The 446,913-nt window shown below is 69.0% G+C and carries 457 protein-coding genes, 4 tRNA genes, 10 pseudogenes and 2 riboswitches (2 of these 473 cut by a window edge); of the genes and pseudogenes, 196 read left to right on the forward strand and 275 right to left on the reverse strand.

Features of this window, described 5'->3' with window-relative positions; all coding sequences use genetic code 11:
- Positions 1-126: the 5' end (the start) of a hypothetical protein gene (locus OHA25_RS03775; protein ID WP_327586228.1), read on the reverse strand. The gene continues 600 nt to the left of window position 1, outside the view; only the first 126 of its 726 coding nucleotides appear in the window; it begins with the start codon at positions 124-126; its stop codon lies beyond the left edge, outside the window.
- On the opposite strand from OHA25_RS03775, the gene OHA25_RS03780 reads away from it, so the two are divergent.
- Positions 98-796, forward strand: coding sequence for a hypothetical protein (locus tag OHA25_RS03780; protein ID WP_327586229.1), 699 nt, complete (start codon positions 98-100; stop codon positions 794-796). The two genes, OHA25_RS03775 and OHA25_RS03780, sit on opposite strands and share 29 nt — an antisense overlap.
- Before the next feature lie 307 nt (positions 797-1,103).
- Here OHA25_RS03780 and OHA25_RS03785 read toward each other — a convergent pair whose 3' ends face one another.
- Both OHA25_RS03785 and OHA25_RS03790 read right to left on the reverse strand, forming a co-directional pair.
- Entirely contained in the window at positions 1,104-2,027 is a 924-nt protein-coding gene (locus OHA25_RS03785; protein WP_327586230.1) for a hypothetical protein, read from the reverse strand.
- Positions 2,024-2,839, reverse strand: a complete 816-nt coding sequence (locus tag OHA25_RS03790) for a 2OG-Fe(II) oxygenase (protein WP_327586231.1) — start codon at positions 2,837-2,839, stop codon at positions 2,024-2,026. The genes OHA25_RS03785 and OHA25_RS03790 overlap by 4 nt, the downstream gene beginning before the upstream one ends.
- Positions 2,840-2,943: 104 nt before the next feature.
- Here OHA25_RS03790 and OHA25_RS03795 point away from each other — a divergent pair, with 104 nt between their 5' ends.
- Together OHA25_RS03795 and OHA25_RS03800 are read left to right on the forward strand one after the other, a co-directional pair.
- Positions 2,944-3,867, forward strand: coding sequence for a glycosyltransferase family 2 protein (locus OHA25_RS03795; RefSeq protein ID WP_327586232.1), 924 nt, complete (start codon positions 2,944-2,946; stop codon positions 3,865-3,867).
- A gap of 52 nt (positions 3,868-3,919) precedes the next feature.
- Entirely contained in the window at positions 3,920-4,468 is a 549-nt protein-coding gene (locus OHA25_RS03800; RefSeq protein WP_327586233.1) for a dTDP-4-dehydrorhamnose 3,5-epimerase family protein, read from the forward strand.
- Here the strand turns inward: OHA25_RS03800 and OHA25_RS03805 are convergent.
- The 3 genes from OHA25_RS03805 to OHA25_RS03815 are packed head-to-tail and all read right to left on the reverse strand — an operon-like array spanning position 4,357 to position 7,453.
- A complete protein-coding gene (locus OHA25_RS03805) occupies positions 4,357-5,751 on the reverse strand; it encodes an O-antigen ligase family protein (protein WP_327586234.1) in 1,395 nt (464 codons plus the stop codon). The two genes, OHA25_RS03800 and OHA25_RS03805, sit on opposite strands and share 112 nt — an antisense overlap.
- On the reverse strand, positions 5,748-6,479 hold the full coding sequence (locus OHA25_RS03810; protein ID WP_327586235.1) for a hypothetical protein: 732 nt from the start codon (positions 6,477-6,479) through the stop codon (positions 5,748-5,750). The genes OHA25_RS03805 and OHA25_RS03810 overlap by 4 nt, the downstream gene beginning before the upstream one ends.
- Positions 6,480-6,487: 8 nt before the next feature.
- Positions 6,488-7,453 (reverse strand): hypothetical protein, encoded by a 966-nt coding sequence (locus OHA25_RS03815; protein WP_327586236.1) that lies wholly within the window; start codon positions 7,451-7,453, stop codon positions 6,488-6,490.
- Positions 7,454-7,542: 89 nt separating this feature from the next.
- Here OHA25_RS03815 and OHA25_RS03820 point away from each other — a divergent pair, with 89 nt between their 5' ends.
- The gene (locus OHA25_RS03820) at positions 7,543-8,670 is read left to right on the forward strand and encodes an acyltransferase family protein (protein WP_327586237.1); all 1,128 of its coding nucleotides are present in this window, start codon (positions 7,543-7,545) and stop codon (positions 8,668-8,670) included.
- On the opposite strand, the gene OHA25_RS03825 is transcribed toward OHA25_RS03820, so the two are convergent.
- The 10 genes from OHA25_RS03825 to OHA25_RS03870 all read right to left on the reverse strand — a co-directional run bounded on the left by OHA25_RS03825 (position 8,663) and on the right by OHA25_RS03870 (position 18,722).
- Complete coding sequence (locus OHA25_RS03825; protein WP_327586238.1) at positions 8,663-9,559, reverse strand: hypothetical protein; 897 nt, start codon at positions 9,557-9,559, stop codon at positions 8,663-8,665. The genes OHA25_RS03820 and OHA25_RS03825 overlap by 8 nt on opposite strands.
- 73 nt (positions 9,560-9,632) lie before the next feature.
- Entirely contained in the window at positions 9,633-10,454 is an 822-nt protein-coding gene (locus tag OHA25_RS03830; RefSeq protein WP_327586239.1) for a hypothetical protein, read from the reverse strand.
- A 7-nt stretch (positions 10,455-10,461) separates the two neighbouring features.
- Positions 10,462-11,340, reverse strand: a complete 879-nt coding sequence (locus OHA25_RS03835; RefSeq protein WP_327586240.1) for a glycosyltransferase family 2 protein — start codon at positions 11,338-11,340, stop codon at positions 10,462-10,464.
- A 16-nt stretch (positions 11,341-11,356) separates the two neighbouring features.
- The gene (locus OHA25_RS03840) at positions 11,357-12,832 is read right to left on the reverse strand and encodes an oligosaccharide flippase family protein (RefSeq protein ID WP_327586241.1); all 1,476 of its coding nucleotides are present in this window, start codon (positions 12,830-12,832) and stop codon (positions 11,357-11,359) included.
- Between the two features lie 6 nt (positions 12,833-12,838).
- Positions 12,839-13,816 (reverse strand): hypothetical protein, encoded by a 978-nt coding sequence (locus tag OHA25_RS03845; protein WP_327586242.1) that lies wholly within the window; start codon positions 13,814-13,816, stop codon positions 12,839-12,841.
- Positions 13,813-15,078 (reverse strand): DUF4910 domain-containing protein, encoded by a 1,266-nt coding sequence (locus OHA25_RS03850; protein ID WP_327586243.1) that lies wholly within the window; start codon positions 15,076-15,078, stop codon positions 13,813-13,815. Before OHA25_RS03850 ends, OHA25_RS03845 begins: the two co-directional genes overlap by 4 nt.
- Positions 15,075-16,091 (reverse strand): NAD-dependent epimerase/dehydratase family protein, encoded by a 1,017-nt coding sequence (locus OHA25_RS03855; protein WP_327586244.1) that lies wholly within the window; start codon positions 16,089-16,091, stop codon positions 15,075-15,077. Before OHA25_RS03855 ends, OHA25_RS03850 begins: the two co-directional genes overlap by 4 nt.
- A complete protein-coding gene (locus OHA25_RS03860; protein ID WP_327586245.1) occupies positions 16,091-16,738 on the reverse strand; it encodes a PIG-L deacetylase family protein in 648 nt (215 codons plus the stop codon). The genes OHA25_RS03855 and OHA25_RS03860 overlap by 1 nt, the downstream gene beginning before the upstream one ends.
- Positions 16,735-17,514, reverse strand: a complete 780-nt coding sequence (locus OHA25_RS03865) for a glucose-1-phosphate cytidylyltransferase (RefSeq protein ID WP_327586246.1) — start codon at positions 17,512-17,514, stop codon at positions 16,735-16,737. Before OHA25_RS03865 ends, OHA25_RS03860 begins: the two co-directional genes overlap by 4 nt.
- Positions 17,511-18,722: a class I SAM-dependent methyltransferase gene (locus tag OHA25_RS03870; protein ID WP_327586247.1), complete on the reverse strand. Its 1,212-nt coding sequence runs from the start codon at positions 18,720-18,722 to the stop codon at positions 17,511-17,513. The genes OHA25_RS03865 and OHA25_RS03870 overlap by 4 nt, the downstream gene beginning before the upstream one ends.
- Positions 18,723-18,812: 90 nt before the next feature.
- Between OHA25_RS03870 and rfbC the strand changes: the two genes are divergently transcribed.
- Both rfbC and OHA25_RS03880 read left to right on the forward strand, forming a co-directional pair.
- Positions 18,813-19,370 carry a dTDP-4-dehydrorhamnose 3,5-epimerase gene (gene rfbC, locus OHA25_RS03875; RefSeq protein WP_327586248.1) on the forward strand — a complete coding sequence of 186 codons (558 nt, stop codon included), beginning with the start codon at positions 18,813-18,815 and terminating at the stop codon, positions 19,368-19,370.
- A complete protein-coding gene (locus tag OHA25_RS03880) occupies positions 19,364-20,194 on the forward strand; it encodes a glycosyltransferase (protein WP_327586249.1) in 831 nt (276 codons plus the stop codon). Before rfbC ends, OHA25_RS03880 begins: the two co-directional genes overlap by 7 nt.
- Here OHA25_RS03880 and OHA25_RS03885 read toward each other — a convergent pair.
- The 15 genes from OHA25_RS03885 to OHA25_RS03955 form a co-directional block, all read right to left on the reverse strand.
- Positions 20,191-24,003: a LamG-like jellyroll fold domain-containing protein gene (locus tag OHA25_RS03885; RefSeq protein ID WP_327586250.1), complete on the reverse strand. Its 3,813-nt coding sequence runs from the start codon at positions 24,001-24,003 to the stop codon at positions 20,191-20,193. The two genes, OHA25_RS03880 and OHA25_RS03885, sit on opposite strands and share 4 nt — an antisense overlap.
- Positions 24,004-24,071: 68 nt before the next feature.
- Positions 24,072-25,187 (reverse strand): hypothetical protein, encoded by a 1,116-nt coding sequence (locus OHA25_RS03890; RefSeq protein ID WP_327586251.1) that lies wholly within the window; start codon positions 25,185-25,187, stop codon positions 24,072-24,074.
- Positions 25,184-25,963 (reverse strand): WecB/TagA/CpsF family glycosyltransferase, encoded by a 780-nt coding sequence (locus tag OHA25_RS03895; protein ID WP_327586252.1) that lies wholly within the window; start codon positions 25,961-25,963, stop codon positions 25,184-25,186. The genes OHA25_RS03890 and OHA25_RS03895 overlap by 4 nt, the downstream gene beginning before the upstream one ends.
- Before the next feature lie 52 nt (positions 25,964-26,015).
- On the reverse strand, positions 26,016-26,951 hold the full coding sequence (locus OHA25_RS03900; protein ID WP_327586253.1) for an endonuclease/exonuclease/phosphatase family protein: 936 nt from the start codon (positions 26,949-26,951) through the stop codon (positions 26,016-26,018).
- Between the two features lie 8 nt (positions 26,952-26,959).
- The gene (rfbD, locus tag OHA25_RS03905) at positions 26,960-27,811 is read right to left on the reverse strand and encodes a dTDP-4-dehydrorhamnose reductase (RefSeq protein WP_327586254.1); all 852 of its coding nucleotides are present in this window, start codon (positions 27,809-27,811) and stop codon (positions 26,960-26,962) included.
- A gap of 25 nt (positions 27,812-27,836) precedes the next feature.
- Positions 27,837-28,763, reverse strand: a complete 927-nt coding sequence (rfbB, locus tag OHA25_RS03910; protein WP_327586255.1) for a dTDP-glucose 4,6-dehydratase — start codon at positions 28,761-28,763, stop codon at positions 27,837-27,839.
- Positions 28,760-29,827, reverse strand: a complete 1,068-nt coding sequence (locus tag OHA25_RS03915; protein WP_327586256.1) for a glucose-1-phosphate thymidylyltransferase — start codon at positions 29,825-29,827, stop codon at positions 28,760-28,762. The genes rfbB and OHA25_RS03915 overlap by 4 nt, the downstream gene beginning before the upstream one ends.
- Before the next feature lie 2 nt (positions 29,828-29,829).
- Positions 29,830-31,284, reverse strand: a complete 1,455-nt coding sequence (locus OHA25_RS03920) for a sugar transferase (protein ID WP_327586257.1) — start codon at positions 31,282-31,284, stop codon at positions 29,830-29,832.
- Between the two features lie 280 nt (positions 31,285-31,564).
- Positions 31,565-31,915 carry a hypothetical protein gene (locus tag OHA25_RS03925; protein WP_138672784.1) on the reverse strand — a complete coding sequence of 117 codons (351 nt, stop codon included), beginning with the start codon at positions 31,913-31,915 and terminating at the stop codon, positions 31,565-31,567.
- 47 nt (positions 31,916-31,962) lie between these two features.
- A complete protein-coding gene (locus tag OHA25_RS03930; protein ID WP_327586258.1) occupies positions 31,963-32,607 on the reverse strand; it encodes a GntR family transcriptional regulator in 645 nt (214 codons plus the stop codon).
- Positions 32,604-33,470 (reverse strand): DMT family transporter, encoded by an 867-nt coding sequence (locus tag OHA25_RS03935; protein WP_327586259.1) that lies wholly within the window; start codon positions 33,468-33,470, stop codon positions 32,604-32,606. The genes OHA25_RS03930 and OHA25_RS03935 overlap by 4 nt, the downstream gene beginning before the upstream one ends.
- Positions 33,471-33,489: 19 nt before the next feature.
- On the reverse strand, positions 33,490-33,867 hold the full coding sequence (locus OHA25_RS03940) for a hypothetical protein (protein WP_327586260.1): 378 nt from the start codon (positions 33,865-33,867) through the stop codon (positions 33,490-33,492).
- A 22-nt stretch (positions 33,868-33,889) separates the two neighbouring features.
- Positions 33,890-34,372: a GNAT family N-acetyltransferase gene (locus tag OHA25_RS03945; RefSeq protein WP_327586261.1), complete on the reverse strand. Its 483-nt coding sequence runs from the start codon at positions 34,370-34,372 to the stop codon at positions 33,890-33,892.
- 20 nt (positions 34,373-34,392) lie between these two features.
- Positions 34,393-34,764: an MmcQ/YjbR family DNA-binding protein gene (locus tag OHA25_RS03950; protein WP_327586262.1), complete on the reverse strand. Its 372-nt coding sequence runs from the start codon at positions 34,762-34,764 to the stop codon at positions 34,393-34,395.
- 66 nt (positions 34,765-34,830) lie between these two features.
- Complete coding sequence (locus OHA25_RS03955) at positions 34,831-35,250, reverse strand: VOC family protein (RefSeq protein WP_305914478.1); 420 nt, start codon at positions 35,248-35,250, stop codon at positions 34,831-34,833.
- Positions 35,251-35,404: 154 nt separating this feature from the next.
- On the opposite strand from OHA25_RS03955, the gene OHA25_RS03960 reads away from it, so the two are divergent.
- A complete protein-coding gene (locus OHA25_RS03960; protein WP_327586263.1) occupies positions 35,405-35,692 on the forward strand; it encodes a hypothetical protein in 288 nt (95 codons plus the stop codon).
- A 48-nt stretch (positions 35,693-35,740) separates the two neighbouring features.
- Positions 35,741-36,589: a phosphotransferase gene (locus OHA25_RS03965; protein WP_327586264.1), complete on the forward strand. Its 849-nt coding sequence runs from the start codon at positions 35,741-35,743 to the stop codon at positions 36,587-36,589.
- Positions 36,590-36,598: 9 nt separating this feature from the next.
- Here OHA25_RS03965 and OHA25_RS03970 read toward each other — a convergent pair whose 3' ends face one another.
- The gene (locus OHA25_RS03970) at positions 36,599-39,250 is read right to left on the reverse strand and encodes a hypothetical protein (RefSeq protein WP_327586265.1); all 2,652 of its coding nucleotides are present in this window, start codon (positions 39,248-39,250) and stop codon (positions 36,599-36,601) included.
- 259 nt (positions 39,251-39,509) lie between these two features.
- On the opposite strand from OHA25_RS03970, the gene OHA25_RS03975 reads away from it, so the two are divergent.
- Positions 39,510-41,438 (forward strand): NACHT domain-containing protein, encoded by a 1,929-nt coding sequence (locus OHA25_RS03975; RefSeq protein WP_327586266.1) that lies wholly within the window; start codon positions 39,510-39,512, stop codon positions 41,436-41,438.
- On the opposite strand, the gene OHA25_RS03980 is transcribed toward OHA25_RS03975, so the two are convergent.
- Positions 41,415-42,293: an aldo/keto reductase gene (locus tag OHA25_RS03980; protein WP_327586267.1), complete on the reverse strand. Its 879-nt coding sequence runs from the start codon at positions 42,291-42,293 to the stop codon at positions 41,415-41,417. The genes OHA25_RS03975 and OHA25_RS03980 overlap by 24 nt on opposite strands.
- On the reverse strand, positions 42,284-43,174 hold the full coding sequence (locus OHA25_RS03985) for an NAD-dependent epimerase/dehydratase family protein (RefSeq protein WP_327586268.1): 891 nt from the start codon (positions 43,172-43,174) through the stop codon (positions 42,284-42,286). Before OHA25_RS03985 ends, OHA25_RS03980 begins: the two co-directional genes overlap by 10 nt.
- A gap of 71 nt (positions 43,175-43,245) precedes the next feature.
- On the opposite strand from OHA25_RS03985, the gene OHA25_RS03990 reads away from it, so the two are divergent.
- A complete protein-coding gene (locus OHA25_RS03990; protein ID WP_327586269.1) occupies positions 43,246-44,142 on the forward strand; it encodes a LysR family transcriptional regulator in 897 nt (298 codons plus the stop codon).
- Positions 44,143-44,166: 24 nt separating this feature from the next.
- Here the strand turns inward: OHA25_RS03990 and OHA25_RS03995 are convergent, their stop codons facing one another.
- From OHA25_RS03995 to OHA25_RS04005, 3 genes are all read right to left on the reverse strand, one after another.
- On the reverse strand, positions 44,167-44,433 hold the full coding sequence (locus OHA25_RS03995; RefSeq protein WP_327590920.1) for a response regulator transcription factor: 267 nt from the start codon (positions 44,431-44,433) through the stop codon (positions 44,167-44,169).
- A complete protein-coding gene (locus tag OHA25_RS04000; protein ID WP_327586270.1) occupies positions 44,429-45,100 on the reverse strand; it encodes a hypothetical protein in 672 nt (223 codons plus the stop codon). Before OHA25_RS04000 ends, OHA25_RS03995 begins: the two co-directional genes overlap by 5 nt.
- A gap of 129 nt (positions 45,101-45,229) precedes the next feature.
- Positions 45,230-45,883, reverse strand: coding sequence for a TetR/AcrR family transcriptional regulator (locus tag OHA25_RS04005; RefSeq protein ID WP_327586271.1), 654 nt, complete (start codon positions 45,881-45,883; stop codon positions 45,230-45,232).
- Between the two features lie 98 nt (positions 45,884-45,981).
- Here OHA25_RS04005 and OHA25_RS04010 point away from each other — a divergent pair, with 98 nt between their 5' ends.
- A complete protein-coding gene (locus OHA25_RS04010; RefSeq protein WP_327586272.1) occupies positions 45,982-47,148 on the forward strand; it encodes an FAD-dependent oxidoreductase in 1,167 nt (388 codons plus the stop codon).
- 15 nt (positions 47,149-47,163) lie between these two features.
- Here the strand turns inward: OHA25_RS04010 and OHA25_RS04015 are convergent, their stop codons facing one another.
- A complete protein-coding gene (locus OHA25_RS04015) occupies positions 47,164-47,721 on the reverse strand; it encodes a GbsR/MarR family transcriptional regulator (protein ID WP_327586273.1) in 558 nt (185 codons plus the stop codon).
- Positions 47,722-47,810: 89 nt separating this feature from the next.
- Between OHA25_RS04015 and OHA25_RS04020 the strand changes: the two genes are divergently transcribed.
- The 5 genes from OHA25_RS04020 (at position 47,811) to OHA25_RS04040 (ending at position 51,821) form a co-directional block, all read left to right on the forward strand.
- The gene (locus OHA25_RS04020) at positions 47,811-48,725 is read left to right on the forward strand and encodes an ABC transporter ATP-binding protein (RefSeq protein WP_327586274.1); all 915 of its coding nucleotides are present in this window, start codon (positions 47,811-47,813) and stop codon (positions 48,723-48,725) included.
- The gene (locus OHA25_RS04025; protein ID WP_327586275.1) at positions 48,722-50,314 is read left to right on the forward strand and encodes an ABC transporter permease; all 1,593 of its coding nucleotides are present in this window, start codon (positions 48,722-48,724) and stop codon (positions 50,312-50,314) included. The genes OHA25_RS04020 and OHA25_RS04025 overlap by 4 nt, the downstream gene beginning before the upstream one ends.
- 124 nt (positions 50,315-50,438) lie before the next feature.
- Positions 50,439-50,669, forward strand: coding sequence for a hypothetical protein (locus OHA25_RS04030; RefSeq protein WP_327586276.1), 231 nt, complete (start codon positions 50,439-50,441; stop codon positions 50,667-50,669).
- Positions 50,666-51,292 (forward strand): hypothetical protein, encoded by a 627-nt coding sequence (locus OHA25_RS04035; protein WP_327586277.1) that lies wholly within the window; start codon positions 50,666-50,668, stop codon positions 51,290-51,292. The genes OHA25_RS04030 and OHA25_RS04035 overlap by 4 nt, the downstream gene beginning before the upstream one ends.
- Positions 51,293-51,506: 214 nt before the next feature.
- Positions 51,507-51,821: a hypothetical protein gene (locus OHA25_RS04040; RefSeq protein ID WP_327586278.1), complete on the forward strand. Its 315-nt coding sequence runs from the start codon at positions 51,507-51,509 to the stop codon at positions 51,819-51,821.
- Positions 51,822-51,961: 140 nt separating this feature from the next.
- Here OHA25_RS04040 and OHA25_RS04045 read toward each other — a convergent pair.
- The 4 genes and pseudogenes from OHA25_RS04045 to OHA25_RS04060 form a co-directional block, all read right to left on the reverse strand.
- Positions 51,962-52,120 (reverse strand): annotated as a pseudogene (locus OHA25_RS04045) (IS982 family transposase); the annotation flags it as partial.
- Between the two features lie 106 nt (positions 52,121-52,226).
- Complete coding sequence (locus OHA25_RS04050; RefSeq protein ID WP_327586279.1) at positions 52,227-52,712, reverse strand: nuclear transport factor 2 family protein; 486 nt, start codon at positions 52,710-52,712, stop codon at positions 52,227-52,229.
- A gap of 175 nt (positions 52,713-52,887) precedes the next feature.
- On the reverse strand, positions 52,888-53,214 hold the full coding sequence (locus tag OHA25_RS04055; protein WP_327586280.1) for a hypothetical protein: 327 nt from the start codon (positions 53,212-53,214) through the stop codon (positions 52,888-52,890).
- Positions 53,215-53,239: 25 nt separating this feature from the next.
- On the reverse strand, positions 53,240-53,932 hold the full coding sequence (locus OHA25_RS04060; RefSeq protein WP_327586281.1) for a hypothetical protein: 693 nt from the start codon (positions 53,930-53,932) through the stop codon (positions 53,240-53,242).
- On the opposite strand from OHA25_RS04060, the gene OHA25_RS04065 reads away from it, so the two are divergent.
- Positions 53,931-54,719 (forward strand): MerR family transcriptional regulator, encoded by a 789-nt coding sequence (locus OHA25_RS04065; RefSeq protein ID WP_327586282.1) that lies wholly within the window; start codon positions 53,931-53,933, stop codon positions 54,717-54,719. The genes OHA25_RS04060 and OHA25_RS04065 overlap by 2 nt on opposite strands.
- A 552-nt stretch (positions 54,720-55,271) precedes the next feature.
- Here the strand turns inward: OHA25_RS04065 and OHA25_RS04070 are convergent.
- The 6 genes and pseudogenes from OHA25_RS04070 to OHA25_RS04090 all read right to left on the reverse strand — a co-directional run bounded on the left by OHA25_RS04070 (position 55,272) and on the right by OHA25_RS04090 (position 58,874).
- On the reverse strand, positions 55,272-56,087 hold the full coding sequence (locus tag OHA25_RS04070; RefSeq protein ID WP_327586283.1) for a hypothetical protein: 816 nt from the start codon (positions 56,085-56,087) through the stop codon (positions 55,272-55,274).
- A 289-nt stretch (positions 56,088-56,376) separates the two neighbouring features.
- The gene (locus OHA25_RS04075) at positions 56,377-56,790 is read right to left on the reverse strand and encodes a hypothetical protein (RefSeq protein ID WP_327586284.1); all 414 of its coding nucleotides are present in this window, start codon (positions 56,788-56,790) and stop codon (positions 56,377-56,379) included.
- A gap of 212 nt (positions 56,791-57,002) precedes the next feature.
- The gene (locus OHA25_RS04080) at positions 57,003-57,557 is read right to left on the reverse strand and encodes a PIN domain-containing protein (protein ID WP_327586285.1); all 555 of its coding nucleotides are present in this window, start codon (positions 57,555-57,557) and stop codon (positions 57,003-57,005) included.
- Between the two features lie 2 nt (positions 57,558-57,559).
- Positions 57,560-58,015: an excisionase family DNA-binding protein gene (locus OHA25_RS04085; RefSeq protein ID WP_327586286.1), complete on the reverse strand. Its 456-nt coding sequence runs from the start codon at positions 58,013-58,015 to the stop codon at positions 57,560-57,562.
- 187 nt (positions 58,016-58,202) lie between these two features.
- A pseudogene (locus OHA25_RS61100) lies at positions 58,203-58,299 on the reverse strand (peptide-methionine (S)-S-oxide reductase MsrA); the annotation flags it as partial.
- A gap of 158 nt (positions 58,300-58,457) precedes the next feature.
- Entirely contained in the window at positions 58,458-58,874 is a 417-nt protein-coding gene (locus tag OHA25_RS04090) for a hypothetical protein (protein ID WP_327586287.1), read from the reverse strand.
- Between the two features lie 203 nt (positions 58,875-59,077).
- Here OHA25_RS04090 and OHA25_RS04095 point away from each other — a divergent pair, with 203 nt between their 5' ends.
- Positions 59,078-61,765, forward strand: coding sequence for an ATP-binding protein (locus OHA25_RS04095; protein ID WP_327586288.1), 2,688 nt, complete (start codon positions 59,078-59,080; stop codon positions 61,763-61,765).
- Here OHA25_RS04095 and OHA25_RS04100 read toward each other — a convergent pair.
- From OHA25_RS04100 to OHA25_RS04110, 3 genes and pseudogenes are all read right to left on the reverse strand, one after another.
- Entirely contained in the window at positions 61,758-62,774 is a 1,017-nt protein-coding gene (locus OHA25_RS04100; protein WP_327586289.1) for a nuclear transport factor 2 family protein, read from the reverse strand. The genes OHA25_RS04095 and OHA25_RS04100 overlap by 8 nt on opposite strands.
- A gap of 379 nt (positions 62,775-63,153) precedes the next feature.
- Positions 63,154-63,252, reverse strand: a pseudogene (locus OHA25_RS04105) (peptide-methionine (S)-S-oxide reductase MsrA); the annotation flags it as partial.
- A 376-nt stretch (positions 63,253-63,628) separates the two neighbouring features.
- Complete coding sequence (locus tag OHA25_RS04110) at positions 63,629-63,904, reverse strand: hypothetical protein (protein WP_327586290.1); 276 nt, start codon at positions 63,902-63,904, stop codon at positions 63,629-63,631.
- A gap of 688 nt (positions 63,905-64,592) precedes the next feature.
- Between OHA25_RS04110 and OHA25_RS04115 the strand changes: the two genes are divergently transcribed.
- Positions 64,593-64,919 carry a hypothetical protein gene (locus OHA25_RS04115; RefSeq protein WP_327586291.1) on the forward strand — a complete coding sequence of 109 codons (327 nt, stop codon included), beginning with the start codon at positions 64,593-64,595 and terminating at the stop codon, positions 64,917-64,919.
- Between the two features lie 143 nt (positions 64,920-65,062).
- Here the strand turns inward: OHA25_RS04115 and OHA25_RS04120 are convergent, their stop codons facing one another.
- From OHA25_RS04120 to msrA, 6 genes and pseudogenes are all read right to left on the reverse strand, one after another.
- Positions 65,063-65,581 carry a type II toxin-antitoxin system RelE family toxin gene (locus OHA25_RS04120; protein WP_327586292.1) on the reverse strand — a complete coding sequence of 173 codons (519 nt, stop codon included), beginning with the start codon at positions 65,579-65,581 and terminating at the stop codon, positions 65,063-65,065.
- A gap of 3 nt (positions 65,582-65,584) precedes the next feature.
- Positions 65,585-65,893 carry a type II toxin-antitoxin system prevent-host-death family antitoxin gene (locus OHA25_RS04125; RefSeq protein WP_327586293.1) on the reverse strand — a complete coding sequence of 103 codons (309 nt, stop codon included), beginning with the start codon at positions 65,891-65,893 and terminating at the stop codon, positions 65,585-65,587.
- Between the two features lie 55 nt (positions 65,894-65,948).
- Positions 65,949-66,056 (reverse strand): annotated as a pseudogene (locus tag OHA25_RS04130) (peptide-methionine (S)-S-oxide reductase MsrA); the annotation flags it as partial.
- Between the two features lie 49 nt (positions 66,057-66,105).
- Entirely contained in the window at positions 66,106-66,522 is a 417-nt protein-coding gene (locus OHA25_RS04135; RefSeq protein ID WP_327586294.1) for a type II toxin-antitoxin system VapC family toxin, read from the reverse strand.
- Positions 66,498-66,809: a hypothetical protein gene (locus OHA25_RS04140; RefSeq protein WP_327586295.1), complete on the reverse strand. Its 312-nt coding sequence runs from the start codon at positions 66,807-66,809 to the stop codon at positions 66,498-66,500. The genes OHA25_RS04135 and OHA25_RS04140 overlap by 25 nt, the downstream gene beginning before the upstream one ends.
- 696 nt (positions 66,810-67,505) lie before the next feature.
- A complete protein-coding gene (msrA, locus tag OHA25_RS04145) occupies positions 67,506-68,168 on the reverse strand; it encodes a peptide-methionine (S)-S-oxide reductase MsrA (RefSeq protein ID WP_327586296.1) in 663 nt (220 codons plus the stop codon).
- 121 nt (positions 68,169-68,289) lie between these two features.
- On the opposite strand from msrA, the gene rarD reads away from it, so the two are divergent.
- Positions 68,290-69,213, forward strand: a complete 924-nt coding sequence (rarD, locus tag OHA25_RS04150; RefSeq protein WP_327586297.1) for an EamA family transporter RarD — start codon at positions 68,290-68,292, stop codon at positions 69,211-69,213.
- Here the strand turns inward: rarD and OHA25_RS04155 are convergent.
- From OHA25_RS04155 to OHA25_RS04235, 17 genes are all read right to left on the reverse strand, one after another.
- Positions 69,181-70,170, reverse strand: coding sequence for a polyprenyl synthetase family protein (locus tag OHA25_RS04155; protein ID WP_327586298.1), 990 nt, complete (start codon positions 70,168-70,170; stop codon positions 69,181-69,183). The genes rarD and OHA25_RS04155 overlap by 33 nt on opposite strands.
- A gap of 11 nt (positions 70,171-70,181) precedes the next feature.
- Positions 70,182-71,771 (reverse strand): NADH-quinone oxidoreductase subunit NuoN, encoded by a 1,590-nt coding sequence (gene nuoN, locus OHA25_RS04160; RefSeq protein WP_327586299.1) that lies wholly within the window; start codon positions 71,769-71,771, stop codon positions 70,182-70,184.
- On the reverse strand, positions 71,768-73,327 hold the full coding sequence (locus OHA25_RS04165) for an NADH-quinone oxidoreductase subunit M (protein ID WP_327586300.1): 1,560 nt from the start codon (positions 73,325-73,327) through the stop codon (positions 71,768-71,770). The genes nuoN and OHA25_RS04165 overlap by 4 nt, the downstream gene beginning before the upstream one ends.
- On the reverse strand, positions 73,327-75,168 hold the full coding sequence (gene nuoL, locus OHA25_RS04170) for an NADH-quinone oxidoreductase subunit L (RefSeq protein ID WP_327590921.1): 1,842 nt from the start codon (positions 75,166-75,168) through the stop codon (positions 73,327-73,329). The genes OHA25_RS04165 and nuoL overlap by 1 nt, the downstream gene beginning before the upstream one ends.
- A gap of 73 nt (positions 75,169-75,241) precedes the next feature.
- Positions 75,242-75,538: an NADH-quinone oxidoreductase subunit NuoK gene (gene nuoK, locus OHA25_RS04175; RefSeq protein ID WP_305914431.1), complete on the reverse strand. Its 297-nt coding sequence runs from the start codon at positions 75,536-75,538 to the stop codon at positions 75,242-75,244.
- The gene (locus tag OHA25_RS04180) at positions 75,535-76,365 is read right to left on the reverse strand and encodes an NADH-quinone oxidoreductase subunit J (protein ID WP_327586301.1); all 831 of its coding nucleotides are present in this window, start codon (positions 76,363-76,365) and stop codon (positions 75,535-75,537) included. Before OHA25_RS04180 ends, nuoK begins: the two co-directional genes overlap by 4 nt.
- Positions 76,358-76,873, reverse strand: a complete 516-nt coding sequence (gene nuoI, locus OHA25_RS04185) for an NADH-quinone oxidoreductase subunit NuoI (RefSeq protein ID WP_305914429.1) — start codon at positions 76,871-76,873, stop codon at positions 76,358-76,360. The genes OHA25_RS04180 and nuoI overlap by 8 nt, the downstream gene beginning before the upstream one ends.
- Positions 76,860-78,161, reverse strand: a complete 1,302-nt coding sequence (gene nuoH / locus OHA25_RS04190; RefSeq protein ID WP_327586302.1) for an NADH-quinone oxidoreductase subunit NuoH — start codon at positions 78,159-78,161, stop codon at positions 76,860-76,862. The genes nuoI and nuoH overlap by 14 nt, the downstream gene beginning before the upstream one ends.
- Entirely contained in the window at positions 78,158-80,533 is a 2,376-nt protein-coding gene (locus tag OHA25_RS04195; RefSeq protein WP_327586303.1) for an NADH-quinone oxidoreductase subunit G, read from the reverse strand. Before OHA25_RS04195 ends, nuoH begins: the two co-directional genes overlap by 4 nt.
- The gene (gene nuoF, locus OHA25_RS04200; RefSeq protein WP_327586304.1) at positions 80,530-81,819 is read right to left on the reverse strand and encodes an NADH-quinone oxidoreductase subunit NuoF; all 1,290 of its coding nucleotides are present in this window, start codon (positions 81,817-81,819) and stop codon (positions 80,530-80,532) included. Before nuoF ends, OHA25_RS04195 begins: the two co-directional genes overlap by 4 nt.
- Entirely contained in the window at positions 81,816-82,553 is a 738-nt protein-coding gene (gene nuoE, locus OHA25_RS04205) for an NADH-quinone oxidoreductase subunit NuoE (RefSeq protein ID WP_327586305.1), read from the reverse strand. The genes nuoF and nuoE overlap by 4 nt, the downstream gene beginning before the upstream one ends.
- On the reverse strand, positions 82,540-83,865 hold the full coding sequence (locus OHA25_RS04210) for an NADH-quinone oxidoreductase subunit D (RefSeq protein ID WP_327586306.1): 1,326 nt from the start codon (positions 83,863-83,865) through the stop codon (positions 82,540-82,542). The genes nuoE and OHA25_RS04210 overlap by 14 nt, the downstream gene beginning before the upstream one ends.
- A complete protein-coding gene (locus OHA25_RS04215; RefSeq protein WP_442942054.1) occupies positions 83,862-84,566 on the reverse strand; it encodes an NADH-quinone oxidoreductase subunit C in 705 nt (234 codons plus the stop codon). Before OHA25_RS04215 ends, OHA25_RS04210 begins: the two co-directional genes overlap by 4 nt.
- A complete protein-coding gene (locus OHA25_RS04220) occupies positions 84,563-85,114 on the reverse strand; it encodes a NuoB/complex I 20 kDa subunit family protein (RefSeq protein WP_305914423.1) in 552 nt (183 codons plus the stop codon). The genes OHA25_RS04215 and OHA25_RS04220 overlap by 4 nt, the downstream gene beginning before the upstream one ends.
- 3 nt (positions 85,115-85,117) lie before the next feature.
- A complete protein-coding gene (locus OHA25_RS04225; protein WP_111175515.1) occupies positions 85,118-85,513 on the reverse strand; it encodes an NADH-quinone oxidoreductase subunit A in 396 nt (131 codons plus the stop codon).
- A 64-nt stretch (positions 85,514-85,577) separates the two neighbouring features.
- Positions 85,578-86,831 carry a geranylgeranyl reductase family protein gene (locus OHA25_RS04230; RefSeq protein ID WP_305914422.1) on the reverse strand — a complete coding sequence of 418 codons (1,254 nt, stop codon included), beginning with the start codon at positions 86,829-86,831 and terminating at the stop codon, positions 85,578-85,580.
- Between the two features lie 168 nt (positions 86,832-86,999).
- Positions 87,000-87,716, reverse strand: coding sequence for a demethylmenaquinone methyltransferase (locus OHA25_RS04235; RefSeq protein ID WP_327586307.1), 717 nt, complete (start codon positions 87,714-87,716; stop codon positions 87,000-87,002).
- A 79-nt stretch (positions 87,717-87,795) separates the two neighbouring features.
- Between OHA25_RS04235 and OHA25_RS04240 the strand changes: the two genes are divergently transcribed.
- Positions 87,796-89,034, forward strand: coding sequence for a delta-60 repeat domain-containing protein (locus tag OHA25_RS04240; RefSeq protein ID WP_327586308.1), 1,239 nt, complete (start codon positions 87,796-87,798; stop codon positions 89,032-89,034).
- Here the strand turns inward: OHA25_RS04240 and OHA25_RS04245 are convergent.
- Positions 89,031-89,249, reverse strand: coding sequence for a DUF4229 domain-containing protein (locus OHA25_RS04245; protein WP_305914419.1), 219 nt, complete (start codon positions 89,247-89,249; stop codon positions 89,031-89,033). The genes OHA25_RS04240 and OHA25_RS04245 overlap by 4 nt on opposite strands.
- Before the next feature lie 257 nt (positions 89,250-89,506).
- Between OHA25_RS04245 and OHA25_RS04250 the strand changes: the two genes are divergently transcribed.
- A complete protein-coding gene (locus tag OHA25_RS04250; RefSeq protein ID WP_181616591.1) occupies positions 89,507-89,728 on the forward strand; it encodes a BldC family transcriptional regulator in 222 nt (73 codons plus the stop codon).
- A 145-nt stretch (positions 89,729-89,873) separates the two neighbouring features.
- On the opposite strand, the gene OHA25_RS04255 is transcribed toward OHA25_RS04250, so the two are convergent.
- Positions 89,874-90,119, reverse strand: a complete 246-nt coding sequence (locus tag OHA25_RS04255) for a hypothetical protein (protein ID WP_327586309.1) — start codon at positions 90,117-90,119, stop codon at positions 89,874-89,876.
- A gap of 11 nt (positions 90,120-90,130) precedes the next feature.
- Entirely contained in the window at positions 90,131-91,144 is a 1,014-nt protein-coding gene (locus tag OHA25_RS04260; RefSeq protein ID WP_327586310.1) for a hypothetical protein, read from the reverse strand.
- Between the two features lie 124 nt (positions 91,145-91,268).
- Between OHA25_RS04260 and OHA25_RS04265 the strand changes: the two genes are divergently transcribed.
- The gene (locus OHA25_RS04265) at positions 91,269-91,562 is read left to right on the forward strand and encodes a PLDc N-terminal domain-containing protein (protein WP_327586311.1); all 294 of its coding nucleotides are present in this window, start codon (positions 91,269-91,271) and stop codon (positions 91,560-91,562) included.
- A gap of 1 nt (position 91,563) precedes the next feature.
- Here OHA25_RS04265 and ccsB read toward each other — a convergent pair whose 3' ends face one another.
- From ccsB to OHA25_RS04295, 6 genes are all read right to left on the reverse strand, one after another.
- Entirely contained in the window at positions 91,564-92,586 is a 1,023-nt protein-coding gene (ccsB, locus tag OHA25_RS04270; RefSeq protein ID WP_327586312.1) for a c-type cytochrome biogenesis protein CcsB, read from the reverse strand.
- Complete coding sequence (gene resB, locus OHA25_RS04275; RefSeq protein ID WP_327586313.1) at positions 92,576-94,147, reverse strand: cytochrome c biogenesis protein ResB; 1,572 nt, start codon at positions 94,145-94,147, stop codon at positions 92,576-92,578. Before resB ends, ccsB begins: the two co-directional genes overlap by 11 nt.
- Positions 94,147-94,869: a cytochrome c biogenesis CcdA family protein gene (locus OHA25_RS04280; protein WP_327586314.1), complete on the reverse strand. Its 723-nt coding sequence runs from the start codon at positions 94,867-94,869 to the stop codon at positions 94,147-94,149. Before OHA25_RS04280 ends, resB begins: the two co-directional genes overlap by 1 nt.
- The gene (locus OHA25_RS04285) at positions 94,862-95,428 is read right to left on the reverse strand and encodes a TlpA family protein disulfide reductase (protein WP_327586315.1); all 567 of its coding nucleotides are present in this window, start codon (positions 95,426-95,428) and stop codon (positions 94,862-94,864) included. Before OHA25_RS04285 ends, OHA25_RS04280 begins: the two co-directional genes overlap by 8 nt.
- An 87-nt stretch (positions 95,429-95,515) precedes the next feature.
- Positions 95,516-96,154, reverse strand: coding sequence for a histidine phosphatase family protein (locus OHA25_RS04290; RefSeq protein ID WP_305914411.1), 639 nt, complete (start codon positions 96,152-96,154; stop codon positions 95,516-95,518).
- Positions 96,155-96,191: 37 nt separating this feature from the next.
- On the reverse strand, positions 96,192-97,112 hold the full coding sequence (locus OHA25_RS04295; RefSeq protein ID WP_327586316.1) for a LysR family transcriptional regulator: 921 nt from the start codon (positions 97,110-97,112) through the stop codon (positions 96,192-96,194).
- A 184-nt stretch (positions 97,113-97,296) separates the two neighbouring features.
- Between OHA25_RS04295 and OHA25_RS04300 the strand changes: the two genes are divergently transcribed.
- Positions 97,297-98,187, forward strand: a complete 891-nt coding sequence (locus OHA25_RS04300) for an EamA family transporter (protein ID WP_327586317.1) — start codon at positions 97,297-97,299, stop codon at positions 98,185-98,187.
- Here the strand turns inward: OHA25_RS04300 and hemL are convergent.
- Complete coding sequence (gene hemL / locus OHA25_RS04305; protein ID WP_327586318.1) at positions 98,129-99,418, reverse strand: glutamate-1-semialdehyde 2,1-aminomutase; 1,290 nt, start codon at positions 99,416-99,418, stop codon at positions 98,129-98,131. The two genes, OHA25_RS04300 and hemL, sit on opposite strands and share 59 nt — an antisense overlap.
- Before the next feature lie 100 nt (positions 99,419-99,518).
- Between hemL and OHA25_RS04310 the strand changes: the two genes are divergently transcribed.
- Positions 99,519-99,743, forward strand: a complete 225-nt coding sequence (locus OHA25_RS04310; protein WP_327586319.1) for a type II toxin-antitoxin system VapB family antitoxin — start codon at positions 99,519-99,521, stop codon at positions 99,741-99,743.
- A gap of 1 nt (position 99,744) precedes the next feature.
- Here the strand turns inward: OHA25_RS04310 and OHA25_RS04315 are convergent, their stop codons facing one another.
- From OHA25_RS04315 to OHA25_RS04340, 6 genes are all read right to left on the reverse strand, one after another.
- Positions 99,745-100,374, reverse strand: a complete 630-nt coding sequence (locus OHA25_RS04315) for a bifunctional DNA primase/polymerase (RefSeq protein WP_327586320.1) — start codon at positions 100,372-100,374, stop codon at positions 99,745-99,747.
- A 226-nt stretch (positions 100,375-100,600) separates the two neighbouring features.
- Positions 100,601-101,584: a porphobilinogen synthase gene (gene hemB, locus OHA25_RS04320; protein ID WP_327586321.1), complete on the reverse strand. Its 984-nt coding sequence runs from the start codon at positions 101,582-101,584 to the stop codon at positions 100,601-100,603.
- Complete coding sequence (locus tag OHA25_RS04325) at positions 101,581-103,140, reverse strand: bifunctional uroporphyrinogen-III C-methyltransferase/uroporphyrinogen-III synthase (RefSeq protein WP_327586322.1); 1,560 nt, start codon at positions 103,138-103,140, stop codon at positions 101,581-101,583. The genes hemB and OHA25_RS04325 overlap by 4 nt, the downstream gene beginning before the upstream one ends.
- Positions 103,137-104,009, reverse strand: coding sequence for a hydroxymethylbilane synthase (gene hemC / locus OHA25_RS04330; protein ID WP_305914403.1), 873 nt, complete (start codon positions 104,007-104,009; stop codon positions 103,137-103,139). Before hemC ends, OHA25_RS04325 begins: the two co-directional genes overlap by 4 nt.
- Positions 104,010-104,032: 23 nt before the next feature.
- On the reverse strand, positions 104,033-105,289 hold the full coding sequence (locus tag OHA25_RS04335) for a glutamyl-tRNA reductase (protein WP_327586323.1): 1,257 nt from the start codon (positions 105,287-105,289) through the stop codon (positions 104,033-104,035).
- On the reverse strand, positions 105,286-105,963 hold the full coding sequence (locus tag OHA25_RS04340) for a redox-sensing transcriptional repressor Rex (protein ID WP_327586324.1): 678 nt from the start codon (positions 105,961-105,963) through the stop codon (positions 105,286-105,288). The genes OHA25_RS04335 and OHA25_RS04340 overlap by 4 nt, the downstream gene beginning before the upstream one ends.
- Positions 105,964-106,077: 114 nt before the next feature.
- On the opposite strand from OHA25_RS04340, the gene OHA25_RS04345 reads away from it, so the two are divergent.
- Positions 106,078-106,314 carry a glutaredoxin family protein gene (locus OHA25_RS04345; protein ID WP_327586325.1) on the forward strand — a complete coding sequence of 79 codons (237 nt, stop codon included), beginning with the start codon at positions 106,078-106,080 and terminating at the stop codon, positions 106,312-106,314.
- Between the two features lie 4 nt (positions 106,315-106,318).
- Here OHA25_RS04345 and OHA25_RS04350 read toward each other — a convergent pair whose 3' ends face one another.
- Positions 106,319-107,797 carry a putative quinol monooxygenase gene (locus tag OHA25_RS04350; RefSeq protein ID WP_327586326.1) on the reverse strand — a complete coding sequence of 493 codons (1,479 nt, stop codon included), beginning with the start codon at positions 107,795-107,797 and terminating at the stop codon, positions 106,319-106,321.
- A 226-nt stretch (positions 107,798-108,023) separates the two neighbouring features.
- On the opposite strand from OHA25_RS04350, the gene OHA25_RS04355 reads away from it, so the two are divergent.
- From OHA25_RS04355 to OHA25_RS04365, 3 genes are read left to right on the forward strand one after another with little or no spacing between them, the layout of a single operon-like run.
- On the forward strand, positions 108,024-108,713 hold the full coding sequence (locus OHA25_RS04355; protein WP_327586327.1) for a sigma-70 family RNA polymerase sigma factor: 690 nt from the start codon (positions 108,024-108,026) through the stop codon (positions 108,711-108,713).
- Positions 108,714-108,766: 53 nt separating this feature from the next.
- Positions 108,767-109,405 carry a DUF5667 domain-containing protein gene (locus tag OHA25_RS04360; protein WP_327586328.1) on the forward strand — a complete coding sequence of 213 codons (639 nt, stop codon included), beginning with the start codon at positions 108,767-108,769 and terminating at the stop codon, positions 109,403-109,405.
- Positions 109,406-109,423: 18 nt separating this feature from the next.
- The gene (locus OHA25_RS04365; RefSeq protein WP_305914396.1) at positions 109,424-110,299 is read left to right on the forward strand and encodes an HAD family hydrolase; all 876 of its coding nucleotides are present in this window, start codon (positions 109,424-109,426) and stop codon (positions 110,297-110,299) included.
- Positions 110,300-110,353: 54 nt separating this feature from the next.
- Here OHA25_RS04365 and OHA25_RS04370 read toward each other — a convergent pair whose 3' ends face one another.
- The 9 genes from OHA25_RS04370 to OHA25_RS04410 form a co-directional block, all read right to left on the reverse strand.
- Positions 110,354-111,355: an LCP family protein gene (locus OHA25_RS04370; protein ID WP_327586329.1), complete on the reverse strand. Its 1,002-nt coding sequence runs from the start codon at positions 111,353-111,355 to the stop codon at positions 110,354-110,356.
- Between the two features lie 2 nt (positions 111,356-111,357).
- A complete protein-coding gene (locus tag OHA25_RS04375; protein ID WP_327586330.1) occupies positions 111,358-111,936 on the reverse strand; it encodes an RNA polymerase sigma factor in 579 nt (192 codons plus the stop codon).
- A gap of 59 nt (positions 111,937-111,995) precedes the next feature.
- On the reverse strand, positions 111,996-112,781 hold the full coding sequence (locus OHA25_RS04380; protein ID WP_327586331.1) for an SDR family NAD(P)-dependent oxidoreductase: 786 nt from the start codon (positions 112,779-112,781) through the stop codon (positions 111,996-111,998).
- A gap of 65 nt (positions 112,782-112,846) precedes the next feature.
- The gene (locus OHA25_RS04385; protein ID WP_442942056.1) at positions 112,847-113,755 is read right to left on the reverse strand and encodes a lysophospholipid acyltransferase family protein; all 909 of its coding nucleotides are present in this window, start codon (positions 113,753-113,755) and stop codon (positions 112,847-112,849) included.
- Entirely contained in the window at positions 113,752-114,747 is a 996-nt protein-coding gene (locus tag OHA25_RS04390) for an NAD-dependent epimerase/dehydratase family protein (protein WP_305914392.1), read from the reverse strand. Before OHA25_RS04390 ends, OHA25_RS04385 begins: the two co-directional genes overlap by 4 nt.
- Before the next feature lie 22 nt (positions 114,748-114,769).
- The gene (locus tag OHA25_RS04395; RefSeq protein WP_018654693.1) at positions 114,770-114,868 is read right to left on the reverse strand and encodes a 30S ribosomal protein bS22; all 99 of its coding nucleotides are present in this window, start codon (positions 114,866-114,868) and stop codon (positions 114,770-114,772) included.
- A 178-nt stretch (positions 114,869-115,046) separates the two neighbouring features.
- On the reverse strand, positions 115,047-115,250 hold the full coding sequence (locus tag OHA25_RS04400; protein WP_026214222.1) for a helix-turn-helix domain-containing protein: 204 nt from the start codon (positions 115,248-115,250) through the stop codon (positions 115,047-115,049).
- A gap of 312 nt (positions 115,251-115,562) precedes the next feature.
- A complete protein-coding gene (locus OHA25_RS04405) occupies positions 115,563-116,345 on the reverse strand; it encodes a phosphatase (RefSeq protein ID WP_327586332.1) in 783 nt (260 codons plus the stop codon).
- Between the two features lie 13 nt (positions 116,346-116,358).
- Positions 116,359-117,522 carry an acetoin utilization protein AcuC gene (locus OHA25_RS04410; RefSeq protein WP_327586333.1) on the reverse strand — a complete coding sequence of 388 codons (1,164 nt, stop codon included), beginning with the start codon at positions 117,520-117,522 and terminating at the stop codon, positions 116,359-116,361.
- 109 nt (positions 117,523-117,631) lie between these two features.
- Between OHA25_RS04410 and OHA25_RS04415 the strand changes: the two genes are divergently transcribed.
- The 4 genes from OHA25_RS04415 (at position 117,632) to OHA25_RS04430 (ending at position 121,114) form a co-directional block, all read left to right on the forward strand.
- Positions 117,632-118,756, forward strand: a complete 1,125-nt coding sequence (locus OHA25_RS04415) for a sensor histidine kinase (RefSeq protein ID WP_327586334.1) — start codon at positions 117,632-117,634, stop codon at positions 118,754-118,756.
- The gene (locus OHA25_RS04420; RefSeq protein WP_327586335.1) at positions 118,753-119,406 is read left to right on the forward strand and encodes a response regulator transcription factor; all 654 of its coding nucleotides are present in this window, start codon (positions 118,753-118,755) and stop codon (positions 119,404-119,406) included. The genes OHA25_RS04415 and OHA25_RS04420 overlap by 4 nt, the downstream gene beginning before the upstream one ends.
- 80 nt (positions 119,407-119,486) lie before the next feature.
- Positions 119,487-120,377, forward strand: coding sequence for an ABC transporter ATP-binding protein (locus OHA25_RS04425; protein ID WP_327586336.1), 891 nt, complete (start codon positions 119,487-119,489; stop codon positions 120,375-120,377).
- The gene (locus OHA25_RS04430) at positions 120,374-121,114 is read left to right on the forward strand and encodes an ABC transporter permease (protein WP_327586337.1); all 741 of its coding nucleotides are present in this window, start codon (positions 120,374-120,376) and stop codon (positions 121,112-121,114) included. Before OHA25_RS04425 ends, OHA25_RS04430 begins: the two co-directional genes overlap by 4 nt.
- Positions 121,115-121,120: 6 nt before the next feature.
- Here OHA25_RS04430 and OHA25_RS04435 read toward each other — a convergent pair whose 3' ends face one another.
- The 5 genes from OHA25_RS04435 to OHA25_RS04455 form a co-directional block, all read right to left on the reverse strand.
- Complete coding sequence (locus tag OHA25_RS04435; protein WP_305914385.1) at positions 121,121-122,305, reverse strand: ABC transporter permease; 1,185 nt, start codon at positions 122,303-122,305, stop codon at positions 121,121-121,123.
- Positions 122,302-122,985, reverse strand: a complete 684-nt coding sequence (locus OHA25_RS04440) for an ABC transporter ATP-binding protein (RefSeq protein ID WP_327586338.1) — start codon at positions 122,983-122,985, stop codon at positions 122,302-122,304. The genes OHA25_RS04435 and OHA25_RS04440 overlap by 4 nt, the downstream gene beginning before the upstream one ends.
- Positions 122,982-124,196: an efflux RND transporter periplasmic adaptor subunit gene (locus OHA25_RS04445; protein WP_327586339.1), complete on the reverse strand. Its 1,215-nt coding sequence runs from the start codon at positions 124,194-124,196 to the stop codon at positions 122,982-122,984. Before OHA25_RS04445 ends, OHA25_RS04440 begins: the two co-directional genes overlap by 4 nt.
- A gap of 211 nt (positions 124,197-124,407) precedes the next feature.
- Positions 124,408-125,202 (reverse strand): pyrroline-5-carboxylate reductase, encoded by a 795-nt coding sequence (gene proC / locus OHA25_RS04450; RefSeq protein WP_305914382.1) that lies wholly within the window; start codon positions 125,200-125,202, stop codon positions 124,408-124,410.
- 47 nt (positions 125,203-125,249) lie between these two features.
- Positions 125,250-126,131: a proline dehydrogenase family protein gene (locus OHA25_RS04455; protein WP_327586340.1), complete on the reverse strand. Its 882-nt coding sequence runs from the start codon at positions 126,129-126,131 to the stop codon at positions 125,250-125,252.
- A gap of 71 nt (positions 126,132-126,202) precedes the next feature.
- Here OHA25_RS04455 and OHA25_RS04460 point away from each other — a divergent pair, with 71 nt between their 5' ends.
- The 7 genes and pseudogenes from OHA25_RS04460 (at position 126,203) to OHA25_RS04490 (ending at position 134,079) form a co-directional block, all read left to right on the forward strand.
- Positions 126,203-126,649, forward strand: a complete 447-nt coding sequence (locus tag OHA25_RS04460; protein WP_327586341.1) for a hypothetical protein — start codon at positions 126,203-126,205, stop codon at positions 126,647-126,649.
- Positions 126,650-126,920: 271 nt separating this feature from the next.
- Positions 126,921-128,789 carry a molecular chaperone DnaK gene (gene dnaK, locus OHA25_RS04465; protein WP_305914379.1) on the forward strand — a complete coding sequence of 623 codons (1,869 nt, stop codon included), beginning with the start codon at positions 126,921-126,923 and terminating at the stop codon, positions 128,787-128,789.
- Positions 128,789-129,409 (forward strand): nucleotide exchange factor GrpE, encoded by a 621-nt coding sequence (gene grpE / locus OHA25_RS04470; RefSeq protein WP_327586342.1) that lies wholly within the window; start codon positions 128,789-128,791, stop codon positions 129,407-129,409. The genes dnaK and grpE overlap by 1 nt, the downstream gene beginning before the upstream one ends.
- A gap of 20 nt (positions 129,410-129,429) precedes the next feature.
- Positions 129,430-130,602, forward strand: coding sequence for a molecular chaperone DnaJ (gene dnaJ / locus OHA25_RS04475; protein ID WP_327586343.1), 1,173 nt, complete (start codon positions 129,430-129,432; stop codon positions 130,600-130,602).
- A 3-nt stretch (positions 130,603-130,605) separates the two neighbouring features.
- Positions 130,606-130,929: pseudogene (locus tag OHA25_RS04480) on the forward strand (heat shock protein transcriptional repressor HspR); the annotation flags it as partial.
- 32 nt (positions 130,930-130,961) lie between these two features.
- Entirely contained in the window at positions 130,962-133,535 is a 2,574-nt protein-coding gene (clpB, locus tag OHA25_RS04485; protein ID WP_327586344.1) for an ATP-dependent chaperone ClpB, read from the forward strand.
- A gap of 193 nt (positions 133,536-133,728) precedes the next feature.
- Positions 133,729-134,079, forward strand: a complete 351-nt coding sequence (locus tag OHA25_RS04490; protein WP_327586345.1) for a hypothetical protein — start codon at positions 133,729-133,731, stop codon at positions 134,077-134,079.
- Positions 134,080-134,915: 836 nt separating this feature from the next.
- Here the strand turns inward: OHA25_RS04490 and OHA25_RS04495 are convergent.
- Positions 134,916-135,446 carry a hypothetical protein gene (locus tag OHA25_RS04495; protein WP_305914374.1) on the reverse strand — a complete coding sequence of 177 codons (531 nt, stop codon included), beginning with the start codon at positions 135,444-135,446 and terminating at the stop codon, positions 134,916-134,918.
- Between the two features lie 172 nt (positions 135,447-135,618).
- Between OHA25_RS04495 and OHA25_RS04500 the strand changes: the two genes are divergently transcribed.
- Entirely contained in the window at positions 135,619-135,945 is a 327-nt protein-coding gene (locus OHA25_RS04500) for a hypothetical protein (protein ID WP_327586346.1), read from the forward strand.
- 8 nt (positions 135,946-135,953) lie between these two features.
- On the opposite strand, the gene OHA25_RS04505 is transcribed toward OHA25_RS04500, so the two are convergent.
- Positions 135,954-136,619 (reverse strand): TetR/AcrR family transcriptional regulator, encoded by a 666-nt coding sequence (locus OHA25_RS04505; RefSeq protein ID WP_327586347.1) that lies wholly within the window; start codon positions 136,617-136,619, stop codon positions 135,954-135,956.
- Positions 136,620-136,743: 124 nt separating this feature from the next.
- Here OHA25_RS04505 and OHA25_RS04510 point away from each other — a divergent pair, with 124 nt between their 5' ends.
- Entirely contained in the window at positions 136,744-137,322 is a 579-nt protein-coding gene (locus tag OHA25_RS04510; protein ID WP_327586348.1) for a hypothetical protein, read from the forward strand.
- On the opposite strand, the gene OHA25_RS04515 is transcribed toward OHA25_RS04510, so the two are convergent.
- The 3 genes from OHA25_RS04515 to OHA25_RS04525 are packed head-to-tail and all read right to left on the reverse strand — an operon-like array spanning position 137,317 to position 140,859.
- Entirely contained in the window at positions 137,317-137,961 is a 645-nt protein-coding gene (locus tag OHA25_RS04515) for a TetR/AcrR family transcriptional regulator (protein ID WP_327586349.1), read from the reverse strand. The two genes, OHA25_RS04510 and OHA25_RS04515, sit on opposite strands and share 6 nt — an antisense overlap.
- Before the next feature lie 56 nt (positions 137,962-138,017).
- Entirely contained in the window at positions 138,018-139,727 is a 1,710-nt protein-coding gene (locus OHA25_RS04520; RefSeq protein WP_327586350.1) for an SDR family oxidoreductase, read from the reverse strand.
- A 40-nt stretch (positions 139,728-139,767) separates the two neighbouring features.
- A complete protein-coding gene (locus tag OHA25_RS04525) occupies positions 139,768-140,859 on the reverse strand; it encodes a CapA family protein (RefSeq protein WP_327586351.1) in 1,092 nt (363 codons plus the stop codon).
- A gap of 255 nt (positions 140,860-141,114) precedes the next feature.
- Here OHA25_RS04525 and OHA25_RS04530 point away from each other — a divergent pair, with 255 nt between their 5' ends.
- Positions 141,115-141,522, forward strand: a complete 408-nt coding sequence (locus OHA25_RS04530; protein WP_327586352.1) for a Fur family transcriptional regulator — start codon at positions 141,115-141,117, stop codon at positions 141,520-141,522.
- 389 nt (positions 141,523-141,911) lie between these two features.
- Here the strand turns inward: OHA25_RS04530 and OHA25_RS04535 are convergent, their stop codons facing one another.
- Both OHA25_RS04535 and OHA25_RS04540 read right to left on the reverse strand, forming a co-directional pair.
- Positions 141,912-142,139: a DUF397 domain-containing protein gene (locus OHA25_RS04535; protein ID WP_327586353.1), complete on the reverse strand. Its 228-nt coding sequence runs from the start codon at positions 142,137-142,139 to the stop codon at positions 141,912-141,914.
- Between the two features lie 54 nt (positions 142,140-142,193).
- Complete coding sequence (locus tag OHA25_RS04540) at positions 142,194-143,057, reverse strand: helix-turn-helix domain-containing protein (protein WP_327586354.1); 864 nt, start codon at positions 143,055-143,057, stop codon at positions 142,194-142,196.
- Positions 143,058-143,830: 773 nt separating this feature from the next.
- Here OHA25_RS04540 and OHA25_RS04545 point away from each other — a divergent pair.
- The 6 genes from OHA25_RS04545 to OHA25_RS04570 all read left to right on the forward strand — a co-directional run bounded on the left by OHA25_RS04545 (position 143,831) and on the right by OHA25_RS04570 (position 149,314).
- Complete coding sequence (locus OHA25_RS04545) at positions 143,831-143,962, forward strand: hypothetical protein (protein ID WP_305914366.1); 132 nt, start codon at positions 143,831-143,833, stop codon at positions 143,960-143,962.
- Positions 143,962-144,609, forward strand: coding sequence for a hypothetical protein (locus tag OHA25_RS04550; protein WP_327586355.1), 648 nt, complete (start codon positions 143,962-143,964; stop codon positions 144,607-144,609). Before OHA25_RS04545 ends, OHA25_RS04550 begins: the two co-directional genes overlap by 1 nt.
- A gap of 122 nt (positions 144,610-144,731) precedes the next feature.
- Positions 144,732-146,912: a molybdopterin-dependent oxidoreductase gene (locus tag OHA25_RS04555; protein ID WP_327586356.1), complete on the forward strand. Its 2,181-nt coding sequence runs from the start codon at positions 144,732-144,734 to the stop codon at positions 146,910-146,912.
- Between the two features lies 1 nt (position 146,913).
- Positions 146,914-147,525, forward strand: coding sequence for an HD domain-containing protein (locus OHA25_RS04560; RefSeq protein ID WP_305914363.1), 612 nt, complete (start codon positions 146,914-146,916; stop codon positions 147,523-147,525).
- A 120-nt stretch (positions 147,526-147,645) separates the two neighbouring features.
- Complete coding sequence (locus tag OHA25_RS04565) at positions 147,646-148,467, forward strand: Rieske 2Fe-2S domain-containing protein (RefSeq protein WP_327586357.1); 822 nt, start codon at positions 147,646-147,648, stop codon at positions 148,465-148,467.
- Between the two features lie 28 nt (positions 148,468-148,495).
- Positions 148,496-149,314 carry an NAD(P)H-binding protein gene (locus OHA25_RS04570; RefSeq protein ID WP_327586358.1) on the forward strand — a complete coding sequence of 273 codons (819 nt, stop codon included), beginning with the start codon at positions 148,496-148,498 and terminating at the stop codon, positions 149,312-149,314.
- Here OHA25_RS04570 and OHA25_RS04575 read toward each other — a convergent pair.
- The 4 genes from OHA25_RS04575 to OHA25_RS04590 all read right to left on the reverse strand — a co-directional run bounded on the left by OHA25_RS04575 (position 149,307) and on the right by OHA25_RS04590 (position 152,129).
- A complete protein-coding gene (locus OHA25_RS04575) occupies positions 149,307-149,528 on the reverse strand; it encodes a hypothetical protein (RefSeq protein ID WP_305914360.1) in 222 nt (73 codons plus the stop codon). The two genes, OHA25_RS04570 and OHA25_RS04575, sit on opposite strands and share 8 nt — an antisense overlap.
- Positions 149,529-149,550: 22 nt before the next feature.
- On the reverse strand, positions 149,551-150,306 hold the full coding sequence (locus OHA25_RS04580; RefSeq protein WP_327586359.1) for a sulfite exporter TauE/SafE family protein: 756 nt from the start codon (positions 150,304-150,306) through the stop codon (positions 149,551-149,553).
- 11 nt (positions 150,307-150,317) lie between these two features.
- Positions 150,318-151,238, reverse strand: a complete 921-nt coding sequence (locus OHA25_RS04585) for an SPFH domain-containing protein (RefSeq protein WP_442942058.1) — start codon at positions 151,236-151,238, stop codon at positions 150,318-150,320.
- A gap of 102 nt (positions 151,239-151,340) precedes the next feature.
- Positions 151,341-152,129: an ABC transporter ATP-binding protein gene (locus OHA25_RS04590; RefSeq protein ID WP_327586360.1), complete on the reverse strand. Its 789-nt coding sequence runs from the start codon at positions 152,127-152,129 to the stop codon at positions 151,341-151,343.
- Positions 152,130-152,197: 68 nt separating this feature from the next.
- On the opposite strand from OHA25_RS04590, the gene OHA25_RS04595 reads away from it, so the two are divergent.
- Positions 152,198-152,914, forward strand: a complete 717-nt coding sequence (locus OHA25_RS04595) for a hypothetical protein (RefSeq protein ID WP_327586361.1) — start codon at positions 152,198-152,200, stop codon at positions 152,912-152,914.
- Here OHA25_RS04595 and OHA25_RS61105 read toward each other — a convergent pair.
- Positions 152,901-154,424, reverse strand: a complete 1,524-nt coding sequence (locus tag OHA25_RS61105; protein WP_442942165.1) for a hypothetical protein — start codon at positions 154,422-154,424, stop codon at positions 152,901-152,903. The genes OHA25_RS04595 and OHA25_RS61105 overlap by 14 nt on opposite strands.
- Positions 154,425-154,648: 224 nt before the next feature.
- On the opposite strand from OHA25_RS61105, the gene OHA25_RS61110 reads away from it, so the two are divergent.
- The gene (locus OHA25_RS61110) at positions 154,649-155,242 is read left to right on the forward strand and encodes a histone H1-like repetitive region-containing protein (protein ID WP_442942166.1); all 594 of its coding nucleotides are present in this window, start codon (positions 154,649-154,651) and stop codon (positions 155,240-155,242) included.
- A 205-nt stretch (positions 155,243-155,447) separates the two neighbouring features.
- Here the strand turns inward: OHA25_RS61110 and OHA25_RS61115 are convergent.
- Positions 155,448-156,221, reverse strand: a pseudogene (locus OHA25_RS61115) (serine/threonine-protein kinase); the annotation flags it as partial.
- A gap of 170 nt (positions 156,222-156,391) precedes the next feature.
- On the opposite strand from OHA25_RS61115, the gene OHA25_RS04605 reads away from it, so the two are divergent.
- Positions 156,392-157,057 carry a hypothetical protein gene (locus tag OHA25_RS04605; RefSeq protein ID WP_327586363.1) on the forward strand — a complete coding sequence of 222 codons (666 nt, stop codon included), beginning with the start codon at positions 156,392-156,394 and terminating at the stop codon, positions 157,055-157,057.
- A 3-nt stretch (positions 157,058-157,060) separates the two neighbouring features.
- On the opposite strand, the gene OHA25_RS04610 is transcribed toward OHA25_RS04605, so the two are convergent.
- Entirely contained in the window at positions 157,061-157,681 is a 621-nt protein-coding gene (locus OHA25_RS04610; RefSeq protein ID WP_327586364.1) for a response regulator transcription factor, read from the reverse strand.
- Positions 157,678-158,793, reverse strand: coding sequence for a GAF domain-containing sensor histidine kinase (locus OHA25_RS04615; protein ID WP_327590925.1), 1,116 nt, complete (start codon positions 158,791-158,793; stop codon positions 157,678-157,680). Before OHA25_RS04615 ends, OHA25_RS04610 begins: the two co-directional genes overlap by 4 nt.
- Positions 158,794-158,905: 112 nt before the next feature.
- Here OHA25_RS04615 and OHA25_RS04620 point away from each other — a divergent pair, with 112 nt between their 5' ends.
- From OHA25_RS04620 to serB, 4 genes are all read left to right on the forward strand, one after another.
- Positions 158,906-159,565: an SDR family oxidoreductase gene (locus tag OHA25_RS04620; RefSeq protein ID WP_327586365.1), complete on the forward strand. Its 660-nt coding sequence runs from the start codon at positions 158,906-158,908 to the stop codon at positions 159,563-159,565.
- Positions 159,562-160,575, forward strand: coding sequence for an S-adenosylmethionine:tRNA ribosyltransferase-isomerase (locus OHA25_RS04625; RefSeq protein ID WP_327586366.1), 1,014 nt, complete (start codon positions 159,562-159,564; stop codon positions 160,573-160,575). Before OHA25_RS04620 ends, OHA25_RS04625 begins: the two co-directional genes overlap by 4 nt.
- A 98-nt stretch (positions 160,576-160,673) precedes the next feature.
- Complete coding sequence (locus OHA25_RS04630) at positions 160,674-161,234, forward strand: hypothetical protein (RefSeq protein WP_327586367.1); 561 nt, start codon at positions 160,674-160,676, stop codon at positions 161,232-161,234.
- A gap of 68 nt (positions 161,235-161,302) precedes the next feature.
- Positions 161,303-162,523, forward strand: coding sequence for a phosphoserine phosphatase SerB (gene serB / locus OHA25_RS04635; RefSeq protein ID WP_327586368.1), 1,221 nt, complete (start codon positions 161,303-161,305; stop codon positions 162,521-162,523).
- On the opposite strand, the gene OHA25_RS04640 is transcribed toward serB, so the two are convergent.
- The 4 genes from OHA25_RS04640 to OHA25_RS04655 all read right to left on the reverse strand — a co-directional run bounded on the left by OHA25_RS04640 (position 162,520) and on the right by OHA25_RS04655 (position 166,855).
- A complete protein-coding gene (locus tag OHA25_RS04640; protein WP_305914349.1) occupies positions 162,520-162,987 on the reverse strand; it encodes a SixA phosphatase family protein in 468 nt (155 codons plus the stop codon). The genes serB and OHA25_RS04640 overlap by 4 nt on opposite strands.
- Before the next feature lie 243 nt (positions 162,988-163,230).
- Positions 163,231-165,549: a sodium-translocating pyrophosphatase gene (locus OHA25_RS04645; protein WP_305914348.1), complete on the reverse strand. Its 2,319-nt coding sequence runs from the start codon at positions 165,547-165,549 to the stop codon at positions 163,231-163,233.
- A gap of 528 nt (positions 165,550-166,077) precedes the next feature.
- The gene (locus tag OHA25_RS04650; protein WP_305914347.1) at positions 166,078-166,503 is read right to left on the reverse strand and encodes an ATP-binding protein; all 426 of its coding nucleotides are present in this window, start codon (positions 166,501-166,503) and stop codon (positions 166,078-166,080) included.
- Between the two features lies 1 nt (position 166,504).
- Positions 166,505-166,855 carry an STAS domain-containing protein gene (locus OHA25_RS04655; RefSeq protein ID WP_020542579.1) on the reverse strand — a complete coding sequence of 117 codons (351 nt, stop codon included), beginning with the start codon at positions 166,853-166,855 and terminating at the stop codon, positions 166,505-166,507.
- A 411-nt stretch (positions 166,856-167,266) separates the two neighbouring features.
- Here OHA25_RS04655 and OHA25_RS04660 point away from each other — a divergent pair, with 411 nt between their 5' ends.
- Positions 167,267-169,759, forward strand: coding sequence for a DEAD/DEAH box helicase (locus OHA25_RS04660; RefSeq protein ID WP_327586369.1), 2,493 nt, complete (start codon positions 167,267-167,269; stop codon positions 169,757-169,759).
- A 175-nt stretch (positions 169,760-169,934) separates the two neighbouring features.
- Here the strand turns inward: OHA25_RS04660 and OHA25_RS04665 are convergent, their stop codons facing one another.
- The 9 genes from OHA25_RS04665 to OHA25_RS04705 all read right to left on the reverse strand — a co-directional run bounded on the left by OHA25_RS04665 (position 169,935) and on the right by OHA25_RS04705 (position 179,953).
- Positions 169,935-171,878, reverse strand: a complete 1,944-nt coding sequence (locus OHA25_RS04665; RefSeq protein ID WP_327586370.1) for a hypothetical protein — start codon at positions 171,876-171,878, stop codon at positions 169,935-169,937.
- 457 nt (positions 171,879-172,335) lie between these two features.
- A complete protein-coding gene (locus OHA25_RS04670) occupies positions 172,336-172,710 on the reverse strand; it encodes an Rv3654c family TadE-like protein (protein ID WP_327590926.1) in 375 nt (124 codons plus the stop codon).
- Between the two features lie 204 nt (positions 172,711-172,914).
- The gene (locus tag OHA25_RS04675; protein WP_327586371.1) at positions 172,915-173,268 is read right to left on the reverse strand and encodes a TadE family type IV pilus minor pilin; all 354 of its coding nucleotides are present in this window, start codon (positions 173,266-173,268) and stop codon (positions 172,915-172,917) included.
- Positions 173,269-173,348: 80 nt separating this feature from the next.
- Complete coding sequence (locus OHA25_RS61120; RefSeq protein ID WP_127938717.1) at positions 173,349-173,486, reverse strand: DUF4244 domain-containing protein; 138 nt, start codon at positions 173,484-173,486, stop codon at positions 173,349-173,351.
- 597 nt (positions 173,487-174,083) lie between these two features.
- Positions 174,084-174,926 (reverse strand): type II secretion system F family protein, encoded by an 843-nt coding sequence (locus OHA25_RS04685; protein WP_327586373.1) that lies wholly within the window; start codon positions 174,924-174,926, stop codon positions 174,084-174,086.
- Between the two features lie 130 nt (positions 174,927-175,056).
- Positions 175,057-175,773: a type II secretion system F family protein gene (locus OHA25_RS04690; protein WP_327586374.1), complete on the reverse strand. Its 717-nt coding sequence runs from the start codon at positions 175,771-175,773 to the stop codon at positions 175,057-175,059.
- A 21-nt stretch (positions 175,774-175,794) separates the two neighbouring features.
- On the reverse strand, positions 175,795-176,955 hold the full coding sequence (locus tag OHA25_RS04695; RefSeq protein WP_327586375.1) for a TadA family conjugal transfer-associated ATPase: 1,161 nt from the start codon (positions 176,953-176,955) through the stop codon (positions 175,795-175,797).
- 154 nt (positions 176,956-177,109) lie between these two features.
- A complete protein-coding gene (gene ssd / locus OHA25_RS04700; protein ID WP_327586376.1) occupies positions 177,110-178,153 on the reverse strand; it encodes a septum site-determining protein Ssd in 1,044 nt (347 codons plus the stop codon).
- A gap of 1,020 nt (positions 178,154-179,173) precedes the next feature.
- Entirely contained in the window at positions 179,174-179,953 is a 780-nt protein-coding gene (locus tag OHA25_RS04705) for an oxidoreductase (protein ID WP_327586377.1), read from the reverse strand.
- A 462-nt stretch (positions 179,954-180,415) separates the two neighbouring features.
- Here OHA25_RS04705 and acs point away from each other — a divergent pair, with 462 nt between their 5' ends.
- From acs to OHA25_RS04725, 4 genes are all read left to right on the forward strand, one after another.
- Positions 180,416-182,389 carry an acetate--CoA ligase gene (acs, locus tag OHA25_RS04710; RefSeq protein WP_327586378.1) on the forward strand — a complete coding sequence of 658 codons (1,974 nt, stop codon included), beginning with the start codon at positions 180,416-180,418 and terminating at the stop codon, positions 182,387-182,389.
- 263 nt (positions 182,390-182,652) lie between these two features.
- Positions 182,653-183,090 carry a phage holin family protein gene (locus OHA25_RS04715; RefSeq protein ID WP_327586379.1) on the forward strand — a complete coding sequence of 146 codons (438 nt, stop codon included), beginning with the start codon at positions 182,653-182,655 and terminating at the stop codon, positions 183,088-183,090.
- Positions 183,080-184,000, forward strand: a complete 921-nt coding sequence (locus tag OHA25_RS04720; RefSeq protein ID WP_327586380.1) for an alpha/beta fold hydrolase — start codon at positions 183,080-183,082, stop codon at positions 183,998-184,000. The genes OHA25_RS04715 and OHA25_RS04720 overlap by 11 nt, the downstream gene beginning before the upstream one ends.
- The gene (locus OHA25_RS04725) at positions 183,997-184,440 is read left to right on the forward strand and encodes a DUF309 domain-containing protein (RefSeq protein WP_327586381.1); all 444 of its coding nucleotides are present in this window, start codon (positions 183,997-183,999) and stop codon (positions 184,438-184,440) included. The genes OHA25_RS04720 and OHA25_RS04725 overlap by 4 nt, the downstream gene beginning before the upstream one ends.
- Here OHA25_RS04725 and OHA25_RS04730 read toward each other — a convergent pair.
- The 3 genes from OHA25_RS04730 to OHA25_RS04740 all read right to left on the reverse strand — a co-directional run bounded on the left by OHA25_RS04730 (position 184,437) and on the right by OHA25_RS04740 (position 187,288).
- Entirely contained in the window at positions 184,437-185,045 is a 609-nt protein-coding gene (locus tag OHA25_RS04730) for a TetR/AcrR family transcriptional regulator (protein WP_327586382.1), read from the reverse strand. The two genes, OHA25_RS04725 and OHA25_RS04730, sit on opposite strands and share 4 nt — an antisense overlap.
- Positions 185,046-185,049: 4 nt before the next feature.
- Positions 185,050-186,018, reverse strand: coding sequence for an aldo/keto reductase (locus OHA25_RS04735; protein ID WP_327586383.1), 969 nt, complete (start codon positions 186,016-186,018; stop codon positions 185,050-185,052).
- 79 nt (positions 186,019-186,097) lie between these two features.
- Positions 186,098-187,288 (reverse strand): MarP family serine protease, encoded by a 1,191-nt coding sequence (locus OHA25_RS04740; RefSeq protein ID WP_327586384.1) that lies wholly within the window; start codon positions 187,286-187,288, stop codon positions 186,098-186,100.
- Positions 187,289-187,368: 80 nt separating this feature from the next.
- Between OHA25_RS04740 and OHA25_RS04745 the strand changes: the two genes are divergently transcribed.
- Positions 187,369-187,881, forward strand: a complete 513-nt coding sequence (locus OHA25_RS04745; RefSeq protein ID WP_327586385.1) for a HEAT repeat domain-containing protein — start codon at positions 187,369-187,371, stop codon at positions 187,879-187,881.
- Here OHA25_RS04745 and OHA25_RS04750 read toward each other — a convergent pair.
- Positions 187,870-188,511: an NUDIX hydrolase gene (locus tag OHA25_RS04750; protein WP_327586386.1), complete on the reverse strand. Its 642-nt coding sequence runs from the start codon at positions 188,509-188,511 to the stop codon at positions 187,870-187,872. The two genes, OHA25_RS04745 and OHA25_RS04750, sit on opposite strands and share 12 nt — an antisense overlap.
- A gap of 42 nt (positions 188,512-188,553) precedes the next feature.
- Positions 188,554-189,276 (reverse strand): endonuclease III, encoded by a 723-nt coding sequence (gene nth / locus OHA25_RS04755; RefSeq protein ID WP_327586387.1) that lies wholly within the window; start codon positions 189,274-189,276, stop codon positions 188,554-188,556.
- Positions 189,277-189,355: 79 nt separating this feature from the next.
- Between nth and OHA25_RS04760 the strand changes: the two genes are divergently transcribed.
- Complete coding sequence (locus OHA25_RS04760) at positions 189,356-189,793, forward strand: hypothetical protein (RefSeq protein ID WP_327586388.1); 438 nt, start codon at positions 189,356-189,358, stop codon at positions 189,791-189,793.
- Between the two features lie 127 nt (positions 189,794-189,920).
- A complete protein-coding gene (locus tag OHA25_RS04765) occupies positions 189,921-190,601 on the forward strand; it encodes a Crp/Fnr family transcriptional regulator (protein WP_371825713.1) in 681 nt (226 codons plus the stop codon).
- Here the strand turns inward: OHA25_RS04765 and OHA25_RS04770 are convergent.
- From OHA25_RS04770 to OHA25_RS04785, 4 genes are read right to left on the reverse strand one after another with little or no spacing between them, the layout of a single operon-like run.
- The gene (locus OHA25_RS04770; protein ID WP_327586389.1) at positions 190,583-191,374 is read right to left on the reverse strand and encodes an MBL fold metallo-hydrolase; all 792 of its coding nucleotides are present in this window, start codon (positions 191,372-191,374) and stop codon (positions 190,583-190,585) included. The genes OHA25_RS04765 and OHA25_RS04770 overlap by 19 nt on opposite strands.
- On the reverse strand, positions 191,371-192,174 hold the full coding sequence (locus OHA25_RS04775; protein WP_327586390.1) for an NUDIX hydrolase: 804 nt from the start codon (positions 192,172-192,174) through the stop codon (positions 191,371-191,373). Before OHA25_RS04775 ends, OHA25_RS04770 begins: the two co-directional genes overlap by 4 nt.
- 47 nt (positions 192,175-192,221) lie before the next feature.
- Positions 192,222-192,680: a RidA family protein gene (locus OHA25_RS04780; protein ID WP_327586391.1), complete on the reverse strand. Its 459-nt coding sequence runs from the start codon at positions 192,678-192,680 to the stop codon at positions 192,222-192,224.
- Complete coding sequence (locus OHA25_RS04785; protein ID WP_090945153.1) at positions 192,677-192,832, reverse strand: hypothetical protein; 156 nt, start codon at positions 192,830-192,832, stop codon at positions 192,677-192,679. Before OHA25_RS04785 ends, OHA25_RS04780 begins: the two co-directional genes overlap by 4 nt.
- Positions 192,833-192,909: 77 nt before the next feature.
- On the opposite strand from OHA25_RS04785, the gene OHA25_RS04790 reads away from it, so the two are divergent.
- Positions 192,910-193,911 carry an ArsA-related P-loop ATPase gene (locus OHA25_RS04790; RefSeq protein WP_327586392.1) on the forward strand — a complete coding sequence of 334 codons (1,002 nt, stop codon included), beginning with the start codon at positions 192,910-192,912 and terminating at the stop codon, positions 193,909-193,911.
- Positions 193,908-195,035, forward strand: coding sequence for an ArsA family ATPase (locus OHA25_RS04795; RefSeq protein WP_305914324.1), 1,128 nt, complete (start codon positions 193,908-193,910; stop codon positions 195,033-195,035). The genes OHA25_RS04790 and OHA25_RS04795 overlap by 4 nt, the downstream gene beginning before the upstream one ends.
- Before the next feature lie 61 nt (positions 195,036-195,096).
- Here OHA25_RS04795 and OHA25_RS04800 read toward each other — a convergent pair whose 3' ends face one another.
- Positions 195,097-195,393: a WhiB family transcriptional regulator gene (locus OHA25_RS04800; RefSeq protein ID WP_020542548.1), complete on the reverse strand. Its 297-nt coding sequence runs from the start codon at positions 195,391-195,393 to the stop codon at positions 195,097-195,099.
- A gap of 242 nt (positions 195,394-195,635) precedes the next feature.
- On the opposite strand from OHA25_RS04800, the gene OHA25_RS04805 reads away from it, so the two are divergent.
- Positions 195,636-197,903, forward strand: coding sequence for a transglycosylase domain-containing protein (locus tag OHA25_RS04805; protein WP_327586393.1), 2,268 nt, complete (start codon positions 195,636-195,638; stop codon positions 197,901-197,903).
- Positions 197,904-198,264: 361 nt separating this feature from the next.
- Here the strand turns inward: OHA25_RS04805 and OHA25_RS04810 are convergent, their stop codons facing one another.
- Positions 198,265-198,723, reverse strand: a complete 459-nt coding sequence (locus tag OHA25_RS04810; protein WP_305914322.1) for a GatB/YqeY domain-containing protein — start codon at positions 198,721-198,723, stop codon at positions 198,265-198,267.
- A gap of 89 nt (positions 198,724-198,812) precedes the next feature.
- On the opposite strand from OHA25_RS04810, the gene OHA25_RS04815 reads away from it, so the two are divergent.
- Together OHA25_RS04815 and OHA25_RS04820 are read left to right on the forward strand one after the other, a co-directional pair.
- Complete coding sequence (locus OHA25_RS04815) at positions 198,813-199,676, forward strand: metallophosphoesterase (RefSeq protein ID WP_327590927.1); 864 nt, start codon at positions 198,813-198,815, stop codon at positions 199,674-199,676.
- Positions 199,677-199,741: 65 nt separating this feature from the next.
- Positions 199,742-199,815, forward strand: a tRNA-Pro gene (locus OHA25_RS04820).
- Positions 199,816-199,892: 77 nt separating this feature from the next.
- Here the strand turns inward: OHA25_RS04820 and OHA25_RS04825 are convergent.
- The 13 genes from OHA25_RS04825 to OHA25_RS04885 all read right to left on the reverse strand — a co-directional run bounded on the left by OHA25_RS04825 (position 199,893) and on the right by OHA25_RS04885 (position 206,636).
- On the reverse strand, positions 199,893-201,113 hold the full coding sequence (locus OHA25_RS04825; RefSeq protein WP_327586394.1) for a site-specific integrase: 1,221 nt from the start codon (positions 201,111-201,113) through the stop codon (positions 199,893-199,895).
- Positions 201,110-201,301: a helix-turn-helix domain-containing protein gene (locus OHA25_RS04830; protein ID WP_327586395.1), complete on the reverse strand. Its 192-nt coding sequence runs from the start codon at positions 201,299-201,301 to the stop codon at positions 201,110-201,112. Before OHA25_RS04830 ends, OHA25_RS04825 begins: the two co-directional genes overlap by 4 nt.
- A 5-nt stretch (positions 201,302-201,306) precedes the next feature.
- Entirely contained in the window at positions 201,307-202,773 is a 1,467-nt protein-coding gene (locus tag OHA25_RS04835; RefSeq protein WP_327586396.1) for a replication initiator, read from the reverse strand.
- On the reverse strand, positions 202,770-203,117 hold the full coding sequence (locus OHA25_RS04840; RefSeq protein WP_327586397.1) for an RRQRL motif-containing zinc-binding protein: 348 nt from the start codon (positions 203,115-203,117) through the stop codon (positions 202,770-202,772). The genes OHA25_RS04835 and OHA25_RS04840 overlap by 4 nt, the downstream gene beginning before the upstream one ends.
- Positions 203,114-203,458 (reverse strand): hypothetical protein, encoded by a 345-nt coding sequence (locus OHA25_RS04845; protein WP_327586398.1) that lies wholly within the window; start codon positions 203,456-203,458, stop codon positions 203,114-203,116. The genes OHA25_RS04840 and OHA25_RS04845 overlap by 4 nt, the downstream gene beginning before the upstream one ends.
- The gene (locus OHA25_RS04850) at positions 203,455-204,228 is read right to left on the reverse strand and encodes an FtsK/SpoIIIE domain-containing protein (protein ID WP_327586399.1); all 774 of its coding nucleotides are present in this window, start codon (positions 204,226-204,228) and stop codon (positions 203,455-203,457) included. Before OHA25_RS04850 ends, OHA25_RS04845 begins: the two co-directional genes overlap by 4 nt.
- Positions 204,229-204,283: 55 nt before the next feature.
- Positions 204,284-204,436: a hypothetical protein gene (locus OHA25_RS04855; protein ID WP_188188907.1), complete on the reverse strand. Its 153-nt coding sequence runs from the start codon at positions 204,434-204,436 to the stop codon at positions 204,284-204,286.
- A 103-nt stretch (positions 204,437-204,539) separates the two neighbouring features.
- Positions 204,540-205,175: a hypothetical protein gene (locus OHA25_RS04860; RefSeq protein WP_327586400.1), complete on the reverse strand. Its 636-nt coding sequence runs from the start codon at positions 205,173-205,175 to the stop codon at positions 204,540-204,542.
- A complete protein-coding gene (locus OHA25_RS04865) occupies positions 205,175-205,333 on the reverse strand; it encodes a hypothetical protein (RefSeq protein WP_327586401.1) in 159 nt (52 codons plus the stop codon). The genes OHA25_RS04860 and OHA25_RS04865 overlap by 1 nt, the downstream gene beginning before the upstream one ends.
- The gene (locus OHA25_RS04870) at positions 205,330-205,527 is read right to left on the reverse strand and encodes a hypothetical protein (RefSeq protein WP_327586402.1); all 198 of its coding nucleotides are present in this window, start codon (positions 205,525-205,527) and stop codon (positions 205,330-205,332) included. Before OHA25_RS04870 ends, OHA25_RS04865 begins: the two co-directional genes overlap by 4 nt.
- A 91-nt stretch (positions 205,528-205,618) precedes the next feature.
- Complete coding sequence (locus OHA25_RS04875) at positions 205,619-205,846, reverse strand: hypothetical protein (RefSeq protein ID WP_327586403.1); 228 nt, start codon at positions 205,844-205,846, stop codon at positions 205,619-205,621.
- Between the two features lie 14 nt (positions 205,847-205,860).
- Positions 205,861-206,235, reverse strand: coding sequence for a hypothetical protein (locus tag OHA25_RS04880; protein WP_327586404.1), 375 nt, complete (start codon positions 206,233-206,235; stop codon positions 205,861-205,863).
- A gap of 68 nt (positions 206,236-206,303) precedes the next feature.
- Positions 206,304-206,636 carry a hypothetical protein gene (locus tag OHA25_RS04885; protein ID WP_327586405.1) on the reverse strand — a complete coding sequence of 111 codons (333 nt, stop codon included), beginning with the start codon at positions 206,634-206,636 and terminating at the stop codon, positions 206,304-206,306.
- A gap of 220 nt (positions 206,637-206,856) precedes the next feature.
- On the opposite strand from OHA25_RS04885, the gene OHA25_RS04890 reads away from it, so the two are divergent.
- From OHA25_RS04890 to OHA25_RS04900, 3 genes are all read left to right on the forward strand, one after another.
- Complete coding sequence (locus tag OHA25_RS04890; protein WP_327586406.1) at positions 206,857-208,185, forward strand: hypothetical protein; 1,329 nt, start codon at positions 206,857-206,859, stop codon at positions 208,183-208,185.
- A 10-nt stretch (positions 208,186-208,195) separates the two neighbouring features.
- Positions 208,196-208,735 (forward strand): GNAT family N-acetyltransferase, encoded by a 540-nt coding sequence (locus tag OHA25_RS04895; RefSeq protein ID WP_327586407.1) that lies wholly within the window; start codon positions 208,196-208,198, stop codon positions 208,733-208,735.
- 615 nt (positions 208,736-209,350) lie between these two features.
- Entirely contained in the window at positions 209,351-209,485 is a 135-nt protein-coding gene (locus OHA25_RS04900; protein WP_327586408.1) for a hypothetical protein, read from the forward strand.
- 423 nt (positions 209,486-209,908) lie between these two features.
- Here the strand turns inward: OHA25_RS04900 and OHA25_RS04905 are convergent, their stop codons facing one another.
- Both OHA25_RS04905 and OHA25_RS04910 read right to left on the reverse strand, forming a co-directional pair.
- Positions 209,909-210,784 carry a DinB family protein gene (locus OHA25_RS04905; protein WP_327586409.1) on the reverse strand — a complete coding sequence of 292 codons (876 nt, stop codon included), beginning with the start codon at positions 210,782-210,784 and terminating at the stop codon, positions 209,909-209,911.
- 106 nt (positions 210,785-210,890) lie between these two features.
- Entirely contained in the window at positions 210,891-211,313 is a 423-nt protein-coding gene (locus OHA25_RS04910; RefSeq protein ID WP_327586410.1) for a MarR family winged helix-turn-helix transcriptional regulator, read from the reverse strand.
- Between the two features lie 87 nt (positions 211,314-211,400).
- Between OHA25_RS04910 and OHA25_RS04915 the strand changes: the two genes are divergently transcribed.
- From OHA25_RS04915 to OHA25_RS04935, 5 genes are all read left to right on the forward strand, one after another.
- A complete protein-coding gene (locus OHA25_RS04915; protein WP_327586411.1) occupies positions 211,401-212,399 on the forward strand; it encodes a quinone oxidoreductase family protein in 999 nt (332 codons plus the stop codon).
- A 169-nt stretch (positions 212,400-212,568) separates the two neighbouring features.
- Positions 212,569-212,796 (forward strand): hypothetical protein, encoded by a 228-nt coding sequence (locus OHA25_RS04920; protein ID WP_327586412.1) that lies wholly within the window; start codon positions 212,569-212,571, stop codon positions 212,794-212,796.
- A gap of 236 nt (positions 212,797-213,032) precedes the next feature.
- On the forward strand, positions 213,033-213,590 hold the full coding sequence (locus OHA25_RS04925) for a dihydrofolate reductase family protein (protein WP_327586413.1): 558 nt from the start codon (positions 213,033-213,035) through the stop codon (positions 213,588-213,590).
- 499 nt (positions 213,591-214,089) lie between these two features.
- Positions 214,090-214,464 carry a VOC family protein gene (locus OHA25_RS04930; protein ID WP_327586414.1) on the forward strand — a complete coding sequence of 125 codons (375 nt, stop codon included), beginning with the start codon at positions 214,090-214,092 and terminating at the stop codon, positions 214,462-214,464.
- A gap of 173 nt (positions 214,465-214,637) precedes the next feature.
- Positions 214,638-215,165 carry a DUF1062 domain-containing protein gene (locus OHA25_RS04935; protein ID WP_327586415.1) on the forward strand — a complete coding sequence of 176 codons (528 nt, stop codon included), beginning with the start codon at positions 214,638-214,640 and terminating at the stop codon, positions 215,163-215,165.
- Between the two features lie 442 nt (positions 215,166-215,607).
- On the opposite strand, the gene OHA25_RS04940 is transcribed toward OHA25_RS04935, so the two are convergent.
- A complete protein-coding gene (locus OHA25_RS04940; protein ID WP_327586416.1) occupies positions 215,608-215,922 on the reverse strand; it encodes a DMT family transporter in 315 nt (104 codons plus the stop codon).
- Positions 215,919-216,545: an FMN-dependent NADH-azoreductase gene (locus OHA25_RS04945; protein ID WP_327586417.1), complete on the reverse strand. Its 627-nt coding sequence runs from the start codon at positions 216,543-216,545 to the stop codon at positions 215,919-215,921. Before OHA25_RS04945 ends, OHA25_RS04940 begins: the two co-directional genes overlap by 4 nt.
- 73 nt (positions 216,546-216,618) lie before the next feature.
- Here OHA25_RS04945 and OHA25_RS04950 point away from each other — a divergent pair, with 73 nt between their 5' ends.
- Positions 216,619-217,104 (forward strand): TetR/AcrR family transcriptional regulator, encoded by a 486-nt coding sequence (locus OHA25_RS04950; RefSeq protein ID WP_327586418.1) that lies wholly within the window; start codon positions 216,619-216,621, stop codon positions 217,102-217,104.
- Between the two features lie 205 nt (positions 217,105-217,309).
- On the opposite strand, the gene OHA25_RS04955 is transcribed toward OHA25_RS04950, so the two are convergent.
- The 4 genes from OHA25_RS04955 to OHA25_RS04970 all read right to left on the reverse strand — a co-directional run bounded on the left by OHA25_RS04955 (position 217,310) and on the right by OHA25_RS04970 (position 220,439).
- A complete protein-coding gene (locus OHA25_RS04955) occupies positions 217,310-218,092 on the reverse strand; it encodes an enoyl-CoA hydratase/isomerase family protein (RefSeq protein ID WP_327586419.1) in 783 nt (260 codons plus the stop codon).
- A 111-nt stretch (positions 218,093-218,203) separates the two neighbouring features.
- Positions 218,204-218,467 carry a class I SAM-dependent methyltransferase gene (locus OHA25_RS04960; protein WP_327586420.1) on the reverse strand — a complete coding sequence of 88 codons (264 nt, stop codon included), beginning with the start codon at positions 218,465-218,467 and terminating at the stop codon, positions 218,204-218,206.
- On the reverse strand, positions 218,464-219,222 hold the full coding sequence (locus OHA25_RS04965; RefSeq protein WP_327586421.1) for a class I SAM-dependent methyltransferase: 759 nt from the start codon (positions 219,220-219,222) through the stop codon (positions 218,464-218,466). The genes OHA25_RS04960 and OHA25_RS04965 overlap by 4 nt, the downstream gene beginning before the upstream one ends.
- A complete protein-coding gene (locus OHA25_RS04970) occupies positions 219,219-220,439 on the reverse strand; it encodes a riboflavin synthase (RefSeq protein ID WP_327586422.1) in 1,221 nt (406 codons plus the stop codon). Before OHA25_RS04970 ends, OHA25_RS04965 begins: the two co-directional genes overlap by 4 nt.
- 342 nt (positions 220,440-220,781) lie before the next feature.
- Here OHA25_RS04970 and OHA25_RS04975 point away from each other — a divergent pair, with 342 nt between their 5' ends.
- The gene (locus tag OHA25_RS04975; protein ID WP_327586423.1) at positions 220,782-222,959 is read left to right on the forward strand and encodes a WD40 repeat domain-containing serine/threonine protein kinase; all 2,178 of its coding nucleotides are present in this window, start codon (positions 220,782-220,784) and stop codon (positions 222,957-222,959) included.
- 69 nt (positions 222,960-223,028) lie between these two features.
- Here the strand turns inward: OHA25_RS04975 and OHA25_RS04980 are convergent, their stop codons facing one another.
- On the reverse strand, positions 223,029-225,398 hold the full coding sequence (locus tag OHA25_RS04980; protein WP_327586424.1) for a hypothetical protein: 2,370 nt from the start codon (positions 225,396-225,398) through the stop codon (positions 223,029-223,031).
- A gap of 328 nt (positions 225,399-225,726) precedes the next feature.
- On the opposite strand from OHA25_RS04980, the gene OHA25_RS04985 reads away from it, so the two are divergent.
- The 8 genes from OHA25_RS04985 to OHA25_RS05020 all read left to right on the forward strand — a co-directional run bounded on the left by OHA25_RS04985 (position 225,727) and on the right by OHA25_RS05020 (position 236,155).
- The gene (locus OHA25_RS04985; RefSeq protein ID WP_327586425.1) at positions 225,727-226,623 is read left to right on the forward strand and encodes a glycoside hydrolase family 16 protein; all 897 of its coding nucleotides are present in this window, start codon (positions 225,727-225,729) and stop codon (positions 226,621-226,623) included.
- Between the two features lie 150 nt (positions 226,624-226,773).
- Positions 226,774-227,238: a hypothetical protein gene (locus tag OHA25_RS04990; protein ID WP_327586426.1), complete on the forward strand. Its 465-nt coding sequence runs from the start codon at positions 226,774-226,776 to the stop codon at positions 227,236-227,238.
- Between the two features lie 4 nt (positions 227,239-227,242).
- Positions 227,243-228,370, forward strand: coding sequence for a glycosyltransferase (locus OHA25_RS04995; RefSeq protein ID WP_327586427.1), 1,128 nt, complete (start codon positions 227,243-227,245; stop codon positions 228,368-228,370).
- Positions 228,367-229,560 (forward strand): glycosyltransferase, encoded by a 1,194-nt coding sequence (locus tag OHA25_RS05000; RefSeq protein ID WP_327586428.1) that lies wholly within the window; start codon positions 228,367-228,369, stop codon positions 229,558-229,560. Before OHA25_RS04995 ends, OHA25_RS05000 begins: the two co-directional genes overlap by 4 nt.
- On the forward strand, positions 229,550-230,602 hold the full coding sequence (locus tag OHA25_RS05005; protein WP_327586429.1) for a glycosyltransferase: 1,053 nt from the start codon (positions 229,550-229,552) through the stop codon (positions 230,600-230,602). The genes OHA25_RS05000 and OHA25_RS05005 overlap by 11 nt, the downstream gene beginning before the upstream one ends.
- Positions 230,599-232,875, forward strand: a complete 2,277-nt coding sequence (locus tag OHA25_RS05010) for a hypothetical protein (RefSeq protein ID WP_327586430.1) — start codon at positions 230,599-230,601, stop codon at positions 232,873-232,875. The genes OHA25_RS05005 and OHA25_RS05010 overlap by 4 nt, the downstream gene beginning before the upstream one ends.
- Positions 232,872-233,765, forward strand: a complete 894-nt coding sequence (locus OHA25_RS05015; RefSeq protein WP_327586431.1) for a glycosyltransferase family 2 protein — start codon at positions 232,872-232,874, stop codon at positions 233,763-233,765. The genes OHA25_RS05010 and OHA25_RS05015 overlap by 4 nt, the downstream gene beginning before the upstream one ends.
- Positions 233,762-236,155 carry a glycosyltransferase gene (locus tag OHA25_RS05020; protein ID WP_327586432.1) on the forward strand — a complete coding sequence of 798 codons (2,394 nt, stop codon included), beginning with the start codon at positions 233,762-233,764 and terminating at the stop codon, positions 236,153-236,155. The genes OHA25_RS05015 and OHA25_RS05020 overlap by 4 nt, the downstream gene beginning before the upstream one ends.
- Here the strand turns inward: OHA25_RS05020 and OHA25_RS05025 are convergent.
- Together OHA25_RS05025 and OHA25_RS05030 are read right to left on the reverse strand one after the other, a co-directional pair.
- A complete protein-coding gene (locus OHA25_RS05025) occupies positions 236,136-237,023 on the reverse strand; it encodes a glycoside hydrolase family 16 protein (RefSeq protein ID WP_327586433.1) in 888 nt (295 codons plus the stop codon). The genes OHA25_RS05020 and OHA25_RS05025 overlap by 20 nt on opposite strands.
- 279 nt (positions 237,024-237,302) lie before the next feature.
- Complete coding sequence (locus tag OHA25_RS05030) at positions 237,303-237,827, reverse strand: MarR family winged helix-turn-helix transcriptional regulator (RefSeq protein ID WP_327586434.1); 525 nt, start codon at positions 237,825-237,827, stop codon at positions 237,303-237,305.
- Positions 237,828-237,867: 40 nt separating this feature from the next.
- On the opposite strand from OHA25_RS05030, the gene OHA25_RS05035 reads away from it, so the two are divergent.
- Complete coding sequence (locus tag OHA25_RS05035) at positions 237,868-238,821, forward strand: EamA family transporter (protein WP_327586435.1); 954 nt, start codon at positions 237,868-237,870, stop codon at positions 238,819-238,821.
- Here the strand turns inward: OHA25_RS05035 and OHA25_RS05040 are convergent.
- Positions 238,799-239,260, reverse strand: a complete 462-nt coding sequence (locus OHA25_RS05040) for a MarR family winged helix-turn-helix transcriptional regulator (protein ID WP_327586436.1) — start codon at positions 239,258-239,260, stop codon at positions 238,799-238,801. The genes OHA25_RS05035 and OHA25_RS05040 overlap by 23 nt on opposite strands.
- 111 nt (positions 239,261-239,371) lie before the next feature.
- On the opposite strand from OHA25_RS05040, the gene OHA25_RS05045 reads away from it, so the two are divergent.
- A complete protein-coding gene (locus OHA25_RS05045; RefSeq protein ID WP_327586437.1) occupies positions 239,372-240,217 on the forward strand; it encodes an alpha/beta hydrolase in 846 nt (281 codons plus the stop codon).
- Positions 240,214-240,561 carry a hypothetical protein gene (locus OHA25_RS05050; RefSeq protein WP_327586438.1) on the forward strand — a complete coding sequence of 116 codons (348 nt, stop codon included), beginning with the start codon at positions 240,214-240,216 and terminating at the stop codon, positions 240,559-240,561. The genes OHA25_RS05045 and OHA25_RS05050 overlap by 4 nt, the downstream gene beginning before the upstream one ends.
- Before the next feature lie 143 nt (positions 240,562-240,704).
- Here the strand turns inward: OHA25_RS05050 and OHA25_RS05055 are convergent, their stop codons facing one another.
- From OHA25_RS05055 to OHA25_RS05080, 6 genes are all read right to left on the reverse strand, one after another.
- Positions 240,705-241,706, reverse strand: coding sequence for an acyl-CoA desaturase (locus tag OHA25_RS05055; RefSeq protein ID WP_327586439.1), 1,002 nt, complete (start codon positions 241,704-241,706; stop codon positions 240,705-240,707).
- 19 nt (positions 241,707-241,725) lie between these two features.
- On the reverse strand, positions 241,726-242,142 hold the full coding sequence (locus tag OHA25_RS05060; RefSeq protein WP_327586440.1) for a UBP-type zinc finger domain-containing protein: 417 nt from the start codon (positions 242,140-242,142) through the stop codon (positions 241,726-241,728).
- Between the two features lie 83 nt (positions 242,143-242,225).
- Positions 242,226-242,441 carry a hypothetical protein gene (locus OHA25_RS05065; protein ID WP_305914273.1) on the reverse strand — a complete coding sequence of 72 codons (216 nt, stop codon included), beginning with the start codon at positions 242,439-242,441 and terminating at the stop codon, positions 242,226-242,228.
- A gap of 160 nt (positions 242,442-242,601) precedes the next feature.
- A complete protein-coding gene (locus tag OHA25_RS05070) occupies positions 242,602-243,948 on the reverse strand; it encodes a PP2C family protein-serine/threonine phosphatase (RefSeq protein ID WP_327586441.1) in 1,347 nt (448 codons plus the stop codon).
- 71 nt (positions 243,949-244,019) lie between these two features.
- Entirely contained in the window at positions 244,020-244,280 is a 261-nt protein-coding gene (locus tag OHA25_RS05075) for a hypothetical protein (RefSeq protein WP_305914271.1), read from the reverse strand.
- Between the two features lie 295 nt (positions 244,281-244,575).
- Entirely contained in the window at positions 244,576-245,550 is a 975-nt protein-coding gene (locus OHA25_RS05080) for a LysR family transcriptional regulator (protein ID WP_327586442.1), read from the reverse strand.
- 330 nt (positions 245,551-245,880) lie between these two features.
- On the opposite strand from OHA25_RS05080, the gene OHA25_RS05085 reads away from it, so the two are divergent.
- The 6 genes from OHA25_RS05085 to OHA25_RS05110 all read left to right on the forward strand — a co-directional run bounded on the left by OHA25_RS05085 (position 245,881) and on the right by OHA25_RS05110 (position 252,023).
- Positions 245,881-247,020, forward strand: a complete 1,140-nt coding sequence (locus tag OHA25_RS05085; RefSeq protein WP_327586443.1) for a glycosyltransferase — start codon at positions 245,881-245,883, stop codon at positions 247,018-247,020.
- Complete coding sequence (locus OHA25_RS05090) at positions 247,017-248,021, forward strand: glycosyltransferase (RefSeq protein ID WP_327586444.1); 1,005 nt, start codon at positions 247,017-247,019, stop codon at positions 248,019-248,021. The genes OHA25_RS05085 and OHA25_RS05090 overlap by 4 nt, the downstream gene beginning before the upstream one ends.
- On the forward strand, positions 248,018-249,493 hold the full coding sequence (locus OHA25_RS05095) for a glycoside hydrolase family 130 protein (RefSeq protein ID WP_327586445.1): 1,476 nt from the start codon (positions 248,018-248,020) through the stop codon (positions 249,491-249,493). Before OHA25_RS05090 ends, OHA25_RS05095 begins: the two co-directional genes overlap by 4 nt.
- Before the next feature lie 243 nt (positions 249,494-249,736).
- Entirely contained in the window at positions 249,737-250,327 is a 591-nt protein-coding gene (locus OHA25_RS05100; protein WP_327586446.1) for a DUF5994 family protein, read from the forward strand.
- A gap of 119 nt (positions 250,328-250,446) precedes the next feature.
- Positions 250,447-250,770, forward strand: coding sequence for an STAS domain-containing protein (locus OHA25_RS05105; protein WP_327586447.1), 324 nt, complete (start codon positions 250,447-250,449; stop codon positions 250,768-250,770).
- A gap of 356 nt (positions 250,771-251,126) precedes the next feature.
- Positions 251,127-252,023 carry an oxidoreductase gene (locus OHA25_RS05110; protein WP_327586448.1) on the forward strand — a complete coding sequence of 299 codons (897 nt, stop codon included), beginning with the start codon at positions 251,127-251,129 and terminating at the stop codon, positions 252,021-252,023.
- 273 nt (positions 252,024-252,296) lie between these two features.
- On the opposite strand, the gene OHA25_RS05115 is transcribed toward OHA25_RS05110, so the two are convergent.
- The 3 genes from OHA25_RS05115 to OHA25_RS05125 all read right to left on the reverse strand — a co-directional run bounded on the left by OHA25_RS05115 (position 252,297) and on the right by OHA25_RS05125 (position 255,219).
- Entirely contained in the window at positions 252,297-252,575 is a 279-nt protein-coding gene (locus tag OHA25_RS05115; protein WP_327590928.1) for a VOC family protein, read from the reverse strand.
- Between the two features lie 842 nt (positions 252,576-253,417).
- Positions 253,418-254,296, reverse strand: coding sequence for an MBL fold metallo-hydrolase (locus tag OHA25_RS05120; RefSeq protein ID WP_327586449.1), 879 nt, complete (start codon positions 254,294-254,296; stop codon positions 253,418-253,420).
- A 12-nt stretch (positions 254,297-254,308) separates the two neighbouring features.
- Positions 254,309-254,376: riboswitch (guanidine-III (ykkC-III) riboswitch) on the reverse strand.
- A 24-nt stretch (positions 254,377-254,400) separates the two neighbouring features.
- A complete protein-coding gene (locus tag OHA25_RS05125) occupies positions 254,401-255,219 on the reverse strand; it encodes an SDR family oxidoreductase (RefSeq protein ID WP_327586450.1) in 819 nt (272 codons plus the stop codon).
- An 83-nt stretch (positions 255,220-255,302) separates the two neighbouring features.
- Here OHA25_RS05125 and OHA25_RS05130 point away from each other — a divergent pair, with 83 nt between their 5' ends.
- On the forward strand, positions 255,303-255,845 hold the full coding sequence (locus tag OHA25_RS05130) for a TetR/AcrR family transcriptional regulator (RefSeq protein WP_327586451.1): 543 nt from the start codon (positions 255,303-255,305) through the stop codon (positions 255,843-255,845).
- Positions 255,846-255,876: 31 nt separating this feature from the next.
- On the opposite strand, the gene OHA25_RS05135 is transcribed toward OHA25_RS05130, so the two are convergent.
- Complete coding sequence (locus tag OHA25_RS05135; RefSeq protein WP_327586452.1) at positions 255,877-256,440, reverse strand: TOPRIM nucleotidyl transferase/hydrolase domain-containing protein; 564 nt, start codon at positions 256,438-256,440, stop codon at positions 255,877-255,879.
- Between the two features lie 80 nt (positions 256,441-256,520).
- Positions 256,521-257,573: an aldo/keto reductase gene (locus OHA25_RS05140; RefSeq protein ID WP_327586453.1), complete on the reverse strand. Its 1,053-nt coding sequence runs from the start codon at positions 257,571-257,573 to the stop codon at positions 256,521-256,523.
- 150 nt (positions 257,574-257,723) lie between these two features.
- Here OHA25_RS05140 and OHA25_RS05145 point away from each other — a divergent pair, with 150 nt between their 5' ends.
- Positions 257,724-258,734 (forward strand): serine/threonine-protein kinase, encoded by a 1,011-nt coding sequence (locus OHA25_RS05145; protein ID WP_327586454.1) that lies wholly within the window; start codon positions 257,724-257,726, stop codon positions 258,732-258,734.
- A gap of 66 nt (positions 258,735-258,800) precedes the next feature.
- Here OHA25_RS05145 and OHA25_RS05150 read toward each other — a convergent pair whose 3' ends face one another.
- Genes OHA25_RS05150 through OHA25_RS05160 form a run of 3 tightly spaced genes read right to left on the reverse strand, consistent with a single transcriptional unit; the run spans position 258,801 to position 260,429 of the window.
- The gene (locus OHA25_RS05150; protein WP_327586455.1) at positions 258,801-259,157 is read right to left on the reverse strand and encodes an SDR family oxidoreductase; all 357 of its coding nucleotides are present in this window, start codon (positions 259,155-259,157) and stop codon (positions 258,801-258,803) included.
- Positions 259,114-260,268 carry an RNA-guided endonuclease InsQ/TnpB family protein gene (locus OHA25_RS05155; protein WP_327586456.1) on the reverse strand — a complete coding sequence of 385 codons (1,155 nt, stop codon included), beginning with the start codon at positions 260,266-260,268 and terminating at the stop codon, positions 259,114-259,116. The genes OHA25_RS05150 and OHA25_RS05155 overlap by 44 nt, the downstream gene beginning before the upstream one ends.
- Complete coding sequence (locus OHA25_RS05160) at positions 260,187-260,429, reverse strand: hypothetical protein (protein ID WP_327586457.1); 243 nt, start codon at positions 260,427-260,429, stop codon at positions 260,187-260,189. The genes OHA25_RS05155 and OHA25_RS05160 overlap by 82 nt, the downstream gene beginning before the upstream one ends.
- Before the next feature lie 24 nt (positions 260,430-260,453).
- On the opposite strand from OHA25_RS05160, the gene tnpA reads away from it, so the two are divergent.
- A complete protein-coding gene (tnpA, locus tag OHA25_RS05165) occupies positions 260,454-260,885 on the forward strand; it encodes an IS200/IS605 family transposase (RefSeq protein WP_327586458.1) in 432 nt (143 codons plus the stop codon).
- 42 nt (positions 260,886-260,927) lie between these two features.
- Here tnpA and OHA25_RS05170 read toward each other — a convergent pair whose 3' ends face one another.
- Positions 260,928-261,479 (reverse strand): SDR family oxidoreductase, encoded by a 552-nt coding sequence (locus tag OHA25_RS05170; protein WP_327586459.1) that lies wholly within the window; start codon positions 261,477-261,479, stop codon positions 260,928-260,930.
- Positions 261,480-261,581: 102 nt separating this feature from the next.
- Between OHA25_RS05170 and OHA25_RS05175 the strand changes: the two genes are divergently transcribed.
- Positions 261,582-262,403 (forward strand): helix-turn-helix transcriptional regulator, encoded by an 822-nt coding sequence (locus OHA25_RS05175; RefSeq protein WP_327586460.1) that lies wholly within the window; start codon positions 261,582-261,584, stop codon positions 262,401-262,403.
- On the opposite strand, the gene OHA25_RS05180 is transcribed toward OHA25_RS05175, so the two are convergent.
- Positions 262,387-263,325 carry a helix-turn-helix transcriptional regulator gene (locus OHA25_RS05180; RefSeq protein ID WP_442942167.1) on the reverse strand — a complete coding sequence of 313 codons (939 nt, stop codon included), beginning with the start codon at positions 263,323-263,325 and terminating at the stop codon, positions 262,387-262,389. The genes OHA25_RS05175 and OHA25_RS05180 overlap by 17 nt on opposite strands.
- A gap of 98 nt (positions 263,326-263,423) precedes the next feature.
- On the opposite strand from OHA25_RS05180, the gene OHA25_RS05185 reads away from it, so the two are divergent.
- The 3 genes and pseudogenes from OHA25_RS05185 to OHA25_RS05195 form a co-directional block, all read left to right on the forward strand.
- Positions 263,424-264,008 carry a DinB family protein gene (locus OHA25_RS05185; RefSeq protein WP_327586462.1) on the forward strand — a complete coding sequence of 195 codons (585 nt, stop codon included), beginning with the start codon at positions 263,424-263,426 and terminating at the stop codon, positions 264,006-264,008.
- 1 nt (position 264,009) lies between these two features.
- Positions 264,010-264,447: a VOC family protein gene (locus OHA25_RS05190; RefSeq protein ID WP_327586463.1), complete on the forward strand. Its 438-nt coding sequence runs from the start codon at positions 264,010-264,012 to the stop codon at positions 264,445-264,447.
- A gap of 109 nt (positions 264,448-264,556) precedes the next feature.
- Positions 264,557-265,240 (forward strand): annotated as a pseudogene (locus OHA25_RS05195) (DUF817 domain-containing protein); the annotation flags it as partial.
- A gap of 114 nt (positions 265,241-265,354) precedes the next feature.
- Here OHA25_RS05195 and OHA25_RS05200 read toward each other — a convergent pair.
- The 4 genes from OHA25_RS05200 to OHA25_RS05215 are packed head-to-tail and all read right to left on the reverse strand — an operon-like array spanning position 265,355 to position 268,862.
- Positions 265,355-265,990: a response regulator gene (locus OHA25_RS05200; protein ID WP_305914247.1), complete on the reverse strand. Its 636-nt coding sequence runs from the start codon at positions 265,988-265,990 to the stop codon at positions 265,355-265,357.
- Positions 265,983-267,215, reverse strand: a complete 1,233-nt coding sequence (locus tag OHA25_RS05205; RefSeq protein WP_327586464.1) for a sensor histidine kinase — start codon at positions 267,213-267,215, stop codon at positions 265,983-265,985. Before OHA25_RS05205 ends, OHA25_RS05200 begins: the two co-directional genes overlap by 8 nt.
- 12 nt (positions 267,216-267,227) lie before the next feature.
- Positions 267,228-267,932 (reverse strand): ABC transporter permease, encoded by a 705-nt coding sequence (locus OHA25_RS05210; RefSeq protein ID WP_327586465.1) that lies wholly within the window; start codon positions 267,930-267,932, stop codon positions 267,228-267,230.
- A gap of 12 nt (positions 267,933-267,944) precedes the next feature.
- The gene (locus OHA25_RS05215; protein ID WP_327586466.1) at positions 267,945-268,862 is read right to left on the reverse strand and encodes an ABC transporter ATP-binding protein; all 918 of its coding nucleotides are present in this window, start codon (positions 268,860-268,862) and stop codon (positions 267,945-267,947) included.
- A gap of 222 nt (positions 268,863-269,084) precedes the next feature.
- Between OHA25_RS05215 and OHA25_RS05220 the strand changes: the two genes are divergently transcribed.
- The gene (locus OHA25_RS05220) at positions 269,085-270,770 is read left to right on the forward strand and encodes a PQQ-dependent sugar dehydrogenase (RefSeq protein ID WP_327586467.1); all 1,686 of its coding nucleotides are present in this window, start codon (positions 269,085-269,087) and stop codon (positions 270,768-270,770) included.
- Positions 270,771-270,827: 57 nt separating this feature from the next.
- Here the strand turns inward: OHA25_RS05220 and OHA25_RS05225 are convergent, their stop codons facing one another.
- Together OHA25_RS05225 and OHA25_RS05230 are read right to left on the reverse strand one after the other, a co-directional pair.
- Positions 270,828-271,463, reverse strand: a complete 636-nt coding sequence (locus OHA25_RS05225; RefSeq protein ID WP_327586468.1) for a hemerythrin domain-containing protein — start codon at positions 271,461-271,463, stop codon at positions 270,828-270,830.
- An 88-nt stretch (positions 271,464-271,551) separates the two neighbouring features.
- Positions 271,552-271,905, reverse strand: coding sequence for a winged helix-turn-helix transcriptional regulator (locus OHA25_RS05230; protein ID WP_327586469.1), 354 nt, complete (start codon positions 271,903-271,905; stop codon positions 271,552-271,554).
- Between the two features lie 119 nt (positions 271,906-272,024).
- On the opposite strand from OHA25_RS05230, the gene OHA25_RS05235 reads away from it, so the two are divergent.
- Positions 272,025-272,900, forward strand: coding sequence for an NAD(P)-dependent oxidoreductase (locus tag OHA25_RS05235; RefSeq protein WP_327586470.1), 876 nt, complete (start codon positions 272,025-272,027; stop codon positions 272,898-272,900).
- A 12-nt stretch (positions 272,901-272,912) separates the two neighbouring features.
- Here OHA25_RS05235 and OHA25_RS05240 read toward each other — a convergent pair whose 3' ends face one another.
- Together OHA25_RS05240 and OHA25_RS05245 are read right to left on the reverse strand one after the other, a co-directional pair.
- On the reverse strand, positions 272,913-273,356 hold the full coding sequence (locus OHA25_RS05240) for a GNAT family N-acetyltransferase (RefSeq protein ID WP_327586471.1): 444 nt from the start codon (positions 273,354-273,356) through the stop codon (positions 272,913-272,915).
- A 9-nt stretch (positions 273,357-273,365) separates the two neighbouring features.
- Positions 273,366-274,463 (reverse strand): ROK family transcriptional regulator, encoded by a 1,098-nt coding sequence (locus tag OHA25_RS05245; protein WP_327586472.1) that lies wholly within the window; start codon positions 274,461-274,463, stop codon positions 273,366-273,368.
- 90 nt (positions 274,464-274,553) lie between these two features.
- Here OHA25_RS05245 and xylA (OHA25_RS05250) point away from each other — a divergent pair, with 90 nt between their 5' ends.
- The 7 genes from xylA (OHA25_RS05250) to OHA25_RS05280 are packed head-to-tail and all read left to right on the forward strand — an operon-like array spanning position 274,554 to position 281,516.
- Entirely contained in the window at positions 274,554-275,705 is a 1,152-nt protein-coding gene (gene xylA, locus OHA25_RS05250) for a xylose isomerase (RefSeq protein WP_327586473.1), read from the forward strand.
- On the forward strand, positions 275,702-276,445 hold the full coding sequence (locus OHA25_RS05255) for a sugar phosphate isomerase/epimerase family protein (RefSeq protein ID WP_327586474.1): 744 nt from the start codon (positions 275,702-275,704) through the stop codon (positions 276,443-276,445). Before xylA (OHA25_RS05250) ends, OHA25_RS05255 begins: the two co-directional genes overlap by 4 nt.
- Positions 276,442-277,545, forward strand: a complete 1,104-nt coding sequence (locus tag OHA25_RS05260) for a Gfo/Idh/MocA family protein (protein ID WP_327586475.1) — start codon at positions 276,442-276,444, stop codon at positions 277,543-277,545. The genes OHA25_RS05255 and OHA25_RS05260 overlap by 4 nt, the downstream gene beginning before the upstream one ends.
- A 50-nt stretch (positions 277,546-277,595) precedes the next feature.
- A complete protein-coding gene (lysS, locus tag OHA25_RS05265; RefSeq protein WP_327586476.1) occupies positions 277,596-279,197 on the forward strand; it encodes a lysine--tRNA ligase in 1,602 nt (533 codons plus the stop codon).
- Positions 279,194-279,736, forward strand: a complete 543-nt coding sequence (locus OHA25_RS05270; RefSeq protein ID WP_327586477.1) for an AAA family ATPase — start codon at positions 279,194-279,196, stop codon at positions 279,734-279,736. The genes lysS and OHA25_RS05270 overlap by 4 nt, the downstream gene beginning before the upstream one ends.
- Before the next feature lie 60 nt (positions 279,737-279,796).
- Positions 279,797-280,525 (forward strand): glycosyltransferase family 2 protein, encoded by a 729-nt coding sequence (locus tag OHA25_RS05275; RefSeq protein WP_327586478.1) that lies wholly within the window; start codon positions 279,797-279,799, stop codon positions 280,523-280,525.
- Between the two features lie 19 nt (positions 280,526-280,544).
- Entirely contained in the window at positions 280,545-281,516 is a 972-nt protein-coding gene (locus tag OHA25_RS05280) for a ketopantoate reductase family protein (protein WP_327586479.1), read from the forward strand.
- Here OHA25_RS05280 and OHA25_RS05285 read toward each other — a convergent pair.
- The gene (locus tag OHA25_RS05285) at positions 281,482-282,009 is read right to left on the reverse strand and encodes a DUF6886 family protein (RefSeq protein ID WP_327586480.1); all 528 of its coding nucleotides are present in this window, start codon (positions 282,007-282,009) and stop codon (positions 281,482-281,484) included. The two genes, OHA25_RS05280 and OHA25_RS05285, sit on opposite strands and share 35 nt — an antisense overlap.
- Before the next feature lie 74 nt (positions 282,010-282,083).
- Between OHA25_RS05285 and OHA25_RS05290 the strand changes: the two genes are divergently transcribed.
- On the forward strand, positions 282,084-282,434 hold the full coding sequence (locus OHA25_RS05290; RefSeq protein WP_327586481.1) for a hypothetical protein: 351 nt from the start codon (positions 282,084-282,086) through the stop codon (positions 282,432-282,434).
- Here OHA25_RS05290 and OHA25_RS05295 read toward each other — a convergent pair whose 3' ends face one another.
- Positions 282,435-282,854: a hypothetical protein gene (locus tag OHA25_RS05295; protein WP_327586482.1), complete on the reverse strand. Its 420-nt coding sequence runs from the start codon at positions 282,852-282,854 to the stop codon at positions 282,435-282,437.
- A gap of 62 nt (positions 282,855-282,916) precedes the next feature.
- Between OHA25_RS05295 and OHA25_RS05300 the strand changes: the two genes are divergently transcribed.
- Positions 282,917-284,818, forward strand: a complete 1,902-nt coding sequence (locus OHA25_RS05300; RefSeq protein WP_327586483.1) for a sensor histidine kinase — start codon at positions 282,917-282,919, stop codon at positions 284,816-284,818.
- Here OHA25_RS05300 and OHA25_RS05305 read toward each other — a convergent pair.
- The 3 genes from OHA25_RS05305 to OHA25_RS05315 are packed head-to-tail and all read right to left on the reverse strand — an operon-like array spanning position 284,783 to position 286,190.
- Positions 284,783-285,256, reverse strand: coding sequence for an NUDIX hydrolase (locus tag OHA25_RS05305; protein WP_327586484.1), 474 nt, complete (start codon positions 285,254-285,256; stop codon positions 284,783-284,785). The genes OHA25_RS05300 and OHA25_RS05305 overlap by 36 nt on opposite strands.
- 28 nt (positions 285,257-285,284) lie before the next feature.
- Complete coding sequence (locus OHA25_RS05310; protein WP_327586485.1) at positions 285,285-286,028, reverse strand: MBL fold metallo-hydrolase; 744 nt, start codon at positions 286,026-286,028, stop codon at positions 285,285-285,287.
- Positions 286,029-286,037: 9 nt separating this feature from the next.
- A complete protein-coding gene (locus OHA25_RS05315) occupies positions 286,038-286,190 on the reverse strand; it encodes a hypothetical protein (protein ID WP_327586486.1) in 153 nt (50 codons plus the stop codon).
- A 394-nt stretch (positions 286,191-286,584) separates the two neighbouring features.
- Between OHA25_RS05315 and rho the strand changes: the two genes are divergently transcribed.
- On the forward strand, positions 286,585-287,694 hold the full coding sequence (gene rho / locus OHA25_RS05320; protein ID WP_327586487.1) for a transcription termination factor Rho: 1,110 nt from the start codon (positions 286,585-286,587) through the stop codon (positions 287,692-287,694).
- Positions 287,695-287,734: 40 nt separating this feature from the next.
- On the opposite strand, the gene OHA25_RS05325 is transcribed toward rho, so the two are convergent.
- On the reverse strand, positions 287,735-289,270 hold the full coding sequence (locus tag OHA25_RS05325) for a hypothetical protein (protein ID WP_327586488.1): 1,536 nt from the start codon (positions 289,268-289,270) through the stop codon (positions 287,735-287,737).
- A gap of 142 nt (positions 289,271-289,412) precedes the next feature.
- Here OHA25_RS05325 and OHA25_RS05330 point away from each other — a divergent pair, with 142 nt between their 5' ends.
- From OHA25_RS05330 to OHA25_RS05345, 4 genes are all read left to right on the forward strand, one after another.
- Positions 289,413-290,075 (forward strand): response regulator transcription factor, encoded by a 663-nt coding sequence (locus tag OHA25_RS05330; RefSeq protein WP_327586489.1) that lies wholly within the window; start codon positions 289,413-289,415, stop codon positions 290,073-290,075.
- Positions 290,072-291,187, forward strand: a complete 1,116-nt coding sequence (locus OHA25_RS05335; RefSeq protein ID WP_327586490.1) for a sensor histidine kinase — start codon at positions 290,072-290,074, stop codon at positions 291,185-291,187. Before OHA25_RS05330 ends, OHA25_RS05335 begins: the two co-directional genes overlap by 4 nt.
- A gap of 81 nt (positions 291,188-291,268) precedes the next feature.
- Positions 291,269-292,339, forward strand: coding sequence for a putative RNA methyltransferase (locus tag OHA25_RS05340; protein ID WP_327586491.1), 1,071 nt, complete (start codon positions 291,269-291,271; stop codon positions 292,337-292,339).
- Positions 292,340-292,483: 144 nt separating this feature from the next.
- Positions 292,484-294,250, forward strand: coding sequence for a S9 family peptidase (locus OHA25_RS05345; RefSeq protein WP_327586492.1), 1,767 nt, complete (start codon positions 292,484-292,486; stop codon positions 294,248-294,250).
- Positions 294,251-294,372: 122 nt separating this feature from the next.
- Here OHA25_RS05345 and OHA25_RS05350 read toward each other — a convergent pair whose 3' ends face one another.
- Complete coding sequence (locus OHA25_RS05350) at positions 294,373-295,575, reverse strand: PP2C family protein-serine/threonine phosphatase (RefSeq protein ID WP_327586493.1); 1,203 nt, start codon at positions 295,573-295,575, stop codon at positions 294,373-294,375.
- A gap of 462 nt (positions 295,576-296,037) precedes the next feature.
- On the opposite strand from OHA25_RS05350, the gene OHA25_RS05355 reads away from it, so the two are divergent.
- Entirely contained in the window at positions 296,038-300,216 is a 4,179-nt protein-coding gene (locus tag OHA25_RS05355; protein ID WP_327586494.1) for a HAMP domain-containing protein, read from the forward strand.
- Positions 300,217-300,219: 3 nt separating this feature from the next.
- Complete coding sequence (locus tag OHA25_RS05360) at positions 300,220-300,849, forward strand: response regulator (protein ID WP_327586495.1); 630 nt, start codon at positions 300,220-300,222, stop codon at positions 300,847-300,849.
- Positions 300,850-301,070: 221 nt separating this feature from the next.
- On the opposite strand, the gene OHA25_RS05365 is transcribed toward OHA25_RS05360, so the two are convergent.
- Both OHA25_RS05365 and OHA25_RS05370 read right to left on the reverse strand, forming a co-directional pair.
- Positions 301,071-302,309: an NYN domain-containing protein gene (locus OHA25_RS05365; RefSeq protein ID WP_327586496.1), complete on the reverse strand. Its 1,239-nt coding sequence runs from the start codon at positions 302,307-302,309 to the stop codon at positions 301,071-301,073.
- 186 nt (positions 302,310-302,495) lie between these two features.
- The gene (locus OHA25_RS05370) at positions 302,496-304,826 is read right to left on the reverse strand and encodes a sigma-70 family RNA polymerase sigma factor (RefSeq protein ID WP_327586497.1); all 2,331 of its coding nucleotides are present in this window, start codon (positions 304,824-304,826) and stop codon (positions 302,496-302,498) included.
- Between the two features lie 143 nt (positions 304,827-304,969).
- Here OHA25_RS05370 and pyrE point away from each other — a divergent pair, with 143 nt between their 5' ends.
- Positions 304,970-305,503: an orotate phosphoribosyltransferase gene (pyrE, locus tag OHA25_RS05375; RefSeq protein ID WP_327586498.1), complete on the forward strand. Its 534-nt coding sequence runs from the start codon at positions 304,970-304,972 to the stop codon at positions 305,501-305,503.
- Here the strand turns inward: pyrE and OHA25_RS05380 are convergent.
- Together OHA25_RS05380 and OHA25_RS05385 are read right to left on the reverse strand one after the other, a co-directional pair.
- Positions 305,500-305,946, reverse strand: coding sequence for a hypothetical protein (locus tag OHA25_RS05380; RefSeq protein ID WP_327586499.1), 447 nt, complete (start codon positions 305,944-305,946; stop codon positions 305,500-305,502). The genes pyrE and OHA25_RS05380 overlap by 4 nt on opposite strands.
- A gap of 53 nt (positions 305,947-305,999) precedes the next feature.
- Positions 306,000-306,701 carry a DedA family protein gene (locus tag OHA25_RS05385; RefSeq protein WP_305914192.1) on the reverse strand — a complete coding sequence of 234 codons (702 nt, stop codon included), beginning with the start codon at positions 306,699-306,701 and terminating at the stop codon, positions 306,000-306,002.
- 142 nt (positions 306,702-306,843) lie between these two features.
- Here OHA25_RS05385 and fbaA point away from each other — a divergent pair, with 142 nt between their 5' ends.
- From fbaA to hisC, 4 genes are all read left to right on the forward strand, one after another.
- Positions 306,844-307,866 (forward strand): class II fructose-bisphosphate aldolase, encoded by a 1,023-nt coding sequence (gene fbaA, locus OHA25_RS05390; RefSeq protein WP_305914191.1) that lies wholly within the window; start codon positions 306,844-306,846, stop codon positions 307,864-307,866.
- 34 nt (positions 307,867-307,900) lie between these two features.
- Positions 307,901-308,311 carry a DUF3151 domain-containing protein gene (locus OHA25_RS05395; RefSeq protein WP_305914190.1) on the forward strand — a complete coding sequence of 137 codons (411 nt, stop codon included), beginning with the start codon at positions 307,901-307,903 and terminating at the stop codon, positions 308,309-308,311.
- Between the two features lie 98 nt (positions 308,312-308,409).
- Positions 308,410-309,693: an adenylosuccinate synthase gene (locus tag OHA25_RS05400; RefSeq protein ID WP_305914189.1), complete on the forward strand. Its 1,284-nt coding sequence runs from the start codon at positions 308,410-308,412 to the stop codon at positions 309,691-309,693.
- Positions 309,694-310,001: 308 nt separating this feature from the next.
- Positions 310,002-311,060, forward strand: a complete 1,059-nt coding sequence (gene hisC, locus OHA25_RS05405) for a histidinol-phosphate transaminase (protein ID WP_327586500.1) — start codon at positions 310,002-310,004, stop codon at positions 311,058-311,060.
- A 7-nt stretch (positions 311,061-311,067) separates the two neighbouring features.
- On the opposite strand, the gene OHA25_RS05410 is transcribed toward hisC, so the two are convergent.
- From OHA25_RS05410 to OHA25_RS05430, 5 genes are read right to left on the reverse strand one after another with little or no spacing between them, the layout of a single operon-like run.
- Positions 311,068-312,582 carry a hypothetical protein gene (locus OHA25_RS05410; protein ID WP_327586501.1) on the reverse strand — a complete coding sequence of 505 codons (1,515 nt, stop codon included), beginning with the start codon at positions 312,580-312,582 and terminating at the stop codon, positions 311,068-311,070.
- Entirely contained in the window at positions 312,582-314,105 is a 1,524-nt protein-coding gene (locus OHA25_RS05415) for a hypothetical protein (RefSeq protein ID WP_327586502.1), read from the reverse strand. Before OHA25_RS05415 ends, OHA25_RS05410 begins: the two co-directional genes overlap by 1 nt.
- Before the next feature lie 2 nt (positions 314,106-314,107).
- Positions 314,108-315,487, reverse strand: coding sequence for a hypothetical protein (locus OHA25_RS05420; protein WP_327586503.1), 1,380 nt, complete (start codon positions 315,485-315,487; stop codon positions 314,108-314,110).
- 3 nt (positions 315,488-315,490) lie between these two features.
- A complete protein-coding gene (locus OHA25_RS05425; RefSeq protein ID WP_327586504.1) occupies positions 315,491-316,306 on the reverse strand; it encodes a carbohydrate ABC transporter permease in 816 nt (271 codons plus the stop codon).
- The gene (locus OHA25_RS05430) at positions 316,303-317,184 is read right to left on the reverse strand and encodes a carbohydrate ABC transporter permease (RefSeq protein ID WP_327586505.1); all 882 of its coding nucleotides are present in this window, start codon (positions 317,182-317,184) and stop codon (positions 316,303-316,305) included. Before OHA25_RS05430 ends, OHA25_RS05425 begins: the two co-directional genes overlap by 4 nt.
- Positions 317,185-317,378: 194 nt before the next feature.
- On the opposite strand from OHA25_RS05430, the gene OHA25_RS05435 reads away from it, so the two are divergent.
- The 6 genes from OHA25_RS05435 to OHA25_RS05460 are packed head-to-tail and all read left to right on the forward strand — an operon-like array spanning position 317,379 to position 324,085.
- Positions 317,379-318,641: an ABC transporter substrate-binding protein gene (locus OHA25_RS05435; protein WP_327586506.1), complete on the forward strand. Its 1,263-nt coding sequence runs from the start codon at positions 317,379-317,381 to the stop codon at positions 318,639-318,641.
- The gene (locus OHA25_RS05440; protein WP_327586507.1) at positions 318,622-319,617 is read left to right on the forward strand and encodes a Gfo/Idh/MocA family protein; all 996 of its coding nucleotides are present in this window, start codon (positions 318,622-318,624) and stop codon (positions 319,615-319,617) included. The genes OHA25_RS05435 and OHA25_RS05440 overlap by 20 nt, the downstream gene beginning before the upstream one ends.
- A complete protein-coding gene (locus OHA25_RS05445) occupies positions 319,614-321,239 on the forward strand; it encodes a heparinase II/III family protein (protein ID WP_327586508.1) in 1,626 nt (541 codons plus the stop codon). Before OHA25_RS05440 ends, OHA25_RS05445 begins: the two co-directional genes overlap by 4 nt.
- Complete coding sequence (locus OHA25_RS05450; protein WP_327586509.1) at positions 321,223-321,960, forward strand: amidohydrolase family protein; 738 nt, start codon at positions 321,223-321,225, stop codon at positions 321,958-321,960. Before OHA25_RS05445 ends, OHA25_RS05450 begins: the two co-directional genes overlap by 17 nt.
- Positions 321,957-322,763, forward strand: a complete 807-nt coding sequence (locus OHA25_RS05455; RefSeq protein ID WP_327586510.1) for an amidohydrolase family protein — start codon at positions 321,957-321,959, stop codon at positions 322,761-322,763. Before OHA25_RS05450 ends, OHA25_RS05455 begins: the two co-directional genes overlap by 4 nt.
- Positions 322,742-324,085, forward strand: a complete 1,344-nt coding sequence (locus OHA25_RS05460; RefSeq protein ID WP_327586511.1) for a transcriptional regulator — start codon at positions 322,742-322,744, stop codon at positions 324,083-324,085. The genes OHA25_RS05455 and OHA25_RS05460 overlap by 22 nt, the downstream gene beginning before the upstream one ends.
- Here the strand turns inward: OHA25_RS05460 and OHA25_RS05465 are convergent.
- The 5 genes from OHA25_RS05465 to OHA25_RS05485 are packed head-to-tail and all read right to left on the reverse strand — an operon-like array spanning position 324,030 to position 328,576.
- Positions 324,030-324,524 carry an SIS domain-containing protein gene (locus OHA25_RS05465; protein WP_327586512.1) on the reverse strand — a complete coding sequence of 165 codons (495 nt, stop codon included), beginning with the start codon at positions 324,522-324,524 and terminating at the stop codon, positions 324,030-324,032. The two genes, OHA25_RS05460 and OHA25_RS05465, sit on opposite strands and share 56 nt — an antisense overlap.
- Positions 324,521-325,732: a hypothetical protein gene (locus OHA25_RS05470; RefSeq protein ID WP_327586513.1), complete on the reverse strand. Its 1,212-nt coding sequence runs from the start codon at positions 325,730-325,732 to the stop codon at positions 324,521-324,523. Before OHA25_RS05470 ends, OHA25_RS05465 begins: the two co-directional genes overlap by 4 nt.
- On the reverse strand, positions 325,729-326,610 hold the full coding sequence (locus OHA25_RS05475; RefSeq protein ID WP_327586514.1) for a BadF/BadG/BcrA/BcrD ATPase family protein: 882 nt from the start codon (positions 326,608-326,610) through the stop codon (positions 325,729-325,731). Before OHA25_RS05475 ends, OHA25_RS05470 begins: the two co-directional genes overlap by 4 nt.
- 16 nt (positions 326,611-326,626) lie before the next feature.
- Complete coding sequence (locus tag OHA25_RS05480) at positions 326,627-327,709, reverse strand: AraC family transcriptional regulator (RefSeq protein ID WP_327586515.1); 1,083 nt, start codon at positions 327,707-327,709, stop codon at positions 326,627-326,629.
- Positions 327,710-327,718: 9 nt separating this feature from the next.
- On the reverse strand, positions 327,719-328,576 hold the full coding sequence (locus OHA25_RS05485; protein WP_327586516.1) for a fumarylacetoacetate hydrolase family protein: 858 nt from the start codon (positions 328,574-328,576) through the stop codon (positions 327,719-327,721).
- Between the two features lie 115 nt (positions 328,577-328,691).
- Between OHA25_RS05485 and OHA25_RS05490 the strand changes: the two are divergent.
- Positions 328,692-329,921, forward strand: a pseudogene (locus OHA25_RS05490) (aspartate aminotransferase family protein); the annotation flags it as partial.
- Here the strand turns inward: OHA25_RS05490 and OHA25_RS05495 are convergent.
- Positions 329,856-330,875 carry an EamA family transporter gene (locus OHA25_RS05495; protein ID WP_327586517.1) on the reverse strand — a complete coding sequence of 340 codons (1,020 nt, stop codon included), beginning with the start codon at positions 330,873-330,875 and terminating at the stop codon, positions 329,856-329,858. The pseudogene OHA25_RS05490 and the gene OHA25_RS05495 sit on opposite strands and share 66 nt — an antisense overlap.
- 149 nt (positions 330,876-331,024) lie before the next feature.
- On the opposite strand from OHA25_RS05495, the gene OHA25_RS05500 reads away from it, so the two are divergent.
- Positions 331,025-331,450, forward strand: coding sequence for a rhodanese-like domain-containing protein (locus OHA25_RS05500; protein ID WP_327586518.1), 426 nt, complete (start codon positions 331,025-331,027; stop codon positions 331,448-331,450).
- 562 nt (positions 331,451-332,012) lie between these two features.
- Here the strand turns inward: OHA25_RS05500 and OHA25_RS05505 are convergent.
- From OHA25_RS05505 to purD, 4 genes are all read right to left on the reverse strand, one after another.
- Positions 332,013-333,302, reverse strand: a complete 1,290-nt coding sequence (locus OHA25_RS05505) for a GTP cyclohydrolase IIa (RefSeq protein ID WP_305914182.1) — start codon at positions 333,300-333,302, stop codon at positions 332,013-332,015.
- Positions 333,303-333,503: 201 nt separating this feature from the next.
- A complete protein-coding gene (murA, locus tag OHA25_RS05510) occupies positions 333,504-334,769 on the reverse strand; it encodes a UDP-N-acetylglucosamine 1-carboxyvinyltransferase (protein WP_327586519.1) in 1,266 nt (421 codons plus the stop codon).
- 77 nt (positions 334,770-334,846) lie between these two features.
- On the reverse strand, positions 334,847-335,683 hold the full coding sequence (locus tag OHA25_RS05515; RefSeq protein ID WP_327586520.1) for a phosphoribosylaminoimidazolesuccinocarboxamide synthase: 837 nt from the start codon (positions 335,681-335,683) through the stop codon (positions 334,847-334,849).
- Positions 335,680-336,894, reverse strand: a complete 1,215-nt coding sequence (gene purD / locus OHA25_RS05520) for a phosphoribosylamine--glycine ligase (RefSeq protein ID WP_327586521.1) — start codon at positions 336,892-336,894, stop codon at positions 335,680-335,682. Before purD ends, OHA25_RS05515 begins: the two co-directional genes overlap by 4 nt.
- Before the next feature lie 400 nt (positions 336,895-337,294).
- Between purD and corA the strand changes: the two genes are divergently transcribed.
- The gene (gene corA / locus OHA25_RS05525) at positions 337,295-338,362 is read left to right on the forward strand and encodes a magnesium/cobalt transporter CorA (protein ID WP_327586522.1); all 1,068 of its coding nucleotides are present in this window, start codon (positions 337,295-337,297) and stop codon (positions 338,360-338,362) included.
- Between the two features lie 53 nt (positions 338,363-338,415).
- On the opposite strand, the gene OHA25_RS05530 is transcribed toward corA, so the two are convergent.
- Positions 338,416-339,324 (reverse strand): glycerophosphodiester phosphodiesterase family protein, encoded by a 909-nt coding sequence (locus tag OHA25_RS05530; protein WP_327586523.1) that lies wholly within the window; start codon positions 339,322-339,324, stop codon positions 338,416-338,418.
- A 108-nt stretch (positions 339,325-339,432) separates the two neighbouring features.
- On the opposite strand from OHA25_RS05530, the gene OHA25_RS05535 reads away from it, so the two are divergent.
- From OHA25_RS05535 to OHA25_RS05545, 3 genes are all read left to right on the forward strand, one after another.
- Positions 339,433-340,080 (forward strand): GNAT family N-acetyltransferase, encoded by a 648-nt coding sequence (locus OHA25_RS05535; protein WP_327586524.1) that lies wholly within the window; start codon positions 339,433-339,435, stop codon positions 340,078-340,080.
- Between the two features lie 415 nt (positions 340,081-340,495).
- A complete protein-coding gene (locus tag OHA25_RS05540; protein ID WP_327586525.1) occupies positions 340,496-341,755 on the forward strand; it encodes an ATP-binding protein in 1,260 nt (419 codons plus the stop codon).
- A 51-nt stretch (positions 341,756-341,806) separates the two neighbouring features.
- Positions 341,807-342,466, forward strand: a complete 660-nt coding sequence (locus OHA25_RS05545) for an SDR family NAD(P)-dependent oxidoreductase (RefSeq protein WP_327586526.1) — start codon at positions 341,807-341,809, stop codon at positions 342,464-342,466.
- Between the two features lie 3 nt (positions 342,467-342,469).
- On the opposite strand, the gene OHA25_RS05550 is transcribed toward OHA25_RS05545, so the two are convergent.
- From OHA25_RS05550 to OHA25_RS05570, 5 genes are all read right to left on the reverse strand, one after another.
- Positions 342,470-343,135: an NUDIX hydrolase gene (locus OHA25_RS05550; RefSeq protein ID WP_327586527.1), complete on the reverse strand. Its 666-nt coding sequence runs from the start codon at positions 343,133-343,135 to the stop codon at positions 342,470-342,472.
- Positions 343,136-343,179: 44 nt separating this feature from the next.
- On the reverse strand, positions 343,180-344,976 hold the full coding sequence (locus OHA25_RS05555; RefSeq protein WP_327586528.1) for a DUF4434 domain-containing protein: 1,797 nt from the start codon (positions 344,974-344,976) through the stop codon (positions 343,180-343,182).
- A 13-nt stretch (positions 344,977-344,989) separates the two neighbouring features.
- Positions 344,990-346,078, reverse strand: a complete 1,089-nt coding sequence (locus OHA25_RS05560) for a glycosyltransferase (protein ID WP_305914159.1) — start codon at positions 346,076-346,078, stop codon at positions 344,990-344,992.
- 19 nt (positions 346,079-346,097) lie between these two features.
- Positions 346,098-347,360, reverse strand: coding sequence for a nucleotide sugar dehydrogenase (locus OHA25_RS05565; protein ID WP_305914158.1), 1,263 nt, complete (start codon positions 347,358-347,360; stop codon positions 346,098-346,100).
- A gap of 118 nt (positions 347,361-347,478) precedes the next feature.
- Positions 347,479-349,149, reverse strand: a complete 1,671-nt coding sequence (locus tag OHA25_RS05570) for a glycosyltransferase (RefSeq protein WP_327586529.1) — start codon at positions 349,147-349,149, stop codon at positions 347,479-347,481.
- Between the two features lie 55 nt (positions 349,150-349,204).
- Here OHA25_RS05570 and wecB point away from each other — a divergent pair, with 55 nt between their 5' ends.
- The 5 genes from wecB (at position 349,205) to OHA25_RS05595 (ending at position 356,001) form a co-directional block, all read left to right on the forward strand.
- A complete protein-coding gene (wecB, locus tag OHA25_RS05575) occupies positions 349,205-350,335 on the forward strand; it encodes a non-hydrolyzing UDP-N-acetylglucosamine 2-epimerase (protein ID WP_327586530.1) in 1,131 nt (376 codons plus the stop codon).
- Between the two features lie 56 nt (positions 350,336-350,391).
- Entirely contained in the window at positions 350,392-352,428 is a 2,037-nt protein-coding gene (locus tag OHA25_RS05580; protein ID WP_327586531.1) for a glycosyltransferase family protein, read from the forward strand.
- Positions 352,429-352,538: 110 nt separating this feature from the next.
- Positions 352,539-353,225, forward strand: a complete 687-nt coding sequence (locus OHA25_RS05585; protein ID WP_327586532.1) for a DUF998 domain-containing protein — start codon at positions 352,539-352,541, stop codon at positions 353,223-353,225.
- Positions 353,226-353,281: 56 nt separating this feature from the next.
- The gene (locus OHA25_RS05590; RefSeq protein WP_327586533.1) at positions 353,282-355,630 is read left to right on the forward strand and encodes a sensor histidine kinase; all 2,349 of its coding nucleotides are present in this window, start codon (positions 353,282-353,284) and stop codon (positions 355,628-355,630) included.
- Positions 355,627-356,001, forward strand: a complete 375-nt coding sequence (locus tag OHA25_RS05595) for a DUF742 domain-containing protein (RefSeq protein WP_327586534.1) — start codon at positions 355,627-355,629, stop codon at positions 355,999-356,001. The genes OHA25_RS05590 and OHA25_RS05595 overlap by 4 nt, the downstream gene beginning before the upstream one ends.
- 18 nt (positions 356,002-356,019) lie before the next feature.
- Here the strand turns inward: OHA25_RS05595 and OHA25_RS05600 are convergent, their stop codons facing one another.
- The 6 genes from OHA25_RS05600 to OHA25_RS05625 form a co-directional block, all read right to left on the reverse strand.
- Positions 356,020-356,592, reverse strand: coding sequence for a GTP-binding protein (locus OHA25_RS05600; protein WP_327586535.1), 573 nt, complete (start codon positions 356,590-356,592; stop codon positions 356,020-356,022).
- Positions 356,573-356,935, reverse strand: coding sequence for a DUF742 domain-containing protein (locus OHA25_RS05605; protein ID WP_327586536.1), 363 nt, complete (start codon positions 356,933-356,935; stop codon positions 356,573-356,575). The genes OHA25_RS05600 and OHA25_RS05605 overlap by 20 nt, the downstream gene beginning before the upstream one ends.
- On the reverse strand, positions 356,932-357,339 hold the full coding sequence (locus tag OHA25_RS05610) for a roadblock/LC7 domain-containing protein (protein WP_327586537.1): 408 nt from the start codon (positions 357,337-357,339) through the stop codon (positions 356,932-356,934). Before OHA25_RS05610 ends, OHA25_RS05605 begins: the two co-directional genes overlap by 4 nt.
- A complete protein-coding gene (locus OHA25_RS05615) occupies positions 357,336-359,435 on the reverse strand; it encodes a sensor histidine kinase (RefSeq protein ID WP_327586538.1) in 2,100 nt (699 codons plus the stop codon). The genes OHA25_RS05610 and OHA25_RS05615 overlap by 4 nt, the downstream gene beginning before the upstream one ends.
- Before the next feature lie 164 nt (positions 359,436-359,599).
- Positions 359,600-360,457, reverse strand: coding sequence for a PrsW family intramembrane metalloprotease (locus OHA25_RS05620; RefSeq protein ID WP_327586539.1), 858 nt, complete (start codon positions 360,455-360,457; stop codon positions 359,600-359,602).
- The gene (locus OHA25_RS05625; RefSeq protein ID WP_327586540.1) at positions 360,454-362,088 is read right to left on the reverse strand and encodes an FAD-dependent oxidoreductase; all 1,635 of its coding nucleotides are present in this window, start codon (positions 362,086-362,088) and stop codon (positions 360,454-360,456) included. The genes OHA25_RS05620 and OHA25_RS05625 overlap by 4 nt, the downstream gene beginning before the upstream one ends.
- A 132-nt stretch (positions 362,089-362,220) precedes the next feature.
- Between OHA25_RS05625 and OHA25_RS05630 the strand changes: the two genes are divergently transcribed.
- From OHA25_RS05630 to OHA25_RS05645, 4 genes are all read left to right on the forward strand, one after another.
- Entirely contained in the window at positions 362,221-362,421 is a 201-nt protein-coding gene (locus tag OHA25_RS05630) for a hypothetical protein (RefSeq protein WP_305914145.1), read from the forward strand.
- A 10-nt stretch (positions 362,422-362,431) separates the two neighbouring features.
- On the forward strand, positions 362,432-363,904 hold the full coding sequence (locus tag OHA25_RS05635; RefSeq protein ID WP_327586541.1) for an SPFH domain-containing protein: 1,473 nt from the start codon (positions 362,432-362,434) through the stop codon (positions 363,902-363,904).
- A 75-nt stretch (positions 363,905-363,979) separates the two neighbouring features.
- Positions 363,980-365,311, forward strand: a complete 1,332-nt coding sequence (locus OHA25_RS05640; protein WP_327586542.1) for a flotillin family protein — start codon at positions 363,980-363,982, stop codon at positions 365,309-365,311.
- A 144-nt stretch (positions 365,312-365,455) separates the two neighbouring features.
- Positions 365,456-366,130: a hypothetical protein gene (locus OHA25_RS05645; RefSeq protein WP_327586543.1), complete on the forward strand. Its 675-nt coding sequence runs from the start codon at positions 365,456-365,458 to the stop codon at positions 366,128-366,130.
- Positions 366,131-366,163: 33 nt separating this feature from the next.
- Here OHA25_RS05645 and OHA25_RS05650 read toward each other — a convergent pair whose 3' ends face one another.
- The 3 genes from OHA25_RS05650 to OHA25_RS05660 form a co-directional block, all read right to left on the reverse strand.
- Positions 366,164-366,532 carry a VOC family protein gene (locus tag OHA25_RS05650; RefSeq protein ID WP_327590929.1) on the reverse strand — a complete coding sequence of 123 codons (369 nt, stop codon included), beginning with the start codon at positions 366,530-366,532 and terminating at the stop codon, positions 366,164-366,166.
- 2 nt (positions 366,533-366,534) lie between these two features.
- Positions 366,535-366,912 (reverse strand): VOC family protein, encoded by a 378-nt coding sequence (locus OHA25_RS05655; RefSeq protein ID WP_327586544.1) that lies wholly within the window; start codon positions 366,910-366,912, stop codon positions 366,535-366,537.
- Between the two features lie 124 nt (positions 366,913-367,036).
- Positions 367,037-368,041 carry a S1 family peptidase gene (locus tag OHA25_RS05660; protein WP_305914140.1) on the reverse strand — a complete coding sequence of 335 codons (1,005 nt, stop codon included), beginning with the start codon at positions 368,039-368,041 and terminating at the stop codon, positions 367,037-367,039.
- Between the two features lie 312 nt (positions 368,042-368,353).
- Between OHA25_RS05660 and OHA25_RS05665 the strand changes: the two genes are divergently transcribed.
- Positions 368,354-368,842, forward strand: a complete 489-nt coding sequence (locus OHA25_RS05665) for a hypothetical protein (protein ID WP_327586545.1) — start codon at positions 368,354-368,356, stop codon at positions 368,840-368,842.
- Here the strand turns inward: OHA25_RS05665 and OHA25_RS05670 are convergent.
- On the reverse strand, positions 368,836-369,990 hold the full coding sequence (locus tag OHA25_RS05670; RefSeq protein WP_327586546.1) for an MFS transporter: 1,155 nt from the start codon (positions 369,988-369,990) through the stop codon (positions 368,836-368,838). The two genes, OHA25_RS05665 and OHA25_RS05670, sit on opposite strands and share 7 nt — an antisense overlap.
- 726 nt (positions 369,991-370,716) lie before the next feature.
- Between OHA25_RS05670 and OHA25_RS05675 the strand changes: the two genes are divergently transcribed.
- A complete protein-coding gene (locus OHA25_RS05675; RefSeq protein WP_442942061.1) occupies positions 370,717-371,994 on the forward strand; it encodes a TIGR04013 family B12-binding domain/radical SAM domain-containing protein in 1,278 nt (425 codons plus the stop codon).
- Here the strand turns inward: OHA25_RS05675 and OHA25_RS05680 are convergent.
- Together OHA25_RS05680 and OHA25_RS05685 are read right to left on the reverse strand one after the other, a co-directional pair.
- Positions 371,991-372,224: a hypothetical protein gene (locus OHA25_RS05680; RefSeq protein WP_327586548.1), complete on the reverse strand. Its 234-nt coding sequence runs from the start codon at positions 372,222-372,224 to the stop codon at positions 371,991-371,993. The genes OHA25_RS05675 and OHA25_RS05680 overlap by 4 nt on opposite strands.
- Before the next feature lie 44 nt (positions 372,225-372,268).
- Complete coding sequence (locus tag OHA25_RS05685; protein ID WP_327586549.1) at positions 372,269-372,778, reverse strand: VOC family protein; 510 nt, start codon at positions 372,776-372,778, stop codon at positions 372,269-372,271.
- 61 nt (positions 372,779-372,839) lie between these two features.
- Here OHA25_RS05685 and OHA25_RS05690 point away from each other — a divergent pair, with 61 nt between their 5' ends.
- Genes OHA25_RS05690 through OHA25_RS05710 form a run of 5 tightly spaced genes read left to right on the forward strand, consistent with a single transcriptional unit; the run spans position 372,840 to position 377,093 of the window.
- Complete coding sequence (locus tag OHA25_RS05690) at positions 372,840-373,304, forward strand: MarR family winged helix-turn-helix transcriptional regulator (protein ID WP_327586550.1); 465 nt, start codon at positions 372,840-372,842, stop codon at positions 373,302-373,304.
- 59 nt (positions 373,305-373,363) lie between these two features.
- Positions 373,364-373,552, forward strand: a complete 189-nt coding sequence (locus OHA25_RS05695; RefSeq protein ID WP_305914133.1) for a hypothetical protein — start codon at positions 373,364-373,366, stop codon at positions 373,550-373,552.
- A gap of 29 nt (positions 373,553-373,581) precedes the next feature.
- Positions 373,582-374,727 (forward strand): xylose isomerase, encoded by a 1,146-nt coding sequence (gene xylA, locus OHA25_RS05700; RefSeq protein ID WP_327586551.1) that lies wholly within the window; start codon positions 373,582-373,584, stop codon positions 374,725-374,727.
- Entirely contained in the window at positions 374,724-376,175 is a 1,452-nt protein-coding gene (locus OHA25_RS05705) for a xylulokinase (protein WP_327586552.1), read from the forward strand. Before xylA (OHA25_RS05700) ends, OHA25_RS05705 begins: the two co-directional genes overlap by 4 nt.
- A 36-nt stretch (positions 376,176-376,211) precedes the next feature.
- Positions 376,212-377,093, forward strand: a complete 882-nt coding sequence (locus OHA25_RS05710; protein ID WP_327586553.1) for a DUF72 domain-containing protein — start codon at positions 376,212-376,214, stop codon at positions 377,091-377,093.
- Positions 377,094-377,144: 51 nt separating this feature from the next.
- On the opposite strand, the gene OHA25_RS05715 is transcribed toward OHA25_RS05710, so the two are convergent.
- The 4 genes from OHA25_RS05715 to OHA25_RS05730 form a co-directional block, all read right to left on the reverse strand.
- Positions 377,145-377,540 carry a type II toxin-antitoxin system VapC family toxin gene (locus tag OHA25_RS05715; protein WP_327586554.1) on the reverse strand — a complete coding sequence of 132 codons (396 nt, stop codon included), beginning with the start codon at positions 377,538-377,540 and terminating at the stop codon, positions 377,145-377,147.
- The gene (locus tag OHA25_RS05720; RefSeq protein WP_327586555.1) at positions 377,531-377,809 is read right to left on the reverse strand and encodes a FitA-like ribbon-helix-helix domain-containing protein; all 279 of its coding nucleotides are present in this window, start codon (positions 377,807-377,809) and stop codon (positions 377,531-377,533) included. Before OHA25_RS05720 ends, OHA25_RS05715 begins: the two co-directional genes overlap by 10 nt.
- 78 nt (positions 377,810-377,887) lie before the next feature.
- Positions 377,888-378,916, reverse strand: coding sequence for a hypothetical protein (locus OHA25_RS05725; RefSeq protein ID WP_327586556.1), 1,029 nt, complete (start codon positions 378,914-378,916; stop codon positions 377,888-377,890).
- A gap of 70 nt (positions 378,917-378,986) precedes the next feature.
- Complete coding sequence (locus tag OHA25_RS05730; protein WP_327586557.1) at positions 378,987-380,456, reverse strand: serine/threonine-protein kinase; 1,470 nt, start codon at positions 380,454-380,456, stop codon at positions 378,987-378,989.
- Between the two features lie 121 nt (positions 380,457-380,577).
- On the opposite strand from OHA25_RS05730, the gene OHA25_RS05735 reads away from it, so the two are divergent.
- The 4 genes from OHA25_RS05735 to OHA25_RS05750 all read left to right on the forward strand — a co-directional run bounded on the left by OHA25_RS05735 (position 380,578) and on the right by OHA25_RS05750 (position 383,011).
- Positions 380,578-381,003, forward strand: coding sequence for a hypothetical protein (locus tag OHA25_RS05735; protein WP_327586558.1), 426 nt, complete (start codon positions 380,578-380,580; stop codon positions 381,001-381,003).
- Between the two features lie 39 nt (positions 381,004-381,042).
- A complete protein-coding gene (locus OHA25_RS05740; protein ID WP_327586559.1) occupies positions 381,043-381,771 on the forward strand; it encodes a winged helix-turn-helix domain-containing protein in 729 nt (242 codons plus the stop codon).
- A gap of 162 nt (positions 381,772-381,933) precedes the next feature.
- The gene (locus OHA25_RS05745; RefSeq protein WP_327590930.1) at positions 381,934-382,458 is read left to right on the forward strand and encodes a helix-turn-helix domain-containing protein; all 525 of its coding nucleotides are present in this window, start codon (positions 381,934-381,936) and stop codon (positions 382,456-382,458) included.
- 97 nt (positions 382,459-382,555) lie between these two features.
- Positions 382,556-383,011 (forward strand): NUDIX hydrolase, encoded by a 456-nt coding sequence (locus OHA25_RS05750; RefSeq protein WP_327586560.1) that lies wholly within the window; start codon positions 382,556-382,558, stop codon positions 383,009-383,011.
- On the opposite strand, the gene OHA25_RS61125 is transcribed toward OHA25_RS05750, so the two are convergent.
- Positions 382,910-383,170 carry a holin gene (locus OHA25_RS61125; RefSeq protein WP_442942168.1) on the reverse strand — a complete coding sequence of 87 codons (261 nt, stop codon included), beginning with the start codon at positions 383,168-383,170 and terminating at the stop codon, positions 382,910-382,912. The genes OHA25_RS05750 and OHA25_RS61125 overlap by 102 nt on opposite strands.
- Here OHA25_RS61125 and OHA25_RS05755 point away from each other — a divergent pair.
- Complete coding sequence (locus OHA25_RS05755; protein WP_327586561.1) at positions 383,052-383,396, forward strand: hypothetical protein; 345 nt, start codon at positions 383,052-383,054, stop codon at positions 383,394-383,396. The genes OHA25_RS61125 and OHA25_RS05755 overlap by 119 nt on opposite strands.
- Before the next feature lie 81 nt (positions 383,397-383,477).
- Here the strand turns inward: OHA25_RS05755 and OHA25_RS05760 are convergent, their stop codons facing one another.
- Complete coding sequence (locus OHA25_RS05760) at positions 383,478-383,975, reverse strand: hypothetical protein (protein ID WP_327586562.1); 498 nt, start codon at positions 383,973-383,975, stop codon at positions 383,478-383,480.
- 231 nt (positions 383,976-384,206) lie between these two features.
- Entirely contained in the window at positions 384,207-384,398 is a 192-nt protein-coding gene (locus OHA25_RS05765; protein WP_327586563.1) for a hypothetical protein, read from the reverse strand.
- Positions 384,399-384,653: 255 nt separating this feature from the next.
- Here OHA25_RS05765 and OHA25_RS05770 point away from each other — a divergent pair, with 255 nt between their 5' ends.
- From OHA25_RS05770 to OHA25_RS05805, 8 genes are all read left to right on the forward strand, one after another.
- Positions 384,654-384,872, forward strand: coding sequence for a hypothetical protein (locus OHA25_RS05770; protein ID WP_327586564.1), 219 nt, complete (start codon positions 384,654-384,656; stop codon positions 384,870-384,872).
- Positions 384,872-385,504, forward strand: coding sequence for an HAD family hydrolase (locus tag OHA25_RS05775; protein ID WP_327590931.1), 633 nt, complete (start codon positions 384,872-384,874; stop codon positions 385,502-385,504). The genes OHA25_RS05770 and OHA25_RS05775 overlap by 1 nt, the downstream gene beginning before the upstream one ends.
- Positions 385,505-385,590: 86 nt before the next feature.
- Positions 385,591-386,136: a helix-turn-helix domain-containing protein gene (locus tag OHA25_RS05780; RefSeq protein WP_327586565.1), complete on the forward strand. Its 546-nt coding sequence runs from the start codon at positions 385,591-385,593 to the stop codon at positions 386,134-386,136.
- On the forward strand, positions 386,136-386,774 hold the full coding sequence (locus OHA25_RS05785) for a hypothetical protein (protein ID WP_327586566.1): 639 nt from the start codon (positions 386,136-386,138) through the stop codon (positions 386,772-386,774). The genes OHA25_RS05780 and OHA25_RS05785 overlap by 1 nt, the downstream gene beginning before the upstream one ends.
- Positions 386,775-386,900: 126 nt before the next feature.
- Positions 386,901-387,158: a hypothetical protein gene (locus tag OHA25_RS05790; RefSeq protein ID WP_327586567.1), complete on the forward strand. Its 258-nt coding sequence runs from the start codon at positions 386,901-386,903 to the stop codon at positions 387,156-387,158.
- A 301-nt stretch (positions 387,159-387,459) separates the two neighbouring features.
- On the forward strand, positions 387,460-387,912 hold the full coding sequence (locus tag OHA25_RS05795; protein ID WP_327586568.1) for a hypothetical protein: 453 nt from the start codon (positions 387,460-387,462) through the stop codon (positions 387,910-387,912).
- A 231-nt stretch (positions 387,913-388,143) separates the two neighbouring features.
- Positions 388,144-388,620: a hypothetical protein gene (locus tag OHA25_RS05800; RefSeq protein ID WP_327586569.1), complete on the forward strand. Its 477-nt coding sequence runs from the start codon at positions 388,144-388,146 to the stop codon at positions 388,618-388,620.
- A gap of 251 nt (positions 388,621-388,871) precedes the next feature.
- Complete coding sequence (locus OHA25_RS05805; protein ID WP_327586570.1) at positions 388,872-389,408, forward strand: site-specific integrase; 537 nt, start codon at positions 388,872-388,874, stop codon at positions 389,406-389,408.
- Between the two features lie 92 nt (positions 389,409-389,500).
- On the opposite strand, the gene OHA25_RS05810 is transcribed toward OHA25_RS05805, so the two are convergent.
- Both OHA25_RS05810 and OHA25_RS05815 read right to left on the reverse strand, forming a co-directional pair.
- Positions 389,501-389,589: transfer RNA gene (locus OHA25_RS05810), tRNA-Ser, on the reverse strand.
- 193 nt (positions 389,590-389,782) lie between these two features.
- Complete coding sequence (locus OHA25_RS05815; RefSeq protein WP_327586571.1) at positions 389,783-390,346, reverse strand: YceI family protein; 564 nt, start codon at positions 390,344-390,346, stop codon at positions 389,783-389,785.
- 106 nt (positions 390,347-390,452) lie between these two features.
- Between OHA25_RS05815 and OHA25_RS05820 the strand changes: the two genes are divergently transcribed.
- Entirely contained in the window at positions 390,453-391,070 is a 618-nt protein-coding gene (locus tag OHA25_RS05820) for a MarR family winged helix-turn-helix transcriptional regulator (RefSeq protein ID WP_327586572.1), read from the forward strand.
- Positions 391,071-391,115: 45 nt separating this feature from the next.
- Here OHA25_RS05820 and OHA25_RS05825 read toward each other — a convergent pair whose 3' ends face one another.
- On the reverse strand, positions 391,116-391,607 hold the full coding sequence (locus OHA25_RS05825) for a SigE family RNA polymerase sigma factor (RefSeq protein ID WP_305914118.1): 492 nt from the start codon (positions 391,605-391,607) through the stop codon (positions 391,116-391,118).
- 216 nt (positions 391,608-391,823) lie between these two features.
- Here OHA25_RS05825 and OHA25_RS05830 point away from each other — a divergent pair, with 216 nt between their 5' ends.
- Together OHA25_RS05830 and OHA25_RS05835 are read left to right on the forward strand one after the other, a co-directional pair.
- Positions 391,824-392,771: a hypothetical protein gene (locus OHA25_RS05830; RefSeq protein ID WP_327586573.1), complete on the forward strand. Its 948-nt coding sequence runs from the start codon at positions 391,824-391,826 to the stop codon at positions 392,769-392,771.
- Positions 392,772-392,776: 5 nt separating this feature from the next.
- Positions 392,777-393,568, forward strand: a complete 792-nt coding sequence (locus OHA25_RS05835) for a MauE/DoxX family redox-associated membrane protein (RefSeq protein WP_327586574.1) — start codon at positions 392,777-392,779, stop codon at positions 393,566-393,568.
- Positions 393,569-393,680: 112 nt separating this feature from the next.
- On the opposite strand, the gene OHA25_RS05840 is transcribed toward OHA25_RS05835, so the two are convergent.
- Complete coding sequence (locus tag OHA25_RS05840) at positions 393,681-394,862, reverse strand: ATP-binding protein (RefSeq protein WP_305914115.1); 1,182 nt, start codon at positions 394,860-394,862, stop codon at positions 393,681-393,683.
- A gap of 220 nt (positions 394,863-395,082) precedes the next feature.
- Between OHA25_RS05840 and OHA25_RS05845 the strand changes: the two genes are divergently transcribed.
- From OHA25_RS05845 to OHA25_RS05855, 3 genes are read left to right on the forward strand one after another with little or no spacing between them, the layout of a single operon-like run.
- Positions 395,083-395,568: a SigE family RNA polymerase sigma factor gene (locus OHA25_RS05845; RefSeq protein ID WP_327586575.1), complete on the forward strand. Its 486-nt coding sequence runs from the start codon at positions 395,083-395,085 to the stop codon at positions 395,566-395,568.
- Entirely contained in the window at positions 395,565-396,794 is a 1,230-nt protein-coding gene (locus tag OHA25_RS05850) for a TolB family protein (protein ID WP_327586576.1), read from the forward strand. Before OHA25_RS05845 ends, OHA25_RS05850 begins: the two co-directional genes overlap by 4 nt.
- 10 nt (positions 396,795-396,804) lie before the next feature.
- Positions 396,805-397,263, forward strand: a complete 459-nt coding sequence (locus tag OHA25_RS05855) for a MaoC family dehydratase (RefSeq protein ID WP_305914112.1) — start codon at positions 396,805-396,807, stop codon at positions 397,261-397,263.
- 88 nt (positions 397,264-397,351) lie between these two features.
- On the opposite strand, the gene OHA25_RS05860 is transcribed toward OHA25_RS05855, so the two are convergent.
- The 7 genes from OHA25_RS05860 to OHA25_RS05890 form a co-directional block, all read right to left on the reverse strand.
- Positions 397,352-397,624, reverse strand: coding sequence for a hypothetical protein (locus OHA25_RS05860; protein ID WP_327586577.1), 273 nt, complete (start codon positions 397,622-397,624; stop codon positions 397,352-397,354).
- Positions 397,621-399,138 carry a radical SAM protein gene (locus OHA25_RS05865; protein ID WP_327586578.1) on the reverse strand — a complete coding sequence of 506 codons (1,518 nt, stop codon included), beginning with the start codon at positions 399,136-399,138 and terminating at the stop codon, positions 397,621-397,623. Before OHA25_RS05865 ends, OHA25_RS05860 begins: the two co-directional genes overlap by 4 nt.
- Entirely contained in the window at positions 399,135-399,869 is a 735-nt protein-coding gene (locus OHA25_RS05870; RefSeq protein ID WP_327586579.1) for a prolipoprotein diacylglyceryl transferase, read from the reverse strand. Before OHA25_RS05870 ends, OHA25_RS05865 begins: the two co-directional genes overlap by 4 nt.
- Position 399,870: 1 nt before the next feature.
- Entirely contained in the window at positions 399,871-400,251 is a 381-nt protein-coding gene (locus tag OHA25_RS05875; protein WP_327586580.1) for a hypothetical protein, read from the reverse strand.
- An 80-nt stretch (positions 400,252-400,331) separates the two neighbouring features.
- Positions 400,332-400,682 carry a hypothetical protein gene (locus OHA25_RS05880; RefSeq protein WP_327586581.1) on the reverse strand — a complete coding sequence of 117 codons (351 nt, stop codon included), beginning with the start codon at positions 400,680-400,682 and terminating at the stop codon, positions 400,332-400,334.
- A gap of 18 nt (positions 400,683-400,700) precedes the next feature.
- Positions 400,701-401,336 (reverse strand): response regulator transcription factor, encoded by a 636-nt coding sequence (locus OHA25_RS05885; RefSeq protein WP_327586582.1) that lies wholly within the window; start codon positions 401,334-401,336, stop codon positions 400,701-400,703.
- A gap of 3 nt (positions 401,337-401,339) precedes the next feature.
- The gene (locus OHA25_RS05890) at positions 401,340-402,545 is read right to left on the reverse strand and encodes a sensor histidine kinase (RefSeq protein WP_327586583.1); all 1,206 of its coding nucleotides are present in this window, start codon (positions 402,543-402,545) and stop codon (positions 401,340-401,342) included.
- A gap of 168 nt (positions 402,546-402,713) precedes the next feature.
- On the opposite strand from OHA25_RS05890, the gene OHA25_RS05895 reads away from it, so the two are divergent.
- From OHA25_RS05895 to OHA25_RS05915, 5 genes are all read left to right on the forward strand, one after another.
- Positions 402,714-402,786, forward strand: a tRNA-Arg gene (locus tag OHA25_RS05895).
- Positions 402,787-403,057: 271 nt separating this feature from the next.
- The gene (locus tag OHA25_RS05900; protein WP_327586584.1) at positions 403,058-404,209 is read left to right on the forward strand and encodes an alginate lyase family protein; all 1,152 of its coding nucleotides are present in this window, start codon (positions 403,058-403,060) and stop codon (positions 404,207-404,209) included.
- A gap of 676 nt (positions 404,210-404,885) precedes the next feature.
- Positions 404,886-405,134, forward strand: coding sequence for an MFS transporter (locus OHA25_RS05905; RefSeq protein ID WP_327590932.1), 249 nt, complete (start codon positions 404,886-404,888; stop codon positions 405,132-405,134).
- Between the two features lie 109 nt (positions 405,135-405,243).
- Complete coding sequence (locus tag OHA25_RS05910) at positions 405,244-406,029, forward strand: class I SAM-dependent methyltransferase (protein WP_327590933.1); 786 nt, start codon at positions 405,244-405,246, stop codon at positions 406,027-406,029.
- A 185-nt stretch (positions 406,030-406,214) separates the two neighbouring features.
- Positions 406,215-407,339: an NAD(P)/FAD-dependent oxidoreductase gene (locus tag OHA25_RS05915; RefSeq protein ID WP_327586585.1), complete on the forward strand. Its 1,125-nt coding sequence runs from the start codon at positions 406,215-406,217 to the stop codon at positions 407,337-407,339.
- A 219-nt stretch (positions 407,340-407,558) separates the two neighbouring features.
- Here the strand turns inward: OHA25_RS05915 and OHA25_RS05920 are convergent, their stop codons facing one another.
- The 5 genes from OHA25_RS05920 to OHA25_RS05940 all read right to left on the reverse strand — a co-directional run bounded on the left by OHA25_RS05920 (position 407,559) and on the right by OHA25_RS05940 (position 411,490).
- The gene (locus tag OHA25_RS05920; RefSeq protein WP_327586586.1) at positions 407,559-407,975 is read right to left on the reverse strand and encodes a DUF4189 domain-containing protein; all 417 of its coding nucleotides are present in this window, start codon (positions 407,973-407,975) and stop codon (positions 407,559-407,561) included.
- Positions 407,976-408,136: 161 nt separating this feature from the next.
- A complete protein-coding gene (locus OHA25_RS05925) occupies positions 408,137-408,664 on the reverse strand; it encodes a dihydrofolate reductase family protein (RefSeq protein ID WP_327586587.1) in 528 nt (175 codons plus the stop codon).
- 66 nt (positions 408,665-408,730) lie between these two features.
- On the reverse strand, positions 408,731-409,456 hold the full coding sequence (locus OHA25_RS05930; protein WP_327586588.1) for a DUF6597 domain-containing transcriptional factor: 726 nt from the start codon (positions 409,454-409,456) through the stop codon (positions 408,731-408,733).
- A gap of 116 nt (positions 409,457-409,572) precedes the next feature.
- Positions 409,573-410,187 carry a histidine phosphatase family protein gene (locus tag OHA25_RS05935; RefSeq protein WP_327586589.1) on the reverse strand — a complete coding sequence of 205 codons (615 nt, stop codon included), beginning with the start codon at positions 410,185-410,187 and terminating at the stop codon, positions 409,573-409,575.
- Between the two features lie 73 nt (positions 410,188-410,260).
- A complete protein-coding gene (locus OHA25_RS05940) occupies positions 410,261-411,490 on the reverse strand; it encodes a PEP/pyruvate-binding domain-containing protein (RefSeq protein ID WP_327586590.1) in 1,230 nt (409 codons plus the stop codon).
- A gap of 59 nt (positions 411,491-411,549) precedes the next feature.
- Between OHA25_RS05940 and OHA25_RS05945 the strand changes: the two genes are divergently transcribed.
- Complete coding sequence (locus OHA25_RS05945; RefSeq protein WP_327586591.1) at positions 411,550-411,945, forward strand: DNA-binding protein; 396 nt, start codon at positions 411,550-411,552, stop codon at positions 411,943-411,945.
- Entirely contained in the window at positions 411,942-412,577 is a 636-nt protein-coding gene (locus tag OHA25_RS05950) for a transcriptional regulator (RefSeq protein ID WP_327586592.1), read from the forward strand. Before OHA25_RS05945 ends, OHA25_RS05950 begins: the two co-directional genes overlap by 4 nt.
- 65 nt (positions 412,578-412,642) lie before the next feature.
- Here OHA25_RS05950 and OHA25_RS05955 read toward each other — a convergent pair whose 3' ends face one another.
- On the reverse strand, positions 412,643-416,113 hold the full coding sequence (locus tag OHA25_RS05955) for a WD40 repeat domain-containing serine/threonine-protein kinase (protein WP_327586593.1): 3,471 nt from the start codon (positions 416,111-416,113) through the stop codon (positions 412,643-412,645).
- A 339-nt stretch (positions 416,114-416,452) separates the two neighbouring features.
- On the opposite strand from OHA25_RS05955, the pseudogene OHA25_RS05960 reads away from it, so the two are divergent.
- Positions 416,453-417,679, forward strand: a pseudogene (locus tag OHA25_RS05960) (ATP-binding protein); the annotation flags it as partial.
- A gap of 1,680 nt (positions 417,680-419,359) precedes the next feature.
- Here OHA25_RS05960 and OHA25_RS05965 read toward each other — a convergent pair.
- Positions 419,360-420,196 carry an ABC transporter permease gene (locus OHA25_RS05965; protein ID WP_327586594.1) on the reverse strand — a complete coding sequence of 279 codons (837 nt, stop codon included), beginning with the start codon at positions 420,194-420,196 and terminating at the stop codon, positions 419,360-419,362.
- Positions 420,193-421,218, reverse strand: coding sequence for an ATP-binding cassette domain-containing protein (locus tag OHA25_RS05970; protein WP_305914090.1), 1,026 nt, complete (start codon positions 421,216-421,218; stop codon positions 420,193-420,195). The genes OHA25_RS05965 and OHA25_RS05970 overlap by 4 nt, the downstream gene beginning before the upstream one ends.
- Before the next feature lie 298 nt (positions 421,219-421,516).
- On the opposite strand from OHA25_RS05970, the gene OHA25_RS05975 reads away from it, so the two are divergent.
- Positions 421,517-422,971: an MDR family MFS transporter gene (locus OHA25_RS05975; protein WP_327586595.1), complete on the forward strand. Its 1,455-nt coding sequence runs from the start codon at positions 421,517-421,519 to the stop codon at positions 422,969-422,971.
- A 67-nt stretch (positions 422,972-423,038) separates the two neighbouring features.
- On the opposite strand, the gene OHA25_RS05980 is transcribed toward OHA25_RS05975, so the two are convergent.
- A complete protein-coding gene (locus tag OHA25_RS05980) occupies positions 423,039-424,196 on the reverse strand; it encodes a phosphoribosylaminoimidazolecarboxamide formyltransferase (protein WP_327586596.1) in 1,158 nt (385 codons plus the stop codon).
- 30 nt (positions 424,197-424,226) lie between these two features.
- Positions 424,227-424,311: riboswitch (ZMP/ZTP riboswitch) on the reverse strand.
- Between the two features lie 222 nt (positions 424,312-424,533).
- Here OHA25_RS05980 and OHA25_RS05985 point away from each other — a divergent pair.
- The gene (locus OHA25_RS05985; protein WP_327586597.1) at positions 424,534-427,659 is read left to right on the forward strand and encodes an AfsR/SARP family transcriptional regulator; all 3,126 of its coding nucleotides are present in this window, start codon (positions 424,534-424,536) and stop codon (positions 427,657-427,659) included.
- Here the strand turns inward: OHA25_RS05985 and OHA25_RS05990 are convergent.
- From OHA25_RS05990 to OHA25_RS06010, 5 genes are all read right to left on the reverse strand, one after another.
- Positions 427,656-428,684, reverse strand: coding sequence for a hypothetical protein (locus OHA25_RS05990; protein ID WP_327586598.1), 1,029 nt, complete (start codon positions 428,682-428,684; stop codon positions 427,656-427,658). The genes OHA25_RS05985 and OHA25_RS05990 overlap by 4 nt on opposite strands.
- Before the next feature lie 34 nt (positions 428,685-428,718).
- Positions 428,719-430,152, reverse strand: a complete 1,434-nt coding sequence (locus OHA25_RS05995; RefSeq protein WP_327586599.1) for a phenylacetate--CoA ligase family protein — start codon at positions 430,150-430,152, stop codon at positions 428,719-428,721.
- A gap of 521 nt (positions 430,153-430,673) precedes the next feature.
- Positions 430,674-431,579: a DMT family transporter gene (locus OHA25_RS06000; protein ID WP_327586600.1), complete on the reverse strand. Its 906-nt coding sequence runs from the start codon at positions 431,577-431,579 to the stop codon at positions 430,674-430,676.
- 94 nt (positions 431,580-431,673) lie between these two features.
- On the reverse strand, positions 431,674-432,366 hold the full coding sequence (locus OHA25_RS06005) for a response regulator transcription factor (protein ID WP_327586601.1): 693 nt from the start codon (positions 432,364-432,366) through the stop codon (positions 431,674-431,676).
- Positions 432,363-433,574: a sensor histidine kinase gene (locus OHA25_RS06010; protein ID WP_327586602.1), complete on the reverse strand. Its 1,212-nt coding sequence runs from the start codon at positions 433,572-433,574 to the stop codon at positions 432,363-432,365. Before OHA25_RS06010 ends, OHA25_RS06005 begins: the two co-directional genes overlap by 4 nt.
- Before the next feature lie 149 nt (positions 433,575-433,723).
- Between OHA25_RS06010 and OHA25_RS06015 the strand changes: the two genes are divergently transcribed.
- The gene (locus OHA25_RS06015) at positions 433,724-434,653 is read left to right on the forward strand and encodes an ABC transporter ATP-binding protein (RefSeq protein ID WP_327586603.1); all 930 of its coding nucleotides are present in this window, start codon (positions 433,724-433,726) and stop codon (positions 434,651-434,653) included.
- On the forward strand, positions 434,650-435,450 hold the full coding sequence (locus tag OHA25_RS06020) for a hypothetical protein (RefSeq protein ID WP_327586604.1): 801 nt from the start codon (positions 434,650-434,652) through the stop codon (positions 435,448-435,450). The genes OHA25_RS06015 and OHA25_RS06020 overlap by 4 nt, the downstream gene beginning before the upstream one ends.
- Before the next feature lie 49 nt (positions 435,451-435,499).
- Here the strand turns inward: OHA25_RS06020 and OHA25_RS06025 are convergent, their stop codons facing one another.
- Positions 435,500-435,967: a hypothetical protein gene (locus tag OHA25_RS06025; protein ID WP_327586605.1), complete on the reverse strand. Its 468-nt coding sequence runs from the start codon at positions 435,965-435,967 to the stop codon at positions 435,500-435,502.
- A gap of 145 nt (positions 435,968-436,112) precedes the next feature.
- On the opposite strand from OHA25_RS06025, the gene OHA25_RS06030 reads away from it, so the two are divergent.
- The 3 genes from OHA25_RS06030 to OHA25_RS06040 all read left to right on the forward strand — a co-directional run bounded on the left by OHA25_RS06030 (position 436,113) and on the right by OHA25_RS06040 (position 437,768).
- Complete coding sequence (locus tag OHA25_RS06030) at positions 436,113-436,499, forward strand: hypothetical protein (protein WP_327586606.1); 387 nt, start codon at positions 436,113-436,115, stop codon at positions 436,497-436,499.
- 65 nt (positions 436,500-436,564) lie between these two features.
- Positions 436,565-437,332 (forward strand): PAS domain S-box protein, encoded by a 768-nt coding sequence (locus OHA25_RS06035; RefSeq protein ID WP_327586607.1) that lies wholly within the window; start codon positions 436,565-436,567, stop codon positions 437,330-437,332.
- Entirely contained in the window at positions 437,316-437,768 is a 453-nt protein-coding gene (locus OHA25_RS06040) for a hypothetical protein (RefSeq protein ID WP_327586608.1), read from the forward strand. Before OHA25_RS06035 ends, OHA25_RS06040 begins: the two co-directional genes overlap by 17 nt.
- 4 nt (positions 437,769-437,772) lie before the next feature.
- Here OHA25_RS06040 and OHA25_RS06045 read toward each other — a convergent pair whose 3' ends face one another.
- The 3 genes from OHA25_RS06045 to OHA25_RS06055 all read right to left on the reverse strand — a co-directional run bounded on the left by OHA25_RS06045 (position 437,773) and on the right by OHA25_RS06055 (position 440,886).
- Entirely contained in the window at positions 437,773-438,753 is a 981-nt protein-coding gene (locus OHA25_RS06045) for an LLM class flavin-dependent oxidoreductase (RefSeq protein ID WP_327586609.1), read from the reverse strand.
- Positions 438,754-438,861: 108 nt separating this feature from the next.
- Positions 438,862-440,190, reverse strand: coding sequence for a glycoside hydrolase family 6 protein (locus OHA25_RS06050; protein WP_327586610.1), 1,329 nt, complete (start codon positions 440,188-440,190; stop codon positions 438,862-438,864).
- Positions 440,191-440,328: 138 nt separating this feature from the next.
- Positions 440,329-440,886 (reverse strand): TetR/AcrR family transcriptional regulator, encoded by a 558-nt coding sequence (locus tag OHA25_RS06055; RefSeq protein WP_327586611.1) that lies wholly within the window; start codon positions 440,884-440,886, stop codon positions 440,329-440,331.
- A 99-nt stretch (positions 440,887-440,985) separates the two neighbouring features.
- Here OHA25_RS06055 and OHA25_RS06060 point away from each other — a divergent pair, with 99 nt between their 5' ends.
- The 7 genes and pseudogenes from OHA25_RS06060 to OHA25_RS06090 all read left to right on the forward strand — a co-directional run bounded on the left by OHA25_RS06060 (position 440,986) and on the right by OHA25_RS06090 (position 445,290).
- The gene (locus tag OHA25_RS06060; RefSeq protein WP_327586612.1) at positions 440,986-441,867 is read left to right on the forward strand and encodes an MFS transporter; all 882 of its coding nucleotides are present in this window, start codon (positions 440,986-440,988) and stop codon (positions 441,865-441,867) included.
- Positions 441,846-442,784 carry an MFS transporter gene (locus OHA25_RS06065; RefSeq protein WP_327586613.1) on the forward strand — a complete coding sequence of 313 codons (939 nt, stop codon included), beginning with the start codon at positions 441,846-441,848 and terminating at the stop codon, positions 442,782-442,784. Before OHA25_RS06060 ends, OHA25_RS06065 begins: the two co-directional genes overlap by 22 nt.
- On the forward strand, positions 442,781-443,191 hold the full coding sequence (locus OHA25_RS06070; protein ID WP_327586614.1) for a hypothetical protein: 411 nt from the start codon (positions 442,781-442,783) through the stop codon (positions 443,189-443,191). The genes OHA25_RS06065 and OHA25_RS06070 overlap by 4 nt, the downstream gene beginning before the upstream one ends.
- Positions 443,188-443,421 carry a hypothetical protein gene (locus OHA25_RS06075; protein WP_327586615.1) on the forward strand — a complete coding sequence of 78 codons (234 nt, stop codon included), beginning with the start codon at positions 443,188-443,190 and terminating at the stop codon, positions 443,419-443,421. The genes OHA25_RS06070 and OHA25_RS06075 overlap by 4 nt, the downstream gene beginning before the upstream one ends.
- Positions 443,422-443,491: 70 nt before the next feature.
- Positions 443,492-443,674, forward strand: a pseudogene (locus OHA25_RS06080) (universal stress protein); the annotation flags it as partial.
- Positions 443,675-443,721: 47 nt separating this feature from the next.
- Complete coding sequence (locus tag OHA25_RS06085) at positions 443,722-444,429, forward strand: M15 family metallopeptidase (protein ID WP_305914073.1); 708 nt, start codon at positions 443,722-443,724, stop codon at positions 444,427-444,429.
- 99 nt (positions 444,430-444,528) lie between these two features.
- Positions 444,529-445,290, forward strand: coding sequence for an NUDIX domain-containing protein (locus tag OHA25_RS06090; protein WP_327586616.1), 762 nt, complete (start codon positions 444,529-444,531; stop codon positions 445,288-445,290).
- Positions 445,291-445,293: 3 nt separating this feature from the next.
- On the opposite strand, the gene OHA25_RS06095 is transcribed toward OHA25_RS06090, so the two are convergent.
- Positions 445,294-445,620, reverse strand: coding sequence for an STAS domain-containing protein (locus tag OHA25_RS06095; RefSeq protein ID WP_327586617.1), 327 nt, complete (start codon positions 445,618-445,620; stop codon positions 445,294-445,296).
- Between the two features lie 51 nt (positions 445,621-445,671).
- On the opposite strand from OHA25_RS06095, the gene OHA25_RS06100 reads away from it, so the two are divergent.
- Positions 445,672-445,758: transfer RNA gene (locus OHA25_RS06100), tRNA-Ser, on the forward strand.
- Position 445,759: 1 nt separating this feature from the next.
- Here OHA25_RS06100 and OHA25_RS06105 read toward each other — a convergent pair.
- Positions 445,760-446,913, reverse strand: partial view of a MinD/ParA family ATP-binding protein gene (locus OHA25_RS06105; protein WP_327586618.1) — the 3' portion only. It continues 841 nt past the right edge of the window; only the last 1,154 of its 1,995 coding nucleotides appear in the window; its start codon lies beyond the right edge, outside the window — the gene reads right to left on this strand; its stop codon occupies positions 445,760-445,762.

Below are 446,913 nucleotides of genomic sequence, written 5' to 3' on the forward strand. Positions count from 1 at the left end.
GCCCCGCACTCGGGTGTTGCGGATGGTGACATTGTTGGCCTCCACCGTGATGTCGCCGGTGACGTCCCAACCGTCGATGACCTTGCCGTCTTCCTTGATGACGATCGAGCCGGTCTTCTTGACCATCTCGGTGCCGGCGGGAACGCCGGTGTTGCCGGCTCCGGGCCAGTTGCCGCTCGGCGGCGGGGCGGTCGTCGGCGTCTTCGTGGGGGTCGCCGTGGGAGTCTCGGTCGGGGTCTTCGTAGCCGTCGCCGTAGGAGTGGCGGTCGGAGTCTGTGTCGGGGTCGCAGTGGGCGTCTTCGTCGGAGACACCGTCGGGGTCGCAGTGGGCGTCTTCGTCGGAGTCACCGTCGGGGTCGCAGTGGGCGTCTTCGTCGGAGTCACCGTCGGAGTCGCAGTGGGCGTCTCTGTCGGCGTCGCGGTCGGCGTCTTCGTCGGAGTCTCAGTCGGAGTCGCGGTCGGCGTCCTCGTCGGAGTCGCTGTGGGAGTGGCCGTGGGCGTCTTCGTCGGAGTCACCGTAGGCGTCACGGTCGGCGTCACGGTCGGCGTCGTGCTGGGCGTCATCGTCGGAGTCGCGGAAGGACTCGCGGTCAGCGTCGGCGTCTTGGTCGGTCTGCGCGTCGGCCGCGAGGTCGGCTTCTTGGTAGGCCGTCTGGGCCACCACCATGGACCCCTGGTCGTGACCTTCCCAGGCCGCGGTTTGTCGGTGGTCGGGCGCGGCCGGAGCCTCTGGCCGGCGGCAGCGTGCGGCGAAGCCGTGGCAAGGGTCCCCTTCGCATCCGTCAGGACCGCCTGAGGTTCCCGCACGTCAGCGGCAATGATGCCGTATCCGCCGGCCAGCACCGCCACGGCGGAGACGCCGGCCAGCACCGCCACGGCGGAGACGCCGGCCAGGGATAACCACCCGCTACGCCGCTTGCTCCTTCGATGCCTCGACACAGGCGACTCCTTCCGATCATGGCCACGCCGAATCCCCCAAAGGGAGAGAGTAGCCATGCCGGAAGAACTAAGAGGGGGTTTTTAACGAAAAGGACTCGTTTTCCCCTCAATTCACATCCAACCTCAGCTTTCTCAAATACCACACAAGATTTGACGAATGGTCGTCATCCCGGCGGTACCGTCCCACCGTTTTCCCAGGTGTTCCCCCGCCACAGGTTTCCGGGCCCGTCATTATCCCAATATGAAACCGGCCCCGCGGCTCCGCCCTTGGGCCACACCCTGCGGCTGAAGACGTTGTCGATCACTTTGATATTCGACGATCTACCCTTGGCCCCGGCCCCCGCGTACAACGACCAGCCACCCCCGGCCAGCAGATTGCCCTCCACCGTCACGTCCTTGATCACGCCGAAGTCCTGGAACAGCGCGATGGCACCCGTCTGGTCGAGCGTGTTGATGACGGTGTTGTGCCGGATGATCAGCTCGGTGCCGGGGGCGGGCGGCCCGGTCGACATGATCATGTCGGTGTGGTCGCCGGAGTAGTACTTCGGGTCGTGCACGTAGGAGTCCTCGACCACACCCTGCTGCGTCAGGATCCCGTTGGAGATCGTGTGGATGTCGACCCGGCGCACCGTGATCATCTTGCCCTGGTTGAGTATGCCGAACTGGGTGCGCTGTTTGCCGTTGCCGAAGATCTCGCTGTCCTCGACCTTCAGCCCTGTGCGCCCCTCGCGCTGGAGGATCCCCCACCAGCCCTTGGTGCCGCGGACTCGGGTGTTGCGGATGGTGACGTTGTCGGCCTCGACCGTGATGTAGCCGGTCACCTCGACGCCGTCGATGACCGTGCCGCTCTTGGTCACCCGCATGGAGCCGGACTTACGCAGTTCCACACCCTCGGGCACACCCGTGTTGTCCGGCCCCGGCCAAGCCCGCTCGGGCGGCTTGGAGGACGGAGCCGAGACAGATGGGGACGCAGCCGTGGCGGGTGGCTGGGTGACGACCGGCTTCTGCGCGGCACCGGAACTCTGGCACCCGCTGAGCAGCACGATCAGGCCGACACCGAGACACCAGCCTCCGGCGTACGACCTCACGTTTCCTTGGTCTTCCGATTGCCGACGAGGTCGGCCAGCGCAGGTGGCGTCCAGCGCTTGGCGACCTGGCGGAGATTGCTCTTCCACGCCTCGCCGGGCCGTTCTTTGAACAGTGTGGTGTGCTCGTCGGTGACCTCGTCCTCGGGCCTGCCGTTGGAGTAGTAGTAGAGCGCCATCGAGCGCCGCGCCCGATCCTCCGGACAGGTCAGCGGGTCCGGATGCCCGTGGTTGGCGTCATCGGTCGTGGCGAACAGCACGAACCGGTTGAAGACCGGGAGGATCTTGCCCTCGCACTCGGTCATGTCCTTGTTCCATAGCTGCAGGTGCCCGCCGTAGCTCTCCTCCCAGTCCTTGTTGAGGTAGAGCAGGCCGTTGAGCCGGCGGTCGAGGTTGAGCTTGCGGCTCTTGTTGAAGTCGGCATGCACCTTGAGGAAGCCACCCGGCCGGATCTGGTGCAGGCCACCGCCTTCGAAGTGCGGGTCGGAGACCAGTTGCGCGATGCCGGTCAGCCGCTCGAGGAACTCGACGAACACTCCGCTGTTGAACTCCGCCAGCAGGTGCCGGGTGGCCGGCCCCATGCGCTCGGTGTCGGCCAGCGCCAGCTTCACCTCACGCGCGGTGTCGAACCGCTGCCAGGTGGCATCTCGCGGCTCGGGGAACTCCTCGAGGACGGGCTCCAGCACGTCGGGCGGCAGGAAGTCGTCGATGACCACATGACGGAACGGCGAGGCCGTACGGAACTGCTCGGAATACTTGTCCGCGAGCGGGAAGAGCTCATCCCGGCGAAAGGTGAAAGCCTGCAGATCCTGCATGAAGTGTGTCTCCGTCTCTACGACACCGGCCCCTACCTCCTCATCGCCTCAGCAGTGTCACCTGTTACTTGTAACGATCCATTGCCGGGCCGCGATGGCGACATGTGACGCCAGGCTCTCCCCGAGTTGCGATCGTGATCGTGACCTACAACAGCGCGCCGGTCCTCGGCGGTTGCCTGGCCTCTCTGGCTGAGGGCGCTGAAGGGGTACGGCTCGCCGCCGTCGTCGTGGCGGACAACGCCTCCAAGGACGACTCGCTCCGCCTCGCCGAACAGGCCGCAGACCTGCCCATTCGCCCCGTGCAAGTGGGCAGGAACGCCGGTTACGCGGCGGCGATCAACGCCGGGATCTCGGCGCTCGACCTCCACGAGCTCGATGCGATCTTCGTGATGAACCCCGACTGCCGCCTTCACCCCGGCTCACTGGCCGTACTGAGCAAGGCCCTGGACCGTCCGGGCACCGGCATCGCCGTCCCCCGGCTGGTCAGCACCGAGGGTGTGCTCCATCACTCGCTTCGCCGCGCGCCGGCCGTACGCCGTGCGCTGGCCGAGGCGTTGATCGGCGGGCGCCTGGCAGGCCGCGTCGGCACGCTGGGCGAGATGATCGTCGACCCCGGCCGCTACGAGCGGCCAGGCCCCGCGGACTGGGCCACCGGAGCCGCCATGCTCATCTCAGTCGCGGTACTCACCGAAGTCGGCCCGTGGGACGAGTCCTTCCTGCTGTACAGCGAAGAGACCGAGTACGCGCTGCGGGCCGCGGACGAGGGCTGGACGCTCTGGTACGAACCCGCCGCGGTGGTCGAGCACATCGGCGGCGAGGCGAAGATCAGCCCGATGCTGGCCGCGCTGCTCACGGTCAACCGCGTGCGGCTGTTCCGGCGACGCAGGGGCAAGATCGCGACTGCCGGCTTCTACCTCGCCGTTCTGCTCGGCGAGGCGATGCGGGCCGCCGTGGGCCGCCGCACGGCCAGGGCGTCGGTCGTGGCCCTGCTCAGACCCTCCCGTCGGCTGCGCACCCTACCCGGATGAGCTCCAGACTTACCTGAATGAGCTCCGGACCTACCCGGATGAGAGGAACACCGTGAGAGTCGAGCATCTGGAGATCGAGGGCGTGCTGCTGTTCGTCCCGACGCCGAGCCACGACGATCGAGGCTTCTTCACCAGGACCTTCGACGCCGCGATCGCCGCGGAGCACGGGTTGGACCACACAGCGTTCGTCCAGGACAGCCAGTCGCGCTCGCGTATGGGCACTATCAGGGGCATGCACGGCCGCTCCGGTCGCGGCGAGGCCAAGCTGGTGCGGACGGCGCACGGCGCCGTGCTCGACATCCTCGTGGACGCGCGGCCGGCCTCACCCACGTTCGGCTCCCACATCACCATCCGGCTCGACGATGTGTCGTTCGCGAACCTCTACGTGCCGCCGGGGATTCTGCACGGCTACCAGGCGCTGACCGAGCACGCCGATGTCTGCTACCGCATCGACAGGGAGCACGACCCCGCCGAGGACCTGGCCGTCCGCTACGACGATCCCGATCTCGCGCTGCCGTGGCCGTTGCCGGTCAGCGCGATCAGCGAGCGCGACCGGTCCGCGGGCTCCTGGAAGGAGCTCAGGAGCAGCTTGTCCGCCTGATCCGCGCGCTCGTACCGCAGCAGCGCCCCGGCCGCGCCGACCAGCAGGAACATCACGCTGGTGATGCCGGGGAAGGAGAGCATGTCGAAAGTGGCCGCACCCAGCAGCGGGATCACCAGGCAGGCGGCGATGGTCAGTCCCAGGTTGCGGACGTTCGGGTCGGTGCTCAGCCGGCGAACCCGGAGGGCCACGACGATCCCGCACACGATCACGCCGACGAAGCCCAGCACCCCGAGCAACCCGGTCTCCACCAGAGACAGCAGGTACTGGTTGTCGAACACCTGATGCTTGAACGGATACCAGGTGCCGGGCCCACGACCGAAGATCGGGCTCTTGGCGAACTCCCGCATCGCGAAGGGGTAGTCGTGGGTGCGGTACATGATGCTGCTGTCGTCACCGGCGCCGGCGAACAGGTTGTAGAACGTGCCGATCAGGCCCGGCGCCAGGACCTTCATGAAGCCCAGGAACACCGCGAACGCGCCGATGGTGACGATCCGGCGCCGGTTGGACCAGCCGAGCAGGAGGATCAGCCCCGCCCCGGCCAGGCCGAGCACGGCGGTCCTGGAGACCGAGAACATCAGGCCGGCCGCGATGATGACGGCGCAGATCCACCAGCGAGTCGCGGCCTGACCACGGCTGCGCGCCTGGAAGCCGAGATGCGCGGCCAGCGGCAGCAGCATCGCCGACAGCGCGCCGAACTCGATCGGGTGCCCGAGCGTGCCGGCGACCCGGCGCAGGTCCGACCGGGAGATCACGGTCGGCACCTCTTCCGCGGAGGTGTGGCGGAGCCCGGGGATCTTCATGTACTGGGTGAGGTCGAAGTCGAGCCTGAACTGCATCAGGGCGACGATCGCGGCGAACGTGCCGCCGATCACGAGCGCCTTGAGGACGAAATCGAGGCGCTCGCGACTGCCGATGCCATCGCAGACCACCAGCAGCAGGCCCACGTACCCCAGGTAGAGCACGATCGTGTGGTCGGCGAGGTTGAGCTCGTCGGAGGGCAGATACAGGGAGGTCGTGTACCCGTAGACGGCCAGCAGGATCATGCCGTACGCGAAGATCGACGTGCGGATCGGGTTGCTGCCCTTGGCCACGCCTGCCGTACTGATCATCTGCGCGCACACCCAGACCACGCCCAGCACCAGGGCCATGATCTCGGCGGGCGTGAGCGACAGAGGAAGCCCGGCCACCGCCAGACGGGCCGGGAGAATCAGCAGGATCAGGACGAACAAGCCGACCAACGTGGCGCCGTCAGCGCGCCGCGGCAGGGCGGTCGGTTTCATCCTTCACGTCCAGCCAGTGACCGCGTTCCGTTGGCGGCGACGGGCTCGAGCCGGGTGGGCTTACTCATGACCGGGCGGCGCGCCCGGCGATGCCGGGCGAAGCTCTCGAACGCGAAGGCGGCGAACAGGCCCATGAAGAACGCCAGCGCCCCGGTGACCACCGCGCTGCGCATCCGGCTGCCCTTCTTCTCGTCCGGTTCGGTCGGCGGCACCACGATGGTGGCGGTCACGTAGGTGGTGGGCGGCGCCTTGACCTGCTGCTGCCGGGCGCGCAGCTCCTTTTGGGCCAGCTCGGTGACCTTCACCACGATGCCATGGGCCAGCTCAGCGCTCGGCGCCTCGCAGGTGATGACGATGAAGGGGGTCGCCGGCATCAGCTCGGGGTTGGTCCCGCCGCTGGTGATCTTTAGTGTGACGTCGCCCCCGATCGGCGCGCCGACCTTGGCCGCCGTCTGAGGGGTGTTCAGCGCCTGGATGAGGATCGACGAGGTCATGCTCAAGCCCTGGTCGAAGGAGACCAGGGGGTTGGTGCGCGGATTGGGGAACTTGGGATCGCTCGGCACGCTGCCGCCTGTGACCGGCAGGGTGAGAACGAGCGCCGAGCTGGAGATGAAAGTCTTGGGCGCCACGGTGTAGACGCCGAAGGCTCCTGCGATCGTGAGCAGGAAGGCCGGAATCGTCACGTACCACCGCTTGAACAGAACTGTCGCCGTCGCCCAGAAGTCCATGGCGGGCCTCATTCCTCGCCGTCGTCCTGGTTCGCCTTCCTGGGCCCGGGCACGGGAGAGAGGTGCTCCCCCCGGTAGGCGGGAAACTCCATGGTGGCAGAGCTGTCATCGTCGAGGTCCGGCAATGCGACGGGCTCGTCCACCTGCGCTTCCACCGGCTGCGCCACGGGCGCCGGGGACGGGGACGGTGCCGTCACGGGTACCGGCGGCGGCACTGAGACTGCCACTGGGGCTGCCACGGGAGCTGCGGGCTCTGGCTGCTCCAACGGCTTGGGCTGAGCTCCGGCGCGCCTGATCATCACCCCATAGGCGATGCCGAGGCCCAGGACCAGGCAGAGCAAGCCGCCGCCGATCGCCCCCTGCCAGTTCATGCTGTAGTCGGCCTCGGGTGTGGACGGCGGCACGATGTCGGTGGAGGTGATGAAGGTGTTCGCCGGAGCGCCGAGCGCCTTCTGCCATTTGTACAACTCGGTCGCCACGCGGTCGCGTGCCGCCATGAGCACGGCCGAGGCCTGCCCGGGAGACTCGCTCTCGACCCTGATGTAGATGTAGGGCCCGCTGATGTCCAGGACATTGGGGTTGGTACGGCCGTCGTCGATCGTGATCTCCGTCGGGCCGTCTTTGGGGGCGCCGAGCTGCGTCCAGACGTCTTGCGTGTTCATCGACAGGATGACGATGCTGGCCCCGGTCTTCAGCGCGTCGTTGAAGGAGAGGAAGGGGTTGGTGAGCCCTTGTTTGGTCTTGTCGGTGGAGACGGTGCCTCCGTTCACCGGCGTGGCCAGAACAAGGGAGACATCGGCCGTGTAGCTCACCGGAAGGACGGCGTACACCCCGACGCCCACCAAGATCGAGAGAAGAATCAGCGGCGGGCCAATCAGAATTCGCCGGAGAAGACCGAGGACCGCCTTCCAGAACTCCATATTGGTACGTTCCCCCGCATCAGCAATGCTTGCCCTATAGCGGACCATCGCCATACCACGGCCAGACGTTACATCGCCACAGAACGGTTACATCGCGCGGAGTCGGAACGATAGACCTACGACTACGGCGACGGGGGCTTCGGGTGGGGCTGACAGTAGAGCGTCCGGCAACGCGGGAAAGGCTTGCCGGACTCGACGGCATACGGGGCCTAGCCGCGTTATTCGTCGTCCTCCACCATTGCTGGCTCCTGTCCTTCCCCGGGTTTCCGGTCAACGACGCGCCCTGGTGGACGGGATGGCTGCTCTACGGCCATTTCGCGGTCGTGGTGTTCATCGTCCTGTCGGGCTTCTCGCTGGCGGTCTCGCCCGCCCGGTCCGGCTGGCAGCTGGGCGGCATCCCCACGTTCTTCAAGCGTCGAGCGTGGCGCATCCTGCCGCCGTACTGGGCGGCTCTGCTCTTCAGCCTGGTGATCGCGTGGACGGTCATCCCGCAGCCCGGGCAGCAGACGCCCACAGGGCAGTCGGTCCTCATCTACGGGCTGCTGCTGCAGGACGTCTTCGGCTCCCCCAGCCCCAATGGGGCACTGTGGTCGATCGCCGTCGAGGCGCAGCTCTACCTGGTCTTCCCGCTGATGCTGCTGGTCCTGCGCAAGATGGGCGCGGCGGTGATGCTCGGCGCGGTTACCTTGATCGTCGTGGCGGTGGGGGCGCTGGCGCCTGCCGTACCGGCCGTGGACCTGCTGATGCGGCTGACTCCGCAGTTCGCCGCGCTCTTCGCCATGGGCGCCGTCTGCGCCGGCATCGTGCGTGCGCAGGAGCGTACGGGCCACCTGGCCTGGCACTGGTTCGCGGCGGCGGCCGCGCTCCCGGTGCTCCTGCTGATCGTGGTGGCCGGGCCGGTATGGGTGGTCGCGAACCTCTTCTGGGTGGATCTCGCGGTCGGCCCGGCTGCCGGGTTGCTGCTGACGGGTGTGGCGACAGGCAAGCCGGTCTGGCTCGTACGACTGCTCGACACCCGTCCGCTCCGGCGGCTGGGCTCCTTCTCCTACAGCCTCTACCTGATCCACTCACCGATCGTCGTCATGGTGAACCGGCTCATCGTCGCCCCGCACGTGCCACCGGGCATGCCGGCGTTCCTCCTCACGCTCGCCCTGTCCGTGCCGGCGAGTGTGGGTGCGGCGTGGTTGTTCGCTTCGGTCTTCGAATTGCCCTTCCAACGGCACCGGAGCTGGAAGAGCCTGCGCGCCGCCGTACGTGCGCGGTTCAGGTGAGCTTGGCCAGCGCTTCGGCCTCGTACTCCGCCGCGAGCTCTTCCGGGATACGCGACAGGTCGTCGGCCCGGTAGAAGTCACGCAGGGTGGTGCCACGACAGGTGGCGTCCACGTTGGGCGCCGCCGCGCGGGACCGGACATCGTCGATGTGGACGGTGCGGAAGTCGATGCTGAAGCGGGTCCTGCCGGAGGTGTTGGCGACGGTGGAGTGCAGGTGCGCCCCGGAGAAGAGCATCACGCCGCCCGGCTCCGGCACCAGCCGGAGCTCCGTTTCCAGATCGAGCGCCTCCTCCGGCTTGGGCTGGTCCCGGGTGTCGCTGTAGATGTGCTGTGCGGCCGTGGGCCGGCTGACCGCGGTCCATTCCGCGTAGTCGTAGCGGCCGCTGCCGTTGCGGACGGGGCGGTCGAAGTACTGCGGGTGCAGGGCGAAGACGTTCTCCGGGACCACCTCGTAGATCGGCATCCAGAAGTTGACCTGGCAGAACGGCGCGGCGTACCAGCAGTCGCGGTGAGCGTGGTAGGCGTAGGAGATGCCGGAGTCGAGGTAATGGTCGGCAGTGGAGGTGCGCAGCCTCGGCACGTCGAAATAGGTCTTGTCCAGCGCCATGCCCAGCTCGTCCAGCACAGCAGCGAGGATCTTCTTGCTGGTGGGATGGTGGATGAAGCGCGGCTTGAGCTGCGCGAGCAGCGCGGCGAACTCCTCGACCGGCATCTTGTGCTGGGCGGTCTGGGGGTCGCGGCCCTCGAACGCCTCCTCGATCAACTCGCGAGCGAACTCGATCAGCTTGGTCGAGGCAGGCGTCGCGGAGTAGAGGAAGACATCTCCCTTGAAGATCTTTTGACGCCGAGCGTCGTCACCGATTCGGCTGTTGGCCAGTATTACGGACATAGCGAGATTCCCCCTCGCGTTGTTCTTTTACCCTCTCTCGCCGTGGACCACTACTTTGTTACAGACACATGGGTTACAGGGGGAGCTGTGTCTGAGTGTCCGGTCTGCCGACGTAGGTCGAGTAGTCCGGGTGGTCGAAGCGGTGCAGCGCCTGGATGTTGTCGTTCCAAGGAGCGGGAACCGGGCGCTTGTGACGCAGACCGTTGATCGGAGCCAGCTTCATCAGCTCGTTGTCCTTGTTGAACTCCCGGATCGCGCTCAGCTCGCCGACGTAGTCGTTGTGGATGATCTGGTCATCGTCGCCGACGGTGTCGTCGAGGTAACAGAACACGCGGGGCAGGAAATACTTGTGGTCGCCCTTGAACAGCTTGAGCGCCGCCGCTGTCGAGGAGTAGAAGTCCACGTCGATGGAGACGAACCCGATCGGCGCCGGCTGCTCGCCGTCGAGGAACTCGTCCACGGTGTCCTCGATGTTGCCCAGGATCAGACTGGCCGTTCCCAGCCGTGCCCGGAGGGCGTCGACGTCCATGACGAAATCGCCTTCCCGCCAGATATAGGGCAGGTCCCGGAAGTCAGTGGGTTTGGGCAGCCCGGCACCGGTGTCGAAGCCGTAGACGTCGATCTTCACACCCGAGGCGGCCGTCGCCAGCGCCGCCATGCGGTTGAGCTCCACCATGCCGGCGCCCCCCGCGACGCCGAACTCGACCACGCTGATCCGGCCGATGCCGAGACGCCTGGCCAGTTCGGCCGCCTGCTGCACGCCATAGGCGTAGTGCGGCCTGGGATAGAGGTCGAGCGAGCAGCGCAGCTCGTACGAGCCGAACGGCAGACGCCGCATGAGGGCCAGCAGGATCCGGCCCGGCTGCATGAGCAGCCGCACGATGCGAACGAACAAGAGGAGATCACCCTTTCGAGGAGACGGCGCGGGTGGCCAACCCGGCGAGTTTGCGGCTGCGGTGCGCCAGCATCTGCTGCTGCCGCCGCCAATAGGTACGCAGCAGAACGGCACGGGCACGACTACGTTGCTCCGGGGAGAGCTCCAGGATGCCGAGGGCTCGATACATCGCCCGGAACTGCAGCGTGGTGGCGAAATGCGCGGTCCAGGCCGGCACGCCGAGCGCCGCGGCGATCCCGGACAGGCGCCGCTCGCGCAGGTTGCGGTGTGCGAGCACCTCTGGCACGTGACCCCAAGGCGCGGTCAGCGCGAGCATGGTGGCGTAGACCTCGTCCTCACGGATCATCAGCGGCCGCGGCACGGCGGCCACCCGCTCCCGCCGCATCAGGCCGTAGAGGGGATCGAGTCCGTGGTGCTCGGTGGTGACGACGTCCCACAGCTCGTCCAGGCGGTCAATGGGGTCGTCGGAGAGCATCCGGGTGCCGCGGTAGCGCGGCTGGTGCACCGTCCCGTCGGCCCCGGTGTACGTGACGTCAGAGGTGACCAGGATGAGCCGCTCATCGGCCAGGAACGGCTCCAGGGTCCTGGAGACGTAGCCGGGTTCGAGCAGGTCGTCGTCGCCCATCCAGCGGAAGAACTCGCCCCGCGCGCGCCGGAGCACCTCCACGAAGTTCCCGATCACGTGCAGATCATGCGGCTGCCGGTAATAGGCGATCCGGTTGTCCTGCCTCGCCAGCTCGCGGCAGAGCTCCTCTGTGTCGTCGGTGGAGGCGTTGTCCGAGATCACCACCTCGAGCTCGGTGTGATCCTGGGCGAGCGCCGATCGCACGGCCGTCTCCAGCCGGTCCGCGCCATTGCGGACCGGGATTCCGATGGACACCAGCATCGCTTTCTCCTCGAGGTCACCGCGCGCGGGCGGGAAGCAGCCGCACCAGGCGATCGCTCACAAAGTGGAACTGGTCGCGGGTCACGACGAGCAGCGCGTAGGCCAGCAGGCCGCCGCCGCCCGCCACGATGAGCTGGATGAGCGGGCTCTCTTGGGTCAGCATCGAGAGGCCCAGCATGACGGCCGCGCATACCACCGCTCCCGCTGCCGGGCGGACGAGAGCGGGCAGGACCGGCGCGAGCCGTACTCCTGCCCGCTGCACGGCCAGCATGGCGAGCGGAAGGGCGACCAGCACCGCCGCGGCCGCCTGCCCGATCGCGGCGCCGCGGATGCCGTCGAGATGCGTGCCGATGATGACCGCCGGGATCATCGCCGCCGCGTGCCCGAGGTTCATCCACACCGTCGAGCGGGTGGCGCCCTGCCCGTTCAGGATGTCGAGGGCGAAGGAGGTGAGCATGCGCACCACCATCAGGACCGCCAGGAATCGCAGCACGCCGGCGGCCAGCTCCCACTTCGCGCCGTAGATGAAAATGATCAATGGGTGTGCGAGCACCGCCATGAAGGCGGCCAGCGGCAGCACCATGGTGATGAGCAGGGGCACGGTTCTCTGCACGCCGAGCGACAGGGACTCCTCGTCACGTTCGGCCAGCCGGGAGAAGCCGGCGATCGACACCATGCGGATGGCGCTGCCGATCATGCCGGGCAGCCAGCTCGACACGTTGAACGCCATCAGGTAGAAGCCCAGCCAGTCCTTGCCCATGATGTTGCCGACGATGATGTAGCCCACGTTGAGCAGCAGGACCTCCAGGGCGATCCCGGCAGCCGAGGGAATGCCGAACCGCAGCAGCTTGGCCGCGATCTGCCGGTCGAACCCGAGCCTGTAGGGCAGCCGCGCGTAGATCAGCATGAAGACGCCGGTGACCACGGCTCCCACGAGCTGTCCCCAGGCGAAGCTGTACGCCCCCGCGCCGCCCACCGCGAGGACGATGGCCACCGGCGCGTTGACCAGGAAGCCCGCCAGGACCGCCTTGGCGTTCTTGCCCGTGCGGAACCAGCGCAACAGGGCCGCGCTGCGCACCGCGGTGATCGCCTCGACGAGGATGACCGCGGTGAGGATCCGCACCACGGACGTGGCCTCCTCGCTGCCCGCCAGCATCGAGAAGTACGGCGCGCCGACCCAGAAGACCGCGTACAAGCCCACGGCGGAGAACATCGTCAGAGTCGTGGCCGTGGGCGCAATGTCCTCCAGCCGCCCCCGCCACTGCAGGACGGCCGACATGACGCCGGCGTCCTTGACCACCATGACGAACTGGGTGGCCGCGAGCGCGACCGCGTATATGCCGAAGTCCGCCGGCGCCAGAAGCCTGGCCAGGACCAGGCCGAGGATGAACGAGCCCGCGCGGGTGACCAGTGTGCCGAGCAGGCTCCACACGGCCCCTCGGCCCGCCTTGCGCCCGATGTCGCTGATGTCCGCGCCCGGTTGCTCTGCCATGGCCGCCTACCTCGGCTCGTTGATCCGCTCCAGCCAGATCTCCCGCCAGAACGGGATGAACGCGCGGGGGCAGTTGGATTTATATACGCCGTCGCAGATGATGCCGTCGAGCACGATGCAGGGGTTCTTCATCTCCAGCATCTGGCCGGTCTTCTCGTCGATGCAGCGCTCGACGCGGCCGGTCACGCGGGCCGTGCGCCCGCACGAGCGCGCCATGTCCTCCTCGAAACCCAGGCCGCGGTTGAACCCCTTGGTGGTCAGCGTGGCGACGATCTCGTCCTTGGACTTGATCCGGACCAGCTCACCCGGCTGGAGGTCGGTCGTGCCCGTCGGGGCGGGGCCGGTGTGCGGGCCCGGTTGCACGAATCCCCACGCCAGGCCGCCCTTGATCCGCAACCAGCGCGGAAACTTCCTGGAGAGCCTCTGGTAGCGGTTGAACAACCCGAAGAAGAGTGTGCGGAGGGTCGATCCGACGCCGGCGTTCCCCACCCGGATGTCCGTGACGTACTGCCCCAGGTCACGAAAGGGGAGTCGCTCCGGGGCGGCGCGCAGCAGCTCGGTCGCCTGGCAGCGGAACCGTTCCTCGCCCTCGGGTCCCGGCTCCCGCCGGGTGTTGACCTCCAGAATCGGCAGCAGCGGCCGCTCGGACCGAGCCGGCTCCGGCGTGGGCGGCCCGTCCACCCGCTTGAGCCAGGAGGTCTTCCAGTAGAGCACGCAGGCGGTCTGGCAGCCGCCATGGGCCGAACCGTCGCAGCGGGCGGCTGACAGGTGGACGGCGTCCTCCATTCGCCGCAACCCGGTCCCAGTGATCGTGTCGCAGAGCTTGTTGGCCACCTTGTGGACGGTGAGCCGCTGCCCGCAGAACCGCAGCATCTCCGGCATGAAGGGGAGACTGTCCAGCTCCCCCTTCTCATCGAGAGTGGCCAGGATCTCCTCAGCGTTGAGGACCTCGACCACGTCGCCGACTTTCAGCGCCTGACTCATCCCATCCACTCCTTCACCAGGCCCGCGCTCTGCAGGGAGTGTGCCGCGTCCGCCAATGCCTGGAACGGCAGGTTCGACCGTTCCGCGATGTCCAGGAGGCTGTTCAGCCCGTCGGAGAGGTTCAACACCCACAACATCGCCATCTGGGCCTGCTTCGTGTCACTGCGTCCGCCAAGTGACCCGTACAGGCCTCGGGTCCCCAGTTGGGGCTCGCCGTACGGGCTGAGGTTCTGGTAGCGGCGGTTGCCCTCCAGGACCCGCACGGCCGCCCACAGCGTCTCCAGGGTGTCCTCCATGGCCTCAGGACGCACGAAGCCGGGGTTGTCAGCGGAGGTGTGATACTCCGGGTAGCTTCCATAGGGCGTCCTGGTCAACGAACCGACGGCGAGGTTGAAGCCCGGCGAGCAATACTGCCGCTCGTCGTAGCCGTAGGGAGAGAAGTCCAGGAGGGTATGCGGCCTGTCCTTCAGCACGTGCGCGAAGACCTGGTCGATCTCGGCGTCGCCACGCCTGCTGCGCTTGTAGGTGATCGCGCCGCTGTCTCCCGCGCAGGCCAGGGTCACGCCGTGCCTGATCCGGTCGGTGTTCTCCCGGTTGAGCGCGAGCCAGGTGATCGCGCCGATGGTGCCGGGCGCGAAGATGAACCGATAGGTGTACCAGGGATCGGACAGGCGCTGCGCCAGCGCGACGGCCACCGCCACCCCGGCCAGGTTGTCGTTGGCCAGCGAGGGATGGCAGATGTGGCAGGAGATCAGCACTTCCTCGGAGCTCCTGCCGCGGATCACGTGCTCACCGTAGGTCAGGTGTCCGTCGGCGAGCGTGGCGTCGATCTTGACCTCGTACGGCCCGTCGGCCAGCGCGTCCAGGGTGTTCTGGCTCAGGCAGAAGCCCCAGGTCTCGGCGTAGTAGCTGGTCCGGTACGGGATCAGGTCCGGCTGGTCGGGCAGGGTGTGCAGGTGCCCGCGCAGCTCCTCCAGGGACATGGTGGCCTCGACCGGCACGCTGTAGCCGACGACGTGCAGGTTGGACTCCTGGAAGTCGACCACCTTGTTCCCCGCGGCGTCCTTGATGTAGGCATCGCGGATGTTCCATTCCCGGGGGATCGTCCAGTCGAGGACGTTGGTCCCCGTCGGCACCTCGGTGATCTCCAGCGGGATCGACTCACCGATGATCTCCAGGGTGCGCCGCAGTCCGGCGCCGGTGATGCTCCGGCACAGCGGGTAGAGCCGCCGTACCAGATCGTGCATATCGGCGCCGGTCATGGCCGCAGGGTTTCGTCGACGGTGCCGGCCGCGCGCCGGTCGGCGAGCCGGGCCAGCCTGGTGAAGCGGCGTTCGAAGTCCTGCTTGGTCAGGCCGTGTTCGCGGTAGGCGTCGATCAGCTCCACCGCCCCCGCCTTGACCGTCCAGCGCGCCTCGTAGCCCAACGTGGCCCTGATCCGGGAGAAGTCGACGCGATAGGAGCGCGGATCGGCTCCCGTCTCGCCGGTGATCGCCAGCGTCGATCCGGGCACCGCGGCGACCACCTCGGCCGCGATCTCGGCGACGGTCACGTTGTTGACCTCGGTGCCCACGTTGAAGGCCGTCGCGTGGACGGCTTCGCGAGGGGCGACGAGAGCGACCGCGAAGGCCTCGGCGATGTCCCTGGCGTGCACCAGCGGGCGCCATGGGGTGCCGTCGGACAGCACCCGGACCTCGCCGGTCAGGTACGCGTGGCCCACCAGGTTGTTCAGCACGATGTCGGCACGCAGCCGCGGCGAGAACCCGAAGGCTGTGGCGTTGCGCAGGAACACCGGCGTGAAGTCGTCGTCGGCCAGCTCGACCAGGTCGTCTTCGACCCGCACCTTGGATTCGGCGTACGGCGTCACCGGGCGCAGCGGCGCCTCCTCGTCCAGCAGGTCCTCGCCGCCGGACGCGCCGTAGACCGAGCAGGTGGAGGCGTACAGGAAGCGGCGCACGCCCGCCTCCTTGGCCAGCCTGGCCAGCCGGACGGAGGCGTGGTGGTTGATGTCGTAGGTCAGGTCGGGCGCGAGCGCGCCGAGCGGGTCGTTGGACAGCGCGGCCAGGTGGATCACCGCGTCGAATCCGGCCACGTGTTCTGGACCCACGTCACGCAGGTCCACGGCGTGCGCCTCGATCGTCTCGGGAGCGGGGCCGAGCAGGCAGTCGGCGAACAGGCCGGAGTCCAGGCCGGCCACCTGGTGCCCGGCCTCACTCAGCATGGGGGCCATCACGCTGCCCAGGTAGCCCTGGTGGCCGGTGAGAAGTACCCGCATCAGTTCTCCAGATCGACGGTCAGCTTGGAAACGTGAAAGGCCTCGGCATAGCGGGTGTGGCACTCGATGCCGCGGATGCGGGCCAGGCCCAGGAACGCCTCGCGGTCGTACCAGGGCCGGTGCCGCTGGGAGGCGTAGTGGCGCTGGAGCAGATCCACCTTCAGCTCCGCCACCTCCGCTGAGAGCGGCTGGTACACGGCGGGCGCGGCGAGGTCGCCGTCCCATTTGACGATCTCGTAGCCGAGCGTCAGGTGGTCGCGGAAGGCCGTGGGCACGAGCTTGGCCAGTCCCCGGTGGTCCTGGTGGGCGTCGCCCCGCCAGGGCGCGAAGATCAGGCCGGGTTCGGTGCGGGCACGGAGCTCCTCCACCGCGGTCTTGGCCTCCTCCCACCTGGCCGGCAGGTAGCCGTCGGGCAGCTTCAGCACGGTGACCCGGAGATCCGCGCCCGGGCAGAAGTCCGCCAGCGCCGCGCGCTCCTCGTACTCGCGCTCACTCCCGCCGCCGGACAGCACCAGCGCGTCCACGCGGATGCCGGGCCGGGCGGCGCAGATCGTCAGCAGGCTGCCGCCCGCCCCGATCGCCAGGTCGTCACAGTGCGCGGCGAGCGCCACGATGCCGGAGAGCCCTCCCGCGCGCAGGCCGATCATTGGGACCGTTCCCACAGGGCCCAAGGCCGCTCGCCGCGGGAGTAGGCCTCGTCCAGTTCCATCCGCTGGTTCACGGTGTCGGTCGGCCGCCAGTAGCCGCGGTGCGGGTAGGCCAGCAGGCGTCCGCGCTTGGCCAGTTCCACGCAGCCGTCGGCGACCAAGTCGCCGTTCTCCGGGATGTGCTGGAAGACCTCCTGGGTCAGCACGAAGTAGCCACCGTTGACCCACACCGGCATCTCGCTGACCGGCGAGATCCCCCCGACCAGGCCGTTCTCGCCCACGTCCACGCAGTGGAAGGTCTGCGACGGCGGCACGACCATCATCGAGGCGGCCGCGCCCGATTCGACGAAGCGGTCGATGATGTCGGGCAGCGGTGCGTCGGTGAGCACGTCCGCGTAGTTCGCGAGGAATACCTCGTCGCCGCCCAGGTAGGGACGGACGCGGCGCAGCCGTTCACCGATCGGGGAGTTGGGCCCGGTCTGCACGAAGGAGATCGACCAGTCGGAGATGTCGCTCGACAGCAGCTCGACCTTGCCGCCGCGTAACACGAAATCGTTGGACGTGGCCTCCTGGTAGCCGAGGAAGAAGTCCTTGATGTGGTGGGCGCCGTAGCCCAGGCACAGGATGAACTCCTTGTGCCCGAAGTGCGCGTAGTAGCGCATGACGTGCCAGAGCAGCGGTCGCGGGCCGACGAGCGCCATCGGCTTGGGCACCTCGCCCGGGACACCGGTGCGCATGCGCGTGCCAAAGCCTCCGCAGAACAGGACGACCTTCACACGACCTCCAGGTGTGGGATCGGGAAGACCAGACGGCCTCCCCATTCGTGCACATAGGAGAGCTGAGCGGTGAGCTCTTCGCGCAGGTTCCACGGCAGGACCAGCACATAGTCCGGACGATCTTGGGCGATGCGCTCCGGCGGAGCGATGGGGATCCTGGTGCCCGGAGTGAACCTGCCGTGCTTGTACGGGTTGCGGTCCACCGTGTAGGCCAGCAGGTCCTGGCGGATGCCACAGTGGTTGAGCAGCGTGTTGCCCTTCCCGGGCGCGCCGTAGCCGACGACCGTCTTGCCTTCTTCGGCGGCGGTGATGAGGAAGCGGAGCAGGTCACGGCGGACGCGTGCCACCCGGTCGGCGAAGCCGGCGTAGCCGGACAGGTCGTGCAGCCCGGCGGCCTTCTCCCGCGCCAGCACGTCAAGCACCCGATCGGACGGGCTGCCCGACGGCCGCGCCCACAGCCGGATGGACCCACCATGGGTGGGCAGCAGCTCGACGTCCACCAGCGTCAGCCCGCCACTGGCCAGCGCCCGCTGCGCGGAGGCGACCGTGTAGTACTGGAAGTGCTCGTGATAGATCGTGTCGTACTGGTTCAGCTCCATGAGCGTCAGCAGGTGCTGGACCTCGATCGACACCCAGCCGTCGTCGGCCACCAGGGCGCGCAGCCCCTCGGTGAAGCCGATCACGTCGGGGATGTGCGCGTAGACGTTGTTGGCCACGACCAGGTCTGCGGGACCGTGCTCGGCCCGCACCGCGGCCCCCGTCTCCGGCGTCAGGAACGCGGTGAGCGTCGGCACGCCCTTGTCCTTGGCCGCCTGCCCCACGTTGGCCGACGGTTCGATGCCCAGGCACCGGACGCCCCGCTCGACCACGTGCTGCAACAGGTAGCCGTCGTTGCTGGCCGCCTCGACCACGAACGCCGGCTTCAAACGTTCCACAGCCGCGTCGACGAACTGCCGCGCATGCTCCACCCAGGAAGCGGAATAGGACGCGAAATAGGCGTATTCGGTGAACGTCTCTTCCGGCGTGATCAGCGGCGGAATCTGAGCCAGCCAGCAGCTGGTGCAGACCCGCAGGTGAAGCGGATAGGTGAGCTCGGGCTCGTCGAGCTGTTCCTCGGTGAGGAAGAGCTCACAGGGCGGTGTCGCCCCGAGATCCACCACGCCGACCAGGTCCGCCGAGCCACACAGCCGGCACGATTTTCTCAACAATGGGCCCCACCCGAAAAAGCCAAGATTTCCCCCTTTGACCACCCACAGCCGTACTTCGGGTGAGCGCCAAAGAGTGTTACAAGTGTCCTCATGAAACGCCTGAGCATCGATGGAGCATTGCTCTACACCCCCCGCATCCACAGCGATCCACGTGGCGATTTCCTGGAAGCCTTCCGCGCGGCAGACCTGCGGGAGGCGCTGGGGCACTCGATGGAGCTCGCCCAGGTGAACTGCTCGGTCTCCGGGCGCGGCGTGCTACGCGGCATCCACTTCGCCGACGTCCCGCCGGGCCAGGCCAAATACGTCACGTGCGTGGCGGGCGAGGTGCTGGACGTCGTCGTCGACGTACGCGTGGGCTCGCCCACCTTCGGCCAGTGGGAGGCGGTGCGCTTGGACGACGTGTCGCGCTGCGGGGTCTACCTCGCCGAAGGCTTAGGTCATGGCTTCCTGGCGCTCAGCGAATCGGCCACGGTCATCTACCTCTGCTCCACCGCGTACGACCCGGCACGCGAGCACGGCATCCACCCGCTGGATCCGGAGCTCGGCATCGCATGGCCGCTCGTCGGTGAGCCGATCCTCTCGGCCAAGGACGCCGCGGCGCCCACGCTCGCGCAGGCTCGTGAGGCAGGGATACTGCCATCGTGGTGAGCGTCGTGATTCCGGCCCACAACGAGGCCAAAGTGATCGGCCGGCTGCTGGACGGCCTGCTCCGTGACGCCGCGCCGGGCGAGTTCGACGTCGTCGTCGTGGCCAACGGCTGCACCGACGGCACGGTCGCCGTGGCGCGGCCGTACGATGTCCGCGTTCTGACCACGCCGGTCCCCTCCAAGCGCGAGGCGCTGCGGATGGGCGATGAGGCCGCACGTGGCTATCCCCGGCTGTACGTGGACGCCGACATCGAGCTGAGCACCGCCTCCGCTCGCGCGCTCGCGGCCGTGCTGGCCGCGCCGGACGGGCCGCTCGCCGCCGCGCCCGAGCGGGAGCTGGCGCTGGCCGATCGCCCGTGGCCGGTCCGCGCCTATTACGCGATCTGGACGCGGCTGCCGCATGTGCGCGCCGGGCTGTTCGGCCGGGGCGTCATCGCGGTGAACGACGCGGGCAATGCCCGCATCCGCGCCCTTCCCCCGGCGATGGCCGACGACCTGGCCGCCTCGAACGCATTCGCACCTGACGAGCGCGTGATCGTGACCGGCGCCCGTGCGGTGATCCAGCCTCCACGTACGGTCGCCGACCTGCTGCGCCGCCGGGTGCGTGCCATGACCAGCGTGAACGAGCTGGAGCAGACCTCGGCCACGGCCGGAGAGCGCACGGGGATGCGCGACCTGATGGCCATCGTGGCCGGAGAGCCGCGTCTGGTGGGCGCGGCGGTCGTCTTCGCCATGGTGGCCGTGCTGGCCAGGCGGAGAGCCGCCCGCGCGATCCGCGCGGGCGACTACACCACCTGGTTGCGTGACGAGAGCAGCCGGAGCTAACCGACCGGCGTGTTCATGTCGGTCGTGATCTCTGCCGCGGTGAGCGCCTTGTTGTAGATGCGGACCTCGTCGATCAGACCGCTGAAGTACTCACCCGAACCGCTGTTGCCACCGATCCGTAGCGGGCTCGTCCCAGTACGCAGGTTGCCGCCCGTGAGGTTGGTGGCCACCTGCGTGCCGTTGACGAACATCCGCAACGTGGACCCGTCGTACGTGGCCGCCACATGACTCCACGTGTTCAACGGCAGGTTGCTCGCCGCCGGCGCGTTCGCCCCCGACGAGGTGAAGATGAACGCCCCAGGACCGCTGCCACCACTACTCATGATCGCGTAGGCCAGATCGGTGCCGAACTCCTTCATCAACACCGTCCGCCACCCCGTGACACTGGCAGGCCGGACCCACGCCTCCAAGGTCATCCCATTGGTCAACCGCAACGTGCTCGAATCGGCCACCGTGACCCAACTCGACGTGCCGTTGAACGACAGCGCCTGGCCGTACTTGCCGGCCGCCCAGATCGCCGAGGTGGCCGTGCCGTTGTTGCCGTTGCCGGAGGCGTCGGCAACGGCGGCGCCGGTGCCCGCGTTCATTCCGTAGGCGGCCACCAGGCCGGTGACCGTGGGCGGCTGGGTCACGACCGCCGACGCCTCGTTGGACGACGGACTGGTGTTGCTGGACCCGTCGAAGGCCACGACGCGGTAGTAGTACGTGCCGGCCGCGACACCCGAGTCGGTGAACGATGTGCTCGCGGTCGAGCCCACCTGGTTGGCGCCGGACGGGGTGAACCCGGCGGTGGCGGACCGGTGGACGGTGTACCCGGTCACGCCCACGTTGTCGGTCGAGGCCGTCCAGGTCAGCTGGGCGCTGCCCGATCCGCCGGTCGCCGCCAGGGAGCCCGGTGCCGTGGGCGCCTGGGTGTCGGGCGGTCCCTGCTGACCGACGGGCGTGTTCATGTCGGTGGTGATCTGTGCCGCGGTGAGCGCCTTGTTGTAGATGCGGACTTCGTCGATCAGACCGCTGAAGTACTCACCGGAGCCGCTGTTGCCACCGATCCGTAGCGGGCTCGTCCCGGTACGGAGGTTGCCGGTCGTGGGGTTGGTGGCCACCTGTGTGCCGTTGACGAACATCCGCAACGTGGACCCGTCGTACGTGGCCGCCACATGACTCCACGTGTTCAACGGCAGGTTGCTCGCCGCCGGCGCGTTCGCCCCGGACGAGGTGTGGATGTACGCCCCGGGACCGCTGCCGCCGCTGCCCATGATGGCGTAGGCGAGATCGGTGCCGAACTCCTTCATCAACACCGTCCGCCATCCCGTGACACTGGCAGGCCGGACCCACGCCTCCAGCGTCATGCCGTTGGTCAACCGCAACGTGCTCGAATCGGCCGCCGTCACCCAACTCGACGTGCCGTTGAACGACAGCGCCTGGCCGTACTTGCCGGTGACGGACCACGTGGTGTTCGCGGCCGTGCCGTTGTTGCCCTTGCCCGAGGCGTCCACGATGGACGTGCCGCCGCCCTCGTCCATCGCGTAGGCGGCCACCAGCCCGTCCGGCGTCTGTGACTGCTGGTAGGTCGCCGTATAGGTCGTCGCGGTGGCGGGCGCGGTGATGTTGTGGGTGGCCGCGCCGCCGTCGGACCAGGAGACGAGCGTGTGGCTGAAGCCGTCGGCACTCTGCGGCGAGGTCGCGGAGATCGAGTTGTGCGAGCCCACGATCACTGTCCGGGTGAAGGGGGCGATGGTCTGCTCGCTGTTGAAGCCGAGCTGCAGCCCGGCGGGCGTGGTCTGGAAGGTCAGGTTCACCGTCTTGGGCTGGAGTGTCACACTCTTGGTGTCGGTCAGGCCGTGCGCGTCCGTCACGGTCAGCCTGAGCTCCAGGTGGGCGGGATATTCGTGGTCCGGAGGGGCGAAGGAGCCGCCCGTGCCGGCGAACGTGGTGATCTCGTGCTCGTGGCAGGTGCCGGGGCAGTGATGCATGATCAATTTCCACGACATCCGCGACCCCGGGATCGTGCCGTCCTGGGCGTCCGTGCCGGTGCCGGAGAACGAGATCGTGTCCCCGACCGCCCACGTGAGGGAAGATGACGGGGAGCCGATGGCCGCGGTCGGCGGCGTGTTGCTCACGTTGATCGTGACGGTGGCGTCGCCCTGGCCGCCACGCCCGTCGTCGGCTCGCAGCTGCACCACATAGGAGCCCGGCTGGGTGTAGGTGAAGGACGGGGTGGCCGCGGTGGAGTCGTCGAACTCGCCGTCGCCGTCCAGGTCCCACCGGAAGGTGAGCGGGTCGCCGTCGGCGTCCGCGGAGCCGGCGGAGGTGAAGTTCACCGCGAGCGGCGCGTTGCCCGACGTGGCGCTCGCGCCGATGACGGCGGTCGGCGGGGTGTTGTTGTAGATGTAGCGGATGATCTGCCCGTTGGCGTAGTCGACCGCGAAGAGGTCTCCGCCGGGGCCGGTCTGCACCTCCACCGCGGGGATTCCCGAGTCGAAGGTGGCGATGGTCGCCGGGTCGGGCAGGCCGTTGGCGCCCTTGGTCATGACCCAGACGCACGATCGGCTGTAGTCGGAGAAGAACATCGCGCCGTCGTAGGCGTCGGGGTAGGAGCCGCCGTTGTAGAAGGCCACACCGCTGGAAGAGGAGCCCCCGGACGGGCACGGGTCGTTCGGCGCGGGCCTGGAACCGTGGTTCCAGGCGAAGTACGGCTGCGCGTGAGCCGCCGCCCCCGCCGCGTACAGGTTCTCGCAGAGGGTCAGGTTGAGATTGTCGTATCCTCCCTGCCTGCCTGAGCCCTCGTAGCAGGGCCAGCCGAAGTTGTTCACCGGGCCCGTGGGGTCGGCGATCCGGTTGATCTCTTCCCAGGTGTTCCAACCGACTTCACCGGCCCAGACCTCGCTGGTGCCCGGCCGGATGGTGATGCGGAACGGGTTGCGCTGGCCGTAGGCGATGATCCTGGCCAGGTTGGGGTCGCTGCTGCCGGCGTTCGGGTTGCCGGGGGCGGCCGCGCCGGTGTCCGGATCGATCCTGATGGTGGTGCCGTTGAGGCTCGCCGGGTCACCGCTGGTGCGCGGGTCCTGCGAGCGCAGCGCGCCGCCTTCGGCGGCCGGTGGGGTGAGCGCCGTGCCGACCGGCGAAGGCGGGTCGCCGCAGGGGTTGTCCGGAGTGATGTCCGAGCTGGTCAGGTTGTCCTGGCCGTAGTCGGCGAAGTTGAAGCTGGCGCCGTCGCCGCCGCTGGCGTAGAGCATGCCGTCGGAGCCGAACTTGAGGTCGCCGACGGAGTGGCTGGGGTATTGCTGGCACCAGTCGGTGATCAGTGGGGTCTCGACGACGGAGCTGCCCGAGGGCGCCAGTGAGGACAGGCGCCCGGTGATGAGGCAGCCGTCGCCGGTGGCGCCGGGCGGAGTCGGGCAGGGATCACCGCTCACGCCTGCCGTACCCCAGCGTGGCGCGGTGCCACCGGGCACCGCGTCGTAGGCGTACAGGACATAGATGCGCGGGTCGGCCGGGAAGTCGGGGTGCAGGGCCATGCCGAGGAGCCCGCGGTCCCAGAAGTTGTGCACCTGCGTGCGCAGGTCGGCGTAGATCGTCGCCGTGGTGTCGGTGATGGAGTCGAAGACCTTGATCAGGCCGCTCTTCTCGGCGACGAACACCCGGCCGTCCGAGGCGAACTCGATGTTGGCCGGGTTGGTCAGCCCGCTGAAGACGACCTGTTTCTGGAAACTGCCCGGCAGCGCCTGCGCGGCGGATGGCGCGATGAGCGCCAGGCCGGTGGTGAGCAGCAGGACGGGTAAGAGCGCATGGCAAAGCCGCCGCAACACGAGAACCCCCTTGAGCTGAAACTCCCCCGAGCCCTGAATCCGATCTATCGCACTGAATCAGCCGGAAGTCACGAGGTCTGTCCACATGTGGCCAGCCATGCGTACAGCAACCAGCCCAACTCGTACGGCCGGCACTCCCGATCGACGGCAACCGGCGGATAAACCCGATCCAGCACGCCGAGGCGTAGCCCCGGACGCACGCCGGTCGCCACCGCCCGCAGGCCGCGCACCAGTTTGCGCGGATCCGCCCGCGCTTCCTTGCGCCATGTCAGAGCGAGCTCATCGAGCACGAAGGCCGGCCGCTCGATCATCCAGTCGAGTCCCTTGGAGATCTCCGCCACGTAGGCGGTGCCTCCCGCGTCGGCCAGATCGAGCAGCGCCATCGGCCCCATCGCCAGCTGGTGAACGCTGTAGACCGGATACCCCTCGACCACCGACCCGATGCGGGCGTCGTAGTGCCACCACCACTCCCCCTGCGGGCCCTGTGCCTGGCAGATCCCCTGCGCCACCTGCTCGGCCGCGCGCAACGCTTCGGCGTCGCCGGTGGCGGCGTGCAGCCTGGCCAGCGCCTGCAGCGGGTAGACCTGATCGGCGAAGCAGCCCACGTGGGCGCGATACCGGGGGACCAGCGGCCCCGTACCGAGCGCGTGCGGGTAGAGCCGGTTGCCCGCCAGCCCGCCGAGCAGCCGCTCGCGGGCGCGCTCGACCCGGTGGCCGGCCACGCCGGCCGCGACCAGAGCGGCCAGCACCCACGCCGCCTCGACGGTGTAGATCTGGGGACCCGCGTCCAGCTCCGCGAGGCGGCTCAGCGCCAGATCGAGATCGGCGTGCCCGGCCTCCGCCGCCGCCCAGCAGATCAGCGCGGCATCGCCGGGTCCCGTCACCTCAGGCAGCCGTTTGACCAGGTTGCCCACCAGGTCGAGGAGGCTGTCACCGGCCAGTGCCGCCCGCTGCCGCTCCTCCTCCAGGGCCGCCACGCCGAGCGCGACGATCGCCGCGTAACGGATGCTGCGCCCTTCCGGCACCGCCGTCCAGGTCCCGTCGGCGTCCTGGCGGCCGCGGCGGGTGAACACGAACTCGCCGTCGACGTATCCCGGCGGCAGCCCGCGCACCGCCAGGTCCACCATGCCCGCCACGAAGTCCTGATGTCCGGAGCTCAGCAGAGCGATCCGGTGATCCGTCACGTCGTCTCCTCGATCCTGCGTTTGACACCGGCCCGCTCCCTGAGCACCAGGAGCAGGAATCTGCCGTTGGTCTGCACGTAGCGCGGCCCGAGCCGCAGCGGCTCCTGCAGCATGCGGAAGAGCCATTCCAGGCCAAGACGCTGCCAGCGCAGCGGCGCCCTGCGGGTGTGCCCGGCGAGCACGTCGAACGAGCCGCCCACGCCGTGGATGATCCGTGCCTGGGTGGCCTCGCCCCACTCCCGGATGAAGATCTCCTTCTTCGGCGAGGTGATGCCCAGGAACAACAGGTCGGCCTGGGATTCGGCGATCTCGGCGGCGACGACGGCCGAGTCCTCCACCGGGAAATAGCCGTCACGCGAGCCGGCGATGGCCAATCCGGGATAGCGCAGCCGTACCTCTGCCAGCACTCCGGCCAGCACCTCATCGGTCGCGCCGAGGAAATAGGCGCGGTAGCCGCGCCGGTCTCCCTCGGCCATCAGCTCGGTGAACAGGTCGATGCCCGCCACCCGCTCGGGAAGCCGATGGCCGAGCATCCGCGCGGCCCAGACCACCGCCTGCCCGTCGGCCAGCACGAGATCGCTGTCGATGACCGACTGCCGCAACGCAGCGTCCGTGCGCATGTTGACGACCTTGGCGGCGTTCACCACGCCGATGGTGAGCCGCCTCTGCTCCGAAATCGCCGCCACGCAGTGCGCGATCACCTGGCTCATGGTGAGGGCGTCCAGCACGGTCCCTAAGACCGTTTTCCTGGAGGCCTGCTCCGGTAACCTCGTCATTCATCCCCCTGGGCGTCCATGACATATCGGTCTTAGCTCCGGAAATGTGACATCACGGGAGAACCAGCTCGGTGAGCGTCGCCCGGTGGTCCGTCCGGGGCAGCCGCAGGGTCTGGAAGCTCCGGATCGCGATCCGGCGATCGGCCAGCACATGGTCGATCGCCACCTTCGGGAACAGCCGCGGCTGCTCGTAATAGGGCCAGGTCATGGACAGCCCCTTTCCGGTGACGTCGGCGGCGTCCCGGTAGCCGGTGGCGATCAGGTCACGCAGCACCACATGGTCGAGGGTGGAGTTGAAGTCTCCGGCCAGCACCCGCAGGCGCCCTCCAGCGGGTGGCAGTGCCCGGATGCTCGGCGCCCAGCACGCCGTACGCCAGCCCTCGGAGGGCGCGCACGCGTGGACCGCGACGAGCTCCACCTCCTGCCCGCCCGGCAGGGTGACAACGGCGGGGAGGTGGCGCGGACTGTCCTTGAAGGCGGGGGCCTGGATCGGCGTGTCCGCCGGCCGCAGCGGGTAGCGCGAGTAGATCGCCGCGCCCTCGGAATTCGTTCCCGGCAGGACGATCTTGTACGGCAGCAGCCTCCCCAGCCCGAGCCCGTCCACCCGTTCCCTCATCAGGTTGGTGAACTCCAGCAGGTGCAGCACGTCCGGCCGATCGCGCTCGACGGCGTCGACCAGGACGGGCGGCAGCACGGAGGAGTGCAGCAGATTGACGGCCATCACCCGCAGCACCGGACCCCCGGCGCGCGGGTTGCTCTCCGGCACCACGCGCGGCAGGACGGTCACCGCGAAGGCGCCGGTCACGACGAGCGCGGCCACCAGCAGCGGCCCGGCACGCAGGACGACCGCGAACGCCAACGGCACCAGCGAGAGGGCAGCCGCATAAGGAGTGAACGACACCAGCTGAGACCAGAAGAACTTCGGCTCCCACCCGCACAGGCGCAGGCTCACCCACCCGGCCAGGCCTGTCACCATGAGCCACAGCACCGAGTCTCCTAAACGACGCTGCACTGGCGGCCACGCATCAGCACCGGCCAGGCCGCGTGCAGCGCCTGGTGCCAGTGCCGGATCGGCTCCCCCCGGGTGTGCGCGAGCACACTGTTGGCCGGACGCCTGGCCGGCCGCGGAAAGGATGAGGAAGTCACGGGGCGCACCCGCTCGGAATCGAGGCCCAGCAGGGTGAAGATCTCCTTGGCCAGCCCACACCAGCTCGTCTCGCCGGCGCTGGTGCCGTGATAGACGTCCGGCGGCAGATCGGACTGCGCCAGCCGCACCAGGTAGTCGGCCAGGTCGGCCGTCCAGGTCGGCTGGCCGCGCTGGTCGTCGACCACCTGGACGGTCTCGCGCTCGGCGGCCAGCCTGATCATGGTCGTCACGAAGTTCCGTCCCGCGGAACCGTACAACCAGGCGGTGCGCACCACGTAATGGCCGTGCTCCAGCGCCGCCTGTTCCCCGGCGAGCTTGGTCCTGCCGTACGCGTTCACCGGCGCGGTCGGCGCATCCTCCCGGTACGGCAGGCGGGCGGCCCCGTCGAAGACGTAATCGGTGGACACATGCAGGAGCCGCGCCCCGGTCCGCGAGCAGGTCTCGGCCAGCCAGCCCACCGCGTGCCCGTTGATCGCCAGCGCCTCGTCCTCGTGCGTCTCCGCGTCGTCGACCGCCGTCCAGCCGGCACAGTTGATCACCACTCTGGGCCGGTAGGCGGACACGAAGTCGCGTACCGCGCGTTTGTCGGTCAGGTCGAGCTCCGACCGGCCGAGCGCGAGCACCGGCTCCCCGGTCAGCGCCGCCCGGTCGAGGACGTCGGCGGCCAGCATGCCGCCGCCGCCCGTGATGAGCCATCTCATAACGCCTCCCGGCATGACCGGCCGGTCATGCGGCCCACCAGTCACGGTGCTCGGCATACCAGCGGACCGTTTCCTTCAGCCCCTTCTCGAACGAGATCTCGGGACGGTAGCCGAGCGCCCGGAGCTTGGAGTCGTCCAGCGAGTACCTCCGGTCGTGGCCCTTGCGGTCCTCGACGTACTCGACCGCGTCCCAGTCCCTGCCGCAGGTTTCCAGCAGCCGGTCGGTCAGCTCCTTGTTGGTCAGCTCGGCCGTGCCCGCGATGTTGTAGACCTCGCCTGGCTCGCCCTTCTCGGCGACCAGCCGGATGCCGGCGCAGTGGTCCTCGACGTGGATCCAGTCGCGGATGTTGCCACCGTCGCCGTACAGGGGGACCTTCCGGCCGCGCAGCAGGTTCGTGACGAACAGCGGGATGACCTTCTCCGGGTACTGTCTCGGACCGTAGTTGTTGCCGCACCTGGTGATCGAGACGTTCAGGTCATGGGTGATCGCATAGGCGCGGGCGATCAGGTCGCCACCGGCCTTCGACGCCGCGTACGGCGAGCGCGGCCGCAGCGGCGCGGCCTCGTCCCAGGAGCCGACGTCGATCGAGCCGTACACCTCGTCGGTCGACACCTGGACCACCTTCGGGACCTCCGCCTCCAGGCACGCTTGCAGCAGCGTCTGGGTGCCGAGCACGTTCGTGCGCATGAACTCGGCGGCGCCCTCGATCGACCGGTCGACGTGCGACTCGGCCGCGAAGTTCACCACCAGGTCGTGGCCGGGCACGACCCGGCTGAGCAACTCGGCGTCGCAGATGTCCCCATGCACGAACTCATGCCGCACTCCTTGGAGGTTGGCTCGGTTGCCGGCATAAGTCAGCTTGTCCAGCACTGTGACGTACATGTCGTGCAAATTGCGGACGAAGTGGGAGCCGATGAAGCCCGCACCGCCCGTTACGAGAACGCGTGTCATGAACTGATCTGCACCTTGCTGTGATCGCCCAACACGAGACGATGGGCTTTGGGCGTGTTGGGCGCCGGGGTGACCTCGACGTCGTGGCCGATCAGCGACGACTCGATGCGACCGACCCCGGCGATGGAAGCTCTGGGTAACACGATCGAGTACTCGATCTCGCTGCCGGTGACGGCGCAGTCGGCACCGATGGAGGTGAAGGGGCCGACGTAGCTGTCCCGGATCCGCGCGCCCTTGCCGATGATCACCGGGCCGACGATCCTGGACCGCTCGACCACGGCCCCCTTCTCGACGACCACCCGGCCCACCAGCTCGCTGACCTCGTCCACGCGTCCCCGTACCCTGGGCTCGACCGACTCCAGGACCAGGCGGTTGACCTCCAGCATGTCGGTGACGTTGCCGGTGTCCTTCCAGTAGCCGGAGATCACCGATGACTCGACGTGCAACCCCGCCTCGATCAGCCACTGGATCGCGTCGGTGATCTCCAGCTCGCCCCGCCATGACGGCTTCAGCTCCGCCACCGCCGTGTGGATGGCGGAGCTGAACAGGTAGACGCCGACCAGCGCCAGATCGCTCTTCGGTTGCGCGGGCTTCTCCTCCAGGCCGACCACCCGTCCCTTGGCGTCGAGCTCGGCCACGCCGAACTGGCGCGGGTCGCCGACCCTGGTGAGCATGATCTGGGCCGCGGGCCGCTCGCGGGCGAACCTGTCCACCAGGCCGTTGATCCCGCCCACGATGAAGTTGTCGCCCAGGTACATGACGAAGTCCTCGTCACCGAGGAACTCGCGGGCGATCAGCACGCCGTGCGCCAGCCCGAGCGGCGCCTCCTGCCGCAGGTAGGTGACCTGCAGTCCGAACGCCGAGCCGTCTCCCACGGCCGCCTCGATCTCCGGCTGCGTGTCGCCGACCACCAGGCCGAGCTCCTTGATCCCCGCCGCCGCGATGGACTCCAGGCCGTAGAAAAGGACCGGCTTGTTCGCGACCGGGACCAGCTGCTTGGCCGAAGTGTGCGTGATGGGTCGGAGCCGTGTGCCCGATCCCCCGGCGAGCACGAGTGCTTTCACCGCTAGTAAGCCCCTTCTCCACGGGTGACGACGGACCAGGTCTTCCAGAGGATCTGCAGGTCGAGGATGAGCGACCAGTTCTCCACGTACCGCAGGTCGAGGCGTACCGACTCCTCCCAGGTCAGGTCGGAGCGGCCGCTGACCTGCCAGAGCCCCGTCATCCCCGGCTTGACCACCAGGCGGCGGCGGACGTCGGCGGCGTACCTGCCCGCCTCCTCCGGCAGCGGCGGACGCGGCCCGACCAGGGACATCTCGCCACGGAGCACATTGAGCAGCTGGGGCAGCTCGTCCAGCGAGTATTTCCGCAGGAAAGCGCCTACCTTCGTAATTCTTGGATCGTTCCTAATCTTGAAGAGCACCCCGTCGAATTCGTTCGCATCCAGAAGTGCGTCCTTGAGCTGCTCGGCGTCAGCCACCATCGTACGGAACTTCACGACACGGAACTCTTTGCCGCCTTTGCCGACCCGGGTCTGATAGAAGAGCGCGGGCCCGTGGCTCGTGAGGCGGATCATCAGTGCGATGGCCAGCAGCGGCAGCGCCAGAAGCAGCAGTGCGGCCCCGGCGACCAGCCGGTCGAACACCGTCTTCACGACCCGCCGGGTGCCGTCGAGGTCGGGATGCTCCACGTGCAGGAGCGGCATCCCGGCGACGGGCTTGATGCTGATGCGCGGCCCGGCCACGTCCATGAGCGCGGGAGCCACGAAGAGATCGGTACGCGCGGTCTCCAGGCTCCAGGCCAGCCGGCGCAGCGCGGCCCCGTCCAACTCGGGACAGGCCAGCACGGCCACGGCGTCGGCCTGCTCGCGCGCGACCACCGCGGCCACGTCGCCGAAGGAGCCGAGCACGGGAATGCCGTCCAGGTCGACGTTCATCGCGTGCTCAGGAAGGCAGGCTCCCACCACCTGCATTCCGTGATGCGGCTGGCGCCTGAACTGCATCACCAGGTTGAGAATCGACTCCCGATGCCCTACCGCGATCACCTGGCGCATGTAGTCGCCCACCGCTCTCCTGCGGTGGAGACGTTTACGCATTCGGTAGCGGAAGTAGAGCGTGGAAAGCAGCGCCAGCGGCAACATCGCCATCACGAAGCTGCGCGCGATGACGGTCTGCGTGGCGTACGCCATGATGGCGACCGTGGCCATCAGGCCGATGCCGCCGTTGAAAACGGCCTTGAACTCCTCCGTCCCCTCGCCGTTGGCACGCTGGCGGTACGCGCCGCCCATCATGAGCGCGACGGGCCAGGCGACGACCAGGCCGAATCCGAGCGCGAACTCGACCAGTGGAATGAACGCACCGGCCATCAGCCGGATGCTGAGCACGCATACGCATGCCAGCAGAGCACATACCGTGTCCCCGAATAACAGGAGCCGTAGGTACGCGCGCGTCCAGATGCTCGACGCGCGGCGCGGCACGGCCCCGAGGAGCACAACAGCGGACTCCCCAGTCCCCACCCTCATAGCCTCCACCCTCTGGACCACCCCGAAACTCTGTGCACCGCGATAACTTGACGTTCCTTGAACCACATGGGTTGACAAGTCCCACGCACTTAAAGGGCGGCGGCCCCCACTAAAGAGTAAAGATCGATTCCAGCATGGGGAATAACGTCAAATGTCCACAATCGGACGCGGGCTGGGCAGGCCCAGGGCTTGACGGAACGCTCCATCTGGTGCAGCGTCCCAAAGAGGGAAATGTGAGGTTTACGGCGACATTTCAGCAGGTTGCCGCTCTATGAACCGTTTAGTCGTACTCCAGGTCGGGCAGCGCAGAGGGCGGATCCGGGCTACGCCAGACCACCACGACCCCGTCGTGCGCGGAGTCGGCCGCCAGGGCCAGCCGGTCCAGGTCGAAGTCCGGCAGATAGCGCAGGCGGGCGAGGAAGGTGGCGTCCGTGGCCGAGCGCGGCACCACGCAGCCCTCGCCGTCACGGTCGAGCAGGATGAACAGGACGTCTTCCCCGGATGCGGTGACGACACGGACCTCCACCACGTCCTCCCACGCAAGGGCCTCGACGCTCCCGTCCGCGTAGTGACGGGTGACGCCCTCTTCCGTGACATATACGTAGGAGTCCGGCATCGGATTGCCGTGCATGGCCGCGATTCTTGCGAGTTCCGGGCCTGTCCCGCAAGGGTTCGCACTCAATGGTGCGCGTGGACGGGGTCCTCGGTGCCCCACGAGTGGCCGAGATGCGCCGCCACCGCCGCCCTGGCCGCGTCCTCCGGGCCGTCCGCGATCGCGTCCAGCAGCTCGCGATGCTCACGCACCAGCACGTCCCTGTCCCGGTAGACCTCGCGCAGCCGCACCAGGCCCAGCCGGGTCTCGGCCGCGAGCACGCCGTAGAGCCGCTCGAGCCGCGGGCTGCCGACCGCCTCGATCAAGGCCTCGTGCAGCGCCATGTGCTCGGCCACGGTCTCCGACCACGGCGCGCCGGCGGGCAGCGCCGCCATCCGGTGCAGCGCGGCCTCCGCCCGTGGGGCCCGCTGCCCGGCCATCGCCTGCGCCATGAGGTCCTCGAGGGGCCGGCGTACGTACATGAGATCGTTGAGGTCCGCGATGGTCACTTCGGGGACATAGGCGCTGCGATTGCGCTCGCGCCTGAGCAGTCCCTCGTGGACCAGGATCGCCAGCGCCTCCCGCACGGTCGGCCTGGCCACCCGGTAGGACGCGGCGATCTCCTGCTCGGGCAGCGGGGTGCCGGGCTCGATCTCGCCGGACAGCACCCTGCTCCGCAGGGCGTCGGCCAGCGCCCCAACGGTGGAAACGGGTCTGAGGGGCAACGTCACGCCTGCGACTCTAACGCTCTTTCCCTTTCGGGTACGGCCACGGCGACCAGGCTGAGCGCGAGCAGCACGAGGCCGGCGACCGAGACCGGGGACAGCCGCTCGCCGAGCACCACCAGGCCGAGCAGCGCGGCGACGGCCGGCTCGGCCAGCGCCAGCGTGGCGGCCGTGGCCACGGGGGTGGTGCGCAGGCCGCGCCCGTACAGGAAGTAGGACAGGGCGGTGGTCGCGAGCCCGAGGTAGAGCACGGCGACCAGCCCGCGCGGCTCCGCCAGCCACCCCACACCGCCGAGGAGGAGGACAGGCAGCATGATCACAGCTGCCCCGCCGAACATCAGCCCCATGACCGCGTTGGACTGTCCCCCGTCCTCGATCGCCCGGGCCGCCGTGACGGCGTAGAAGGCGTAGAGCAACCCCCCGAGCAACGCGAGCAGGACACCCGACACGACCTGCCCGCCTGCCTGCGCCCCGCCCCCGGCGATCAGTGCCGCGCACCCGCAGACGGCGGCCGTGGTCGCGACCGTCCACCGGCCGCTCGGCCGCCGCCCGTGCAGGACCCACGACAACATCCCGGTGAAGACCGGCCCGCTGCCGATGGCCACCACGGTTCCGATCGCGACGCCGGTGCGGCCGACGGCGGCGAAGAAACACAGCTGGTAGGCGGCCACCGCCGCGGCGCCGAGCAACAGGCCGGGCCTGGCCACCTGCCTGAGGCCCGCCCCAGCGAGCGTCGCGAGCACCGCGCCCCCGATGACCAGCCGGGCGGCGGCCAGCGCCACGGAGTCGGCGGAGACGAGCAGGCCCGCCGTGCCGGCCGTGCCCCAGAGCACGGACGCGCCGACGACAGACAAGGGTCCCTTTCTCATGAGGGACATTGTCTGACAATTAGACAATTTCGTCCAGTAGCTGCTCGATCAGCCGAGTCGCCGGGGCCGCCACCTCCCCTACGTAGTCGTCGAACGCGGCCAGGCCGTCGCTGATGCTCGGCAGGCTCTTGCGGGGGAGTTCGAGCAGCGGGTCGTTCTCCGCGGTGATCGACCCCTCGACCTGGAAGGCGGCGGCGGAGACGGTGATGGAGACCTCGAAACGCACCTCGCGCCCGTCGGGCAGCGTGAACGTGGTGCCGATGCGGGCGCCGGCGTCCGGGAAGAAATAGGAGAAGCCCTCGCTTCTGACGAGCGGATGACGCAAGTCCGCGAGAATCCCCGACGCCCGGCTCAGGGCCGCCAGCAGCCCGGCTGCGGCCAGACTCTCGCTGTCCACCCATGAAAGGGTAGATCAGCGGTCAGTCGGTTGCCAGGCGCGCGTGCCGTTCTACGTCGTAACGAACGCCGTTATATGCAAGTTTGCCCCGTTCGATGCCCTCAGGCCGGAATCCGGCCTTGGTGGCGACCCGGCACGAGGCCTGATTGTTCGTGCGATGCCCCAGCTCGAGCCGGTAGAGCCCGAGCTCGTCGAACGCCCACCTGGCCAGCTTTTCCGCGGCCACCGCCGCGATCCCCCGCCCCCTGGCCTCCGGCACGACCCAGTAGGACACCCATCCGTTGTCGTGCGCGTCGATCCTGGCCACCGCCACATTTCCGACCACCCGCTCGCCGACGGTCACGGCGAAGGCGTGCCCGACCCCCTCCCAGGAGGTGATCCACCCTTGGGCGTCCTTGAGCGTGACGATCGGAAAGGCGGTCTGCCTGCGCAGATCGGCGGCCTGGAACGCCTGCAGGACCGCGGGCGCGTCGCTGTCGCGCCATTCCCGCAGTCGTATATCCATAGAGAGCACGCTGCCCGAGATTACCTGGGATGCACCTGCTGCCCGATCTCGTGGGCGGCCTCGAAGTCGGCCACCATCTGCTTGGGCGCCGTCAGGCACCACGCCTCCGCCACGAGCTCGAACAGCTCATCGGCGTCGATCTTGTCGAGGTGGACCACCACCCACCCGAACCGCCCGGCCGTGAACTGCACCTCGAACACCTCGGGCCGCTCGGCCACGAGCGCGATCTGCTCCTCGATCGTGGCCTTGAGGCCGACGGTCTCGGTCGCCTCCCACAAGTAGCCGAACCCCTTGTCCCGCACCTTGAGGCCGATCCACTCGCCGCCGTGGCTCATCTTGACCTCGGGCAGCTCGTCCAGCATCTCCAGGAACTCTTCGACGCTCACACCCATGCCGCCCTGTGTACCAGACTCGACCGACGTTTCCGAGTGGTGGAGCACTACGACCGGCCATCGCCGTCACTCGTAGTAGCGGACTTCCAACACGTTGCCGTCCGGATCCGGGAAATAAATGGTCTCAGGGGCGATGCCCTGGGCGCCGAAGGAGTTGGTCCCGGAGCCCGTGACCTCCACGTCGTGCTGTTTCAGCCGGACCTGGAGCGCGTCGAAATCCTCCCTGCTCACGGCCAGGCAGAAATGATTGATCGGGTGCCCGGCGCTGCCCGTCACACCGGTGCCCTCGTCCACGCCGTTGGCGCTTTCGTACGCCATCAGATCGAGAATGGTCCCGGAGGAGACCCGCACGCTCGGGAACGCCGCCTTCCCCTCGCGAAACTCCTCGGCCCGCACTCCGGGCAGTCCTACCACCTGCTCGTAGAAGCGCAGCGAGACGAGCTGGTCGGCGACCCAGCAGACGATATGGTCGAGGCGTGCGTCCATGGAGAACCTCCTCTCTCTCTAATATCTGCCGCACAAATGCACCTGTCCACCAGTGATTTCATCCGCCCGCCAATGGCCGCTTCCCCGAAAGGGCCGGTTAACGCGAAGTTCGCGGCAATGGCCTGCGTCGCCGTTTCCCCGCCACAATGACGATGTGACGGAAACCACCGGGACGGAGCGCATGCCGGCAGCCGTGAAAACGGCCGGATTCATCATGACGCTCGATGTCGCGTTCGGCCTGGTGGGGCTGGCTTTCCCGCTCGTCGCCCTCGCCGCCACGTTCGACGTCTGGGTGCTCCTTCTTCTGGCCTACGGCGCCGCGGTCACGGCCCTGACCGGCTGGGTGCTGGCTCGCTGGCCGACCCGCCGGAGACGGCTCGTCTGGACGGCCGTCGCCCTCGCGCTGCTCCTGCCCGCGAGCAGACGCTGGTTCAACCGTTGACCCGAGAAGAAACCTTTAGGCTGGGTGCGTTTTGCCGAGGGGAGCATGATGAGCGCAGCCACCTACGTCGAGCCCGACGAATCCGAACCCGAAGTCCCGTTGCTGGGCGGTGATGTCACCGAAGGCGTAGTCCGGAGAGGCAGCACGGTCCGCCGCCCAGTCGGCCACAACGCTCCACTGGTGCATGCCTTGCTCCGCCATCTGGAGGAGGCCGGGTTCGCCGGCGCTCCGCGGCTTCTCGGCATCGACGCATCCGGACGTGAGGTGCTGACGTACGTCAGGGGCGAGGTCGCCGGACGCCCGCGGCCCGCGTGGCTGGCCGACGAGACGCGGCTGGTCTCGGTCGGCCGCCTCGTCCGCGCCTATGATGACGCCGCCGCGGGCTTCGTCCTCCCTGAAGGCATCCAGCCCGACTTCGGCGTGTCCGAACCACCGGACATGCCGCCCGCCCCGGCCTACCCTGCCGAACTCGTCGGGCACATGGACCTCACGCCCGACAACATCGTGTTCCGGGACGGTGAGGCCGCCGCGCTCATCGACTTCGATATGGCCAGACCGGCGTCCAGGGTGGACGAGATCCATAACGCGATGCTCTACTGGGCCCCGCTGGGCGATCCCAAGGACGCCGACCCACCGCTGCACGACGTCGACGTCCCCCGTCGATGCCGGATCCTCGCCGACGCGTACGGCATGTCGGATCTGGACAGGTCCCGTCTCGTCGAGGTGGCCGTCCTGCGAGCGCGGCGATCGTGGTTCTCGATGAAGCACATCGCCGAGGAGCAGGGTGGCGGCTGGGCGCGGATGTGGCAGGAAGGCGTCGGCGACAGGATCAAACGGCGGGAGGCATGGCTGGAGCGCCACGGCGCAGAGCTGGAAGCTGCGCTGACCGCCCCATAAAGAAGCCCATCAGGGAAACCAGTCGGCGGAAATCAGGGTCGGCTGGGCGCCTTGCGCCGGAGCGACGGTGACGAGGAGCGGCGACTCGGCCGGCGCGCGGAGGCGAAGCTCGGTGCCGTCGCCTGTCTTCGAGCGCGCCACGGGCACCTCATCCCCGTCGTGCACGCTCAGGACCTGCCCCACGTTCGGAGCCCCTGACGTGCGACGCTCCCACCTTGCCCGATGCCACGCCATCCGGCGCAGCCACGCTCTCGGCTCGCGGCACGAGGGGCCTGGTTTCTGCTCCAGCCGGATCGCGAGGTCGCCGCCGGATCCGAAGACGCCCCGCGGCACGGGGTTGACGACGAACATGCCGGTGCTCAGGGAATGGCTGCCGCGGCCCTTGAGGTTGACCAGGCCGCCGGAGCTGATCAGGGAGGCGCGCTCGCAGCGTGACGCGTCCAAGGTCACGACAGCGGTGTCGGAGACGCCGTCGTCCGGGATCTCCTGAAGCCTGACGCGGTCGATGCGCAGCCCGGCCACGCCGTCGTCCATGACCGATCCCGCCACGGCCCCCCGGAGTGTCTCCGGGACGTCGCTGCCTTCCGTGACGTCCAGCACCTCGATGCAGAGCAGGCCATCGGCCGGCATCTCGTCGGGCATCAGGTCGAAGACGACGGTGCCGCGCTTCATGGCGCCATCGCTCTCGAGAAGCAGGCACTGGCGCAACCGCCCCTGGGCGCGGACCTGGATGAGCCGCGGCAGCGCCTGGTCATCCACGCCCGTCTCTTGATTGAGATGCCAGTCCTGCACCGAGAGCCGGTCCACCGACAGGGAGACGCTGACGCGCAGGGCGTGGCCGGACTCCGCCACCTTGATCCCGACCAGCCCCGAGCGTTCGAACCGGCCCACGATCTGCACTCCACGATGGAAGTGGTCCGCCGCCTGCAGCTCTGCCGCCTGGCCGCTCGAGATCTCCATGGGCACCTGGGCGGGCGGGACGGCCGGGTCGAAGCCGGTGGCGGTGAGCATTGCCGGTGGAGCGTCGGTCACGGCGCGTACGGGAGTGCCGAGGGCGCGGTCGATTCCGGTGGTATGTCGGAAGTCCAGCCGGGTGAGAAGCGGCTCACGCCGTTCCCACATGCGGCGTACCGCGCAGGGGAAGGGATCGCCATCGCGTTCCACGTGCCGCATGGCGACGGTGAGCACCTGAGCGTAGGTGTCCCCCTCGCCCATTTCCCAGTGCGGCAGCAACGGCGACGGCACGTCGGCCCCGCTGCGGTAGAGCCACAACCAGAGACGGGCCCGCTCCCGCTGCTCCTCCGTCAGCATGGTCTCGCCTTTGACATGCCGGGTGATGGCCTCGCCGAGCAGCCGCCAGTAGTCGTCCCGGTTCTCGGCGACGTACGACAGCCCGCATCCGCTCCATTCCGACCAGCCGGCCTGGATGACCGGGATGCCGAAGGCGGGAAGTTCGTTCGAGACGCTCCCCCGCACGGTCACGCCCAGGTCCGTCATGCTCCACAACATGTTCTTCGACAGCGCGAGGCTGGGCATGAAGATCATGTGCCGGCGCCCGGCATGGCGTGCCGTCACCGCAGCGAAATGCCCGGTCGTGTCATAGAGCGACTGGCTGGGATGGTCCAGGAAAAGCCAGTTCACCGCATCCTGCCGGGCGGCGAAGTCCGCGGTCTCCTCGAACCACTGCGCCAGATCGTCGAACACCTCTCTGTTGGTGCCCAGAGCGTCGGAAATGGCGTGGTTGAAGACCGCGAACACCGGACGATCCGGATCCAGCCCGAAACGGTGACACCCCAGCAGGCGCAGCTGCCGCCGCTCAGCTTCCGACTGCAGCTCGAACTGGCTGGTGCGGCCGGCCCGCCACCAACTGGGCCGGCCGAGATTGCCCTTCGCCCGGCAGGCCACCAATTCGGCGTTCGCCTTGATGGCACTCCTGTGCGGCCATACGTGGTCGTGGAAATGGCCGGCGATCAGACCGGTGAGTTCCTCCCTGAAGGTGCTCAGTCCCTTGCGCCGCTCAGGAAAGAGCGCATATGCCTTCATGCACCCGGTGCTCTGAACATGGACGACCGGTATCTCCCGGCGCATGGCCGCCTCGACCGCCAATCCCCACTGGTCGTAGTCGACGTGACTGGTGACGAGGGCGGCAGCGGGCAGGTCGGCGAACAATCGCGCGTAGACGGCGGAGAAAGCCCTGATGCGGTCGCGGCGCGCCCGGTACCACTCGTCCTCGGTCTCCGGCAGCCGCGGCACCCGAGCCAACCGGACGAGCGTGGCCCTCTCTATGGCGTCGAGGCCCTCCGGAGCCGCGCTTTCGCCCTGACCTGCCAGGTGACGGTCCACGAGATCGTGCACGTTGACGACCTCGCTCGCCCCGAACGCCTCGGCCAGCCGCCGGACCCGCTCGATGTCGTACTGCTCCCAGAGCGCCTCGCTCCACTCCTGATCCGTGCCCGTGAGCACCACCAGCCGGGCCGAGAGCAGGTCGCACAGCGCATTCGCCATCAGCAGGTTGCGTATCACGACCCGGATGTCCTGATGCAGCGCCTCGGTGACGACACATTGATCGCCGTCCGCCCGAGAGGATCGACTTCCCTCCCAGTAGGCGCCTGCCGCGTCGAGCAGGCGATCGAATGTCTGGTCGTCTCCGACAAGGCGCATGAGCCCTCCGCCCGGTTTCGTCTCCGAAAGACCGCTTCAAGCCTGCCAAGCCCGGCATGCGAACCGACTGCGCTGACACTTTCCTTGGTGACGACTTCACCGCGCCTTTACCCTGCCAAGTCCGCCGCCCTCATGCACCCCGACGATTCGCCCGAAGACCGCGCAGTCCGTCATATGGCGGGAGCTAGTATCGTCCGTTTGCACGCTGTATCCCCAAGAATGCAGCTCGTTGTCGGCACAACAGTCGGAGGCAGGCTGGGTGGCGCGATCACGCTCCGATTTTCGCGGATGGTCCTGGTGGGCACTCGTCGCCGCAAGCGTTCTCGTACCGTCCTGCGGCGTCGCGCTGGCCGTGTTCTTCGTCATCGAAGGCCGGGAACACGCCGACCAATGGGCCAGCATTCTCAGTTTCTTCGTCACCGTCCTGGTCGCCGCCACAGCCTTGATCGGCTGGTTACGGCAACGGGCCGAGACCACGGGTGATCCCGGCACTCTGGATGTGGCCGAGCCGGAGGCGGATGTCGTGGCGGCGCGCGTTGAGCGATTGGCCGCCAAGGTCGAGCAGGTATGGAAGGCGGAGGAATTACGGCAGCGCCTGCTCGACCCGGAGCCGCTCCCGGTCTCCTGGCGTACCGTGGGCCCGCCGCTCAGCGACCATTGGCGGGTCATCGGCGGCGACGACACACCCATCGACCTCGATGGCAACCTGGACGATCTCTACCTGACCGTGCGCACCAAGCTTCCCAAGGCGCGCCTGGTCGCGCTCGGAGAGCCCGGTGCCGGCAAGACCTCCCTGGTGATGCGGTTCGTTCTCGCCTGCCTGGCCGCCCGCGAGCAGACGGACGCTCCGGCCGGGCCCGTGCCCGTAATGCTGAAACTGTCGACGTGGACACCGTCGGAACAGACGCTCAGGGCCTGGATCTACGCGCGGCTGCGCGAAGACTACGACTTCGACGAACCTTTGCCGCTGGATCACCTTCTGCTCGTCCTGGACGGCCTCGACGAGATGGCCGAGCCCGATCGCGAAAAGGCTCTCACCAAAATCAACGCCGCGTTCAGCGCCGATTTCCCGCTCATCCTGACCAGCCGTACCAGCGAATATCTGGCCACCATCGACTCCAGGCGAGCAGATGTCCTCACCGCGGCCGCGGCGATAGAGATCAAGCCTCTCGATGCCGCCGCCGTCCGCGACTACCTGACCATCACGACGAAGCCGTCACGACTCCCCGAATGGGCGAACGTCTTCGCGGAGCTCACCGCCGATCCGGACGGGGAGCTCGCCGGCGGGCTGTCCACTCCCCTGGCCATTTCCTTGGCCCGCGTCGCCTACGCGGAACGAGCGGCGAACCCGGATCACTTGCTCACTTTCACGAACAGGCGGGACCTGGAAGCCCATCTGCTCGCTGAACTCGTTCCTTCGCTGTATTCCGACGTGTCCGAGCATGCGCGCGCAGGCTGGCGCGCAGACGACGTCCACCCCTGGTTCTCCTTCCTCGCCCGGCACTTCCGGGCACGAGGCATCTCCTGGCCGGATCTGAGCGACGTGGTTCCCCCGCTGGTCTACGGCCTGGTCATCGGCCTCCTGGCCGGACTGTTCACGGGAACGGCGTTCAGTCTGGCGGCAGGTCCCTCCACAGGCGTGATGGTGGGAGCAACCATGATCGTGGCCATCTGGACCTACACCGTCGTCATAGACCCTGAGCTCTCTTCCCTGGAGCAAATAGGCCTGCGCCCGCTGACCCTTTGGGCCGCGACGTCAGGCCCTTTCTCCGTCATCCTCTGGTACCTCACCGCACAAGGCGACCTGGCACCCGACCACGCTGTGGGCATTGCGCTGGTGGCCTCGCTCTGGTTTCTCGTGATGCTCTGCCGGAGCCTGATCGCCCTTCAGATCGCGATACTCGACTTCGGCATCGTTATCGCACTCACGGGCCGTCCGGCTGCTTCGCCTCAAGCGCTTGCCGTGACAGCGCTCGTCGCGATCATCGTCGCGTCGATCCTTGCCGCTGCCCTGCCGCACTTCTTGATCGCCCACGTCCTGCTCTTCGCGATGGGCCGGGTGCCTTGGCGGGTGGGGGCGTTCTTGGAGGACGGATACAGGCGCGGTGTGTTGCGGAAGGTAGGCGGGCTCTACTATTTCCGCCACGATCTTCTGAGAGAACAACTAGCCGAAAGGCCCACGGCCTAGCCTGGCGAGCTCCTGATCGGTGAGCGCCAGACCGGTCGCGGCGGCGGAGTCCCGAATGGAGGCCGGGCGGCTGGCACCGGGAATCGGGATGACGTGCGGGCCGGCCGCGAGCAGCCAGGCGAGGCACACCTGCTGCGGGCTGACGTTCCGTTCACTGGCGATCGCGTGGAACGCGCTGTGCCCCGCCGGCCTTGCCTCTTCTGCTTCGAGCGCGCTCCGCGAGATTCCGCCGAGCGGGCTCCACGGCAGGAACGCGATCCCGAGCTCGGCGCAGAGCCGCAGCTCGGGGCCACTGTCGCGGACCGCGGGAGAATACCGGTTCTGCACGGAGACAAGCCGTCCGCCGAGCTCCCGATGGGCCTGCCGAATCTGCGGCACGTCCACGTTGGAAATCCCGATCATCCGGACCTTCCCCTCGTCGTACAACTCGCGGAGCGCGCCCAGCGACTCCGCGAACGGCACCGCCGGATCGGGCTTGTGCAACTGGTACAGCCCGATGGCGACCACCCCCAGCCGCTTGAGTGAGCCCTCGCACGCACGCCTGAGGTGCCGTGGATCACCGTTCACCGTCCAGGAGCCGTCGCCTGGACGGCCCCGGCCGCCCTTGGTCGCCACGAGGACGTCGCCGGTGTCACCGCCGTAACTCGCCAGCGCGCGGGCGATGAGCAGCTCGTTGTGCCCGACCTCGCCGGAGCTCCAGTGGTACGAATCCGCTGTGTCGATCAGCGTGACGCCCGCGTCCAGCGCCGCGTGGACCGTGGCCATCGCTCTGGCCTCGTCCGGCCTGCCCTCAATGGACAGCGGCATCGCGCCCAGCCCGATCGCGCCGACGGAAACGTCGCCGATCACACGCATGCCAGGGCCTCCGAGAGGACGTGCGGCAGCCAGTCCGCGGTGTGCGAGAACACGAAGCCGAGCCGTACGGCACGCCCGTTGTCCATGGCGTACGCACGGCCGAAGGAGAACGGTGAGGCGTCCGGGCCTGTCGTGTACGTCGCCGGCTTGGCTCCGGCCGCCGCGGAAAGCGCCTCGCACAGGGAGGTGACGTCGAACGGGCCGTGCGAACACGCGTTCACCGGCCCCGTGAAGCCGGACTCCGCAGTCCACACCAGGAAGTCGGCGATCTCCCTGTCATTGATGAACGACGACGGGCGCGGCTCCTGGTGTACGACGACGGGGAGCCCTTCGCGGATCCGCGTCGTGTAGTGGTCGAGCCTTCCGGTGAAGTCCGCACCGCCCAGTACGTGTCCCGTACGGACACTCACGAAGTCGAACACCGGCTCACGGGCGAAGACCGCCTCCGCCTGAGCCTTGCCCACCCCGTAGTGCTCGTCGACGAAGGCCGGTTCGTGCCACGGCAGATCCATTCGTACCGGAACGTTCGCGAGATCGATCGCGTCCTCGGTGACCGGCACAGTGGTGTCCAGCGCGGAATACACCTCGATCGTGGAGGTCATCACGTACCGTCGCGTGCGCTCCGCGAAGACCCTCCGCGCTGAGGCGGCCTGCCGCGGCGTGTAGCAGACCTGGTCGATCACCACGTCGAAGACGCGATCCCCGAGGGCGGCACGCAGCCCGTCCTCGTCGTCGCGGTCGGCGATGAGCTGCCTCACCCCTTCCGGCGCCGGTGAGGAGCCACGATTGACCACGGTGACGGCCGTTCCCGCATCGCGCAGCCGCTCGATCACCCGTCTTCCGAAGTACCGGTTGCCGCCGATCACACACACGCTGTCCATGGCCACAGCCTGGCGGATCTACAGTTTTAAGCGGTAGTGGTGATCTGCTTATCCAGTCGACAGGAAAACTAATGATCGACGTCCAGCGCCTGCGTGTGCTGCGCGAGGTGGCCAGGCACGGCAGCTTCAACCGGGCCGCCGCCGAGCTGCGCTTCACCCCTTCGGCCGTGTCGCAGCAGATCGCCGCGCTGGAGCGCGGCCTCGGCGTGGCCGTCGTCGAGCGCAGCACCCGAGGCGTGACGCTCACCCAAGCGGGCCTCCTCCTGGTGGAGACGGCGGAGGCCATCGCCGCGGAGCTGACCGACGCCCAAGAACGGATCGACCGGCTCGCCTGCGAGCGCACCCGATTCACGGTTGCGACGTTCGCCAGCGGAGGCCGGCAGCTGCTGCCGTCCGCGCTCGCGCGGTTCGCCGCCGCCCACCCCGAGGTGGAGCTGACCATCCTGGAGCGGGAGCCGGAGGACAGCATCCCGCTCCTCAAGGAAGGACGGGCCGACCTGGCCCTGGCCTACCATTTCGACGGACCCCCGCCGGCCAGTCCAGGCGACCGATCCGGTCTCGTCTGGACCCCGCTCAGACCCGACCCGCTCCGGATCGTCCTGCCCCGCACTCATCCTTGCGCCAGCCGGGAAAGCGTTCATCTCGCCGAGCTGGCCGGAGAGCGGTGGGTGCTCGGGTGCCTGAAGACCGTCGACCTGCTGCGGCGCTACGCCGCTCTGGCCGGATTCGAGCTGCACATCTCCTGCAGCGCGACCGACTACATGTTCGCCCAGTCCCTCGTCTCGGCGGGAATAGGCGTCGCCCTCATCCCGGAGATCGCCCTCATGGAAGCCCCCGACCTGGTCGCCGTCTCCCTCCAGCCGCCCAGCCCGTCCCGCCATATCGGCGTCGCCACCACCCGCCGCCACCGAGGCCCCGCACAGCCGTACATGGAATCCCTCCTGGAGTTCCTGTCCGCCGACCCATGACCCACGCCGGCCGCAGGGCGACGCTCAACGTGCGCCGGGCGGTCCTGAACCCAGGCCGGCGTCGCGGGCTCGGGCCACCGCCGCGGCGCGGTCGGTGACGCCGAGCTTGCCGTACACGGTGCTGACGTAATTGCGGACCGTCTTGTCGGAGACGTAGAGCCGGGAGGCGATGGCGGCGTTGGACAGCCCGCGCGCCATCAGGTCGAGGATCTCCAGCCGGCGACCGCCGCAAGCAATACCCCTGCGAGTGCCAGCCCCCTCCGGAAGGAGAGGGCTGTGGCTCCCGTCAATCCATCACCGACTCCCCGCCGGGGTAGGCGAAGGATGACCGGGGCGAGTAGAAACCCCACACGATCTGCAGAGGGTCAGCGGGTCGCAACGCGTAGACGGAGTGGCTCGGCTCCAGGAACTCCAACGAGACGATCTCGAACGGATCGACCGGCTCCGCCACGAACGGATAGATGCCGCTGATCCGCTGCCCGCCGACCTCGGTGATGTACCGCAGTTGTCCACGGTTGACCGCCGTACCGGTGTGCCCAACCCGCGCGGTCGTACGGATCACCGGCACACCGTCGGACTCGGTCGTCGCAACCAGCGTCTTCCCCTCGACCTCGATCGTCGTACGACCAGGGGTGGCCGGAACGCCTCGTGCGAGCGCGTACTCGCGTACCACTGCGCTCGAGTTGAAATAGTGCGTCCACCAGCGGCCGGGGGTCACGCCGTCGGGCGCGTAGGCATCTTCCAGGTCGGGCCCGATATAGGTCAGCGAGTACGCGCCGAACCCGGAGGTCTGCTCGGGCTGGTCGACGACGTACTGGTTCATGAAGACCTGCCGATTGGCCATCGGCTTCAAACCGTCGGGTACCAGTGCCGCGACGGCATCGGGTTCGGCCGGCACCCACCCGAAGTAGATCATCCGGCTGTTGACGACGAGCTGAGGTGCGACGAGTTCGGGCACGGGCTCTCCCTTGCTATGGACGACGCATAGCCGGAACTTACGTGACCTCTTCAACGAGAACAACAAGTCACGACCGACGATGCCTGCCGCAGGGATCGGAGACGCGCTTGACCGGCCCTGGCAGCCGACTCACTCCATGGCCGTGTAGCGGCGCAGGTCGTCGCCGGTGAGCGCCTCCCCGGGAAGGGGCGAGCCGACGTCGGCGCGCAGGCCGTTCAGCATGATCTCCGTCACGCGTGCCACGGCCGGCCCGCCGGTCATGTTCGCCGGCAAGTAGATGTGCAGGGTCATCAGCATGGCGATGTCCCCGGGGCCGACGTCGCGGCGCAGGGCCCCGTCCGCCTGCGCCTGCTCGGTCATCCCCAGCAAGGCGTCGATCACCTGCTGCCGGATCTCGTGCAGGTCGTGACCGGCTCGGAGCCGCTGGTGCAGGTGCGGGTCGAGCTTCGCCGACAGCTCGCCCATGCGCAGCTTGACGCAACCGCGCAGGAAGCGGCACAACGCGTGCCAGGCGTCGGGTTCCTCCCGCTGGGCGGTCTGCGCCAGGTCCGCCAGGTGGTGCAGATTTTCCTCGCCGACCGCGCGGAGCAGCGCTTCCCGGTCGGGGAAGCGGCGGTACAGCGTGCCGATCCCGACGCCGGCGCGGCGGGCCACCTCGTCCAGCGGCACGTCGATGCCCTGCTCCAGGAACAACTCCCGGGCCGCCACGACGATCAGATCCCGGTTGCGGCGCGCGTCGGCCCGCAGACCGGTCGTTTCCTGCTGATTGGTTGCCTTCGCCACCTATTCCACCCCGACGCGCGATAAGACTGGACGGTTTTCCTCCGGTTAGAGTACCTTCCAAAGAGTGGAGGAAATTCCTCCAGTTAGCGAGGTCTGTCATGAACAGCCGGAACCTTCTGATCTCCGGAGCCGGCATAGCCGGGCTGACACTGGCCTACTGGCTGGCCAGGCACGGTTTCCGCGTCACCGTCGTCGAACGGGCCCAGGCACTGCGCTCCAGCGGCAACCCGGTGGATGTCCGCGGACCCGCTCTGGCCGTCGCCGAACGGATGGGGATCGTGCCCCGGCTGCGCCGGGCCGCCACCGGCAACACCGGGCTCAGTTTCGTCAACGCCGAAGGCCGGCGCCTCGCCCGGATGGACATGGGTGGCGCCCAGCGGGCGGGCGAGATCGAGCTGCCGCGCGGCGACCTCGCCTCGATCTTGTACGAGACCTGCCGTGACCATGCCGAACTCCTCATGGACGACTCCATCGCGGCCCTCCGGCAGGACGGGCACGGGGTCGAGGTCACCTTCGAGCGCGCCGAGCCCCGCCGCTTCGACCTGGTGATCGGGGCCGACGGCCTGCACTCGACGACGCGCCGGCTGGCCTTCGGGGCGCAGGGCGGGATCGTCCGCCACATGGGCCTCTACGTCGCCACCACCCCGCTCGGCGGCGGGGACGGACCCGGCCGGGATGTGCTCATGCACAACGCACCCGGCAAGGCCGTCGCCGTCAGCCCCACTCCCAGCGGCGACCTGGCGTTCTTCCTCTACCGCAGCCCGGCCGAGCCCGGCTTCGACCACCGCGACACCGGGCAGCACAAGCGCATGCTGGCCGACGCGTTCGCGGACGTGTCCTGGCGGGCGCCCGAACTGCTGGAGCGCGTACGTGCCGCCGACGACCTCTACTTCGACTCGGTCAGCCAGGTGGTGCTGCCCCGCTGGTCGAACGGCCGGGTCGCGCTGCTCGGCGACGCCGCGTCCTGCGTGTCGCTGTTCGGAGACGGCTCCACACTCGCCATGGCGGGGGCGTTCACCCTGGCCGAAGAGCTGGCCGCCACCCCCGGCGACCCCGAGACGGCCTTCCGCCGCTATGAGAGCGCCCACCGCCGCCTGGTGGACCCCAGGCAGCGCGGCATCAGGCAGGGCGCGGCACTCCTCGTGCCTGCGACACGACCCGGCATCCTGGCCCGGAACCTGACCATCCGCCTGTGGCCCGTCCTGGCCGCCACGGCCCGGCTCCCGCGCAGGCTCAGCAGGCCACCGGCGCGGGAGGCAGGATGATCACCAAACACGCGGTCATGGGACGGCCCGAGCCCCCCGACCTCGGCTGCCCGACTGCTCTGTGGGTTGAGCGTTCACCTCGTTCCACTTGCGCAGAAGCTGGGGAACCTCGCTGCGGAGAAACGCGAAGAAGCGCCGGGTCTCGTCCATCCGGGCGCCCGCGGGCGTGTCCGCGCCCAGCACCTCGGCCCCATCGCGCGCGCCCTCCTCGAAGCGACGGAACACCTCGTCGCTCGACGCCGCCGCCTTGTACCACGCCCCCTGGTCGACGCGGTAGTGATCACGACGCTCTCCGGGGTCCCGTTCACGGGTCACCATCCCGACCTGCATCAGGTACTTCACCGCGCCGGAGATGGCCGAAGGGCCGACCTGCAGCACGTCGGCGAGTTCGGCGGCGGTACGCCGACCGTCGTCGGCGATGAGGAGCGCCGAGAGCACGCGTGCGGCCATGCGCGGATAACCCGAGTCGGACATGATCATGGCGAACCGTTCGAGGAACCGCAGCGCGTCGGCCGTAGACGCCTTGCCGGCTCTCTCGATCATGCCGCTCTCGTCGTCAGCTCTCTCGGTCATGCACACCTCTGCGGTCGTCTCTGATAGGCCCCAGGCTACAGATTATCGATGTTTCACGAATTTCGTGAAGTTCATGTAGCCTGCGAAGCATGTCGAACATGATCTCCGTGTCCGGTCTGGTCAAGGCCTTCGGCCGGACACGGGCACTCGACGGCCTGGACCTAATGGTCCGGGCCGGTGAGGTGCACGGGTTCCTCGGTCCCAACGGGGCCGGCAAGTCCACCACCATTCGGATCCTGCTCGGGCTGCTGCGCCAGGACTCCGGCACGGCCCTGCTGCTGGATGGCGATCCGTGGCGAGACGCGACCGCGCTGCACCGCCGGCTGGCGTACGTGCCCGGCGACGTGACTCTGTGGCCGACGCTGTCCGGTGGCGAGACGATCGACCTGCTCGGCCGGATGCGCGGCGGGCTCGATCCCCGGCGCCGGGCCGAACTGCTCGAGCGCTTCGAGTTGGATCCACGCAAGAAGGGGCGGGCCTACTCCAAGGGCAACCGGCAGAAAGTGGCCCTCGTCGCAGCGCTGTCGTCGGATGCCGACCTGCTCATCCTGGACGAGCCCACTTCCGGCCTCGACCCGCTGATGGAGGCGGTCTTCCAGGAGAGCATCCAGGAAGAGCGACGCAAAGGACGTACGGTGCTGCTGTCCAGCCACATCCTCGCCGAGGTCGAAGCCCTGTGCGACAGGGTGAGCATCATCCGGCGCGGCCGCACGGTGGAGACGGGCACGCTCACCGAGCTGCGCCACCTCACCCGCACCTCGATCACGGCCGAGCTCGCCGGGCCCGTCCCCCAACTCGCCGGAACAGCCGGCGTGCACGATCTGTGGACGCAGGACAACCGGCTGCGCTGCCAGGTCGACGGCGACGCGCTGGACGCGCTGCTGGGTGAGCTCCTGAAGGTCGGCGTGCGGAGCCTGGTCAGCCGGCCGCCGACGCTGGAGGAGATGTTCCTGCGCCACTACGAAGACGATCTGTCCGGCATGGGTGCGGTGGTACGGCGATGAGCACCCTCACCGGCACCGGCGGACTGATCCGGCTCATCCTGCGACGCGACCGAGTGAGGCTGCCGGTCTGGTTCGGGCTGGTGGCGATGCTCGTGATCGGCGTCGCCGGTTCGGTGGCCGGCGCCTATCCCACTGAAGTGGCACGGCAGGCGTTCCTCCACACGACCAACGGCGACCCGACGCAGCTCATGATGATCGGCCCCATCTATGACTCGTCCGCCGGAGGGCTCGCCGCGTGGCGCGTACGCGGGCAGGCCGCCCTGCTGATCGCGCTGGCGAGCATGTTCCTGGTGATCCGCGGCACCCGGGCGGAGGAGGAGGCGGGCCGGAGCGAGCTGCTGGGCTCGACCGTGGTCGGCAGGCATGCGGCATTGACGGCCGCGCTGATCGTGGCGTTCGCCGCCAATCTGGTGACCGCCCTTGTCGTGGCACTGGGACTCATCGGCCAGGGGTTACCTCCGCGAGGCTCCCTGGTGATGGGACTGTCGGTCGCCGCCGCCGGGTGCCTCTTCGCCGCGCTCGCGGGCCTGACGGCCCAGTTGACCGAAAGCGCTCGCACTGCCACCGGCCTCGCTGCCACGGGTATGGCCGTCCTTTACGCGGTGCGCGCGACCGCGGACGTCCAGCAGAGTCACGGGATTTCCTGGCTGTCGCCGTTCGGCTGGACCCAGCACATGCGCCCCTTCGCCGGGGACCACTACTGGCCGCTCCTACCTGTCGCCGGCCTGATCCTGCTGCTGGTGGCCGGCGCCTACCGGATATCCGCACGCCGAGACCTGGGCGCCGGAATCCTCCCGCCACGGCTCGGGCCCGCCGACGCGGCGCCGGGCCTGCGTACCTCACTTGCCCTGGCATGGCGGCTGCAGCGGGGCACGTTGCTCGCCTGGGCCGTCGCATTCACCGCCTTCGGCGCCGGCCTGGGAGGCGCGGCGCAAAGCGCCGCCGAACAACTGAACGCGAGCGAGGCCCTCCGAGGCCTGGTCGAGCGGATGGGTGGCGGCAGCCGTCCCGTCGACGGCTTCTTCGCCTTCGTCATCTACCTGACGAGCCAGGTCATCTCGGTCTACGCGATTCAGGCGACCCTGCGATTGCGCGCGGAAGAGACGGCCGGCCGCGCCGATATCCTCCTGACCGGCCCGGTCGGCAGGCTGCGCTGGGCAGGCGGTCACCTGGCCATCGTCGTGGCCGGGTCGGGCATCGTGCTCGGCGGGCTCGGTCTCGGGATGGGTCTGGTCTACGGGCTCTCCACGGGGGATCTGGGCGCCGAGGTCGCACGGCTGTTGGGTGCGAGCCTGACGCGGCTGCCTTCGGTGCTGGTGCTGGCGGCCATCTCGGCGCTGGTGTACGGCCTGCTGCCCCGACTCACCGCGATCATCGCCTATGCCGCGCTCGGCCTGTGCCTCGTGCTCGAATTCGCGGTGGAACTGCTGCACGCCGACCCGTCGATCTTGATGGTGTCACCGTTCGCGCAGACCCCTGGGCTTCCGGTCGCCGAATTCACCGTGACGCCGCTGATCGTGCTGACCGTCGTCGCCATCGGGCTCACCACTGTCGGGCTGGCGGCGCTCCGCCGTCGTGACCTCGAATGACCCAAAGATCACCCGTCCAGAGCCGCCACAGCCGCTTGGGAAGCCGGCCGGACCAGCCAGCCCAGCACGTCGAAGGCCGGCTCGGTCAGATGCAGGCCAACCTGCTCGCCCACCGCAGTGGGCGATGGCGCTGAATGAGATCGTCACGAGCATCCAGCGCGACATCGCCACGCTGACCGCGACCGCCGCGCAGACTCAGGACCACCTCGCCACGCCGATCCTGCCCCAGCAGGCCATCGTGGGCCCGCGCCGGCTGCGCGTCCACCGCGTGACTGTGGACCAACTCCAGATCACGGTGAATCCCCAAGAACGATCACGAACTGGACGGGATCGCCGATCGTCCAATCCCACATGATCGTAGTCCTTGCGGTGTCCCTCGCCTTTGCCCCCGTCCAGATCCCCAAGGATTTCCTGCTGAGCGAGAAGGCCGCCCGTGCGCCCCTGTCGGAAATACAGAAAGCCGAGGAGTGGTGGCAGATCAGCGACAAGCTGAACGACCCCTTGGCACTGAACCCGTGCGGGCGCAAGCGCGCCACGATGGCAGACCGGTCGGCAGCACGCACTATTGTCCACGGGACAAGCGCGCCCTCGCACTACGGCGAGCAACTCGTGATCTACCGGAACGCCAAGGCGGCGACGACCGCCATGAGGAAGCTGCTCGCCGACGCCAAGCGGTGCGTGGCCCGTCCGCATGGCAAGCCGTACAGCTGGTCCAACGACGAGAAGACCCGATGGGTGGTGAATCGCACGCGGCTCGGGACCGAGGCTGCGCTGATGCGCCTCATGATGTACGACAAGCTGAACAAGGAATGGGCTCCGCTGTTGTCCGGCATCGTGGCACGCAAGGGTCGTGCGCTGATGATTTACACCGGTGATTTGGAAACCCTCGGCCACCCGCAGAAGCGAGCCCTCAAGACCCTGCATCGTACTGCCGCCAAGATGGTGGCGAAGGTCTGCACACTGCCCGCCGTCTGCTGATTTGTTCCAGGCCTACGCCGCACTCCGCAAAGCTGTGCGGGCAGGCGAGGGCGTGCTCCATCAGGTCCTGGGCCGCACGCGCCTGCTCGATGCGCTGCTCCAGCACGGCGACGCGACGACGCAACGGGTCCGGTGATCTGCCAAGAGATCACGCTCCCACTTGGAAAGAACTGCGATAGGACTCGGCGGCACCGACGGGCGATCATGAACGCTCATGACGAAAAAGATCCTTTCCAGCGTCGCCGGCGTCGTTCTTGGAGCCGCCGCCCTCATCGGCAGCACCGCCTCCCCCGCGGCCGCAGTGGGCAGCTGCACCAAGACCGCGAGCACCAGCCACTCCGTGAGTGTCAAGTGCACCAGTGGCCTCGAGACCTACTTCCGGGTCTACGGCTACTTTTGCTCCACCTCATCTTGTTCCTACATTCCGGGCAGCCTGGTGCCCCTGGGCGGCACGAGCAAGGCCTCCAGCAGCGCCTACTACAGCGGCAAGTGGTACGTGAAGGGCTGCTATGTGACCAGCGGCTGCTGAGTCCCCCCGACCTGGACCTCTCCTCGAGGTCCAGACCCCCTGCCTGCTCTCGACTTGCTTCTTCGCCGCGACAGGCCTCATTGACAACCTCCGGCACATGGTCACCTCGAACACGGCCGACTGCGCCGAAGGCGACAGCGGCGTTTGTTGTAGCCGGACTGGCCGGGCAAGTAGGGGAAGGCGCCGGGCAGGTGCACCGGCAGGAAGCGCAGCCAGCGAGTCTCGGAGCGGATGCCGAGCAGGGCTTGCGCGATGGCCAGGGTGAGCAGTTCGGCGTCGGCGAGTTTGGGCGGGCGACCGATGCCGGCGGGCGTGCCGGGAGCACCGAGCCGCCAGGTAGGTGGTCTGCGTGCCGGTAACGTGCGGGAACACTGCGGTCAGCTGTCCCCTCCTTCGGCCCAGGGCTCATGTGCGCAAGGTTGCGGCGGCGATGGCGGCGGGATCCCAGTAGAACGGCCGGCATTCAAGCATGCGCCCGTTCCGTACGCGAATCAGTTGCATGATCAGCGTGTCGATCTCCTGACCAGTTGCACGAGCGTGGAACCGTACCCGGCTCCGTACCACCACCGTGTCTCTGTCGCCCCAGTGTTCCTGCTCCAGAAACTCCATGGATGCCCAGGTCTCGCTGAAAGCGGCCAGGAACCGCTCGAGCCCGTCACGTCCTCGCCATGTCCCCGTCCCCGTGAAAGGCAAGCCGGGAGCCTGATACAGGACGACGTCAGGGTCCAGGTATACGGCGACCTCGTCATAGCTGGTTTTGCCGAATCCGCCCGCGGCGACGTACGCGGCCTCGGCCCGGTAGAACTTCTCCATCACCGCCCAGGCGTCCTGCGATCGGCCCTCGGCAGGCGGGCCGTCAGTCTGCGTCTCGGTCACATTTGCCGTACTCATGGCTCCAGCGTCACGGACAGGTGAAGAACCGTGCTGGCGGTGATCGGACGCCTCAGTGGCGACATCCATAATGGCATCGATCTTGGCGGGGGTGCGTGAGTCCGGACACCGGACTCGCCTACTTCGCGGCTCGGCACAGCCTGCGAGCGCCCGAAACGAGTTGGGACTTGCTCGTCTAGCACAAAGAGTGTCCGACAAGCGGCGCGGGACCCTGGTGGCGGACCGTCACGTCAACGGTCGCGCTCTCGATCACGGCGTCTGGAGCCGCCATACCTGCGATCGGCACATCGAGCACCCGCAGTGGAACGCCGATGCCGTTGGCGGTGCCGACGAAAGCGATCAGGACGGTGGAGAGCAGTAGGGCGATCTTCGGCCAGGACCGCCGCACTGGAGCCTCCGCGCCACAACGTCCGCCAGGTTGCGGTGAACAGTTTCGGCTGGCGCCCGTCCACATCAACGTGTCGGGGCGCAGTTCAGCGGGGTCGATGTCTGACAGCTTCACCTGAACGGGGTGGAGTCTGGCCGCCTCACGCCGCGGCGACGGCTTCCGGTGCTGTGTGCCGCCCACGCAGATACCGCCCGCCCAGGATCGCGTACCAGATCATGATGGGCAGGTGAAGCGCGTACCCGAGCTGTTCCAGCGCCACTGTAGGGCCGTCGGTCCCGGTCGTCCACGGAAGCCCGACCGCGGCCAGGCCGGAAAGTGCGGCGATCACGCCGGTGACACGAAGCGTCGCCGGCATCGGGATGCCCGCCACGGCGGCGGCGGTAGCGGCGACCCACAGTAGCCCGGCCAGGTTGACCGCCCATTTGGCGGTGAGCAGGACCGCCAAGGCCACTGTGGCGGCCGCCGGGGCCGCCGGGCGGGCGGCCAACTGGGTCAGTGCCAGATTTCCGGCGTCATGAAGCAGACCTGCCAGCCCGGCGCCGGCCAGCAGGCCACCGGCAAGCGTCACCAGATACCGTCTTGACGTCTCGGCCGGGCGAGCGGCCATCACCAGCCCGGCCGCGGTCAGTGCCAGCCAGCCCAGCACGTCGAAGGCCAACTCGGTCAAGTGCAGCCCGACCTGCTCGCCCACCGCGGCCAGGGCAGCGTCGGGATCGGACGGACTCAGGGTCAACCCCGATGGCACCACCATGGCCGCAGCGGCGATCATAGCTACCAGCGAGGTCAACAGCAGCACACCGATGAGCCGGTGCTGAGGGTTCAGATCACTCATGGACAGTGACGCTAGAACCCTGACGCAGGGACAAGGTCAACATGCCGAGAGAGGCAACGTCGTGTGGCGGATCGGGCAACTGGCGCGCATGGTCGGCGTATCCGAACGCACCCTGCGCCACTACGACAAGATCGGGCTGCTGACTCCCGCCACGGTCGACCGCACCACCGGCTACCGCTGGTACGGCGTGACCGAGTTGTCCCGGCTCGAACGCATCCGCGGACTGCAGCGCCTCGGCCTGCCGCTGCGCCAGGTCGCCGATCTGCTGGACGCACCAGAGACGCAGGTGCGGCAGGCAGTGACCGAGATCGTGACGAGCATCCGACATGACATCGCCACGCTGGCCGCGACCGCAGCCCACGCCGAGGACCACCTCGCCACACCGATGTCGATCCTGCCCCAGCAGACCGAAGTGGGCCCACGCCGGTTACGCATCCGCCACCTGCGTCTCAACCATCCCGCCGAACTGGCCACCGTCTGCCCGGCACCACCGGCGGCCCTGCTGACCTGGCTTCACAGACAGCCGACGGGCGGATTCGCCGCCGCGGTGACCACCGACAGCGATGGCGAGCAACTCTCCCTGCCCGCCCGCACCGTCGTACGGGCCGTCGTCCCACCCTCAACAGGTGTGGTCCGCGCCGGACAGGACCTGTTCGGCTGGCTGCACCGCCACGGCCTTGCCATCACCGGTCCCACTGTGGAAGACCACCTCATCGACGCCGACGGCGCCCAGGCCATCCTCCTTGAGGTGTCCGTGCGTCCACGGCAGCACACCCACGCCGCTTGATCAGCTCCCAAAGGCGCGAGCATCAGCCAGGGGAACTCCTCTTGGACACCGTGCAGACCGCGCCCCCAACCACATGCACGGCCTTCCCGCACACAGCTCGAGTTGTTCGTCTCGGCAAAAATAAGCGAACCGAACAACTCACCTTGCCGACCGGGGCCATGCAGGGTGCCGACACTCAGCCCGCTCCGTGCGCCCGCCATCCACACTCGTCATGCAACCCGGGTGCCGATTTGACGTGACGGAACAGCTCCGCGGCCTCATCACGCAGTGACTGTGGGATCGGCCCGGATGCGGCCTCATTGACCTGAAGCGCTTCCTCCAGGAGATCCCGCTCGATCTGGCGTTCCAAGATCAGCCCAGCGGTGGCTGGAGGACGGTCCGGCATGGTTTCTCCTTCGGAAGGTGGTGTGCCAGGGTGGGCGGTATGTCGGCGATCACTGTGGTGACCGAGGACGGTCGCCGGTTCGTGCGGGCAGGCGAGGAGAACATCGCCGGGCAGGAGGCCTCATCTGCCGGCCCCACCGACGGCGAGTCCCTCGGCCTTAGACTGACCTATCTCGATCCGTCATCGTGTACAACCAGTTCCGCGGCGTGCCGCTGGGCGACGAAGGCCGCGACGCTGCGCAAGTACTCCAGCGGCTCGTCGGTGTCGTGCGGCACGATGCCCTCGGTGAGCAGGCCCTGTCCGCTGGGATGCCCCCGGGCGACGCCGTTTTGGTCCAGCACCAGGCGCGGCACCCCGCCTCGGGAGAGTCGGCGCCAGAACTGCACCATGTTGGTCACCTGTCCCGCGTGCGGGCTCTCGTCCATATCGAGCACCCACCGGCCGTCAGTGCGGTACAGGTAGCCCACCACGCGCCTGTGCGGATCGTCGAAGCGCACATGCGGCCTGGGCCGCTGGCTCACCATCTGGCCGGCGTGGATCTCCTCTTGCAGCGGCGTGAGCAGGGTCTGCGGGTCGACGTGCTGTTCGTGATAGTAGACCTGCCCCAGCTGCAGCAGCACCAGGTAGGCGCGGCACGCCGGCGCGTCCTCGGAGAGCGGCGGGTCGACTCGTTCCCGTAAGGCGTTCTCAGCCAGCGCCAGCACCTCCTGCCGGCGCTGCGGATCCAGCTCGTCCAGGCTCGCCTCGACCCGGCCCATCGCCTCGTCCACCGGCATCGCCCGGCGGACCCGCACCGCACCCAGGTTCCACCCCGACTGCCGTCGCCGGTAAGAGTCCTGCAGCGCCACCAGCGCTGCCGCACGAACCTCCACCAGGAAGCGCCGGCCGCCGTGCACACGCACCACCGGCGCATCGTCATCCAGCAGCGGCACCAGTTCCTGGGTGACCCCGTTGAATTCCCGCCACTGGTCAATGCCCCCCATCCGAACCTCCGCACACGGCGAGGCGAGCAGGTCCGCGTATGGGTGGCTGGGGTTCACGCGCCGGCTCCTCCCACGATGAACGGCACACCAGCAAGCGGCTACACCCGTCACCGGCCACCGCGGTGGCCGTACCAGGCCCGTCGACTTGCCGCGTAGCGCCAAAGATCTCATCATCGCCTCATCTGGCGCCAGTGGCGTTCTCCTCGTGCTACTGGTCGGACCCTGGCTTTGCTTGCCGCTGGCCATCCAGGGTCCCGCCGTGATCACGAGGCTCGCTGCGGTCTAGCGACTACCAGCCCGGGGGTAGATCGTTCGGCCTGCGAGTCCACCACCATCGGATCTCGACCCCCTCAGCGAGGGGCCGCCAGTACTGTGCAAGCTCAGCGCCGCCGTCCTCGTGCGTCACCGCGCGATAGCGCTCGTCGAGGCGATCCAGAGCGCTGGTGAGCTTCGTCCGAACAGTCCCTTGCAAGGCGTCGCAGTACTCTTCCAAACCATCCCGAACGGTTAGGTCGTTGAGATACTCGTAGACCAGGTAATAGTCCTTACCAGGCCACCCCTCTTCCATGTCGTGGATCAAGTTCTCCCACAGTCCGAGAGAGGAGAGAACGCCATGGATCGGTTCCTCGAGCTGCGCCGCGTATTCAGGCGCCATGTCCTTGGTTTCCAGGGCGAGGCGCTGAAGATCCAGGACGCTGATCATCTGACGTTCATGGGGAGTGAGACTTCTCGACAGAGCCTCCGTCTCACTCCCGCGCCGGGTACGGCGAACCACTACTCTCCGTCGCCGGACGTGAGACCCACGGGGCAGGCCACACCGGTGCCGCCGATACCGCGGTAACCGTTCGGCACTTCAAACAAGTACTGCTGGTGGTAGCACTTCACTTCGCGCCATAAAGCTGGCCGACGATGCTTCTAGCCAGCTCGAAGGGCAGCGACCGACTCGACGAGGCCTGCCATCTCCAGTGCATCGAGTACGTCATCAACGGTTTCCGGCGGGTTGATGCGCGAGTCCGCGATCTGCTGCACACAAGCCCACACGACCCTCCCGTCGAGGTCAATTTGGTCCAGCACGAAGTCATCAGGCGATTTGGCCTCAATACCCCACGCGGCCAAGCCCTCTGCAGGAAAGTCCTTGAGGTTCGACGTAACGATGATCTGCGCCCCTGCCTTGATCGCCGCCGCGAGCACATGCCGATCATCCGGGTCGGGAAGCTTCAGCCCTTCGATCAGCGGCTCATAGCCCTCGATCAGGGAATCCCGGACAGCGGAGTTCATCAGGAGGCGGAGTTTGCCAAGCTTCTCTTCCGAAATATCGGGACGGTTGGCCAGCAGGTTACGCTGCATCTCGTCGAGAATCCTGTTGGTCCATTTGGCCTGTATCCGTCCCGCCATAGCGAGGCGGATGAGCAGGTCACGCAGCGTATTGCCATACAGCACGTTCGCGTCGTAGACCACCACGAAGGCCATGTTCAGATGCCCAAGTCTTGCCCGAGCGCAGCAAGTTGATCAGCAGCCGTCCGACGCTTGGCATCATCGCGACGCTTGTACTCCTGAAGATCCTCATATGTGATACGCCGATGCTTGCCGATCAACCGGAAGGATATCTCTCCTGTCTCCAGAAGTTTGATCAGATATGGACGTGAGACGTTCAGCATGTCCGCTGCTTGCTGCGTCGTTAGTTCGGCATGAGACGGTATGACCGTTACTCCGCGCCCTTCAGCCGCTTGGGCAAGAATGAAGGCGAGCAGGCTCACGGCCTCGCGAGGCAGGATCAACGGATCTTCGCCACCATGCTCGCCAGCGACGCGAATCGTCGACTGCTCGGGATACCGCATGAGGTAGTCCTTGATCCGCCGCACCGCGCGACCGGCCATCTCGGCGTCGATGATCCCAGGTTGAACACGCTTGGCCTGGACGTCTGCCATCGCGACACCTCCCAATCGCAGTATCCGCAATAAACGAAGCAAACGCAAGCAGGAGCGCCTCAACGGTGCTCACCAGCGCAGCAAGCGGCGCACTCACCTGCATTCGAGAGTGGGCCGGGCCATACGCTGCATGACCCGCTGGCGCGAGCTACCCGCCCGGAGTCACCACATCGCGTGGGCCCCGTGCTTACCCGTCAGCAGGCGCGACACCCACCGGGCAGGAGATCCCGGTGCCACCGATACCGCAGTAGCCGTTCGGCTTTAAACAAGTACTGCTGGTGGTAGCACTTCTCTCCAGGCAATAGACGTGCGGCCGAATGGCGCTTCGACCGGTACTCGGCCCACAAGTCGACGGCCTCTTGGAGATCAAGAGCGGCAATGTCCTCCCGGGCCATCCCCACCGTGTAGATCAACGGGTCCGCGAGAAATCCCCGGCACTCGCTCAGGCCTTGCGGAGCCCGGCGAACTGCAGGCCGGTGAAACCAGCCACCACCACCGCCTGGGCGATCACGAAGGCGGTGCCCAGACCGACCAGCGGGAACCACCCGGCGATCAGCACCTCCGCGCTGGCCAGCACCCATGCCACGTTGACCACCATCACCGCGATCACCGCCGCCCTGTTCACCACCGGACGGCCGGCAAGGTACAGGAGGGTCGCAGCAAAGGCAACAAGGAACGCGCCGACCGGCACGAGGAAGGCGGCGGGCAGGCCGAACATCGAGCCGAAGATCGCCGCGACGGTCAGGAAGACGAGGCCGTTGGCGCCCGACCCGATGGCGTCCTGCCTCAGCGCGAACCGCAGCAGCTTGGCCTCGGCGGTGGATTCCGGAGTGGTGGGTGCGGCAGCAATGGCGGCCATGATCAGATCCTTTCGTCGTGCGGGACGCCGTCGTCCCTGTGCCAACGAAATTACGCAGGCCGGTGCCCCGCCGAATCTGTCATCGTGACGGTAGTGCCAGGTCACGGTCACCCGCTCGAACGCTGGGCGGGCATTTCCAGCTCTGGCCTTCGCCGCCGCTGCCAGGCCGGAGGCATGACGCGCGTTCCGCTAGATTTTCGGCCATGTTGTACGGGCGGGCTGCGGAGCAGGCTCAGGTGGATCGGCTGCTGGCGGACGCGCGGTCCGGGCGCAGTGGTGTGCTGGTGGTGCGCGGGCAGCCGGGTATCGGGAAGACCGCCTTGCTCGGCCATCTGACGGAGCAGGCCGCGGGGGTGCGGGTGCTTCACGGGGTCGGCATCGAGTCCGAGGCGGAGCTGCCGTATGCCGCCCTGCATCTGCTCCTGCGTTCCGAGCTTGACCGGATCGACGCGCTGCCCGAGACACAGGCGGCGGCGCTGCGGGGCGCGCTGGGGCTGGGCGCGGCGGCTCCAGAGAACCGGTTCCTCGTCGGGCTGGCCGTGCTCAGCCTGCTGGCCGAGGTCGCGGGCGACGGGCCGCTGCTCTGCTTGGTCGACGACGCGCAGTGGTTCGATCGGGCGTCCATCGACGCGCTGGTGTTCGTGGCGCGGCGGCTGGACGCGGAAGGCATCGCGCTGATGTTCGCGGGCAGGGAGGAGTTCCACCCGCAAGGGCTGCCGGAGCTGTGGCTGGACGGGGTGGACCGCGACGCCGCCGTCGCGCTGCTGGCCGAGTCGGCCAGGGAGCTGGCGCCGAAAGTGCGTGACCGCGTTTTGGACGAGGCGGGCGGCAATCCCCTCGCGCTCATCGAGCTACCGTCCACGCTTACCGCGGAGCAGCAGGCCGGGCAGCTGAACCCGTTCACCACGATTCCGGTCGCCAACCGGGTGCAGGAGGCCTTCCAACAGCAGATCAGGGCGCTGCCCAGCACGGCTCAGGCCCTGCTCGCGGTGCTTGCCGCCGACGACACGGGCGACCTGGGCATCGTGCTGCGCGCCGCCGAGTCCCTCTCCGCCCGGCTGGCGGACCTGGAAGCGGCGGAGCAGGCCAAACTGGTCACGGTGAACGGAGCCGCGGTGGCCTTCAGGCACCCGCTCATCAGGGCCGCTGCCTACCAGAACGTGCCGTTGACGTCGCGGGTGGCCGTACGGCTTGCGCTCGCCAAGGTGCTCGACGGCGGCGAGCACGCCGATCGCCGGGCCTGGCATCTGGCCGCGGCGACGACCATGCCCGACGAGCGCGTGGCGCGCGAGCTGGAGCTGGCCGCGGAACGGGCGCGCACCCGTTCCGGTTATGCGGCCATGGCCGCGGCCTACGAACGGGCCGCCGAGCTCACCCCCGACACCGCCAAGCGCTCGGTACGGCTGGCCGCGGCGGCCGTGGCGGCCAGCGACGCGGGCCAGCCGACTCGCGCGGGCACGCTGGCTGACCGGGCCAGTGAGGAGATCCAGAACCCGCTGGCCCTCGCCCACCTGATCCAGGTGCGTGCCCATCGGGAGTTCGAGCAGGGCAGCCAGGCCGCGGCCGGCGAGCTCATCATCGCCGGCGCGGAGCGGGTCGCCCCGCGGGACGCCGAGCGGGCGGCCTACCTGCTCGTGGAGGCGGTGCGCTGCGGGTGGTACGCCAGTGACCCGGGCCTGACGGAGCAGGCGGCGAAGCTGCTCAGGGCCCTGCCCGAGATCGGCTCTCCGTTGGTGAGCGGTGCGCTCGGGCTGGCCGCACTGATCAACGGCGAGCTGCAGGATGCGGTCACGCTCATGCAGGGGCTGGTGCTCGCTCCGGAGCTGTCCGCGCTCCAGGTGCCGGGTCTGCTCCTCGTGGCCCAGCTGTGCGCGCCGACCGGGCGCTACGGTCAGGGCGAGGCTGTCGCGGCGCGCGTCGAGGCCGAGTGCAGAGCCCACGACATGGGTGGCTGGCTGACCGTCGCGGTGGAGACCCGGCTGCAAGCGCAGATGCTGCTCGGCAGGTATCGCGAAGCGGCGGCCAGGCTGGAGGAGATCATCCCCATGGTCGGCGACCTGGGGCAGCGGAACGGATCGGTCGCGCTCACCGCACTGCTCGCACTGGCCCGCAGCGAGCTGGGTGACGAGCAGGGTTGCCGGGCGGCGGCCGCGTCCGCCTTGGAACAGGCGGGAGCGCGCGGGCTCCGAGCGGCTGAGGCGGTCGCTGTGGCCGGGCTCGGGCGGCTGGAGCTCGCGTTGGGCCGTCCAGAGGCGTCTCTGGGCATCCTGGAGAGGATTTCCCCCGCCATGGCGCCGGTGTCCGTCTTCTCCGCCCCCGACCGGATCGAGGCCGCGGTCAGGGCCAGGGAACCCGAGCTGGCGCGCGAGCCCCTGGCGTACTACCTGGACTGGGCGGCCGGCGTCGGCATGCCGTCCGCCGATGCGGTCGCACTGCGCTGCCGTGCCCTCGTCGAGGACGACGAGGATCTGTACGACGAGGCCGTGCGGGTGCACGAGCAGGGCGAGCAGCCGCACGAGCAGGCCCGCACGCGGCTGCTCTACGGCGGGTGGCTGCGTCGTGCGCGCAAGCGCGCCGCCGCCCGCGCCCAGCTGCGCGCCGCCCTGGAGACGTTCGACCGGCTCGGCATGACGCTGTGGGCCGAGCGGGCCCGCGCGGAGCTGCGCGCCACCGGCGACGTTCCCGCAGCCCCACGCCAGGCGGACGACCCGCTCAGCGTCCTCACCGCGCAGGAGAGGCAGGTGGTACGGCTGGCCGCCACGGGCGCGTCCAACCGTGACATCGCGGCCCAGCTGTACCTCAGCCCGCGCACCGTCGGCTACCACCTCTACAAGGCCTTCCCCAAGCTGGGGATCTCCTCGCGGGCGGAGCTGGCCGCGATCGTCACCTGAGCCTGCCGTACAGCTCGATGATCTTCGCTTCGTCGGCGACGAGCGGCAGCCGGTCGAAGGTCAGAGTCCAGTCACTCGAGATGCCACCGGTGTCGCCGACGCGCTCGATGATGCCGAAACTGACCGATTCGGTCTGCCCCTTGGGCAGGAGCGTGCCGTGCCATTCCAGGTATGTCGCGCGGTCGACCTTGACTGCCTGGCCCGGCTGCAGCTGGACGTCGCTGACCTGGTCGAAGAACCTCTTCAGGTAATCGAGCTTGCCCTGCGTGGTGCTCAGCGTGCCGCCGTTCAGGCCGGGGGCGGACAGCGGCGCGCCGGTGAACCGTTCCACCAGGGCCTCCGCGTCCTCGCCGTTCCATGCCTCGGCGCGGGCATTGAGCTCGTCGGGGCCGAGGACAGGCTTGCGGCCCTGGTCGGGGGTGCTGCCGTCGGCGACGTCGGCGAACAGATCGGGCAACTCGGGGTCGAGTACCTTGAACAAGCTGTGCCGGTCGTAGTAGCGGCGGCCCTGGACGACCTTGCCATCGTCGGTCAGCAGGACCCGGTAGACCGCAGGGTAGGCGATCTCGTGTCCCTTGACCGTGGCCTCGTTGTGGGCTTCGAACATCACGGCGGGACCATTCACGGCGATGCGCGTACCGCGGAAGCGGAAGTCGGGGATAAGGCTGAGCGTTCCGCTGATCGACTTTCTGATGGCCTCCTCACCTTGGAGCAGCGGCCTGGTCGCCTTCGCCGGCTCCCACAGCGTCGCGTCCTTGGACCAGATGTCGACGTAGGCACCAACCCGGTCGGCGGTGGTGACCTTGCCGAACTTGATCTGCCGCTTGATGAAGGTGCACGCATTGGGCGACACCCAGCCGCTGATCGAGGTGACCTCCGGCCGCATCTCCGCGCAGCCCGTCGTGCTGTCCCATCCCTTCTTGGTCGCCTGCGCCGGGCTCACGATCGTGCACAGCGCAAGCACCGCCCCGACCGCGAGACCCATCCCTGCCATCCGCATCGCCTTCATGACCTGCCCTTTCAATGTTCTTTCAGGTGACACCGAAATTAGGCCGATCCTCTTCGCGGCGAATCTGTCAACGTGACGGTAGTCAGGCGTGCCGCACCAGGTATGTCACGGGAAGCGCCACCGGGTCTGGCTGTTCTCGCCCTTGCAGGAGCCAAGGTTTGTCCGGGGCGATGGCCGTCCGTTGTCAGCGATCAAGTCCGGCATGGTCTTAGGGCGGCGAGGGGAAGCCGTCGCGCGCCTACGCCGACGGGACGGGAGGCAGGCACGGCAGGTTCCCCCCGTGCGACGCCCGGCCGTAGTCTCGCGCCGTAGGAGACCTCAGCCGCACGCCCGGACGGGGCCGGCGATCGAGGGCCAGATCACAGTTGTCTCCGCAGGTCTACGCCTCGCCGGAGGTCAGACCGATCGGGCAGGCCACCCCGGTGCCGCCGATACCGCAGTAACCGTTCGGCACTTTAAACAAGTACTGCTGGTGGTAGCACTTCGTTTCGCGCATCAATAGTCGGCTATTCGGTGTCCTTGGGATGTCGAGGCGATGCGTAGATCACCCAGACAGTACGGGCGGCGTCATCGATGGCATAGCGGACACGCCCGCCGCTGGTGATCTCGAATTCCCACGCTCCAAGTCCTTGCCGTTGTGGCGATGAGTCGCGAGATCGCCGCGTAGGCGATGTTGACGGTCGTGGCTGGAGCGTGAACGTGGATCAACCCGCAGCGCCTCGAAGCATCGGCGCGTATTGGCCAGGGCATGGCGGCACAGCTCTTCCCAACCTCTGACCGTTTCGCTGGTACCGAACCGGATATCCCACTCGTCATCCGGTGGTGGCACCGTAACTCGATCTCCGCGCTCGGGCTCATGGCGAAACCTGCACCGGGCTGAAGTCACCGCTCGTGGGCTTGCGAGCCTCGGCGTAGTGCGCAGGGTCGGCCTTGATTCTGGCAGTGGCCCGCCAGCCCGCGATGACCTCATGGGTGGTGGCGTCGACATCCAACTCGGCCGCATCGGAGAGCGCTTCAACCAGTTCCAGAGTGAAGGCGCGCAGTTCGTCCGGAGACAGGTGGCGAACCCATGGGAAGACCTCCGGCATGGCTATGACCAGCGCACGCGCGGTGGGATCATGCTTGATCAAGGCAAGGAAGAGCCGGGACGCGGTGGCCAGCGCGATGAGTGTATGTCAGAACACGTTCTGATGTAAGCGACTCGACCGGGCTACGCGCCAGATCTGGCGCTGAACCGTGAGCCGAGTCAGAGGGCGCCTCTGCGAGTGCCCACAGCGGTCACGGCTGTGGGCACGGTCCTCCTGCTGATGGTCGTCGGCCCCGAGGACCCTCCACATCTCACCTATACCTGGCAGAGCGGTCAGCTTTTGGATTGTTTGACGTGGTCGGAACCGCCACGTGTCGCGGATATCCCGGCCCACGAGCGCGATCGGGCCTACCTGTGCAGCGTGAGCAAGCCTGATCGACAGGTCTCGGACCAGGAACTGCTCGGCAAGGGCAGAGATGCGTGCACCAGGTTCGCTGCCGGGGAGCCTGTCAAGGCTCGGCCTGCGCTGCTCGCGCTGCTCTGCCCGGAGGTGATCGGACGGAAATATCCGGTTTTGTCGCTGTCGTCCGCTCAGATAGACCAGCAGCAGGCAGAGAAGGAGAACAACGAGCGCGAACAGGGCGCGCGAGGCGCGCAAGGAGGACGCCCTGTGCCGCGACCCGTGGCCTGCGCTACCTACTCGATTCCAGGCGACCGCGTCCTATTACGACTGGGATACCCAGCCCTACGGCATCTGGGACCCGGAAGCGGACACCGAGGAAGATTCCGAAGTGATCTGGAATGCGGAATCGATCGACAACCTGGCAACCAACGGTCAGCTGGCCCTGATCTTCACACCCAGCCAGGACTGGGCGACCTGCGTCACGGCGAAGGCGCTGCGCTCGGCCCCGCCGCCCCTGCGACGCAAAGGCTGGGACGAGGTGGTCGAGGCGGACATCGTCAGCGAATCGGGTCACCTGGTGATGCAGACGCTGTCGGCGAGCAAGGTGCGCTTCCCCAACCTCGCGCGCCGCGGTCCTGGCATCTACCGGCTGCGCCTGTATACGCGTCCAGGCGAGGATCTCATCCTCATCTATCCGGCTAAAAGAGCGAAGTAGCCTGCCTGGCCGACGGCGAGCACCGGATCTGCGCCCGAGTCTCGCCCTGTCGCATGTACTGTCGCCGGTGCGAGGACTGGCCGATGCTGCGGGACCGGCTGCTGCTCGGGGTCTGCGCCATCACGGCTGGATGGATGCGCGACCTAGTGAGGCTTGGACCGGTAATCAGCCCACGTGTCGACCGCCTCTTGAAGATCAAGAGCGGCAACGTCCTCACGCGCCATCCCGACCGTGTAGATCAACCGCTCCGCGAGCCAATTTGGAACCGGTTCTCTAGGGGGTGCTTTCTCCACCCGAATGTGATCGGCCAGCGTGCCAAGGCGCTCGATCACCTGGCCGAGCTGGATGATCTCGGGACGACCGGCACCCGCCTCGCGAACCCTCGCCGTCGCCTCCGCGTACACTTCTGCGTCGGCCCGCTCTCCGACAGCCCACACCTCACAGATCTCCACCGACTTGTCCTCGGTGATGCGGTAGACGACACGCCAGGTGTTGCGACCGACCACCAGCTTCCGGAAACCGGTCAGTTCCCCGCCAAGCGGGTAACCAGCCTCAGGATTGTCTAGCAGGAGAAGGATCTTCTTGAGTATCTTGGGCACCGCGTCTGGGCCAATGCGCCGGAGGTCGTCGACCGCCGGCGCTGTGAAGACGACGTCCGACACGACTCACTCGTCGTCCGGGATGGCGGACAGCGACTCGCGAGTATGCCCGAAAGCGGCAAGCACCTCATCGAGCGAGACCCGCTCCCCCGTGTCCGTGACAGAGCGGGCGAGCACAAGCGCCAGATCACGCAGATCAGCCGCCGCTTCCTCCAACTCATTGAGCCGGCGAATGCTCACCACGGCCGCCACTGGCTGATGCCGACGGGTGACCACCAGATCGGTCCCCTGCTCCGCATCAGCCACAAGGCGCGCAACGCCTCGCTGGGCCGCCTCTGTGACGCTCAGCTCAGTGGCGTCGTGCAGAACAGTCATACATCAACTGTACATCTTTCTGTATAGAATCGCAGCGACCTGCCCGAGCATCGGCTCACGCCTCGCCAGACGTCAGGCCTACTGGACACGCGACTCCGGTCCCACCGATGCCGCAGTAGCCGTTGGGAACTCTAAGAAGATATTGCTGGTGGTAGCGGCTCGCCTCCCGCAACAGTTCTCTGGACGCAAACGCGGCCACACCGCGTGCGGTCTCAGACAGGGACCACCTGCACGGTTTTCCCGCACAGTTTGCTCATGTCGTCCTTGTCCGATGTCAGGACGACGACCGGGCGCGCCGAGCGCAGTGCGGTAGCCGCGACCACAGCGTCAATCGCGTACTTGTGACCGTGCAAGCGGGCATCCCGAAGAAGCTCGATCGCCCGTGACGAGATGTCCTCGGTCACAGGCTCGATCTTCAGCCGGGACAAATACCACCTGAGACGATCGCTTTTGACGCGAACGTCTTGCGCCTCGATCGGTGTCATCGCGCTGACCACAACCCGAAAGTCGTTGTCGTGCGCCTCCCGTACGAACGCAGTCACCCGCTGGTCGGCCTCGCACCACTTCACGAGCCCCTGACAGTCGAGGACCACAGTGCCCGCGCTCAGCCTGCTTCGTGCGCGCGCCATCCATCCTCCTCCTGGAGTTCAGGCGCCGACTTGACGTGGCGGAACAGCTCCGCCGCCTCGTCACGCAGAGGCTGCGCGATCGGTCCAGAAGCGGCCTCGTTCGCCTGAAGGGCCTCCTCCAAGAGATCCCGCTCGATCTGGCGCTCCACAGCGGCATCAACATAGGCAGAGAACCCACGGGCTCCGACCCGCTCTCGAACAGCGCGAATGTTGCCTGCTCTCAGGGATACGCTGACCTTGGCCGCCGGCCCGGCCCCGGGGGCGAACTCTTGCTCAGGCATGCTCATAGAATCAGTTTACTACTCGAAGTAGCAAAACGTGGAGTCTTTACTCAGCGCAAAACCCAATCGATACGGAATATCCGAACGGTGTAGATCACTATCCACCTGCCAGACCCAGGACCGGCCAGGCGGGTGTGATCGGCTGGCGTGCCGAGACGCTCGGTCGCCTGGCCTGCGCACAAAGCACCCGAGGGGTCACACTGGTCTTCGTGGGAATGTTCGATGATTATCGGCCGTCGGAGCGCTTCTTATGCCCATGGTGCGGAGGATCACTGATTGAGGGCTGGCAGGGACAGGACGGGCCGTGCCGGTTGCTGACGTGGGTGCAAGGACACCCCTGTCCGGTCGTCCCTCCGAACGCGGGCTACACGCTTCGCGAGGACGAGGCCACAGCCGTACTGCCCGAGCTCTTCGTGATCTATACGACGTGTGTCAACGGCCACTGGGTCGAGGCGGAAGGACAATGCATCGACGGCGTCTGGCGTCGGACTCGGCTGCTTGAGGAGTCCGAATATACCGATGGTGCCGGATATAAGGGTGATACGGACTGATCGTTGCGCCGACTACGACACTGGCGGGCAGAGCACTCTCGACAGCCCGCCAGTCGAGGTCATCGAACTCGTAGCCAGAGAGAAGCGACGATCTCGTAGAAGAGGCTCGCACTCCCTCCCTTGATCCCCAGCGTGGATCAGGACAGGCCGATCACGCCTCACCAGACGTCAGCCCGACCGGGCAGGCCACGCCCGTGCCACCGATGCCGCAGTAACCGTTCGGCACTTTAAATAGGTACTGCTGGTGATAATCCTCGGCAAAGTAGAACGGCCCCGCCTCGGCGATCTCTGTGGTGATCTCGCCGTAGCCCGCCGCCTTCAGGACCTTCTGGTACGCGTCCCGGGACGTCTCCGCCGCCTTCTGCTGCTCCGGCGAGTGGTAGTAAATCGCCGAGCGGTATTGGGTGCCGACGTCGTTGCCCTGGCGCATGCCCTGCGTCGGGTCGTGGGCCTCCCAGAAGACCTTCAGGAGCTCCTCGTAGGAGACCTTGGCGGGGTCGAAGACGACCCGCACGGCCTCGGTGTGACCCGTGCGACCGCTGCAGACCTCCTCGTACGTCGGGTTCTCCGTGTAGCCGCCCTGGTAGCCGACCGCCGTCGTGACGACTCCCTGGGTCTGCCAGAACTTGCGCTCGGCGCCCCAGAAGCACCCGAGGCCGAAGTCGGCGATCTCCGTGCCGGACGGGTACGGCGGGGCCAGCGGGGCGTCCAGGACCGCGTGGCGGGCCGGGACGGGCATGGTCTCCGCGCGGCCCGGGAGGGCGTCCTCGGGTCGGACCATCGATGTCTTGTTGCCGCCGAACAGCCAGCCCATCGCACTACCTCCATAGCTCTCTGTCAGCCTACACAGGCAGCAACGCTTAAGGAGATCTACACATTTCCGTATAGTGGATGGAATTTGTGGTTAAAGGTGGTAATGGGCGAAGATGGCGTACATGCCTGACCTTCGGCGCGGCGTCTTGTACGGGGTCGCCGCCTACACCATGTGGGGGCTCTTCCCCCTCTACTGGCCTCTGCTCAAGCCGTCAGGTGCCGTCGAGATCCTGGCGCACCGGATGGTGTGGTCCCTGGTCGCGGTCGCCGCCGCGCTTGCCGTCCGCAGGCACTGGTCCTGGATTCGGGAGCTGGCCAGGCAACCCGGGAAGCTCGCCCTCCTCACCGTCGCGGCCATTGTCGTCACCCTCAACTGGGGCACCTACATCTACGCGGTCAACTCCGGGCACGTGGTGGAGAGCGCCCTGGGGTACTTCATCAACCCGCTGGTCAACGTGGTGTTCGGCGTGGTGCTGCTGCGCGAGCGGCTGCGGCCGCTGCAGTGGGCGGCCGTCGGGTTCGGAGCGGTCGCGGTGCTCGTGCTGGCCTTCGACTACGGGCGGCTGCCGTGGATCGCGCTCACGCTGGCGGTGAGCTTCGGGGTGTACGGGCTGGTCAAGAAGAAGGCCAATGTGGCGGCGACCGAGGGCCTGGCGGTCGAGACGCTGGTTCTGCTGCTGCCGGCCCTCGGGTATCTGATCACGCTGCAGGTGAGCGGGGAGGCGACCTTCCCGAATCAGGGGGCCTGGCATGCGTTGTTGCTGATCGGCGCGGGGATCGTCACGGCGGTGCCGCTGATCTGCTTTGGGGCGGCCGCCATCCGGGTGCCGCTCAGCACGATGGGGCTGCTGCAGTACATCGCACCGATCCTGCAGTTCGCGTGCGGTGTGCTGATCGCCAAGGAGACAATGCCGCCCAGCCGGTGGATCGGGTTCTCGATCGTCTGGCTGGCCTTGGCGATCTTCACGTACGACAGCATCAGGACGGCCCGGGCGGCCGCGCGTGTCAGGAGATCAGCCAGAACGCTGGACCACGTAGTCACATAGCGCCAAAAAGGCGTCTCGCGCCGGGATGTCAGGCAAACCGGAAATGTCGTCCCGCGCTCGGTCCACCCACGCCTCCAGCTGCGCCCGCGCCCGCGCCATCGCCGGGTGCGCACGGAGCAGGGTCAACGCCTCGTCCACGTCGGACTCGGCCACCGGGCCCGACAGCAGCTCGGAAAGGCGCGGGGAGTCGTCGGCGGCCAGGGCGTACAGGACCGGGAGGGTCTTGATGCCCTCACGGAGGTCAGTGCCCGGCGTCTTGCCCGACTGCGCCCCCGTGGAGGCCACGTCCAGCAGGTCGTCCCCCAGCTGCCAGGCCACGCCGATGGCCTCGCAGGCGCGGCTCAGCCGCTCCTCGACGTCCGCGGGAGCCCCGGAGAGCAGGGCTCCGAAGCGGCCGGAGGCGGCGATCAGCGAGCCCGTCTTGTCGGCCAGGACGTTGACGTAGTGCGCGATCGGGTCCTCGTCGGCGCGCGGGCCGACGGTCTCACGGATCTGGCCCTGGACCAGGCGGGAGAACGTCTGCGCCTGGATACGGATCAACTCGGGGCCAAGGTCGGCCAGGATGTCGGACGCCTGGGCGAACAGGTAGTCGCCGGTGAGAATCGCGACAGTGTTGTCCCACCGGGCGTTCGCGGACGGGGAGCCCCGGCGTACCGGGGCCTCGTCCATGACGTCGTCGTGGTAGAGCGAGCCCAGGTGGGTCAGCTCGATGACCACCGCGCCGGGCACGACGCCCGGCGCCGACGGATCGCCGAACTGGGCGGCGAGCAACACCATCAGCGTGCGGAACCGCTTGCCGCCGGCCTCGATGAGGTGCTTGGACGCCTCCGTGACGAAGGCGTCCTCGCTCTCCACCGACGAACGCAGGAGCTTCTCCACCGCGGCCAGTCCGGTGGCCACGTCCTGCGCCAACCGTTCGTCCTCAATGGGAAGGTCAACCACGGGTGGCGCAGACATACGAGATCCCCTTATCTGATGAACAAGCTGCTAGCAGCTTCGTTGGCAACGCTGAGCATGGACTCCGGGTAGAGCCCCACCCCTACGGTAACCAGCAGCGCGACGGCGATGACAGCCACGGTCCCCGCACTGGGCACCACGATCGCCGGGCCGTCGGCGGCCGGCTCGCTGAAGAACATCAGCACGATCACGCGCACGTAGAAGAACGCCGCGACGGCCGAGGCCACCACACCCACGACGACCAGTCCGGCCATCCAGCCGCCCATCGAGTCGCCAGGCTGCGTCCCGCTGTTGAGCGCGGCGGCGAAGACGGCGTACTTGCCGAAGAAGCCGCTGGTCAGCGGGATGCCGGCGAAGGCCAGCAGGAAGAAGGCGAACACCCCGGCCAGAATCGGGGCCCGCTTGCCGAGCCCGGCCCAGCGCGACAGGTGCCCGGCCTCGCCGCCGGGGTCGCGCACCAGCGTGACGATCGCGAACGCGCCGACCGTCGTGATGCCGTAGACCGCCAGGTAGAACAGGATCGCCTTCAGCGAGACCGCGTTCTGCTGCGCGGAGCCGAACGTGGCCATCACGCCGACGAGCAGGAAGCCCGCGTGCGCGATGGATGAGTAGGCCAGCATGCGCTTGATCTCGGTCTGCGTGATCGCCAGCACCGAGCCGACGACCATGGTCAGCGCCGCGATGACCCAGATGACAGGCCGCCAGTTCCAGTCGAGGTTGCCCAGACCCACCCAGAACACCCGCAGCACGGCGCCCACGGCCGCGACCAGCGTGCCCGAGGCCATCAGAGCGGTGATCGGGGTCGGGGCGCCCTGGTAGACGTCCGGCTTCCACGCCTGGAACGGCGCCGCGCCGATCTTGAACAGCAGGCCCACGCCGAGCAGCGCGAGCCCGATCATCAGCAGCGGGTCGAGCGCCGCGCCCTCGGCCAGGGCCTGGTTGATGCCGGGGAGCGAGACGGTGCCCGCGTACCCGTAGACCATCGCGGTGCCGTACAGGAAGAAGGCCGAGGAGAACGCGCCCAGCAGGAAGTACTTCATGGACGCCTCCTGCGACAGCAGGCGACGCCGGCGTGCCAGGCCGCACAGCAGGTAGAGCGGCAGCGACATGACCTCGAGGGCCACGAACATCATGAGCAGGTCGTGCGAGGCCGGGAAGAGCAGCATGCCGCCGACCGCGAACAACACCAGCGGGTAGACCTCGGTGTGGCCGGCGCCGCCGGTCACGGTCTCGGCCTCTTCCTCGTCGGCGCTGCCCGGCACGGCCGCGGCCGAGGCGACGAAGTGGCCCTCGTCGTTGATCAGCAGCACGCACACGAACGACAGGACGAGGATGACGCCCCAGATGAACAGTGACGGCCCGTCCACCGCGATCGCGCCCATGGCGGCGGCCGTCGTGGACACCTGGCCGCGCAGCACCTGCACGAGCACCAGTGCGAACGCGCCGAGCAGGCTCAGCAGAGTGAGCGGTACGTGGATCGCCTTACGCAGGTAACGCGGCGCGAACGCCTCGACGAGCACGCCGATGACGGCCGCGCCGAACACCACCAGCAGCGGCGCCAGCGTGCCGTACTCGATCGTCGGCGCTGGAATGGAGTTCACTGACCTGTCCCCTTCTCAGCGATGGTGGAGACCGGCACCTTCACGTTGGTCAGGGTCTCTTGCACGGACGGGTTGATCACGTCGAGCAGCGGCTTGGGGAAGAAGCCGAACCCGATGATCAGGGCGACCAGCGGGGCCAGCACCCAGATCTCGCGGGCGTTCAGGTCCTTGAACGCCTTGACCGGCTCGGCGGTCGGCCCGTTCATGACCCGCTGCACCATCCACAGGATGTAGACGGCCGCGAGGACCACGGCCACCGCGGAGATGACGGCGGCCGCCGTCAGCGCCCCGGAGCCATGGGCCGCGCTCGAGTAGGTCCCGATCATGACCATGAACTCGCTGACGAACGACGACAGACCGGGCAGCGACAGCCCCGCCAGACCGGCGACCAGGAAGAAGCCCGCCAGCACCGGCGCGACCTTCTGCACGCCTCCGTAGTCCTCGATGTACGGCGAGCCACGCCGGGCGATGAGGAAGCCGGCGGCCAGGAACAGCGCGCCGGTGGCGAAGCCGTGGTTGACCATGTAGAGGGCGGCGCCGGACTGGGCGACGTCCGACATGGCGAACACGCCGAGCACGATGAAGCCGAAGTGCGAGATCGACGTGTAGGCGATGAGCCGCTTCATGTCGTTCTGCCCGATGGCCACGATGGCGCCGTAGATGATGCTGATGACCGCGAGCACGACGATCGGCATCGTGAACGCCTTGGCCGCCTCCGGGAACAGCTCCAGGCAGAAGCGCAGCATGCCGAACGTGCCGACCTTGTCCAGCACGCCCACCAGCAGCACGGCGGCCCCGGCCGGCGCCTGCGCGGCCGCGTCGGGCAGCCACGTGTGCACCGGCCACAGCGGCGCCTTGATCGCGAAGGCGATGAAGAACCCGGCGAACAGCCACTTCTGCATGGCAGGGTCCTGGATGGCCCCGATCAGCTCGGGGAACATGAACGTGTTCTTGCCGGCCACGAAGTAGAGCCCGATGACCGCGACCAGCATGAGCAGGCCGCCGAACAGCGAGTACAGCAGGAACTTCACGGCCGCGTAGGACCGCTGGGCGCCGCCGTACGAGCCGATCATGAAGTACATCGGGATCAGCATCGCTTCGAAGAAGACGTAGAAGAGGAAGATGTCGGTCGCCGCGAAGACGCCGATCATCATCGTCTCCAGCACCAGCAGCAGCGAGAAGTACGTCTTCACCGACCGCTTGGGCGCGATCACGGTGCCGTCGGCGCTCTTGACCCCGTCGGCGTCGTGCCAGGAGGCCAGCACCACGATCGGCACCAGCACCGCCGACAGCGCGATGAGCACGAGGGCCACGCCGTCGACGCCGACCCCGAACTTCACGCCGAAGCTGGGGATCCAGTTGTACTCGGCCACGAACTGGAACCGGTCGCCGTTGGGCTTGAACCCGGCGGCCATGACGCCCGTGAGCACCAGCACCAGCAGCGAGACCAGCAGCGTGACCTGCTTGGCCAGCTTGTCACTGCCCTTGGGGAGCAGGGCCACCACGATGGCGCCCACCACGGGCACCGCCATGAGTATCGGAAGCCAGGGTGACATCAGATGGTCCCAACGAGGAGCAGGGCGCCGGTCAGCAGGGCGGCACCGATGAAGATGGACAACGCGTACGTTCTGGCGAAGCCCGTCTGGATCCGCCTGAGGCGCCCGGAGCTGCCGCCGATGCCCGCGGCCAGGCCGTTGACCAGCCCGTCGACGCCGCGGTTGTCGAAGAACACGGCGAGGCGGGTCAGCCACTGGCCGGGGCGCATGAACAGCGACTCGTTGAGCGCGTCACCGTACAGGTCGCGGCGGGCGAACGTGGTGAGGAACGAACCGCGCGGCTGCACGGCGGGCACCTCCACCCGGCCGTACCGCATCCAGGCGAAGGCCGCACCCACGGCGACCAGCGCCAGCGTGGCGAGACCCGGCGTGCTGGTGAAGTGGAACTCCGGCAGCTCCGCCGGCCGTCCGACCGCCGGCGCCAGGAACAGCAGGAGCCGGTTGCTCAGGACGAGGTAGCCGCCCAGGCCGATGGCGCCGATCGACAGGATGATCAACGGCCAGGTCATGACCGCCGGCGACTCGTGCGGGTGTGCGCCCTCGGCCCAGCGCTTCTGGCCGAAGAAGGTCATGAAGACCATCCGCGACATGTAGAAGCCGGTGATCCCGGCGCCGAGCACGGCCAGCCAACCCAGGATGGGCTGGTGGTGCACCGCGGTCTCGATGATGCCGTCCTTGGTGAAGTAACCGGACAGCAGCGGGAACCCGATGATCGCCAGGTAGCCGATGAAGAACGTGACGAAGGTCAGCGGCATGAACTTGCGCAGCCCGCCGTACTTCCGCATGTCGACTTCGTCGTTCATGCCGTGCATGACGGACCCGGCCCCGAGGAACAGATCGGCCTTGAAGAAGCCGTGCGTGATCAGGTGGCCAATCGCGAAGGCGTAGCCGGCCGGGCCGAGGCCCGCGCCCAGCATCATGTAGCCGATCTGCGACATCGTCGAACCGGCCAGGCCCTTCTTGATGTCGTCCTTCGCACAACCGATGATGGCACCGGCGAGCAGCGTGGCCGCACCCACGATGGCCACGGCCAGCGCGGCGCCGGAGCCCTCGGGGAAGAAGTACACCCCGGACCGGACCACCAAGTAGACGCCGGCGGTGACCATGGTCGCGGCGTGGATCAGGGCCGACACCGGAGTCGGGCCCTCCATGGCGTCCAGGAGCCAGGACTGCAGCGGCAGCTGCGCCGACTTGCCGCAGGCGCCGAGGAGCAGCAGCAGCCCGATGGCGAGCGTGGTGCCGTTCTCGGCCTGAATCGGCTTGAGCTCCGCGAAGGACAGCGTCTGGTACGTCGTGAAGATCACGAACATGCCGACCAGCAGGCCGAAGTCACCGACGCGGTTGACCACGAACGCCTTCTTGGCCGCGACCGCCGCCGACGGCTTGAACTGCCAGAACCCGATCAGCAGGTACGACGCCAGACCGACGCCCTCCCAGCCGATGAACAGGCCCACGTAGTTGTCGGCCAGCACCAGCAGCAGCATCGCCGCCACGAACAGGTTGAGATAGGCGAAGAACCTGCGCCGGTGCTCGTCGTGCGACATGTAGCCGATCGAGTAGATGTGGATCAGCGAACCCACACCGGTGATCAGCAGCGCGAAGCTGATCGACAGCGGGTCGATCAGCAGCCCGATGTTGATGTCGAGGTTGGGGATGAACTCCCACAGGTGCACCGCCCGGCGGCGCTCGTTCTCCCCAAAGCCGATGAGCTCGACGAACGCCAGCACCGCCACGACGAACGAGGCGAGGGACATGGCCACGCCCAGCAGATGGCCCCAGCGGTCGGTGAGCCGGTTGAACGCCAGCAGGATGAACGCTCCCAGCAACGGGAAAGCGATCATCAGCCAGGCGTTGCCGATCACGCCGCCGGTGTGCTGGGCGATCTGAGCGATTTCAGATTCCACCAGTCACCTCTTAGTACTTCAGCAGGTTGGCGTCGTCGACCGACGCGGACCTGCGGGTTCGGAAGATCGTCACGATGATGGCGAGGCCTACCACGACCTCGGCCGCGGCCACCACCATCACGAAGAACGCGATGATCTGGCCTTCCAAGTTGCCGACCTGCCTGGAGAAGGCGACGAACGCGAGGTTGCAGGCGTTGAGCATGAGCTCCACGCACATGAACACCACGATCGCGTTACGCCTGATCAGCACGCCGATGGCGCCGATGGCGAACAACAGGCCGGACAGGACGAGGTATTGCGTCGTCATTTGTTCACCTCGTTGGTGGTCTGCTCGGCGTCCTGCTCCTCGGCCTCGTCGCGCGCGTGGATGTCGCGCTCCTCGGCGTCTTCCTCGACCGTGTGCTTGATGGCCGCGGCGAACCTGGGGTCAGCGGGCAGGTGGTCGTGCTCGACGTCGTAGCGCGCGATGTAGCGGTTGACCGAGGACTCCGCGACCGTCCCGTCGGGCAGCAGCGCCGGCATGTCGATGGCGTTGCCGGTGGCGTACGTGCCGGGCCCCGGCAGCGCCGACGGCCGGTCGCCGGCGAACCTGGCCCGTGCCAGGTCCTTCTGCGTGGGCTTGTCAGTGAGCCGCTCGCGGTGCGCCAGCACCATGGCGCCCAGCGCTGCGGTGATCAGCAGCGCCGAGGTGATCTCGAACGCGAAGACGTACTTGGTAAATATCAGCAGCGCGATCGAGCGGATGTAGCCGCCCTGCGCCGTGGCCTGCGTCAGCCCGACCTCGGGAGCGAAGATCGCGTTGCCCACGGCCAGGATGATCAGCGTGGCGAAGCCGATGCCGGCGAGCACCGCCCAGAAGCGCTGGCCCCTGATCGTCTCGACGAAGGAGTCGGACGAGTCCACGCCCACCAGCATGAGCACGAACAGGAACAGCATCATGACGGCGCCGGTGTAGACGATGATCTGCACCGCGGCCAGGAAAGGCGCGTCCTGCACCGCGTACAGGACCGCGAGGCAGAGCATCACCGTGCCGAGCATCAGCGCCGAGTACACGGCCTTCCGGTTGAAGACCATGCCGAGCGCGGCGCCGACGGACACGACGGCGAGCACCCAGAACGTGATGGTCTCACCCATTGGTCCGCCCCAGCCGGTAGTAGTCCTCTTCGGTCTCACCGAGCCGCATGGGGTGCGGCGGCTGCTCCATGCCCTGGGTCAGCGGCGCGAGCAACATCTCCTTGGTGAAGATGAGGCCCTCGCGGGTGCTGTCGGCGAGCTCGTACTCGTTGGTCATGGTGAGCGCGCGGGTCGGGCAGGCCTCGATGCAGAGGCCGCAGAGGATGCACCGCAGATAGTTGATCTGGTAGGTGCGGCCGTAACGCTCGCCCGGCGAGAAGCGCTCCTCATCGGTGTTGTCCGCGCCTTCGACGTAGATCGCGTCGGCCGGACACGCCCAGGCGCACAGCTCGCACCCCACGCACTTCTCCAGCCCGTCGGGCCAGCGGTTGAGCTGGTGACGCCCGTGGAAGCGAGGAGCCGTCGGCCTCTTCTCCTCCGGGTAGTTCGTCGTGACGGGCTTCTTGAACATCGTATGGAAGGTGACCCCGAAGCCTTTGACGGGGTTCAGCCAATCAGTTAGTCCCACTGGGAATCTCCTTGTGCTGCACCCCGTGGTAGTGCGGCAGATCGAGCGGCGGCACCGGGAAGCCACCCTTCGTCGGCTCGTTGGACAGTTCCTCGAACTCGGCTTCGACCTGGGCCTTCCTGGCTTCCTTGCGCCGCTGGTTGACGGTGTCGAACCGCATCCAGATGGCCAGCGCCCCGACCACGATGATCCCGGTGACCGCGAGACTGATCATCCGGGAGTCCACGTTGATCACCACGCTGCGCACGCCGGCGACCAGCAGGATCCACGCCAGGTTGACCGGGATCAGCACCTTCCAGCCCAGCGACATGAGCTGGTCGTACCGCACCCGCGGCAGCGACGCCCGCACCCACACGATGAAGCTGAAGGTCAGCACGAACTTGATGAAGAACCACAACACCGGCCACCAGCCCGTGTTGGCGCCCTCCCACAGCGAGATCGGGAACGGCGCCCGCCACCCGCCGAGGAACAGCGTCACCGCGATGCCGGAGGCGGTGAACGTGTGCAGGTATTCACCCATCATGATCAGGGCGAACTTCAGCGACGAGGAGTATTCGGTCTGGAACCCGCCGACCAGCTCACCCTCACCCTCGGGCAGGTCGAACGGAATGCGGGCGGCCTCACCGAACATGCAGACCACGTAGATCAGGAACGACGGGAGCAGCAGGAACACATACCAGGTCTGCTCCTGCGCCGCGACGATCTCCGAGGTGGACAGCGTCCCGGCGAACAGGAACACCGCCACGAACGACAGGCCCATCGCGATCTCGTACGACACCACCTGCGCCGCCGACCGCAACCCGCCCAGCAGCGCGTACGGCGAGCGCGACGACCACCCGGCCAGCACCACCCCGTAGACCGACACCGCGCCCATGGCCAGCATGAACAGCACCGCCACCGGCAGGTCCACCAGCTGCAGCGGCGTCTGCACGCCGAACAGGTTGACCATCGGCCCGAACGGCACGATCGAGAAGGCCAGGAACGCCGGCACCACCATGATGATCGGCGCCAGCAGGTAGAGCACCTTGTCCACCGTGTTGGGGAAGAGGTCCTCCTTCAGGCCCATCTTCAGGCCGTCGGCCACGGACTGCAGCAGACCGAACTTACCGGCCCGGTTGGGGCCGTAGCGGTTCTGCATCCGCGAGATCAGCTTCCGCTCGAACCAGACGCCGAACAGCACGCCCAGCATCAGGAAGACGAACAGCATCACGGCCTTGATGATGGTGATCCACACGGGGTCCTGGCCGAAGTTGGCCAGGGTGGGATCGGCCGCGAGAACGTGGATCATGAGGCGCTCCCGATGGTGACGATGTCGCCGGCCACCGCACGCAGGTCGCGCGTGACCGAGCAGCCGCCGGAGTTCGAAGGCACCCAGACCACCCGGTCGGGCAGGTCGGCGACGCGCACCGGCAGCGTCACGTTGTCGCCGACGACGAGCTTGTCGCCGTCGGCGACGCCCAGCTCGGCGGCCGTGCTCTCGGAGACCAGTGCTTCGGCGGTGCGGGCGGTGCCCGCGAGGTACGGCTCGCCGTCCTGCAGCCTGCCGTCGTCGAGCAGCAGGTGCCAGGTGGCCAGCAGCGCCTGGCCCGCCTCCGGCACCTCCTGGGTGCGGGTCAGGGCGTTGGGGGCGCTGACCCGGCTGCCGCGCCAGGCGCCCAGGGTGGACAGCTCGCGGCGGGCGCCCTTGGCGTCCGGCAGGCCCAGGTGCACGTCCATCCGGTCGGCCAGGTTGCCGATCACGGCCAGGTCGCTCTGCAGGCCGGGAACCTTCAGCGGCGCCTCGAACGAGCGGCCGCGGCCCTCCCAGTTGACGAACGTGCCGGCCTTCTCCTGCACGGCGGCGACCGGCAGCACCACGTCGGCGCGGTCGGTGACGGCGCTGGCGCGGATCTCCAGGCTGACGATGAACGGCGTGTGCTCGAGCGCGTCGAGCGCCGCCGCCGGGTCGGCCAGGTCGTACGGGTCGACGCCGGCCACGACCAGCGCGTCGATGTCCCCGTCGCGGGCGGCCGTGAGGATGTCCGCGGCGTCGCGGCCGGGGGCGGTGGGCAGCGAGGACACGTTCCACGCCCGGGCGACCTCGGCCCTGGCGGTCTCGTCGTCCACCGGGCGGCCGATCGGCAGCAGGTTGGGCAGCGCGCCGGCCTCGACCGCGCCGCGCTCACCGGCCCTGCGCGGGATCCAGGCGAGCTTGCCACCGGAGGCGGCGGCCAGGCGCACCGCGGCGGACAGGGCGCCGGGCACGGTGGCCAGTCGCTCGCCCGCCAGGATGATCGTGCCCTCGGGCAGGGTGCCGACCAGGTCGCCGATCGCGTCGGCCTCGACGCCGGGCGCGGTGCGGATGAGCGTGCCGCCCATCTTCGCCAGGCCCGGGGAGGCGAACGGCGCGATCGAGCTGACCTTGAGCCCCTTCTTCATCCACGCCTTACGCAGGCGCAGGAAGACGATCGGGGACTCCTCTTCGGGCTCGAACCCGACGAGCAGCACGTGCGGGGCGTTCTCCAGGTCGCTGTAGCTGACCTCGATGCCCTTGCCGGCCACCGCGTGGGCCAGGAACTGCGCCTCCTCGGCGGAGTGCGGCCTGGCGCGGAAGTCGATGTCGTTGGTGCCCAGCGCGAGCCTGGCGAACTTGGCGTAGGCGTAGGCGTCCTCGACCGTGACCCTGCCGCCGACCAGCACACCCGCCTTGCCGCGGGCCTTGGCCAGGCCTTCGGCGGCGACGGTCAGCGCCTCCGGCCACGAGGCCGGCACGAGCACGCCTTCCTCGTTGCGGATCAATGGCGTCTTGAGCCGGTCGGGCTGCGTGGCGTAGGTGAACGCCCAGCGGCCCTTGTCGCAGTTCCACTCCTCGTTGACCTGCGGGTCGTTGCCCGCCAGGCGGCGGGTGACGCGGCCGCGCCGGTGGTCGGTGCGCTGGGCGCAACCGGCGGCGCAGTGCTCGCACGCGCTCGGCGTGGACACCAGGTCGAACGGGCGGGCGCGGAAGCGGTAAGCGGCGCCGGTGAGCGCGCCGACCGGGCAGATCTGCACCGTGTTGCCGGAGAAGTAGGAGTTGAACGGCTTGCCGTCGGCCGTACGCACCTGCTCCTTGGCCCCGCGCTCGAAGAACTCGATGAGCGGGTCGCCCGCGATCTGGTCGGAGAAGCGGATGCAGCGCGCACACTGCACGCAGCGCTCACGGTCCAGCAGCACCTGCGTGGACAGCGGCAGCGGCTTGGGGAAGGTGCGCTTCTGCTCCTGGAACCTGGACTCGCCGCGCCCGTTGGACATGGCCTGGTTCTGCAGCGGGCACTCCCCGCCCTTGTCACAGACCGGGCAGTCCAGCGGGTGGTTGAGGAGCAGGAACTCCATCGCCGACCGCTGCGCCTTCTCGGCGACCGGCGAGGTGAGCTGGGTCTGCACGACCATGCCCTCGGCGACCTCGATCGCGCACGACGGCTGCGGCTTGGGGAAGCCGCGGCCGTTGCCCGCGTCGGGGATGTCGACCAGACACTGGCGGCAGTTGGCCGCAGGGTCCAGCAGGGGGTGGTCGCAGAACCTGGGGATCTGGATGCCCAGCAGCTCGGCGGCCCGGATGATCAGGGTGCCCTTGGGGACACTGACCTGGAACCCGTCGATGGTCAGGGTCACCAGGTTCGTTTCTGTTTCTACGACGGTCACTGCTCACCCCAGAGAGTGGACTTCTTCGGGTCGAACGGGCAGCCGCCGATCTCGAAGTGCTTGAGGTACTCCTCACGGAAGTACTTCACGGAGGAGTGAATCGGGCTGGTCGCGCCGTCGCCCAGGGCACAGAACGAGCGGCCGAGGATGTTGTCCGCGATGTCGGTGATCGTGGTCAGGTCCTCCTCGGTGCCCTGGCCCTTCTCCAGGCGCTTGAGCACCTGCTTGAGCCAGTAGGTGCCCTCGCGGCACGGCGTGCACTTGCCGCACGACTCGTGCGCGTAGAACTCCGTCCACCGCAGCACGGTGCGGACCACGCAGGTGGTCTCGTCGAAGATCTGCAGCGCGCGGGTGCCGAGCATGGACCCCTTGGCGCCGACCGCCTCGAAGTCGAGCGGCACGTCGAGGTGCTCGTCGGTGAAGATCGGCGTGGACGAGCCGCCCGGGGTCCAGAACTTGATCTGGTGCCCCTCGCGGATGCCGCCGGCCATGTCGAGCAGCTCGCGCAGCGTGATGCCGAGCGGCGCCTCGTACTGGCCGGGGCGGGTCACGTGGCCGCTGAGCGAGAAGATGCCGAAGCCCTTGGACTTCTCGGTGCCCATCCCGGCGAACCAGTCGGCCCCGTTGGCGATGATCGAGGGAACACTGGCGATCGACTCGACGTTGTTGACGACAGTGGGCGAGGCGTAGAGGCCCGCCACGGCCGGGAACGGGGGCTTGAGCCGCGGTTGACCTCTGAAGCCCTCCAGCGAGTCGAGCAGCGCCGTCTCCTCGCCGCAGATGTACGCGCCCGCACCGCTGTGCACCACCAGCTCCAGGTCGTAGCCCGAGCCGAAGATGTCGCTGCCGAGATAACCCTTCTCGTACGCCTCCCGCACGGCCGCGTGCAGCCGCCGGATCACGTGCAGGACCTCGCCCCGCACGTAGATGAAGGCGTGGTTGGCCCGGATCGCGTAGGACGTGATGATGATGCCCTCGACCAGCGCGTGCGGGTTGGCCATCATGAGCGGGATGTCCTTGCAGGTGCCCGGCTCCGACTCGTCGGCGTTGACGACGAGGTAGTGCGGCTTGCCGTCGCCCTGCGGGATGAAGCCCCACTTCATGCCGGTGGGGAAGCCCGCGCCGCCGCGGCCGCGCAGGCCCGAGTCCTTGACGGCCTGGATGACGGCGTCGGGGTCCATGCCCAGCGCCTTCTTGGCCGCGTCGTACTCGCCGTAGACGTCGAGGGTGAAGGAGTTGGGCTGGTCCCAGTTCGCCGTCAGGACCGGTGTCAAAGTCGTCGTCATGCCTCCGGGGCCTTCCATCCTCTGGCCTTGGCCACCTTCAGGCCCTCCAGCGAGGGACCGGCCGCCGACGGGCCGTCGCCCGCCTGGTCGTCGGGCAGGCCCGCGAGCACCCGCGAGGCCTCCTTGAAGGTGCACAGCTTCTTCGGGCCGCGCGTGGGCCGCACGTCCTTGCCGTCACGCAGGTCGTCGACGAGCTGCTTGGCCGACTCGGGCGTCTGGTTGTCGAAGAACTCCCAGTTGACCATCATGACGGGCGCGAAGTCACAGGCCGCGTTGCACTCCAGGCGCTCCAGCGAGACCTTGCCGTCCGGGGTCGCCTCGTCGTGACCGACGCCGGCGTGCTCCGACAGCTCCTCCCAGATCTCGTCGCCGCCCATGACCGCGCACAGCGCGTTGATGCACACGCCGACGTGGTAGTCGCCGACGGGCTTGCGCTTGTACATGGTGTAGAAGGTCGCCACGCCCGTGACCTCGGCCTTGCTGATGCCCAGCATCTCCGCGCAGAACTCCTGCCCGTCGTCCGAGACGTAACCGTCCTCGGACTGGACGAGGTGGAGCAGCGGCAGCAGCGCCGACCGCGTCTTCGGGTAGCGCCCGATGATCTCCTTGGCGTCCCGCTCAAGACGCTCACGGACATCCGGTGAATAAGTCATGAGCGCGCCTCCGGCGCCCTCATGACTTGATAAGTGCTGTGTCCAATTGTTCGCTCGCGAAGCTCGCTCACCTGTCCACACCTCCCATGACGGGGTCGATAGATGCCACCGCGGCGATCACGTCGGCGACCTGGCCGCCCTCCGCCATCGCGGGGAAGCTCTGCAGGTTGCAGAAGGACGGCTCGCGGAAGTGCACGCGGTAGGGCCGGGTGCCGCCGTCGCTGACCACGTGCGCGCCGAGCTCGCCCTTGGGGGACTCGATGCTGGCGTACGCCTGCCCGGCCGGCACCCTGAAGCCCTCGGTCACCAGCTTGAAGTGGTGGATGAGGGCCTCCATCGAGGTGCCCATGATGTGGGCGATGTGGTCGGGCGAGTTGCCGAACCCGTCGGGGCCGAGCGCGAGCTGCGCCGGCCAGCCGATCTTCTTGTCCTCGATCATCACCGGGTCGCCCTTGAGTGGACCGGCGATGCGGTCCAGGGCCTGCTCGATGATCTTGAGGGACTCCTCCATCTCCTTCATGCGCACGAGGTAGCGCGAGTAGACGTCGCAGCCGCGCTCGGTGGGGACGTCGAACTCGTACGTCTCGTAGCCGCAGTAGGGCTGCGACTTGCGCAGGTCCCACGGCAGGCCCGCGGCGCGGAGGATCGGCCCTGTGACGCCGAGCGCCATGCAGCCGGTCAGGTCGAGGTAGGCCACGTCCCTGGTGCGGCGCACGTAGACGGGGTTTTCGTCCAGGAGCTTGCGGATGTCCTTGATCCGCTTGGGCATCTCCTTGAGGAACTCGCCGACCTTGTCCACCGCGCCGGCCGGCAGGTCCACGCTGACGCCGCCGGGGCGGACGTAGGCGTGGTTCATGCGCAGGCCGGTGATGTACTCGAACAGGTCCATGACCATCTCACGGTCGCGGTACCCGAACAGGAACGGCGTGGTCGCGCCCAGCTCCATGCCGAACGTGCCCATGGCCACCAGGTGCGAGGCGATGCGGTTGAGCTCCATCATCATCACGCGGATGGCCTGCGCCCGCTCGGGGACGCGGTCGGTGATGCCGAGCAGCTTCTCCACGCCCATGCTGTAGGCGGTCTCGTTGAAGATCGGCGAGAGGTAGTCCATGCGGGTCACGAACGTGGTCCCCTGGGTCCACGTCCGGAACTCCATGTTCTTCTCGATGCCGGTGTGCAGGTAGCCGATGACGCCGCGGGCCTCGGTCACCGTCTCACCGTCGAGGGTCAGGACCAGACGGAGCACGCCGTGGGTGGACGGGTGCTGCGGGCCCATGTTGACGACCAGGCGCTCTTCTTCGGTGTCGCGCGCCCCGGCGACGACCTGGTCCCAGTCGCCGCCGTTGACCGAGTAGACCTTGCCCTCGGTCGCCTCGTCATAAGCGGTGCTCATGAGTAGCTTCTCCTCTGGTCCGGCGCGGGGATGGTGGCGCCGCGGTATTCGACCGGGATGCCGCCCAGCGGGTAGTCCTTACGCTGCGGGTGACCGTCCCAGTCGTCCGGCATCATGATCCGGGTGAGCGCGGGATGGCCATCGAAGACGATCCCGAAGAAGTCGTACGTCTCCCGCTCATGCCAGTCGTGACCAGGGTAAACGCTCACAGTCGATGGGATGTGCGGGTCGGCGTCCGGCGCGCTCACCTCCACGCGCACCCGCCGGTTGTGCGTGATCGAGAGCAGGTGATAGACCGCGTGCAGCTCCTCGCCCACCAAGTGGGGGTAGTGCACCCCGGACACGCCGAGCGACAGCTCGAAACGCAGCGCCGGGTCGTCACGCAGCTTCTGGGCCACCTCGACGAGGCGCTCGCGCTTCACGTGCAGGGTCAGCTCGCCACGGTCCACGACCACGCGCTCGATGGCGTCGTCGAGCGCCAGGGTGTCGACGATCTCGTCGAAGTAGCTCCCGTACGGGCGGGGCGTGGAGATCTGCGGCGCCCGGCGGACGACGAGGCCGCCGTAGCCGGAGGTGTCGCCGGAGTCCGATGCCCCGAACATGCCACGCCTGGCGACGGGAGCCTCGGGCACCGCCGGGACCGGGACCTCGGGGGTCTCGCCGCTGTCCGGGCTGCCGGGGAGGTTGTCGGGCGAGGTCACTTCGCGGCCCCCTGGTCGATCAGCGGCAGCGTGCGCAGCGCCTGCAGCTCGAGCTCCTCGATCTGCTTGGCACGGTGCGCACCGAACTTCATGTTTTGAATCTTGTCGTGCAGCTTGACGATGGCGTCGATGAGCATCTCCGGCCGCGGCGGGCAGCCGGGCAGGTAGATGTCGACCGGCACGACATGGTCCACGCCCTGCACGATGGCGTAGTTGTTGAACATGCCGCCGCTGGAGGCGCACACGCCCATGGCGATGACCCACTTGGGCTCGGCCATCTGGTCGTAGATCTGGCGCAGCACGGGGGCCATCTTCTGAGAGACACGCCCGGCGACGATCATCAGGTCGGCCTGGCGAGGAGACGCCGAAGCGCGCTCCATGCCGAAGCGCGCCAGGTCGTAGTGGGGGCCGCCGGTGGCCATCAGTTCGATGGCGCAGCATGCCAACCCGAAGGTGGCCGGCCATACGGAGTTCTTGCGTGCCCATCCGGCGGCCTGTTCGACCGTGCTGAGGATGAACCCGCTGGGGAGTTTTTCTTCAAGTCCCATTTTTTAGTCCCAGTCCAGACCCTTGCGGCGCCACACGTACGCGTAGGCGACGAGCACGGTGACGATGAACAGCAGCATCTCCACGAGCGCGAACAGCCCGAGGCCCGAGGAGAGCACGCGGCCGAGGTCGTCCGTCTGCGGCGCGAACGAGACCGCCCACGGATAAAGGAAGATGATCTCGATGTCGAACACGATGAAGAGCATCGCGGTGACCATGTATTTGAGCGGGAACCGTCCGCCACCGACGGGCTGGGGCGTCGGCTCGATGCCGCATTCATAGGCGTCAAGCTTGGCGCGGTTCCAGCGCTTGGGGCCGGTGAAGGGAGCGATGGCGACCGAGAAGATCGCGAAGCCCCCCGCGAGAACGGCGAGCACCAGGATGGGCACGTAAAGGTCCATCGCTACGCCTCCTCTGGAGTCGCCGCGCGCGCCGGCGCGCAGCAGGATCTGTTAATTGCGGGATTCATGCTGGTGGGGCGACCTTCGAGAGTGCGTTGATGATCTTGTCTGACGCATCGCCTCGCCGGTCGGTGAGATTACCAAGGAGTTTGAGAGCGAAGCGCATCAGCCTTGGGTGAGGGAGCCCGTGCCTGGTGCCGAAGCTCATCACACCCGGCTTCCCAATCGCCTCGACGAACAACCTGCCGAGCGTGAAATATCCGCCGTAGGCGTCCTTCAGCGTCTTGGGGTAGGTCCGCAGGGTCCGCTCGCGCTGCGCGGGAGTGGTGCCCTTGAGCGCCTTCGCGATGACCTCGGCGGCGATCTCGCCGGTCTCCATGGCGTAGGCGATGCCCTCGCCGTTGAACGGGTTGATCGACCCGCCCGAGTCGCCGACGAGCACCAGCCCGCGCGTGTAGTGCGGCTGCCGGTTGAAGGCCATCGGGAGCGCGGCGCCGCGGATCGGGGCCGTCATGGTGTCCTCGGTGAACTCCCAATCGGCCGGCATGGCCTTGCACCAGCGGCGCAGCAGGTCCCGGTAGTCGATGTTCTTGAACTGGTCGCTGGTGTTGAGCAGCCCGAGCCCGACGTTGGCGGTGCCGTCGCCGACGCCGAAGATCCAGCCGTAGCCGGGCAGCAGCGTCTCGCCGTCCCACAGCTCCAGCCAGATCTCGAGGTAGTCGTCGTCGTGCCGGGGGCTCTCGAAATAGGTGCGGACGGCCACGCCCATCGGCCGGTCCTCGCGCTTGTGCAGCCCCATGCCCACGGCCAGCCGGGTGCTGTTGCCGTCGGCGGCGACCACCACGCGGCTGCGGTAGGTCCGCCCGTCCTTGGTCGTCACGCCGACGATGTGGCCGCTGCGGTCGTCGAGCACGGGCCCCGTGACGGTGACGCCCTCCATCATCCGCACGCCGTTCTTGACCGCGTTGGCCGCGACGATCTCGTCGAAGTCCATGCGGGTGCGGACCAGCCCGAAGTCGGGGAAACGCTCGAGTTGCGGCCAGTCGAGCTCGAATCGGTGGCCGCCGCCGACGACCCGCAGGCCCTTGTTCCTGACCCAGCCGGGCGCGTCGATGTCGACGCCCATGTTCTGCAGCTGCTTGACCGCGCGGGGGGTCAGCCCGTCGCCGCAGACCTTCTCGCGGGGGAACCTGGTCTTTTCGAGGACCAGCACGTCGAGCCCGGCCTGAGCGAGGTAAAAGGCAGTTGCGGAACCGGCGGGACCGGCGCCGACGACGATGACGTCAGCGTCAGCCTGAGTGGCTGCTGGCACGGTCACTAGACCTGTCCTGTCCTACACGCGCGAAGGCCGTGGGGTGGCGCGCCTTCGTTCCTTTGTGAACCCCTTCACAAACTTGTCGGCCCGCAGTCTACTGCTTTTCCTGTACATAGTGGCAGTCGGGGTGCTGTTCTGTGATCCAAGAGGAACGGTGTGTCGCCCGTGACATCACAGTGGCTTGAACCCCCTGTGCAGGGCGACGATCCCCATCGTGAGATTGCGCCAGGCCACCCGCTCCCAGCCCGCCTGCTGAATGATCCCCGCGAGCGTGGCCTGGTCGGGCCAATCCCGGATCGACTCGGCCAGATATTCGTAGGAATCGTCATTGGACCCGAAGACTTTGGCCACTTTCGGCAGCAGCCTCATCAGATATTCGCGGTAGACCAGGTCGACAGCGGGCACCGTCACATGCGAGAACTCCAGGATCACCAGCCGCCCGCCAGGCTTGGTCACCCGCAGCATTTCGCGCAGCGCCTGCGCGGTGTCATGGACGTTGCGCAGCGCCACCGAGATCGTCACCGCGTCGAAGGAGTCGTCGGCGAACGGCAGCCGCAACGCGTCCCCCGCGATGAACGGCACCCCCGCACCGCTCAGCGCATTGCCGCCGTGGCGGCGCACGCCCGTGCGGAGCATGCCGAGTGAGAAGTCGGAGGCGATCGCGCGCGCGCCGAGCGTGGTGAACGCGTCAGTGGACGTGCCGGTGCCGGCACCCAGGTCGAGGACGAGCTCGCCCGGGCCCGCGTCGACGGCGGCGGCCACCGCCTTGCGCCAGAGCCTGACCTGCCCGAGGGAGATCACGTCGTTGACCAGGTCGTAGCGCCGGGCGGTGCGATCGAACATCGCGGCGACCTCGTCCGGCTGCTTGTCCAACTGAGCGCGCGTCATGCCTGAAAGCTTATGGCCATCCAGGACAATCAACGGAAAGTAGCCACGACATTACTGACTGTCTGCTAGAAGTTGGGGAATGCTTGCCCGTGTCGCCCTTGCGGTGATCATCGCCTCGGCCCTCGTCGCGGAGGGGCGCCCCGTCGCCGCCGCCCCCATCGCCCACACCCGCGTCGTGACGGCCGACCCGATCGACAACACCCCCCACGTGCTCGACGGCATCGTCAACACCATCGCCGTCGTCGGCCACACCGCCGTGGTCGGCGGCGCGTTCAGCGAGGTAGCGGACGCCGAACGCACCACCGCCCTGCCTCGGCACAACCTGTTCGCCTTCGATCTGCGCACCGGCCGGATCCTGCCCGGCTTCGCGCCCATCGTGACCGGCCCCGTCTACGGGCTGGCCGCGGGCGAGCACGGCACCGTCTACGTCGGCGGCGAGTTCTACGGCGTCAACGGCACCCGCGCCCGAGCGCTCGCCAGGCTGCGGATCTCCGACGGCGCGCTGGTGCCGGGCTTCCGGCCGCGCCTCATCGGCGGCTCGGTGTCCGCGCTGGCCAGGCAGGGCGGCAAGCTGTACGTCGGCGGCGACTTCGTCGGCCCGCGCGAGGCGCTGGCCAGGCTGGACGCGACCACGGGGGCGGCCGACCCGGGCTTCGCCATCACACCGGGAGCGCCGCTGACCTCCGCGGCCAAGGTCTACTCGCTGGCCGTCTCGCGCGGGCGGCTCGCCGTGGACGGCACGTTCACCACACTCGACGGCCACTCCAGGCCCCAGCTCGGGCTGATCGACATCAGCGGCCCGGTGGCCAAGGTCGCCCCGTGGCGGACCTCGGCCTACGCGCGCAAATGCGCCTCCGCGTTCCCCTCGTACGTCCGCGGGCTCGACTTCGCGCCCGACGGCAGCTACTTCGCGGTCGTCACCACAGGCGGCGCCAGAGGCGGGATGTGCGACACGGCCGCCAGGTTCGAGACGTACGCCAAGGGCTCGAACATCCGGCCCACCTGGATCAACGCCACGGGCGGCGACTCGCTCTACGCGGTCGCGGTGACGGGGGCGGCCGTCTTCGTCGGCGGGCATCAGCGCTGGCTGGACAATCCGCGAGGGCGGGACTCGGCCGGTCCTGGAGCGGTCTCACGGCCGGGCATCGGCGCCATTCATCCGCGCACCGGAAAGGCCCTCAGTTGGAATCCCACACGGGAGCGCGGCATCGGCGTGAAGGCGTTTTCAGCGCATCACACCGGACTACTTGTCGGTAGTGACACAACGAGACTCGGACGGGAGTACCATGCCCGGATTGGCATGTTCCCTCTGCCCTAGTCGTCCTGCGGCTTCGGCCGGTCGATCTTGTCGCTGATCCGTTCGCTCATGGCGTCACGCTGCTTGGACAGCAGGACGTAGCTGGCCAGACCGCTGATCAAGAAGGCACCCAGGATCAAGAACAGCGGATTTGTCAGACCGAGCAGGTACAGCACACCGAGGGTCACGATGAACAGGCCGATCCGCGACGCGGTGTAAACGAGAACGGGACGCACAGGTTCGAGGTTACTCGGGCCTGTGGACCGGTCGCTCTTCGCATCGGACGCGTGCGCTGCTACTGTTCCCAGTTAGGGAGTTTCGTAAAGAAACACCCACGAGAGCCCCAAAGAGGCTCTATCATATAACAATCGGGCAGTCAGCTGATAACAACCCGTGATCTTTGTAGAAAACCACGGATAAATCAGGCTTCGCTCGACACACTGGTTACCTGTCCGCCCGCTGGCAGGAAGCGGGATGCGAGGGGGAGAGATTGGTGGAGAGTAGCAGCGAGCGTCTGCTGACCCCAGGAGAGGTTGCCGCCCTCTTCCGGGTAGACCCAAAGACGGTTACGCGCTGGGCTGCGGCAGGCCGCATCAGCAGTATCCGCACCCCCGGAGGGCACCGGCGTTTCCGCGAGTCGGAAGTGCACGCCCTTCTCCGAGGCGAGGACGTTCTTACGGCCGACAGGCCGACAGGTGAGTCCCCGCGCGTATGACGATCCGCGCAGACGGTGATCCTGTGACCATGGCAGGGTCACCGCCGGCGGACCCCACTTTTCGCGTGCTTCCGGCACACTTCCGTACGGAAAGCATGGGGCGGCGCCAACCGCCGACCGTGGCTGGCGCCTGTCCTCTGCTTGATCAGGCGTCCTCTTCCTGCTCCGCCTTGAATTCCAGGAACTCGCGCTCCAGGTCGTCGTTCTCCTCTTCCCAGCGCTTGCGGCGCGTCGCCGCCTCCTCCTCGGTCAGCGACTCGGCCAGCCACTGCTCGTAGTCCGCGTCGCCGGGCTGCACCTCCACGTAGGCGTTGCCGATCAGGCGGCCGTCCTCGCTGGTCAGGCTCTGCGGTACGCGCAAGGTCCCGTCCGCGAGCCGGATGACGTACATGACCGAACCACCTAGATTCCGTAGCGCCGGTTGAAGAACAGCATGACGTTGAGAGCCATCCGCGTGTCGCCCCCGAGCATGTCGACGAGCGCGGGACGCTGCCGGGCGGCGATGGCGGCGAAGGCGTCGGCGAAGAACTCCTTGCGCCCGAGCCCGCCGCCCTGGCGGTGGAAGGCCGAGGCGAGGATGGGCCTGGCCCCCTCGTAGAGGTGCACGAACTCTGGCGAATCGGATACCCAGTCGCCGTAGGCCGAGTCGATGTCGTCGATGGCGTGGCCGACCTCGTGCATCATCACGTCAGGAGTGGGCGAGGGGCGGTCACCCACGACGATCTTGCGGTCTCCGTAGGCGCCGGCGCAGATGTCCCACGTGGCGCGGCCCGACGGTAACGGAGCGCCGCGTAAGTAGCCCATGTCGTCGAGTTCGGGGACGCCGCCCGGGCCGACGTAGATGCCCTCCAGGCCGTTCGCGAGCTTCTCCTTCAGCCGGTCGGGCAGCCTGGCGAGGCTCTCGACGGCGCGTACGACGTCGGGCGGCGGCGGGCCCAGCCTGGCATCCCACTGGCGGTGCAGGATCCGCTCCAGCTTCCCGCAGTGGCGCAGGCCGTCGCCCATGGACGGCACGTCCGGCCGGTGCGGTTGCGCCCTGAGGGGGCGGTCGTCGAGCTCGAAGTCGTACCAGGAGTAGCTGGGGCGCTCCATCACGGCCGCGGACAGCTCGTGGCGTTCGCGCACCGCGAAGCCGTCCCAGGTCGTCTTCTGAGCCTCGGGACGTGCCCGCTCGTGCTCGCCCGGCCACAGCGGCCGCTCCGGCCGCTCAGCGCCCGGCCAGCGGCGTCGCTTGGCGCCGTTGAGCCCCTGGCCCTCCGGCGAGCCGCTCCGGGCCTCCTGGAGCCTCTCACGGGCGTTGGACCAGAATGAGCGCTCCGCCCCTCGCGGGGCCTCCGCACGGCGCGAGAACAGGTACGACCCGCGCCGCCACCAGCGGCCACGACGATGGCGGCCCTTGTCGTTGGAAAAGGCCATCGCACCCCCTCAACGCCCGTGGCAGCCTGCGGACACTCCACGGTACGACGGGGATCTTCTCCAAGTCACCCGAAACGGGACAACCGGAAGCACGATCACGTCGCGAATGGCTTACAGTTCGGGCATGGCAGGTGTTCTGATCGGCCTGGCGCTGCTGGCCTTCTGGCTCTTTTCCATCTTCGACGTGATCACTTCACCGGAAGACGAGGTTAGGAACGTACCAAAGGCCCTGTGGATCCTGGTCGTCGTGCTGGTCCCACTGCTCGGCGGCCTGGTCTGGCTGGCGCGCGGCCGCCCGCGGACCCCGCGGGAGGCCTGGCCGGTGCCCCCCGGCCCCGGCATGCCGAAGGGCCCCGACGACGACCCTGACTTCCTGCGCGACCTCGACCGCCGGATGCGGGGTGACGACCTGGGCTAGGTCACACGTCGGCGTAGCTGTGCAGACCGCTGATGAAGATGTTGACGCCGATCAGGTTGAACAGCAGGCAGGCGAACGCCACCAGTTGCACGATCGTCGCGGCCCGCCCGCGCCATCCGGCCGTCACCCTTGCGTGCAGGTAGGCCGCGTAAGCCACCCACGTGATGAACGACCAGACCTCCTTGGGGTCCCAGCCCCAGTAGCGGCCCCAGGCGCGGTCCGCCCACAACGCTCCCGCGATGACCGCGAACGTCCACAGCGGGAAAGCGAACACGATCGCCCGGTGCGCCACCCGCTCCAGGTCCTCACGGGCCGGCAGGCGGGACATCCCGTCCCCGCGCAGCAGATAGAGGATGCCGGCGACGCCGGCCATCGTCAGCAGGCCGCTGGCGATGATCGCCGCGGTGACGTGGATGGCGATCCAGTACGAGTTCAGCGCGGGCACCACCGGGCCCGCGGCCGTGTAGAACACCTTGACGGCGAGCCCGAGCCCGAGCGCGGCCGTCACCATGACGAAGGCGCCGAGGAAGCGGACGTTGTGGCGCAGCTGGGTGCCGAGGAACGCGGTCACGGCGGCGAAGCAGATGGCCACCACGAACTCGTACATGTTGCCCCACGGCCACCGCTCCACGGCCAGGCCGCGGGTGGCGATGGCCCCCAGATTGGCAACCCAGCCGACCCAGGCGAGCACCAGCGCCACCATCCCGGCCCTGGCCGCCCCCGGCGACTGCCCGTCCTGGCCCTCGGCCTCTCCGGCCACGGTCGCTCCGCCGGGCAGCGCCGGGAAGGCGGTGTCGGACGGCGCGCCAGCGTCGACGGCCCCGGCCGATCCGGCCACAGCCACTCCGGCCGCCACCGGTTGCCGGACGGCGTGCCGCTTGGCGTCGGCCCCGTCGGCCTTCTTGCCCGGCCGGAAGCGTCCGAAGGCCAGCTCAGTCGCGAAGGCGACCATGGCGAAGACGTAGAGCAGGACCGCGGCGACGACGAAATAGTCGCTCGCCTCGGCCAGTTGCTCAGCGGACATCCTTCTCTCCTGCCGATAGAACCTTGACGATGTCGGCGAACTCCTCGGCGAAGCCCGCTGCGGAGCCCTCGGTGCGGGTCAGGCCGCCCACCTCGACCCTGCCCCCATCGGGGCCCTCCTTGACCCGCACGAAGACCCTGCGCCGCCGGATCATGAGCGAGAGCGCGATGGCGACGACGGCCGTCCCGGCGGACACCAGGGCGGGCACCCGCCCCGGGTCGTAGGCGATCTGGAGAGTGATCCACTCCTTCACGCCCACGAACTCCAGCTTGCCCGCCCCTTCCGGCAGGTCGACCGACTGCCCGGCGGCGAGCGGCTTGGGCACGTTCGTGCCCATGACGAGCGGCTTGAGCTTTTTCATGACCTCGGACGGCGCGAGCTCGTAAACCGACTGCGGCTTGCCCGAGCGCATGCCCAGGTCGCCGGAGAAGGCCCCGATGAGCTGCACCTCGGGGTTGAGCTCCCCGGGGAAGGCGGAGGCGTAGGTGCCGTCGGTCAGCGGCACGCTGGTGGGCAGGAACCGCAGCAGGAAGCCCAGCTGCTCCGGCTGCGCGTCCGGCGCCTTGACCACGCATCCCGAGGTCATCGTGGCCTTGTCCTCGATCAGGCACGGCACCGCGCCCTCGAACGCCACCTGCCCCTTGCCGTCGGTGACCTTGAAGACGGGGGCGTAGCCGTTGCCGATCAGGTAGGTCTGCGTGCCGTTGACCTCGAGCGGCGTGTTGACCTTGAGGTCGAAGTCCCTGGCGGGCGCGTCCGGCGAGTCGTTGACCTTGAGACGCGCTGTGTAGTCGAGCGCCTGCCCCTTCTTGTCGCCCTCGACCTGGTAGGCGACCTTGAAGTCGGCCAGCTGGAGCGAGAACGGCTCCAGCGACTCGGCCGACACCTGACTACCCGGGATGTACCGGTCGTAGGCGGCCACCGTGTTGGCGAACCCGTCGCCCTCCACGACCAGGACGTTGCCGCGGTAGCCGAACAAGGAGCCCGCGCCGATCGCGAGCAGGACGCCGAGCAGGGCGATGTGGAAGAACAGGTTTCCCGTCTCGCGCAGGTAGCCCTTCTCCGCCGACACCCAGCCGTCCCCGGTCACGACGCGGAAGCGCAGCTTGCGCAGCCGCCGGGCGGCCTCCTCGACCTCCAAGTCCCCCTCGAACGCGGCCGCGTGGGGCAGCCGCGACAGGTTTTTCGGCGCGGCGGGCGGCTTGCGACGCAGCTCGCGCAGGTAGGTCGCGGTGCGCGGGATGATGCAGCCGATCAGCGAGGTGAACAGCAGCAGGTAGACGGCCGCGAACCAGGTGGAGGTGAACACCTCGAACAGCTGGAACCTGTCGTACCACTCGGCCAGCGTCGGGTTCTGCTCGTAGAGCCGCGCCACCTTGTCGGGCTCGACGCCGCGCTGCGGCACCAGAGAGCCGGGCACCGAGCCGAGCGCCAGCAGGAACAGCAGGATCAGCGCCGTCCGCATCGAGGTGAGCGTGCGCCACCCCCACCGCAGCCAGCCCACCAGCCCGAACCCCGCCTGCTTGGGCGCCTGCTCCTTCTCCAGCTCCTGAACGCTCATCAGATCACCGGCTCGAATGCGCCGATCAGCCCCTGCATGCCCGCGATCATCTGTCCCCAGACCCCGGTCACCAGCAGCAGGCCGACGGCCACCATCATGCCGCCGCCGATCCTGGTGATCAGACGTGAGTGCTTGCGGATGGCCCGGAACGTGCGCAGCGCCTTGCTGTAGGCGAGCGCCGCGCCCACGAACGGCAGCCCGAGGCCCAGCGCGTACGCCAGGGCCAGGAGGGCCCCGCGGGCGGCGCTGCCCTCGTTGAGCCCGAGTGTCAGCACGACGGCGAGTGTGGGCCCGATGCACGGCGTCCACCCCAGCCCGAACACCACCCCGAGCAACGGCGCCCCGGCCAGCCCCGCGGCCGGCAACCGGTGAATCCGCACGTCCCGCATCAACCCGGGCACCACGCCCAGGAACGCCAGCCCGAGCAGGATCGTCAGCACCCCGAGCACGCGTGTGATGATCTCGGCGTTGCCCAGCAGCACCGACCCGAGCCCGCCGAACAACGCCCCGCTGAGCACGAACACCACGCCGAAGCCGGCCACGAACAACGCCGTCCCGAGCACCAGCCGTCCCCGCTTGGGGTCGGCGCTCATGCCCGTCACGTACGACAGGTAGCCCGGCACCAGCGGCAGCACGCACGGCGACAGGAACGACACCACCCCGGCCAGCACCGCGATCGGCACCGCCAGCAGCAGCGACCCGGAGGCCACGACGTCATTCATCGCGCACCTTGGTCACCGTGTCCATCAAGTCGGTGTATTTGACCGCGCCCAGCGCCCTGGCCGCGATCCTGCCCTGCTTGTCGATGATCAACGTGGAGGGGATGGCCGCCGGCGGCACGGTGCCCTGGAAGGCCAGCGCCACCTTGCCCGGCTGGTCGAAGATCGAGGGGTAGCCGGTCTTCTCGGTGCGCTCGAACGCCAGCGCGTCGGCCTGGCGGTCCTTGAAGTCGACGCCGAGGAACTCCACGCCGCTGCCCTTGGTCTTGGCCGCGACCTCCTTGAGCACCGGCGCCTCCGCCCGGCACGGGCCGCACCACGACGCCCAGAAGTTGAGCACCACGACCTTGCCCTTGTGCGCGGCCAGCGAGGCGTTGCCCCCATCGAGGGTCGGACCTTGGATGGCCGGTGCGGCCTTGCGCTCGCCCGCGGCGAACACCTGCATCTTCCCGTCGCCCGCGACGAACCGGGTGTCACCCGCCTGCGGCTGCCCGCTCTGGTTGCCGGCGCAGCCCCCGACCAGCACGGCCAGGAGGACGAGGGAGATGGACTTGGCGCGCACGGAGGAAGATCTCCTTGTACTACAACCGGTAGAGCTTGCAACTCTACCGGCGGGGGCGTACGCCCCTGACATCGGGTGACCTCGGGATCAGGCGCCGGGCACGGACGGCCCGGCGTTCAGCGACCCGGCGGGCTCGCTGTAGCCGATGCTGATCAGCCGGTTGCCGTCGAACGTGAGCGTGGTGAGGCTGGCCAGCGCACACTGCCTGCGCCGGGGGTCGTGCCAGAGTCTGCGGCCCTCGGCGGCCATCCTGATCGCCCAGATCGGGAGCTGGTGGCTGACGAGCACGGCCTCGTGCCCGCGTGCCGCCGCCCTGGCCTCCTCGACCATCGACTTCATGCGCTCGACGATGGCCGGGTATGCCTCGCCCCATGATGGGCGCAGGGGGTTCCAGAAATAGCGGTAGTTGCGCCAGTCGCGAAACAGCGCCATCCCCTGCCCGACCGGGCGGCCCTCCAGAAGGTTGCCGGCCTCGATCAGCCGGATGTCCTGCTGGATCTCCAGTCCGAGCTTCTCGGCGAGCGGGGCCGCGGTCTCCAGGGCACGCTCGAGCGGCGAGCTGTAGAGAGCCACGATGTCACGACCGCCGACGGCCTTGGCGACCGTCTCGGCCATGAGCTGACCTGTCTCGGACAGGTGGTAGTCGGGCAGCCTGCCGTAGAGGATGCCGCTGGGATTGTGCACCTCACCGTGGCGCAGAAGGTGGACGACGGTGGTTTCAGCCATGGTGTGGAAAGCCTATCCGCTGGATCAGGTCACACGGTCAGTTGACCGCCCAGGCGTTCTCCTGCACCCTGCTCGCCTCGGCGAGAGCCTCGACCAAAGCCCTGATCGCGGGACGGCGCGCCGCGTCCGCCCGCCACACCGCATAGATGCGGCGCGACTGCCGCGGCCTGATCGGCACCAGCCGCACGCCGGCGGGCACGCAGTCGCGGCCGAGCCGCGGCACGATGGCGCAGCCCAGGCCGGCCGCCACCAGGGCGAGCTGGGTCGGGTATTCGTCCGCCATGCACGCGATCACCGGCTCCAGCGAGGCGTTGCGCAGCGTGAACACCAGCCAGTCGTGGCAGACGGTGCCGGGCGAGGAGCTGATCCAGCGCTCGCCGTGCAGGTCGGCCAGCTCCACCTCCCTGGCATCGGCGAGCGGGTGACCGGCGGGCAGGGCCACGTCGGCTATGTCGTCGAGCAGCGTGGCCTTGGACAGCCCGTCGGGCAGCGCCATCGGCCTGTTGAGCCAGTCCTGGATGATGCCCAGGTCCAGCTCGCCCCTGGCCACGTCGCGGACGACCCGCTCGGGCTCGCGCTCGATGAGCTGGATCCACAGGTCGGGGTGGCGCTCGCGGAGCGCGGCCAGCGCTTTCGGCATGATGCCGCGGGTCGCGGTGGGGAAGGCCGCGATGTTCAGCCGGCCGACGACCTCGCCCCGCAGCGCCTCGAAGTCGGCCTCGGCGGTCTCGACCAGGGCGAGGATGCGCTCGGCGTGCTCGGCCAGAAGCCCGGCCGCGTCCGTCAGCCGCACGCCGCGGCCGTTGCGCTCCATGAGCCTGGCGCCGGTCTCCCGCTCCAGCTTGGCGATCTGCTGCGACACGGCCGACGGCGTGACCATGAGCGCGTCGGCCGCCGCGCCCACCGACCCGTAGATGTGCACTGCGTGAAGGGCCTTGAGCCGGTTCAAGTCCAACATGTAAGCCAGACTAAAGGGTTTAGCGTAGAAAGTCTCGCTTGTCCTTCAATCTGAAGTGGATGAAAATATATGCATGCGAATCATTAAGTCGAAGAAGCAGCAGTCGGGCTCCACCTCGTACCTGAAGGTGCTCGCCGAGCAGGCGCGCGAGCAGCGGATCCGGTACCAGAAGCCCACTCGCTGAGTGCGCCCCCGCCACCTCGCCCTCGCCGTCGGCCTCGCGGCCGTCTGGGGCTTCAACTTCGTCGTCATGCAAGTGGGCCTGAAGCACTTCCCGCCCCTGCTGTACGCGGGAATCAGGTTCGCCATGGCGGCCTTCCCCGCCCTGCTCATCGTGGGGCGTCCCGGAGTTCCCTGGCGCTGGGTCGCCGGGGTGGCGGCCACCATCGGGGTGGGCCAGTTCGGCCTACTGCTCGTGGGCATGCGAGCAGGCATGCCGGCCGGGCTCACCTCACTCGTCCTGCAGATGCAGGCCCTCTTCACCGTCGTGTTCGCGGTGACGCTGCTCGGGGAGCGGCTCACCGCCCGCCGCGTACTCGGGCTGGCCATCGCCTTCGGCGGGCTGGCCCTGGTCGCACTCGACTTCGGCGTCTCCGGCCCGATCGGCGCCTTCGCCCTATGTGTGGCTGCGGCCGCCGCCTGGGGCCTTGGCAACGTCATCCAACGCCGCGCCGCCCCTCCGGACTCCCTCCGCTTCATGGTCTGGGTCAGCGCATTGTCCGCCCCGCCACTCCTCCTCCTGTCGTTGTGGCTGGAGGGCGTGCCGACGCTGGCCTCACCCCTAGAGGGCTGGCTGTCCCTCCTCTACGTCGCGTTCATCTCCACACTGGGGGGCTTCGGCGTCTGGGGATGGCTGCTACGCCGCTACGACGCCTCGACCGTGGCGCCGTACACGCTGCTCGTTCCGGTCTTCGGCATGTCGTCAGCCGCCCTGGTCACGGGCGAGCCGCTCACCTGGCTCAAGCTCCTGGCGGCGGCCCTCATCGTCGCCGGCGTGCTCTACGCCGGCACCCGGGTTAAAGAACGGCAGCAGCCGCCTTCGCGGCGGCAGGAAGTGCTTCCGCGACGCGGTTGATCGCCTCGTCGTCGTGCGCAGCCGACAGGAACCACGCCTCGTACGCCGACGGCGGCAGGTAGACACCCTGGTCCAGCATCGCGTGGAAGAACGCGGTGAACGCGGCGGTGTTCTGCGTCTTGGCCTCGTCGAAGTTCGTCACCTCGGCCTCGGTGAAGAAGATCGAGAACAGACTCCCCGCCCGCTGCAGCCGATGCGGCACCCCGGCCGCGGCCAGGGCCTCCGATGCGGCCTGCCCGACCGCGAGCGCCGCGGCGTCAACCCGCTCGTAGGCCGCCTCGTCCAGCGCACGAAGCGTCGCCAGCCCGGCCGCGCACGCCAGCGGGTTCCCCGACAGCGTCCCCGCCTGGTAGACGGGGCCTTCCGGCGCGAGATTGGCCATGACGTCGGCCCGGCCGCCGAACGCCGCCGCCGGCAGTCCGCCGCCCATGACCTTCCCGAACGTCATCAGGTCGGCCTCGACCGGGTCCAGCCCGTACCAGCCGGCGGACGAGACCCGGAAGCCCGTCAGCACCTCGTCCACGATGAGCAGCGCCCCGTTGGCCGTGCAGAGCTCGCGTAGCCGCGCGTTGAACCCGTCATGCGGCGGGACGACCCCCATGTTCGCCGGACACGCCTCCGTGATCACGCACGCCACGTCGGCCGCCGAGAAGGCCTCCTCGACGGCCTCGATCGAGTTGTACGGCAACACGATCGTGTCCGCCGCCGACGCCCCGGTCACGCCCGGCGTGTCCGGCAACCCGAACGTCGCCACCCCGGACCCCGCCGAGGCCAGCAACGCGTCCACGTGCCCGTGGTAACACCCGGCGAACTTGATCACCTTGGACCGCCCGGTGAAGCCGCGGGCCAGCCGCACCGCGCTCATCGTCGCCTCGGTGCCCGAGCTGACCAGCCGCACCTTCTCGACGGGGGCCACCCTGGCGACGATCTCCTCGGCCAGCTCGACCTCGCCCTGCGTGGCCGTGCCGTACGAGAACCCGTGGGCGACCGCGTTCGACACGGCCTCAACCACCGCGGGGTGCCGGTGGCCGAGGATCATCGGCCCCCATGAGCACACCAGGTCCACGTAGCGGTTGCCGTCCACGTCCGTGATGTAGGGCCCCTGCCCCTCGGCCATGAAACGCGGCGTCCCCCCAACCGCCCCGAACGCGCGCACCGGCGAGTTGACGCCCCCGGGCACGATCTGGCGGGCGCGGGCGAACAGGTCCTCGGAGTTCTGAGTACGGCTCACCCGACCCAGGTTAGTCCCGCCCCATCCCGCTCCCCGCCCCAGCACGCGCTATGACGGCTAGGTGCATAACGTTTAGTGGTCATCAACATGAGGAGGAAGCGTGTCTGTCACTCAGATCGACATCGATGACGACGTCCTCAAAGAGGCCATGCGCATGATGGGCACGACAACGAAGAAGGAGACCGTCAACCTCGTGCTTCGCGAGTACGTCGCGCGAGTCAGACGGATCGAGGCATTGGAGAAGCTCGCCGCCCGTGCGCAACATCCGCGCTGTGGCGCCAAGGTCATGACCGAGGTCGAGCAGCGCGACATCCGCCGATTCTGACTCAGTCGGCGAGCCACTCCAGGATACGCAGCGGGTCAGGCAAGGGCCGCCCGTCCGGAGGCCGCAGCCACGTGACGGGCTGGCCGCTGGGAAGCATCGACGGCGGCGCGACGACGTAGCTGTCGCGGCAGTGCCACCGCAACCCCGGCGTGTCCTCGATGGTCGCCGGATCGCAGTCCAGGTGACAGGACCACCACTCGTCCTCGTCCTCCGGATTGCCCCGCGTGGCGACATAAAACAAGACCCGGTCGCCACTTGCGGCGACCGGGCCAGAGTGAGCGTCCGCGGCGTCGATCCTGGTGAGGGCCGACAGGCCGGCGGCGAGCGGTACGTCGAAGACGTCGAACACACGTCCCGTGGGCAGAATCACACCGGCCTCGGGCTCGGCCTGCCACCATCGGGTGAGCTGCGCGGGGTCCGTCGTGGCCTGGAGCGACCAGGCGGGAGACAGCGGGTGGGCACCCGGGTCTGGACAGCCGAGCCGATCACAGGAGCACGCGCGCGGACCGTTCCGAAGCGGATAGGCGCCGGGCACCACGGGCCAGCCCATGGCCGCGTATTCGAGCACGGCGCTGATGCGCGTTGGTCGCGGCCGCTTTTTGGTACGCCGAGCTAGTGGTACCCCCACCATTGGTGTCTCCCGTCACAATCCCTCGCGCGCCTGAGGAGGTCCCGGCTCCGGGCGGACTTAAGCACACGCGGGACACACCAGCACTTGTTATCGCACTCTAACGCACAGGCCACAGGAGTTGACGGGAAACCCCTTGGTACGCGTGTGGAAGGTTGCCGATCAGACCTCGATGGATCCGCAGCGAAGCGAGGACATCCATCGAGGTACGCGAGCGGAGGCTCGCCAATCAGACACGCCGTGCCACTTCGGTGGCCCAGTACGTCAAGATCAGGTCGGCCCCGGCCCGCTTGATCGCGACCAGTGACTCCATGATCATCCGCTCCCGGTCCACCCAGCCGTTGGCCGCCGCGGCCTCGATCATGGCGTACTCGCCGCTCACCTGGTAAGCGGCCACCGGCACGTCCACCTCGTCCCGGAAGCGGGCGATGATGTCGAGGTAGGCCAGCGCCGGCTTGACCATGACGGCGTCGGCGCCCTCGGCGAGGTCGAGCCGGACCTCGCGCAGCGCCTCCTCCAGCGGCCCCGCGGGGTCCTGCTGGTGGGTGCTGCGGTCGCCGAACTGCGGCGCGCACTCGGCGGCGTCGCGGAACGGCCCGTAGAAGGCGGACGCGTACTTGGCGGAATAGGCCAAAATCGGGATATTTCCGTAACCGGCGCCGTCCAGCGCCGCGCGGATCGCCCCCACCTGGCCGTCCATCATCCCGCTCGGCGCCACCATCTGCGACCCGGCCTCGGCCTGGGCCACCGCGATCGAGGCGTAGCGCTCCAGCGTGGCGTCGTTGTCCACGTCACCGGACGGGGTGAGGATCCCGCAGTGTCCGTTGTCGGTGAACTCGTCGAGGCACGTGTCGGCCATGACCACGATGGAGTCGCCGACCTCGGCGTTCACGTCGCGCAGCGCGAGCTGCAGGATGCCGTCGGGGTCGTCGGCGGCCGAGCCGCGGGCGTCCTTGACGGCGGGGATGCCGAAGAGGATCAGCCCGCCCACGCCGGCCTCCGCCGCCTCGTGGGCGGCCTTGCGCAGCGAGTCGCGGGTGTGCTGCACCACGCCCGGCATGGAGGCCACCGGCTGCGGCTCGGTGATGCCTTCCTTGACGAACGCGGGCAGGATCAGGTCGGCGGCGTGCAGCCGGGTGCCCGCCACCATCCGCCGCAACGCGGGGCTGCGGCGCAGCCGCCGCGGCCGGGCGACCGGGAATCGCGCGCTCATCTGAGTCTCCTTCTCGCACCCCGCCGGTTCTGCGAGGGCTTGCGCGGGGTGTCTCCCGCGGCCAGCGCTGCTTGGCGCTGCTTGGCACCGTACTCGGCCAGTGCGGCGGCCAAGGCGGATGCGGATGGCTTGTCGGACATGACGTCGACCCGGAGCCCGAACTCCTCGGCGGTCTTGGCCGTCTGCGGCCCGATGACCGCGATCACGGTGACGTTGTGCGGCTTGCCCGCGATGCCCACCAGGTTGCGTACGGTGGACGACGACGTGAAGAGCACGGCGTCGAAGCCGCCACCCTTGATCGCCTCACGGATGGGCGCGGGAGGCGGCGCGGCCCGCACGGTCCGGTAGGCAGTGACGTCGTCGCACTCCCAGCCCAGCTCGGTGAGCCCGGCCACCAGCGTGTCGGTCGAGATGTCGGCCCGCGGCAGCAGCACCCGGTTGATCGGGTCGAGCATCGAGTCGTACGGAGGCCACTCGGCCACCAGCCCCTCGGACGACTGCTCGCCCGACGGCAGCAGGTCCGGCCTGACCCCGAACTCGACCAGGGCCCGCGCGGTCGCATCTCCCACGGCCGCCACCTTGAGCCCGGCGAAGGCCCGTGCGTCGAGACCGTATTCCTCGAACTTCTCACGTACGGCCTTGACCGCGTTGGCGCTGGTGAAGGCCACCCACTCGTAGCGGCCCGTGACCAGGCCCTTGATCGCGCGGTCCATCTGCTGCGGCGTGCGGGGCGGCTCGACCGAGATGGTCGGCACCTCCTCCGGCACCGCGCCGTAAGCGACGAGCTGCTCGGACAGGCTGCGCGACTGCTCTTTGGTACGGGGAACCAGCACCCGCCAGCCGAAGAGCGGCTTGGTCTCGAACCACGACAGCTTGTCCCGCAGCCCGACAGCCTCGCCGACCACGATCAGCGCGGGCTCGGTGAACCCGGCGTGCTTGAGGTCGGCCTGGAGCCTGCCGAGCGAGGACACGACGGTGTATTGCTCGGTGGTGGTGCCGCCACTGCTGACCGCGACCGGCGTGGTGTCGGGCTTGCCGCCGGCGATGAGGGCCTTGCCGATGGCGACGGCGTCGCCGATGCCGTGGTAGATGACCAGGGTGCCGCGGCAGGCGGCGTGCTGGGCCCAGTCCTGCTCCTGCGCGGCGTCCACGATCCTGAACTCGGGCACGGCCGTCGCCGGCGGGATGCCCGCGTAGGTGAGCACCGCGGTCGCGGGCGGCACGCCGGGCACGATCTCGAAGTCCACCTCCGCCGTGGCGCAGGCCGCGACCTCCTCGGTGATCGAGGAGAACAGCATGGGGTCGCCCGCGCACAGGCGTACCACGACCTGCCCGCTCATCGCGCGCTTGACGATCTTGTCCCTCAGGTCGTCGTCCTCGACGACCTGGGCGCCTTCGCGGCAGTGACGCAGCAGCGGGCGGTGCGCTTCCTCGCCGAGCACCACGGCATCGGCCTTGGCGAGCAGCTCGGCGGCGCGGAGCGTGAGCAGATTGGGGTCGCCGGGACCCGCGCCCACGAACGCGACGAAACCGGAGGTTGGACTATCGGAGCTCAATGGGAATGCTCCCCCATCAATCTGTCGGCCCCTTCGGCGATCATCTCGGCCGCGAGGCGGCGGCCCAGGTTAACAGCCTCCGAAGGAGAGCCGGCGGCGGACTTGCGGACCGCTTCACGACCGTCGATGGCGACGACCGTGGCGGTCAAGTTCAGAGTGTGCCCGTCATCGAGCGCGAAAGCACCCACTGGAGCAGCGCAGCCGGCCTCCAGGGCGGCCAGCACCTCACGCTCGGCGGTCACCGCGGAGCGGGTGCGCGGGTCGTCGAGCACGCTGAGGAACTCGATGAGGTCGGGGCGGTCGGCGCGGCACTCGACGGCGAGCGCGCCCTGGCCGGGCGCGGGCAGCAGCTCTTCGATCTCGAAGATCTGCGCGACGTCCGCGGCGCGGCCGATCCTGGTCAGGCCGGCCGAGGCCAGCACGACGGCGTCCAGCTCGCCGGAGGCCACCTTGCCGATGCGCGTGTCGGCGTTGCCGCGGATCGGGACGTATTCCAGGTCGGGGCGCATGGCGCTGAGCATGGCGATCCTGCGCGGCGAGCCGGTGCCGACCCGGGCGCCGGGCGCGAGGTCGGCGAACTTGTGCGGCCCGACCAGCGCGTCGCGGTGGTCGTGCCGGGCCGGGATCGCGGCCAGCGTGAAGCGCGGGTCCTGCTTGGTCGGCAGGTCCTTGAGCGAGTGCACGGCGAAGTCGATCTCGCCTTCGAGCAGCTTGTCACGCAGCGCGGTGACGAACACGCCCGTGCCGCCGAGCTGGGCGAGGTGGGCCTTCGTGACGTCGCCGAACGTTGTGACGCCCACCAGCTCGATCGAGCGCCCGGTGCGCTCGGTGTAGGCGTCGGCCACCATCTGCGACTGCGTGGTGGCCATCAGGCTCCTGCGGGTCCCCAACCTCACAGCTCCACCTCCCTCACGGCCTCGGGCATCTTCGGATCCAGATTGAACAACTCACGCAGCGCTTCCGCATAATGATCGCCTCCTGGGCAGGAGGCCAGCTGCTTGACACGCACGGTCGGCTCGTGGAGCAGCTTGTCGACGACCCGCTGCACGGTCATCGCGACCTCGTCCCTGGACCGCTCGTCGAGGTCGGGCACCCGCATCAGCAGGCGGCCCAGCTCGGACTCGACCACGCCCGCGGCCTTGGTGCGCAGCGCCACCACGGTCGGAGTGACCTTGGCGGCCCGTTCGGCGTCGAGGTAGGCCCGCAGCTCTTCGGCGACGAGGGCGCGTACGGACGGGACCGCGTCGCCCTCCTGCGAGCCGATGCCGGACTCCTGGATCGTCTCCAGGTCGACCAGCGTGACGCCGGGAACCTCGCGCACGGCGGGGTCGATGTCGTGCGGCAGCGCCAGGTCCAGCAGGAAGGCCGGTCGGCTCAGCATGTCAGGCGTGATGATGTGGCGGCCCGTGCCCGTGCACGTGATCACAAGGTCGGCCTCGGCGAGCTCACGCGCCACGGCGGAGAACTCCACCGCGCGCCCGCCGACCTTCTCGGCCAGCCGGGCGCCCCGCTCGTACGTCCGGTTGGCCACCACGATGTCGGTCACGCCCGCGCGCACGAGCGTGGCGGCGGCCAGCGAGCTCATCGAGCCGGCGCCGACCACCAGCACCCGCAGCCCGGCCAGCTCGCCCGCCAGCGCCAGGCCCGCGGTGACGAGGGAGGCGCCGGCCTGGTCGATGCCGGTGTCGGTGTGCGCCCGCTTGCCCACCCGCAGCGCCTGCTGGACCAGGTCGTTGAGGGTGGCGCCCACGGTGCCCCGGCGCTGCGCCAGCTTGAGCGCCTGGCGGACCTGGCCGAGGATCTGGCCCTCGCCCACGACCATGGAGTCGAGCCCGCACACGACGGAGAACAGGTGCTCGACCGCCTGCTCCTCGTAATGCACGTAGAGGTGCGGCGTCAGCTCCTGGACCGGGACGCCCGAGTGCCGCCCCAAGAGGCCGGTGACGGCGTTGACGGCGGGGTGGAAGCGGTCGACGGTGACGTAGACCTCGACCCTGTTGCAGGTCGAGACCACCATGGCCTCGGCCACACAGGGGTCCTCCTGCAGGTCGTGCAGCAGCTTGACGAGCGCGTCGCCCGTTATCGACACGCGCTCGAGAAGGGCCACCGGAGAGGTCCGGTGGCTGAGTCCGATCGCCAGAACACTCATTGACTGTCCACCGCCATGAGTGGCCCCCCAGCTTTGCGTTGCTCGTGGAACGCGAGAATCTGCAGTTCGATTGACAGGTCGACCTTACGGACATCGACACTATCCGGGACGGAAAGCACAACCGGTGCGAAGTTCAGGATGCTGGTGACACCTACGGCAATCACGCGCTCGCAGACCTCCTGCGCCGCCTCCGCCGGTGTCGCCAGCACCACGATCGAGACTCCACGCCGTTTGATGACGGCTTCCAGTTCGTCGATGTGCTCCACATTCAACCCCGCGATAGTGTCGCCCACGACTTCGGGGTCGGCATCGACCAGCGCCGCCACACGGAAGCCTCTGGAGACGAAGCCGCCGTAGTTGGCCAGCGCGCGGCCGAGGTTACCGACACCGACGATCGCGACCGCCCAGTCCTGCGTCAGCCCGAGCTCGCGGGAGATCTGGTAGACGAGGTACTCCACGTCATAGCCTACGCCCCGGGTGCCGTATGAGCCGAGATGTGACAGATCCTTACGAAGCTTGGCGGAGTTGACCCCCGCGGCCACGGCCAGGTCCTCGGAGCTGACGGTGGCGGTGCCCCGCTCGGCCATCCCGTGCAACGCCCGCAGGTACAGCGGGAGCCGGGCGACTGTCGCCTCGGGGATGCCGCGGTCACGGGGCTGGGACGGGCTCTTCACGTGCCGGAGCTCCAGGGGACGGGCGGCTTGGGGACCGCGTGATGGAATCGAACCGTCTTTCAGGTTAATCCCTTTGTGAACCGATGCACAAAGTAACCGGAGTACGGTTGCCCTATGCACCGCATCACGCTCATCGGGAAACCCGGCTGTCACTTGTGTGACGACGCGCGCGAGGTCATCGCCAGGGTGGCCGGCGAGCTCGGCGTGCCCTGGGAGGAAGTCAGCATCGAGACCTCCGAGGAGCTCAGGGAGAAATACTGGGAGATGATCCCGGTGACGCTGATCGACGGCGTGCAGCACGACTTCTGGCGGGTCGACGAGGGCCGCCTGCGCGCCGCGCTCTCCGCCTGAATCCTCAGAACATCGCCGTCGGCAGGGGCACGACCTTCGCGGCGTTGATGTTGAGCTCGATGACGTTGGTGGCCAGCACCATGGACTGCCGCTCGTTGACGAACCTCTCGACGTGCGGCTGGCGCTGGTGGTCGCGGTAGGCCACCTCGTCGCGGTAGAGCTCGTAGACGATGCGCTGCAGGGGCGCCGACTTGACGGCGTGGCAGACGTACACCAGCGTGTCGGGCTCGCCGCGGCGCACCGCCTCCACCGTCGCCTCGGCGAGCCGGTCGAACGCCTCCCCCGCGCCGTCCATGATCGTGAACACGGTCAGCAGGCCGTAGATGTTCGGTGACGGCTTGCTGGAGCCGGGCTGGGGCTGGGGCTGCTGCTGGGGCTGGGCGGGCGAGAACACGTCGGAGCCGGTGTAGAACATCCCGGTGGCCGGGCCCGACGGCGGCGGACCGGGCGGCATCGCGTAGTCGGCGCGCTGGGGCGGCAGGTCCTGCTGGGGTGGCGCCGGCTGGGGCGGGGCGCCGTTCATGATGTAACCGGTCGAGGGCCCGGCGCCGGACGGCGGCACCATGCGGGCGGCGTAGTCGACCTGCTGGTCGCCCGCCCGGTATTCGGCCACCAGATCGCCCAGCCCGGTGGGCCTGCGCGGCGGGCCCGGCGGCAGGTCCGCCGCCGGCACGGGCTCCGGCATGGCTCCGCGCCCCCGCTGCTCCGGCATGGCCCCGCGCCCCCGCTGGGAACGATCGCCGGCCGGCATCGGCGATTCCTGCCTCACAGGGGCTCCTCGCTGGTCGTCGAAGTCGTCCTCATCGTCGTCCTCGTACGGCGCCAGCGGCCGGAGCACGGTGTACCAGATCGCCGCGGCGGCCACGGCCAGCAGCGCCGTGGTGAACAGCGGCGGCACCGTGAACCTCATCGCACCGACGAGCGCGATCCCCGACGGGACGATGACCAGGGACGCGTGCAGGTTGTCGGTGTCGTACTCGTCGCCGCTGCGCCATTTGATCGCCGCGACCACGAGCATCGCCAGCATGATCAGCACCGCGACCGCGTGCACGCCGATCAGCAGGTAGCTGGGGACGAGATTCCAGAAGCTCGAGCTCGCGGGCAGCGTCTTGCCCATCTCGGTCGACTTCAGCGGGTCGATGATCATGATCGTGCCCGCGACGATGGTCAGCGCGATGCCCATCAACCACGCGAGGAACCGCGGCGGCACCCGCTCGGTCAGCAGCTGGATCATGCCGACGGCCAGCCAGAGCGGCGCCAGCATCGATCCCGTCACCTGATAGAGCCGGAACGTGACCGACCCGAACCCCATGAGGTAGCCGACCGCGATCACACCCAGTGACAGGCACAGTGCCACGGCCGCGACGGTCCAGGCGATCAACCATCCCTCTGGCTCGTCGCGCAGCCGTCTGATCAAGGCACCGGCCGCGAAGGCGGCGAGGAGCGCACCGGCAAGACCTATGACAGCAACGAGGATCTCCATGGTGACTCCAATGCTGCCGGAGGATGCCTCCCTGCCGGTAGCCGATGACGGAACGGGTACGACGACGTGAGCCGAGTTGAACGGTTCACCGCAGGTAGGGGACCGCGCGCCTACACCGTATCCGCCGATTACAGGTAGTCATGCATGCACTCAGCGGATTGTGAAATTTCCGGTTGATTTCTAGAGTGTTCGAGCACGCCGCACCCCTTACCCCTAGGGATACCGGATGCCTGACTCGCCGCCGTTCGCCGGGCTGCTCGCGCCAGCGGTCGCTGGACCTGCCCCGACGGGCGAGCTCGCCGTGCGCCCAGAGGAGTCGGGCGCGGCAGTGCCCGGCGACGGACGAGCGCCCGACGATGGACGAGCGCCCGACGACGTACGCACGCTCGTGATGCTCGCCAAGGACGGGTGCACGGAGTCCTTTGGCACGCTCTACGACCGCTACGTGGACCTGGTCTATCGCTACATCTACTTCCGGGTCGGCTCTCACCAGCTCGCCGAGGACCTGACCAGCGAGACCTTCCTCCGGGCGCTGCGCAGGATCGCCGACTTCACCTGGCAAGGCCGCGATTTCGGCGCTTGGCTCGTGACCATCGCCAGGAACCTGGTGACCGATCACTTCAAGTCGGGCCGGTACCGGCTCGAGATCCCCACCGGGGAGATCATCGACGTTCCGCTCGACGGCTCGCACATTCCGGAGAACGCCGTGGTCACGGCCATCATCAACGACCGGGTGCTGCGTGCCGTCCGAGACCTCAATCCTGAGCAGCAGGAATGCGTGGTCCTGCGTTTCCTGCACGGCCTCTCGCTCGCGGAAACCGCACTGATCATGGGGAAGAAGAGTGGAGCGATCAAAGCGCTGCAGTTCCGTGCCGTACGCGCGCTCGCCCGGGCACTCAAGCACGACCTGGCGTAACCTCCCTCCTCCACCCCTCGTTAGGCAGGTGTCACGGCCATACGGGAGCTGCCATGGGTAGGGCGCGCAGACGGCGGGAACGCGTGCTCGAGCACCTCACGGAGTTGCGCCGGCTGCCCATCGGCGGCGCGCCGGAGCCATCCTTCCGCGCCCGGCTGCGCGCGGAGCTGCTCTCCGGCGCCCTGGCCGCGGAGCGGGGGCGTCCCGCCACGCCCAAGCACGCTCGCCGCCGCTCGGCACGCCGGCGGCCCCTGCTGTCCCATCTGACCACGTTCGGGCTGGCGGCGGCCATGATGATCTCGGCGTTCGCCACCTATCAGGCGGTGCCGGGGGACTCGCTCTACCCGCTCAAGCGCGCCGCCGAGAGCACGCTCGTACGCCTCAGCTCCGACGACGCCGAACGCGGCGAGCGGGAGCTGGACTCGGCCAAGACCCGCGCCAAGGAGGTCGCCACCCTGCTCGGCTCGTCCGACGGCACGCTGGTCGGCGAGACGCTCACCGAGATGGAGAAGTCCACGCGGTCGGGCATCAGCCGGCTGAAGCGGGCCGAGCCGCGCTCACCGAAGATCGAAAAATTCGCACGCGACCAGAAAGAGGTCGTCGGGCCGATGCTCCCGCAGCTCAGCGAGGATCAGCAGACCCAAGCGGAGGGCTATTTGCACTACATCGAAGGTCTGGCCGCGCCCGGGTAGCTCTGTAAGCTGGCGCTCATGTGGCGGCTAATCCGACGACGACACGAGGTGGAGCCCGAGGCCGCCGGCGAGGCCGCGGCGGAAGCGGCGATCGCCGTCGCCCCGGTCGAGCCGGACCTCCAGGCGGCAGCCTTCTTCGACGTCGACAACACGATGATGCGCGGCGCCTCGATCTACCACTTCGCCAGAGGGCTTGCCACACGCGGCATGTTCACCACGTCCGACCTGTTCAAGTTCGCCGTAGGGCAGGCGGTGTTCCGGTTGCGCGGCAACGAAAACCCCGAGCACATCGCGGTGGCGCGGGAGACCGCGCTGGCGTTCGTGGCCGGCGCCAAGGTCGAGGACGTCGTACGCCTCGGCGAGGAGATCTACGACGAGGTCATGGCCGACCGCATCTGGGGCGGCACCCGGGCGCTCGCCCAGGCCCACCTGGACGCCGGGCAGCGGGTCTGGCTGGTCACCGCCACGCCGGTGGAGCTGGCCAGGGTCATCGCGCAGCGCCTCGGACTGACCGGCGCGCTCGGCACGGTGGCCGAGACCAGCAACGGCATCTACACCGGCCGGCTGGTCGGCGACCTCCTCCACGGACCGGCCAAAGCCGAGGCGGTCCGGGCGCTGGCCCGTCGTGAGGGCCTCGATCTGACCCGCTGCACCGCCTACAGCGACTCGGCCAACGACCTGCCGATGTTGTCACTGGTCGGCCAGGCGGTGGCCATCAACCCGGACAGCGAGCTCCGCGAGCACGCCAGGAGACACGACTGGCCCATCAAGGACTTCCGCACCGGGCGCAAGGCGACTCTGACGGCCCTGCCCATCGCCGCCGGCGTGGGGGCCGTGGCGGGCGGCGTCGCCGCCGCCATCGCACTACGCCGCCACTACCGCACCCAGCGCTGAGCTCCCCGCACGCCGCCCGGCCCGCCGCGGACGGCGGGCGGCGGGCGGGTCGCGTCACTTCAGAGACTTGAACAGCTCACCGGCCTCCGGCTGCTTCCACTGGAGGCGGTGGTTGTCACGCGTGTACGGCTCCCACGGGACCGTCACCAGATCCATCTTGGTCTTCGCAAGCTCGCCCGCCAGCTCGTACATCGCCTCCAAGCTCAGGTCTGTCTTGACCGCCTTCCGCAGCGCACCGAGGAAGGCCTTCAGCCGGTCGGCGTCCGCGAAGGCCGTGCCGGCTTTCTTCACCATCGCGAGCACGAGCTGCTGCTGGCGCTTGATCCGCCCAATGTCCGACCCATCGCCGACATACCGCAGCCGCGCGTACCCCAGCGCCGTCTCCCCGTTCAGCAGGACCTTCCCGGCAGGCAGCTTCAGCTTCGCCTTCGGATCGTCCACGGCCCGGGCCACGGTGATCTCCACTCCCCCGAGCGCGTCCACCATGCCTTTGAAGCCCGCGAAGTCCACCTCCACCGTGTGCTGAATGGACAGCCCGGTCAGCTTTTCCAGTGTCCTGCGCAGGCAGGCGGCCCCGCCCTTGTTGTACACCGAATTGATCATGTCCGTCCGCGCCGGCAGCCCCGAGCAGGCGGGAATCGCCACCATCGAGTCGCGCGGCACGCTGACGGCCGTGGCCCTGCCCCGGTCGGCGGGCACGTGAATGATCATGATGGTGTCGGACCGTTTCCCCGCTCCGGTGGACCGCGGGCCATAGGGAGCGTTGCCCTCGCCCTCCCGCGTGTCCGACCCGATCACCAGCACGTTACGCGTGCCGCTCATGTCCACGGCCTGCGATCCGGCTGGAGGCGCGGCGGTGTGCCGGTCGGCGATCAGCACGGTGGGCACGGCGACCGCGGCGGCCGTGGCGACGGCCACCAGCCCGGCGGTCCACCAGCCTGCCCACCGGCGCCGCGGCCGGGCCCGCAGCAGGCGGTCCCGCTGGCGGACGAGCGTCGCGGGCGGTTCGTGCTCCAGCTCCCTGCCGAGGTCGCGGAGCAGCTTCAGGTCGTCCATCGTCACTCCTCCTCCATGGGGTTGGCGTCGCCGAGCGCGGCACGTACCTTCCGCCTGCCCCTGTTGAGGCGGGAGCGCACGGTTCCGATGGGGATGCCGAGCGCCTGCGCGACCTCCTCGTACGTGAGATCGCCCCAGGCGATCAACAGCAGGACGTCGCGGTCCTTGACGGGCAGGGCGGCCAGCGCGCCCGCCAGCTCGGCGCGTACGGCCTGAGCGGTCACGCCGGCGACCACCCGGTCGGCGGGCGACTCGATGTCGGAGTCGACAGGGGCACGCAGGAGGGCGCGGTAGCGGGCGGCCTCCTTGCGGTGGTGCCGGGAGATGAGCTTGGTGAGGATGCCGAAGAGCCACGGCCGGGCGTCCTCGTACGCCAGGTCATAGCTCTCCCTGCGGGAGAAGGCGACCAGGAACGTCTCGCCGACGAGGTCTTCCGCGGGCTCGGGGCCGAGCCGCTTGGAGACGTACCGATAGAGCATGGCGGAGTATCGGTCGAACAGCTCGGCGAACACCTCGGGATCGGTCCACGAGGCGCATACGAGCTCCGCGTCCGCACCCCGGGTGGCGGGTTGCAGGATCATCTCCGCCCTTCTGTAGGGGGATGGGTCACCGATGTCTTGCCACAACCCGCCACAAGGGTTCACAGCTCCTTCAGGAAGCCTCCGTCGACGGCGAACTCGGCGCCGGTCGTGCTGGCCGAGCGCGGCGAGGCCAGCAGGGCGACCATGTCCGCGATCTCCTGCGGGTACACCAGGCGTCCGGTGAGCAGCCTCATCATGTCAGGCGCGACCTGGGCGATGACGTCCTCTTTGGCAGCCCCGGCCATGCCCCCGATGACCTCGGCGGCCCCGCCGTCCTTGGTCCACCAGTCGGTGAGCACCGGGCCCGGCGCGATCGTGTTGACCCGGATGCCCTGAGTGCCGAACTCCTCCGACACGGCCTTGCCCACGTGATTGAGCGCCGCCTTGGCCGCGCCGTAGTCGACGTTGATGGCCCCGGGCTGCCGGGCCGAGCCGCTGGAGATGTTGATGATCGAGCCGCCGCCCCGCTCGATCATGACGGGCACGGCGGCGCGGATCATGCGGACGGCCGAGAACAGGTTGAACTCGAACATCGCCTGCCAGTCCGCGTCGCCGGGCGTCATGAACCCGACCCGCGGCAACCTCACCCCGGGCGGCGGCCCGCCGGCATTGTTGACGAGGATGTCCACGCCGCCGAACTCCTCCACCGCACGCGCGATGACCCGCGCCGGCGCCTGCGGGTCCATGAGGTCGACCGCGACGTGCGTCGCTTTGGCGTCGACCGGTGTACGGGAGGCGGCGACCACGTGCGCGCCCTCGTCGGCCAGGGTTCGGGCGACGGCGAGGCCGATGCCCTTGGACGCGCCGGTGACGACGGCGACGCGGCCGGAAAGCTCGAGATCCATGGGGATGTCCTTCGGTGTAGACGACGAATCGCCCGGAGAACACCGGGGACACCCCACCGGTTGCACTACAGGAACGGCGGGAAGGCGTGGCCTCTGCGCAGCCGCAGCTCGTTGAGCATCTGCTGGATCACCTCGCGTATGTGGTCGGTGAGGTTGAACACCAGCATCGGATCGTCGGCCGCCGACGGCTCGTATTCGTCGGTGCGGATCGGCTCGCCGAACTCGATCATCCACTTGGACGGCAGCGGCAGCAGCCCGAGCGGGCCGAGCAGCGGGAAGAACGGCGTGATCGGCAGGTAGGGCAGGCCGAGCGTCCTGGCCAGGAACTTCAGATCGCCGATCTTCGGATAGATCTCCTCGGCGCCCACGATCGCGGTGGGCAGGATCGGCACCCCGGCGCGGATGGCCGACGCCACGAACCCGCCGCGGCCGAACCGCTGCAGCTTGTAGCGCTCGGAGAACGGCTTGCCGACGCCCTTGAAGCCCTCGGGGAACACCCCGACCAGCTCGCCCTTGCGCAGCAGCCGGTCGGCGTCCTCCCGGCAGGCCAGCGTGTGGCCGGTCTTGCGTGCCAGGTGGCTGAGCATCGGCAGCTGGTAGACCAGGTCGGCGCCGAGCAGCCGCAGCGGCCTGCCCACGTCGTCGTGCATGGCCACCTGGAGCATCAGCGCGTCGAGTGGCAGCGTGCCCGAGTGGTTGGCGACGACCAGGGCGCCGCCCTCCTCGGGCACGTTCTTGAGCTGAACCGTCTCGACCCGGAACCAGCGGGTGTAGAGGGGCCTGACCAGCTCGAGGAAGACCTTGTCCGTCAGCTCGGCGTCGTAGCCGAACTCGTCGACCTCGTAGTCGCCGCTGACCCGCCTGCGGACGAAGGCCAGGAGCTTGGCCAGGGGCTCAGGATCCGGCTGCTCGAAGGACGGCGCGGCGCTGATCGGGATCACGCGCGCGTCGTCCTCTTCGCTGGGAACACTCAACTCGGCACACCTCCGAACGGGTGCAGGCCCCGGGAACGCAAGAAGTCGTCGTAGGCCGCCCCGGTCGTGAACTTGGGCTTCCAGCCGAGCTCGGCCTCCAGCCTGGAGGTGTCGACAGCGCGGCCATGGCTCATCAGTCTGAGCTGCTCGGGCGAGTATTCGACCAGCCCGACCCGGCGCGCGGTGTTGCCCAGCAGTTTGAACGCGGGCGAGAGCAGTGGCAGCGACAGCCGCCCCGCCCGCCTGGCGCACTGCGACAGCAGCAGCACGCCGACCCCGGCCACGTTGAACGTGCCGGGGTGATCCTCGCTCGCCATCCGGCGCAGCACCTCGACCGCGTCGTCCTCGTGGACGAACTGCAGCCGTGGGTCGAAGCCGAACACGGTCGGCAGCACCGGCTGGGTGAAGTAACGCGTCAGCGGCGAGTCCACGCCTGGACCCATGAAGTTGGCGAAGCGCAGCAGTGACACCGTCACGTCGGGACGGCGCCGGGCGAAACCGCGTACGTAGCCTTCGACCTCGACCGCGTCTTTGGCATAGCCGTGGCTGGGACCGTCGTGCGGCTCCAGGTCCTCGGTGAACACCGCCGGATCCCGCGGCGACGAGCCATAGACGGCGGTGGTGGAGCGGACCACCACGCGCCGCACGGTCGCCGACCGCTGGCAGGCCCCGAGCAGCTGCATGGTGCCGATGACGTTGTGCTCTTTCATGGCAGCCCTGCCACCGCTCCGCGAGGGAGCGCTGACCAGGCTCATGTGCACAACGGTGTCGATGTCCGCGGCCGCGATCACCTGAGCGATGTCGGGGCTACGCAGATCGACCCGGACGAACTCCGTCCGGCCGAGGGAGTCGCCGCCGTCCCGCGTCAGCGAGGGGGGCGGCACGGTGTCGACTCCTATGACACGGCTGATGTCCGGGTCCGCAGCCAGAACACTCGCCACCCGGGCGCCGATGTGGCGCGAGACCCCGGTGACGAGCACGGTGTGGGTCATCAGCGCCTCGCAGCTGCGTTCGTTACTTCTTGTTACGCCGCTGGATGCGCGTCTTCTTGAGCAGCTTGCGGTGCTTCTTCTTGGCCATCCGCTTGCGGCGCTTCTTGATAACAGAGCCCACGGGACCCCCTGGTGCTGGTAGCAAGTCTGAATCGGAGTGCGAGCGCACACCGGCTCACAGACTACCGGCGATCCACCGTAGATCGCCCCTTGGGGGGGCGAGAGCCCGGCCGTGTCTCTCGCTGCGGCCGGGCCTCTCCCGCGACAGCACTCACGGCGTGACCATTCACGTCGCTACGTCAACCTGCCTCGATGTAGGCCTCCCGCAGATAGTCGTGGACCGCCTGCTCGGGCACTCTGAACGACCGGCCTACCCTGATGGCCGGGAGCTCGCCGGAGTGTACGAGCCGGTACACCGTCATCTTGGACACCCTCATGACCGTCGCCACTTCTGCGACGGTCAGGAACTTCACCTCGCTGAGAGGTCTTTCGCCTGCACCCATCGGACGCCTCTTCCGCACGTGTTTCCGGGTTATCCCCACTGGTGCCATTGCTCACGCACGTGTACTGCCGTCAGCGTAAGTCGGGACTCCGACTCGGCAAACCCCCTATTTTCTCTCTGGACGGAGCCACCTGTCAGCCGAACCAGCAAAGTTGCTGGCCAGCTGCCGGGCCGAGCACCAGACTCGGACGTTGGAACTGTCCAAGTTGCCACACATAAGAGTCGCCGGAGCCCCGTCAAAAGTTGGCAAAGGGACAGCGAGCCTCTTGGAATGCAGGCGCGAAAAGACGGTATCGGGAGGGCCGAATTCGACTCAAAGGGCTCGTGAGACCTGAGTGACCAGTCTGTCGGTCAGCGGAGCGTAATAGCGGGGCAGCACATTGTCATCGAGTGGCACGACCACGTCGATCTTGCCTTCCGCCTCCCCGACGAACAGGCCGGGGTCGTTGCTGTCGGCGAACGCGACCGTCGGCACGCCGGCCTCTCCGGCCGCGCCTGCCCATCCATGATCGGCGATCACCAGGTCGGGCAGCTCTCCGTCGAGCTCGCCGAGCATGTGCCGCATGGGCGCGGCGTCGTGGCTGTGCACGAAGCCGCCTCTGTCGTCGAGCATCGCGATGTCCTGCAGGTAGCGGATGTGGCGCGGGCGGCCGAAGGCCGACCCGGCATACGCCCATCCCTCGCCCGGCGTCAGCAACTCGGCGCCGTGCCCGGCCAGCAGCGCGGCCAGCGGCAGGTGGATGGCGAGCAGCCCGGTCGGATGCCCGGTGGCGAACAACACGCGCGGGCTCGGCCGCGACAACACCGCGGCGATCCGCTCGGCCATGGCGTCGACGGCGTCGATCGTCAGGTCGGGATCGATGGTGTCCTGGCCCCAGCGGTGCCCGGCGTCGGCGACCACGCCGGCGGACTTGGCCATGAGCGCCAGGATGTCGCGGTAGGACCACGGCTGGTCGAACGTCAGCCCCAGCTTGTAGTAATCATCGCCGTTGGCCAGCGAGCTGTAGTGGTCGAGGTTGTTCTCGCGGGAGGTCGCGACGTCGCCGGCAATGCGGCTGTGGACGAGGTGCTCGCGGAGTTGGTCGCGGCTCAGCACAGCTCTTTCCTCGCTAGGGCAGGGGGTCGAGGCCGTGCAGGGGGAACACCGCGTTCCGGGTCGCCATGACCGCACGGTCAATGGGGTCCGCTGGGTCATAACCACCGGATAGGTCGTGAAATTCCGGGCTCCGGCCGTCGGTCATGGTGAGCGGCGGCGTCTCACCCGTGCGCTCCCTGACGAACCTGCGCCACTCCTGGCCGGTCGGCGTGGCGGGATCCACAGGGTGTCCGGCCAGCTCGGCGATGAGGTGGGTCCACGCCCGCGGCACGACCTGGACCAGCTCGTATCCGCCGCCGCCCGTGGCGATCCACCGCCCGCCGGCCGTCTCGTGCGCCAGGCGGTGCAGGGCGGCGTAAGCCGCGCGCTGGCCGTCCACGCTCAGCATCAGGTTGGCGAGCGGGTCGAGCGCATGGCTGTCGCAGCCGTGCTGGGTCACCAGGATCTCGGGCCTGAACTCGTGCAGCAGCGGCGGCACCACCGCGTGGAAGGCCCGCAGCCAGCCGGCGTCGCCGCAGCCCGCGGGCAGCGCCACGTTGACAGCCGTGCCGTCGGCGCCGGTCTCCTCGGGGAACCCGGTGCCCGGGAACAACGTGCGCGGGCTCTCGTGCAGGCTGATCGTCAGGACCCGCGGATCGTCATAGAACATCGCCTGCACGCCGTCGCCGTGGTGCACGTCCACGTCCACGTACGCGATCTTGCCTACGCCCTGGGCCAGCAGCCAGGCGATGGCCAGCGCGGGATCGTTGTAGACGCAGAAGCCGCTGGCCACGGCCGGCATGGCGTGGTGCAGCCCGCCGGCGATGTTGACCGCGTGCTCCGCCGTGCCCTCCCAGACCGCGCGGGCGGCCGCCAGCGTGGCGCCCGCGATCAACGCCGAGGCCTCGTGCACGCCCGTGAAGGCCGGATTGTCGGGCGTGCCCAGCCCGCAGCCGAGATCGGGCCGGCCTGAGGCCGATACCCGCTTGACGGCCTCGATGTAGTCGCGCTTGTGGATCATGGACAGCTCGTCGTCGCTTGCCGGGCCGCAGCCGGCCATCTCGACCTTGTCCAGGACGCCGAGCTCGCGGGCGAGCGCCATGGTGAGCTCCACCCGCACGGGGGCCAGCGGATGACTGGGGCCGAAATTGTAGGAGATGAGAGCGTCGTCCCAGATCACCCGTGCCGACCGGCTCATGCGCAACCCCTCTGTGCTCCCTGGCCTTGCGCCGACGTTACCGCAGCGCAGACACCTCGTTGTAGCCCGGGTGCTTTAGGGTCGTAACGTGCGCGTGGCACGAACCTTCATGAAGATCGTTAGCTGGTTCCGCCGCCCCCGGGTCTTCGACACGACGCTCGTGATCGTGCTCTCCCTCCCGACGGTCGCGGCCGCCATCGCCATGGTCGTCCAGGGGATGGCCGTCCAGGGGGAGGTCCAGTCGCCGCCCCTGATCGTGGCGCTCTACCAGTTGAGCGTCCTGCCCCTGCTCGTGCGGCGCCGGCGGCCCCTCGTGACCGCCGCTCTGGTGACCGTGCTCGACTGCGTGGGCATCGTGGCGCAGTCCGTCCTGTTCGTCACGGCACCCTCGGCCATCGCGTTCTACAGCGTGGGCCGCTACACCACCGGCCGGCCGACCGCGATCGTCTCGGTGGCCGGTTTCGCCGCCTACGCGACGACCATGGAGCTGTTCTGGCGGGCGCAGGGCGGCTGGCTGGCGGCGCTGATCGGGGTGGGCGTTCCGGTCGGTGTCGGGCAGTTGGTCCGGCTCAGGGCCGAGCTGAACGAGCGCAGCAGGCGGGAGGCCACCGAAGCCGCCGTACGCGCGGAGCGGCGGCGCATCGCCAGGGAGCTGCACGACGTGGTCGCCCACCACATCACGGTGATCAACGCCCTGGTCGGCGGCGCGCGGGCCACGCTCCCGCCCGAGCAGGAGGTCACCAGGAACGCGCTGGAGAGCGCGGAGCAGACCGCCCGCCAGGCGATGTCGGAGATGCGCCGCCTGCTGGACGTGCTCAGGGCCGACGGCGGGGACGGCCCCGGCGCCGCGACGGGCGTGGGCGCGGCGCGGCTGCCCGTGCTGATCAAGGAGGCGAAGTCGGCGGGCCTGCCGGCCAGCCTGACCGTGACGGGCGAGCCCGTCGAGCTGCCCGCGACCGTGGACCACGCCGTCTACCGCATCGTGCAGGAGGCGCTGACCAACACCCGCAAGCACGCGGTCAGCGCCAGGGCCAGCGTGCGCCTGGCGTACGAGCCGGGCGCGGTGGAGGTCGAGGTGGTCGACGACGGCCTGGCGAGGCAGGACGGCGCGCCGGGGTTCGGACTCGGCGGCATGGCCGAGCGAGTGGCATTATGCGGCGGCCAGCTGTCCACGGGCCCGCGCCCAGAAGGCGGTTTCCGGGTGCACGCCCGCATCCCACTGGAGGGAGCATGATCAGGATCCTGCTGGTCGACGACCACGAGCTGGTGCGCAAGGGGTTCAGGCTCATGCTCGACGCCCAGTCCGACCTGAGCGTGGTCGGCGAGGCCGCCGACGGCGCGGAGGCGGTGGACCTGAGCAGGCGGCTCACCCCCGATGTCGTGCTGATGGACCTGCACATGCCGAATCTGGACGGCGTGCGCGCGACCGAGCTGATCACCGCGGAGCTGCCCGAGGTGCGGGTGCTCGCGCTGAGCACGTTCGACCTGGACGAGAACGTGGTCGCGGCGCTCCGGGCGGGCGCCGACGGGTTCCTGCCCAAGGACGTCTCCCCCGAAGAGCTGATCGAGGGCGTGCGCGTGGTGCACCGCGGCGAGTCGGCCGTCGCGCCGCGCCTGCTGACCCGGCTGATCGGCACCTTCGTCCGCGCCTCCCGGCCGCGGGCGGTGCCCTCCCGGCTGGCCGGGCTGACCGACAGGGAGCGGGAGATCCTCGTCCTGATCGCCCGCGGCCGGTCGAACCAGGAGATCGCCGCCGACCTGTCCGTCTCTCCCTCGACCGTCAAGAACCACGTGACGAGCCTGTTCGCCAAGATCGGTGTCAGGGACCGGGCGCAGGCCGTGATCGTCGCCTACGAGGCGGCGTTGATCCACCCTGGAGAGTAGGACCAGGGTCCTAGAGACCCCCGCCGATAACGGTCCCCAGGCAGGACGAAACCGGCCGCCCGCGACGGCACCCTGGGATCATGACCGCGATTCGAGCAACGAACCTGAGAAAGCGCTACGGCGGCACCGTCGCGGTGGCGGACCTGTCGTTCGACGTCGAGCCCGGTCAGGTGACCGGCTTCCTCGGGCCCAACGGGGCAGGCAAGTCCACGACCATGCGGATGATCCTGGGCCTCGACCGGCCTTCCGGCGGCTCCGTGCTCGTGGACGGGCGGCCCTACCACGAGCTGCGGCACCCGTTACACCAGGTGGGGGCCCTGCTGGACGCCAAGGCGGTGCACGGCGGGCGCAGCGCCCGCAACCACCTGCTGGCCATCGCGCAGAGCAACGGCATCCCGGCGAGCCGGGTGAGCGAGGTGCTGGAGACGGTGGGACTGGCGGAGGTGGCCAAGCGGCGGGTCGGCGGGTTCTCGCTGGGCATGTCACAGCGGCTGGGCATCGCCGCGGCGCTGCTCGGCGACCCGGAGATCCTGCTCTTCGACGAGCCCGTCAACGGGCTCGACCCGGACGGCATCCTGTGGATCCGCACGTTCATGCGCAAGCTGGCGGCGGAGGGGCGGACGGTGTTCGTCTCCAGCCACCTCATGAGCGAGATGGCGCAGACCGCCGACCACCTGATCGTGATCGGCAAGGGCGCGCTCATCGCCGACACGAGCGTGGAGGAGTTCATCGGGCGAAGCTCGCAGGGCTACGTACGGGTGCGCTCGCCCCGACTCGCCGAGGTGGCCGAGCTGATCAAGGTGGGTGAGCTGCATCCCGACCACCTGCGGGTGACCGCGATGACCACGCTCGAGATCGGCACGCTCACGACCCGGGCCGGCATCCCGCTGGAGGAGCTGACTTATGTGCAGCCCTCACTCGAAGCGGCCTACATGGAGCTCACCAAGGACAGCCTGGAGTTCACGTCATGATCGACATTCTCAGGTCCGAATGGACCAAGATCCGCTCCGTGCGCTCGACGGTGTGGACGCTGGCCGTCACGGTCGTGCTGATGGCGGGCCTGTCCGCGCTCGTCACCGCCGCCTCCAAGAACAACCCGGACGGGCCGGCCTCCGGCGATGACGCGATCATGATGAGCCTGATGGGCGTCATGTTCGCGCAGCTGGCCATGGCCACGCTGGGCGCGCTGGTGATCTCCAGCGAATACCGCACGGGCGGCATCCGCACGTCGCTGATGGCCGTGCCCCGGCGCATGAGCCTGCTGGCCGGCAAGATCGTGATCTTCGCCGCGACGTCGCTGGTCGTTTCCGCGCTCGCGTCGGCCTCGGCCATCGGCATCGGTCTGGCCATCATCCAGCCGCCCGCGGTGGAGCTGGGCGAGGTGGCGCGGGCCGTGCTCGGGGCCACCCTCTACCTCACCGCGTGCGGGGTGTTCGGACTCGGCCTCGGCACGCTCATCAGGCACACGCCGGGTGCGCTCGTGTCGGCCATCGCGCTGATACTGGTGCTGCCCACGCTGGCGACCCAGCTACCGGGGCAGTGGGGCAAGACCGTGGCCGAATACTTCACCACCAACGCCGGCATGCTGATCGTCAGCAACCAGGGCAACGGCGCGCTGGGCCCGTGGAGCGGGTTCGGCGTCTACCTGGTGTGGATCGTGGTCGCCATGATCGCGGGTGCGGTGCTGATGCAGCGCCGCGACGCCTGAGCCCCGCTACTCGGCGCGGAGGGCGATGACGGGGTCCAGCCTCCCCGCCCTCCGCGCCGGCGCCACGCCGAAGAACACGCCGACCGCCGCCGACACTCCGAAGGCCAGTGCGATCGACCACCACGTGATCGACGCCGGCACCTCCGTGAACGCGGCGATGGCCAGCGAGCCGCCGACCCCGAGCAGGATCCCGATGAGCCCGCCGATCGTGGTCAGCAGCACCGCCTCGATGAGAAACTGGGCCAGGATGTCTCGCTGCCTGGCCCCCAGCGCCTTGCGCAGCCCGATCTCGCGGGTGCGCTCGCGCACGCTGACGAGCATGATGTTCGACACGCCGACCCCGCCGACCAGCAGCGAGATGCCCGCGATGGCAGCCAGCACGCCGGTGAGCATGCCGAGCACGCTGCCGATCGTGCCGAGCAACGCGGTCTGCGTGACCGCGGAAAACTGCTCGCCCGGATAGCGGGACCGCAGCGCGGCCGTCACCTTGTCCGACAGCGCGTCGATCTCGTCCGGCCCGGAGGCGCCGACGGCCATCCCGTTGATCCGCTCGAGCCCGAACAACCGCTGCGCCGTGGTCACCGGGATGTGGATCTCCTGGTCGCGGGAGAGCCCGAACGTCTGCCCGACCTCGGCGTACACCCCCACCACCCGGAACCTGGCCCCGGAGATCGTCACCTGCCGGCCGATCGGGTCGAGGTCGCCGAACATGCGGTCGGCCACCTCCGAGCCGAGGACGGCCACCCTGCGGCGGGTGTCGACGTCGGTCTCGCTCAGCGGGCGGCCCTTCTCGACCGGCCGCTCGAAGATGTTGACGAGATTCTGGTCGGTGCCGACCACCGTGACGAACGCCTCCGTCCGGCCGACGCGCACGGTCTCGCCCGACTGCAGCGAGACGGTCACCTTCGACGGGTCGCCGACCACGCGCCGCACGTACGCCACGTCGGCCAGGTTGAGCTTGCTCTGCGTCGGCGCCGCGCCCAGGCTGATGCGCCCGGGGACCACCAGGATGATATTGGTGCCGAGGCCCGAGATCTGCTTCTCGATCTCGTCCTTGGCGCCGGTGCCGATGGCCACGAGGATCACCACGGCGAGCACGCCGATGACGACGCCGAGCATGGTCAGCACGCTACGCAGCCGGTTGACCCGCAGCGCCTCCAGCGCCATCGCCAGCGCCTCGCCCGTTCTCACGCGGTGTCCTTCTCGATCAGCCCATCCCGTACGTGGATCTGCCGCCGGGCGTGGGCGGCGACCTCCGGCTCGTGCGTGACCAGCACCACGGCCACCCCCCGGTCGCTGTTGAGCCGGTCGAGTATGCCCATCACCTCCGCGCCGTTGGCGGTGTCGAGGTTGCCGGTGGGCTCGTCGGCCAGCAGCACCTTGGGCTCCCCGACCAGCGCCCTGGCGATGGCGACCCGTTGCTGCTCGCCACCGGACATCTGGGACGGCCGATGCCCCATGCGGTGCCCGAGCCCGACGGACTCCAGCGCCGCCTTGGCCCTGGCCCGCCGCTCGGACCTGCCGACGCCCCGATAGACCAGCGGCAGGGCCACGTTGTCCAGCGCGGTGGTCCGGCCCAGCAGGTGGAAGGACTGGAAGACGAAGCCGATCGTCTTGTTCCGCAGGTCCGCCAGGGCGGTGTCCGACAAACCCGACATCTCCACCCCGTTGATCCTGAGCGTCCCCGAGGTGGGCCGGTCCAGACAGCCGAGCAGGTGCATGAGCGTGGACTTGCCGGATCCCGACGGGCCCAGGATCGCGGCGAATTCGCCCGGCCCGATCGTCAGCGAGACGCCGCGGAGCGCCTCCACGGCCACGCCGTCGAGCTGGTAACGCCGGGTGAGGTCCACCGCCTCCATGGCCGGCGTCATGGCAGACGCTGCCCTTGCCGGACGGAGTCGGCCCCCTTGACCACGATCCGGTCGCCCACGGTCAGCCCGCTCAGCACCTCGACCACCGCGTCGCCCTGCGCGCCGAGCTTGACGACGCGCCGCTCGGCGACTCCGTTCCTGATCACCCAGACCACGCTCTCGCGCCCGCTGGAGACGATGGCGGAGGCCGGGGCCGAGACCGCGGACGGCGACTCGCGCACGGTCAGCCGGGTGACGGCGCTCATCCCCGGTTTGGGGGTGGGCGCCTGCGAGCCGTCGTCGAACGTGCCGGCGCCGAGCGTGAGCCGTACCGGATAGCTGACGCCGCCCGTGGTGCCCTCCTTGGGGGTGACCCCGATGCCGGTGACCACGGCCGTGTACGTGGCCCCGGGGACGGCGTCCAGCTCGACCGCGGCCTTCACGCCCTTCTTGACCAGCAACACGTCGGTCTCGTCGACATCGGCGTCCAGCAGGAGCGTGGAGACGTCGGTGACGGTGGCGATCGTGTCGCCCGCCGAGACGGGCACCCCCGTCGCCACAGGCGTCCCGCCCGAGGAGCCCCCCGAGGGCATGGACGGCAGTTGCTGCCCGCCTCCGCCAGGGATCTGGCTGAGCAGGCTCTCGACGCCGCCCCCTCCACCGCCGCCCGACACGCGGCCCAGCGTGACGACCCCGCCGAACGGCGCCTTGATCGTGAGCGACTTGACCGTGCTCTCCGCCGCCTTGACCGCGGCCTTGGCCTGGGACGTCGAGGCCGCCTGGAGTGAGGCCATGGAGCTCGACAGGCCGCTGGTCACGCCGGACAGGATGCCGTTGATCGAGCGGTTGAGCTGGACGGTGATCGTGGCCAGGGCCTTGGTCTGCGCCTTGTGCTGGTCCTGGGCCAGGTCGATGGCCTGGAGCAGTTGCTTGCGCGCCCTGGCGTCCTCGACCTTCTTCGCCTCCTTGCGGGCTGTGGCGAAGTGCGCGGCGACCTTGCGGTCGAACGCCCTGGTGTCGAGCGACGGCAGGCGCACGCTCGGCATGGCGACGCCTGCCGGGGCGGCCATCTTGGAGGCCTGGCGGGCCTGTTCGAGCTGGCTCTGGGCCTGAGGCGAGCGGATCTTGGCCAGGATGTCGCCCTTGCGGACGCGGTCGCCCTCGCGGACGTACAGCTTGGCGATCGTGCCCTGGGCCGGGGAGCGCAGCGTGGCCGAGGCTCGCGCGCCCACCGTGGCGGGAGCCTCGACGACCTCGGTGACCGGGGCCCGCCGGACGTCCCCGACCTGGACGTTCGACGGCTCCTCGGACGTGCAGCCGGTCAGTGTTAAGAGGACGAGCAGCGGCGCAACGCCGCGACGTAACGTCACCCGAGACATCGTATGAGCCGGTGCCGCCGGGCCGCCGACCGGCTCTCAGCGAGCTCTCAGGCTCCCAGCCCTCTCAGCCGGAGCCGAGCTGGCGGCCGCGGTCGCGGGCGGCCTCGATGGCGGCCAGGAACGCCGCACGCACGCTGTGCCGCTCCAGCTCGGCGATCGCGGCGATCGTCGTGCCGCCCGGCGAGGTGACGGCCTCGCGCAGGATGACCGGGTGCTCGCCTGAGTCGCGCAACATCACGGCCGCGCCGACGATGGACTGGGTGACCATGTCGAGCGCGGCGGCCCTCGGCATGCCGAGCAGGATGCCCGCGTCCACCATGGCCTCCACCAGGTAGAAGAAGTAGGCGGGGCCGCTGCCGGACAGCGCCGTGGCGGCGTCCTGCTGGGACTCCGGGATGCGCAGCACCTTGCCGACCGGCTTGAGCAGGTTTTCCGTCAGCTTGAGGTGCTCCTCCCCCGCGTGCGCGCCCGCCGAGATCACGCTCATCGCCTCGTCGAACCTGATGGGCGTGTTGGACATCACCCGCACCACGGGCACGTCGACGCCCAGCCGCTGCTCGACGAACGACGTCGTGATGCCGGCCGCCGCGCTGATCACCAGGCGGTCCGCGGGGACGTAAGGGGCTATCTCGGCCAGGAGCGTGGCCATGTCCTGCGGCTTGACCGCCAGGATCAGCGTGTCCGCCGCCTTGGCCGCCTCGGAGTTGGAGACGGTGCGCACGCCATAGGTCTCGCGCAGCGCCTGCGCCCGCTCGGCCCGGCGGGAGGTCGCCATGATGTCGCCCGGCTTGAAGCCCGCGCGCAGCAGGCCAGACAGCAGGGCCTCGCCCATCTTGCCCGTGCCCAGAATCGCAATCACGCTGGCAGCCTACTAACACCCCTCCGGTGTTCGGTTGCGGCCGTGGCCTATCGGCGGGAGAGCAGCGACCTGAGGAAGAAGGTCAGGTTGCGGGGGCGCTCGGCGAGGCGGCGCATGAGGTAGGCGTACCAGTCGGAGCCGTACGGGACGTAGACGCGCATCTGGGCGCCGAGGCCGGCCAGACGGGCCTGCTCGTCGGGGCGGACCCCGTACAACATCTGGTATTCGAAGCCCGTCACGTCGCGCCCGAAGAGCACGGCCAGCGTGGAGGCGATGCGCACCAGCCTGGGGTCGTGCGTGGCGACCATGGGGTAGCCGGTGCCGGCCATGAGGATCTTCAGGCAGCGGACGAACGAGCGGTCGATGTCGGCGGGGCGGGTGTAGGCGCCGGGAGCGGTGTAGGCGCCCTTGCACAGGCGCACCCGGGCGCCGCCCAGCTTCTCGCAGCGTTCCAGCGCCTCCGGCAGGTAGGCCTGCACCACCACGCCCACGTCCGGATGGTCCCTGCGCAGCGCGGTGTGCACGGAGTGCAGCCCCGGGATCGTGTCGTGCTCCTCGGCGTCGAGCGTCACCGTGACGTTCCTGGCCGCGGCGGCCCGGCAGATGGTGGCGGCGTGGTCGAGCGCGAGCTGCTCCGACAGCCGCAGCCCGAGCGCGGTGAGCTTGACCGACACGTCGGCGCCCGCGGGCAGCAGGTTGAGCAGCGACAGGTATTCGCGCACGGTGTCGCCGGCCTGCGCGGGATCCGTCACCTCCTCACCGAGGTGATCGACCGTGACGAGCAGCCCACTGCGGGTCAGCTCGTCGATCACGGGGCCGACGTCGTCGGCGACATAGCGCCTGACGACGTCCCTGGTCAGCGGGGAGGTGGAGATGACGCGCTCGGCGCGTTCGCTCTTGGAGACGGCGAGCAGAGCCTGACGGAGCACGGGAACCACACTAACTCCGGTATGACGCTGAACCGGGAACGAGCCTTGTCCGTCGTATGAGTATGCGCACAATGACGAAAGCGACTCTTCTGGCCGGGTCCCTGGTGCTCGCGACGAGTTGTGCCACGGCGCCGCCCCCCAAGCAGGCCGCGTCCTCCACGCCCGACGCCCCGGTCGCCGTGAGCCCGGTCACCACCGCCCCCACGAAGGGACCGGAGCCGGTCAAGCCGACGGGCAACGCCATCAACGTCCACAAGGTCCGCTGGACCAAGGCCACGCCGGTCGCCAAGGGCAAGAAGATCCAGCTCATCTGGTCGTCCGGCGTCGCCCCGTGCACCGTGCTGCACAAGGTCAAGGTCAAGGAGACGAAGAAGAGGGTCACGATCACCCTGTACGAGGGCACCGCGCCCAAGGCCAGGAACGTGTCCTGCATCATGATCGCGGTGGAGAAGACCACGACCGTGAAGCTGAAGAAGGCGCTCGGCAAGCGCAAGATTGTGGACGGTTCCAAAACGTGACATGTGCCGCTGATCACCGACTGGTGCCGACGTCACCCCGGACAACCCCTGCGGCGACCCGGCAGGCCTCGACGGCACCCTGAGGCTGAGAGCCGTCATCAAAGTGGACCCCGGCGCACACCCACCGCCGGGGTCCACTTTGTCGTGCAGAATCTGGAATACAGCGACGCTCACAAGGGTTGAGTCGAGTAGGCTCAAGTCGTTTGACAAAGACGACAGGCATCCGTAACTTGAGTCCGACCGACTCAACTTTGACTACAAGGACGTACTCATGGCACGTGCGGTAGGTATCGACCTTGGGACGACCAACTCCGTCGTCTCGATCCTCGAGGGCGGTGAGCCCACCGTCATCGCCAACGCGCAGGGCTCGCGGACCACGCCGTCCGTGGTCGCCTTCGCGAAGAACGGCGAGGTCCTGGTCGGCGAGGTCGCCAAGCGGCAGGCCGTCACCAATGTGGACCGGACGATCCGCTCGGTCAAGCGGGAGATGGGCACCAACTGGTCCAAGGAGATCGACGGCAAGAAGTTCTCCCCGCAGCAGATCAGCGCCTTCGTGCTGCAGAAGCTGAAGCAGGACGCGGAGGCCTACCTCGGTGAGAAGATCACCGACGCGGTGGTCACCGTCCCGGCCTACTTCAACGACGCCCAGCGCCAGGCCACCAAGGAGGCCGGCACGGTCGCGGGCCTCAACGTGCTCCGCATCATCAACGAGCCCACCGCGGCGGCCCTTGCCTACGGGCTCGACAAGGAGCAGGACCAGACCATCCTGGTCTTCGACCTCGGTGGCGGCACCTTCGACGTGTCGCTGCTCGACGTCGGCCAGGAGGACGGCCACGGCTTCGTCGAGGTCAAGGCCACCTCCGGTGACAACCACCTCGGTGGTGACGACTGGGACCAGCGCGTCGTGGACGAGCTCGTCAAGCGTTTCCAGAACGCGCACGGCGTCGACCTGGCCAAGGACAAGATGGCGCTCCAGCGCCTGCGCGAGGCCGCCGAGAAGGCGAAGATCGAGCTGTCCAGCCAGTCCGAGACCAACATCAACCTGCCCTACATCACGGCGTCGTCCGAGGGCCCGCTGCACCTGGACGAGAAGCTCACGCGCAGCGAGTTCCAGCGGCTGACGGCCGACCTGCTCGAGCGGACCAAGGGCCCGTTCCACCAGGTCATCAAGGACGCCGGCATCAAGGTCGCCGACATCGCGCACGTGGTGCTCGTCGGCGGCTCGACCCGCATGCCCGCCGTGACCGAGCTGGTCAAGGAGCTGACCGGCGGCAAGGAGCCCAACAAGGGCGTCAACCCGGACGAGGTCGTCGCCATCGGCGCCGCCCTGCAGGCCGGTGTGCTCAAGGGTGAGGTCAAGGACGTCCTGCTGCTCGACGTGACCCCGCTGTCGCTGGGCATCGAGACCAAGGGCGGGATCTTCACCAAGATCATCGAGCGCAACACGACGATCCCGACGAAGCGCTCCGAGGTCTTCACCACGGCCGAGGACAACCAGCCGTCGGTGCAGATCCAGGTCTTCCAGGGCGAGCGCGAGATCGCCGCGTACAACAAGAAGCTCGCCACGTTCGAGCTGACCGGCATCGCGCCGGCGCCGCGCGGCATCCCGCAGATCGAGGTCACCTTCGACATCGACGCCAACGGCATCGTCAACGTCGGCGCCAAGGACCTGGGCACGGGCAAGGAGCAGTCGATGACGATCACCGGCGGCTCCGCGCTGCCGAAGGACGACATCGAGCGCATGATGCGCGAGGCGGAGTCGTACGCCGAGGAGGACAAGAAGCGCCGCGAGGAGGCCGAGGTCCGCAACAACGCGGACGGTCTGGCCTACCAGACGGAGAAGTTCCTCCGCGAGAACGACGACAAGGTCCCCGGCGACATCAAGACCGAGGTCAACGACGCCCTGGCCGAGCTGAAGAAGGCTCTGGAGGGCACCGACACCGACGTCATCCGCACCTCGGCCGAGAAGCTCGCCACCGTGAGCCAGAAGATGGGTTCGGCGATCTACGCCGCGAGCCAGGGCCAGCAGGCCGGCGGCGAGGGCGCCCCGCAGGACGCCTCCGCCGGTGACGGCCAGAAGGCCGACGAGGACGTGGTCGAGGCCGAGATCGTCGACGACGAGCCGAAGAAGGACAAGTGATGCCGGCGCGTGAAAACGGGCATGAGGAGCCAGTGATCCGCGACAAGCGCAAGATCGACCCGGAGACGGGGCAGGTCAGGGAGACCGCCGCCGCCGACCAGGCGGCCGGGCAGCCGTTCGCCGAGGCGCCGGCTGCGCCCTCCCCCGACGGCGAGCTGGCCGCCCAGCTCGCCGAGCGGACCGCCGACCTGCAGCGACTTCAGGCCGAATACGTGAACTACCGCAGGCGGGTCGAGCGCGACCGGGCCGCGGTCAGGGAGCAGGCGGTCGCGGGTGCGCTGGTGGAGCTCCTGCCCGTGCTCGACGACATCGGCAGGGCCCGCGACCACGGTGAGCTCACCGGGGGCTTCGCGAAGGTGGCGGAGTCGCTGGAGGCGGCCGTCACCAAGCTGGGCCTCAGCTCCTTCGGACAGAAGGGCGAGCCCTTCGACCCGACCGTCCACGAGGCGCTGATGCACAGCTACTCCCCGGACGTGACCGAGCCGACCGCGATCGAAGTGCTGCAGCCTGGATACCGCATGGGTGACAGGGTGCTCCGCCCGGCGCGCGTGGCCGTGGCCGAGCCCGAAGACGCGCCCGCGGCGCCCAATGGCGACGCACAATCCGAAGAAGACAACTGATCGAGGACGAAGGGCCCTAGATGAGCACCAAGGACTACTTGGAGAAGGACTACTACGCCGTCCTTGGTGTGCCCAAGACCGCCACCGCCGATGAGATCAAAAAGGCGTACCGCAAGCTCGCCAGGCAATACCACCCCGACAGCAACCAGGGCGACGCGACCAAAGAGGCCAAGTTCAAGGAAGTCTCAGAGGCTTACGACGTCCTGTCCGACAGCAAGCGCCGCAAGGAATACGACGAGGCGCGCACGCTGTTCGGCTCCGGGGTGGGCGGCCAGCGGGCCGGCGGTGGCGGTTTCCCGTTCGACTTCGGTGACCTGTTCGGCGGGACCGCGCAGCAGGGCCACGGCGGCGCGGGTGAGCGGCTCGGCGACCTGTTCGGCGGGCTGTTCAACCGCGGTGGCTCTACCCGCACCACCACGACGTCCAGGCCACGCCGCGGCCAGGACGTCGAGTCCGAGGTCACGCTGACGTTCACCGAGGCGGTCGAGGGCACCACGGTGTCGCTCAGATTGACCAGCTCGGCCGCCTGCGCCGCATGCACCGGCACCGGCGCCAAGGCGGGCACGACCCCCAGGGTCTGTCCCACCTGCGAGGGCACCGGCGCGGCCAGCCGCAACCTGGGCAACTTCGCCTTCTCCGAGCCCTGCCGCGACTGCAAGGGCCGCGGCCTGATCGTGGACGACCCCTGCCCCGTGTGCGAGGGCAGCGGCCGCGCCAAGAGCACCCGCACCATCCAGGCCCGCATCCCTGCCGGCGTTGCCGACGGCCAGCGGGTCAAGCTCAAGGGCAAGGGCGCCCCGGGCGAGAACGGCGGCCCGGCCGGCGACCTCTACATCCAGACCAACGTGAAGCCGCATGCCGTGTTCGGCAGGTCGGGTGACAACCTGACCGTCGCGGTGCCGGTGACGTTCACGGAGGCAGCGCTGGGCGCCGAGATCAAGGTGCCGATTCTCAAGGGCCTGCCGGTCACGCTGCGCATCCCCGCGGGCACGCCCAACGGGCGCACGTTCCGGGTGCGTGGCAGGGGCGTGGCCCGCAAGGACGGCACGAAGGGCGACCTGCTCGCCACCGTCGAGGTGACCGTGCCGAAGACGCTCGACGACAAGTCGCGCGAGCTCCTGACCGAGTTCAACACCGCGACCGCGGGGGAGGACCCGCGCGCTGATCTCATTCAGCGAGCCAGAAGCGAGTAGCCGATGGACGCCAATTACTTCGACCTGTCAGACGACACACCCGTCTACGTGATCTCGGTGGCCGCGCAGCTGTCCGGGCTCCACCCGCAGACCCTGCGGCAGTACGACCGGCTGGGGCTGGTCAGCCCTGGCCGGACCGCCGGGCGCGGCCGCCTCTACTCCACAAGAGACATCATCCAGCTCCGCGAGGTGCAGCGGCTCTCCCAGGAGGAGGGCATCAACCTCGCGGGCATCAAGCGGATCCTCGAGCTCGAGAACGAATCGCTGCGGCTGCGTGAGGAGGTTCACCGCCTGCGTGCCGAGATGCGGATGGTCAGAGCGTTGATCCGCTATGAGCTGCCACCGGGGGCTTAGAAGGAATGGAATACAAGCTCACCCAGAAGAGCCAGGAAGCGCTCTCGGGGGCCATGCGGCGTGCCGCCGCTGAGGGCAACCCGGAGATCGCCCCGGCTCACCTGCTGACCACGCTGCTGTCGCAGACGGGCGGCACCGCCGTTCCGCTGCTCGAGGCCGTGGGCGCCGACTGGCGCACGCTGCGGGCGCGAGCCGAGGAGCTGCTCGCGGCGCTGCCGAAGGCGCAGGGCGCGACGGTCGGGGCGCCATCCAGCTCCCGCCAGCTGCTCACCGTGATGAACACCGCGGCCCAGCACGCCAACCGCCTCGAGGACCTCTACGTCTCCACCGAACACCTGCTCGTGGGCCTCGCCGCCGACGGCGGCCAGGCGGCCGAGCTGCTCAGGTCGCAGGGCGCGACGCCGCAGGCGCTGCTCGACGCGTTCGAGAAAGTACGCGGCCACGCCCGCGTCACCAGCGAAACCCCTGAAGACACCTACCAGGCACTGGAGAAGTACGGCGTCGACCTGACCGAGCGCGCCCGCGCCGGCAAGCTCGACCCGGTGATCGGCCGCGACAGCGAGATCCGCCGCGTGGTCCAGGTGCTCAGCCGGCGCACCAAGAACAACCCCGTGCTGATCGGCGAGCCCGGTGTCGGCAAGACCGCCGTCGTCGAGGGCCTGGCGCAGCGCATCGTGGCCGGCGACGTGCCCGAGTCGCTGCGCAACAAGCGGCTCATCTCGCTCGACCTGGGCGCGATGGTGGCCGGCGCGAAATACCGCGGCGAGTTCGAGGAGCGGCTCAAGGCCGTGCTCTCCGAGATCAAGGAGAGCAACGGGCAGATCGTGACGTTCATCGACGAGCTGCACACCGTGGTCGGCGCGGGCGCCGCCGAGGGCGCCATGGATGCGGGCAACATGCTCAAGCCCATGCTGGCCCGGGGTGAGCTGCGCATGATCGGCGCGACCACGCTCGACGAATACCGCGAGCGCATCGAGAAGGACCCGGCGCTGGAGCGCCGCTTCCAGCAGGTCTACGTGGGCGAGCCCACGGTCGAGGACACGATCGCGATCCTGCGTGGGCTGAAGGGCCGCTACGAGGCCCACCACCAGGTGCAGATCGCCGACAGCGCGCTGGTGGCCGCCGCCGCGCTGTCCGACCGCTACATCACCAGCCGTTTCCTCCCCGACAAGGCCATCGACCTGGTCGACGAGGCCGCCTCGCGGCTGCGCATGGAGATCGACTCCCGTCCCGTGGAGATCGACCAGCTCCAGCGCAACGTCGACCGCATGAAGATGGAGGAGCTGGCCCTGTCCAAGGAGACCGACGAGGCCTCGGTGCAGCGCCTCGAGCGGCTCCGCAAGGAGCTGGCCGACCGCCAGGAGGAGCTCAACGCCCTCGTCGGCCGCTGGGAGCAGGAGAAGGCCGGGCTCAACAAGGTCGGCGAGCTGAAGAAGCAGCTCGACGAGGCCCGCGGCGCCGCCGAGCGGGCGCAGCGCGACGGCGACTTCGAGGCCGCGTCGCGGCTGATGTACGCCGAGGTGCCGCGGCTGGAGCAGGCGCTGCAGGCCGCCTCCGAGGCCGCGCCGCCGGACAACGCCATGGTCAAGGAGGAGGTCGGCGCCGACGACATCGCCGAGGTGATCTCGTCGTGGACCGGCATCCCCGCGGGGCGCCTGCTGGAGGCTGAGACGGCCAAGCTGCTGCGGATGGAGGATGAGCTGGGCAGGCGGCTCATCGGCCAGCAGCAGGCCGTACAGGCCGTCTCCGACGCCGTACGCCGCAGCCGGGCGGGCATCGCCGACCCCGACCGCCCGACGGGCTCGTTCCTCTTCCTCGGCCCGACCGGTGTGGGCAAGACGGAGCTGGCCAAGGCGCTGGCGGAGTTCCTGTTCGACGACGAGCGGGCCATGACCCGCATCGACATGAGCGAATACTCCGAGAAGCACAGCGTGGCCAGGCTCGTCGGCGCGCCGCCCGGTTATGTCGGCTACGAGGAGGGCGGTCAGCTCACCGAGGCCGTGCGACGGCGCCCGTACACCGTCGTGCTGCTCGATGAGGTGGAGAAGGCACACCCCGAGGTCTTCGACATCCTCCTCCAGGTGCTCGACGACGGGCGGCTGACCGACGGCCAGGGCCGCACGGTCGACTTCCGCAACACGATCCTGATCCTCACCTCCAACATCGGCTCGCAGTTCCTCATCGACCCCAAACTGGAGAACGGCGCCAAGCGGGACGCCGTCATGGGGGCGGTGCGCACGTCCTTCAAGCCGGAGTTCCTCAACCGTCTCGACGACGTCATCCTGTTCGACGCGCTGGGCACGGAGGAGCTGGCGCAGATCGTCGACCTGCAGGTCGAGCGCCTGGCGCGGCGCCTGGCCGATCGCAGGCTGACGCTGGACGTCACGCCGGCGGCGCGCGAGTGGCTGGCCATGACCGGCTACGACCCGCTGTACGGCGCCCGCCCGCTGCGCCGCCTGGTCCAGTCCGCCATCGGCGACAAACTGGCCAAGTCCGTGCTGTCGGGTGAGGTCGTGGACGGCGACAAGGTCATCGTCGATCTCGGCGACGACGAGCTGCTCATCCAGCGAGCCGCCTGACCCCTGAGGGAGCCCGGAGATCCACCCGCGATCTCCGGGCTTCTGCGTGTCATGGCGCGGTCATCGGGGCCGCACCTTGGTAAGGCTCGGCTCAGTCTTCGGACAAGCCCCACTCGGGCCGCCTCCGCGGTGACTACGTTCGGCGTTCGTCAGATCACCGAAATCGATCAGGGGGCGCGCGGTGCTATCCCGGATGATCCGAAACATCGTCGCGGCGGCAGCCATTGTCGCGGGTGTCACCTGGCCCGTCGTGGGAGCCACGCAGGCGAACACGTGTGGGAACACGGGGCCCGCCATGACGGCGTCCGACCGGAACTGTGGTGAGGGCCTGGCCCGTCCGGCGGCCGGGAACCCGGCGCCCGGCCTGGGCTACCTCGGCGGGATCATGGCGACCTGGGCCATGCCCTCGCCGGCCGGCCCGCCCGGGCTCTCTCCTGTGAGGACACGTCCGGCCGGGATGAAGGACCTGTCTACGGCAGCTCACGTGCCCGCGCTGCCGCTCCTTCCCCTCGCCGGGCCGGCCGAGGGCATCAAACCGAGGTGAGTCTGCGGCTTCCCAGCCCCCTCGTCCGGGCGCGGACCGTGCCTGCCGCGCCCGGCGCCCCCTAACCGAAGGGGCCGCGTCCATCCAGCGTCGCGGCCCCTTCGGCCCCCTGCACCCCGGCCAGACGGCGGCCCGCCCCCTCCGGCGCCTCACCGACCAGGTGGGGGAATCTCCTGGTGGGCGGCACTCACCTTCAACGCACCGAGCGCCCCGCAGCGGGTCCCATGAGGGGGCGGGCACCCAAAGGCGGACGGGTCTCCCGGCGCCTGCCGACTCGACGGCCTGTGTCCCAGGCGACGGCCTGTGTGCCGACTCGACGGCCCGTGTCCCAGCCGACGGCCCATGTGCCGGCCGACGGCCCAGTCGACGGGCTGTGTGCCGGCCCGACGGGCTGTGCGTCGGGGTCTGTGCGTTGGGGTCTGTGAGCCGGGGTCTGCGTGCCAGGGTCTGCGTGCCAGGGTCTGCGTGCCAGGGTCTGCGTGCCAGGGCCTGCGTGCCAGGGCCTGCGTGCCAGGGCCTGCGTGCCAGGGCCTGCGTGCCAGGGCCTGCGTGCCAGGGCCTGCGTGCCAGCCCGACGGCCCGTGTGCCAGCCGAACGCCCTGTCACCCCGGCGGGGCGCGCCACGCGCGACCGGGAACGCCGTGCGAGGCGAACGTGCCGATGGGGTGCCCAACGCCGACGAGGGCCCGATTCGTAGACACGACGCGCGCGCCACCGATGGGCTGGAGCGAGACGTTACACCAGTCCCTTACGGCGCAGGTGCCCCTTCGAGGTGCATGCTGACATGGACAGGCGTGCGCGCACACGCCGACCGCCGGCCCGGCCGGGCCGCGGCGTCAGTGGACGAGTGCGTCCAGTTCGTCCTCGGGCAGTCCCAGATCGACCCTGATCCGGTAGCGCGTACGCAACGCCGCCACATGCTCAGGATCGCTCTCGTCGGACCCCAGCGCGGCCTGGGTGGCCCACTCGAGCCCGCCCTGCAGATCCCCGTACGCCACCAGCGTCTCGGCGATCGTGTGTGCGGTTGCCGTGGAAACGCCGCCCTCGGCGCGTATCCTCTCGATGACCTCCCTGGCCTCATCGGCCCTGTCGAGCTCGAAGAGCGTATCGGCGATTCCGGCACGCGGGTCGAAACCCGCATCGCCACCATCCTCGACCGCGCGCTGGAAACACTCCATCGCGCGCACGGGCTGGCCCGCCGCTCGCCACTCCTCGGCGGCGAGGACAAGGATGGACGCCCTGGAGACGTCGCCGGAGGAGTAGTCGAGCGCGACGTCGTAAAGCCGACTGGCCAGGGAACTGTGGTCGTCGGCCAGCAGGGCCTGCTCAAGCAGACGATCAAGGTGCTCACGGGTCACATGCGCCACACCGCGAGACTACCGAGCCACCCGCGGCTTTGCCCGGTCAATGCACATCGCCGGTCCGTGCGAAATTCGGTAACGTCTCGTCAAACCATGCTTACAGTGCGCGTGTATATGCAGGTAGCAGGGCATATATCGGTTGCTTTGCGCCTAGCGAGCGGAAGGGGCTGTGATGGGCATGTCCAAGCAGATGACCTTCGCGCTGGCCTGTACGGTCGTACTGTCGGCTCTCATTCCGGGCGTGGCCGGCTATCTGTCGGCCCGGCTGGAGGCCATCGAGGCCGCGGAACGTAACCTGCGGGCCCTGGAAGCCAGGCTGGATCTCCGTGAGGCCCGCGACGCGCGCCCGGTGGCGTTCCCCGGGCCGTGCGTGCGCACGCCTCCCACGCCTCGGTTCCAGGAGGTGCCGGCGACCGCGCTCAGCGATCACAAGCACGGGCACGCCGAGGTGCCGGACTGGCTGCCAGGGCTGCTGAAGGAGGTCGCGAACGCCATCGACGACTGAGCGCACGCTCACCGCGCGCCCAGCCGGGCCTGCAGGCCGTCGAGGACCGTCTGGAGGCCGAACTCGAAGCTCTCGTCCTGGCCGTCATCGCCCAGGGCGTCCAGGCGGGCCCGCAACCTCGGGAACTGCGCGGCGATCTCGGTGATCCACGCCGTATCCGCCCGTACCTGCTCCTCCACGTCTCCACCGGCCCGGCGGAGTCGCCGGCGCCAGGCGGCGTCGGACGCCGCGCCGAGCGCCTGGCCGAGGGCGAAGACGAACACGACGTTCATCGCCCAGTCCACCTGCCGGCCGGCGAACCCGGCCGCCTCGTAGACCCCGATGAGGTGGTCGTCGTGGCGGGCCTTGCCCGGGCCGTAGATGGAGTAGAGGCTCATGGCCGTCACCAGCCACGGATGCCTGACGACCATCGAGTGAAGGTTGCGGGCCATAACGGCGGCGGCCTCCCGCCAGCCCACCCCGGCCGGGTCGGGTAGCTCGATCTCGCTCCACACCTCGTCGGCGGCCAGCACGACGAGCTCGTCCTTGCTCTTGACGTGCCAGTAGACCGCCGTGGCGGCGGAGCCGAGCCAGGTGCCGAGGCGCCGCATGTTGAGCCCCTCCACGCCCTCGGCGTCCAGGACCTCGACCGCGGCCCGGATGATCTGCTCCCTGGTCAACGTGTCACGCGGCATGCGCCAAGAATAGGCCTCTTGAACAAAGTTCAAATAGTGCCTGCACTTAGTGCAAGTACCGGCTAGGGTCGTTCTTGCACAAAGTTCAAGTCCACTGTACGCACGTCACACAGAGGAGCGCGCCATGAAAGCCGACACCTCGATCAAGCGCCCGCGCAGTGTCGTCCTGGCCGCAACGCTGCAGTTACTGAGCGCCGTGCCGTTCGTGCTCGGGACCTACGTCGTCCTCGTCCACGGCACCGGCGCGCAGGCGGCGGCCGAGGCGGAGGTCGCCCGCCAGGGCCTGCCGCCCTCAATCCTGGCCGAACACGGCATCAGCTTCGGCTCGAACACGGCGGAGCTGCCGTTCACCGTCGCGATCGTGCTGATCCTGGCGATGCTGGCCCTGCTCAACCTGAACGGCAAGCGCCTCGGCCGCGTCCTGTCCTGGATCTTCCAGCCGATCCTCTTCGTGGCCGGCGCCATCATCGTCCCCCGCCAGGTGTGGGTCACCCCACTACTGGAGTCCACCTTCAAGAGCGACCCGGTGCTCGCGCGCATCGACGTTCCGGCCCTGGTGGACGCGGCGTTGCAGGCCATGCCGGGCTGGCTGCTCCACGCGAACGTCGGCAAGCTCGCGCTCACGACCCTGGGCTCGGCGCTCGTCATCGTCCTGCTCGCACTCCCGTCGGCGCGGGCGTACTTCCGCGGCAAGGCCCTATGACGGTGGCGACCAGGATTTCAGCTGACGGGACAGGAAGCCGCGGATCAGCTGCTTGGCGGCGTCGATGATCTCGGGAGCGCCGTCGGGATCGCGGCGGAAGGCCAGCTTCAGCACGGCGTCCCCGGCCTCGACGGCCACCAGCACTGCCAGGTCCAGCTCTGGGCAGTCGGCCAGCCCGAACTCCTTCAGGAACAGCCCGCGCAGCCGTCCCGCGATCACCGTATTGTTGTCGGAGTCGGAGTCGAGCATGTTGAGGTCGACGGCGTCACCGAAGTGCAGGCTCTTGAAGCCGGCGACGGTCCTGTGCATGTCGACGTATTCGTCGATGATCGCGTCGACCGCCTCCCACCAGCCGCGATGGTCCTCCTCCAGGAACCGGCGGTCCACCCTGCGGACGAACTCCTCGACGTTGCGCCGGGTGACCTCTTGGGTGATGGCCCGCTTGTCGGGAAAGAACTGGTAGACCGACCCGATCGCCACGTCCGCCCGCTCGGCTATGCGGGTGGTGGACAGGGCCTCGTATCCGGTCTCGTCGAGCAGCTCGGCACAGGCGTCGAGCATGCGCTCGACGCGCCGCGCGCTGCGGCGCTGTGCGGGCTGCCGCCTCAGAGTTTGGGGCTGGGCACAATCGTCATCCATCTGCGGCGAAGACACGGATTCATCTTCTCCCCTACGGGCGATCGTTACCTGCAAATTTATGGATTTCTTGCGGCTCCACCGAGCCGCGCCAGCCGGCGCATCGCCCGCGGCGAAATCCTGGACAGCACGTAGCCTATTTTGCCTTCCAGATTGACCGCTACGACCGCCTGATTCCGGTGTACGGCCCGCAGAATGTGGGCGGCCACCCGCTCGGGCGGGTAGCGGCGCCGCGCCAGCCCGCGTACGGCCTCCTCGCGCAGGTCCCGCCCCACGTACGTGGCATGCTGCGCCAGAGGCGTGGACACGAAGCCGGGGCAGATGGCGCTGACGCCGATCCCGTGCCCGGAGAGTTCGGCCCTCAGGCAGTCGCTGAGCATCTTCACGGCCGCCTTCGAGACCGAGTACGCGGGCAACATCCTGGACGGCGCGAACGCGGCCAAGGAGGCGACGTTGACGATGTGCCCGCCCTGGCCGCGCTTCACCATGGCGGCGCCGAACAGCCGGCAGCCATGCACGACGCCCCAGAGATTGACGTCGATCGTTCTGCGCCAGTCGTCAACGGTGTGATCGAGAATAGGCCCGGCCACGGCGATCCCGGCATTGTTGACCACAATGTCCGGCACCCCAAATTTAGTGAGAATATCTCGCGAAAAGTCCTCCATCTGATCGATATTCGCGACATCTACCTGCACGGCCCACGCCGTACCCCCGAGGTCCTTGACGATCCCCCGCGCGGCCCGTGCGGCGGCGTCGGCGTCGATGTCCGCGCAGACCACCTCGCCCCCATGGGCGGCGAACGCCCGTGCCGTGGCCAGCCCGATCCCCGACCCCGCGCCGGTGACCACCACCAACCGGTCCCCGAACGCCCCGCGGCGCGCGCCCGCCCGTGCCCGCCGCAACTCCCTGGACGCCGGGGCGCCGTCCACGTGGGCGGCGAACTCGGCGATCATCCCGGCGACAAGGCCGGGGTGGCTGCGCTGGGCCCAGTGGCCGGCCGCGATCTCCCGATGCCACAACCTGGGCACCCACTGCCCGATCGAGGCCAGCAGCGCCGGGGTCACGTACCTGTCGTGGGCGGCCTCGATGAGCTGCACCGGAACATCCCCGACGGCCGGGCTGAGATCGGGGTCCGCGAGCGTGCCGGTCATGTTCCGCCGGTAGAGCCACAGCCCGTTGCGCCCGTCCCTGACCAGCGTCTCGGCGGGATGCCCGGCCCGCGCCGCCACCCCCTCGCCGAAGCCCCGCGCGATCAGCCGGGGCAGGATCGAGCTCCACACGAGCTCCGGCACCACGGGGACCAGGAACCCGCCGATGTACCAGGACTTGACCAACTGCGCGGCGACCTCGCGCCGCCTGCCGTGCCGCAGGAAGTGCGCCGTCTGCCGCAACCCCGGCCCGCCGACACTGGTGAACGAGGCCACCCGCTCCAGCACCCTGGGCCGTCCCACCGCTTCCCATCCCTGCAGGGACCCCCAGTCGTGCCCGACGAGATGCACGCGGGGTTTCCCCACGGCGTCGAGCACGGCGGAGAGATCGTCCATCAGCCGGTCGAACCCGTAGTCGCGGCGGTCGCGCGGCTCTGTGGACGCCCCGGCCCCGCGTACGTCGTACCGCACCACGTGGAACCGGTCGCGCAACAGCGCGACCACCTCGTCCCAGACCCGATGCGTGTCCGGGTAGCCGTGCAGGAGCAGCAGCGTGGGACGGGCCGGGTCGCCGTCCTCGAAGACCGCCAGCCGCACGTCACCGGACTCGACCCACCGCATCGCGACCTCCTATTGGACGGGATGTCCAAATATAGATCCGTCAGGGCCGCGCGGCCAGCCCGGGACGCGCGGCCAGCCCGGTGCAGGAACGCAGCGCCCTCCAGTCCGCCACCGCCTGGGTCCTGGCGGCACCGGTCATCGGGACCGGGACACCGCTCTGGATGGTGGCCGGCGTCCAGCGGTCCTTCAGCACCTTTCGCCCGTTGATCGTCAACGTCAACACCCCGGTCCTGCCGGTGGTCGCCGGGTTGGAGTTGTAGAAGGCGAAGTTGCCCATGCCGTAGTTGACGTACGCCTTACCGAGATATCCGGACCCGAGCAGGATGTGCGCGTGCCCGCCGACGATCACATCCGCACCGGCCTTGACCAGCTTGGGGGCGAGCGAGAGCTGAGCCGGGTTCGGGCACTTCTGCATCTCGGTGCCCCAGTGCAGATGGACGATCACCGTGTCGGAGTTCTTGCGCGCCTGCCGCACCGCACTCAGCAGGCTCGCCTCATCCTTGGCCGAGGCCAGCCCGCCCTGGTCGGCCGTGGCCGTCCACGACCGGATGAACTCGGCGTCCAGCACCTGAGTGGCCCCGATGATCGCGACCCGGTTGCCGTTCACGGTTTTCCTGAACGGCTTGTAGGCCTCCGCCGCGTTCTTCCCGATCCCCACCACGGGATACTTGCTGCGCTTGATCGCCGCCAGCGAGTCAGCCAGCCCGCTCTCCATGTAGTCCATGCCGTGGTTGTTCGCCATGGACACGACGTCCACCCCCGCGGCCTTCAACGCGGTGAACGCCGTCGCGGGCGCCCGGAAGGTGAACTGCTTGCCGGGCGCGGGCGTCCCCCCCGTGGTGATGGCGGTCTCCAGGTTCACCATCGCCAAGTCGGCCTGGCGCAGCACGCCGGCGATCGGCCCGAGCGCGGTGCGCGGGTTCGACAACCTGGGCCGCAACATCCCTTCGAAGTGCACGTCCCCACCGAAGGAGATCGTGTACGGCCGCCGCTCAGGCGTCGGCTCCTCCTCCGGCGTGGCGGCCGCCTGCTGGTCGACCTGCTTGCTCTGCAACTCCTGCTCAGGCGCCGATGAGCAGGCGGCAAGCGAGACGACGAAGGCGAACAACGGGAGGGCACGGGGGAGTCTCATCTGCCGCCATTTCCGCTCGAGTCCTGACTTTCAGGGATCGAGCATGCCATGCAGGGCAGATTACCGGGCAGACCCCATCATTTTACTCATTGCGGACCTGGTCGCCGCCGCCGGCGGACTCGCGTACGCGATCATGAGCGCGCTCATCGGCGCCGGACTTGATCTTCCTCGTGCGCAGCCGTGTGCCGTCACATGCCTAAAGTTGGAGAATTCCTTTACTTGGATGACTCAGGTTAAGGACATAGCGTGATTGGCATGGGGGACGACGACCTTCTCCGCCAGGCCGGGCTCCGGGTCACCGCCGCCCGGCTGGCGATCATGCAGACCGTTCGCGATGCCGACCACCCGGACGTGGACGACGTCTATCACTGCGTGCGTGAACGACTGGGACAGGTCTCACTTCAGGCGGTCTACGACTCGCTGCACGCGCTGCACGAGGCCGGTCTCGTACGGAAGATCGAACCCATGGGCAGCCCGGCACGTTACGAGGCCCGCGTGGGCGACAACCACCACCACCTCGTCTGCCGGGAGTGCGGGACCGTGACCGACGTCGACTGTGTGGTGGGGATCGCCCCCTGCCTCGAGCCCTGCGACAGGGCCGGCTACATCGTGGACGAAGCCGACGTCACGTTCTGGGGCGTCTGCCCGAACTGTCAAAGCTGATCTTGGGCCGAACGGCCCACTGCTCCTGCAGGATCACCATCGTCGGCCACGCCTCGGCCCCCGAGGTCACCGCCGACATGAAGAGCGGCGCACCCCGGAAAAGGATGCGCCGCGCGCGTGTTCAAGCGGAATTCTTCCGGCCGTCCGGGCTTTTCACCGGCAGCTCTCGAAACGGATCCGGTAAGACGGCTTATCGCATCTCGAATTGGCGACGGGCCGCGCGAGATCAAATCCCATGGCGCTTGATCATCCGGGGGGATGCTGTGCCATGATGGCTACGTCTTCTACGCTCGCTCGCGAGGCGAGCAGGAGTTGGCCATGGCCCCTTGACGGCCGTGCGGGGAGCGGCCCTGCGATGTTGTGTCCTCAACGTCGCCGGGCCGTTTTCTTTAGGCGCTCGTCGCCGCCAGTGTCGCCAGGTCGAATTCACCCTCGCGAACGCCGGAGGTGAACGCGGCCCACTCCGCAGGAGTGAACACGAGAACGGGACCGTCCTGCTCCTTGCTGTCACGCAGCGCGACGTTGCCGTCGGAGAGCGGGGCGATCTCGACACAGGCGTCTGCGCCATTGCAGAAGGTGCTCTTCCGCCAAGCCGCCTTCGAAGGGTGGTTGTGCATTATCTCCCCAAATAGCTAAAGGGGCTCCATTGCCCCTTGTTGAGGTGGGCGTCTCTACCGACGCCACAGCATGGCTTTGCGCTGGATGAGAACGCGAGACTCGTTCTCGTCGAGCGCCTCCGACTTGACGTGGTCGAAGGCGATTTCGTATCCAGCCACGCGTTGGAGGTCTTCGACGAAGTTGGCAGTATACAACTGTTCCAGGTAGACAACATCGTCGAATTCCGCAAACTGCAGATGAATAAAGGTGCCGGTGTTCACCGGATGAAGTGAGTCCAAGGTCAGGACGTGCACGCTGACATGTGGGAGCAGGGAGATCTCCAGGAGATGCTCCATCTGCTCACGCATCACCGAGGGTTCGCCGAAGCGGCGCATCAGCGCCGACTCGTCGAGCACGACCGTGAGCCTGCAGGGCTCCGGCCGGTGCAGCACGCGCCGTTGCCGGTCGAGGCGGGCCTCGACGCGGCTGCGGACACCGCTGTGCGTGATGCGCGCGATGCCCCGGGAAGCCAGGATGACCTCCCGCGCGTAGTCCTCGGTTTGCAGGAGGCCCGGCACGAGCTGCGGCTCCCAGGATCGCTGAGAGGTCGCCTCAGCCTCTAGCCCGAGGAATCTTGTGTATTCCTCGGGAAGAACGTCTTCGTAATCTTCCCACCACCCCCGCTGCTCCGCATCCCGCAACAGGCCGATGAGTTCATCAAGTTTGTCCCCATCAACGCGATAGAGCTTCACCAGCGCCTTGATGTCGTCGGTGCTGGGCATCGTCCTCGCGGCCTCGATGCGGCTGATCTTGCTGGGCGACCAGCCGAGCTCCATCGCCGCCTTGGCCCCGGTGAGCTTTCGCCGCTCGCGCAGCAAACGCAACTCCTGGCCGAGCCGGAGCCTGCGTACCGTCGGGCTGCCCTGCTGCGTTGGCACCGTCCGCTCTCCTTGTCGGGAAGGAAGGTGTAGCCGGAAGGGATCGTTTGGAACCTGAGTTTAGGGATCGGTCGCCCAATCTTACACTGCAAGTTGCACGCGTAGTCGCGTCTGGCCTTGCCAGAAGGCTGTCACGGGGAGAGCGTAGGAGCAAGACAAGCTCCATGAAGCCCTCTAGGTCGAGGCGAAGATTCCGGCCTCCCCGCCCCGGCCAGAGGGTCGTCGACACTTCTCGTGCAAGTTGCAGAGCAAGCTCATCGGCAAGAAGCGAAGAAAATGAAATCTTCCTTGCTCAGGGTATTGCAGCAACGCAGACCTCGGAGGACCATCGGTTTCGAGGAGGGTTTCTCGAGTGTGAGGGAGGCCGGGCATGACGACATCGCCGCACGCACCGGGCCTTCCCCCTTTGGTCGCGCGCCCCTGCCAGGGCCGCATCGACGGCAACGTCGCCGCCCCGGAAACGAATCTCGCCCCCAGGGAGGCCGCTTGCCGAAAGGACCTCGCAACCGACTGAAGCAGCCAGCGCCGACGAATCCGGCGCACGTTGACTCACCAGCGCAGGAAAAAACCGGTCCGAGACTGACGACCAGTGTCCCCGCATATGGGCTGCCACCCTGCGACGGGCCTGGTCATCAGCCCTCGGACCGGTGAAGAAGCCACCTCTAGAAATGCCGCGAAAGGGGTCTTCTATGTACTCACAAGGTACCAAGGGACTCAGCCGAATCAAGTCCCGGATCCGGGAACTCATCGCATGGGCCGACCGCGAAATCTGCATGGAGCCCGATGAATTCGCGCACCACGTCGGCTGGACCGTGACCAGGACGGGATTCGGTGCCCGTCGCTACCGGGACCCACGCTTCGACCAGCTCCGCCTGCCTCGCCGGGTGCACGAGGAGGTGACCTGATGTCGAGGAACCCGCGCAACCAGATCTACCCCGCCAACGAGGACCTCCCCGGCGCCCGCGGCGGCGGGCCGCTGGTCCGGCTCTGGCGGTCACGGACCGAGTTGTTGCTCGCGACCATGCTGGCGCTGTTCGCGCTGACCTTGCTCAACGCGACACAGGAAGGCCGGTGGGTGCCCTTCCTGCTGCTGATGAGCGCGGTCTCGGCACCGGCCGCCACCAGGATCGGCCGCAATTGGATCGCCGCCCACTTCTGGTGCGTGGTGTCCAGGCACCGCCTGCAGCGGGTCTGCCTGGAGACCACGATGCACACCAGGGCAGGGCGCATCCCGCTGGTCTTGTGGATCACGCCGACGACGACCGGCGAGAAGGCACTGATCCTGACGCGGGCCGGGATCAGCGCCGAGGAGTTCGAGGCGTACAGCGAGGAGATCGCGGCGGCCTGCTGGGCGAGGAGCGTGAACGTCTACCGGAACCGCACGCGCGCGCAGCTGCTGATCGTGGAGATCGTCCGGCGCGACGAGGTGCCGGGCGCCGCCTCACCTGGGCTGGACCGGCTCTACGGCAGGCGCGAGTGGGTCTCGCTCAGACCCGATCTCGAGGAGCCGCCCGATCTGCGCACGCGGGTCATGCTGTCGCAGGTCGGCTGAGAACCCCGGGGTAAAGGGGCCTTCCCCGGGGAGGAAGCCCCGGAGACCGCGGGGGCTCCGGGGCTTCCCCATGCGCGTGACACAGACCAATATGAGTTCATCTGGCGAACTCAGGAGTCGTGATGACCTCGACCGTCCACCGGACATGCCCCCTCTGCGAAGCCGTCTGCGGACTGACGCTCACGCTCGACGAGGGCGGGCACGTGACCAGCGTCCGCGGCGACAAGGACGATCCGTTCAGCAAGGGCTTCATCTGCCCGAAGGGGGCGAGCCTCGGCCGCCTGGACGAGGACCCCGACCGGCTGCGCAAACCGCTGATCCGGGAGGGCGACCTGTGGCGGGAGGTCGGCTGGGACGAGGCGTTCGGCGCCGTGAAGGCCGCGCTCGACCAGGTGAGCGACCGCCAGTCCATCGCGGTCTACCTCGGCAATCCCAACGCCCACAGCATGGCGGGCGCGCTCTACGGCGCCCCGCTGATCAAGGCGCTCGGCACCCGTAACATCTACTCCGCCAGCACCGCCGACCAGATGCCCAAGCACGTGGCCAGCGGCCTGATGTTCGGGCACCCGCTGGCCATCCCGGTCCCCGACCTGGACCGCACGGATTACCTGCTGATGCTGGGCGCCAACCCGCTGGAGTCGAACGGCTCGCTGTGCACCGCGCCGGACTTCCCCGGCAGGTTGAAGGCGCTGCGCCGGCGCGGTGGGCGGCTCGTCGTCGTCGATCCGCGGCGGACCAGGACCGCCGCGCTGGCCGACGAGCACGTCTTCGTCCGCCCGGGAACGGATGCCTACCTGCTGTTCGGGCTCGTCCACACGCTCTTCGCCGAAGAACTGGTGACGGTGTCACACCAGGTGAACGGCCTGGATCAGGTGCGGGAGGCGGCCAAGCACTTCCCGCCGGAGTCGGTGGCCCGCCGTACCGGGGTGCCGGCCGAGGTGATCGTACGGCTGGCCAGGGAGCTGGCGGCGGCGCGTACGGCGGCCGTGTACGCCAGGATCGGCACCTGCACGGCCGAGTTCGGCACGCTGGCCCAATGGCTGGTGGACGTGCTCAATGTGCTCACCGGCAACCTCGACCGGCCGGGCGGCGCCATGTTCCCCAAACCGGCCACGGAGTTCGCGGCGCGCCGCAGGCCATACCAGGTGGGCCGGTGGACCAGCCGGGTGCGCGGCCTGCCCGAGGCCAACGGCGAGCTGCCGGTGGCCACGCTCGCGGACGAGATCGAGACCCCCGGCGACGGCCAGGTCAGGTTCCTGATCACGATCGCCGGCAACCCCGTGTTGTCGGCGCCACACGGGGACAGGCTGGACGCGGCCTTCGAGGGGCTCGACTTCATGGTGAGCGTGGACCCCTACCTGAACGAGACCACCAAGCACGCCAACGTCATCCTGCCGCCGCCGCGGGTGCTGCAGTCGGGGCACTACGACTTCGCGCTGCTCGGGTTCGCCGTGCGCAACTACACGCGGTACTCGCCGCCGTCACTGCCCCTGGACGGGCAGCCTTCCGAGGCGCAGATCCTGGCGAGGCTGGCCTTGATCGCCTCAGGGCTCGAAGGGGACCTGGACGCGTTCGTCATCGACGAGATGTTGCGCAAAGCCACGCAGACGCCCGGCTCCGGCGTCGAGGGGCGGGACGTGGCCGAGCTGCGCGCAGATCTGGACGGCGAGACCGGCGGCGAGCGCAGGCTCGACCTCATGCTCAGGCTCGGCCCGTACGGCGAGTGGGCGGGCAAGGGCGACCTGTCGCTGCGCAAGCTGCTCGACCACCCGCACGGCCTGGACCTCGGCCCGCTGGAGCCCCGGCTCGACGAGGTCCTCAAGACCGCCTCCGGGCTGATCGAGCTGGCGCCGCCGCAGCTCATCGAGGACGTGGAGCGGCTGCGGAGCAAGCTGGACGAGGAGCCACCGGAGATCGTCCTGATCGGGCGGCGCCACCTACGCTCCAACAACAGCTGGCTGCACAACGTGGGCTCGCTGGTCGGCGGCAGCAACACCTGCACGCTGCAGATCAACCCGGCCGACGTGGCCAGGCTCGGACTCGACGGCGAGGCCGTGGTCAGCTCGGCGAAGGGGCGGCTCACGGTGCCCCTGGAGCCCACCGACACCATCATGCCGGGCGTGGTCAGCCTGCCGCACGGCTGGGGCCACGCGGGCAGCGCGCAGAGCGTGGCGGCCGAGCACGCGGGCGTCTCCGTGAACACGCTCACGGACGAATCAGCCATAGACGTTCCAAGTGGTAACGCAGTGTTCAACGGAGTTCCGGTCACGATTTCACCAACTGGGGTGATCACCGCGCATTAGGGTGTCGCGCGTGACTATCGCGCCAGAAGAGGACCGCCTGAACGCCCAGATCTCCTTCGCCATCGAAATCGACAAGTTGAAGCGGATCATCCGCCGCAACCATCTGATCGACGGTTCGCGGCGGGAGAACACCGCAGAGCACTCCTGGTACGTGGGCACGCTGGCGATGGTCCTCGGCGAGCATGCCCCGCCGGGGACCGACCTTCAACGGGTGGTGGCCATGTTGCTGGTGCACGACCTGGTGGAGATCGACGCCGGCGACACGTTCATCTACGACCCGGTGGAGGTCGCCGCCCAGGCCGACGCCGAGCGGTCCGCCGCCGACCGCATTTTCGGCCTGCTCCCCGCCGACCAGGCGGTGTGGGTGCGGGAGTTGTGGGACGAGTTCGAGGCGAGGAAGACGCCGGAGGCGCGCTTCGCCAAGGCGCTCGACCGCTTCGCCCCGATCCTGGCCAACCACCACACCGAAGGCGGCACGTGGCCGCTGTTCAAGGTCAAGGCTTCGCAGGTCAGGGAGAAGGTGCGGATCATCGAGGAAGGCTCGCCCTCGCTCGGCGCGTACGCCCTGGAGCTGGTCGAACTCTCCGTGGCCAGGGGACACCTGTCCGAGTGATCCCCTCACGGCGGGGGTAGGGGACTTGTCGTGAAAGAGGAAGTACGAGCGAGACGTCGGCAATTGCGGGGTTTCGCCGGGCCGGTTGCCCTTGCCGATCGGCTCGAGAAGTCGAAGTCCATGGACCGGCCGATCAGGGTGCTCGCCAAGGCGATACGCCGGCGCATCCGCACCGGCTTCGTCCGCGACCTGCTGCATGGCGTGCCCATCGGCGAGCCCCTGCACCCGCCGCTGGCCTCGGTCAGCCTGGGTTGCTGGATCTCGACGGCCGTGCTCGACCTCGCCGGAGCCGACCCGCGGGCCTCGCGGCTGCTGCTGGCCACCGGCGTGGCCAACGCGCTGCCCACCGCCGCCGCCGGGCTGACCGACTGGTCCACGCTCCACCGCGAACAGCAGCGGGTCGGCTTCGTCCATATGTTGTCAAATTTGACCGCGCTCAGTCTGTTCTCCGCGTCGTTGATGGCCCGCCTGCGCGGCCAGGAGCGGGCAGGAAAGATCCTGTCCTTCGCCGGGCTGGGGGTCGGCACGCTCGGCGCCTATTTGGGCGGCCACATGGCCTACCGGCAGGCGGCGGGGGCCAACCACGCCCCGCAGGTCTCGCACCTGGTGCCGCTGGGCTGGCACGATCTGTGCCCGATCAAGGACCTGCCGGACGGTCGGCCGGTGGCCCGGCGGCTCGGCTACATCCAGCTCTTCGTGCTGCGCCAGGGCGAGGCCGTGACCGTGCTCGCCGACCATTGCCCCCATCTGGCCGGTCCCCTGCACCAGGGCAGGCTCGTCATCGACAACGGCGAGGCGTGCGTGGTCTGCCCGTGGCACGGCAGCACGTTCCGGCTGGTGGACGGCACCGTGCGACACGGGCCCGCGACCGCTCCCGCGCCCACGTTCGAGACCAGGATCCGGCGGGACGGCACGATCCAGGTACGGCCGGGGTTGACCTGAAGTTTGGTTGAGGTTCTACGGTCGAGCCATGGGCAAGATTCTGGTGACCGGCGCGACCGGCAATGTTGGCAGGCATGTGGTTTCCCAGCTCGCGGAGGCCGGACTGGAGGTGCGGGCGCTCGTCAGAGACCCGGCGCGGGCGCGGCTGCCCGTCGAGATGGCTCAGGGTGACCTGAACGCGGCAGAGACGCTGGAGCCCGCGTTGGAGGACGTGGAGAGTGTGTTCCTGCTCTGGCCGGGCTTCACCGCGGACGGCGCCGACGAGGTGATCGCGGCGATCGCCAAGCACGCGCGGCGCGTGGTCTACCTGTCGGCGAACGTAGCGGATGAGCCGGTGACGCACTACCACGAGATCGAGCACCTGATCCGGCACTCCGGGCTCGGCTGGACGTTCCTGCGGCCCGGCGGTTTCGCGGCCAACACGCTGGGCTGGGCCGGGCAGATCCGCCAGGGTGTCGTGCGGTGGCCCTACGGGCAGGCGTCCAGGTCGCTGATCCACGAGAAGGACATCGCGGCGGTGGCCGTCCACGTGCTCACCTCCGCCGGCCACAACGGGGCCACGTACATCCTCACCGGGCCGGAGCAGCTCACCCAGGCCGAGCAGGTGCGGCTGATCGGCGAAGCGGTCGGGCGCGGGGTGCGCTGGGAGGAGCAGCCGCCGGAGGAGGCCCGCGACCAGCTCATGGCGGCGTGGGGTGACCCGACGTTCGTGGAGAGCGCGCTGCGGACGTGGGACGGCTTCGTGACCAGCCCGGAGCCGGTCACCGACACGGTGCGGCGGCTGCTCGGCAGGCCGGGGCTGACCTTCCGCCAGTGGGCGCGCGACCACGCCGCCGACTTCAGCTGACCTCGTCGGCCGGGTGCTCCACCAGGGCGAGGATGCGGCTGGACATGAACCGAGCCGTGCGTACGGCGGTGCCGCTGCGGGTGACCTCGCTCACCTCGACGAGCCCCCGGCCCGTGGTCACCTCCACCCGCCGACCGGCGCGGGTGGCCTTGATCTCGTAAGTGCGCGGGGTGCCGCCCGCGTCGATGACGATCTCCACCCGGTCACCCTTCATGTCCGGGTTATACCCACCACACCTATCCGTACACCAGTACGATAATCGCCGCGATCCCCACGCATACGATGACGCCCCGCAAGACGGGCGCAGGGATCCGCCGCCCCACCCGGGCTCCCAGGAATCCGCCGACCACCGCGCCTATCCCCACCCCGGCCACGGCCTGCACGTCCACGTCCGCGACCGCCAGGAACAGCGTGGCCGCCACGGCGTTGACGATCAGCGCGAGGACGTTCTTGGCGGCGTTGACCCGCTGGAGGTGGTCGTCGAGAAAGCTGCCCAGCAGGCCGATCAGCAGCACGCCTTGAGCCGCGCCGAAATACCCGCCGTAAACGCCCGCGGCCAGCACGCCCAGCCACAACGCCGGCCCCCCGTGCGGGTGCGCGTGCTCGCGCCGCTCGGCGAGCCAGCGGTTGATCCGCGGCTGCGCCACGACGAGCACGCAAGCCAGGGCGATCAGCGCGACGACGACGATCTCGAAGACGTCGGGGTCCAGGAACAGCAGCAGGATGCCGCCGATCAGCGCGCCGACCGCCGAGGCCGCGCCCAGGCGCAGCAGGCGGTCGCGCTGGCCGAGGAGCTCGGGGCGGTAGCCGTACGCGCCGGTGAAGGAGCCGGGCACCAGGCCGATGGTGTTGGAGACGTTCGCCGTGACGGGATCGACGCCGATGGCCACCAGCGTGGGGAACGTGATCAGCGAGCCCGACCCGACGACCGCGTTGATGGCACCGGCCACCACCCCGGCCGCGCAGACCGCGACCAGCTCCCACCCCGTCACGAACCCTCCTTTTACGTATCTGGGCTCTTGGGGGGTGTGAACAGGCCGCCAAGGCTCTCCAGGACCTTGCCCATCTCCGATGGGACGATCCAGATCTTATTTGCCTCGCCTTTGGCGATCTCCGGCAGGGTCTGCAGATACTGGTAAGCGAGGAGGTGCTGGTCGGGCTTCCCCTCGTGGATGGCTTTGAACACCATCCCGATCGCGTCCGCCTGCCCCTTGGCACGCATGGCCTGCGCCTCGGCCTCGGCCTGGGCCCGCAGCACGGCCGCCTCCGCCTCACCGCGCGCCCGCAGCACCGACGCCTGCTTCTCGCCCTCGGCCTGCAGGATCGCCGCCTGCCGCTGGCCTTCCGCGGTCAGCACGGCGGCGCGCTTGTCGCGGTCGGCGCGCATCTGCTTCTCCATCGAGTCCTGGATGGAGGCGGGCGGGTCGATGGCCTTCAGCTCGACGCGGTTGACGCGGATGCCCCACTTGCCGGTCGCCTCGTCGAGCACGCCGCGCAGCGCGGTGTTGATGTCCTCGCGCGAGGTCAGCGTGCGCTCGAGGTCCATGCCACCGACCACGTTGCGCAGCGTGGTGACCGTGAGCTGCTCGACGCCGATGAGGAAGTTCGCGATCTCGTACGTGGCCTTCTTCGGGTTCGTGACCTGGAAGTAGATCACCGTGTCGATGGAGACCACCAGGTTGTCGGACGTGATCACCGGCTGAGGTGGGAACGACACCACCTGCTCACGCAGGTCGATCATGTCCTTGATGCGGTCGATGAACGGCACCACCAGGTTCAGTCCCGGCGTCAGCGTCCTGTGGTAGCGCCCGAGCCGCTCGACGATGGCGGCCGTGGCCTGAGGGATGATGCGGATGGTGCGGACCATTCCGAAGCCCACCGCCGCGACCACGACGAGGGCGACGATGAGCTGCTCGACGGACATGGCGACGCTCCGAAGTCGAGGGGACCGACTCCGTAGATCCTATTTCGTTTCAGCTGGCGGGGCCTTTTGTGTGCATAAAAGTGATCTACTATCGCGATCTCGCTAGTATGCGCGGGCGTACCAGCGGCCCTCTGCACTGCGATCCAGCGTCAGCGGCACCCCGAACGTCTGGGACAGGTTGTCGGACGTCATCACGTGCTCGAGCGGCCCCTGGGACACCACGGAGCCGTGCCGCAGCAGCAGCCCATGCGTGAACCCGGCGGGCACCTCCTCCACGTGGTGCGTCACCAGGACCAGCGTCGGCGAGCGGAAGTCGCCGGCCAGCAACGCCAGGCGGCGCACCAGGTCCTCGCGACCGCCGAGGTCGAGCCCGGCCGCGGGCTCGTCGAGCAGGAGCACCTCGGGGTCGGGCATGAGCGCGCGGGCGATCTGCACCCGCTTGCGCTCCCCCTCGGACAACGTGCCGAAGCGCCGCCTGATCAAATGAGCCGCGCCCATCATGTCGATCAGCTCGACCGCCCGGGTCACGTCATTGGAGTCATATTCCTCGGTCCAGCGGCCCATGATTCCGTAGGAGGCGGTCAGCACCAGGTCGATGACCTTCTCCTCGGGCGGGATGCGCTCGGCCAGCGCGGCGCTCGCCAGTCCGATGCGCGGCCGCAGATCGAACACGTCCGCCTGCCCCAGCCGCTCCCCGAGCACCTCGACCACACCTTCGGTCGGGTAGAGCAACGTGCTGGCGACCTGCAGCAACGTGGTCTTGCCCGCGCCGTTGGGGCCGATGACGGCCCATCGCTCGTCCGCATTGACCGTCCAGTCGATGCCGCGCAGCAGGGCCGCTCCGTCGCGCCTGACGGCGACGTCCTGGAGCCGCAGCACCTGACCACCCATCCCCGAACCTCCCTTTGGAGTCACCCTGGGGACAAACCTATTGCAGGCCGAGCGCTTATCGTGGATCGGTGCGCCCTGAATCGCCTGTCTGTCCGTCCCTGGTCGCCTGGGGCAACGCGTGGCTTGCCGGCCACGTCGGCCTCGACGAGGCGGCTGACCACGTCGAATCCGCCGGCGGGCCCGTCATCGCGGGCGAGGTCCCGTTGCGTAAATACCTCGCAAACCTGCGCGCGAGCGGGCTGCGCGAGGTGCGCCTCGCCCTGCCCGCGCCGGGCGATCCGCTCGGGCTGTCGGGTCCTGCATCGTTCAACTCGGCCGCGGTCGACGCCGGGCAGGCCGTGATCGCGGTGCTGGACGACCACAACCTCGGGCTGGTACCGGCGCCGGACCTGCGCGGATCGTCCTATGTCGGCGTACGGCTGGACGTGCACGAATCCGGGCCGGTACGCCATGACCTGCCCTCGCTGTCCGAAGCCGAGCGCGAGCTGTCGGACGCGATCCGCTCGGCCACCGAGGCACTGGCCTCCGTCGACGGACCCGCGCAGGGCCGTCCCGAACTCGGGCCGCGGGGCGGCGATCTGGCGCCGGGCTATCCCGCGCGGGCGCATCGCGTCTCGGCGCTGGCCGCGCGGCTGGCCGCCGTGCTCAGCCTGGCCGACGACCGGGGGCTCACCTCCGGCCAGATCGCCGCCCGCGGCGCCGCACTGCGCGAGCTCGACCGTGCGGTACGCCGTGCGCTCGTGGCCGCCCACCACGCGATCTTCGAGCCGCTCAGGAACCCGTAGGCGCATCCCCGGCCTTCCACAGCCTGACCAGCTTGTCCTTGCCGGCCGAGACGAGGGTGACGCGGTCGTCGAGGCGGACGATGCCTACGGCGTACACGCCGCTCTTGTGTGCCTTGACCGGCTTGCCGAGCGCCTTGCGGGTGCCGAGGTCCCACAGCCTGATCGTGCCGTCGGTGCTGCCGGACAGCAGGACCGGCCGGTCGGCCATGGTGCCGAAGGACAGCGAGTAGATGATCTTCTTGTGGCCGGACATGGTGCCGATGGTTTTGCCGTTTGTCGGATCCCAAATCCGGATTTTTCCGTCTTTGCCGCCCGATGCCACGACTGTCTCGTCGTCGACCTTGCCCACCGTGACCGCGTACACGCCCTTCGAGTGGCCCTTGTACGTCTTCCCGTACGACTTGCGCTTGGACATGTCCCACATGCGGATCGACTCGTCCTCGCTGGCCGAGATCGCGATCGCGCGGTCACCGATATGGGTGGCGCTGAGCCAGTTCACCGGCTTGCGGTGGGCCCTGATGCTCTTGCCCGTGGCCTTGCGCTTGCCCAGGTCCCAGAATCTCAGGTAGCCGTCGGCGTCGCCGGTGACCGCCATCCACTTGTCCTTGACCTTGGTCACGGCGACGGAGTAGACGGCGTCGCCGTGCCAGCCGAGGACCTTGCCCTTGCGGGTCTTGAGATTCCACAGGCGGACGCTGCCGTCGTAGCCGCCGGAGACCGCGACGGGCGTCTTGCCCATCATCGCGCCGGCCACGGCGTACACCTCCTGGCTGTGGCCCTTCATGGTGGCCAGGGACTTGTGCTTGGCCAGGTCCCACAGGCGTACCCGGCCGTCCTGTCCGCCGGTGACCAGCCAGGTCGTCTTGTCGCTCACGGAGACGGCGGAGAACGTCTGGACGCCCTTGGTATGGCCCTTGAGCGACGTGCCGTCCTGCTTGCCCACCACGGGGACCGTCTGCTCCTGGGGCTGGTCCTGGGTGGGTGTGGGGGTCGGGGTCACCGCTGTGGGGGTCGGTGTCGGCGCCGTCGGGGTGGGGGTGGGGGCCGTGGGTGTGGCGGCCGTCGGGCTGAGGGACGTGGTCACCTGGGCGACGTTCTCGCCCCCGGCGGCGGGTCCGAACATCTTCGGCCCGAAGTACAGCACGCCGCCGGCCAGGGCGAGCGCCACGACCAGGGTGCCCGCGACCAGGGCAGCACGCCTCCGCCTGGCGTCGGACACGTCGGGCCGCTCGTCGAGGGGCGTGTGCTTGAAGAACGCGTCGTTGTCCCCTCGTGCCCGCGCCTCCCCGTGCCCTGGGCCGGCGGGCCGGCCCAGGCCGCCACGCCCATGATCGCCCGCCGCCCCTTGCACCCCGGGGTGCTGCCGCATTCCGGGCTGCCCCTGCACACCGGCCTGCCCGTGAGCTTCGGGCGGCCCTTGCACACCCGCCTGGCCGGCCGAGCCCATATGACCGGCTGCCGGGTCCTGCGCGGGCGATCCCACCGCTCTCATCGGATACGGCGGCGGCATGTGCTGCTGGCCTTGCGCCGGCACGAAGGAGCCCGCCGACGGCCTGCTGGAAGCGCCCTGCCCGCCAGCCGGCTGCTGCGACGGCGAACCCGGCGGGTGCCCAGCGGGCGGGTGACGGTCGACCGACTCGGCACCGGACGCCTGGGGCTGCGCGTGGGCCTCCCCAGAGGGGCTGGCCCACGCGGAGGCCGCACGCCCCTGCCCATCGGGACTGACCCACCCGGATGCGGCAGCCGATCGCCCTTCCGGACTCACCCACCCGGAGGCCGCAGGCGCCCCTCCCGCTCCCCCACTCTGCGGCCCGCCACTGTGCGGGCCGCCGCCCTGCGGCTCAGCGCCCTGCAGGCCGGCGCCCTGCGGGCCAGCACTATGCAGCCCGGCGCCATGCGGACCGGCACTATGCGGCCCGGCGCCATGCGGCCCGATACCCTGCGGCCAGACGCCATGCGGGTCGGCGCTATGCGGCCCGACACCCTGAGGCCCGGCGGCCTGCGGACCGGCGCCATGTGGCCCAGCACTGTGCGGCCCGGCGCCATGTGGCCCAGCACTGTGCGGCCCGGCGCCATGTGGCCCAGCACTGTGCGGCCCGGCGCCATGTGGCCCAGCACTGTGCGGGCCAGCGCCATGTGGCCCAGCACTGTGCGGGCCAGCGCCATGCGAGCCGACCCCCTGCGAGCCGACCCCCTGCGGCCCAGCACCCTGCGGCCAGACGCTATGCGGCCCGGCACCCTGCGGCCCGGCACCCTGCGGGCCGGAAGTTTCAGCCGGGTGGCCTTCTGGGCTCGCCCAGCCGGGAGTGGGTGCCCACCCGTGGGTGAATGCGGAGCCTGGGGTGGGTGCCGGGGCTGCGAGGCCCGGGGTAGCGGCGGAGCCAGCAGTAGCGGCCGAGCCGGGGATGCCCGCAGGCCCGGTGGCGGGGGGAGTTTGTTCGGCGGCCAGTTGGGAGCCGGTGGTGAGGGCCACCTCGTCGTCGAGCCGAGGCGACTGCCCCTGGTTCTCCAGCAACGCGAACAGCGCCTCGGCCGCCGTAGGCCGCTCCTCGGCCCGCTTGCTGAGGCACGCCTGCACGATCGGCCGCAGATCGTCGGGCAGCACCGACAGATCCGGCTCCTCGTTCATCACCCGGTAGATGACCGCCGGCAGGCTGTCCTGCCCGAACGCGGGCCGCCCCGTGGCGGCGTACACCATGGTCAGGCCCCAGCTGAACATGTCGCTGGCGGACCCGACCCGTTCGGCGGAGATCTGCTCCGGCGACATGTACGCCGGCGTCCCCACCACCCCGCTGCTGATCGTCATCGCCGAGTCCAGTGCCCTGGCGATGCCGAAGTCGATGACCCGGGGCCCGTCGCTGCCGATCAGTACGTTGCTCGGCTTGAAGTCCCGGTGCACGATGCCCGCCCGGTGGATGGCGGCCAGCGCGGTCACCGTCCCGACGGCCAGCCGGTAGAGCGCACCGCCCGCGCGCGGCCCGTCCCGCTGCACCACGAGCTGGAGCGACACGCCGTCGACCAGCTCACTCACGATGTACGCCTGCTCGCCGTCCATGTTGGCGTCCAGCACTTGGGCGGTGCAGAACTGGGCGACCCGGCGCGCCGCGGCCACCTCGCGCATGAAGCGCTCACCGTCGATCCCCGGCTTGTCGAGCCGGGTCTTCAGCAGCTTGATCGCCACGAGCCGCCCATCGGGCGCCTCCCCCTTGAAGACGATCCCCTGCGCCCCTTTGCCCAGGCGGCCGAGCACCCGATAGGTGCCCAGCGTCTGCGGATCACCCGCCTGTAAGGGGTGCGTGTCCGGCACCTGGTCCTCCCCCTTGTGCGAATCCCCCGATCACAAGCGTGATGGGCCCACGCGAACCCCCGCAAGCCATCCCAGGTCACGAAAGATCATCGCTCTTTGCGAAATATTTCCCCTCCGCAATAATCGTGGAGATGATCGGGGATTTCCAGCACCGTACGGGGAGCCGTCACATGCGCAGAAGCTTCAGCCTGTTCTTAGCCGGAGGTCTCGCCGCCGGCACCCTGGCCGCGCCCGGCCAGGTCAGCGCCGCCACCACGGCCACGTCCGCCACGACCGCGGCAGCGCCCACGACGACGACGGCGCGGCTGGCGCCGTACTCGAGTTTCAAGATCTCGGTCAAGCACACCACGCGCACCAAGCGCGGCGGCAAGATCACATACTACGTGAAGGCGAAAAACCTCGGCCCGCACTACGCCGACTACTACTGGATGGGCGGCGAGGTGCCGAAGGGCGTCGTGCCGACCCTGCGCTGGGGCGGCCCCAAGGGCACGAAGTGCACCTGGGAGGACCGCTGGTTCTGGTGCTGGGGACCGATACGCCTGGAGAAGGGCAAGACCGACTGGCTCAACTTCCAGGTGACGCTGAAGAAGGGCACCACGGGCACCGCCAAGGCCCGCGTCGGCGTGCTGTCGTTCGATGTGGACCAGGGCATGGAGAACATGAGCGAGGCCGAGCTCAAGCGCCTCGGCATCAAGGGTTACCACTGGCTCAAGACGGTCAAGACGACGATCGTCAGCCCGTCGCGGGCCGGGCGGGGCTACACGCCGCCGCCCCCGGTCCAGGAGTACAACCCGCCGTCCAGCCACGTCGAGACCAACAACAAGAAGGACACCTGACCCTCAGCCCAGGCCGTGCCGTACCGCGTACAGTGCGGCCTGGGTGCGGTCCTGCACACCCAGCTTCATCAGCACGTTGGAGACGTGGGTCTTGACCGTCTTCTCCGCGACGGCCAGGCTCCGCGCGATCTCCCTGTTGGACCGGCCGGCCGCGATGAGCGCGAGCACCTCGCGCTCGCGGTCGGTCAGCGGGACCGGCGCGGGCACGTCCGGGGCGCCGGCCGTGGACAACATCGCCTCGGCCGCTTCGGGCGCGAGCAGCACCTGGCCGCCGTGCACGGCGCGGACCGCCTGGACCAGCGCGGACGGGTCGACGTCCTTGTAGAGGAACCCGGACGCACCGGCGCGCATCGCCGGGCTCACGTCCCCACGATCGCTCACCGACGTCAGCACGACCACCTTGGTCGTCGTCCCGGCCAGGCGCTCCAGCGCGCCGAGGCCGTCGAGCACGGGCATCTTCAGATCCAGCAACAGCACGTCGGGGGCCAGCTCCGCGACCCGCTCGACGGCCTGCGCCCCATCGCCGGCCTCGCCGACGACCGTGATGTCGTCCTGCAGGTCGAGGAACGTCCGCAGCCCCTGCCGCACCACTGGATGATCGTCAGCGATCAGCACCCGGATCAAACGCCCACCTCCACGCGTACCGTGGTCCCCTGGCCGGGGGCCGACTCGACCGTCATCATGCCGCCGACCGACTCGGCCCTGTCCCGCATCGACACCAGCCCGAGACCGCGCGAGTCCGCCTGCTCGAACCCGCTGCCGTCGTCGCTGACGGTCAACGCCAGCTTGCCGTCCTCAGAAACCAGGCGTACGAGGATCCGCGAGGCTCCGGAGTGCCTGAGCGCGTTGTGCAGCGCCTCCTGGGCCACCCGCAGCACGGCCACCTCGACCGTCGAATCCAGCGGCGGCAGCTCGCCGCACTCGAACGCGACCAGGGACGGATGGAGCCTGTCGAGCATGCGTACGTGCTTGCGCAGCGTCTCGGTCAGCCCGTGCCGGTCCAGCTCGGCCGGGCGCAGCTCCACGATCACGGCACGCAGCTCCGCCAGTGCCTCGCCGGCCAGGCGCTGGACGCGTTCGAGCTCCACGGCCGCCTTGCCGGGGTCCCGCGTCAGCATCGCGCCCGCGGCCTGGGCGGTGAGCCGGAGCGAGAAGAGCTTCTGCGTGACGGCGTCGTGCAGCTCCCTGGCCACGCGGTTGCGCTCCTCCAGCATGGCCAGCTCGCGGCCGCGCTCGTAGAGCCTGGCGTTGGTCAGCGCGATCGCCGCGTGTGCCGCGAACAACGTGAGCAGGTCCTGGTCATCTTGCGTGAAGCCGCCGCCGGGCGTGCGCTTGTTGGCCAGGAAGATGATGCCGAGCACGTCGTCGCCGTCGCGGATGGGGACGCCCAGGAAGTCCTTCATCACCGGATGGGCCTTCGGCCACCACTCGAACCTGGGGTCCTTGCGCAGGTCGGGCAGCCTGACGGGGGCGCCTTCGCGGAGCATCGCGCCGAGCATGCCATGCTGCCGGGGCAGCGGCCCGATCGCGTCCCACTGCTTGTCGGTGAGGCCCTCGGCGACGAACTCGCCGAACGACCCCTCTTCGTCGGGCACGCCCAGCGCGGCGTAGCGGGCGTCGAGCAGCCGCTGCGCCGAGCGTACGATCACCTGCAGCACCTCGCGGACCGACAGATGGCGGGTGACCGCGAGCACGGCGGAGCTCACCGCCTGCAGGATCTCGTCTCGGTCGGCCATCACGCAACCACTCTATGATCCCCGGCCACCCCGGGTCCTAGGACGATGTGCCCAGGCCTGGACCGGTCCTCAGCCCGATGTCCGCCGGCCGTCACGTTCCTAGCGTCGAGACATGACGAACACCGCACTCATCACCGGCGCCTCCCGCGGTCTCGGCCTCGCGCTGGCGCGCTCGCTGGCAGGCTCTGGCTGGAACCTCGTCCTCACCGCCCGCGGAGCGGACGACCTGGAGCGGGTCGCGGCCGAGCTGGGCGCGACCGCGATCCCGGGCGACGTGGCCGACCCCGCGCACGTCGAGCGGCTGGCCCGGGCGGCCCCCGAGCTGGACCTGCTGGTCAACAACGCCAGCGATCTGGGCGTGACGCCGCTGCCGCCTCTGGCGGGCTATCCGCTGGAGGCGTTCAGGGCGCTGCTGGAGACGAACGTGACCGCTCCCCTCGCCCTCATCCAGGCCACACTTCCGGCGCTGCGCTCGTCCTCCTCCGGCGCCATCGTGAACGTCACCTCCGACGCCGCCACCGGCGCGTACGAAGGCTGGGGCGGCTACGGCGCCGGCAAGGCCGCGCTGGAGCAGCTGTCGAACGTGCTGGCCGCCGAGGAGCCCGGGGTCCGCGTGTGGTGGGTGGATCCGGGCGAGATGAACACCCACATGCTGGCCGACGCGGTGGGCGCCGAAGAGGCCGCCGCCGCGGCCGACCCGGCGAAGGTGGCCGCGGCGCTGCACGATCTGATCAGCTCCCGGCCGGCCAGCGGACGAGTGAGCCTGCAATGACGACGCCGGCACTCGACTTCGTGCTGCCGCCCGGCCTGACGGCCCACGAGCCGCCCGAGGCCAGGGGGTTGTCCAGGGACGCGGTTCGCCTGATGGTCTCGCGTGGCGACACCGAGCCCGAGCACCACCGGTTCGTGGACCTGCCGGGGCTGCTCGACCCCGGGGACCTGATCGTGGTGAACAACTCGGCCACCCTGCCCGCGGCCGTCAGGCTCGACCGGCTGGCGGTGCACTTCTCCACCGCGCGCGAGGACGGCACATGGCTGGTCGAGTTGCGCAGGCGTACCGCGAAGGCCACCGAGCCGTACGGCGGGGGCGAGGCCGGGGAGTGGCTGCCGCTGCCGGGTCGGGCCACGCTGCGGCTGATCGAACGGGAGACGCCGCGGTTGTGGCGGGCGGCGCTGGATCGGGACGTGGGGGCCTACCTGCGCGCGTACGGGGTCCCGATCCGCTACTCCTACGTGGATCGGGACTGGCCGATCGACGCCTACCAGACCGCGTTCGCGACCGTGCCGGGCAGTGCGGAGATGCCGAGCGCGGCGCGGCCGTTCACCGCCGATCTCGTGACGGCGCTGGTGGCACGCGGGGTCGGGATCGCGCCGATCACTCTGCACACGGGGGTGGCCTCACCGGAGAAGGACGAGCCGCCGTACGCGGAGCGGTATGAGGTGCCGGCCTCGACCGCGCGGCTGGTCAATCTGGCCCGCCGGAGCGGCAACCGGGTGGTGGCGGCGGGCACGACGGTCGTACGGGCTCTGGAGACGGCCACGGGCGCGGACGGGCGGGTGAGCGCGGCCGCGGGCTGGACCGAGCACGTCGTCACCCCGGAACGCGGCGTGCGGGCCGTCACGGGGCTGATCACGGGACTGCACGAGCCGCGCTCCAGTCACCTGCTGATGCTGACCGCGATCGCGGGCGAGCAGGCCCTGGCCCGGGCGTATGACGAGGCGCTACGGGAGGGGTATCTGTGGCACGAGTTCGGCGACACACACTTGATACTGAAGAAATAGGCTTTACATAGATTTTGCCATCGTGATAGGAACAGCCGACATTTACGGGGGCTTGGCGATGCGCGTCCCCGTGCCCAATTCCTCACCGGAGACGTCGAATGCGCTACTCCCTTCCCAAGGCCGCCACGCTGGCATTGCTGGCCGGCGCCCTGCTCCTCCCGGCTGTTCCCGCTTCCGCCGCCACCACGACCACCACCACCACCACGACCAAGGCCGCCGATCCGTACTCCGCCTTCGCGGTCAAGGTGTCGGCGCCGAAGACGGTCAAGGTCGGCGGGAAGATCAAGTACACCATCGTCGCCACGAACAAGGGCCCGCACTACGCGGACTCGTGGTTCCTCGGCGGCGAGTTCCCCAAGGGCATCGACGTAAAGAAGGTCCGTTACATCTCGAATCACTCCAAGATGAGGTGTGGGCTCGCGTCGGCCCGTGTGTTCTACTGCCCGGCGACCGAAGTCATCGAGGTGGGTGACTCGGTCAGCATCACCTTCTATGCGACGTTGAAGAAGAGCGCCAAGGGCACCCAGACGGCGAACGTCGGCATCGTGACCTACAACGTCGACCAGGGCATGGAAGACATGAGCAAGGAGGAGCTGGACCGGCTCGGCGTCCCCGGCTTCGGCTTCAACAAGAAGGTCAAGACCAAGGTCGTTCGCTGACCCGTGCCCGGTCCGAAGGGCGTACCTGCTGCACGACCATCGGACCGGGCGCAGTACCGTGGCTGGATGTGGACCAGCGCACCCTCCTGATCACCCTGACCGGCCCCGACCGGCCCGGTGTCACGTCGCGTCTCTTCTCCGTCCTTTCCGGCTTCCCGGTGACGGTCTCCGACATTGAGCAGGTCGTCATCCGGGGCCGGCTCACGCTCGGCGTGCTCGTCGCGTACGCGGGCGGCCCCTCCACCGGTACCGGCACCACGCTCGGCGCCATGTGGACCGCCGTCGAGCGGGTGGCCGAGGACCTCGGCATGGAGGTCGAGCTCTCCACCGGATCCCAGGCCAGGGACCAGCGCCGCCGTGGCCGCCTGTCGGTCAGCGTGCTCGGCGCCACACTTCAGCCCGCCGCGATCGCAGGCATCGCCGGGCGCATCGCCGCCGCCGGCGCCAACATCGACCGCATCGAGCGCCTGGCCCAGTGGCCCGTCACCTGTATCGAGCTGTCCGTCTCCGGGGCCAACCCGGACGCGCTGCGGGTCGAGCTGGCCGCCGAGGCCGCCGCCCAGGAAGTCGACGTGGCCGTGCAGCGCACGGGCCTGTCCCGGCGGGCCAAGCGGCTGATCGTCATGGACGTCGACTCGACCCTCATCCAGGGCGAGGTCATCGAGCTGCTGGCCGCTCACGCCGGCTGCCTCGACGAGGTCGCCAAGGTCACTGAGCAGGCCATGCGCGGCGAGCTGGACTTCGCCGAGTCGCTGCGCAAGCGGGTCGCGTTGCTCGAAGGGCTGCCTGCCGAGGTGTTCGAGCAGGTGCGCAAGCAGGTCGTGCTCACGCCCGGCGCCCGTACGCTGGTGCGGACGCTCAAGCGGCTCGACTACCGCTTCGCCATCGTCAGCGGTGGCTTCACCCAGATCACCGACGGGCTGGTCGAGGAGCTGGGCATCGACTACTCCGCCGCGAACGTTCTGGAGGTCGTGGACGGGCGGCTGACCGGAAAAGTCGTCGGTGAGATCGTCGACCGGCCGGGCAAGGCCCGGGCGCTGGAGCGCTTCGCGCGCGAGGCCCACCTGCCGATCTCCCAGACCGTGGCCATCGGCGACGGGGCCAACGACCTGGACATGATCGCGGTGGCCGGGCTGGGGATCGCGTTCAACGCCAAGCCGGTGGTCCGCCAGGCCGCCGACACCGCGGTCAACACGCCCTACCTGGACTCGATCCTCTACCTGCTGGGGATCTCGCGGGACGAGGTGGAGGCGGCCGACGCCGAGGACGGCGTGCTCACGGCCGGCTAGTTTTCCTTCGGATCCCAGAGCGTCATCAGCCGGCCCTCTCCTGGGTAGAGGTCCGCCCACGCCGACTCCACCCGGATCACCGCGAACGCGCCCGGCCGGAACACGTAGTCGCCTCCGGCCAGGCCCAAGGCCAATTCGTGCACGCCGGGGTTGTGGCCGCACAACACCACAGTGCCCAGGTCCGGATCGGACCGGCGGACCAGCTCCAGCAGCTCCTCGGGGTAGGCCTCGTAGATGTCGCGCTCGTAGCTGATCTCCATCTCGGGGAAGGCGATCTCGGCGGTGCGCTTGGTCCTGAGCGCCGGCGAGCAGAGCACCGCGTCCGGTTCCAGCCCGGCAGCCCTGATCTCATCGCCCGCCCGCTTCGCGTCCCGCTCCCCGCGGTCGGTCAGCGGCCGCTCCCGGTCGGCCAGGCCGGGGATGTGGGCGGCTTTCGCATGCCTCAGTACGATCAACGTCCGCACCGGATCACCCTGTCTTCGAAGCCCAGTTGGCCAGCGCGACGAGCGCGGCCAGGATGACGAGCATCGCCAGCAGGATGAGGCCCAGGGTCTTTCCGCCGCTGGGCGGCTTGTCATCTTCCACGTGCCTAGTTTCCCACCGAGGCCCTCCGGTGCCACGCCCGCCTGTCGCAACCGCCCCCACACCCCGGACAGCGGGACGCCCGCCCCCATGCGGGAGCGGGCGTCTCTGGTGTGGGTGCCGGGCTATGACGCGACCGGCTCCTGCTCACGATTGTTGTTGTCGCTGGCCGGCTCACTGGTCGCCGACCGCCGCTTGGACACCACGATGGCGCCGACCACCACGGCCACCGCCACCACGGTGATGCCGATCCGCAGGGCCGGGTTGCCGGCGTAGAGCACCACCGCGGGCGCGACCAGCAGCGCCACCAGGTTCATCACCTTGATGAGCGGGTTGATGGCAGGGCCGGCCGTGTCCTTGAACGGGTCGCCGACCGTGTCGCCGATGACCGTGGCGGCGTGCGCCTCCGAGCCCTTGCCGCCGTGGTGCCCGTCCTCGACCAGCTTCTTGGCGTTGTCCCAGGCGCCACCGGAGTTCGCCAGGAACACGGCCATCAGCGTGCCGCAGGCGATCGCCCCCGCCAGGAACGCGCCGAGCGGCGCGTACCCGAGGGCGAAGCCCACCGCGATCGGGGTCATGACCGCCAGCAGACCGGGCGTGGCCAGCTCGCGCAGCGAGTCGCGGGTGCAGATGTCGACGACGCGCCCGTAGTCCGGCTTCTCCGTGCCGTCCATGATGCCGGGCTTGGTGCGGAACTGCTCCCGGACCTCGAAGACGACCCGCATCGCGGCCCGCCCGACGGCCGAGATCGCCAGGCCGGAGAACAGGAACACGACCGCGGCCCCGATGATGAGGCCGACCAGGACGTTCGGGTTGTCGATGCTCAGGCTGAAGTTCTGGAAGATTCCCAGGGCGTCCTTGATCGACGCGTCAGCCTTGGCGAGCTCGAGCTCCACCGCGGTGCGGAAGGCGCCGAACAGCGCGGTCGCCGCCAGCACGGCCGTGGCGATCGCGATGCCCTTGGTGATCGCCTTCGTGGTGTTGCCGACGGCGTCCAGGCTGGTGAGCACCTGGGCGCCCTCCCCATGGACGTCGCCCGACATCTCGGCGATGCCCTGCGCGTTGTCGGAGACCGGGCCGAAGGTGTCCATGGACACGATCACGCCCACTGTCGTCAGCAGGCCCGTGCCGGCCAGGGCCACCGCGAACAGCGCGAGCGTCACGTTGCCGAAGCCCAGCAGGAACGCGCCGTAGACCGCGCCGCCGATGATCAGGGCGGAGTAGACGGCCGACTCCAGGCCGACGCTGATGCCAGCCAGGATGACGGTGGCGGCGCCGGTGCGGGAGCTCTCGCCGATCTCGCGTACGGGACGCCGGGTGGTCTCGGTGAAGTAGCCGGTCAGCAGCTGGATGGCGCTGGCCAGCACCAGGCCGATGAGGACCGCGCCGATGGCGATGAGCCGCGGGTCGGCGTCGGACTGGACGACCGAGCCGGTCAGGCCGCTGAAGTCGGCGGGCAGGTACAGGAACGCCGCCACGGCGACCAGCACTGCGGAGATCCCGGCCGAGATGAAGAAGCTGCGGTTGATCGCGGCCATGCCGTTGCGGTCGCCGTCGCGCATCCCGGTGACGAAGATGCCGATGATCGCCGTGATGACGCCGATCATCGGGACGATCAGGGGGAAGATCAGCCCCTGCTCGCCGAAGGCCGCGCTGCCCAGGATGAGGCTGGCGACCAGCATGACCGCGTACGACTCGAACAGGTCGGCGGCCATGCCCGCGCAGTCGCCGACGTTGTCGCCCACGTTGTCGGCGATGGTGGCGGCGTTGCGCGGGTCGTCTTCGGGGATGCCCTGCTCGACCTTGCCGACCAGGTCGGCGCCGACGTCGGCGGCCTTGGTGAAGATGCCGCCGCCGACTCGCATGAACATCGCCAGCAGCGCCGCCCCGAAGCCGAACCCTTCGAGCACGTGGGGCGCCTCGCCCCGGTAGATGAACACGACCACGGCCGCGCCCAGCAGGCCGAGGCCCACGGTGAACATGCCGGCCACGCCGCCGGTGCGGAACGCGATGCGCATGGCGCGCTTCTCGCCCGAGTCGTTGGCCGCGGCGGCGACGCGGACGTTCCCGCGCACGGCCAGCCACATGCCTATGAACCCGGTCAGCGCGGAGAATACCGCCCCGACCACGAAGAAGATCGATCGCCCGATGCGGACGTCCATCTCTCCAGGTAGCAGGAGCAACAGGAAGGGAATCACGACGACGAAGATCGCCAACGTGCGGAATTGACGCGTGAGATAGGCGGCGGCGCCTTCTTGTACGGCACGGGCGATGTTTTGCATGCGCTCGGTGCCCTGGCCGGCGGACAGCACTTCGCGCACCAGGCCGCCGGCGACGGCTAGTGCGATCAGTGCGACCGCGGCGACCACGATCACGATGGTGAGATTGTTTGCGCTCAGGGCCAGATTGGACGCTGGCTCCGATGCCAGCATGTGCCTGCTCATCGTTCTCCTCGGCAAGACCGGTCGTCCTGCCCGGACGGTGCTGCAGTTTTCCTCGGCGGGTGTTGCGGCACCTTCCGGGTTGTGGGTGCCGCTTCCGGTTGAATCCGCGTTCCGCCGGATCACCTTGGCCGGTGCCGGGAGTCTACGCAGGCAGTGAACGGATATGAAGGCTCGGAAGGTCACTAATTATGCAGACGTCCAGCAAGCCCCTGCCCGTGCCCCGGTTTGCACCCTGACAACCGTAATTTCCCTCTGTTTACGGGCATGACAAGGTATCGTTCCGGTCAGCCGAAACCCGGGATCGGCAAGCGCGTGCATGCACGGCGTGACCGTGGACGATCCAGGTCCACGGTCACGCCTGAAGGAGAGAAGGCGCCCGTGGCCCACGCCTGGATGGAGGCGATGGTGCCCGTAGCGCCGTAACGGCGGCCTGCCACTGAACGAGTCAGCAGCGTCTCCCTGGACAGGCCTCAGCCCCGTGCGGGGGTGGGGCCGGGGTGGGCCACCGTAAAGAAAGAAAGGGAAAGACTATGAGGTAGGGATACCAGCGGCGGGCCAGCTCATGCGGATGTCGGTGCCCTTGGGAGTGGGCAGGACCTCCACGTCGTCGGCCAGCCCCGCGATGACCGCGAGCCCGAAACCCGTCATGAACGAGTCAGAGAGCATGCCGAGGTCAAGCGGCTTCTCCTGCTGGAGCTCATCGCTGGGGGCGTGATCGCTCACCGTGACCTCGAAGCGCCCGGCGTCGTCACGCAGCTCGATGCGAATGGGCTCGCCCGGACAGTGAGCGCGATGCGCCTCCACTGCCCGGGAACACGCCTCACCCACAGCGAGCCTGACCTCGTCCAGCAGGGACTCCTCCACACCGGTGCGGCGCGCTATCGCCGTCGCGACCAGCCGGGCGGTCCGCACATGCGCGGGAAGGGCGCTGAACGTCAGCTCGACGGTAGCCATGCTACTTGTCTTTGCCGTGAGCTTCCTTGGCTTCGTCGACCGAAGCGTAGATCCCGAAGACCTTGGTCAGACCGGTGATCCGGAAGATCTTGAGGATGCGCTCCTGCGTGCAGACCAGCTCGAGGGAGCCGTCGTGCGCCCGTACACGCTTGAGCCCGCCGACCAGGACGCCCAGGCCCGTGGAGTCGAGGAAGTCGACCTTCTCCATGTTGACGAGAAGGTGGAAGTTACCCTTGTTCACCAGGTCGATCAGAAGCTCACGCAATCTCGGCGCGGTGTAGACATCGATCTCACCCTCGACCTCGACGATGGTGAGTCGGTCCTCGTTGTGGTGATCCAACTTCAGATCCACAGATCCTCCAGCGCCTCGCCTGCGACAGTACTCTTGCCGGCCTGGCAATCTGGAGTCTTGGCTCCAGACTGTCCGACCTTGACGCGTGGGCATTCAACCACGCGTGTGGCTTGTGTCTATACGAAATCACGATTCCCGGCGACTTTGCCCATCGATGCAAGACTGGAAACAGTGACTTCCTCGGCATCCTCCCCAGAACAAGCAGGTCCACTCCTCCGCCACCTGCTTAGTGTTCCCGCACGTCATGAGCGTGTCACCCATGTGGAGCATGTTCCAGCACGTCAGGCCGGTCAAGGCCGCTGGCCCAAATGGACGCCAGAAGTGCTTGTTACGCGCTTGGCGAACCGGGGGGTGACAGGACTCTGGCCTCACCAACATGAGGCCGCCGACCTGGCATTTCGTGGCCGAAACGTGATCATCTCCACGGGGACGGCGTCGGGGAAGTCGCTGGCGTACCTCACTCCGGCCGTCGCCTCGTGTCTGGACGGCGGCACGGTGCTGTACCTGACGCCGACCAAGGCCCTGGCCGCCGACCAGCTGCGCGGGCTGCGGGAGCTGCGCATCACCCAGGTACGCGCGGCCTGCTTCGACGGGGACACACCATTCGAGGAGCGGACGTGGGTCCGCCAGCACGCGAACTACGTCCTGACAAATCCAGACATGCTCCATCGGGGGATTTTGCCGCGACACGCCCAGTGGTCCGCGTTCTTCCGCCGGCTCCGCCTGATCGTCGTGGACGAGTGCCACGGCTACCGCGGCGTCTTCGGCTCCCACGTCGCCCAGATCCTGCGCCGCCTGCGCCGCGTCTGCGCCCGGTACGGCTCGCGGCCCACGTTCTTGCTCGCCTCAGCGACGGCCAGCGAGCCGGGGGCGTTCGCGATGAGGCTGACGGGGCTTGAGATGGACGAGGTGACTGTGGACGCCTCTCCCAAGGGATCTACCACCATCGCCCTGTGGGAGCCGCCTCTGACGGAACTACGGGGCGAGGGAGGGGCTCCTGTGCGGCGTACGGCGACGGCGGAGGCGGCGGATCTGCTCGCGGACCTCGTTCTGGCGGACGTCCGAACGCTCGCCTTCGTCCGGTCCCGGCGCGGCGCGGAGACGGTCGCGCTGTCGGCCCGCGCCAAACTCGCCGACGTCGCCTTCTCCATGCCCTTCACCGGTACGCGCATGTCCCCGACACCCCAAGGACCCACCGCCGCACCTGCCGCGCCGGCTCCGGGCATTACACCGTCAACGCCTGGCCCAGGCCCTGCACCGTCAACGCCTGGCCCAGGCCGTGCACCTGCGACGCCTACCCAAGACCACGGCACCACGCCACCCACCCAAGACCACGGCACCACGCCACCCACCCAAGACCACGGCACCACGCCACCCACCCAAGACCACGGCATCACGCCACCCACCCAAGACCACGGCATCACGCCACCCGCCCAAGACCACGGCATCACGCCACCCGCCTCCAACCGCGCGAATCGCCAGACAGCCCCCGAGCGGCCGGCGCACCTCGATCGGCCCCAGGGCACCTTGCCCTCAGCGGACACCTGGACGCCGGCGGACCTCCCCGACCTGGCGGACCTCCCGAACAAGATCGCCGCCTATCGAGCCGGCTACCTCGCGGAAGACCGCCGCCTCCTGGAGAAGGCGCTCCGCGAAGGCACCATCATGGGCCTGGCCACCACGAACGCCCTCGAGCTAGGCGTCGACGTCTCCGGCCTGGACGCCGTGCTGATCGCGGGCTGGCCCGGCACCCGGGCCTCCCTGTGGCAGCAGGCAGGCCGCGCGGGCCGCGACGGCCGGGACGCCCTCGCCGTGCTGATCGCCAGAGACGACCCGCTGGACACCTACCTCGTCCACCACCCGCAGGCCCTGTTCGGCCAGCCCGTGGAGGCCATCGTCCTGGACCCCGACAACCCGTACGTCCTGGGCCCTCATCTTTGCGCCGCGGCCGCCGAGATCCCCCTGACCGAGGACGACCTGCCCATCTTCGGCCCCACTACCCCCGATGTCCTGGACGACCTGGTCGGCGAGGGCTTGCTGCGGAAGCGCCCGGCGGGCTGGTTCTGGACCAGGCGCGAGCGGGCCACCGACCTCGCCGACATCCGAGGCGGCGGAGGCACCCCGATCCAGGTCGTCGAGTCGTCCACGGGCCGCCTCCTGGGCAGCGTGGACGAGCCGTCCGCGCACACCACCGTCCACACCGGCGCGGTCTACATCCACCAGGGCGAGACCTTCCTGGTGGAGCTCCTCGACCTGGACGCCGGCGTGGCCCTGGTGTCCAGCGCCAACCCCGACTACTCGACGTTCGCACGGGACATAACCGACATCTCCATCCTCGCCACCGAGCGTTCCCAGCCACTGGGCCCCGGCACGCTGCATTTCGGCCAGGTGGAGGTGACCAGGCAGGTGGTCTCGTACCTCATGAGGCGTCTCCACTCCGGCGAGATGCTCGGCGACGAGCCGCTCGACCTCCCGCCCCGTACGCTCCGTACCCGCGCGGTCTGGTGGACGCTGCCCGCCTCGGCCGTGGCGCCCCTCGCGGAAGCGGGCATCGACCTCGGAGGCGCAGCCCATGCCGCCGAGCACGCCTCGATCGGCCTGCTGCCGCTGTTCGCCACCTGCGACCGCTGGGACATCGGCGGCGTCTCCACGGAGCTGCACGCCGATACGGGCCTGCTCACGGTGTTCGTGTACGACGGCCACGAAGGCGGCGCCGGTTTCGCCGAACGCGGCTACGCCCGCGCGACGGACTGGCTGACGGCCACCCGCGAAGCCATCGCGTCCTGCGAATGCGAACGCGGCTGCCCTTCCTGCATCCAGTCCCCCAAATGCGGCAATGGCAACGAACCCCTGCACAAACGCGGCGCGATCCGTCTCCTGAACACACTCTTGGCCGCCGAATGACCAACACCGCAGCACGACCGGCATGACGGAAACCTGCCCGCGATCAGGCCCTTGACCAGGTGAACCGCACGACTTCGTCCGCTACGCGATGGCTCAGCGTCGGATTGGGGCTGGCACTGCGTCGGACCGATGATGGCTCAGCGTCGGCAGCACTGACGCAGGACCTGGCCGGTCCTCAGGCGCGGCGGCGTGCCGCATAGGCGCGCTTGTCCTCATCCCCTTCATCCCCGGCGTTGTCGTCGTCGTCATCGTCGTCCGCGGCCCAGAAATCCGCGGCCCCAGGCTGTGGCCGTTCCCAGAACCCACTGTCCTCCATGGACCTGGGCGACGGCGGCAGGTAGTCGTCCCAGCGATCCTCGATCCGCACGGCGGGGCGAAGAACGGAAGCCGACGACTCAGGCACATCCGTAACAGCCGAACTGGGCAGGGCGATCCGCACCGGCTCCTGACGAACCACGCGCACTTCGTCGACCACGTGCGCTTCGTCGGCACTGCCCGCATCCCCGGCCACGCCCTCGACCGCCCGCGCCTCGCCACCATCTGACGGCGCCGCGGCAGGCACTTCCTTGTGCGCCTGGTCGGGCAGAGCCGCCTTGGGGAGCTCCTGAAGCCGCGCACGGGGGCCGGCACCGGATACCTGATGCAACCGCCGGCTGTCGCCGGAGGACGTCTCCGTCTCCCGAATCTCCAGACGATCGACGGAGGATGCCCTCTGAGCCGCCAACCGGCCAACCGACGACAGACCCTCACCCACTGAACCCTCGGCCGAGGACGCGTCCTCAGTATGTGGCCGATCGGCCGACGACGCCTTCGAAGCAGGTGAACGATCGGGAACGCGGGTCTTGGCCACGGCAAGGATCACAGCTGGCCTGCGCCGAGGGGGTGTCGAGGTCACCGGGACGCCGCCGTCATCAGCTCGTACCGCCGCCGCCACCTCGCCCCCCTCCGAATCGGCAACCGCCCTCGAAGCCATGACGGCCGGGGCTTGGGGGTGCCGTCCACCCTCGGCGGCGAGCGCGCGTCTCCGGGCCCAAGCCCCTGCGTGGGCGCCGAGCAGCAACAAGAGCAGGCCGCCCGCGATGTAGAGCCCATACTGGCCGAAGTTCCCGATCGGGGACTCGTCCGATTGCGCCTTCACGTCACCCGCCTGGACAGGCGCGGAGTCCGTGCCCTCTTCCTTGGTGCCTGCGGGGCTCAGACCGCCCGTGTCACCCCGGCTGTCGGCGGTCGGGATCGGGAGGTTGCCGTCCGCGTCGGTATCGGGGATGGCCGGCAACCTGGAGGTCGTCGGCTTGCGGGTCGGCTTGCTCGTGGGCACGGTCTGCTTCTTGGCCGGCAGGGTCGGCAACGGATCCACCTTCCGGGTGTCCTTCGGCGTCTCCCGGGTCTTGGCCGTTTCCTTCTTCGCCTGGGCGGCGGGAGGTGCGGGGATCGTGACGTAGGCGGCACCCGATTCGTCCGACCCGATCGACCCGCCGTCGCCGTCACCCCGAAACGCCTTGACCGTGAATCCCACCTTCTGCCCCGCCGCATTGGCCGGCACGGCGAGCGCCGCCTCGCAGGTGCCGCCGGAGCACGCGCTGTCCACAGGCACCCGCCCCACCACGCCGGAGTGGGTGTTGGCCACCTCGTACGACTGCAAGTCGGGCTCGGATCCCTTGCTCCAGGTCACCGAGATCTTTTTGGTGCCCTGGAGGCTGGCGTTCACGTTGCCTGGGATCTGGGCGGGCCTCCGTAGCTTGAACGTGCTGCTTGCGTAGGTGGTCCCGGTGATCTCGCCTTTGAGTGTCACGGTGAACGTGCCGTTGGGGGCGTTCCCGGCGTCGAACGTACCGGAAATCGTCTGGTTCGCTCCGCCATCGGCCACCTTCTGCGTGGGCGTCGATGGCCCATCCACGTACAGGCCCATGCGGAGTTGCATCAGCCCCGTACGCGCGGAAACCGTGACGGACGAACTCGAGACGACCTGACCGTCAGAGGGTGAGGTGATCTGCCCGGAGGAGCCGGCCTGCGTCACCCCGGTCACCGTGGCCGCCGTCGCCGGCTGGGCAGAACCGCCGAGCACAATGGATGCCACCGCGACGATCCCCGCGGTCACCACTCTGCCAACTACCGTCACGACGCTTCCCTCCATCGAGAGCCTCGCGCCGTCCGGATGGGGGGCATTCGGACGACGATCGGAAGTGCAGTCCGTCCGGCGATACGGTCACCGACCGCCCCCGGACCCGCACCTTAGCGACTCCGTCCCGGCTCTCCCAGACCCTTTGTCGTAGACGGCATGGACCGAGGGTAAGCGGAACGTTACGCGAGATATCCAACTCTTGGACACGCTGTCCAAGAAGTCGTGACTTGATTGCGACCTTGTCTCACAAACCCCAAAAGCCCCGTTTGATCCATCCCTCCCAAACACACCCACCAGCCGTGCAGGGGGCGCCTGTGATCTCAGAAACCACCCTTCGACAGGCCCTCCCTTTCGGAGGGAGGCCAAGCGGCGTCCGGCCTGTGCTGCAGGGATCCTGCAGCACCGCCCAGAGCAGCCCCTCATGGTCCGACCATCGCAGCGCAGCGAGTGGCTTCTAACGATCGTCACTGCCGAGTGGCGTCCGCTCTGCCGGGCCCGCCCGCGCTCTGCCGCTCACGGTGCGAGTGCCGACAATGGGCAACGAGATCGGTAACGAGGTCCAGACATCGGCCACCTCATCGTTGATCTCGCATCGGGTCAGCTCGACGCCGTTCTCGGCGGCCAATGCGGCGGCTCTGGCGCAGGCGCCTTCGGGGTCGAAGAGGGCCAACCTGGCGGCGGCAAGGGCGCTCATGTCGGCGGCGTTGTTGACGCGATGGCGGGCCACGCGCGCGGCGCCGACGGTGGCGAACGCCGTAGCGACGGCCATCAGGAGCCCCATGAGGGCAACGCCCCATATCGTGGCTGACCCTCGTTCCCTGGGATTGATTGCTACCTCCCCTTACGTGCCACCTTGCCCGTGGGCCGTGGGCCGTGGGCCGTGGGCCGTGGGCCGTGGGCCGTGGGCCGTGGGCCGTGGAGCCGTTGCCAGCAAGATGCGGCAAGCTGTCATACATCCGCTTTCACCCTCTTTAGATGGCGAACGGTGGATGGACTCCACGACTCCACGGCCCCTCCTACGTCATGGCGGTCGTCATGATTCGGTATCGGCGGTGGCCGAAGCTGATACGCGGACTGCTGGCAGCGAGGAGCCCCATGCTGGTCGTACTTGCACGGTGATCTGCACTTTTGTGGTCTCTGTGTCGCGCGTTACGTCTACGTGAGCATCTGGGTGTGTGGCCGAGCGGGCGACGTCGCGGACCTGGTCCAGCGGCTCGCCCCGAGCGGCGGCTCGGGCCGCCGCTCGGGCTGCGTCCACGCATTCCAATTGCGTGCCTACGGCTTGGATGGCCCATAGCGCGGCTGCCAGGACGAGCATGAGCGCGGGCAGCATCGCGGCGGTCTCGGCCGTCACCGAGCCGCGCGATGCCATCCGCTGGCCGTCCATCGCCGCTCGCGCCTCCGCAGTCGTGGTCCGGCCGCGACCAGTGGTCCACGCGAGAGGCGTAGTCTGCGCGGGGCCTAGGGTCACCCGTTCGTGTTGAGCGCTCGGTCGATGAGGGACGACAACATTTCCTGGACCTCCGGACTGCTGACCACCTTGAAGAGAAGTGCGGCGAAAGCGCAGGCTGCGATGGTTCCGACGGCGTACTCAGCAGTGGACATGCCCCGCTCCCGGTTCGCGGCCGCGTAGTGAAGCCACCTGCTGGACCGCTGTCGCGAGCTTCGGCGTGATCTGGGGTCATCGGGAGCGGCGGTCGATGGCTTATGCGGGGAGGTGTGAGGCGCTGATGGGTGCTTGGAGTCCGGCTCGATGTCCCTTGGGAACTCGCGAGCTGTTGGCACGGCCTCTGCGGCCTCGTGAATTGCGCTTCTAGCTGCAATGGAGTGGGTCGGGTTGTGAGTGATCATGGCCATGCCGACCGTCTTGCCAGATGAGGGCGTATCGGTGGAGTGGGTGAGCGCGCGAACGTTCGTCTTGCTGAGATTCACCTTGCTGGCTGGGCTTTTCGGCGATGCGGCGAGGAGGGCTACTGGGATGGCGCTGATGTTGCCTGGCGTGGTGGCGGGACTATGCATCGTGCCTCCAGGTGCTCGGTGGAGCCGGGCTCTTGTCCGGCGGGAGACCTAGGTTCGCCGAGACGAGGTCGGGTTCGATGGGCCGAGTGGCGTTCTGTGGATGGGCGGGGGCAACGGCGCTAGTCCTGTGGATTACGGGGGTCTGTGGATGACCGTGATCCGCGGTTTCGCGACGGATGACCGCTACGGGAGGACGATTGTCGAGGCGAGGCCGGCTATTACCGGGATGATGCCCAGAAGGACGAACGCCGGCAGGAAGCACAAGCCCAAGGGTGCGACCGCCTTGACGCCGACGCGCCTGGCCGAGGCGACAGACGCGGCTCGGGCGGCTTCTCGGGCGTCGTCGGCCAGGCGGGTCAGGACGTCTGCTACCGGGGCGCCGCTCTGAGCTGCTCGAGCCATGGCCCGGGAAAGCCCGCCCAATGCGGGGTCCTTGGCGAGGAGGGCCCAGGTGGGCTCGGGGTCGGCACCTAGGCGTAGCTGGTTACTCACCCAGCTCAACCGCTCGCCTAGCGGGCCGCCGATCGCATTGGCGGCGATCTCGGTGGCGGCGCTCACCGGGCGTCCAGCGAGCAGACATGCGGTCATCAGATCGGCGGCGAAAGGTAGGTCATTGGTGTTTCGTTCGTGCTCGTGTTGGCTCTGTGCCGGTTTCTTTTTGTGGAGATACATCCCGGTGGCGGGGGTGATCAGAAGGCCGACCAGGATTCCGAGCGTGCCGCCGATGAGGGCTGCGGTCGCCAATCCAGCGCACGTGGCGGTGATGATCGTCTTGCGGGTGATCGGTCGTGCCTGGTCATGAGGTGGATCGAGCCAGGTCGGGCGGGGTCGTTCGATGTTCGGCCTTGGTGGTGTTGGGATGTTCGGGTTTTGGTACGGCGAGGGGGCTTGTGAGGGAGGAATGGGAGGGCTCTCCGGGCCCTTCTGCGGGGGACGGAGTCGGGCCAGGCGTTCCCGCGGCGTCCTTGGGGAGAGCCACAGCCACGTAGCCATGCCGGCGCACAGGGCGGACAGGAATTCGAGCATTGGCGGGACTCCGATCAAGTTCGTCGGGAAAGGAATGTCCGTCGCACTGGCGCTGGGGAACGCTTTGGCCGAGCGCATCTTCTGGCTGGGCTCGATCGGGAAGTGGCTGGGTGGTTCGGGGGTTAGCTGGTCAGCCTTGTGCTTGGGCGGCCATTCGGTTTGTCCACCACAGGCCGAAGGCGTCGAGGGTGATTCCGATCACCAGGCATGCGAAGCCGGGGAGGCTGCCGAGGAGGAAGGTGAGGGGGTGCATGTTCAGGGCCGCGGCCATGAGGAGGCCGAGGGCGGGAAGCGCGGCAAGCATTCTGGCCGTGGTGCGTGGTCCTGCCAGTTGTGCTGCGACGTCCTGGCGGTGAACCTGCGCTGTGCGTAAAGTGCTGGCGACGCGTTCGACCAAGGCTGCAAGGCCTGCGCCTACTGTGACGCTCACGTTCCAGCATGCTGCGAGTTGGCGCAGGCCCTCGCCTCCCTGTGGCGGGGCCGCGGCGGTCAGGGCAGTGGAGACGTCGCCGCCGTCTCTCGCCGCCGCGACGATCGGGCGCAGGGCCTCGGGGTCGGGGAAGTCCACTGCCGTTATGGCCCTGGTCAGCGCCTCTCCTGGGGTGCGGCCTGCGGACAGTTCCGCAGAGAGTGCCTGGCACAGTTCGATGGAGGCCAGTCGCCAGGCTTGAGCTCGGCGCGCGGGGCTTTGACGGGTGAATAGCCTTCGCAGGGACTGCCACTGGGGCTTCTGGTGGTGGCTTGCGGTCAGTCTGGCAAGGCGGGTTGTGGCGGTGGTCGGGCCTGTCCACAGCCACACTGCGCAGACTGTGGACAACGCGGTGGCTACCAGGGCGGTCTTTGTCATCGCCGGCTTGCCTTCCTCTCATCAGGAGTGGGTGTCCCGCTGTACGGCCTGGACGAGGGTGTCGTGGCCTGGGCCGATTCGGGAGTTGCCCTTCGTGTCGAAGGTCAGGGCGGGGAGTGACGCGACGAAGCCTGTTGACGTTCTGGAGAGCAGGCAGATTTCGGCGATGCGTCTTCGCCCGTCCGGGCGATCACGGGTCAGGTGGATGACGGCGTCGAGGGCCGCGGACAGTTGGCTGTGTACGGCCTCCCTGCTCAAGCCGGCCGCACAACCCAGTGCCTCCAGGCGGGGCGGCACGTCCGCCGCCGTGTTCGCGTGCAGGGTGCCGCAGCCCCCTTCGTGGCCGGTATTGAGAGCGGCCAGCAGATCCACCACCTCGGCACCCCGCACCTCACCGACCACCAAACGGTCCGGGCGCATCCGCAATGCCTGCCGTACCAGGTCACGCAGACCCACTCCGCCCGCGCCCTCCAGGTTCGCCGGGCGGGTCTCCAGGCGTACGACGTGCGGGTGAAGGGGGCGAAGCTCGGCCGAGTCCTCGACCAGGAGGAGCCGTTCGCCCGGGTCGGCCAGCGAGAGCATGGCCGACAGCAGCGTTGTCTTTCCTGTCCCAGTGCCGCCGGTGACGAGGAAGGCCAGTCGGGCGGCCACCATCGCGGTCAGCACAGGGATGGCGGATGGAGCGATCATGCCTGCTGACACCAGGTCCGGCAGCGTGAACGTGCGGCGCGGCGGCAGGCGTAGCGACACGCAGGTGCCGCCGGGGGCGACGGGCGGGAGCACGGCGTGGAGACGTACGCCTCCGGCGAGCCTGGCGTCCACGTATGGGGAGGCGTCGTCCAGCCGTCTGCCTGCCGCGGCCGCAAGGCGCTGAGCCAGCCTGCGCACTGCCGGGTCGTCGGTGAAGGTGACCGAGGTGCGGTGCAGGCCGCTGCCGTCATCGATCCACACCTCCCGAGGGCCGTTGACCAGGACGTCTGTTACGTCGGGACGGGCCAGGAGCGGTTCCAGGGGGCCCGCGCCTATGAGGTCCGCGCAGAGGGCTCGGGCCACGGCGAGAATCTCCGCGTCGCCGTAAACGGCCTTCTCGGCTCTGAGTGCGACGGCGACCTGCGCGGCGCTGGGTTCGGCGCCCGTGCGGGCCAGGCGTACCCGGACGGCCTCCACCAGTTCTGGGGACACGGCGGATGTCGGTTTGGATGGGGTGGTCGGTTGCGGGGCCACCGAAGGGGTGGTCTTGGGCTTCAGAGTGCTCGCCTGCTTTCGGTGATTGCAAGGTGCAGGGCATATCGGGGCCGGGCATGGGGCCCGTCCCAGTGACCGGACGCAGGGCTCGTCACGGTGGCAGGACGTCGCGTAGCAGGGAGGCGCAGAGACCGCCTAGTACGGTGCGCGGGCCCAGTTTGGGTAGCTCGCCGCGGTTGAGGGTGGCGGTGAGTCTTGGCTGGTCGGGGAGGGTGCCGGCGCAGGGGATGCCGAGCGCGGCCACTGCCATGTCATCGTCCACGATGCCGGGGCGGAGGATCGCTCGCAGGTCGGAGGTGTGCTTGCGGGCCTCGCACAGGACCTGGACCGCGGAGAGGATTCCGCGTACGTCGGCCGCCGCCACGACGAGGGTGGCGTTCGCTCTGGTGAGGGCCTCGATGGCGGCCGGGTCGAGATGGCGTGGGAGGTCTACGATCACCAAGTCGAAGCCTCTCTGGCCGGCCTCGAGGACAGAGCGCATGGCCTGGGCCGGGATTTCGGCCACCTCACCCCGATGGAAGGCCAGGACCGCCAGGTCGCCGAACGACGGCAACGCCGCCTGCAGGGCCGCGCAGCTGATCCGGCCCTCCCTGGCTACGAGGTCTCCCCAGCGGGCACCTGACGCCTCCTCGTGGCCAAGCAGCGCGTCTATGCCGCCGCCCAGAGGGTCGGCGTCCACGAGGAGCGTGCGGAGGCGGCCGCTGCCGGAAGCGTGGAGGGCCAGGCAGGCTGATAGGACGCTCGCGCCAACTCCGCCGCGGCCGCCGGTCACGCAGATCACCGCTCCGGAGCGCGGGTCTGGCTCGATGGCGTCTGCCAGCCGCTCCACCAGGTGGCGTTCGTCAGCGGGGAGGCTCACGACGGCTTGGGCGCCCACGGCGACGCATTTTCGCCAGGTGTCCGGGTCCTCGAGGTCACGGGTGACGAGGAGGACTTGATCGCGGGCGGGAGGTGATGACGCGGCCACGGCCTCTGCCTGGTCGGCGCCCACTGCTATGAGTGGGGCGAGATTCCAGTACGGGCGGGCGTGGGCTGGGACGTGGGCCACGTCGAGTTGTGCGCCGGCTGCGGCTGCGATCCGGACCAGGTCGTCCAGCAGGGCGTGGTCGTCGGTGATGACCAAGGGTCGGTGCATGTCGGCCTCCCGTTTGATGGGAGGGACATCTTGTTGCAGGTGGTGGCGGTGGCGAGGGGCCGAACGCGGTTCTGGGGATAGAGCGAGGTCGGTGGTGGGGTTCCTGTGGATAACTGCTGGATGACTATTGGTGACCCCGCTGCCGCTGGAAGGACCGTGAGGACCGAGCGCGCCTCCGCGTGAAACACCACTGGAGGTGGAAGAGCTCGGTGGCGCCGTCGGAGCTGCGGGAAGTGCCGTGAGGGCCGCGGAAAGCCCAGGGGGGCGGCAGGCAGATGCCATGGAGTGTGGGAAGAGCCAGGACGTCGCATCCACATGGCTTGGAGGGCCGGGCGGCGACCGCGGGCCGCGGGAAGAGCCGGGGCGGCGGGTCCGGATGTGAGAAGAGCCGGGCGGCGGGTCCGGGCGGTCGTAAGGGGACACAGGCCGGAAAAGGGGCGACCCCCGCCGGGGGGGAGAGCGGGGGTCGCCTGACCGGTCCGGCTCCGGGGGGGTAGAGCCGGTCCCGTTTCAGAAGAAAGCTTTCATCACTTCACCAGAGCCTGGCAAGGGACTGGCAAACCTATCCCGTGCAAGGTCGCTCCAGTTTCGAGGCGATACCCCCGTATGCTGCCCGATCGGATCGAGTTTCGTCGAGGAGCAATCTCGCATTTTCGCCAAGTTTTTTCGCCGCCCGATAACGATCGCATAAAGGCGATCACGGAGAGTGATCATCACGGCTTGGTAACCAGGTTGGCGGGCCCGAGAGCGCCCGCGCCCACCTGGGCTCCGCTCCACGACCGGGTAAAGGTCTTGGTCCGAGGGGTTCCCATCAGGGCGAATCCGTCGTAGAAAGGATTTACGGACCACTTGTCCGGGTGCATCCACCGGGCACCCACGCGCGACCAGCCGCGGGAGGCGCGTCGTGACGGGCTTGACCCGCTCCGACGAATACAGGTGCACGCTTGGTAACCCGGCGTGATGCACCGGCAGACGGCGTCTCTTGACTGAGACGCCGTCAGCTATGTCAGCCTCTCCGGCTCAGCCTCTTTGCATGGCTTCGCAGATGGCGGTCGTCTCGCGCACCCCGAGGCTTACCGCGGAGGCACACTGCTGTATCCACTGGCCGACGCCCTCCGGCGTGCCGCTCAGGTACGCTCGCAGCCCGGCCGCATACGGCAGCTCCAGATGCCCCACCTCCACGGCCACCAGGGACTTCGGGTCCAGCCCGTACTCGACCAGGGTCAGCCGCTCGGCCGAACGCGCGATCACCCCGTCCGCCGAGCCGAACGGCCGCATCACGGCCAGTTCGGCGTGCACCACGGCGGCCAGCACGATCGCGGGCGCCTTCGTAGGACGTTCCAGCAGGTCCATCAGGCCGTCCATGCGGGCCGCGGCCTCCTTGGCCTCCGGCGCCGGGCCCAGCTCCAGCGGGTCAGGGGCCTCGTCCTCCGTACGGGGACGGCCCAGCGCGGCCTGCGGCACGAGGCCGGCCGCCGCCACCGTGTGCAGGCGGGCCAGCACTTGGCGCGGCGCCTTGCGCCAGGTCGGGCCCAGGCGGCCCATCTCGGCCGACGCCCGTAGCGCCCCCTGGACGAGCGGGTCGTGGATCTCGTCCCTGCGCAGGGCGTCGAGCGGCACGTCGACGCCTTCGACGGCGGCCGACGCACGCGCTCCGCGCAAGGACGACTCCGCGGACACGGCGGGGCTCGCCCGGCGCAGCACGCGGTGGCGGTAGAGCCTGTCGACGGCCTCGCGAGCCTCGTCCACCGCCTCCGGCACGCCGGGGAACCGCGCGATGACGGCCAATGGGTCACTCACGGAAACCGACCTTACCCGTGAGTACGGTCTGCTCCTCCAAGGCCCGCTCAAAGCCGCTCGAGGACGGGCCGCAACCCCCGGGCGCGCCACCGCCGTACCGCACAAGCCCCACCGCACGAGCACAAGTCGCATCACACAAGCCCCACCACACAAGTCGCATCGTCACAAGCCGTACCGCACAACTGGTAGGGACCGGGCGGAAAGTCATGGGAAAGGACGACCGGACCGGCCGATGCAAACAACAGCCGCCCCAAGGGACCTATAAACCCGAGCCAACCCCGCCCGATATTCTCCTGATTTCAAGATGACAACATTTCAATAGCATTTGTTATGAGACCTGATAAGCGTCGCCCCCATCCCCGGACCCACGGTACAGACCTGTCTAGACCTCTTGTGTATGGACACTGTGACCTGGTGAAGTGGGACACGACCTATCCAACCTGGCCATAGAAGGAGCACGAGGTGGCCCCGGAGACCCCTGGCACCGAACCTCAGGCGCTGTCCAACCTGCTGCAGGAGAACCGCCGGTTCGCACCTCCGGCTGACCTGGCGGCGGCCGCGAACGTGACCGCAACCGCTTATGACGAGGCCTCCGCGGACCGTCTCGCCTTCTGGGAGCGTGCGGCCGAGCGGCTGAGCTGGGCCAAACGGTGGGACAGGACCCTTGAATGGAACGCCCCCTTCGCCAAGTGGTTCATCGGCGGCGAGCTCAACGTCGCCTACAACTGCGTCGACCGCCACGTCGAGGAGGGCCGCGGCGACAAGGTCGCCTATTTCTGGGAGGGCGAGCCTGACGGCGACACCCGCACCCTCACCTACAACGACCTGAAGACCGAGGTCAGCAAGGCCGCCAACGCCCTTCAAGAGCTGGGCGTCGGCAAGGGCGACCGCGTCGCGATCTACATGCCGATGATCCCGGAGCTGCCGATCGCGATGCTGGCCTGCGCCCGCATCGGCGCGGTCCACTCGGTGGTCTTCGGCGGGTTCTCGGCGAGCGCGCTGAAGAGCCGCATCGACGACGCCGACGCCAAGCTGGTGATCACGGCCGACGGCGGCTACCGCAGGGGCAATCCGAGCGCGCTCAAGCCGACGGTGGACGAGGCCGTCGCAGAGTGCCCACAGGTGGAGCACGTCCTCGTCGTACGACGCACCGGCCAGGACGTCCCCACGAACGGCAAGGACGTGTGGTGGCACGACCTGGTGGAGCGCCAGAGCGACCAGCACACCCCCGAGCCCCACGACGCCGAGGACCCGCTGTACATCCTCTACACCAGCGGCACCACCGGTAAGCCCAAGGGCATCCTGCACACCACCGGCGGCTACCTGACCCAGACGGCCTGGACGCACCACGCGGTCTTCGACCTCAAGCCGGAGACCGACATCTACTGGTGCACGGCGGACATCGGATGGGTGACCGGCCACTCCTACATCGTGTACGGCCCCCTCGCCAACGGCGCCACCAGCGTCATCTACGAGGGCACCCCGGACACCCCGCACCGCGGCCGGTTCTGGGAGATCGTCCAGAAGTACAAGATCACGATCCTGTACACCGCGCCCACGGCGATCCGGACGTTCATGAAGTGGGGTGACGACATCCCCGCCAAGTACGACATGTCCAGCCTGCGCATCCTGGGCTCCGTCGGCGAGCCGATCAACCCCGAGGCGTACGTCTGGTACCGCGAGCACATCGGCGGCAGCCGCTGCCCGGTCGTGGACACCTGGTGGCAGACGGAGACCGGCGCCATCATGATCAGCCCGCTGCCCGGCGTGACCGCCGGCAAGCCTGGCGCCGCGATGCGCCCGCTCCCCGGCATCACCGCGGACGTGGTCGACGACCAGGGCAACAGCGTTCCCGACGGCGGGGGCGGCTTCCTCGTGGTCAGGGAGCCGTGGCCGTCGATGCTCCGCACGATCTGGGGCGACGACCAGCGTTACATCGAGACCTACTGGAGCAGGTTCGAGGGGATGTACTTCCCCGGCGACGGCGCCAAGAAGGACGAGGACGGCGACCTGTGGCTGCTCGGCCGCGTGGACGACGTCATGCTGGTCTCCGGCCACAACATCTCCACCACCGAGGTGGAGAGCGCGCTGGTCAGCCACCCGAAGGTGGCCGAGGCGGCCGTGGTGGGAGCGACCGACCCGGTGACCGGGCAGGCCATCGTGTCGTTCGTGATCCTGCGCGGAAGCGCTGAGGAGAGCGACGACATCGCCGCCGACCTGCGCAACCACGTGGCCAAGACGCTCGGCCCGATCGCCAAGCCGCGCCAGATCCTGGTGGTGCCCGAGCTGCCCAAGACCCGCTCCGGCAAGATCATGCGCCGCCTCCTGCGTGACGTGGCGGAGAACCGCAGCGTCGGTGACGTCACCACCCTGGCCGACAGCACGGTGATGAACCTGATCTCGGAGAAGCTCCCTTCGGCGAAGTCCGAAGACTGACACCACCTCCACGAGAAGGCGCATGTCCCGAAAAATCGGGACATGCGCCTTCTCGTGGGCGTCCCCTTCCGCCCGCTGAACGGCGGGGGCGGAACCGATCGCCTTCTGCCTGGGCGTTATCTTCTCCGATCGGGTAGATCTGGGAGTCGAAGGGGCTCCACTGCCGGGACATCGCGGCGATAAGCAGCACGTTCGGCTACGCGAGCGTCGCAATGCGCTGGATGATGATTGACACGGCCACCAGGCCTCGATAGGAGACGTTCATGCCGCAGACTCCCGAGGAAGAATCCCTGGGCTCCCTGGTCGCCCAGGCGAGCAGTCACATCTCGGACCTGGTCCGCTCGGAGATCGAGCTGGCCAAGGCCGAGTTCAGGTTCGACGCCAAGCGGGTCGGCACGGCCGGGGGCCTGTTCGCCGCGGCCGCGTTCATGGCGCATCTGTGCCTGATCCTGGCCTCGTTCGCCATCGCCTACGCGCTGGCCCAGTGGATGCCCAACTGGCTCGCCTTCCTCATCGTGACCGTGTTCTACCTGGTGGTCGCGGGTCTGCTGGTGTTCATCGGCGTGCGGCGGCTCAAGGGTCTGGCCGGGATGAAGCGCACCGCCAGGTCGATCAAGGGGCTGAAGGAGATCGCGAGTCCCGACGAACATCTGCCCGCCCCACGTCCCGATCGCGAGCCGGTGACCCGCGATGGCGCCTGACGAGTCGGTCGTCCAGATCGAGGGGCCGTGGACGCACCGCGCGGTCCACGCCGGCGGCACGCGTTTCCACGTCGTCGAGGCCGGCGAGGGACCGCTGGTGCTGCTGCTGCACGGGTTCCCGCAGTTCTGGTGGACCTGGCGACACCAGCTGGCCTCGCTGGCGCGGGCCGGATACCGGGCGGTCGCGGCCGACCTGCGCGGTTACGGCGGCAGCGACAAGCCGCCGCGCGGCTACGACCTGCCCACGCTGGCCGCCGACGCGGCCGGCCTGATCCGCGCGCTGGGCGAGACCGGAGCGATCGTGGTCGGGCACGACTGGGGCGGGCTGCTGGCCTGGACGATGGCCGTACGCGAGCCCAAGAGCGTGCGGCGGCTGGTCATCGTGTCCGCGCCGCATCCGCTGCGGCTGCGCAGCGCGCTGCTCACCGACCCGTTCGGCCAGCTCAAGGCCAGCGCCCAGGCGCTGGGCTTCCAGCTGCCGCTGCTGCCCGAGCACCGGCTGAGGCGCCGCGAAGGGGCGCTGGTCGGCCGGTTCCTCGACGAGTGGTCGCGGCCCGGCTGGCCGGAGCCCGAGGACGCGCGCACCTACCGCGAGGCGTTCAGGATCCCGGCCGTGGCGCACTGCGCGCTGGAATACCACCGCTGGTTCGGCCGCTCCCAGCTGCGTCCTGACGGCCGCCGCTACGCCCGCGTCATGCGCACCGAGGTCGAGGCCCCCACGTTGCATCTGCACGGCGCGCTCGACCCGCGGGTCCTGCCGCGTACGGCCCAGGGCTCGAGCCGCTACGTGGCGGCCCCGTACCGGTGGCGGCTGCTCGAAGGAGCGGGCCACTTCCCCCATGAGGAGATCCCTGACGTGTTCGACACCGAGCTGCTCGGCTGGCTGGCCGACCCGGAGCCCGACCGATGAGAGACCGCGACCCCGAGGGCCGGCCGCGCCAGGGCAGGCCGCGCGACGCGTTCGGCAGGCCGCTCCCCTACGGCTCGCCCGGCGTGCCCAGGGTTCCCGACGACTACGCGCCCACGACCGAGCAGGCCCTGGCCGACGGCCGCAGGTTCCTGAGCGAGGGAATGCCGTTCAACGCGCACGAGGTGTTCGAGGGCCGCTGGAAATGCGCCCCCGACGACGAGCGTGATCTGTGGCAGGGCCTGGCGCAGATCTGCGTCGGGCTGACGCACCTGCAGCGCGGCAACGGGCCCGGCGCGGTGACGCTCTTCAGCCGGGGCGCGGCCAAGGCGCAGGCGTACGGGGGCGTGTACGACGCGGTCGGCAAGGCCGCCTCCCACCTGAGCCATGACAGCGACCCTGCCGAAGCGATCGCCTTGATCCTGGAGAAACTCCCCGGCTAACGCAGCGCCGCGCGCCCCTCGATGAGCGCGACGGTGGCGGCGGCCGCGCGTCGCACAGCCGTGTCCACGGCCTCGTCGCCCTGGCCGAACATCCCCAGGTGCAGCAGCCCCGCGTGCCCGTGCGCGGTGGCCGCCACGGCCACCCCGAGCGCCTCGGCCGCCGCCGGGTCCCCGTCCGCCAGCGTCATCGCCGCCGTGTGGAAGGCCTCCTTGACCGGCTGGGATGCCCGCTCCAGCTCCGGCTCGCCGATCGGGGAGAGCGCCGCGCCGAACAGCGACTCGAACAACGCGCGGTGTTTGGCGGCGAACCTGACGTACCCCCTGGCCACCGCAACGAGCCGGTCCTCGGGCGCGCTGCCGCGCTCTTCGGCGCGGACGGCCGCGACCAGCAGCTCGCCCGCCCGCACCCCGACCGCGAGCAGCAGCTCATCCCGGTCGGCGAAGTGGCGGTAGGGGGCGCTGACCGCGACGCCGAGCCGTCTGCTGGCCTCGGCGAGGGAGAACCCTTGGACCCCGTGCTCGGCGATCAGCTCCGTCGCGGTGTCGATCAGCGCGGCCCGCAGGTCGCCGTGGTGGTAGCGGTCGCGCTTGGTCGTTCGGGGCACAGGTTCAGGTTAGCGACAGCTCATCCAGCCGGCGGACTTCCGCCTCGCTGAGCGTGAACGCCATCGCGCCCGCCGCCTCACTCGCCTGCCGCGGCTTGGAGGCGCCGGGTATGGCCACCACCGCGTCGCCGTACCGGGTGATCACCCAGTTCAGCGCCACCTGCGCGATGGACACGCCGTAGGACGTCCCGATCTCGCGCATGGCGTCGATGAGCGGCCGCGTCCGCGCGATCCCCTTGGCGCTCAGCTCGCGGCGCCCGAAGAACCTGCGCATCACCGGCGCCGACCTGGCCAGCGCCGGATCCTCGTGATAGCGGCCGGTGAGGATCCCGCCCTCCAGCGGCGAGTACGCGATCAGCGTGACACCCAGCCTGCGGGCGGTGTCCAGGACGCCGTCACGCTCGATGTTCCTGTGCAGCAGGTTGATCCTGACCTGGTTCGCGGCCAGCGTGACGCCTTCGCCGGCCAGCACCCGGTGGGCGAGCGCGAGTTGGCGGGCGGAGAAGTTGCTCACCCCGACCGAGCGGATCTTCCCCGCGTTGAGCAGCTTGGCCATGGCCTTGAGCTGGGCGGGAATGCTCGAGAGGCTGCCTGTCGGCATGTGGATCTGGTGCAGGTCGATCGGGAAGCCGCCGAGATGCGTCAGCCGGTCGCCGATGGTGCGGAGGATGCTGGTCGCGGTGCGCCCGAGCGGCGCCCATTTGGTCGCGACGGCGACCTCGCCAGGAGCGATGCCGCACTCCTTGAGCGCGGCGGCCAGCATCTCCTCGGAGTGACCCGCGCCGTACATCTCCGCCGTGTCGAACCAGTTGACGCCGCCGTCGAGTGCGGCCCGCACCACCGACGTGGCGGTCGCCTGGTCGATCGGCCTGACGATCCAGCGGGTGACGTTCCGCGTGCCGGAGAACTGCATGCAGCCCAGGCCGATGGGGGTGATCTCGATGTCCGTCCTGCCGAGTCTGCGCATCTGCATGTGATTAGCTTTCACATTGTGAGAAGCTATCACATCAGAACGTGCGAGGACAGACCCTCACGCGCGGGGGCTCCGGCGGCTAGTCGCACTCCTGCGTGCTGGCCGGCGTGGTGTCGTTGCGACCGGCGGAGGCGTCGGGGGCGACCTCCTCGGCCGTCAGCACGTAGCCGGTCTCCTTCTCGTTGACCGCCGCGGCGAAGATCACGCCGTAGACGCGGCCGTCCGGCGTAAGCAGGGGGCCACCCGAGTTTCCGGGCAGCACCTCACCGCGAACCACGTAGACCTTGCGGGTGACGGTGTTCTCCCGATAGATGTCGGGGCCCTCGGCGTCGAGCCGGCCGCCGATCCTGGCCGCCACCGCCGTGAAGCCCTTGCCCTTCGGGAACCCGGCGATGATCGCGCCGTCGCCCCGGCCGCCCTCGCCGTCGAAGGCGAGCTGCGGCAGGTCGAGCCCGGGGACGTGGAGCACGGCGATGTCGCGGCGCGGGTTGTAGCGCACGACCGTGGCCGCGTGCCTGACGTTGTTGTGGTCGATGACCTGCAGGTCCCTGGTCACGCCCGCGACCACGTGCGCGTTGGTCATGATCCGGCCAGGGGCGTAGATGAAGCCGGTGCCCTCGATGTGCTTGTTGCAGCTCTCCGCGTTGCCCTGCACCTTGACGATCGCGCGCCGGGCCCGGTTGAGCCGGTCGCCCTGAAACACGCTCTGGTCGGGCGGCGGCACGTCGATGAGCTGGCCGGCGCCGATGGCGTCGAAGACGGGCGGGAACTCCGAGCGGTCGATGAACTTCTTGAACGGCTGCTGCCAGTTGCGTGCCGCCTGCGGGATCGCGTCGTCGACCGTGGTGAGCAGCGCGGAGTTCTTGACCTGGTCGACGAGCGGGGTGAAGGCCGTGGAGATGATCAGCGAGCCGATCAGCCAGGCGAAGACCAGCACGGACAGCGCGCTGGCGAAGGTGCCGCCGACCGCGTCGGCCATCTTCGCGGGCTCCCACGTGACGTGGCTGCGCACGACGGCGCCGATGGTCGAGGAGGCGAACTGGCCGATGGTGGCGGACAGGAACACGATCACGATGGCCAGCAACGCCTGCGGCGTGTCGCCGTCCACGACGGCCTTGGCGATGGGCGGCGCGATGAACACGCCCAGCACGGCTCCGCCTGCGAACCCCACGAAGCTCATGACCCCGATGATGAAGCCCTGGCGGTATCCCGAGATGCCGAAGGCGACCATGAGGCCGATCAAGATGAGGTCAAGCAGATCACCGCGCACGCTTCAAAGGTAGCCAGCGATACGGTCAAGCGTGCAAGTCTTCGGCCAGGACGGCGTCACCCCTGGCTACCTTGAGCGGTATGCCGCCGGCCGAGGGAACAGTGCGCGATCTGATCGACGCAGCTCTACGGGACAGCGATCCCGACGGCCCGCTGCGCTGGCACGTCATCTCCGTGCTGCGTCAGCGCGGCGACCTGGAGTCGTTCATCGAGGCGCGACGGTTGTGCGCCGCGGAGACCGTGCCCGAGCGGCTGCTCGGGGTGGACATCATGGGGATGTTGCGGCCGTTCGCGGACCGTACGCTGCCGGTGCTGCGCTTCCTGGCCGCCAGCGAGGACGACGCCATGGTCCTCTACTCGGTGCTGATCGCGTTCGGCCACCTGGGCGACCCGCGCTCGCTGCCGTCCGTGATCGACCTGGCCGGCCACGACGACGCGAGGGTCAGGTACGGCGCCGCGTACGCGCTGCACCACGTGCTCGGCGACCCGCCGGACCCGGCGGGCCTGGACGCGCTGCGCATGCTGGCCGGCGACAGCGATGCCGACGTGGCCGGCTGGGCCTCACTGGGCGTGGCGCTCCGCTCAGCGCGCTAGGCGGACCACCTCAGGAGGCAGCTCCTCGATCCGCGAGGAGTCCCACGGCCGTTCGAGCCCCGCCTCGCGCAGCACCGAGTCCAGGACCATCGCCGTGAACCCCCACACCAGCATGCCCCGCACGCGAAACGCCGGCCCCGCCATGCCGCTGGGGTGTCGCAACATGATCCGGTTGTCCGGGTCGACCAGCTCCGCGATCGGTACCCGCTCCACGGACTCGACCTCGTCGGGCGAGGCCGCGTGCACCGCCGACGGCTCGCGCCACCACCCGATCACCGGCGTGACCCGGTTGTCGCTGTAGGTGAGATAGAGCTCCGACAACGCGCACAGCACCTCGACCCCGCTCCGGTCGAGCCCGGTCTCCTCCTCAGCCTCGCGTAGCGCCGCTTCGATCGGGCCGCCGTCCTCGGGGTCCACGCCGCCGCCTGGAAAGGCGGGCTGGCCCGCGTGCCTGCGGCCGCGCGTGCTGCGCTGAATGAGGAGCACGTCGGGGCCGAGCGGCCCTTCACCGAACAACATCAGCACCGCCGCGGCCCGCCCGCGCCCGTCGGGTGGCCGCAGGTATCGGGGGACTCGGGTCTGCTGCGCTTGCGCCGCCAGCCTGTCGAGCCAGTCGGGGACTTGGGTCACGCATCCTCCAACACGCCGGGACTCCGGTGACTTCCCCGCCGGTCAGGAGAAGGGGCCGGGTCTGACGAGCTTCTGGGCCTCGGCGGCCGAGGTGGGGCCGGTGCCGTACGCGGGGCAGAGCGCGGTCAGCGGGCAGACGCCGCAGGCCGGGCGCCGGGCGTGGCAGATGCGGCGGCCGTGCCAGATCACCCGGTGCGAGAAGATCGTCCACTCGCGCCTGGGCAGCAGCTCGGCCACGACGTGCTCGATCTTGACCGGGTCGGTCTCCTCCGTCCAGCCGAAGCGGCGCACCAAGCGCTGGAAATGGGTGTCGACGGTGAGTCCCGGCACCCCGAACGCGTTGCCCAGCACCACGTTGGCCGTCTTGCGGCCCACTCCGGGCAGCTTGACCAGGTCCTTCAGCTTGCCCGGCACCTCGCCGCCGTGCCGCTCGCAGATCGCCTGCGCCATGCCGATGATGCTGTTGGTCTTCGCGCGGAAGAACCCGGTCGAGCGGATGATCTCCTCCACGTCGGTCCGGTCCGCGGCGGCGTAGTCCTCGGCCGTCGAATACTTCGCGAAGAGAATGGGGGTCACCATGTTGACCCGCTTGTCCGTGCACTGCGCGGAGAGGATGGTCGCGACCAGCAGCTCGAGCGGGTTGCGGAAGTCGAGCTCGCAGTGGGCGTCCGGGTAGGTCTCCGCGAGGATGCGGTTCATCTTGCGCGCCCGCCGCACCAGTGCCAGCTGGGTCTCCGGCTTGCGCCCCGCCGCGTTCGTCGCCATGCCGCAAGGGTAGCCACAAAGGATTGAACCCTGGACCGCCTCGACCGCGTACAACCTGGCGACACGGGAGGCGGTGGCCATGAGCGGTCAGGGCGCGGCGCTTGCGGACTTCGTCCGGCACTCGGGGCCGTTGCGTGGGCAGGCGCTGCAGCGCCTCGCCATCGCCTGCGCAGCCACCCTGGCCAGGCTGCACGCGAGCGGCATGTCCGGGCTGCGGCTCAGCCCGGAGAGCGTGGCGCTCGGCACGCGGGGCCAGGTGCTCATCGGCTGGCATCCCAAGGCTGGAGGCTCGACGGCCGAGGACATACAAGCCTGGGCCGATCTCGTGGTGTTCGCGGCGACCGGTGTCCAGGACGGCGATCGCGCGGTCCTGCCTCCCGCGCTGCGCATCGCGGTGGAGCAATGCCGCCAATCGGACGCAGCGGCTCGCCCGAGGGCCGTGGACCTGCTGCGCGTCCTCCTCGGCCATACCGTGGCGACGGCCGTGGCCTCTGTCGACGACCTGCTCGCCTCTTGATCCAGGACTTCCGGTACTTTTCCCCTGGATAAGGCTCATCGTTACGAACCAGAACACTCCGGGATTCCCATAACCTGTGTGTGCTGCTCGGAGTGGGGTGAGTCACAATGGCAGCAGAGGAGGCAGAGTGAACACCGAAGATGTGCTGGGCAAGGCCCCCCTGTTCGCCGCGCTGGACCGCGAGAGCGCCGCGGCGCTGCGCACGAGCATCACCGAGGTCCAGCTGTCCAAGGGACAGACGCTCTTCCACGAGAACGAGACCGGTGACCGGCTCTACGTCGTGCTGGAAGGCAAGATCAAGCTTTCCCGCACCTCGCCCGACGGCAGGGAAAACCTGTTGAGCGTGCTGGGGCCGAGCGAGATGTTCGGCGAGTTGTCCCTGTTCGACCCGCGGCCGCGCACGGCCACGGCGACGGCGCTGACCGAGGTGCGGCTGGCGGGCCTCGGCCATGACGACTTGCGCCCGTGGTTGACCGGCCGTCCCGAGGTGGCGCTGCATCTGCTGCGCGCGCTCGCGCAGCGGTTGCGCCGTACCAACGACGTGCTGGCCGACCTGGTCTTCACCGACGTGCCGGGACGCGTGGCCAAGCAGCTGCTCGACCTGGCCGAGCGGTTCGGCACCAAGACCGAGGACGGCCTGCGGGTGCACCACGACCTCACGCAGGAGGAGCTGGCCCAGCTTGTCGGCGCCTCCCGCGAGACGGTCAACAAGGCGCTGGCCGACTTCGCCGGGCGTGGCTGGCTGCGGATCGAGGCCAAGGCCGTGGTCATTCTCGACATGGATCGGCTCTACAACCGTTCCAGGTAGTCCAGCTGGGCTTTCACCGACATCTCGGCGGCCGCCCACAGCGACTTGTCGACGTCGGCGTAGACGATGCGGACGATCTCGCGCGGCGTGCGCGCGCCCTGTGCCTGCGCCGCCCTGATCTGGTCGAGCCGCTGACGCCTGTGCGCGATATAGCCGTCCAGCGCCCCGATCGGGTCCGGCAGCACGGGCCCGTGCCCGGGCAGCAGCGCCCGCGCCTCCAGGCCCTCCGCCGCCGCCCTGAGCCGGTCAAGGCTGCGTAGATAGTCGGCCAGGCCGCCGTCCGGGGCGATGATCGTGGTGCCCCGGCCGAGCACCGTGTCGCCGGTCAGCATCGCCCCATCGGCGGGCAGCCAGAAGCACAGCGAGTCGAACGAGTGGCCCGGGGTGCCGTACACGTGGACCTCCAAGCCGGCCACGGTCACCACATCGCCGTCGGCGAGCCCCTCGTCGCCGAGCCGGTGACGCGGGTCCAGGGCGCGTACGGGCGCGTGCGTCATCGCGGCGAAGGACTTGGCGCCGCCGCTGTGATCGATGTGTCCGTGGGTCAGCAGGATCTGGGTGACGCGGCGGCCGGCCAGGTGGTCGTGTACGCGGCGCAGGTGCCGGTCATCGTCCGGCCCCGGGTCGACGACGATCACCTCCTCGCCCGCGCCGATCACCCACGTGTTGGTGCCGTCGAGCGTCATGATCGACGGGTTGGGGGCGAGCAGGTTTTCGGCGTGCTCCGTACGCGAGCCGTCAGGCGTGTCGATCGGGATGTGCAAACCACTCATGTCATCACCAGCCGCATCTCGCCCTCGATCTCCACGGCCCTGGGCATGATGGTCACGATCTCCCGGTGCGCGGCCAGGACCTCGGCCACGCTGTCGTACGCCGACAGCTCGGTCAGCGTGTGATACGTCGGCGGCATCAGAAAGATCTCCCTCCGGTGCGCCAGCTCGATCGCCTCGGCCGGACGCCGCCACGCGACCTGGTCGGCCTCGCCGCCGACGTCACGGGTGCGCTGGCCCTCGGGCAGCACGGCGACGAAGAAGCGGGTGTCGAAGCGCCGCTGCTCGATCTCCGGCGTGATCCAGTGCGCCCACGGCTTGAGCAGGTCCGACCGGAGCACCAGGCCACGCCTGGCCAGGAAGTCGGCGAAGGCCAGGCTCCGGTCGATCAGCGCCAGCCGGTCGGCCTCCCAGTCGTCCCCCGTCGTGTCCGCCACCACGGAGCCGGGTCCCGGACCGGCCAGCAACACGCCGGACTCCTCGAACGTCTCGCGCACGGCCGCGCACACCAGGCCGCGGGCGACCTGCTCGCTCGCGTGGAACACCGCGCCCCACTCCGCCGGCGACGGCCCGGCCCAGGCCACGGCCTGGTCGGTGTCGCGGCCGTCGACCGAACCGCCGGGGAAGACGTACGCACCCGCCGCGAAGGCCATGGTGGACTTCCGTCGCAACAGGTAGACCTCGGGCCCCTCCCGGAGGATCACCACCGTCGCGGCGTCCCGGGTGGGCACCGGCTCGACCCGTCCGGCGAGAACGTCCCTGGCCCGCGCGGCGAGCTCGACTGGAAGCGGAAATCCGGTCACATGACCTCCTTCTAGAACATCACTCGGTCATGGTGACATATCCCCGCTCAGGCGACTTCGGCGATCACCTCCACCTCGACGGGCACGTCCAGCGGGAGCGCGGCCACGCCGACGGCGCTGCGCGCGTGCTTGCCCGCCTCCCCGAACACCTCGGCGAACAGCTCACTCGCGCCATTGCCGACCTTCGGCTGCTCGGTGAAGGCCGGGTCGCTGGCCACGAACACCACGACCTTGACGATGCGCTTGACGCGCCCCAGATCGCCGACCTCCGACTTGAGCGCGGCCAGGACGTTGAGCCCGCAGATGCGGGCCATCTCGGCGCCTTCCTCGGTGGTCAGCTCCGCGCCCAGCTTGCCGGTCCTGGCGGGCTTGCCGTCGACCAGCGGCACCTGACCGGAGGTGTAGACGAGGTCTCCCGTGCGTACGGCCGGCACGTAGGCCGCCACCGGCTTGGGGACCTCGGGCAGCGTCAGGCCGAGCGCCTCGAGGCGCTCCTCGGGCGTCACTGCTTCTCCCGCTTGAAGTAGGCGACCAGCTGCTCGGGCGTGGCGCCCTGCAGGATCTGGACCAGCTCCCAGCCGTCCGATCCGAAGTTGTCGAGAATCATCTTCGTGTTGTGGATCAGCACGGGGGCTGTGAGGTACTCCCATTTCTTCATGACGGTCACATTAGTGTGAGCAATCTCAAAGGGTGGTCACCGGCATTCGACAAGTGACCGTTCGGTAGCCTCGAAACGTGGACTCTCCGGACTCGGACTGGGCCGGCGTACGGCTCCATGTCGTCACTGGAAAGGGCGGCACGGGCAAGACGACCGTTGCCGCGGCGCTCGCCCTGGCACTGGCCGCGGGCGGCCGTAAGGTGCTCCTGGTCGAGGTGGAGGGCCGGCAGGGCATCGCGCAGATCTTCGATCTGCCGCCGCTGCCGTACGAGGAACGCAGGATCGCCGTCGCGCCGTCCGGTGGGGACGTGTACGCGCTGGCGATCGACCCCGAAGAAGCCATGCTCGAGTACATGGAGATGTTCTACGGGATGCGCCGGGCCGGCCGGGCGCTGACCAAGATGGGCATCGTCGACTTCGCCACCACCGTGGCGCCGGGCTTCCGCGACGTGCTGGTCACTGGCAAAACCACCGAGGCGGTGCGCAGGCGGGGCAAGAACGGCCGCAGGATCTACGACGCGGTCGTGCTGGACGCGCCGCCCACCGGCCGCATCACGCGCTTCCTAAACGTCACCAGGGAGGTCGCCGGGCTGGCCAAGGTGGGACCGATCAAGAACCACTCGGACCTCGTCAGCGGTGTCGTGAAATCTCCGGAGACGGCGGTGCACTTCGTGACGCTGCTGGAAGAGATGCCCGTTCAGGAGACGCTCGACGGCATCGCGGAATTGCGTTCGGCCGGACTGCCCGCCGGTGGGATTTTCGTCAACATGGTTCGTGAATCCCTGCTTCCACCGGCCGCTCTTGACACGGCTGTCAAGGGCCGTTTCGACGTCGGCGAGCTCGTGCTCGGGCTCAAGGCGGCGGGGCTGGCCGACGGCGCGGAGGCCGCGACGCTGGCCGGGTCGCTCGCCGAAGAGGTGGCCGAGCACGCCCGCCGCACCGAGCTTGAGCAGGCCGAACGCGAGTCGCTGGCCGAGGCCGGGCTGAAGAGGTATGAGCTGCCGCTGCTGGCCGACGGCGTGGACCTGGCGGGACTGTACGAGCTGGCAGAGAGCATCCGCACCCAGGGAGCAGCGTGAAGAAGCCCACCAGGCTGGACATCGACGCGATACTCGACGACCCCGGCACCAGGATCATCGTCTGCTGCGGCGCCGGCGGCGTGGGCAAGACCACGACCGCGGCGGCGCTGGGGTTGCGCGCGGCCGAGCGCGGCAGGTGCGCCGTCGTGCTGACCGTGGACCCGGCGCGACGGCTGGCGCAGTCGATGGGGCTCACCGAGCTGGACAACACTCCTCGGCTGATCAGCTCACCGGACGGCGACGGCCAGCTCTACGCCATGATGCTCGACATGAAGCGCACGTTCGACGAGATCATCGAGGCGCACGCCGATCCCGAGCGGGCCCGCCAGATCCTGTCGAACCCCTTCTACCAGTCGCTGTCCTCCAGCTTCTCCGGCACGCAGGAGTACATGGCCATGGAGAAGCTGGGCCAGCTGCGCCGCTCCGACGAGTGGGACCTGATCGTCGTGGACACGCCGCCGTCACGCTCGGCGCTCGACTTCCTCGACGCTCCCGAGCGGCTCGGGCGCTTCCTTGACGGCCGGTTCATCCGGCTGCTGACCGCTCCGGCCAAGGCCGGGGGGCGCAGCGCGTTCCGGCTGCTCAACGCCGGGTTCGGGCTGATGGCCGGGGCCATGACCAAACTGCTCGGCGCGCAGGTGATCAAGGATCTGCAGACGTTCGTGTCCGCGCTCGACGCCGTGTTCGGCGGGTTCCGGCAGCGGGCGGAGATGACGTACAAGCTGCTGCAGGCCCCTGGCACGGCCTTCCTCGTGGTGGCCACGCCGGAGCGCGACGCGATGCGCGAGGCGTCCTACTTCGTCGAACGGCTCGCCGAGGAACGTATGCCCCTGGCCGGCCTGGTGGTCAACCGGGTGCACATGTCCCCTGCCGTCGCGCTCTCAGCGGCCCGTAGCGCCGCCGCGGCCGAGGACCTGGAGTCCCGGGGCGAACACGAGCTGACCACCGCCGTGCTGCGGCTGCACGCCGGGCGGATGCAACTCAAGGCCCGCGAGAGCCGCGAGCGCGAACACTTCGTCTCGGCCCACCCCACGGTGCCCGTGGCGCAGGTCCGCGCCATGTCCGAAGACGTTCACGATCTTGCCGGGTTGCGGCAGATCGGGGAGCTGCTGGCGAGCACGTAGTCGTCTCATAAAAGTACGGCCGGCGGACGGCGCCGGCCGTACACGGCTCGCCGGGCTTGGCTCAGCCCGCGATCAACTCATTGGTCCGCTCGTACTCTTCCTTCGCCGACTCGAGCAGCTCTCGCCACGAGTCCACGTCGGGTCGCCGTCGCAGGAGCGCGCGACGTTCCCGTTCGGTCATACCGCCCCACACCCCGAACTCGATGCGATTGTCCAGCGCATCGGCGAGGCATTCAGTACGGACCGGGCAACCCCGGCAGATGAGCTTCGCCCTGTTCTGCGCGGCGCCCTGCACGAACAGGGCATCCGGATCCGCACCTTTACAGGCGGCACGGGAGGTCCAATCCGTGATCCACATTTTCGACCCCACTCCCCTTAGGTGGTCAGTCGTCATTTGGGGCCGACGGGCGCGGGCGCCGAGCCTCCGTATTCAGTTGCCGCAGAGGAGAACGTACGCAACGAGACGTTCGGGCCGACAGACCCCAGAGGACCAAATTCTCGCGGCAGTCTTGACCGGGAATGACTAGTCACCCCCACCAGTCAAGGCGAAATGGGGGTCGGATACCGAAAACGTCAGGCTTTCCACGTACTCTTGGATGCGTGCAAGCGCAGCGCAAAGATCGCTCCAACCCCATCCTGGCTCTCCTGCGTCTGATCATCGCGGGGACCGCCGCTGGGGTGCTCGCGGCCGCCGTGGCCTTGCCTGCGGTCGGCGGCGCGGGAGTGTCGGCGAAGAGCGCCGTCGAGGCCCTCGACCTCAAGCCCGAAGAGCTCGACGAACCCCCTCTTCCCGAGCGCACGATCCTCCAAGACGCCAACGGCAAGGAGATCGGGCGTTTCTACTACGAGAACCGCCAGTCCGTACGCCTCGATCAGGTCGCCCCGATCATGCGGACCGCCCTGATCGCGATCGAGGACTTCCGTTTCTACCAGCACGGGCCGATCGATGTGGAAGGAACGGCCAGAGCGCTCCTCAAGAATTTGACGCAGGGTGGCGTGACGCAGGGCGGCTCGTCGATCACCCAGCAGTACGTCAAGCAGGTGCTGGTCAACAAGGCCGAGACGCCGGAGGAGCAGGCGGCGGCCATCGCCCCGACACTCTCCCGCAAACTGGCCGAGCTGCGCTACGCAATGGCCATCGAGGAGAAATACGCCAAGGACCAGATCCTCGAGAAATATCTCAACATCGCCTACTTCGGCGCCGGCGCCCACGGCATCCAGGCAGCGGCCAAGCGCTTCTTCGACAAGCCCGCCTCCGAGCTCACCCTCGTCGAGGCCGCCACGCTGGCCGGCGCCGTGCAAAACCCCGCCAGGACCGACCCCAACGTCGGCCCCGAGTCGCGGGAGCGGCTGCTGCAGCGGCGTAACACCGTGCTGGACCGCATGGTCCAGATCGGCAACATCACGCCGCAGGAGGCCGCCGAGGCCAAGGTGAAGAAGCTGGGATACAAGGACGTCGAGTTCCCCGGCGGCTGCGAGGCCAGCAAATATCCGTACTTCTGCCTCTACGTCCAGTACGAGATCCTCAACAACGAGGAGTTCGGCAAGAACCCGGACGAGCGGAGGAAGCTGCTCCAGCGGGGCGGTCTGACGATCAAGACCACCATCGACCCCAAGATGCAGGCCGCCGCCGACAAGGCCATCAAGGAGTTCGTCTCCCGCAAGGACAAGCCCGTGGCCTCGCAGGCCATGGTCGTCCCCGGCACCGGCGAGATCAAGGCGATGGCCGCCTCGCGGACGTTCGGCGGGAGCAAGAAGAAGAACGAGATGAGCTACAACATCGTGGCCGACGCGGCACACGGTGGCGGCACCGGCTTCCAGCAAGGCTCGACCGCCAAGGTCTACACGCTGGCCGCGGCGCTGGAAGAGGGCTTGAAGTACGGCGACGGCTTCCCCGCGCCCGCCGGCTACCGGGCGGGCGGTTACAGCACGTTCAAGAACTGCAAGGGCCAGAACGTCGGCGACCCGTCGCACGAGGTGCGCAACTCCAGCGAGGGCGGCGGCGGCTTCAAGACCCTGGAGAGCGGCACGTGGGGCTCGGTCAACACGTTCTTCATCAAGCTCCAGGAGAAGGTCGGGCTCTGCAGCGTGGTCAAGATGGCCAAGAAGCTCGGGGTCAAGCGGGCCGACGGCCAGAAGCTGTCTGAGGTGGAGACGTTCACGCTGGGGGTCAACGAGGTCGATCCGATCACGATCGCCAGCTCCTACGCGGTCTTCGCCTCGCGCGGGCAATACTGCAAGCCGCTGGCCATCACCGAGATCAAGGACAGGAACGGCAAGGCCAAGCAGTACAAGCCCAAGTGCTCGCAGGTCCTGGAGGAAGAGGTCGCGGACGCGGTCAACGGCATCCTGTCCGGCGTGTTCACCAAGGGCACGATGCGCGAGGTCGGCGGCATCGGCCGGGACGCGGCGGGCAAGACCGGCACCACCGACAACTACATGTCGGCCTGGTTCGCCGGCTACACGCCGAACCTGGCCTCAGCGGTCAGCCTGGGCGACCCGCGCGGCGCCTCCGGCCACAAGCTGACCAGCATCACGATCGGCGGACGCTACTACTCGTACGTGTACGGGGCGTCCATCTCGGGGCGGATCTGGAAAGAATCCATGATCGACGCCTTGAAGGGGATCGAGGCGGTCGACTTCACGCCGGTGGACCGATCGCGCTTCGGCGGGTGCACGGAGCAGTGTGCGCCCAAGCCCAAGAAGGAGAAGAAGGACGAGGAAGGGCCCAGGGACGGCGACCCGTTCGACATCTTCGACCCGCCGGACAACGGCGACGGGCCGCCGGAGGGGGACGGGCCGGGCAACAACGGCGACGGGCGCGGCCGCGGCGGCGACGCCGGCCCCATCGTCGTCCCCGGCGACTGAGCCGGTCACCCACCACGGGCCTGCGCGAGACCCGGCCAGGGGCCTGCGCGAGACCCGCCACGGGTCAGCAGGCCCAGCCGCAGGTCTCCGACGCTGTCGGCCGATCATCGCCACCGCTTACCGGGGCCGCATCGCGATCGCCACCGCTCACCGAGGACCCATCGCGATCGTCACCGCCGCTTCCTGCACCTCGTCCCGGCCTCGCCCCCTGAGGGCCCTGCACCGAAGCGCGGCGAGTGGCGACGAACGCAGGCGATCGTGCCGACCGGCGGCGGCGAAGCGGGCCTGTACAGCGGTGGCGGGCGTCAGCCGGCGACCAAAGGGGCCCTGGCGGCCAAAGGGGCCCTGGCGGTGGCGGGCGTCAGCCTGCGGCCAAGCGGGCCCGGACGGTGGCAGCCACCCGACCCCCCTCGGCCCTCCCCGCGACCTTCGGATTGACGACCTTCATGACCTGGCCCATGGCCTGCGGCCCGGAGGCGCCGGCCTCGGCGATGGCGGCGTCGACGAGCTCGACCAGCTCCTCGTCGGACAGCTGCGCCGGCAGGTAAGCCTCCAGCACCGCCTGCTCGTCCAGCTCCGCCTGCGCCTGCTCGGCGCGCCCGGCGTTGCTGAACGCCTCCGCCGCTTCCCGCCGCTTCTTGGCCTCCTTGGTCAGCACCTTGATGATCTCGTCATCCGAAAGCTCCCTGGCCTGCTTGCCAGCGACCTCCTCGACGTTCACCGCGGCCAGTGCCATGCGAATCGTCCGGAGACGGACCTCGTCCCGGCTCTTCAGCGAGGCCGTCAGATCGGCCTTCAGCTTGTCTTTCAATGCGCTCATGCGGTCCATCTTGCCGCCTGCGCGGACACCTCGCGCCGGATGTCGGGCATCATGAGTAGGTGAGGAAAGCCGTCGCAGTACCTCTGTCCATGCTCGGTCTCGGCCTGGCCGGGCTGGGTTACGCCTCTGTGGTGGAGCGCAACTCGTTCCGGCTGCGCCGCTTCGACGTGCCCGTGCTCGAGCGCGGCCAGCGTCCCGTGCGCGTCCTCCACCTGTCGGACCTGCATCTGACGCCACGCCGCACGATGCTCATCAACTGGGTCCGCTCGCTGGGCGCGCTCAAGCCGGACCTGGTCGTCAACACCGGCGACTCGATCGCCCACCCGGACGCCGTGCCCTCGCTCCTCCACGCCCTGGAGCCGCTGCTGTCCCGCCCGGGCCTGTTCGTCTACGGCTCCAACGACCTCTACGCCCCGAAGCCGAAGAACCCGGCCCGCTACCTGTGGCGCACGTCCAGAAACGAACGCCGCCAGCACATACCCAACCTCCCCTGGGAGGAACTGGGGGCAGGCATGGCGTCCGAGGGCTGGCTCGACATGAACAACACCACGGCCCGCATCAAGGTGGCCGACCTCGACGTGGCAGTGGCCGGCATCCACGACTCCCACATCTCCCGCGACCGCTACGACCTGGTGGCCGGACCCGCCCCGGCGGACGCCGACCTCCGCCTGGGCGTCATGCACTCGCCGGAGCCCCGCAACATGAGCCTCTTCGCCGCCGACGGCTACCAGCTCCTGCTGGCCGGCCACACCCACGGCGGCCAGCTCTGCATCCCGTTCTACGGCGCCCTGGTGACCAACTGCGGCATCGACCGCGCCAGGGTGAAGGGCTTGAGCCACCACGAGTCCGCCTGGCTCCACGTGTCCGCCGGCCTCGGCACCTCCCCGTACGCACCTGCCCGCTTCGCCTGCTTCCCCGAGGCCTCCCTCCTCACCCTCGTCCCCCGGAGATAAAGGCGGTCACAACCACCTTGAGAGTCCGCTAGACTTTTCCAAGCACGCGCAAGACCGGCGTGCGCCGGGGTGTAGCGCAGCTTGGCAGCGCGCTTCGTTCGGGACGAAGAGGTCGTGGGTTCAAATCCCGCCACCCCGACCCAGCTCAAAGGCCACTTCCAATCGCTGGAAGTGGCCTTTTTGATCTTCTGGCAGCTACTTCGGCAGCAGTTGCGGCTACCGGTCCAGGCTGTCACCGAGACGCTTGAGCGCCTTCCTGGTCTCCTCGGACGGGACATGGGTATAGATCTCCATCGTGACCTTGATATCGCTGTGCCGCAGGATTTGCATGGCCACCCTCGGGTGAACGTCCAGCGCGGCGAGAAGAGACGCGCACGTGTGGCGCGTGTCATGAATCGTGATCTTCCGGACTCCAGCCTTCCGGCATCGGGTATCGAAGCGCCGGTTGAAGTTCCTCGGCTCGAACGGCGTGCCGTACTCAGTGGTGAAGACGAACCCGGAGTCGATCCAGGCGTCTCCAGCACGGTCTTGGGCATCAGCCTGGCTTTTCTCCCGCTTGCGAAACGCCGTTACGCAGATCTCTGGCAGCGGCAGAACGGCATCGGACGCTTCCGTCTTGGTCTCGCGGTGGTGAAGTTGCCGCCTGACCCGTTGGAGCTGCCGGGAGACATCCAGTTCTGCCAAGTCGAGGTTGACACGATCCCAGGTAAGGCCGAGCAGTTCACCCTTACGTAGGCCCAGAACGAGGATCAGTACGTAGGCGGCATACAGAGGATCGGTGTCTTGCCTGGCCGATTCGAGGAACTGACGGGCTTCCTCTACGCTCCAAGGTTTGATCTTCCGCTTGCGCTTGGCGGACAGCCGCACCGCTGTTGCCGGGTTCTTGCTGATCAACTCTTCAGACAGGGCCACGTTGAGCGCACTTCGCAACACGCCACGAGCGTCCTTGATCGTCCGATCGGATGCGATCTGCTTGCAACAGCGGCCAAGGGCGCAGCATCGGGGTTGACGCCGCCTTTCGTCCTTGCCCTGGGCGCAGCACTGACAGGTCACGCGGAGCTTGTTGATCCACAAGCGAATGTCGCGTACCTGGATCTGGTCGAGGCGTTTGGTGCCGAGATGGGGCTTAATGTAGAGCCGGACCATGGTTTCGTACGTGCTCGCGGTCAACGGTGCGAGATCGGTGACAACGACCTCACGAAGCCAATAATCGAGGAAGTCGCCAAGCCGAGGCAGGTCAGAGGCCACCGGGCCTTCCCGGGCTTGGGCGTGAAGCTTGAGCCATTTCCGTTTGGCATCTTCGTAGGTCTTGGCCCGGAAGTACTTGCGACGTCGTAACCCGTCCGGACCAGTGACCCAGACGAAGCCGCGATAGCCGCCCTCAGCGGGGTAGATCGAACCTTCTCCGTTCCCGCGTCGTCTCTTGCCCTTGCTCACGGATGTTGCTCCTCTGCGATCTTGGCTACGTACTCGTCCACCCACTCGGGGAGGATGCGGCGGTGTCGTCCGTGCTTGATGCTGCGGATCTCACCTGACAGCACCAAGAACTTGGTCTTGGTTAGGCCGAAGTTGAGCATCTCGGCGACCTCGGCGATCGTGTGCCACTTCTTGATGATCACGGTCATGATGTTCACCTCCCTTCCGCACTGGTGACCATGGATGCGATCTCGTCACGGGCCACGGCGGCATACTCGCGGGCTTTGGCGGCGGCGGTGACCGCCAGGAGAGCGTCTGCTTGAGTGCGCCAGCCAGTTCCGGCATAAGTCAGCAAGCCGACGATGAGGGTGGTGTCCAGTTCGTCGAAGGTTTCCGCGGTTCGATGTTGGCGTCGGCGCCAGGTTTGCCGCGCAGCGCGGAGGACTTTGAAGGTGGTGGAGTAACGGCGGCTTTTGGTGGTGAAGTGGCCTCGGAAGCCGAGCATGTGTGCCCAGCGGCGGAGGGCTTTGAAGTCGTCGTGGGGGTGGTCGCCGAGTGTCCAGGCGGCGCGGATGAGTCGTCCGAGGTGGGTGTGCGGTGGCGCGTAGATGTCGAGATTGTTCTCGGTGATGCGCCGGGAGACCGCGCCCACGGCTTCGGTGCTTTTGGTGGCGTATTTGGCCAGGTACGAGGCTACGTGGCCGTCTGTGATTTCGCCATCGCCGGAGAGCTGGACGTGCCGAATGTCAAGTTGGTCGCCCCAGGTGATGTCCCAGCCGCCTGGTTTGCGCGGGTGGTCGAGGGTGGCGAACCAGGTGTTGTGTACGGCTTGCTGGAGGGCGTCTTTCAGGTCGTCGGGGGTGATCTCTGGCGGGGGTGGGATGATCGCGTCGTCTGGGTCGTGGCCGTCGAGGCGGATCAGGGCGTGGAAGTGGACGAGTCCACGTGCTTGGAATTCGGCGACCTTGGCGTAACGGACGACGACCTTGACGCCGAGCTGCTTCGCGCGACGGTCGAGTATGCGCCGGAGAGTAATCATGGTGCGTCGCCAAAGTTCGGGGGCGTGAGCATTCCAAGCCACGGCGGCGGCGTAGTCGTAGCACTCGGGACAGAGGGGCCGGCCGAGGCATCGTTCGTCTTCGCGGTGGATCCTGGCGCAGGAGATTTCGCGTCCGTGGCGGCAGTACTCCCGGTTGCGGCGTGGTCGGCAGGGGACCTGCTTGCCGCTTTTGGCTGTGCGGCGGGTGTGGACCAGGCCGTAGGAGGGAGCGGTGAGGGTGGCGAAGACTGCGGGGTGTTGGCTGACGGTGTCGGGAACACCTTTGCCGCCCGCCAGACCGGAGCGGATGAGGTGGTAGGCGTCGCGCTTGTAGACCTGGGAGCAGGCCGGGCATACGGCTTCGCGACGGTTGCCGCAGGAGGTGTAGAGGATGCCGTCTGGGTGGTCGTTGGTCTGGTGGACATCGATGAGTTCGCCGGTGGGGGCCACGTGGGCGATCTCGCCTTGCAGTCGTACAGGGTGGGTGCAGCCGCCGGTGGCCATCGCGTCGGATAGCCATTGGTCGTAGTCATCGCGCGCTGCTCGTTGGATCAGGTCGCGCAGGAGGGGTGTCTCGGCAGTCGCTCCCGGTCCCGAGCCGGTATGTGGTTCGGGGCCGAGGGCGATGGTCGAGGCGGTCATGCGGCCTCTACGCAGTCGAGGCAGGTGCCGTAGCGCTTGGGCAGGCAGTAGCCGACATCCCGCAAGCAGTCCGGGCAGGTGCGGCGGGCTTGCATAGCCCGTTCGAGGGCGACTAGTTGAGCAGTAGTCGCGGCTCGCTTGGGCTTGGCCTGGTCGATGGCGTACAGGTAAGCGACGCGTTTACCGCGACGCCAGATGATCTGGGCTTGGATGTCTTGGCCGCCAGGTCGAAGTCCGAGAGCGGCGAGTTGGCGGCGGGTTGCCAGGCCGTTGGGGGCCATTCGGTACGGGTAGGTGGGGATGCCGAATTCGGCTCCGGTGGGGTCCCAGTAGGTGCGGCTCATTGAGCGTCACCGCCCCAGCGTTGTTGGGCGGCTTGCCGGGTGATGCCGAGGGGGCGGGCGATCTCGGTCCAGGAGTAGCCGCAGGCGCGCAGGCCCGCGACGGCTTGGGCGATGGTGGTGTCGAGTTCTTGGGCTAAGGCGATGGCGTCGGTGAGTGCTTCGATGTCGCCGGTGGCGATGCGGCGGCCGTAGGCGCGTATGACGCGTCGGAGGAAGGCGGCGTAGTCGTCGTTTTCGACGACTCGTCGTGGCCGGTTTGCTGTCAATGTCGGCTTGACGCTGGAATCGCGAAGGATGCCCGGTGTGCTACCGGGTGTGGGGGGAAGGTGGTGGGGTTTCATGCGACCTCCCCGCCGTCGAGGGCGTGAAGGTGGCGGCGGCCTCGGAGTTGGGCCGCGTAGTTGGCCAGGTAGATGATTTCCTGGTCGGTGAGGTAGGCGGCTTTGATGCGGCGGGGGATGCCGTCTTCGGCGCGGAGCCAGCCGACGCCGCGTGCTTGGGGGTCGATGGTGGTGGCGGAGTAGCCTCGGTCGGCCCAGCCATGGCCGAGGATGGTGTCGGAGGAGGCTTCGGTGGAGCAGCGGAAGGCCCACCGGTAGCCGAACAGGTCTCGCATGCTGGTGGGGACGATGTCGGCGGAGGGGCGTTGGGTGGCCTCTACGGGGAGGATGCCGGGGGCGCGGCCTCGGGCGACGATGTCGCGGTTGAGGGCGTTGAATTCCTTCTGGGCGGCGGGTGTGCCGACCGTGGCGGAGAAGTAGCCGATCTCATCGACGATGACCACGTAGGTCGGGAAGTCAAGGTCGGGTGTGATCTTGCGTTTGCCGACCGAGAGTAGCCAGTCGGTGCGGTCGTCGATTTCTCGTTGAAGCCATTTGAAGGTGTCGATGGCTTCGTCGATGGAGGGGCCGATGAAGCGTTCGGCGCAGTCGCGCCACATGCCGAGTTCGACGCGTTTGCCGTCGACCAGGATCAGGCGGCAATCCAGGGATAGAGCTGCGTGCGCGACGATGAGTTGGAGGGCGGCGGACTTACCGGCGCCGGGTTCGCCGCCGATGAGCATGTTGCGCTCGGCCAGGCGGACGTGGACGGAGGCTCCGTTTTCGTCCAAGCCGAGGTGGACAGGATCCCAGATGGATAGGGAGCCGACCGGTATGGCAGCGGCTTCAGGTGTCATCGTGGGTCACTCCCCACGCGTTGCGGACCTCGGGGGGCTGGGTCTCCAGTTCTTGGAGGCAGCCGCCGCAGAGACCGTCGTCGGGACGGGGGCCGTACATGGCGTCTTGGCAACGGACGCAGGCCCATTCGTCGAAGAGCATGATGGGTTCTCCGTTTCGGGGTGTGGAAGGGGAAGCCCTCGCGCCTGTGTGGCACGAGGCGTCGAGGGCTTGCCCGTGTGCGTGGTGATCGGCCCCGGAAGGGTTAGGCGTCCGAGGAGGCTTGGTTCTGCCTGTCGCGGATGAGGGGGACGATCGTGGTGGAGGCCGCCAGAGTGTCGCGGCGGATGATGTCGAGGGTGACCAGGTGGGTCCAGCGAGGGTTGACCTGCACCCGTGCATCACGGGCGTAGCAGGCGGTGCGGATTTCGCTGATGTGCGCTTCGATGTCCTCGACGCAGATTCCGGCGCGTAGCCAGAGGTGGGCGCGTTCGCCCACGCTGGTGGGGCGGATCCACAGGATCAGCGGCAGCCGTCCGGCTTTGGTGTGCAGACGGTGTGCTTCGTGACAGAGTCGCTGGAGGCGGTGCCGGGTGATCAGGCACCAGGCGTGCGCGAAGAACCAGCGGCGGATGGGAACCACGGCGAACAGGGCCGCGAAGGGCAGCAGCCACGCGCCGAGGGCGACGAGCAGGAGCGGCCATCCGGTCAAGTTCCAGGTGGCATTGACCCAGTTGCCCAGGAAGGCCGTGGCGAGCACGACCAGGGCGAAGAGGATGAGTTCGGTACGCCAGCGCCAGAGGCTTCCAGCAGCGCTGTTGCTGACCGTGACCATGGTGCGATCGTGGGTCTGGTACGGGTTGTTACGGGGGTTGCGGAACTGGCTACGGGAGCGAGACATCACCAGTCCCACCCTTCGTATTCCGCGATATCGTCTTTGATCGTGAACATGACCCCTCCGCCTTCAGGCCAGGGGCCATGCGCAGACGAGGTCTGCATGCGTTGATCGAAGTTGGTTTCCAGCCAGGCCACGGCTTCGTGATTGATTTCGATGTTCATGCCGACCGCCGTTCCGGTTGCACGTCAGCAACCTTGAGCTGGCCGAAGCGGGGATCGCGGTAGGTCCGGCTGGCGAAGCCGGTACGAGTGATCTGCCAACCCATCCGGGTGGCGATGTCGTCGTCTCGGGCGCAGATGCGTTCGTCGAGGTACGCGACTAGGCGCACGCAGGATCGCTTGATACCGTCGAACATGACGACGGCTCCCTTCTCTCTTGGCTTGAGGTGGGGTTGGTTGTTGGGGCCGGGCTGGAGGCGGCAACCTCCAGGCCCGGCATTTCGGTGATCAGGCGACGGTAAGAGCGTCGCTAGGGGCGAACTGGTTGGGTTCGCACTGGTAGAACATGACGTTGAGGCTGTCTACCTGGAGTTGCTGCTTGGCGAACTCGTAGATTTCGTTGAAGACAGCGTGTCGGGTCTGCTGGTCAGTGGCCCAGATTCCCGTGAGCGTGTTGCGGCGTTCCCCTCCTCCGACTACGGGGGCGGCGACGGTGATGACGTAGAAGTAGGTCATGACGGTTCTCCCTGCTAGAAGGGGATGTTGTCGTCGGGCATGGTGAAGCCCGTGTAGGACTCTTCGGGGGTGTCGTTCTGCTGCTGGTTGGGGCAGGTGAGCTGGTGCAGCTCGGTGGAGAAGTGCAGCGCGGCCAGGAGGAGGTTCTGAGCCTCCGTGAGCTGGTCGTGGATCGCTTTCTCGTCGATCTCGCCTCGGTCGTAGAGGCAGGTACTTGCTTCACGCTGGATAGCGTTGGCCAGCCTGTTGACCTCAAAGACGGCCGTGTCGAACAGGGTGGCAGCGTGGTGGAGCTGCGCGTCATGGAGGTAGGCCATGCCGTGCTTGCGCTCGCACTTGTCGTTTTGCTCGGTCGAAGTGGTGCCGTTGATACTGGGCGTGGTGGACATGTGCTGTTCCCTTCTGACGGGGTTGCGCTGGACGGTGTACGCGGGGATGAGTCGCTTCGACTCGTGAACTAGGCGGCTTTCTGGTTCGGCTGTGCGGGCGTGATCTGCTCGGCGCGGAAGGCGGTTCCGTTGCGCTCTCCCTGAACCCAGGGGATCGCTTCGAGCCCGATGAAGTGCACGGGCATTCCAGGGCCAACTCTCGGCTTGTCTCCAGCCACGGTGACCCGGATGACCTCGGCACCGTCAGGGGCCATGGCGACCACCTGAACAGTCCAGAGCGCGCGGCCCGTCTCCTTGCCGTTGATCTTCTCCATACGCTGCCGACCCTCGCTGTCGTTCTTGGGTTGCGGCTCCTGCGACGCCGTGAACGCGACGCCAGAGGTGTCCAGCTTGAGACGCATGATCTCGACTCCGTTCTGTTGGATGTTGATCTCTCGCCGTGACGTGGAATGAGTCACACTGGAAGAGTCAAACGAAGCCGTAGGACACAGCGAGGGTCAGTAATGGACCAGACGCGGACATGTGAAGGACCGCGCGCGGACCATTTGCCGAGCTGTCTTGTTTCAGCCCCAACGTCTGACTGAACCTGAGGTCAAGCCCCTTTCCACGAGGGAGGTCAAGGTGCCGAACGACCGACGAGGACGCGAACCCCGCACGGTCTTAGAGTTCCTGATCTGGCAGCAGGACCGCACATACGAGGAGCTGGTCACCGAGTTTCATCGGAAGGCCAGAGACCTCGGTGAAGACGCCACGATCAGTGCCCGGCACCTCCGCCGCCTCGCATCGGGGGAACGTGATGGCACGACGCCTGTTACGCGACGTGTCCTGCAACAGCTCTTCGGTCAACCTGTTGACCAGCTGCTCACCACCTGGCAGGACCGTAGCACCGGGCTTATCGAGCCCATTGCAACAGGTACACCGGCCCTCATCGAGGCCGCTACAGACAGGGGAATGATCAGCATGGCAGCCAACCGCGCACGGCAATTCGCACTCATCACCGGACAGATCGGCTTGACATCAGACGCTCTTGAACAAATCCATGAAGACGTTCACGAGCTAGCGATGGCCTACCCGCAGCGCCCACTCTCCGAGATACTCGCTGACCTGGTGAGCGTCCAAGACCTGCTCTTCTCCCTGTTGGAACAACGGCAACGCCCCGACCAGGCCAAACATCTCTACTTCCTGGCAGGAGTCAACGGCGGCTTGCTCGCCAAAGCATCACACGACCTCGCGGACCCACACGCTGCCATGACCCAGGCACGCACAGCGTTCATGTGCGCGGATCACTCCGACCATGACGGACTGCGCGCCTGGATTCGTGGACTTCAATCCTTCGTGTCGTACTGGGCCAAGCGTCACAATGAGGCGATCAGGTACGCACAACAGGGGGCCGAGTTTGCTACCCGTTCGCGGAACACATCGATGGTGTGGTTGGCCATGAACGAGGCGCGAAGCTGGGCAGCTCTGGGTAACGCGATCAATACCACGGCCGCAATCCAACGCGCCGAGGATTCATGGAATAGAGTCCAGCCGGACGAGATGGATGAGCTGGGTGGTATCGCCACATTCAGCCGCCCACGTCAGCTCTACTACGCAGCCGATGCTCTCGCTTGGCTTCCGTCCGAAACAGAGCACGCGGAACGCTACTCCGCAGAAGCCATAGTGGAGTATGCCGACACGAGCCGTCCCGAGTGGGCGTTCGGTGACCAGGCCGGAAGCCACTCAGACCTCGCTATCGCGCGCATTCAGCGCGGGGAGGTCGAGGGAGCAACTGAGGCCCTTGCGCCGGTCCTCGATCTGCCGCCCGAACAGCGCATCAACGGCATCATCCAGTCCGTTGAGCATGTTCACCAGGTGCTTTCCAAAGCGCCAGCTAGCGGTGAGGCTCGTGAGCTGCAAGAACGCATCGAGTTCTTCACCCGGACCCCGATGAAGGCACTCCCGATGTAGATTCCGGATCATGTATCCGGTTCACCTGGTCGGCAAAAAGATCATCCTCCGCGAGTTTCGCCCCGACGACGTTGACGGCGCTTTCCGCATCGTTGGCGATCCTCGTGTGACTGACTGGCTTTCCTTCGATACCCGCACCCGTGATCAGGCTGCTGACATGGTGGCGGGTATCGTCGCGCGTGCCCAGGAAGACCTACGTACCGAGTACTACCTCGCAGTGACCAAGCAGGACTCCAGCGACCTGATCGGGTTCGGTCGTCTCGGCTTGTCCGGTGTGAAGGCCGCCAAACTCGGCTTCGCCATCACAGCGGACGAATGGGGTCACGGCTTCGCTACCGACGCTGCCCGTACCCTTACGGACTTCGGCTTCCGCGAGCTCGACCTTCACCGCGTCAGCGCTGCTATCGGTCCGAAGAACGTGGCGTCCATGGCGCTCGTGACCAAACTTGGCTTCCTCCCCGAGGGCCGCATTCGCGATCACGTGTTCACCAACGGAGCATGGCGAGACAGCATCCTGTATTCCGTTCTCAAACACGAGTGGCCGCACTGACCTGTGAGGACTTTCTTTACTACTTCAAGGGCGCGCTCTCGCGCGCCGCAGGGCTGATCACCACACGCGGAAGAGCGCGGACGCCAGGTGCGGACCGACCATCGGAGCGCAGGTGTCGCGCGTTGACCGGTGCAATGCAGGGGAAGACTCGGCTCACTTGGGCGCGGTCGCCCGGCCACGCTTTGGCCTTGACGGCCACGCGCGCCGGCACCGCGCAACGCCTCACCCCGCGCATCGGTCCGCACGGGTACGCGCCGCAACGTCAGCCGGGTTGCCGTCCGTACGGCCGGGGCCATCCCGCTCCTGGTCCGCGCCGATATCGAAGCGTTTCGGAGCCGGATCAGATGGGACCCTCGAAGATCACCCAGGGCACCAGGGCCACGCTTCGCGCGGTGAGGCCCGTGGCCTCACTAATGATCAAGTTTAGTGGTCCCCTAGATGATCTTCCCCATCAGATCCTGCACCACCGCAACGCTTCGATATCGGCACTGCCCGTCCACGGGATCGGCCCTGCGTTTGTGCACCAGGGGCAGCAGCAAAGTGCAGCAACCGCGCCGTACGCCACCGTCCGTAGGTGACCACCAACAACCCCTTTGAGCAGCGCAGACACTTTCAATGATCTTCCTGCCGAAACTTCGGGACGAAGAGGTCGTGGGTTCAATCCCCGCCACCCCGATAGAGTTGCCACAGGTCAAGGGCCTGATTCTCAAGACCGAGAATCAGGCCCTTGGTCATTTGACCGTCATTTGACCTGTCCGTCTGAACGCCTTCTAGTGGGCACTGACGGGTTCAAATGAGTTTTCTCGATCATCTTGACCGCAGGGCGTAAGGGGTCCACTGAGCGCACCCGTTCAAATGATCAAGGTGGTACGTGCACCTCTTGCTCCGTTGCCACCCACCAAATTGCCGAGGTCAACGAAAGTCGCGTATCTGCAGGTCGCGCTGGAACTGCCCCACGGCGGTTGATCACGTTGATGATCAGGGCGGTGGTCGCGTCGTTGGCGACCAGGTCGTGGAAGTTGGACAGCGGCTTCTCCTGGCGATAGAGCCTGGGCCTTCCTTCCGCCGGTTTCCCGGACGAGTTCTGGAGCTACGGCCAACCACCACTCAGCTGATCAGTGGGTACGTCGGTGAGGGGCCAGGACCTAGATACGGGTAATGCCGGAAGGGCCGCTACGCTCCCGTGCCCCCATCGATGCGCTCCCGGATCAGGTCGGCGTGCCCGGTGTGCTGCGCGTACTCCTCCAGGAGGTGGATGTAGACCCAGCGGAGGCTGACCTTGCCGGTCGGCGCCCTGGGATCGTCGGCCAGCTCGTCGAGGTCGATGCCCGCAACCGCGGCGTCGCACGCAGCCGTCTCCGCGAGGAAGGCGGCGTAGTCCGCCTTGGCGTCGGCGTCGGCCACCAGGTCGAAGTCGCCGTCTTCGTACTCCTCGGTGATGTGCAGCTCGGGCAGGTCCTCGTGCAGGAACTTCTCCCGAAACCAGAAGCGCTCGACTTCCGTCATGTGTCGCAGGAGGCCGAGCAGCGTCAGGTTGGACGGCTCCACAGAGGCGGTCTTCAGTTGCTCGGTGGTGAGGCCGGCGCATTTGCGCAGCAGGAACACCCGGCGGAGCTTCAACCAGTTATCCAACATCTCGCGTTCGCCACAGGCCATGTCCGACCGAGGTCCCCGCTCTACGTCGGGTGCTGTCCACGTCATGTCACCATCATGACGACCTGTGCAACCGATTTTGCGGGGTACGCGCATATCTTGCCCGCCGCCGACCAGGCGGCAGCACGATGGAAGCAGGGCATGCACCATCGGCCCGCCCGTGGCTGCGACCAGCTCGGCCATCACCGCCCGCGCCTCGCTTTCGAGCACCGCCGCGGGGATGCCCGTTCCGGGCTGAAAGTCGGGGTGGTTGCCCGCCGACGTCGTGTCTCCTTGGCCGTTTGAGGTCGTTGGGCTGGTGGCCGAGTACCGGCCGACCGGCAAAGACATCCCATGGGCCTGAACGTCACCACGAGCCAAGACAGAAACGCGCTCATGCTCATCGTCGCAGAACATGCCTCCGTCGAGCTCCGCAGCGTGACGGCGAGCAACTAGAGACTGCTGCAGTCCACACCCATGAAGCCGTTGGATCCACCTTGATTGGGTGGGCCGCGGGTGCGTGTCAGCCCAGTGCTTTTCGCAGCAGCGCCGTCAACTGATCCTGTTCGTCGGGCGAGAGTCGTCCGACCGCCGTGCGGGCGAAAGTGAAGGCTGTTGCGAACCGGTGGTTGATCTCGTCTCCTCGGGGAGTTCGCGCGACGAGTCGTGCACGGCGGTCCCGGGGATTCGGTTCGCGGGCCACGAGGCCGAGCGCTTCGAGACGCACGACGATCTGGGTGATGTTGGAGGCATCGCAGCCGAGCTCCTTGGCCAAGGCGCCCATGCCGCGTCGCTCGTCGAGTCGCCCGAGCACACATGCCTGCGCCGGGCTGAGCGACAGCTCGGCCGCGGCCGCCTCGTAGGCGCGGTCGTATACGTCGACCAGGTCGAACAAGGCGGCCTCGGCCTCGGATGAGGTGGTTACGGGTCCGTTCGGCAGCGCCATGGCGCCCAGCCTAGTGGAGTTACTTGATTCACTCAAATAGTTGTGATCCAATGATCCTTGAGCTACTCAAGTAAAGAAGGATGGCTGATGGACAGCAGAGTCGAGCGCACAGCGGGCGGCGCGATCGTGGTGCCGCAGATGAACGCGGTCGTCCTTGACCGGTTCGGCGGAGTCGACGAACTCTCGTCGCGCCGGATACCGCTCCCGGAGGTCGGCGACGACGACGTCCTCATCCGGGTGGAGTTCGCAGGGGTCGGGTCCTGGGACGCGGTCGAGCGGGAGGGGGACTACGACGGCGCTTTCGGCGTCGCGTCGACCTTCCCCTATGTCCTCGGCTGGGACGCAGCAGGCACGGTGGCCGCGGTCGGACGCAACGTCACCCGGTTCGACGTGGGCGAGCGTGTCTACGCTGCGACGATGCCGGTGCCGCGTGGCGGCTCCTACGCCGAGTACGCCGTCGTTGAGGCGGAGTACGTGGCGCGCGTTCCCGACCGGATGCCGACCGAACAGGCCGGCGCGATGGCCTGGGATGCCCTGACCGCATTGAGCGGCCTCGATCTGCTCGGCCTGCGGCCGGACGAGACGCTCATGGTCTTCGGGGCCAGCGGGGGTATCGGGCACCTGACCGTACAGCTGGCGCGGCACAGCGGCATCCGAGTCTTGGCCGTGGCCTCTGGTGACGACGGTGTCGCCCTGGCCCGGCGACTGGGCGCCGACAACGCCATCGACGGTCGCAAAGACGATGTGTTGGCTGCGGCATTCGAATTCGCACCAGGCGGGCTCGATGCGGCTCTGGTCACCGTGGGAGGCGAGACTGCCGAACGGTCTCTTCGCGCGATCAAGAACTCGGGACGGATCGCCTGGCCGAACGGTGTCCTGCCCGTGCCTGTAACGTCGCCGGGCGCGACGGTGTCCTACTACGACGGGGATCGAAGCCGCACCGCCACCGATCGGCTGAACGCGATCATCGAGGCGAGCTCCTTCGAGGTCCACGTCGCCCGGACCTTCCCGTTGGAGCGAGTCGAGGATGCGCATCGCGCTCTAAACGATCACTATGTCGGGAAGCTGGCCCTCAAGGTCGGATAGGACGCAACAAGCGGCCCGAGGCTCCGGCTGGCGGCCGCTGACGATCTGGCCACGGTGACCGCCGCCCAACTGCGTGAGGTGATCGAACGGCTGATGGCCGCCGGGCAGTGGCGCTCCGGTGGCCCGGGCATTCTCCTCGTGGCCGACGCCGACTACGACGGGCCTCGCCGTGCAGGTACGCGAGATCCTCGGAGAGGTCCGGGCGAAGATGACTGGGGAAGTCGGGATCGTCAGGCTTTCGCAGCAGCACCGTCCAGTACTCCTCGGCCGCGCGCTGGACATCGCCAAGGCCGTATTCGGCCGTTTCCTCCAAGAAGTTGTGCGCGACGCGACCGAGAGCGGTGCCGCATCCACAGTCGGTCACAAGACGGGAATGATTCGTGACGAACCTGCTTGACACTCTCGTGGCGGAACGGGACGACCCTGCGCGACCCCTCGCAGGCGGTGCTCACCCGGGCGGGTTCGTGTTGGCCGGGTCGGTGGAGCTGGACGGGCAGCCCGAGGTGCGCTTCGTCCGGGATCTGACGGTTGACGGAACCGGCCGGCCAGCCGATCGATGAGTTCCTGGTCGTGCGGAGGTCACAACCTGCAGGACCGCTGGCAGACTGACGCGCTCGTACCCGAAGGAGACGCATGGCAAAGCTCATCTACTCGATGATCACCTCGCTCGACGGCTACGCCGAGGCGGCGGAGGGCGACCTCGGCACCGGGGCCGACGACCAGGAGGTGCATACCTTCATCAACGACCTCTTCCGCCCCGTCGGCACGTACCTCTACGGCCGACGGATGTACGAGACGATGGTCTACTGGGAGACCGCGCACACCGAGCCCGACCAGCCGCCGCACATCCTGCAGTACGCCCGCGACTGGCAGGCCGCGGAGAAGATCGTGTACTCCACGACGCTCGAGTCGGTGTCCAGTGCGAAGACCAGGATCGAGCGGACCTTCGACCCGGACGCGGTGCGCAAGCTCAAGGCAGAGGCTGATCACGACCTCACCGTCGACGGCCCGAACCTCGCGGCGCAGGCGATCGCGGCCGGCCTGGTGGACGAGTACCACCTGTTCATCACCACGAGCGTGGTCGGCGGCGGCAAGCGGTTCTTCCCCGACGGCGTGCGCCTCGATCTCGAGCTGGTCGAGGAGCGTGCCTTCGACAGTGGACTGATCTACGCGCGCTACCGGACCCGCTGAGCCGCACCGGTTGGTGACGCAGCCGGCGGCGTTCGGCTCGCGCTGTACCCGCTGGGCCTGCTGCGCGATGAGGCCGCACCCCCATGGGGGGGCCACGGGCGGGGGCTTGGGGATCAGCCTGCCGTCCACGGGCGGAGCTTGTCGGGGTTGCGTACGGCCCAGATGCGCTTGATCCGGTCGCCTGCGATGTCGAACGCCAGCACCGCCGTGGTGGGCCCGCCTAGCTGGAGAACCAGGCCCGGCTGCTGACCAGGCCTCCGCCGTCGGCGATTCCGGTGGCGTCGGGGTCGAGGAGGTCGATGAGGGTGTTGATGTCTTTGGCTCCCCACGCCAACCTCGGCGAACGGGTATCGGAAGACGTCGTGCATCAAGGTCCGGGGCGGCAAGGCAGCCCGGGCGCGGATCGGGCCGGCCCGCCGCTCCCGGGTGCCCGGTGCGTCGCGGGCCTGGGCCGTTTAAGGATTGGCTGCGTGTGGTTGATGCCCGTAGGGTGCCGAGCATGGCTTGTCGCATTTCCGAACTGATCATCCCTTGCCGGGATCCTCAACGGCTGGCGGCGTTCTGGTGCGAGGTGCTGGACTTCATCGTGCTCGACACCGAGGACGAAGGCGCGGTGGAGATCGGACCACGGGAAGGGTTCGGCGGATTGCAGCCGACTCTGGTCTTCAGCCCCACTACCGAGCCCAAGACGGGCACGCTGCGGCTGCACTTCGACGTCAACGCCACCGACCGCGATCAGGACGCCGAACTCGAACGCCTCCTGAAGCTCGGGGCGCGCCCGGCCGACATCGGCCAGACCGGCGAGGAGCCCTGGCACGTCCTGGCCGACCCCGAAGGCAACGAATTCTGCCTCCTGCGAGCCCGCCTGAGCTGAGCATCGGCCCGCACCGGCAAACGACCCCTATGTGAGGACTTCGCGCGCATGACGCCGCCTGCTCTTTAGACCTGACACTTCCCTGCGCATCGGTCGCCGACGACGCCGTCGGCTCTGTTTTTTGTGCTCTTCGTCAGGTCTTCAGAGAGATCATGTCTTCACATCCTCATATCGTGCTGCCCTGGGCGGTGCGGCGCATCCGCCTGCCTCTGCTCGCCCTCCGGTGCGTGGACTGCCCTTCCGGCCGCGCCACCATTGGCGACGGCAGGTTCCGCGTCAACGCCAACGGCAAGCTTCTCGACGTCTGGCTCCTGGTCAACTGCGTTTCCTGCGGTAGGACCAGCAAGCTCACCGTCCACGATCGCGTCCCGGTCCGCTCACTGCCCGCTGACCTTCTGGCCGGTTACTCGGCCAACTCGTCTTCCCTCGTCGTGGACACCCTCCTCGACCCGTTGATCGCCCGGCGCAACCGGTTCGCGCTCGATTGGGACGGGTGCTGGGAACTCCACGCACCTCCCGTTCCGGAGGATCCGTGGCCCGTTCAGATCACGGTCACCTTCGACGATCCCGTGCCAGTCCGTCCCGAACGGCTCATCGCTCATGGATTAGGCATCAGCCGTCATGAGATCGCTCGCAGAGTCAAGATCGATATCCCGCTGAACCGCAGGACGAAACAGGATTTCTCATTCGTCCTGGTGTGATCGGTTCAGTAGGTCCAGCTGTCTGTGCGACGCTCTCCGCCAAGGCAGAACACGGCTGTGCCGTGTTCTGCCTTGGCCAGGTCGACGCGGATCCAGACGACTGCCATAGCGCGAAGGCGGCCCTGATCAGCCTGCAGCCAACTCGGTGAGCCGGGCCAGTCAGTCCAAGGCCGGGGCGCGGAACGCGTTGCGGATCCGCGTGATCGGCCCGGCTGTAGTACAACTTGTTGGTGAGCAACGCCGCCCAGCGACCCCGCTCACGGTGCACCCACATCGCGGTCCCGGTGAAGCCGTAGTGCGCGAAGACGCCCTCACTCGGGTCGGTTCCGGGAGCTGCGTGCCAGAACAAGCCGCGGGCCGGCTCAAGGTCTCCGGTGTGGATCTGGAGAGACTTCTCCACCCATTTGCGCCCAAAACCTGCCTCTGCTGTGCTGTCACTGGTTCAGGTGGTGACCCGGGCCAGCGCTATCCCGCCGACGATCAGGGCGAGCGCCGCCATCCTGCTGACCGAGACGGGGTCGTCGTTGAGGACGATGCCGAGCGTGATCGCGCCGACGGCACCGATACCGGTGAAGACGGCGTAGGCGGTGCCGACCGGCAGTGTGTTCATGGCTTGCGACAGCAGCCAGACGGCGGCGGCCATCAGGGCCAGGCAGACCACGGTGGGGATCGGCCGGGTGAAGTTGTGCGTCGGTTTGATGCTTTGCGACCAGGCCACCTCGACGAGCCCGGCGAGCAGCAGGATCAGCCAGTTCATCGGGCCGCCTCCTGGAGCGCCGCGGCCAGCGACTCCTCGTGCCGGTCACGCAGGTGGGCCAGCGCCGGGTCGAGACGGGCGTTGACCAACTCGGCGTGGATGAACGTCACGTCCTCCACACGGAAGTGACCCTTGAAGAAGTCGCGCAGGTAGCGCTCCTGGTGGTCGTACGGTTCGCGTGGCGTGCCCGGGCCGTAAGCGCCGCCGCGCGCGCTGGTGATCACGAAAGATCGCCCGGCCAGCGACATCTTTGGGAAGGTGATCTGGTCGAGCCAGGCCTTGAGCGACGACGGGATCGAATAGTTGTACATCGGCGTGCCGATCAGGATGATCTCGGCCGCTACCACCTCATCCAGTAGCGGTTTCACGATGGCCCACGCCTCACGCTGGGCAGGGGTGCGGGCTGCCTCCCGGTAACGCGAGATGTCGGTGATCTCCTGTTCCAGGATGTGGTCGCACAGTTCCGTCCACGCCTCGCCGATGTGTGGCACGGGTTGCGCGGCGAGGTCGCGGTAGACGTACCCGGCGTGCGGCTCGGCCGCTCGCCAGGTGTCGGCGTACACGCGGGACAACCGTCGCGAGAACGACGTCCGGCGGGCGCTGGCGTCGAGGTGCAGCAACATGATCTCTCCAGATATGTGGACATGATGTCCACTTAAATATAACCGGACACACCGTCCAGATACAATGCAGGGTATGGAGAGAGCCGACACAGCGCGCAACCGCGCCAGGATCCTGGAGGCGGCCGCCGTACTCTTCGCCGAGAAGGCGCCGCACGACGTGACCATGGACGACATCGCGAAGAAGGCCGGCGTGGGCCGCGGTACGCTCTACCGCCGCTACCCGGACCGGGCCTCAATCGCCGTCGCGCTGCTCGACGAGCACGAGCGGGAGTTGCAGGAGCGGCTGCTGCGCGGCGAGCCGCCGCTGGGCCCGGGCGCGCCGCCCGCCGAACGGTTGGCCGTTTTCTACGCGGCCATGGTGCGCCTGTTGGAGGACCACCGGCATCTGGTGCTCGGCTCGGAAGTGGGCCGCTCCCGCTTCGAAACCGGCGCGTACGGCTTCTGGCGTGCCCACGTGCGCGCGCTCTTGGTTGCCGCAGGGACGCCCGGCCCTGGCCGCCCCACGTACGGCACCCGGCCATGGGGGGCGTTTCGAAAGCTGAGTTGGACAGTTCGGTGACCGCCCGCCGGAGCTCGCGGATGGCCGCCATCGGTTTGCGCAGGTCGACGGAGGCGACCCCGGCCAGGCGCCCGCCTGACTCGGCGACGAAGGTGGCCACCTCGTCGTTGGAGATCAGCGTGCCTTCCGGCCCGTACCAGGCGCTGATCAGGGCCAGGTCGACGACGGCCGCGTCCATGGCTGCCACGGTGACGGAGACCCCTCCTCAGGTGCCGTCGGCTGAGTGGCCTACTGTCCGGTTCATGAAGGCCCGGATCCGGCCGTCGGTTGCCGCCGTCGTCCACAGTTCCACGGTGGCCCGCTCCGTAACACGGTCGAGCCGCTCGTTCACCTCCTGCCGGAGTTGCGCCTTGGTGCAGCGGAAGGTGTCGGCCGGGATGTCGGTGGCCATCCGGCCGGCAACGGCCATCGCGTGATCCAGCAGGGCGTCCGGGTCGCTCAGCTCGTCGACCAGGCCCAGGGCCAGGGCCGCGTCCGGCTCGTGGTTGGCACCGTCGAAGATCGCACGGCGGGCGCCGACCGGGCCCAGCGCGAATCGCATGATCTCCAGCGCCGAGTGCGGGAATGGCACCCCGACCCGCAGCTCGGGAACCCCGATCGTGCCGCTCCCGGAGGCCATGATCCGGTGGTCGCAGGCTGCGGCGAGCACGCAGCCACCGGCGATGGCGTGCCCGTTGACCGCGGCGACCACCGGCTTGCCCAGGTCGAAGACGGATCGGAAGGCACCGCTGAGCGCGGGCAGGAACTCCGCCACGTACGCGGCGCCGCCGTCCACGACGCGCTTGAGGTCGACGCCCGCCGAAAACACCCGTCCGGCTCCGGTCACCACCACGGCCCGCACAGGTCCCCGCTGGTCGTCCAGATCGCGCATTGTCTGCTCGATCGTCCGGCACAGCTCCAGATCCAGGGCGTTGACCTTGCCATGGGCCAGTCGCACGACCCCGATGCCGTCCATCACGTCGACCGCGATCATCGCGTTCCCTCCCACGCCTCGGCTCCTTCCGACTACGGACGAGAGTGCGCCGGCCTCATCTGTGCCGGCCTTTGCGCCGCACCGGCCTCCCGCACCAGCAAGATCAGAGCACTGTCACCACCATCATCACGCAGAGCTACCTTGGCGCTCAGGTCGCGTTCGGCAGCAGACCGCCTGCCGGCCGGATACCCGGCGCATCTCGGCGAGGCCCGCGGTCGCGTCGGTCCAGTGGTGGACGGTGAGAATGGCCATCGCGGCGTCGAACGACTGGTCGGGGAACGGGAGACACTCGGCGTATCCCTGGATGACCGGCGCGGAGCCGGGGGGACGCTGGCGGGAGTAGCCGAAGCCGATCGTCTGGTACGGGTTGGCGTTCATGAACCTCGTCATTCCTCTCCGTCGGCGGGATCGACGTGCCCGCGCCGGGCTCCCAGCAGCAGCAGCGGCGGGCGTCTGAGATGTTCGGCCAGGTGAGGATGGCTCTGGAGAGTGGCGGGGCCGGGGACGGGTTCGTCGATATCGGTCAGTTCCAGGCCGGCGTCGAGCAGGCCGCCGATCAGGGTGGCCACCTGCCTGTGGTGTTTCTCCACGCCTTCGATGATCCAGTTCTGGGTTCGAGGCCCTTCGGAGGCGTAGTCGTCGACGGGCCAGAGCGTGTCCTTGCCGGTTTTCCGCCAGCCGGTCATCGGATCGGCGGCGGTGCAGATGGGGTGTTCGATGGAGAAGATGAACCGTCCATCCGGTCGCAGCCAGTGTGCGACGCGCCGGACCAGTCCCGGGTAGTCGGCGACGTAGTGCAGGGCGAGGCTGCTGACGACCAGGTCGGCGGAGCGGGCGGGCAGCGTGAGCTCGTTCAGGTCGGCGTGCAGGTAGCGGACTCGCGGATGCGGGGTGGCCAGCGCCAGCATCCGCTGGGAGGAGTCCACCGCCAAAACGTGCGCCGCTCCCGCGTCGGCCAGCCGGTGGGCGAGCGCGCCAGCTCCGCAGCCCAGATCGACGATGGCGGCGCCCGCCACGGGAGGGAGCATGCGGCTCATGGCCGGGATCTCGATGGCGTCGTTGATCCCGGCACCCGAATCCCTGAGCAGACGGTAGCCCTCGAAGAAGTGGGGATCGTCATACAGGTCGCGGCCCGCCGTGATCACAGGTGCTTCCTCAGGTCGTCCACGTCGAGCAGCGGCAGACCCCAGCGCAGCGCGGCCACCTCCAGCTCGGCGGCCTTGGCCATGGTTCCGTCGGGGTTCATGACCTCACAGCACACCCCGACGGGCGGTAGCCCGGCCGCCACGCACAGGGCGATGGTGGCCTCGGTGTGACCGGCGCGCTCGGCGAGCCCTCCAGGGCGTGCGGCCAGCGGGAAGACATGACCCGGCCGGAGGAAGTCGGCCGGCCTGGACTCCGGATGGGCCAGGCGGCGTACGGTCGCGGCGCGTTCGGCCGCCGACACCCCGGTACCGGTCCCGGCGGCCAGATCCACCGGGACGTGCGGCCGGGTGCCATGCCGATCACCGGGTCCAGGGATGGGTCCGATCTCCAGACGATCCAGGACCTCGGGCGCGCACGGCACGGTCGGATGACCGCAGACCTGGGTGAGCAGGAAGGTGAACGCATCCGGCCGCAACCGCGCCCCCGCGAACACCACATCGCCCTCGCCCTCCCGGTCGGGATCCCAGATCACCACGGCTCCTCCGGACGCGAGTTGCGCCAGCGCCTTCTGCACGCCTTGCCCGCCCGAAACCCGTCCCGCCCACGGCAGCGCCGCGACTACCTCGCCCACCGCCCGCCCCGGGTCCGACGGCCAGCGCCGCACCAGGCGGGCGAGCAGATCGGACTCCAGGTTCACGCGATCGCCGGCCGACAACTCCGCCAGCGTGGTGGCCCCCAACGTCATGGGGATCAGCGCCACCGAGAAACGGTCACGCGACACCTCGGCGACGGTCAGGCTGACGCCGTCGACCGCGATCTGCCCCTTAGAGACGACCAGCGGGAGGAAACGCTCCGGCGGCTTGATCCACAGCCGCCGTGTGCCGCCCCCGTCGTCGACTCTCACGACTTTGCCCACGCCATCCACGGCGCCCTGGACCAGGTGACCACCCAGCGGGTCGCCCAGCGCCAAGGGCGCCTCCACGTTGACCCGCGTGCCGGGCCGAATCTGGTCGAGGGTCGATCTGCGGCGGGTCTCGGCCGTGAGCCTGGCTTCCAGCACGTCCGTCTCGTGCCCGGACTGGGCGATCATCAGCCCGACGCCGTTCAGGCAGATCGAACCCAGCCCGCTCGCGGTGACCTTGGGCGCTCTGACCGCGATACGCGCATGGTTGACGGCCACCACCGTTCCGACTTCCTGAATGTGCCCGGTGAACATCCGGCACCACCTCTCGACAGCGGCAAGGACGATCCTCGCCACACGAAGGAGTCAGGGGCCGTGAGCAAGGCCCGAGAGGTGGCGGGGTGTCACCGCGTGGCCCGGAATCACACCGAGTCGTCCCACCGCTACCGGCGGAACCGGCGGGCTGTCACCGCCGCACCTTGGAATCGCACCAATCCACCTATATCACCACAAGCCGTCAAGATCAACGATCGGCGGCCGAGTTGCTGCGGGAGGCCGGATGTGCGCCTTATGCGAGTAGGCTTTTAGCGCTGGATTTCGTGCGTAAGCGTCCCTGCGCCATCATTCTGCTGAGCATCCTTCTTGGGGAAGGTACGTGTGCCCAGTTTCAGTCCTCTGCGGCCGACCGACCCGCGCCAGGTGGGTCCTTACCGGCTGACGGGCTATCTGGGCGCGGGCGGCCAGGGCACCGTTTACATCGGAGAGTCGCCCGAGGGCCAGGTCGTCGCGATCAAGGTGCTGCACGCCCGGCTGTCGGAGGAACCCCAGGCCCGCGAGCGGTTCCTCCAGGAGATCGCCGCGACCCGGCAGGTACGTCAGTTCTGCACGGCCCGGGTGCTGGACGCCGACACCAGCGGGGACCAGCCGTACGTGGTCAGCCAGTACGTTCAGGGCATCTCGCTGAGCCGGCTCATCGCCACGCAGGGGGTCCGCGACCCCGACGCGCTGGAGCGGCTGGCGGTCGCCACCGTCACCGCGCTGGTCGCCATCCACCAGGCCGGCATCGTGCACCGCGACTTCAAGCCGAGCAACGTCGTCTGCGGTCCTGACGGGCCCCGGGTGATCGACTTCGGGCTGGCGCGCGCCCTGGACTCCACGGTGGCCGAGAGCAGCGACATCCTCGGAACGCCGGCTTACATGGCGCCGGAGCAGTTCAGCGCCGGCGTGGTGACGGCGGCGTCGGACATGTTCAGCTGGGCCGCCACCATGGCCTACGCGGCGAGCGGGCGGCCGCCGTTCGGGAACGACAGCATCCCGGCCATCTTCCAGCGCATACTCAACGAGGAGCCGGACCTCACCGGGCTCACCGAGCCGATGCGGTCACTGGTGGTGGCGTGCCTGGACAAGAATCCCGCGGCCCGGCCGTCGGCAACCGACCTGCTGTTCAACCTGCTCGGCCACGGCGTGCCCAATCCGGCGCGGGAGGCGATGGGTCAGGAATCCCTCTTCTCGGCCGGGACGCTGCCGCAGGAGAGGGGTGGCGAGGGTACCGCGTCCCAGACGGGCGCCCCGTCGCTCGCGGGGTCATCCTCGCTGCCCGGCTTGTCCTCGCCGTCGGGTCCGTCCTCGCCGTCGGGTCCGTCCTCGCAGTGGGCTCCGCCATTCCCCTCGGGTTCGTCGTCGCAGTCCGTTCCCGCCTCGCTTTCGGGTCCGTCCCCGGTCTCGGGCGGAGCGTCGTTCCCTGATGCTGGGATGGTCTCGGCGACGGAATCGCTGGTGGGTCCGCGCGTTCGCGCCGGTCTCAGGTCGCGGCGCACCCTGGTCGTCGCGTCCCTCGGGCTGGTGGCCGCCGGGGCCGTCGCCACGGGCGCGGCATACTTCGCCCTTGCCGGGCCGGCGACGCCCCCGGTCGTGACGCGACCCACCGTCGTCCCGGGGCCTACCACGCCGGTGATCCAGCCGGAGGTGACCCGGACCCTCTCCCCGGAACCCGCCTACGCTGTCGCGTACAGCCCGGACGGGAAGACGTTCGCGACCAGCGGCGCCAATGGGGCCGTGCGGCTGTGGGACGCCGCCACCCGCCGCGTCACCGCCTCGCTCGACGGCCACACCAAGGGCGTCCACGCGGTGGCGTTCAGCCCGGACGGCAAGACGCTCGCGACGGGGAGCGACGACGGGACCGTACGGCTGTGGAGCCTGCCCTCGGGGCGTGGCAGGGGCACGCTCACCGGCCACACCGGAGGGGTCGGGTCGGTGGCGTTCAGCCCGGACGGCAAGATCGTGGCCAGCGCCAGCCGCGACCAGACCGTGCGGTTGTGGAACGCCGCGACCGGCGACGGCACCGCGATCCTCGCCGGCCACACCGACTGGGTGGACTCGGTGGCGTTCAGCCCGGACGGCGCCACGATCGCCACGAGCGGCCACGACCGGACCGTACGGCTCTGGCATCCGGCGACCGGCGAGGCCGCCGCCGTGCTCTCCGGCCACCGCTACTGGGTCTTCTCGGTGGCCTTCAGTCCGGACGGGAAGACTCTGGCGAGCGCGAGCGCCGACCGCAGCGTCCGGCTGTGGGACGTCGCCGCCCGCAAGGAGCGCAGCGTGCTCGCCGGTCACCGGGGCTGGGCCACCGCGGTCGCCTTCAGCCCGGACGGGAAGACGCTGGCCAGCGGCGGCTATGACCGCAAGGTACGGCTGTGGGACGTGGCGAGCGGACGCGGCATCGGCGAGCTGGACGGGCCGGCCGACTGGGTCTACTCGGTGGCGTTCAGCCGGGACGGCACGACCGTCACCGGGGTTGCCGGTGACGCCACGCTGAGGGTGTGGGGCACGCGCTAGAAAGCGCCGGTCCCGCGCTGGGAGTGTGGGGCACGCGCTAGGGAGTGCCGGTTCCGTGCTGAGACCGCACTACGGAGTGCCTGCGGTCGCGTCCGAGGACAGCGGGCGCCGCCAGACGGTCGGCTCGTCGCCCTGGCCGGTGGCCGTGGAACCCACGCCGACGAGCTCGCCCTCCACCGTGGTGAACGCGGTCAGCCGCTGGTCGCCCGGGCCGGACATGCCGATGCCGCGCGGCTGCTCCGGCTTCCAGGAGCGGCCGTCCGCCGAGGTCCAGATGACCACGTCGCCGGGCCTGCCCACGGTGCCGGCCACGACGAAGCCCTGCGGGGTCGCGGCCACGGCGGTGACGCTGGACTGCTCGCCGGCCACCACCGGGAGTGAGATCGGCTGCCAGCTCCGGCCGCCGTCGACCGACGCGTACCCGAACGCGGCCGTGCCCGTCCCGTTGCCGGTGACGGCCGTACCGGCGGTCACCAGGACGTCGTCGTGGGAGGCGATGTGGGTCAGCCAGCCTTCGTTGACGCCGGCCGGGATCGGCAGGCGTACCAGCGACCACTTGCGGCCGTCCGGCGAGATCCACACGGTGGGGCGGCGGATGAAGACGCCGCCGTAGGCATTGGGGTCGGTCACGCCGCCGGCGGCGACGAAGCCGAACATGCCGCTGGTCACGGAGTGCATCCACCGCCTGGTCGTCGGCGTGCCGACGAGGTTGTCCTCGCCCGCCGGGATGCCGCGCTCCCAGGTCTTGAGGTCCGGGGACCACCAGGTGCCCGCGCCGAAGCCGTCCTCACCCACGATCACGTAGCCGTCCGGGCCGGCGGCGGCGCCGCGGGCGATCAGCGCCTTCGTGCCGTCGGGCTGGAACGCCGCCACGCCGTCGGCCCGCCGCCAGCTCTCGCCGTCCGCCGAGGTCACGACCAGGGGACGGCCCGGCGTCCGGCCGCTCGACCCGACCGCCAGCCAGCCGGCGAAGCCGGGCGTGAGGCCGGTCAGCCGCTGCCGCCCCTGGCCGGTCAGGGCCTTCTCCTTGTCCTGGATGCGCCCCCAGGTGCCCCCATCCGCGGAGGTCCAGACGGCGGCCTCCCCGTTGGCGCCTCCGACCGCGACCACCCGGCCGTCGGCCGTGCCGAGCGCGTCCACGACCTTGCCGCTCCCGGTGGTGTTCGGGAGGCCGGTGGGGACGTCCTTCCCGGCCTTGTCGCGTACCGCGAGGAGGGCGCCCGTGCCTCCGTGGGCCGCGTCGGCGCCCACCACGACGGTGTTGTCCGCGGCCGCGGCCGCGTCGCGTACCTCGGTGCCGTCGGCCGTCGTGCCGGCGGGTTGCCAGGAGCGGCCGTCCGTGCTGCGGACCAGCCGGATCCCGCTGTCGGTCTCGATCGCGGCGACCGCGGCCTGGGACGTGGCGGTCAGCCGTAACAGGCGCCGGAAGCCCGGCACGTCGATCTTCGCCGCCGTCGTCCAGCGCACGCCGTCGGGCGAGGTGTAGGTGGTGGCGTGGGAGCCGTCCTGGCGCACCGCGAGCATGGTCGTCGCGGTCGCGGCGAAGGTCAGCTCCGGCTTACGGGACTTGCCCGGGACGGCGAACGCCTGCCAGGTGTTGCCGGCGTCGGTCGAGCGCCAGGTGATGTCGTACGGCTTGATGGAGCTCTCGCCGCGGACCACGATGGCGTTCTTGACGCTCGCCACATCGGTGAGGGCAAGGGTGCCGCCGGTCGGCGGGTGGAGCCGCCAGCCGGCCCGGCGTTCCCAGCTCCGGCCGTCGCGGGACAGCCACACCACCGGGGAGGCGTCGGTGAAGTCGCCCTTGTCCGAGGTCCGTCCCACGGCGGTGAAGCCGTTTCCGGTCCACGCGACGTCGGCGACCTGGTCGCGCGGGCCGAAGGCGAGGCTGGCGGTGGCGTCGGGCTGGCGGGTCCAGGCCGCGCCGTCGGGGCTCGTCCAGACGACGGTGCCGCCGACGCGGTCGCCAAGCGCGACCCAGCCGCCGGAGCTCGCGGAGCTCGCGGGGCCCGCGGCGAGGTGGCGGGGGACCTCGCCGGCGGCGGGCGGCTCGCCCTTCGCGGTCCGCACCTGGGCGCGGGCGAAGCTGCGGCCCGCGTCCTTGGACAGGAAGAACCCGGTCCGGTAGCCGGAGTCGGCGTCCTCGCCGCCCGCGATCACCACTGTGGTGCCCATGGCGGCGACCCCATTGAGCTCCAGCTGCTGGCCGTCGCCGCTGCCGGCCGGGCCCGCCGCGAACAGGCTGCCGGCCAGCTCCGCGGCCGCCGGCTCGTCGCTCTGGCGGGAGGCCACCAGCACACCGCCCGCCACGACGATCGCGAACGTGACGGAGGCGCCGCCGATCAGCAGCGAACGGAAGCGCTTCTGCCGGCCCGGAGGCATCGGGTCCGTCGCCGGGTAGCTGACGTCGGGGTCGGTCAGCTCGGTGGTCGGTGGCACCGACGGTAGCGACGGCAACGACGGTTGAGAGAACGGTGACGAGGGCTGCGAGAAGCGTTCGACCGGCGGTAATGAGGGTTGGGAGAGCCGTTCGTCGTGTGGTGACGACGGCTGGGACATCCGTTCGTCCGGTGGCGGTGACGGCTGGGAGAGCCGCTCGTTCACCTGCTCGGGCGAACCGTCGGGATCGCCCGTCTCGCTCCTCCAACCACCTCCGGTCACCGCAGCCTCTCCCTTTGGTATTGTCCCGGCCAGGACGGAGCCCCTCGCCGGAAGTCATTATTTATGGGAAGCGCCACGAAACGAAGTCCGAGCGCGAGCCGGCCCGATGACGGCGGCTAACGGCCCGGCCCGTTTCCGCACCTGGATCCTCGCCGCGGCGATCTGCGCCACCGTGGTCGCGGCCAGCGCGGCAGGGGTGCGCACCATCGGTGAGACGCCATCGGACGGGGCTCGGAACGGGGCGACGACGCCGCCAGCACAGTCGATCGAGCCTCCGCCGCTGGCGCTGCCCGAGGCCTCCTGGAAACTGAGCTGGTCCGACGAGTTCAACGGGCGGGGCCGGCCCGCCAAGTGGACCGCCCTGTCCGGCACGAGCTGGTCGAACCGGAAGGCGCTGCACTACTACAGCCCGGCGAACGCGGTGCAGGACGGCTCCGGCCGCCTGGTCATCTCCGGGCTACGGACGCGGGCCGCGGACCGGCCGGCCTGCTGGTACGGCCCGTGCGACTACAGCTCCGCCCGGCTGGAGACCAGGAAGACCTTCGACCAGGCGTACGGGCGGTTCACCGCGCGCATCAAGCTGCCGCTCGGCAAGGGGCTGTGGCCGGCGTTCTGGCTCAAGCGCAGTGACGCCGGCCGCTCGGGCTCCACGACGTACGGCGAGATCGACATCATGGAGAACCGCGGCCACGAGACCCATCTCGTCAGGGCCTACACCCACTCCAAGGGCCGCAAGGGCGGCGGCCAGATCACCCTGCCGGAGCGGCTGGACGCCGGTTTCCACGTGTACGGCGTCGACTGGACGCCCCAGAGCATCACCTGGTGGGTGGACGGCAAGCCGTACGCCCAATACCCGCGCTATCCCGGCTGGCCGTTCGACGAGCCCTTCTACTTGATCCTCAACCTGCAGGTGGGTGGCAGCTGGGTGGGAAACCCGACCACCACGACGCGCTTCCCGGCGCGGATGGTCGTCGACTGGGTACGGGTGTACCGCCAGCGCTGAGCACACCCTTCGCCGCAATGCCGAAATCTACGGATTGGAACGGTCCTTAATAACGTTTGTACCGTTGCGACCGTCATTTTGGGGCACCCGCCTCTTCCGTGCCATTAGGATCAACCATCCCATTGGCATCATGGTGAAGTCACGCCGTAAATGACGCGATTATTTCCCCGTTTCACCTCTTTAACGACTGCCGCCCTGCTCGGCGCGGTCGTCGTGGCCGCGCTCGGCGCGCAGACCGAGCAGGGGCGCCACCTGCTCCTCACGGCCGGGCTGGCCGGCGCGCCCGCCGGGTACACCGAGCTGGCGTTCGCCGCCCCCCAGGCGCTGCCGGCCCGGGTGCCCGCCACGTCGTTCCTGGTCCCGCCCTCCTTCACCATCCGCAACGTCACCGGGCGGCAGCGCGAGTACGGCTGGTCGGTACGCCTGACCGAGTCCGGCAGGACCCGCACCGTCGCCAGCGGGCGGGTGACCCTGGCCGACGGTCAGCCGGTGACGATCAGGCCGCCCACGAAGGCGCTGTGCGAGCCCGGCCCGATCACTCTCGGGGTCCTGCTGGAAGGCGGCGAGGCCATCGCGTTCCGCGCCGCCTGCTCCGCGGACATCGACGAGGGGTAGGCGCGTGCCCAGACGGCCCGTGGTGGCACTCGTCACCGATGCCATCCACCCGTACAGCTTCGGTGGCAGGGAGATCCGCTACCACGAGTTGTACGAGCACTTCACGCCGCACGCCGACCTCCACGTGTTCACCATGCGCTGGTGGCACGGTCCCCGGGTGCGCACCGAGGGCGGCGTCACGTTCCACGCGATCTCCCCGCTGCTGCCGATGTACCGGCACGGTGTCCGCTCCACCTGGCAGGCGCTGGTCTTCGCGGTGGCCTGCCTCCGGCTGCTGCGGCATCGGTTCGACGTGCTCAACGTCGACCAGATCCCGTTCCTGCACCTGTTGCCGCTGCGCCTGGTCGCCACCCTGCGCCGCAAACCGCTGATCGCGACCTGGCACGAGGTGTGGGGCCCCGAGTACTGGCGCTACAGCATGCGCGTCGGCTGGCGGCCGGCGTGGTGGATCGAGCGGCTGGCGATGCGGGCGCCCGATCGCATCATCGCCGTCTCCCCGGAGACGGCCCGGCGGCTGCGGGCTGAGCTCGGCGAGCAGGCCCCGATCACGATCGCACCCAACGGGGTCGACCTCGACGGGGTGAACCAGGCCGCGCCGCACGAGCAGCGCACCGACCTGGTCGTGGTGAGCAGGCTGATGCGGCACAAGGGCCTGGACCTGCTGCTCGCCGCCATCGCCCGGCTGCGGGAGCGCGGCCGCGCGGTCACCTGCCGGATCATCGGCGACGGCCCGGAGCGCGACACGCTGCGCGAGGAGGCCGAACGGCTCGGCATCGCGCACGCCGTGGAGTTCCGGCACGACGTCAGCGAGCAGAAGGACGTGTACTCGCTGGTCAAGGCGGGCCGGGTGTTCGCCTTCCCGTCCACCAGGGAGGGGTTCGGCATCGCCGTGCTGGAGGCGATCGCCTGCGGCGTGCCGGTGGTGACCACCTCGGCCAGGGACAATCTGGCCCAGCATCTGGTGCGGCGCAGCCGGCGGGGGATCGTCTGCGAGCACACGCTGGACGCGTTCGCCGCAGCCCTGGCCGACGCCCTCGACGGGCCCGCGGACGATGCGCCGGCGGAGCCGTGGGTCGGCGAGTACGCCCTGGATTCGATCGCCTCCCACGTGGTGAAGGCGATGCTGCCGTGAGGATCCTCTACGTCAGCCCTTACCCGCCGGCCCGCGACGGCATCGGGACCTACACCCACGTGCTCGCCCGCGCCGTGCGCGAACGCGGCCACGAGGTCGCGGTGGTCGCCGCCCGCCCGCATCCTGACGCGCCCGAGGAGGTCATCGGCGCGCTGGGCGGTGGGGTGGCGCCGCTGCGTGCGGCCGTGGCCAGGTTCCGGCCGGACGTGGTGCACGTGCAGTTCGCGGTGCCCGCGTTCGGCGCCCGTACCTTGGCCGTGGCGCGCTGGCTGGCCGGCCCCGGGGTCCCGGCGGTGGCCACACTGCACGAGGTCAACCGCGACACGGCGCTGTTGCGCGGGCCGGGGAGGGCGCTGTATCGGCACCTCGCGCAGGGCTGCGACCGGCTCATCGTGCACACGCGGGCGGCGCGGGACACGCTCGGCGCTCTCGGGCTGGACGGCTACGCCACGGTGGTCCCGCACTTCTCCGCGCCGCCGCCGTCCGCGACCGGCACCGCCGCCGGCCTGCGGGCCCGCTTCGGGCTGGGTGACGACCGCCTGCTCCTGGCCTTCGGCCACATCCACGTCAGCAAGGGGCTCGACGACCTGGTGCGGGCAATCGCGACGCTGCCGCCCGCGACGCTGGGCGCGGTGCGGGTCGTGGTCGCCGGTGCGGTACGGCGGCGGCACGGCCCGTTCCGAGTGTTCGAGGCACGCGACCACCTGCACCAGGCGATGGTGCGCCGCCTGGCGCGCCGGCACGGGCTGCGCGACCGGCTCGTGTTCACCGGTTACGTGCCCGACGGCGACATCGCGGCCTGGTTCGCCGCGGCGGAGGCCGTGGTGCTGCCGTACCGCGACGCCGAGCAGAGCGGGGTGGCCAACCTGGCCCGCGCCTTCGGCGTACCGGTGATCGCGACCACCGTGGGCGGGCTGGCCGAGCTGTTCGAGGGCTCCCCGTGGGCGGTCCCCCCTGGCGCCCCTGACCGGCTGGCCGCGGCGATCGCCGACCTCCTCGCGACCGGTCCGGGGGGAGGCGGCGTCGCGCGCACGCCGGACATGGTGCCGGACTCGGGCACGCCGGACACCGACCTGAACACGGACCTGAGCACCGACCTGAGCACGGTCACGACGCGGACGATCGCCGTGTACGAGGCCGTTCGCAGCCCGCTCGCCCGCATCCCCGGGAACCGTCCCGATGTCCCCTAGCTTGTCCGTCGTCATCTGCTCCTACAACGGCGCGACCCGCCTCGGGCGGACCCTCGACGCGCTGGCGACCCAGACCACCCACGCCGACCTGGAGATCATCGTCGTCGACGACGCGTCCCTGGACGGGACCGGGGACGTCGCGCGCGGCCACGGGGTCACGGTCATCCGCCACGAGACGAACCGCGGCACGGCGGCGGCACGCGACACCGGCCTGCGGGCCGCGAAGGGGCCGGTCGTGGCCTTCCTCGACGACGACTGCGAGCCCGGCCCCCGCTGGGCCGAGCTGCTGCTGGGCGGCTATGCCGAAGAGGGCGTCGCCGGCGTGGGCGGTCCGATCGTGCCGGTGACCGGGGACGGCTTCCTGCCGCGGTTCCTCGAACGCAACAACCGGCACGAGCCGCTGGAGCTGGAGCTCACCGTCAGCACGGCGCTGCCGTACCGGCTGTGGTTGTACCTGCGGCGGCAGTGGGCGACGGCCGAGGCGGCCCGCGGGCGGCGGGACGTCTACGCCTTCAGCGGCGGCAACATGTCGTTCGAGCGGGAGCGGCTGCTGGCCGCGGGCGGGTTCGACACCAGGTTCCGGTACGCGGCCGAGGAAGAGGACCTGTCCCGCAGGCTCCGACGGGACCGGCCGGGGCGGATGGTCTTCGTCCCCGACGCGCCGGTCGCGCACCGGTACACACCCACGGTGCGCGGAATGCTGCGCCGCAGCCTGGCGTACGGGCGGGGCGCCGCGATGCAGTACCACAAGTGGCCCGCGGTCCGGCCGACGGTGTTCCCCTGGCCGGTCCTCGTCGCGGGCCTCGCCGTCGCGGCCGTCCGGTGGCCGGCGGTCGCGGTCGTGCCGGTGCTACTGCCACTGCTGCTCTACCCGGTGGGGTTGCGGAACGCGGTGACGGGCAGGATCGAGGCGCTCGCCGACCCGTACCTCCGGCTCGCCCAGGAAGCGTGCGAGAATGTCGGCTTCCTGCACGGTCTGTGGGCCTTCCGCCGCATGTTCGCCGAGGACAGGACCGGACGGGGCGGAGGGCAGAGCACGTGACCGTCCGCGAGCAGGACAGGCGTCTGGTGCTGTATGGCGCGGCCCTCGTCCTGATCGTCGGGTTGACCCAGGTGCGCCAGCTGTGGGCGGCCCAGCTGTTGCTCGTGCCGCTGCTGCTGATCGTGCCCGGACGCCTGCTGCTACGGGCGTTGCGGGTGCCGGGCCACCGGCTGGCGGCGTTCCCGTTGTACGTGCCGGCCGCGTCGCTGATCGTGCTCATGGTGTCCGGCCTCGCGGTCACCCTGCTCGTGCCGCTGGTCGACGGCGCCGTCCTCGACGCGGTGTTCGGCCCCGGCTCGGACCCCGGGGCGCCGCTCCGGCCCGGGCCGCTGCTCGCCGGGCTCATGCTGGTCTGCCTGGGGTTGTTCCTCGCCAGCGTGAGGGCGCCGCAGGAGACGGCCGTCCCGTGGCGGTCTCTGCCCTCTGCCGGGTGGTTGTCGCTGCCGTTGCTGCTGCCGCTGCTCGCCGCGGCGGGGGCGCTGCGGCTCAACCACGGGTACGGCCCCGAGGTGGCGATCGCGGCCGTCGCCGGCTGCGTGCTCGTGCTGGCCTTCGGGATCGTCCGAGCCGGGCGGCTCGGGACCGGACGGCCGGCCGTGCTGCTGTACTCCGTCTCGCTGGCCATGATGTGGTCGTATGCGCTCCGCGGCGAGCTGGTCTACGGGTTCGACATCGCCTCCGAGTACGCCGTGGCCCAGGAGACGGCGACCTCGGGGATCTGGGTGACCGGCCCCCACCCCGACGCGTACGGGGCGATGCTCAGCATCACCGTTCTCCCCGCCGAGCTGCACGCGCTGACCGGGCTGCCGGTCCTGCTGGTGCTCAAGGTCGTCTACCCGGCGATCTTCGCGATGTTCCCCGTCGGGATCTTCCACCTCGCCAGGCGCTTCCTGCCGGGCCAGTGGGCGTTCGCCGCCGCCGCGTTCGTGACGGCGCAGGGCGCGCTGTCCCAGCAGTTCCCGGCGCTGGCCCGGCAGGAGATCGCCATGCTGCTGTTCGCCGCGCTGTGCGGGGCCCTGCTCGACGCCCGGCTGCGGCATTTCCCCAAGAGCGCGTTGTTGTGCCTGTTCGGGGCGGGCATCGTGGTCTCGCACTACACGACCGCGTACTTCACTGCCGTGATGCTCGGCGGGGCACTGGTCCTGCAGGCCGCTCTGTGGGCGCTGCGGCGGCCGCGGATCGCGCCGCGGGCGGTCGTGGCGGCGCTGGTGCCCGGGTTGCTCGCCGGGGTGCTCTGGTACGTTCCGATCACCCGGTCGACGGCCAACATCGGCGAGTTCCGCACCGCGCTGAGCTCCGAGGGCCTGCGGCTGCTGCCCGGCGCCGAGACCACCGGGACGCTGCTGTCCGCTTACCTGCGGGGCACCGACGTGACGCGCATCCCGACGTACCTCTACGCCAAGCGGGTGGTGCCCAAATACCGTCCGCCCAAGGCCGCCGTGACGCCTGCCGCCGACGCGGACGATGCCCGATGGGCGCTCGGGGACGCGGGGGTGCCGGTCCCCCCGAAGGTCGCGCCGGCGGTGAGCGCGTCGCTCGACCTCGGCGTGCTGCTGGTCCAGCAGCTGGCGAACCTGCTCGGCCTGATCGGCGCCCTGGTCATGGCCGTGCGCCGCCACTCGTCGTGGCTGGTCCGGCGGATCGGCGTGCTGGCCGTGCCGATGCTCGCCGCCCTGGTGCTGCTGCGCTTCTCCGGCACCCTCGCGGCCGCGTACAACCAGAGCCGCGCCCAGTTGCAGGCGCTGACGCTCGTCACCATCGCCATGTTCTGGCTGCTGCACCGCGTCTCGGCGGCCAAATTCCCCGCCCCGCTCCGCCGGACCGTGTACGGGCTGGCGGGAGCGGCTGTCGTCGTCACCTTCACGACCGGCAGCGGCCTGGACAACGTGCTGCTCGGCGGGGAGCGGGCGACCAACCTCTCGGCGCGCGGCGAGGACTGCGAGCGGTTCTGCATGTACGAGGCCGAGCTGGCGGGGGCGCGCTGGCTCGAAGAGGCGGCACGCGGCTCGCCCGACCGCCTCTACGCCGACCGGTACGCGCAACTGCGGTTGTTCGCCGAGCTCGGGCCGGGGCGGCGGATCCAGACCGACATCACCCCCCTGACCCTGGACCGGCGGGCCTGGGTGTACGCGAGCTGGACCAACACCGCCGTCGGCCGCGCCAGGTCGCTGTTCGACAACCAGCTCGCCCTGTACGCGTTCCCGACCGGCTTCATCGAGGCGCACTACGATCTCGTCTACACGAGCGGAGTCACGAAGGTCTTCCACCGATGATCTCTATCGTCATCATCAGCAAGGACGAGCCCGCGCTGGACGGCACCCTCGACGGCGTCACCGCCGCGGCCGAGTCCGCCGGCCTGCCGTACGAGATCATCGTCGTGGACGCCTCAGAAGGCCGGCTCGACGCCGTTGCCGCCGCCCACCCGCACGTGCGGTGGACGGTCTTCACCCCGCCGCCGGGCGTGCGCGTGACCATCCCGCACCAGCGCAACGCCGGCGTGCGCGCTGCCAAGGGCGAGATCGTCGTGTTCACCGACGCGGGCTGTCTCCCTCAGGGCGACTGGCTGCGCCGTCTCGTCACACCGATCATCGACGAGGGCGAGAGCGTCGTGTCGGGGCTGGTCACCGGCCCCGAGGGGCACGGCAGCCTCTACGACGCCGACGCCCGGCGCCGCGCCGCCGCCCGCTACCTCCCGGAGTGCGGCACCGGCAACCTCGCAGTGCGCCGGGAGGTTTTCGACGGGGTCGCCGGCTTCGACGAGACGTTCGGGTACGGCTCCGACGTCGACTTCAGCTGGCGGGTCCAGGACACCGGGCACCGCATCCGCAGCGCTGGCGACGCGGTCGTCACCCACGAGTGGGGGGACCGCCGCCGGCAGCTCCGCCGCTCCTACGTCTACGGCAAGGCGCGCGCCCGGCTCTACCTCAAGCACCGGGGCCGCCGGGCGCACCTGCTGCGCCGGGAGCCGATGGTCGTGGCGTATCCCCTCTTCCTGCTCGGCCTGCCGCTGACCCTGTGGTTCCCGCTCTACCCGGCGCTGCTGCTGGTGCCGGCCTGGCGCAACCGGCACAACGGTCCGGTGCGGGTCCTCGCCGACCACCTGGCGTACGGCGCGGGCGTGCTCGCCGAACTCGCCGCTCCCCGGGGTCGCGCCGGCCGATGAAGGTGCTGGTCTTCCCCCGCGACAGCAACCCGTACCAGGACCTGCTGCACGGCGAGTTACGCCGGACCGGCGTCCGCGTCCACTACCTGGGCGAGCTGACCTTCTCCCACACGCTCAATCTCCTGCTGCTCCCCGCCGAGCTGGCCGTCCGGCGGCTGGCCGGGGCCCGGATCGTGCACCTGCACTGGGTGTGGAAGTTCGCGCTGCCTGGCGGGGCCTGGATGCGGTGGCCGGCGCAGCTGTGGTTCGCCGCCGTGCTCGGCGTCGTGCGGCTGCTCGGCCTGCGGCTGGTGTGGACCGCGCACAACGTGCTGCCGCACCGGCCCGTCTTCGCCGACGACGCCGCCGCCCGGCGCACTCTGGTACGGCACTGCGACCTCGTGATCGCCCACCACTCGACGGCGCTGCACCGGCTGGCGGCCCTGGACGCGGTGCCGTCCAAGGCCGCCGTGATCCCGCACGGCCCCTTCCCCGCACCACCGCTGCCGCCGCCGGGCCGGTCGGGCGGGCCCCGCACGTTCCTGTTCTTCGGGCGGATCGAGCCGTACAAGGGGGTCGAGGACCTGCTCGCGGCCTTCACGGCGCTGCCCTGCGGGCTGGACGTGCGCCTCGTCATCGCCGGATCATGCCCGGATGCGGCGCTCGCGGCCCGGCTGAAGGCGTCGGCCGTTACCGACGATCGCGTCGACCTACGGCTCGGGCGGGTGCGCGACGAGGACGTCGCGGGGCTGTTCGCGGAGGCCGAAGTCGTCGTGCTGCCGTTCCGCGAGATCACCACCAGCGGCAGCGCGCTGCTCGCGCTCGCCCACGGCAGGCCACTGATCGTCCCCGCGCTGCCCGCCCTGGCGGGGCTGCCGGCCGCCGCCCTGGCCGGTTACCGCGGCGGCGTCACCGGGCTCACCGCGGCCCTGCGGGCGGCGGCGGGCTGGGACGCGGCGACGTTGGCGGCGATGTCGGCAGCGGCGCTGGAGCACGTGAACGGTGTCGGCTGGACCGAGATCGCCCGCGCGACCCGCAACGGCTACGCCACCGTCTTGCGGGATCGGGGCGGGCAGACAGGGGAACGCGTGCGCCTCGATCGGATGGGGGAGCGCGTGAGCCTCGACGCCGCAGGTGGGCCGATGCGGGAGCGTGTCCGCTCGCTGTTCCGCAACGTCCTGGTCCGCGGGACCTTCCTGCTGCTGGCGAACACGGTGCTGCTCGCGGCCGGCGGCTTCGCGTTCTTCACGCTGGCGGCGCGCAACTACCCGGTCGAGGCCGTCGGCTGGCTGACCGCCGTGACCGCGAGCGTCAACCTGCTGTCCACCGTCGCCGCCCTCGGCCTGCCCACCACGCTGCTGCGCCATCTCGTCAAGGCCGACGACCCGCGACGGCTGGCGGCGATCGCCGTGACCGCCGTCGGCGCGATCGGCGGCGTGCTCGCCCTGCTGTCGCTGCTGATCCTGGCGCCGCTGCTGCCCGGCGGTCCGGAGCTGATCCGGCAGCCGGGGACGATCACGCTGGTCACCGTCCTGGTGATGGTCACCGCGGTGGGCGGGACGCTGGACGCGGGGCTGGTGGCGGTCCGGGGCACCGCGGCGCTGCTGGCCAAGAACCTGGCGGGCACCGTGCTGAAGGTGGGCGCGTTGCTGCCGTTGGTCCCGCTCGGGTTCACCGGCCTGGTCCTCGCCTACGGCGGCGGCGCACTGCTCGCCTGCCTGCTCGGCGGGGCGGCGCTGTGGCCCCGGCTGCGCCGCGCCGCAGACCGCGCACGGCCGATGGAGCTGCTGCGGCGGTACCTGCCGTTCTCCACCGCCGGCTACCTGGCGACCGCGCTCGGCATGCTACCGAGCACCGTCGTGCCGCTGGAGGTGCTGGCCGCCCAGGGGCCACAAGCGGCGGCGTACTTCGCGATCGCCTTCCAGGTGGCGGCGTTCCTCACCTTCATCCCTTCGACGAGCGCGCAGGTGCTGTTCGCCGAGGCGCAGCGGATCTCGCTGCGCCGGTACCTGCGCAAGGCCGTGGTGGGGATCTACGGCCTGCTCGTCCCCGCCGTCGCGGTGATCGTGGTCGGGGCGCCGTACATCCTGCGGGTGTTCGGGGACGCCTACTCGGCGCAGGCGGCGGAGACGCTGCGGGTCCTGGCCCTGGCGGCGCTGGTCGGCGCGGGGAACTATCTGGTGGACACGATCCTGATCAGCAGGGACCGCACCGGCGCGTACGTCTTCATGAACGGCGCCAACGCGATCCTGGTGCTGGGCCTGGTGGCGGCGTTGCTCCCGTACGGGCTGACCGCCGCGGCCCTCGGCTGGACGCTCGCGCAGGGCCTGTCCCTGCTGCTGGGAGTGGGCGTGCTGATCGCCGCCTTCGCCCCCGGGCGGCGTGCCGAGGTCAGCGCGGCGGATCGGTAGCGGCGGCGTACACGCGGACGTGGTCCACGATCAGCTGCTGCGGGAAGCGGGTCGTCGAGTCGGGCGGGCCGGGCCAGTCGCCGCCGACGGCCAGGTTGAGCAGGAGGTAGTAGGGCACGTCGAAGTCCCAGCCGCCGGGCGGGGCGTCCGCCTTGTGCTCGGTGGCGTAGACCTGGCCGTCGACCAGGAAGGAGATGCGGTCGGGATACCAGTCGGCGGCAAAGGTGTGGAAGTCGTCGGCGAACCTGCCACCGTCGGGCAGCCGGTAGGAGTTGAGCGCGTCGTAGCCCTTTTCCCCGTGCAGGTTGCCGTGGACCGTGTCCGGCTCGCGCCCGAGGTGCTCCATGATGTCGATCTCCCCGCGCCCGCTGCCCTGCGGAGAGCGCCGCGCCCAGAAGGCCGGCCACATGCCCTGACCTCTGGGCAGCTTGATGCGGGCCTCGATCCGCCCGTAGCGCTGGACGAACTTCCCCGCCGTGAACAACCGGGCGGAGGTGGCCGCGCACACGCGGGGGCTGCAGTCGTGGGCGCCCGCGTCGTCGGACCGGGCGGTGATGACCAGCCGGCCCTGGCCGTCCACGACCGCGTTGCGCGGCGTGTAGTACTCCAGCTCGTTGTTGTAGCCGAGATGGTCGTCGACCAGATTCCACTTCGCCGGATCCGGCGGCCCGGCGGGACCGTCGAACTCGTCCGCCCAGACCAGCCGCCACCCCGCCGGCGCGTCCGACGGAGCCTTCGACGGAGCCCTCGCCGACGTCGGCGCGCTCTCACGCCCGGTCACCACGTAGAGCGTGGCCGCGACCGCGACCGTGAACGTGAGGACCAACGCCCCGGCCAGCCACCAGCCCGTCCGATCACGGCGGGACACCGCCCTGGCAGCGTGGGGCGAACCGCTCGCACCTGGCGCCCGCCGGTGGTGCGCACCTCCGCGGGGATCCCGGTGCCATGCGCGGTCATCGGACACGGACCCCTACCCTCCCGACGGCATGATGTGTCATCGTACGGTGCTTCTCCGGTGAGCCCGAGCCTCCGCAAGCGCTTCCCCGCGCTCTGCACCACCTACCAAACACGGGTGTACGGCTGCGCGGCAAGCCAGGCCGGGCACCAGGTGGCCCAGCGCCACGCACGCCTGGCGCCTGACAACGGATCACCCGCTGCTGGGAGGGCGCGAATGCTCCATGCGGGAGAGCCAGGTCGTGAGCAGTGTTTCGAGCGTCTCGGCCTCTGTGGGCGTCAGCAGATCCAGCAGGTCGCGCTCGTTGCGCATGTGCTCGGTGAAGGCTCGGTCGATCAGTTCGCGCCCAGGTCTGGTGAGGGCGACGATCCGGCCACGCTGGTCGCCCTGGGAACGGCGGCGGGTGACGAGTCCGGCTCGCTCCAGGCGGTCGATCCTCTTCGTCATCGCGCCGGTGGTGACCATGGTGTGTGCGGCGAGCTCGCCGGGGGCCCGTTCGTAGGGCTCACCGGCGCGGCGCAGGGCGCACAGGACGTCGAATTCTCCCTCGCTGAGACCGTAGCGGCCGTAGACGAGGCAGAGTCTCTCGGTGAGCTGGTCGGCCAGGCGGTGCAGCCGGCCGATCACTCCCTGTGGGGAGACGTCAACGTCGGGACGTTCGCGGCGCCAGTCGGCCTGGATGCGGGCCACGCGGTCCAGCGGTTGCCGATGTTCCATGGACACCAATATAGCTTCCTGGGAAGTTATATTGTCTTCCATGGAAGCTAATGTGCGCTGGGTGGCACTGACCGCGGTCGCGCCGGTGGCCTGGGGGGCCAACTACTTCGTCACCCACGAGTTCCTCCCCGCAGACCGCCCACTGCAGGGAGCAGCTCTGCGGGCGCTGCCCGCCGGCCTCGTTCTGCTGGCCTTGTGCAGGCAGCGGCCACGCGGCGCGTGGTGGTGGCGATCCGCCGTGCTCGGGCTGCTCAACGTGAGCGTGTTCTTCGTCCTCGTCTACGCCGCCTCTCAGTTGCTTCCGACGAGCGTCGCCTCGACCGTCATGGCGGTGTCGCCGCTGACGATGATGCTCATTGCCTGGTCCCTGGTGTCCGAGCGGCCCAGCATCGCGCACCTCGCCGGCGCCGTGATCGGGCTCGCCGGGGTGTGTCTCATGCTGCTCACGGGGGTGGGAGGCGTGAGCGTGCCAGGAGTCCTCGCCTCGGTCGCTGCCGTGCTGGTTTCGTCCTTCGGCCACATCTTGGCCAAGCGGTGGAGCGCCGGTGCCGATGTCCTCGCCTCGACCGCCTGGCAGCTCACCGCCGGAGGTCTGTTCCTGCTCCCGGTCGCCGCAGTTGTGGAGGGCCCTCCGCCCGCGCTCTCCACACCGGCGCTCCTCGCATTCGGCTATGTCGCCCTGGTCGCCACCGCGCTGGCCTTCGCCGCCTGGTTCGCCGGGCTCCGGCGCTTGCCTGCGGGGACCGTGGGTCTGATCGGACTGCTCAACCCCGTTACGGGCGTGCTGCTCGGCACCGCGGTCGCCGGAGAGGTGCTGACTGTCCAGCAACTGTGCGGGCTGGTGCTGGTCCTGGTCGGAGTAGTCCTCGGTCGACCTGCGCCCGCGGGCCGACGTGGCGGCAGCCAGGCACCGCTCCATCCTGCATCTGACGAGTCTCGCGCGGTCGCACTCCGGGTGAACGGTCGGAGAGCTAACCGCGTTCGAGGGCGATGACCTCTTCCAAGGCGCGCCGCAGCACGGTGACCTGGTCCGCGCCGAGATGCCGCGACCACCGCTGCTCGATGTCGGCGAGGATCCGGGCCGCTGCGACCTGGGCCATCGTGCCCTGGTCGGTGAGGCGGATGATCTTGGCGCGGCGGTCGCCCGCGTCGGGCACGCGCTCGACGTAACCCTGATCCTCAAGTTCGCCGACCAGTTCGCTGATCGCCTGCTTGGTGAGTCCGGAGCGTTCGGCGAGCGTGGTCAGCCGCGAGCCTTCGGCGTCGATGAACCGGAAGACGGAGCCGTGCACGTACCGGATCCCCTCGAACCCTTCGTCGGCCAGCCGCTGGTGAAGTCGTCCGAGCGCGATGTCCTTGGCCTGCGTGAGCAGGGTGGGGAGGGGCACGTTGGGCTGGTCTTGCTGCTCGCGCGTTGGGGATCGCCTCGTCATCGCCGTGTGGTCTCCCTTCCATGCGATTTCGTCAGGCAGCTTGACGATATCAGCAGGCATGGTAAAGTCACTTGACTGTCAGGTCGCTTGACTAATTTGCTGGAGGATCAGATGCGAAACCTTGCCGAACAGCGCGAGCAGTTCGCGGCCATGCTCACCAGGCCCTTAGCCGCGAATGTCGCTTCATCGGCGACCACACTCGGCGGGCGGCCGGCACTGGAGCTGCGGATCGGAGCGCCCGGCACGGCAGGCGAGGACGTGCTGCTGTATCTCCACGGCGGCGCCTTCGTGGTCGGGTCGGCGCGTGTCACCGCCCACCTCACCGTCGCGCTGCTGCAGCACCTCGATGGCCGGGCGATCTCGCTCGACTACCGGCTGGCGCCGGAGCATTCGTTCCCGGCCGCGTCCGATGACTGCCTGGCGGCCTACCGCGAGCTGCTGGACTCCGGCACCGACCCCCAACGGCTGATGATCGCGGGCGACTCGGCCGGAGCCGGGCTGGCCGTGGTCACCATGCTGCGCGCCCGGGACGCGGGCCTGCCGATGCCGGCGGCGGCTGTCCTGTTCTCACCAGCGGTCGATCTCACCCTCAGCGGCGCGAGCATGCGGTCCAAGGACGGGGTCGACCCCATCTTCACCCCGGCCGATCTCGAGTGGTACTTCGATCAGTACGTCGCCGGCGGTGACAGGTCGGCGCCCGAGGTGAGCCCGGTCTTCGCCGACCTCACGGGGCTGCCGCCCCTGCTGATCCAGGTCGGATCGAGCGAGCTCCTGCTGGACGACGCCGTACGGCTGGCCGGGCGCGCAGGGGCGGACGAGGTCGCGGTGACGTTGGAGGTCGCTCCGCGCCAACCGCACGTGTTCCAGCACAACGAATCGGCCGAGGCGGCAGCGGCGCTGGAGCGAGCCGGCCGGTTCCTGGCCTCCCGGCTTCGTGGCAGGAAGGAAGAATCGTGAGTCGGCTGGCCGAGCATGTGATGGGGCCGGTGCTCAGGCCCCAGGTCGAGCAGTACGGCTCACACCTGCTCCGATACACGCCCGAGCGCGACGCGTACCCAGGCTCGGACCTGCGCAGGAAGGTGATCGTGGGAGAGGCAGGCTCCGGCGTGGCCAACCGATACGCCACGCACGGCTGCACGGTCAACGACCTCATCCGCGACGACGTGGACTGGGACGGCGCCGGCGCCTTCATGGCGCACGTCGCCCACGTCACCGGCGAGCTGGTCCGGACCAAGGTCCTCACCGACGCGGAGAAGGACGCGATCGTGGACGCGGCCACTCGATCCGGCTTCGGCCGCTGAGCCGTCCCACCTGTCATGGAGGCGGCCGCGGGCCACTGCCGCGCGAAAACGGCGGACCGCCGCTCGCTCGGTTCGATCAGGGGCCGCCAGGTGGTGCCCGGCCCGGGTGGAGGTGCCGGCAGCGACACCGCACGCGGCATCGCTCAGTCTCCAGCCGGGGCGCGGGCTTGTGATGGCGGCGCGGCGCGGCGGCGTTGGACGCGGTCGGCATCGGGCCAGTGCACGTCGCTGGCCCAACCCAGCCGCTCCAGGAGGCGGATCACCCCGCCCGCCGGGTCGATTTGGCCCCGCTCGAGACCGTGACGGGCGCAGCTGGGCTCGCTGTGATGGCCGTTGTGCCAGCTCTCGCCGAAGGACAGCAGGGCCAGCGGCCACAGGTTGGTGGAGCGGTCGTGGCGGCGGGTGTTGAAAGGCCTGCTGCCGACGACGTGGCACAGGGAGTTGACGCTCCAGGTGACGTGCTGCAGCAGCGCGATGCGGATCAATCCGGCCCACAGGAAAGCGGTCAGGCCACCGTACAGGGTGCCGGTGATCGCCCAGCCGGCCAGGAACGGCAGCGCGAGCGACAGCGCACACAACGCGGAAAAGGCGCGTGTCACCCGGGCCATGGCCGGATCGGCCAGCAGGTCCGGGGCATAGCGCTCGGCCGACGTTTGGTCGTCGGTGAACATCCAGCCAAGGTGAGCGTGGGCAAGCCCCCGAAGCTGCCCGCGAAGGCCGGTTCCGTATCGGTAGGGAGAGTGCGGATCGCCCGGCCGATCAGTAAACGCGTGATGGCGGCGATGCACCGCCACCCAGTCGATCACGTTGCCCTGGAAGCCCATCGAACCAGCGACCGCCAACGCCACGCGCAGCCATGGCCGCGCAGTGAAAGAACCATGAGTCAGCAGCCGATGGAACCCGACCGTCACGCCCAGCCCGGTCACCACATACAAGCCCGCGGCCAGCAGCAGATCGGTGAACGCCACTCCCTGCCCCCACGCCAGGAAGATCGCGACACCGAGCGCAATGAACGGCACCACGACGATCGCCGCCGTCAGCCACACCTGAGCACGACCGACCGGCGCGTGTCCTGCTGCCCCGGGGAACGGCGATGCGCCGTCGTAGTCCTGACGGCGTTCCGCCGCCTGCTCGGAAACGGTCATGGAATCTCCTTCATCTCGTCTATACGGTCCGGCGGTGCACGTAACACCAACGCCACGTCGACCGTGGCTCCAGGACGGTGACCACCGGGTGGTCGGTCTCCCGGTAGTGGGCACGGGCATGACGCCCGGGTGAATCATCGGAACAGGCCACCCACCCGCAGGTCAGGCACACCAGCAACCGCGTCCAGGTCTGGCCGAGGGCCAGACATCCCTTGCATTCGGGTGGTCCGTACTCCACAGCCGGGAGCAGGTCGACGTGATCGCAGCGCGGCGCCTGACCATTCAGGCGTGCGCGGTCGGTCGCGCTCGTTCTTTGTGCGTCCAGGGTCATGACGACCCCCTCACCGTGACGGCGACGCAAGCTGCGCCGACTGGTCACCCACCACTCAAGGTGCTCGGCGAGCCCGCGGAAACACGCAATCCCAGCTAGCCTCATCACCTGAGGCGATAGCGAGCCACGGCTCTCGCAGTGAGTGCCGATCAACCTGATCACACGTTTCGGTGCGGACCGCACACCCGTTACGGCTCCCTCCTGGCGAGCGCGTGGTCGGCCTCGGTGCTGAGCAACCGGGCGGCGGCAGCCACCTCAACCAGCTGACCAGGCGTCATCGCCTCAAGACAGACGGCGAGCCGCTGCCGGTCACCGCGGCAGGCCATGCTCGTCGCGTTCTGAAAGGCGAGTGCGCGCGAGGCTGTGCCGATCGCCTTCAAGACGTCGGCCAGTGCCTGATCCATGTCATCGTTCGGATCCGGCCGCCGCGGAGGTCGATCATTCATCACTCTTCACCGTGCCGTCCTTGAGATCCGAGAGTTGTCCGATCCCGTCGTGCCCACTACAGGCCGGGGCTCTGCGCCCGGTGCCGGCTGTGGCCAACAGGAGAGCGTCCCCAGAGGGTCAGTTTTGCGGCGTCTCCGAGATCAGAACCGTCTGGTCGTCCCGGCAGCGTCCGGCCGGTGAGCACGGCTGATGATAAGCCTTGCCCGCGACCGCATCAGCAGAATGTTCAGAACGGTCAAAGACCTCGGCCAGGTGGTCGGCGGTTCCGCCGCACCATTCGACCAGGAAGAGGGTCGCGTCATCACTTGTCGTCCCCTTCCTCTGCCGCATCAGGGTGTGAGAAAGGCTTCGTACCATCTGCTGCACGCTTCTCGTCATGGGCCCGACACGCTCGATGGAGTTGATCAGACGTTCTTCGCCGAACTGCTCACCACCGATCTCGTGCTCTTCGACAAGACCATCGGTGTAGAACAGCACCCGATCGTGACGCATGAGCTGGCGCGTGTTGATCTGCGGGGCGGCACCGCCAAAACCGACCGGTCGGGTGCCCGCACCTTCCAACGCCTCAATGACCCGGTTGCCGCGGATCAGCAACGGCGCCGGATGTCCCGCGTTGACCCATTCCAAGTAACCCGACCCGATATCCAGACGCGCCATCTGCGCCGTGACGAACTGATCGGGACCGAACTGCTCATTGATGGCGGTATCCATGAATTCATACAATTCGGCAAGCCCCACGTTGGCGCGCCTGGCACGCCGATAGGCGCCAATGGCCACGGTCGCCAGCACAGCGGCGTTCAAACCATGGCCCATCGCGTCAATAACGGCCATGTGCAGGACCTCGTCGTTGAGGGCGTAATCCAAGCTATCCCCGGCGACGTCATAGGCCGGCTCCATGATCCCGGCAACCGCGACCTGCGGGATGGCCATGGACAACGGGGGCAACAGCGACCACTGGATCTCCGCCGACACGCTCATCGGCTCGCGACGCCGCGCCCGGGAGAACTCGTCTGTATAGCTGTTCTTGATGACGAGCATATCGGCGACCAGGCCGGCCAGCCGTCGCAGAAATCGGCGGTCGTCGTCGTCGACCCTGCTGAGGGTCAGGGCCATCACCCCGACCTCGTCACTGCCATCAAGCAGCGGCAGGAACATCCGGATGCCGTCGGCCACCGGATGCTCCTGCCTCGCCTCGCTGACAAAAGCCTCACCTGCCCATGACCCGTCAATGGGCACGGGATCGCCCCCCATGAGCCCCCTGCCCGGCAGCGGCACCAACATCACCTGGTCATAGGCCAGCAGCAAGATCGACACATCCCGGCCACCGATCCTGCGCACCTCCTCCGCCACCAACGGAGCGATGAGCTGTGGCGGCATAGCGTGAGCCCGGTCCAGCAACTGCCCCAACAGCCGCTCGCCGAAGCCTTCCGACCGGTCCACCACAACCTTGCGGCTCTCCGGCACACGTCCCGTCATAACTGATCCGGTTCCCCCGTACTGGATTCCCTGCCGTGTCATGTTGGGCAGCCCGCCCGCTACAGGTACTGGCCCGCCTCGGCGCTGTCTGTCTTCGACACACGCACCGACACCACATTGGCGAGGTTGATGACCACGCCGTGCACGTCAGCCTCACGGTCATATCTCGCCCGCATCAACACCAGGCTGCGCCGCTCGTCCACAGCACGTGCGACCGCCGCCACCGCCTCCGGCTCCCCAGCGAAGTCCCCGCTCATCACGGAGATGTCTTCACCGCCCACCAGGCGGAATCGAATGATCAACGCGACATTCTCTGACACGGCCGGCCCCCTCTCGCCAGAATCCGCAAGGAGCACCTGCCCAGCATCGAACGCTGTAGGCAACTGCCCTCCACATCCGCCTACCGTGCCGGCGGCCATCGCTAACCCTGCGACGGCGCCACGCTGGTCCGCCAGACTCACCAGCGCTACCGCACGTCCCGCGCGGTCACCGACTACCAGGAGTTCGCCCGCATGCCGCACTTCGCCCTCGGCACGGGAACAAGTCGCGGACCACGCCCTCCACTGTCTGCAGCACCTGGGCTTCGTGGCGTACACCATGGTTCGAGCCGGCGCATCAGACAGGCTCATCGCTGTGGCTGATGACGCTCGGAGCCCCTCCGCCGGGCGTTGGTCCGGTGGGCGGGACGGCGGGTTCCAGCCAGCCGAGCCGCTCGGCGAGTTGGCGTGCGCTGTCGATGACGGTGGCGATGTGGGGAGAGGGGTTGGCGTCGTACCACAACAGTGACCAGGGGTAGTGCGTGGCAGGTTCGATCAGGGGCCGCCAGGTGGTGCCCGGCCGGGTGGAGGTGCGAAAGGAGGAGGGGACGCAGTGCACGCACCGGCGCTGGAGTACGAGGTCAGCCGCGGCGCGGGTGCTCTCAACGGTTCCCTCGTAGATGGTGGGCGCGAACCCGGCCGAACGGCACAGCTCGAGGACGAACTGGTTGAGCTCCGGCGTCTGGGATTCCTCGCCGAGCAGCAGGGGTTCGTCAGCGAGAGCGGCGACGCGTACGCCGTCCGTCATGTCGGCGAAGTCGTGGTCGTCGGGCACCAGCACGCCGAGCGGATCGAGCCTGATCAGCTTGGACTTCACTGCGGCCGGGGTCTGGCCAGCAGGTCCGATGGCGATGTCCAGGCGGCCGTCGGCCAGTTGCCGGTACTGCTCGGGGGTGCCTGCTTCGACCTGGTGGATCGTGATGCCGGGATGGGCGTGTTGGAATTCGCGCAGGATCTGCGGCATGGTGTCGTAGCCGGCGTCGATGATACCGACACGGAGCGTGGGCGCTGACGCGACGGCGTTGCGTGCGGCTTGCCCGGCGCGGCCCACGTGGTCGAGGATCTGGCGCGCCTCGATGAGGAAAGCGGCGCCCGCCGGGGTCAGAGCGACGTGGTGGGTGCTGCGATCCAGCAGTCGCACGCCCAACTCGCGTTCCAGCCGCTGGATCTGCTGGCTCAGCGCTGACTGCACGATGTGCTCGCGGGCCGCGGCCCGGCCGAAATGCAGCTCTTCGGCCAGCGTCACGAAATAGCGCAGCTGACGTAGCTCCATGCCCGCCAACCCTTTCTGCTGAGCGGCGCCGATCCAGGCGTCTCCCCCACTCTAAGTGCCTCGTGGATTGTGGGCTCATGGAGGAGCGTTGGCGCTACTGGGAGACCCTGGCGGCAGACGGAACGAAGATCGGCGTCAGCGACTGATAGTGTCAAATGGCCGCAGACCACGCCATCAGCTGAGGGTCGCGACCGCCGGGCCCCCGATATGAGGCGGGCCCCCGGTGCAGGCTCCGGGCTCCACCGCACAGGCAGACGGGGTAGCCGTCTTCACCGCGCGAGCCGCATCGGCGTGCGTTCTGGTGCGGCTGGATGACCGAAAGGCAGGGCAGTGGCCCTCACATACGGCTTTCTCAGCACGCACCCGCCCACCCAATGCGGGCTCGCGACCTTCAATTCCGCCCTCGCCGCCCATCTCACCAGGGGCGGTGTGTTCGGCGGGATCGTCCGTGTCACCGCGGAAGGCGACGACGAACGGCCTCAGCCGTGGGTCGTGCACACCTGGACTGCGAACACTCCCGGCGGGTGGAGGACCGCGGCCGCCGCTCTCGAGGACTTCGACGTAGCCATCGTGCAGCACGAGTACGGCATCTACCCCGGCGCGGACGGCCGGGACGTCCTGCCGCTGCTGCGTTGCCTCATCGTGCCGAGCATCGTGGTCCTGCACACCGTCCTGGCCAGGCCCACTCCTCAGCAGAAAGCCCTGCTCGAGGAGATCGGGGCCGCCGCCGGCGCGATCGTCACCATGACCGGCACCGCTCGTGACCGATTGACGGCCGGCTACCGGGTGGACGCCGGCAAGGTGTTCGTCATCCCGCACGGTGCCGCCGAGCATCTGCGGGGCCCAGCTCGGCGCCGCCCTCGTCCGCATCTGCTCACCTGGGGCCTGCTCGGGCCCGGTAAAGGCATCGAGTGGGCGTTGCGCGCGCTCGCGCTCCTGCGAGGCCTCGACCCGTCACCGACCTACACGATCGCCGGAAAGACCCACCCCAAGGTGCTGGAACACCAAGGCGAGGCCTATCGCAACCGCCTGTATGAACTCGCCGCCCGGATCGGGGTGTCCAAGGCCGTACGACACGACCCTGTCTACCGGGATCAGGACTCGCTGAGCCGACTCATCCGCTCGGCGGACGTCGTCGTGCTGCCCTATGACTCGGCGGAGCAGGTCACATCCGGCGTCCTCATCGAGGCCGTGGCCGCGGGCGTGCCGGTCGTCGCCACCTCCTTCCCCCACGCAGTGGAACTGCTCACCTGCGGTCCAGGACTTCTGGTCCCCCACGGCGACCCCGCAGCGCTCGCCTCCGCCGTACGCCGTGTCCTCACACAACCCGGGCTGGCCGACGATCTCACCGGCCGTACCCGCGCCCTGATCCCGACCCTGCTGTGGCCCGCGGTCGCAGCGCGATACGACGGCCTCGCCCGGTCGCTCCTCGCGCAGAGGCCGGCCGCGACGGCCGCGGTGCTGCCGTGAGCACCGTCACTCCCGGATTCAGGCACCTGGTCCGGATGAGCGACGACACCGGCCTGTTCGAGCATGCCCGGCACGCCACCGTCTTGCGCCATCACGGTTACTGCACCGACGACGTCGCCCGCGGCCTCGTCGTCGCCAGCCGGGAGCCGCACCCGGCGCACCGCCTGACCCGGCTGAGCGAGTGCTATCTGGCTTTCCTCACGCACGCTCAGGATCGTTCCGGCGCGTTCCGCAACAGGCTCGCCTTCGACCGGCGCTGGAGTGACCGGCCAGACGTCGGCGATTGGTGGGGCCGGGCGATGTGGGGCCTGGGCACCGCGGCGGCCCGCACCTCCGCTCCGTGGATACGGAAGGAGGCTCTGCGCGCCTTCACCCTCGGGGCCGAACAGCGCTCCCCACATCCGCGCGCCATGGCCTTCGCCGGGCTCGGCGCGGCGGAGGTCCTACGCGCCACCCCGGACAGCAGCGTGGCCGCAACCATGCTGATGAACGCCGTGGAGACGATCGGTGCTCCCTCTGAGAACCCCTCCTGGCCGTGGCCACAGCCGCATCTGACGTACGCCAACGCCGCTCTCGCCGAGGTGATCATCTCCGCCGGAGACCTGAGCGATGACCGGCAGCTACTCAGCGTCGGCCTGCGCATGCTCACGTGGCTGTGTGACATTCAGACGAAGAACGGCCGGCTCTCGGTCGTGCCCGCCGCCGGCTGGCGGCAGGGCGCGCCGCGGTCTCGCTACGACCAGCAGCCGATCGAGGTGGCCGCGCTCGCCGACGCCTGCGCCACCGCCGGGCTCGCGACCGGTGACCCTTCATGGCAGGAGAAGGTACGGGGGGCAGTGGAGTGGTTCCAGGGTGCCAACGACGCCGGCGTTCCGATGTGGGACCCGGCGACCGGCGGAGGCTACGACGGCCTGACCGAGCAAGGCCCGAACCTCAACCAGGGCGCGGAGTCGACCATCGCGCTGATCTCCACCATGCAACACGCCAGGCGGCTCGCATGACCACCAGGGATCTGGCCACACGGCTCGGCCCGACGCTGTCTCCCGACCCGCGAAGAGTGATCATCAAGCTCTTCGTGCCCGGCGAGGACGCCGCGCTCACCCGTAGCCGGGCCGCCGCGCTGATCGACCGCGTCCTCCTCCTCGATCATGACCAGACGACCGAGATGCTCCAGCGGACGCTGCGGCGATTCGGCGGGCGGCACCACGACCTTGAAGCGACCTTCGCCCATCACCACGACCTGATCCGCCATCGCGTCCCGCGCGACGTCGACCTGTCCCTGCCGGCCCGCCTCCTCGTGGGCGCCTACTTCAGTCACGAGTACGCCGTGGAGGCCGCCGCGGTGTGCAACCCGTCGATGATCCCCCATCCCGACCAGTCCGGCCTGAGCACCGGACAGCTCCGCGTGGCGATCAGCCTGCGGCAGATCGGCGAGGGCCATCTGTCCTCCATCGGCTTCACCACGGCAGTGCTCGGGCCCGGCTCCGACCTCGGCATCGCCGACCGCTCCGGGACACTCTCCGTCGGACGCCGGCACCGGACCCATCATCGGCGCGACCTGCTCGCCGCCGGACTCGCCGACGACGCCTGGGACAACGAGGTGACGGCCAGCATGCTGCGATCCCTGCCGGAACGTTTCGAGGACGACGACTTCGAACACGCGATCGCCCAGCTCCCCACTGACCTGCTCACTCGCACCAGCACGCAGTCGACCCTCGAAGAGATGCGCCGCGCGACGCGCTTGGACTACGCCGTGGCATTCCCCGCCGAGCTCCCACTTCACCGGCGAGTCCTCTGGCCGGCGACCGCAGCCGAGTGCAACGGCATGGAGGACGCACGATTCGTACGGATCATCGACGAAGACGGCAGGCCGTCGTACCGCGCCACTTACACCGCCTACGACGGGCAGCACATCCGTTCTCACCTGATCGCCAGCGACGACCTGCGCCATTTCGAGATCACTCCCATGCGCGGCCCCGCCGCCGTGAACAAGGGCATGGCGTTGTTTCCCCGGCTGGTCGGCGGACGCAGGCTGGCGCTGTGCCGTTCCGACGGCGAGACCACCGGACTCACCGCCCTTGACCGGCACAACAGGTGGCAACGGCCGGTACCCCTGCACACCCCGCGCCGGGACTGGGAACTCATCCAAGTGGGCAACTGCGGATCCCCCATCGAGACCAGATTCGGCTGGCTCGTCCTGACCCACGGCGTCGGCCCCATGCGCGACTACGCCATCGGCGCCCTGCTGCTCGACTCGCACCAGCCACAACGCGTCATCGCCGAACTCCCCGGCCCACTGCTCACCGCCGACGGCTCCGAACGTGAAGGCTACGTGCCCAACGTGGTGTACTCCTGCGGCGGCCTCCTCCACGATGACGCCGTGTGGCTGCCCTACGGGGCGAGCGACACCCGCATCGGATTCGCCCATGTGCCGCTCGACACCCTCATCAAGGAGATGCGTCCACCACAGTGACGAATGGCCGCCCATCGCATGTGGCCCTTCCGCCTGCGGACTGCTTTCACGACCGAGATCGCCATGCGGCTAGCCTGCGGTTCAACGGCCCCAACACGATCAAGCCGGCCAGCTCATTCGCGGGAGATGAGGTAGAGTAAAGGCACCGAGGACATTTCGAGCGTTGGCACTCAGGCTGGCGTCGCCCGCGGCGAACCAACGCTACCGGTCCCTCTGCGGAGGGCCTGGACGGGTCAGGCGACCATGACGCCGATACTTCTTTCTCAACGCACACCGCTCAGCTCTGCCTCATCCGCGATCCCTCAGGTCGATTCCGCGCTACGCCTCAGTCTCCACCCGGTGCTGGATCGGCGAGCCGTGGTGAACGGGGCCTGGTGGCCCTACTCCCGCGACGCGAGGGCCGAACTGCCTGGCCTCATCGCCGCCGTGGACCAGCTGCTTGGCCGGGTCACGCTCCGCATCGGTGTGCACCGGGACGCGTGGCAGCGCGTCCCGCGCCGGATCCCGGCACGCGGGCGGCAGGTCCCGGTCGGCTGGTTCCACCACGCCGATCCGCGTGTGATCATTCTATTCTTCGCCGCCGTCGAGCCGGTCGTCCTGCTGATCATCCCGCCGGGTACCGCCGCCGGCCCTGCCGAGGCCACGCTCAAGCTCACCGCCCAGGACACCACCGGCTGGACTGTCGACGCCATTTTCACCCTCGCGCACCTGCCGCCCGACCCCGCTGTCCGCGCGACGCCCGCCGGCAGTTCGGCCCGCTGGGAGAACGAGGCCGGATCGGTCACCGAGCAGGAGGCGCAGTCCACCGTCAGACGGCTGTCAGCGCCGGCGTGACCACGTGCCGCCTGCCGGCCAGATTGAGCGGTTCAGGCACTGCCCGTTCTGGCAGCGGACCGATCTCCGGCCGGCAGGTTCCTCATCCCATTTTCAGCCTCTCCGAACAGGAGACTTCCTTGACCGTCATCGACACCGTCCCGTTCCACGGGGCGACCGCCTCCGCCTCTACCCTCGTGCACCTGGCCGGGGACATCGACATCTTCACTACAGCGCAGCTGCGCCAGCGACTGCTGAACGCCCTCAGCCACAGCTCCAGCCTGCTCATCCTGGACCTGTCCCAGGTCACCTTCTGCAGTGCCGGCGGGCTGGGTGTGCTGCTCGGCGCGCAAGGCCGGGCCCAGGCACGGGGCATCACGCTGGCCTTGACCGGCATGCCCCCGTTCATGGCCCAGCTGCTGCGCGTCACCGGTCTGGATCGGCGCTTCCCGATCGTGGCGTGAGCCGCGAGGCCGACCCCCTGGCCCGACCACGGGCCGGGGGCCTTGCTGGGAGATGGCCGCATGCGCGGTAGCGATGCCAGTGCTGATCGGCCACACTGACGGCGATGTCGGCCGGGCTGCGGTCGGCCCCGACCAGGTTCACGCGCCGGTTGCCGGCGATGGCCAGCACGTAGCCGAGGTCAAAATCCCGGCCCTCGGATCAAGCTGATAAACTGATCACTACTGTTTGAGCCTTCTTGGCCGGAGCAACTCCGCACGGGGAGGCTTTTTTCATGCCCGGATCCGGCCAGACCCGATGACCGCGGGCGCTCACACACCTCTCCGGCAGACTCCTAGGCAAGGACATACACCTGATCATGACCACACAGACGAACACCGCCGCGTCGGCGGGCACCTGGGACCTCGGCAACCTGACCGTCAACCGGATCGGGTTCGGAGCGATGCGTCTGACGGGCAGCGTCGCCTTCGGCCCCGGTATCCCGGGCGACCGCGATCGTTCGATCGGCGTGCTGCGGCGCGCGATCGAGCTTGGGGTCAACCACATCGACACCGCCGCGTTCTACTTCTCGCCGCACCTGTCGGCCAATGAGCTGATCAACCGGGCCTTGGCCCCCTATCCGGACGACCTCGTCATCGCCACGAAAGTGTGGCCAGCGCGTGATCCGTCGGGTGAATGGTGGTGGGCCACGCCAGAGCAGTTGCGCGGTCAGGTCGAGGAGAACCTGCGCCAGCTGGGGCGTGACCATCTCGACGTGGTGAACCTGCGCATCCCCCCAAGCCGGAAGACCGGCTCGATCACTGACCATTTCGGCGCGCTGGCCGAGCTTCGCGACGCTGGGCTCATTCGCCACCTGGGGATATCCAATGTCACACCAGAGCAGCTGGCTGAGGCCCAGGCCATCGCGCCGGTGGTGTGCGTGCAGAACTCCTTCGGCATCGGCGCGTCGGCCGGCGAGCAGGAGCTCCTACGCAGCTGCGGCGAGCAGGGTATCGCTTACGTGCCGTTCTTCGCGATCGCAGGCGCCGGGCGCGAGGCAGGGGCGACCGCCACGGAGCACCAGGACGTGCTCGCCATCGCCCATGCGCACGGCGCGACGCCCGCGCAGATCCGGCTGGCCTGGACGCTGCAGCGAGGGCCGCATGTGCTGGTCATCCCGGGCACCGGGAATCCGCATCACCTCGCCGAGAACGTGACTGCCGGAATGCTGCGGCTGTCCGACGACGAGATGGCCCATCTCCAGTCCTTCGGCTGACCCGGAAACCACACCCACGCCGTACGCGATCACGTTCTCGTCATCGAAGATCGCATCGGTCTTAGCCGCGTCATGGACAAATGCAATGCACTTACGAGGTGTCCTTCCGACTGAGCTGCCGGAATCGTAGAGAACTCCCATCATCCCAGCCGTTGCCACCGGTGGGTGTCGAGCGGGGCTTACGGGTCTCTGCCGGTGCTCGCCAGTCGCCGCACATGGGCTCGCTGACAGCCACACAGAGCGACGTCCGCTTGTGGCCGGCCATCTGGACCATCATGTTGAGGTGTGAACCGGCTGGTAGGCCTCGTATCGCTGTAGCCACTGTGCTCGGACCTGCGGCGGATGGGCATCTTGTACGCAGAACTCGTTGCCTTCCGGATCGGCCATCACTACCCAGGTCTGGTTGTTGCCTTGGCCAACCTCGACGCGGGTAGCTCCCAGCCCTTCCAGGCGGGCAACCTCTGCGGACTGGTGCTCGGGTCGCAGGTCGATATGCAGGCGATTCTTGCTCGACTGCCCAGAACCTGGCCAGTCGTCCGGGATCTTGGGAATCGACGATTAAGGCACCGATACGCAGTCCCATGGCATCACCGTAGGGCGCTGCGACCGCAGCCGTCGACAGCGCGGTCGCGTCGTCGGCGGGCGGCGCGGATCTCGGCGTCAGGGATCTTGTCGTCCAGCAGTGCGTACAGCTGGGTGGTCTCGGTGGAGGCGTGGCCGAAGCGGCGGCGGAGGCCTCGATGGGCAGGGCAGCGCAGCCGAGTTCGGCGGGGCCCAAGGCACAGGGACGGAAGTCTTCTTCGGGTACTGGTCACAGCTGGCCGAAATTTCGCGCTTGGATCGGCCGCCGTTCGCGGAACTGCCGAACTGGGCCGTACGTCTCGCTCTGGCCTCATTATCGGAAGTCCTCGCTTCGAGACCGTCTCTTGGCCGAGTCGCCGGGAGGGCCGTGTGTCGCGCAACTCCGTCCAGACATCCGTCAAGATACGGGTTGGCCCCCCACTGTTTCGCGGCGAAGACGTTCGTCTCGGTGCTGATGTGGGCGCGCATGCACGCGGTCGTAGAACCGCATCGGCCGAACTAGGCGATGTCGTCACGACCGTCTTCGTTGACGTCCTGGGCCTCGTACTGTTGTCACCCGGCCTGGCCGCACTGGTGTACAGACTCGCGCAGATTGGCGGTGAGGACGGTGCGGAAGGCCGGGACCTCGGCAGCGCTACGGCGATCATCAGCCTGGTGGTGGGGGTGAGCATGGTCGCGGCGTTCGCCCGGCACGCCCTGCGGACCAGAACCGCCCCTCCTCGATCTCCGGCTCTTCCGTCACCGCTCGTACGCGCTGGTGGCGACCCTGACGTTCGGGGCGCTGGGGACGGGGCCTCGTCTGTTCGCGTCGCTCATGCGCTGGGGCACAGGACGAAGAGCGGGAAGGCGCGGCGGCTGGGTTGGTCCCCGATCTCCTTCAGCGCTGCGCGGATCTCGCGCAGGTGGCCGGTGGTCATCTGCAGTGGGGGCTCGTCGGGCTGGTAGACGGTGCGGATCGGATAGTCCACGCCCGGTTGGCGGGTCATCTCGATGTGGCAGCCGAGCACGTGGGTGACCGTCCGATGGTCGCAGAAGTCGATCAAGCGATCGATCGTCCGGGTGAATGCCTGCCAGTCCTGTATGTAGAGCCGGCCGGGGTAGACCGTGTCGCCGGTGAGGAGGAACCCGGTCCACGGGTCGTAGAACGTGACCGCCGCTTCGTGGTGGCCCGGTGTGGCCAGACACTCCAGCACCCGGCCTCCCAGGTCGACCTGCGCCACGGCAGCGGGGTGGTCGGCGAATTCGAAGTACGCCCAGGCAGTGGCCAGATCCGCGCCGACCACCGTGGTGTCGGGACGATCGGTGAACTGGCCGTCGCCCGCGATGTGGTCACCGTGCGGATGGGTGTGGAGCACCAGCAGGTGGTACCCGTGCCGGGGGTGACGGGCGAGCCAGGACTCAATGAGCTCGTCGACCACCCGGCGAAGGGGGAAGAACTCGGCGGATTCTGTGGCTCCGGTGTCGATCAGCACCGCCCGGGCGTTGCCGAAGAGCAGGAACAGGAACGGCGCCTCGTAGTCGATCGCCATGTTCTGCCGGAGGATGAACGTGTGCTCGTCGTAGGCGTGGACCTGGATGTCCGGGTCGGTGTTGTGCTTGGCCGACGGCGAGCCGTGGATCCACCGGACATCCAACGCGCGAGGCCGGGGAGTCGCTGCGGTGAAGTCGATCAGGGAGGTGTGGGCACCCAAGACGTCTCCTTGAGTGCGTCGTCTTGGCGGGCCGGGTACGGCGCACGTCTCGTCCGGGGCAGGCACGTACGAGCCGCCACGGCGACGCTACCACGGCACCGAGCTCAGGACAGGCCCAGTGCGCGCAGCCGCAGGGCGTCGAGGGTGTATTGGGGGAGGATGCGGCCGAGCGTGCTCATCAGCCGTGATTTCTTGCCGACCGGGTAGCGCGAGCGCGGCTTGCGGGCGGTCAGGGCGTGCAGGACGGCGCGGGCGACCACGTCGGGGCTGGAGCCGGAGCGCTCTTCCTTCAGGCCGCTGGTGACCATGGTCTGGTAGGCGGCGCCGTACAGGCGTCTGCCTTCCTCGCCGATGGCGGCCAGGCGGGGTTCGACTTCGCCTTCGAGCTTGTCGACGGCGGCGGTGTGGATGGAGCCGGGTTCGATGAGGACCGCGCGGATGCCCCAGGGCTTGACCTCCATGCGCAGCGCGTCGTTGAGGGAGCGGATGGCGTGTTTGGAGGAGCACAGCGGGCCGCCGAAGGGCAGGGTGATCCAGCTGCCGACCGAGCCGACGGTGACGACGCGGCCTTTCGAGGCGCGCAGCTTCGGCAGCATGGCCTGGGTGACGGCCATCTGGCCGAACACGTTGACCTCGTACTGCAGGCGCAGCGCGTCCAGGGAGACGAACTCCAGGGGGCCGGTGACGCCGATGCCGGCGTTGTTGACCAGGGCGTCCAGGCGACCGATCGTCCTGACCGCCTCCGCGATCTGGCCGGGGTCGGTGACGTCCAGCGTGATCGGGGTGACGGTCGGGCCGAGCGCCTGGCCGTCGGCCTCCTTGCGGACTCCGGCGTAGACGGTGAAGCCCTCGCGGGCCAGCAGGAGGGCGGTGGCCCGCCCGATTCCGGTGGAAGCACCGGTGACCAGCACTGTCTTCGACATGGCGTGCTCCTTTCGGCTCATGCCAACAATTGTTGACCTAACGTGCCCAGAAAGTCAACACGTGTTGGCCTACACTTGCTGGCATGAGGAGATCGGCAGGAGAGACCAAGGCGGCCATCCTGGCCGCCGCCCGCGAGCGCTTCGCCGCCGACGGCTACGAGAAGGCGACGATCAGGGCGGTCGCCGCCGACGCGGGCATTGACCCGGCGATGGTGATGCGCTACTTCGGCACGAAGGACAAGCTGTTCGCCGGCGCCGCCGAGTTCGACCTACGCCTGCCCGACCTGAGCAAGGTGCCGCGCGAGCGCCTGGGCGAGATGGTGATCCGGCATTTCCTGGAGCGGTGGCACGCCGATGACGTGCTTCAGGTCCTGCTGCGTACGGGGGTGACGAACGAGACCGCGGCCGGGCGCATGCGCGAGGTCTTCGGCACCCAGCTCGCGCCGGTGATCGCAGTTTTCGCAGGGGACCAGGCGGCGACCAGGGCGGCGCTCGTGGCCTCCCAGGTGCTGGGGATGGCGCTCTGCCGCTACATTCTGAAATTTCCTCCCGCGGCCGACATGGCGGACGAGGAGGTGATCGAGTGGCTCGCGCCGACTCTCCAGCACTACCTGACCCGCGACTGAACCTTGTGTTCCTCCGCGATGAGGAAGTAGATCAGCAGAGGTGGGCCAGCAGCATGTCCAGCGGCCGCGGCACGCGATCGAGATCGAGTGCCGCGACGAGCAGGCCAGAGTAGCGGATCTTGCGGCCACCGCCTGATCCCATGAACCGGCGCAGCTGGTCGTGAGTGGCGCTCCCGCGCCATTCGGGTTGCTTCTGAAGCGTGCGAAATGAGCGGAGCTCGCCCTCGGCGTCGATGACGCGCTCAACCGTGGCGGTGCCGAGGGCGCGGATCAGCTCGTCTTCCAGGTCAGCGACGCACACGAAGAATCCGAGCGCTTCCAGATCGCTTCGGCTGAGATTGGATCCAAGGCCGGCGCGCTCGAGAACCCTCCGGAAGTCGCCTTCCTCCCCGACGTCACACAGACCGGCCAGCCGGAGGTTGCGACCGGACGGGCCGAACCTGCCGATATACGTCCCGATGTTCGTGGCACCGCCCATCGCCACAAGGGAGATGCCTTCGGCCGCCAGGTTCCGGCCACGGCGCTCGGCCAACGCTTGAATGGCCGACTTGTCACTGACGCCCTCGACCAGGACCACGGTTCGCGTGTCGCTCACGAGCCCAGCCTTGCACCGAACGTGGAGGGGTTCATCCCCTTTTACGCGTGACGGTAGGCGGGGATGGTGAGGGGGTGCGGTCAGGCGGCGGCGCGTTCGTCGGCGGGCCGGCGGCGCAGGCGCGCGTGCTGGATGGCGGGTGGGTTGTAGGCCATGTCGAGCCGGCCGATATCGGTGCCGGGCGGGACGATCTCGTCGATCCGGTCGAGGATCTCGTCGGTGAGCTTGACGTCGACGCCCGCGAGCAGGTCGTCGAGGTGATCCATGGTGCGTGGCCCGATGATCGCGGACGTGACACCGGGGTGGGCGATGGCGAAGGCCATGGCCAGGTGGGTCAGCGAGATCCCGGCGTCCTGCGCGACGGGGATGAGCTGCTCGACGGCGTCCAGGCGGCGCTCGTCGCTCAGGTGCTGGAAGCCGAACTGGGATCGGTGTGTGGCGTTCTGCTGGTTCTTGCGGTAGCGGCCGGTGAGCAGGCCGCCGGCGAGCGGGCTCCAGACCAGGGTGCCCATGCCGTACTCCTGGGCCACGGGGAGGACCTCGCGCTCGATGCCGCGGTTGAGGATCGAGTACGGAGGCTGCTCGGTCCGCAGCCGGGCCAGGCCGCGCCGCTCGGCGACCCAGTGGGACTGGACGATGTCCGAGGCGGGCAGGGAGGAGGTGCCGATGGCCCGGACCTTGCCGGCCCGCATCAGGTCGGTGAGCACCGAGAGGGTCTCCTCGATGTCGGTGTCGGGGTCGGGCCGGTGGATCTGGAACAGGTCGACGTAGTCGGTGCCCAGGCGGCGCAGCGAGCCGTCCAGGGCGCGGATCAGCCAGAGGCGAGAGGCTCCCGACCGGTTCGGAACCACCGGGGTGGCGCCGCTGGGGTCGAAGTTCACGGGGAACCAGGCCTTGGTGGCGAGCACGACGTCGTCGCGGCGCCCCTTGAGTGCCTTGCCCACGATCTCCTCGGACTCGCCGTGGGAGTACATGTCGGCGGTGTCGATGAAGTTGATCCCGGCGTCGAGGGCCCTATGGATGATCTTGATCGAGTCGTCGTGGTCGGGGTTGCCGACGGCCCCGAACATCATGGCGCCGAGCGCGTAGGGGCTGACCTTGATGCCGGTCCGGCCGAGAGTGCGGTACTGCATGCGGTTCTCCTGGGTTTGCGATCAGGGGTGTGGTGAGCGATCTGTCGGTGGCGTACTCTGAAACGGAAAGCTATTCCGGAACTATACGGAAAGGCTTTCCGGTTAGCAAGCGACCTCCACGAATGCCGCCGGGGCGAGGCGGCTCAGTGGATGTTCCGAATTGCCCGGGTGTCCGCGCGGCGTGTGCACCCCAGCGGCCAGGGGTCTGTCTTCCTGGGGGAGTCGCCCGACGGACAGCGTGTGGCGATCAAGATGCTGCACGCGCGGTACGCGGCCGATGCCGACACACGGCGCTGTTTCCTGCGCGAGGCGGAGGTCGCGGCCCGGGTCGCTGCGTTCTGTACCGCCAGAGTGATCGGCACCGGCCTGGTGGCCGAGCGGCCGTACATCGTCAGCGAATACGTTCCGGGGACGTCCCTGGACGAGCTGGTCAAGCGCGACGGTCCGCGGACCGGCAGCGGGCTGGAGCGGCTGCCGGTCTCCACGTTGACCGCGCTGGCCTCGATCCACAGCGCCGGGATCGTGCACCGTGACTTCAAGCCGAGCAACGTGATCCTCGGGCCGGAAGGGCCCGTCGTGATCGATTTCGGCATCGCCCGCGCGATCGACCACGTCACGAGCAACACCTCGCTGCTGGGGACACCCGCGTACATGTCTCCCGAGCAGCTCTCGGCCGAGACGCTCTCCCCGGCCTCGGACATGTTCTCCTGGGCCGGCACCATGGTCTTCGCCGCGAGCGGGCGAATCCCGTTCAGCGGCGTGGTGGTGCCCGCGATTCTGCACGCCATCCTGCACGCCGAGCCCGAGGTCTCCGCTGTGCCCGGCCCGCTGCGCCCGCTTGTGCTCGCCTGCCTGGCCAAGGACCCGACGGCGCGCCCGGCCGCCGCCCAGGTGCTCCGCGATCTCACCGGCCGCACCAACACCGGCGGCTACGACAACCGTGTCGCGCCGGCGGGAGGAGCGGGCGGCCGACGCCGACGATCCAGCTGCAGGGCAGGCACGACACCGATCCGGCCGCGCCCCCTCAGGGGCACCGCGCGCCGCGGCGGCGGACCCCCTGGATCAAGTCCGCTCCGTACTTGCCCACCAGGTCATCAAGGGCGGAAAGGTGCCGCGCTGTCGCCGCTACGCGGTCGCGCCGCTCCAGGGCCGCGGCCGTGAACGCGCGGTCGAATCCACGGGAGGCGCCGGTGATGAACCAGGTCTTGCTCATGCTCATCCCCCGTTCTATGGACGCTGCGCCGACGGGCGCAGGATGATCTCGCTGACGTCCACGTCGGACGGCTGGTCGAGGGCGTACTTGATCGCGTTCGCGATGTCCTCGGGACGGATCAGGGCGGCCCGGTACGTACGCATGGCCTCGGCGACCTCCGGGGCGGTGATGTGATCGGCGAGCTCGGTGTCGACCACGCCCGGGGAGATCGTGGTGACCCGGATGCCCGGCTCCTGGCGCAGCCCCTCGGTCAGCGCCCAGGCCGCCGCGTATTTGGTGGCCGATTGACGTGCTCCTCCGCATGAATGGGGAGAATTCTCATGGCCGCTACGCGGCCGCCCCGTGCGGGGTGGTGCGGGTGGGCCCGCCATGAGGTGCTTGACGCTTCAGCGGCCCCAGTACGGCAGGGCCTCCACGTCCGGTGACCGCCCGTCCGGCGGCTGAGTTATACCGATACGACTGGGTGCGGGCGGCGTTGACGTCGGCGTTGCCGATCCACCCGCAGGCTGGGTTCTTGCACACGAACCGGGACTGACTCTGGCGGGAGCCTTCGATGATCGTGTGGCAGGCGTGGCATTCCTGGCTGGTGCCCGGCGCAGGGACGAAGACGACCTTGCCGCCCTTGCCGGTGGCCTTGTAGGTGAGGAACTCGGCGGTGCGCCCCCACGCCTCGGTGGCGATGGCCCGGTTCAGGCCCCGCTTTTGGGCGACGTTCTTGCCAGGCGCTTCGATGGTGCCGGAGGCGCTCGCCATCATGTTTGTGACCTTGAGGTCTTCGAGCACGATGACGGAGAACCGGTCGGTGAGTTTGGCGGTGGTCTGGTGCTGCCAGTCGATGGCCCGGCGCATGGCTTTCGCGCGCAGGCGGGCGATCTGGTCGTAGGTGTGCTTCAGCCGGTTGCTAGTGGGCCGGCCGGGTTTCGCGGCTCGTTTCTGGCGGGCGGCTTTGCGCTCGAGCCGGAGCAGGCGCTCCTGCTCCCCGCCGGACAGCCATTCTTTACGGTGGAAGATCTTCTCTCCGGTGGACAGCGCCAACGGTACGGCGATGCCCCGGTCGATCGCGGTGTGCGGCCCCGGATGCGGGGCGGGCACCGGCTGCTCGCTCTGGATACGGAACACGATGTGCCACCCGGTGGCCTCCTTCACCAGCCGCGCCCCGGTGATCTTCCCATCCCGGCTGCCCTTGGTGACCCCGGGCAGGTCTTTGGTCCATCGGAAGCGGACCCGGCCGAGTTTGGGGATGGTGACCGCGCCCCACCGGCGGTTGATCCGGGTGATGTTCAGGTCCCGCGCCTGGGGGACGTCCACGGCCATCCGGGAGCGGAACCGGCTCTTGAACGTGGGGCGTTCGGCCGGGTGGTCGGGGTTGAAGTAGTTGGCCCACGCCTGCCGGTAGGTCTTCAGCACGGCCTGTGCCGCTTGGGCGGGCAGGTCGTTGAGCCAGTCGATCTCTTTGCGGCGGCCCGGATGGCCTCGTCGCATTGGGCGAGGGAGGCGAACCGGCCCTGCCGGAAGGTGAAGAACTCGTGCAGCAGGTTCCACAGCGTGCGCGCGTTGTGCGCCTGGCCGTCCAAGACGGCGCTCTGCCGCTGGTCCAACTCCAGGCGGGTGACATGAGCGCGGTTGCGTTTCTCCTGCTCCACGCGGCTCATTCTATCGTTTGGTGTATGTCACCGCGCTGGGAACCGAACCCCGACATCAGAAAGGGGCGTCACTGCGTCCACGATCTGTCCGCGCATTTGGTGTTTGTCACGAAATATCGGCGGGACGCACTCACCGACCCGATGCTGACGCGCTGTGAACAGATCATGAAAGAGGTGTGCGAGAAGTTCGACTGCCAGCTGACCGACTTCAACGGCGAGCACGACCACGTCCATCTCCTGGTCCGCTACCCGCCCAAGGTCGCAATCTCCTCCCTCGTCAACTCCCTCAAGGGCGTCTCGGCCCGCTACCTCCGCCAGGAATACAGCGTCCACGTCCGCACATACCTGTGGGGCGGGCATTTCTGGTCCCGCTCCTACTATGCGGGCTCGACCGGCGACGCGAACGAGGCCACCGTCCGCACCTACCTCCAGTCCCAGGACCGGCACCAGAAATGAGACAAGACAAGACGTGGATCACGACCGGTTCCAAAGCGCGGGTCAGGGCACGCTCAGGCCCTTGGGGGCCTTCCCGCGCGGGCCTACACCTCCCGCCTGAAGGCGGGAGCACTGGCCCGCACCTCGGTAGATCGCGGAGGTCTCCGCGACCTGATGGGCGCCGATCGAGGCGACGGTGACGAAGTGGCCGCTCCCCTGGCCCTGGAAGATCGGCAGCGTCGCGGCGATGCCGTTGAGCAGGCCGCGCACGTTCACATCGAGCATCCGCTCCCACTCCTCGACCAGCAGCGCGTCGAGGCGGGACAGGAGCATCACGCCGGCATTGCCGACCAGCACATCCAGCCGCCCGTACGACGTCACCACTTCTTCGGCCACCTCATGGAAGCGGGCGCCGTCGGTGACGTCGAGGGGGCGTGCCTCCGCGGAGAAGCCTGCGACAGACAGGTCATCGGCGATCGTTTTGATGCGATCGGTTCGGCGGGCTGTGAGGATCACATGATGGCCGGCGGCCGCGAGCGTACGAGCGGTGGCCGCGCCGATGCCGCTGCTCGCGCCGGTCACCAGCACGACCTTGCGTTCAGGTGTCTTTGTCATGGTTTCGAGCTTCGGGTACGTGGCGGGGGTGGCCCAGGCCGCTGTGAGCCTGGGAGCACCGCACCCACCCTCGGCCGGCGGGTCACGCCTACGCTTGATGGCATGACGGAAACGCCTCTGGGGGACTTCCTCCGCAGCCACCGGGCTCGCGTACGCCCCGAAGACGCCGGCCTGCCCGCCGGCTCGCGGCGGCGCGTACCGGGGCTGCGGCGCGAGGAGGTCGCGATGCTGGCCGACGTCAGCGTGGACTATTACGTACGGCTGGAGCAAGGCCGGGAACGCAACCCGTCACCACAGGTCCTGTCCGCGTTGGGGGCCGTTCTCCACCTCGACGATGACGCCCGCGCCCACCTGTTCCGGCTCGCCGGCCTCACCCCGCGGCCCGCCTGGTCCGCCCCCGAACGCGTGGACCCCGAGCTGCTGCAGCTGCTCGACGGCTGGCCGCACAACCCGGCGCTGGTGCTCGGGCGGGCCTACGACGTGCTCGCCGGCAACCGGCTCGGATACGCGCTCTTCGAAGGCTTCCACGGCGGCGCCAACCTCCTGGTCAAACTCTTCCTCGATCCGGACGCGCGGTCGTTCTACGGGGATTGGGAGGCCGCCGCCGTCAACACGGTGGCCGGCTTCCGGCTGCTCCACGGGCAATATCCGCACCATCCACGCGTACGCGAGGTGCTGGGCCTCATGCTGGACCGGAGTCCTGAGTTCGCGGAGCTGTGGCGGCGGAACGAGGCGCGCGGCAAACGCGCCGAGGTGAAGACCTTTCACCACCGCGACGTCGGCGAACTCACCCTGCGCATGCAGAGCTTCGACGTGCGCGCCGCGCCCGGCCAGCAACTCGTCGTCTACCACGCCGAACCCGGCTCCCCCAGCGCCGACGCGCTCGCCCTGCTCGGCACCCTCGCCGTCACCGCCGATCAGTAGCAACGCGGGCGGCCATCGCCGCGAGGCGGCGGGCGAGCCGGGCAATGGCCTCCCGCAGCTCCGGAGGCTCCAGCACCTCCGCCTCGAAGCCCATCCGGGCCACGTGCACGGCCAGCCAGTCCAGGTCATCCCCGCCGACGACGAGCACGCACCACCCGTCGCGATCGTCCTCGACGCGCCCCACCTGAGGCGGCACCAGCTCCTGGACCTGGTCGGCCCTGGCGTGCACCCGCACCCGGGCGAGATAGCGGTACGGCGCTTCCGTCACGCCCCGCTGCACGAAGGCGACCGGGTCCGGATGTTCCCTCGCCCGGAAGCGCCAGGTCGTCGCCGCCACGTCGCGCATCCGGTCCAGCCGGAAGGTGCGCCAGTCGTCGCGGTCGACGTCCCAGGCCATCAGGTACCAGCGGCGGCCGGTGGCGACCATCCGCACCGGCTCGACCGTGCGCTCGCGGTCCCCGCCGTCGCGGCCGGCGTACCGGAACCGCACCCGCACGGCGTCGCGACAGGCCCGCGCGAGCGTCACCAGCAGCTCCGGGTCGATCTCGATCCCGGGGCCGACCAGGGTCTCGGTGGCGCCGTGCACCGCCCGGACCTCGGCGCGCAGCCGGGGCGGCATCACCTGGTCGAGCTTCGTCAGCGCCCGCAGCGCCGCCTCTCCCGCCCCGGCGACCGTGCCACCCGACGCCATCCGCAGGGACACCGCCGTCGCGATCGCCTCCTCGTCGTCGAGGAGCAGCGGCGGCAGCCGGGTGCCCGCACCGAGCTGGTAGCCGCCGCCGACGCCCGCCGTCGCGTGCACGGGGTAGCCGAGCGCGCGCAGCCGCTCCACGTCGCGACGCACCGAGCGGTCGGTGACCCCCAGCTCGGCGGCGAGCTCGGTGGCGGTCCAGGACGGCCGGTGCTGCAGCAGCGCGAGCATCCGCAGCACCCGCTCGGTCGTCGCCTCGACGGTCACGCGCTCATCGTCCCACAGATCACGGAACGACTCTGTCCGCTATATGCGGCAAGGTGAGCACCATGACCGAACAGACCTGGAATCCCCTGCTCCGAGAGCAGATCGACTGGCATTGGACCGAGCAGCTGCGCGGTCGCCTCGACGGGCTCACCGACGACGAGTACTTCTGGGAGCCCGCGCCCGGCTGCTGGAGCGTGCGCCCGCGCGGCACCGGCACCGCACCGGTGCAGGGCGGGTCCGGCGCGATGACCATCGACTTCGCGATGCCGATGCCCGATCCGCCACCGTTCACGACGATCGCCTGGCGACTCGGGCACGTGATCGTCGGCGTGCTCGGGATGCGCAACGCCGCGCACTTCGGTCGCGCGGCCACCGACTACCAGTCGTTCGAGTACGCCGCGACCGCGGACACGGCGCTGACCCAGCTCGACGCCGAGTACGCCACGTGGCTGGCCGGGGTCGAGTCCCTCGGCGAAACCGGCCTCGCCCGCCCGTGCGGGGAGGCGGAGGGACCGTACGCCGAGCGTCCTCTGGCAGCCCTGGTGCTGCACATCAACCGCGAGCTGATCCACCATCTGGCCGAGGTGTGCCTGCTCCGCGACCTCTACCTGCACACCCACCAGCAGATCCGACAGGAGGCGAGCTGAGATGGCCCGCGACGTACAGATCACCTTCGACTGCGCCGACCCGGCCGGGTTGTCGGCATTCTGGGCCGAAGCCCTCGGCTACCGGCTGCAGGACCCGCCCCCCGGCTTCACGTCGTGGGAGCAGGCCCTGGAGGCGATGGGCGTGCCGCCCGAGCGCCGCAACGACGCCTCGGCGGTGGTCGACCCCAAGGGCTCCGGGCCGCGACTGTTCTTTCAACGGGTGCCGGAGGGCAAGCAGGCCAAGAACCGCGTGCACCTCGATGTGCGGGCCGCTCCCGGGCTCGAGGGCGACGCGCGGATGGCGGCCCTGGAGGCAGAGGCCGAACGGCTCGTCTCCCACGGCGCCACCCGGCTCCAGCGCTACGAGCCCGCTCCCCCTCTCGGCGCCGGTCACATCATGATGGCCGACCCCGAGGGCAACGAGTTCTGCCTCGACTGATCAGTCGCGCGGCGGGTGAGCGATTTCTTCACTTAACCTCCCCAAAATGCGGTAAACATCGGCGCCGTTCGGGCGGTCGGATAAGGGCGTGAGGTTCTTCGTCGCCCAGATGTTCCGCTTCGCGTGGGCCGAGGCGAAGTCGTGCGCGTTCGCGGTCGCCCTGTTCGCGGGGCTCGCCGCTTCGTCTGTCCTGCCGCTGCCGATCCCGCGCTATGACGCGCTGCTGGTCTATGCCGTGGCAGTGGCCGTGATCTTCCGTGCGCTGCGGTGGGAGAGCAGTCAGGAGACGGCCGTCATCGCCGCGTTCCATGTGGTCGGGCTGGCCTTTGAGATGATCAAGGTACGGCTCGGCTCGTGGAGCTATCCCGAGGATGCCTATACCAAGGTGGGCGGGGTGCCGCTGTACAGCGGGTTCCTCTACGCCGCCGTGGGCAGCTACGTCTGCTCGGCCTGGCGGATCTTCTCGTTGCGCCTGGTGGCCTACCGAACGGTGCCGGTGACCCTGGTGGCGCTGGCGATCTACGTCAACTTCGTCAGTCAGCACTGGTGGATCGACCTGCGGATCCCGCTGGCCCTCGCGCTCGTCCTGGTCACGTGGGGGACGGTGGTGCACTTCACCGTGGGCGAGCACCGATACCAGATGCCGCTGGCGCTGTCGTTCACGCTCATCGGGTTCTTCTTGTGGGTGGCCGAGAACATCGCGACCTACCTCGGCGCCTGGCAGTACCCGTACCAGCGGGAGACCTGGCAGCTGGTCCACCCCGCCAAGTTCGGGGCCTGGGCGCTGCTGGTCAGCGTCACGTTCGTGATGGTTGCCTCCTGGCAGGCGAGCCAGGGACGGCTGCACCTGCCGACGGCCTCCCGGGACTGCTACGGCGGCTGGGCGCTGCCGCTGCGCCGCGTCCCTCTACTCCAAGGGAAGCAGCCCGCGTTGGAAGGCGACGGCGACGGCGGCCGCGCGGTCGTTGACGCCGAGCTTGGCGTAAATGTGCAGCACGTGGGTCTTGACCGTGGCCTCGCTGATGAACAGGCGGGCGGCCGCCTCGCGGTTGGTGGTGCCCTGGGCGATCAGCTTCAGGATCTCCAGCTCCCGGGTGCTCAGCGGGTCGACCGGAGTGCGTACCTGACCGAGCAGGCGGGTGGCGACTGATGGGGCGAGTGCGGCCTCGCCGCGCGCCGCCGCGGCCACGGCCCGCACGAGCTCGTCGCGAAGGGCGTCCTTGAGGAGGTAGCCCGTGGCGCCGGCCTCGATCGCGGGCAGCACGTCGCTGTCGGTGTCGTACGTGGTCAAGACGAGCACGCGGGCCTTGAGGCCCAGCCTGGCCAGCTCCCTGATGGCCGTCACCCCGTCCATCCTGGGCATACGCAGGTCCATGAGGATGACATCGGGGTCCAGTGCCCGGGCGAGCTCGACTGCTTGGGCGCCGTCGCCGGCCTCGGCCAGCACCTCGAAGCCGGGATCGCCGGTGAACATGCCGCGCAGGCCGTCACGGACGATGGGGTGATCGTCGGCGATCAGCAGCCGGATGGGGGCCTCAGACACTCCGGGTCTCCTCGAACGTCTCCTTGAAGGGCTCCTTGAGTATGGCCGGGACCGCAGCGGAGATCGCGGTGCCCGCGCCCGGCTCGGACTCCACCTCGAAGCGGCCGGCCAGGCGGGTGACCCGGTTACGCATCGACGCCAGGCCGAAGCCGCCCCCGTCCACGGCGCGGGCCGGGTCGAAGCCGGCGCCGTCGTCGCGTACGTCCAGGGTGATCACGTCCTCCATGTACGACAGTGTGACCCCCACCCGGGACGCCCTGGCGTGCTTGGCGATGTTGGCGAGGGCCTCCTGTGCGATGCGGAGCAGGGTGGCCTCCACCTCCGGATGCAGCGCGCGGACCGTGCCGATCGTGGTCGCTTCCGCGCGTACACCGTTCAACTCCGACCACCCGGCGGTGATCTCCGCGAGGGCGTCGGGCAGCGGCGTCGTCTCCAGCTTCCCGGGCCCTACGGCATGTACGGATCTGCGGGCCTCGGCGAGGCTCTCGCGGGCCAGCCGGGTCGCGTTGTCGAGGTGCCGCCGCCATGCGGAGGGATCGGCCTCGGCACGCACGGCAGCCTGGAGCTGGGTGATGATGCCGGTCAGGCCCTGGGCGAGAGTGTCGTGGATCTCCCCCGCCATGCGCTGGCGCTCGTCCAGCACACCCGCCTCGCGGGCCTGGACGAGGAGCTGAGCGTGCAGGCCGGCGTTCTCCCGCATCGTCTCCTCCAGCCGCGCCACCATGCTCTTGCGCTCGGCGCTGCGCTCGGCCGTGACCTCGCCGACGAAGCTGAACAGGCTGACCACGGCCACGATCGCGGCGGTGAAGAGCACGTGGGTGAGGATTCCGGCCGGGGTGGGTTCAGGCAGCCCGCCGTTGTAAGCCGTGATGCTGATGGCCGCCGTGGCCGCCACCCCGGCGAACCGCCATTTCCCCTTCAGCAGCTGCCAGGAGTGGAGGTAGCCGGTGAAGGAGAAGAAGCCGGCGAACCAGATCCCCCGTGTGCACAGAACCGCGATCAGGATGACCAGGCCGGCGACGTAGATCGCCGGCCGGCGGGCCGCCATCAGCCGGATCCAGGCCGCGGCGAGCGCGGCCAGGCCGAGCGTGACCAGATGGTCCATCCACGCGCGGTCGTCGGTGAGCCAGGACAGCACCGTGGAGATCGCCAGCAGCAGGTACGGAACGCCGCCCATGAGCCGCTCGAGGAGCCGCTCCCACCGGTCCAGGCGCGTGTCCGTCACCGTCGGCACCCTTCACTCCCAGCGGAAGAACTTGGCTGCGGCGAGGCTGACGAGCACCGCGTACGCGGCCATGACACCCAGCAGCAGGGGATCAGGCGACACACCCGCCCAGACGTCCTGAAGAGTCTGCCGAAAAGCGCCCAAGGGAGTGAATTCACCGATACGGGCCAGGATAACGGGCATCTTCTCGGCGGGCTGAATCAGTCCGGCGAGGTACGCCATCGGGAAGTACAGCATCACCCCCACCCCGTTGGCTGTGCGCCCGTTCGCCGCGACGGCGGCGATCAGCAGGCCGATCGAGAACATCGCGGCCGTGCCCAGCAGGAAGACAACGGCGAGCGGCATCACCTGGGAGGGCACATGCGCGCTCAAGACGGTCCCCGCGACGCCGAGCAGCAGGGCGCAGGCGGTCAAGGCGAGGACGAACTGGAGGATGAGCTGAACCCCCAGCATGCTCCCCGGGCGGACCGGAGTGGTGGACAGGCGCCGCAGGATGCCCCGCTCCCGGTACGTGGCCAGGGTCGTCGGCAACTGGTACAGGCCCACGAGGCCCACGGCGATCGCCAGCGTCATCGGCAGGAGCACCGTGTCGCCCGGCGAGATCGAGCTGCCGAAGACGACCAGGATGAACAGGGGGATGAGGATCGTGAAGATCGAGCCGGGCTCGCGTGCCAGCAGCTTGAGCTCGACGGTGGTGAGCTTGGCGATGACGGTCATGTCGGGATCTCCTCAGAGGTGGAACGAGCGGCCGGTCAGGGCGAGGAAGGCGTCGTCGAGCGTGCGCTTGTCGATGCGCAGGTCGGCGACGGGGATGAGGTCGCGGGCCAGGGCCGAGGTGACGGCGGTGGCGAAGTCGCCCCGGCCGGTGACGGTCACCTGGTCGCCGTCGCGGGTCACGCTCGACACGCCGGGCAGGCCACTCAGCAGGGCGGCCGGATCGCTGCGGTCCCCGGCCATCAGCGTGAACCGCATCTGGTGCTCGGCGTCGATCCCGTCGATCAGCTCCTCCGGCGTCCCGGTGGCCACGATGCGGCCCCGGTCGAAGACCGCGACGCGGTCGCAGAGCTCCTCCACCTCGTCCATGAAGTGGCTGACCAGGACCACGGTCACGCCGGACGCCCGGACCTTCTTGATCAGCTCCCACGTGGCCCGGCGGGCCTGCGGGTCGAGCCCGGTGGTGAGCTCGTCGAGGAACGCCACCCGCGGGTTGCCCACCAGCGCGAGTGCGATGAACAGCCGCTGCTTCTGGCCGCCGGACAACTTGCCGAAGCGGGCGTTCCGCTTGTCGGCCAGGCCCCACTCCTCCAGCAGCTCGCGCCAGTCGCGCGGCTTGGCGTAGAAGGAGGCGTACAGGTCGAGCGCCTCCCAGACCTTGATGTTCTCCGGCAGTTGGGTGTGCTGCAGCTGCACCCCGATGCGCTCGCGCAGCTCGCGGCCGTCCCTGACCGGGTCGAGGCCGAGCACCCGGATCGAACCGCCGTCGGCGCGTCGCAAGCCCTCCACACACTCGACGGTGGTGGTCTTGCCGGTGCCGTTGGGGCCGAGAAGGCCGAAGATCTCGCCTTCTTCGACGGAGAACGAGATGCCGTTCAGTACGGTGTGGTCCGCGTACCTCTTGGTGAGGTCGGTGACGTCGATGACTGCCATGGATCAATCATGATTTTCCAGGTCACGGCGGGGATCGCCCGGTGGGCCGGGATTCGCGGTGGATGTGGTGGATCCGAAAATCCACCGAATGGTGGATGGCGTGAAAGTTTCAGGCGTCGCCGCAGATCACCGGACCGCGCCCGGCACGATGATTGAGCCCGGGCCGTCCGCATGCCTACGGTGCTGACATCCGCACACGGCGAAACGGTCAGGAGTCCCGTCATGCGCGCCCGTGTCGTTCCGGTCATGGTCTTGGCGCTGCTCGCGCTGTTCATCAACGTTCCCGAGGCACGCGCCCAGGTGGTGGGCGGTTTCGACTTCTCCCGGGCGGAGGTCTCCGTCACGGGCCTGCAGGTTCCTTGGGCGCTGGCGTTCCTGCCGGACGGCAGCGCGCTGGTCTCCGAGCGCAACACCGGGCGCATCCTCCAGGTACGCCCCGGCCAGACGCCCACCACGGTGGCCACGATCAGCGGGGTGAGCGCCTCGGGTGAGAGCGGCCTGCTCGGCATCGCCGTGTCGCCTTCCTACGCCCAGGACGGCTGGGTGTACGCGTACTTCACCAGCACCAGCGGTGACAACCGCCTGGTCAGGCTCCAGCTGAGCGCCCCGCAGACCCAGACGGTGATCTTCTCCGGAGTCCCGCGCGCCGCCATCCACGACGGCGGCCGCATCGCCTTCGGCCCGGACGGCATGCTGTACGTGGCGACCGGCGACGCGGGCAACACCGCCAACGCCCAAAACCTCAACAGCCCGGCAGGAAAGATCCTGCGCATGACGCCCACCGGCGGAATACCGTCGGGCAACCCGTTCTCCGGCTCCCGCGTCTGGAGCTACGGCCACCGCAACGTGCAGGGCCTGGCCTGGGACTCCCAAGGCAGGATGTACGCCACCGAGTTCGGCCAGAACACCTGGGACGAGATCAACCAGATCGTCGCGGGCGGCAACTACGGCTGGCCCACGTGCGAGGGCGCCTGCGGCAACACGTCCTTCCGCAACCCGATCCTTACGTGGACGACCGCGGAGGCGTCACCGAGCGGGCTGGCGTACGCCAACAACACGCTCTTCGCGGCGGCGCTGCAGGGCCGGCGGCTGTGGACGGTGCCGCTGACCAGTAGCGGCGGCGCGGGCACACCGCTGGCAGAGCTCCAGTCCACCTACGGTCGGCTGCGCGCGGTCGCGGTCGGCGGGGACGGCTGGCTCTGGGTGGCGACCAGCAACCGCGACGGCCGCGGCACTCCGGTGGCCCAGGACGACCGCATCATCCGCATCCCGCCGGCCACGAGCGGAACCGACACCACCGCGCCGACCGCGCCGGGCAACCTGGCCGCGTCAGGGACGACCGGCACGAGCACCGCCCTGTCGTGGACCGCCTCGACCGACAACGTCGGCGTGACCGGCTACGACATCCTGCGTGCGCCAGGTTCGTCCGGCGGCGCCTTCTCCCAGGCAGGCACCTCGGCGACCACGTCGTTCACCGACACCGGGCTGACCGCCAACACCACCTACCGCTACCAGGTCCGCGCCCGCGACGCGGCCGGCAACCTCTCCCCCGTGTCCAACACGATCACGGTCACCACCTCGGGGGGCACCACCACAGGCGGATGCACGGCGACGCCGGCCACCCAATCCCAGTGGGGCACCGGCTACGTGATCCAGCCCGTCACGGTCGCCAACACCGGCACGTCCACGATCAACGGCTGGACGGTGACGTTCACGCTGCCTGCCGGCCACACCATCACGGGATCGTGGAACGCCACGCTCACCGTCAACGGGCAGACCGTCACGGCCAGGAACGCCGGGCACAACAGCACGCTCGCGGCGAGCCAGAGCACCACGTTCGGCTTCCAGGCCACTCGTCCCAACGGGAACACGCAACTGCCCACCGGCTACCAGTGCGCGAGCCCGTGACAGCGGCCCGCCCGCGTGCCGCTGTCACGCGGGCGAGCTGGACGACGCCGGTGGGCGTCACACCGCGCCGAAGATCAGCTTCTGGCGGCGCCGGTGCCCGCGGTTCAGCAGCGCGAGCAGGAGCGCCAGCACCGGCCCCGCCACCCTTCGGAGCTCGGCCAGCTCGTCGGGGCGCGCGTACTGGCCGATCCGCGGCAGCTCGAAGCCGAGGTCGCCGTCCTTGCTCACGGCGTTCTCGACCGTGTTCCAGTCCGGCCCGGACACGTATTTGGCGATGATCGGGAAGAGCAGGCGTTCCTCCTGCTCGATGTGCTCGTCCAGCAGGTCGGCGAGGGTGCCGAGGGCCACGGCCATCCGCTTGGCGGCCACCGGGTCCTTGCCGAGCCGGGTGGCGAACCAGCTGATCTCCTCCAGCAGCCGCTCCAGCTGGGCGTGGTCGTCGCTCAGCTCGCTCAGGTCCACCTCGGCGCCGGCGGAACGCACGATGACCGGCCACAACACGGCGTCCTCGGCCTGGTGGTGATGGTGGATGCCGTCGCACAGCTTGGTGGCGAACGTGGCGATCGCGGTGAGCCTGGCCGCGTCGGCCGGCTCGTCGCCGGTCGCGAGCCGGTCCATCAACCTGGCCAGACGGCGGGCGTCGTGGCGCATGGCGCGGTGGGCGAGACGGATTCCGAGCAGGTTGGGCGCCATCGTGATGCTCCTCCTCTTGGGTAGGGCACCAGCGTGCGCCGCCGCTCTGGCTCTTCTCTTGGTACCGGCTTGGTATGTGCTGGGACTCCTAGTGAGCCACCCTGTCCGCGCCGATCCGCCGCATGCGTTCGGCGCCCCATTCTCCCAAGGGGGCAAGGGCGGCGTTGAGCGAGACGCCCTGCTCTGTCAGGGAATACTCCACCTTCGGCGGCACCTCGCGATAGACCTCACGATGGACGAGCCCGTCTTCTTCCATCTCCCGCAGATGCTGAATCAGCATCTTCTCGCTGACGCCCGGCAGGCCGCGCCGGAGCTCGGCGAAGCGACGGGTCCCGTAGTTGTGCAGCTCCCAGAGGATCAGCGACTTCCACTTGCCGGCGACCACGTCCATCGCCGCGTCGATGCCGCAGAAGTAGGGACCACTCCGTGCTGATGTCGCCATCCGCCCTCCAAGATGCACTTACCAGAAGGTGAGTACCTGACTAAATAGTCCGTACTGGTCAACTCTACCGGTAGCGGAGAGGATCTAGCCGAACGACGAATCACGAGGGGAATCCGTACATGACGACCAACGACAGCGTCCAGGTGAGTGTTCTCGGGCTGGGCGCGATGGGCGGCGCTCTCGCGGGCGCCTTGGTGAAGGCCGGATACGCGACAACGGTCTGGAACCGTTCGGCGGGGAAGGCGGATGATCTCGTCGCGCAGGGCGCGAAGGCCGCCGCCACGGCCGGCGACGCGGTTCGGGCCAGTCGGCTGGTGATCGCATGCCTGCTGGACCACGCGTCGGTCCACGAGGTGCTTGATCCGCTCTCCGATGACCTGGCCGGACGAACCTTGATCAACGTCACCACGACGTCGCCGGCTCAGTCACGGGAATTGGCCGCCTGGGCCGCCGCTGCCGGCGTCGCGTATCTGGACGGCGGCATCATGGCGGTCCCACACATGATCGGCCAGGCTGGGTCATCGATCCTCTACAGCGGGTCGGCCGATGTCTTCCAGCAGTACAAGCCGCTGCTCGACCTGTGGGGAACCAGCACCTATTTCGGGGAGGACGCCGGGCTGGCGTCCCTGTACGACCTGGCGCTCCTTGCGGGCATGTACGTCATGTTCGCCGGATTCATGCACGGCGCCGCCATGGTGGCGCCGGCCGGAGTGACGGCGGGCGAGTTCGCCGGCATGGCCGCACCTTGGCTGACCGCCATGACCGGCGGGTTCCAAGGGTTCGCCGCGGTCATCGACGGCGGGGACTACACCGTCGAAGGGCTGCAGAGCCTCGAGTTCTCCGATCTCGGCCACATCCTGGCCGCCAGCTCCGACCAGGGCATCAGCACCGAGGTGGTCGCCATGGTCCAGCGGCTCATCCAACGCCAGATCGACGCGGGCCACGGCAGGGAGGGCTTCGCCCGGATCTTCGAGAGCATCAAGCAACCGGTCTGATTGGGCCTGGCGTCACGCTCGAGCCAGCGCCTTCTGGTAGCAGCGGGTCAGGGGCGCGTCCACGTACTTGCCGTAGGGCTCGGTGAGCGTGTACGCGCACCGCTCGTAGAGCGCGATGGCCTCGGGTTGCCGCACGCCGGTGGCCAGGCGCAGCCGCCGGTAACCCAGCTCGCGGGCCAGGTCCTCCAGCGCCGACAGCAGTGACGTGGCGATGCCCCGGCCGCGATGGCCGGGAACCACGTACATCCGCTTGAGCTCCCCGGTGACGGCGTCCACGGGCTGGACGGCGCCGCAGGCGACGGCCTGGCCGGCCACGGACGCCACGAGATATCTGGCCCCTTCCTTGACCTGCGAACGCCCGTCGGGCCCGTAACGGGCGACCAGCTCCGCGAACGCCGCGTCCAGCAACGTGGCCAGCTCGCCGTCGTCGGCGGTGCGCTCCTCGATCACCAGCATGGCGACATGTTAGAGGCCGAGGACCTCGGCGGGGTCGGCGAGGACCCGCTGGATGACCAGCCCGGCCGCGCCCAGCACCGCCGCGTCCGCGCCGATCCCCGAGACGACGAGGGGCGGCGGCGTGCCGCGCATGTGACCGAGCCGGGTCCCGAGCCCGTCCGCCACCGGACCTTCCAGCCAGGGGAACAGCGGGGCGAAGATCCCGCCGAGCACGATCCTGCCGGGGTCGAGCAGGTGCACCGCAGAGGTGAGCGCCACACCGAGGGCGTGCCCGGCGTGCTCGCACGACTCCAGCGCGCGCCGATCACCCGACTCCAGGCGGGCCACCAGCGCGGCCACCGAGTCCAGGGGGCCGAGCAGAGCGTCCTGTCCCGCGTACACCTCCAGGCAGCCGCGCCCGCCGCACCGGCACGCGGGCCCGTCGGGCACGACGACGACGTGGCCCAGCTCGCCGGCCTGCCCGAACGTGCCGCGGAACACCGTGTCGCCGACGACGAGCCCCGCTCCGATGCCGATCTCGCCGGAGACGTACAGGAAGTCCGTGGCCCGCGAGCCGAACCACAGCTCGCCCAGCGCCGCCAGGTTGGCCTCGTTGTCGATGGTGAGGTCGTCCACCCGCACGTCGCGCCAGCCCAGGTGTGGGGCGTGACGCAGCACCCCGCCTTCCACGGTCCCCGGCACGGCCAGGGCGGCGCCGATGACCCGCAACCCGGCCGACTCGGCCTCGACGGTGGTCTCCTTCACCAGGTCGCGCAGCCGCTCCAGGATCTCCGCCGGGTTCGAGTTGCGGTTGTCGGCCGGCTGGGTGCGGCGCAGCCGTACGGTGCGGGTGAGGTCGACGACGCAGGCGGCCAGGTAGTCGATGTTGATCTCCAGCCCGAGCGTGGCCACCCGATGGCCGCTCAGGCTCACCGCCACGCCGGGGCGACCGCGCTCGCCGCCGCGCACCGCGCCGCTCTCGGTCACCACCCCCGCCTCCAGCAGGTCCGCGACCAGGCTCGACACGGTGGTCTTGGTCAATCCGGTCATCTCAGCGAGCGCGGCCCGGGTGTGAGGTCCTGTTCCGTGGATGGCGCCGAGTACTACGGCCAAGTTACGGGCACGCATGGAATCATGCCGGACACCTCTTGACGACACCCCATCCACCTCCTCAGGATTATGTACAGATTATGGACTAATATCAGGGAGCGCACGCAAATGACCGCATTCACCCCGACCCCGGACGACCGCTTCTCCTTCGGCCTGTGGACCGTGGGCTGGCAGGCGCGCGACCCGTTCGGCGACGCCTCCCGCCCCGCGCTCGACCCGGTGGAGACCGTGCACCGCCTGGCCGAGCTGGGCGCCTACGGCGTCAGCTTCCACGACGACGACCTGCTCGCCGTCGAGCCCGACCGGGACAAGGCCATCGCCGCCTTCAGGAAGGCCCTGGACGAGACCGGCATGAAGGTCCCGGCGGCCACCACGAACCTGTTCACCCACCCGGTGTTCAAGGACGGCGCCTTCACCAGCAACGACCGCGACGTGCGCCGCTACGCCCTGCGCAAGGTCATGCGCAACCTCGACCTGGCCGCCTCGCTCGGCGCGAAGACGTACGTGTGCTGGGGCGGGCGCGAGGGCGCCGAGTCCGACGCCGCCAAGGACGTCAAGGCCGCCATGGACCGCTACAAGGAGGGCCTGGACCTCATCTGCCAGTACGTCATCGACAAGGGCTACGACATCCGCTTCGCCATCGAGCCCAAGCCGAACGAGCCCCGCGGCGACATCCTCCTGCCCACGATCGGCCACGCCCTGGCCCTGATCAACGAGCTGGAGCACCCCGAGATGGTGGGCGTGAACCCCGAGGTCGGCCACGAGCAGATGGCCGGGCTCAACTTCGTGCACGGCATCGCCCAGGCCCTGTGGCGCGGCAAGCTCTTCCACATCGACCTCAATGGCCAGCACGGCCCGAAGTACGACCAGGACCTGATCTTCGGGCACGGCGATCTGAAGAGCGCGTTCTTCCTGGTGGACCTGCTGGAGTCGCACGGCTACGACGGCCCGCTGGTCTTCGACTACAAGCCGCTGCGTACCGATGACCCCGAGGACGTGTGGGTCTCGGCCGCGGCGAACATGCGCACCTACCTGATCCTCAAGGACAAGGCCGCCAAGTTCCGCCAGGACCCCGAGGTCCAGGAGGCCATCCGCGCCTCGCGCGTGGACGAGCTGGCCCAGCCCACGCTGGCGGCGGGTGAGACCTGGCAGGACCTGGCCAAGGACGACTTCGACGTCGAGGCGGCGGCCCTGCGCGGCTTCCACTTCACCCGGCTCAACCAGCTCGCGCTCGAGCACCTCATGGGGGTCCGCGGATGAGCAAACCGGTCAGCGTCCAGCTGTACACGGTCAGGGAGGCGATGGCCGCCGACCGCGATGCCGTCTTACGGCGCATCGCGGAGCTCGGCTACCAGGCGGTGGAGCCTTACGACCCGACGGCCGACCCCAAGGGCTTCCGCCAGATGGCCGACGACCTGGGGCTGAGCGTGTCGAGCACGCACGCCTACGCGCTGCTCAGCCAGGAGCCCGCGAAGGTCTTCGACGCCATCGCCACGGTCGGCACCGACCTGGTGATCCTCCCCGGCGGCATCGCCGAGGAGGAGTTCACCACCCGCGACGGCCTCCAGCGCACCGCCGACCTGCTGAACGGCCTGGCCGAGCAGGCGGCGGGGCACGGCATGCGAATGGGCTACCACAACCACTGGTGGGAGATCGAGCCGCAGGTCGAGGGCCGGCACGCCATCGAGGTGCTGGCCGACCTGCTCGCCCCCGAGGTCTTCCTGGAGATCGACACCTACTGGGCGGCCGTGGGCGGCGCCGACGTGCCCGCCCTGCTCGGCCGCCTGGCCGAGCGCACGCTGGCGCTGCACGTCAAGGACGGGCCGGTGGTCAAGGGCGAGCCGCACGTCGCGGTGGGCCAGGGCGTCATGCCCGTGCCCGGCATCCTGGCCGCCGCGCCCGCTGCCTGGCGCATCGTCGAGCTCGACGAGTGCGCGACCGACATCTTCGCCGCTCTCGCGGACAGTCACGCCTATCTCACCTCCTTGGAGGGCTCTTGAGTCATGGCCCCGTCGGCGTCGCCCTGGTCGGCGCCGGAAACATCAGTGGCCAGTACCTCCGCAACCTCACCGCCTTCCCCGACGTGCGCGTGCTCGGCGTCGGGGACCTCGACGCCGAGCGTGCCGCCGAGGTCGCGCGGGAGTACGACGTCCCCGTGTCGGGCCACCTCGGGACGGTGCTCGCCGTGCCCGAGGTCGAGATCGTCGTCAACCTCACCATCCCGTCCGCGCACGCGGCCGTCGCGCTGGAGTCGCTGCGCGCGGGCAAGCACGTGTACGGCGAGAAGCCCTTCGCCATGAACACCGACGACGGAACGAAGATCATGACCGAGGCCGCCAACCTCGGCCTGCGGGTCGGTGGCGCCCCCGACACCTTCCTCGGCGCCGGGCTCCAGTCCACGGTGCACGCCCTGCGCTCGGGCGTCATCGGCGAGCCGGTCGCCGTCACGGCGGCCACGCAGAGCCTCGGCCCGGAGTCCTGGCATCCCAACCCCGAGTTCTTCTACCAGCCCGGCGGCGGGCCGCTGTTCGACCTCGGCCCCTACTACCTGACCGCCCTGGTGTCCCTGCTCGGCCCCGTCGCCCGGGTGGCGGCGGACAGCCGCAGGGCCCGTGACCAGCGGGTTGTCGGCTCGGGGCCGAAGGCAGGGAAGATCTTCCCGGTGGACGTGCCGACCCACGTCAACGCCCTGCTCGACTTCCCGGGCACGGCCACGGCGGCGGCCACGTTCAGCTTCGACTCGGCCGTCAACCGCAGGATGATCGAGATCATCGGCACCGAGGGCGCGCTGTCGCTCCCCGACCCGAACACCTTCGAGGGGCCGCTGCTGGCCCGCGGCCTGCACGACACCGACTGGCGGGAACTGCCCCTGTCCGGCACCACGGCCGGGCGCGGCATCGGCGTCCTGGACATGGCCAGGTCGATCCGCGCGGGCACGGCGCATCGGGCGTCCGGTGAGCTGGCGTACCACGTGCTGGAGCTCATGGTCGCCATCGCCGATTCCGGCGAACGATCGGAGTTCCGCCCGATCGCCTCGAGCCTGACCGCGCCGGAGCCGCTTCCCGCCGCGTGGGACCCGTACGCGCGCACGCTGCCCTGAGCTTCGCGAATACGTTGGCCTGAGCCACCGGGAACCGCGAGAATGGCCCGATGGCTACGAGTGGCGAGACCGACTGGGTGTCCAGGTTCGCGGACCAGGTGATCTCCGAAGCGGAGAAACGCGCGCCTGGCACCCCCATCGTCTGCGCCTCCGGCCTGAGCCCGTCCGGGCCAGTCCACCTGGGCAACCTGCGCGAGATCATGACGCCCCACCTCGTCGCCGACGAGATCAGGCGGCGTGGGGTCGCGTGCACGCACCTGCTGTCCTGGGATGACTACGACCGGTTCCGCAGGGTGCCCGCGGGCATCGACCCGTCGTGGGCCGAGCACATCGGCAAGCCGCTGACGTCGGTGCCCGCCCCGCCGGGCAGCGCACACGCCAACTGGGCCGAGCACTTCAAGGCACCCATGATCGAGGCCATGGCCGAGCTGGGCGTGCAGTGCCGGACGATCAGCCAGACCGAGCAATACACCTCGGGCGCCTACCGGGAGCAGATCCTGCTGGCGGTGCGCGAGCGGGCAGCGATCGACGCCGTGTTGTCGCGGCACCGGTCGAAGCAGGTGGAGGACTACTTCCCCTACAAGCCCTACTGCGACCTGTGCGGGCGCGACCTCACGACCGTCACGGCCTACGACGATGCGACCACCGAGCTGGCCTACACCTGCGAGTGCGGCTTCGGCGAGACCGTGCGGCTGGCCGAGCACGACCGCGGCAAGCTGGTGTGGAAGGTCGACTGGCCGATGCGGTGGGCGTACGAGGGCGTGATCTTCGAGCCGTCCGGCGTCGACCACCACTCTCCGGGCTCGGCGTGGATCGTCGGCGGCCGGATCGTGTCCGAGGTGTTCGGCGGGCAGCAGCCGATCGGCCCCATGTACGCGTTCGTCGGCATCACCGGCATGGCCAAGATGAGCAGCTCCAAGGGAGACGTGCCGACCGCGGCCGACGCCCTGGAGATCATGGAGGCGCCGGTGCTGCGCTGGCTGTACGCCCGCCGCAAGCCGGCCCAGTCCTTCAAGATCGCCTTCGACCAGGAGATCCACCGGCTCTACGACGAGTGGGACGCCCTGGGCCGCAAGGTGGCCGCGGGCCAGGCCCAGCCCGCCGAGCTGGCCGCCTACGACCGCGCGGTGCACACGGCCGAGGGCCCGCTGCCCGTCACCCCGCGCCCCGTCCCCTACCGGACTCTGGCCTCCATCGTGGATATCACGACCGGCCACAGCGAGCAGACCCTGCGCATCCTGCGCGACCTCGACGGGATCGGCGACCTCGACGCCGCCCGCCCCCGCCTGGACCGGGCACAGCGCTGGGTCGACGCCCACCTGCCCGCCGACCAGCGCACCCGGGTGCGGGAGTCGCCGGACGAGGAGCTGCTCGACTCGCTCGGCGCGAGCGAGCGGGAGTCGCTGCGGCTTCTGGCCGACGGCCTCGACGACTGGTCACTCGACGGGCTGACCACGCTCGTGTACGGGGTGCCGAAGCTCCAGGCGGGCCTGCCCGCCGACGCCGACCCCACCCCTGAGCTCAAGGCCGCACAACGGGCCTTCTTCGCCCTGCTCTACAAGCTGCTCGTCGGCCGCGACACCGGCCCACGGCTTCCCACACTCCTGCTCGCCGTGGGCGCCGACCGGGTCAGGAAACTCGTGGGCGCGTGAACGGCGCGGTCCTCATCACCGGCGTCTCGGCCGCAGGCAAGTCCACCGTGGCGCAGGCCCTGGCCGAGCGCCTGCCTCGCGCGGCCCACGTCCGCGGCGACACCTTCCGCCGCATGGTGGTCTCCGGCCGCGCCGAGATGACGCCCGAGCCGATCGACGAGGCGGTCCGCCAACTCCACCTCCGTTACCGGATCGCGGCGACCACGGCCGACCTGTACGCCGAAGCCGGGTTCACACCGATCGTCCAGGACGTCATCCTCGGAACGGACCTGGAGCGCTTCACGAAGCTCATCCGCACCCGCCCGTTGCACGTGATCGTGCTCGCTCCGGACCCGGCCGCGGTGGAGGCTCGGGAGCGGGCCAGGGCCAAGGACGGCTACGGCGGCGGCTGGACGGTGACCCTGCTCGACCAGGTGCTCCACCGCGAGACCCCGCGCATCGGCCTGTGGCTGGACACCTCGCGACAGAGCCCGGAGGAGACGGTGGAGGAGATCCTTTCAAGGATCGGCGAAGCGAGAGTCGACGACGATCTTCCTTAGACAGGACCAATGCAAGGCAGAGTCAAGTCGCCTGCATGTGTGCAGGAGGACCTTGTTTCCATGAACAAGCAGCATTCCGCCGCCAGCGTCAGTGTCATCGTTCCCGCGATGAACGAGGCCGAGAACCTTCCCCACGTCTTCGCCACGCTGCCCGACTGGATCGACGAGGTGATCCTGGTCGACGGCAACTCGACCGACGACACCATCGCCGTGGCGCGGAGGCTGCGCCCGGACCTGCGGGTCGTCGTGCAGACCCGGCGCGGCAAGGGCAACGCGCTCATCGAAGGCTTCCAGGCCGCCAAGGGCGACATCATCGTGATGATCGACGCTGACGGCTCCACGGACGGCCGTGAGATCCGCTCCTTCGTCGACACCTTGCTCACCGGCGCCGACTTCGCCAAGGGCTCCAGATACGCGCCCGGCGGCGGCTCCGACGACCTCAGCCCGTGGCGCTCGCTCGGCAACAAGGTCCTCACCGGGCTGACCAACCTGCTCTACGGCACCCGCTACACCGACCTCTGTTACGGCTACAACGCCTTCTGGGCGCGCCACCTGGACGCCCTTGACCTCGATTGCGACGGTTTCGAAATCGAGACGCTGATGAACGTCCGCGCCGCCCAGGCCGGGCTCGTCATCCGCGAGGTCCCCAGCCACGAGCGCTCCCGCATCCACGGCACCAGCAACCTGAACGCCGTCCGCGACGGCTGGCGCGTCCTCAAGACGATCATGCGGGAACGTGGGCGCGGCACCGCCGTGACGACGCAGACCCAAGTAGCGCTCGCGAAATGAGGAATGACATCCTCTGACAATGCGCTACATAGTGATCGGAGCAGGAGCCGTTGGTGGAACCATTGGTGCCCGCCTGTACCAAGGCGGGCACAACGTTCTGCTCATCGCGAGAGGCGCCCACTACGAAGCGCTGAAGCGGGACGGCCTGCGCCTGATCACCCCTGAGACCACCGAGACCCTCGACATCCCCGCCGCCGACGGCCCCGTGCCGGCCCGCGACGACGACGTGCTGATCCTGGCCACCAAGTCCCAGGACACGATCGCCGCGCTGGCCGACTGGCCGACGGACCTGCCCGTGGTGTGCGCCCAGAACGGCGTCGCCAACGAGCGCATGGTCCTGCGGCGGTTTTCGCGCGTTTACGGCATGTGCGTCTGGCTGCCCGCCCAGCACCTGGAGCCCGGCGTGGTGGCCGCCCACGGCTACCCGTACTCGGGCATGCTGCACGTCGGGCGCTATCCACAAGGTGTGGACGACCTCGCCCCGCGCATCGCCACCGACCTCGCCAAGCGGGGCCTCGTGGCCCGCGCGCTCCCCGATGTGATGCGCTGGAAGCACGGCAAACTCCTCGGCAACCTCGCCAACGCCGTGGAAGCCCTCGTCGGCCATGCCGACGGCATGGCGGCGGTCGTGGACCGGGCCCGGGCCGAGGCCATGGACGTGCTGGACAAGGCCGGCATCGCGTACTCCACCCCTGAGGACGAACGCCAGATGCGTGGCCACCAGGTGGACATGCGCCCCATCGAGGGCGTCGACCGCGGCGGCGGCTCATCGTGGCAGAGCCTGGCCAGGGCCAGCGGCTCCATCGAGGCCGACTACCTCAACGGCGAGATCGTCCTGCTCGGCCGCCTGCACGGCGTGCCCACGCCGGTCAACGAGGTGCTGCGGCGCGAGGCGAACCGGCATGCCCGCGAGAAGCTCCCGCCCGCCTCGATGCCGCTGGAGACGCTGGTCGCGCTCATCGACGAGCGTTGCGCAGCCGAATCCCGCTGAACTCCAGCGTGCTCTCGATCACCTCGTGCCAGAACGCCCACAGGTTGGGCAGCACCCGCAACTGAATCCCCGCCTCTTCGTGCAGCTCGAACAGGTCACCCACGCGCTCGGGCGGACCGAGCGGCTCGACCGGCACCTTCGCGACCACCGCACTCGGCGGGTCGCCGATGGGCGCGAAGTCGTCGGCCGGCAGGCGGTAGGCGTACAGCTTGACATCCCTGAGGGCGTCGAGCCAGCCGTATTCGATGGCGTGCACACGCTCACCGCAGCCAGGGCCGATGATGCGGACCTTGTCCTCCTCTGTGGTGCGCGGCCCCACCCACGCCATCGCCCGCGGGCAGGCGCGCGGGAACCAGTAGTCGGGGCAACGGTCATGGTCGACCGCCCACACGTACGCCTCGCTCAGCGCGCTCGTGGGCGCCACGTGCGGGACGAACCGCTCGATCGTCGGGTCCTCGGAGAAGTGGAGCACCTGTCCGGGCTCGGGTCTCATGAACGTCATCATCGCGCATACCCCGACGCCATCGGGGAAGGAGAACCGCGCTCTGACGACAAGGGGTGAGTTGGATGATTCTTTTGGGTCTTCTCCTGGTCCTGCTCGCCGGCGGCGCCGTGGCCCTGGTCCTCACTGAGGAGAGCTCGAGGTACATCCTGTTCGGATACACCTTTGAGCTCAACCACCTGGAGATGTTCCTGGCGGGCGCGGTCACCATGGCCGTCCTGGCGCTGGGTCTCTGGATGCTGGGCTCGGGTTCGCGCCGGACGGCCAGGCACCGCCGCAAGCTGCGCAGTGCCAGGGCCGAGGCCTCCGACCAAGTGGCCCGGTTGGAGGACGAGAAACGCGATCTGGAGCGGCGGCTGGAACGCGAGCACAGGGCCGGCGACCGCCTCGTGGCCGGCGGCTCCGACAATCCGTGATCAGGCCGCCTGGCGCGAGGGCATCAGCTTGCCCTCGCGCCAGAGCGCGAACCCCGTGACCGCCGCCCCCAGCCCCTCCCACAACCCGACGCCGAAGAACCCGGACGGCGCCGTCCCGGTCACCACAAGCGCGGTGAAGACGGTGAACGTCACGAGCCTGAACGGCACGGTCCAGCGGAAGAACGGCGTGTAATCCGCCGACGCCGCGAACACGTAGTAGACGCCCATGTTCACCGCCGCCATCGACGATGCCGCCATGAAAACCGCCGTATAGTCGCCGGCCGGCCGTTCGTCGAGCACCTCGAAACCCAGCATGGACAGCTGCGTGCCGGGCGAGACCAGCCCGAGCAGCCCCAGGGCGAAGGCCAGGAATCCGAAGACCGCGATGGTCCAGCCGGAGAAAGAACGCGGAAGACGCACAGAAATCCTTCCAAAGGGGGGTGTAATCTGCGAGGCGATCTCATCATGCACCCGGAGGTCGCATGCCCCCCAAGCGTGGCCGTCCCATTGCTGTGAAGCTCCTCATCCTGCTGCTCGTCCCGCTGCTGTCCCTCGTCGGGCTGTGGGCGTTCGCGGCGGGCCTGACCGGCGCGGACGGTGTCCGCCTGCTCGCGATCAACGATTTGGTCACGAACCTGGCCACGCCGTCGGAGCAGGTCAACATCGCGCTGCAGGAGGAGCGGCTGGCCTCCGTGGAGGTCCTGGTCAGCGGGCGGGGCGCGGACGCCCTCGCCAAGCGGCGCGGCCAGACCGACCAGGCCGTGGCGACGTTCCGCCGCCTGGTCAAGAACGTCCGCGACCTGTCGCCCGAGATGATCGCGCAGCTCAACACCCTGAACGGCAAGCTCGACCAGCTCGCTCAGGTCCGCAAGGACGTGGACGGCGCGAGCGTCGCGCCGCTCGACGTCATCGACGGCTACAGCCAGATCGTGGACGCGTCCTTCCGCATGTACGACGCCATGGTGCTGGTGCCCGAGATGACGCTCTACCGGCAGGCCAAGGCCATCACCATGCTGGGCGAGGCCAAGGACCTGCTGTCCAGGGAACGGGCGATGATCGCCGTGGTGCTGGCCAAGGGCCAGGTGGAGCCCCGGGATCGGGAGGCGTTCACGGGGATGGCCGCGACCAGGCGGCTGCTGTTCGCGCAGGCGCTCTCGCACCTGGACGCCGATCTGCGGGGGCCGTACGAGACGTTGTCCACCTCGCCCGTCTACCAGGAGTTCCTGAAGGCCGAGGACGCCATCAGGGGGCAGGCGGCCACGAACGGCCTGCCCGCGACGGCCGCCACCTGGCCCGTGGACGGCGAGAACCTGTGGCGGGCCGTCGAGCGCAACCAGGCCGCGGCCGTGACTGGCATCACGCAGCGGGTCACCCCGACGGCCATCGGCATGCTGGTCAAGATCGGCGTGGCGGGCGGCGTGGGCCTCGTCGCCGTCATCGCCTCGATCATGCTCTCGCTGCGCTTCCGCAAGCGCCTGGTGCGCGAGCTGGCCGGGCTCCGCGACGCCGCCACCGAGCTGGCCGAGGTACGGCTGCCCGGGCTGGTCAGGCGGCTGCGGACGAACACGGCCACGCCCACGCCGGCCGAGATCGCGCCGCTGGAGGTCAGGACGCACAGCGCCGAGGTGGACGACATCGTCGAGGCCTTCAACCAGGTGCAGTCCACGGCCGTCGAGGCCGCGGTGGACCAGGCCAGGCTGCGGCACGGCGTCAGCCAGGTCTTCGTCAACCTGGCCAGGCGCAACCAGTCGCTGCTGCACCGGCAGCTGCTCCAGCTCGACAGCATGGAACGAGCGACCGAGCAGCCGGAGCTCCTGGCGGACCTGTTCAAGCTGGACCACCTCACGACCCGCATGCGCCGGCACGCCGAGAGCCTGATCATCCTGTCCGGCCAGACCCCGGGCCGCGGCTGGCGCAATCCGGTGCCGATCCACGACGTGCTGCGCGCCGCGGTGGCCGAGGTGGAGGAGTACGAGCGGGTCGAGGTGCTCCAGACGCCGCCGGTCGCGCTGCTGGGCTCGGCGGTCACAGACGTGGCCCACCTGGTGGCCGAGCTGGTCGAGAACGCCACGCTGTTCTCGCCGCCCCAGACCAGGGTGGACGTGCGGAGCATGGCGACCCCGAACGGCCTGGTGGTCGAGGTCGAGGACCGAGGGCTCGGCCTGCCCCGCATCGAGCTCGACGAGCTCAACGACCGGCTGACGACGACGCCGGAGTTCGACCTGGCGCAGAGCGACCGGCTCGGCTTGTTCGTGGTCAGCAGGCTGGCGGCCCGGCACGACATCAAGGTCACCCTGTCGCCCTCGCCGTACGGCGGCCTGACCGCGATGGTGGCCCTGCCCGCCTCGCTACTGGCCGACCAGCCCGTCCTGAGCAGGCGATAGGTAGCGCATCTCGCCGGACTCCCGGGCGGCAGCCGCGGCCAGCAGCCGCTGGTAGACGTGGCTCGGCAGCAGCCGCTCGGCCTCCTCGACCGTGAAGAACCCGTAGTCGTCCAGCTCCTCGGCCTGCAGGGTGATGGGCGTGTCAGAGGCGATCTCGCCGCAGTCGAACAGGAAGTTGACCAGCGGATAGGGGATGTACGACAGCTCACCCCAGTGCACGGTCAGCAGCCTGCCGACCTCCACCTCCAGCCCGACCTCCTCGGCCACTTCCCTGGCGCACGCCTGCGCGGGATGCTCCCCGGCGTCGACGATGCCGCCGGGGAAGTTCCAGTGCTCGCGGTAGTTCGGGTCGACCAGCAGGACCCGCCCTTTCTCGTCAGTGATGTACGCCGCCGCCCCTGCGATCACCCGGTTGACCGTCGCCCAGAAATCGTTCACACCAGCACTATGGCAGACCCGGACGTGCTCAAAGACGCAGGAAAGGCTCGCTGAAGTGGGCGGTGGCGAGAATCGCCCGCTCGGCCCTGAGCGCGTCGAGCACCTCGGCGCGGGTGCGTGCGGCCGCCTCCTGGTCGTCGTCGTAGAGGTAACGCACGCCGGGGTCGTCGAGCTGCACGGGATGGACAACGAGGTCGCCGGTCATGGCAACGTCGCCGACCCGGACGATCTGATGGCCGGGCGTGTGCCCCGCCGCGAGGTGCACGTGAACGCCGGGGGCGACCTCGGCCCGGCCCTCCACCACGTGCAGTTGGCCCTTGATCGGAGCGAGCAGCCGGTCGAGCACGGGCCCCGCCGCGGCGTCCAGCTCGGCCTGCTGGAGCACATGGCGCGCGTTCTCGAACGCCGGCCTGCCGTCGTCGGTCACCACGCCGCTGGCGTGGTCGCTGTGCAGGTGGGTGAGGACGACGGTGTCGATGTCAGCGGGCGCGACGCCGGCTGCGGCCAGCTCGCCGGCCAGCGTTCCCGGAACCGGCGCCCAACTGGACGCCGGCGAGCTGGCTCCGCCGATGCCGGTGTCGACCAGGGTGAGGCGGCCTGCCGCCGAACGCAGCAGATAGCAGTGGAAGTGCAGGACCCACGGCTCGTCCCGGAGCCCCGAATCGGGGAACATCTCGGCGAGCGGGCGGCGGATCGCCGACCCCATCGGACCCACGGCGTCGCAGAGTGGTGTCACCTCGACGCCGGACACGGTTATCGGTTGATGCGGCACGCGCCAAGACTAGGCGGCGACAGGCTCGGCGTGGAGATGCGGAACGTACTCGTTCTCGAGGTCGGCGGCGTAGACGGCGCGGCGGCAGTTCGCGCACCGGTACATGATCGGGCCCTCGTCGAGCTCGTGGTGGCACCGCGGGCAGTGGTTGACGGTCATCATGGTGCTCCCCCAAGGAGGTTCTGTTGGTCCTATGGAACCCTCACCGAGTTGCAGGGGTCCTGCATGTCACTTGACACGATGACGCTGCGCTGATGGGGGCTCTGTGTCCTTCGATACACCGGCCGCGGTAATTTTCCTCGGAGTACGGTGTCGAGAAGAAGATTGTCACGCGGCGTGTCCCGTGCGTGTGCGCGAAGACCCGAGAATCGCCCGGGAATAGCCCAAGAGGGCTAGGCGTTTGGTAGGTCAGATCGTGTGGTATGTTCCAACCAGCGTTGAGCTACAGCTCCGCTGATCTTCGATCTCAGCCTCGCCCCGCGTTACGGGGCCCGGCTTCCTTTCATCACTCGCCGGCCTTCACGGGTCCGGCGCATTCCCCCAAAGGGGTTTCACCATGTCTGTGCACACCATTCCTGAACAGCGTGCGGACGTGCCCGTGCGGCAGGTGAGCGGCCTCCTGGACATACGCGAAAAATCCGCGTTCATCCGGGCCGAGCACCTGCCGGGACCGGGTGACGTGCGCGTGCTTCCCGAGAAAATCAAGCAGTTCGACCTGCGGCAGGGCGACCACGTCGTCGCCTCCTTCGCAGGCAACAAGCTCGCCCGCGTCGAGTCGGTCAACGGCGACACGCAGTGGCGCAGGCGGCCCACGTTCGCTGACCTGACGCCCGTACACCCGACCGAACGGCTCACCATCGAGACCGAGTCGCTCAGCACGCGCGTCATCGACTTGTTCGCACCCATCGGCAAGGGACAGCGCGGCCTCATCGTCGCGCCGCCCAAGGCCGGCAAGACCATGGTCCTGCAGGCGCTGGCCGCCGGGATCACCCGCAACCATCCCGAGGTGCACCTCATGGTCGTGCTCGTGGGCGAGCGGCCCGAGGAGGTCACCGAGATGCGGGCCACCATCGCGGGCGAGGTCTACTCCTCGACCTTCGACCACCCCGACCACGACCACACCACCGTCGCCGAGCTGGCCATCGAGCGGGCCAAGCGGCTCGTCGAGTCCGGACGGGACGTGGTGGTGCTGCTCGACTCGCTCACCCGGCTGGGGCGGGCGTACAACAACCTGGCGCCCGGCGGCGGGCGCGTGCTCACCGGCGGCATCGACGCCCGCGCGCTCTACCCGCCCAAACGCTTCTTCGGCGCCGCACGCAACGTCGAGGGCGGCGGCTCCCTCACCATCCTCGCCACCGCGCTCGTCGACACGGGGTCGCGGATGGACAACAACCTGTACGAGGAGTTCAAGGGGACGGGCAACATGGAGCTGCACCTCACCCGAGAGCTGGCCGAGCGGCGGCTGTTCCCGGCCGTGGACCTGGAGAGCTCGGGGACGCGGCGGGAGGAGATCCTGCTGCACGCGGAGGAGCGGAAGGTGGTCTGGCGCTTGCGGCGGATGCTCACCGGGCTCGAGAAGCAGCAAGGACTCCAGGTCCTCGTCGACAAGCTCCGCGCCACGTCGTCCAACGCCGCCTTCCTCCTCGAAGCCGCAACCGCCGCCTGACCCGCCTCCCATCCCCCACGGGCGCCACCGCGCCATACCTCTAGGGGAGCGGAGCCTGACGTGAAGTTTTCTCGCGGTGTACGGCTATCGCCGCCCCGAGGGCGAGGGCCGCGTACCCGAAGGTCACGGTCAAACCCGCCCATGGCGGGAGCGGGTAATAGCCCCCGAGCAGTGACTGGTCCACGTCCACATGCGCGAACGTGGGGATGCTCTGCGTGATCGCGAACCCGGCGGCAGGAGTGATCATCAGCAGCCATGGCGCCAGCCCCGCGCTCGCCAGCAGGTGAGGCACGACGACCAGCGCGATGGCCAGCCCGATGGCGACGATCCCCCGCTTGACCAGCGCGGCGAGGCCCAGAGCCAGCACGGCGGCGACCGCGGTCAGCGCCGCGTAGCCGACGATTACCCGGAGCTCGGTACCCAAGGTGATCGGCTGAATCGGGTTCTGATTGGCGCGCAACATCGCCAGGCCGACGGGGACCACGACCCCCGAGGTCACCAGCCCCGCCACGAACGCGACCGCGCCGACCACCAGGGCCTTGGCCGCCAGCTGCCGCGCGGGATGCGACTCGGCCGGCAGACCGGTCCCGATCAGCCCCCGCCGGTGTTCCGCGGTGAAGAACAAGACCGCGGCCACGAGCACCGGGATCAGCCCCACCGCCCCGCCGATCAGCATGAGGTCAGCGCGCAGACCGCCCTCCACCGTGGCGGGCCCGATGTCACCAACCCCGGTCACGATGAGCTTGTCACCGGACTCGACCACCCCGCCCGGGTGATGCGGGGTCTTGCCGTCGGACTCCATGACGACGCCGACGTCGTCACGCCGCCACGAACCGTTCGCGCCCTCCAGCGTGATCTGGTCGAAAGTGGCGGTGGCCTGGGCGAAGGCTTTCGCCATGTCCCACAAGGCGCCTGGTGAGGTGGCGAACAGCCCGATCTCGACCGTCTCCGGCAGCCCGGACAACTTGACCGTGGCGACCTCGGTCCACGTCTTGCCGTCGTCGGACTCGTAGCCGGTGACGGTGTCGCCCGACCTGGTCAGCCGCAGCCACTGCGGGCCATTGTGAGGACCGCCGGCCACGTCGTGGATGTAGTTGTGCTGCATCCGCACGCCGTGATCTCCGGTGAGCATGACGGCGGCGTACGGTGTGCCCTGCTTGAGGCTCTGCCTGAGGAGGAGCCCGGCCTTCGCCCACGGCACCACTCCCTCCTTGACGTTGCGCGCTCCGGGCACGACGTCCGGCACCCGCATCTGCCCGGTCATGTCCGACACACGGGCGGTGATGCTGCCGTCCCCCGTGAGCGGCTGGTGCACGAAGTAGTACTTGTCCCTCACCGCCGTACCATCGGGACCCACCAAAGGCGCGGGGCAGGGGCCCTCCCCCTTCCCGGTCACGCAGGCGCTGCGGGCACCCCCGGCGATCAGCAGTCCGAGCGACACGGTGACCACCACGGAAGCCATGAGGAGCACCCAGCCCAGACCGGAGCGGAACCTGGTCCACTCCGCGCGCAGCAACTGAGGGAAACGATCCCGCCCAGCCCGCGGACTGGATCGGTGAGGCGTGAATGAACTCATGCCGACGGTTGTACGCGGTACCCGGTTCCAGCCCGGTCGCAGCGGCTGCGACCGGGCTGGAACCTGGGATCTGGCATCGTCGAAGCATGGCACCTCGACCCGGCGGCAGATTCGGCCACACGATGACTGGCGGTGAGGGGCGGTGAGGGTCCTCGTCGTCGAGGACTTCGAGGTCCTCGCCCGCTCCATCGGAACCGGGCTGCGCCGCGAGGGCATGGCCGTCGACGTCGTCCTGGATGGAACCGCCGCCCTCGACCGCCTGGCCGCCACCCGCTACGACGTGGTGATCCTCGATCGCGACCTGCCCGGCGTCCACGGAGACGAGATCTGCGGGCGACTCGCCCACGGCCGCTGTGAGACCCGCGTACTGATGCTCACCGCCTCCGGCACGATCGAGGACCGCGTCGACGGGCTCAGCCTCGGCGCCGACGACTACCTGCCCAAGCCGTTCGCGTTCGCCGAACTGGTCGCGCGCGTTCGTGCCCTGGCCCGCCGCGCCACCCCGCCGCTACCGCCCACCCTGACATGCGGGGACATCACCCTCGATCCGGCCCGCCGTGTCGCGTTCCGGGCCGGCCGGCGCCTTGAGCTGAGCCCCAGGGAGTTCGGCCTGCTCGAATGCCTACTCGCCGTACCCGGGCTGGTCATCTCCGCCGAGGAACTGCTCGAACGCGTCTGGGACGAGGCCGCCGACCCCTTCAGCAGCGCCGTGAAGCACACCATGCACCGGCTACGGGCCAAGCTCGGCGACCCGCCCGTGATCGAGACCATCCGCGAAGGCGGCTACCGCATCGGACCGTCATGACCTCCCAGTCGCTCACCAGAAGGTCCCTGCAGACGCGGCTCGCGCTCGCCTACGCGGCGGGCATCTACGCCGCCGGGACCTTCGTGCTCATATTCGTCAACGTCCCGCTGGCCAGCATCCACATGGCCACGCCCAAAGGCCCCTCCTCATCCGGCACGATCGCCGAAGCAGGGCCCGGGATCAGCCTGCCCCAACTCCTCACCGGATCCGCCGTCGCCCTGGTCATACTGATTCCCGTCGCCCTGGCTCTCGGCTGGTACGTCGCCGGCCGGTTCCTGCACCCGCTGCGCGCCATCACCACCACCGCCAAAATCATCTCCGCCGGAAACCTCCACCAGCGCCTCGACCTCGGCGAGCCTGCGGACGAGCTGACCGAACTCGGCAACACCCTCGACGACCTGTTCGCCCGCCTTCAAGCCTCCTTCGACGCCCAACGCCACTTCGTCGCCAACGCCTCCCACGAGCTGCGCACCCCGCTCGCCGGCCTGCGTACCCTCCTCGAAGTCGCCCTCGCCGACCCCGACGCCGACGCCGAGGCCCTGCGCTCGGTCTGCCGGGAGGCCCTCGCTCTGGGCGAACACCAGGAGCGACTCCTCCAAGCGCTGCTCGCTCTGGCCACCAGCGAGTGCGGCGTCACCCGGTGGGACGCCCTCGACCTCACCCAGATCGTCGCAGGAGTGCTCGCCTCCCGCCGCGACCAAGCCACGGAGACAGGCATTGACCTCGCCGAACACCTCACGCCCGCAGTGACGGCCGGGGACCCCAGACTGATCGAAAGCCTCGTCGCCAACCTCATCGACAACGCCATCCGCCACAACCGCCCGGACGGGCACGTAAAGGTCACCACTCAGACCTCCGGCACGGAGGTGGCCCTGACGGTCACCAACAGCGGGCCGGTCATCCCCGGCAACCAGATCCAGCGGCTCTTCCAACCCTTCCAGAAACTGGCGCCCCATCGTCACGGCCACCGCGACGGCTACGGCCTCGGCCTCGCCATCGTCAATGCCGTCACCCAAGCCCACCACGCCACCCTCACCACCAGCGCGCGTCCCGAAGGCGGCCTGTCCATCACCGTGCGGTTCGCCCACGGAGCTCACCCGAACCATCCCTGACGTCTGGGGACGGCTGCTCCCCTTCGGCACCGCTCTCCAGCCCCGATAGGTAACTCCGTGGCGGTGGACCAGAATGGGCACATGCTGGCTGACATCGTCGAATACCTCGTCTGCCCCGTATGCCGCGCCGGCGTGCGACTGGAGGAGCAGGCGCTGCGGTGTGCCGACGGGCACGCGTTCGACGTGGCCAAGCAGGGATACGTCAGCCTCCTCGTCGGCTCCAGACCGCCGGGCACCGCCGACAGCGCGGCGATGGTGGCAGCCAGGGCCGAGTTCCTCGACGCGGGGCACTACGCCCCGCTCGCCGCCGCCGTGGCCGACAGCGTGCTGGAGCACACATCAGGGCAGAACGGTCCACTAGAACGCGAGTCGTCCACCGAAACGAATGACGGCAGCGTGCTGAAGGCGTACCGTGGGGCGGGAATGGAGGCCGGTTACGGCGTGGGACCAGCAGGAGGTCCTGTGTCAGACCGGGACAACGTCGAGGGTCGCCGCGCGGAGGGCAGGACCGCACCGGTGATCGTCGACGCCGGCACGGGAACCGGACACTATCTGGCGACCGTGCTCAATGCCGTGAGCGATGGCATCGGGATGGCGTTCGATGTGTCGAAGCACGCTGTACGCCGGGCGGCGCGGGTGCATCCGAGGGCGGGAGCCTTTGTGGCCGACGTGTGGCGGCCTCTCCCCATCCGGGATGGGGTGGCCGATGTGGTGATCGACGTTTTCGCGCCCAGAAACGGGCCCGAGTTCAGAAGGATCCTGCGGCCGGACGGCGTCGTGGTGGTCGTCACGCCCGCGCGGACACATCTGAGCCCGCTGGTCGAGGAGTTGGGACTGCTTTCCGTGGACGAGGAGAAGGAGCGCAGGGTCGCGCGCAGCATGGAGGGCTTCGCGGAGACCGGGCGGCGCTCGATCGAGTTCGACATGGAGCTGAGCCCCGAGGACATCGCCCAGGTGGTCGGGATGGGCCCGAGTGCCTGGCACGCCGACGTGGCCGACCTTGAGCAACGCATCGCGGGATATGTCTCCCGAAATGCCGCGAAAGTCACGGAAGCCGCAGAAGTCGCGAAAAGTCGGCAGAAAGTAGTGACGCACGCGGCATTTCACCTATCTACCTTCGAGCCCGCACCCCGATCAAGTCCTGTTCCTTGACGGACGTGTGCGACTGGTGTTACTGATGGGGTATTTAGACCGAAATTCCCCCACATTCCTGACGTATTTCCCCGGCGTAGGCGCAATACTGGACGGCATCCCGAGCCGGGACACGCGGGACAGCAATGGGAGGGGGCGCGCCGGATGAAGGCGGAGGAACGCTGGCAGGCCAGGTTCCGGGCCTCGCGCATGACGCTGCCCTCCTGGGCACGTCAGGCTCCGAACCGCTCCATCTACCGCTCCAACGCCACGGGAACGTGGGAGGTCTACGCCTGGGATCGCGTGACGGGCGCCATCCGGCAGGTGACCGACCGGCCCAAGGGCACCGCGTACGCCGCCATCGACCCCACCGGCCAGTGGATCTACTGGTTCGCCGACACCGACGGCGACGAGTTCGGCGGATGGTGGCGCCAGCCGTTCACCGGCGGCCCCGACGAGCCGGTGGCCCCGAGCCTGCCGCCCGGCCAGCCCGGCGGCATCGCGCTGTCCACGACCGGCGTCGCGGCGATCAGCCTGGCCAGCGACAGCACCTTCCGCATCCACCTGGTACGCGAGGGCGAGCCGGACCGGTTGCTCTACGAGCACACCGAGGCCGCCTGGGTGTGCGACATGTCCCTCGACGGCTCGCTCATAGCGATAAATCACGGTGAGTACGGCGATTTCCGTCACCCCGCGCTCCGCGTCGTCCGTGCCAACGGCGAGACCGTCAGCGAGTTGTACGACGGCCCCGGCAAGGGCGTGCTCGGGCTCCACTTCGCCCCTGTCGTGGGCGACCGCCGCCTGCTCGCCCTGCACGAGCGCCGCCAGCGCCACGAGCCCCTGGTCTGGGACCCGGTGACCGGCGAACAGCGCGAGATCTGGCTGAAGGACTCCGGCGACCTGGACGCCGAGTGGTACGACGACGGCCGCGGCCTGCTGATCCTGCGCGAGGACCGGGCCCGCAGCTACCTGCACCGCTACGACCTGGCCGGCGGCGGCCTGACCCTCATCGACACGCCGCACGGCGTGATCGACGAGGCGGCTCCCCGGCCCGGCGGCCACGTCGAATACTCCTGGTCCAGTGCCTCCCGCCCGCCGGTCATCCGCTCCAGCACCGGACAGGTCGTGATCAACCCCGGTGGGCCGCCGGCGCCGCCGAGTGTGCCCCTCGAGGACATCGACGTCGAGGGCGAGGGCGGCCGCATCCACGCGCTGATCTCCCAACCGGAGACCGGCACCGCGCCCCACCCCACGGTCTTCCTGCTGCACCATGGGCCGGCGGCACACGACCGCGACGCGTTCTCGCCCACCGTCGCGGCCTGGGTGGACGCGGGCTTCGCCGTGGTGCGGGTCAACTACCGCGGCTCTACCGGCTACGGCTCGGCCTGGCGCGACGCGCTGCACGGCGACGTGGGGCACATCGAGCTGGCCGACGTGGCCGCCGTACGCCACTGCGTGATCGAGCGCGGCATCGCCGACCCGGACCGTCTGGTGCTGGCCGGCTCGGCGTGGGGCGGCTATCTCACGTTGCTCGGCCTCGGCACCCAACCCGAGTTGTGGGCGGCCGGCATCGCGGCGGTCCCGATCGCCTGCCACCAGACCTCGTACGAGGACGAGGCCGAGAGCCTGCGCGCCTACCACCGCGCGCTGCTCGGCGGCTCACCCGACGAGCAGCCCGAGCGGTATGCCACCAGCTCCCCGATCACGTACGCCGACCAGGTGAAGGCCCCTCTGCTGATCCTCGCCGGCGAGAACGACACGCGCTGCCCGCTCCGCCAGATCGAGAAGTACGTGGCCACGCTTGCCGAGCACGGCCGCGAGCATGAGGTCTACACCTACGACGCCATTCGCGGCTCGCTCGTGGTGTCGGAGCGGATCGCGCAGATCGCGGTGCAGCTCGAATTCGCGCGAAAGCACGTGAATGCACACTGAGGTTGACAGGTTGTAAGGACTTGCAGGCCCGACAGTCTTGACCGTCGGGCCTGACCGCTGTCACGATCGCGCGCACCGCCGTACATCGGGAGGTCCTCATCGAGCACCACGCCGCCCACGCGTCAGCGTGCGCGCAGCACCACGATGGCGAGGTCGTCGGCGCTCGGCTCGGAGGCGAACTCGGCCGCGCCCCTGCGGATGCGCTCGGCCACCGCCCTGGCCGACAGCCCGGCGCACTCGGCGAGCAGCTTGGCCAGGCCGCCGTCGTCGTCGAGCAGGCGACCGCCGGAGCGCCGCTCGGTCACCCCGTCCGTGACGGCCAGCAGCACGTCGCCGTGGTCGAGATGGAGGGTGTCGGCCTCGAACACGACCTCATGGAAGACCCCGAGCAACGACTGCGGCGTAGTGACGGTCTCGACCTTGCCGTTCGGTTTGAGCCGCAGCGCCTCGGGATGCCCCGCCGACACCAGGCGGACCTCCAGACCGGTCTCCACGGGGGTGATGTCGCCGTGCAGCAGCGTGAGGAACCTGGCCCGCTCCCCCTCCTCCAGGATCGCCTGGTTGAGCCGGCCGAGCACGGCGGCCACCCCATATCCCTCCCGCGCCAGCAGCCGCAGCGTGTGCCGGGCGAGGCCGGTCACGGCCGCGGCCTCCGGGCCGGTGCCGCAGACGTCACCGATCGCGAAGCGCCACGAGTCGTCGCCCGCCTTGAACAGGTCGTAGAAGTCGCCGCCGACCTCGTTGACCTCGCCGGCGGGCTCGTAGATGACACCGTAGTCGAGCCCCGGCACGTCGGGTTCGTTGGGCGGGAGCAGGCTGCGCTGCAGCGCCCGGTTGGCGGCGGCCTGCTGGGCGTAGAGCCTGGCGTTGTCCATGGCAAGCGCGGCGCGCCTGCCGATGTCGTCGGCGAACTGGATGACGTCGTCACGGAACCGGTCGGGCCGCCCCAGGCACATCATGCCGAGACTGCGCCCGCGCGCCGTCAGCGGCACCGCCAGCACCTGCGAGTCGGCCAGGTGAAGGGTGGAGGTGACGCTGGTGCCGGCGGCCCCGACGTCCATGTCCGCCAGCTGCTCGCGCAGCCCGTCGATCCTGGCTTCGTCGGCATGCCACAGATAGACCAGCCGCAGCGGTCCGGCGGCGCCGTCGGAGGTGTAGACGGCGCACCAACTCGCCAACCTCGGCACCACAATCTGGGCGATGATCGCCGGCACCATGTCGGGGTCGAGAGTGCCTGCCAGCAAGTCGCTCGCGTCAGCCAGGAACCCCAGCCAATGAGGTCCGGTGGACCTCTCCTCCAGCCATTCGGCTGCCACCCTGTCCACGGAGCCAGGTAGCGTGAGCCTAGCCCAATGGACACGGGAATCGCCCGCGAAGGTGACTCCCCACTCTTCCACGTTCGAGGAAGGAGCTTTCGGATCACTCTGGGAGACGCTTCGTTGCCGGAATTCGATCTGTACAGCGTTCCCGAAATGCTTCCAAATGACCTCAAATGGCTCGTCAGCGACCTGCTCGGCCAAGTCCCCTGCGACTTGCTCGGCAGTATGGAGCACGCCACCAGTGGCCCACGCGGTCATCACCTCACGCGTGAACCTCATCGCAGCCGTCACAGCGGTCTCGCCGGGCGCGAACGTCGCGGCCAGCACCGCATGGGGAGAAGCAGTCATCCCACCGTGCCTACCACACTTCCCACTGACTTGGGGTAAATCCAAGGACAGGACTACGAGCTACTCATCGTGACAGACTTGAATCACTCGCCGAGGCAGGCAGCGAGTGAAGGAGGCCCCATGACCACGGCCAAGGCCGCGCTAAGCCCCGAGGAGAGGACGTACACCGAATCGGATCTCGTGCCCGTCCTGGAGACCCTTTTCTCTTGGCGTGACGGTGACTTCCGGCGTCGGGTGCCTCATGCGCCTCCCGGCATTCTCAGCGAGATACGGCTGCTGCTCAACGAGGTGGCCGATCGTCGCGAGCATCTGTCCAACGAGCTCGTACGCGTCCGTAAGGAAGTGGTCAAGGAGGGCCGGTTCAGCGAGCGGCTGACGCCCGGCCCCGGCGTGGGCGCGTGGGCGGAGAGCGTCGAGTCGGTCAACCAGCTGATCGAGGCCCTGGTGAGCCCGGTGAGCGGCGCGGCCGATGTGATCGACGCGGTCGCCAAGGGTGATCTCTCGCGCCGCATCGACCTCGACCGGTCGGCCCGTGGCGAGGTGCGCCGCCTGGGCAAGGCCATCAACGGCATGGTGGATCAGCTGGCGCTGTTCAACTCCGAGGTGACCAGGGTGGCCCGCGAGGCCGGCACCGAGGGCCGCCTCGGCGGCAGTGCCAACCTGCGCGGCATGTCGGGCAGCTGGCGCGACCTCACCGAGGCCGTCAACACGATGTCTTCGCGCGTGGCCGCGCAGGTGCGCGACATCGCGGTCGTGACCACGGCGGTGGCCAAGGGCGACCTGAGCCGCAAGGTGACGGTCGACGCCGTGGGCGAGATGTTCGAGCTGAAGAACACCGTCAACACCATGGTGGACCAGCTGTCCGGCTTCGCCGAGGAGGTCACCCGAGTCGCCCGCGAGGTCGGCACCGAAGGCCAGCTCGGCGGCCAGGCGCAGGTCACCGGCGTGTCCGGGGTCTGGAAGGACCTGACGGACAACGTCAACTTCATGGCCAACAACCTGACCTCTCAGGTGCGCAGCATCGCGACCGTGGCGACGGCGGTGGCCCAGGGCAACCTGTCGAAGAAGATCACCGTCGACGCGCAGGGCGAGATCCTCCAGCTGAAGGACACCCTCAACACGATGGTGGACCAGCTGTCCTCCTTCGCCGACGAGGTCACCCGCGTGGCCCGCGAGGTCGGCACCGAAGGAAAGCTCGGCGGCCGCGCCGAGGTGAAGGGCGTGTCGGGCGTCTGGAAGGACCTCACCGACAACGTCAACTCCATGGCCAACAACCTCACCTATCAGGTGCGGAACATCGCCCAGGTGACCACGGCCGTCGCCAACGGCGACCTCACCCGCAAGATCGACGTGGACGCCCAGGGCGAGATCCTGGAGCTCAAGTCGACCATGAACACGATGGTCGAGCAGCTGTCGTCGTTCGCCTCCGAGGTGACCCGAGTCGCCCGCGAGGTGGGCACCGAGGGCCAGCTGGGCGGCCAGGCGCAGGTCCGCGGTGTGTCCGGGGTCTGGAAGGACCTGACGGACAACGTCAACTCGATGGCCAACAACCTGACCTCTCAGGTGCGCCAGATCGCGGCCGTCTCGTCCGCGGTGGCCCAGGGCAACCTGTCGAAGAAGATCACCGTCGACGCCCAGGGCGAGATGTTGCAGCTCAAGGACACCCTCAACACGATGGTGGACCAGCTGTCGTCCTTCGCCTCCGAGGTGACCCGAGTCGCCCGCGAGGTGGGCACCGAGGGCCAGCTGGGCGGCCAGGCGCGGGTGCAGGGCGTGTCCGGTGTGTGGAAGGACCTCACCGACAACGTCAACTTCATGGCCAACAACCTGACTTACCAGGTGCGCAACATCGCCGAGGTGACCACCGCGGTCGCCAACGGCGATCTCATGCGCAAGATCGACGTGGACGCCCAGGGCGAGATCCTGGCACTGAAGACCACCATCAACCGCATGGTGGACCAGCTGTCGTCCTTCGCCTCCGAGGTCACCCGAGTCGCCCGCGAGGTGGGCTCGGAGGGCCAGCTGGGCGGCCAGGCCCGGGTCGAGGGCGTCGAGGGCACGTGGAAGCGGCTCACCGAGAGCGTCAACGAGCTGGCCGGCAACCTCACCACGCAGGTGCGTGCGATCGCGACCGTGACCAGCGCCGTGGCGCGCGGCGACCTGACCCGCTCGATCGCCGTCGAGGCACAGGGCGAGCTGGCGGAGCTGAAGGACAACATCAACTCGATGGTGGCCAACCTCCGCGAGACCACCCAGGCCAACCAGGAGCAGGACTGGCTCAAGTCCAACCTGGCCCGCATCTCCCGGCTCATGCAGGGCCACCGCGACCTCTACGAGGTGGCCAAGCTGACGATGAGCGAGCTGACGCCGCTGGTGTCGGCCCGCTACGGCGCCTTCTACGGCATCGACCCCGAGGGCGACCACGAGCTGGTGCTGATCGGCGGCTACGGCGTGCGTCCCGACCGGGCGCCGCGTCAGCGCTTCGCGATCGGCGAGGGCATCGTCGGCCAGGCCGCGGCCGAAGGCCGGCCCATCGTGCTCGACGACGTGCCGCCCCAGTTCATCACCATCGACAGCGGGCTCAGCCAGTCCACGCCCGCGCAGATCGTGGTGCTGCCGATCCTGTTCGAGAGCCGCGTGCTCGGCGCGCTGGAGCTGGCCTCGTTCACCCCGTTCGGCGAGGTGCACCTGGACTTCCTGCGGCAACTCGTCGAGACCATCGGTGTCACGATGAACACGATCATCGCCAACTCCCGCACCGAGGACCTGTTGACCGAGTCGCAGCGGCTCACCCGCGAGCTGCAGGAGCGCTCGGACGAGCTGCAGCGCCAGCAGGAGGAGCTGCGCAGGTCCAACGCCGAGCTGGAGGACAAGGCGGCGCTGCTGGCCAAGCAGAACCGCGCGATCGAGATCCAGAACTTCCAGATCGAGCAGGCCCGCCGCACGCTGGAAGAGCGCGCGGAGCAGCTCGCGGTGTCCTCGCGCTACAAGTCCGAGTTCCTCGCGAACATGTCGCACGAGCTGCGCACGCCGCTCAACAGCCTGCTGGTGCTGGCCAAGCTGCTGACCGAGAACGCCGAGGGCAACCTGACCTCGCAGCAGGTCGAGTTCGCCCGTACGATCCACAGCGCCGGATCGGCGCTGCTCCAGCTGATCAACGACATGCTCGACCTGTCGAAGGTCGAGGCGGGCCGGATGGACATCCACCCTATCCAGGTGTCGCTGCCCAAGATGGTCGATCTGCTCGAAGCGGCGTTCGCGCCACTCGCTCAGGACAAGGGCCTGTCGTTCAGCGTGGACGTCGAATCCGATGTTCCGAACGAGTTGCGCGCCGACGAGCAGCGGCTGCAACAGGTGCTGCGTAACCTGCTGTCCAACGCGGTGAAGTTCACGCCGCGGGGCGAGGTGAAGCTGCGGGTCGCGGTGGCGCCGCCCGGGGTGGACTTCGACGACGATACGCTGCACGACGCCAGGGACCTGCTGGCGTTCCAGGTGATCGACACCGGCATCGGCATCGCGCCAGACAAGCGGGACGTGATCTTCGAGGCGTTCCGGCAGGCCGACGGCACGACGAGCAGGAAATACGGCGGCACGGGCCTGGGCCTGGCCATCTGCCGGGACATCGCCAGGCTGCTCGGCGGCGAGATCCACGTGGACAGCGAGCTCGGCAAGGGCAGCACGTTCACGCTCTACCTGCCGGCCTCGTACACCGGGCCGCTGGCCGCCACGGACGGGAGCGCGGGACGTCGGCAGCTGATGGCCTCGCCCGCGGACGAGCCTGCCACCGTCACCGTGCCCGAGCCGCCGATGCCGCTCGATCTGCCGATGCCCGAGCTGGTCGAGCCGCCGATCGAGACGCCTGTCCAGTGGCAGGGTGACGACCCGCTCAGCGGCGCGAAGATCCTCATCGTGGACGACGACATCCGCAACGTGTTCGCGCTGACCAGCGTGCTGGAGCGACACGGCTCTACAGTCGTCTACGCTGAGAACGGCCGGGAGGGGATCGAGCAGCTCGAACGAAACGAGGACGTCGCGCTCGTGCTGATGGACATCATGATGCCAGAGATGGACGGCTGGGCCACGACCTCGGCGATCCGGCGCATGCCGCAGTTCGCCGACCTGCCGATCATCGCGTTGACGGCCAAGGTCATGCGGGGCGACCGGGAGAAGAGCATCGCGTCGGGCGCGTCGGACTACGTGCCCAAGCCGGTCGACGTCGACCGCCTGCTCGAGCGCCTGCGCGGCTGGCTGAGCCGCGGCCGAGGGGCCACTTCTGACTCATCAGCCGAAGGGTCGTGATCGATGGCGGAGCGAGCGAAGATCCTCCTGGTAGACGACCGCGAGGAAAACCTCATCGCGCTTGAAGCCATCCTCAGCTCGCTCGACCTGGTGCCGGTACGCGCCCGGTCGGGCGAGGAGGCGCTGAAAGCACTGCTCAACACCGAGTTCGCGCTCATCCTGCTCGACGTGCGGATGCCGGGCATGGATGGGTTCGAGACGGCTGCGCACATCAAGCGGCGCGAGCGGACCAGGAACATTCCGATCATCTTCCTGACCGTGGTGGACAGCGCGCCCGACTACGCCTTCCGCGGCTACGCGGCAGGTGCGGTGGACTATCTGACCAAGCCGTTCGACCCGTGGGTGTTGCGGGCGAAGGTGTCGGTGTTCACCGAGCTCTACAACATGAACAAGCGGCTGGCCGAGCAGGCGTCCCTGCTCCGCGACCGGCTCACCGGCGAGCTGCCGGCCGGGGCCGGTGATCAGGCGTCGGTGCTGCCGGAGCTGTCGCGGCGGCTGACGGCCGTGGAGGATGAGCTGGCCCGGATTCGGGAGCTGGCCCGCAAGTCCCAGGACCCGGCGCTGGCCGCGCCGCTCTCGGACCTCACCGACCGCCTGACGCATTTGCGCGCCGGCTTCGACGCCCTGTCCTGACCCGGCACACTCCCGGGACGCCGCAGCGCAGGCCAGCAGCGCGTCGCCCAGGCGACACGGGCGCACCCTCATGACGCCGGGGCGGCGGGATAGGGCACGGCCCGCGCAACACGGCACGCGCAACACGGCACGCGCAACACGGCACGGCGCAGGCGAGGGGTGGCCGGAAGGCGGCGGAGCGCGGCCGGAGGAAGACGTGCCGACGGGACAGAAGGGGTGGGTCAGTGGCGGGCGCGTTCGAGGGCGTCCCAGAAGCCGCGCCGCAACGCGTGCCGTACCTCATCATGCAGCAGGAAATCGATCGGCAACGACGACCCCTGAAGCAGCCGTGCCTCCAGGTCGGACGGCATGCGCGGCTTGCGGGCCAGCACCGCCTCCAGCCACAGCGCCGGCGCGTCCCTGGCCACGGACTCGCCGAAGTCGTGCCCTTCCCGGTGGGCGGCCTTGACCGCGTCGGACAGCGTGGTGGCGCCCGCGGTCGCGGCGGGTGGCGGCGTGACGGGCGCGGGCTGCGGCCCGGTGTACGGCCCCAGCTGCGACGGCTGGTAAGTGCCCCCACTCGACGGCGAGGCGAACTGCCCGGTGCTGGGCGACTGGGCTGACTGCTGGGCCTGCATGGGCCCGGTCGCCGGGGCCGACGGCTGCTCCGCCTGCTGGTAGCTGGCATAGGTGGGCAACGAGGGCGGCGTCGACGACGCGTGCCCGCGCCCCGACGACACCGGCCCGTTGGAGGACGGCTGGCTGCTCGACGTGGAAGAGGATGACGAGCCCGCGGCATGGCTGCCGGTGGACGGCGTGGCCGGGGGCAGTGACGACGGCAACGAGGACGGAGGCAGGGAGGAGGACGGCGAAGGCGGCAGCGAGTGCGTGGCCTGACCGTTGCTGAGCGGCTGGTGGTGCCCGTTGGAGGCCGACTCGGTGACACCGGTCACCAGGGAGACGTAAGGCCGCAGGTGGGCGGAGCCCACCTCGACCAGATCGTCGCACTCCTGCCGGAGCGAGCGGGAGACGGCCCAGCCGCCGTCGGCCGCGATGTGGATGACGCTCACCCTGATGCCGAGGTCCTGCGCGTCGCACACGACCTGCGCCAGGTCCTCGTCCCCGCTCACGACCACCGCGTCGCAGATGGCGTTGTTGCGGGCGAGCGTCATGAGATCACGGTGGACCTGGGCGTCGACGCCCTCGCGACGGCCCGGCCTGATCCGTGACAGCCTGAGCTTGAGTCCGGGTATGTCGGCCAACGCGTCGTGCTCCGGCGTGCGGCGGCCTTCGACCGTCGCCTCGTACCAATAGCACCGAAGCAGCGGCAGGCCGGTGCGCTCGCGCGACAGGCTGGTCATCAGCTGGAGCAGGCCCGGGTAATCCCAGGCGACCGCTTCGCGATGACGCGTGCCGTGCACGGCCATCGCGCCATCAGCCAGCAGATAGCCGGCGTCTACGAACAGCGCACAGCGATCCACTGACACCGCCCCTTTCCTGGTGGTCCGACCTTGCTGGCTCTGCACCGTCAGAGACCGGACTCGGCGGCCCTCTCTCAGGGTAATGAAAGCTGGTGATCGTGCGAGGGTTAATGCCGACGATTCGACGCCTGCCCGCCGATGCACCAGACCGTCTAGGCAGACCGTACCAGTTTGTCCCGTTCGCGGTCACGAGCGCGCACGCACGCTCAATGCGGCGACCCCGAACAGGACGACGTCCTTGTCCGTGGCGATCGTCAGTCCCGGATCCACTCCGAGCTCGGCGCCGACCGTGTCGACGTCGACCCCGAACGCCATGTCCGCGGCACCGCTCGACGAGCCGTCGAAGACGTTGGCGGGATCGCGGTCGCCGCCCGCGGGGGTGAGGGCGCCGGAGCCGAGCGAGACCTTGTCGCCCGCGAGGTCGGCGTCGCCCTCCCAGGTGACCAGTTCGAGCCTGGCCGGAGCGGCCGCGGGGGTCAGGCCCCCGAGCGGTAGGCGTACACGCCCTGCCCGGCCGCCGATCACGGTGGCCGTGTCGAGCACAACGGCCTGGCTGTACGGCTCCGACGGGTCGGCGACGATCAGCACCAGGCTCCAGCCGGCATACCGCGCCACCCCCTCCTCCATCGGCGCGTCGGCCGCCCACCATGTGCCGCTCCTGCGTACGCCGGCGACCAGCCGGCTCACGTCGGCGAACGCCTGGTAGACGGGGCCGGCGGGGAGCTCGCGGACGGCCACGTGAGAGGGCCGGACCGGCACGTAATCCGGCCGCCCGGGCGGGCGGACCTTGATGGGCCCGGCCCGCTCGCCGCTCGCCGACCAGTAGAGCCCGGCCCACACGACCCGGCTGCCCTTCGGCAGCGACAGCTCGGCCGCGCTGGAGGAGGTGGTGTCCGCCGCGCCGTCCCGGTCGAGCGCGGTCATCGGCCACAGGTCGTTGTCGCGCTGGTCGCCCTCGCGCCGCCGGGCGGGCACGCAGCCCGCCAGCTCCTCGGGGCAGGTCAGCAGCGAGTTGCCGATCGCCCTGACGGTCACCTTGCCCTCGGTGGCGAACCTGGCCGGCGCCCCGGACGCGCGTACGCCTTCCTCGGCCCGCGCCGTGACCCGCAGCGCGCCGGCCTCGACGCGCACGGCGGGCCCCGCGCCCTCCGGCGCCTCGCCGGCGACGAGGACCCGCAGGAACACCGCCGTGCCCTGGCCTGCCGCGAGCGACTCCCTGGTGCACCGCGCGCCGCCGCCGGCCGGGCGGCAGGCCCAGCCGTCAACCGTGCCCACGGGCCCGGCGAGGGAGGCGGTCTGGTGACGGCGTGCCGCCGGGATGAGCCGCACGCCCCGCGGCAGGTCCACGGTCGCCGCCAAGGCCTGGCTGGGCGCGTCGCCGTCGTTGCGCAGGCGGATGCCGACGATGCCGGGCTGAGCGCGTACGAGTGCGCCGAGCGGGTCGATCGTGGCCCGCAGCCTCGCCTTGCCCGGCTGCCGCTCGGTCTTGGCCGGCGGCGGGACCCGCGCGGGCTCCTCTCTGGGCTCGGGCCGCGCCTGCAGCGCCGATGGCGGCGGCTGGGCGATCGGCGCGGGCTCGGGCGTGTCGATCGGCCGTGCCTCGGATATCAGCAGAAGCGCGATGGCTGCGGCGAGGACGACGGCCATGCCACCGGCCAGCGCGGCCTGCTGGTGCTTGGGCGCCCGCCACAGCCACGCCGAGACCCGCAGCAACCCGCCCACGCGCCCGCCGACCGCCGGCTTGGCGAGGGCGGCAGCGTAGCCGCCGAAGAGCGGCCCGGCGATCAGCGGTCCGACGATGACCCGCAGCCCGCGGTTGACATCGCCCAGCTCCAGCAGGACCCCGTGGCACTCCTCACAGCCGCTCACATGCTCGTCGACCGCCTTGGCGTCGCGCCTGGTCAGCCCGCCCCTGACGTAGGAGCCCAGCTTGCCGAGAACGGGACGGCACTCGGGCCGCGGCTGCGTGCCCAGATGCAGCTGCAGGTAAGCCTGCCGAAGCCCCTCCCTGGCCCGGTACGTCAGCGCCGCCACGCCGTTGGCCGACAGCCCCAGCAGCGGCGCCACCTCGGCCTGCTTGCTCCGCTCCACCTCGATGTGCCAGAGCACCGCCCGCCACCGCTCGGGCAACGACAGGTATGCCCTGGCGATCGGCGACGTCTCCAGCCCCATGAGCGCGGGATCCACGAACGGCATCCCGGGGTCGTAGTCCTCGATCTCCTCCGTGCTCAGTGGGCGGCCCTCGATCCTGGACCGGTCGCGGACCGTGCGCCGCACCACGGTCAGCAGGTAGGTGCGGAAGCCGGCCTCGGGACCCGCGCCCCTGCCGACCAGGTCGAGGATCTTGGTGAACGCCTCGGCGATCACGTCCTCGGCCTCGGTGCTCTTGACGAGCTGCCGGGCCAGCGCACGGGCCGCGGCGACGTGGCGCTCGTAGAGCTGCCCGTAAGCGGATGCGTTGCCCTCCCTGACGGCCTGCAGGAGCTCTGCGTCGCTTTGTGGCGATTCGACACCCATAGTGACCTCACGATTACGCGGGGTTGCCCGGCGCAATCATTCCGCATAACCCGTCACGACTAAACCGCGACGCGGTCTTTACCGCCCGGCGAGCGTCCCCCACGGCAAGCTCGCACCCTGGTCAGGACCCTAAGCTTGGACGCATGACAGATCGCGACAACCTGGTGGCCGAGATCAAGAAGAAGGCCGTCGTCCACGGCAAGGTCACGCTCTCCTCCGGCATAGAGGCCGACTACTATCTCGACCTGCGGCGGATCACGCTCGACGGCGTGGCCGCGCCCCTCGTCGGCAAGGTGATGCTCGACCTGACCGAGGATCTCGACTACGACGCGGTGGGCGGGCTCACGCTGGGGGCCGATCCCATTGCGGCCGCGATGCTGCATGCCGCGGCGGCGCGGGGACGCGTGCTGGACGCGTTCGTGGTGCGCAAGGCGATGAAGGAGCACGGCCTGCAGCGCAGAATCGAGGGGCCCGAGGTGAAGGGGCGGCGGGTGCTCGCGCTCGAGGACACCTCCACGACCGGCGCGTCGGTGCTGACCGCCGTGGAGGCGCTGCGGGAGGCCGGGGCCGAGGTGGTGGCCGTGGCCACGATCGTGGACCGCGGAGCGCACGAGCGCATCGTCGGCGCGGGACTCGAATACCGCACCGCCTTCACCCCGCAGGAGCTGGGCCTCTAGCCGGGCGCGCGGGCGGTGAACGCCTGCCTGGCGCCCTGCTCCCCCTGCTCGCGCCGCTTGCCGTTCTCGGTGACGCGGACCGTGCCCGCGTCGCTGAGCACCACGTCCAGCTCGGGCTCGAAGTAGCTGACCTCCTCGCCCTTGCTCATCTCACGGTGCTGGAGCACGTCGCCGCCCGGCACCCGTACGGTGACGGTGGGGCAGGTTTGGGCCAGGCACTCGATGTGCACCGTCGGCACCTGGACGGTGTCCTCCCGGCCGGCGGTGCCGGCGGTGGCGAGGGCGGTCGCGGTGGCGCGCTCGCGCTCGGCCTGGGTCGGCGCGTCGAGCGAGGCGAGCAGCGCGCGACCGCCTATGACCAGGAGTGTCACCACGGCCACGACCGCCAGGACGGCGAGCGCCAGGCGGGCGAGGCCCATCGGATCTGACCTGTGGCGTCCCACAGTGGGCAGCGTACCGTGACGTATGCCACTCCTACCGGTAGTCGCCTACGCCGTCAGGACGGATCGCCCACGCGGTGGTGTTTGCCGTTGGGCACGGGGAGCCGCTTGGCCTCGCGGCGCTTCTTGACGACCTCGACGAAGATCGGGATCAGCGAGATGAGCACGATGAGGAAGACGCCCGGCAGGATGTATTTGTCGATCTCCTTGGGGTCGACCTGGCCGCCGAGGAAGTGGCCGACCAGGAGCAGGCTCTCGACCCAGAAGACGCCGCCGATGACGTTCCACAGGAAGAACCGTTTGGGCGGCATCTCCAGCACGCCGGCCACGGGATTCATGAACGTGCGGACGATCGGCACGAACCTGGCCAGAATCACCGCCTTGGCCGGACCGAACTTCTCGAAGAACTCCTCGGCCCTGAGCACGTGCTCCCGCTTGAACAAGCGTGAATCCGGCTTGTCAAAGAGTTTGCGGCCGAATCGGAGACCCAGGAAATGCCCGAGCTGGGCTCCCGCGATCGCGCACAGCGGGGTGCCGATCAACAGGACCGGCAGCGAGAGCGGCTCGATGCCCATTCCCGCGGCCACCGAGGCCGAGCTGAAAATCCCCGCGGCCACCAGCAGCGAGTCGCCGGGCAAGAAGAACCCGAGCAGCAGACCCGTTTCAGCGAAGATGATGGCCAGGACGCCGACCGTGGCGAAAGCGCCAAGAATCGTGAGCCACCACGTCGGGTCGAGGAGATTCAAAAGCCAGTCCACGCCGAGAGCCTACCCGGAGCGGGCATGCCTGGCGTGACCATCGAGCGCGCGCCTTCAACAACGCGTTGTATCTACCACACGGGGTAGTGAGCCGGGATACTGGGCCCTGGCGCGAAGCCGTAACTTCTCAGGGAGATGAATCATGCCTATTGCGACTCCAGAGGTCTACGCTGAGATGCTCGACCGGGCCAAGGCCGGCGGATTCGCCTACCCGGCGATCAACGTGACCTCGTCTCAGACGCTGAATGCCGCTCTGCGCGGCTTCGCCGAGGCCGAGAGCGACGGCATCGTTCAGGTCTCCACCGGCGGCGCCGAGTTCCTGTCCGGCGCCACCGTCAAGGACATGGTCGCCGGGGCGACGGCACTGGCCGAGTACGCCCGGATCGTGGCCGCGAAATACCCCGTCACGGTGGCGTTGCACACCGACCACTGCCCCAAGGACAAGCTCGACGGCTTCATGCGGCCGCTGATCGACATCTCCCTGGAGCGGGTCTCCAAGGGCCTGGACCCGCTCTTCCAGTCCCACATGTGGGACGGCTCGGCCGTGCTGCTGGAGGAAAACCTGGAGATCGCCAAGGAGCTCCTGGACAAGTGCGCGCGGGCCCGGATCATCATGGAGATGGAGATCGGCGTCGTCGGCGGCGAGGAAGACGGCGTCGTCGGCGAGATCAACGAGAAGCTCTACACGACCGCCGAGGACGCGCTGGCGACCGCCGAGGCCGTCGGCATCGGGGAGCAGGGCCGCTACATGCTGGCCGCCACGTTCGGCAACGTGCACGGCGTCTACAAGCCGGGCCACGTCAAGCTGCGGCCGAGCGTGCTTAAGGAGATCCAGGACGCGGTCGGCGCCAAATACGGCAAGGACAAGCCGTTCGACCTGGTCTTCCACGGCGGCTCCGGCTCGCTGCTCTCGGAGATCCACGAGGCGATCTCCTACGGCGTCGTCAAGATGAACGTCGACACCGACACCCAATACGCCTTCACCAGGCCGATCGCGGACCACATGTTCCGCAACTACGACGGCGTGCTCAAGGTGGACGGCGACGTGGGCAACAAGAAGTCCTACGACCCGCGCGCGTACGGCAAGGCCGCGGAGGCCGGGATGGCCGCGCGTGTCGTGGAGGCGTGCGAGAGCCTGAAGAGCGCTGGGACGAAGATCTCCTAGCCATCACGGCGGCCCGGCGGGTATGACTTGTCCTATGGATAACCTTCTCGCCGGGCCGCCCCCGACTCACCTGCCGGATCAGCCCGAGGCCAGAGAGGCGCTGGAGTCCGGTGCCAAGCCCGCCGACGTGGCGGCCCGCTTCCCCGCCCACCCGGCGGCGTGGGCCGCGCTCGCGGAGGAATACTTCGCCCAAGGGCACGCCGTGACCTCCTACGCCTTCGCGCGCACGGGCTACCATCGCGGGCTCGACCACCTGCGCCGCAGCGGCTGGAAGGGCCACGGGCCCATTCCGTGGGAGCACGAGCCCAACCGCGGCTTCCTGCGGTGCCTGTACGCGCTGTCGCGAGCCGCCCAGGCGATCGGCGAGAAAGACGAGGCCGAGCGGTGCCTGCAGTTCCTTAAGGACAGCACGGAATCTGGTTACGACGCGCTGACCAAGGGTTAGCCCTTGGGGTGTTTAGGCGTGTTCGGGTAGTCTCACTACGCAAGAGCCCCTGTCGCGCTTGCGTCAGGGGTTTCGTTTTGTGCTCAGGAGACTGAACCATGCCGGCTGCCGTTCTCGTTGGTGCCCAGTGGGGCGATGAGGGCAAGGGCAAGGCCACCGACCTGCTCGGTGGCGACGTCGATTACGTCGTCCGCTATCAGGGTGGCAACAACGCGGGGCACACGGTCGTCATCGGCGACCAGAAATACGCCCTCCACCTGCTTCCCACCGGAATCCTCTCGCCAGAAGTCGTGCCGGTGATCGGCAACGGTGTGGTGATCGACCCGGGTGTCCTGCTGAGCGAGATCGACGGGCTGGCCGCGCGGGGCATCTCCGCCGAGCGGCTGCTGATCTCCTCGAACGCGCACTTGATCATGCCCCACCACAAGGCGCTCGACAAGGTCACCGAGCGCTACCTCGGCAAGGCCAGGATCGGCACGACCGGGCGCGGGATCGGGCCCGCGTACGGCGACAAGATCGCACGCATGGGCGTGCGCGTGCAGGACCTGCTCGACCCGGGCATCCTGGCGAAGAAGATCGAAGTCGCGCTGACCGAGAAGAACCAGGTGCTGACCAAGGTCTACAACCGGCGCGGCATCGACCACGAAGCCGTGCTGGAGGAATACCTCGCCTACGCCGAGCGGCTCAAGCCGCACATCGCCGACACCACGCTGGTGCTCTCGAAGGCGCTGGACGAGGGCAAGTTCGTGCTGCTGGAGGGCGGGCAGGGGACGCTGCTCGACATCGACCACGGCACATACCCGTTCGTCACGTCGTCGTCTCCCACGTCGGGCGGCGCGTGCGCCGGAGCCGGGATCCCGCCGAACCGGCTCACTAAGATCATCGGCATCCTGAAGGCGTACACGACCCGGGTCGGCTCCGGGCCCTTCCCGACCGAGCTGACGGACGAGATGGGCGAGTGGCTGCGCCAGACCGGCGGCGAGTACGGCGTCACCACCGGCCGCAATCGCCGCTGCGGCTGGTTCGACGCGGTGATCGCCCGCTACGCGACCCGCATCAACGGGATCACCGACTACTTCCTCACCAAGCTGGATGTGTTGTCGGGGCTGGAGCGGATCCCGGTGTGCGTGGCCTACGACGTGGACGGGGTGCGGCACGACGAGATCCCGATGACGCAGACCGAGTTCCACCACGCGACGCCGATCTACGAGGAGTTCCCGGGGTGGCAGGAGGACATCACCAGCGCCAAGTCGTTCGATGACCTGCCGCCGACGGCGCAGTCCTATGTGCGGGCGCTGGAGGAGATGGCCGGGGCGCCGGTCTCCGCCATCGGCGTCGGCCCGGGCCGCGACCAGACCGTGGTGGTGCGCTCGCTCGTCTGACCGGCTCTGACGTGGCCGGCGGGTCGCCGGCCACGTCGCCTGATGGCTTCATGCACGCTTCCCACGACAGCTGCGAAGGGATGGCCCGGCAGCCGGCCCGACCGGCTCGCCCACACCCCAAGTGGGTGACGTGAAGCCAAAGCCGCACAACTCCATAAAGATCGTCCAGGCCGAGCGGAACTTGGACCAACGCCCGTGCCCTCCACCGGAGCATCAACGTCATCCGATCTTGATCGCGTGTCGTGGGTGGGTAGGACCCGCCCAGGCCGGGTGATGCCTCATCATGCGACGTCTTTTAAGGTAAGGACATGCCTCGTTTCCGCCGGATCCTGGACACCATGGCCCCCTACAAGCCGGGTAAGGCCGTCGCGGCTCCCGATGGGCGGTCGTACAAGCTGTCGTCCAACGAGTCCCCGTTCGACCCGCTGCCGTCCGTGGTGCAGGCGATCGCCGATGGGGCGCGTCAGATCAACCGCTACCCGGACCCCGGCGCGATCAAGCTGACCGAGGCCGTCGCGGAGCGATACGGGGTGCCGTTCGACCACGTCGCGCTCGGCCCGGGCTCGGTCACGGTGCAGCAGCAGCTGCTGGAGGCGGTGGGCGACCCCGGGGCGGAAGTCGTCTACGCGTGGCGGTCGTTCGAGGCGTATCCGCTGCTCTGCGACCTGGCCGGCGTCACGTCCGTGCGGGTGCCGCTGGCGGGCGAGGATCATGACCTGGACGCCATGGCGGAGGCGATCAACGACGACACCCGCCTGGTCTTCGTGTGCAACCCGAACAACCCGACGAGCACCGCGATCCGGCGCGCCGAGCTGGAGGCGTTCCTCGACCGGGTGCCCGAGCACGTGCTGGTGGTCCTGGACGAGGCCTACCGCGAGTACGTCCGCGACGAGGACGTCCCCGACGGCCTCACGCTCTACCGCGACCGGCCCAACGTGTGCGTCGTACGCACGTTCTCGAAGGCCTACGGGCTGGCCGGGCTGCGGGTCGGCTACATGATCGCGCACGAGCCCGTGGCCGCGGCCGTCCGCAAGACGATCGTGCCGTTCGCGATCAACCACCTCGCCCAGGTGGCCGCCATCGCGTCGCTGAAGGCCGAGGACGAGCTCATGGAGCGCGTCGAAACCGTGGTCAAGGAGCGCACCCGCGTCCGCGAGGCGCTCATCGCCCAGGGTTGGGAGGTGCCGCCGACCGAGGCCAACTTCGTCTGGCTCCGGCTCGGCGAGCGTACCCTCGACTTCGCCGCCGCCTGCGCCGTCGAGGGGGTCGCCGTCCGCCCCTTCGCGGGCGAGGGCGCCCGCGTATCGATCGGCGACCCCGAGGCGAACGACGCCTTTCTCAAGGCCGCCGCCGAATTCCGCATGTGAGTGTTCGCTACTCCCACGTCAGCAGGCGGGACAGCGTGATGAGGTGGGAGGAGTTGGTCGCTGTGAAGTTCGCGTACTTCGTACCGACCAGCGCCTTCACCTGGGGATCCCACTCGGTGAGCTCCAGCCACGAGTGCAGGTAGTAGTCGACCCCGTTGGCCGCGGTCCCGGTGCCGTCGACATACAGGCTGAAGACGGGAGCTGTCGTGGAGTCGTTCCACATCTTCGCCAGCAGCGTGTTCTTCAGCGCCGTCATGTCGGCGGCCGTGAAGACCTGGGAGCTCCGGTAGAACTCCAAGAACGCCGAGAGATCCACGTTGGCGTGGGAGAGATCCTCCTTCGTGGTCGTGTAGGTCGCGTAGTTCCAGATGTAGGCCCCGCCCGAGCTGGTCAGGTCGTTGCGGGTCCAGCGCGCCAGGCGGGTCGCCCGGTCCAGGTAGGTCGGGTTCCCGTTGACGGCGTGCAGCACCATGAGCATGTTCCCGAAGGCCAGTGCCTGGTTGTACGGCAGGTCGCTGGAGACCCTGGTGTGGCTGAATGCGTCGAAGTTCGGCGATTGCGTGTAGAGGCCCTCGGTGGTCCCGATCGGTTGCCACGTGTTGCCGATGTACGAGCTCGACTCCCACCGCGGGACGATCTCGTTCTCCAGGAAGGCCCGGTAAGTGGCTGCCTTGGCGGCGTACCCGGAAAGGGCCGGGGTCTGGGCGACGAGGCGGACGAACTCGGCGATGGGGATGCCGATCATCCCGTCGTGCACGATGTACGGCAGGACCGCGCTCAGCTTGACGTCGTCGAAGGAGGCCGACCCGCTGACCGTGTAGGACTTGTGCTCCAGCCACACCTCCAGCGATCGTCCCGCCGGCAGCGAGCACGTGACCTCCTTGTAGGTCCACGTGCTGGTCGTGTACTCCAGCATGCACAGCGTCGTGGAGCCCTCGCGCAGCACGATGCGCCCCACGACGGAGCCGGTGCGCTTGCCCCAGCCGCGCAACACGTGCTGGGTGCCGCCCTCATAGGTGCTCGCCACGGGCTGGCGGAGCTTCTTCCACCTGGTCAGGTCGGAGACGACGCGCACCGACCGGCTGCCCGTGCCGCTCGGGACGTCGGTGGTCCGGTAGATGTGGCTGCCGGTGTCCTGGAACCTGGTCCAGTTGGCGGGCAGTGTGGTGTCGCCGCTCGCGGCCGTCTCGAAGCTGGGGTTGCCCAGCTCGACCGGCGAATAGCGGCTGGTGCTCCAGCCGAGGTAGCCGTCGCCGTCGATGTCGTCGGCATGGGCCAGGATGGTGTCGGTGTGGGTGACCAGCTTGTCGAGCCAATGGGTGTCCTGGGTGGCACCGTAGACGTCGAGATAGCTGCGCAGGATGTAGCTCTCGCCCCACGCCAGGTTCGCGCTGCTCTTGTTCGTGTAGAGCGAGTCGCCGATCTGGCTCTCCAAAGCTTTGTACTTCGTCAGCCACACGCTCTCGGCCGGGACGACGGTGGTGGTCAGGGCCAGGACGGCCGCCACCAGGCTGCGTAACATCAGGCACCCCTGCGCGCGTGCCAGTTGAGGTAGGCGACGCAGAGCAGGTAGGAGCCCTGCTGCGGCTGGGTCGCCCGGCCGTCGTAGATCGCCCGCGAGTGGGTGAAGACCGTCTCGTCCCAGGGGGCCACGGCCATCCAGCGCGGTGCCTGCATGTACTGCCCGGCGCTGTTGGTGGCGCCCGAGCCGTTGACGCGCGCGTACGCCGTGGCGATCCCGTCGGCGCCGGTCGGCGCGACCAGGTTCTTGCTGTAGGTGCGCGCGAAGCGGGCCATGTCGTCGCCGATGAAGGAGAGCTTGTGGCGGAAGGCGGCCACAGCGAACTCCACGTCGATGGCGCCGTGGCTGAGATCCTCGATCTGCCGGGCGCCGGCGGTGTAGGACGGCGTGAACTCCGAGACGTTGTCCGTCTTGGCGAAGCCCTGGTAGAGCTTGCCGAACTTCGGCCAGTACGGCCAGACGTAGGCGTCGTCGGCGTCGACGGTGAGGTCCAGGGAGAAGGTGTGGCCCATCCGGCGTACCCGGTCGCGGTAACGGTGGTCGCCGGTGGCGGCGGCGAGCTCGGCGAAGGTCTGGCCGAGTGAGACGCTCTGGTTGATGGGCTGCTCGGCGCCGTCATAGGCGAGCGGCGTCCCCTTGTTCCAGACGTAGTAGCCGCGGCCGTCCTCCGTCTGGCGCCACTCCTCGTCGTGCACGGCGGCGGCGTCCTTGGCCGCCTTGAGGAACTCCAGCGCCTTGCTCTTGTATCGCGACCAGAGCGAGGGGTTGGCCAGCACCGTCCTGGCGAACGTGGCCATCGGATAGGTGATCATGCCGGTGTGCACGCTGAAGATGACCGGCTGCGAGACGAAGGAGGTTGGTCCTTGGGCGGGCGTCGCGTTGCCGGAGGGGGACTCCCGCAGGTCGCGCGCCGTTACCATGGTCGGGGTCGGGTAGGCGTCGTAGATGCGCTTGACGGCGTAATTCGCCGACGCCGGGTCCAGCGAGAGGTCGGCGAATCTCGCCACCGTGTTGTTCCAGTTGTTCTTGACCTCCAGCGAGAAGCTGCCCTCGGCGCTGCCGGTCGTGACCGTCGCGACCGCTTGGTCGGCGTAGGCCAGCGCGGTGCGTACCTGCAGCAGCGGCGTGCCGTCGGCGTCCTTGAGCGTGGCGAAGCCCACCGTGTAGGGGTGCAGGGCGCGCCAGGCGGGCAGCGACTTGCCTCGATGGTCGGTGACGCCACGGGCGGAGTCGCGGTTGGCCAGCACCTGCTCGACGTTCTCGACCAACCGGTCGAGGTAGTGGGTGTCCTTGTAGGCCTCCCACATGCGCATGAAGCCCATCAGGACGTACGACTGGCCCCAGGCCAGCGCGCCGTGCTCGTTGTTGTCGGTGGGCTTGCCGATGCCGGTACCGCTGTGGAAGAGCCGGTCGAACAGGTCGAAGGTCTCCCTGGAGGTGTAGTCGTAGGCCGATGAGCTGGAGAAGCCGAGCGCGCCCACGGCGAGCGCGCCCAGGCCGAACTGCCGTCGGGACAGGTGCATGGTCAGGACCTCCGGGCGAACCAGTTGAGATAGGCCATGTTGGCGAGGTAAGAGGCGGGATAGGCGCCCTGGGCGGGTTGCACGGCCCGGGCGTCATAGATCGAGCGGGAGTGCGTGAACACGCCGGCGTCCCAGGGGGCGACGGCCATCCAGCGCCCCGCCTGGAGCGAACCCTCGGCGTTCAGCGGCCCGCCGGTGCCGTCGAGCCGCGCGTTGGTGGTCGGCAGGCCGTCGGGGCCGGTGGTGGCCAGGTTCCTGGTGTACGTCCGGGCGATCCTGGCCAGGTCGATGCCCCGGTAGTAGATCTTGTGCCGGAAGGCCAGCGCGGCGAACTCCACGTCGATGCCGCCGTGGCTGAGGTCCTCGATCTGCCGCGCTCCGGCGATGGAGGGCGTGTACTCGGAGACGTTCTGGTCGGCCGTGTAGCCGTTGTAGGTCTTGCCGAAGGAGGGCCAGTAGGACCAGACATAGGCGTCACCGGCATCCGGCTTGAGCTCGCCTCCGAAGGAGCGCGCCATCCGGAGCGCCCGGTCCCGGTAGAAGGGGTCGCCCGTGGCCGCGGTCAGCTCCGCGTAGGTCAGCCCGAGCGCCAGCCACTGGTTGGTGGGCTGTTCCGTGCCGTCGTAGGGCAGCGGCATGCCCTTGACCCAGATCAGGTGCCCCTCAGGCCGCCATTCCCGTTCGTGAACGGCCACCGCCTCCTTGACCGCCTGGAGGTATTCCAGCGCCTTGCCCCGATATTTCGTCAGGTGGCCGTCGTGCAGCACGATCCTGGCGAAGGCCGCCATCGGGTAGGTGATCATGCCGGTGTGCACCGCGAAGATCATCGGCTTCACGCTGAGCCGCGTCTCGCCCAGGACGGGCACGGTGCCGCCGGCGGGCGCCGGACGCGGATCGCGCGCTGTGACCATGGTCGGGGTGGGGTAGGCGTCGTGGATGCGCTTGACGGCGTAGTCGGGCGAGGCCGGGTCCAGCGACAGGTCGGGGAAGGTCGCCACCCGCCCGTACCTGGTGTTGCGCACCTCCAGGGTGAAGCGGCTGGCCGAGGTGCCCGCGCTGACTCTGGCGGTGGCCTCGTCGGCGTAGCTGAGCGCGCTGCGCACTTCGAGGAGGGGCTGCCCGCTCGCGTCCGTCAGCGTGGCGAAGCCCACCGTGTAGGCGCCGGCGGCCTGCCAGGCGGGCAGCGAGAGGCCGCGGTAGTCCTTGAAGCCGCGCTCGGAGTCGCGGCCGGCCAGCACCTGGTCGGCGTCGCCGGCCTCGCGGAAGACCCGTTCGAAGTGGTCGAACGTCTGTCTCGATGCGTAGTCGTGTGCCGTCGAACTGCTGAAGCCGAGCGCGCCTACGGCGAGCGCGCCCAACCCTAACTGCCTGCGCGTCAACATGAACTAGCCCTTCACTGCGCCTCGCATGCCGTCGAGGACGTGGCGTTGCATGAGCATGAAAACGATGACGACCGGGATGATCGACATGATCGTTCCGGCGGCGAGTGTGCGGACATCCGTGCCCGTGATCCCGGCGAGGTAGGAGATCCCGAGCGCGAGCGGGTACTTCGCGGAGTCCTTCAGCACGACCAGCGGCCAGATGAAGCTGTTCCAGACCGAGATGAAGCCGAAGATGCTCAGGATGGCCAGTGTCGGGCGGGCGGCCGGCAGCATGACGTGCCAGAAGATGCGCAGCTCGTGGCAGCCGTCGGTGCGCGCGGCGTCCACGACGTCGCGCGGCACGCCCGCGAAGGTCTGGCGGAGCAGGAAGATCCCGAAGGCGGACAGCAGGCCGGGCAGGATGACGCCGGCGAACGTGTCGGCCATGCCGAGCTGGGTGACCACCAGGAACCGCGGGATGAGCATGAGCTCGCCCGGCAGGAACATCGTGGACAGGATGGCGAAGAAGACGACGGTGCGCCCGCGGAAGTGCATCTGGGCCAGCGGGTAGGCGCACAGCGCCGAGACGATGACGTAGGCGGGCACCGTCAGTCCGACGTAGATGACGGAGTTGAGCAAGTAGGTGGGGTAGGGGATGGAGGTCCACGCCTCGATCACCCAGTTCAGCACCGGCGGCCGGGGGATGATGTCCGGCGGGAAGGAGTAGACGGCCTGGTCGGCGGGCTTGAGCCCGGCCGACAGCAGGATGAGGAACGGCCCCACGAAGACCAGCGCGATCGCGGTCAGCAGGATGTACATCCCCGCGCGCCGAAGGATCATGCGATGACCGTCCTTCCGCGGGTGATCCGGTAGTTGAGGATGGCCAGGCCGATCATCAGCACCCACAGGACCAGCCCCATGGCGCTCGCGTAGCCCATCTCGTAGCGCTCGAAGGCCGCCGACCAGATGTAGTAGCCCAGCGTGAGCGTCGCGTCCTGAGGCCCGCCCTTGGTCATCACGTAGATCGAGGTGAAGGCCTGCATCGCGTCGAGCATCTCCACGGTGATCGCGACCGCGATGTAGGGAATGAGCAGCGGAACGGTGATGCTCCGCAGGCGGTGCCAGGCGTTGGCGCCGTCCACCCGCGCGGCCTCGTAGATGCTCGCCGGGATGGTCTGCAGGCCGGCGAGGTAGATCATCATGTAGAAGCCCATGTTCTTCCAGCCTTCGACCAGGATGACCGCGGGCAGAGCCCAGGCCGGGTCGAGGAGGTACTGGATCGGCTCGTCGAGCAGGCCGGCGCCGGTGAGCATCCAGTTGAGGACGCCCTGCTGGTGGAAGACGTACTCCCAGGCGATGCCGACCGCGACCATCGACGTCACGACCGGCAGGTAGTAGAGCATCCGGAAGGTCTTGACGCCGGGCAGCTTCTGGTTGACCAGTACGGCCAGCAGCAACGGCACCACGACCAGCAGCGGGAACATCCCGACGAGGAACAGGACCGAGTTGAGCAGCGCGGTCCAGAACCGGCCGTCGCCGAGCATGCGGACGAAGTTGTCCACGCCCACGAAGACGGGTGGCGGGGAGATCATGTCGTACTTGAAGAACGACAGCTGGATCGCCGTCACCGCAGGCCAGGCGAAGAAGACGCCGAACAACACGAGCGCCGGCGCGGCGAAGAGATAGGGCGTGTACCAGCGCTGTCCGGGTATGCGCATGGCTTCACACCCTTCCTTGATGATTGTGACGGCCGTAGATCAGATAATGGATGGCCAGAAGTTATACAGACTTGATACAGACGGTCAATAGCTGGACCTTGACCGGCAAAATCTGAGCTGTCATTCTGCCGAAAGAAGAGATTAAGGACGGCCAGAATCGAGGACCCCCCGCGATGTCCCGTAGGTTTGCCTTAGTGACAGGCGCGCTGGCGCTGTCGCTCCTCACCACCGGCTGCGTGGCCGGCACGTCCACCAACGCCCCGGCTGCCGTCGACGACCAGCCCTTCGAGGGCGAGGTCGAGTTCTGGACGATCAACCTCAAGAAGAACTACAGCGACTACATCGACGGGCTCATCGCCGGCTACCAGAAGCAGCACCCGAAGGTCACGATCAAGTGGGTCGACGTGCCCGGCCAGGAGAGCGCGACCAAGCTGCTGGCCGCCGTGGCCAGCGGCGACGTGCCGGACGTCGTCAACGTCAGCTCTGTGGAGCTCGGCCGCTTCGTCCCGTCGCTGACCCCGCTCGACGAGCTGCTCAAGGCGGAAGACCTGGCGGACTTCCAGCCCAACCTGGTGGAACCGCTGCGCACCGACGGCAAGCTCTACGCCGTGCCCTGGTACAACGGCGGCGCTCCGGTGGCGATGTACCGCAAGTCCGTGGTGAGCAAGGCCGGCTTCGACGAGGCCGCCCCGCCGAAGTCCTACGACGAGGCGCTGGAGTTGGGCGACAAGGTCTACAAGGAGACCAAGGTCTACGGCTCCAACATCATCCCGGACCACAACGTGCTCCGCTACTACGGCATCAGCCTGCTGTCGGCGGACAAGAAGAAGGCCGAGTTCAACACACCACAGGCCGTGGAGATCCTGGAGAAGTTCAAGAAGAGCTACAAGAGCGGCATCGCGCCGGGCGCGATCTCCAAGGACATCCGCAACCTGCCCCAGAGCCTGGAGAACGAGCAGGTCGCCTTCAAGCCGACGGCCAACGCCGCCGAGCTGCTCAACATCCAGAAGAACTCGCCCGACGTCTACAAGGACCTGGTCATCACCGAGCCGGTCCAGATGAACACCGGCAACTACCTCCTCCTGGCCCAGCAGGCCTTCTCCATCCCCAAGGCCTCCAAGCACAAGAAGGCGGCCGCCGAGTTCCTCAAGTACGTCACCAACGGCGCCAACCAGCTGGCCTTCTGCAAGATCGTGCCGATCTACCCGTCCACGATCTCCTCCACCAAGGACGCCTTCTTCACCCAGGCCGAGAGCGGCGACGCGATGGGCGCGGCCCGCCAGGTCATCGTGAAGGGGCTGGCCAAGCTCGAGTACAAGCCCATCGGCACCAGCAAGGACGCCGAGCTCGGTGAGTACCTCTCCGAGGAGGTCAGGGCATTCCTGTCGGGGACCAAGAGCGCCAAGGAGGCGCTCGACACAGCAGAGAAGCAATGGAATGACGCACTTGCCTCCTAAGCTCAGAGTCGGGATCATCGGCACCGGCATCATGGGACGCGGCCACGCCGAGGTGCTGGCCGCGCACCCCGACGCCGAGATCACCGCCGTCTGCCGCAAGCCGCTGGCCGAAGCGCCGGTGTTCCCGACGTACCGCGAACTGATCGGGTCGGGGCTCGTCGACGCGGTGTCGATCACTACGCCGGACCACCTGCACGCGGACATGATGGTGGCCGCGGCCGAGGCCGGTCTGCACATCCTGGTCGAGAAGCCCTTCACGACCACGGTGGAGGACGCCGACCGGGCCGTGCGGGCCATCCGGCAGGCGGGCGTGGTCGCCATGTGCCTGTTCAACCACCGCTGGGTGCCTGCCTACGCGCAGGCCAAGGACCAGATGGGGGTGATCGGCGAGCCGGTCGTCGGCTACGCGCGCAAGGACGACACGATCTACGTGCCGACCGAGATGATCGGCTGGGCCGACCAGACGACGTGTGCGTGGTTCCTGTCCAGCCACGACATCGACCTGCTGACGTGGCTCTACGACGATCACGTCGTGGAGGTCTTCGCCACCGCCCGGTACGGCAAGCTGCGCGACCGCGGCATCGACACGCCCGACGCCGTGCAGATCCAGGCCCGTTTCAGCCGCGGCGCAGTGGCCACGTTCGAGTCGGCGTGGATCTACCCCAACACGTTCCCGACGATGGTCGACAGCTACGTCACCGTCGTCGGCGAGGACGGGGTGATCCAGCTGGACCGGCAGAAGGAGAACATCCAGCTGGCCACCGACAAGGCCTACACGTACCCGCGCAACATGCTGCAGCGGGTCGTGCACGGCGTGCCCGCCGGCGCGTACCGGGATGCGATCCATCACTTCGTGGCGTGCGCGCGCACCGGCACCGAGCCGCTGATCACGGTGGAGAGCTCGCGCCACGTCACTGCGGTGCTGGCGGCGGCGCACGAGTCCGTCCGGTCGGGTCTGCCGGTGAAGGTCTCATGAAATATGTGGAGAAGGCGCCGCATGTGGACCCGGTGCGCATGCGGCACATCGCCGACGAGGCGCTCCTGGCCGAGCTGGGCGTTACGTCGATCGCCGAGGCCAGGCCGTGGCGCCGCCCCGACCCCGCCTGGGACGGCCCCGCGACGATCGAGGAAGCCGACGCGCTCATCGGCGCGGAGGTCGACTTCCTCGACAAGCGGCGCGGGCGCTCGCAGCTGTACGGCTTCCACTATCTGCGGTGGATGACGCCGCTGGTGCACGCCTACCGCGAGACCGGCGACGCGCGTTACGCCGCAGAGTGGGATCGGCTGTTCCGGCAGTGGTACGGCACGCGCGACCAGGTCGAAGGTGACTGGCCGGGCCTCGACGTCATCTGGTACTCGCTGGGCGTCTGGGCCAGGTCGATGCACGTCACCCGTGCCATGGCGGAGCTGGCGGACGAGCCCGCGCTCAGCGACGAGTGCTGGGCGATGATGATGAAGACCGTCCTCGGCGGCGCCCGCTGGTCGGCGGAGGAGCACGACGAGTTCCGGCACGGCAACTGGCAGTTCGTCTGCGCCGCCGAGCTCCTGCACGTCGCCACGCTCTTCCCGGAGCTCCCCGAGGCGGCGCGGTGGGCCGAGATCGGCCGGGCGCGCGTCCTGGAGCACCTGGAGCTCGACGTGCGGGCCGACGGCGGGCACCACGAGCGCTCGCCCGGCTACCACGCCATGGTCCTGGACGCCGTGCACCGCGTGCTGGCGCTGGACCCGACCTTCGCCGAGCACCCCAGGGTGCGGGCCATGCACTCCTGGTTCGCCTCCCTGGTCACCTCCGGCGGCTGGATCCCGCACCTGCAGGACAGCGGCGTGGTCTGGCCCGCCGACGCGCTCCGGCGTGGCGCGGAGCTGGGCGTGCGGCCCGAGCCCGGGTCGCATCTGCTGGACGCGAGCGGCTACGCGATCTTTCGCGCCGGGCACCTGCACACTGTGATCAACTACGGGCCCTACGTGGGGCACGAGCTCGAGCCGCACAGCCACCACGCGGCGCTCGACTTCGTGCTGTCGGGCTGGGGCGTGCCGCTGGCCTGGGAAGGGGGCGGTCCGCCGTCCTACGACGACCCCGGCTACTACGACTGGTACCAGGCGACCAGGGCGCACAACACGCTGCTCGTGCCCGGGGAGGAATACACCGAGGACCGCCGCGCCGCCTGCGACCTGTTCTCCGTGTCCGCAGAGGCCGACGTCTTCGCCGGGCACCACCACGGCTTCAGCGCCCGGCACGACCGCACGATCGTCTTCGTCAAGGGCGATGACCCGTACTGGGTCGTCACCGACCGGATCGACGCGGCGGCGGTCTGGCAGATCCACGGCCTGTCGCCGTGGGTGGAGCACGACGGTGGATTCGTGGGCACCCGCGGCCCGGGAATCCTCGTGGTGCCTCTGGAGCCGCCCGACGAGGTGCTGTACGGGACGGGTCCGGCCAGGATCCCCGACCCCGCCACCAGGACCGCCGAGTACGGCGAGATCCACTCGCTCGGCCTGAGGCGAAGCGACGGCAGGTTCACCGTCGGCATCTTCCCCTACCACGACGAGCCACCCTCAATCCCGGAAGATTGGACGGTTCATGCTGATCGACGCTGACGCGATGCTCGGGCGCCACCCCCGCAGGGACGTGGGCACGGGCTCGATCACGGAGGCGCTGGACAGGATGGACCGCTTCGGCATCGCGGAGGCCGTGGTCAGCCACACCCTGTCATGGCTGCACGACCCCGCGACGGGCAACAGGGAACTGCTCGGCCTGGTCGCCGATCAGCCCAGGCTGCGCCCCTGCTGGGTGCTGCTGCCCGCCACCTGCGGCGAGACCGGCACCCCGGACGAGTTCGTGACCGCCGCGCTGGAGTCCGGGGTATGCGCCGTCCGCGCCTACCCCGCCGACCACGGCTACGACCTCGCCGGCGGCGACTGCGCAGCCATGCTCGGCGCGATCGCGGAGGCCGGGCTGCCGCTGCTCGTGGACGCGGCCCAGACCGGCTGGCCCGCGGTGGAATCCGTCGCCGCCGAACACCCGAAACTGAGGACTGTGGTGGGCGCGCTCGGCTACCGCCAGCTAAGGCAGGCGGCCGGGGTGCTCTCGCGTACCAGTAACGTCTACCTGGGCCTGGCCAACTTGTCCTCGCACTGCGGACTCGAATGGCTCGTCGAGCGTTACGGCGAGCGCCGTCTCGTCTTCGGCACGGGCGCGCCGCTCAGAGACCCGGCCGAGGCGGTCACTCGGCTGCTGTGGTCGGAGCTCGACGACGGGGCCGTGGCGGCCATCGGCGCCGGCACCCTGCTGGACCTGCTACCCGTGAGGGCGGTGTGAACGCGATCACCTCCGCGCTGTGGCGGCGCCGCCCGCAGACCAGCGTCAGGATCGTCGACGCACACGCGCACGCCGGCCCCTACAGCCTGTTCTTCATCCCCGATACGTCCCCGGACGCGATGGTCAGGGTGATGGACAGGTGCGGCGTGGCGCACGCCGTCCTCTCCAGCCACCTGGCGATCCAGCTCGACGCGGCGGCGGGGAACGCCGCGACCGCCGAGGCGGTGGACCGCGCGCCGGACCGCTTCACCGGGTATCTGACGATCAACCCCTGGCAGGACCCCGACGGCGAGCTGGGCAAATGGGGGGCGGATCCGCGCTTCGGCGGCATCAAAATCCACCCCGACCTGCACGATTACCCGCTCACCGGCAGACGCTACGCCGGTGTGTGGGAGTTCGCGCAGCGCACCGGCTGCCCTGTGCTCACCCACACCTACGACGGCTCTCCCTACAACGACCTGGCGGAAGTGGACGCCGTCGCGTCGGAGCATCCCGACGTGGTGATCATCGCAGGGCACGCGGGCGCGACCCCGCTCGGTTTCGAGAAGGCCATAGAGGTGGCGCAGCGGCGCCCAGGTGTGATCCTGGAGGTGTGCGGGTCCTTCAACACCGGGCCCGACATCGCCAGGATGGTACGGGAGGTCGGGGTCGACCGAGTGGTCTACGGATCCGACTTCCCCTTCATCGATCTTCGGATCTCGCTGGGGAGGGTACTCTTCAGTGGCCTCGGGGAGAAGGACCAGGCCGCGGTGCTCGGTGCGACGATGACCCGCTTGCTTCAGTGGAGATCCGGACTGGGGTGATCAAGATCATGGATCGGCTGCGTTCGGAGTCGAGGTCCAGAGTGGCGATCGGGATCGTAGGGCCGCACGATCTCGTCGAAGAGATCATGATGATCGGCGCCGACCTTCCTGCCGCGGCCGACTGGCGGCTGGTCGGCGCGCCGCATGCCGAGGAGCACGAGACATACGACAAATTCCTGCGGATCTCCGACAGCATCGACGTGGTGCTCTTCACCGGGCCGCTCCAGCACGACCTGGCCAGGCAGGCGGGCGAACTGCTGGTCCCTGCCACATTCGTGCCCATGAGCGGGGCCAGCCTGTACGCCAGCCTGCTGCGCGGGGTGCTCAGTCACGGGATCGACCCGTCCAGGGTGAGCATCGACTCGCTGCCCGCCGCCGACGTGGACGAGGCGTACGGTGAGATCGGCGTGAGCACGGCCGGCGTGCACCTCTCCGAGTACGACCGGCCGGAGTCGGCGCGCGGCTTCAGCGCCTTCCACGAGCAGCTCTACCGCCAGGGGGAGACCACGGCGGCGCTCACCACGATAAGGAGCGTCGCCAACAAGCTGACCGCCGCCAGGGTGCCCGTGCTGCGCCTGCTGCCGACCTCCCACACGTTGCGCCTCGCACTCAACACCGCCGCCCTGCTCGGCACCGGCAGCAGGCTGGAGGACGCACAGATCGCCATCGTGGTCGTGGAGCTCGCCGCCTCCGCCAAGCCCAATTACTCCGGGCCGGGCAACTACTGGCAGCAGGAGCTGAAACTGTCGCTGCACCGCTCGCTGCTCGCCGACGCGCGGCTGATGGGCGCCACGGTGGTGCCCCGAGACGAGAACAGCTACGTCGTCACCGCCACCGTCGGTGCTCTCAATCAGGCCACCGACGGGTTCAGAGTGGCGCCGTTCATGGACCGGATCCACTCCGAGGCCGGGGTCGCCGTCGAGGTCGGCATCGGGCTCGGAAGCACGGCCCGCGACGCCGACGCCAACGCGCTGGCGGCCGTCGAGAAGGCGCGCCACGCAGGGGCCGCCGCCGCGTACCTGGTCGGGGGCGACGGCACCGTGCTGTCTCTGCCGGTGCGCAGGCGCAAACGGCAGGAGAGCGAGCCCGCCGTCGCCACCAGAGCGGCCAAACTGCTCGAACGCCTGGTGGAAAGCCTCGACGACAGCGACACGATGGTGGTCGACGCCGAGATCGTCGCCGACGTGCTGTCTGTCTCTCCGCGTAGTGCTCGCCGGGTTCTTCAGAGCCTCGCGGAGGAGGGGCTGGCCTGGCCGATGCCCCCGGTCAAGGGCACCCAGGCGGGCCGGCCGCGCCAGCCGTACCGGCTCGTGCGAGCCTAGGCGTCGCCGAGGCGCACACGCGAGCCGTACCTTTCCAGCAGCCGGGCGTTGTGTGCGTCCGGGGTGTTGGCCGACCGGAAGACGGGAGGCGCCTCGCCGGCGGCGAGGAAGCGGCCGCCAGTCGTTCGTCCACGACCAGTCCGGCGGTGTGCGCGCGAGAGGTGATGGCGACCACCTGGTGCCCGTGCCGCACCGCGAGGCGGGCCATCTCGACGATCGCCGCATTGCCGCCCGAGTTCGAGATGATCACGAAAACATCCTCCGGCCGGATGTCGGCCAGCTCCCAGACGCGCGCGGCCAGGCCGGGCTCGCGCTCGATCTTCGGGTCGAGGATGTCACGCGGTGAGGCGTCACCGTAGTAGACGATGTCGCATTCGGCGGTGAGCAGCCGGTCCACGGCCGATCTGGCGATCTGCGCGTACGCGCTCTGGTCGATCACAAATCCTCCAGCAGCTGTCGTGCGGTCTCGGCGATCAGTTCGGCGCTGCCCGGAGCCACCTGGCTGGCCAGCACTTCGTACTCGGCGTGCTGGTAGGCGCCCGCCGTCGGCAGGTAGCCGGGATACCCGTTGACGTAGCCCAGGACCAGCGTCGGCTCGCCGGGCCGGTCGGCGATGCGCTCGGCGACAGCGAGGAACGGCTCGCCGGGCAGCCCGGCGAGGGCGAGCCCGCCGAGGCGGGCGACGTTCACGTCGACGCCCGTCCGGACGGGCCGTGCGGTGCGGGCACGCAGTCCTTCGAGCCTGCTGCGGGCCAGACGGGTGGCGACCGGGTCGCCCGACGCCGCGGCCTGCTCGTACCCGGCGATGAGCGCCGCCTCGTCGGCCGTCGTGGAGGTGGGTTCGAGCGTCAGGCGTCGCGTGGCGCAGGAGATCCACCGGCCGGCCGCTCCGGCTCGCCAGAGGGGCATCCCCGGACCTGCCAGCAGGTCGGCGCAGCGGTCCGCGACGAGCGCACCCAGGCGTTCCAGCTCCGCCGCGTCCTGGTCTCGCCTGGTGTGGCGGGTGCTGATGTCACCGGCCGCGCCGGTGGCGACCACCACCCAGACGTCCTCGCCGAGCCGCTTCCTCAGACTCCTGCGTACGGCTCCGACCAGGTCGGCGCTGACCAGGCGGTTCGTCGCGGGCAGCACGGTGGGGTGCACGGGAAGGACCACCAGGATCCCGGCGAGCCCGCCGTCATACACGGCGATCAGGTCGAGCGGAACCACGGCGGGCGCTCGTGGTCTGCTCCGATCGGAGCCGACGCCCTGCAGTTCGCCGCGGTACACCGTGCCCTCGCACGGCCTCTCCCTGTCGATCGCCTGCCGTACAGCCGTGGCGACCGCCTCGGTGACCCGTTCGAGCCATGGCTCGGGCGTCGGCCCGCCGCCTGGTACGCAGCCGGTCTCGGGCCCTGCGTGGGTGTGGCTCGCCGCCAGCCACAGCTCGCATCCGGCCGCCTGCCTGGCCCGCCTGGCCAGGTCCTCGTTGACGCAGATGATGTCGGCGGTCGCCAGCGCGAACCGCCTCTCGCCGTCCGACCAGGTCAGCGCGCTCACCGACAGCGGGTCGGCCAGCCCCGTGGACGGCCCCGGCCGGTCGAGGTAACCGCCCATCGGCGTGCCGTCCGGTACGGGCAGATCGGTGGTGCCGTATCCCACTCTCATCGTTCCGCCGTTCTGATCATCGCCTGGTAGCGGCCGGGCCCTGCGGAGGCGGCCAGCAGGGCGGCGCCCGCGAGACTGTCACCCGCAGGGGGGTGGAGCCTCGCTCTGGGGAGCAGCCGGGCCAGCTCCGCCTCGAACCCGGTACGGAGCCCGGAGTCACGCAGCAGGCGGCCGGTCCACGCGACGGGCACCGCCGTTCCCTCCGCGAAGCAGCGGGCTGCCGCCGCCACCGTGCCCGCCAGTTCGCGGGCCGCCTCCTCGGCGATGGCCCGGGCCGTACGGTCTTCCGTCAGCTCCAGGACGTGGACCGCGAAGCGCGCGATCCGCGCCACCGCGTCGGGGGCGAGGTAAAGGCGTCCGGGCAGGCCGGCCAGGTCGCCGAACACGGCCTGGGCACGCTCGGTGAGCGGGCCCGGTTCCGCGCGCCCGTCGAAGCCCCGGCAGGCGGCGTCGAGGCCGCGGCGGCCGATCCAGAAGCCGCTGCCCGCGTCGCCGTAGAGGTAACCCCAGCCGTCCGCCTGCCGGATGTCGTCACCCACGCCCAGTGCGATCGCTCCGGTGCCCGCGGCCAGCACCACGCCCTTGCCGCCCGAGAACGCGCCCGCGTGCGAGGTGACCACATCGGTCGTGATCATCACCCGGCGGGCGGTGGCGAGCAGGTGGCCGGCCAGTTTGCCGGGATCATCCAGGACCGTGGTCAGCCCGAGGCAGATGGTGCCGAGTTCCCCCCATCCCCTCCCGATCCGCTCCAGCACGGCCTTGACCGGGGAGCCCTCCGCGTACGACAGGCCGGGCAGCTCGCGGATCTCCTGGATCCGCCCCCGCTCGGCCAGACCGAGCCGCAGGCCCGTCTGCCCGCCGTCGATCGCCAAGTCCATGAAAACACCGTCCTGGTCACGATCCGGGCCGGAATCCCGCCCGGCGGTACTCGGTGGGAGAGCAGCCGACGTGGCGGCTGAACGCGCTCCGCAGCGCCTTGGCGCTCGGGTAGCCCGTGTGCGCGGCGATCACGTCGACCGGCAGGGTGGTGGTGGACAGCAGCCGGCGCGCATGCCGCAGACGCAGGCCCGTCAGGTGGCGCAGGAACGTGGTGCGGCGCTCCTCCGCGAACAGGTGCGAGATGTAGAACGGGCTCGCGCCCACCGCCTGCGCCACCGTCGCCAGGCGCAGCCTCGGGTCGGTGTAGTTCTCGGCCAGGTACGCTTCCGCCAGCGCGAGCACATCTCTGCGTGGCGGCTCGGGCATCAGCCGCCCGAGCGTCTCGCGCAGCCACATGTGCAGGTAGGAGCGCTCGTGGATATCGCCGACCGCGACGATGTCCTCGATGGGCAGCCGGGCGCACGTCACGACCCAGTCGGTCGAACCGTCGGCCAGCCTGGCACGGTTGGCCACGTCCACGACGAACAGCAGCTGCCCGATGAGCCAGTCGCGCAGAGTCTGGGGGTCGGCGTCGCGAGCGCACCTGTTGACCCAGCTCGCAAGCAGCCCTGCCGCGCCGTTGCTGTCGCCCGCGCGGACACGCCTGGTCAGCTCCCGCTCGATCCGTACGGGTGGCCCATCGACGGATATCGCGGCCACTCTGCCACCGGCCTGCGGCTCGATCACCCGGTCGCCGCCGAGCACGAGCTTGTAGCCGTTGACCCGCCGGGCGTCCCGCTCGGTCGCGATCGAGCCCACGCTGGGCGAGCCCAGGCTGACGGTGGCGGTGCACGCCGTCTCGCGGACGATCCTGGCGCGTACTTCCTCCGCCAGCGCGGTCGCGTCGGACATCAGCGCGTCGGGATCGGCTCCCGTCAGCAGGACGAGCCACTCCTCGGGCGGCTGTGCGCGGCAGGTCGCCCCCGGGCGGCCGCTGGTGGCCGCGCGCACCGCCTGGTCGGCGTGCCGGAGCTGACGCTGTGCCCATGACCGCCCGCGAGCCTGCTCGGAGACCATGAAGTCGTCGATGTCCACCAGAGCAGCCACAGCGTAGGTCATGTCTCTACTTTAGGCGGACCGAAATTTGACCGTATTTACCAGCGTTCCGATTCCCTCCACCGTCGCCCGCATGGTGTCGCCGTCTTCGAGCGGGGCGATCCCGGCGATGGTGCCGGTCGCGATGAGGTCGCCTGGCATCAGCGTCATCCCGTCGGACAGGTCGGCGATGAGCCGGGGGAGGCCGAAGACCATCTGCCTGGTATTGGCCCGCTGCCTGACTTCGCCGTCCACTTCCAAGGTCAGCTCCAGCGCCTGTGGATCGGGCACTTCGTCCACCGTCGCCAGGTACGGCCCCGCAGGCGCGAAGGTGTCGAACCCCTTGGACTGGTCCCACGGCACGTTGCGGGCGATGTTGGCCAGTTGCAGGTCGCGCGCCGTCATATCGTTGATCACGGTGTATCCGGCGACGGCCTCGCGCCACCGTTCGGCCGGCAGGTCCCTGGTCACCATGCCGATGACCACGGCCAGCTCGACTTCGTGCTCCAGATGACGGGTACGGGCAGGGGCGAGCACCGGGTGGTTGTGGCCCACGAGCGCGGACGGCGGCTTGAAGAACAACACCGGCTCCGGCGGAACCTCCAGGCCGCTCTCGTCCGCGTGCTCCTGGTAGTTCAGCGCCAGACAGCAGATCTTCGTGCAGGTGGCCACGGGCGGCTCGAAGAGCACGGCGTCCTCGTCCAGCGTGGGGCCGTCGCGGTCGGCCACCAGGTCGGTCAGGCGGTCGAGCCCGTACGAGTCCAGGGCCGCGACTGGATCCGATCCGAGGTCCGGGCCGAGGTCGGCCAGGCTCACCAGCTCGCCGGCCGTGCGCCGGGCCACCAGCTCGACAGGGCTGGAGGGGGTACGCCGAATACGTCCAAGAAACATGTCCGTAAGCCCATCAAGGCCCACCGACCTCCACAAGCACCGAAATTTGCGCTTACGACCTGCTTCTTGCTCTCTTTCTTGTCGCCGGGCGAGGTGTCCCCGTTTTATGGTCGGCATGACCCGGACTCTGGACCTCAGCCGCGACCTCTACACCACTGCCCAGCGTTACATCGCAGGCGGCGTCTCCAGCGACGCGCGCCGTACCGCGGGGGTGCCGCTCTACGTGGACAGGGCGTCAGGAGCCAGGCTCTGGGACGTCGACGGCAACGCCTACATCGACTATGTGCTCGGTCAGGGCCCCGCGCTACTGGGCCACTGCCCGCCGGCCGTGGTGGAGGCCGTCACCGCGCAGGTGGCCCGCGGCATCGTCTACTCTGCCCAGCACGCGGCGGAGGCCCGCGTCGCCGAGCGGTTGTGCGCGATGGTGCCTTCGGCGGAGCGGGTCCGCTTCAACACCGTCGGCTCCGAGGCCGCGCACGCCGCGTGGCGCCTGGCGCGCGGCTTCACGGGACGTCCCAAGATCCTCAAGTTCGAGGGCCACTACCACGGCTGGCTCGACCCGGTCCTCTACAGCGTGCACCCGTCGCTGGACGACGCGGGACCGCAGGACCACCCCCGCGCCGTCCCCGGCACCGCGGGCCAGCCGCCCGCCGCCGACCTGGTGATCTGCCCCTGGAACGATCTGGACGCGCTCAGCCGTCTCATGGACGAGCACGCGGGACAGATCGCCGCCGTCGTCGCCGAGCCGGTGCTCTGCAACACCGGCGCCATCGAGCCGGCTCCCGGCTACCTCCAGGGAGTGCGCGAGCTGTGCGACCGCCACGGCAGCCTGCTGATCTTCGACGAGATCATCACCGGTTTCCGGCTCGCTCCCGGCGGTGCCCAGGAGTATCTCGGAGTCAGTCCCGATCTGTCGGTCTTCGGCAAGGCGATGGCGGGCGGCATGCAGGTGTCCGCGTTGGCAGGGCGGGCGTTCGTGATGGACGCCATCTCCTCGGGCAAGGTCGCGCATGCGGGGACGTTCAACTCCCAGCCCGTCGGCATCGCCGCCGCCGAGGCCACCCTGCGCATCCTCGACGAGCGGCGTGAGGAGGTCTATGGCACCCTCTACGCCCGAGGCCGGCAGCTCATGACCGGACTGCGCGAGGCCGCGGCCGAGGTGGGTGTCCCGATGCTGGTGGACGGGCCCGGGCCGGTTTTCCAGACGTACTTCACCGACGCGCCCGCGGTGCGGAACTACCGCGACTTCGCCAGGACCGACCGCGCCATGATGGCCCGCCTACACGCCGCGCTGCTCGACCGCGGGATCAACATGGTGCCGCGAGGGCTGTGGTTCCTGTCCACCGCTCACACCGAGGCGGACGTCGCCGCCACCGTCGAGGTCTTCGAGGACGCGCTTCGTTCCCTTCCGCTCGGTTGAGATCACCAGTGCCACGCCGGCCAGGATGACCAGCCCGCCGAGGATCACCTGGGTCGTGATCGGCTCGTGCAGTACGAGCGCGCCCAGCGCGACGGCGACGGCCGGGTTGACGTACGCGTAAGTGGACACCAGCGAGATGGGGGCGTTGCCGAGCAGCCAAGAGAACGCGGTGAACCCGATCAAAGACCCCACCACGATCAGGTAGGCCAGCGCCAGCCAGGATCTGGTGGTGACGGCAGACAGATCGAGCCGCTCGCCGAGCCCGGTGCCGAGCACCAGCAGTCCGGCGCCGCCCACGACCATCTCGACCGCGCTGGTGGCGAGCGCGTTGGCGGGCATCTGGATCCTGCTCGACAGGAACGAGCCCACGGCCCATGACACTGAGGCGAGCAGCACCACCACGATCCCGGCGCCACTGCCGCCCTCGGCGCCGGTCAGCGACAGTGCCCCGACCCCGCCGAGCCCGACCAGCACGCCCGCGAGCGTGAGCGCCTTGGGGCGGTCGCGCACGGCGAACCTGAACACGACCAGCCACAGCGGCACCGAGGCCACCAGGAGCGCTGCCAGCCCCGTGGAGATGTACTGCTCGGCCACCGCCAGCATCCCGTTGCCCAGGGTCAGGAGCAGCACGCCCACGAGAGCTGCGCCGAGGAACTGCCTGCGCGACATCCTGAAGACCGTCGGCCCCGACCGCACCAGCAGGAAACCGGCAAGCAGGGCGGCGGCGGTGATGAACCGCAGGGCCCCGCTGAGCATGGGCGGTATCGACTCGATCGCGATGCCGATCCCCAGATACGTCGAACCCCACACCACATAGACGATCGCCAAGGCGCCCCAGACCAGGAGAGGAGCCCGGCTGTCAGGTGTGTTCACAGTCATGGCTCATGACCTTACCGGGGGACACCGACAAAATGCCCGCGAGTATCGGACTCTGGACTCTGGCACGATATTAGCGACAGGCGGCATTCGCGCCACTGTCGGGGCGCTCACGCACCTGGCAGGCTCCCTTCAGACCCGAAAGGAGCCACATGTCCGCCGCCGTAGCCCACTTCACCGCCCGCCTGACCTTCGAGACCGACGTCGCCGACGTGGCCGCCGACCTGGCGGCTGCGACCCCCGACTTCGTCGTGGTCGACTCCCGCAGCCAGGAGAGCTGGGACCAGGGCCACATCGAGGGCGCCGTCCACCTCCCCACCGCCGAGATCGCCACCCGAGCCGCCGCACTGATCCCGAAGAGCAGCCTGGTGGTGACATATTGCTGGGGCCCAGGCTGCAACGGCGCCACCCGCGCGGCCCTGGAATTCGCCAAGCTCGGCTACGAGGTAAAGGAGATGCTCGGGGGCTTTGAGTATTGGGCCAGAGAGGGCTTCCCGGTGGAGACCGCCTCCGGAATCACGCGCCGCGAGGTGGACACGCTGACGGCCCCCGTACGCGGAATAGTTTGCGGCTGCTAATCGCGGCATTACGCCCCGCCGATCGGCCCGCCCAGCACCCCCACAGCCCCGCGCAGCGCCCACTCTGGCGCGCAAGGGCATGCCGGAAAAGATTGGTGCCCCCGTCCGAATCCTGTCGATCGGGGGCGTCCGAGAACATACCCTCATCGACGCGGGTCAACCAACAAGTTCACAAGAGTCAATGACCAAGTTCCCAGACTGACAGGGCCCGTCAATTTCACCCCGTAACCGGCCCGGTAGCCGCCGTAGCGGCGGCCCGCCGGTGAACGGGTCAGCAGCGTCTCCCTGGACAGAGCCCAGCCCCGTACGGCGGTTGGCGCTGCGTTGGCTCGCCGTAACAAATGGTGTTGATGGCGGGCCAAAGGCCCGCGCGTGGGACGGCGGGCTGGCATGAATCATGAGGCCCGCCACCGGAGACCGGGGCGGCGGAACACGAGGCCAGCCACCGGAAACGGGGTGGCGAACACGAGCCCGCCACCGGAAATGCGGCAGCAGAACATGAGGCCCGCCGTCCACGGATATGGACGACGGGCCAGCGGGCCTCAAGACAGGCGACCGGACATCATCGCGGACCGAGCTTCTCCACGATGAGCCGATACAACTGCCTCGGACGACCCGGTTGCGGCGTGCGGTTGGGCGGTAGCGGCCACGCGAGTCCCTCGTCAACCAACGTGCGCAGCAACCGCCGAGCCGTGCGAGGCGTGACACCGAGCATCTTCCCCGCCCCTTCCGCGTCGACCACCGTGTCGCCGCCTTCCAGCTTGGCCGCCAGCCGGGCCAGTACCTCCACCCCCTTCGGCTTGAGTGCGGTGGATCCGGTCGGCGGCATGCGCGGGGCCGGGATGAGCGCCCGCCCCTCGCGGTCCACCGCGAACCCCTGTGCCTGTTTGCCGGCCTGCGTCCGCGCCAGCGCAGCCCGCGCATGTGACTCCGCGTCGTGCGTCGTCCGCCCCATGCCCACGCCGACCTCGACCGCCAGCCCCAGCTCGTCTCTGATCCTGGCCGCGAACGGCAACACCCTGAATCCGTCCGTCGCCGCCGCGATCGACCCCCTGGTCGCGGTGACCAGGTAGCTGTGATCGTCGATGGGCCAGACGGTGGCGTTGATCCGGTTCGCCTCCTGGACCAGGAGCCGGTGCAAGGACAGTCGCAGCTCGTCGCGCCAGTAGCGGGGCGCGGCGCGGCGCACAGGTTCGCGCAGCGTCGGCACCTCCACCAGCACCACGGTCAGTTGCGACTCCTCCAGCCGGTGGTGCGCGCCGAGCAGCGCCGCCGTGTGCAGCGCCGTGCGCACCGCCGCGGAGGTCGGCCTGATCCTGATGACCGGCACGCCTGCTGCCTGCAGCCGCTCGGCCACGGCGGGCAGGCACGTCAAGGCCCCCGTGGTCGCGCCCTGCCGGGCCAGGCGTTCGTGATAGGCCGCGATCGTGCCGGTGGCGCCCGGCTCGTCGCGGCTGTGCACGTCCGTGGCGGGAATGCCGAGGTCGGTGTACGCCTCCTCGACATCGGCCCGGCTCACCACGTCGATGCTGACCCGCTGAGGGTCCATGCGGGTGTCGAGCGCGGCCTTGGCCAACGCCGCCACCAATGCTGCTCCACCGAGTTGAACGTACGTCGCGGGCATCGTCAGCACACCGGAACGCCTGGCCAGGTCATAAGGGACCGGGCTGGCGAACAGGCATGCGTCGACGCCGGGACCGAGCCGCGTCACTTTGTCCGGCGCCTCCTGCTCGTCGCGGTAGGCGGCCGCCACTAGGCGACACGGCAACGGCGCCGCGGCGTGACCCATCAGCATGACCCGCTCCACCAGGTCGTGGGGTCCGACCACGCCAATGGTGAGGTCCGGTGTCATTGCGCCCGGGCGTGACACTCGGGGAGTTTCTTCGGCCCTCTCGACCAATGTTCGTCCCATCCTGCCATCCGTTGCAGTGCTCTCTTTTGGAACGATCGCTCGCGGGGGCCGAAATGTCACGCCCGACTTTTCCGGAAAGCCGTTCAGGATGACCGCCCGACTAGAGGTCTCAGCAGCTCAACGAGGTTTTACGCGCGATTTTTAGTGTTCGGAAATCTCTCGTGTAATGTCCGCGCCGAGCGCACGCATTCGTGCGGCGAGATGTGCGTGACCGCGATCGATCAGGTATCCCGAGTCGATCACCGTCTCGCCCTCGGCCGCGAGGCCCGCGAGCACGAGCGCGATGCCCGAGCGCAAGTCGTGCGCCGTCACCCGGGTGCCGGTCAGCGGCGTGCAGCCGCGCACGACGGCCCGGCTGCCGTCGACCTCGACGTTCGCCCCCATTTTGTTGAGCTCGCCGGCCAGCGCGAACCGGCCGTCGAAGATGCGCTCGTGGATGTAGCTGGTGCCGTCGGCCAGCGCCGCGACCGTCATCATCGGCGACTGCAGGTCCGTGGCGAAGCCCGGGTAGGTGTCGGTGATGATGTTGATGGGCCGCAACTTGCCCTCGGACCGCACGTGCAGCACCGCGCCCTGCCGGGCGAACTCGACGCCCATCTGCTCCAGCTTGTAGCGCACCACGCCCAGGTCGAGGCCGGTGCCCACCAGGCTCAGCTCACCCCCGGTGATCGCCGCAGCCATCGCGAACACGCCCGCGTCCAGCCTGTCGGGCATCACCGTGTGCTCGACGGCGTGCAGCTCGTCCACGCCCTCCACGGTGATGAACCCGGTGCCGCCGCCGCTGATGCGCGCGCCCATTTTGGTGAGCATGTCGATGACGTCGAGCACCTCGGGCTCCAGCGCCGCGTTCTCGATCACGGTCGTGCCCTTGGCCAGGGCGGCGGCCATGATGAGGTTTTCCGTGCCGGTGTGGGACGGGGTGTCGAGGTAGAGGGTGGCGCCGGTCATTCCGGACACCTTGACGTGGATGACCGTCTCGCCCTCGTCCACGATCGCGCCCAGCCGCTTGTAACCGAGGTAGTGGAAGTCGAGGTTGCGGCTGCCGAGATTGCAGCCGCCGACTCCCTCGATGATCGCCTCACCCAGCCGGTGCAGCAGCGCGGGGGTGAACAGGACCGAGCCGCGGAAACGCCTGGCGATCTCGGCGGGCAGCACCGGGCTGTCCAGCTTGGAGGCGTCGATGACCAGCGTGCGCTCTGACTCGTGCAGCTCGACATACGCGCCGATGGTCTCGGCCAGCTCCACGGCGCGGCGGACGTCCTCGATGATCGGCACGTTGCGCAGGACGGTGCGGCCCTTCGCGGCGAGCAGAGCCGCACCGATCATGGGTAGCACGGCGTTCTTCGCGCCCTGGATGAACGCGGTTCCGCGCAGTGCGTTGCCACCGCGCACGCGGTAACGGACCATTCGTGCGGCTCCTTGAAATCAATGGTGAGGCTTGATCGGGCCAACAGTAGTCGCTAACACCACATGACCCAGCCGAATCATCCGCTAAAGGGAGTCCCCGTGAGCCGCTCATATGCTTCTAGGTATCGCTGCCTGGTCTGCTCGATCACGTGATCGGGGAGCGGAGGTGGGGGGTTTCCGGAGTCTTTGTCCCATCCGGATTCGGGTGAGAGGAGCCAATCCCGTACATATTGCTTGTCAAAAGACGGTTGGGTCCGACCTGGCTGCCACTCGTCGGCCGGCCAGAACCGCGAGGAGTCCGGAGTCAGCACCTCATCGCCCAGTGTCAGCACGCCATCGGCGTCCCAGCCCAGCTCGATCTTGGTGTCGGCCACGATGATGCCGCGCTCGCGGGCGATCTCCGCGCCACGCGTGTAGACGGCCAGCGTGATCCGCCGCAGCTCCTCGGCGGTCTCCGCACCGACCTCGGCCACGACCTGCTTGTACGAGATCGGCTCGTCGTGCTGCCCCACGGGCGCCTTGGTGGACGGCGTGAAGATCGGCTCCGGCAGCCTGGACCCGTCCTCCAGCCCGTCCGGCAGGGGCACGCCGGAGACCGTGCCGCCGGCGCGGTATTCGTTGAGCCCGCCGCCCGTCAGGTAGCCCCGCGCCACGCACTCCACCGGCACCATCCGCAGCGGCCGGCACAAGACGCTGTGCGGGTCGTCGCCCCGGGCCACGATGTGGTTGGGCACAACGTCCTTGAGCTGGTCGAACCACCACAACGACATCTGCGTGAGAATGGCACCCTTGTCCGGGATGTCCGGCTGCAACACGTAGTCGAAGGCGGAGATCCGATCGGAGGCGACCATCAGCAGCAGGCCGTCCTCGGTCTCGTAGAGATCGCGGACCTTGCCGGAGTGCACGAGCTTCATCGGGCGATGTCCGTCCTGTAGTGCGAGCCGCGCAGCTTGATCCGGCCGACGAGGTCATAGGCCGCCTCGCGCGCGCTCTCCTGGTCGGGCCCACTCCCGACCACGTTCAGCACCCGGCCGCCGTCGGAGACGACGTCGTCGTCGGCCCACTTGGTCCCGGCGTGCAGCACGTACGCGTGCTCGGTCTCCTGCGGCCCCGTGATCACGTCGCCCTTGACCGGCGCGACCGGGTAGTTCTGTGCCGCGATCACGACGGTCACCGCGGAGCCCTCCTTGAACACCGGGTCCAGCCCGAGCTCGCCCGTCGCGCACGCCATCAGCAGCCCGCCCAGCGGCGTCTCCAGCCGGTCGAGCAGCACCTGCGTCTCCGGGTCCCCGAAACGGGCGTTGAACTCGACCACCTTCGGCCCCTTCGAGGTCAGGGCGAGACCCACGTAGAGCACTCCCTGGTACGGCAGTCCGCGCCGCGACAACTCGGCGATCGTCGGATGCACGACCTCCCGCATGACCTGCTCGGTGAGCCCTTCCGGCGCCCAGGGGAGCGGCGTGTAGGCCCCCATGCCACCCGTGTTGGGCCCCCCGTCGCCGTCGTGGAGCCGCTTGAAGTCCTGCGCGAGCTGCAACGGCACGGCGGTGCTCCCGTCGCACAGCGCGAACAGCGACACCTCGGGGCCGTCCAGGTATTCCTCGATCACCACCCGGTCGCAGGTCAGCGCGTGCGCCAGCGCCTGCTCGCGGTCATGGGTGACCACCACGCCCTTGCCGGCCGCCAGGCCGTCGTCCTTGACCACGTAGGGTGCCCCGAACGCGTCGAGGGCGGCCGCGGCCTCCTCTTCAGTGGTGCACACCCGGGCCCGCGCGGTCGGCACGTCGGCCGCCCTCATGATCTCCTTGGCGAAGGCCTTTGACCCCTCGATCATGGCCGCCTCGCTGGAGGGCCCGAAGCAGGCGATGCCCGCCTCGCGCACGGCGTCGGACACGCCGGCCACGAGCGGGGCCTCCGGTCCGACCACCACGAGATCGACCCGGAGCCGCATGGCCAGCTCGGCCACCTGCGCCGGATCGAGGGGATCGACGGGATAGACGGCCGCGAACCGCTCGATGCCCGGGTTGCCCGGGGCGCAAAGGACCTCGCTGACCTGGGGATCGAGCTTGAGCGAACGACATAGGGCGTGCTCACGCCCTCCGGAACCAATGACTAGAACGCGCACACGCTCCATTGTCGCAGGCTCGCGGCCAGGCGCAGGCTCTGGCCTCCAGGACACCACATGCCGGAACAGGCGACAATCTTTGTCGAGTTCTACCTGAACGGCGAGCGCTTGGGCCGGTATCGTCGGTTAGGTTCAGTCGCCTGTGGTAAGTTAAGGCGGCTTTACGGCGTCTCTAGCGATTGGAGGTGGTCCGGGATGAATCCTGGTGATCCCAGCAGTACGTGCTTCGCCACGTACTCCCCGCATACCCCCGACCACTCCAATCCGGCAGCCTGATCGTGCCTCCACGCATGTGTGTTGATTGAGGTGACTTTTCATCGCGCGTGGAGCGTGCCATGTCGGGCGGAAAGGGACTGCCATGCGCTCGTCCACGCTTTTCCGTCGTATCAACCGTCACCCCGTGCCGTCGCGCGCCGCGCACCAGTTCGCCAAGCCGGCGCGTGAGATCTGCGTGCCCCCCGTCGACTCCATCGTCGAATTCGGCGCCTACGTCCAGGGCAAGAAGGTCTCGGCGACCGGCATCGTGGAAGCGCTCGAGCACGTGCGCGAGCACAACAAGGCCACTGAGGGCGCCAAGGCGTTCGTCTGGGTCGGGCTGCACGAGCCGGAAGCCCCCGAGGTGGAGTGGCTGTCGGAGGTGTTCGGCCTGCACCCGCTGTCCGTGGAGGACGCCGTCAAGGCGCACCAGCGCCCCAAGGTCGAGCGATATGGCGATTCGCTGTTCATGGTGCTGAAGACCGTCGCCTACCTCGACCACGACGAGCTGACCGCCAACAGCGAGATCATCGCCACTGGCGAGATCATGGTGTTCCTCGGCGTGGATTTCGTGGTGACGGTGCGGCACGGTGAGCACTGCCCGCTGACCGTGGTGCGCGAGCGCCTTGAGGACAAGCCCAAGTTGATGAACCGGGGTCCGGCCGGCGTGCTGCACGCCATCTCCGACCACGTCGTCGACCAATACCTCCAGGTCGCCGACCTCATGCAGATGGAGCTCGAAGAGGTCGAGGCCACCGTGTTCGCCGACGTCAGCTCCCGCGACATCAACCGGATCTATCAGCTCAAGCGGGAGATGCTGGAGATGAAGCGGGCCGTCACCCCGCTGCAGGCCCCCTTGTCCGCCTTGCCCCAGCGCCGCGTGATCCCGTCGGAGATGCGGGAATACTTCCGCGACGTCGGCGACCACCTGTCCAGGGTGTGCGAGCAGGTGGAGTCCTCCAACGAGCTGTGCAGCTCGATCCTGCAGGCGGCCCTGGCCCGCTCGAACGCGCTGGCCAACGAGGACATGCGCAAGATCTCGTCATGGGTGGCCATCCTGGCCGTGCCCACGATGATCGCCGGCGTCTACGGCATGAACTTCGACTTCATGCCGGAGACCAAGCAGGTCTGGGGTTACCCGGCGGTGCTGGCCCTCATGGTCACCGCCTGCGTGCTGCTGCACCGCGGCTTCCGCAGGAACGGCTGGCTGTAGCTCCGGAGACCGGGCGCGGGCTGCAGAGGGCTCGAGCGCTGACGGGCTTGCGGTCAGACGCCTACGGGCTTGAGCGGACCGACCGGCGCGGGCAGCTCGAGCCCGCGCTCCCGCCACACCTTCCGCAGGCGATCGGGATAGTCGGTCACGATCCCCGCCACCCCGAGATCCAGCATCCGTCCGGCCAATCCGGGCTCGTTGACCGTCCATACAGCCACGTCGAGTCCCGCCGCGGCCGCCTGCGCCATCAGCGCCTCGTCCACCATCACGTGCTCGGGCGAGAGTGTGGTGGCCCCGGCCGCGCGCGCGGCGGCGGGAATGTCGTCTCCCAGGCCGCCCTCGTGCCAGTGCAGGGTGTCCAGCTCGATGAGCGCGAACCGGCGCGTGTCCGGCGCGATCTCGGCGGCGTGCCGCACGATCCGCCAGTCGAAGCTCAGGATGGCCACGTTGCCCAGCCTGCCGTGCCGGTCGAGCTCGTCGATGACGAGCTCGGTGAACATCTCGGGATCCGGCGTCAGCTCCGGTCTGGTGGGATCCGACTTGAGCTCGACGTGCAGGCGTACGCCCTCCGCCTCGTAGGCGTTCACCAGCCCCAGCACCGCGCCCAGCGTCGGCATCCTGGTCTCCGGCATGGCGGCCTGCGTCAACGCGAAGGGGTCGTCGAGATGCCGTGGCCACCGAACGCCCACGTCGAGCATGCGCAGCTGGGCCAGCGTGAGCGCGTTGATCGGCTTGCCGACGTAGGGATAGAGCGGATCGCCGGCACGCAGCGGCCTCGTGTCGGCGCTCGTGACCGCGGACACGGTGAGATCGTGCGTGAGCACGAGGCGCCGATCGCCGGTGAGCGCCACGTCCAGCTCGAGCGCGTGAACGCCGAGCTCCATCGTGCGGCTCATACCCGGCAGGGTGTTCTCCGGCCAGAGACCCCGCGCACCTCGGTGACCATGAATCTCAACGCGCACACCCGGACCCTACCTGCCGCCGGGCACGTCTAGGCGGTGCCACGCCGTGTCCTTTTTATCCTGCTACGCCCCGTCGTGCGGTAACCGGCGGACAATAGGCTGTTGTCTATGACGGAGGTTCTCAAACCCGCTCATTCCCCAACAGTCTGGGCATGGGTCGACGGCTGGGTCATCTCCCGCAACGCGCCCCGTCCCGTACGCGAACCGTGGGGGCTGCGCGTGGACGTCGGCCTACCCGGTCACGTGGCCCGCCACATCGTCCCCGCCCCCACCCCGGAGATCCTCCACCACCTGACCACGACACTGACGAGGCCCGGCACCTGGCTCAAACTCTGCGCCCCCGCCGAGGCCGTCGCTTCCTACCTGCCTCCGGCCTGGACGGTCAAGGACCGGGAGTTCATGATGACCGCCCCCTTGGCCCGCACCGCAACCCCGCAGGCCCCGCCCGGCTACACCCTGGCCATCACCACCAGGGCCGGCGTCACGGCGGCCCGGCTCCTGACGGCCGCCGGCGAGGTCGCGGCCCGCGGCCAGGTCGCCGTGGCGGGCTCGGCCGCCGTGGTCGACCAGGTGGAAACGGCCGCCGGCCACCGCCGCCGCGGCCTCGGCACGATCATCATGCACACGCTGGCGTCGACGGCCGCCTCCCGGGGTGCGCGGATGGGCATCCTGGTGGCGACCTCGGACGGCCAGGCCCTGTACGAAACGGTGGGCTGGACCCTCCACACCCCGATGACCGCCGTGGTGTTGACCTGAAGGCCTGAAGTTACCGACATCTTTGTCGCCGACATCGACGTCGCCGACAAAGATGTCGGTTACCGTTCCGGCCTGCTGCTTGCTCGTGGGTTCTCCGTGGCACCGTAGACATAGCGATCTTTGCCCACTTTGAACGCCCAGCCCACGTGGCCGAGGAAGACGTCGACCGCGCCAAGGTGTCCCATGGGGATGGTGAAGCTCGGGCGGCGCGGGGCGAGGAAGACGCAGGCCTCTCCCGTCAACCACGTGTTGCGGCTTTCTGGCGAGCAAGGGTCGGCAGGTATGTCGTCCACTGTCGCGAAGTGACGCGTAGTTCTACAGCGAATCGACGAGCTATATGGGAGCAAACTGACGAGTCATTGGCCTGCAATCTGTAGAGTAACGATGTGTCGAAATGACGAGCCGAGGAGCACACGTGGACGACTTCATCCCGCGCCTGTCCGAGCGTCGTCTCGTGGAGCTGATGAAGGCGTTCAGGGTGGTGATCGTCAACGGACCTCGGCAGGCAGGCAAGACCACCCTCATGGAGATCTACCGCGACCATCACGGCGGCGACTTCGTGTCCCTGGACGATCCTGTGCAGCTGACGGCCGCGCTCTCCGATCCACGCAGCCTCATCGACGAAGCCGGCCGTCCGCTGTTGATCGACGAGGTGCAACGGGCCGGAGACCCGCTGGTCCTGAGCATCAAGCGGGCCAGCGACCGGGATCGCAGCCGTGGGCAATTCATCCTGTCCGGCTCAGCGCAGTTCCTTACCGTCCCCAAGCTCTCGGAGTCCCTCGCGGGCCGCGCGGCCTTCCTGGATCTTTGGCCCTTCTCGATGGCCGAGCGCACTTCTGGCCCATCCGACTTCTGCGACCTTCTGTTCACCGACCCCGCATCGCTGCGCCGCACAGGGCCTTCACCGTGGACTCGTGCCGACTACCTCGATCTCATCTGCGTCGGCAGCTACCCGGAAGTGATCAGCATGTCGGGGCGGGAGCGATGGGAGTGGTTCGAGTCATACCTACGTGCCGTCATATCCCGCGATGTACGCGAGTTCGCCCATATCCAGCATGGAGAGTCGATACCGCGGCTCCTCAGCCTCCTCGCCGCCCGCGCCGGCAGCACCGCGGAGGTCTCCGATCTCGCCCGGAGCACAGAGCTGACCAGGGATACGGTCCGAAACTATCTCGCCTACCTCAACGGCGTGTTCCTAACAGCCTCCGTCCCTACCTGGTCGGCCAACCTCTCGACCAGGGCAGCCAAGACGGCCAAGTCGTTTCTCACGGACTCAGGCCTGGCCGCCTTCGTGCTCCAGGTCAACCAGGAAGCGCTGCGGCGCCCGGGCAACAATGCGCTGGGCGGTCTCGTCGAGACCTTCGCGTTCACTGAGCTCATCAAACTCCGCTCCACAACACCGGAACCCTTCAAGATCTACTATTTCCGAGACCGCAATGGCCGAGAGATCGATTTCGTTCTCGAGCGATTTGATGGGCGCGTCGCAGGTATTCAGGTCAAGGCCACCGCTTCGCCGACCGCCAAGGACGCCGCCCACTTGCGCTGGCTGGGCGACTCGCTCGGCGAGCGGTTTGTTTCAGGAGCGGTCCTGCACCTGGGCGACCAGAGCGTGTCTCTCGGCGGTGGCATCCAGTTGCTTCCCCTCTCGGCCCTCTGGGGACACACACGCGGCTGAACCGGTCGCCGTGCGATGATCTTACTGGGATTCCGGGATGGGAGCTTCGGCATGGGACAGGTGCTGGTGACCGGTGCCACGGGCGGGATCGGGACGGCGCTGGTCCGCGCCCTGGTGAAGGCAGGTCATCAGGTGACCGCCATCGGCCGCGACGTCGGGCGGTTGGATGTTCCGGCGATCGAGGCCGATCTCGCCGCGCCGGGGACGCTCGCCGCCGCCGTGGGCGAGCTGCGCGACGTACAGGCGCTGGTCCACTGCGCGGGCATCTCTCCCATCGCGGCCGTCGCCGACGCCGGCCCGGAGACGTGGGAGCGGACGCTGGCCGTGAACGTGGCGTCGGCCGCCGAGCTGGTACGCCTGACGCTGCCCGCGCTGCGGCGGTCCCGAGGCCATGTGGTCTTCGTCAACGCCTCGCCGGGAATGACCGGGGTCCCCCGGTGGTCGGCGTTCGTCGGGAGCAAGGCCGCGCTGCGCGAGCTGGCGGACTCGCTGCGCGAGGAGGAGGAGCCCTATGGCGTACGCGTCACCACGGTCTATCCGGCCGCGACGGCCACGGAGCTGCTTCGGGAGGTCAGAACGACCTTCGGCCGGCCGTACGATCCCGAGCGCTGCATCCGGCCGGAGACGCTCGCCGAGATGATCGTCTGGGCGCTCGCGGCCCCCGCGGACGCCTATGCCTGCGAGCTGTCCGTGGTGCCCGCACCGCGCTAGGGATCATTCCTTGAGCGAGCGGAGCATCGGGGGGTGGAGGAGCACGGCGGGGCCGCGGCGATAGAGCTTGGCGGGGCGGCCGCCGTCGCGTGTCGTGCTGGCCCCGGTCTCCACCAGGAAGCCCTCCGCCTTGGTGACCTTCCTGTGGAAGTTTCTGGGATCCAGGGGCCGGCCCCAGACGATCTCGTAGACGCGGCGCAGGTCCGCCACCGTGAACTCGGGCGGGCAGAAGGCCGCGCCCAGCGAGGTGTACTCCAGCTTCGCGCGGGCCCGCTCCACACCGTCGAGCATGATCCGGCGGTGGTCGAAGGCCATGACCGTGAGGGCGTCCACCGGCTGCCAGCTCATGTGCGCCTTCTCCGAGGCCGGCAGGTCCGGGGCCAGGCCGAGGTAGGCGACGCTCAGGACCCGCTGGCGAGGGTCGCGGTCGGGGTAGCCGTAGGTCTGGAGCTGCTCCAGGTGCACCGGCGCGCCCGGGAGGCCCGCCCGCTCCGCGAGGATGCGGCGGGCGGCGTCCGGCAGGTCCTCATCCAGCTGGATGAAGCCGCCCGACAGGGACCAGCGCCGCAGGAACGGCGGGTTGTCGCGGCGCCACACCAGGGCGCTCAGCGCGTGGTTACGCACGGTGAGGACGACCAGGTCGACGCTGACCGGGACGCTCGGGACCATGACCGCACGGTACACGTAGTTAGGTGTGAGCCGCGAAACGTCCGTCAGGTCGCGATGCGCACGTGTAAGGGTTCGGTCGCGGCCTGGCCCGAGGGGGCCTTGACCGTGATCCTGACCCACTCCCCGGCGGGCACCTGGGCCCAGTCGAACGGCACCCAGGCGGTGGACATGCCTTCGGGCAACTCCTCGAGCGGGTTCTCATCCAGCCAGCCCACCGCGGACACCACCAGGTCCTTGGCCCCGCCCGACCACTGGATGGTGATCGTGCCGTTCTTGAAGTTGTAGCCGCGGACCTCCACGCCATCCTGGATGTCGCGCGCGCGCCTGATCGCGTCCACCGCGATCGGGCGTTGCCAGTCCGAGGTGATCTCCTCTTCGAGTGAGGGCTGCCCGCACGTCATGAAGTCGCTCCACATGTAGGAGACGACCTTCTGCACGTAGCGTCCGGCCATGGTGACCGCCTGGTCCAGGCGTTTCTTGTCGGTCTTGCCGCGCGTACCCTGAGGCGTGCAGGGCTGCTCGCCCGACGGCTCGAACGCCTCCACGTTCGCCCACAGCTGCACCTGGTAGCCGGCCTGGATCATCTCCTCACGGGCCAGCGCCATCTCCCGGTAGTAGTCGCGCGTGGACCCGTGGTACGCGGTCCCGTACGTGGACTCCCCGACCACCGGCCGCAGCCGCTCGTCCACCTCGGTGTCTCGCTCGTCGGGCCAGAACAGGCCCACCTTGCCCGTGCCCCGGCTGTCCTGCGGGGCGATGATGCCGACCCCGGTCTTGGCCAGCTCCTTGAACGCCTCGGCCACCTGCTTGGGCGTCTGGCCGAAGCCCACCCGCCGGCGCGCGTCCATGTAGGGACTGATCAGGATGGGTTTGCCGGGCAGCTCCTGCTCGACGATCGTGTGCTGGTCGGCGTACACCTCGAGCGTCGGGTTGGAGGCCAGCGTGGCCGACATCTGGACCTCGAACGGCTGGTAGACGCCGCCCAGCGAATCACGGTCGGCGAAGCGGTCGCCGTAGTCCTGCAGGATGCGGCGCGTCAGCGTGGTCAGCGCGCCCAGGTGGTGCTTGTACGCCCTGATCGGCGTGTTGGGGTCGCGTGGGGCCAGCGGCAGCGCCGGGAAGATCCGGATGCCGAACTGGTCACCCAGGTCGAGCAGCTGAGTCAGGCTGTCCTTGGCCGAGCCGGCCACCAGGATGAGGTCGTAGGAGCGACCCTTGCTGGAGAAGTCGCAGGTGGCGTCGTCGGAGCCGTCCGGCTGGGTGATGATCCGGAAGTAGGTGCGGTTGCCCGCCTGGATGCTGTGCTCCATCTCCGGGCAGCGGAAGACGTTCTCGCTGAACGACTCGTCGGTGCGGTAGACGTACGTGCGGCCGATCCTGCTGTCCGGGTGGGCTTTCCTCAGGTCCCGCTCGGCGGCGTCGCGGCAGGTCAGGCCGTCCTCTTCGCAGGGTTTGTAGAGCGAGTCGAGCTCGCCGTCCCTGGTCAGGATCTCGCCGTCGTCGGACACGGGGCGGAACTGCAGGCCGTAACCGATCCTGATGATCGTGTCACCGCCGACGTCGTGGATCTCTTTCAGCTGGGTGCGCCAGGTGCAGGGGTTGGACTTGGGCATGATCCAGTAGCCGGTGACGGCGTACGGGGCCCTCTCCTTGGTCTCGAACGTTCCACAGTCGTCGGTGAACTCGCTCACCTGCGGGGTCGGCTGGTCCGACGGCGGCGGGGACGCGGCCGGGCTGCTCGCCTTGGGGGCCGGCTCGTCCGACGACTGGGGCAGGACGATGACCACAGCGGCGACCACGGCCAGGACGACTGCGCCCACGACGAAGAAGAGCCAGCGCACGTGCGGCAACCCGTTATCGCTTGACCCCGGCCCAGGACTCCAGCTGGGCCACGAAGCGCTTCGCCGAGTTGGGCCAGTGATGGTTGGCGCGGGCCGCCGCGTAGCCGCGCGCGCCCTGCGCCCGCCGCTCGCGTACGTCGTCCCGTAACGTCAGCACGGCCTGGGCGACGGCCTTGGGGTCCTGCCAGGGCACCACGACGCCGCTGTCGTACCGCTCGACGAGCTCCACGGCACGCGGCGAGGGAGTGGTGATGACGGGGATGCCGTGCGCCATATACTCCACGATCTTGGTGGGCATCGAGTGCCGGTAGTTCGGCTCGTCGTGCAGCAGCGACAGCCCGGCCAGCGCCCCGTCGAGCCGTTTGAGCGCCTCGTCGTTGGGCATGAAGTCGCGCCACTCCAGCACGCCTTCGGTGACGGCCTGGTTGAGCACGGGGCGGCTCTGCGGGTCGGCGTAACCGATCAGCTCCACGGCCACCCGGTACGGCTGCAGCAGCTTGGCCACCTCGACCGCCTCGATCACGCCCCTGGCCCTGGACAACCAGCCGAGGTAGACCACCCGGTCGTCGCCGGGCGGCGTCACGGAGTCGGGCACCCACGTCTCGTTGGGGACGATCGGGTGGGCGTGCTTGAAGCGGCCCGCGTACGCCGTCTCGGCCAGCATCAGGTGCAGGTGACGCTCGGCCGTGCCCTCCAGCAGGCGGGCCAGGAACCGCACCGGCGGCCGCAGCAGCGAGGGCAGCCAGGGCTTGAGCGACAGCGTGGCCGGCGTGTCCTCGTGCACGTCCCACACCACGGGCGGTCTGCCGCGCATGCCCCACACGGCGAACAGCAGCTCGGGGTCGTGGACGAGGACGAGGTCGACCTTGTCGCGCATGCGCTTGAACACCCGCCGCGCGGCCCACGTCGCCGAGATCCGATTGCGCTGGGCCGCCCTCGGCAGGTCCACCCCGGTGACCCAGGGACGCGGGACGACGCCGAAGGCGGTGAAGGCGGCGGCATACGTGACCTCATGACCGGCATCCACGAGGGCACGGATCTGCCGATGCAGGATCCGAGCATCCTCGGGGTTATGCACCACCGTCATGACGAGCACGTGCACTGCGCGCAGCCCTCCGTCGCTACAGCCGCTCGACGCGTTCGCCCTCGGCGAGCACGCCGCGGGTGTCCAGCACGAGCCTGGCCTTCGCCTCGACCATGGCGAGGTCGAACGCGGCGTGCTGCTGCATGAGCAGCGTCACGTCGGCGTTGACCACGGCTTCGGCCAGGTCCTCCTCACGCGGCACCGGGGTGCCGTCTACCGACCACTCCTTGACGTACGGGTCCGCGAACGAGAGCTCGGCGCCCAGTTCCAGCAGCGCACGCGCCACCGGCAGGGCCGGGGTTTCCCGTTCGTCGGCGATATCCGGCTTGTACGTGACGCCGAGCATAACGACTCTGGCGCCGTTCACGGGCTTCTTATGCCTGTTCAGCAGACGCTGGACACGGGCCACCACGTAGGACGGCATCCGCTCGTTGATCTCCTGCGCCAGCTCCACGAACCGGAAGGGGTAGCCCAGCTTGCGCACGGTGTACGACAGGTACGACGGGTCGACGGGGATGCAGTGCCCGCCGACGCCCGGCCCCGGCAGGAACTTCTGGAAGCCGAACGGCTTGGTGGCCGCCGCCTCGATGGCTTCCCACAGGTCGATCCCCAGCTCGTCACAGAAGATCGCCATCTCGTTGACGAGCGCGATGTTGACGTGCCGGTAGGTGTTTTCCAGCAGCTTGGCCATCTCGGCCTCGCGGGTGCCGCTGACCGGCACCACCTGCTCGATGAACTGCGCGTAGAAGTCGGTCGCGCGGTCCCGGCAGGTCGCGGTGTAGCCGCCCACGACCTTGGGGGTGTTGCGCAGGCCGAACTTGGCGTTGCCCGGGTCGATGCGCTCGGGCGAGAAGGCCAGGTGAAAGTCCTGGCCGGCGACCAGCCCCGAGCTCTCCAGCAAGGGCCTGGCCACCTCGTCGGTGGTGCCCGGCCAGGTGGTGGACTCGAGCACGACGAGCGTGCCCTTGCTCAGGTTGCGGGCGACGGCCTTGGTCGCGCCCTCCACGGCGGACAGGTCCGGCCGGTGGTCCTCGTCCAGCGGAGTGGGCACGCAGATGACGATCGTGTTGCTCCGGGCCAGCACGGTCTCGTCGAGCGTGGCGCTGAACCCGTGGGCCAGCATGTGCTCGAGGTCGGCGTCGGTCAGGTCATCGATGTAGGACCGGCCGGCGTTGAGCGCGTCCACCTTGGCGGGGTCGACGTCCACACCGACGACTCGCAGGCCGGCACCCACCGCCTCCTTGGCGAGTGGCATGCCGACGTAGCCCAGGCCGATGACAGCCAAGTCAATTTCTGTCACAGCTGTGCCTTGAGGAGCCGGAAACAACACTTCATGGTCGCAAAGGTTATCTCAAGTCCACCTAGCTCACGCCTTATGCGACGGAAACCGTCACAAAAGACAGGCAACTTGAAGGTCATCATTCAGCCAAGGATCGGTACAGAGCTTGATAAGTCTCGGCAACGCGGCTCCAGGTGCGCTTCGCGGCCACTTCGGCGCGACCCGCCTCCCCCATCTCGGCCCGCCTGGCGGGGTCCTCCCTGAGCCCGGCGATGGCCTTCGCGAGCGCCTCGGGATCGCCCGGCGGCACCAGCAGCCCGGCGCCGTCGGAGCCGACGAGCTCGGACAGGGCCGGCAGATCGCTGAGCACCACGGGCTTTCCGAGCGCCATCGCCTCGACCGGTTTCAATGGCGTAACAAGTCGGCATACCCGCAGGTCCTCGCGCGGGCAGGCGAAGACGTCGATGGCGTCCTGCGCCTGCAGCGCCTCCTCCGGGCCGACCCTGCCGGGCAGGATGGCGTCGCTCAGACCGAGCTCGCCGACGAGCTCCAGGAGGTTGTCGCGCTCGGTGCCGTCGCCGACGATGAGCACCCGGACCGGTGTGTCCTGGTCACGCAGCAGCGCGGCGGCCCGCAGCAGGGTGGCGAACCCCTCGTAGGCCACGATGCTGGACACCGAGCCGACGACGACCTCATGGGGCTTGATGCCGTACGCGTCCCGGAACGAGGCGCCGTCGTAGTGGGCCGTCAGCAGCGAGTCGTCCACCGCGTTGGGCGCCAGGTGGATCTTCTCCCTGGGCACGCCGCGCTCGACGATCTCGGTGGCCATGGTCTCGGCCAGCGTGACCACCGCGTCGGCCTCGCACATCAGGAACGCCTCGCGCTCGCGCTGGAGGACGTGCCGCTCGCTGCCGACCCTGATCGGGTCGCGGGAGGCCCAGGTCTCCTCCAGGAAGCCGCGTACCTCGTAGACGAACGGCGTGCCCGTGCGGTCGCGCACGGCGTGCGCGACCGAGCCGTTGCGGTGGTCGGTGGCGGCGTGCAGCACCTGCGGCCGCAGCTGGGTGACGAGCTTGGTGACCGCGTCGGCGCCCCTGATCATGCGCCCGCGCATCTCGAACGGCACATCGCCGTGCCCGTCGGGCAGCAGCCGGTAGTAGGGGATGCCGTCGAGCTCCTCGAACGGCGGCGCGTCCGCGTGCCCCTGCAACATCGGCCAGCCCCAGCTCGTGACCACGTGCGGGTCGAGCCCCGCGGCCTTCTGCGAGGTGACGATGCGGTGGGTGCGGACGGTGTAGCCGGCCTGCGTGTACGGCAACGCGTTGGTGACCAGGTGCATGACCCGGCCCTGGACCCGCTCCAGTATGGCCACCTTGGGCCCGGGCGGGATCGGGTCGGGGCTGATGGCGCCCAGCTCGCCCCGGTAGTAGGCGGCCCTGCGCTTGACGAACGGGTATTTGGTGTGGGCCTCGAGCACGGCGGCGGCCTGGCTGACCCGGCCGGCGTCCCAGTGCTCCTTGGCCTCGTTCCACGGCCCCTTGATCACGCGCATGCCGAGCTTGCGCACGATGTGCCGGGCCCGGCGCGCGGCCGGCCAGGCCACACTGCCCACGATGGGGCGCAGCCGGGGCGGGAGCGCGTCGGCGGCGGCTTGGGCCACGCGGACGGGATCGGACTTGACCTTCGTCACGACGACGCGGGTGACGATGATGGGGTGCTGGACGAAGCCCTTGAGAAGTCCACCGACGCCGGCACGGGCGGACTTCGCGGAAACCTTAGAGGAGTCTTGACGACTGGCGTCGGATGCCACGCCGTGACCGTACCATAGGCAACGCTTTTCCCTTCCGCTATGAAAGGCGAGGTCAATGAGGGAGAACCCCCTGGTCCTGCACGTTTTGGGTGCTCGTCCCAATTTCGTGAAAGCGGCTCCGGTGGTGCGGGCACTCGGTGAACTCGGCGTGCGGCAGGGCATCATTCACACTGGCCAGCACTACGACGCGCTGATGTCCGACGTCTTCTTCGCCGACCTCGGCCTGCCGGATCCGGTGGCGAACCTGGGGGTCGGCTCGGGCAGCCACGCCAAGCAGACCGCGGCCCTGCTCGTCGGTCTGGAGGAGGTCGTCCAGGAGCACGATCCCGACCTGGTCGTGGTGTACGGCGACGTGAACTCGACGCTGGCCGCGATCCTCGTCTGCGCCAAGCTGGGCGTGCCGACCGCGCACGTGGAGGCGGGGCTGCGCTCGTTCGACCGGGGCATGCCCGAGGAGGTCAACCGGGTCGTCACCGACGCGCTGGCCGACCTGCTCTTCGCCACCTCCCCCGAGGCGCTTGCCTACCTGTCGGCCGAGGGGGTGCCGCCGTCCAAGGTGCACCTGGTCGGCAACCCCATGATCGACAGCTTGTTCTCCGCACTGCCGACGCTGGACCCGGCTCCCGTGGTGGCGCGGCTGGGCCTGCCGGCTCGCTATGCCGTCGCGACGTTGCACCGCCCCGCGAACGTGGACACCGCCGAAGCCGCCAAGGAACTGGTCGAGGCCGTGCTGGAGGTGTCGCGGCAGGTCCCGATCGTGATTCCGGTGCACCCGCGCGGCAAGGCGCGACTGGCCGAGGCGGGCCTGCTCGACGGCGAGACGATCAAGGTCATCGAGCCGCTCGGCTATGTGGACTTTCTCTCACTCGTCCGCGGCGCCGCTCTGGTGGTCACGGACTCCGGCGGCGTGCAGGAGGAGACGACCATGCTCGGGGTGCCCTGCCTGACACTGCGGCCCAACACCGAGCGGCCGATCACGATCACCCATGGCACGAACCGGCTGGTCACGCCCGCCCTTCTGCCCGCGGCCGCGGAGAAGGCGCTGGCCGACGGCGCCGCCACGCCGGCCGGGGAGCTGCCGGTGCTCTGGGACGGCAAGGCGGGCCCGCGGATCGCCACGGTGATCGCGGCCTGGCTGAAGGGCGACAACCTGGCACCCGCTTCCCAGGCCAAACGCCCCGAATAGCCTTCGCTTCCGACGTAACATGACAACCTCCTCCGCTGAGCGATAGGCGTACCACCATGGCCGATACCCCCGAGCCCCCTGCGTTTCAAAGACTGGGACCCGTCAACTGGCTGCCCGAGGAGCGCAAGCTCGTCGAGCGCTACGAAGCGGAGGTCAGGGAGCTGCGGCGGCGGCTGGAGATCGCCGAGGCCAAGGCCGCGTACGCCACGTGGAAGCTCGAGGCCACGCAGGCCAAGCGCACGTTCAAGCTGGGTGAGGCCCTGGGCTCCAAGAGCCCAGGGAAGATCATGGAGGCGGTCCGCTCCAAGGAGAAGGCGCCGAAGCCGCCGATCCCCGTCACCGAGGCGACCCAGATCGCGAACAACCGGCCCCCACTGGTCGAGGTGCCGCCGGTGAAGTGGCCGGCCGGGCCGGTGAACCGGCCGGACCTCAAGGTCGCGGTGATCCTGGACGACTTCTCCAGGATGGCGTTCCGCTACGAGTGGGACCAGATCGAGTTCGGACTCAAGGACTGGCCGGAGATCTTCGCGGAGAAGCGGCCCGACCTGCTGTTCTGCGAGTCGGCCTGGCACGGGAACCAGGGCCGCTGGCGCTACCAGATGACCGGCACCAACGCCCCCAAGGAGCCCCTGCGCGATCTGGTGGCCTGGTGCCGGCAAGAGGGCATCCCAACGGTTTTCTGGAACAAGGAAGACCCGCCGAACTTCGACTTCTTCATCGACACGGCCAAGTTGTTCGATTACGTGTTCACCTGCGACGGTGACATGATGCCCAAATATCGGGAAATTTTGGGACACGACCGCGTTGATGTGCTGCAGTTCGCCGCCCAGCCTCGTGTGCACAATCCGATCCAGCAGAAGCAGGGCCGGCTGCACGACGTGGTGTTCGCCGGGATGTACTTCCGCGACAAGCACCCCGAGCGCCGCGAGCAGATGGAGACCGTCCTCGACCCGGTACGCGAGCTGGGCCTGCACATCTTCGCGCGCAACGGCGAGGTGGACGAGAAGTACGCCTGGCCGGAGAAGTACCGCCCGCACATCGTGGGCGAGCTGCCGTACGACCAGATGCTGGCCGCGTACCGGATGTACAAGGTCTTCCTCAACGTCAACTCGGTGCTGGACTCGCCGACCATGTGCGCGCGGCGGGTCTTCGAGCTGTCCGCCTGCGCGACGCCGGTCGTGTCGGGATGGTCGCGGGCGATCGAGGAGACCTTCGGCAGCCTCGTTCCCATCGCGCGGGAGCCGATCGAGTCGTACAACCAGGTCCTGCACCTGATCAACAGCCCCGAGCTGCGGGCCAGGATGGGGCACCTGGCGATGCGCGAGGTGTTCGACAAGCACCTGTTCTCCCACCGCGTGGACCAGATCCTGCAGGACCTCGGGCACCAGGTGACGCCCAGGACCCGGTCGATCTCGGTCGTGCTGCCCACCAACCGCGCCTCCCAGATCGAGCACGCGATCTCGTCGGTGGCCCGGCAGATCCACCGCCCGCTGCAGCTGATCATGGTGCTGCACGGCCTCGACATCGACCCCGTCGTGGTCGCCGACAAGGCCCGCATGGCGGGCATCACGGACGTCACGGTCCTGCCCGCCGACGCCTCGCTGTCGCTCGGCGCCTGCATGAACCTGGGCATCGCGGCCGCCGAAGGCGACCTGATCGCCAAGATGGACGACGACAACCTGTACGGCGAGCACTACCTGTCGGACCTGGTCCGGGCGTTCGACTATTCGGACGCGGAGCTGGTGGGCAAGGGTGCGCACTACGCGTACTTCGAGGGCAGCGACACCACGATGCTCCGGCTGCCCGGCCTGGAGCACCGCTACTCGTTCCTCGTCCAGGGCGGCACGTTCCTCGGCAAGGCGGACATGTTCCGCTCGTACGGGTTCGCGGACATCACCCGGGGCGAGGACACCGAGCTGGTGCGGCGGCTGAAGGCGGACTCCGTCAAGATCTACTCGGCGGACCGCTTCAACTTCGTCTACTGGCGCAGCGCCGACGCCTCGATGCACACCTGGCAGGCGGACCACATCAAGCTGACCCGCAACGCCCAGTTCTCTTTCGTTGGCCGCCCGGACGCCCACGTCCTGATCTGAGCCCCGAGGGGTTCCCTTCAGCCAGACCCGGAGAAGTCAGGGTCGGGTCAGGGACGGCTCGGGGGCGGGGCCGGATGTGAGGAAGCGGTGCACAGCGGGAGAGTTGCGGCATGACCGCAGCAAAGAGGCTCTTTCCGCTGATCGCCTGTGGATCGATCATGTTCGCCGTGGTCGCGGTGGTGGTCGGGCAGTTCGGCCCCGACCCTTACCTCGACCCCATGAACGTGACCGTCAGCGAGTACGCCGTGTCGGACCGCGGGGGCGTCACGGAGGTCGCGATGGCGGTCCTGGGGATCGGGTCCCTGGCGTTGCTGGCGGGCCTCAGGGCGGCGGGGGCCCCCGTCCGGGGGATGCCGGAGCGGTTGCTGATGGTGTGGTCGGGGGCGCTCGTGGTGGCCGCGATCGTCCCGACCACGCCGATCGGCACGGACCTCGACCTCGCGGCACAGATCCATCGGTACGCGTCCGTGGCGGCCTTCATCAGCCTTCCGGCGGCCGGGGCGCTGCTGGTCCCCCGGTTGGCCGCCAACGCCGACTGGAAGCCCGTGGCGCGGGCCGTGGAGTGGGTGGCGCTGGCCGGGGGGTTCGGGCTGCTGGCGATCACGTACGTGGCCCTGCCGGGCGAGCGGGTGATGATCGGGCTCGTGGAGAGGCTGCTACTGGGCGCGGAGGTGGCGTTGCTCGCCGTGCTGGCGGCCTGGCTGGTGCGGCTCGCCTGGCGGCGGAGGACATCGCCAAACCAGGTCGAGGCCCTAAAAATCCCGACATACCACAGATTTATCGCTAGTCGATCTTAAAACCATGCGTTTCGATGCTATTCTCTCCCGCGATCTTCTATCCGGGAGCAGGTGTCATGGCATCGGGCAGATCCATCCGATTCAAGATCTCGACGCTGCTCGTCATCCCCTTGGTCTCCCTGGTCGCGCTCTGGGGCTTCGCCGCGAGCACCACGTCGGGAGAGGCGCTCGACCTGCTCAAGGTCGAGACGATCTGGACCGGTGTCATCAACCACGCCGACGGCCTGACCGGCAACCTGCAGGCCGAGCGGCTGGCCTCGGCCGAGCGGATCGCCGGCGCCGTCACGGACCCGGACGCGCTGAGCAAGGCACGGGCCAAGGTCGACGCGAACAGGAAAGACCTGACGCAGCAGGCGCAGTCGCAGGACACGCAGGACGCGCTCTCGCTGGACATGAAGAACCAGCTCCAAAGCGTGTTCGCGGCGATCGACCGGCTCCCTGACATCAGGCGCAAGGTGGATGAGCGCAGCCTCACCCCCGGCGGTCTGGTGACGGAGTACGCGAAGATCTCCGATGAGGTCCACCTGCTCTACTCCCGGCTGACGATGGGCACGGACGTCGAGCTCTCGCTGCAGGCGCAGGGCCTGATCGCCGCCGACGAGGTGCGCGAGCTGCTGAGCCGCGAGCACGCCCTGATCATCGCCGCGAACGGCCAGGCGAACATGCGCGACGTCCACATGCTGGCGGGGATCGACGGCGCCCGCACCTACCTGTTCCCGAAGGCTCTGGCCAACCTCGACAGCGAGCTGCGGGCCCCGTTCGAGAAGATCTACTACTCCTCCCGGTACGTCACCATGGAGAACCTGGTGGAGGGCTACGTCTCCGGGCAGCCGCTGGACGTCGAGCTCTGGCGGGGCGTAGCCGACCAGGTGCAGAAGGAATACCAAGAGGCCATCTGGCGCACCGGCGACAAGCTGCTGGCCAGGATGGAGCCCGCCGGCATCGCCATCGTGGTGCGGGCCGCCATCGCGGGCGCGGTCGGCCTGATCGCGGTCATCTTCTCGATCTTCATCTCGGTCCGGGTCGGCCGCAGGATCACCCGCGAGCTGGCGACGCTCCGCCGTACCGCTCTCGACCTGGCCGAGATCAGGCTGCCCGACGTCGTGGCCAAGCTGCGCAAGGGCGAGAGCGTCGACATCGAGGCCGAGGCGCCGCCCATCAAGGTGGCCCGCAACGCCACCAGCGAGGTCAGCGACCTGGCCGCGGCGTTCGACAGCGTGCAGAGCACGGCCGTCGACGCGGCCGTCGAGCAGGCCAGGATGCGCGAGGGGCTGTCCGAGGCGCTGCGTAACCTGGCGCGGCGCAGCCAGTCGCTGCTGCAGCGCCAGCTCAAGCTGCTCGACGAGATGCAGAACCAGACGGAAGAGCCCGAGGCCCTGGAGCGGCTGTTCAAGCTCGACCACCTGACCACCCGCATGCGCCGCCACGCCGAGGGCCTGGTGCTGCTCTCCGGCGGCTCCGCGGGCCGCAGGTGGCGCGGCGTCATCCCGATCGAGGACGTGCTCAGCGGCGCCGCGGCCCAGGTGGAGGAGTACACCCGGGTCCGCGTCTACCCGATGACCGAGTGCGGCGTCTCCGGCACGGCGGTGGCCGACCTCATGCACCTGTTCGCCGAGCTGATCGAGAACGCCGCCGCCTTCTCCTCGCCCAGCAACGAGGTCTCGGTGCGCGGCGAGATGGTCGGCAGGGGCTTCGCCGTCGAGATCGAGGACCGCGGCCTCGGCATGGACGAGGCCAGCCGGAGGATCATCAACGAGCGTTTGGCCAGCCCGCCGGAGTTCGACGCCGCCCAGACCGAGCGGCTCGGGTTCGCGGTGGTCGGCATGCTCGCGGCCCGGCACGGCATCAAGGTGACACTCAAGCCCTCGCCGTACGGCGGCACGACCGCGATCGTGCTCGTCCCGGGATCACTGGTCCAGCCCATGGCGACCCCGGTGCAGCCGCTGGAGTTCGAGTCCATCTCCGTGTCGGTGGTCCGGCCGGAGACCACGGGGCCCGGCGACTTGCCGCGCCGGGTCCGTACCGCCAAGCGCGGCGGGGATCCCGCGCTGCCACAGCAGGCACAACCCGCCGAGCTCGCGGAGCGGGAGCGGCCGACCGGCCTCCCGCAACGTAATGGGACGACCGGCCTCCCGCAGCGTAATGGGACGACCGGCCTCCCCCGCCGCGAACGGCACGAGCACCCCGACGAGCAGACAGACAGGCCGGCCGCCGAACGGCAGACGAGCCTGCCCCGCCGCCAGCGGCAGACCAACCTGCCGGAGCGGCTTCAGCAGCAGCCGCCCCCCACCCCGCCCGCCGAGGAGCGTTCGCCCGAGGAGGCCAGGGCATTGCTCTCCTCGCTCCAGTCCGGCTGGCAGCGCGGGCGGCAGGACAGCGACCAGGATGGGGGATCTCAGCCGTGAGCCGCGAGCACGAGTGGGTCGATGAGGAGGCGGGACCCGTCGTCCGGCCGTACGCGGTCGCGCGCGGGCGCACCAGGCCCGCGTCCTCAGCGCTCGACCTGCTGGCGACCGTCGTCGCGACCGGGTTGCCCGCCCCGTCCCACGCCGAGCTCAGCGCTCAGCACCGGAGGGTGGTCAGCTGCGTGTCCGGCCAGGGCAAGCCCGTCGCCGAGCTCGCCTCGGAGGTGGGCCTGCCGGTCGGCGTGTTACGGGTGCTGCTGGGGGACCTGCTGGAGCACGGCCTGGTCTCAGTACGCCCGCAGCGCGACCAGGCGTCCACGGCGACCGAGAGCCTGCTCCGTGAAGTGATCAACGGCCTCAGAGCGCTCTGACGCCGACCTCGGTGCGCCTCAGTTCGCCGAGGTCAGCGTGCGCAGGGAGTGCTCGACCAGGGTGATCATGACTTCCTTGGCCGACGTGCGCCGCCGCACGTCGCACAGCATCACCGGCACGTTGTCGTCCAGGTCGAGCGCGATGCGCACGTCGTCCACGCTGTGCCGCTCGGCCCCGTCGAAGCAGTTGACGGCCACCACGAACGGCGTGCCGCGCTGCTCGAAGTAGTCGACGGAGGGGAAGCAGTCGGTCAGCCGCCGGGTGTCGGCGATCACGACCGCGCCCAGCGCGCCGTGGGACAGCTCGTCCCACATGAACCAGAACCGCTCCTGCCCGGGCGTGCCGAACAGGTAAACCACCAGCCCTTCGCGGATCGTGATGCGGCCGAAGTCCATCGCCACGGTCGTGGTGGTCTTGGCCTCCACGCCGTCGAGATCGTCCACGCCGATCCCGCGGTCGGAGAGCACCTCCTCCGTGCGCAGCGGTTTGATCTCGCTGATCGATGCGACCAGGGTGGTCTTGCCCACGCCGAACCCGCCCGCAACGAGGATCTTCAGCGCGACGGGGTCCTCAGAGAGCACGGAGTCCATTGATCACTTCCTTGAGAATGCGCTCATTCGACCGCGTTCCTCCGGCCGAGGACGACGACACCGAGATGAGACCGTGGTCACGCATGTCGCCGAGCAGGACTCGGACGACGCCGATGGGCAGGTCGAGCTCGACGGCCAGATCGGCCACCGAGATGGGACTGCGAGCAGCCCGCAGGATCAGTTGCTGCTCGGGACCGAGCGCATCCGTCGGGTCGCCGATGGTGCGCACGGTCGCGACGAGGTCGAACGTGTCCCCGGAGGAACGCGTGCGGCCGCGGATGAGGGCGTAGGGCCGGACGACGGGCCCCGCCTCCTCATCGAACCACTGCGGGCTGTCGCTCATGACGCTCCAGCGCGCGGATTGGTCGTGATGTGCTGGCCCACCCGCTTGACCAGCATCGCCATCTCGTAGGCGATGTGGCCGACGTCCACGTTCGCATCGGCGATCACGGCCAGGCAGGTGCCCTGTCCCGCCGCCGTGACGAACAGGAACGCCGACTCCATCTCCACAATGGTCTGGCGCACGTCGCCGCCGCCGAAATGGCGGCCGGTGCCGCGGGCCAGGCTCTGGAAACCGGCCGCCACGGCCGACAGGTGCTCGGCGTCCTCCCGCAGCAGCCCCTTGGAGTAGCCGATCGCCAGGCCGTCGGTCGACAGGATGACCGCCTGGCGCACGGCGGCCACCCTGGCGGTCAGGTCGTCCAGCAGCCAGTTAAGTTCACCGGTGTTGGTGGTCGGCACACTCATTTGTCCCCCTCATCCTGGGCTTCTTCTCGGGCGCGTTGGGTTCCCCGCTGGAAGGCGGAGAACAGGTCGCGTACCTCGTCGGGAGAGCGGTCGGCCGGCTGCTCGGGCGCGGGCTCCGCGGACGGCTGGAGCCGTGACGACGGGCCGGCCTGGCGCACTCGCCTGGGCAGTCCGGCGTGGGTGCCCGAGGTGACCACCGCGAGCGCCTTCTTCCTGGTACGGCTCGGCAGCGCGGCCATCTCCTCCCCGCTGTCGCCGGCCGTCAGCGCCGTCTGCTCGGTCACCATCTCGCGCGGCACGAGCACGATGGCGGTCGTGCCGCCGAAGGGCGAGCGCCGCAGCAGCACCTTGATCCCGTGCCGCGCGGCCAGCCTGGCCACCACGAACAGGCCGAGCCTGTCGCTGTCGGCCAGGTCGAACTCCGGGGGGTCGGCCAGCAGCGTGTTGAACGCGGCGTACTCGGGGGCCGACAGGCCCGGGCCCTTGTCCTCGATCTCGACGGCGTAGCCGTTGCTCACCTGGTCGCCGCGCACCTGGACCTGAGTGTCCGGCGGTGAATAGATGGTGGCGTTCTCGACCAGCTCGGCGAGCAGGTGCGTGAGGTCGGCCGCGGCGCCCCCGTCGAACGCGCTGACCGGCATCGCCTCGACGGCGACCCTGGTGTAGTCCTCGACCTCGGCGACCGCGGCCCGGACGATGTCGATCACGGGCACGGGCTTGCGCCACGCCCGCCCGGGCGCGGACCCGGACAGGACGATCAGGCTCTCGGCGTGCCGCCGCATGCGGGTGGTGAGGTGGTCGAGCCGGAAGAGCTCCTCCAGCCGGTCAGGGTCGTGCGTGCGCCGCTGCATGCCGTCGAGCAGCGCCAGCTGCCGGTGCAGCAGCCCCTGCTTGCGCCGGGCGAGGTTGAGGAAGACCTGGCCGACCCCGCGCCGCAGCGCGGCCTGGCCGACCGCCGCCGTCACGGCGGTGCGCTGCACGGAACCGAAGGCCCTGGCCACGTCGGTGATCTCAGCGGAACCGCTCACCTTGATCGCCTTGGCCTCCTTCCGCACGTCGATGTCCTCGCCCTTGCGCAACCGCTCCACGATGTCGGGGAGCCGCTGCTCCGACAGCTCGACCGCGGCCGCGCGCAGCCCGCCGAGCTCTCCGGCCAGGCGACGACCGAAGCGTACAGAGATGATGATCGACGCGAGCACTGCGATCAAGCCGACGCCGCCCGCGATCGCGATCTCGGCGACCGTGGCCGTGGCGGCCTCGGACGTGCGCGCGGCCAGCACCTCGGCTGCGGCCAGGCCGTGTTTGTCCAGCTGAGAGGTCAGGGTGCTGATCGTCTCCGTCCAGCCCGCGGCGTCGGGCGGCGGGGCGCCGGTCCTGACGATCCTGGCCTCCACGCTGAGGAAGGTCTGGAACGACTCGGACGCGAAGATCTGCTCGTACGGCCTGCGCATCGTCACCTCGAGGCCCGCCAGCCCGCGCGCGTGCAGGAACCTCCTGGAGGCGGCGTACTCGGTGAACGCCGCGGTCTCGGGCTCGGTGAGCCGCCCGTCGGCCAGCGCCCCGATGACCAGCGCGTGCTCCCTCGCGATCTGCTCCCTGGCCATGCCCATGGCCTGCAGCGAGGACGCCTGCTGGAGTATGCCCAGGTCGGAGACAGAGACCAGGTGGTCGTAGAGCAAGAAGATCGAGTCGAGGATGCGGTTGTACTCGTTCAGCCCGGACAGGCGGGAGCTGAGGCCGTTGTCAATGTCGGCCCTGATCGAGCCAAGCCGATCGAGCGCGCCCATCAGCGTGCCCAGGGGACGGCCCAGGTTGCCGGCCGCGTCGCCGGCCTCCGTGACGGCCTGACGGAACTCGCCGACGGACCGGTCGGTGCGGGCGCGCTGGCCGCCGAGCGCCTCGGTGAGCTCACGCGTGGTGAGTGCCTCGGCGGAGCGCACTCGCTCGGCCTGAAGTTGCAAGCCCAGGTCGGTGGAGGTGACGCCGAGGGTCTGATAGAGCGTGCCGGCACGGAGCAGTGACTGGGCGTCGCCCATGGTGAGGTTGAGGACGAAACCCCAGAGCGCGCTCAGAGACAGGAGGGGTAGCAACAGCAATAGAAAGATCTTGAACCGAATAGACCGGTTTCGCGAGCCCATGTCCCAACCTCGAGTCGGGGGCATTTCCACACCTTGTGTAAATACACCTCCGGAAGATCGCACAGGAGACTAGCACCGTTTATGGCTCCGGCGCAGTGGGAGGAAGACGTTCATTACCGTGATTATTGGGACGCGATCTCGCGCCGGTGCTTGCCCGATCGTACGACCGTCCACAGCCAGACCAGCGCGACCAGCGAAATCGTGCTGAGCCCCGCCCAGTTCAGCAGCGTGAAGATGTGCACCTGCCACGCGGTCACCCGCGGCACCCGGCCGATCCGCAGCAACTCGAACTGCCACGGCCGGCCGGTCAGCACCAGCGTGATGGCGATGGCGATGGCGGTCATCGAGTCCCACAGCGCGTGCAGCAGCGAGACGCCGAGGTAGGTCAGCACCACGGGAACCGTGACCCGGCCGCGCGCGGCGAACAGGACACCGCCGGCGATGGCCGTCCACAGGCCGTGCCCGACGGGCGTCAGGATGCCGCGCAGCACCTCGGTCTCGACCAGTTGGAACAGCGACAGGCCCTCGGAGGTGAAGAGGGCGTTGAAGGCGTAACCAGCGCTCTCGAACGCGGCGAAGCCGAAGCCGACGGTCGCGCCGAGGATGACGCCGTCCATGGTGCCGCGCGTGGTCATGCGCCGGGTGACGAAGATCAGCGCGGCCAGCTTCGCGCCCTCCTCGATCAGCCCGACCAGCACGTACATGATGATCGACGGCCGGATGAGCCAGGCCTCCAGGACCGAGGCGCCGAGCACGCCCAGCACGCCGCCCACCACGAACGCCGTGAACATCATCTCGACCGTGACCCGCGGCGAGCGGCCCCGCCCGTACGCCCACACCACGAACGTCACCGGCACCAGGAAACTGCCGAACAGCACCACGGTCGGGACGAGGTTGGAGTTGTGCGTCCAGGCCGTCACGACGACGGTGGCCACCCAGAGCGCGAGCCCGACCAGGAAGACCCGGAGCCAGAGCGTCATCGGGCCAGCTCCTCCACCGCGCGGAACGCCGCAGTGACGGCGGCGTCGGCGCGGGCGGCCGGCGCCGAGTCCGAGCCCGCGATCGCGATCCTGCCGAAGCGCCTGCGCGCCGCGTCCGCGGGGAACGGCCCGTCGGGATAGAACGGGTGCCACGGCCGACAGTACTCGGGCGCGTTCCCGTGCCCCCACCGGTTGACCGTGATCGCCTCGATGTCCCCGGCCGGATCGAACCCGCCCGGCCCCAGCAGCCGGGTGAGCTGGTCCCGGATCGTGTGCTCCAGCTGCTCGTACGGCGTCTTGATGAGCTCGCGCCGGCCCGCCACGGCACCCGCCTCAGGACCCAGCTCCGACCGGCACGGCGTGGCCAGAAGGTGCACCGCGGCCGGCCCGCCCGGACTGCGGGGCGGCTCCAGCTCGGTCAGCGACCAGTACGCGCCGGTCCAGCGCACCCGGCGCACGCCGGCCCGCCGCCATGCGTCCCCGTCGCGCACCCGTACCATGGCGTGCAGCAGCGGCACCCGGACGGCCGCGCTCAGCGCCTGCCGCTGCTCGGCGGGCAGCTCCGGCACCAGGTAAGGGATGACCGCGCTCCAGCAGGCCAGGATCACCGCCCCGGCCGTGACGGTCATGACCTGGTGGCCGTCGAAATAGCCCACGGTCGCCGACGCGGCGCCGTCGCGTACCGATACCACGGGGCTGGACAGCCGGAAGCGCACCCGGTTGCCGGGCCGGTCGAGCGCCCGTTGCACCATCGTCCGCACCAATGCCTGATTTCCCTCGGGAAAGAGGTAAAGGTCCGGATCTGCCATTCCCCACTGCTTTTTCACGGTGAGCGAGTTGAACCGCGACGGCTTGTTCGCGTCGAGTCCCAGGCCCGCGAATCCCGGATATCCGGTGCCCCAGGCGTCGATCGCACCGAGCGCCCGCGTGTCGTACCCCCATTCCGGGCACGACATGCTGCGGTAGAACCGCTCCACGTCCGGGTGCACGCCGCAGACCTCCAGCAGGAAGGCCGAGTACGTCAGCTCCGCCAGCCGCTCCTGCTTGCCCTCGGCCGAGAGCCCGGGAAGCCAGTCGGGCGGCTCGCGGTGCAGCATGCGCAGGTCCTCCCTGGCCCGCCCGTCGATCGGCAGCCTGGCCACCCAGTCGGACTGGAGCCTGACCAGCGTGTCCGCGCCGAAGGTCTCCGCGTCGCACATCACGCCGTCGGCCAGCCCGGGGTCGGCGTGCGCCGGGCCGCTCTGCCGGTGGAAGAGCGCGCGCCGCGCCTGCCCGCCGATCTCGTCGTGGTTGTCGAGGACGAGCACGGCCGCGCCGGGATCGCGGCGCAGCCACTCGCAGGCCGCGCTCACCCCGCTGAGCCCGCCGCCGACCACCACGAGGTCGTAGCTTTCGCCGGTGGGCTCGGGCGGGTCCGCGTACTGCCAGAAACGGCCGTCCCGCAGCGCGTGCGGCACGCTGAGCGCCTGGGCCGCGCCGCCACGGAATCCGCCCGGCGCGGGCGGAACCGCGCTCGCCTGGGCCTTTTCGGCTTTCCCCGTGGACACGACAGCCCCGACGGCGATGCCGTCGAAGAAGTCACGGCGGGAAATAGGCCGGTTCATCCCGAGGTCGCGCGGGCTCAAGCTCATGGCGCGATCATTGGCAGGTCCGGCCAAATGGGATGAGAGACGCGCAGCGTCTCGAGAAACATTTTGCGCGGCCTATTACCGCGAATGCCGGTTTGGAGTACCGTCCGGAATATCACCAACAGGGGGAGTCCGGTGGTCGGCAAACAGGGCAGGGTCACAGGAAAGATCGGCCCTGGCCTCGTCGGCGAGGTCATGATCCCGATCAGGGGCGGCGTCGAGGCCTTCTACGCCCATCCGAGCGTGACCGACGAGGAGATCCCCGTCGGGGCCATCGTCGTCGTCGTGGATTACTTCCCCCCGCGCACGGTCTACGTGGCCAAAGCACTCGTCTAGGGAGGGGTCGATGTCCCCTGAGCTCTACATCATCGGCGGCGCCGTCATCGCCGCCATTGTCGTCATCACTCTGCTGTTCAAGGCCGTGTGGCGGGTCGCCGAGCCCAACGAGGCCCTGATCATCTCCGGCCTGGGCGCGCGCCGGCGGAGCGAGGGCCTCGACAGCCTCGGCTTCAAGATCATCACAGGCAAGGGCACGGCGGTGCTGCCGGGCTTCCAGACCGCCAGGCGGCTGCGCCTCGACACCAGGGCGGCCAACCTCCAGGTCGCCTGCGTCACCCAGCAGGGCATCCCGGTGCAGATCCGCGGTGTGGTGATCTACAAGGTCGGCGACGACTTCTCCTCCATCGCCAACGCCGCCCGCCGCTTCCTCGACCAGCAGGACTTCATGACCAGCGCGATCCACGAGCTGTTCACCGGACACCTGCGCTCCATCATCGGCAACCTCACGATCGAGGACCTGATTCTCAACCGTGAGCGCCTGACCAGCGAGACCCGGGCGTCGGCGGCCGACGAGATGAGCAAGCTCGGCCTGATCGTGGACTCGCTGCAGATCCAGGAGATCGACGACGAGACCGGCTACATCGTCAACCTCGGCAAGCCGCACGCCGCCAAGGTCGCCGCCACCGCCCGCATCGCCCAGGCCCAGCGCGACCAGGAGGCCACCGAGGCCGAGCAGATCGCCGCCGCCAACATGGCCGCCGCCCGGCGCGACGCGCGCATCAAGGAGGCCTCCTACCAGGCCGAGATCGACCGGGCCCAGGCCACCTCCAAGCAGGCGGGACCGCTGTCGGATGCCACCGCCCGCCAGGAGGTGGTGGTCCAGGAGACCAGGGCCGCCGAGCTGGAGGCCCAGCTGTCCGAGCAGCGCCTGCAGTCACAGGTACGCAAGCCCGCCGACGCCAAGGCGTACGAGACCGTCACGCTCTCCCAGGCCGAGCGCGACGCCCGCATCGCCCAGGCGGAGGCCGAGGCCAGGGAGACCGAGCTGCGCGCGGCCGCGCAGGCCTCCCAGGTCAAGCAGGCCGCCGCGGCCGAGGCGGAGGCCGTGCGGCTGCGCGGCGAGGCCGCCGGCGCGGCCACGAAGATCGCCGGCGAGGCGGAGGCGCAGGCCGCCCGCGCCCGCGGGCTGGCGAGCGCCGAGGCCGCGAAGGCGCTGGGCCTGGCCGAGGCCGAGGCGTCGCAGGCCAAGGGCCTGGCGGAGGCCAAGGCGATCAGCGCGCGGGCCCAGGCGCTGAAGGAGAACCAGGAGGCGGTCATCGCCCAGCAGCTCGCCGAGCGCTGGCCGGAGATCGTGGAGGCAGGCGCGAAGGCGTTCGGGAACGTGGACCACATGGTGGTGCTCAACGGCGCCCAGGGCGTGGAGGAGCTCCTGGCCAAGGCGCTCACGCTCGGCGGCACCGGACTGGGGCTCGCCAGGGCCCTGCTCAACGGTGCGGCCCCCAACGGGGCAGACCCAGAAATGTCTGGTAAAACCCCCTGAGCGCGCGTACCTTCGAGGCAGGGCGTGCCGGGAAGCCTGGTCGGCGACAGAATCGACCGCGTCCCGGGAGTGACCATGGACATGCTCCTCGCAGGCATCATCGCGGCAATCGTGATCTTCTGCGTCGTGGCCTTCAAACTGATCTGGCGGGTCGCCGAGCCCAATGAGGCCGTCCTCATCTCCGGGCTCGGCGCGCGGGGCAGAGACACGCTGGGATTCAAGATCGTCACGGGGAAGGGTGCTCTGGTCGTCCCCGGCTTCCAGATCGCGCGCCGCATGTCGCTCGACAGCAGGGACTCTCAGCTCGAGGTCAAATGCGTGACCAAACAGGGCATCCCGGTGCACGTACGCGGCGTGGTGATCTACAAGGTCGGCGACGACATCGCCTCCATCGCCAACGCCGCGCGGCGCTTCCTCGACCAGCAGAAGACCGTGGACGACAAGACGCACCAGCTCTTCTCCGGCCACCTGCGCTCGATCATCGGCAACCTCACGGTCGAGGACCTGATCGTCAACCGCGACGCGCTCACCAACGAGATCCGCACCTCGTCGGCCGACGAGATGAGCAAGCTCGGCCTGGTCGTGGACTCGCTGCAGATCCAGGAGATCGAGGACGCCACCGGCTACATCATCAACCTCGGCCGCCCGCACGCGGCCGCCGTGGCCTCGCTGGCCAGGATCGCCGAGGCGCAGCGCGACCAGGAGGCCACCGCCGCCGAGCAGGAGGCCGCCATCAAGAAGGCCGCCGCGGTCCGCGAGGCACGTATCCAGCAAGCCGGCTACCAGGCCGAGATGGACCGCGCGGGGGCCGTGGCCAAGCAGGCGGGCCCCCTGGCCGAGGCGTCCGCCCGTCAGGAGGTCGTGGTCCAGCAGACGGCCGCCGCTCAGCGGGAGGCCGAGCTCGCCGAGAAGCGGCTCGAAGGCGAGGTGCGCAGGCCCGCGGACGCGAAGGCGTACGAACAGGTCACGCTCGCCGACGCGGCGCGGCAGGCTTCCGTCGCCCAGGCGCAGGCCGAGGCCGAGGGCATCAGGCTGCGGGGCGAGGCGGAGGCCGAGGCGACCAGGCTACGCGGCATGGCCGAGGCGGAGGCCGCCAAGGCCAAGGGCCTGGCCCAGGCGGAGGCCATCAAGGCACGCGCCGACGCTCTGGCGCAGAACCAGGAGGCGGTGGTCGCCCAGCAGCTCGCCGAGCGCTGGCCGGAAATCGTCGACGCCGCGGGGAAGGCCTTCGGGAACGTGGAGCACATGGTGGTGCTCAACGGCGCCCAGGGCGTCGAGGAAATGCTCGCCAAGGCGCTCACGCTGGGCGGCACCGGACTGGGCTTGGCCAGGGCTTTGCTCAACGGCGGAAACCCGAACAACGGCGAATCGGAAATCATTCCTAAAACCGCTGAATTCCGCGAATAGCGACGTTGCACGGATGCGCGGGCCGCGATTCCTCTAGCGTTTCCCGAGGGCTAGCCCTCGGGAATTCCTTTGGCGGTTTGGATTTTGGGGGTTCGCGGGGGGCTTCCCCCGCATGAATGCCGCTGGAATGAAGGGGGAGGGCTCATGCGCAAGGCCATTTCCGGCATATGTCTGAGCATGGTGGCGATTGCCGGATGTTCGTCCGACAAGACCGGGGCGGCGTCGGCCGCCGGGCAGCCGGCGACGGCGTCGTCCGCCGACGCGGCCCAGCTCCGCGCCGCACTGATCCCCGCACCCGCGGGCATGCGCGTCTCGTACGGCCCGGAGCTGGGCGCCTTCGGCTCGCTCAAGTCCACCCAGCAAGGGCTGGCCGCCGTGCGCGAGGCCAAGCTGGAGCGGCCGGAGTGCGCCGGGGCCGCCCAGCTCGACGCCGCCAAGCCGGACGTCGCCAAGGCGCCGGCCGCAGTGATCGCCTACGCCGCGGAACGCGGCTCGATCACCCAGGCCGTGGTGCGGCTCCCCTCGGCGTCCTTCCCGGCGCCGCTGCCGGAGCAGTGCACCTCCTATTCCGCGGACGTCGGCGGCTCGAAGATCTCGTACAAGACGCGGACCCTGCCCATGCCGACCAAGGGCGATCAGTCGCGGGCCTACCTGACCACGGCCGCGGGCGGGGACAAGAACGCCCAGATCGGCTCCGTCATGATCAGGCGTGGCACCCTGGTCATGAGCATGCTGGTGGTCGGCAAGCAGGTGAAGCCGTCCGGCCTGTACGAGCTGGCCGGCCTGGCCGACCAAAACCTGGCCCGCGTGCCCAAGTGAGGCCCTCTGCGCCTTCTACGGCTGCAAAGCCTTCTACGGCTGCAAAACCGAAAGGATGTTTCCCGCCGGGTCGGTGAACCAGGCGATCGGCGGGCCCTCCTCCCGGAGGATGCCTTTCTCGTCGGTTTTGAAGTGCGGGTAGCGCTCGAAGCGCACGCCACGTGCCACCAGCTCGTCCACGGCCTTGTCGATGTCCTCCACCGGGAAGTTGAGAATCGTGAAGGTGGCCGGGGTGTGATTGTCCTTCGGGTAGACCAGGATGTCGGTGCCGCCCGCTATGTGGAGGGTCAGCAGGCCGTGCTCCTCGGAGACCCGGAGCCCCAGCGTCTCGCCATAGAACTTCTTCGCCGCCGCGATGTCGTTCACCGAGAACCCGCTGAACGCTTTCGTCGTGCCGAACATCGTCACATCGCCTTCCTGTGCTCCTCGCTGAGCTGGATGATCTGGACGTAGTTGCCGTCCGGGTCGATCGCCGTGGCGAAGAGGCTGCCGTCGCGGTCCTCCAGCTCCGCCAGCCACGTCACGCCCGCGCTCTCCATGCGGGCTGCCACGGCCCGGGCGTCCTCCACGTCGAAGTTCAGGATCACCCGGCCGGGCTCGGGATTCTTGTCCGCCACGTCGTTCCGCGTGTCGATGAGCAGGAAGAATTCGCCGAACTTGAGGATGCGATAGCCGTTGGCGTCGGTGTCGCTCTCGGGGTCGAGGGCGGCGGCGTACCAGGTCCGGAGGCGGTCGGGGTCGGTGCTGGCGAGCAGCAGACTGCCCAGGGCAGGTCGCGTCATGACTGTCTCCTCTGTGCGTTGAATGCGCGTACGAGGGACAGACCGGGCGGCGGGCGAAAACTCATCGCGACACGGCCGCGCAGCGTGCCCGGGTCTGGTGGGCACGCTGCGCGGGGGTTTTCGGTCAGCCGATTCGGAGCGTGAGACCGTAAGCGCTCAAGATCTCATTGACCGGCTGGTGGTATGTCGTGCCGCCGGTGGTGCAGTTGCCCGAGCCGCCGGAGGTCACGCCCTGGGCCTGGCTGCCCGAGATGAACGAGCCGCCGGAGTCGCCCGGCTGGGCGCAGGCACTGGTCCTGGTCAGGCCGGTGACGGTGCCCTGCGCGTACCGGACGGTGGCGTTGTGCTGCTGGATGAGGCCGCAGCGCCAGCCGGTGGTCGAGCCGGAGCGGCAGATGGACGCGCCGACCGAGGCCTGGGTGGAGCCGCGGACGGTCACGAGCGAGCCGCCGGAGCCGCGTACGTACGGCGTCGCGTTGTTGCCGGGGGCGGCGACCCACGCGTAGTCGTTGCCGGGGAAGGACGAGCCCTGGAAGGTGCCCGTGGGGTTGGTGGTCCTGGCGCCGGCCCGGCCGCAGTGCCCGGCGGTGACGAAGCCGGGAGTGCTGCCCCTGGTGACGGAGAAGCCGACGCTGCAGCGGCTGGAGCCGATGTAGTACGGCGCGCCGCCGATGATGTCGATGTACGTCCCCGGCCGCTCTGCCGTCGCCGCCACGGTGACCAGGCTGCGGTCGACGCCGGCGGCCGCGACGAGGGCGTCGGCGGCCTCGACCGTGGGCGCCTGGACGGAGACGGTGTTGGTCTTGACGTCGACGAACCAGAGGGAGGCGGCGGCGGTGGCCCGCCGCGGTGCCGCGTCGAGCTTCTGCATGACCGCGTTGAGGTCGGCCAGCGGGCGCTTGACGAGGACCGGCTGCGCGCCCTTCGCCTCGATGGCGGGGGCGGCGTTGGGGTCGGTGGTGGCGACCATGAGCTTGGAGGCGTCGTCGTTCAGCCAGGCGCCGCCGAACGACCCGCCGAGCTCGGCGGTCAGCGTGGACTCCGCGGCCGCGGCGCGTTCCTCGTTGGCCAGCCGGGTGACGACTTGCGCCTCGGAGAGGCCGAGGTCGCGTTCGAGCGCGTCGACCATGGCGGGGGGTGCTGGGGAGGCGGATTGAGACGCCGGAGCTCCAGGGTCAGCTGCTGCTGGGCTGAGCGGGGTTGCCAGGCTGACGGCTAAGATGACGCCGCCTACCAGCGCAGAGCGCTTTCTCAACATGTGCACTCCTCGGGTGGGGGTGCTGTCAAGGTAACGGCTGGGTACGAAGGCCGTTCAGATACCAAAGAGACCCTATTTCGGTGGTATGGCCGGGTTTTGGCCGTGTCCCAAACCGGACATTTACCGCCTTAAAGGTAAACGGGGAGGCAGGTCGGTAAGGTCCCGTTGCTGGAGGTGTTCTCTTTGCGAAACGGTGTTCGTCACTTGCTCGGTGCGGGCGCGGGACTGCTGGCCACACCACTGATCGCCGCGGGTCTCGGGTACGGGCTCCACAAGCCCCAGCCGATCGCCGGCTGGATGGCGCTGGCCGCGTTCTTCGGCGCCGTGGTCACCGTCGGCGTCCTGGCCGGGTCGAGGGTGTCGCCGCTCGCCTCGCTGCTGCCCGGCCTGGCCTTCATGGGTTTCTGGGTGACGGTGCAGGTGCGCATGGGCTTGGGGGGCGACCACCGGCTGTGGTACGCGTTCGTGCCGGCCGAATATCTCCAGGGTTACGAAACGCTGCTTCACACCTGGTCCCCCGTGGTCGGCTGCATCCTGCTCACCGCCTCGGTCTTTCCTTCCCGGTGGCGGGCGGCGGTGAAGCCGGTCGCGCCACCGCCCGAAGAGGAGCCGGTGGAGGCGGCGGCCCCGGAACCGCCGCCTCTGCCCAAGCGGATCCCGTCCCGCTACTGAACTGATGCCGGCGCCGGCGGACGGGCCGCCAGCAGGGCGATCAGCACGTACGGCGCCACCAGGACGGCGAACGCGACGCCATGCGGCAAGCCCGACGAGGCGGCCCCGTAGGCCGTGTAGACCGCCAGGGTGACCACATTCGTCCCAAGGCCGGCGACCGACGTCACGGTGGCCCGGGAAGGACCGGTGATCCGCTCCTGGAGCCGCGCGTCGGCCACCACGCCGGCCAACTGGAACGCCCCGAACGCCACCGCGATCAGCGCGAACCCGGCCGGATGCCCGCTCACGGCCCCCGCTGCCATAGCGAGCGCCGCTCCTCCGATCGTCAGGGCGTAGGCGGGGGCGGACATGCCCTGCGCTCTGCCGGCCAGCAGGCCGCCGGCCGTGGCGCCGATCCAGACGACGAGCACCAGTAAGGGGATGGCGGCCTTGGCCACGCCGGTCTCGACGCCTAGGTAAGGGACGTACTCCTCCAGGGCTCCCCAGATCGCCGTGACGAAGGAGACCAGCAGCACCGCGTGGAGCACGCCTCGATTCCTGCGGGTCTCCGCGATGCCGGCCCGCAACACCGCCAAATAGCTGCCCTCCGTAACGGCGCCGGGGGTTCTGTGCTCGGGGAGCGTCAGGGCGACGGCGGCGCCGAGAACGCAGGCCAGCACGCTGGCCACCCCCACGGCGGGATACCCGCCAACCGCGAACACCGGCGTCGCGAGCCCGATCGACGCCGCCGCCGCAACGAGACCGGCGGACTCGGCCCTGCCCATGACGGTGGCGTACCGGCTCTCCTGGCCGAGACACTCCAACTCCTCGTACGCGAGGGCCTCGTAGGCGCCGGAGACGAGGGCGCCCTGAGCGCCCCACAACACGAAGCCCACGGCGAACGCCCAATAGGAGGGAAAGAGGATCCACAGGGCGTAACCGGCACCGGCCAAGAGCGGGCCGAGGCACAGGAGCAGACGCCGGGACACGGCGTCGGCCCACGCGCCGGACGGGACCTCCAGCACCATGCCGGTCACCGACCAGATGACGAACAGGGACGAGGTCTCGGCCACGGACAGCCCGGTGTCGATGAACAACAGCGTGTACACCGGGTAGAGCAGGATGAATTCGCCTACGAACGCGTAGGCGTAAAGTTTCGCGACGAGCATGAGGCCTTCCAGCTGAGGACGAACGAGGACTCCGAGTGCTCGTCGCCTCGGAGGTCCACGCGCCCCGCGCAGCCCTGCTGTCGGTCATCGAAACTTGAGGCCTCCTGTGCCATCCCGCGGCCGGAAGCGCGCGGGATGGCACAGGAATGCGGTCTCACGACCGCTTACGCCGCTTGCGCGGGTGACGCCCGCCGCGCCAGGTGAAGTGCGGTGGGTCTCCCCTCGACCATGTTGGGCACTCCGCTGCCCGAAGGCCTCCGCGCCCCGTTTCGTCCCTGCTCCAGGGGTGTCTGCAGGCGCGGATTCCAGGGTCCGCCGCTGAGGAAGCACGGCGGAGTGGATCTGCTGACGTGTGTCCAACGTAGCCACCAAGGTCACCTCCCCATCGGTGGTGGCTGGGTCTGGTCACTCCGGCCCGCCCTGCTCAGCGGGGCAAGCCCTGGCCTCCGGGCCGGGGAGCGAGTGACCAATGTCGCCAGTGCATAACCCGAGCCTAGCGTCGATCCGGGCTCGGAACGATCGGTTTTCACCGTCGCCCGCAGCACCTCGCCCAGGGGCACGGGCAGCTCCCGCACCGCTGCCTCCAACACCAGCGTGCGCACGTACGGGAGAAGCGAGGGCGGTATTCGGGCAGGCCGCGCTCGGCGTAGATCTTCGCGATGGCGCCGTCCATCAGCTCGTGGAGATGACGCGGGAGCGTCCTCAGGCCTGTCATAGAGTCCAATGGTGGCTGACGTCAGTGTGGTGGTCCGATACCGCAAGGCGGTGACGTACGGCGTGCACGCGCTGCTCGCCGCCCTGGAGACCGCGAAGATCGAGCACGACCTGCGGCTCGGCACCACTCCCGAGGAGACCGCCGAGCACATCACGGCCAGTGAGGCCGACCGGGTGCTGGTGCTCTGGTCCTTCTACTCGCCGGACGCCGAGGACATGGCGGCCGAGCTGGCCACCGTCAAGGCGCTGAGCGGCGGCCGAGGGCTGCACATCGCGGGCGGTGTGCACGCGACCGCGGAGCCGCAGCAGGTCATCGACGCGGGCTGGGACCTGGCGGGGATCGGCGAGGGCGAGTCGACGATCATCGCGCTGGTCCGCGCGCTGCAGGAGGACCGGCCGCTCACCACGGTCCCCGGGCTGGCGATCAAGGACGAGGACGGGGTCGCGCTCCGCACCAGGCCCGCGCCGCAGCTGCCGCTGGACGCGTTCCCGTCCTTCGTCGGCAGGAACGGGCCGATCGAGATCACTCGAGGGTGTCGTTATACGTGCCGCTTCTGTCAGACGCCCTTCATGTTCGGCGGCCAGTTCCGGCACCGGTCGGTCGACAGCGTGCGTGCGCACGCGCGGGGCATGGTGGACAGAGGGCTGCGCGACATTCGGTTCATCACGCCGACCTCGCTCTCCTACGGCTCCCCCGGCCCCGACCCCGATCTCGGCGCGGTGGAGGAGCTGCTGGCCGGGGTCAAGGAGGAGCTGCCGCCGCACGGGCGGGTGTTCTTCGGGAGTTTCCCGTCCGAGGTGCGCCCCGAGCACGTCACGCCGGAGGCCATGCGGCTGCTCAAGAAATACGTGGCCAACGACAACCTGATCATCGGCGCCCAGTCGGGGTCCGACAAGGTGCTGGCAGCCTCGGGACGGGGGCACGACACCTCGCCGGTGCGCGATGCGGTCAGGATCGCGGTCGAGCACGGCTTCCGGCCCAACGTCGACTTCATCTTCGGGATGCCCGGCGAGGACGAGAGCGATCAGGCCGCCTCGCTCAAGCTGGCCGAGGATCTGGCCGATCTCGGGGCGCGCATTCATACGCACACGTTCATGCCGCTGCCCGGCACGCCGTGGCGGGACGCCGAGCCGGCGTTCATCCCGCTCAGCACCATGAGTGAGCTCGACAGGCTGGCGCAGCGCGGGGACGCGTACGGACACTGGCGCAAGCAGGCCGAACACTCCGCGCGGCTGGCCGAGACGGCCAAGGCCTACCCCAGGCGGGCCCGGCGACGGCGTACGGGCTAGTCGTCGTCCTCGTCCAGGGCGTGCAGGACGCGCTCGAACGCGTCGCTGACCGGCCGCAGCGCCTCGGAGAACGCGTTGACCAGCGGACCGAAGATCTCCGTCATCTCGGTCACGAAATCGGGACTCTTGCTCTCGGGAGGCGCCCAGCGCATGGCGTCGGCGCTCAGCGTCTCCCACTCGTCGACGACGCCGTCGATGGCGTCGAGCAGGTGATCAGGATCGCTTGGCATGACCGTTCTCCGGCACGAGAAGGAGTCGATACAGCCACGGTACTTCAGGCCGGGATGGACACGCCCACGCCGCCCCGCGTCTGGGCCCCGTAGCGCTCCTTGTCGGCGCCGAGGTCGAGCGGGCGGATGCTGGCGCGGGAGGCCAGGATCTCGTCGGTCAGCAGCGAGGCCGGCACCAGCCACGACACCTCGAACTCCAGCCCGTCCGGGTCCTTGGCGTAGAGCGCCTTGGTGGTGCCGTGGTCGGACGCGCCGACCAGCGCGCCGAGCTCGCCCAGCTTGGCCGCGACCCGCTCCAGCTCCTCGAGGGTGTCGACCTCCCAGGCCAGGTGGTAGAGGCCCACGGAGGTGCGGCCGGCCGGCGATGGCGCGGCGTTCTCGCCGATCTCGAACAGGCCCAGGTCATGGTCGTTCGTGGAGCCGGGTGCCTGCAGGAACGCGGCGCCCCGCATGCCCATCACGACCTCGAAGCCGAGCGCCTCCCGGTAGAAGGCGACGCTGCGCTCCACGTCACGGACGTAAAGAACCGCGTGGTTGAGCCGATGGACCGGCATGGTGATCCCCTTTCAGCAGAGTCCCGCCCTAAGTATATGAGAGTTCAACTAAATTGGGACCGTGACCAGATGGCTGGATGAGGACGAACAGCAGACCTGGCGGAGATTCCTGGCGGCGACGCAGCTGATCAACGAGGCGCTCGATCGCCAGCTCCAGCGGGACGCGAACATGCCGCACGCCTACTACGTGATCCTCGTACGCCTGTCCGAGACGCCCGGGCGGGCGATGCGCATGAGCGAGCTGGCCGCCCAGGCGCAGTGTTCCCAGAGCCGCCTCTCGCACGCGGTGGCGCGCCTGGAGGAGCGCGGCTGGGTGCGCCGCGAGCGTGCCGCGTCCGACCGCCGCGGCAATCTCGCCGTGCTCACCGACGAGGGATACGCCGCGCTCGCCGCCGCCGCTCCCGGGCACGCGGAGGAGGTGCGGCGCGCCCTGTTCGACGTGCTCAAGCCCGAGCAGGTAAGGGAACTGGACGAGATCTGTTCGGCCATCGTTTCCGCGGCCGACGGGAACACGCTGGAGCGATAGCGAGAAACTGTCGGGCGGAGGCCGTAGCGTTCTCGGCGTAGCCGATCGAGGAGATGCCGATGCGCGACACCGAAGAGGCGCTGTTCAGGGCCGTCCATGGCATTGCGGGCCGCTTCGCCGGCCAGCCCGTGCCCGTGGTCATGGACGCGCTGCTGCGCGACCTGCCCAAGGCTCCCGGCCTCGAGGTGGCAGAGCTACGCAAGATCGCCGAGGAGATCAGCGTGGGACGGGATCCCTCGGGCTTGTGAACAACCGATCGCCAGGGGAGCATCGAATCATGTACGAGCCAACCCCTGATGATCGATTCACGTTCGGTCTGTGGACGGTCGGCTGGCAGGCACGCGATCCGTTCGGGGACGCCACCCGGGCGCCTCTCGATCCCGTGGAGAGCGTGCACCGGCTGGCGGAGCTCGGAGCCTATGGCGTCACTTTCCACGACGACGACCTGCTCGCCGTCGAGCCTGATCGCGACCGGGCGATCGCGGCCTTCCGGAAAGCGCTTGCCGAGACCGGGCTGAAAGTGCCCATGGCCACCACCAACCTGTTCACGCATCCCGTCTTCCGCGACGGCGCGTTCACCAGCAACGACCGTGACGTGCGGCGATACGCCCTGCGCAAGGTGACGCGCAACCTCGATCTGGCCGCCTCGCTGGGCGCCCGCACGTATGTGTGCTGGGGCGGTCGCGAGGGCGCCGAGTCCGACGCGGCCAAGGACGTGCGGGCCGCGCTCGCCCGCTACAAGGAGGCCATCGACCTGCTGTGCGGCTACGTCCGCGAGCGCGGCTACGACCTCCGCTTCGCCATCGAGCCCAAGCCCAACGAGCCGCGCGGGGACATTCTGCTGCCGACGATCGGGCACGCGCTGGCGTTCATCGGCGAGCTCGAGTTTCCCGACATGGTGGGACTCAACCCCGAGGTCGGCCACGAGCAGATGGCCGGGCTCAACTTCGTGCACGGCATCGCGCAGGCGTTGTGGCACGGCAAGCTGTTCCACATCGACCTCAACGGGCAGCACGGCCCCCGCTTCGACCAGGACCTGGTCTTCGGGCACGGCGACGTGATGAGCGCGTTCTTCCTGGTGGACCTGCTGGAGCACGGCGGCTACGACGGCCCGCGCCACTTCGACTACAAACCGTTGCGCACGGAGGACCCCTCCGACGTGTGGGTGTCGGCGGCGGCCAACATGCGCACCTACCTCATCCTGCGGGAAAAGGCGCGCACCTACCGGGCCGACCCGGAGGTCCGTGAAGCCCTGCGGGCCGCCCGCGTCGAGGAGCTCGGCCTGCCCACGCTCAACCGTGGCGAGACGCTGGCCGATCTGTCCGGGGACGACTTCGATCCCGACATGGCCGCTCAGCGCGGATACCATTTCACGCATCTCAACCAGCTTGCGCTGGAGCACTTGTTAGGAGTTCGTGGGTGACGCTGGTCGCAGGGGTCGATTCTTCGACACAAAGTTGCAAGGTCGTCATTCGTGACGCGGAGACGGGCACGCTGGTGCGGCAGGGCCGGGCACCGCATCCGGACGGCACGGAGGTGCACCCGTCGCATTGGTGGTCGGCGTTGCTGCAGGCCATCGAGGAGGCCGACGGGCTGGACGGCGTGGCGGCCATCAGTGTCGCCGGGCAGCAGCACGGCATGGTCTGCCTGGACGAGTCCGGAAATGTCGTACGCGACGCCCTCCTCTGGAACGACACCCGCTCCGCCCAGGCCGCCCTCGACCTGATCGCGGAGCTGGGCGGCCCGCAGGCGTGGGCGGACGCGGCCGGTTCGGTGCCGGTGGCCTCGTTCACGGTCACCAAGCTGCGGTGGCTGGCCGAGCACGAGCCTGCCAACGCGCGGCGCACGGCGGCGGTGTGCCTGCCGCACGACTGGCTCACGTGGCGGCTGGCCGGCGCGCTCACCTCTGGCGTGCCGTTCTCCCGGGAGGGCTGGCAGGACGCCCCGCTCCCACCCCTCTCCCACCTCACCACGGACCGGGGCGACGCCTCGGGCACCGGCTACTGGTCGCCCTTCACCGGCGCTTACCGTACGGACCTGCTGAAGGCCGCCTTCGGAGCGGTGCCGCTGCTGCCGCGCGTGCTGGGACCGGCGGAAGAGGTCATCGCGGCGGTCACCGGGGCGCAGGGTGCGGATGCCGGACCGGGACGGATGCTCATTGCCCCCGGCACCGGTGACAACATGGCCGCGGCCTTGGGCGTGGGCGCCAAGCCCGGTGACGTCGTCGTGTCGCTCGGCACCTCCGGCACCGTCTTCGCGGTCGCGGATACTCCCAGCGCCGACCCCACGGGCGCGGTCGCCGGCTTCGCGGACGCAACGGGACGGTTCCTGCCGCTGCTGGCCACGCTCAACGCCGCAAGGGTCTTGGATGCCGCCGCCCGCATCACCGGAGTCGGTCTCAACGACCTGAGCGACCTCGCCCTCCAGGCTCCTCCGGGGACGGACGGACTGACGCTGGTGCCGTACTTGGAGGGCGAGCGCACCCCCAACCGCCCCACCGCCACCGGCTCCATCCACGGCCTCACCCTGGCCACCTCCACCCCCGCCCACCTGGCCCGGGCAGCCATCGAAGGCATGCTGTGCGGCCTGGCCGACGCCCTGGACGCGCTGGCCATGCGCCCGGAGCGGGTCCTCCTGATCGGCGGCGCCGCCCGCTCGGAGGCCGTCCGCCGCATCGCCCCCACGATCTTCGGCGTTCCGATCACCGTGCCGCCACCGGCCGAATACGTCGCCAACGGCGCCGCACACCAGGCCGCGACCCTCCTCACCACCCCGGACTGGCAGGTGGAGGACACGGCGACGTACGAAGGCGAGGCCGTCCCGGAAATCCGCCACCGCTACGCCCGCGCCACCGCCCACATCCTCGACTGACGTCTCGACACTGAGGGTTCGGGTACGGGTGCGGACATGGGCCGCATCCTGGTGGGGACCGCTTCGTGGACCGACAAGACACTGCTGGCCTCGGGGTGGTATCCCGACGATGTCACCTCCGCCCAGGAGAGACTGAGCTTCTACGCGAGCCGGTTTCCCCTGGTGGAGGTGGACTCGTCCTACTACTCGCCGCCCGCGGAAAGCACGGTCTCGCTGTGGCGTGACCGGACCCCTGCCGGCTTCACCTTCGACATCAAGGCGTTCTCCCTGCTGACCCAGCACCCGACCAAGCCGACGGCGCTGTACAAGGACCTGCGCGAACAACGGGGAGAGGCGCCGAAGAAGAACCTCTATCTACGCGACCTCGATCCGCAGCTGGTCGATCAGGTATGGGATCGTTTCCTGACGGCGCTGGCCCCGCTCCACGACTCGAGCCGGCTGGGCACGATCCTGTTCCAGTTTCCGCGCTGGTTTCCCATCAGCAAGGGCAACAAGCAGTACATCCTGGAGTGCAAGGCCCGCTGTGATCCGCTGCGCATCTGCGTCGAGTTCCGCAACCACACCTGGATGAGCAAGGAGAACCAGGCCGAGACGCTGGACTTCCTTACTTCCTATGGCTTGCCGTACGTGAGTGTGGACATGCCCCAGGGCTACCCCGACTCCATCCCGCCCGTCCTCGCGGCCACGGCAGACCTGGCCGTGGTGCGTTTCCATGGCCATTCGGAGAAATGGACGAGTAAGGACATCCACGAGCGGTTCGGCTACCTCTACCAGGAGAAGGAACTGCGGGAGTGGGCGCCCAAGCTCCGGCGCCTTGCCGAGGACGCCGAGTCGACCCACGTCCTCATGAACAACTGCTACCGCGACTACGCCCAGGTCAACGCCGCCCAACTGGCTCGCCTGATCCCACTCGAATGACGCCTTGACGTAATCGGAGAGATCCTCCCGGCCTACGCGGTCTCCAAGCCCCTACACAAGGCGAATGTCGCAACCGACACCCACGGGCAGGCCAGCGAGCTTCGCGTCGCTGGTCACCAGGGTGCAGCCCTCCATTTCGGCCAGGGCCACATAGGCGGCGTCGTAAGCCTTGATGTTGTCGCGTAGTTGCCAGATACGGGGGAGCAGAGGCCGAATGTCTGCCAATTCGATCTCAGTTTGGGCGAGCGCTTCGAAGGCGGTCCGCCCACGTGCTCGGCTGATCAATTCTTGCCTTACGAGGCGGGTGATGACGTGGGCGACTTCGCTCGGCATGTGGCCGGGGGCGATCCAGGCGGGATCGGTCATGATGGCCTTACGGGCTGCGCGACCGGCTTCTCCGTCGTCAGTCAGCGCGTTGATCATGACAGAGGCATCGATCACGAGCACCGGCAGTCTCCGGTGGACTCCGCTAGCTGCTCCTCCCGTTCAGCCCGCGACTGGCGGACGAGATCCGCAGTCTGGCCCGGTGCGCTGTGCATGCCGTCGTCACGCCCTTCGAACTGGGCTATGAGGTCGATGTTGCGAGAACGGCGCGCGTCCGCCACCAAAAGGGACAGCATGTACGCCTGCGCGGACTGCCCCTTGGCACGAGCTCGTGCCGCGATAGCGTCGGCAACGTCCTCGGGAACATCCCGGATCTGCATGTTCCTAGCCATGCCTTCATTTTACATGCACAGCCCCCTCACGCAGCCGCGACGCGCCTCACCTGCGAGACCCCATAATCAGCGGGAGCCTCACCGGGCTGGGTTGCTCAGCGCCTCCAACTCGCCCTGGTACAGCAGCCGGTTGACGAACAGCACGTCTGTCTTGTCGTTCAGCGTCAGGACGGTCCTCGGCACCGTGCGACCGTCGGCGACGACCCGGTCGTGGGTGATCTCCGCTGCGTAGTCGCCGTACACCCCACCGTTGTGCGTGTTCGCCGTCCGGGTGAGCCGAGTCTTCAGCGACTGTTCCACCTCAGTGGCGGCGGACGCGGAGGGCAGTACGCAGATGACGTTGACCGGCCGGTCACCCAGGCCGGCCGGGCGGCGCAGCCCCACGCCGTACAGCGTGACGGAGCCCGGCACCGACGGGGCCATGATCGTGGCGGCGGCGACATCGCCGAGGCAGGCGGCCATCGCGGCGTGATCCGGGCTGTCGGCCAGAGAGGGTCCGCTTCCCATGACGGCCGCCAGCGGCCCGGTGGCGGTGGCCGTCGCCACCGTGGTGTCGGTGACTACGACCTTGTTGAGCTGGTTGGTCACCCCGGGGACGATCATGCGAGAGGGGTCTATCTCGGCATCGGGAGCGAAGGAGAACCCGTCGTGGCCGCCCAAGCGGCCGGGCTTGCCGCCGAGGGCGGCCAGCTTCGCCCGTACGGCGCCTGGGTCGACACCGCCGTCGAACCGGAATGCCTGCTGCGGCGGCACGCCGATCGCGATCGCCCGCGCACCCGCCTCGGGCGTCATGCCCGTGGTCTTCGGCAGCGCCGCCGCGGCATGGGCCAAGCTCCCGAGACCGGAACCGGCCGCGGGCAGCCATCGGCGCCTATCGCCGGAGCCGCCGAAGCCGCGCCACCAGGCCGGTTCGCCGTATTCGAGGTACGCGGCGGCGGGCCCCTCGCCAGAGACGTCGGCCAGCGCGCCCAGCAGCCTGTTTCTGGTGGTATCGGACGTTCTTGAGGCACTCGGTGACGGCGCGCCCTGGGGGCGTTCGTCGGCGGCCTCTCGCGCACACCCCGTCAGGACCAGCAGCGCCGCCAGCGCCACGCCCACTCTTCGCATGGGCACGAGGCTAGGCGGCCGTGCTTGTATCTCACTGGCGGGCGGCTGCAGTACTTCAACGGCGTCACGCTCAGGCCGGCTGGTAGTCGCGCATGTAGCGAGAGACCTTGTCGGTGTATGCGCGCCACCGCTCGGGGATGCCGCCCGCCCGCTTCAGCGGGTCGACGCCGCTGCGGTAGAGGGCGGCGAGCTTCAGCGCGGGGTCGCCGGGCAGATCCTGGACCCGAGGGCCCAGGGTGCACATGAACCGCCCCATGGACACGATCGACGGCTCGGGGCTGAGCGGCGGCGTGGGCTTCGGACTCTGCAGGCCGCCCGGCTGCCAGTGCCACAGCACCTCGGGTGTCCACCTGGCGATGCCGTACTCGTTGTTCTCAGGATCGGACAGGCCAGGATCGTAGCCCGACTCCGCCTTGAGCATCGCGGCGATCAGGGCGGGGCTCAGGCCGGGCAGCTCGCAGTACGTGCCCGCCTGGACGATCGGCCCGCGATACTGGCGGGGGATGTCGGAGTCGTCGCGCAGCCAGGTGCTGGTATCGGCGTTCGCGGGCGGCGGGCTCGTCGTCGCATCGGTACCGCCGGGCGAATCGGGGGTCTGGGCACTGTTGACGACCACGGCGGTGACGGCCGCTGCTGCAACGACGGCTGCCGCCGTGCCACCGACGATCGCGATCCGCCGCCCCGGCCTGCGCCCCTCGCGCGGCAGCTCGCTCTCGGACGGGGCCGCTCCGGACGGAGTCTCCGGCGGGGTGACGGTCGTCGACGACGACAGGGCCGCGGCATAGGCGGCGGCGTCGTTCCACCGCGCCTCCCTGTCGAGATCCAGGGCGCGCATCACCGCGGCGTCGATCACCTCCGGCACCTCGGGCCGCAGCGCACTCGGTGGCACCCGCTGCTCCGGCTTGGCGGGCACCTGGCCGGTGAGCATGTGATACGTCAGCGCCCCCAGGCCGTGCACGTCGGCGCGCGCGTCCGGCGCCCCGTCGAAGTAGAGCTGCTCGGGTGCCTGATAGCCGGGCGAGCCCGCGGGCAGCGTCAGCCCGCTCAGGTGGTCGGTCGACCTGGCGATGCCGAGGTCGGCCACCATCACCCGCTCACCGCCCTCCGGCCGCGAGCAGAACAGCACGTTCGACGGTTTCAGGTCGCGGTGCACGACCCCAATGCTGTGCAGCACGGCCACGCCCTGGCAGATGTCGTGCACCAGGTCGAGCGTCTCCTCGATGGCGAACAGCCGGCCGGCCAAGCGCTCCTCAAGGGTGCCGCGGTCGGCGTACGTCATCACGAAGTACGGCCTGCCGTCGTCGAGCTCGCCGATGTCGAAGACCTGCACGAGCAGGTGGGAGTCGGCCCTGCGCAGCAGGCGCGCCTCCTGGAGGAAGCGCTCGCGCACGTCGGCCTGCCGGGCCCAGTTCTCTGCGAGGATCTTGACCGCCACCGGCGAGCGCAACTCGTCGTCGTGGGCCAGATGGACGGTGGCGAAACCCCCGACGCCGATGAGCTGCTCGATCCGGTAACGACCTGCATGGGAAGGAGCCGTCATTCAGCTCATCATGGCCGATGGTCAGGGCTTCGTCCACGTGCCCTGGCAGCTACCAGGTTACGGAATCCGCTCTCCGCCCGCAGGATCGACGCAGCGACACCGAAACGGGGAGGGAATCATCATGAGCATTCGACAGGCCGCGATCGCCATGTCGTTCGCGCTGGCGACCCTGGCCGCGGCCGCTCCGGCCGCGCACGCAGCCGCCGCGGGAGACGCACAGCCGTGCGGCAAGCGGTACCAGCACAACGGCCTTACGGTCCAGAACTGCCCCGACTGGTCACCGGGCGGGAGCATCCCGGTCTACGCGTCACCCGCGAAGGGCAGGATCGTCGGCTACATCAACCCGGCCGGGAACGACTGGTACCTGTGCCAGAAGACCGGCGCCGGTTACAAGTTGGGCGGCTACCGCAACTACTGGTGGGCCTCCACCATGGCCGACAACAACCAGTGGGGATACGTCAGCGAGGTCTACTTCCGCGGCGGCGGCAACAACGAGCCCGACGCCGGCCTGCGCACGTGCCGGGTCGGCAAGCCACTGCCCGAATGACCTGGACGCCTTCACCGGCATGCGAGTAGGGTCCCGCCGATGCACAGCACGATCTTGATCCAGATGGCGGCGACGCCGACCGGCGACCGGCCGTACTCACTGGAGCTCGCGCCTGGAGAGCAAGCGTTCTTCGGGCGCGGGACTCCCGGCTCCCCTGTGGACATCATGCTGGACGACCCCGCGGTCTCCCGCCGGGCCGGCAAGATCGTCGCAGTGGGCGACTACTGGCTGCTCTCCAACCTCAGCACGTCGAAGACGTACGTTGTGGAGAACCCCGAGGGCGGCGGGGAGTTCGTGAAGGTGCCGCCGGGCCGGGTGGGCGCGCCGATCCCGTTCGAGTTCTCCCGGGTGTGCCTGCCCGCGGTCGACGGCACGGTCTCGTTCCTGGTGTTCGCGCCGCAGCACGTGCATGTGCCGTCACCCGACGCGGACGGCGGGGCGGCCACGCAGGTCGCCTACCCCCTTGACCAGAACGCCAAGTATTTCCGCATCCTGGTGGCACTTTGTGAGCCACGCCTGCGCGACCCGTCGACCTCCCGCATACCGACGATCCCCGAGATCATCGAAAGGCTCCCCGACCTGGGGCTGAGCCGGACCGCCATCGCCTTCCACATCGGCTACCTGGCGGAGAACAAGCTCCATGTCAAAGGCCCGCAGGGCAGCGAGGGCAAGGCCGACTGGCAGCGCCACGCGCTGGTCTCCCTCGCCCTGAAGTTCAACCTGGTGACCAGCGACCACCTGGCGCTGCTACCGACACCCGGACCCTGACGTAAGTGGTCGGCGCGCATCCCACGCGTGGCCGTACGCGCGAGATTCGGCCCTTCCCATGGCACGGTAAAAGCCCCGCACCTTAGGCTGAAGTTGCGACGCTTCAGGAGGTGCAGGGCTTTGAGCAACGGTACCAATGAACCGGCAGCCCCGGTACTCACCGTGGGACAGCGCATCAAGATGTACCGCATGCGGCGCGGGATGAGCCAAGAAGTCCTCGCCGGCCTCGTCGGCAAAAGCGTGTCCTGGTTGAAACAGGTAGAAGCGGGCCGTCTGCAGTCACAGCCGAAACTGTCAATCCTGCTCATGCTCGCCGAGGCCCTGCATGTACGCGACCTTTCCGAGCTAACCGGCCAGCAGACCATGCCTGTGCGCATGTTCGCCGGCCCAGGCCATCCCGCGTTGGCCGACGTGCGGGCCGCCATCAATGCCACGCCGCTGCTGATTCCCCAGGGCACTGTCCAGCCGTTGAACGTTCTACGTGCCCGCCTGGACGCGGCCTGGCACACGAGACACACATCGCCCGACCACAGGACCGCATGTGCTGGAGTCGCGGCTGGCCGAGCGAGGCGCACACTCACGGTTCGAGCATGTCGGCTCCAGCGCTCCGGAGGCATACCTGTACGACGAGCTGACCTCCGTGCTGATCGACGATGGCTTCCCCATCTTCCGAGTCGACACGGGTGAGTTTTCACCACAAGCCGCCGTTCAAGCCATCACCTGCCCCGCCAGTGCACTACTGTCACGCCCACCAGGGAGGTAGCCGATAGCTGGGAGCGCAGCCATGAAACAGCGGTATCAGGTTACGGTTGACGTGCACGTGATCCTCGAACGTGCCGATCAGGTCCTCCTGTGCCTGCGGGAGGGCACCGGATACCGCGACGGCTGGTACTGCCTACCCTCCGGCCACCTCGAAGCAGGCGAGACCGTGTTCGATTGCGCAGTGCGGGAGGCTCAGGAAGAGGTCGGGGTCGCTATCGACCCACGCGATCTCCGGCCGGCCACCGTCGTTCACCACCTATCCCCGGAGGGGCACCCGCGGATCGGTGTCTTCTTCGCCGCCTCGCGCTGGTACGGCGAGCCGGTAAACGCCGAGCCGGCAAAGTGCGCCAGCCTGACATGGGCACCGCTCAAGGAACTACCGGACAACACAGTGCCGTACACCGCCGCTGGGATCGAGCTGTATCTCAGCGAGGTCGGCGTAGGCGTTCATGGCTGGCCCGAACTCGCCACCACCTGAAGGCAAGCCCTCGCCTCCACCAACAAGGGGGCGAGGGCTGGTGGTGAACCCCGCCGTGGCAGGGTCGCCGCTCGTGCAAGCGACGATGGACATGAGCAGGCTGACCACCGCCGCGCCGGCGGCGATCGAGCCGACCGCGGGCCAGGCGATGTCGAGGATGCCGATGGTGCCGGTACCGGTGCCGATGGTGGCCAGTGCGGAGGCCGCCCGGCGCGCGGTCCTCGGTGGTACGGCCGCACCCCTGGGGGCACAGGTCGATGGCGCCCAGCACATCGTCCGGTACCTCCCCGTGTGCCATGCGCAGGGCCTGCTCTTCAACTCGGCCATCTCCTCGGGAGATTCGGCTTCCCAGGTGATGGCGAGTTCGTCACCGTCGACGGTGTAGGTCACTCTCATGTTGCTTCAGGGCGAGGGCCAGCGCCAGGTCCTCCGCAGCGTTCTGCCGCCGCCGGTGCCTTGCCGGTTTCTACCCGATGCGCGGTTCGCCGGAGGGACGAGAGGTGTCTGACTTCGGATGGGGTGACCGAGAAAAGCCATGCCTTGGAAATTCCGGACTGGCCTCTCGCCATAAAATGAACATCGTGATAGTGAGCAGAGTGATCATGAAGGCAAGGCAGTAGAGGATGAAGAGCGCCGTTCCTGGTGCTGCCACAGCGAAACTCACGGCGATGGCCAAAGCTGAGGTTACCGGGAATACCGACCGTATCGCCCAATAGGCGAGCCATCGCCGGGGTAGTGGGTGTTCTTGAACGAAATGCTCCCAGCCGAGGTTCTGCTGGCCTACACGAGCCTCGACGCCTGTCCGAAGGTATGTTGCGATCCGGGTGATCGCATGGGCTTTGTACAACCATACGAGGCCAAGGACGAGCGACAGGAGCGGGTAGATGAGGATGATGGCAGCGTTCCTGGCTTGTAGCCCCACGGGCAGGATGGCGCCGAAGGCCACAACGGTCAGCGTGATCATTTGAGCCTGAAGACTACAAAGTTGAACTATTTCCGCTCGCAGGCTGGCGTACTGGGTGATTGCTAGTTGTGTGTGATCCCAGTTAGGAGACGTAATCCCTTCTGCGGCGGGGGCGGCGAGCTTGGCGCGACCGATACGGGGGAGAAGATGCATATCTCCATACCAACTCATGGACGCCCTTTCTGTGTGAGCGAGGAGGCTTTCCGCAGGCTTCCTGGACGTCCGGGGCGGTCAGGGTTTGCCCGGGCGCCTCCAAGTCGCCACGCCGTACGTGCGGCACCCCGCAACCTCGACCACGGGCAGTCGCGCCTCGTACAGGTAGTGCCGCAGGGTGGCGTATCGGATACCGAGCACCTCAGCCGCCTCAGGCCCGTCGAGCAGGTCGTCAGGGTGGCAGCCGGCAATGGTCCGGCATCGGGTCAACCGGCAACGAAAGAGCCCTTCCCTGGATCACGGGGAAGGGCTCTGAGCTGCGGAGGATCGGGGATTTGAACCCCGGATGGTGTTGCCACCAAACCGCATTAGCAGTCCCCTAAAGACCGTGATCATGCATTACCGAGCAAGGTTTTCTATTGCCGTATATGCAGCTCAGGTGTGTTGACCGCTGCCATTTGTCGCCATCGGTTACCGCGCATTGCCCAACATTGTGGTCCGGCATAGGTCCGGCACCGTATCGTCGTGGTCCACAACAAAAGAGCGGGCCCGCCCGGTGTGCCACCACCCGACCAGGACACCGTCATCGCGCTCTACAACGTTCGCGACGAGCTCACCGTGGCCGAGGCCGAGCAGCTCGCGTATGCGTTGCTTGCCCAGGCCGCCGCCACCCGCTCGAGCACAGCCGCCTGCCGTTACGGGTCGCGGGCACTTCGCCGGTTCCCCATAGGCTCGGTCAAGTGATGACCTTCGCCTTCGACGTCGGAGAGACGATCCTCCGCGACGATCGTTACTGGGCCTCCTGGGCTGACTGGCTGGACGTGCCCCGCCATACGTTGTCCGCGCTCGTGGGCGCTGTCGTCGCCCAAGGCAGGGACAACGCCGACGCCCTCCGGCTGCTCCGTCCCGGCATCGACCTCGAAGCGGAGTACGCCGCGCGGGAAGCCGCCGGCCGTGGGGAGCGCATTGAAGAAGATGATCTATACCCCGATGTCCGGCCAGCTTTCACCGCTCTGCGTGCGGCCGGCTACCGAGTCCTGATCGCCGGGAATCAGACCAGGCGCGCCGCCGAACTGCTGCGCGCGCTACATCTGCCGGTCGACGCGATCGCCACCTCGGGCGAGTGGGGCGTGGCCAAGCCGACACCGGAGTTCTTCACCCGGCTGATCCACTTCGCTGGGACCGCACCCGACAAGATCGTCTACGTGGGCGACCACCCGGCCAATGACATCGCCCCGGCCCAAGCTGCTGGGCTCCGGACCGCTCACATCCGGCGCGGCCCGTGGGGGCACCTGTGGGCCGACCGGCCGGAAGCGGCCGCGGCGGACTGGCGGATAGACACGCTCACCGCGCTGGCCAGCCTGGCGGGAGCGTAGTGCCCGAAGCGGCTCTGCGCATTGCCTACGCAGAGCCGCCATCAGGTCGCTACAGTCCGAGATGAACGCCTCGCACTGGAGCTCCCATGCCCTCAGCTTCTCGCAGCGGGATCGGCTGGCGAATCGCCTACTACCGGAGCGTCGCCCGCCTCACGCAGCAGCAGTTGGCCGACGCCGCAAACATCCATGTGGGCACACTGCGCAAGATCGAGCGCGGAGCGCGAGGCGCGAGCGACAGCATCAGGGAGGCGATCGCCGCCGCGCTCAGCATCGACCATTCACTCCTGCTGGCCGACCGTGCACAGGCAAGCTCCCGGATCCGCGCGGCACTTCCGGCCTTGTCCACTGCCATCGCCGACTACGACGTGCCTGACGATGGGCCCGTTCGTGCCCTCCCTGAGCTGCAACAGGCCGTCAGCGAGGCCGTAGCCTGGCGGCTCGCCGCCCAATACGTGCAGATCACGCGCCGCCTGCCGGACCTGCTAAGCGAGCTCTTCCGCGCCCTGCAGGCCGCGCCACCCGGCCAAGAGCCCGATCTCGCACGCGCTCGGTCGCGTCGGCACTGCGCAGTGCCGACGCGGTCGCGTACAAGTTCGGCGCCTATGACCTCTCGGCCCGCCTCGTCGAACTGATGCGTTGGGCCGGCCGCCAGGCCGACGACGCGGTCCTGACCGCCGCCATCGCCTACGTCCGCACCGAAACCTTCTTCGCCGCAGGCACCCATGCCGCCGGCCTGCGCGCGCTCGAGCGCGCGATCGACGGCGCACCGCCGCCCAGCGACGAACGCACAATGGCGGCCCGCGGCGCTCTGCACATGCGTGCGGCGGTCATCGCAGGCCGTGCCGGCGACGTGGCCGCAGCCGACACGCACCTGGCCGAAGCCCGCCTGCTCGGCGACCAACTGCGCGAGGACATCTACGCAGGCACGGCATTCGGCCCACACTCGGTTCGAATCCATGAGGTGTCCGTTGCCGTCAGCCTCGGCAGCGAGCACCTACACCGTGCCCTGGAGGTTGCCCACGAGTGGGCACCACCGCCAGAACTGCCCGCCGAGCGGCGGTCTGGCTTCTACATCGAGCTGGCCCGTGCTCAGCTGTGGTCCGGCCTACCAGACGACGCGTTCGAGTCGTTGAAGGTAGCCCGCAAGATCGCGCCCCAGCACACCAGGGACCACCTGTGGGTCCGTGAAGACGCGGCGACGCTACGCAGGCTCAAGCGCGCCGACGCCGAGAGTCTCACCAGCTTCGCCGAGTGGTGCCACGCCACCTGATGCGCGAGTAACCCTCACTGGGTCACTTATACCGTCGCCTTAGTCCCACCATCTGACTGTCAAAACGACGGCCACAGACGGGACACGTCCATGCTCCAGCCAACGCTGGTGACGAGGCCAATCCTCGTGCGCGACACCATCAGCATCGTGCGCCTGCACGGCCAAGCCTGTATCGACTGCGGCGCCGTCAACAAGCGCCTGCAGCCTGCGGGAGACGTTTCGCATCGAGGCCGTCTGTGGCGAGTTGTCGCGTGCGACAACCACATCAGTCGATACAAGCCGCCCCTGGGCCAAGCGACGTCACCACCGGCCCAGGGACTTGATCAGGAAGAGAGGCTCCTGACCCATGACGACGCTATCGGCGGGCGAGGTGCCGCCTCGTGAATCCAGATAACGTCTTCTTCACGTGGTCGGCAGAGGACCGGCGAGGACATGGCTCACGGGGCGTCACGGACCGACCTAACCGCGCGGCCGAAGGTCTGAACAAGGCACTGCACGATCTGGCGCCGGGCGCAAAAGGCGTGATCCGGGAGACCCGACTTGAGCGTCATCCACGCACTCACGACTACTGCTATCGCTACGGACAAGTTCTCGTACGCGCTAGCCGCGGCGAGGCCCCAGATGACATCCAACTCGTGAGGACGTGCAACCTGCCCAATCACGTTACGAGCGCCGAGGAGCGCTCATGAGCGAGCACCTCGCAGGGGAGCGCGGAGACCCTGACGGCTGTAGGGCGCTCCCCCTGGACCCGGTGGGCCGTGGCATGAGCAACACCCACACGTCTGCGCCACTGCTGACTGATGACGAGCTGGCGGATGTGCTCGACGGCGCCGCCGCTCGCCCGATGCTCCAGGTACGGCAGAGGACGAGCGAGCACGAGCTGGCGGCCCGCCAGCTGGCAGTCCTGTCCAGCACCTATCCCGGCTGGGAGATCAGCTACGACACCGATTCTTCCGGCCGCCAATGCTGGACGGCTGAGCTGGTGGGCGAAATCACCGACCGCATGCGCGCGGCCGGGGTCGTCAAGCACCTTCGGCGCGAAGGTTGCCCGGAACTCGCCTCTGCCTTGGGTCGCCAGGCGGTGCTGATCCACACCAACCGGGTCAACTTTGTCTGGGTCCGCCCGGGGCCCTCCTGACGGCCCGGCCGCCGCTGCTGCCTTCCTGTCAGCGGCGGCCGGGTACCAGCGACCCTGCCCGGTTCGTGGGGCGTTCTCCGAGCAGGGTCAAAGGTCCGGCACGTTCCCCCACGTTCGCGCCGGACAAGGCCCCCTGCGCTGCTTCTCCGGGCGGTGCGGGGGGCCGCCCCGCGTCCCCTAGACCGGGCCTCCCGCCTGCAGGCCGGGGGCCCTATTCACATGGAGATCGCCATGATCAGTGCGACGACCGACTACGTGCACAGCGACATCCATTCGACCGTCGCCCGTCACCTCGGCGGCGGTCGCTGGGCCGTCTCCGACATGCCCGGCTACGTCGTCGACGGCGAGGCGGCCCTGCGGCACATCATGTGGCGAGAGCTCGAGAAGGGCCGGCAGCTCCCGGAAAAGCTCACCCCGGACCAGGCGCGCACACACGTGCAGGCGCTGCTGGCCGAGGCCCGGGCCGTGCTCACGGTCGTGGGCGCCGGTGACGACCGCTGGCTTGAAGCGCGCATGGAAGAGGCCAACTACCTGCTGTGCCTGACGCAGCTCGTCCTCGGGCGGCTCCCCGGCGAGCAAGGGGCCAGCTGCATGGTCTGCCATCGCAGTGACAAGCCCCTGCGCCAGGTCGGCGTCTCCGCCACGGCCGGGCTCGTGTTCGCCTGCAAGGGCACGTGCCTGGGCGCCGTGATGTGGATCAGGCCCTAGATCAAAGGTTCCCCACCCGGTCGCCACCGCGTGGGGAACCGTCGAACTGCCCGGACCCCAAACCAACTTGGAGCCCGAACGATGCATGACCGTATCGGCGATCACACGACCGCCACCAGAGACAAAACGGACGACGTCGGCGCGCCCCAGCCAACCGCCGCGCCGGAACCTCCACGGCGCCGCTGGAGGCTGCTGCCGGTCGTCCTCCCTAGGCGGGACGGCGCACTGCCCCAGTCCCGCTCTACCACCTGGTGACCACGCGCGGCCTGCGCGGTGGCGAGGTGTGCGGCATCCGGTGGGAGGATTCCGACCTGGCCGTCAGCAAGACCATCATGGTTCTGGAGACCGACGACGAGGAAGACGACGGTCTGAAGTCCGAGTGGAGCTGGCGGACGGTCGCGGTCGACGGCGAGAACGCCGCCCTGCTGTCGAGCTGGCGGGCGCGCCAGATGCGGGAGCGGCTGGCCGCCGGCACCGCCTGGGTGGACTCCGGACTGATCTTCACCGCATCCGACGGGAGCGCGCTACGGGAGGAGTACGTCTCGGAGCGGTTCGCGGCGATCGTCGCCGCGGAAGGGCTGCCGCCGATCCGGTTCCACGATCTCCGGCACTGCGCGGCCACGATCATGCTGGCGGCCCGCATCAACATGAAAGTGATCAGTGCGACTCTGGGACACAGCCGGCACGGATTCACCGCCGATGTCTACACGAGCGTCGTGCCGGACGTCGCCCAGGACGCGGCCGAGGCGACGGTCGCGATGATCCCTCGGGCCGCCCGGAAAGCATGATCATTAGCGGAACGGTCCGGCAATGGTCCGGCATGCGTCAACTAAAGATCAAAGAGCCCTTCCCCTGATCATGGGGGAAGGGCTCTCACCTGCGGAGGATCGGGGATTTGAACCCCGGATGGTGTTGCCACCAAACCGCATTAGCAGTGCGGCGCCATAGACCTGACTAGGCGAATCCTCCCGGAAGCCGTTGTGGCTCAGCACAGCGTACCGGCCTTCTGGCGAGGCGGCAAAGCGATTCCGCTCCCCACCTATCCACAGCGCTCACCAAGAGTTATCAACAGGCTGTGGGTAACTGGTTGTGGATGAAGCCCGCCCAGAGCGTGGGCGGGCTTCACGGGCTGTGGATAACCGTAGCCGGACAGAGCATGGGCTCAGGCGGCGGGGTTGGCCTCGCCCTCGATCTCGATCTTGATCTTCTTGCCCACCAGCACGCCGCCGGTCTCCAGGGCCTGGTTCCAGGTCAGGCCGAAGTCCTCGCGGTCGATCTCGGCGCTGATCGAGTAGCCCCACACCTCGGCACCCCACGGGTTCGTGCCCGCGCCGCCGTACTCGACGGTGAGCTCGACCTGCTTGGTGACGTCACGGACCGTGAGGTCGCCGACCACGGTGAACTCGTCGCCGGAGTGGCTGACCACGCGGGCGCTCTTGAAGGTGATCTCCGGGAACTTCTCGACGGACAGGAAGTCGTCGCTGCGCAGGTGGCCGTCGCGGTCGGCGACGCCGGTGTGGATGCTGGCGGTCTTGATCGTGAGCTCGGCGGTGGACTCCAGGGGGTTCTCGGCAATCGTGACCGAGCCACTGAAGTCGCCGAAGTGGCCGCGGACCTTGCTGACCATCATGTGCTTGACCGAGAAGCCGATGGTGGTGTGGGCGGCGTCCAGGTTGTAGGTGCCGGCGGCGGGGATGGCCAGGGCCTCCCAGGTGCGGGTGGTCATGGGGTTCTCCTTATTAGGAAGGTTGCACTGCGGATGTCTGCGGCAACAAATGTCTACACGAGGAATATTCCACTCGTCAACTATCGTCGGTTAAGGTATGAACGTGATGAACTTTGACGACCCCCGGCTGACGGCTGTCGGGCTGCTGGCGGAAGTGCATGCCGGTCTCATGGCCAGGCTCCAGCCGGCGATCGCGGCGGCGAGGTTGTCGGAGATCGACTTCGAGGCTGTCCTGCGGCTGGCCCGGTCCCCAGGGGAGCAGCTGCGGATGAGCGATCTCGCGGCGCAGACCGGGCTGTCCACGAGTGGCGTGACCCGCGTCGTCGACCGGCTCGAGCGCGAAGGGGTGGTGAGGAGGCGGGCGTGTCCCAGTGACCGCCGAGCGTCCTACGCCGTGCTGACCGATGCCGGGCGCGAGCGGCTGCAGTCCGTGCTGCCACAGCACCTGCAGGACATCGACGACACCTTCACGAGCCTGCTCGACGCGGAGGAGCTGGAGGCGTTTCTGGCTACTTTGCGGAAGATCCGGGATGTGGTGCGGCCCTGCGCCACCGCCGGCGCGGGAGAGGCCGGAATGGAGGGCGGGGTGGAGGCCTGCGTGGAGGCTCTGAAGGCAGGTTCGCCGGACCAAAGGGCCCAAAGGGCCCAAAGGCCCCACGTCCCCGCCCCGACCCCCGCCGAGCCCGAGGTCGCGGTCGACTCTGCTTCGTCCTCCGCCTCCTGACCACGCCCAGGCTTGGAACGAGCTAACCCCCAGGCCCGAAGCGGATCATCCTCCCAGTCCCAAAGCGGTCCGCAGCTTGGCCATCCCCCGCGACACCGTGCTCTTGACCGTGCCGACGCTGATCCCGAGCTTCCTGGCGATCTCCGGCTCCGTCATGTCCTCGTAATACCGCAGCACGATCGCCGCCCGCATCCGCTCCGGCAGCTCCTCCAGAGCCTGCTCCAGCCGTTCGTGCACCTCCCCCCACACCACGGGGTCGGTGACGATCTCCGGCAGCTCGTCGGAGGGATACTCCTCCAGCTTGCGCCGCCGCCACTGCGAGATGTTGATGTTCACCATCGCCCGCCGCACGTACCCGTCCAGCGCGCCCCGGTCCTCGATGCGCTCCCACGCCAGGTACGTCTTGGTCAGCGCGTTCTGGAGCAAATCCTCCGCGTCCAGCGGGTGCCCGGTGAGCTGGTGAGCGGCGCGCAGCAACGCCGGACCGCGGGTCCTGACGTACTCGCGGAACTCTTCCTCCCAACCGGTGGTCTGCATCGTGGCCAGAATCGCAGCCTCATGCCCTATTAGGCATGAACCGGAATTCAGGTTTCGGCCCGCCGACGATAAAGGTAAGCCAAGGTCGGTGGCGGATTCTCCGCCGAGGGATGTCAACTCCTTCTCCAGGGGATGCGTATTTTGCTCTCTTCTGCGCCACCCGGCTTGAGCGGTCCCCGAGTCGTGTGAACCTAGTACCGAGCGAGGGAGGGGCGGATGGGCTATCCGAGCGTCGAGCGCCGCCGGGTGCTCGCCGCGGCCGCGCTCGGCCGCGATCCGGGCATACCAGGTCCTGACCCCAGCGATGGACAACCCATCAACGCGGTCACCGGGGAGGTCCTTGACGTCAGCCCGCATCTCATCATCATCGAGACCCCGGACGGCACGGAGGAGCGACTCGTCATCGCGCCGTGGGCCACCGCCTGGCACGGCGGCGACACCGCACCCGCCGATCTGCCCGTGGGCTCCATGGTCATGATGCGGGCCCTGCGCGACGGGCGCGTGGTCGAGCGGATCTGGGCGGACACCACGCGCATCACCGGCACGATCCTGTCGATCAGCGGGCGTAAGGACCTGACGGTGGAGCTCGACTGCGGGCCGCATCGCGGGCACCGTACGATCGTCATCCCCTACCGGGCGTCGGGCCGGCTGCAGGTGCGGCATCCCAAGTTCGAGCCCGGCTACCTGTTCGACGCGATCGGCGTCAGGCGCGACGGCGCGGGATTGGCCCTGCTGCCGGCGACCTCGCAGCCGGCGTACCCGGCGCGGGCCGTGCCGGACCCGCCGCCCGCGTACGCGGGCCTGCAGTCGCGGGTCTCGGGCACCGCGACGTGGTCGGACACGTTCGACGAGGAAGAGCGGGGGGCGGCCTATCCCATGCTGGAGCGGGCCGACACCGGCTGCCCGGACGTCGGCGCGTCGTGCGCGGGCCTGCCCTACCTCGCCCTCGGCTCCCTCCTGCAGATCAGGAACGTCTGCTCCAACCGCTCCGCCAACGTGCCGGTGGTGGCGTGCGGGTGCGTGGCCGGGCGGTTCTGTGACCGCTGCGTTGAGTGCGACACCTCGCCACGCGGGCGGATCGCGGAGTTGTCGCCGTTCGCCTATGTGGAACTCGGCGGCGATTTGGTGAAAGGCTGCTTCAACGCTCAGATCGGATTGGGGTGACACGCGTGCTGGAATCGCAGTTGCCGATCCTGATCGTGCTACTCGTCCTGGGCACGGTGGCCAAGGTGAGCACGGCGCGATCCGGAGGTGAGCCTGGGGCGCTGTCCAGGCTGGGGCCGGCGGTCCTGGTGCCGGGCCGCATGCAGGCGCCCGCGCTGCTGGTCTGCGCGGGCGGTGAGATGGTGCTGGCCGTCGGGCTGCTGCTGAGCACGCATGAGATCTTCCGGTGGGGTACGCTCGCGTTCTTCGCGCTGTCCACGTACGTGCTGCTGGAGCTGCGCAGACGGCGGCCCGATGCGGGCTGCGGCTGCTTCGGCGAGGTGAGCTCGGCGCCGGTCGGACTGCGCTCGATCGCCCGGACGGTCGTGCTGACCGGGATGGCCGCGCTGTCGCTGTGGGCGCCGGTGACGGGCTGGGCGGCTGCGACGCGGCCGTCGTGGCTGACGGCCGCCGGGCTGCTCGTCCTCCTCGTGTTGTCGCCGGAGATCGAGGAGATGATCGATCGGGTACGATACCGCGCGCCGTGCGAGCAGCGCCGCGGCCCCGCCGAGTCGGTCACCCTCGCCCTGCTCCGGACAAGCGGCACCTGGCGGGCTCATCGGGACGAGCTGACCTCGGCCGAGCCGTACGACAGCTGGCGCGAGCTGTGCTGGCGCTTCTTCGCCTTCCGCAACCACGAGCAGGACGACGTCGTCTTCGCGGTCTATCTCAGCGGGCGGCGCCCGGCGGTGCGGATGGCCGTGGTGAGCGCGCAGGACAGCGGCAGTCTGCCGGAATATACGCCAGTATCGGCCTGACGCTAGAGAGCCGTAGATTTCTCTCGACAACGCAGGTAGGCATGGTCATATGGCTCTATTGGGCTGTCTAGCTTCCCCACTAGACAGCCCAATAGAGGTCTAGGGGCGCCGCTCAGACCGGTTGAGCGCGCAGGAACTTCCCGAAATGCGGCACCGTGAACGCGATCAGCCCGCGTTCGGCACTGTAGATGAGCCCTTTCTTGATGAGGCTGTCACGGGCGGGCGAGAGGCTGGACGGCTTGCGCCCAAGGGCGTCGGCCACGTCAGCGGTGGCGACCGGCTCGTCGCCGATGTGCGCCATGGCGTGCATGTAGTCGCGCTCGGCCGGGGTCGCCCGCTCGTAGCGGCTGCCGAAGAAGCCGACCGCGAGCTCTTCCTCGGCCTCGGGCGCGGAGACCTTGACGTCCTCGATGGTGATCGGGCTGCGTGGCGCGAGGTCCCAGGCGACCTTGCCGTAGGCCTGGACGAAGTAGGGATAGCCGTCGGCCGCCTCGTAGAGCGCATCCAGGGCGTCCTGGGTGAACTCCACCTCCTCCTCCCGGGCCGGCAGGATCAACGCGAGATCGGCCGCGTCCCGGTCGAGCTTGTCGATGCGCGCGTAGCGGAAGAGCCGTTCGGAATAGCTCTTGCTGGCCGACAACACGCTGGGCAGGTGCGGCAGCCCGGCGCCCACCACGATCAGCGGCCCGCCCGTCTGCGACAGCTCGTGACAGGCGGCGCAGAGCGCGGAGACGTCGGCGGCCGGCACGTCCTGCATCTCGTCGATGAACAACGCGATGCCGACGGCCAGGTCGGTGGCCACACTGGCGGCGTCGACGAACAGCTCGGTGAGGTCGATCTCCAGGTCGCCCGAGTCGGCGCGCCCGCGGCTGGCAGGCACCTCGATGCCGGGCGACCAGTGCGAGGTGCCCTTGGCGGCCCCGGGATCGCGCATCGCGAACGCCTTGAGCACGCCGAGGAACTCCTCGATCCGCTCGGGCGCGCGGTGCCGCGGGGCCAGCTCCCTGATCGCCATGTGCAGCGCGGCCGCGACCGGCCGCCTGATCGACTGGTCGGGCCTGGCCTCGATCTTGCCCGTGCCCCACAGCCGTTGCATGGCCATGGACTTGAACGTGTTGAGCAGGACGGTCTTGCCGACGCCCCGAAGACCGGTGACGACCATGCTCCGCTCGGGGCGGCCACGGGCCACACGCTCGAGCACGACCTCGAACTGCTGCAGCTCTCGGTCACGCCCGGCGAGCTCCGGGGGACGCTGTCCGGCTCCGGGGGCGTAAGGGTTTCGCACAGGGTCCACGCTCTCGGACTTTATTGCCGGATATAGCGGCCGTCTTAGATTTGGGAAGAAAGTGCTACGGCGTGTCCGAGCAGGGGCGGGCGCGAGCACCGTCACCGGACACACCCCCTCTCACCAGGCCGAACCCTTGTTCGATTGCGGTACCTAAGACTGTAGCGCGGACTCGAACACTTATGCGATGGTTTCGAGTAAAGATCTTTGCAACAGCGCGGACCCTCTGGTGCGTCTTGGTGATGTGGAGTTCGAGGATTTCGTCCGCGCGCGCGGCACGGCCCTGCTGCGGTACGGCTACGTGCTCTCCGGCAACGCCGATGACGCGGCCGACCTGGTCCAGGAGGCGTTGCTCAAGCTGAGCGGAGCCTGGCGCAGAGTCCGCAACAAGGACAACCCGGAGTCCTACGTGCGCACGATCATGGCCCGCCAGCACATCAGCTGGTGGCGCAGGCGACGCAGGGAGCACGTGACGGACGAGGTGCCCGAGGGCTCCTACACCGACGACCACTCCTTCGGCGAGCTGTGGAAGGAACTGGCCACGCTGCCGCGCAAGCAGCGGGTCGTCCTGGTGCTGCGTTACTACGAGGACCTGCCGGACAAGGAGATCGCCGAGATCCTCGGCATCTCCCGCGGCACCGTGAGAAGTCAGGCATTCCACGCGCTCAACGCACTGCGCGTCAAGCCGTCGGTGCTCGAAAGGGAACGGACATGAGGACAGAGGACGAACTGGCAGGCGCGCTGCGAGCGGCTGCCACGCGTGCTCCCGAGGCAGGCGACCTGCTGAAGGCGGTCGCGATGCGCAAGCGCCGCAGGCAGCGGCGGCGCACGCAAGCAATGGCGATCGCGTGCGCGGCGGCGGTGATCGGAGTGGGGCTGGCGACCAGGAGTCTCTTCTCCGGCTGGGCCGCGGATCCCGTGATCGCTCCCCCTTCGAACGTCCTTCCCACCCCCATCAGAACGGTGACGGTCACCCCTGAAGCCCTTCGCCCGGCCCCGAACGCGATGGCGGCGGACAAGGTCTGGCCCAAGGCGGTCTTCACCATGCCCGCCAAGAATGCCGACGGCTGGCGCTATCGCCCGATCACCTCCCTCAGCGCCACGAAGGTCCTGCTCTCGGCGGAGTCGTCGTTCGAGCGGGCAGGCAAGATCGAGGTGTACGACTTCGCCACCAGGAAGTCCCGCGTGGTCACCGAAGTTCCGAGGACACCGGGCCTGAAGGACTACATACCGCAGACCATGACGACCGACGGCAAGACCATCGCCTGGTTCTCCTTCGGCAGGAAGAACGGCATGAAGCTGCGGGAGATCTGGACGGTTCCGCTGACCGGCGGCAAGCCCAGACTGGTCACCACGCTGACCGGCGAGCGGGCGGAAATCGACGCGATCGCGATCGACGGGGACCGGATCGTCTGGTCGGAGCCGGGCGGCGTCTGGGAGATCCCCATCGCGAGCGGCGTCCCCGAACAGATTCCCGGCGGCGCCGGCCTGCACCTGCTGACCTGGCCCTGGGCTGGTGACGTGGCCGCCGGGCCCGGCATCGGCGACCGCAACCAGACCAAGATGGTCGATCTGTCCTCCGGAACCGCGCTGGAGATCGCGGTACGCCCAGGCACGAAAGGGCTGCGCTGCGGACCGTCCTGGTGCTTCGGGCGGAACCCGAAAGGCGGCTTCGTCCATCGGGTCGACGGCACGGAGACACGCGCGGTAAAGGGTTCCGGTTTTGGGCACCCGATGTCGCTGATCCCGATTCTCGACCGGTTCGTCCCGCTCTCCAGCAGCGTGTACGACATCGCAACCGGAAAAATGGCCACCGTCGGCATGGGCAGCTCGTGGATGGGCATCGGCACGTCGTCCGAGCCCAGCACGATCATCTACTGGGAAGGCAGGCCCGGCACGTTCCGGGTGCTCAACTTGGCAGCCGTACCACCCGGGCAATAGCGTTCGCACCATGCGGACCTTCGCGAATGTTCAGGAGCTCAAGGCGGCCGTCGGCGAGACGTTCGGCCCGACCGAGTGGCGCACCGTCACTCAGGAACAGGTCAATCTCTTCGCCGAGGCCACCGACGACCACCAGTGGATCCACGTGGACGTGGAGCGGGCCAAGGAAGGGCCGTTCGGCGGGACGATCGCGCACGGCTATCTGACCCTGTCGCTGCTGCCGGCGTTCATGTTCGAGATGGTCAAGGTCGAGGGCATCGCGATGGGCGTCAACTACGGCCTGAACAAGGTCCGCTTCCCCAGGCCGGTGCCCGTGGGCGCGCGGATCAGGGCGGTGGGCGAGCTCACGGACGTCAAGGGCACCCCGGCCGGCTATCTGTCCAATCTGAAGCTGACGGTCGAGATCGAGGGCGAGAGGCGCCCTGCCTGTGTGGCCGAGACCCTGAGCTTGTACGTTCCCGCCGAATAACCCGGCGTTTCACGTGTAACAGTGACGACGGTACGGCTGCGTGCTGCCCGGCCATTCCGAGGACGTCGTGGCGCTGTCGATGCGGTCGTCACACGATGATCGCGACGACGGCCACGACGGCGAGGAGGCCGAGGTAGGCCAGCACCAGCCGGGTGTCCCTGAGCAGGCACTTGCTTCGGGTCAGCCCGGCTCGCCGCGCCTTCCAGTAGCCCGCGAACCCGAGCACCGCGAACCCCAGCACCGCCCACGGCCCGAGCAGCCAGGCCAGGAGCGCGACGGTCGCGTACACGCACAACCTGAGCGGGTCGTACGGCTGGCCCTTCGCCGATGTCTCGCCAGAGCGAGGATCGTCCGCCGTCACGACGTCACCGCCGACAGTCGTTGACGGGAGAGTTGCGGCCAGGCCTGTACGGCGCAGAACGGCGCGCACTGGTCCTGCTCGGCCCGGGTGCCCACATGCACGCAGCACTGGGTGAGCCGCTCCTCGATCATCGTGGAGATGTCCATGAACGGTTTGATCGTGATGCGTACCACCCGCTCCCCTAGCATCCTGCGCAGCTTCCTACGCCGGCCCGGGAGCGCCGAGGAGGCGAGGGTGAGGAGGGTGGAGACGCCGAGGTCGCAGTTCTCGCAGATGTTCCGCCACAGGTCGCCGATCTGCGGGTGAGACAGCGACGACTGCTCGGACAGGAGTCCGAGCAGAGATTCCTGTACGGCAAGCCGCAGTTCCTTCGGGATCTCGCTGTCGGCGATGCGGTTGGAGACCAGGCCCAGGTTCTCCTTGAGCCGGTCGTGGCCGATCAGCGCGGTGAGGGAGCGCCAGTGCTGGGCGTCGTCGCGGATCAGGTAGCCGACCGAGCAGCAGTGGGGGTGGGAGCAGGGCAGGGCGGTGAGGTCGCGCCAGGTCACCAGGCCGCCGGTCTGCGGGCCGAGGCGTTTGAGCACGCCGGTGTGGGTGAGCCGGTTCATCGGGTCGATGGTGCCGGATCGGCCTGAACCGAACTGGGGTTGCAGGGAGACGCCTCCGACGTACGGGGTGTCGAGCGCGACGCGTACGACGTCGCCGATCTCGCCGTCGTTGACGCCCAGCGCGGCCGTCATGACCAGGGTGGTGAAGATCTCGCGCGCCGACAGGCGCTCGAGGGCCGAGGCCTTGAGCCGGCGCAGGTCGCCGCCTCGGTGGTGCCTCGAGGCGTGCTCGGAGGAGCCGTCGTACTGCAGATAGACCTCCACCCGCTCCCTGTGCTCGGTGAGGAGGTCGAGGAGAGAATCGTCCCTGGCGATGAGGACGCCGTTGGTGTTGATCAGGATGCGGGTGATCGGGCGCTGTTCGAGCTCGGTCAGCAGGGTTTTGAGCTCGGGGTGGAGGGTGGGCTCGCCGCCGCTCAGCATGAGGACGTCGAGGCGGCCGTTCTCCCTTTCGAGACGTTGGTCCACGTTCGCGAGGATGTCGGGGACGGGGACGACGCCGGCGAGGTCAGGGGAGCTGTCGGCGAAGCAGGTGGGGCAGCGCAGGTTGCAGGTCTCGGCGATGTCCTCGAGAAGAATGCAGGTGTGCTGGGTCTGCATCTCGGGGAGGCCGTTGAGGTACGCGAGGGGGATCGGAGCAAAGTTTCCCGACAGATCCGGTACATGGTGCTTGGTCGGTGCGGTCCATTCCTCCAGGTATTTGAGGATTTCTGGGTCTTCGTCGTACAAAGTCCGGATCAGGCCGTGTTCGCGGCAGCCCCGCTCCAGCCATACGCGGCCGTCGCGTTCGGCCAGGTAGCCGCTCAGGCGCTCGACCTTGTCCAGGTCCTGGCCGTGGCAGTGCGGGCAGAACGCGTTGACGTACCTGAGGATGCGGTCGCCCCGCAGACCCATCCCAGTGTTCATGCCATGACCTTCCGCTGGAAAAGGGGATCGTAATAACCGCGCCGCCAGCCGTACGCGAGCCGGAGCGCGAGCAGCGGCAACCCGACGAGCAGGAAACACTGTGGCCCGGTCAGTCCGAGCCAGAGCGTGTCGTTGGCTCTGGTGAACTCGACGATGAAACGGAAGGCGGCGTACCCGGCGAGGTAGAGGGTGAGCAGCTCGCCGGGCTGTGTGAGCCGCTTTCGGGCCCACATGAGCGCTGCGAATGCGGCGAGCTGGAAGATGATCTCGTAGATGAACGACGGGTGCATGGCCTGGCCGGCCAGGCAGCCGGGGCATTCGGGGGTCGTCGCCGGGGCGTGCACGCCCCAGGGCAGGCCGGTGGGCCGGCCCGGGGCCTCGGTGAGATGGCAGCCGATCCTGCCCACCGCCATGCCGAGCGCCACGGCCGGGGCGAACAGGTCGCCGGTGCGTTCCTTGTAGCCGATGATCTTCTTGGCGGCGAGCACGCCGACGTACGCGCCGGTCAGGCCGCCGAGGATGCTGCGGGAGCCGTACAGCCAGAGGTTCTGGAGGTCCAGCGTCTCCAGCCAGCCGGCCAGGCGCATGCCGATGGCGCCGCCGACCAGGGCGCCGGTGACGGCTATCAGCGACTGTTCGTTGAGCGCGCCGCGTCTTCTCGCCTCGCGTACGAAGACGACGGAGGCCACGAAGACGCCCAGGCCGACGAATATCTCGTGAAGGGGAAGCATGTCAGGCGTACAGACCCGGGTTCAGGCCGGTGCAGATCCCGGCGGACAGGATCGACCACAGCGCCCACCCGATCATGAGCCCGAGGCCGAGGCCCCGGGTCCAGGGTTTGCGGATGATCACGAGGGCTATGCCGGCGCCCAGGCCGACGAGGGCGAGGACCGCCGTGCCCACCGCCACGGGGAGGATGTTGGAGCCGTTCGAGCCCATGGCCGCGGCGAAGAAGACGAAGAAGCCGACGATGACGTTGACCACGCTGTAGAGCGCCAGGCCGGCGAACGCGAGCGCGACGACGACGCCGGTGGAGGACCCGCTGGACGGAGGCGGCGGTGGTCCGTACGGGGGCTGCCAACGGTGGTTCGGGTCGGGCGGCGGCATGCTCATCGGTCGGTTCTCCCCCACGTCGCCATCGGGCTGGAGGCCAGGCTACGGGCGGGCGATTGCCATCGGATCACAACGTCCATCTACGCGTACAGGCCCGGGTTGAGCCCCGTGCACCAGCCGGCCGTGACGATCGACGTGAGCGCCCAGCCGATCATCAGACCCAGCCCCAGCCCTAGGGACCACGATCTCCGCATCAGCACGAACACCAGCCCCACACCGATGCCGACGAGCGCCAGGAACCCGGCCCCCACCCCGAACGCCACCTCCGACTCGAACGCAATGGCGACGAAGCCGGTGATCACGTTGACGACGAGATAGCCGAAGAACCCGGCGAACGCCAGCCCGACGATGAGCCCCGTACGACGAGGCGGCTCCTGCTGTGGCCCTTGAGGTGGCCCCTGAGGCGGCTCAGGCGGCGGCGGCATGCTCACGTCGCACACATTACGGCGCTAAGTGCCGCCTGAGTAGTAAATCGCCGCCTGTACCCGGCTCTTCAGTCCCAGCTTGTTGAGCACCCGGCTGACATGCGTCTTCGTCGTGGCCTCCGCCATGTCCAGCTCTCTGGCGATCTCGGCGTTGGACATGCCGCGCCCGATGCAGGCCAGCACCTCCCGCTCGCGCGGCGTCAGGCTGTCCGGACCGGCCGCCGGCTCCCGCCGCGACGGCGTCACCTCCCCGGCGAAGGCCGCGATCAACCTCCGCGTGACCGCCGGCGAGATCAGCCCATCACCACGCGCCACCAGCCGGACCGCCTCCACCAGGGACTCGGCGTCGGTGTTCTTCAGCAGGAAACCGGCCGCACCCGCGCGCAGGGCGCCGAAAACGTACTCGTCGACATCGAACGTCGTCAGGATCAGCACGTCGCTGATCCCCGCCAGCTCCCTGGTGGCCGAGATGCCGTCGAGGCGTGGCATGCGTACGTCCATCAGCACCACATCGGGTCGGAGCTGCTTGGCCATGGCCACAGCCTGCTCCCCGTCACCCGCCTCGCCGATCACCTCGATGTCCGGCACGCCGCCGAGGATCAAGGCGATCCCGGCCCGGACCGCCGCGTGATCGTCCGCGACCAACACCTTGATCGTCACCTGTCACGCACCTTCCTGCCGTACGTTGACCGCAATCGGCCCCGCCCCATTCCCGTGGAAAGTCTGATGGTCAGAGGTAGGCAGCACGGCGAGCACCCGCCACCGGCCCCGCCCCATGCCGTCCTGCCCACCAGGTCCGGCATCGAGGGAACCTCCGACCAACGAGGCCCGCTCCCGCATGCCGATCACGCCGGCCCTCGCCCCCGGCAACCGCGCCGCGCCTGCCCCTCCCACGACGTTGTCAACGGTCACCACGACACGCCCGGCCTCATAGGAAACCACGACGTCAACCGGCGAGTCCCCATGCTTGAGCGCGTTGGTCAACGCCTCCTGCAGAATCCGATAGCCGGCCAGGTCAACGGAGGCAGGCACCTCACGGACATCCCCGTCGACCCGCAATCCGGCAACGAGCCCCGCCCGCCTGACCCGCTCCACCAAGGTCTCCGCATCGGCCAGGCGCGGCCGAGTGGCCTCAGGCTCCTCCCCTTCCTGCCGCAACAGTCCGATCATGGACCGCATTTCGGCCATCCCCTTGACGCTGTTCTCCCGTACGGACTCCATGACCTTCCGAACCGTCTCCGGATCGAGGTCCTTACGAGAGAGCGCAGCCGTGGACTGGATGGCGATCGCGCTGAAGTGATTGGCGATCATGTCATGCAGCTCGCGCGCCATACGCGTACGCTCCGCGGCGATGGCCGCCTGCCGATCGAGCTCCGCCAGGTGCGCCACCTGCTCCGCCCGCAGCCGCTCGGCCGCCGCCCGATCTCGCTGCTCCCGCAGCACCAGCGCAGTCGTGACCGGCGTGACCAGCACCAACCCCGCCTGGATCCCCATCACGGCCAGCGCTCGCCAGTCCTGGGCGATGAACCCGGCCACCGCCCCACCCACCACCGCCAGCGTGGCCGTCACCCCGAGCAGCACCCGAGCAAACCGGGCCGGCCCGTAGAGCACTGCCGCGTACAGGTTGTCGGTGAACACGAGCACGGTCCCCAAGGACGGCCCCACGAACCCGTCCACGGTGACCGCGACCACCCCGAGCCCCAGGGACAAGAGAGGCGCCCGTTGCCGCACGAGAACCCCAGCACAAGTGATCGCCAAGGGCACGACGAGCAGCCACTCGGGCACCCCGCGCTCGACATAGGCGCCACCCGCGATCAGCACCACACCCGCCGCGAAGGCCACCACAGCCCCGAACACGACCCACTTCATGCTCCTATCCCACCACCCCAGCCCCCTGCCGCCCTCCTGCGAGGGACCTGCCTGTGGATACACACTTCGATGTATCCACAGGCGCGGGGGAACCAGGCGCGGGGGCCATGATTGCGTTAACTGGTTCGAGGCACTCCCTAGAACCCGCTATGCTGGCTTACGCAACGAGCGGCCGTAGCTCAATGGATAGAGCATCTGACTACGGATCAGAAGGTTACGGGTTCGACTCCTGTCGGCCGCGCTCACTCGAAGGCCCGCCACCAGGCACATCCTGGAGCGGGCCTTTATGTTTGTCAGGACAATCTCGGGATCTTGCTAACACCTTTCACCGTTGCATCGGCTGAGCACGTCAGGCCTCCACGATTGCCCGGCGGGGGGCCCAACCGTGGGTACGGTATGCGGCGGAATAGCGGCCGATGTCCACGGCGCGAAAATGTTGACAGCCGAGTCGGAAATGTTGACAGCTGAGTCGGTGGCTGGCTGAATGGACGTCCGCGCCTGGAAGGAAACCCTTGCGTCTCGCTCGCCCTTTCGCCGCCACCATGCTCGTGGCCGCCGCCTTATCCGCCCCGCAGCCCGCGCAGGCGGCCGCCTTCAAGCATCCCGGCGTCCTGGTCAGCCGCGCTCAGCTCGACTTCGTCAAAGCCAACCTCGGCAAGGAACCGTGGAAGTCTGCCTGGGAAGCCCTGCAACGCAGTTCCTATGCCTCGCTGTCCTACACGGCCAAGCCCCGCGCCGTCGTGGAGTGCGGTATGTACGGGAACCCCGACCACGGCTGCTCGGACGAGCGTGAGGACGCCAATGCGGCCTACACACACGCCCTGCGGTGGTACCTCACCAAGGACTCCCGCTACGCCAAGAAGGCGATCCAGATCATGGACGCCTGGTCAGCCGTGATCACCGAACACACCGGGAGCAACGCGCCGCTGCAGACTGGCTTTGCGGGCGCCAACTTCTCCCGCGCCGCCGAACTCATCAAGCACACCTACACCGGCTGGACCCAGGCCGGCCGGTTCGCCGACAAGCTGCGCACCGTTTACCTTCCGACCGTGATCGCCGGAAAGCCCAACAACCAGGGCAACTGGGAACTGATCATGACCGACGCCGCCATCGGCATCGCCGTGCACCTCGACGACCGCGCCTCCTTCGACCGGGCGGTCACGACCTGGCGCGGCAGGCTGCCCGCCTACATCTACCTCACGACGGACGGCTCGCTACCCAAGGCGCCGCCGAACAGCAAGCACGACACCGAAGCCGAGATCATCGACTACTGGCACGGGCAGACCAAGTTCGTGAACGGCCTGGCCCAGGAAACCTGCCGCGACTTCGGGCACACCGGATGGGGCATCGCGGCCATCTCCCACGTCGCAGAGACGGCCCGCCACCAGGGCGTGGACCTGTACGCCGAGGCCAAGCACCGGCTGCGATTCGCGATGGAGTTCCACGCTCGCCTGCAACTGGGCGCGACGGTGCCATCGTGGCTGTGCGGCGGCAAGGTCACCCTCGGCCTCGGGCCGAACCTCGAAGTCGGCTACAACGCGCTGCACCAGCGTTTCGGATACGACATGCCCCATGCCGTGAAGTGGGTGAAGCAGAAGCGCCCGGTCGGTGCCTCGCGCTTCCTGGCCTGGGAGACCCTCACCCACGCGAAGAACCCGCGCTGAGCCGCGATGAGTGGATCGGACACGCCGGACTTCACTCCGACGGCGTGGCCGACATCTTCTCGGCCGCCACCGGAACGCTGACTGTCTGGAACAGCGAAGGCGGCAACCCATTCGGCCCGGCCTTTTGATCTCCGTACAGCAGCGTTGTATAGCAACGCGGCCTACACGGCCGATCTTCTACAGTGGGTACGCGCCATGTCCGGGGCACGCAGAAGACGCAGTTGGTGCGAGACCGAGGAACGCCAAGGCCGGCTCGCCAAGCGGCCTGGCTCAGGCACCGCCGAGTTCGCCCCGGAGGCGGCGGATCCTTTCTTTGGGGAAGACCTGCTCAAGTCATTCTTTGCTGATCTCCAACATGCGCTCCTTCGCCAGGGGAAGGAGCGCGCCGTTCTGAACCGCCGCGTGATTTTTGGGAGCGGGGCAGATCAGGACGGCGAGGATCCGACACGTCCGTTGCAGGGCCTCGATCCCGCCAGTTGGATCGTGCTCTTGATGGGCTTCCGCGCTGTCCGTACGGCAAGAGTTATCAGTGCTTCGAGGAGAGGGCTGCGATGCTCGACATCTCTGGACTTGACGATGGCCGTCGCGCGAGCGGGGACCGCGACGCGTTGCGCCGCCCAAAGGCCGATAAGTCGGGGGGCGGATCCTGCGTCGCCGGCCGGTCGCCGCGCGACTGCTGGTCGCGGCGTTCTTCTTCAACTTCTTCTACTTGCCGATAGAGGTGGCGCTCCCCCTGTACGTGCGCGGGACGCTGGGCGTCGACGCGTCGGCGCTCGGCCTGCTGTGGGGCGCGCTGGGTGTGGGCGCGTTCATCGGCGCCTCGCTGGTCAACCAGTTGCGCGACCTGCCGCAGCGGCACGTGCTGATTGCGATCACCGGCTGTGGGCGCTGTGCCCGATCGTCCTCCCCCCAGCCGGGCAGGTAGGACGCGCTCCACCACTGTGATCACGAGCGCACAACCATGCGTTTGGCGGGTATCTGCGGCAACGCGTTTTCGCGCCGTCTGGGCTCCGCCGGTCTACTCTTGCGACGTGATGCATGAGGTGTGGGCCCGCGGCGACGCCTACGGGTTCTTCATGGGCCGCTGGAGCCGGCGGGTGGCCGCGTCGTTCGTGCCCTGGCTCGGCGTGCCGCCCGGCCGGCGGTGGCTGGACGCCGGCTGCGGCACCGGCGCGCTCTCCGCCGCCGTGCTCGCTGCCGCGGATCCCGCCGAGGTGACGGGCGTCGATCCGGCGGAAGGCTTCATCGGGCATGCCCGCGCCCAGATCGCCGATGCGCGGGCCCGGTTCGAGGTCGGCGACGCCACCTCGCTGTCCTCCCCCGCCGACCGGTTCGATGCGGTGGTCAGCGGGCTGGTGCTCAACTTCGTGCCCGAGCCGGCCCGCGCCGTGGCCGAGTTCGCACGCGTGGCCGCTCCCGGCGCGACGGTCGCCGCCTATGTCTGGGACTACGCCGAGGGCATGGCGATGCTGCGGTACTTCTGGGATGCGGCCACCGTCCTCGACCCCGCCGCCGCGACGCTGGACGAGGGCGCGCGCTTCCCGCTGTGCCGGCCGGAGCGGCTGGGCGAGCTGTGGACGGGAACGGGGCTGAGCGGCGTAGTGGTCGAGTCGATCGAGGTGCCGACCGTGTTCGCGGACTTCGACGACTACTGGACGCCGTTCCTCGGCGGCCAGGGACCTGCGCCTGGGTACGTCATGGCGCTCGCGGAGGACCACAGGACAGCCCTGCGGGACACGCTGCGCCGCCGCCTGCCCACGGGTCCGGACGGCTCGATCGCGCTCACCGCCAGGGGGTGGGCGGTACGCGGATACGCCTAGCGATCCTTGGTCTCGCTAGGACTCTCAGGGCGGAACCACCGCTGGCGCAGGTGAAGCCGACATCTCTTGCGACCGCCTGATCTGCCTACTCTCAACCTTTGCCTGTCCCGTTCATAGTGCTCACCGTTCCACATGCGTGCATGCTAGAAGCGGGAGTTCGCCCGTGATCTGGGAAGGCGGCGTTCGTGAGGATCGGGTCCGGAAAGCGGCCTGAACGTGTTGCTGTCATCGGAGTGGGCATCCTCGGAGCCAGCGTGGGCTGGAACCTGTCCCGGCACGGCGCCAAGGTGGTCTTCATCGACGCGGGTCAGCCGGGCGAAGGCGTCACCAACTGGTCTTTCTCGTGGGTCAATGCCAGCAACAAGACCGCGCGCAAGTCCTACTTCGACCTGAACGTCGCGGGCATGGCGGCGTACCGTGAGCTTGCCATGACCATCGGGCCAGACTCATGGTGGTATCCCAGCGGCCATCTGCGCTGGACAGACGATCCCGCAGCAGAGGCGAAGGTCCTGGAAACAGCCGCACTGCTGGCTGGCTGGGACTACCGGGTCGAGGTGTGGACGGGGGCCGAGGTGCGCCGACGCCTTGAACCTGCTCTCACGATGCCCGGCGAGGTTCCCGTCGTGTTCTACACCGACGAAGCCTGGGTGCACGGACGTCATCTCGTCGGCCGCCTGGTCGGCCAGGCCGTTGCAGCCGGCGCCGAGCACCGGTTCGGCACCGCGGTCTGTGACATCGGCACCGGTGCAGACGGGAGCATCCGGACAGTTGCTCTATCCGATGGGAGTCGTCTCGACGTCGACATCGTCGTGAACGCAGCAGGTCCCAGCGCCTCCCACGTCGCCGGGCTCATCGCACGGCACTTGCCGATGCGCCGGGAACCCGGCGTCATCACCCGGATCAGCTGTGCTCAGGTCCCGGTTCACCGGGTCATGCACGCGCCCCATATCGAGATCCGTCCCGACGGAGACGCTTCAGTGGTTCTCCACAGCCGCGAGATCGACGCACTCATCGACACAGGCGAAGATCCAGCGGAACTCGCACGGCTGCTCCACGAATCGGCGCGGCACGTCGTTCCCGAGCTCGGCAACTCCCGCATCGTACAGACGCGGGTAGTCGAGCGGCCCATCCCAGTCGACGGATTTCCCTCGGTGGGAGCGGTGCCGTCTGTGCCGGGCTACTACGAGGCCGTTTCCCACAGCGGCATCACGCTCGGGCCGGTCATCGGCCGACTGCTTGCTTCGGAGATCCTCAGCGGGAAGAGAGATGGGATGCTTGCGGACTTCCGCCCGGAGCGGTTCCCCTCGTGACAGCCCGCGCACGAGTTACCCGCGTCTCGCGGTTGGCAGTGGGGCCATCTGCGAAGGATGGCCCCACTTGATCTATCTCCACAGGCACGCGCTCTTGAGCGGGGCCCTCACGTGTTTGTAGCTGCCGACACGCGCTCGGCCGCCTGAGGCCAGTCGTCGATCTCCAGGGACTCGGCACCTGTTAAACGATCAATGATCGCAACGGCTGGCTCACCCGGGCTAGCGGTATCGTCTGGTGCACTGATAGGCGATCCAGCGGCCGCCGCCCGCGTTGGCGATGGCGTTCCTCTTCGCTCTGGCGGGTGTGCTCCCCCTGCCGCCCCAGTAGACGTTTCTCCTGGCGTTGTAGGCGACAGCGCCACAACCGTTGACAAAGGTGGTGAGGACTTTGCAGCTGGAGCGGCCGCATTCCCTCAGTGCCCGCTTTTTGGCGGCAGTCGCTGTTCTGTAGTCCCAGGACCTGCCGACACGGCCGTCCCGCGACACGGCGATGGCGCCGTAGTAGTAACGTGCTGCACTTTCCCCCGCCGTAGCCGCAGTAGCTGCACTAGCTGCTGCGGGGGTCGCCGTGGCCAGCACCCCGGTCGCCATGATGGCGCAAGCGGCGATGGCAGTGAGCTTCTTGCCAAACTGCATGGTGTTTCCCCTTCGTGCCATCCAAGCGGACGGCAGCGTTGCGCTGATGAGGAGAGCCTGCCGTGTGCCACTTGCAGATCACTTAAACCGGTAAATGAGTATAAAGGATCAAGGGAGGGGGTTTGGCAGTACGAGCTTCTTCGCGCACCCGCTCAGATCGGTCATCGGCGCACCCGATAGCGCAGGTGGAGTACCCGGTTGCCCTGGATCACCACGTCAGGATCCTCCAGCAGGTGCTGTGCGTCGACGGACCCGAAGTAGCGCTTGCCGGACCCGAACACCACGGGCGCGACGTCCATGGCGACCTCGATCGTGCGTTCGCCCGCAAGCTCCTGTGCCTTGGCCATGGCGGCCTCGACGCCGTCGACGAAGTGGTACGGCGCCTCGGGGTCCCAGCCCTCGGGCATCGGCCGGTGCGACACGACGACCACGTGGTCGATTCCGGCCGGTGGCTTGCCGCCCCAGCCGTCCGTCAGGTCGAAGACGTGGCGGCCGACGACCGTCACTCCGATCTGGTCCCAGTACGGCCGGGTGTAATCGTGGGACGTCTGCGACACCTTCACCTCCCCCGTCTCGTCCAACGGGACGTCACCGCTGGACATCCAGTCGAACAGCGGTCCGACCTGGTCGTTGTCGTCCGCGATGAAGCCGTCCACCGACACCGTGCTGTACATGACGACCTTGCTCATGGGCTCTCTCCTTTGCTGGGGAAGTCCTATGGTGGCGTGCCGGGAGTTGCCGGCTCTTGTGAGAAATCAATCGGCGGGCAGCGGCCCGACGTCGAGCGCATGGCCGGGATGTTCGCGGAGGAAGCGCCGCCGGACGTCGACGTACCGGGTCGGTGTAAGCCCCGTGAACGTCCGGAACTCGTGGCCGAAGTGGGCCTGGTCGAAGTAGCCGGCACGACCGGCGAGGTCGACCCAGTTGACCGGTCCGGCCGCCACGCTCAGGTCGCCGATCGCCAACGCTCCCGTGGCCGCCGCGATGACGCTGCTCGTGTGGCGGACCAGCCCCAAGCCGGCGGTCTCGCAGAGCCGTCGCGTCAACTCGTCCTCGAGGAGCGTCAGCATCTCGTGCGGCCCGGCCGCCGTGGCCAGCCGGTCTCGCAGCTCGGCGATGGTGGCGCAGCCCCAGACCTGCTCCACCGTCACCGGCCGGTCACACAGCTCGGCCGCGGGCATCGGCAGGAACGGCGCCAGCCCCCACGGCTTGAAGTGCACGCCGACCGACCGGGTCCCCGCTGGGTAGCCGAACTCGAACGCGCGGGTGGGTGTGGTGACTACGCAGCCGTCGGCGTACTCGGCCGGCTCGAGGTCGGTGCCGGCGCGGATGCGGAACGGCGCCCCGAGGTTGAGGATGAGGACCGCCGACGGCATCGGCGGCAGCGTCAGGCGGGGGTACGGCGGCGTGCCCTCCAGGTAGTAGAGGTCGTCGATCAGCCCGGCCAGCGGCGGTCGTGGCGCTCTGGACACGTACTCCACGTGTCACAGCATCGTCGATGCACGGGCGGGCCGCCAGGTCGTCGTACGCCGTCGGTCACGGAACTGCGGCGGGCGCTTGTCCTTGCGCCCGAAGCCCGAAGCGCAGCACCGCCACCTCACGGCCGCACACCTCCGGGGAACCCGGTCCAGCGCAGGTCGGCCGAGAGGTGGCTCATGTCGTTGAACATCACGATCGTGGGCGGCAGACCGGTACGGTACTCGATGACCGTCAGCGCGGTGTTGGCGCTGTTCAGTCCGAGCCACCGGGACGGCGGCGCGTCCAGTGCGTGCCGCACCAGCCACGCGATCGGGTAGGCGTGCGTCACCAGGACCTCGTGCGTGTCGGGTTGGATCCCCTTCGCGGTCGTGTCGGGGACCTTCGCGAACCGGGCGACCAGGGCATCGGCGAGCCTTTGGCCCGAGGCTGCCTCGGCGTCGTCGTAGCCGTCGAAGAAGCCGGCCCAGGACGGGGGCGTTTCGGCCGCGCTGGGGACATAGGGCACGTAGTCGATGAGTTCGGCGGCCTCGGTCACGGGCACGTTCGGCAGATGCCGGGCGAGTTCGTGCGCGCTCGCTACGGCGCGGGGCAGCGGAGAGTGCCACACGGCGTCGACCGGTATGCCGGCGAGCCGTTCGCCCAGCAGGCCCACCTGCCGCCGCCCGATGGCGGTGAGTTCCCCGAACGCGTCGGCCGCCCCGTGGCGTGCCAGGTAGAGGTGTCGCGTTGTCATCAGCCGTTGGGGGCGCGAGGCCCGTGTGGACCCGCTTCCCCTTCTCCTTTCGATCCGTAGGGGAAGTGATCGGTCACGCGTTGGTCGCCGCAACGGTGCCGGTGGTGCCGTCGATGGTGATGAGGGTGTCGTCGTGGAGCCTGCTTGTCGCGTTCGCGACGCCGAGGACGGCGGGGATGGCGTGCTCGCGGGCGACGATCGCGGCGTGGGACAGCACGCCTCCGGTTTCGGTGACGACGCCGGCGGCGATGCGCAGCAGCGGTGTCCAAGCGGGGTCGGTGAAGGGGCAGATGAGGATGTCGCCCGGGTGCACGCGCGCGAAGTCGCCGGGACCGCGGACGATCCTCGCGGGTCCGGTCACGGTCCCGCGGCTGCCCGGTGTTCCGGTGAGTGTGGTGGCCGGGATGTCCGAGGCGCCGGAAGGCGAAGGGCGCTCTGGGGGTGCGGCGGTGATCGGCCGTGCTTGCAGAACCCAGGTGCGACCGTCGACGATCGCCCACTCGATGTCCTGCGGTCCGCCGAGTGCGCCGGCAATCTCCCTGCCCAGCTCGGCGAGCTGCGTGGCGGTCGCGTCGTCGATCGCCGGTTGATGCCGGGCATGGGCGGGCACGTCGCGAACGACGAGTTGCGTGCCACGCCGGTCAAGGCGGGTCCGTTTGTCGGCGATGGTGCGGGTGACCGTCCCGTCCTCGGCGACGCGGTAGGCGTCAGGGGTGACCGTGCCTCCGACGATGCTGGGGCCCAGGCCCCAGGACGCCTCGATCTCGGTTGCGTCGTCCGGGCCTGCGGGTGTGAACATGACCCCGGATACCTCGGCATCCAGATGACGTTGGACGATGACGGCCATCACAAGATCGGCGGACGGCCGGCCATCGCGGCCGGAGGCATCTCGGTAGGCGATGGCGCGGGGAGACAACAGCGAGGCCCAGCAGGCACGTACGGCATCGGCGACGTCGCTGATCCCGTGCACGGCGAGAAAGCTCTCGAACTGACCGGCCGCCGATGCCTGACCGGTGTCCTCGTCCGCCGCAGATGATCTCACCGCCACGGGCGGATCGCCGAGTTCGTCGAGCGCGCGTCCCAGTGCGTCGATCACGGTGGCGTGGAGTGGGCGGGCCACAGCAAGATCGTCTGACTCCCCGGCGAACCGTCCGAGGTCCAGGTCGCGGACAGCGGCGAGGTAGGCGGCGAACGAGACGACGAAGCCGTCAGGAACCGGCAGACCCGCGCGCAGCAATGCGCCAAGTGTGCCGGCCTTGCCCCCGCAGGTATCGGCGACAGCCTCCCGGAGAGGTACGATCATCCGCCCTCGCTTTCAACAGATTGTTGACAATATTTCGTTGATTGTGCATGGTGAGTCGCATGGCACGCAAGCAGGACATCGCTCACAGTGCGCACGCCGACCACGCTCAGGCCCAACGTGAGCAGGACGCGCGGCAGCGTCTCCTGAGCCTGGGCGCGGACGCGCTCGACGCCCGTCCGTGGCGACCCCCGCCCGCCCCGCCGTCAGCGGTCGACCTTGTGCAGTTCGCCGTCTGGCGCAACACCGACCTGAACCCGGAGGACATCCTGAGCGCGCTCACCTTCCTGCCCGCCGCACGCGCCGAGGTCGAAGGACTTGAATCAGCCCTGCTGTTCATGGCCCGGAGCGCAGGCCTGACCTGGGCGCAGATGGCGCAGGCGATGGGATTCAACTCCCCGCAGGCCTGCCAGCAGCACTACACCCGCCTCACAGCACGACAGGACGCCGACTCATGACGCCAGACTCTCCGCCCGCCCTCCTGGTCCTGCATGCCGTGCGCATCACGGGGTTCGCGGACACCCCGGTGCTCGCACACCGGTACGGCCTCAGCGCGGCCGAGACGAAAGAGGTGCTCCTCGACGCCGAGGCATGTGGCTGGGTCGAACACACCGCCTTCGCCGGCACCGGAGGCTGGTCGCTGACCGGATCGGGCCGGGTCGAGAACGAACGCCAGCTCGCGGCCGAGCTCGCTCGCGTCGACGGTGCGGACGAGGTCCATGGCGTCTACCGCGCATTCCTCCCGCTGAACGCCCTCCTGCTACGAGCCTGCACCGACTGGCAGCTCCGGCCCACCGCCGGCGATCGGCTCGCCGTCAACGACCACTCCGATACCGCCTGGGACGCCAGAATCCTCCACGAGCTCGCCGACATCGACCGCGCACTCCGGCCGCTCGCAGACCGGCTCGGGAGCGTCCTGACACGGTTTCGCGGATACGACACCCGATTCACCACAGCCCTCGCGCGCGCCCGAGCCGGGGAGGGCGGCTGGGTCGACCGCACCGACATCGACTCCTGCCATCGTGTCTGGTTCGAGCTCCACGAAGACCTCATCGCCACGCTCGGCCTCGACCGGCACGCGGAACCCTGAACCCCGCACCGGCCGTTCCCCGCGGATCACATGGTGAGGCGGGCATCCCGTGCCCGCCCCTTCTGTTAGGGGCAGACGTTCTGGTACGGCGCTCCGCCCAGGTACCGCTCCCACTCGGCGGGCGACAGCGAGCGCCTGACCCGCGCGCACACCTCCCGCGCGACCCGTTCTCCGCCAACGGAAACCGTGCGGACGGCCTCGCCCATCCCGACGTACACGGCCGCCCCATCGGCGCTGAACGCGAGCGACCACGGCTGGCCCTCCTGCAGCAGGTACGACCCGCCGAGCCGCCGCCTGGCCTCGACGTCCCAGAGCTGGAGCACGCCGCTCATCGAGGCGGTGGCGAGCGTCCTGCCGTCGGGTGAGAAGGCCAGGAAACCGACTGCCGCGGCGGCCCGGGGCAGGGCGGGGCGCAGTGCCTTCGGCCCGTCGACGTTCCACAGCCCGACCCGCCCGGTGGTGCTCTCGTACGCGGCGAGGAGCCCTCCCTTGCTGATCGCGACCGCTTCGGTGGGCACGAACCCGGCACCTACCGGCTTGCCGGTGCCGACGTCGATGAACCTGCCGCCATCCGGCGACACGTACGCCGTGCCGCCCGGCAGGAACGGCCCGCCTCGGGAACTCGTGTCGAACGAGCTCAGCACGTGCCCGTCGGCGGCGTCGAGCACCACTTTCTTGAACACCGGGACCCGCCCGTACATGACGGTCATCGCGAGCCGCCGCCCGTCCGGGGCGAAGTGCACGTCGACGGGGGCGCCGTTCTTCCCGGGCATCCGCACCGACCAGAGCTTCGCCCGGGTACGCAGGTCCCAGAGCGTGACCGTGCCGTTGACGTCCATGACGGCCAGCTTCGTACCGGAGAAGTCGGCGGGCACCGCATTCTCCGTATCGACGGGCAGGCGGCCGGTCTCCTTGCCCGCGCCCACGTCCCAGATCCGAAGCTGCTTGCCGGCTCTGACGACGGCCCACTTGCCGTCTCCACTGAGGTAGGGCAATCCCGGCACGGCCGTCGCCTGGGTGCGCGGCCGCAGGTCCAGGCTGACGACGGCGTCGTCCACGATGTACCGGAGCGTGACGCCGTCGGGGTCGAACGCGACGTCGGTCAGATCGCCCTCGGCGCGGTGGTCGAGCACGAGGTTCCGGGTGCGCAGGTCCCAGACCTGCACATCCCTCTTGAGGAAGGAGGCGAGGTACCGGCCGTCCGAGCTGAAGCGCAACTGGCCGTCGGTCCCGCAGGCGTGGCAGGACAGCGAGACGCGGCGGGCGCGGCCCGAGGCGGCGTCGACGAGGGCGATATCCGTGCTGTTGCCGCAGGCGAGCGTCCTGCCGTCCGGGCTGAACGCCACCTCCTTGGGATGGTCCGCACAGGCGGGGAACGGCCGCTCCATCCGCCACCCGGGCAGCGCGACCTGGTCGAGGCGCTCTCCCGGCAGTAACAGACGCTTGCCCGCGAGGTCCACGAGCGGCCGGTTCACCGCCTTCTCCCCGCGGAGCTCGAAGACGCCCTTGCCGAACTGCTCGCCGGTCGAGACGTCGAGCAGGTAGTGGATGTCATGCATGCTGTACAGCACCGTGAGCATGGTCTCGTGCTCGCCGAACACGGCGCTGTAGTGGAACATGGACGGTGATGGAAGCGGCCGTTCGAGCAGCTTCCTGCCGGTCTTCAGGTCCCAGACACCGAGCCTCTCGGTAGTGGTCGCGGCCAGCAGCCGCCCGCTGCGGCTCAGCGCCGGCGGATACTCGATGGTCCCGCTCAGGGTCATCCGGGGCCAGCTCGCCGTACGCCTGCCGGTGCGCACGTCGTACACGTTGACCCCGCCTTCGCTGACGCTGACCAGCGTGCGGCCGTCGCGGCTGAGCAGCCGCCGTGCCACGCCCGTGACCGGCGGGTCGCGGAAGACGGCCGTCTCATGCTGCTGGAGTGAGGCCGTCAGGCTGGAGCGGGCCTCCGGCTGCGCCGGCGAGACCCGCCAGGCCGCCACGCTCAGCAGCATCGCCAGGGACGGGTCGATGGTCCGCTGCCGGTCCGCCTCGGCGGCCGCCTGCTTGGCGGCCAGGATGTCGCGTTGCCGCGCCGTCTCCTGGCGCTGCCAGACAGCCAGCCCGCCGGCCACGAGCGACACCACCAGCAGCCCGGCCAGCGCGACCGTGGTCAGCGTCCTGCGCCTGGCCCGCCGTCTGGTGAGGTCGGTGCCGGCACGCAGGAAGTCTCGTTCGAACGGGGTCAGCGTGACGTGCCGGCGACCGGTCGCGGCCCAGCTCAGCACCTGCTCCAGGCGGCTGCCCTGGAGCACGTCGGCATCGCGCCTGCCGTTCTCGGCCCAGCGGCGGGCGGCGGCGTTGATGCCGTTCAGCATGGCCAGCCCGTCGCGGTCGGCGTCCACCCACATGCGCAGCCTCGGCCAGGCACGCAGCAGGCCGGGCCGGGACAGGGACAGCGTGCCGTCGCCGCTGACGATCACGTACGAGAACGCGGCCAGCACCCGCCTGACCGCCGCCGACTCCCGCTCGGAGCGCCCCTCGAACAGCTCGTCATATCCGGCCGACCGTCCGGACTCGTGCCCGTCCTCCCCGACGGCCACCAGCCGCAGGAACACCTCGGCCGCCACCTCCCGCTCCTCGGGGCTCAGCGACTCGTAGGCGTCCTCGGCGATCGTCCCCAGAGCGGGATCGCCCTGCTCCGGCCCGTACACGCCCCGCGCGGTCCTGCTGCCCTCCGCCAGCAGCCCCTTGGTGTCGGCGCCGTTCCCGCTGACCAGCGCCAGCAGCAGGTCGCGGGCCGTGGGACGGGCCGCCGGGTCCTTGGCCATGGCCGCCTCGACCAGCGGGGCCAGGCGTGGCGGCAGGGCGCTCAGGTCGGGTCGGTGCGACAGCACCCGGTGCATGACGGCGCCCAGGTTGTCGGCGGCGAACGGCTCGCGCCCCGTGGCGGCGAACACCATGATCACGCCCCACGCGAACACGTCGGCCGGCCCGCCCGCCCGCTCCCCCGTGAACACCTCGGGCGCCATGTACGCCGGTGTGCCCGACACCTCGCCGGTCCTGGTGAGCGACATGTCGAGCGTGCGGGCTATGCCGAAGTCGATCACCCGTGGGCCGTCGGGACCGAGCAGCACGTTGTCCGGTTTGAGGTCACGGTGCACGACTCCCGCGTCGTGGATCGCCGTCAGCGCGGTGGCCACCGCCGTGGCCAGCCGGTAGAGGTCGTCACCGGTGAACCGGCGTCCGTCCCGCACGGCCGCACCCAGGCTCGGCCCCGGCACGTACTCGGAGACCAGATACGGCCTGCGCCCGTCCAGATCGGCGGCCAGCACGCGCGCCGTGCAGAACGACGACACCCGCCGCGCGGCCGTCGTCTCCTTCGCGAACCTGTCGCGGATCGCACGATCGCCGGCCGCGTGCAGGACCTTGACCGCGACCCGGTTGCCGTCGGCGTCGTAGGCGTCGTACACGATGCCCTGTCCGCCCGAACCGAGCCGTCCGGCGAGCCAGTAGTTCCCGATGCGCTGGGGATCCCCCGCGCTCAGCGCTTCCATGGCGGGTTAGATGCCATCTTCTTCGCGAAGGTTGTCACAGTAAGGCTGGCCGTGGAGCGGTGCTCGCGGTCACGCTCCTCAGTGGCTCGTCCGTAAGCTGAGGGTGTGTCCCCCACACTGGTCCTGCTCGACGGCGTCCGCTGGCGCGGTGTGCGCGTGGTCGGGGATCGCGCGCAGACCCTGCTGGCCGTGCTCGCCCTGCACGGGCGTGCAGGCGTCAGTGACGAGCGCCTGGTCGAGGAGTTGTGGCCCGACGAGGCGCCGGCCAACCCGACGAAGGCGCTGCAGGTGGTCGTCTCGCGGACCAGGTCGGCGACGTGCGCCGACGTCGTGGTACGGATGCCGCGTGGTTACCGGCTCGGGCTGCCCGCCGGCCAGGTGGACGCGCTGCTGCTCGGCGCTCTGGTGGAGCAGGCACGTGCCGCACTCGGCGACGACGACATGGCGCTCGCGGAGCGCCGCGCCGAAGAGGCCATGGGACTCGTGGGCGGCTTGGACGGCGCGACGGGCGCACTCGCCGAGCTGAGGAGCGTCGCAGCAGGGCAGGTGGCCGAGGCGCGACGGGTGGCGGCGATCGCGCGGAGCCGGAGCGGCGCTCACGAAGGTGCGCTGCCGCTGCTGGAGGAGGCCGCGGCCGATCGGCCGCACGACGAGGAGCTGCTCGCCTGCCTGCTGCGCAGCGAGGCCGCCGTACGCGGTGCCGGCGCCGCTCTGGAGCGCTACGAGCGTTATCGCGCGGGCCTGGTCGAGCGGCTCGGCACCGACCCAGGGCCTGAGCTCGCCCGCGTGTATGCCGAGCTCCTCGTCGCGGATCGGCCGGTGCGTGAGGGCATCCTGTTCGACGGTTCCTCGCTGCTCGGCCGCGACGGCGACATCCGCGCGGTGCACGCCCTGTTGCAGACGAACCGCGTGGTCTCCATCGTCGGCCCCGGCGGGCTGGGCAAGACGCGGCTGGCTCATGTCGTCGGCAGGAACGCCACGCAGCACGTCGCTCACTTCATCGAACTCGTCAGCGTCTCCTCGCCGGAGGGCGTGGTGGGCGAGGTGGGCTCGGCGCTCGGGGTTCGGGACTCGGTCAGTGGGCGTCGTGCCCTGACCGCCGAGCAACGCTCCGACGTTCGCGCCCGGATCGCCCAGCATCTCGACCAGGCTCCGGCACTGCTGATCCTGGACAACTGCGAGCACGTGATCGAGGCCGTCGCCGACCTTGTGGCGTTCCTGACCGTGACGACCCGCGACCTGCGGGTGCTCATCACCTCGCGCGCCGCCTTGTCGATCCCCGCCGAACGCGTCTACCTGCTCGGCGAGCTGCCCGCGGGCGACGCCGTGGAGTTGTTCCGCCAGCGCGCCACGGCCGCCCGCCCGGGTGTGCGGATCGACGAGGCAGCGGTCGAGGAGGTCGTCGCCCGCCTCGACGGGCTGCCGCTCGCGATCGAGCTGGCCGCGGCCAAGGTGCGGGTGATGGCGGTGGAGGACATCGCGCGGCGCCTGGCGGACCGGTTCGCCCTGCTGCGCGGCGGAAACCGTACGGCCCCGGACCGGCACCAGACGTTGCTCGCGGTCATCGACTGGTCGTGGAATCTGCTGGATGAGCCGGAACGACGGGCGTTGCGCTGGTTGTCGCTGTTCGGCGACGGTTGCACGCTGGCCGCGGCCGAGCACGTCCTCGGTCCGGACGCCCTGCGCGTCGTGGACGCGCTGACCGAGCAGTCGATGCTGAGCGTCCGCGAGACCACGTACGGCCTGCGCTACCGGATGCTGGAGACGGTCAGGGAGTTCGGGCGGATGCGGCTGAAGGAGGCCGGCGAGGAGGCGCCCGCTCGGGCGGCGCAGCGGGAGTGGGCGACTGCCTACGCCCTCGGTCACGCCACCCAGCTGTTCGGCCCGGCGCAGTTCGCCGCGGCCGACGCGTTGCGCGCCGAAGAGAGCAACCTCGCCGATCTGCTCCGGCAGGCTCTCGGCGAGCCCGATCCCGTCACGGCGATCCAGTTGCTGGCCGGCGTCGGCGCGCTGTGGTCGATCCGCGGCGACCATCCCCGGATCCTCGCGCACCGGGACGCCATCACCCAGGTGATCACCGGCTGGATGCCGCCACCGCACCTCGTCGAGGCGACCAGGGCCGCCACGTTGATCATGCTCATGAACGTCATGATCATCACCGACCGCCGGGACGATCCGCTGCGCGATCTTCTCGGCGCGCTGCCCACCAGTGACGCGACGGATTCCCGCGTGGCGGCGATGGCCACGGTGGCGCTCGCGGCCGACGGCCCCGACCTGCGACGCGTGCTGTCGGAGTTGCGCCGGAGCCCCGACGATGACGTGGCCTTGGCGGCGACGCACACGAGCGTTCACGTCCTGGAGAACGCGGGAGACGTGGCCGGGGCGATCGAGGCCGCGGAGCAGACGCTGACGATGCTCCGCGAGGACGACGGGCCGTGGTTCCCCGCGATCCTGCATGCCGTGCTGGCCCACCTGGTCATGCGTCTCGGCGACCGGCGGCGGGCGGTCGGACACGCGCGAACCGCCATTCCCGTGCTGAGCAGGCTCGGCGCCGCCGACGACGAGACCCAGCTCCGCGCGCTGCTGCTGACCTCCGCGATCATCGACGGCGACCTCGGCTCCGCGGAGGCCGAACTCGCCGCGATCGGCCGGATCAACGACAACGAGGCAGTGCTCGGCGGAATGGCGATGGTCTCGTTGTGCGCGGCCGAGCTCGCTCTGGCCCGCGGCGAGACGGCCGCCGCGCTCACGGAATACCGCCGGGCCGTCCAGCGGGCGCGTGACCTGCGCCTGCCGGGGATACTGAACGGGGGGTCCCTGCCGTGGACGATCGTCGCGGAGTCGGTCACCCTGACGGCGTACGCGTACCACGCCCCGCCGGAAGGCGTCCGGTACGGCGAGGAGCTGTTCTCCATCCTCGGCGGCCACGACGTGCTGTCCGCGGAAAGCCCCGTCATCGACTACCCGTTGTGCGGCTGCATGCTCTTCGCGCTCGGCGCCTGGGGGCTGCTGCGGGGTGCCATGGCTCCCGGCGACGCGATCCGGTTGCTCGTGCTGGCCGATCGGTTCGCGTACAACGGCCTCATGCCGAGCATGGCCTTCGAGAGGATCGAGCCCTACGCCGAGCGGGCCGCGCCGGGGATGATCGCCACCGTGCGAGCCGAGTACGGCGATCGACGCGGCTCCGACCTGCTCGGCGAGGCGCGGAGTCTCGTCGAGCAGGTCTCCGGTCGTGACGGGCGGGGATCACATGTGCCGCTTGTAGCTGCGTACCGACAGCGGCGCGAAGATCGCGATGACGATCAGGCACGCCAGGAGCGTCCAGGCCACCTCTCCGCTGACGACGCCGCTGTTGGCGAGGTCGCGGGCGGCCGTGACCAGGTGTGAGACCGGGTTGACCCGGACGAACGCGGCCAGCCAGCCGGGCAGGGTCTCGACGGGAACGAACGCGTTCGACAGGAACGTCAGCGGAAACAAGATCATCATGGAGATGCCCTGCACGGCCTGGGCGCTGCGGGCGATCGTGCCGACCCAGGTGAAGACCCACGCCAGCGACCAGCCCGTGAAGATCGCCAGCAGGATCGCGGCGAGCACGCCGCCCGCTCCGCCGCCCGGGCGGTAGCCCATCAGCAGGCCCATGGCGAACGTCAGCGTGGCCGCGATCGTGTAGCGCAGCAGGTCGGCCACCATCGGGCCGGCGAGCGGCGCGATCCGGGCGATCGGCAACGACTTGAACCGGTCGAAGACGCCCTTCTCCATGTCCTCGCGGAGTTGCGTGCCCGTGGCCATGCAGGTGGTCAGCACGGTCTGGGCGATGATGCCGGGGATCATCAGGGGGAGGTAGCTCTCCACGTCGCCGGCGATGGCGCCGCCGAAGATGAAGGCGAACATCGCGGTGAACAGGAGGGGCTGCAACGCCACGTCGAAGAACTGCTCCGGGTTGCGGCGCATCTTCTTGAGCGCCCGCCACGCCATCGTCAGGGTCTGGGCGAGCGTCTCCCCCATGGAGACGCGCCGCCGGGCGGCCGCTACGCGGTCTGCGGCCCGCACCGCCTCGCGGGCGGGTGCGATCATGGTGCTCATCGGTTCTCCTCCGTGCCGGTCTCGTCGTCCCTGTCCGTCTCGTGGCCGGTGAGGGCGAGGAACACCTCGTCCAGGCTGGGCTTGGCCACGCTGACCGAGGAGATCGACACCCCTGCGGTGCGCAGCGCGATCAGTACGTCCGCCGCCAGGTCCGCCTGGTCGAGGGCGACGTTGAGGCGGCCCTGCTCCGGGCTGAGGACCGGGTCGGAGCCGAGGACACGCCGCATGACCTCCACGGCGGCGGGCACCTCGCCCGGGTCGGCGAGCAGCAGCTGGAGAGTGGAGTTGCCGACGGCGGTCTTCAACTCGTCGGGAGTGCCTTCGGCGACCTTGCGGCCGTGGTCGATGACGGCGACGCGGTCGGCGAGCTGGTCGGCCTCGTCCAGGTATTGCGTGGTCAGCAGCACCGTGCAGCCGTCGGCGACCAGACCGCGGATGGTGTCCCACATCTGACCGCGGGTGCGCGGATCGAGACCGGTCGTCGGCTCATCGAGGAAGATGAGCGGCGGCCTGGTGATCAGGCTGGCCGCCAGGTCGAGGCGCCGGCGCATGCCGCCGGAGAACTGCGCGATCGGTCTGTCGGCGGCCTCCTCCAGGCCGAACTGGCCCAGCAGCTCGATGGCGATGCGCCGGGCGCGCGGCGCGGCGATGCCCTGTAGGCGGCTGAAGAGCCAGAGGTTCTCGCGGGCGGTCAGGTTCTCGTCGACCGACGCGTACTGTCCGGTGACGCCGACCAGTTGGCGGATCACGTGCGGGTTGCCGGCCACGTCGACCCCGAAGATCTCGGCACGGCCCGCGTCGATCTTCAACAGGGTGGCCAGCATCCGCAGCGTGGTGGTCTTGCCCGCTCCGTTGGGGCCGAGGACGCCGAAGATCTCACCGGGGCGTACGTCCAGGTCGATCCCGTCGACGGCACGGTGCTCGCCGAACGTCTTCACCAGCCCTTCCGCACGTACGGCCAGATCGGCGCCACCTGCGTGGGCCGGGCCGCCCCCGGTACGTTTGAGTTCTGTGATGCTCATGGCTTCACTGTCGAGGGTGCCGGTTTCACGGCGCCCTCGACCGGGTTTCACCGGTTGCCGCTGCCTCGATGGCCGACGCCGATGAGGTGACCTCGAGCGCATCCGGCCCGGCCTGGTCGTCGTCCGCCGTCGGTGAAAACCGGGTGACATTTCGCATCGCTTGCCGGAATCCTGGGGCGGGGCGATGAGTTTTGTCGGTGGTGGCGGTCAGTCTTGCATGACCACAACTTCTTGTGAGACCCAGGGCTGCGACGCCAGCCATCACCCTGTCTTGTCCGACAACCCAGATCGAGGTGCCGTGTCCAGCCCACAGCTCGACTCACCTGCCCAATTGGCGACCCCCGCAGGTCGCACCCCAGCCGTGGTCCGGCTGCTGGTGCTCGCCACATTCGTGGTCATCCTCAACGAGACGATCATGATCAACGCGATCCCGCGGCTGATGGGCGCGCTCAACATCACTGAGCAGACCGCTCAGTGGCTCTCGACCGCCTTCATGCTGACGATGGCCGCGGTCATCCCCATCACCGGATGGTTCCTGCAGCGGGTGTCCACCCGCCGCGCCTATTCCACCGCGATGGGTTTGTTCCTGCTCGGCACGGCGTTGGCCGCCGTCGCGCCGTCGTTCGAGGTGTTGCTGGGCGCCCGCATCATCCAGGCGTCCGGGACGGCCGTGATGATGCCGCTGTTGATGACCACGTTGATGCAGGTCGTGCCCGAGGAGGACCGGGGCCGGGTGATGGGCAACGTCACCCTGGCCATCTCGGTCGCGCCCGCGATGGGCCCGACGGTCTCGGGAGTGATCCTCCAATTCGGGTCCTGGCGGCTGCTGTTCGCCGTGGTGCTCCCCATCGCCGCTCTGATCACTTGGGGCGGCCTGAAGCAGCTCAAGAACGTCGGAGAGCCCAAGTTCAGCACCATCGACTGGCTGAGTGTGGTGACCGCGGGTGCGGGCTTCGGCGGCCTGGTCTACGGGCTCAGCCAGTTCGAGGGCGGTGACATCCGCGTCGCGGCCGCGATCGTGGCGGCCGGCCTGGCCGCCATCGTCGTCTTCGTCGTGCGCCAGCTGTCGTTGCAGAAGCGCGGTGTGCCGCTGATGGACCTGCGCACGCTGCGCCACCGCACCTATACGGTCGCGCTGATCCTGATGTCGGTGGCCTTCATGGCGATGCTCGGCTCGATGATCTTGCTGCCGCTCTACCTGCAGAACGTCCGCGGGCTCAGCGCCCTGGAGACCGGACTCCTCGTGATGCCGGGCGGCCTCGCGATGGGACTGCTGGGCCCGACGGTCGGCCGGCTGTTCGACAAGTTCGGCGGCCGGGTCCTGGTCATCCCCGGCGCCATCGGGATCACGCTCTCGCTCGCCGGCTTCACCCAGGTCACGATGACCATGCCGTTCTGGCAGTTGCTCGGTCTGCACGCGCTGATGATGGTGAGTCTGGCCGCGACCTTCACCCCGGTGTTCACTCTTGGGCTCGGAGCGGTTCCCCCGAGGCTCTACTCCCACGGCAGCTCGATCCTGAGCACGCTGCAGCAGGTCGCGGCGGCCTTCGGCACCGCGCTCGTGATCACCGTGATGAGCGCGCGAGCCGATGCCCTGAGGTCGGCGGGAGTCACGGAGGTGCTCGCCAACCTCGACGGCATGCGGCTGGCCTTCATCATCGGCGCGGTGCTGTCCGTGGCTGTGGTCATCACCGCCCTGCTTCTGCCGGCCCGGGCGGACAACACCGCCGAGTTCCAGGGAGCCGGTCACTGAAGCCGAGGTGACGGGGGGCCGGCGTTCGCGTACAAGCGGGCTTGTCCGGCCCGGCCAGGAATGACGCTCAGTGGTGGAACAGCCGTAGGCCGGTGCGGGCCAGCGTGATCCCGTGCTCGCGGCAGGCGTCCGCGATCTCGTCGGACCGGATGGATCCGCCCGGCTCGGCGATGTAGGTGACACCGTGGTGCTGGGCATGATCGATGTTGTCGCGGAACGGCAGGTAGCCGTCGGAGACGAACGCGACTTCCCTAAGACGGCGGCTCCACTCGGCACGCTGGTCGGGCGTCAGCTCGTCGACCGGTCCTGTCAGGGCTTGGGCGAAGTGGCGCCGCTCGAGCGGGGTGAGGCCGCCCTCGATGAAGCGAACCTGCCAGTTGATCTTCTCCTGGTTCCGCAACCCGGGCACGAAGGCAAGGGCACGCACCGTCGGGTGACGACGGAGCCACCAGGTGTCGACCTTGGCGCCGGCCAGGCGGGTGCAGTCCACCCGGGACTGCTGGCCCGCGCCTATGCCAAGGGTCATGCCGTTGCGCACGTAACAGACTGAGTTCGACTGGGTGTAGCGCAGGACGATCAGGCCCAGCACCAGGTCGTCGGCGGCCGTCTCGGGCAACGGCGCGCCTACGACGAGGTCGAGCAGGTCTCGGGAGATCGGGACCTGCTCGCCGTCCTGGGTCAGGCGCACGCCGAAGACCTCCCGCGACTCCTGCGGCGGAGGGGTGAACGCCGGGTCCGCTTCCAGGATGAGGAATCGGCCGTTCTTCTTGGTGCTGAGCCGTTCGACGGTGCCGGGCTCGAATCCAGGGGCAATGATGCCGTCGCAGACCATTCCGGTCAGGAGTTCGGCGAGGTCGGCGTCGACGGGGTGGGAGACGGCGGCGATGTCGCCGTAGGAGGACTTGGGGTCGGCGTCGCGAGCGCGCAGGTAGGCGCTGGTCAGGTCGGTGATGCGCGAGCCGGCGATGCCATGGAGCTGCTCGGTGACCTCGTCGATGGGCCCGGACAGGGCCGCGCCCGCGGGTGAGACGTGTTTGAACGAGGCGGCGGCGGGCCTGCCCAGCGCCTGGGCGGCCTCGTGCACGAGTTGCCAGGCATTCAGGGCGTCCAGCAGGTTGGTGAACGACGGTTGTCCGTGCAGAATCCGGACCGGCCAGCGGTCCGGCGTCGTCGGGATGGCGTGCGCTTGTGTTTGCTGCGGGTTGATTCCGTAGCGCAACTGCACGTTCTGGCCTCCTCAGCGGGACTTCGCTGATGGAGGCGCCCAGGCGGTCGACGCTCGCATCGGGACACGGCCGCTCCCCGGTGGTGGCCCACCTGCGCCAGTCGCGGCCGGGCACTAGTGTACTCAGCCGGTGCCGAACGTTGCTGCCGACGAGATCGCCGTGGACGCGCGGGTGACCACGAGGTCGCCTTGCGTGGCCTCGACGGCCCGGTGTACAACGTGTCTCGACAATGATCGGGAGCCGCCTGTGACCGTGTACGGAATCCTCGGTCCTGTTCAGGCCCTCTCCGCAGACGGGCCCGTGCACCTTTCGGGAAAACAGCGGTCCGTGCTTGGCGTGTTACTGCTCTTTTCCAATACGTCGGTCTCCCTGGAGCGGCTGATCGACTGCCTGTGGGAAGAGCCGCCCGCGTCCGCCGTGTCGAACATCCACAGCTACGTCACCCGCCTCCGCCGAACGGTCGTCCCTCACCTCGTCACCCACGACCACGGCTATCTTCTGAATCTCGAGCGGACCCAGCTCGACCTGCTCGTCTTCGAGGACCTGCTGAGCACGGCCCGCCGCCACGCGAACGCTGGAGACCTGGCCGCGGCCAACGACGCATACCGGACCGCCCTGTCGCTGTGGCGCGGCCGACCTGCCGAGGACGCGCTGCTCACCTCCGCCGTGACGCCTCGCGTCGCTGTTCTGGAGGAATCGGCGCTTTCCGCCCGGTCCGACTGGGCCGACGTCCGCTTGCGGCTGGGCCTGCACGAAGAGCTGATCGGCGAGTTACGGGCGCTCGCCGAAGCCAACTCGCTCAACGAACGCGTCTGGCGGCAGCTCATACTGGCACTCCACCGGTCCGGCAGGCGGGCCGAGGCCCTGGAGATCTACGGCCGGGTCCGGACAGTGTTGGCGGGTGAGCTGGGCGTCGAACCGGGCACCGAACTCCAGCGCCTGCACGCGGCGATCCTGGGGAACGACGAGGCGCTCACCCTGCCCGAGCGCCAGACTGTACGCCGCCTCGTTCCCCGGCAGCTCCCGCCGGCGGTGGGCCGGCTGATCGGCAGGCGGGCGGAGCTCGGACAACTGGACGAGGTGTCAGCCGCGCAGGTGATCCTCGTGGTCGGGGGCGCCGGAGTCGGCAAGACCACGCTCGCCGTCCACTGGGCGCATCACGTGGCGGAGCGCTTCCCCGACGGGCAGCTCTTCCTCGACCTGCGGGGGTTCGACCAGGCGCCGCCGATGAGCACAGCCGAGGCGCTGCCGCGCCTGATCCAGGCGCTCGGCTGGCCCACGGAGGACATCCCCGTGGAGCTGGAGGCCCAGATCGGCCTGTACCGGTCGATCCTGGCCGGACAGCGTGTTCTCGTGGTGCTCGACAACGCCGCCGAGCCGGACCAGATCCGTTCGCTGATACCCCCCGACACCGGATCCCGGATCCTGGTCACCAGCCGGGATCGGCTGAGCGGCCTGGTGGCGCTGGAGTCCGCCGGGCGGGTCACGCTGGACGTGCTTGATCCGGACGAAGCCGTCGAACTGCTCGCCGACACCGTGGGACCGGACAAGGTCCGCAGGGAACCGCACGCCGCCGCGCGCCTGGCTGAACTCTGCGCGCGCCTGCCGCTGGCCCTGCGGGTCTCGGGCGCCAGGGTGGCGAGCAGCCCGCACAAGACGCTCGCACAGTACATGGCCGAGTTCGGCGATCATGACCTTCTTTCCCACCTGGAGGTCGCGGGCGATCGGCGCACGGCGGTGCGCGGCGCGGTCGGACGATCCCACGAGGCGCTGGCCCCGGCGGGACGGCGGCTGTTCCGGCTGATCGGGCTGGTGCCGAACACCGGCATCACCGTCGCGGGCGCGGTGGCGCTGGCAGGCTACTCCCCGACGGACACGGCCACGCTCCTGGACGACTTGGCGCGGGTCCATCTGATGAACGCGGGACCGGACCGCTATACCTGTCACGACCTGCTGGTCACGTACGCCGCGGAGCGGGCCGAGGCGGAGGACCCGCCCGCCGAGCGCGAGACCGCCATCAACCGGTACTTGGACTTCTACCTGCGGACCATCGTCTCCGCGGGAGAGCACGTCGATGTACGCGTGGTCGGACCGGCGCCGGACGGACCGGTCACGGACGTGACCCCCCTCTCCTTCAGCAGCACGGCTGACGCGGAGAACTGGCTCGACCGGGAGTGGGACACCATCGCCGCGCTGATCGCCCACGCGGCCGAGCGCGGCCCCCACGCCTTGGCCTGGCGGCTGGCCGATGCCCTGAGAGATGTCCTGCCCTGGAAACGGCCCGTCACCGAGTGCCTGCGCATCGCCGAACTCGGGCTCAAGGCCGCCCGCATCGAGCAGGACAGCATGGGGCAGGGCGCGATGCTGATGTCCATCGGCTACATACGGTGGCGGATCGCCGACCTGGACGCCGCCATGGACGCCTACCGCCAGGCGCTGCCTTTCCTGCGCCGCGCGGGCTGGAGCGCGGGAGAATCGGCCGTGCTGCGAGCCAGCGGGGTCGCTCTCGCGCAGGCCGGGGCGCCCGAGCACGCCATCGGCCGGTTCCGGCGCGCCCTTGCCATCGACCGCGAGCTCGGCAACCGTGCGGGCGAGACGTCCAGCCTCGGCAACCTGGCGGCTCTGTATCTTGACCTCGGCCGCTTGCGGGATGCTGAAGAGCGCCACCGGCAGGCGCTCGCCGCGGCCATCGAGATCGGCAAGCGCCAGCTCGAGGCCGTCGTGCGCACCAACCTCGGAGTGGTTCAGCGGGAGATGGGCCGGCTCGAGGACGCCTTCGCCACGCTCAGCGGGTCATTGTCCGTCGGGCGCGAGATCGGATCCCCGTACGTGGAGGCCATGGCGCTGGAATCCCTCGGCGGCGTGCATCTGGAGGCCGGTCGCTACGACTCCGCGCTCCAAGCCCTGTCGGAGGCGATATCCGTGGCCAAGAGCGTCGAGAACCACGAAATCGAGGTGCGCGCGCTGATCGGACTGGCGCTGGTGAGCCTCCGGTGCAGGGATGCCGGAGACGCCGACGACCGCCTCGCCGCGGCTGCGGCCATCGCCGAACACAGCAGTCATCGGCCGAACCAGGTGGAGCTGCTGCTGGCGCGATCGGAGCTGGCCCGATTCCGAGGTCTTCACACCGAGGCGCTGAGCCTCGCCGACTGTGCCCGGCACCTGGCAGGCAATGGGTACGCCTTGGCGCTGGGCAAGGCACACGGCGCTCTCTCGGCCGCGTGCCTTGGTCTGGGCGAGCTGGTCTCCTGCGAGGAGCACTGTGAGGAGGCGCTGCGGATCTTCCGGCGCACCGGGCAGCGGCTCGCCCAGGCCAGAACGCTGATCACTCTGGGGCATGTGTTTCAGGGGACGGGGAGAGAGGGCGCGGCCCGGTCGGCTTGGCGACGCGCGCACGCCATCCTGACGAAAGCGGGCGCACCTGAACAGAGGGAGACGTTCGCCTTGCTATACCGGCCCTAGATCTGCCTGATGAACGGGACGTTCTGGTAACCGGCGCGGCGTGCGGCTCGTAGCGCCGTCCCAGGTGTCGGTCCCTGTGCGATGACCGCATCGTCGTCAACGGCCGCCCAGGTGCCGGCCGGCAGGTCGGTCGCGGATCGGACGGTGCGCAGGGCGCTCACCATCTGGTCGATTCGGCCGGACGTGTCGACCGCTGACGTCGGCACACCGAGCCATTGGTGGGTGCGGCGTTCCGCCCCGCGGATCCTGCGCCAGAGCAGATACTGAACAAGGATCGCCGGCCCCAGCACGGTGAGGAACGCCATGCCTGAGTGGAGCACGCCGGTGGCGAATCCGATCTGCACCACGATGATCAGGCCGATGCCGGTGGCCGCCCCGATCCATCCCGCGGGCTTGCCGTACGCCTTGGTCGCCACCATCGGCCACAGCGCCAGGATCAGACAGTCGCCGAGGCCCGCCGCGACCGGTATGGCTCCGCTCGTCACGGCGAGGAGCGGCGCGAACGGATAGCCCTCCACCTGAGCCAGGAACCGATCGGTCATGTCGCCAAGGCCGGTGGCGAACAGGTCGTACACCGCCAGCGCGGTGGCGAACGCCGCGACGTGCCCGGCTGTCATCCCGGTCTGCGTCCACAGACTTGTCACACCGATCACGGCGATCATGATGAGGACGGCATTGAGCACCAGCACCAAGGTGCCGTACCCGGCGATGGCGGCTCCGGCCGCGGTGGCGACGAGCAGGACGGCGGCGACCGTCGCCGGTCGTCCCCCCAGCAACGACGCGAGCGCGAGCTGGACGCTGGCGAGGAACATGACGCCGAATACCGCGGAGACGGCCTGTGCCGGCATGGCGAGATACGTGATGGGCATCACGACCACCAGACAGCTCATGATGAGCACGTCGGAGGTGGTGAAACGCCCTACCGGCGGTCGCGGCAGCCGGAACCGGTGCGCGTAGCCGAGGCCGAGCAGCACGATCAGAGCGATGAGGAGGTCGAGTAACGCGAAGTTCTGCAAGGTGAACATGGGGTCTCCGGGCCGGCGAGAGAGGTGATCGCCGCTATGAAGGCGACGTCTCGAAACTGTGCTCGTACAGGTCCGCGCGCACTCGGCACGGCTCGGGAAGATCCCGGGCTTCTTCGACGAGCACGATGTCGGCGACCTGCAGTGACCGAGCCGCCGCTCGCTCCTCGATCCGGCCGGCAAGACCGCCGCCGCGTGGTGCGACGACATGAAGATCGGGCTTGAGCGGATCGCCGGTCAGCGCGTACCGGGTGGGCAGCGGGACCTCCCTCACTCCCTGCAGCACCTCCAGGATGTCGCGGGCGGTCGGACCTCCGGTGAAGTGTTTGGCCCGCCCGACGATCGGTGAGGTGGCCGGGAGCTGAGCCAGCTCGCAGCCATAGGGTTCGTCCGGGAGCCGGCGGACGAGATCGCCCGTTCTGTACCGGACGAGCAGTGTCGTGTCTCGGTAGGGAACGTACGGCGTGGCCACGAGTTCGCCGATCTCACCCACCGGCGCCGGGGTGTCGGCGTTCCGGTCGAGGACCTCGAAGTGGGCCTGCTCGGATGCCAGATGAAGGTGCTGCTGCGTGCAGACCAGTCCCGTGGTCGGCACGAGCTCCGTCATTCCGTACACGTCGGAGACCGGCACGTCGAACACCTCGCGTACCCGCTCGCGCAGCGCGTCGGTCAGGATTTCCGCTCCGGTCAGGATCTGGCGCAGCCCGAAGTCTCTGGCCTGCCAGCCGTCCTGCTCGGCGCGCTGCACGAGCGCCCCCAGGTACGAGGGAACCGTGTACAGGTCGGTGATGTGCGGCGCCTTTCCTGGCAGGTGCAGCGGCGTGGCCAGCCGGTCCAGCGCGATGCCCGGGTCGACCAGTCCTTGCGCGACAAAACCGGCGCCGACGAGGCCCAGCGCCCGCTGCACCGAGATCAGGCCCACGGTCGCTCGCGAGCTGACACACGACATGCTGACGTGGTGTTCCCGCACGCCACCGACCATGAGGTAGGAGATCGCGGACAGTACCGCGGACAGCTCCAGCTCGTAGCGCGAAAACCAGACGACGGTCGGCGTCCCGGTGGTGCCGGTGGTCTGTGCCATCAGGACCGGTTCGCTCTGGTCGGACACGAACGCCGGACCGGCGCCGCGCAAGGCCGACTTGGGCGTGGACGCGACCTGGTCCAGTTGATCGAGACCGATGCGACTCGGATCGACCCCGTGCTCCTTGAACCAGAGCCGATAGTAGGCAGTGTGCTCGGCAGCCTGGCGGATCGCCTGGCGCAGGCGCCGGTCCGCCATCGACCGCCGGATCTCCGGGTCATCGACACCGCCGCCGGGCAGCAGCTCATTGGCGCCCTCACCCGGCTCGCCGAACTCGTCAAGCGTCTGACGGAGGTCGGTCACCATTTTCCGTAGTGCGTCAACGTCGAATCGGCCGCCGCGGAGCACGGTGGCGACATAGCGGAGCTGTCGAGCGGCTGTGGCAAGCATGGGGCCTCAATTCATCTGACGGCACAGACTGGCCGGTCGGCCGGTCCGTAGACCGGCCGACCGTGTTTCCATTAGCTGCAGGGCAGCTGGAACAGTGCAGTCGTCAGGGTGCTGAGTGCGTACCTGGCATAGCGCAGGCTCATTCTGACCACAGGTTCCTCCATTCGACACTCGCCCCGGCCTGTCCGCAGCGAGGCATATGGGTGGCGTGGTGAACAGGAGCCGTATTTGGGGGACAACGCGCGGCCATGGCATCAAAACGCTTGACATCCCCCAAACCGGCCGTCTCCCACACGATCAGCGGTTACCGGACTGATAGACGGCCTAGGTAGAGCCGGCTCTCCCGGTGCGATCGCCTCATGGCCAACGATTGCGTCGGACCCCATAAAGCCTCCATATGAGCACCACATGCGAGAGCCCCTTGGCGATCGCCGCCCTGGCCGGCGCCCTGGCTGCGCGTTCCGCGCCCAGGCGGCCGACGCTCGCATCCCGGCGCACGAGCCGACAGCGCTCGTTCAAGGTCAAGCGAACACGCAGGGCGCTGATCGGCCGGTGTCCGCGTTGTCCGGGTCGGGGGCGGTTACGGTGTCCCGCGTCGTGCCACCGCCTCGGGCGGGCGCGGCGGCGTCACCGGCCGGAGTGTGTGCGGCCAGGCCGATGACGCCGCCTGCGGTGACGACGACCGCGCCCAAGGCGAGGACCACTCCCGTCCCGCCCATGCGGACGCCGTCTCCCAGCAGCAGGATCCCGATCGCGCCGGCGACGACCGGGTTCGCGACACTGACCATGGCCAGCGGGGCCGCCAGGCCGCCACCTCGGTAGGAATGCTGGCTGAGCAGTTGTCCGGCCACGGCCAGGACGCCGATCGTGACCAGAGAAGGCAGCGAGGCGCCGGTGATGCCGGTGGGCAGGTCGATCATCACGGTCTTGGTCAGGACCGATGACACGGCGAACGCCGTACCTGCGGCCCCTGCGAGCAGGAGGCTTCTGGCCATGGGAGAGGTGGCGCGGCGTGCGGTGACGGCGAGGGCGACGATCGCGATCACGGCGATGGCGGACAGCCACTGCGCCGAGGCCGCGATGAGGGTGCCGGGGCCGCCAGTGGTCAGGGCGAGCAGTGCGGCCAGGCCGGTGACGGTCAGCCAGGAGTGCTGCCAGGCGGCGCGGGTGACGCTGCGGCCTCGTACGGCGGCCATCGGCAGGGCGAAGATGAGGGTGAGCGCACCGAGGGCTTGCACCACGCCGACGGCGCCGTACTGGAGCGCGATGACGTGAAGTCCGCCGCCGGCCGCGTTGAGCAGGAGCGGCAGCACCCAGCGGAGCTTCCCCTGTCGTACGCCGGCGAAGTGGTCCTGGGCGACGGCGGCCGCCGCGTAGCAGATCGCCGAGAGCACGGACAGGGCGATGGCCCAGGACAAGGCGGTCATGGGTGGCTCCGCCGGCCAGGGGTCGCAATCATGCACCAAGGGTGGCCGATCGACCCCTTTCAGGGCGTCGTGCCAGCGCAGACATCTTCCCGTACTACATGCGTGGTAGCGGACTGCCGTCGCCCGGGCGGACGAGGCCGGTCTCGTAGGCGATGATGACCAGCTGGGCGCGGTCACGGACGCCGAGTTTGGTCATGGCCCGGTTGATGTGCGTCTTGGCGGTCAGCGGCGACACGTAGAGCCGGCTCGCGATCTCGTCGTTGGACAACCCGGCGGCCACGAGGGCCAGGACTTCCCGCTCCCGCTCGGTCAGCACATCCAGCGCGGGTGGCGCGCGGCGCCCGGCGGGCGGCTCGGGCTCGTTGAGGAAGCGGGTGATGAGGGTGCGGGTGGCGCCCGGCGAGAGCAGCGCCTCACCGGCGGCGACGGTACGGATGGCGTCGAGCAGGGCACGGGGGTCGACGCCCTTGTTCAGGAAGCCGCTGGCGCCTGCGCGCAGCGCCAGCAGCACGTTTTCATCCATCTCGAAGGTGGTGAGGATGAGGACGCGTACCCCGGCGAGTGAGTCGTCGGCGGTGATGCGGCGCGTGGCCTCCAGGCCGTCGGTCTCCGGCATCCGGATGTCCATCAGCACGACGTCGGCACGGGTGGTGCGGACCAAATCCACGACCTCGTGCCCATTCGCGGCCTCGCCGACGACCTCCAGATCGTCCGCCGATTCGATCAAGGCGCGGAACCCCGCCCGGATAAGGGCCTGGTCGTCGGCCAGCACTACCCGAATCTTCATGGCTGTTCTCCCCTTGGTGCGGGTAGGAAGGCGCGCACGGCGAAGGTATTGCTCGCTTGCGGGCCGGCGCGCAGGGTTCCGCCGACCGCGGCGGCGCGTTCGCGCATGCCGATCAACCCGTGTCCGGTGCCTGGTCCGGTGCCGGGACCCGATGGGTTGGCGATCTCGATGGCGAGGCCGTCGTCGGTGTAGGTGAGGTGCAGGTCAGTAGTGTCGCCGGTGCCGTGTTTGTGGGCATTGGTGAGCGACTCCTGAATGATCCGGTACGCGGCCAGGTCTGCCGCCGCGGGCAGGACCCTAACCTGTCCAGCCTGCCGGCAGCGCACCCGCAGCCCGGCGGCACCCACAGTGTCCAGCAGCGTGGGCAAGGCGGTCAGACCGGGCACCGGCTCGGTGGTCCTGTCCGGGTCGCCGTCCTGGCGCAGCACACTGAGGACGGTGCCGAGCTCCGCGACCGCGGTGTTGGCGGCCTGCCGGACATGCTCCAACGCCGCGGCGGCCTGATCCGGCCGGCTCTGCATCAAGTGGCCGGCCACCCCCGCCTGCACGCTGATCAGCGCCAGGTTGTGCGCCACGACGTCGTGCAACTCCCGCGCGATGCGCAGCCGCTCCTCGATCACCCGCCGGCGCGCTTCCTCCTCGCGGGACTCCTCGGCCCGGCGTGCCCGCTCCTCCACCTCCATCAGGTACGCCCGCCGGGTGCGGATGGCGTCGCCCACCGCCACGGCCATCCCGACCAAGGCCAGAACGGCGACGTTGCCCCGCTCCCACCAGGTGGTTCCGGCCAGTGCCGGATGCGGCCACACCAGCCCGGCCCCGTACAGCAGCACCGCCGCCGAGCCTCCGGCCGCCCAGGCGACCCGCCGGCTGTTCAGCGTGGCCACCGTGTACGCCGCGATCGCCGTCGCGGGGATCCCCGCCGCCCGCGGCTCACCGAGCACCATGCTCGTCACCGTCGCCGCCACCGCGAGGCCGAGCACCGTCAGCGGCAACCGCCGCCGCACCGCGATCAACACGAAGGTGACGACCGCCGCCACGACGTCCAGACCGTTCAGGCCACGGGCCGGAATCGGGCCTCGATCGGCACCCGCGCCGATCGAGAGCAGATAGCCCACCGCGATGAACGCGGCAAGGCCCAGGTCGACGGCCCGCGGATGCCGGGCCGCCAGACGTCCGACGCACAACAGCGACATTCCCGAGACCGCCATGAAGACAGACGTTATGCGACCTCTCGCCCGGGTCGCGTCGTCCAGTGGCGGTAGGTTGCCCACCGTGCCGGCTACCACGGCCATGGTAGGGGCAGATGTCCGCGGCTGGAGGACGCGGAGCAGACGCTTGCCAGGCGATCGTTGACGGCATGATCCAGGTTCACGAACTCACCAAACGCTACGGAGCGAAGACCGTCGTCGACGGGCTGTCGTTCACCGTCAAACCAGGCATCGTCACCGGATTCCTCGGCCCGAACGGAGCGGGCAAGTCCACCACGATGCGCATGATCCTGGGACTCGACCGGCCGACCTCCGGCACCGCGACGATCAACGGCCGCCCCTACGCCAAGCACGTCGCGCCGCTGCGGCAGGCGGGCGCCCTGCTGGACGCCAAAGCGGTGCACACCGGGCGATCGGCGTACCACCACCTGCTGGCGATGGCCGCCACCACCGGCGTCCCGCGCTCCCGCGTGGAGGAGGTGATCGAGATCGTCGGCCTGCGCGAGGTGGCCCGCAAGCGCGCCGGGGCGTTCTCCCTCGGCATGGGCCAGCGGCTCGGCATCGCCTCGGCCTTGCTCGCCGACCCCAATGTGCTCATCCTCGACGAGCCGGTCAACGGCCTCGACCCCGATGGCGTGTTGTGGATCCGCAATCTGATGCGCGACTTCGCCGCCCAGGGCCGCACCGTCTTCGTCTCCTCGCACCTGATGAGCGAGATGGCGCTGACCGCGGAGCACCTGATCGTCATCGGCCGCGGCCGGCTCATCGCCGACACGTCGGTCAGCGCGTTCATCGAGCAGGCTGCTCTCGATTCCGTACGGGTGCGCTCTCCACGCGCGGCCGAGTTGTACCACCTGATCGCCGGTGCCGGGATCACCGTCACCAGCATCGAGCCCGGCCTGTTCGAGGTCGCCGGTCTCACCGCCGAGCAGATCGGCGACCGCGCGGCCGCCGCCGGCATCACCCTGCACGAGCTCAGCCCGCAGCGTCCCTCACTCGAGCAGGCGTTCATGGAGCTCACCCGAGACGCCGTCGAATACCAGGCCACCGAACTCACCGCGGCAGGAGCGACCCGATGACCGCCACCACCATTGCCATGCGCCGGCTGCGGGTCACCCCTGCCCGCGTGGTCACCTCTGAATGGATCAAGTTCTGGTCCCTGCGCTCGACGATCACCACGCTGGGCGTCGCCCTCGCCCTGCTCGTCGGCATCGGCCTCATGGCCTCTTCGATCATGAGCGGCGGTCAGCCCGGCCCCGGCGGCCAGGCGGGGCCGCAGAGCCCCGTCGACATCAGCCTCACCGGGCTGAACTTCGCACAGCTGGCCCTCGGCACGCTCGGCGTGCTGTTCATGGCGAGCGAATATGCCACGGGGATGATCCGGTCATCCCTGACCGCCGTGCCGAAACGGCTGCCCGTGTTGTGGGGGAAGATCGCCGTCTTCGCCGGGGTCGCGTTCGTCGTGGGGCTCGCCGGGGCCGCGATCGCGTTCAGCGGTGGCCAAGCGATCATTGGTGACGCCGGCGCCTCATGGTCCGATCCGGGGGTGGCGCGCGCAGTCGTCGGCTCGGCGGTCGTACTCGCCGGGTCGGGCGTGCTCGGTGTCGCACTCGGCGGGCTCCTACGCTCCACCCCCGCGGCCATCACCACGCTGTTCGGCGTCATGTTCCTGCTCAGCGGGGTCGCCTCGCTGCTGCTGCCGGCGAGTTGGGCCGACGTCACCCAGTACCTGCCTGCCGACGCCGCCGCCGCGTTCACCGCCGTCTCACCCGGCGAGGGCATGCTTGCACCGTGGGGCGGGCTCGCCGTCTTCGTGTCCTACATCGCGGTGACCGTCATCGCCGCCGCCTGGCGGCTCAAGCGCACCGACGTCTGACAGCCGCACGCTCCGGACGCGTCGGCACGACCCGGTGCCGACGAGCCGGTCATGAACGTGCGGGCGCGATGCGCGAGTACGTGAGCTCGAAGTCGAGATCCCAGTTCACGCCGTCCTTCGACTGCTCCCAGCGTGCCTCTATGGTGGCGCCGTCCGGGCTCAGCGTGCCGATGAAACGCTGGTTGAAGCCGGGGGCGTCGCGCCAGATCCGCCACTCGCCGTCGGTGAGCATCATCTGGTACACCCGGTGCACGCCGCGGGCGTCGGCGTACAACATCGTGAACTGCTCGGTCGCGTCGTCGAGGCCGATCAGGGCGGTGGTCGGGAACGGGGCATTGTCCCGCCACGCCTGCGGGGCCGTGTCCGGCATCGCGTCGATGTCGGACACCTGGCGCAGGTAAGCGCCTTCGTCCTGCCAGGCGAAATCCGCCCATGAGCTGCCCACGCCGGGGACGTGTACGGTCCACCGGCCGACGAGCACATCGAGCCGGGAGAGCGCGGGATGCCTGCTTTCCATGGACATGTTCCTTCTCATCGACGTGGTCACCAGTCCGTCATACAGCGGGACATCCACGTTGGCGAGAGACCCCGGCCACGATCTGCCACAGATCGGTTACGTCTTTCTCAGGTGATCACATGGTGCCGGTGGCATACTCCCCCGCGTGCCATCCTGTGTCCCTCGTGAGGATGCCCGTTATTTCGGCGGCGCACTACCGACGCTGGTCCTCTACTCGGCCGAACCCATCGTGCAACTTCCCACGTTCCGGCTCGTTTCGGGCAGGCCGTCCACCTGCGTCGGGTGGGAGTTCATCCCCGGTGTGACCTTCTCGATGGTCGAAGGGCCGGGGCGGTTTCGGCTCATGGTCGAAGGGATCACGCACCGGGACGAGGCCGATGAGCGTTTCGCGTGGTTGTGTGCCGTGGATCGTGCCGGTGGGGCCGTGGTGGCGGCGGTCGACGGGCACAACGAGACGTTCAGCTGGGCAGCTCTGGCTGAGAGCGGGCGGGCGCGAGGTGGATATATGCCGGTCATCCGGCGTTCCGGCTGACCCCATTGAGTAACGGCCAAGGATTCACCCTTACAGAGCTAACGATGTGCATTAATCTTGCCACTGTGAGTAACGACGCCGTGGCACGGGTGATGCGCCGCATCGGACGACGCGGCGCGTCTCTCGCGTTCGTCGGACTACTCAGCCTGGCCATCGCCGCCTCCCTGGCGTTCGCGCCGGCCGACCAGCGCGCCGCCCCCGGCTACGCCATGCTGGCCTCCTTCGCCCCGCTGACCGTCTGGGCCGCGGCCTGGTGCGTGATCGGCGCCCTGTGCCTGGTGCAGACGTTCATGCGCTCCGACCGGGTCGCGTTCGCCGCCGCCACGGCCCTGCTCGTACTCTACGGCCTGGTCTATCTGGTCTCGACCTTCACCGGCGACAATCCACGCGGCTGGGTCGGCGGGGCGGTCTGGCTGGCGTTCGGTGGCTGGATCGCGCTGATCGCCACCTGGCCGGAGGCCGTCAGCGTGGACCGGCTCCCGGGCACGGGGTCCACGGCCGTCGTCGTCGCCGACGCGTCCGGGATCATCCTGTCGTGGAACCCGCAGGCCGCGGCCTTGTTCGGCTGGAGCACGGACGAGGCCGTCGGGCGGCCGTTGACGGTGCTGATGCCGTCCCGCTTCCGCGACCAGCACGCCGCCGGGCTGGCCCGGGTACGCGCCAGCGGCGAGTCGGAGCTGGACGGCCGGATCATCCCCCTGGTGGGCCTGCGTCGCGACGGCAGCGAATTTCCGATCGCGCTGACCGTCAACGCCTGGCACAGCGACGACGGCATCACCTATACGGGCGTGATCCGGCCAGTGGGAGGAGGCCGTGATGCCCGGGCTGACTGACATCCTCATCCAGGTCGGCGTGGGCGTGGTCCCGCTCGGCGTGGCGTACCTGGCCTTCAAGTCGGCCACCGACGCCAACAAGAAGACCCAGCAGACCGCGCTGGCGCAGGCCGAGCATCAGGCCGAGATAGAACGGTCCAAAGTGGACGCCGAGGCGTTCCTCCGAGCGAAGACGATCTACGAGGACGCGCTGAGCCAGATGGAGCGGCAGATGAGCCGGGTGCATAGCCAGGCCACCCAGCTCAGCACCGATCTGATCACCGAGCAGAGCACCTCGACCGCGATGCGCGACCAGATCCGGCGGCTCCAGGCGCAGATCAGGGCGCTGGAGCGGACGGTGATGACGTTGCGGACCCAGCTGGTCTCGGCAGGGCTGTCCCCTTTGCCGGCCTCCGAGACCACCGGGCCTTACGTGATCGGCCCGCACCACGAATAGCCGCCTAGAGCCCGTACGCCTGGGCCAGCAGCTCCGCCGACCGCAGCCACGCCTTCCTGTCGGGCGCGGAGAACACGACGATGAGCTCGTCGGCCTGGGCGTGCTCGGCGAAACGGTCAACGTAGTCCTTCACCTCGCCCGGGTCCCCGACGGCCGAATACTTGGCCATCTGCAGGAGCTGCTGCCCGGCCGGCGAGTCGAGGATCAGGTCGGCCTCTTCCGGCGTGAACGTGCGCCCGCGCCCGAGGAACCTGCTCACCCGCAGCCGCTTGGCCGCCAGGAACTGCTCCTGCGCCTCCTCGGCCGTGTCCGCCGCGATCACGTTGAGCGCCGCCATCACGTACGGCTGCGCCAGCTGCTCGGACGGCTTGAACTCGCGCCGATAGAGCGCCACGGCCTCCTCCAGCGCTGTCGGGGCGAAGTGCGAGGCGAACGCGTACGGCAGCCCCAGCATGGCGGCCAGCTGGGCCCCGAACAGGGACGACCCGAGGATGTACAGCGGCACGTCGGTCCCCTTGCCGGGGGTCGCGTTGACGCCGGGGATCCGCGACTGGCCCGTCAGGTATCCCTGCAGCTCCAGCACGTCCTCGGGGAAGGTGTCCGCGGCGGCCGGGGTGCGGCGTAGCGCCCGCATGGTCTGCTGGTCGCTGCCGGGCGCGCGGCCCAGGCCCAGGTCGATGCGCCCGGGATGCAGGGTTTCGAGCGTGCCGAACTGCTCGGCGATGGTCAGCGGGGAGTGGTTCGGGAGCATCACGCCGCCCGCTCCGAGGCGGATCGTCCGGGTGTGCGCGGCCACGTGGGCGATGAGCACACTGGTCGCCGAGGAGGCGATGCTGTCCATGTTGTGGTGCTCTGCGTACCAGATCCGCTGGTATCCGAGCTCCTCCGCCCGCTGGGCCAGGGCCACGCTGGCGGTGAAGCTGTCACTCGCCGTCTCGCCCTCGCCGATGTGCGCCAGATCCAGGATGGACAGCGGCAAAGCCATGGGTACGCGCCTTTCGCAGAGCCGGCATAGATGACCTGGCTCGTTGCAACAGCAATGAAGGCGCGGTTATTTCGCCGGGCCCCCGGGATCGAGGGCCCGGCGAATCTGTCAGGACGCGGTGCAGGTCACCGGGGACGGGGTGCCGTTCTGGCCGGTCCAGTTGCCGGTGAAGCCGAACGAGGCGGTCGCGCCCGCGGCCAGGGTGCCGTTCCAGTTCAGGTTCGTAACGGAGACCGTGCCGCTGCCGGAGAGGTTGCCGTTCCAGAGCTGGGTGATCGTCTGCCCGTTCGGGAACGTCCAGCCGACCCTCCAGCCGGAGATGGCGGACGAGCCGGCCTTCACGGTGACCTCACCCTGGAAGCCGCCCTGCCATTGGCTCGTCACCTTGTAGGTGGCCGTGCAGCCGCCAGGGCCGGTGGTCGGCGTCACGGTGGGGGTGACGGTCGGGGTGACGGTGGGCGTCACGGTCGGAGTGGCGGTGGGTGACGGGGCGGCGATGGCCAGGTCGTACGCCCGTTGCGGCACGAACTGCCCGGCCCCCGCGATGCACCCGTCCGCCTCACCCGGGGGCTTGACCCAGAGATAGGCGTCGATGGCGGAGTCGCCGGTGTTCGTGGTGCTCCAGATGCCGGTCGCGCGCCCGGCCGGGTCGCACCACTCGCTGCCGGCCGGGCCGTTGCCGTTGCGGCTGGTGTCGATGACGGCCTTCAGCCTGGACACGCCGGTCGCCGCGATCACGCTCTTCGCGTACGACACGAGCCCGGGCGTGGCCCGGTAGTTGGAGGTGTTGACCGCGATGCCGTCGGCGCTGTTGGCCACGTCCGCGCCGGTCAGCCGGGAGGCGGCCTCCGAGGCGCCCAGCCAGGCGTCGTGGCCGATGTCGAAGTAGACCTTGGCCTGGCCTCTCAGCTTCTTGCCCGCGTACGCCATGGAGGCCTTGACCTCGGCCTGCTGGGAGGCGTTCATGCAGTTGGACATGATCGCCAGAGCGTCCGGCTCCAGGATGATCGACGCGGGGCGGCCGGCCAGCCCGGCCGCGATCTGGTCGATCCAGGCGCGGTAGGACGCGTGGTCGGGGGCGCCGCCCGCGCTGGCGCCGCCACAGTCACGGTTCGGCATGGCGTACACGACCATGATCGGGATCTTGCCGGCCGCGGCGGCGGCGCCGACGTAGGAGTCGACCTGGCCGCGCACGGTCGACGGGTTGTACGTCGCGAACCACCGGCCCTGCGGCACGGCGGCGATCCTGTCCCTGATCACGGGGGTACGGCTGTCGTTCGGGTTCGCGGCCACCCACTTGGCCGCGTTGGTCTGGGGATCCACGTAGAAAGCGGAGTCGGCGGCCTGGGCGGTGGACGACGAGAACACGACCGCCCCTGCCGCGGCCATGGCGGCCGCCGTCAGGAGCACCGCCAACATGGGCCTTCTGCGAGACATGAAATCACTCCGTCGGTCATGTGGGAGCGCTCCCACTGGCACTCCCGGATGGTAGGAGGCGTCGCGGGCCGGTCAAAGACATCGGATCGCTTCCCACCGCATATCCCCTGGCCAGGAGGTCCTTGGGGGGTGAAAGTTTCACTCGGCCAGGCACGCCTGGAAGATCGCGGTCAGCCGGTCCACGTCGGCCGGCGTCGGCGTCTCCGGGCCGAGCCGGCGGCGCATGGCGCCGATGCCCAGGAAGACCGCCGCCACCATGCGGGCTCTGGCCAGAGCGTCCGGGCCGCCGCCGAGCTGAGCCTGCAACGGATCGAGCACGGCGGCGATCAGACGCTCGCGGGCCACTTCCTGGACCTCGGGGTGGCGGGCGGAGCGTTCGAGCGTGCGCAGGATCGGGCTGTCCGGCGGGTGCTGCATGCGCTCGGCGGCGTAAACCGCCAGCCGCCTCGCCAGCCCCTCCTCCGGGCCCTGGAACAGCGCGCTGATGGTCGGCTCGCCCTCCAGCACCGCGCCGAACAGCCCGGCCTTCGAGCCGAAATAGCGGCCGACCAGCGCGATGTTGGCGTCCGCCGCGGCGGCGATCATGCGGATGGTCACCTGCTCGTAGCCGTGCTCGCCGAACAACGTCCGGGCGGCCTGCAGGATCCGTTCACGGGTGGCCTCCCTGCCGCGGGGCCGGGTCACCTCGGCGTTCATGACCCGAACTCTACTCAAGACCCGACCCCACTTGCCGCTCGGCTAGTAAACACGCGTATACTCGAGTCGGATAAATCTGTATGAAGGGGATGTGGTGTCGTGGTAGCCCAGGCGCAGCCCGCCTCCCCCACGAAGCGGACGTACACCCACCGCGAGATCCTCGAGATCATGTCCGGGCTGATGCTCGCGATGCTCACATCGATGATCTCGACCTCGGTTGTGGGCACGGCTCTGCCGACGATCGTGGGGGAGCTCGGCGGTCAGGACCAGTACTCATGGGTCGCCTCCGCGACCATGCTGACGATGACGGTGTCCACGCCGTTGTGGGGCAAGCTGTCCGACCTCTTCGGGCGCAAGCTGCTCTTCCAGTCGGCGCTGGCGTTGTTCGTCGCGTCGTCGGTGGTGGCCGGCCTGTCGCAGAACATGGGGCAGCTGATCACGGCGCGGGCCGTGCAGGGCCTGGGTGTGGGCGGTTTGTCGGCACTCTCCCAGGTGATCCTGGGTGACATCGTCTCGCCGCGCGAGCGTGGCCGGTACTCGGGCTACATGGGCGCGGTCTTCGGGATCTCCACGGTGGCGGGGCCGCTGCTCGGCGGGTTCATCGTGGACACCGACTGGCTCGGCTGGCGCTGGTGCTTCTACGTCGTGGTGCCGTTCGCGCTGGTGTCGTTCCTGGTGATCCAGAAGGTGCTGCGGCTGCCGACGGTCAAGCGGAACACCTCGATCGACATCTGGGGTGCGACGACGATCACGGCCAGCGCGAGCGGGCTCATGCTGCTGCTGACACTTGGTGGCACGGAGTTCGCGTGGAACTCGGGCTGGACGTACTTCCTGGCCGCGTTCACCCTGCTCATGCTGGCGCTCGCGGTGCTGTCCGAGCGGACGGCGGGCAACCCGATCCTGCCGCCGCGGCTGTTCCGCAACCGTACGTTCGTGCTCACCAGCCTGGCCTCGTCGGCATGGCGATGTTCGGCGCGATGATCTACCTGCCGCAGTACCTGCAGATCGTCAAGGGCCTCAGCCCGACGAACTCGGGTCTGATGACGCTGCCCATGGTGCTGGCGCTCTTCCTGGCCGGCGTGATCTCCGGCAAGATCGTCACCCAGACCGGCAAGTGGAAGATCTTCCCGGTCGCGGGCCTGCTCATCGTGGCCGTGGGGCTGTTCCTGCTCTCCCGGCTGCACGTGGACTCCAGCGAGTGGCTCATCGGCTTCGACGTGGCGGTTCTCGGCGTCGGCCTCGGCCTGTCCATGCAGATGCTCATCCTGGCCGCCCAGAACGGCGCCGAACCACGCGATATGGCCTCCACCACGTCGGGCGTGTCGTTCTTCCGCTCGCTGGGCGGCGCCGTCGGCGTGGCCGCGTTCGGCGCGATCCTGACGAACCGGCTCAAGGACGAAATGGCCGAGATGCTCAAGGCGGCAGGTATCTCGCTGCCCGGCGGCTCGGACGTCAAGCTCGGCAGCCCCAGTGCCATTCAGCAGCTGCCCGGGCCGATCAAGAACATCGTGCTGGAGTCGTTCACGCGCGGCCTGGAGACCGTGTTCATGGTGGGCGTGCCCATTGCGCTGCTCGGCTTCGTGGCCACGATCTTCCTCAAGGAGCTCCCGCTGCGCGGTCCCGCGACGGCGCCCCCGGCGTCCGAGCCGCTCAGCAAGGACGACCTGGTCCTGGCCGGGCTGCTGCTGGAGCTCGTGGCCCAGCACGTCGAGCGGGCGAACGGCGAGCCGTCCGCGCTGCTCACCGCGGTCGCCAAGATGGCCCCGCCGGACGATCGCTCCGAACGCGAACGCGCCAGGGCGGTGGCGCGTACCGTACTGCGGCCCACCTCGCGTGCCCTGATCGCGCAGGCCACGCCCCCGCAGAAAGACCTCGTCTCTGGAGGAATCTCGCAATGATTCGCAAGTTCGTGGGCGCCGTCGCGGCGTCCCTGGCGGTCCTGGGCGGGCTGTGGTTGATGATCGCGCCCTTCGCCCTCGGCACCCAGCCGGAGAACGCCGACTGGACCGAGCCCACGATCTCGGAGTTCTTCACCGGCCTCGGCGTGGCGGTCGTGGGGCTCGCAGGCGTGGTCAGCTTCGCCATGGCCCTGCACGAGGAGCTGGTGGCGCGGGGGGTGGTGGCCGTGCGCCCGCGCGTGACCGAGCCGGAGCCCGAGGCCGTGCCGAGCACGCCTCAGGCGTCGTCGGCCGAACTGGCCGCGTTGCTCGCCCCGCTCGTCGAGGCGCTGCGTGAGGACTTGAAGACGGGTGAGCACCGCAGGAACGGCACGGCTCCCCTGGTCGGAGTGGAGGAGAACCGATGAAGGCCAAGCTGGGCGTCTCCGCCCTGGTCCTGTTGTTCCTCGGCGGCCTGTGGCTGGTCGCGGCCCCGTTCGCGGTCGGCTACCAGCCGAGGGGCGCCGCGTACGTCGACGCGACGGTCAACGACCTGTGGGTCGGCGGCTCGCTCGCCGCGCTCTCTTTCGTCGCCATCGTGATCTACACGGCGGACACCCTGCGTGAGCTGGCTCGTCGCGGCAAGCACGACAACTGAGCCATGTCCGGCGGAAGCACGGACCCGCGGTGGGAGCCGCCGTTGACGGGCAGGCTCCCGCGCTCAACGCCGCCGCCTTGTGGCGTGGCAGTTCGTCAGCGTACGGGGTGACACGGCGCGGGAGTTGGAGACGCTCGCCGGCGCCTACATGGCCGACGCCATCGTGGTGGGCCGCTCGCGTCATTCCTGGTGCGGCTCGGTGGCGGCCACACTGGCGAAGAGGGCTCGCCGTACGGTGCTGATAGTCCCCTGACCTGGCGAGACGTCGCATATGGTGGGTGGATGAAACGTGCTGCAACCATGGCGTTCGTGGTGCTCGCGTCCGTTTCGTGCGCCGCGACCGAACCGATCGCGTCGGTCGCTCCTGAGCCCACGACGTCCACTCCTGCATACGAGACACCCGGCTCGCCGACGGCCACGCCCACCAAACCGGCCTCGCCGCCCGAGTTCAGCGCCAAGGTGTCCAACGTAGCCCGCGACCGCCTGCCGTACTCGTGGCGGCCCGGCTGCCCGGTCCACTACCGGGATCTGCGGCTGGTCACGCTGTCCTACTGGGGGTTCGACAACAAGCCGCACACCGGCGAGCTGGTCGTGCGCAAGACGGTGACCGACGACATCGTGACGGTCTTCAAGAAGCTGTACGGGTGGCGCTGGCCGGTCTACCAGATGAAGCTGGTGGACGCGTACAAGGCTGACGACTTCGCCTCGATCGAGGCGAACAACACCTCTGCCTTCAACTGCCGCAAGGCGACCGGCTCCAGTAATTGGTCCAACCACGCCTACGGGGAAGCGATAGACATCAATCCCCAGCAGAACCCATATGTCACCGCAAGTGGCAGCACTGCACACGAAAATGCCGAGAAGTACACCGAGCGCCCAATGAAGGGCAAAGGTGTGATTAATCCTGGCGACAAGGTGGTGAAGGCCTTCGCTCAGGTCGGCTGGGAGTGGGGCGGCTACTGGTCCGGTGCAAAGGACTACCAGCATTTCTCCAAGGGCGGAGGCTGAGACAATCCCACCATGGCGGCTAAGGACGGCGATGGGTGGGCCGAGTGCTCTCTAGGCCACAGGCATTGGGGGGTGCATGGGGCCTCGGGGTTGCTCATCGTGCACCATGACGACGTGGGCGTGCCGTACGTGCTCATGCAGAAACGTTCATGGTGGAGCCACCATGGCGGCACGTGGGGGCTGCCTGGCGGGGCGCGGGACAGCCACGAGGACGCCGTCACCAGTGCGTTGCGCGAGGCTCACGAGGAGGCCGCGCTTCGCGGCGAAGGGCTGCGAGTGCAGGGCGTCTACCTCGACGATCACGGCGGGTGGTCGTTCGAGACGGTGATCGCGGCGTCGGCCGAACGGCTGGCCGCGGCGCCGGCCAACCGCGAGAGCACCGAGCTGCGCTGGCTGGCCCTGGACGAGGTGGCCGGGCGGAAGCTGCATCCGGGGTTCGCGGCGACATGGGGCGAGATCCAGGGGGCGATCAGGCCGGAGACGATCGTGCTCGACGTGGCCAACATCGTCGGCGCGCGGGCCGAGCATGGCTGGTGGCGCGATCGCGCGGGGGCGGCGACGCGGCTGCTTGAGGACGTGGCGGGGCTCAGGCTGGGCCATCCTGTGCTGGCGCAGTGGTATCCGAGGGTGGTCGCGGTCGTCGAGGGGGCGGCCAAGAGCGTGCCCGCCGTTCCCGGGATCGAGGTGGTGGCGGCCGCCGGCAGCGGAGACGACGCGATCGTGGAGGTCGTGCGGGACAGCCGGCCGTGGGAGCGGGTGGTCGTGGTCACCGCGGATCGGGGGCTGCGGGAGCGGGTCAGCGAGCTGGGCGCGGAGATCGTGGGTCCCAGGTGGCTGCTTTCCCAGCTGGGCGACCGGTGACCCTCACAGCTCGGCCAGGACCACGCTGTCGAAGGCGGCCTTGAGGCCGGTCACGTCCAGGACGCGCTGCAGCACGCCGTGCACACCGACCAGACGTAAGCAGCCCGCCTGCGCTGCCACCCTGCGCTGGTGCTCGACCAGCACCCACAGGCCGCTCGAGTCGCAGAACTCGAGCCGCGTCGCGTCGACGACGATCTCGACCCGGCCGTCGGCGAAGAGCTTCAGCAGGCGTTCCTTGAGCAACGGCGCGGTGAGCTTGTCGAGATCGCCGACCAGGCGCACGATCGTGCCGGAGTCAGCACGCGCCACCTCGACGTTGAGATCCGCCACGTCCTGAACGTACACCCGCGTCACCGCAGCCGCTATCGTGGTTGGCGCACGGGAGGGTTCGCATAGTGGACGAGTGCAGCCGCCTTGAAAGCGGCCAGGTCAGCGATGGCCTCATGGGTTCGAATCCCATACCCTCCGCTTAATCTCGGATCCCTGCGAATCCGTCGCCGACGCAGGCGGCGAGCTGGAGGTAGGCGTCCCTGGTGGACTCCTGCAGCCGGTCCAGGTCGATCTCCGCGCCCTCCTCCAGGTGCGGGTCGTACGGGACCCGAATCACGGCGCGGCACCTGGCGGCGAAGTGGGCCTCCAGCTTCTTGATGTCGACCGCCGACTTCGACCGGGGCCGGACGCTGCACAACACCACGGTCGCGTTCTTCACCAGGTCGGCGTAGTGGTGCGCCTCCAGCCAGTCGAGCGTGGCCGAGGCCGCCCTGGCGCCGTCCACCGACGGGGAGCTGACCAGGACGATCTGGTCGGCGAGCCCCAGCACACCGCCCATGGCCGAGTGGAGCAGCCCGGTGCCGCAGTCGGTGATGCAGATCGAGTAGAAGTTCTCCAGCACCTGGGAGACGGCCTGGTAGTCGGAGCCGCTGAACGCCTCGGAGACCGACGGGTCGCGGTCGGAGGCCAGCACCTCAAGGCGCGAGGGCGCCTGCGAGGTGAACGCCCTGATGTCGACGTACCGCTTGACCTGGTCGCGCTCGTTGAGCAGGTCGCGCACGGTGGCCGAGGTCTCCAGGACCAGCTTGTCCGAGAGCGTGCCGCGGTCCGGGTTGGCGTCCACGGCGATGACGCGGTCGCCGCGCATCTGCGCCAAGGTGGCGCCGAGGCCGACCGTGGTCGTGGTCTTGCCCACGCCGCCCTTCAGGCTCAGCACGGCCACGCGGTGGTGCCCCGTGGTCACGGGGGTGCGGGCACGGCCGATGAGCTGGCGGCGGCGGCGTACCTCCGGTGGCTCGCCCGGCTTGATCCAGCCTCCGGAGGCCTTGTAGACCAGGCGGCGCCAGCCCTTGGAAGGGGCGTTACGCCGTCCGCGTAGCAGGGACTCCGGGTCCAGGCTCTCGGCGGTGGGCCGGCCGGTGACCGGCGGCCTGGGCGGGGCGGTGAACACGGGGATGGGGGCCGGGCGGCGGCGCGGCTGTGGAGGCGGTGTGGGGATCTCGCGCTCCGCGGGCCGCCATTCCTGCTGCTCGGTCCATTGAGGACGCTCCTGCTGCGGGGACGGCGGCTCGGGACGCCGCTCGACATGCTCGGCAGGCCGTTCCGTCGGCTCGGGACGCTGCTGGAGCGGGT

This window comes from Nonomuraea sp. NBC_00507 (genome assembly GCF_036013525.1).
Lineage (GTDB): Bacteria > Actinomycetota > Actinomycetes > Streptosporangiales > Streptosporangiaceae > Nonomuraea.

What these genes read in the sequence shown, in the direction of transcription:
- OHA25_RS03780 (WP_327586229.1), top strand. Translation starts at nt 98, where the DNA reads ATGACGATCGAGCCGGTCTTCTTGACCATCTCGGTGCCGGCGGGAACG.
- OHA25_RS03790 (WP_327586231.1), bottom strand. Translation starts at nt 2,839, where the DNA reads ATGCAGGATCTGCAGGCTTTCACCTTTCGCCGGGATGAGCTCTTCCCG.
- OHA25_RS03805 (WP_327586234.1), bottom strand. Translation starts at nt 5,751, where the DNA reads ATGAAACCGACCGCCCTGCCGCGGCGCGCTGACGGCGCCACGTTGGTC.
- OHA25_RS03810 (WP_327586235.1), bottom strand. Translation starts at nt 6,479, where the DNA reads ATGGACTTCTGGGCGACGGCGACAGTTCTGTTCAAGCGGTGGTACGTG.
- OHA25_RS03815 (WP_327586236.1), bottom strand. Translation starts at nt 7,453, where the DNA reads ATGGCGATGGTCCGCTATAGGGCAAGCATTGCTGATGCGGGGGAACGT.
- OHA25_RS03825 (WP_327586238.1), bottom strand. Translation starts at nt 9,559, where the DNA reads ATGTCCGTAATACTGGCCAACAGCCGAATCGGTGACGACGCTCGGCGT.
- OHA25_RS03835 (WP_327586240.1), bottom strand. Translation starts at nt 11,340, where the DNA reads ATGCTGGTGTCCATCGGAATCCCGGTCCGCAATGGCGCGGACCGGCTG.
- OHA25_RS03840 (WP_327586241.1), bottom strand. Translation starts at nt 12,832, where the DNA reads ATGGCAGAGCAACCGGGCGCGGACATCAGCGACATCGGGCGCAAGGCG.
- OHA25_RS03845 (WP_327586242.1), bottom strand. Translation starts at nt 13,816, where the DNA reads ATGAGTCAGGCGCTGAAAGTCGGCGACGTGGTCGAGGTCCTCAACGCT.
- OHA25_RS03850 (WP_327586243.1), bottom strand. Translation starts at nt 15,078, where the DNA reads ATGACCGGCGCCGATATGCACGATCTGGTACGGCGGCTCTACCCGCTG.
- OHA25_RS03855 (WP_327586244.1), bottom strand. Translation starts at nt 16,091, where the DNA reads ATGCGGGTACTTCTCACCGGCCACCAGGGCTACCTGGGCAGCGTGATG.
- OHA25_RS03860 (WP_327586245.1), bottom strand. Translation starts at nt 16,738, where the DNA reads ATGATCGGCCTGCGCGCGGGAGGGCTCTCCGGCATCGTGGCGCTCGCC.
- rfbC (WP_327586248.1), top strand. Translation starts at nt 18,813, where the DNA reads ATGAAACGCCTGAGCATCGATGGAGCATTGCTCTACACCCCCCGCATC.
- OHA25_RS03895 (WP_327586252.1), bottom strand. Translation starts at nt 25,963, where the DNA reads ATGACGAGGTTACCGGAGCAGGCCTCCAGGAAAACGGTCTTAGGGACC.
- rfbD (WP_327586254.1), bottom strand. Translation starts at nt 27,811, where the DNA reads ATGAGATGGCTCATCACGGGCGGCGGCGGCATGCTGGCCGCCGACGTC.
- rfbB (WP_327586255.1), bottom strand. Translation starts at nt 28,763, where the DNA reads ATGACACGCGTTCTCGTAACGGGCGGTGCGGGCTTCATCGGCTCCCAC.
- OHA25_RS03920 (WP_327586257.1), bottom strand. Translation starts at nt 31,284, where the DNA reads ATGAGGGTGGGGACTGGGGAGTCCGCTGTTGTGCTCCTCGGGGCCGTG.
- OHA25_RS03925 (WP_138672784.1), bottom strand. Translation starts at nt 31,915, where the DNA reads ATGCACGGCAATCCGATGCCGGACTCCTACGTATATGTCACGGAAGAG.
- OHA25_RS03935 (WP_327586259.1), bottom strand. Translation starts at nt 33,470, where the DNA reads ATGAGAAAGGGACCCTTGTCTGTCGTCGGCGCGTCCGTGCTCTGGGGC.
- OHA25_RS03945 (WP_327586261.1), bottom strand. Translation starts at nt 34,372, where the DNA reads ATGGATATACGACTGCGGGAATGGCGCGACAGCGACGCGCCCGCGGTC.
- OHA25_RS03950 (WP_327586262.1), bottom strand. Translation starts at nt 34,764, where the DNA reads ATGGGTGTGAGCGTCGAAGAGTTCCTGGAGATGCTGGACGAGCTGCCC.
- OHA25_RS03955 (WP_305914478.1), bottom strand. Translation starts at nt 35,250, where the DNA reads ATGGACGCACGCCTCGACCATATCGTCTGCTGGGTCGCCGACCAGCTC.
- OHA25_RS03965 (WP_327586264.1), top strand. Translation starts at nt 35,741, where the DNA reads ATGAGCGCAGCCACCTACGTCGAGCCCGACGAATCCGAACCCGAAGTC.
- OHA25_RS03970 (WP_327586265.1), bottom strand. Translation starts at nt 39,250, where the DNA reads ATGCGCCTTGTCGGAGACGACCAGACATTCGATCGCCTGCTCGACGCG.
- OHA25_RS03980 (WP_327586267.1), bottom strand. Translation starts at nt 42,293, where the DNA reads ATGCGTGTGATCGGCGACGTTTCCGTCGGCGCGATCGGGCTGGGCGCG.
- OHA25_RS03985 (WP_327586268.1), bottom strand. Translation starts at nt 43,174, where the DNA reads ATGGACAGCGTGTGTGTGATCGGCGGCAACCGGTACTTCGGAAGACGG.
- OHA25_RS03990 (WP_327586269.1), top strand. Translation starts at nt 43,246, where the DNA reads ATGATCGACGTCCAGCGCCTGCGTGTGCTGCGCGAGGTGGCCAGGCAC.
- OHA25_RS04010 (WP_327586272.1), top strand. Translation starts at nt 45,982, where the DNA reads ATGAACAGCCGGAACCTTCTGATCTCCGGAGCCGGCATAGCCGGGCTG.
- OHA25_RS04015 (WP_327586273.1), bottom strand. Translation starts at nt 47,721, where the DNA reads ATGACCGAGAGAGCTGACGACGAGAGCGGCATGATCGAGAGAGCCGGC.
- OHA25_RS04020 (WP_327586274.1), top strand. Translation starts at nt 47,811, where the DNA reads ATGTCGAACATGATCTCCGTGTCCGGTCTGGTCAAGGCCTTCGGCCGG.
- OHA25_RS04025 (WP_327586275.1), top strand. Translation starts at nt 48,722, where the DNA reads ATGAGCACCCTCACCGGCACCGGCGGACTGATCCGGCTCATCCTGCGA.
- OHA25_RS04030 (WP_327586276.1), top strand. Translation starts at nt 50,439, where the DNA reads ATGGCGCTGAATGAGATCGTCACGAGCATCCAGCGCGACATCGCCACG.
- OHA25_RS04035 (WP_327586277.1), top strand. Translation starts at nt 50,666, where the DNA reads ATGATCGTAGTCCTTGCGGTGTCCCTCGCCTTTGCCCCCGTCCAGATC.
- OHA25_RS04040 (WP_327586278.1), top strand. Translation starts at nt 51,507, where the DNA reads ATGACGAAAAAGATCCTTTCCAGCGTCGCCGGCGTCGTTCTTGGAGCC.
- OHA25_RS04050 (WP_327586279.1), bottom strand. Translation starts at nt 52,712, where the DNA reads ATGAGTACGGCAAATGTGACCGAGACGCAGACTGACGGCCCGCCTGCC.
- OHA25_RS04065 (WP_327586282.1), top strand. Translation starts at nt 53,931, where the DNA reads ATGGACAGTGACGCTAGAACCCTGACGCAGGGACAAGGTCAACATGCC.
- OHA25_RS04060 (WP_327586281.1), bottom strand. Translation starts at nt 53,932, where the DNA reads ATGAGTGATCTGAACCCTCAGCACCGGCTCATCGGTGTGCTGCTGTTG.
- OHA25_RS04070 (WP_327586283.1), bottom strand. Translation starts at nt 56,087, where the DNA reads ATGGGGGGCATTGACCAGTGGCGGGAATTCAACGGGGTCACCCAGGAA.
- OHA25_RS04075 (WP_327586284.1), bottom strand. Translation starts at nt 56,790, where the DNA reads ATGATCAGCGTCCTGGATCTTCAGCGCCTCGCCCTGGAAACCAAGGAC.
- OHA25_RS04080 (WP_327586285.1), bottom strand. Translation starts at nt 57,557, where the DNA reads ATGGCCTTCGTGGTGGTCTACGACGCGAACGTGCTGTATGGCAATACG.
- OHA25_RS04085 (WP_327586286.1), bottom strand. Translation starts at nt 58,015, where the DNA reads ATGGCAGACGTCCAGGCCAAGCGTGTTCAACCTGGGATCATCGACGCC.
- OHA25_RS04090 (WP_327586287.1), bottom strand. Translation starts at nt 58,874, where the DNA reads ATGGCCGCCATTGCTGCCGCACCCACCACTCCGGAATCCACCGCCGAG.
- OHA25_RS04095 (WP_327586288.1), top strand. Translation starts at nt 59,078, where the DNA reads ATGTTGTACGGGCGGGCTGCGGAGCAGGCTCAGGTGGATCGGCTGCTG.
- OHA25_RS04100 (WP_327586289.1), bottom strand. Translation starts at nt 62,774, where the DNA reads ATGAAGGCGATGCGGATGGCAGGGATGGGTCTCGCGGTCGGGGCGGTG.
- OHA25_RS04125 (WP_327586293.1), bottom strand. Translation starts at nt 65,893, where the DNA reads ATGACTGTTCTGCACGACGCCACTGAGCTGAGCGTCACAGAGGCGGCC.
- OHA25_RS04135 (WP_327586294.1), bottom strand. Translation starts at nt 66,522, where the DNA reads ATGGCGCGCGCACGAAGCAGGCTGAGCGCGGGCACTGTGGTCCTCGAC.
- OHA25_RS04140 (WP_327586295.1), bottom strand. Translation starts at nt 66,809, where the DNA reads ATGAGCATGCCTGAGCAAGAGTTCGCCCCCGGGGCCGGGCCGGCGGCC.
- msrA (WP_327586296.1), bottom strand. Translation starts at nt 68,168, where the DNA reads ATGGGCTGGCTGTTCGGCGGCAACAAGACATCGATGGTCCGACCCGAG.
- rarD (WP_327586297.1), top strand. Translation starts at nt 68,290, where the DNA reads ATGCCTGACCTTCGGCGCGGCGTCTTGTACGGGGTCGCCGCCTACACC.
- OHA25_RS04155 (WP_327586298.1), bottom strand. Translation starts at nt 70,170, where the DNA reads ATGTCTGCGCCACCCGTGGTTGACCTTCCCATTGAGGACGAACGGTTG.
- OHA25_RS04165 (WP_327586300.1), bottom strand. Translation starts at nt 73,327, where the DNA reads ATGTCACCCTGGCTTCCGATACTCATGGCGGTGCCCGTGGTGGGCGCC.
- nuoL (WP_327590921.1), bottom strand. Translation starts at nt 75,168, where the DNA reads ATGATCGCTTTCCCGTTGCTGGGAGCGTTCATCCTGCTGGCGTTCAAC.
- nuoK (WP_305914431.1), bottom strand. Translation starts at nt 75,538, where the DNA reads ATGACGACGCAATACCTCGTCCTGTCCGGCCTGTTGTTCGCCATCGGC.
- OHA25_RS04180 (WP_327586301.1), bottom strand. Translation starts at nt 76,365, where the DNA reads ATGGGTGAGACCATCACGTTCTGGGTGCTCGCCGTCGTGTCCGTCGGC.
- nuoH (WP_327586302.1), bottom strand. Translation starts at nt 78,161, where the DNA reads ATGATCCACGTTCTCGCGGCCGATCCCACCCTGGCCAACTTCGGCCAG.
- nuoF (WP_327586304.1), bottom strand. Translation starts at nt 81,819, where the DNA reads ATGACGACGACTTTGACACCGGTCCTGACGGCGAACTGGGACCAGCCC.
- OHA25_RS04210 (WP_327586306.1), bottom strand. Translation starts at nt 83,865, where the DNA reads ATGAGCACCGCTTATGACGAGGCGACCGAGGGCAAGGTCTACTCGGTC.
- OHA25_RS04220 (WP_305914423.1), bottom strand. Translation starts at nt 85,114, where the DNA reads ATGGGACTTGAAGAAAAACTCCCCAGCGGGTTCATCCTCAGCACGGTC.
- OHA25_RS04225 (WP_111175515.1), bottom strand. Translation starts at nt 85,513, where the DNA reads ATGGACCTTTACGTGCCCATCCTGGTGCTCGCCGTTCTCGCGGGGGGC.
- OHA25_RS04235 (WP_327586307.1), bottom strand. Translation starts at nt 87,716, where the DNA reads ATGACGCGCGCTCAGTTGGACAAGCAGCCGGACGAGGTCGCCGCGATG.
- OHA25_RS04240 (WP_327586308.1), top strand. Translation starts at nt 87,796, where the DNA reads ATGCTTGCCCGTGTCGCCCTTGCGGTGATCATCGCCTCGGCCCTCGTC.
- OHA25_RS04255 (WP_327586309.1), bottom strand. Translation starts at nt 90,119, where the DNA reads ATGTACGTCATCCGGCTCGCGGACGGGACCTTGCGCGTACCGCAGAGC.
- OHA25_RS04260 (WP_327586310.1), bottom strand. Translation starts at nt 91,144, where the DNA reads ATGGCCTTTTCCAACGACAAGGGCCGCCATCGTCGTGGCCGCTGGTGG.
- OHA25_RS04265 (WP_327586311.1), top strand. Translation starts at nt 91,269, where the DNA reads ATGGCAGGTGTTCTGATCGGCCTGGCGCTGCTGGCCTTCTGGCTCTTT.
- ccsB (WP_327586312.1), bottom strand. Translation starts at nt 92,586, where the DNA reads ATGTCCGCTGAGCAACTGGCCGAGGCGAGCGACTATTTCGTCGTCGCC.
- resB (WP_327586313.1), bottom strand. Translation starts at nt 94,147, where the DNA reads ATGAGCGTTCAGGAGCTGGAGAAGGAGCAGGCGCCCAAGCAGGCGGGG.
- OHA25_RS04280 (WP_327586314.1), bottom strand. Translation starts at nt 94,869, where the DNA reads ATGAATGACGTCGTGGCCTCCGGGTCGCTGCTGCTGGCGGTGCCGATC.
- OHA25_RS04290 (WP_305914411.1), bottom strand. Translation starts at nt 96,154, where the DNA reads ATGGCTGAAACCACCGTCGTCCACCTTCTGCGCCACGGTGAGGTGCAC.
- OHA25_RS04295 (WP_327586316.1), bottom strand. Translation starts at nt 97,112, where the DNA reads ATGTTGGACTTGAACCGGCTCAAGGCCCTTCACGCAGTGCACATCTAC.
- OHA25_RS04315 (WP_327586320.1), bottom strand. Translation starts at nt 100,374, where the DNA reads ATGGTGGGGGTACCACTAGCTCGGCGTACCAAAAAGCGGCCGCGACCA.
- hemB (WP_327586321.1), bottom strand. Translation starts at nt 101,584, where the DNA reads ATGAGCGCGCGATTCCCGGTCGCCCGGCCGCGGCGGCTGCGCCGCAGC.
- hemC (WP_305914403.1), bottom strand. Translation starts at nt 104,009, where the DNA reads ATGGCCACCACGCAGTCGCAGATGGTGGCCGACGCCTACACCGAGCGC.
- OHA25_RS04335 (WP_327586323.1), bottom strand. Translation starts at nt 105,289, where the DNA reads ATGAGTGTTCTGGCGATCGGACTCAGCCACCGGACCTCTCCGGTGGCC.
- OHA25_RS04345 (WP_327586325.1), top strand. Translation starts at nt 106,078, where the DNA reads ATGCACCGCATCACGCTCATCGGGAAACCCGGCTGTCACTTGTGTGAC.
- OHA25_RS04350 (WP_327586326.1), bottom strand. Translation starts at nt 107,797, where the DNA reads ATGGAGATCCTCGTTGCTGTCATAGGTCTTGCCGGTGCGCTCCTCGCC.
- OHA25_RS04355 (WP_327586327.1), top strand. Translation starts at nt 108,024, where the DNA reads ATGCCTGACTCGCCGCCGTTCGCCGGGCTGCTCGCGCCAGCGGTCGCT.
- OHA25_RS04360 (WP_327586328.1), top strand. Translation starts at nt 108,767, where the DNA reads ATGGGTAGGGCGCGCAGACGGCGGGAACGCGTGCTCGAGCACCTCACG.
- OHA25_RS04365 (WP_305914396.1), top strand. Translation starts at nt 109,424, where the DNA reads ATGTGGCGGCTAATCCGACGACGACACGAGGTGGAGCCCGAGGCCGCC.
- OHA25_RS04370 (WP_327586329.1), bottom strand. Translation starts at nt 111,355, where the DNA reads ATGGACGACCTGAAGCTGCTCCGCGACCTCGGCAGGGAGCTGGAGCAC.
- OHA25_RS04375 (WP_327586330.1), bottom strand. Translation starts at nt 111,936, where the DNA reads ATGATCCTGCAACCCGCCACCCGGGGTGCGGACGCGGAGCTCGTATGC.
- OHA25_RS04380 (WP_327586331.1), bottom strand. Translation starts at nt 112,781, where the DNA reads ATGGATCTCGAGCTTTCCGGCCGCGTCGCCGTCGTCACCGGCGCGTCC.
- OHA25_RS04390 (WP_305914392.1), bottom strand. Translation starts at nt 114,747, where the DNA reads ATGACCCACACCGTGCTCGTCACCGGGGTCTCGCGCCACATCGGCGCC.
- OHA25_RS04400 (WP_026214222.1), bottom strand. Translation starts at nt 115,250, where the DNA reads ATGGGTGCAGGCGAAAGACCTCTCAGCGAGGTGAAGTTCCTGACCGTC.
- OHA25_RS04410 (WP_327586333.1), bottom strand. Translation starts at nt 117,522, where the DNA reads ATGAGCCGGTCGGCACGGGTGATCTGGGACGACGCTCTCATCTCCTAC.
- OHA25_RS04415 (WP_327586334.1), top strand. Translation starts at nt 117,632, where the DNA reads ATGAAGATCGTTAGCTGGTTCCGCCGCCCCCGGGTCTTCGACACGACG.
- OHA25_RS04420 (WP_327586335.1), top strand. Translation starts at nt 118,753, where the DNA reads ATGATCAGGATCCTGCTGGTCGACGACCACGAGCTGGTGCGCAAGGGG.
- OHA25_RS04425 (WP_327586336.1), top strand. Translation starts at nt 119,487, where the DNA reads ATGACCGCGATTCGAGCAACGAACCTGAGAAAGCGCTACGGCGGCACC.
- OHA25_RS04430 (WP_327586337.1), top strand. Translation starts at nt 120,374, where the DNA reads ATGATCGACATTCTCAGGTCCGAATGGACCAAGATCCGCTCCGTGCGC.
- OHA25_RS04440 (WP_327586338.1), bottom strand. Translation starts at nt 122,985, where the DNA reads ATGACGCCGGCCATGGAGGCGGTGGACCTCACCCGGCGTTACCAGCTC.
- OHA25_RS04460 (WP_327586341.1), top strand. Translation starts at nt 126,203, where the DNA reads ATGACGAAAGCGACTCTTCTGGCCGGGTCCCTGGTGCTCGCGACGAGT.
- dnaK (WP_305914379.1), top strand. Translation starts at nt 126,921, where the DNA reads ATGGCACGTGCGGTAGGTATCGACCTTGGGACGACCAACTCCGTCGTC.
- grpE (WP_327586342.1), top strand. Translation starts at nt 128,789, where the DNA reads ATGCCGGCGCGTGAAAACGGGCATGAGGAGCCAGTGATCCGCGACAAG.
- dnaJ (WP_327586343.1), top strand. Translation starts at nt 129,430, where the DNA reads ATGAGCACCAAGGACTACTTGGAGAAGGACTACTACGCCGTCCTTGGT.
- clpB (WP_327586344.1), top strand. Translation starts at nt 130,962, where the DNA reads ATGGAATACAAGCTCACCCAGAAGAGCCAGGAAGCGCTCTCGGGGGCC.
- OHA25_RS04490 (WP_327586345.1), top strand. Translation starts at nt 133,729, where the DNA reads ATGATCCGAAACATCGTCGCGGCGGCAGCCATTGTCGCGGGTGTCACC.
- OHA25_RS04500 (WP_327586346.1), top strand. Translation starts at nt 135,619, where the DNA reads ATGTCCAAGCAGATGACCTTCGCGCTGGCCTGTACGGTCGTACTGTCG.
- OHA25_RS04505 (WP_327586347.1), bottom strand. Translation starts at nt 136,619, where the DNA reads ATGCCGCGTGACACGTTGACCAGGGAGCAGATCATCCGGGCCGCGGTC.
- OHA25_RS04510 (WP_327586348.1), top strand. Translation starts at nt 136,744, where the DNA reads ATGAAAGCCGACACCTCGATCAAGCGCCCGCGCAGTGTCGTCCTGGCC.
- OHA25_RS04515 (WP_327586349.1), bottom strand. Translation starts at nt 137,961, where the DNA reads ATGGATGACGATTGTGCCCAGCCCCAAACTCTGAGGCGGCAGCCCGCA.
- OHA25_RS04520 (WP_327586350.1), bottom strand. Translation starts at nt 139,727, where the DNA reads ATGCGGTGGGTCGAGTCCGGTGACGTGCGGCTGGCGGTCTTCGAGGAC.
- OHA25_RS04525 (WP_327586351.1), bottom strand. Translation starts at nt 140,859, where the DNA reads ATGAGACTCCCCCGTGCCCTCCCGTTGTTCGCCTTCGTCGTCTCGCTT.
- OHA25_RS04530 (WP_327586352.1), top strand. Translation starts at nt 141,115, where the DNA reads ATGGGGGACGACGACCTTCTCCGCCAGGCCGGGCTCCGGGTCACCGCC.
- OHA25_RS04535 (WP_327586353.1), bottom strand. Translation starts at nt 142,139, where the DNA reads ATGCACAACCACCCTTCGAAGGCGGCTTGGCGGAAGAGCACCTTCTGC.
- OHA25_RS04545 (WP_305914366.1), top strand. Translation starts at nt 143,831, where the DNA reads ATGGAGCCCGATGAATTCGCGCACCACGTCGGCTGGACCGTGACCAGG.
- OHA25_RS04550 (WP_327586355.1), top strand. Translation starts at nt 143,962, where the DNA reads ATGTCGAGGAACCCGCGCAACCAGATCTACCCCGCCAACGAGGACCTC.
- OHA25_RS04555 (WP_327586356.1), top strand. Translation starts at nt 144,732, where the DNA reads ATGACCTCGACCGTCCACCGGACATGCCCCCTCTGCGAAGCCGTCTGC.
- OHA25_RS04565 (WP_327586357.1), top strand. Translation starts at nt 147,646, where the DNA reads ATGGACCGGCCGATCAGGGTGCTCGCCAAGGCGATACGCCGGCGCATC.
- OHA25_RS04570 (WP_327586358.1), top strand. Translation starts at nt 148,496, where the DNA reads ATGGGCAAGATTCTGGTGACCGGCGCGACCGGCAATGTTGGCAGGCAT.
- OHA25_RS04575 (WP_305914360.1), bottom strand. Translation starts at nt 149,528, where the DNA reads ATGAAGGGTGACCGGGTGGAGATCGTCATCGACGCGGGCGGCACCCCG.
- OHA25_RS04585 (WP_442942058.1), bottom strand. Translation starts at nt 151,238, where the DNA reads ATGTCCGTCGAGCAGCTCATCGTCGCCCTCGTCGTGGTCGCGGCGGTG.
- OHA25_RS04590 (WP_327586360.1), bottom strand. Translation starts at nt 152,129, where the DNA reads ATGGGTGGTCAGGTGCTGCGGCTCCAGGACGTCGCCGTCAGGCGCGAC.
- OHA25_RS61105 (WP_442942165.1), bottom strand. Translation starts at nt 154,424, where the DNA reads ATGCCGCCGCCGTATCCGATGAGAGCGGTGGGATCGCCCGCGCAGGAC.
- OHA25_RS61110 (WP_442942166.1), top strand. Translation starts at nt 154,649, where the DNA reads ATGCGGCAGCCGATCGCCCTTCCGGACTCACCCACCCGGAGGCCGCAG.
- OHA25_RS04605 (WP_327586363.1), top strand. Translation starts at nt 156,392, where the DNA reads ATGCGCAGAAGCTTCAGCCTGTTCTTAGCCGGAGGTCTCGCCGCCGGC.
- OHA25_RS04615 (WP_327590925.1), bottom strand. Translation starts at nt 158,793, where the DNA reads ATGGCCGACCGAGACGAGATCCTGCAGGCGGTGAGCTCCGCCGTGCTC.
- OHA25_RS04620 (WP_327586365.1), top strand. Translation starts at nt 158,906, where the DNA reads ATGACGAACACCGCACTCATCACCGGCGCCTCCCGCGGTCTCGGCCTC.
- OHA25_RS04625 (WP_327586366.1), top strand. Translation starts at nt 159,562, where the DNA reads ATGACGACGCCGGCACTCGACTTCGTGCTGCCGCCCGGCCTGACGGCC.
- OHA25_RS04630 (WP_327586367.1), top strand. Translation starts at nt 160,674, where the DNA reads ATGCGCTACTCCCTTCCCAAGGCCGCCACGCTGGCATTGCTGGCCGGC.
- OHA25_RS04645 (WP_305914348.1), bottom strand. Translation starts at nt 165,549, where the DNA reads ATGAGCAGGCACATGCTGGCATCGGAGCCAGCGTCCAATCTGGCCCTG.
- OHA25_RS04650 (WP_305914347.1), bottom strand. Translation starts at nt 166,503, where the DNA reads ATGGCTACCGTCGAGCTGACGTTCAGCGCCCTTCCCGCGCATGTGCGG.
- OHA25_RS04675 (WP_327586371.1), bottom strand. Translation starts at nt 173,268, where the DNA reads ATGGACGGCCAGCGGATGGCATCGCGCGGCTCGGTGACGGCCGAGACC.
- OHA25_RS61120 (WP_127938717.1), bottom strand. Translation starts at nt 173,486, where the DNA reads ATGTCCACTGCTGAGTACGCCGTCGGAACCATCGCAGCCTGCGCTTTC.
- OHA25_RS04685 (WP_327586373.1), bottom strand. Translation starts at nt 174,926, where the DNA reads ATGCTCGAATTCCTGTCCGCCCTGTGCGCCGGCATGGCTACGTGGCTG.
- OHA25_RS04690 (WP_327586374.1), bottom strand. Translation starts at nt 175,773, where the DNA reads ATGACAAAGACCGCCCTGGTAGCCACCGCGTTGTCCACAGTCTGCGCA.
- ssd (WP_327586376.1), bottom strand. Translation starts at nt 178,153, where the DNA reads ATGCACCGACCCTTGGTCATCACCGACGACCACGCCCTGCTGGACGAC.
- OHA25_RS04715 (WP_327586379.1), top strand. Translation starts at nt 182,653, where the DNA reads ATGCCGCAGACTCCCGAGGAAGAATCCCTGGGCTCCCTGGTCGCCCAG.
- OHA25_RS04720 (WP_327586380.1), top strand. Translation starts at nt 183,080, where the DNA reads ATGGCGCCTGACGAGTCGGTCGTCCAGATCGAGGGGCCGTGGACGCAC.
- OHA25_RS04725 (WP_327586381.1), top strand. Translation starts at nt 183,997, where the DNA reads ATGAGAGACCGCGACCCCGAGGGCCGGCCGCGCCAGGGCAGGCCGCGC.
- OHA25_RS04735 (WP_327586383.1), bottom strand. Translation starts at nt 186,018, where the DNA reads ATGCAGATGCGCAGACTCGGCAGGACGGACATCGAGATCACCCCCATC.
- OHA25_RS04745 (WP_327586385.1), top strand. Translation starts at nt 187,369, where the DNA reads ATGCCGCCGGCCGAGGGAACAGTGCGCGATCTGATCGACGCAGCTCTA.
- nth (WP_327586387.1), bottom strand. Translation starts at nt 189,276, where the DNA reads ATGGCGACGAACGCGGCGGGGCGCAAGCCGGAGACCCAGCTGGCACTG.
- OHA25_RS04760 (WP_327586388.1), top strand. Translation starts at nt 189,356, where the DNA reads ATGAGCGGTCAGGGCGCGGCGCTTGCGGACTTCGTCCGGCACTCGGGG.
- OHA25_RS04770 (WP_327586389.1), bottom strand. Translation starts at nt 191,374, where the DNA reads ATGAGTGGTTTGCACATCCCGATCGACACGCCTGACGGCTCGCGTACG.
- OHA25_RS04785 (WP_090945153.1), bottom strand. Translation starts at nt 192,832, where the DNA reads ATGAAGAAATGGGAGTACCTCACAGCCCCCGTGCTGATCCACAACACG.
- OHA25_RS04800 (WP_020542548.1), bottom strand. Translation starts at nt 195,393, where the DNA reads ATGTGGATCACGGATTGGACCTCCCGTGCCGCCTGTAAAGGTGCGGAT.
- OHA25_RS04810 (WP_305914322.1), bottom strand. Translation starts at nt 198,723, where the DNA reads ATGAGCGCATTGAAAGACAAGCTGAAGGCCGATCTGACGGCCTCGCTG.
- OHA25_RS04815 (WP_327590927.1), top strand. Translation starts at nt 198,813, where the DNA reads ATGCTCGGTCTCGGCCTGGCCGGGCTGGGTTACGCCTCTGTGGTGGAG.
- OHA25_RS04830 (WP_327586395.1), bottom strand. Translation starts at nt 201,301, where the DNA reads ATGACCGTGATCATCAAGAAGTGGCACACGATCGCCGAGGTCGCCGAG.
- OHA25_RS04835 (WP_327586396.1), bottom strand. Translation starts at nt 202,773, where the DNA reads ATGACCGCCTCGACCATCGCCCTCGGCCCCGAACCACATACCGGCTCG.
- OHA25_RS04840 (WP_327586397.1), bottom strand. Translation starts at nt 203,117, where the DNA reads ATGAGCCGCACCTACTGGGACCCCACCGGAGCCGAATTCGGCATCCCC.
- OHA25_RS04845 (WP_327586398.1), bottom strand. Translation starts at nt 203,458, where the DNA reads ATGAAACCCCACCACCTTCCCCCCACACCCGGTAGCACACCGGGCATC.
- OHA25_RS04855 (WP_188188907.1), bottom strand. Translation starts at nt 204,436, where the DNA reads ATGCTCTTCGACGAATGGGCCTGCGTCCGTTGCCAAGACGCCATGTAC.
- OHA25_RS04860 (WP_327586400.1), bottom strand. Translation starts at nt 205,175, where the DNA reads ATGTCTCGCTCCCGTAGCCAGTTCCGCAACCCCCGTAACAACCCGTAC.
- OHA25_RS04865 (WP_327586401.1), bottom strand. Translation starts at nt 205,333, where the DNA reads ATGAACATCGAAATCAATCACGAAGCCGTGGCCTGGCTGGAAACCAAC.
- OHA25_RS04870 (WP_327586402.1), bottom strand. Translation starts at nt 205,527, where the DNA reads ATGTTCGACGGTATCAAGCGATCCTGCGTGCGCCTAGTCGCGTACCTC.
- OHA25_RS04875 (WP_327586403.1), bottom strand. Translation starts at nt 205,846, where the DNA reads ATGACCTACTTCTACGTCATCACCGTCGCCGCCCCCGTAGTCGGAGGA.
- OHA25_RS04880 (WP_327586404.1), bottom strand. Translation starts at nt 206,235, where the DNA reads ATGTCCACCACGCCCAGTATCAACGGCACCACTTCGACCGAGCAAAAC.
- OHA25_RS04885 (WP_327586405.1), bottom strand. Translation starts at nt 206,636, where the DNA reads ATGCGTCTCAAGCTGGACACCTCTGGCGTCGCGTTCACGGCGTCGCAG.
- OHA25_RS04895 (WP_327586407.1), top strand. Translation starts at nt 208,196, where the DNA reads ATGTATCCGGTTCACCTGGTCGGCAAAAAGATCATCCTCCGCGAGTTT.
- OHA25_RS04900 (WP_327586408.1), top strand. Translation starts at nt 209,351, where the DNA reads ATGATCTTCCTGCCGAAACTTCGGGACGAAGAGGTCGTGGGTTCAATC.
- OHA25_RS04905 (WP_327586409.1), bottom strand. Translation starts at nt 210,784, where the DNA reads ATGTTCTGCGACGATGAGCATGAGCGCGTTTCTGTCTTGGCTCGTGGT.
- OHA25_RS04910 (WP_327586410.1), bottom strand. Translation starts at nt 211,313, where the DNA reads ATGGCGCTGCCGAACGGACCCGTAACCACCTCATCCGAGGCCGAGGCC.
- OHA25_RS04915 (WP_327586411.1), top strand. Translation starts at nt 211,401, where the DNA reads ATGGACAGCAGAGTCGAGCGCACAGCGGGCGGCGCGATCGTGGTGCCG.
- OHA25_RS04925 (WP_327586413.1), top strand. Translation starts at nt 213,033, where the DNA reads ATGGCAAAGCTCATCTACTCGATGATCACCTCGCTCGACGGCTACGCC.
- OHA25_RS04930 (WP_327586414.1), top strand. Translation starts at nt 214,090, where the DNA reads ATGGCTTGTCGCATTTCCGAACTGATCATCCCTTGCCGGGATCCTCAA.
- OHA25_RS04940 (WP_327586416.1), bottom strand. Translation starts at nt 215,922, where the DNA reads ATGAACTGGCTGATCCTGCTGCTCGCCGGGCTCGTCGAGGTGGCCTGG.
- OHA25_RS04945 (WP_327586417.1), bottom strand. Translation starts at nt 216,545, where the DNA reads ATGTTGCTGCACCTCGACGCCAGCGCCCGCCGGACGTCGTTCTCGCGA.
- OHA25_RS04950 (WP_327586418.1), top strand. Translation starts at nt 216,619, where the DNA reads ATGGAGAGAGCCGACACAGCGCGCAACCGCGCCAGGATCCTGGAGGCG.
- OHA25_RS04960 (WP_327586420.1), bottom strand. Translation starts at nt 218,467, where the DNA reads ATGACGAGGTTCATGAACGCCAACCCGTACCAGACGATCGGCTTCGGC.
- OHA25_RS04970 (WP_327586422.1), bottom strand. Translation starts at nt 220,439, where the DNA reads ATGTTCACCGGGCACATTCAGGAAGTCGGAACGGTGGTGGCCGTCAAC.
- OHA25_RS04985 (WP_327586425.1), top strand. Translation starts at nt 225,727, where the DNA reads ATGACGGCGGCTAACGGCCCGGCCCGTTTCCGCACCTGGATCCTCGCC.
- OHA25_RS04990 (WP_327586426.1), top strand. Translation starts at nt 226,774, where the DNA reads ATGACGCGATTATTTCCCCGTTTCACCTCTTTAACGACTGCCGCCCTG.
- OHA25_RS05005 (WP_327586429.1), top strand. Translation starts at nt 229,550, where the DNA reads ATGTCCCCTAGCTTGTCCGTCGTCATCTGCTCCTACAACGGCGCGACC.
- OHA25_RS05015 (WP_327586431.1), top strand. Translation starts at nt 232,872, where the DNA reads ATGATCTCTATCGTCATCATCAGCAAGGACGAGCCCGCGCTGGACGGC.
- OHA25_RS05020 (WP_327586432.1), top strand. Translation starts at nt 233,762, where the DNA reads ATGAAGGTGCTGGTCTTCCCCCGCGACAGCAACCCGTACCAGGACCTG.
- OHA25_RS05030 (WP_327586434.1), bottom strand. Translation starts at nt 237,827, where the DNA reads ATGGAACATCGGCAACCGCTGGACCGCGTGGCCCGCATCCAGGCCGAC.
- OHA25_RS05035 (WP_327586435.1), top strand. Translation starts at nt 237,868, where the DNA reads ATGGAAGCTAATGTGCGCTGGGTGGCACTGACCGCGGTCGCGCCGGTG.
- OHA25_RS05040 (WP_327586436.1), bottom strand. Translation starts at nt 239,260, where the DNA reads ATGACGAGGCGATCCCCAACGCGCGAGCAGCAAGACCAGCCCAACGTG.
- OHA25_RS05045 (WP_327586437.1), top strand. Translation starts at nt 239,372, where the DNA reads ATGCGAAACCTTGCCGAACAGCGCGAGCAGTTCGCGGCCATGCTCACC.
- OHA25_RS05055 (WP_327586439.1), bottom strand. Translation starts at nt 241,706, where the DNA reads ATGACCGTTTCCGAGCAGGCGGCGGAACGCCGTCAGGACTACGACGGC.
- OHA25_RS05060 (WP_327586440.1), bottom strand. Translation starts at nt 242,142, where the DNA reads ATGAGGCTAGCTGGGATTGCGTGTTTCCGCGGGCTCGCCGAGCACCTT.
- OHA25_RS05065 (WP_305914273.1), bottom strand. Translation starts at nt 242,441, where the DNA reads ATGGATCAGGCACTGGCCGACGTCTTGAAGGCGATCGGCACAGCCTCG.
- OHA25_RS05080 (WP_327586442.1), bottom strand. Translation starts at nt 245,550, where the DNA reads ATGGAGCTACGTCAGCTGCGCTATTTCGTGACGCTGGCCGAAGAGCTG.
- OHA25_RS05095 (WP_327586445.1), top strand. Translation starts at nt 248,018, where the DNA reads ATGACCACCAGGGATCTGGCCACACGGCTCGGCCCGACGCTGTCTCCC.
- OHA25_RS05100 (WP_327586446.1), top strand. Translation starts at nt 249,737, where the DNA reads ATGACGCCGATACTTCTTTCTCAACGCACACCGCTCAGCTCTGCCTCA.
- OHA25_RS05110 (WP_327586448.1), top strand. Translation starts at nt 251,127, where the DNA reads ATGACCACACAGACGAACACCGCCGCGTCGGCGGGCACCTGGGACCTC.
- OHA25_RS05125 (WP_327586450.1), bottom strand. Translation starts at nt 255,219, where the DNA reads ATGTCGAAGACAGTGCTGGTCACCGGTGCTTCCACCGGAATCGGGCGG.
- OHA25_RS05130 (WP_327586451.1), top strand. Translation starts at nt 255,303, where the DNA reads ATGAGGAGATCGGCAGGAGAGACCAAGGCGGCCATCCTGGCCGCCGCC.
- OHA25_RS05140 (WP_327586453.1), bottom strand. Translation starts at nt 257,573, where the DNA reads ATGCAGTACCGCACTCTCGGCCGGACCGGCATCAAGGTCAGCCCCTAC.
- OHA25_RS05145 (WP_327586454.1), top strand. Translation starts at nt 257,724, where the DNA reads ATGTTCCGAATTGCCCGGGTGTCCGCGCGGCGTGTGCACCCCAGCGGC.
- OHA25_RS05150 (WP_327586455.1), bottom strand. Translation starts at nt 259,157, where the DNA reads ATGGCGGGCCCACCCGCACCACCCCGCACGGGGCGGCCGCGTAGCGGC.
- OHA25_RS05155 (WP_327586456.1), bottom strand. Translation starts at nt 260,268, where the DNA reads ATGCGACGAGGCCATCCGGGCCGCCGCAAAGAGATCGACTGGCTCAAC.
- tnpA (WP_327586458.1), top strand. Translation starts at nt 260,454, where the DNA reads ATGTCACCGCGCTGGGAACCGAACCCCGACATCAGAAAGGGGCGTCAC.
- OHA25_RS05170 (WP_327586459.1), bottom strand. Translation starts at nt 261,479, where the DNA reads ATGACAAAGACACCTGAACGCAAGGTCGTGCTGGTGACCGGCGCGAGC.
- OHA25_RS05175 (WP_327586460.1), top strand. Translation starts at nt 261,582, where the DNA reads ATGACGGAAACGCCTCTGGGGGACTTCCTCCGCAGCCACCGGGCTCGC.
- OHA25_RS05180 (WP_442942167.1), bottom strand. Translation starts at nt 263,325, where the DNA reads ATGCTCGCGCTGCTGCAGCACCGGCCGTCCTGGACCGCCACCGAGCTC.
- OHA25_RS05185 (WP_327586462.1), top strand. Translation starts at nt 263,424, where the DNA reads ATGACCGAACAGACCTGGAATCCCCTGCTCCGAGAGCAGATCGACTGG.
- OHA25_RS05190 (WP_327586463.1), top strand. Translation starts at nt 264,010, where the DNA reads ATGGCCCGCGACGTACAGATCACCTTCGACTGCGCCGACCCGGCCGGG.
- OHA25_RS05210 (WP_327586465.1), bottom strand. Translation starts at nt 267,932, where the DNA reads ATGACCGTCATCGCCAAGCTCACCACCGTCGAGCTCAAGCTGCTGGCA.
- OHA25_RS05215 (WP_327586466.1), bottom strand. Translation starts at nt 268,862, where the DNA reads ATGGCAGTCATCGACGTCACCGACCTCACCAAGAGGTACGCGGACCAC.
- OHA25_RS05220 (WP_327586467.1), top strand. Translation starts at nt 269,085, where the DNA reads ATGCGCGCCCGTGTCGTTCCGGTCATGGTCTTGGCGCTGCTCGCGCTG.
- OHA25_RS05225 (WP_327586468.1), bottom strand. Translation starts at nt 271,463, where the DNA reads ATGGCGCCCAACCTGCTCGGAATCCGTCTCGCCCACCGCGCCATGCGC.
- OHA25_RS05230 (WP_327586469.1), bottom strand. Translation starts at nt 271,905, where the DNA reads ATGGCGACATCAGCACGGAGTGGTCCCTACTTCTGCGGCATCGACGCG.
- OHA25_RS05235 (WP_327586470.1), top strand. Translation starts at nt 272,025, where the DNA reads ATGACGACCAACGACAGCGTCCAGGTGAGTGTTCTCGGGCTGGGCGCG.
- OHA25_RS05240 (WP_327586471.1), bottom strand. Translation starts at nt 273,356, where the DNA reads ATGCTGGTGATCGAGGAGCGCACCGCCGACGACGGCGAGCTGGCCACG.
- OHA25_RS05245 (WP_327586472.1), bottom strand. Translation starts at nt 274,463, where the DNA reads ATGCGTGCCCGTAACTTGGCCGTAGTACTCGGCGCCATCCACGGAACA.
- xylA (WP_327586473.1), top strand. Translation starts at nt 274,554, where the DNA reads ATGACCGCATTCACCCCGACCCCGGACGACCGCTTCTCCTTCGGCCTG.
- OHA25_RS05255 (WP_327586474.1), top strand. Translation starts at nt 275,702, where the DNA reads ATGAGCAAACCGGTCAGCGTCCAGCTGTACACGGTCAGGGAGGCGATG.
- lysS (WP_327586476.1), top strand. Translation starts at nt 277,596, where the DNA reads ATGGCTACGAGTGGCGAGACCGACTGGGTGTCCAGGTTCGCGGACCAG.
- OHA25_RS05275 (WP_327586478.1), top strand. Translation starts at nt 279,797, where the DNA reads ATGAACAAGCAGCATTCCGCCGCCAGCGTCAGTGTCATCGTTCCCGCG.
- OHA25_RS05280 (WP_327586479.1), top strand. Translation starts at nt 280,545, where the DNA reads ATGCGCTACATAGTGATCGGAGCAGGAGCCGTTGGTGGAACCATTGGT.
- OHA25_RS05285 (WP_327586480.1), bottom strand. Translation starts at nt 282,009, where the DNA reads ATGAGACCCGAGCCCGGACAGGTGCTCCACTTCTCCGAGGACCCGACG.
- OHA25_RS05290 (WP_327586481.1), top strand. Translation starts at nt 282,084, where the DNA reads ATGATTCTTTTGGGTCTTCTCCTGGTCCTGCTCGCCGGCGGCGCCGTG.
- OHA25_RS05300 (WP_327586483.1), top strand. Translation starts at nt 282,917, where the DNA reads ATGCCCCCCAAGCGTGGCCGTCCCATTGCTGTGAAGCTCCTCATCCTG.
- OHA25_RS05315 (WP_327586486.1), bottom strand. Translation starts at nt 286,190, where the DNA reads ATGATGACCGTCAACCACTGCCCGCGGTGCCACCACGAGCTCGACGAG.
- rho (WP_327586487.1), top strand. Translation starts at nt 286,585, where the DNA reads ATGTCTGTGCACACCATTCCTGAACAGCGTGCGGACGTGCCCGTGCGG.
- OHA25_RS05325 (WP_327586488.1), bottom strand. Translation starts at nt 289,270, where the DNA reads ATGAGTTCATTCACGCCTCACCGATCCAGTCCGCGGGCTGGGCGGGAT.
- OHA25_RS05335 (WP_327586490.1), top strand. Translation starts at nt 290,072, where the DNA reads ATGACCTCCCAGTCGCTCACCAGAAGGTCCCTGCAGACGCGGCTCGCG.
- OHA25_RS05340 (WP_327586491.1), top strand. Translation starts at nt 291,269, where the DNA reads ATGCTGGCTGACATCGTCGAATACCTCGTCTGCCCCGTATGCCGCGCC.
- OHA25_RS05345 (WP_327586492.1), top strand. Translation starts at nt 292,484, where the DNA reads ATGAAGGCGGAGGAACGCTGGCAGGCCAGGTTCCGGGCCTCGCGCATG.
- OHA25_RS05355 (WP_327586494.1), top strand. Translation starts at nt 296,038, where the DNA reads ATGACCACGGCCAAGGCCGCGCTAAGCCCCGAGGAGAGGACGTACACC.
- OHA25_RS05360 (WP_327586495.1), top strand. Translation starts at nt 300,220, where the DNA reads ATGGCGGAGCGAGCGAAGATCCTCCTGGTAGACGACCGCGAGGAAAAC.
- OHA25_RS05370 (WP_327586497.1), bottom strand. Translation starts at nt 304,826, where the DNA reads ATGGGTGTCGAATCGCCACAAAGCGACGCAGAGCTCCTGCAGGCCGTC.
- pyrE (WP_327586498.1), top strand. Translation starts at nt 304,970, where the DNA reads ATGACAGATCGCGACAACCTGGTGGCCGAGATCAAGAAGAAGGCCGTC.
- fbaA (WP_305914191.1), top strand. Translation starts at nt 306,844, where the DNA reads ATGCCTATTGCGACTCCAGAGGTCTACGCTGAGATGCTCGACCGGGCC.
- OHA25_RS05395 (WP_305914190.1), top strand. Translation starts at nt 307,901, where the DNA reads ATGGATAACCTTCTCGCCGGGCCGCCCCCGACTCACCTGCCGGATCAG.
- OHA25_RS05400 (WP_305914189.1), top strand. Translation starts at nt 308,410, where the DNA reads ATGCCGGCTGCCGTTCTCGTTGGTGCCCAGTGGGGCGATGAGGGCAAG.
- hisC (WP_327586500.1), top strand. Translation starts at nt 310,002, where the DNA reads ATGCCTCGTTTCCGCCGGATCCTGGACACCATGGCCCCCTACAAGCCG.
- OHA25_RS05410 (WP_327586501.1), bottom strand. Translation starts at nt 312,582, where the DNA reads ATGTTACGCAGCCTGGTGGCGGCCGTCCTGGCCCTGACCACCACCGTC.
- OHA25_RS05415 (WP_327586502.1), bottom strand. Translation starts at nt 314,105, where the DNA reads ATGCACCTGTCCCGACGGCAGTTCGGCCTGGGCGCGCTCGCCGTGGGC.
- OHA25_RS05420 (WP_327586503.1), bottom strand. Translation starts at nt 315,487, where the DNA reads ATGTTGACGCGCAGGCAGTTAGGGTTGGGCGCGCTCGCCGTAGGCGCG.
- OHA25_RS05425 (WP_327586504.1), bottom strand. Translation starts at nt 316,306, where the DNA reads ATGATCCTTCGGCGCGCGGGGATGTACATCCTGCTGACCGCGATCGCG.
- OHA25_RS05430 (WP_327586505.1), bottom strand. Translation starts at nt 317,184, where the DNA reads ATGCGCATACCCGGACAGCGCTGGTACACGCCCTATCTCTTCGCCGCG.
- OHA25_RS05440 (WP_327586507.1), top strand. Translation starts at nt 318,622, where the DNA reads ATGACGCACTTGCCTCCTAAGCTCAGAGTCGGGATCATCGGCACCGGC.
- OHA25_RS05445 (WP_327586508.1), top strand. Translation starts at nt 319,614, where the DNA reads ATGAAATATGTGGAGAAGGCGCCGCATGTGGACCCGGTGCGCATGCGG.
- OHA25_RS05450 (WP_327586509.1), top strand. Translation starts at nt 321,223, where the DNA reads ATGCTGATCGACGCTGACGCGATGCTCGGGCGCCACCCCCGCAGGGAC.
- OHA25_RS05470 (WP_327586513.1), bottom strand. Translation starts at nt 325,732, where the DNA reads ATGAGAGTGGGATACGGCACCACCGATCTGCCCGTACCGGACGGCACG.
- OHA25_RS05475 (WP_327586514.1), bottom strand. Translation starts at nt 326,610, where the DNA reads ATGGACTTGGCGATCGACGGCGGGCAGACGGGCCTGCGGCTCGGTCTG.
- OHA25_RS05480 (WP_327586515.1), bottom strand. Translation starts at nt 327,709, where the DNA reads ATGACCTACGCTGTGGCTGCTCTGGTGGACATCGACGACTTCATGGTC.
- OHA25_RS05485 (WP_327586516.1), bottom strand. Translation starts at nt 328,576, where the DNA reads ATGTTTCTTGGACGTATTCGGCGTACCCCCTCCAGCCCTGTCGAGCTG.
- OHA25_RS05495 (WP_327586517.1), bottom strand. Translation starts at nt 330,875, where the DNA reads ATGACTGTGAACACACCTGACAGCCGGGCTCCTCTCCTGGTCTGGGGC.
- OHA25_RS05500 (WP_327586518.1), top strand. Translation starts at nt 331,025, where the DNA reads ATGTCCGCCGCCGTAGCCCACTTCACCGCCCGCCTGACCTTCGAGACC.
- OHA25_RS05505 (WP_305914182.1), bottom strand. Translation starts at nt 333,302, where the DNA reads ATGACACCGGACCTCACCATTGGCGTGGTCGGACCCCACGACCTGGTG.
- murA (WP_327586519.1), bottom strand. Translation starts at nt 334,769, where the DNA reads ATGGTCCGTTACCGCGTGCGCGGTGGCAACGCACTGCGCGGAACCGCG.
- OHA25_RS05515 (WP_327586520.1), bottom strand. Translation starts at nt 335,683, where the DNA reads ATGAAGCTCGTGCACTCCGGCAAGGTCCGCGATCTCTACGAGACCGAG.
- OHA25_RS05535 (WP_327586524.1), top strand. Translation starts at nt 339,433, where the DNA reads ATGACGGAGGTTCTCAAACCCGCTCATTCCCCAACAGTCTGGGCATGG.
- OHA25_RS05545 (WP_327586526.1), top strand. Translation starts at nt 341,807, where the DNA reads ATGGGACAGGTGCTGGTGACCGGTGCCACGGGCGGGATCGGGACGGCG.
- OHA25_RS05550 (WP_327586527.1), bottom strand. Translation starts at nt 343,135, where the DNA reads ATGGTCCCGAGCGTCCCGGTCAGCGTCGACCTGGTCGTCCTCACCGTG.
- wecB (WP_327586530.1), top strand. Translation starts at nt 349,205, where the DNA reads ATGAGGGAGAACCCCCTGGTCCTGCACGTTTTGGGTGCTCGTCCCAAT.
- OHA25_RS05580 (WP_327586531.1), top strand. Translation starts at nt 350,392, where the DNA reads ATGGCCGATACCCCCGAGCCCCCTGCGTTTCAAAGACTGGGACCCGTC.
- OHA25_RS05585 (WP_327586532.1), top strand. Translation starts at nt 352,539, where the DNA reads ATGACCGCAGCAAAGAGGCTCTTTCCGCTGATCGCCTGTGGATCGATC.
- OHA25_RS05590 (WP_327586533.1), top strand. Translation starts at nt 353,282, where the DNA reads ATGGCATCGGGCAGATCCATCCGATTCAAGATCTCGACGCTGCTCGTC.
- OHA25_RS05600 (WP_327586535.1), bottom strand. Translation starts at nt 356,592, where the DNA reads ATGGACTCCGTGCTCTCTGAGGACCCCGTCGCGCTGAAGATCCTCGTT.
- OHA25_RS05605 (WP_327586536.1), bottom strand. Translation starts at nt 356,935, where the DNA reads ATGAGCGACAGCCCGCAGTGGTTCGATGAGGAGGCGGGGCCCGTCGTC.
- OHA25_RS05610 (WP_327586537.1), bottom strand. Translation starts at nt 357,339, where the DNA reads ATGAGTGTGCCGACCACCAACACCGGTGAACTTAACTGGCTGCTGGAC.
- OHA25_RS05620 (WP_327586539.1), bottom strand. Translation starts at nt 360,457, where the DNA reads ATGACGCTCTGGCTCCGGGTCTTCCTGGTCGGGCTCGCGCTCTGGGTG.
- OHA25_RS05625 (WP_327586540.1), bottom strand. Translation starts at nt 362,088, where the DNA reads ATGAGCTTGAGCCCGCGCGACCTCGGGATGAACCGGCCTATTTCCCGC.
- OHA25_RS05635 (WP_327586541.1), top strand. Translation starts at nt 362,432, where the DNA reads ATGTCCCCTGAGCTCTACATCATCGGCGGCGCCGTCATCGCCGCCATT.
- OHA25_RS05640 (WP_327586542.1), top strand. Translation starts at nt 363,980, where the DNA reads ATGGACATGCTCCTCGCAGGCATCATCGCGGCAATCGTGATCTTCTGC.
- OHA25_RS05645 (WP_327586543.1), top strand. Translation starts at nt 365,456, where the DNA reads ATGCGCAAGGCCATTTCCGGCATATGTCTGAGCATGGTGGCGATTGCC.
- OHA25_RS05650 (WP_327590929.1), bottom strand. Translation starts at nt 366,532, where the DNA reads ATGTTCGGCACGACGAAAGCGTTCAGCGGGTTCTCGGTGAACGACATC.
- OHA25_RS05655 (WP_327586544.1), bottom strand. Translation starts at nt 366,912, where the DNA reads ATGACGCGACCTGCCCTGGGCAGTCTGCTGCTCGCCAGCACCGACCCC.
- OHA25_RS05660 (WP_305914140.1), bottom strand. Translation starts at nt 368,041, where the DNA reads ATGGTCGACGCGCTCGAACGCGACCTCGGCCTCTCCGAGGCGCAAGTC.
- OHA25_RS05670 (WP_327586546.1), bottom strand. Translation starts at nt 369,990, where the DNA reads ATGCTCGTCGCGAAACTTTACGCCTACGCGTTCGTAGGCGAATTCATC.
- OHA25_RS05680 (WP_327586548.1), bottom strand. Translation starts at nt 372,224, where the DNA reads ATGCCAAGCGATCCTGATCACCTGCTCGACGCCATCGACGGCGTCGTC.
- OHA25_RS05685 (WP_327586549.1), bottom strand. Translation starts at nt 372,778, where the DNA reads ATGCCGGTCCATCGGCTCAACCACGCGGTTCTTTACGTCCGTGACGTG.
- OHA25_RS05695 (WP_305914133.1), top strand. Translation starts at nt 373,364, where the DNA reads ATGCGCGACACCGAAGAGGCGCTGTTCAGGGCCGTCCATGGCATTGCG.
- xylA (WP_327586551.1), top strand. Translation starts at nt 373,582, where the DNA reads ATGTACGAGCCAACCCCTGATGATCGATTCACGTTCGGTCTGTGGACG.
- OHA25_RS05710 (WP_327586553.1), top strand. Translation starts at nt 376,212, where the DNA reads ATGGGCCGCATCCTGGTGGGGACCGCTTCGTGGACCGACAAGACACTG.
- OHA25_RS05720 (WP_327586555.1), bottom strand. Translation starts at nt 377,809, where the DNA reads ATGGCTAGGAACATGCAGATCCGGGATGTTCCCGAGGACGTTGCCGAC.
- OHA25_RS05725 (WP_327586556.1), bottom strand. Translation starts at nt 378,916, where the DNA reads ATGCGAAGAGTGGGCGTGGCGCTGGCGGCGCTGCTGGTCCTGACGGGG.
- OHA25_RS05730 (WP_327586557.1), bottom strand. Translation starts at nt 380,456, where the DNA reads ATGACGGCTCCTTCCCATGCAGGTCGTTACCGGATCGAGCAGCTCATC.
- OHA25_RS05735 (WP_327586558.1), top strand. Translation starts at nt 380,578, where the DNA reads ATGAGCATTCGACAGGCCGCGATCGCCATGTCGTTCGCGCTGGCGACC.
- OHA25_RS05740 (WP_327586559.1), top strand. Translation starts at nt 381,043, where the DNA reads ATGCACAGCACGATCTTGATCCAGATGGCGGCGACGCCGACCGGCGAC.
- OHA25_RS05750 (WP_327586560.1), top strand. Translation starts at nt 382,556, where the DNA reads ATGAAACAGCGGTATCAGGTTACGGTTGACGTGCACGTGATCCTCGAA.
- OHA25_RS05760 (WP_327586562.1), bottom strand. Translation starts at nt 383,975, where the DNA reads ATGATCACGCTGACCGTTGTGGCCTTCGGCGCCATCCTGCCCGTGGGG.
- OHA25_RS05775 (WP_327590931.1), top strand. Translation starts at nt 384,872, where the DNA reads ATGACCTTCGCCTTCGACGTCGGAGAGACGATCCTCCGCGACGATCGT.
- OHA25_RS05780 (WP_327586565.1), top strand. Translation starts at nt 385,591, where the DNA reads ATGCCCTCAGCTTCTCGCAGCGGGATCGGCTGGCGAATCGCCTACTAC.
- OHA25_RS05785 (WP_327586566.1), top strand. Translation starts at nt 386,136, where the DNA reads ATGCGTTGGGCCGGCCGCCAGGCCGACGACGCGGTCCTGACCGCCGCC.
- OHA25_RS05795 (WP_327586568.1), top strand. Translation starts at nt 387,460, where the DNA reads ATGAGCGAGCACCTCGCAGGGGAGCGCGGAGACCCTGACGGCTGTAGG.
- OHA25_RS05800 (WP_327586569.1), top strand. Translation starts at nt 388,144, where the DNA reads ATGATCAGTGCGACGACCGACTACGTGCACAGCGACATCCATTCGACC.
- OHA25_RS05815 (WP_327586571.1), bottom strand. Translation starts at nt 390,346, where the DNA reads ATGACCACCCGCACCTGGGAGGCCCTGGCCATCCCCGCCGCCGGCACC.
- OHA25_RS05820 (WP_327586572.1), top strand. Translation starts at nt 390,453, where the DNA reads ATGAACTTTGACGACCCCCGGCTGACGGCTGTCGGGCTGCTGGCGGAA.
- OHA25_RS05825 (WP_305914118.1), bottom strand. Translation starts at nt 391,607, where the DNA reads ATGCAGACCACCGGTTGGGAGGAAGAGTTCCGCGAGTACGTCAGGACC.
- OHA25_RS05830 (WP_327586573.1), top strand. Translation starts at nt 391,824, where the DNA reads ATGGGCTATCCGAGCGTCGAGCGCCGCCGGGTGCTCGCCGCGGCCGCG.
- OHA25_RS05850 (WP_327586576.1), top strand. Translation starts at nt 395,565, where the DNA reads ATGAGGACAGAGGACGAACTGGCAGGCGCGCTGCGAGCGGCTGCCACG.
- OHA25_RS05855 (WP_305914112.1), top strand. Translation starts at nt 396,805, where the DNA reads ATGCGGACCTTCGCGAATGTTCAGGAGCTCAAGGCGGCCGTCGGCGAG.
- OHA25_RS05865 (WP_327586578.1), bottom strand. Translation starts at nt 399,138, where the DNA reads ATGAACACTGGGATGGGTCTGCGGGGCGACCGCATCCTCAGGTACGTC.
- OHA25_RS05870 (WP_327586579.1), bottom strand. Translation starts at nt 399,869, where the DNA reads ATGCTTCCCCTTCACGAGATATTCGTCGGCCTGGGCGTCTTCGTGGCC.
- OHA25_RS05875 (WP_327586580.1), bottom strand. Translation starts at nt 400,251, where the DNA reads ATGAGCATGCCGCCGCCCGACCCGAACCACCGTTGGCAGCCCCCGTAC.
- OHA25_RS05890 (WP_327586583.1), bottom strand. Translation starts at nt 402,545, where the DNA reads ATGAAGTGGGTCGTGTTCGGGGCTGTGGTGGCCTTCGCGGCGGGTGTG.
- OHA25_RS05910 (WP_327590933.1), top strand. Translation starts at nt 405,244, where the DNA reads ATGCATGAGGTGTGGGCCCGCGGCGACGCCTACGGGTTCTTCATGGGC.
- OHA25_RS05920 (WP_327586586.1), bottom strand. Translation starts at nt 407,975, where the DNA reads ATGCAGTTTGGCAAGAAGCTCACTGCCATCGCCGCTTGCGCCATCATG.
- OHA25_RS05925 (WP_327586587.1), bottom strand. Translation starts at nt 408,664, where the DNA reads ATGAGCAAGGTCGTCATGTACAGCACGGTGTCGGTGGACGGCTTCATC.
- OHA25_RS05935 (WP_327586589.1), bottom strand. Translation starts at nt 410,187, where the DNA reads ATGACAACGCGACACCTCTACCTGGCACGCCACGGGGCGGCCGACGCG.
- OHA25_RS05940 (WP_327586590.1), bottom strand. Translation starts at nt 411,490, where the DNA reads ATGATCGTACCTCTCCGGGAGGCTGTCGCCGATACCTGCGGGGGCAAG.
- OHA25_RS05945 (WP_327586591.1), top strand. Translation starts at nt 411,550, where the DNA reads ATGGCACGCAAGCAGGACATCGCTCACAGTGCGCACGCCGACCACGCT.
- OHA25_RS05950 (WP_327586592.1), top strand. Translation starts at nt 411,942, where the DNA reads ATGACGCCAGACTCTCCGCCCGCCCTCCTGGTCCTGCATGCCGTGCGC.
- OHA25_RS05955 (WP_327586593.1), bottom strand. Translation starts at nt 416,113, where the DNA reads ATGGAAGCGCTGAGCGCGGGGGATCCCCAGCGCATCGGGAACTACTGG.
- OHA25_RS05965 (WP_327586594.1), bottom strand. Translation starts at nt 420,196, where the DNA reads ATGAGCACCATGATCGCACCCGCCCGCGAGGCGGTGCGGGCCGCAGAC.
- OHA25_RS05970 (WP_305914090.1), bottom strand. Translation starts at nt 421,218, where the DNA reads ATGAGCATCACAGAACTCAAACGTACCGGGGGCGGCCCGGCCCACGCA.
- OHA25_RS05990 (WP_327586598.1), bottom strand. Translation starts at nt 428,684, where the DNA reads ATGTTCACCTTGCAGAACTTCGCGTTACTCGACCTCCTCATCGCTCTG.
- OHA25_RS05995 (WP_327586599.1), bottom strand. Translation starts at nt 430,152, where the DNA reads ATGCTTGCCACAGCCGCTCGACAGCTCCGCTATGTCGCCACCGTGCTC.
- OHA25_RS06000 (WP_327586600.1), bottom strand. Translation starts at nt 431,579, where the DNA reads ATGACCGCCTTGTCCTGGGCCATCGCCCTGTCCGTGCTCTCGGCGATC.
- OHA25_RS06005 (WP_327586601.1), bottom strand. Translation starts at nt 432,366, where the DNA reads ATGAAGATTCGGGTAGTGCTGGCCGACGACCAGGCCCTTATCCGGGCG.
- OHA25_RS06010 (WP_327586602.1), bottom strand. Translation starts at nt 433,574, where the DNA reads ATGGCGGTCTCGGGAATGTCGCTGTTGTGCGTCGGACGTCTGGCGGCC.
- OHA25_RS06015 (WP_327586603.1), top strand. Translation starts at nt 433,724, where the DNA reads ATGATCCAGGTTCACGAACTCACCAAACGCTACGGAGCGAAGACCGTC.
- OHA25_RS06020 (WP_327586604.1), top strand. Translation starts at nt 434,650, where the DNA reads ATGACCGCCACCACCATTGCCATGCGCCGGCTGCGGGTCACCCCTGCC.
- OHA25_RS06025 (WP_327586605.1), bottom strand. Translation starts at nt 435,967, where the DNA reads ATGGAAAGCAGGCATCCCGCGCTCTCCCGGCTCGATGTGCTCGTCGGC.
- OHA25_RS06040 (WP_327586608.1), top strand. Translation starts at nt 437,316, where the DNA reads ATGCCCGGGCTGACTGACATCCTCATCCAGGTCGGCGTGGGCGTGGTC.
- OHA25_RS06045 (WP_327586609.1), bottom strand. Translation starts at nt 438,753, where the DNA reads ATGGCTTTGCCGCTGTCCATCCTGGATCTGGCGCACATCGGCGAGGGC.
- OHA25_RS06050 (WP_327586610.1), bottom strand. Translation starts at nt 440,190, where the DNA reads ATGTCTCGCAGAAGGCCCATGTTGGCGGTGCTCCTGACGGCGGCCGCC.
- OHA25_RS06055 (WP_327586611.1), bottom strand. Translation starts at nt 440,886, where the DNA reads ATGAACGCCGAGGTGACCCGGCCCCGCGGCAGGGAGGCCACCCGTGAA.
- OHA25_RS06065 (WP_327586613.1), top strand. Translation starts at nt 441,846, where the DNA reads ATGGCGATGTTCGGCGCGATGATCTACCTGCCGCAGTACCTGCAGATC.
- OHA25_RS06070 (WP_327586614.1), top strand. Translation starts at nt 442,781, where the DNA reads ATGATTCGCAAGTTCGTGGGCGCCGTCGCGGCGTCCCTGGCGGTCCTG.
- OHA25_RS06075 (WP_327586615.1), top strand. Translation starts at nt 443,188, where the DNA reads ATGAAGGCCAAGCTGGGCGTCTCCGCCCTGGTCCTGTTGTTCCTCGGC.
- OHA25_RS06085 (WP_305914073.1), top strand. Translation starts at nt 443,722, where the DNA reads ATGGCGTTCGTGGTGCTCGCGTCCGTTTCGTGCGCCGCGACCGAACCG.